The sequence below is a fragment of the Shinella sp. NM-101 genome (assembly GCF_021401195.1).
In the GTDB taxonomy this organism is placed as follows: Bacteria; Pseudomonadota; Alphaproteobacteria; order Rhizobiales; family Rhizobiaceae; genus Shinella.
Genome location: NZ_JACBFT010000001.1, coordinates 279703 through 732194, shown reverse-complemented (window position 1 = coordinate 732194; position 452492 = coordinate 279703). Strand labels below are relative to the sequence as shown.

The 452492-nt window shown below is 66.2% G+C and carries 425 protein-coding genes, 2 tRNA genes, 2 other RNA genes, 4 pseudogenes and 2 riboswitches (2 of these 435 only partly in view); of the genes and pseudogenes, 273 read left to right on the top strand and 160 right to left on the bottom strand.

Annotated features, from left to right (window positions below; genetic code table 11):
• Positions 1-48, bottom strand: partial view of a glycosyltransferase family 25 protein gene (locus L0976_RS03485; RefSeq protein ID WP_234186123.1) — the beginning only. 789 nt of this gene lie to the left of the window's left edge; only the first 48 of its 837 coding nucleotides appear in the window; the start codon lies at positions 46-48; the stop codon falls past the left edge of the window.
• A gap of 87 nt (positions 49-135) precedes the next feature.
• On the opposite strand from L0976_RS03485, the gene L0976_RS03480 reads away from it, so the two are divergent.
• A complete protein-coding gene (locus L0976_RS03480; RefSeq protein ID WP_234186122.1) occupies positions 136-945 on the top strand; it encodes a glycosyltransferase family 2 protein in 810 nt (269 codons plus the stop codon).
• Positions 946-947: 2 nt separating this feature from the next.
• On the opposite strand, the gene L0976_RS03475 is transcribed toward L0976_RS03480, so the two are convergent.
• A complete protein-coding gene (locus L0976_RS03475; RefSeq protein WP_234186120.1) occupies positions 948-2015 on the bottom strand; it encodes a glycosyltransferase family 4 protein in 1068 nt (355 codons plus the stop codon).
• A 10-nt stretch (positions 2016-2025) separates the two neighbouring features.
• Complete coding sequence (gene greA, locus L0976_RS03470; protein WP_203319501.1) at positions 2026-2502, bottom strand: transcription elongation factor GreA; 477 nt, start codon at positions 2500-2502, stop codon at positions 2026-2028.
• 226 nt (positions 2503-2728) lie between these two features.
• On the opposite strand from greA, the gene L0976_RS03465 reads away from it, so the two are divergent.
• From L0976_RS03465 to L0976_RS03440, 5 genes are all read left to right on the top strand, one after another.
• On the top strand, positions 2729-2992 hold the full coding sequence (locus L0976_RS03465) for a hypothetical protein (RefSeq protein ID WP_234186117.1): 264 nt from the start codon (positions 2729-2731) through the stop codon (positions 2990-2992).
• 441 nt (positions 2993-3433) lie between these two features.
• Complete coding sequence (locus tag L0976_RS03455) at positions 3434-3751, top strand: hypothetical protein (protein ID WP_234186210.1); 318 nt, start codon at positions 3434-3436, stop codon at positions 3749-3751.
• A gap of 10 nt (positions 3752-3761) precedes the next feature.
• The gene (locus L0976_RS03450; RefSeq protein WP_234186115.1) at positions 3762-4727 is read left to right on the top strand and encodes an SDR family oxidoreductase; all 966 of its coding nucleotides are present in this window, start codon (positions 3762-3764) and stop codon (positions 4725-4727) included.
• Positions 4728-4784: 57 nt separating this feature from the next.
• A complete protein-coding gene (locus tag L0976_RS03445; RefSeq protein WP_234186113.1) occupies positions 4785-6014 on the top strand; it encodes a putative DNA modification/repair radical SAM protein in 1230 nt (409 codons plus the stop codon).
• Positions 6014-7471, top strand: coding sequence for a UdgX family uracil-DNA binding protein (locus L0976_RS03440; protein ID WP_234186112.1), 1458 nt, complete (start codon positions 6014-6016; stop codon positions 7469-7471). Before L0976_RS03445 ends, L0976_RS03440 begins: the two co-directional genes overlap by 1 nt.
• Before the next feature lie 570 nt (positions 7472-8041).
• Here L0976_RS03440 and carB read toward each other — a convergent pair.
• Together carB and blaOXA are read right to left on the bottom strand one after the other, a co-directional pair.
• Positions 8042-11524 carry a carbamoyl-phosphate synthase large subunit gene (gene carB, locus L0976_RS03435; protein WP_234186110.1) on the bottom strand — a complete coding sequence of 1161 codons (3483 nt, stop codon included), beginning with the start codon at positions 11522-11524 and terminating at the stop codon, positions 8042-8044.
• A gap of 210 nt (positions 11525-11734) precedes the next feature.
• Positions 11735-12541 carry a class D beta-lactamase gene (blaOXA, locus tag L0976_RS03430; protein WP_234186106.1) on the bottom strand — a complete coding sequence of 269 codons (807 nt, stop codon included), beginning with the start codon at positions 12539-12541 and terminating at the stop codon, positions 11735-11737.
• Positions 12542-12651: 110 nt separating this feature from the next.
• On the opposite strand from blaOXA, the gene L0976_RS03425 reads away from it, so the two are divergent.
• A complete protein-coding gene (locus L0976_RS03425) occupies positions 12652-13539 on the top strand; it encodes a LysR family transcriptional regulator (RefSeq protein ID WP_234186105.1) in 888 nt (295 codons plus the stop codon).
• Between the two features lie 6 nt (positions 13540-13545).
• Here the strand turns inward: L0976_RS03425 and L0976_RS03420 are convergent, their stop codons facing one another.
• On the bottom strand, positions 13546-14205 hold the full coding sequence (locus tag L0976_RS03420; protein ID WP_234186103.1) for a dihydrofolate reductase family protein: 660 nt from the start codon (positions 14203-14205) through the stop codon (positions 13546-13548).
• Between the two features lie 81 nt (positions 14206-14286).
• Complete coding sequence (locus L0976_RS03415) at positions 14287-15126, bottom strand: LytTR family DNA-binding domain-containing protein (RefSeq protein ID WP_255695762.1); 840 nt, start codon at positions 15124-15126, stop codon at positions 14287-14289.
• A gap of 43 nt (positions 15127-15169) precedes the next feature.
• Here L0976_RS03415 and L0976_RS03410 point away from each other — a divergent pair, with 43 nt between their 5' ends.
• Entirely contained in the window at positions 15170-15679 is a 510-nt protein-coding gene (locus L0976_RS03410; RefSeq protein WP_234186101.1) for a DUF2306 domain-containing protein, read from the top strand.
• 110 nt (positions 15680-15789) lie between these two features.
• Positions 15790-16722 (top strand): neutral zinc metallopeptidase, encoded by a 933-nt coding sequence (locus L0976_RS03405; RefSeq protein ID WP_234186100.1) that lies wholly within the window; start codon positions 15790-15792, stop codon positions 16720-16722.
• A gap of 59 nt (positions 16723-16781) precedes the next feature.
• Here L0976_RS03405 and L0976_RS03400 read toward each other — a convergent pair whose 3' ends face one another.
• Complete coding sequence (locus L0976_RS03400) at positions 16782-17780, bottom strand: aldo/keto reductase (RefSeq protein ID WP_234186099.1); 999 nt, start codon at positions 17778-17780, stop codon at positions 16782-16784.
• Positions 17781-17883: 103 nt separating this feature from the next.
• Between L0976_RS03400 and L0976_RS03395 the strand changes: the two genes are divergently transcribed.
• From L0976_RS03395 to L0976_RS03380, 4 genes are all read left to right on the top strand, one after another.
• Entirely contained in the window at positions 17884-18786 is a 903-nt protein-coding gene (locus L0976_RS03395) for a LysR family transcriptional regulator (RefSeq protein ID WP_203319488.1), read from the top strand.
• Between the two features lie 143 nt (positions 18787-18929).
• The gene (locus L0976_RS03390; RefSeq protein ID WP_234186098.1) at positions 18930-20183 is read left to right on the top strand and encodes a TCR/Tet family MFS transporter; all 1254 of its coding nucleotides are present in this window, start codon (positions 18930-18932) and stop codon (positions 20181-20183) included.
• A 151-nt stretch (positions 20184-20334) separates the two neighbouring features.
• On the top strand, positions 20335-21705 hold the full coding sequence (locus L0976_RS03385) for an MATE family efflux transporter (RefSeq protein WP_234186097.1): 1371 nt from the start codon (positions 20335-20337) through the stop codon (positions 21703-21705).
• A complete protein-coding gene (locus L0976_RS03380; RefSeq protein WP_234186096.1) occupies positions 21705-22082 on the top strand; it encodes a DUF4440 domain-containing protein in 378 nt (125 codons plus the stop codon). The genes L0976_RS03385 and L0976_RS03380 overlap by 1 nt, the downstream gene beginning before the upstream one ends.
• Before the next feature lie 166 nt (positions 22083-22248).
• Here L0976_RS03380 and carA read toward each other — a convergent pair whose 3' ends face one another.
• A complete protein-coding gene (gene carA, locus L0976_RS03375) occupies positions 22249-23457 on the bottom strand; it encodes a glutamine-hydrolyzing carbamoyl-phosphate synthase small subunit (RefSeq protein ID WP_234186095.1) in 1209 nt (402 codons plus the stop codon).
• Positions 23458-23780: 323 nt separating this feature from the next.
• Here carA and L0976_RS03370 point away from each other — a divergent pair, with 323 nt between their 5' ends.
• From L0976_RS03370 to L0976_RS03345, 6 genes are all read left to right on the top strand, one after another.
• Positions 23781-24230 carry a GatB/YqeY domain-containing protein gene (locus tag L0976_RS03370; protein ID WP_203319776.1) on the top strand — a complete coding sequence of 150 codons (450 nt, stop codon included), beginning with the start codon at positions 23781-23783 and terminating at the stop codon, positions 24228-24230.
• 397 nt (positions 24231-24627) lie between these two features.
• Positions 24628-24966, top strand: a complete 339-nt coding sequence (locus tag L0976_RS03365) for a hypothetical protein (protein WP_234186094.1) — start codon at positions 24628-24630, stop codon at positions 24964-24966.
• A gap of 88 nt (positions 24967-25054) precedes the next feature.
• Positions 25055-27022 (top strand): DNA primase, encoded by a 1968-nt coding sequence (gene dnaG, locus L0976_RS03360; RefSeq protein ID WP_234186209.1) that lies wholly within the window; start codon positions 25055-25057, stop codon positions 27020-27022.
• Between the two features lie 2 nt (positions 27023-27024).
• Positions 27025-27762 carry a hypothetical protein gene (locus tag L0976_RS03355; RefSeq protein WP_234186092.1) on the top strand — a complete coding sequence of 246 codons (738 nt, stop codon included), beginning with the start codon at positions 27025-27027 and terminating at the stop codon, positions 27760-27762.
• Positions 27763-28086: 324 nt separating this feature from the next.
• Positions 28087-29949, top strand: coding sequence for a DNA helicase RecQ (gene recQ, locus L0976_RS03350; protein ID WP_234186091.1), 1863 nt, complete (start codon positions 28087-28089; stop codon positions 29947-29949).
• Between the two features lie 71 nt (positions 29950-30020).
• Complete coding sequence (locus L0976_RS03345; protein WP_234186090.1) at positions 30021-30491, top strand: VOC family protein; 471 nt, start codon at positions 30021-30023, stop codon at positions 30489-30491.
• Positions 30492-30972: 481 nt separating this feature from the next.
• On the opposite strand, the gene L0976_RS03340 is transcribed toward L0976_RS03345, so the two are convergent.
• Complete coding sequence (locus L0976_RS03340; protein ID WP_234186089.1) at positions 30973-31743, bottom strand: SDR family oxidoreductase; 771 nt, start codon at positions 31741-31743, stop codon at positions 30973-30975.
• A 124-nt stretch (positions 31744-31867) separates the two neighbouring features.
• Here L0976_RS03340 and L0976_RS03335 point away from each other — a divergent pair, with 124 nt between their 5' ends.
• The 6 genes from L0976_RS03335 (at position 31868) to rpoD (ending at position 38350) form a co-directional block, all read left to right on the top strand.
• A complete protein-coding gene (locus L0976_RS03335) occupies positions 31868-32596 on the top strand; it encodes a bifunctional 2-polyprenyl-6-hydroxyphenol methylase/3-demethylubiquinol 3-O-methyltransferase UbiG (protein ID WP_234186087.1) in 729 nt (242 codons plus the stop codon).
• Between the two features lie 118 nt (positions 32597-32714).
• Positions 32715-33170, top strand: coding sequence for a GFA family protein (locus L0976_RS03330; RefSeq protein ID WP_234186086.1), 456 nt, complete (start codon positions 32715-32717; stop codon positions 33168-33170).
• 49 nt (positions 33171-33219) lie between these two features.
• Positions 33220-34407 carry a glycine C-acetyltransferase gene (locus tag L0976_RS03325; protein WP_234186085.1) on the top strand — a complete coding sequence of 396 codons (1188 nt, stop codon included), beginning with the start codon at positions 33220-33222 and terminating at the stop codon, positions 34405-34407.
• 33 nt (positions 34408-34440) lie between these two features.
• Positions 34441-35478 carry an L-threonine 3-dehydrogenase gene (gene tdh / locus L0976_RS03320; protein ID WP_234186084.1) on the top strand — a complete coding sequence of 346 codons (1038 nt, stop codon included), beginning with the start codon at positions 34441-34443 and terminating at the stop codon, positions 35476-35478.
• A 70-nt stretch (positions 35479-35548) separates the two neighbouring features.
• Positions 35549-35896 (top strand): GFA family protein, encoded by a 348-nt coding sequence (locus L0976_RS03315; RefSeq protein ID WP_234186083.1) that lies wholly within the window; start codon positions 35549-35551, stop codon positions 35894-35896.
• Between the two features lie 402 nt (positions 35897-36298).
• Positions 36299-38350 (top strand): RNA polymerase sigma factor RpoD, encoded by a 2052-nt coding sequence (gene rpoD, locus L0976_RS03310; protein ID WP_203319472.1) that lies wholly within the window; start codon positions 36299-36301, stop codon positions 38348-38350.
• A gap of 231 nt (positions 38351-38581) precedes the next feature.
• Here rpoD and L0976_RS03305 read toward each other — a convergent pair whose 3' ends face one another.
• Positions 38582-39154, bottom strand: coding sequence for a hypothetical protein (locus L0976_RS03305; protein WP_234186082.1), 573 nt, complete (start codon positions 39152-39154; stop codon positions 38582-38584).
• Between the two features lie 300 nt (positions 39155-39454).
• Here L0976_RS03305 and L0976_RS03300 point away from each other — a divergent pair, with 300 nt between their 5' ends.
• Positions 39455-40561: an ABC transporter substrate-binding protein gene (locus L0976_RS03300; RefSeq protein ID WP_234186081.1), complete on the top strand. Its 1107-nt coding sequence runs from the start codon at positions 39455-39457 to the stop codon at positions 40559-40561.
• A 230-nt stretch (positions 40562-40791) separates the two neighbouring features.
• Here L0976_RS03300 and L0976_RS03295 read toward each other — a convergent pair whose 3' ends face one another.
• On the bottom strand, positions 40792-42438 hold the full coding sequence (locus tag L0976_RS03295; protein WP_234186080.1) for an alpha/beta-hydrolase family protein: 1647 nt from the start codon (positions 42436-42438) through the stop codon (positions 40792-40794).
• Positions 42439-42601: 163 nt separating this feature from the next.
• On the opposite strand from L0976_RS03295, the gene L0976_RS03290 reads away from it, so the two are divergent.
• The 5 genes from L0976_RS03290 to L0976_RS03275 all read left to right on the top strand — a co-directional run bounded on the left by L0976_RS03290 (position 42602) and on the right by L0976_RS03275 (position 44508).
• Positions 42602-42955 (top strand): DUF1428 domain-containing protein, encoded by a 354-nt coding sequence (locus tag L0976_RS03290; protein ID WP_234186079.1) that lies wholly within the window; start codon positions 42602-42604, stop codon positions 42953-42955.
• Between the two features lie 52 nt (positions 42956-43007).
• Positions 43008-43133 (top strand): hypothetical protein, encoded by a 126-nt coding sequence (locus tag L0976_RS28610; protein WP_255620075.1) that lies wholly within the window; start codon positions 43008-43010, stop codon positions 43131-43133.
• A 10-nt stretch (positions 43134-43143) separates the two neighbouring features.
• Positions 43144-43566, top strand: coding sequence for a secondary thiamine-phosphate synthase enzyme YjbQ (locus L0976_RS03285; protein ID WP_234186078.1), 423 nt, complete (start codon positions 43144-43146; stop codon positions 43564-43566).
• 57 nt (positions 43567-43623) lie between these two features.
• A complete protein-coding gene (locus tag L0976_RS03280; RefSeq protein ID WP_203319467.1) occupies positions 43624-43974 on the top strand; it encodes a nuclear transport factor 2 family protein in 351 nt (116 codons plus the stop codon).
• A 111-nt stretch (positions 43975-44085) separates the two neighbouring features.
• A complete protein-coding gene (locus tag L0976_RS03275; protein WP_203319466.1) occupies positions 44086-44508 on the top strand; it encodes a hypothetical protein in 423 nt (140 codons plus the stop codon).
• A 199-nt stretch (positions 44509-44707) separates the two neighbouring features.
• Here L0976_RS03275 and L0976_RS03270 read toward each other — a convergent pair whose 3' ends face one another.
• Entirely contained in the window at positions 44708-45463 is a 756-nt protein-coding gene (locus L0976_RS03270) for an SIMPL domain-containing protein (RefSeq protein ID WP_234186077.1), read from the bottom strand.
• 156 nt (positions 45464-45619) lie between these two features.
• On the opposite strand from L0976_RS03270, the gene L0976_RS03265 reads away from it, so the two are divergent.
• Positions 45620-45695: transfer RNA gene (locus L0976_RS03265), tRNA-Ile, on the top strand.
• A 60-nt stretch (positions 45696-45755) separates the two neighbouring features.
• Here the strand turns inward: L0976_RS03265 and L0976_RS03260 are convergent.
• Positions 45756-46547: a helix-turn-helix transcriptional regulator gene (locus L0976_RS03260; protein WP_234186076.1), complete on the bottom strand. Its 792-nt coding sequence runs from the start codon at positions 46545-46547 to the stop codon at positions 45756-45758.
• Positions 46548-46674: 127 nt separating this feature from the next.
• On the opposite strand from L0976_RS03260, the gene L0976_RS03255 reads away from it, so the two are divergent.
• From L0976_RS03255 to L0976_RS03230, 6 genes are all read left to right on the top strand, one after another.
• The gene (locus L0976_RS03255; RefSeq protein ID WP_234186074.1) at positions 46675-48018 is read left to right on the top strand and encodes a glutamine synthetase family protein; all 1344 of its coding nucleotides are present in this window, start codon (positions 46675-46677) and stop codon (positions 48016-48018) included.
• Positions 48019-48057: 39 nt separating this feature from the next.
• Positions 48058-49215, top strand: coding sequence for a PotD/PotF family extracellular solute-binding protein (locus tag L0976_RS03250; RefSeq protein ID WP_234186070.1), 1158 nt, complete (start codon positions 48058-48060; stop codon positions 49213-49215).
• A gap of 80 nt (positions 49216-49295) precedes the next feature.
• Positions 49296-50390 carry an ABC transporter ATP-binding protein gene (locus L0976_RS03245; protein WP_234186069.1) on the top strand — a complete coding sequence of 365 codons (1095 nt, stop codon included), beginning with the start codon at positions 49296-49298 and terminating at the stop codon, positions 50388-50390.
• 2 nt (positions 50391-50392) lie between these two features.
• Positions 50393-51268, top strand: coding sequence for an ABC transporter permease (locus L0976_RS03240; RefSeq protein ID WP_234186068.1), 876 nt, complete (start codon positions 50393-50395; stop codon positions 51266-51268).
• Positions 51265-52101, top strand: coding sequence for an ABC transporter permease (locus L0976_RS03235; RefSeq protein WP_203319451.1), 837 nt, complete (start codon positions 51265-51267; stop codon positions 52099-52101). Before L0976_RS03240 ends, L0976_RS03235 begins: the two co-directional genes overlap by 4 nt.
• A 17-nt stretch (positions 52102-52118) precedes the next feature.
• Positions 52119-53285, top strand: coding sequence for an iron-containing alcohol dehydrogenase (locus L0976_RS03230; protein WP_234186067.1), 1167 nt, complete (start codon positions 52119-52121; stop codon positions 53283-53285).
• Between the two features lie 70 nt (positions 53286-53355).
• Here the strand turns inward: L0976_RS03230 and L0976_RS28730 are convergent, their stop codons facing one another.
• The 5 genes from L0976_RS28730 to L0976_RS03205 all read right to left on the bottom strand — a co-directional run bounded on the left by L0976_RS28730 (position 53356) and on the right by L0976_RS03205 (position 62032).
• A complete protein-coding gene (locus L0976_RS28730) occupies positions 53356-55065 on the bottom strand; it encodes an ABC transporter ATP-binding protein (protein ID WP_234186066.1) in 1710 nt (569 codons plus the stop codon).
• On the bottom strand, positions 55062-57599 hold the full coding sequence (locus L0976_RS03220; protein ID WP_234186065.1) for an ABC transporter ATP-binding protein/permease: 2538 nt from the start codon (positions 57597-57599) through the stop codon (positions 55062-55064). The genes L0976_RS28730 and L0976_RS03220 overlap by 4 nt, the downstream gene beginning before the upstream one ends.
• Positions 57600-57675: 76 nt before the next feature.
• On the bottom strand, positions 57676-59841 hold the full coding sequence (locus tag L0976_RS03215; protein WP_234186064.1) for a TonB-dependent receptor: 2166 nt from the start codon (positions 59839-59841) through the stop codon (positions 57676-57678).
• Between the two features lie 122 nt (positions 59842-59963).
• A complete protein-coding gene (locus L0976_RS03210) occupies positions 59964-60968 on the bottom strand; it encodes an AraC family transcriptional regulator (RefSeq protein ID WP_234186063.1) in 1005 nt (334 codons plus the stop codon).
• 110 nt (positions 60969-61078) lie between these two features.
• Positions 61079-62032, bottom strand: coding sequence for an AraC family transcriptional regulator (locus tag L0976_RS03205; protein WP_234186062.1), 954 nt, complete (start codon positions 62030-62032; stop codon positions 61079-61081).
• 240 nt (positions 62033-62272) lie between these two features.
• Between L0976_RS03205 and L0976_RS03200 the strand changes: the two genes are divergently transcribed.
• From L0976_RS03200 to L0976_RS03190, 3 genes are read left to right on the top strand one after another with little or no spacing between them, the layout of a single operon-like run.
• Positions 62273-64033 carry a hydantoinase B/oxoprolinase family protein gene (locus L0976_RS03200; protein WP_234186061.1) on the top strand — a complete coding sequence of 587 codons (1761 nt, stop codon included), beginning with the start codon at positions 62273-62275 and terminating at the stop codon, positions 64031-64033.
• A 12-nt stretch (positions 64034-64045) separates the two neighbouring features.
• A complete protein-coding gene (locus L0976_RS03195) occupies positions 64046-66127 on the top strand; it encodes a hydantoinase/oxoprolinase family protein (RefSeq protein ID WP_234186060.1) in 2082 nt (693 codons plus the stop codon).
• A 55-nt stretch (positions 66128-66182) separates the two neighbouring features.
• Positions 66183-67538, top strand: a complete 1356-nt coding sequence (locus tag L0976_RS03190; RefSeq protein ID WP_234186059.1) for a cytosine permease — start codon at positions 66183-66185, stop codon at positions 67536-67538.
• On the opposite strand, the gene L0976_RS03185 is transcribed toward L0976_RS03190, so the two are convergent.
• Positions 67539-68441 (bottom strand): LysR family transcriptional regulator, encoded by a 903-nt coding sequence (locus tag L0976_RS03185; protein WP_234186058.1) that lies wholly within the window; start codon positions 68439-68441, stop codon positions 67539-67541.
• A 256-nt stretch (positions 68442-68697) separates the two neighbouring features.
• Here L0976_RS03185 and L0976_RS03180 point away from each other — a divergent pair, with 256 nt between their 5' ends.
• Genes L0976_RS03180 through L0976_RS03160 form a run of 5 tightly spaced genes read left to right on the top strand, consistent with a single transcriptional unit; the run spans position 68698 to position 72967 of the window.
• A complete protein-coding gene (locus L0976_RS03180) occupies positions 68698-69474 on the top strand; it encodes a 5-oxoprolinase subunit PxpA (protein WP_203319773.1) in 777 nt (258 codons plus the stop codon).
• Positions 69475-69500: 26 nt separating this feature from the next.
• Positions 69501-69743: an acetyl-CoA carboxylase gene (locus tag L0976_RS03175; protein ID WP_203319441.1), complete on the top strand. Its 243-nt coding sequence runs from the start codon at positions 69501-69503 to the stop codon at positions 69741-69743.
• Positions 69740-71125 (top strand): acetyl-CoA carboxylase biotin carboxylase subunit, encoded by a 1386-nt coding sequence (locus L0976_RS03170; protein WP_203319440.1) that lies wholly within the window; start codon positions 69740-69742, stop codon positions 71123-71125. Before L0976_RS03175 ends, L0976_RS03170 begins: the two co-directional genes overlap by 4 nt.
• Positions 71125-72000 (top strand): allophanate hydrolase subunit 1, encoded by an 876-nt coding sequence (locus tag L0976_RS03165; protein ID WP_234186057.1) that lies wholly within the window; start codon positions 71125-71127, stop codon positions 71998-72000. Before L0976_RS03170 ends, L0976_RS03165 begins: the two co-directional genes overlap by 1 nt.
• On the top strand, positions 71990-72967 hold the full coding sequence (locus L0976_RS03160; RefSeq protein ID WP_234186056.1) for a biotin-dependent carboxyltransferase family protein: 978 nt from the start codon (positions 71990-71992) through the stop codon (positions 72965-72967). The genes L0976_RS03165 and L0976_RS03160 overlap by 11 nt, the downstream gene beginning before the upstream one ends.
• Before the next feature lie 58 nt (positions 72968-73025).
• On the opposite strand, the gene L0976_RS03155 is transcribed toward L0976_RS03160, so the two are convergent.
• Positions 73026-74048 (bottom strand): GntR family transcriptional regulator, encoded by a 1023-nt coding sequence (locus L0976_RS03155; protein WP_234186055.1) that lies wholly within the window; start codon positions 74046-74048, stop codon positions 73026-73028.
• A gap of 241 nt (positions 74049-74289) precedes the next feature.
• Between L0976_RS03155 and L0976_RS03150 the strand changes: the two genes are divergently transcribed.
• From L0976_RS03150 to L0976_RS03080, 15 genes are all read left to right on the top strand, one after another.
• Entirely contained in the window at positions 74290-74469 is a 180-nt protein-coding gene (locus L0976_RS03150) for a hypothetical protein (protein ID WP_234186054.1), read from the top strand.
• Positions 74470-74572: 103 nt separating this feature from the next.
• Positions 74573-75646 carry an ABC transporter ATP-binding protein gene (locus L0976_RS03145; protein ID WP_234186053.1) on the top strand — a complete coding sequence of 358 codons (1074 nt, stop codon included), beginning with the start codon at positions 74573-74575 and terminating at the stop codon, positions 75644-75646.
• 93 nt (positions 75647-75739) lie between these two features.
• Positions 75740-76645: an ABC transporter permease gene (locus L0976_RS03140; protein ID WP_234186052.1), complete on the top strand. Its 906-nt coding sequence runs from the start codon at positions 75740-75742 to the stop codon at positions 76643-76645.
• A gap of 2 nt (positions 76646-76647) precedes the next feature.
• Positions 76648-77493, top strand: coding sequence for an ABC transporter permease (locus tag L0976_RS03135; protein WP_234186051.1), 846 nt, complete (start codon positions 76648-76650; stop codon positions 77491-77493).
• Positions 77493-78230, top strand: a complete 738-nt coding sequence (locus L0976_RS03130; protein WP_234186050.1) for an SDR family NAD(P)-dependent oxidoreductase — start codon at positions 77493-77495, stop codon at positions 78228-78230. Before L0976_RS03135 ends, L0976_RS03130 begins: the two co-directional genes overlap by 1 nt.
• Positions 78231-78244: 14 nt before the next feature.
• Positions 78245-79012 (top strand): SDR family NAD(P)-dependent oxidoreductase, encoded by a 768-nt coding sequence (locus L0976_RS03125; RefSeq protein ID WP_234186049.1) that lies wholly within the window; start codon positions 78245-78247, stop codon positions 79010-79012.
• Between the two features lie 95 nt (positions 79013-79107).
• The gene (locus L0976_RS03120; RefSeq protein ID WP_234186048.1) at positions 79108-80340 is read left to right on the top strand and encodes a PotD/PotF family extracellular solute-binding protein; all 1233 of its coding nucleotides are present in this window, start codon (positions 79108-79110) and stop codon (positions 80338-80340) included.
• Between the two features lie 63 nt (positions 80341-80403).
• Complete coding sequence (locus L0976_RS03115) at positions 80404-81507, top strand: ABC transporter ATP-binding protein (RefSeq protein ID WP_234186047.1); 1104 nt, start codon at positions 80404-80406, stop codon at positions 81505-81507.
• Between the two features lie 42 nt (positions 81508-81549).
• The gene (locus L0976_RS03110) at positions 81550-82431 is read left to right on the top strand and encodes a polysaccharide deacetylase (RefSeq protein WP_203319430.1); all 882 of its coding nucleotides are present in this window, start codon (positions 81550-81552) and stop codon (positions 82429-82431) included.
• A gap of 53 nt (positions 82432-82484) precedes the next feature.
• Positions 82485-82817 (top strand): hypothetical protein, encoded by a 333-nt coding sequence (locus L0976_RS03105; protein WP_203319429.1) that lies wholly within the window; start codon positions 82485-82487, stop codon positions 82815-82817.
• Positions 82810-83880 carry a GTP-binding protein gene (locus tag L0976_RS03100; protein WP_234186046.1) on the top strand — a complete coding sequence of 357 codons (1071 nt, stop codon included), beginning with the start codon at positions 82810-82812 and terminating at the stop codon, positions 83878-83880. The genes L0976_RS03105 and L0976_RS03100 overlap by 8 nt, the downstream gene beginning before the upstream one ends.
• Entirely contained in the window at positions 83880-85112 is a 1233-nt protein-coding gene (locus L0976_RS03095) for a PotD/PotF family extracellular solute-binding protein (protein WP_234186045.1), read from the top strand. Before L0976_RS03100 ends, L0976_RS03095 begins: the two co-directional genes overlap by 1 nt.
• A 2-nt stretch (positions 85113-85114) precedes the next feature.
• Positions 85115-86479 (top strand): amidase, encoded by a 1365-nt coding sequence (locus L0976_RS03090; protein WP_234186044.1) that lies wholly within the window; start codon positions 85115-85117, stop codon positions 86477-86479.
• 247 nt (positions 86480-86726) lie between these two features.
• Complete coding sequence (locus tag L0976_RS03085) at positions 86727-87587, top strand: DUF1989 domain-containing protein (RefSeq protein ID WP_234186043.1); 861 nt, start codon at positions 86727-86729, stop codon at positions 87585-87587.
• A gap of 339 nt (positions 87588-87926) precedes the next feature.
• On the top strand, positions 87927-89141 hold the full coding sequence (locus L0976_RS03080) for an MFS transporter (RefSeq protein WP_234186042.1): 1215 nt from the start codon (positions 87927-87929) through the stop codon (positions 89139-89141).
• A 209-nt stretch (positions 89142-89350) separates the two neighbouring features.
• On the opposite strand, the pseudogene L0976_RS03075 reads toward L0976_RS03080, so the two are convergent.
• From L0976_RS03075 to L0976_RS03060, 4 genes and pseudogenes are all read right to left on the bottom strand, one after another.
• Positions 89351-89542: pseudogene (locus L0976_RS03075) on the bottom strand (hypothetical protein); the annotation flags it as partial.
• 13 nt (positions 89543-89555) lie between these two features.
• The gene (locus tag L0976_RS03070) at positions 89556-89753 is read right to left on the bottom strand and encodes a hypothetical protein (RefSeq protein WP_203319423.1); all 198 of its coding nucleotides are present in this window, start codon (positions 89751-89753) and stop codon (positions 89556-89558) included.
• Positions 89754-89878: 125 nt separating this feature from the next.
• Positions 89879-90538 carry a glutathione S-transferase family protein gene (locus L0976_RS03065; RefSeq protein ID WP_234186041.1) on the bottom strand — a complete coding sequence of 220 codons (660 nt, stop codon included), beginning with the start codon at positions 90536-90538 and terminating at the stop codon, positions 89879-89881.
• Between the two features lie 83 nt (positions 90539-90621).
• Positions 90622-90786 carry a hypothetical protein gene (locus tag L0976_RS03060; protein WP_203319421.1) on the bottom strand — a complete coding sequence of 55 codons (165 nt, stop codon included), beginning with the start codon at positions 90784-90786 and terminating at the stop codon, positions 90622-90624.
• 155 nt (positions 90787-90941) lie between these two features.
• On the opposite strand from L0976_RS03060, the gene L0976_RS03055 reads away from it, so the two are divergent.
• From L0976_RS03055 to L0976_RS02990, 14 genes are all read left to right on the top strand, one after another.
• A complete protein-coding gene (locus L0976_RS03055) occupies positions 90942-92579 on the top strand; it encodes a phosphoethanolamine transferase (RefSeq protein ID WP_234186040.1) in 1638 nt (545 codons plus the stop codon).
• Positions 92580-92676: 97 nt separating this feature from the next.
• Entirely contained in the window at positions 92677-93333 is a 657-nt protein-coding gene (locus L0976_RS03050; protein ID WP_203319419.1) for a response regulator transcription factor, read from the top strand.
• A complete protein-coding gene (locus tag L0976_RS03045) occupies positions 93330-94673 on the top strand; it encodes a HAMP domain-containing sensor histidine kinase (RefSeq protein WP_234186039.1) in 1344 nt (447 codons plus the stop codon). Before L0976_RS03050 ends, L0976_RS03045 begins: the two co-directional genes overlap by 4 nt.
• A gap of 177 nt (positions 94674-94850) precedes the next feature.
• A complete protein-coding gene (locus tag L0976_RS03040; protein WP_203319417.1) occupies positions 94851-95072 on the top strand; it encodes a hypothetical protein in 222 nt (73 codons plus the stop codon).
• A 186-nt stretch (positions 95073-95258) separates the two neighbouring features.
• Positions 95259-96035, top strand: a complete 777-nt coding sequence (locus L0976_RS03035) for an SDR family oxidoreductase (RefSeq protein WP_234186038.1) — start codon at positions 95259-95261, stop codon at positions 96033-96035.
• Between the two features lie 185 nt (positions 96036-96220).
• On the top strand, positions 96221-97381 hold the full coding sequence (locus tag L0976_RS03030; protein ID WP_234186037.1) for an ABC transporter substrate-binding protein: 1161 nt from the start codon (positions 96221-96223) through the stop codon (positions 97379-97381).
• A 312-nt stretch (positions 97382-97693) separates the two neighbouring features.
• Entirely contained in the window at positions 97694-98692 is a 999-nt protein-coding gene (locus tag L0976_RS03025; protein WP_234186036.1) for an ABC transporter ATP-binding protein, read from the top strand.
• Complete coding sequence (locus L0976_RS03020; protein WP_234186035.1) at positions 98689-99639, top strand: ABC transporter permease; 951 nt, start codon at positions 98689-98691, stop codon at positions 99637-99639. Before L0976_RS03025 ends, L0976_RS03020 begins: the two co-directional genes overlap by 4 nt.
• Positions 99629-100444, top strand: a complete 816-nt coding sequence (locus L0976_RS03015; RefSeq protein WP_234186034.1) for an ABC transporter permease — start codon at positions 99629-99631, stop codon at positions 100442-100444. The genes L0976_RS03020 and L0976_RS03015 overlap by 11 nt, the downstream gene beginning before the upstream one ends.
• A 23-nt stretch (positions 100445-100467) precedes the next feature.
• Positions 100468-101895, top strand: a complete 1428-nt coding sequence (locus L0976_RS03010; RefSeq protein ID WP_234186033.1) for a gamma-aminobutyraldehyde dehydrogenase — start codon at positions 100468-100470, stop codon at positions 101893-101895.
• A gap of 216 nt (positions 101896-102111) precedes the next feature.
• Complete coding sequence (locus L0976_RS03005) at positions 102112-102285, top strand: DUF1328 domain-containing protein (protein WP_203319410.1); 174 nt, start codon at positions 102112-102114, stop codon at positions 102283-102285.
• A 172-nt stretch (positions 102286-102457) separates the two neighbouring features.
• Positions 102458-103210 carry a siderophore-iron reductase FhuF gene (gene fhuF / locus L0976_RS03000; RefSeq protein WP_234186208.1) on the top strand — a complete coding sequence of 251 codons (753 nt, stop codon included), beginning with the start codon at positions 102458-102460 and terminating at the stop codon, positions 103208-103210.
• Positions 103207-104313: an ABC transporter substrate-binding protein gene (locus L0976_RS02995; RefSeq protein ID WP_234186032.1), complete on the top strand. Its 1107-nt coding sequence runs from the start codon at positions 103207-103209 to the stop codon at positions 104311-104313. The genes fhuF and L0976_RS02995 overlap by 4 nt, the downstream gene beginning before the upstream one ends.
• A 59-nt stretch (positions 104314-104372) precedes the next feature.
• Entirely contained in the window at positions 104373-104888 is a 516-nt protein-coding gene (locus tag L0976_RS02990; protein ID WP_203319408.1) for a hypothetical protein, read from the top strand.
• On the opposite strand, the gene L0976_RS02985 is transcribed toward L0976_RS02990, so the two are convergent.
• On the bottom strand, positions 104885-105445 hold the full coding sequence (locus L0976_RS02985; RefSeq protein WP_234186031.1) for a cysteine hydrolase family protein: 561 nt from the start codon (positions 105443-105445) through the stop codon (positions 104885-104887). The two genes, L0976_RS02990 and L0976_RS02985, sit on opposite strands and share 4 nt — an antisense overlap.
• Before the next feature lie 110 nt (positions 105446-105555).
• On the opposite strand from L0976_RS02985, the gene L0976_RS02980 reads away from it, so the two are divergent.
• The gene (locus L0976_RS02980; protein ID WP_234186030.1) at positions 105556-105999 is read left to right on the top strand and encodes an Lrp/AsnC family transcriptional regulator; all 444 of its coding nucleotides are present in this window, start codon (positions 105556-105558) and stop codon (positions 105997-105999) included.
• On the opposite strand, the gene L0976_RS02975 is transcribed toward L0976_RS02980, so the two are convergent.
• Genes L0976_RS02975 through L0976_RS02960 form a run of 4 tightly spaced genes read right to left on the bottom strand, consistent with a single transcriptional unit; the run spans position 105996 to position 113263 of the window.
• Positions 105996-107534: a trimethylamine methyltransferase family protein gene (locus L0976_RS02975; RefSeq protein ID WP_234186029.1), complete on the bottom strand. Its 1539-nt coding sequence runs from the start codon at positions 107532-107534 to the stop codon at positions 105996-105998. The genes L0976_RS02980 and L0976_RS02975 overlap by 4 nt on opposite strands.
• Positions 107527-108372: an oxaloacetate decarboxylase gene (locus L0976_RS02970; RefSeq protein WP_203319404.1), complete on the bottom strand. Its 846-nt coding sequence runs from the start codon at positions 108370-108372 to the stop codon at positions 107527-107529. Before L0976_RS02970 ends, L0976_RS02975 begins: the two co-directional genes overlap by 8 nt.
• Positions 108369-110816, bottom strand: a complete 2448-nt coding sequence (locus tag L0976_RS02965) for an FAD-dependent oxidoreductase (RefSeq protein WP_234186028.1) — start codon at positions 110814-110816, stop codon at positions 108369-108371. Before L0976_RS02965 ends, L0976_RS02970 begins: the two co-directional genes overlap by 4 nt.
• Positions 110813-113263 (bottom strand): FAD-dependent oxidoreductase, encoded by a 2451-nt coding sequence (locus L0976_RS02960; protein ID WP_234186027.1) that lies wholly within the window; start codon positions 113261-113263, stop codon positions 110813-110815. Before L0976_RS02960 ends, L0976_RS02965 begins: the two co-directional genes overlap by 4 nt.
• A 129-nt stretch (positions 113264-113392) precedes the next feature.
• Here L0976_RS02960 and L0976_RS02955 point away from each other — a divergent pair, with 129 nt between their 5' ends.
• Both L0976_RS02955 and L0976_RS02950 read left to right on the top strand, forming a co-directional pair.
• Entirely contained in the window at positions 113393-114241 is an 849-nt protein-coding gene (locus tag L0976_RS02955) for a LysR family transcriptional regulator (protein ID WP_234186026.1), read from the top strand.
• A 62-nt stretch (positions 114242-114303) separates the two neighbouring features.
• The gene (locus tag L0976_RS02950) at positions 114304-114558 is read left to right on the top strand and encodes a hypothetical protein (RefSeq protein ID WP_203319400.1); all 255 of its coding nucleotides are present in this window, start codon (positions 114304-114306) and stop codon (positions 114556-114558) included.
• A 39-nt stretch (positions 114559-114597) separates the two neighbouring features.
• Here the strand turns inward: L0976_RS02950 and L0976_RS02945 are convergent, their stop codons facing one another.
• The gene (locus L0976_RS02945; protein WP_203319399.1) at positions 114598-115506 is read right to left on the bottom strand and encodes a LysR family transcriptional regulator; all 909 of its coding nucleotides are present in this window, start codon (positions 115504-115506) and stop codon (positions 114598-114600) included.
• A 127-nt stretch (positions 115507-115633) separates the two neighbouring features.
• Between L0976_RS02945 and L0976_RS02940 the strand changes: the two genes are divergently transcribed.
• From L0976_RS02940 to L0976_RS02930, 3 genes are read left to right on the top strand one after another with little or no spacing between them, the layout of a single operon-like run.
• Complete coding sequence (locus L0976_RS02940; RefSeq protein ID WP_234186025.1) at positions 115634-116281, top strand: LysE family translocator; 648 nt, start codon at positions 115634-115636, stop codon at positions 116279-116281.
• An 18-nt stretch (positions 116282-116299) separates the two neighbouring features.
• Positions 116300-117211 carry an alpha/beta hydrolase gene (locus L0976_RS02935; RefSeq protein ID WP_234186024.1) on the top strand — a complete coding sequence of 304 codons (912 nt, stop codon included), beginning with the start codon at positions 116300-116302 and terminating at the stop codon, positions 117209-117211.
• Positions 117208-117642, top strand: coding sequence for an ACT domain-containing protein (locus L0976_RS02930; RefSeq protein ID WP_234186023.1), 435 nt, complete (start codon positions 117208-117210; stop codon positions 117640-117642). Before L0976_RS02935 ends, L0976_RS02930 begins: the two co-directional genes overlap by 4 nt.
• 326 nt (positions 117643-117968) lie before the next feature.
• Here L0976_RS02930 and L0976_RS02925 read toward each other — a convergent pair whose 3' ends face one another.
• The 9 genes from L0976_RS02925 to L0976_RS02885 form a co-directional block, all read right to left on the bottom strand.
• Complete coding sequence (locus L0976_RS02925) at positions 117969-119600, bottom strand: ABC transporter ATP-binding protein (RefSeq protein WP_234186022.1); 1632 nt, start codon at positions 119598-119600, stop codon at positions 117969-117971.
• Positions 119593-120420: an ABC transporter permease gene (locus tag L0976_RS02920; protein ID WP_234186021.1), complete on the bottom strand. Its 828-nt coding sequence runs from the start codon at positions 120418-120420 to the stop codon at positions 119593-119595. The genes L0976_RS02925 and L0976_RS02920 overlap by 8 nt, the downstream gene beginning before the upstream one ends.
• Complete coding sequence (locus tag L0976_RS02915; RefSeq protein WP_203319770.1) at positions 120417-121526, bottom strand: ABC transporter permease; 1110 nt, start codon at positions 121524-121526, stop codon at positions 120417-120419. The genes L0976_RS02920 and L0976_RS02915 overlap by 4 nt, the downstream gene beginning before the upstream one ends.
• Positions 121526-123115 (bottom strand): ABC transporter substrate-binding protein, encoded by a 1590-nt coding sequence (locus L0976_RS02910; protein ID WP_203319393.1) that lies wholly within the window; start codon positions 123113-123115, stop codon positions 121526-121528. Before L0976_RS02910 ends, L0976_RS02915 begins: the two co-directional genes overlap by 1 nt.
• Before the next feature lie 241 nt (positions 123116-123356).
• Positions 123357-124139, bottom strand: coding sequence for a carnitinyl-CoA dehydratase (locus tag L0976_RS02905; RefSeq protein WP_234186020.1), 783 nt, complete (start codon positions 124137-124139; stop codon positions 123357-123359).
• Entirely contained in the window at positions 124136-126196 is a 2061-nt protein-coding gene (locus L0976_RS02900) for an acetate--CoA ligase family protein (RefSeq protein ID WP_234186019.1), read from the bottom strand. Before L0976_RS02900 ends, L0976_RS02905 begins: the two co-directional genes overlap by 4 nt.
• A 202-nt stretch (positions 126197-126398) precedes the next feature.
• On the bottom strand, positions 126399-127559 hold the full coding sequence (locus L0976_RS02895; RefSeq protein WP_234186018.1) for an acyl-CoA dehydrogenase family protein: 1161 nt from the start codon (positions 127557-127559) through the stop codon (positions 126399-126401).
• 165 nt (positions 127560-127724) lie between these two features.
• Positions 127725-129227, bottom strand: coding sequence for a carnitine 3-dehydrogenase (locus tag L0976_RS02890; RefSeq protein WP_234186017.1), 1503 nt, complete (start codon positions 129225-129227; stop codon positions 127725-127727).
• Positions 129228-129398: 171 nt separating this feature from the next.
• Entirely contained in the window at positions 129399-130313 is a 915-nt protein-coding gene (locus tag L0976_RS02885) for a 3-keto-5-aminohexanoate cleavage protein (RefSeq protein WP_234186016.1), read from the bottom strand.
• A 114-nt stretch (positions 130314-130427) separates the two neighbouring features.
• Here L0976_RS02885 and L0976_RS02880 point away from each other — a divergent pair, with 114 nt between their 5' ends.
• On the top strand, positions 130428-131402 hold the full coding sequence (locus L0976_RS02880) for a GlxA family transcriptional regulator (RefSeq protein ID WP_234186015.1): 975 nt from the start codon (positions 130428-130430) through the stop codon (positions 131400-131402).
• Here the strand turns inward: L0976_RS02880 and L0976_RS28725 are convergent.
• Positions 131399-132553 (bottom strand): LysR family transcriptional regulator, encoded by a 1155-nt coding sequence (locus L0976_RS28725; RefSeq protein WP_234186014.1) that lies wholly within the window; start codon positions 132551-132553, stop codon positions 131399-131401. The genes L0976_RS02880 and L0976_RS28725 overlap by 4 nt on opposite strands.
• A gap of 175 nt (positions 132554-132728) precedes the next feature.
• Between L0976_RS28725 and L0976_RS02870 the strand changes: the two genes are divergently transcribed.
• The 8 genes from L0976_RS02870 to L0976_RS02835 all read left to right on the top strand — a co-directional run bounded on the left by L0976_RS02870 (position 132729) and on the right by L0976_RS02835 (position 142120).
• Positions 132729-134267, top strand: a complete 1539-nt coding sequence (locus tag L0976_RS02870) for an aromatic amino acid lyase (protein ID WP_234186013.1) — start codon at positions 132729-132731, stop codon at positions 134265-134267.
• An 11-nt stretch (positions 134268-134278) separates the two neighbouring features.
• Positions 134279-135658 carry a dihydroorotase family protein gene (locus L0976_RS02865; RefSeq protein WP_234186012.1) on the top strand — a complete coding sequence of 460 codons (1380 nt, stop codon included), beginning with the start codon at positions 134279-134281 and terminating at the stop codon, positions 135656-135658.
• Positions 135658-136935: a Zn-dependent hydrolase gene (locus tag L0976_RS02860; RefSeq protein ID WP_234186011.1), complete on the top strand. Its 1278-nt coding sequence runs from the start codon at positions 135658-135660 to the stop codon at positions 136933-136935. The genes L0976_RS02865 and L0976_RS02860 overlap by 1 nt, the downstream gene beginning before the upstream one ends.
• Complete coding sequence (locus tag L0976_RS02855; RefSeq protein ID WP_234186010.1) at positions 136935-138026, top strand: DUF917 domain-containing protein; 1092 nt, start codon at positions 136935-136937, stop codon at positions 138024-138026. Before L0976_RS02860 ends, L0976_RS02855 begins: the two co-directional genes overlap by 1 nt.
• Positions 138027-138039: 13 nt before the next feature.
• Positions 138040-138369, top strand: a complete 330-nt coding sequence (locus L0976_RS02850; protein WP_234186009.1) for a TfoX/Sxy family protein — start codon at positions 138040-138042, stop codon at positions 138367-138369.
• 28 nt (positions 138370-138397) lie between these two features.
• Positions 138398-140056, top strand: a complete 1659-nt coding sequence (locus L0976_RS02845) for a urocanate hydratase (RefSeq protein WP_234186008.1) — start codon at positions 138398-138400, stop codon at positions 140054-140056.
• Between the two features lie 171 nt (positions 140057-140227).
• On the top strand, positions 140228-141253 hold the full coding sequence (locus L0976_RS02840; RefSeq protein WP_234186007.1) for a glycoside hydrolase family 25 protein: 1026 nt from the start codon (positions 140228-140230) through the stop codon (positions 141251-141253).
• Between the two features lie 153 nt (positions 141254-141406).
• Entirely contained in the window at positions 141407-142120 is a 714-nt protein-coding gene (locus tag L0976_RS02835) for a L,D-transpeptidase (RefSeq protein ID WP_234186006.1), read from the top strand.
• A gap of 55 nt (positions 142121-142175) precedes the next feature.
• Here L0976_RS02835 and L0976_RS02830 read toward each other — a convergent pair whose 3' ends face one another.
• The 5 genes from L0976_RS02830 to L0976_RS02810 all read right to left on the bottom strand — a co-directional run bounded on the left by L0976_RS02830 (position 142176) and on the right by L0976_RS02810 (position 147183).
• Positions 142176-142937 (bottom strand): SDR family NAD(P)-dependent oxidoreductase, encoded by a 762-nt coding sequence (locus tag L0976_RS02830; RefSeq protein WP_234186005.1) that lies wholly within the window; start codon positions 142935-142937, stop codon positions 142176-142178.
• A gap of 3 nt (positions 142938-142940) precedes the next feature.
• Complete coding sequence (locus L0976_RS02825; RefSeq protein WP_234186004.1) at positions 142941-143765, bottom strand: ABC transporter permease; 825 nt, start codon at positions 143763-143765, stop codon at positions 142941-142943.
• Entirely contained in the window at positions 143765-144631 is an 867-nt protein-coding gene (locus L0976_RS02820) for an ABC transporter permease (RefSeq protein WP_234186003.1), read from the bottom strand. Before L0976_RS02820 ends, L0976_RS02825 begins: the two co-directional genes overlap by 1 nt.
• 270 nt (positions 144632-144901) lie before the next feature.
• Positions 144902-146068: a spermidine/putrescine ABC transporter substrate-binding protein gene (locus L0976_RS02815; protein ID WP_234186002.1), complete on the bottom strand. Its 1167-nt coding sequence runs from the start codon at positions 146066-146068 to the stop codon at positions 144902-144904.
• A gap of 35 nt (positions 146069-146103) precedes the next feature.
• Positions 146104-147183 (bottom strand): ABC transporter ATP-binding protein, encoded by a 1080-nt coding sequence (locus tag L0976_RS02810; protein WP_234186001.1) that lies wholly within the window; start codon positions 147181-147183, stop codon positions 146104-146106.
• Positions 147184-147379: 196 nt separating this feature from the next.
• Between L0976_RS02810 and L0976_RS02805 the strand changes: the two genes are divergently transcribed.
• Entirely contained in the window at positions 147380-148177 is a 798-nt protein-coding gene (locus L0976_RS02805) for a LuxR C-terminal-related transcriptional regulator (protein WP_234186000.1), read from the top strand.
• Between the two features lie 279 nt (positions 148178-148456).
• Here the strand turns inward: L0976_RS02805 and L0976_RS02800 are convergent, their stop codons facing one another.
• From L0976_RS02800 to L0976_RS02775, 6 genes are all read right to left on the bottom strand, one after another.
• On the bottom strand, positions 148457-148933 hold the full coding sequence (locus L0976_RS02800) for a 6,7-dimethyl-8-ribityllumazine synthase (RefSeq protein WP_234185999.1): 477 nt from the start codon (positions 148931-148933) through the stop codon (positions 148457-148459).
• 90 nt (positions 148934-149023) lie between these two features.
• Positions 149024-149168: riboswitch (FMN riboswitch) on the bottom strand.
• Between the two features lie 104 nt (positions 149169-149272).
• Entirely contained in the window at positions 149273-150334 is a 1062-nt protein-coding gene (locus tag L0976_RS02795; RefSeq protein WP_203319370.1) for an ABC transporter ATP-binding protein, read from the bottom strand.
• A 9-nt stretch (positions 150335-150343) separates the two neighbouring features.
• Entirely contained in the window at positions 150344-151126 is a 783-nt protein-coding gene (locus L0976_RS02790; RefSeq protein WP_119257153.1) for an iron ABC transporter permease, read from the bottom strand.
• Positions 151123-152013, bottom strand: a complete 891-nt coding sequence (locus L0976_RS02785) for an ABC transporter permease subunit (protein WP_234185998.1) — start codon at positions 152011-152013, stop codon at positions 151123-151125. Before L0976_RS02785 ends, L0976_RS02790 begins: the two co-directional genes overlap by 4 nt.
• 84 nt (positions 152014-152097) lie before the next feature.
• Positions 152098-153204 (bottom strand): ABC transporter substrate-binding protein, encoded by a 1107-nt coding sequence (locus L0976_RS02780; protein WP_203319367.1) that lies wholly within the window; start codon positions 153202-153204, stop codon positions 152098-152100.
• 98 nt (positions 153205-153302) lie between these two features.
• Positions 153303-154181 (bottom strand): MurR/RpiR family transcriptional regulator, encoded by an 879-nt coding sequence (locus L0976_RS02775; protein ID WP_370643567.1) that lies wholly within the window; start codon positions 154179-154181, stop codon positions 153303-153305.
• Between the two features lie 193 nt (positions 154182-154374).
• Between L0976_RS02775 and L0976_RS02770 the strand changes: the two genes are divergently transcribed.
• The 9 genes from L0976_RS02770 to L0976_RS02730 all read left to right on the top strand — a co-directional run bounded on the left by L0976_RS02770 (position 154375) and on the right by L0976_RS02730 (position 165159).
• Positions 154375-155139 carry an N-formylglutamate amidohydrolase gene (locus L0976_RS02770; RefSeq protein ID WP_234185996.1) on the top strand — a complete coding sequence of 255 codons (765 nt, stop codon included), beginning with the start codon at positions 154375-154377 and terminating at the stop codon, positions 155137-155139.
• A 132-nt stretch (positions 155140-155271) separates the two neighbouring features.
• Positions 155272-155781: a TRAP transporter small permease subunit gene (locus L0976_RS02765; RefSeq protein ID WP_203319365.1), complete on the top strand. Its 510-nt coding sequence runs from the start codon at positions 155272-155274 to the stop codon at positions 155779-155781.
• Positions 155778-157100 (top strand): TRAP transporter large permease subunit, encoded by a 1323-nt coding sequence (locus tag L0976_RS02760; protein WP_234185995.1) that lies wholly within the window; start codon positions 155778-155780, stop codon positions 157098-157100. Before L0976_RS02765 ends, L0976_RS02760 begins: the two co-directional genes overlap by 4 nt.
• A gap of 130 nt (positions 157101-157230) precedes the next feature.
• Positions 157231-158286: a TRAP transporter substrate-binding protein gene (locus L0976_RS02755; protein WP_203319363.1), complete on the top strand. Its 1056-nt coding sequence runs from the start codon at positions 157231-157233 to the stop codon at positions 158284-158286.
• Between the two features lie 72 nt (positions 158287-158358).
• Positions 158359-159729: a glutamine synthetase family protein gene (locus tag L0976_RS02750; RefSeq protein WP_255695758.1), complete on the top strand. Its 1371-nt coding sequence runs from the start codon at positions 158359-158361 to the stop codon at positions 159727-159729.
• 201 nt (positions 159730-159930) lie between these two features.
• Positions 159931-161310 (top strand): aldehyde dehydrogenase family protein, encoded by a 1380-nt coding sequence (locus tag L0976_RS02745; RefSeq protein ID WP_234185994.1) that lies wholly within the window; start codon positions 159931-159933, stop codon positions 161308-161310.
• A 5-nt stretch (positions 161311-161315) separates the two neighbouring features.
• Entirely contained in the window at positions 161316-162461 is a 1146-nt protein-coding gene (locus L0976_RS02740) for an iron-containing alcohol dehydrogenase (protein WP_234185993.1), read from the top strand.
• A 218-nt stretch (positions 162462-162679) separates the two neighbouring features.
• Positions 162680-163396, top strand: a complete 717-nt coding sequence (locus L0976_RS02735; protein ID WP_234185992.1) for a ParA family protein — start codon at positions 162680-162682, stop codon at positions 163394-163396.
• A 242-nt stretch (positions 163397-163638) separates the two neighbouring features.
• Positions 163639-165159: a globin-coupled sensor protein gene (locus L0976_RS02730; RefSeq protein WP_234185991.1), complete on the top strand. Its 1521-nt coding sequence runs from the start codon at positions 163639-163641 to the stop codon at positions 165157-165159.
• Positions 165160-165209: 50 nt separating this feature from the next.
• Here L0976_RS02730 and L0976_RS02725 read toward each other — a convergent pair whose 3' ends face one another.
• Both L0976_RS02725 and L0976_RS02720 read right to left on the bottom strand, forming a co-directional pair.
• On the bottom strand, positions 165210-166403 hold the full coding sequence (locus L0976_RS02725) for a glycoside hydrolase family 5 protein (protein WP_234185990.1): 1194 nt from the start codon (positions 166401-166403) through the stop codon (positions 165210-165212).
• A 147-nt stretch (positions 166404-166550) separates the two neighbouring features.
• Positions 166551-167975: a L,D-transpeptidase gene (locus L0976_RS02720; protein ID WP_370643555.1), complete on the bottom strand. Its 1425-nt coding sequence runs from the start codon at positions 167973-167975 to the stop codon at positions 166551-166553.
• Positions 167976-168195: 220 nt separating this feature from the next.
• Here L0976_RS02720 and L0976_RS02715 point away from each other — a divergent pair, with 220 nt between their 5' ends.
• Together L0976_RS02715 and L0976_RS02710 are read left to right on the top strand one after the other, a co-directional pair.
• Positions 168196-169059: a DUF4432 family protein gene (locus tag L0976_RS02715; protein WP_234185988.1), complete on the top strand. Its 864-nt coding sequence runs from the start codon at positions 168196-168198 to the stop codon at positions 169057-169059.
• A 55-nt stretch (positions 169060-169114) separates the two neighbouring features.
• Complete coding sequence (locus L0976_RS02710; protein WP_234186206.1) at positions 169115-169453, top strand: TIGR01244 family sulfur transferase; 339 nt, start codon at positions 169115-169117, stop codon at positions 169451-169453.
• Between the two features lie 165 nt (positions 169454-169618).
• On the opposite strand, the gene L0976_RS02705 is transcribed toward L0976_RS02710, so the two are convergent.
• From L0976_RS02705 to L0976_RS02690, 4 genes are all read right to left on the bottom strand, one after another.
• Positions 169619-171268: a thiamine pyrophosphate-binding protein gene (locus L0976_RS02705; protein ID WP_234185987.1), complete on the bottom strand. Its 1650-nt coding sequence runs from the start codon at positions 171266-171268 to the stop codon at positions 169619-169621.
• Complete coding sequence (locus tag L0976_RS02700) at positions 171265-172461, bottom strand: CaiB/BaiF CoA-transferase family protein (RefSeq protein WP_234185986.1); 1197 nt, start codon at positions 172459-172461, stop codon at positions 171265-171267. Before L0976_RS02700 ends, L0976_RS02705 begins: the two co-directional genes overlap by 4 nt.
• Positions 172462-172625: 164 nt before the next feature.
• Positions 172626-173570 (bottom strand): DMT family transporter, encoded by a 945-nt coding sequence (locus L0976_RS02695; protein ID WP_203319352.1) that lies wholly within the window; start codon positions 173568-173570, stop codon positions 172626-172628.
• On the bottom strand, positions 173567-174526 hold the full coding sequence (locus L0976_RS02690; RefSeq protein WP_234185985.1) for an alpha/beta hydrolase: 960 nt from the start codon (positions 174524-174526) through the stop codon (positions 173567-173569). The genes L0976_RS02695 and L0976_RS02690 overlap by 4 nt, the downstream gene beginning before the upstream one ends.
• Before the next feature lie 172 nt (positions 174527-174698).
• On the opposite strand from L0976_RS02690, the gene L0976_RS02685 reads away from it, so the two are divergent.
• The 5 genes from L0976_RS02685 to L0976_RS02665 all read left to right on the top strand — a co-directional run bounded on the left by L0976_RS02685 (position 174699) and on the right by L0976_RS02665 (position 180057).
• Positions 174699-175451, top strand: coding sequence for a ribonuclease (locus L0976_RS02685; protein WP_234185984.1), 753 nt, complete (start codon positions 174699-174701; stop codon positions 175449-175451).
• A 114-nt stretch (positions 175452-175565) separates the two neighbouring features.
• Positions 175566-177215, top strand: coding sequence for an energy-dependent translational throttle protein EttA (gene ettA, locus L0976_RS02680; RefSeq protein WP_234185983.1), 1650 nt, complete (start codon positions 175566-175568; stop codon positions 177213-177215).
• A gap of 611 nt (positions 177216-177826) precedes the next feature.
• Positions 177827-178834, top strand: coding sequence for a metalloregulator ArsR/SmtB family transcription factor (locus tag L0976_RS02675; RefSeq protein ID WP_234185982.1), 1008 nt, complete (start codon positions 177827-177829; stop codon positions 178832-178834).
• A 1-nt stretch (position 178835) separates the two neighbouring features.
• A complete protein-coding gene (gene metF, locus L0976_RS02670; RefSeq protein ID WP_234185981.1) occupies positions 178836-179741 on the top strand; it encodes a methylenetetrahydrofolate reductase [NAD(P)H] in 906 nt (301 codons plus the stop codon).
• Between the two features lie 25 nt (positions 179742-179766).
• Positions 179767-180057 (top strand): hypothetical protein, encoded by a 291-nt coding sequence (locus tag L0976_RS02665; protein WP_234185980.1) that lies wholly within the window; start codon positions 179767-179769, stop codon positions 180055-180057.
• A 163-nt stretch (positions 180058-180220) separates the two neighbouring features.
• Here L0976_RS02665 and L0976_RS02660 read toward each other — a convergent pair whose 3' ends face one another.
• The 4 genes from L0976_RS02660 to L0976_RS02645 form a co-directional block, all read right to left on the bottom strand.
• Positions 180221-181135, bottom strand: a complete 915-nt coding sequence (locus L0976_RS02660; protein ID WP_234185979.1) for a DMT family transporter — start codon at positions 181133-181135, stop codon at positions 180221-180223.
• A 151-nt stretch (positions 181136-181286) separates the two neighbouring features.
• Positions 181287-182483: a lytic murein transglycosylase gene (locus tag L0976_RS02655; protein WP_234185978.1), complete on the bottom strand. Its 1197-nt coding sequence runs from the start codon at positions 182481-182483 to the stop codon at positions 181287-181289.
• A 117-nt stretch (positions 182484-182600) separates the two neighbouring features.
• Positions 182601-183380, bottom strand: a complete 780-nt coding sequence (locus tag L0976_RS02650) for a GH25 family lysozyme (protein ID WP_234185977.1) — start codon at positions 183378-183380, stop codon at positions 182601-182603.
• A gap of 157 nt (positions 183381-183537) precedes the next feature.
• Complete coding sequence (locus L0976_RS02645; protein ID WP_203319344.1) at positions 183538-184200, bottom strand: outer membrane protein; 663 nt, start codon at positions 184198-184200, stop codon at positions 183538-183540.
• A gap of 226 nt (positions 184201-184426) precedes the next feature.
• Between L0976_RS02645 and L0976_RS28720 the strand changes: the two are divergent.
• A pseudogene (locus L0976_RS28720) lies at positions 184427-185988 on the top strand (putative bifunctional diguanylate cyclase/phosphodiesterase).
• Between the two features lie 66 nt (positions 185989-186054).
• Entirely contained in the window at positions 186055-187461 is a 1407-nt protein-coding gene (locus L0976_RS02630) for a serine hydrolase (RefSeq protein WP_234185974.1), read from the top strand.
• Here the strand turns inward: L0976_RS02630 and L0976_RS02625 are convergent.
• On the bottom strand, positions 187446-187847 hold the full coding sequence (locus L0976_RS02625; RefSeq protein ID WP_234185973.1) for a ketosteroid isomerase-related protein: 402 nt from the start codon (positions 187845-187847) through the stop codon (positions 187446-187448). The two genes, L0976_RS02630 and L0976_RS02625, sit on opposite strands and share 16 nt — an antisense overlap.
• A gap of 83 nt (positions 187848-187930) precedes the next feature.
• Between L0976_RS02625 and L0976_RS02620 the strand changes: the two genes are divergently transcribed.
• Entirely contained in the window at positions 187931-188518 is a 588-nt protein-coding gene (locus L0976_RS02620; RefSeq protein WP_234185972.1) for a GNAT family N-acetyltransferase, read from the top strand.
• Between the two features lie 176 nt (positions 188519-188694).
• On the opposite strand, the gene L0976_RS02615 is transcribed toward L0976_RS02620, so the two are convergent.
• The 3 genes from L0976_RS02615 to L0976_RS02605 form a co-directional block, all read right to left on the bottom strand.
• Positions 188695-189636, bottom strand: a complete 942-nt coding sequence (locus tag L0976_RS02615; RefSeq protein WP_234185971.1) for a lytic transglycosylase domain-containing protein — start codon at positions 189634-189636, stop codon at positions 188695-188697.
• A gap of 221 nt (positions 189637-189857) precedes the next feature.
• Positions 189858-190487, bottom strand: a complete 630-nt coding sequence (locus L0976_RS02610; RefSeq protein WP_234185970.1) for a LysE family translocator — start codon at positions 190485-190487, stop codon at positions 189858-189860.
• Between the two features lie 72 nt (positions 190488-190559).
• Complete coding sequence (locus L0976_RS02605; RefSeq protein WP_234185969.1) at positions 190560-191774, bottom strand: pyrophosphate--fructose-6-phosphate 1-phosphotransferase; 1215 nt, start codon at positions 191772-191774, stop codon at positions 190560-190562.
• A 343-nt stretch (positions 191775-192117) separates the two neighbouring features.
• Between L0976_RS02605 and L0976_RS02600 the strand changes: the two genes are divergently transcribed.
• From L0976_RS02600 to aqpZ, 18 genes are all read left to right on the top strand, one after another.
• On the top strand, positions 192118-192801 hold the full coding sequence (locus L0976_RS02600; protein WP_370643566.1) for a TerB family tellurite resistance protein: 684 nt from the start codon (positions 192118-192120) through the stop codon (positions 192799-192801).
• Entirely contained in the window at positions 192798-193562 is a 765-nt protein-coding gene (locus L0976_RS02595; RefSeq protein ID WP_234185967.1) for an N-acetylmuramoyl-L-alanine amidase, read from the top strand. Before L0976_RS02600 ends, L0976_RS02595 begins: the two co-directional genes overlap by 4 nt.
• Positions 193563-193786: 224 nt before the next feature.
• On the top strand, positions 193787-194437 hold the full coding sequence (locus L0976_RS02590) for a lytic transglycosylase domain-containing protein (protein ID WP_234185966.1): 651 nt from the start codon (positions 193787-193789) through the stop codon (positions 194435-194437).
• A 74-nt stretch (positions 194438-194511) separates the two neighbouring features.
• Positions 194512-195693 (top strand): FAD-binding oxidoreductase, encoded by a 1182-nt coding sequence (locus L0976_RS02585; RefSeq protein WP_234185965.1) that lies wholly within the window; start codon positions 194512-194514, stop codon positions 195691-195693.
• Positions 195694-195734: 41 nt separating this feature from the next.
• An RNA gene (gene rnpB, locus L0976_RS02580) (RNase P RNA component class A) lies at positions 195735-196130 on the top strand.
• A gap of 421 nt (positions 196131-196551) precedes the next feature.
• Positions 196552-196992, top strand: a complete 441-nt coding sequence (gene mraZ / locus L0976_RS02575) for a division/cell wall cluster transcriptional repressor MraZ (protein ID WP_203319333.1) — start codon at positions 196552-196554, stop codon at positions 196990-196992.
• A gap of 14 nt (positions 196993-197006) precedes the next feature.
• Entirely contained in the window at positions 197007-198032 is a 1026-nt protein-coding gene (gene rsmH, locus L0976_RS02570) for a 16S rRNA (cytosine(1402)-N(4))-methyltransferase RsmH (protein WP_234185964.1), read from the top strand.
• A 3-nt stretch (positions 198033-198035) separates the two neighbouring features.
• Complete coding sequence (locus L0976_RS02565) at positions 198036-198416, top strand: hypothetical protein (protein ID WP_234185963.1); 381 nt, start codon at positions 198036-198038, stop codon at positions 198414-198416.
• The gene (locus tag L0976_RS02560; RefSeq protein ID WP_234185962.1) at positions 198416-200164 is read left to right on the top strand and encodes a penicillin-binding protein 2; all 1749 of its coding nucleotides are present in this window, start codon (positions 198416-198418) and stop codon (positions 200162-200164) included. The genes L0976_RS02565 and L0976_RS02560 overlap by 1 nt, the downstream gene beginning before the upstream one ends.
• Positions 200165-200229: 65 nt before the next feature.
• A complete protein-coding gene (locus L0976_RS02555; RefSeq protein WP_234185961.1) occupies positions 200230-201681 on the top strand; it encodes a UDP-N-acetylmuramoyl-L-alanyl-D-glutamate--2,6-diaminopimelate ligase in 1452 nt (483 codons plus the stop codon).
• Complete coding sequence (locus L0976_RS02550; RefSeq protein WP_234185960.1) at positions 201678-203105, top strand: UDP-N-acetylmuramoylalanyl-D-glutamyl-2,6-diaminopimelate--D-alanyl-D-alanine ligase; 1428 nt, start codon at positions 201678-201680, stop codon at positions 203103-203105. Before L0976_RS02555 ends, L0976_RS02550 begins: the two co-directional genes overlap by 4 nt.
• 117 nt (positions 203106-203222) lie before the next feature.
• On the top strand, positions 203223-204323 hold the full coding sequence (mraY, locus tag L0976_RS02545; RefSeq protein WP_203319327.1) for a phospho-N-acetylmuramoyl-pentapeptide-transferase: 1101 nt from the start codon (positions 203223-203225) through the stop codon (positions 204321-204323).
• Positions 204324-204327: 4 nt separating this feature from the next.
• Positions 204328-205725 carry a UDP-N-acetylmuramoyl-L-alanine--D-glutamate ligase gene (murD, locus tag L0976_RS02540; RefSeq protein ID WP_234185959.1) on the top strand — a complete coding sequence of 466 codons (1398 nt, stop codon included), beginning with the start codon at positions 204328-204330 and terminating at the stop codon, positions 205723-205725.
• A 60-nt stretch (positions 205726-205785) separates the two neighbouring features.
• The gene (ftsW, locus tag L0976_RS02535; protein WP_203319325.1) at positions 205786-206940 is read left to right on the top strand and encodes a putative lipid II flippase FtsW; all 1155 of its coding nucleotides are present in this window, start codon (positions 205786-205788) and stop codon (positions 206938-206940) included.
• A gap of 9 nt (positions 206941-206949) precedes the next feature.
• Positions 206950-208071, top strand: a complete 1122-nt coding sequence (gene murG, locus L0976_RS02530; RefSeq protein ID WP_234185958.1) for an undecaprenyldiphospho-muramoylpentapeptide beta-N-acetylglucosaminyltransferase — start codon at positions 206950-206952, stop codon at positions 208069-208071.
• Entirely contained in the window at positions 208068-209483 is a 1416-nt protein-coding gene (gene murC, locus L0976_RS02525; RefSeq protein ID WP_203319323.1) for a UDP-N-acetylmuramate--L-alanine ligase, read from the top strand. The genes murG and murC overlap by 4 nt, the downstream gene beginning before the upstream one ends.
• Positions 209480-210454 carry a UDP-N-acetylmuramate dehydrogenase gene (gene murB, locus L0976_RS02520; RefSeq protein ID WP_234185957.1) on the top strand — a complete coding sequence of 325 codons (975 nt, stop codon included), beginning with the start codon at positions 209480-209482 and terminating at the stop codon, positions 210452-210454. Before murC ends, murB begins: the two co-directional genes overlap by 4 nt.
• Positions 210455-210613: 159 nt before the next feature.
• Positions 210614-211300, top strand: coding sequence for an aquaporin Z (gene aqpZ, locus L0976_RS02515; protein ID WP_234185956.1), 687 nt, complete (start codon positions 210614-210616; stop codon positions 211298-211300).
• A gap of 67 nt (positions 211301-211367) precedes the next feature.
• Here the strand turns inward: aqpZ and L0976_RS02510 are convergent, their stop codons facing one another.
• On the bottom strand, positions 211368-212672 hold the full coding sequence (locus L0976_RS02510; protein WP_234185955.1) for an MFS transporter: 1305 nt from the start codon (positions 212670-212672) through the stop codon (positions 211368-211370).
• 446 nt (positions 212673-213118) lie between these two features.
• On the opposite strand from L0976_RS02510, the gene L0976_RS02505 reads away from it, so the two are divergent.
• The 8 genes from L0976_RS02505 to ligA all read left to right on the top strand — a co-directional run bounded on the left by L0976_RS02505 (position 213119) and on the right by ligA (position 224748).
• The gene (locus L0976_RS02505; RefSeq protein WP_203319319.1) at positions 213119-214045 is read left to right on the top strand and encodes a D-alanine--D-alanine ligase; all 927 of its coding nucleotides are present in this window, start codon (positions 213119-213121) and stop codon (positions 214043-214045) included.
• Complete coding sequence (locus L0976_RS02500; RefSeq protein ID WP_304945038.1) at positions 214033-214953, top strand: cell division protein FtsQ/DivIB; 921 nt, start codon at positions 214033-214035, stop codon at positions 214951-214953. Before L0976_RS02505 ends, L0976_RS02500 begins: the two co-directional genes overlap by 13 nt.
• Positions 214950-216281: a cell division protein FtsA gene (gene ftsA / locus L0976_RS02495; RefSeq protein WP_234185954.1), complete on the top strand. Its 1332-nt coding sequence runs from the start codon at positions 214950-214952 to the stop codon at positions 216279-216281. Before L0976_RS02500 ends, ftsA begins: the two co-directional genes overlap by 4 nt.
• A gap of 96 nt (positions 216282-216377) precedes the next feature.
• Positions 216378-218141, top strand: coding sequence for a cell division protein FtsZ (gene ftsZ, locus L0976_RS02490; RefSeq protein WP_234185953.1), 1764 nt, complete (start codon positions 216378-216380; stop codon positions 218139-218141).
• Between the two features lie 332 nt (positions 218142-218473).
• Positions 218474-219433, top strand: a complete 960-nt coding sequence (lpxC, locus tag L0976_RS02485; protein ID WP_203319316.1) for a UDP-3-O-acyl-N-acetylglucosamine deacetylase — start codon at positions 218474-218476, stop codon at positions 219431-219433.
• Between the two features lie 153 nt (positions 219434-219586).
• On the top strand, positions 219587-220453 hold the full coding sequence (locus L0976_RS02480; RefSeq protein WP_234185952.1) for an outer membrane protein assembly factor BamD: 867 nt from the start codon (positions 219587-219589) through the stop codon (positions 220451-220453).
• Positions 220454-220473: 20 nt separating this feature from the next.
• Positions 220474-222144, top strand: a complete 1671-nt coding sequence (gene recN / locus L0976_RS02475) for a DNA repair protein RecN (protein ID WP_234185951.1) — start codon at positions 220474-220476, stop codon at positions 222142-222144.
• A gap of 444 nt (positions 222145-222588) precedes the next feature.
• Positions 222589-224748, top strand: a complete 2160-nt coding sequence (ligA, locus tag L0976_RS02470; RefSeq protein ID WP_234185950.1) for an NAD-dependent DNA ligase LigA — start codon at positions 222589-222591, stop codon at positions 224746-224748.
• Here the strand turns inward: ligA and L0976_RS02465 are convergent.
• From L0976_RS02465 to L0976_RS02450, 4 genes are all read right to left on the bottom strand, one after another.
• Positions 224735-225649 carry a M23 family metallopeptidase gene (locus tag L0976_RS02465; RefSeq protein WP_234185949.1) on the bottom strand — a complete coding sequence of 305 codons (915 nt, stop codon included), beginning with the start codon at positions 225647-225649 and terminating at the stop codon, positions 224735-224737. The genes ligA and L0976_RS02465 overlap by 14 nt on opposite strands.
• 131 nt (positions 225650-225780) lie before the next feature.
• Positions 225781-226191, bottom strand: coding sequence for a TIGR02588 family protein (locus tag L0976_RS02460; protein ID WP_234185948.1), 411 nt, complete (start codon positions 226189-226191; stop codon positions 225781-225783).
• 10 nt (positions 226192-226201) lie between these two features.
• Positions 226202-227047 carry a TIGR02587 family membrane protein gene (locus L0976_RS02455; RefSeq protein WP_234185947.1) on the bottom strand — a complete coding sequence of 282 codons (846 nt, stop codon included), beginning with the start codon at positions 227045-227047 and terminating at the stop codon, positions 226202-226204.
• A 69-nt stretch (positions 227048-227116) separates the two neighbouring features.
• Entirely contained in the window at positions 227117-229156 is a 2040-nt protein-coding gene (locus L0976_RS02450; protein WP_234185946.1) for a DEAD/DEAH box helicase, read from the bottom strand.
• Positions 229157-229435: 279 nt separating this feature from the next.
• Here L0976_RS02450 and panC point away from each other — a divergent pair, with 279 nt between their 5' ends.
• The 4 genes from panC (at position 229436) to L0976_RS02430 (ending at position 232598) form a co-directional block, all read left to right on the top strand.
• On the top strand, positions 229436-230305 hold the full coding sequence (panC, locus tag L0976_RS02445) for a pantoate--beta-alanine ligase (RefSeq protein ID WP_234185945.1): 870 nt from the start codon (positions 229436-229438) through the stop codon (positions 230303-230305).
• 1 nt (position 230306) lies between these two features.
• The gene (gene panB, locus L0976_RS02440) at positions 230307-231131 is read left to right on the top strand and encodes a 3-methyl-2-oxobutanoate hydroxymethyltransferase (protein WP_203319307.1); all 825 of its coding nucleotides are present in this window, start codon (positions 230307-230309) and stop codon (positions 231129-231131) included.
• 418 nt (positions 231132-231549) lie between these two features.
• Positions 231550-232284, top strand: coding sequence for an AzlC family ABC transporter permease (locus L0976_RS02435; protein WP_234185944.1), 735 nt, complete (start codon positions 231550-231552; stop codon positions 232282-232284).
• A gap of 2 nt (positions 232285-232286) precedes the next feature.
• A complete protein-coding gene (locus L0976_RS02430; protein WP_203319305.1) occupies positions 232287-232598 on the top strand; it encodes an AzlD family protein in 312 nt (103 codons plus the stop codon).
• Here L0976_RS02430 and L0976_RS02425 read toward each other — a convergent pair.
• From L0976_RS02425 to L0976_RS02410, 4 genes are all read right to left on the bottom strand, one after another.
• Positions 232588-234423 carry an aminopeptidase P family protein gene (locus L0976_RS02425; protein WP_234185943.1) on the bottom strand — a complete coding sequence of 612 codons (1836 nt, stop codon included), beginning with the start codon at positions 234421-234423 and terminating at the stop codon, positions 232588-232590. The two genes, L0976_RS02430 and L0976_RS02425, sit on opposite strands and share 11 nt — an antisense overlap.
• A 446-nt stretch (positions 234424-234869) precedes the next feature.
• On the bottom strand, positions 234870-235751 hold the full coding sequence (locus L0976_RS02420; protein WP_234185942.1) for a 50S ribosomal protein L11 methyltransferase: 882 nt from the start codon (positions 235749-235751) through the stop codon (positions 234870-234872).
• Between the two features lie 78 nt (positions 235752-235829).
• Complete coding sequence (locus L0976_RS02415; RefSeq protein ID WP_203319302.1) at positions 235830-236429, bottom strand: SCO family protein; 600 nt, start codon at positions 236427-236429, stop codon at positions 235830-235832.
• Positions 236430-236554: 125 nt separating this feature from the next.
• The gene (locus L0976_RS02410) at positions 236555-236713 is read right to left on the bottom strand and encodes a hypothetical protein (RefSeq protein ID WP_234185941.1); all 159 of its coding nucleotides are present in this window, start codon (positions 236711-236713) and stop codon (positions 236555-236557) included.
• A gap of 264 nt (positions 236714-236977) precedes the next feature.
• On the opposite strand from L0976_RS02410, the gene L0976_RS02405 reads away from it, so the two are divergent.
• Positions 236978-237442, top strand: coding sequence for a chemotaxis protein CheW (locus L0976_RS02405; protein ID WP_117366518.1), 465 nt, complete (start codon positions 236978-236980; stop codon positions 237440-237442).
• A 163-nt stretch (positions 237443-237605) separates the two neighbouring features.
• Entirely contained in the window at positions 237606-237959 is a 354-nt protein-coding gene (locus L0976_RS02400; protein ID WP_203319300.1) for a hypothetical protein, read from the top strand.
• Between the two features lie 51 nt (positions 237960-238010).
• Here the strand turns inward: L0976_RS02400 and L0976_RS02395 are convergent, their stop codons facing one another.
• From L0976_RS02395 to L0976_RS02365, 7 genes are all read right to left on the bottom strand, one after another.
• Complete coding sequence (locus tag L0976_RS02395) at positions 238011-238511, bottom strand: CreA family protein (protein WP_234185940.1); 501 nt, start codon at positions 238509-238511, stop codon at positions 238011-238013.
• A 63-nt stretch (positions 238512-238574) separates the two neighbouring features.
• Entirely contained in the window at positions 238575-239321 is a 747-nt protein-coding gene (locus L0976_RS02390; protein WP_234185938.1) for a copper homeostasis protein CutC, read from the bottom strand.
• Between the two features lie 21 nt (positions 239322-239342).
• Positions 239343-240398: a dipeptidase gene (locus tag L0976_RS02385; RefSeq protein ID WP_234185929.1), complete on the bottom strand. Its 1056-nt coding sequence runs from the start codon at positions 240396-240398 to the stop codon at positions 239343-239345.
• Positions 240399-240485: 87 nt separating this feature from the next.
• Positions 240486-241646 (bottom strand): N-acetylglucosamine-6-phosphate deacetylase, encoded by a 1161-nt coding sequence (nagA, locus tag L0976_RS02380; RefSeq protein ID WP_234185928.1) that lies wholly within the window; start codon positions 241644-241646, stop codon positions 240486-240488.
• On the bottom strand, positions 241643-242665 hold the full coding sequence (locus L0976_RS02375) for an SIS domain-containing protein (RefSeq protein ID WP_234185926.1): 1023 nt from the start codon (positions 242663-242665) through the stop codon (positions 241643-241645). Before L0976_RS02375 ends, nagA begins: the two co-directional genes overlap by 4 nt.
• A 24-nt stretch (positions 242666-242689) precedes the next feature.
• Entirely contained in the window at positions 242690-243454 is a 765-nt protein-coding gene (locus L0976_RS02370) for a GntR family transcriptional regulator (RefSeq protein WP_234185924.1), read from the bottom strand.
• Entirely contained in the window at positions 243451-244338 is an 888-nt protein-coding gene (locus tag L0976_RS02365; protein ID WP_234185922.1) for an N-acetylglucosamine kinase, read from the bottom strand. The genes L0976_RS02370 and L0976_RS02365 overlap by 4 nt, the downstream gene beginning before the upstream one ends.
• Before the next feature lie 196 nt (positions 244339-244534).
• On the opposite strand from L0976_RS02365, the gene L0976_RS02360 reads away from it, so the two are divergent.
• From L0976_RS02360 to L0976_RS02320, 9 genes are all read left to right on the top strand, one after another.
• Entirely contained in the window at positions 244535-245428 is an 894-nt protein-coding gene (locus L0976_RS02360; protein WP_234185913.1) for an N-acetylmuramic acid 6-phosphate etherase, read from the top strand.
• A gap of 44 nt (positions 245429-245472) precedes the next feature.
• Complete coding sequence (locus tag L0976_RS02355; protein ID WP_203319291.1) at positions 245473-246732, top strand: ABC transporter substrate-binding protein; 1260 nt, start codon at positions 245473-245475, stop codon at positions 246730-246732.
• Between the two features lie 312 nt (positions 246733-247044).
• Positions 247045-247995, top strand: coding sequence for a carbohydrate ABC transporter permease (locus tag L0976_RS02350; protein WP_203319290.1), 951 nt, complete (start codon positions 247045-247047; stop codon positions 247993-247995).
• 14 nt (positions 247996-248009) lie between these two features.
• Entirely contained in the window at positions 248010-248852 is an 843-nt protein-coding gene (locus tag L0976_RS02345) for a carbohydrate ABC transporter permease (protein ID WP_234185912.1), read from the top strand.
• A complete protein-coding gene (locus L0976_RS02340) occupies positions 248849-249913 on the top strand; it encodes a Gfo/Idh/MocA family protein (RefSeq protein WP_234185910.1) in 1065 nt (354 codons plus the stop codon). Before L0976_RS02345 ends, L0976_RS02340 begins: the two co-directional genes overlap by 4 nt.
• Positions 249914-249924: 11 nt before the next feature.
• Positions 249925-250926, top strand: a complete 1002-nt coding sequence (locus L0976_RS02335; protein ID WP_234185908.1) for an ABC transporter ATP-binding protein — start codon at positions 249925-249927, stop codon at positions 250924-250926.
• A 177-nt stretch (positions 250927-251103) separates the two neighbouring features.
• The gene (locus L0976_RS02330) at positions 251104-252444 is read left to right on the top strand and encodes an efflux RND transporter periplasmic adaptor subunit (RefSeq protein ID WP_234185906.1); all 1341 of its coding nucleotides are present in this window, start codon (positions 251104-251106) and stop codon (positions 252442-252444) included.
• Positions 252445-252455: 11 nt separating this feature from the next.
• Complete coding sequence (locus L0976_RS02325) at positions 252456-255593, top strand: efflux RND transporter permease subunit (protein WP_234185904.1); 3138 nt, start codon at positions 252456-252458, stop codon at positions 255591-255593.
• 6 nt (positions 255594-255599) lie between these two features.
• A complete protein-coding gene (locus L0976_RS02320; protein WP_203319284.1) occupies positions 255600-256223 on the top strand; it encodes a TetR family transcriptional regulator in 624 nt (207 codons plus the stop codon).
• On the opposite strand, the gene L0976_RS02315 is transcribed toward L0976_RS02320, so the two are convergent.
• The 4 genes from L0976_RS02315 to L0976_RS02300 are packed head-to-tail and all read right to left on the bottom strand — an operon-like array spanning position 256215 to position 260849.
• Positions 256215-256457, bottom strand: coding sequence for an aminopeptidase (locus L0976_RS02315; RefSeq protein ID WP_234185902.1), 243 nt, complete (start codon positions 256455-256457; stop codon positions 256215-256217). The genes L0976_RS02320 and L0976_RS02315 overlap by 9 nt on opposite strands.
• Positions 256458-257690, bottom strand: a complete 1233-nt coding sequence (locus L0976_RS02310; RefSeq protein WP_234185900.1) for an aminomethyltransferase family protein — start codon at positions 257688-257690, stop codon at positions 256458-256460. It abuts the gene before it with no gap.
• The gene (locus L0976_RS02305) at positions 257687-259243 is read right to left on the bottom strand and encodes an NAD(P)/FAD-dependent oxidoreductase (RefSeq protein WP_234185899.1); all 1557 of its coding nucleotides are present in this window, start codon (positions 259241-259243) and stop codon (positions 257687-257689) included. Before L0976_RS02305 ends, L0976_RS02310 begins: the two co-directional genes overlap by 4 nt.
• Positions 259230-260849, bottom strand: coding sequence for an NAD(P)/FAD-dependent oxidoreductase (locus L0976_RS02300; protein WP_234185897.1), 1620 nt, complete (start codon positions 260847-260849; stop codon positions 259230-259232). The genes L0976_RS02305 and L0976_RS02300 overlap by 14 nt, the downstream gene beginning before the upstream one ends.
• A gap of 162 nt (positions 260850-261011) precedes the next feature.
• Here L0976_RS02300 and L0976_RS02295 point away from each other — a divergent pair, with 162 nt between their 5' ends.
• The 3 genes from L0976_RS02295 to L0976_RS02285 are packed head-to-tail and all read left to right on the top strand — an operon-like array spanning position 261012 to position 263647.
• Positions 261012-261830 carry a methyltransferase domain-containing protein gene (locus L0976_RS02295; protein WP_234185896.1) on the top strand — a complete coding sequence of 273 codons (819 nt, stop codon included), beginning with the start codon at positions 261012-261014 and terminating at the stop codon, positions 261828-261830.
• A gap of 41 nt (positions 261831-261871) precedes the next feature.
• The gene (locus L0976_RS02290) at positions 261872-262537 is read left to right on the top strand and encodes a TetR family transcriptional regulator C-terminal domain-containing protein (protein WP_234186205.1); all 666 of its coding nucleotides are present in this window, start codon (positions 261872-261874) and stop codon (positions 262535-262537) included.
• A 27-nt stretch (positions 262538-262564) separates the two neighbouring features.
• Positions 262565-263647, top strand: coding sequence for an extracellular solute-binding protein (locus L0976_RS02285; protein WP_234185889.1), 1083 nt, complete (start codon positions 262565-262567; stop codon positions 263645-263647).
• Between the two features lie 13 nt (positions 263648-263660).
• On the opposite strand, the gene L0976_RS02280 is transcribed toward L0976_RS02285, so the two are convergent.
• The 3 genes from L0976_RS02280 to L0976_RS02270 form a co-directional block, all read right to left on the bottom strand.
• Positions 263661-264755: an ABC transporter ATP-binding protein gene (locus L0976_RS02280; protein ID WP_234186204.1), complete on the bottom strand. Its 1095-nt coding sequence runs from the start codon at positions 264753-264755 to the stop codon at positions 263661-263663.
• 127 nt (positions 264756-264882) lie between these two features.
• Positions 264883-265707 carry an ABC transporter permease gene (locus L0976_RS02275; RefSeq protein ID WP_234185887.1) on the bottom strand — a complete coding sequence of 275 codons (825 nt, stop codon included), beginning with the start codon at positions 265705-265707 and terminating at the stop codon, positions 264883-264885.
• The gene (locus tag L0976_RS02270) at positions 265704-266621 is read right to left on the bottom strand and encodes an ABC transporter permease (RefSeq protein WP_203319277.1); all 918 of its coding nucleotides are present in this window, start codon (positions 266619-266621) and stop codon (positions 265704-265706) included. Before L0976_RS02270 ends, L0976_RS02275 begins: the two co-directional genes overlap by 4 nt.
• Positions 266622-266878: 257 nt before the next feature.
• On the opposite strand from L0976_RS02270, the gene L0976_RS02265 reads away from it, so the two are divergent.
• A complete protein-coding gene (locus L0976_RS02265; RefSeq protein WP_234185885.1) occupies positions 266879-268303 on the top strand; it encodes an aminotransferase in 1425 nt (474 codons plus the stop codon).
• Positions 268304-268574: 271 nt separating this feature from the next.
• On the opposite strand, the gene L0976_RS02260 is transcribed toward L0976_RS02265, so the two are convergent.
• Positions 268575-269768, bottom strand: coding sequence for an SRPBCC family protein (locus tag L0976_RS02260; protein ID WP_234185883.1), 1194 nt, complete (start codon positions 269766-269768; stop codon positions 268575-268577).
• Between the two features lie 355 nt (positions 269769-270123).
• On the opposite strand from L0976_RS02260, the gene L0976_RS02255 reads away from it, so the two are divergent.
• Positions 270124-271542, top strand: a complete 1419-nt coding sequence (locus L0976_RS02255) for an amidase (RefSeq protein WP_234185881.1) — start codon at positions 270124-270126, stop codon at positions 271540-271542.
• A 251-nt stretch (positions 271543-271793) separates the two neighbouring features.
• A complete protein-coding gene (locus tag L0976_RS02250) occupies positions 271794-272993 on the top strand; it encodes a DUF2778 domain-containing protein (protein ID WP_234185879.1) in 1200 nt (399 codons plus the stop codon).
• A 309-nt stretch (positions 272994-273302) separates the two neighbouring features.
• On the opposite strand, the gene L0976_RS02245 is transcribed toward L0976_RS02250, so the two are convergent.
• Positions 273303-275765, bottom strand: coding sequence for an ATP-dependent helicase (locus tag L0976_RS02245; protein WP_234185877.1), 2463 nt, complete (start codon positions 275763-275765; stop codon positions 273303-273305).
• Between the two features lie 356 nt (positions 275766-276121).
• Here L0976_RS02245 and L0976_RS02240 point away from each other — a divergent pair, with 356 nt between their 5' ends.
• The 4 genes from L0976_RS02240 (at position 276122) to L0976_RS02225 (ending at position 285811) form a co-directional block, all read left to right on the top strand.
• The gene (locus L0976_RS02240) at positions 276122-277282 is read left to right on the top strand and encodes an efflux RND transporter periplasmic adaptor subunit (protein WP_234185875.1); all 1161 of its coding nucleotides are present in this window, start codon (positions 276122-276124) and stop codon (positions 277280-277282) included.
• Position 277283: 1 nt separating this feature from the next.
• A complete protein-coding gene (locus tag L0976_RS02235) occupies positions 277284-280439 on the top strand; it encodes an efflux RND transporter permease subunit (protein ID WP_234185873.1) in 3156 nt (1051 codons plus the stop codon).
• A 107-nt stretch (positions 280440-280546) separates the two neighbouring features.
• The gene (locus tag L0976_RS02230; RefSeq protein WP_203319269.1) at positions 280547-281968 is read left to right on the top strand and encodes an FAD-binding oxidoreductase; all 1422 of its coding nucleotides are present in this window, start codon (positions 280547-280549) and stop codon (positions 281966-281968) included.
• Between the two features lie 42 nt (positions 281969-282010).
• Positions 282011-285811: an AsmA family protein gene (locus L0976_RS02225; RefSeq protein WP_234185871.1), complete on the top strand. Its 3801-nt coding sequence runs from the start codon at positions 282011-282013 to the stop codon at positions 285809-285811.
• On the opposite strand, the gene L0976_RS02220 is transcribed toward L0976_RS02225, so the two are convergent.
• From L0976_RS02220 to ssrA, 4 genes are all read right to left on the bottom strand, one after another.
• The gene (locus L0976_RS02220) at positions 285804-286034 is read right to left on the bottom strand and encodes a ribbon-helix-helix domain-containing protein (protein ID WP_234185869.1); all 231 of its coding nucleotides are present in this window, start codon (positions 286032-286034) and stop codon (positions 285804-285806) included. The genes L0976_RS02225 and L0976_RS02220 overlap by 8 nt on opposite strands.
• Positions 286035-286116: 82 nt before the next feature.
• Positions 286117-286314 (bottom strand): DUF4169 family protein, encoded by a 198-nt coding sequence (locus L0976_RS02215; protein ID WP_234185867.1) that lies wholly within the window; start codon positions 286312-286314, stop codon positions 286117-286119.
• Between the two features lie 8 nt (positions 286315-286322).
• Positions 286323-286841 carry an SspB family protein gene (locus tag L0976_RS02210; RefSeq protein ID WP_234185866.1) on the bottom strand — a complete coding sequence of 173 codons (519 nt, stop codon included), beginning with the start codon at positions 286839-286841 and terminating at the stop codon, positions 286323-286325.
• 110 nt (positions 286842-286951) lie between these two features.
• Positions 286952-287312, bottom strand: a transfer-messenger RNA (tmRNA) gene (gene ssrA, locus L0976_RS02205).
• A gap of 145 nt (positions 287313-287457) precedes the next feature.
• Here ssrA and L0976_RS02200 point away from each other — a divergent pair.
• The 7 genes from L0976_RS02200 to L0976_RS02170 all read left to right on the top strand — a co-directional run bounded on the left by L0976_RS02200 (position 287458) and on the right by L0976_RS02170 (position 293284).
• Positions 287458-287769 carry a DUF2853 family protein gene (locus L0976_RS02200; RefSeq protein WP_203319265.1) on the top strand — a complete coding sequence of 104 codons (312 nt, stop codon included), beginning with the start codon at positions 287458-287460 and terminating at the stop codon, positions 287767-287769.
• 87 nt (positions 287770-287856) lie between these two features.
• Entirely contained in the window at positions 287857-288651 is a 795-nt protein-coding gene (locus L0976_RS02195) for a thymidylate synthase (protein ID WP_234185858.1), read from the top strand.
• A 22-nt stretch (positions 288652-288673) separates the two neighbouring features.
• Positions 288674-289207 carry a dihydrofolate reductase gene (locus tag L0976_RS02190; RefSeq protein WP_234185857.1) on the top strand — a complete coding sequence of 178 codons (534 nt, stop codon included), beginning with the start codon at positions 288674-288676 and terminating at the stop codon, positions 289205-289207.
• Positions 289208-289358: 151 nt separating this feature from the next.
• Positions 289359-290486, top strand: coding sequence for an FtsH protease activity modulator HflK (gene hflK / locus L0976_RS02185; protein WP_234185855.1), 1128 nt, complete (start codon positions 289359-289361; stop codon positions 290484-290486).
• Positions 290486-291433 carry a protease modulator HflC gene (gene hflC / locus L0976_RS02180; RefSeq protein WP_234185854.1) on the top strand — a complete coding sequence of 316 codons (948 nt, stop codon included), beginning with the start codon at positions 290486-290488 and terminating at the stop codon, positions 291431-291433. Before hflK ends, hflC begins: the two co-directional genes overlap by 1 nt.
• Before the next feature lie 10 nt (positions 291434-291443).
• Complete coding sequence (locus L0976_RS02175; RefSeq protein WP_234185852.1) at positions 291444-291632, top strand: DUF2065 domain-containing protein; 189 nt, start codon at positions 291444-291446, stop codon at positions 291630-291632.
• Positions 291633-291757: 125 nt separating this feature from the next.
• The gene (locus L0976_RS02170; RefSeq protein WP_370643553.1) at positions 291758-293284 is read left to right on the top strand and encodes a DegQ family serine endoprotease; all 1527 of its coding nucleotides are present in this window, start codon (positions 291758-291760) and stop codon (positions 293282-293284) included.
• Between the two features lie 100 nt (positions 293285-293384).
• Here L0976_RS02170 and serB read toward each other — a convergent pair whose 3' ends face one another.
• Positions 293385-294278: a phosphoserine phosphatase SerB gene (gene serB, locus L0976_RS02165; protein WP_234185850.1), complete on the bottom strand. Its 894-nt coding sequence runs from the start codon at positions 294276-294278 to the stop codon at positions 293385-293387.
• Between serB and miaA the strand changes: the two genes are divergently transcribed.
• Complete coding sequence (gene miaA / locus L0976_RS02160) at positions 294277-295200, top strand: tRNA (adenosine(37)-N6)-dimethylallyltransferase MiaA (protein WP_234185844.1); 924 nt, start codon at positions 294277-294279, stop codon at positions 295198-295200. The genes serB and miaA overlap by 2 nt on opposite strands.
• On the opposite strand, the gene L0976_RS02155 is transcribed toward miaA, so the two are convergent.
• Complete coding sequence (locus L0976_RS02155; RefSeq protein ID WP_255695781.1) at positions 295178-297211, bottom strand: ATP-binding protein; 2034 nt, start codon at positions 297209-297211, stop codon at positions 295178-295180. The genes miaA and L0976_RS02155 overlap by 23 nt on opposite strands.
• Before the next feature lie 373 nt (positions 297212-297584).
• Here L0976_RS02155 and L0976_RS02150 point away from each other — a divergent pair, with 373 nt between their 5' ends.
• Together L0976_RS02150 and ilvN are read left to right on the top strand one after the other, a co-directional pair.
• Positions 297585-299363: an acetolactate synthase 3 large subunit gene (locus L0976_RS02150; protein ID WP_203319256.1), complete on the top strand. Its 1779-nt coding sequence runs from the start codon at positions 297585-297587 to the stop codon at positions 299361-299363.
• A 17-nt stretch (positions 299364-299380) separates the two neighbouring features.
• Positions 299381-299953 (top strand): acetolactate synthase small subunit, encoded by a 573-nt coding sequence (ilvN, locus tag L0976_RS02145; protein ID WP_203319255.1) that lies wholly within the window; start codon positions 299381-299383, stop codon positions 299951-299953.
• Positions 299954-300138: 185 nt separating this feature from the next.
• On the opposite strand, the gene L0976_RS02140 is transcribed toward ilvN, so the two are convergent.
• A complete protein-coding gene (locus L0976_RS02140) occupies positions 300139-300984 on the bottom strand; it encodes an aldo/keto reductase (protein WP_234185835.1) in 846 nt (281 codons plus the stop codon).
• Positions 300985-301104: 120 nt separating this feature from the next.
• Between L0976_RS02140 and L0976_RS02135 the strand changes: the two genes are divergently transcribed.
• Positions 301105-301698, top strand: coding sequence for a LysE family translocator (locus tag L0976_RS02135; RefSeq protein WP_234185833.1), 594 nt, complete (start codon positions 301105-301107; stop codon positions 301696-301698).
• A gap of 98 nt (positions 301699-301796) precedes the next feature.
• Here the strand turns inward: L0976_RS02135 and L0976_RS02130 are convergent, their stop codons facing one another.
• On the bottom strand, positions 301797-302888 hold the full coding sequence (locus L0976_RS02130) for an AbrB family transcriptional regulator (protein WP_234185831.1): 1092 nt from the start codon (positions 302886-302888) through the stop codon (positions 301797-301799).
• A gap of 141 nt (positions 302889-303029) precedes the next feature.
• Between L0976_RS02130 and L0976_RS02125 the strand changes: the two genes are divergently transcribed.
• Complete coding sequence (locus tag L0976_RS02125; RefSeq protein ID WP_203319252.1) at positions 303030-304157, top strand: ATP-dependent RecD-like DNA helicase; 1128 nt, start codon at positions 303030-303032, stop codon at positions 304155-304157.
• Positions 304158-304197: 40 nt separating this feature from the next.
• Here L0976_RS02125 and L0976_RS02120 read toward each other — a convergent pair whose 3' ends face one another.
• Together L0976_RS02120 and L0976_RS02115 are read right to left on the bottom strand one after the other, a co-directional pair.
• Positions 304198-304875 (bottom strand): MerR family transcriptional regulator, encoded by a 678-nt coding sequence (locus tag L0976_RS02120; RefSeq protein WP_370643565.1) that lies wholly within the window; start codon positions 304873-304875, stop codon positions 304198-304200.
• 312 nt (positions 304876-305187) lie between these two features.
• The gene (locus L0976_RS02115; RefSeq protein WP_234185828.1) at positions 305188-306255 is read right to left on the bottom strand and encodes a hypothetical protein; all 1068 of its coding nucleotides are present in this window, start codon (positions 306253-306255) and stop codon (positions 305188-305190) included.
• A gap of 304 nt (positions 306256-306559) precedes the next feature.
• Between L0976_RS02115 and L0976_RS02110 the strand changes: the two genes are divergently transcribed.
• Positions 306560-307312, top strand: coding sequence for a pyridoxine 5'-phosphate synthase (locus L0976_RS02110; RefSeq protein WP_234185827.1), 753 nt, complete (start codon positions 306560-306562; stop codon positions 307310-307312).
• A gap of 42 nt (positions 307313-307354) precedes the next feature.
• Here L0976_RS02110 and L0976_RS02105 read toward each other — a convergent pair whose 3' ends face one another.
• Complete coding sequence (locus L0976_RS02105; RefSeq protein ID WP_234185821.1) at positions 307355-308242, bottom strand: SDR family oxidoreductase; 888 nt, start codon at positions 308240-308242, stop codon at positions 307355-307357.
• A gap of 210 nt (positions 308243-308452) precedes the next feature.
• Here L0976_RS02105 and L0976_RS02100 point away from each other — a divergent pair, with 210 nt between their 5' ends.
• Together L0976_RS02100 and L0976_RS02095 are read left to right on the top strand one after the other, a co-directional pair.
• Complete coding sequence (locus tag L0976_RS02100; RefSeq protein WP_370577053.1) at positions 308453-308800, top strand: winged helix-turn-helix transcriptional regulator; 348 nt, start codon at positions 308453-308455, stop codon at positions 308798-308800.
• A gap of 22 nt (positions 308801-308822) precedes the next feature.
• Complete coding sequence (locus L0976_RS02095; protein ID WP_234185820.1) at positions 308823-310067, top strand: NAD(P)/FAD-dependent oxidoreductase; 1245 nt, start codon at positions 308823-308825, stop codon at positions 310065-310067.
• A 4-nt stretch (positions 310068-310071) separates the two neighbouring features.
• Here the strand turns inward: L0976_RS02095 and L0976_RS02090 are convergent, their stop codons facing one another.
• A complete protein-coding gene (locus L0976_RS02090) occupies positions 310072-310785 on the bottom strand; it encodes an aspartate/glutamate racemase family protein (RefSeq protein WP_234185818.1) in 714 nt (237 codons plus the stop codon).
• A 168-nt stretch (positions 310786-310953) separates the two neighbouring features.
• Between L0976_RS02090 and L0976_RS02085 the strand changes: the two genes are divergently transcribed.
• Entirely contained in the window at positions 310954-311418 is a 465-nt protein-coding gene (locus tag L0976_RS02085) for an Lrp/AsnC family transcriptional regulator (RefSeq protein ID WP_234185817.1), read from the top strand.
• Positions 311419-311486: 68 nt separating this feature from the next.
• On the opposite strand, the gene L0976_RS02080 is transcribed toward L0976_RS02085, so the two are convergent.
• Positions 311487-311696: a cold-shock protein gene (locus tag L0976_RS02080; protein WP_203319243.1), complete on the bottom strand. Its 210-nt coding sequence runs from the start codon at positions 311694-311696 to the stop codon at positions 311487-311489.
• Between the two features lie 313 nt (positions 311697-312009).
• Positions 312010-312390 (bottom strand): hypothetical protein, encoded by a 381-nt coding sequence (locus L0976_RS02075; RefSeq protein ID WP_203319242.1) that lies wholly within the window; start codon positions 312388-312390, stop codon positions 312010-312012.
• A gap of 410 nt (positions 312391-312800) precedes the next feature.
• On the opposite strand from L0976_RS02075, the gene L0976_RS02070 reads away from it, so the two are divergent.
• The 3 genes from L0976_RS02070 (at position 312801) to L0976_RS02060 (ending at position 316215) form a co-directional block, all read left to right on the top strand.
• Positions 312801-313442: a TetR/AcrR family transcriptional regulator C-terminal domain-containing protein gene (locus L0976_RS02070; protein WP_234185816.1), complete on the top strand. Its 642-nt coding sequence runs from the start codon at positions 312801-312803 to the stop codon at positions 313440-313442.
• 59 nt (positions 313443-313501) lie between these two features.
• A complete protein-coding gene (gene ilvC / locus L0976_RS02065) occupies positions 313502-314521 on the top strand; it encodes a ketol-acid reductoisomerase (protein ID WP_203319240.1) in 1020 nt (339 codons plus the stop codon).
• 470 nt (positions 314522-314991) lie between these two features.
• Positions 314992-316215, top strand: coding sequence for a PLP-dependent aminotransferase family protein (locus L0976_RS02060; RefSeq protein ID WP_234185815.1), 1224 nt, complete (start codon positions 314992-314994; stop codon positions 316213-316215).
• 144 nt (positions 316216-316359) lie between these two features.
• Here L0976_RS02060 and L0976_RS02055 read toward each other — a convergent pair whose 3' ends face one another.
• Positions 316360-318003, bottom strand: a complete 1644-nt coding sequence (locus L0976_RS02055) for a M20/M25/M40 family metallo-hydrolase (RefSeq protein WP_234185814.1) — start codon at positions 318001-318003, stop codon at positions 316360-316362.
• 139 nt (positions 318004-318142) lie between these two features.
• Between L0976_RS02055 and L0976_RS02050 the strand changes: the two genes are divergently transcribed.
• The 4 genes from L0976_RS02050 to L0976_RS02035 all read left to right on the top strand — a co-directional run bounded on the left by L0976_RS02050 (position 318143) and on the right by L0976_RS02035 (position 320950).
• Positions 318143-318559, top strand: a complete 417-nt coding sequence (locus tag L0976_RS02050) for an Lrp/AsnC family transcriptional regulator (protein ID WP_234185812.1) — start codon at positions 318143-318145, stop codon at positions 318557-318559.
• Between the two features lie 84 nt (positions 318560-318643).
• Positions 318644-319750: an endonuclease/exonuclease/phosphatase family protein gene (locus tag L0976_RS02045; RefSeq protein ID WP_234185811.1), complete on the top strand. Its 1107-nt coding sequence runs from the start codon at positions 318644-318646 to the stop codon at positions 319748-319750.
• Positions 319751-319842: 92 nt separating this feature from the next.
• The gene (locus L0976_RS02040) at positions 319843-320757 is read left to right on the top strand and encodes a PhzF family phenazine biosynthesis protein (protein WP_234185810.1); all 915 of its coding nucleotides are present in this window, start codon (positions 319843-319845) and stop codon (positions 320755-320757) included.
• A gap of 117 nt (positions 320758-320874) precedes the next feature.
• Positions 320875-320950 (top strand) — tRNA-Lys (locus L0976_RS02035).
• Positions 320951-321100: 150 nt separating this feature from the next.
• Here the strand turns inward: L0976_RS02035 and L0976_RS02030 are convergent.
• Entirely contained in the window at positions 321101-321820 is a 720-nt protein-coding gene (locus tag L0976_RS02030; protein WP_234185809.1) for a polysaccharide deacetylase family protein, read from the bottom strand.
• A gap of 299 nt (positions 321821-322119) precedes the next feature.
• On the opposite strand from L0976_RS02030, the gene L0976_RS02025 reads away from it, so the two are divergent.
• From L0976_RS02025 to L0976_RS02015, 3 genes are all read left to right on the top strand, one after another.
• The gene (locus L0976_RS02025) at positions 322120-322392 is read left to right on the top strand and encodes a hypothetical protein (protein WP_234185805.1); all 273 of its coding nucleotides are present in this window, start codon (positions 322120-322122) and stop codon (positions 322390-322392) included.
• Between the two features lie 12 nt (positions 322393-322404).
• Entirely contained in the window at positions 322405-322614 is a 210-nt protein-coding gene (locus L0976_RS02020; protein WP_203319234.1) for a cold-shock protein, read from the top strand.
• Positions 322615-322867: 253 nt separating this feature from the next.
• Positions 322868-323068: a hypothetical protein gene (locus L0976_RS02015; RefSeq protein WP_203319233.1), complete on the top strand. Its 201-nt coding sequence runs from the start codon at positions 322868-322870 to the stop codon at positions 323066-323068.
• Positions 323069-323354: 286 nt separating this feature from the next.
• Here L0976_RS02015 and L0976_RS02010 read toward each other — a convergent pair whose 3' ends face one another.
• Positions 323355-323729 carry a hypothetical protein gene (locus L0976_RS02010; RefSeq protein WP_234185804.1) on the bottom strand — a complete coding sequence of 125 codons (375 nt, stop codon included), beginning with the start codon at positions 323727-323729 and terminating at the stop codon, positions 323355-323357.
• A 106-nt stretch (positions 323730-323835) separates the two neighbouring features.
• The gene (otsA, locus tag L0976_RS02005; protein ID WP_234185803.1) at positions 323836-325275 is read right to left on the bottom strand and encodes an alpha,alpha-trehalose-phosphate synthase (UDP-forming); all 1440 of its coding nucleotides are present in this window, start codon (positions 325273-325275) and stop codon (positions 323836-323838) included.
• A 270-nt stretch (positions 325276-325545) separates the two neighbouring features.
• Here otsA and L0976_RS02000 point away from each other — a divergent pair, with 270 nt between their 5' ends.
• Both L0976_RS02000 and L0976_RS01995 read left to right on the top strand, forming a co-directional pair.
• Positions 325546-325842 (top strand): DUF982 domain-containing protein, encoded by a 297-nt coding sequence (locus L0976_RS02000; RefSeq protein ID WP_234186202.1) that lies wholly within the window; start codon positions 325546-325548, stop codon positions 325840-325842.
• Between the two features lie 126 nt (positions 325843-325968).
• Positions 325969-326109, top strand: coding sequence for a hypothetical protein (locus L0976_RS01995; protein WP_234185801.1), 141 nt, complete (start codon positions 325969-325971; stop codon positions 326107-326109).
• A gap of 11 nt (positions 326110-326120) precedes the next feature.
• On the opposite strand, the gene L0976_RS01990 is transcribed toward L0976_RS01995, so the two are convergent.
• The 3 genes from L0976_RS01990 to L0976_RS01980 form a co-directional block, all read right to left on the bottom strand.
• On the bottom strand, positions 326121-326648 hold the full coding sequence (locus L0976_RS01990; protein ID WP_234185800.1) for a sigma-70 family RNA polymerase sigma factor: 528 nt from the start codon (positions 326646-326648) through the stop codon (positions 326121-326123).
• Positions 326649-326681: 33 nt separating this feature from the next.
• On the bottom strand, positions 326682-327248 hold the full coding sequence (locus tag L0976_RS01985) for a cysteine hydrolase family protein (protein WP_234186201.1): 567 nt from the start codon (positions 327246-327248) through the stop codon (positions 326682-326684).
• Between the two features lie 80 nt (positions 327249-327328).
• Complete coding sequence (locus L0976_RS01980) at positions 327329-327988, bottom strand: DUF6766 family protein (protein ID WP_234185798.1); 660 nt, start codon at positions 327986-327988, stop codon at positions 327329-327331.
• Between the two features lie 147 nt (positions 327989-328135).
• Between L0976_RS01980 and L0976_RS01975 the strand changes: the two genes are divergently transcribed.
• The 7 genes from L0976_RS01975 to L0976_RS01945 all read left to right on the top strand — a co-directional run bounded on the left by L0976_RS01975 (position 328136) and on the right by L0976_RS01945 (position 332584).
• Positions 328136-328333 (top strand): hypothetical protein, encoded by a 198-nt coding sequence (locus L0976_RS01975; protein WP_234185797.1) that lies wholly within the window; start codon positions 328136-328138, stop codon positions 328331-328333.
• Positions 328334-328410: 77 nt separating this feature from the next.
• Positions 328411-328773: a response regulator gene (locus tag L0976_RS01970; protein ID WP_203319226.1), complete on the top strand. Its 363-nt coding sequence runs from the start codon at positions 328411-328413 to the stop codon at positions 328771-328773.
• A 57-nt stretch (positions 328774-328830) separates the two neighbouring features.
• Positions 328831-329373: a DNA-3-methyladenine glycosylase gene (locus L0976_RS01965; RefSeq protein WP_234185796.1), complete on the top strand. Its 543-nt coding sequence runs from the start codon at positions 328831-328833 to the stop codon at positions 329371-329373.
• 78 nt (positions 329374-329451) lie between these two features.
• A complete protein-coding gene (locus L0976_RS01960; protein WP_203319224.1) occupies positions 329452-329952 on the top strand; it encodes a ferritin-like domain-containing protein in 501 nt (166 codons plus the stop codon).
• Between the two features lie 203 nt (positions 329953-330155).
• Positions 330156-330392, top strand: a complete 237-nt coding sequence (locus tag L0976_RS01955) for a DUF2934 domain-containing protein (RefSeq protein ID WP_234185795.1) — start codon at positions 330156-330158, stop codon at positions 330390-330392.
• An 87-nt stretch (positions 330393-330479) separates the two neighbouring features.
• Entirely contained in the window at positions 330480-331952 is a 1473-nt protein-coding gene (gene glgA / locus L0976_RS01950) for a glycogen synthase GlgA (RefSeq protein WP_234185793.1), read from the top strand.
• Positions 331946-332584, top strand: coding sequence for a UdgX family uracil-DNA binding protein (locus L0976_RS01945; protein WP_203319221.1), 639 nt, complete (start codon positions 331946-331948; stop codon positions 332582-332584). Before glgA ends, L0976_RS01945 begins: the two co-directional genes overlap by 7 nt.
• Here L0976_RS01945 and L0976_RS01940 read toward each other — a convergent pair.
• On the bottom strand, positions 332571-332843 hold the full coding sequence (locus L0976_RS01940; protein WP_234185791.1) for a DUF2188 domain-containing protein: 273 nt from the start codon (positions 332841-332843) through the stop codon (positions 332571-332573). The genes L0976_RS01945 and L0976_RS01940 overlap by 14 nt on opposite strands.
• 121 nt (positions 332844-332964) lie before the next feature.
• On the opposite strand from L0976_RS01940, the gene L0976_RS01935 reads away from it, so the two are divergent.
• Both L0976_RS01935 and L0976_RS01930 read left to right on the top strand, forming a co-directional pair.
• The gene (locus tag L0976_RS01935; RefSeq protein WP_203319219.1) at positions 332965-333459 is read left to right on the top strand and encodes a BON domain-containing protein; all 495 of its coding nucleotides are present in this window, start codon (positions 332965-332967) and stop codon (positions 333457-333459) included.
• A gap of 73 nt (positions 333460-333532) precedes the next feature.
• Positions 333533-333724, top strand: a complete 192-nt coding sequence (locus tag L0976_RS01930; protein WP_255695755.1) for a hypothetical protein — start codon at positions 333533-333535, stop codon at positions 333722-333724.
• Here L0976_RS01930 and L0976_RS01925 read toward each other — a convergent pair whose 3' ends face one another.
• Positions 333725-333979, bottom strand: coding sequence for a DUF982 domain-containing protein (locus L0976_RS01925; protein WP_234185785.1), 255 nt, complete (start codon positions 333977-333979; stop codon positions 333725-333727). It lies immediately after the preceding gene.
• A 150-nt stretch (positions 333980-334129) separates the two neighbouring features.
• Here L0976_RS01925 and L0976_RS01920 point away from each other — a divergent pair, with 150 nt between their 5' ends.
• The 5 genes from L0976_RS01920 to L0976_RS01900 all read left to right on the top strand — a co-directional run bounded on the left by L0976_RS01920 (position 334130) and on the right by L0976_RS01900 (position 340134).
• Positions 334130-334681, top strand: coding sequence for a DUF924 family protein (locus L0976_RS01920; protein WP_234185784.1), 552 nt, complete (start codon positions 334130-334132; stop codon positions 334679-334681).
• Positions 334682-334740: 59 nt separating this feature from the next.
• Entirely contained in the window at positions 334741-337257 is a 2517-nt protein-coding gene (locus L0976_RS01915) for a mechanosensitive ion channel domain-containing protein (protein WP_370643552.1), read from the top strand.
• A 146-nt stretch (positions 337258-337403) separates the two neighbouring features.
• The gene (locus L0976_RS01910; protein WP_203319214.1) at positions 337404-337667 is read left to right on the top strand and encodes a hypothetical protein; all 264 of its coding nucleotides are present in this window, start codon (positions 337404-337406) and stop codon (positions 337665-337667) included.
• Positions 337668-337856: 189 nt separating this feature from the next.
• Entirely contained in the window at positions 337857-338684 is an 828-nt protein-coding gene (locus L0976_RS01905) for a response regulator (RefSeq protein WP_203319213.1), read from the top strand.
• 190 nt (positions 338685-338874) lie between these two features.
• Positions 338875-340134 (top strand): diguanylate cyclase, encoded by a 1260-nt coding sequence (locus tag L0976_RS01900; protein ID WP_234185782.1) that lies wholly within the window; start codon positions 338875-338877, stop codon positions 340132-340134.
• Positions 340135-340172: 38 nt separating this feature from the next.
• Here the strand turns inward: L0976_RS01900 and L0976_RS01895 are convergent, their stop codons facing one another.
• Positions 340173-341180, bottom strand: coding sequence for a GlxA family transcriptional regulator (locus tag L0976_RS01895; protein ID WP_203319211.1), 1008 nt, complete (start codon positions 341178-341180; stop codon positions 340173-340175).
• Positions 341181-341464: 284 nt separating this feature from the next.
• On the opposite strand from L0976_RS01895, the gene L0976_RS01890 reads away from it, so the two are divergent.
• Entirely contained in the window at positions 341465-342073 is a 609-nt protein-coding gene (locus L0976_RS01890) for a GNAT family N-acetyltransferase (RefSeq protein WP_234185781.1), read from the top strand.
• An 86-nt stretch (positions 342074-342159) separates the two neighbouring features.
• Here L0976_RS01890 and L0976_RS01885 read toward each other — a convergent pair whose 3' ends face one another.
• The gene (locus tag L0976_RS01885; protein WP_203319929.1) at positions 342160-342363 is read right to left on the bottom strand and encodes a hypothetical protein; all 204 of its coding nucleotides are present in this window, start codon (positions 342361-342363) and stop codon (positions 342160-342162) included.
• Positions 342364-342467: 104 nt separating this feature from the next.
• On the bottom strand, positions 342468-342686 hold the full coding sequence (locus L0976_RS01880) for a hypothetical protein (RefSeq protein WP_234185779.1): 219 nt from the start codon (positions 342684-342686) through the stop codon (positions 342468-342470).
• A 116-nt stretch (positions 342687-342802) separates the two neighbouring features.
• Between L0976_RS01880 and L0976_RS01875 the strand changes: the two genes are divergently transcribed.
• Complete coding sequence (locus L0976_RS01875) at positions 342803-343720, top strand: LysR family transcriptional regulator (protein ID WP_234185778.1); 918 nt, start codon at positions 342803-342805, stop codon at positions 343718-343720.
• A 16-nt stretch (positions 343721-343736) separates the two neighbouring features.
• Here L0976_RS01875 and L0976_RS01870 read toward each other — a convergent pair whose 3' ends face one another.
• The 9 genes from L0976_RS01870 to L0976_RS01830 form a co-directional block, all read right to left on the bottom strand.
• Positions 343737-344195, bottom strand: a complete 459-nt coding sequence (locus L0976_RS01870; RefSeq protein ID WP_233290759.1) for a hypothetical protein — start codon at positions 344193-344195, stop codon at positions 343737-343739.
• A 47-nt stretch (positions 344196-344242) separates the two neighbouring features.
• Entirely contained in the window at positions 344243-346315 is a 2073-nt protein-coding gene (locus tag L0976_RS01865; protein ID WP_234185773.1) for an ASKHA domain-containing protein, read from the bottom strand.
• 36 nt (positions 346316-346351) lie between these two features.
• Entirely contained in the window at positions 346352-346675 is a 324-nt protein-coding gene (locus L0976_RS01860) for a hypothetical protein (RefSeq protein WP_234185772.1), read from the bottom strand.
• Between the two features lies 1 nt (position 346676).
• The gene (locus L0976_RS01855; protein WP_234185771.1) at positions 346677-347645 is read right to left on the bottom strand and encodes a methyltetrahydrofolate cobalamin methyltransferase; all 969 of its coding nucleotides are present in this window, start codon (positions 347643-347645) and stop codon (positions 346677-346679) included.
• A 90-nt stretch (positions 347646-347735) separates the two neighbouring features.
• On the bottom strand, positions 347736-348830 hold the full coding sequence (locus tag L0976_RS01850) for a methylenetetrahydrofolate reductase (protein ID WP_234185769.1): 1095 nt from the start codon (positions 348828-348830) through the stop codon (positions 347736-347738).
• Between the two features lie 2 nt (positions 348831-348832).
• Positions 348833-349420: a methylenetetrahydrofolate reductase C-terminal domain-containing protein gene (locus tag L0976_RS01845; RefSeq protein WP_234185768.1), complete on the bottom strand. Its 588-nt coding sequence runs from the start codon at positions 349418-349420 to the stop codon at positions 348833-348835.
• The gene (locus L0976_RS01840) at positions 349413-349715 is read right to left on the bottom strand and encodes a virulence factor (RefSeq protein WP_203319202.1); all 303 of its coding nucleotides are present in this window, start codon (positions 349713-349715) and stop codon (positions 349413-349415) included. Before L0976_RS01840 ends, L0976_RS01845 begins: the two co-directional genes overlap by 8 nt.
• Before the next feature lie 109 nt (positions 349716-349824).
• Positions 349825-350607: a formyl transferase gene (locus L0976_RS01835; protein ID WP_370643550.1), complete on the bottom strand. Its 783-nt coding sequence runs from the start codon at positions 350605-350607 to the stop codon at positions 349825-349827.
• A 97-nt stretch (positions 350608-350704) separates the two neighbouring features.
• The gene (locus L0976_RS01830; protein ID WP_234185766.1) at positions 350705-351346 is read right to left on the bottom strand and encodes a DUF1638 domain-containing protein; all 642 of its coding nucleotides are present in this window, start codon (positions 351344-351346) and stop codon (positions 350705-350707) included.
• A gap of 17 nt (positions 351347-351363) precedes the next feature.
• Here L0976_RS01830 and L0976_RS01825 point away from each other — a divergent pair, with 17 nt between their 5' ends.
• Positions 351364-351522 carry an entericidin gene (locus L0976_RS01825; protein ID WP_203319199.1) on the top strand — a complete coding sequence of 53 codons (159 nt, stop codon included), beginning with the start codon at positions 351364-351366 and terminating at the stop codon, positions 351520-351522.
• A gap of 54 nt (positions 351523-351576) precedes the next feature.
• On the opposite strand, the gene L0976_RS01820 is transcribed toward L0976_RS01825, so the two are convergent.
• Positions 351577-352272 carry a B12-binding domain-containing protein gene (locus L0976_RS01820; protein WP_203319198.1) on the bottom strand — a complete coding sequence of 232 codons (696 nt, stop codon included), beginning with the start codon at positions 352270-352272 and terminating at the stop codon, positions 351577-351579.
• Positions 352273-352610: 338 nt separating this feature from the next.
• Between L0976_RS01820 and L0976_RS01815 the strand changes: the two genes are divergently transcribed.
• The 5 genes from L0976_RS01815 (at position 352611) to L0976_RS01795 (ending at position 358452) form a co-directional block, all read left to right on the top strand.
• Complete coding sequence (locus tag L0976_RS01815) at positions 352611-354182, top strand: trimethylamine methyltransferase family protein (protein WP_234185764.1); 1572 nt, start codon at positions 352611-352613, stop codon at positions 354180-354182.
• A 128-nt stretch (positions 354183-354310) separates the two neighbouring features.
• Positions 354311-354982: a ferredoxin gene (locus L0976_RS01810; RefSeq protein ID WP_234185763.1), complete on the top strand. Its 672-nt coding sequence runs from the start codon at positions 354311-354313 to the stop codon at positions 354980-354982.
• Between the two features lie 125 nt (positions 354983-355107).
• On the top strand, positions 355108-355800 hold the full coding sequence (locus L0976_RS01805) for a phosphodiester glycosidase family protein (RefSeq protein ID WP_234185762.1): 693 nt from the start codon (positions 355108-355110) through the stop codon (positions 355798-355800).
• A gap of 79 nt (positions 355801-355879) precedes the next feature.
• On the top strand, positions 355880-356401 hold the full coding sequence (locus L0976_RS01800; protein ID WP_234185760.1) for an RNA polymerase sigma factor: 522 nt from the start codon (positions 355880-355882) through the stop codon (positions 356399-356401).
• A gap of 11 nt (positions 356402-356412) precedes the next feature.
• The gene (locus tag L0976_RS01795; RefSeq protein ID WP_234185759.1) at positions 356413-358452 is read left to right on the top strand and encodes a VWA domain-containing protein; all 2040 of its coding nucleotides are present in this window, start codon (positions 356413-356415) and stop codon (positions 358450-358452) included.
• A gap of 343 nt (positions 358453-358795) precedes the next feature.
• Here the strand turns inward: L0976_RS01795 and L0976_RS01790 are convergent, their stop codons facing one another.
• The gene (locus tag L0976_RS01790) at positions 358796-359089 is read right to left on the bottom strand and encodes a hypothetical protein (protein ID WP_234185757.1); all 294 of its coding nucleotides are present in this window, start codon (positions 359087-359089) and stop codon (positions 358796-358798) included.
• A gap of 99 nt (positions 359090-359188) precedes the next feature.
• On the opposite strand from L0976_RS01790, the gene L0976_RS01785 reads away from it, so the two are divergent.
• Positions 359189-360073, top strand: coding sequence for a LysR family transcriptional regulator (locus L0976_RS01785; protein WP_203319191.1), 885 nt, complete (start codon positions 359189-359191; stop codon positions 360071-360073).
• Here the strand turns inward: L0976_RS01785 and L0976_RS01780 are convergent.
• The gene (locus L0976_RS01780; protein WP_234185755.1) at positions 360058-360405 is read right to left on the bottom strand and encodes a hypothetical protein; all 348 of its coding nucleotides are present in this window, start codon (positions 360403-360405) and stop codon (positions 360058-360060) included. The genes L0976_RS01785 and L0976_RS01780 overlap by 16 nt on opposite strands.
• A 125-nt stretch (positions 360406-360530) precedes the next feature.
• Between L0976_RS01780 and L0976_RS01775 the strand changes: the two genes are divergently transcribed.
• Together L0976_RS01775 and L0976_RS01770 are read left to right on the top strand one after the other, a co-directional pair.
• Positions 360531-361178: a transcriptional regulator gene (locus tag L0976_RS01775; RefSeq protein ID WP_203319189.1), complete on the top strand. Its 648-nt coding sequence runs from the start codon at positions 360531-360533 to the stop codon at positions 361176-361178.
• Positions 361175-362308 carry a pyridoxal phosphate-dependent aminotransferase gene (locus L0976_RS01770; protein WP_234185753.1) on the top strand — a complete coding sequence of 378 codons (1134 nt, stop codon included), beginning with the start codon at positions 361175-361177 and terminating at the stop codon, positions 362306-362308. Before L0976_RS01775 ends, L0976_RS01770 begins: the two co-directional genes overlap by 4 nt.
• Positions 362309-362377: 69 nt before the next feature.
• Here L0976_RS01770 and bmt read toward each other — a convergent pair whose 3' ends face one another.
• The 5 genes and pseudogenes from bmt to L0976_RS01745 form a co-directional block, all read right to left on the bottom strand.
• The gene (gene bmt, locus L0976_RS01765) at positions 362378-363391 is read right to left on the bottom strand and encodes a betaine--homocysteine S-methyltransferase (protein ID WP_234185752.1); all 1014 of its coding nucleotides are present in this window, start codon (positions 363389-363391) and stop codon (positions 362378-362380) included.
• Between the two features lie 123 nt (positions 363392-363514).
• A complete protein-coding gene (locus L0976_RS01760; protein WP_203319186.1) occupies positions 363515-364558 on the bottom strand; it encodes a glycine betaine/L-proline ABC transporter ATP-binding protein in 1044 nt (347 codons plus the stop codon).
• Positions 364551-364979, bottom strand: a pseudogene (locus L0976_RS01755) (proline/glycine betaine ABC transporter permease); the annotation flags it as partial. The gene L0976_RS01760 and the pseudogene L0976_RS01755, both read right to left, overlap by 8 nt.
• Before the next feature lie 242 nt (positions 364980-365221).
• Complete coding sequence (locus tag L0976_RS01750) at positions 365222-366220, bottom strand: ABC transporter substrate-binding protein (protein ID WP_234185751.1); 999 nt, start codon at positions 366218-366220, stop codon at positions 365222-365224.
• 751 nt (positions 366221-366971) lie between these two features.
• Positions 366972-367115, bottom strand: coding sequence for a hypothetical protein (locus L0976_RS01745; RefSeq protein ID WP_203319184.1), 144 nt, complete (start codon positions 367113-367115; stop codon positions 366972-366974).
• Between the two features lie 245 nt (positions 367116-367360).
• On the opposite strand from L0976_RS01745, the gene L0976_RS01740 reads away from it, so the two are divergent.
• From L0976_RS01740 to cobO, 9 genes are all read left to right on the top strand, one after another.
• On the top strand, positions 367361-368824 hold the full coding sequence (locus tag L0976_RS01740) for a cobyric acid synthase (protein WP_234185749.1): 1464 nt from the start codon (positions 367361-367363) through the stop codon (positions 368822-368824).
• Positions 368825-368972: 148 nt separating this feature from the next.
• On the top strand, positions 368973-370607 hold the full coding sequence (locus L0976_RS01735; RefSeq protein ID WP_234185747.1) for a peptidoglycan-binding protein: 1635 nt from the start codon (positions 368973-368975) through the stop codon (positions 370605-370607).
• 79 nt (positions 370608-370686) lie between these two features.
• A riboswitch (cobalamin riboswitch) is annotated at positions 370687-371050 on the top strand.
• A gap of 49 nt (positions 371051-371099) precedes the next feature.
• Positions 371100-371276, top strand: a complete 177-nt coding sequence (locus tag L0976_RS01730; protein WP_203319181.1) for a CbtB-domain containing protein — start codon at positions 371100-371102, stop codon at positions 371274-371276.
• A 12-nt stretch (positions 371277-371288) separates the two neighbouring features.
• Positions 371289-372074, top strand: coding sequence for a CbtA family protein (locus tag L0976_RS01725; protein ID WP_234185746.1), 786 nt, complete (start codon positions 371289-371291; stop codon positions 372072-372074).
• 1 nt (position 372075) lies between these two features.
• Positions 372076-372600 (top strand): bifunctional adenosylcobinamide kinase/adenosylcobinamide-phosphate guanylyltransferase, encoded by a 525-nt coding sequence (gene cobU / locus L0976_RS01720; RefSeq protein ID WP_234185745.1) that lies wholly within the window; start codon positions 372076-372078, stop codon positions 372598-372600.
• A 3-nt stretch (positions 372601-372603) separates the two neighbouring features.
• Complete coding sequence (gene cobW, locus L0976_RS01715) at positions 372604-373653, top strand: cobalamin biosynthesis protein CobW (protein WP_234185743.1); 1050 nt, start codon at positions 372604-372606, stop codon at positions 373651-373653.
• 249 nt (positions 373654-373902) lie between these two features.
• On the top strand, positions 373903-377796 hold the full coding sequence (gene cobN / locus L0976_RS01710; protein ID WP_234185741.1) for a cobaltochelatase subunit CobN: 3894 nt from the start codon (positions 373903-373905) through the stop codon (positions 377794-377796).
• Positions 377796-378182, top strand: coding sequence for a GFA family protein (locus tag L0976_RS01705; protein WP_234186197.1), 387 nt, complete (start codon positions 377796-377798; stop codon positions 378180-378182). Before cobN ends, L0976_RS01705 begins: the two co-directional genes overlap by 1 nt.
• A gap of 1 nt (position 378183) precedes the next feature.
• Entirely contained in the window at positions 378184-378825 is a 642-nt protein-coding gene (gene cobO / locus L0976_RS01700; protein WP_203319175.1) for a cob(I)yrinic acid a,c-diamide adenosyltransferase, read from the top strand.
• 52 nt (positions 378826-378877) lie between these two features.
• Here the strand turns inward: cobO and L0976_RS01695 are convergent, their stop codons facing one another.
• Positions 378878-379663, bottom strand: a complete 786-nt coding sequence (locus L0976_RS01695) for a TSUP family transporter (protein WP_203319174.1) — start codon at positions 379661-379663, stop codon at positions 378878-378880.
• Between the two features lie 276 nt (positions 379664-379939).
• On the opposite strand from L0976_RS01695, the gene L0976_RS01690 reads away from it, so the two are divergent.
• The 6 genes from L0976_RS01690 to L0976_RS01665 all read left to right on the top strand — a co-directional run bounded on the left by L0976_RS01690 (position 379940) and on the right by L0976_RS01665 (position 385124).
• A complete protein-coding gene (locus L0976_RS01690) occupies positions 379940-380416 on the top strand; it encodes a cobalamin biosynthesis protein (RefSeq protein WP_234185737.1) in 477 nt (158 codons plus the stop codon).
• Positions 380416-381258 (top strand): uroporphyrinogen-III C-methyltransferase, encoded by an 843-nt coding sequence (gene cobA, locus L0976_RS01685; protein WP_203319172.1) that lies wholly within the window; start codon positions 380416-380418, stop codon positions 381256-381258. Before L0976_RS01690 ends, cobA begins: the two co-directional genes overlap by 1 nt.
• A complete protein-coding gene (locus tag L0976_RS01680) occupies positions 381255-382562 on the top strand; it encodes a cobyrinate a,c-diamide synthase (protein WP_234185736.1) in 1308 nt (435 codons plus the stop codon). The genes cobA and L0976_RS01680 overlap by 4 nt, the downstream gene beginning before the upstream one ends.
• Positions 382559-383566: a threonine-phosphate decarboxylase CobD gene (gene cobD / locus L0976_RS01675; protein WP_234185735.1), complete on the top strand. Its 1008-nt coding sequence runs from the start codon at positions 382559-382561 to the stop codon at positions 383564-383566. Before L0976_RS01680 ends, cobD begins: the two co-directional genes overlap by 4 nt.
• Positions 383563-384543, top strand: a complete 981-nt coding sequence (gene cbiB / locus L0976_RS01670; protein WP_234185734.1) for an adenosylcobinamide-phosphate synthase CbiB — start codon at positions 383563-383565, stop codon at positions 384541-384543. The genes cobD and cbiB overlap by 4 nt, the downstream gene beginning before the upstream one ends.
• 152 nt (positions 384544-384695) lie before the next feature.
• Entirely contained in the window at positions 384696-385124 is a 429-nt protein-coding gene (locus L0976_RS01665; RefSeq protein ID WP_203319168.1) for a L,D-transpeptidase, read from the top strand.
• A 10-nt stretch (positions 385125-385134) separates the two neighbouring features.
• Here L0976_RS01665 and L0976_RS01660 read toward each other — a convergent pair whose 3' ends face one another.
• Entirely contained in the window at positions 385135-385860 is a 726-nt protein-coding gene (locus L0976_RS01660) for a Crp/Fnr family transcriptional regulator (RefSeq protein WP_203319167.1), read from the bottom strand.
• A 206-nt stretch (positions 385861-386066) separates the two neighbouring features.
• Between L0976_RS01660 and hemN the strand changes: the two genes are divergently transcribed.
• From hemN to L0976_RS01620, 8 genes are all read left to right on the top strand, one after another.
• A complete protein-coding gene (gene hemN / locus L0976_RS01655; protein ID WP_234185732.1) occupies positions 386067-387416 on the top strand; it encodes an oxygen-independent coproporphyrinogen III oxidase in 1350 nt (449 codons plus the stop codon).
• A gap of 123 nt (positions 387417-387539) precedes the next feature.
• On the top strand, positions 387540-387824 hold the full coding sequence (locus tag L0976_RS01650; RefSeq protein WP_134650064.1) for an acyl carrier protein: 285 nt from the start codon (positions 387540-387542) through the stop codon (positions 387822-387824).
• Between the two features lie 111 nt (positions 387825-387935).
• Positions 387936-388418, top strand: a complete 483-nt coding sequence (locus L0976_RS01645) for a 3-hydroxyacyl-ACP dehydratase FabZ family protein (protein WP_234185731.1) — start codon at positions 387936-387938, stop codon at positions 388416-388418.
• Between the two features lie 2 nt (positions 388419-388420).
• Entirely contained in the window at positions 388421-389620 is a 1200-nt protein-coding gene (locus L0976_RS01640) for a beta-ketoacyl-ACP synthase (protein ID WP_234185730.1), read from the top strand.
• A 10-nt stretch (positions 389621-389630) separates the two neighbouring features.
• Positions 389631-390917 (top strand): beta-ketoacyl-ACP synthase, encoded by a 1287-nt coding sequence (locus L0976_RS01635; RefSeq protein WP_234185728.1) that lies wholly within the window; start codon positions 389631-389633, stop codon positions 390915-390917.
• 35 nt (positions 390918-390952) lie between these two features.
• Positions 390953-391981 (top strand): zinc-binding dehydrogenase, encoded by a 1029-nt coding sequence (locus L0976_RS01630; RefSeq protein WP_234185727.1) that lies wholly within the window; start codon positions 390953-390955, stop codon positions 391979-391981.
• Positions 391982-391992: 11 nt separating this feature from the next.
• Entirely contained in the window at positions 391993-392922 is a 930-nt protein-coding gene (locus tag L0976_RS01625; protein ID WP_234185726.1) for a lipid A biosynthesis lauroyl acyltransferase, read from the top strand.
• 321 nt (positions 392923-393243) lie between these two features.
• Positions 393244-393870 (top strand): PAS domain-containing protein, encoded by a 627-nt coding sequence (locus tag L0976_RS01620; RefSeq protein WP_234185724.1) that lies wholly within the window; start codon positions 393244-393246, stop codon positions 393868-393870.
• A gap of 3 nt (positions 393871-393873) precedes the next feature.
• On the opposite strand, the gene L0976_RS01615 is transcribed toward L0976_RS01620, so the two are convergent.
• Complete coding sequence (locus L0976_RS01615) at positions 393874-394356, bottom strand: hemerythrin domain-containing protein (RefSeq protein ID WP_203319159.1); 483 nt, start codon at positions 394354-394356, stop codon at positions 393874-393876.
• A gap of 208 nt (positions 394357-394564) precedes the next feature.
• Here L0976_RS01615 and ccoN point away from each other — a divergent pair, with 208 nt between their 5' ends.
• The 4 genes from ccoN to ccoP are packed head-to-tail and all read left to right on the top strand — an operon-like array spanning position 394565 to position 397959.
• Positions 394565-396187: a cytochrome-c oxidase, cbb3-type subunit I gene (gene ccoN / locus L0976_RS01610; RefSeq protein ID WP_203319158.1), complete on the top strand. Its 1623-nt coding sequence runs from the start codon at positions 394565-394567 to the stop codon at positions 396185-396187.
• 11 nt (positions 396188-396198) lie between these two features.
• Complete coding sequence (gene ccoO, locus L0976_RS01605) at positions 396199-396930, top strand: cytochrome-c oxidase, cbb3-type subunit II (RefSeq protein ID WP_234185723.1); 732 nt, start codon at positions 396199-396201, stop codon at positions 396928-396930.
• 10 nt (positions 396931-396940) lie between these two features.
• Complete coding sequence (locus tag L0976_RS01600) at positions 396941-397093, top strand: cbb3-type cytochrome c oxidase subunit 3 (RefSeq protein ID WP_203319156.1); 153 nt, start codon at positions 396941-396943, stop codon at positions 397091-397093.
• Positions 397094-397095: 2 nt separating this feature from the next.
• Positions 397096-397959, top strand: coding sequence for a cytochrome-c oxidase, cbb3-type subunit III (gene ccoP / locus L0976_RS01595; protein WP_234185722.1), 864 nt, complete (start codon positions 397096-397098; stop codon positions 397957-397959).
• Positions 397960-398217: 258 nt separating this feature from the next.
• Here the strand turns inward: ccoP and L0976_RS01590 are convergent, their stop codons facing one another.
• From L0976_RS01590 to L0976_RS01580, 3 genes are all read right to left on the bottom strand, one after another.
• Positions 398218-398955, bottom strand: coding sequence for a GGDEF domain-containing protein (locus tag L0976_RS01590; RefSeq protein ID WP_234185720.1), 738 nt, complete (start codon positions 398953-398955; stop codon positions 398218-398220).
• 114 nt (positions 398956-399069) lie between these two features.
• A complete protein-coding gene (locus L0976_RS01585) occupies positions 399070-399426 on the bottom strand; it encodes a VOC family protein (RefSeq protein ID WP_234185719.1) in 357 nt (118 codons plus the stop codon).
• Positions 399423-399839, bottom strand: coding sequence for an SRPBCC family protein (locus L0976_RS01580; protein ID WP_203319152.1), 417 nt, complete (start codon positions 399837-399839; stop codon positions 399423-399425). The genes L0976_RS01585 and L0976_RS01580 overlap by 4 nt, the downstream gene beginning before the upstream one ends.
• A 216-nt stretch (positions 399840-400055) precedes the next feature.
• On the opposite strand from L0976_RS01580, the gene ccoG reads away from it, so the two are divergent.
• The 5 genes from ccoG to gndA all read left to right on the top strand — a co-directional run bounded on the left by ccoG (position 400056) and on the right by gndA (position 406166).
• Positions 400056-401627 carry a cytochrome c oxidase accessory protein CcoG gene (gene ccoG, locus L0976_RS01575; protein WP_203319151.1) on the top strand — a complete coding sequence of 524 codons (1572 nt, stop codon included), beginning with the start codon at positions 400056-400058 and terminating at the stop codon, positions 401625-401627.
• Entirely contained in the window at positions 401624-402124 is a 501-nt protein-coding gene (locus tag L0976_RS01570) for a FixH family protein (RefSeq protein WP_370643548.1), read from the top strand. The genes ccoG and L0976_RS01570 overlap by 4 nt, the downstream gene beginning before the upstream one ends.
• Positions 402121-404415, top strand: a complete 2295-nt coding sequence (locus L0976_RS01565; protein ID WP_234185717.1) for a heavy metal translocating P-type ATPase — start codon at positions 402121-402123, stop codon at positions 404413-404415. Before L0976_RS01570 ends, L0976_RS01565 begins: the two co-directional genes overlap by 4 nt.
• On the top strand, positions 404412-404567 hold the full coding sequence (gene ccoS, locus L0976_RS01560) for a cbb3-type cytochrome oxidase assembly protein CcoS (RefSeq protein WP_203319148.1): 156 nt from the start codon (positions 404412-404414) through the stop codon (positions 404565-404567). The genes L0976_RS01565 and ccoS overlap by 4 nt, the downstream gene beginning before the upstream one ends.
• 168 nt (positions 404568-404735) lie before the next feature.
• Complete coding sequence (gndA, locus tag L0976_RS01555; protein ID WP_234185716.1) at positions 404736-406166, top strand: NADP-dependent phosphogluconate dehydrogenase; 1431 nt, start codon at positions 404736-404738, stop codon at positions 406164-406166.
• A 264-nt stretch (positions 406167-406430) separates the two neighbouring features.
• On the opposite strand, the gene L0976_RS01550 is transcribed toward gndA, so the two are convergent.
• Entirely contained in the window at positions 406431-407465 is a 1035-nt protein-coding gene (locus L0976_RS01550) for a LacI family transcriptional regulator (protein WP_370643547.1), read from the bottom strand.
• Positions 407466-407877: 412 nt separating this feature from the next.
• Between L0976_RS01550 and L0976_RS01545 the strand changes: the two genes are divergently transcribed.
• The 8 genes and pseudogenes from L0976_RS01545 (at position 407878) to mgrA (ending at position 417837) form a co-directional block, all read left to right on the top strand.
• Positions 407878-409113 (top strand): ABC transporter substrate-binding protein, encoded by a 1236-nt coding sequence (locus L0976_RS01545; protein ID WP_203319145.1) that lies wholly within the window; start codon positions 407878-407880, stop codon positions 409111-409113.
• Between the two features lie 76 nt (positions 409114-409189).
• The gene (locus L0976_RS01540) at positions 409190-410092 is read left to right on the top strand and encodes a carbohydrate ABC transporter permease (protein ID WP_234185714.1); all 903 of its coding nucleotides are present in this window, start codon (positions 409190-409192) and stop codon (positions 410090-410092) included.
• A 28-nt stretch (positions 410093-410120) separates the two neighbouring features.
• Positions 410121-410993 (top strand): annotated as a pseudogene (locus tag L0976_RS01535) (carbohydrate ABC transporter permease); the annotation flags it as partial.
• A gap of 3 nt (positions 410994-410996) precedes the next feature.
• Positions 410997-412085, top strand: a complete 1089-nt coding sequence (locus L0976_RS01530) for an ABC transporter ATP-binding protein (RefSeq protein ID WP_234185712.1) — start codon at positions 410997-410999, stop codon at positions 412083-412085.
• A 152-nt stretch (positions 412086-412237) separates the two neighbouring features.
• Positions 412238-414691: a glycoside hydrolase family 2 protein gene (locus L0976_RS01525; protein ID WP_234185711.1), complete on the top strand. Its 2454-nt coding sequence runs from the start codon at positions 412238-412240 to the stop codon at positions 414689-414691.
• 15 nt (positions 414692-414706) lie between these two features.
• Positions 414707-415468, top strand: a complete 762-nt coding sequence (locus L0976_RS01520) for a sugar phosphate isomerase/epimerase (protein WP_234185710.1) — start codon at positions 414707-414709, stop codon at positions 415466-415468.
• Positions 415469-415479: 11 nt separating this feature from the next.
• Entirely contained in the window at positions 415480-416613 is a 1134-nt protein-coding gene (locus L0976_RS01515) for a Gfo/Idh/MocA family protein (RefSeq protein WP_234185709.1), read from the top strand.
• Positions 416614-416805: 192 nt separating this feature from the next.
• Complete coding sequence (gene mgrA / locus L0976_RS01510) at positions 416806-417837, top strand: L-glyceraldehyde 3-phosphate reductase (protein WP_234185708.1); 1032 nt, start codon at positions 416806-416808, stop codon at positions 417835-417837.
• 6 nt (positions 417838-417843) lie between these two features.
• Here mgrA and znuA read toward each other — a convergent pair whose 3' ends face one another.
• The gene (gene znuA / locus L0976_RS01505) at positions 417844-418878 is read right to left on the bottom strand and encodes a zinc ABC transporter substrate-binding protein ZnuA (protein WP_234185707.1); all 1035 of its coding nucleotides are present in this window, start codon (positions 418876-418878) and stop codon (positions 417844-417846) included.
• A 100-nt stretch (positions 418879-418978) separates the two neighbouring features.
• Between znuA and L0976_RS01500 the strand changes: the two genes are divergently transcribed.
• The 3 genes from L0976_RS01500 to L0976_RS01490 are packed head-to-tail and all read left to right on the top strand — an operon-like array spanning position 418979 to position 421129.
• Entirely contained in the window at positions 418979-419911 is a 933-nt protein-coding gene (locus L0976_RS01500; protein ID WP_234186196.1) for a metal ABC transporter ATP-binding protein, read from the top strand.
• Entirely contained in the window at positions 419904-420725 is an 822-nt protein-coding gene (gene znuB / locus L0976_RS01495) for a zinc ABC transporter permease subunit ZnuB (protein WP_234185706.1), read from the top strand. The genes L0976_RS01500 and znuB overlap by 8 nt, the downstream gene beginning before the upstream one ends.
• Positions 420726-420733: 8 nt before the next feature.
• On the top strand, positions 420734-421129 hold the full coding sequence (locus tag L0976_RS01490; protein WP_203319755.1) for a Fur family transcriptional regulator: 396 nt from the start codon (positions 420734-420736) through the stop codon (positions 421127-421129).
• A 60-nt stretch (positions 421130-421189) separates the two neighbouring features.
• On the opposite strand, the gene L0976_RS01485 is transcribed toward L0976_RS01490, so the two are convergent.
• On the bottom strand, positions 421190-421720 hold the full coding sequence (locus L0976_RS01485; protein ID WP_203319135.1) for a gamma carbonic anhydrase family protein: 531 nt from the start codon (positions 421718-421720) through the stop codon (positions 421190-421192).
• A gap of 104 nt (positions 421721-421824) precedes the next feature.
• On the opposite strand from L0976_RS01485, the gene dusA reads away from it, so the two are divergent.
• Both dusA and L0976_RS01475 read left to right on the top strand, forming a co-directional pair.
• Positions 421825-422910, top strand: a complete 1086-nt coding sequence (gene dusA, locus L0976_RS01480; protein WP_234185705.1) for a tRNA dihydrouridine(20/20a) synthase DusA — start codon at positions 421825-421827, stop codon at positions 422908-422910.
• A 181-nt stretch (positions 422911-423091) separates the two neighbouring features.
• Positions 423092-423667, top strand: coding sequence for a J domain-containing protein (locus tag L0976_RS01475; protein WP_234186195.1), 576 nt, complete (start codon positions 423092-423094; stop codon positions 423665-423667).
• A gap of 298 nt (positions 423668-423965) precedes the next feature.
• Here the strand turns inward: L0976_RS01475 and uvrB are convergent, their stop codons facing one another.
• Positions 423966-426977, bottom strand: coding sequence for an excinuclease ABC subunit UvrB (gene uvrB / locus L0976_RS01470; protein ID WP_234185704.1), 3012 nt, complete (start codon positions 426975-426977; stop codon positions 423966-423968).
• A gap of 305 nt (positions 426978-427282) precedes the next feature.
• Between uvrB and L0976_RS01465 the strand changes: the two genes are divergently transcribed.
• Positions 427283-427636 (top strand): DMT family protein, encoded by a 354-nt coding sequence (locus L0976_RS01465; RefSeq protein WP_234185703.1) that lies wholly within the window; start codon positions 427283-427285, stop codon positions 427634-427636.
• Between the two features lie 5 nt (positions 427637-427641).
• On the opposite strand, the gene L0976_RS01460 is transcribed toward L0976_RS01465, so the two are convergent.
• Positions 427642-428232 (bottom strand): hypothetical protein, encoded by a 591-nt coding sequence (locus L0976_RS01460; protein ID WP_203319131.1) that lies wholly within the window; start codon positions 428230-428232, stop codon positions 427642-427644.
• A 17-nt stretch (positions 428233-428249) separates the two neighbouring features.
• A complete protein-coding gene (locus tag L0976_RS01455; RefSeq protein ID WP_203319130.1) occupies positions 428250-428636 on the bottom strand; it encodes an acyl-CoA thioesterase in 387 nt (128 codons plus the stop codon).
• Positions 428637-428834: 198 nt separating this feature from the next.
• On the opposite strand from L0976_RS01455, the gene L0976_RS01450 reads away from it, so the two are divergent.
• From L0976_RS01450 to L0976_RS01425, 6 genes are all read left to right on the top strand, one after another.
• Positions 428835-430655, top strand: coding sequence for a methyl-accepting chemotaxis protein (locus L0976_RS01450; protein WP_234185702.1), 1821 nt, complete (start codon positions 428835-428837; stop codon positions 430653-430655).
• Positions 430656-430903: 248 nt separating this feature from the next.
• Positions 430904-432055, top strand: coding sequence for an extensin family protein (locus tag L0976_RS01445; RefSeq protein ID WP_255695750.1), 1152 nt, complete (start codon positions 430904-430906; stop codon positions 432053-432055).
• An 80-nt stretch (positions 432056-432135) separates the two neighbouring features.
• Positions 432136-432786, top strand: coding sequence for a glutathione S-transferase family protein (locus L0976_RS01440; RefSeq protein ID WP_234185701.1), 651 nt, complete (start codon positions 432136-432138; stop codon positions 432784-432786).
• Positions 432787-433254: 468 nt separating this feature from the next.
• Positions 433255-434181 carry an ABC transporter ATP-binding protein gene (locus L0976_RS01435; RefSeq protein WP_234185700.1) on the top strand — a complete coding sequence of 309 codons (927 nt, stop codon included), beginning with the start codon at positions 433255-433257 and terminating at the stop codon, positions 434179-434181.
• Positions 434178-434939 (top strand): ABC transporter permease, encoded by a 762-nt coding sequence (locus L0976_RS01430; protein ID WP_203319125.1) that lies wholly within the window; start codon positions 434178-434180, stop codon positions 434937-434939. The genes L0976_RS01435 and L0976_RS01430 overlap by 4 nt, the downstream gene beginning before the upstream one ends.
• Positions 434940-435055: 116 nt before the next feature.
• The gene (locus tag L0976_RS01425) at positions 435056-435433 is read left to right on the top strand and encodes a VOC family protein (RefSeq protein WP_203319124.1); all 378 of its coding nucleotides are present in this window, start codon (positions 435056-435058) and stop codon (positions 435431-435433) included.
• Positions 435434-435487: 54 nt separating this feature from the next.
• On the opposite strand, the gene L0976_RS01420 is transcribed toward L0976_RS01425, so the two are convergent.
• Genes L0976_RS01420 through L0976_RS01410 form a run of 3 tightly spaced genes read right to left on the bottom strand, consistent with a single transcriptional unit; the run spans position 435488 to position 437227 of the window.
• Positions 435488-436186, bottom strand: coding sequence for a TIGR02281 family clan AA aspartic protease (locus L0976_RS01420; protein ID WP_203319123.1), 699 nt, complete (start codon positions 436184-436186; stop codon positions 435488-435490).
• Positions 436183-436404, bottom strand: a complete 222-nt coding sequence (locus L0976_RS01415) for a DUF1289 domain-containing protein (RefSeq protein ID WP_203319122.1) — start codon at positions 436402-436404, stop codon at positions 436183-436185. The genes L0976_RS01420 and L0976_RS01415 overlap by 4 nt, the downstream gene beginning before the upstream one ends.
• A gap of 37 nt (positions 436405-436441) precedes the next feature.
• On the bottom strand, positions 436442-437227 hold the full coding sequence (locus tag L0976_RS01410) for an adenosylcobinamide-GDP ribazoletransferase (RefSeq protein ID WP_234185699.1): 786 nt from the start codon (positions 437225-437227) through the stop codon (positions 436442-436444).
• A 157-nt stretch (positions 437228-437384) separates the two neighbouring features.
• On the opposite strand from L0976_RS01410, the gene cobT reads away from it, so the two are divergent.
• Together cobT and L0976_RS01400 are read left to right on the top strand one after the other, a co-directional pair.
• Entirely contained in the window at positions 437385-438401 is a 1017-nt protein-coding gene (gene cobT, locus L0976_RS01405) for a nicotinate-nucleotide--dimethylbenzimidazole phosphoribosyltransferase (RefSeq protein ID WP_234185698.1), read from the top strand.
• Between the two features lie 88 nt (positions 438402-438489).
• A complete protein-coding gene (locus L0976_RS01400; protein WP_234185697.1) occupies positions 438490-438867 on the top strand; it encodes a diacylglycerol kinase in 378 nt (125 codons plus the stop codon).
• 100 nt (positions 438868-438967) lie between these two features.
• Here L0976_RS01400 and L0976_RS01395 read toward each other — a convergent pair whose 3' ends face one another.
• Entirely contained in the window at positions 438968-440503 is a 1536-nt protein-coding gene (locus L0976_RS01395; RefSeq protein WP_234185696.1) for a HAMP domain-containing sensor histidine kinase, read from the bottom strand.
• Between the two features lie 167 nt (positions 440504-440670).
• On the opposite strand from L0976_RS01395, the gene L0976_RS01390 reads away from it, so the two are divergent.
• The 3 genes from L0976_RS01390 to L0976_RS01380 all read left to right on the top strand — a co-directional run bounded on the left by L0976_RS01390 (position 440671) and on the right by L0976_RS01380 (position 442447).
• Positions 440671-441240 carry a thermonuclease family protein gene (locus L0976_RS01390; RefSeq protein WP_203319117.1) on the top strand — a complete coding sequence of 190 codons (570 nt, stop codon included), beginning with the start codon at positions 440671-440673 and terminating at the stop codon, positions 441238-441240.
• Between the two features lie 11 nt (positions 441241-441251).
• The gene (locus L0976_RS01385) at positions 441252-441890 is read left to right on the top strand and encodes a uracil-DNA glycosylase family protein (protein WP_234185695.1); all 639 of its coding nucleotides are present in this window, start codon (positions 441252-441254) and stop codon (positions 441888-441890) included.
• A gap of 68 nt (positions 441891-441958) precedes the next feature.
• Positions 441959-442447: an Lrp/AsnC family transcriptional regulator gene (locus tag L0976_RS01380; RefSeq protein WP_203319115.1), complete on the top strand. Its 489-nt coding sequence runs from the start codon at positions 441959-441961 to the stop codon at positions 442445-442447.
• Positions 442448-442454: 7 nt separating this feature from the next.
• Here the strand turns inward: L0976_RS01380 and L0976_RS01375 are convergent, their stop codons facing one another.
• From L0976_RS01375 to L0976_RS01365, 3 genes are all read right to left on the bottom strand, one after another.
• Positions 442455-442823, bottom strand: a complete 369-nt coding sequence (locus tag L0976_RS01375) for a hypothetical protein (RefSeq protein WP_234185694.1) — start codon at positions 442821-442823, stop codon at positions 442455-442457.
• A gap of 1 nt (position 442824) precedes the next feature.
• On the bottom strand, positions 442825-443697 hold the full coding sequence (locus L0976_RS01370; protein WP_234185693.1) for an NAD(P)-dependent oxidoreductase: 873 nt from the start codon (positions 443695-443697) through the stop codon (positions 442825-442827).
• A gap of 238 nt (positions 443698-443935) precedes the next feature.
• Positions 443936-444751, bottom strand: coding sequence for a class I SAM-dependent methyltransferase (locus L0976_RS01365; RefSeq protein WP_234185692.1), 816 nt, complete (start codon positions 444749-444751; stop codon positions 443936-443938).
• A 128-nt stretch (positions 444752-444879) separates the two neighbouring features.
• Here L0976_RS01365 and L0976_RS01360 point away from each other — a divergent pair, with 128 nt between their 5' ends.
• The gene (locus L0976_RS01360) at positions 444880-445608 is read left to right on the top strand and encodes a DUF2270 domain-containing protein (RefSeq protein WP_234185691.1); all 729 of its coding nucleotides are present in this window, start codon (positions 444880-444882) and stop codon (positions 445606-445608) included.
• 10 nt (positions 445609-445618) lie between these two features.
• Here the strand turns inward: L0976_RS01360 and L0976_RS01355 are convergent, their stop codons facing one another.
• From L0976_RS01355 to L0976_RS01340, 4 genes are all read right to left on the bottom strand, one after another.
• Complete coding sequence (locus L0976_RS01355) at positions 445619-445885, bottom strand: usg protein (RefSeq protein WP_203319110.1); 267 nt, start codon at positions 445883-445885, stop codon at positions 445619-445621.
• A 144-nt stretch (positions 445886-446029) separates the two neighbouring features.
• Positions 446030-446860: an ABC transporter permease gene (locus tag L0976_RS01350; RefSeq protein WP_234185690.1), complete on the bottom strand. Its 831-nt coding sequence runs from the start codon at positions 446858-446860 to the stop codon at positions 446030-446032.
• Positions 446857-447660, bottom strand: a complete 804-nt coding sequence (locus L0976_RS01345) for an ABC transporter permease (protein ID WP_203319108.1) — start codon at positions 447658-447660, stop codon at positions 446857-446859. The genes L0976_RS01350 and L0976_RS01345 overlap by 4 nt, the downstream gene beginning before the upstream one ends.
• A gap of 203 nt (positions 447661-447863) precedes the next feature.
• Positions 447864-448646, bottom strand: a complete 783-nt coding sequence (locus tag L0976_RS01340) for an ABC transporter substrate-binding protein (RefSeq protein ID WP_234185689.1) — start codon at positions 448644-448646, stop codon at positions 447864-447866.
• Between the two features lie 339 nt (positions 448647-448985).
• Between L0976_RS01340 and L0976_RS01335 the strand changes: the two genes are divergently transcribed.
• Complete coding sequence (locus L0976_RS01335; RefSeq protein WP_234185688.1) at positions 448986-451154, top strand: OmpA family protein; 2169 nt, start codon at positions 448986-448988, stop codon at positions 451152-451154.
• Positions 451155-451216: 62 nt separating this feature from the next.
• Here the strand turns inward: L0976_RS01335 and mobB are convergent, their stop codons facing one another.
• The 3 genes from mobB to L0976_RS01320 form a co-directional block, all read right to left on the bottom strand.
• On the bottom strand, positions 451217-451735 hold the full coding sequence (mobB, locus tag L0976_RS01330) for a molybdopterin-guanine dinucleotide biosynthesis protein B (RefSeq protein ID WP_234185687.1): 519 nt from the start codon (positions 451733-451735) through the stop codon (positions 451217-451219).
• Complete coding sequence (gene mobA, locus L0976_RS01325; protein ID WP_203319104.1) at positions 451732-452367, bottom strand: molybdenum cofactor guanylyltransferase MobA; 636 nt, start codon at positions 452365-452367, stop codon at positions 451732-451734. The genes mobB and mobA overlap by 4 nt, the downstream gene beginning before the upstream one ends.
• A gap of 68 nt (positions 452368-452435) precedes the next feature.
• On the bottom strand, positions 452436-452492 hold the 3' end of the coding sequence (locus L0976_RS01320; RefSeq protein ID WP_234185686.1) for a DMT family transporter. It continues 849 nt past the right edge of the window; the window shows 57 of its 906 coding nt (coding positions 850-906); the start codon falls outside the window, past its right edge; it ends in the stop codon at positions 452436-452438.

The window sequence follows — 452492 nt, the reverse complement described above, 5'->3', positions numbered from 1 at the left end:
CGAGAGGCGTTCCGGATTTCTTTCGAGGTTGATAAGGAGGATCTTCAAGTTTGTACTCTTGCCCTATTCGAAACACGACCCTTGTTCTATGGGTCAAGCCAGAACGTGTTTGAAAGCTAAGGAACCGAAAGTCAAATGTCCTATCTGTCCATTTCGGCCTTCATCATCTGCCAGAACGAGGAACATTACCTCGGTCACTGTATCGAAAGTCTTGAGGGCTTTGCGGAAATCGTCATCGTGGACTCCGGGTCCACCGACGGTACGCTCGCGCTCATCCAGTCCTACATCGACAAAGGGTGGCCGTTGCGACTGTTTCGGGAAACATGGCGCGGTTATGCGGGGCAGAAGCAATTTGCGCTTGAACAATGCACGCAGGACTGGTGCTTTAACATTGATTCCGACGAGCGGCTGGATAAAGCGTTGCGGAGACTTTTGCCGGAGTTGCTTGACGCGCCGGATGAGGTCGTGGGATGGCGTGTTGCACGCCGGCCTTACCTCGTGGGATATGGATACACGTCCGAAAATGTTCGAGAGCGGAAGAACCTCCGGCTCATTCGTCGTGGCCGGGGCGCCTATGACCTGCGTCAGCAGGTTCATGAGGGGATCGCGGCGAGCGGCGAGGTGAGGAGCGCGACGACAGGCAGCCTGCTGCATTTTCGCCCGTTGATCATCGATGAGCAAATTCTTAAGGAAAACAAGTATTCGACGCTGAAGGCGGACCAACAGATCGCGGAAGGCCGCCGACCCAGGTTGTCGAAACTGATCTTTTCGCCGATCATCTATTTTCTGCGGCTGTATTTCAGGAATGGCCTGTGGCGGTGCGGCGTGCCCGGCTTCATCGAAGCGATGACGGGGTTTATATATGCTTTCCTGACGCAGGCGAAAATCGCGCAGCGCGCAGCGCTTCGTGCGCGTCCGAACCACGACGACTACGTAGGCCGCTGATCTCAGGCCTCAAGCGTCCGCCGGTACACCGCAGCAACGCGCCGCGCCTCGTTTTCAATGGTGAAGCGGGATGCAATATGCCGGCGCCCTTGCGAGCCGACGGCGTTGCGCCGGGCAGTGTCATTCATTAGGCTTGCCGCGGCTTGCGCTATGGAACTGAGGCTGTCGGCGGGGATGAGAAGGCCGGTTTCCCCTTCTCCCGTCACGATCAACTCGCTGAACGCCCCCACATCCGTCGCCACCACCGGCACGCCCGTCGCCATTGCTTCCAGCGGCGTCAGGCCGAAGCCTTCCCAGCGCTGGGGGGCGACGAAGAGGTCGAGGGTGCGGTACCATTCGTGGATGTTGGTGTGCTCGCCGACGAAAAGAATTCGTTTGTCCAGGCCCGCGTCGCGCACCTTTTCCTTCAGTTCGGCCTCGAATTCCACATGCTTGGCCGTAGCGCGGCCCGCTATGATGGCGGACCAGTCCGGGCGTTCCGGCAGGAGGGCGATCATGGCGTCGACGAAGAGGTCCGTTCCCTTCTGATGACGGATGCGGCCGAAGCAGCCGACGTATTTCCGGGCGGGGTCGAGACCGAGCGCGGCTTTGGCGGCGGCCTTGTCGGCAGGCGGCGAGAAGCGCTCGGTGTCGATGCCGTGCATGATGACGGTGCAGGGCACCTCGAGATAGGAGGCGGTCTTCGCGCTGGTGGCGATGACCGCGTCCATGCGCGAGATCAGGCACTTCGTCCAGCCCGTATGGCGGCGCTGGGAGGCGGAGGTGAAGACCAGCTTCAGCTTCATGCGCAGCAGGTCGCGCATCACGAGTCCGGCCAGCATTTCGACGTTGCGCCGCGCATGCCAGATCCGGGCCTTGCGGCCGGGCGGCGGGGTCCACAGGGACAGGAGATCGCGCCAGCGCAGCTTGGGCAGCGTATCCGGGAGGCCTGGGCCGAGCGTCGCCACCTTCTGGCCCAGCTTGTTCTGGACGGGAACAAGCTGGATGATCGTCGAGGTCACGCCGGACAGGCGGCGCTTGAAATTGGGCGCGATGACCTCGACGTCGCGAATATCCGGTCTGTTCGGCATGGACCGACCTTCAACCCCAGCTTACCGCCAGAATCTCGTAGGCCTTGGAGCCGCCGGGGGCGTTGACTTCGATCGAGTCGCCGACTTCCTTGCCGATGAGGGCGCGGGCGATGGGGGAGGAGATCGAGATGCGGCCCTGCTTCACGTCGGCTTCCTGGTCGCCGACGATCTGGTAGACCTTTTCTTCCTCGGTGTCCTCGTCGACGAGCTTCACGCGGGCGCCGAACTTGATCTTGGAGCCGGACATCTTGGTGAGGTCGATGACCTCGGCGCGGGCGACGAAGTCTTCCAGCTCGGTGATGCGGCCTTCGTTGTGGCTCTGGGCTTCCTTGGCGGCGTGGTACTCGGCGTTTTCCGACAGGTCGCCATGGGCGCGTGCCTCGGCGATCGCCTCGATGATTCGCGGACGTTCCTCCTGCTGGCGCCAGCGCAGTTCTTCCTGCAGCTTGACGAAACCGTCCTGGGTCATCGGTACCTTTTCAACCATTTTATCCCGTCCTTCAGACCGCGTCGCCCAGGCTCCCGCCTGCACGAACGCAAAAGAAAACGGTCTCCGGAGAAAAATCCCCGGAACCGTCGGAAGCGTTTGAATGGCTCTTATAGCAGATTGCGCGCCGCCAAGGCCAGTTTTTTCGCCGCATGCCAGCCGTGCCCCACAGGCGCCGGAACAATCCCCTGGTGCTGCCGTTAGCGCTTTATCGCGGGAGGCGGGCATGACTTTGCAAAATGCGGCTCATCTGGAAGGCAGGATCAACGCGCACCGGCGTCTGCTGGTCGAACTTCTTTCGGTGGTGGCTGCCATTCCCGAGGCGCGCGAGGCGCTTCTCGCCATGGCGCGCGACAACGAAACGGTCATCGACCACGAGGAGGATCCGGGCGTCGAGCCCGATGCCGCCTTCGCGGCGCAGCAGATCGCGGACGACGAGATTCGCGCGATCGTGAAGGCCGCGATGGCCCGACTCGAAACCAGGATGTGAGGAACGACGATGGGTGTGATCGAGAAGATTTCCGGTTATTTCAAGCAGTTGGCCGGCGAGGTGTCCGGCAACCAGGCCATGCATGACGAAGGGCGCCGGGAGGCGTCGGGTGCGACCTATCAGGAAAAGGACGAGCAGGTGGTTCGCGTCGAGCCGCGTGCCATGCCGGGTTCCGACAGTGTCGTCTCGGCCGAGACGGGCCGCGAGACGATCATCCGCGCCGATGCCGTGCCACAATTTGCGGTATCCGAGGCCGGGCGCGGCAATGACGGCGTTTCCAGCGCCAAACCGCGCGTCATCACCGGCAGCGACGACGCCACGGCGCACCGCACGCCGCCCGGCATGGCAACGCCCGCCCGCGACTGGTCCGTCGGCTTCGATGAAAACGCGCCGCCGCAGGATGCCGAGGCGCCCGTTGCCGACTATTCCGATGTCGAGCAGTTGAAGCTCTTCCGCCTCGTTCCCGTGGCCGCGGCAACGGACACGAACTGGGACATTGCGCCGAACCAGGGCGAGGTGGTGGTGCGGGCAAGGTCCAGCGGGGATGCGCGGGTCGTGGCGGCAGAAGCCGAGCTCGACTATCTCGAAATCGATGCGCTTCCGGGTGACGGCAATTCCACGACCTCGTCCAGCGCCTTCCGCAACGAGAAGCTTTATACGGTCGTCGATGAGACCGGCCCGGCCTATCCGGTGGAAGGGCCGCGCGAAGTGGTCGCCGGGAATGTCCGTGTCGACAACATCCGTCCGACCGAGCTTTGAGGAGGCTGCGATGAGCCAGAGCCAATCCGCCCGCACGGCGGCAAAACAGCGCGAGATCCAGAAAGAGGTGGCGAAGGCCGACAGCAAGGGCGCAGGGGACGAGCCCAAGGCGATGCAGGCCGGTGCGCGGCTTTATCCGGTTCCGCCCTTTCCCAAGCAGCATCAGCCGAAGCCCGGCCATGAAGCCGCGCTCGATCCGCCGCCGATGTACGACGCGCCCTTCTACAAGGGATCGGAAAAGCTGAAAGGCAAGGTGGCGCTCGTCACGGGGGGCGATTCCGGTATCGGCCGGGCGGTCGCCGTGTTCTTCGCCCGCGAGGGAGCGGATGTGGCGATCGCCCATCTTGCGGAAGGAAGGGACGCGCGGGACACCATCGCGGCCGTCGAGGCGGAGGGGCGGCGCTGCATCGCCTTTGCCGGCGACGTCAAGGACAAGGCCTTCTGCGCGGATACCGTGAAATGCGTCGTGCAGGACTTCGGCCGGCTCGATATCCTGGTGAACAACGCCGCGTTCCAGGTTCACAGCAAGGATATCCTCGATCTTTCCGAGGCGCATTTCGACGAGACGCTGAAGACCAATCTCTACGGCTATTTCTTCATGGCGCAGGCGGCGGTGCCGCATATGGCGCCGGGTTCGGCGATCATCAATACGGGGTCTGTCACGGGGCTGGAGGGGTCGAAGAACCTGCTCGACTATTCGATGACGAAGGGCGGCATCCATGCCTTCACGCGCTCGCTCGCCGGCCAGCTCGTGCCGCGCGGCATCCGCGTCAACGCCGTGGCGCCGGGGCCGGTCTGGACGCCGCTCAACCCCTCCGACAAAGAGGCCGAAGACGTTGCGGAATTCGGTGCGCAGACGCCGATGAAGCGGCCCGCCCAGCCGGAAGAGCTGGCGCCGGCCTATGTCTTCCTCGCCTCGCCGCAGTGCTCCAGCTACATCACGGGGGAAGTGCTCCCGATCATCGGCGGCTATTGAGCCGCCGATGATCCATCCGCCATTGACTCTGCTTTATAGAACACATAGTGAACAAATATGAAGAAATCGCTGCAACAACGCTTGGCCATCCTGTCGGATGCCGCCAAATACGATGCCTCCTGCGCGTCCAGCGGCACGGTCAAGCGCGACTCCGTGAAATCAGGCGGACTCGGCTCGACGGAAGGGGCGGGCATCTGCCATGCCTATGCGCCTGATGGCCGGTGCATCTCGCTGCTCAAGATCCTGCTCACCAATTTCTGCATCTTCGATTGCGCCTATTGCATCAACCGCTCGTCCAGCAATGTGGAGCGCGCCCGCTTCACGCCGGAGGAGGTGATCTGGCTCACGCTGGAATTCTACCGGCGCAACTATATCGAGGGCCTGTTCCTGTCGTCCGGCATCATCCGCTCGCCCGATCACACGATGGGCGAGATGGTGCGCGTGGCGCGGGAGCTCAGGACCGAGCATGGTTTTCGCGGCTATATCCACCTGAAATCCATTCCCGACGCCGCGCCCGAGCTGATCGAGGAGGCGGGGCTTTACGCGGACCGCCTGTCGCTCAACATCGAGCTGCCGACGGATGCGGGCATCGGGCGGCTCGCGCCGGAAAAGCGGCCGGAGGGCATCCGCCGCGCGATGGGCGAGCTTCGCCGCAAGATAGAGGCGGCGGCGGAACCCACCTTGCAGTCCAGGCGGCGCAAGCGCTTCGTGCCCGGCGGCCAGAGCACGCAGATGATCGTGGGTGCCGACGGGGCCGACGACGCGACCATTTTGAAGACCAGCGCCCGGCTTTATGGCAGCTACGGCTTGAAGCGCGTCTATTATTCCGCCTTCAGCCCCATCCCCGATGCCTCCCGCGCGTTGCCGCTGATCAAGCCGCCGCTGGTGCGCGAGCATCGGCTCTACCAGGCGGACTGGCTCTACCGCTTCTACGGCTTCGGCATCGACGAGATCACGGCCTCGACCGGCGGCATGCTCGATCTCGACATGGATCCGAAGCTTGCCTGGGCGCTCGCCAACCGCCAAGCCTTTCCGGTCGACGTCAACCGGGCGGAGCGCGAGCGGCTGCTGCGGGTTCCGGGCCTCGGCACGAAGTCGGTGGACGCGATCCTGTCCAGCCGCCGGTTCCACCGCCTGCGGCTGGAGGACCTCGCCCGGCTCGGCGTCTCGCTACGCAAGGTGCGGGCGTTCATCGAGGCGGAGGGCTGGGTGCCGCGCCGCCTTGCCGATAGGGACGACCTGAAAGCCGTCTTCGCCCCCAGGCCGGAACAGCTTTCGCTGCTCTGATGCACAGGGTTTGCCTTGTCGGGCGCGGCGATCTTTCCGAATGGCGGGACGCGGCCCGCGCGCTCGCCGCCGCCGGCCTTTCGCCGCAGCAGGTGGACTGGCGGATCGGCGGGGCGGAAGACGAGTTGTTCGAAGCCGCGCCGGACCTGCCGACGCCCGATCCGGCGGCCGCGCCGCTGACCGTCCCCGCGGGTTTCCTTTCCCTGGCCGAGTCGGTCGCCTGCCATACGGAGCCCGGCCGCTTTCATCTCCTGTACCGGCTGCTCTGGCGCCTGCAATCGGACAGGCGCCTGCTGGAGCTTACGGCGGACAAGGATGTCGCCTGGGCGCGGCTTCTGGCGAAGAACGTGCATCGCGACAGCCACAAGATGACGGCCTTCGTGCGCTTCAAGGAGATCACCGGGCAGGCGGAGGGGCGCCGCCGCTTCTTTGCCTGGTTCGAGCCGTCGCATTTCGTCGTCGCCCGGACCGCGCCGTTCTTCCGCCGGCGCTTTGCCGACATGGACTGGATCATCGCAACGCCGCGGGGAACGGCGAGCTGGGATGGCGAAAGCCTGATCTTCGACACGCGCCCCGGCGAAAATCCCGGCCATGGCGACCCGACGGACGAACTCTGGCGCACCTATTATGCCAGCATCTTCAATCCCGCCCGGCTGAAGCTGAAGGCCATGCAGGCGGAGATGCCGAAGAAATATTGGCGCCACCTGCCGGAGGCGGATCTGATCCCCGACCTCATCGCCAATGCCGAGGCGAATGTGCGGGCCATGGCCGAGCGCGCCGCCAGCGATCCGCCGCCCTTCCACCATCGCCTGCAGGAGGCGGCCCGCACCTTGCCGCCGCATATGCCGGCAGACGCCGGCACGGTCGAGGCCTTGCGCGAGGCGGCGCTGGGCTGCACGCGCTGTCCGCTGCATTGCGCCGCGACACAGACCGTTTTCGGGGAGGGGCCGCAGGAGGCGCGGATCATGATGGTGGGCGAGCAGCCGGGCGACCAGGAGGACCTTGCCGGTCGTCCCTTCGTTGGCCCGGCGGGCCGGGTCTTCGACGCGGTATTGAAGGAGGCGGGCATTGCCCGCGAGACGCTTTACCTCACGAATGCGGTGAAGCACTTCAAATATGTGCCGCGCGGCAAGCGCCGCATTCACGAAAGGCCGAACCGGGGCGAGATCGAGCATTGCCGCTGGTGGCTGGCGAAGGAGATGGAGCTGGTGAAGCCGAGCCTCGTCGTCGCGCTCGGGGCCACCGCGCTCTATGCGCTGAGCGGGCAGCAGGGACCGCTGAGCCGGCTGCGCGGCAAGCCGATCGCGATGCAGGACAATATCGTGCTCTACCCGACCGTCCACCCGTCCTTCCTGCTGCGCCTGCCCGACGAGGCGGAACGCCGCCGCCAGCACGGCCTCTTCGTCGAGGACATGAAGACCATAGGGCATCTGTCGGAGAGACTTGCCGCCCAATGAAAAGCCGGGCGTGTTGCCCGGCTCAGCTTGCTGACAAACCTCGCCCCACCCACCGCCCTCATCCTTGGCCTTGAGCCGAGGACCCGCCGACGCATCGAAAGATCGAGGCGTTCGCAGATGCTCGGGACAGGCCCGAGCATGACGGAAGAGAGGGTTTTACCCTTTGCCGGCAGTTTGAGCCGGGCAACGCGTCCGGCTTGGCTTGCTGGTAAACCTCGCCCCACCCACCGCCGTCATCCTCGGCCTTGAGCCGAGGATCTGCCGACGCATCGAAAGATCGAGATGTTTGCAGATGCTCGGGACAGGCCCGAGCATGACGGAAGAGAGGACGTCATCCTTTGTCAGCAGCCTCAGCCGGGCAACACCCCCGGCTTGGCTTGCTGATAAACCACGCCCCACCCGCGGCCGTCATCCTCGGCCTTGAGCCGAGGATCCGCCGACGCATCGAAAGATCGAGAGGTTTGCAGATGCTCGGGACAGGCCCGAGCATGACGGAAGAGAGGGTTTACCCTTTGCCGGCAGTTTGAGCCGGGCAACGCGCCCGGCTTTCCGCATTCCGAAAGATCGGCCTCAGAAATACGACTGAAGCGGACGCACTTCCAACTGGCCCTGCTTGAGCGCCTTGATCGCCTGGGCGGCGGCTTTGGCGCCGGCCATGGTGGTGTAGTAGGGCACCTTCTGCATCAGGGCGGCGCGGCGGAGCGACTTCGAGTCCGAGATCGCCTTGCTGCTGTCCGTCGTGTTGATGACGAGGCTGACCTGGCGGTTGCGGATGGCGTCCTCCACATGCGGACGGCCTTCCTGCACCTTGTTGACCTTGATCGCCTCGATGCCCTTTTCGGCGAGGAAGCGGGCGGTGCCCGATGTCGCCATGACCTTGAAGCCGATGTCGGTCAAGAGGCGCACGGCCGCCAGCACGCGCTCCTTGTCCTCGTCACGCACGGAGACGAAGACCGTGCCCTCGCGCGGCAGGTCGACGCCGGCGCCGAGCTGCGACTTGGCGAAGGCCAGCGCGAAGTCGGTGTCGAGACCGATGACCTCGCCGGTCGAGCGCATTTCCGGGCCGAGCAGCGTATCGACGCCCGGGAAGCGGGCGAAGGGGAAGACCGCTTCCTTGACGGCGATGTGCTTGAGGTTGCGCGGGTCCGGCTTTGCGCCATAGGCGGCGATCGCGGCGTCGAGGCTTTCGCCGGCCATGACGCGGGCGGCGATCTTGGCGATGGGCGCGCCGATGGTCTTGGCGACGAAGGGCACGGTGCGCGAGGCGCGCGGGTTGACTTCCAGCACGTAGATCGTGCCGTCCTTGATGGCGTATTGCACGTTCATCAGGCCGCCGACGTTGAGCGCCTTGGCGAGGGCCTTGGTCTGGCGCTCCAGCTCGTCGACGATTTCGCTGGAGAGCGTGTGGACCGGCAGCGAGCAGGCCGAGTCGCCGGAATGGATGCCGGCTTCCTCGATATGCTCCATGATGCCCGAGACGAAGACGTCCTTGCCGTCGCAGAGCGCATCGACGTCGACTTCCGTCGCGTTGGTCAGGTAGCTGTCGAAGAGAAGCGGGTTCTTGCCGAGCAGGGTGTTGATCTGGCCGGTCTTGTCGTTCGGGTAGCGCTGCTTGATGTCCTCGGGAACGAGTTCCGGCACCGTATCGAGCAGATAGGTCTGGAGCTGGCCTTCCGAATGGATGATCTGCATGGCGCGGCCGCCAAGCACGTAGGACGGGCGCACGACCAGCGGGAAGCCGATCTCGGCCGCGACGAGGCGGGCCTGCTCGACGGAATAGGCAATGCCGTTGTTCGGCTGGGCGAGGTCGAGCTTCTGCAGGAGCTTCTGGAAGCGGTCGCGATCCTCGGCAAGGTCGATCATGTCGGGCGCGGTGCCGAGGATCGGGATGCCGTTCTTCTCCAGCGCTTCGGCGAGCTTCAGCGGGGTCTGGCCACCGAACTGCACGATGACGCCGACGACCTCGCCGTTGGTCTGCTCGGCCTTCAGGATCTCGATGACGTCCTCGGCCGTCAGCGGCTCGAAATAGAGGCGGTCGGAGGTGTCGTAGTCGGTCGAGACGGTTTCCGGGTTGCAGTTGACCATGATGGCTTCATAGCCGGCGTCCTTCAGGGCGAAGGCGGCGTGGCAGCAGCAATAGTCGAACTCGATGCCCTGGCCGATGCGGTTCGGGCCGCCGCCGAGGATGACGACCTTCTTGCGATCCGAAATGCCGGCTTCCGAGCGCGTCGCGCCCGCAAACGGCGTCTCGTAGGTCGAGTACATGTAGGCGGTCGGCGAGGCGAATTCGGCGGCGCAGGTGTCGATGCGCTTGAAGACCGGGCGGACGTTCAGGCCGTTGCGCAGTTCGGCGACTTCCTTCGGGCGCTTGCCGGAGAGGGTGGCGAGGCGCGCGTCGGAGAAGCCCATGGCCTTCAGCATGCGCAGGTTCTCGGCGTCGGCCGGAAGGCCGTGCTCGCGGATGCGGGCCTCCATGTCGACGATGGCCTTGAACTGCTCGATGAACCACGGGTCGATCTTGGAACCCTCGTGGACTTCCTCGGGCGTCAGCCCCATGCGCAGCGCCTGGGCGACCATGCGCAGGCGGTCCGGCGTCGGGGTGGAGATGGCGGCGCGGATGGCATTGTTGTCGTTGCCGTCGCCAAGGCCCGGGATCTCGATCTCGTCGAGGCCGGTCAGGCCCGTTTCGAGGCCGCGCAGGGCTTTCTGGAGCGATTCGGCGAAGGTGCGGCCGATGGCCATGACCTCGCCGACCGACTTCATGGCGGTGGTCAGCGTCGGCTCGGCGCCGGGGAACTTCTCGAAGGCGAAGCGCGGGATCTTCGTCACGACATAGTCGATGGACGGCTCGAAGGAGGCCGGGGTCGCGCCGCCGGTGATGTCGTTCTCCAGCTCGTCGAGCGTGTAGCCGATGGCGAGCTTGGCGGCGATCTTGGCGATGGGGAAACCGGTGGCCTTCGATGCCAGTGCGGAAGAGCGCGAGACGCGCGGGTTCATCTCGATGACGACGAGGCGGCCGTTTTCCGGGTTGACGGCGAACTGCACGTTGGAGCCGCCCGTCTCGACGCCGATCTCGCGCAGCACCGCGATGGAGGCGTTGCGCATGATCTGGTATTCCTTGTCCGTCAGGGTCAAGGCCGGGGCGACGGTGATCGAGTCACCCGTATGCACGCCCATCGGGTCGATGTTCTCGATGGAGCAGATGATGATGCAGTTGTCCGCCTTGTCGCGGACGACTTCCATCTCGTATTCCTTCCAGCCGAGAACGGATTCCTCGATAAGCACTTCCGTGGTCGGGGAGGCGTCGAGGCCGGAATTGACGATCTCGAAGAATTCCGAGCGGTTGTAGGCGATGCCGCCGCCGGTGCCGCCGAGGGTGAAGGAGGGGCGGATGATGGCGGGAAGGCCGATCGTGTCGAGCGCCTGCGCGCCGATCGCCATGGCGTGGCTCATGTAGCGCTGCTTGCGGTCGGTCTCGCCGAGGTTCCACTGGTTCTCCAGCTCGTCCAGCGCCTTGTCGAGCGCATCGCCCGAAAGCTCCGCCTTCAGCTTGGCGCGCTCGGCCTCGTGAAGCTTGCGGTCCTTGTCCTTGATCTCGGTGGCGTTGGCCAGCATGGACTTCGGCGTTTCGAGTCCGATCTTCGCCATGGCCTCGCGGAAGAGGGCGCGGTCCTCGGCCTTGTCGATGGCCTCGGGCTTGGCGCCGATCATCTCGACATTGTAGCGGTCGAGAACGCCCATGCGCTTGAGGGAGAGCGCGGTGTTGAGCGCGGTCTGGCCGCCCATGGTCGGCAGCAGCGCGTCCGGGCGCTCCTTGGCGATGATTTTTGCCACGACTTCGGGAGTGATCGGCTCGACGTAGGTGGCGTCGGCGAGGCCCGGATCGGTCATGATCGTCGCCGGGTTGGAGTTGACGAGGATGACGCGGTAGCCTTCCTCCTTCAGCGCCTTGCAGGCCTGGGTTCCGGAATAGTCGAATTCGCAGGCCTGACCGATGACGATCGGCCCCGCGCCGATGATGAGGATCGATTTCAAATCTTGGCGCTTGGGCATCTCTCTATCCGTTCTTCCGCGTGCGCGAAAAACCGGCCATGGCGATGGGTTCACCGGCCGGGCGCGCATCTATGGTCGTTCAAAGGCTAGAAGCGGCTTATAGGCAAAGGAAGGGGCGAGCGGAACCCCGAAAATCGCCGAATCGACAGGAAAAGTGCGGGGGCTTTGCGCTGCCGATCCGGGGTGTCGCGGGCGCGGCGAGGGCGTGGCCTATTCGCCGGCCAGAATGCCCGGCAATTCCGCGAGGATGCCGTCCCGCGCGCGCAGGCTGGTGCGCGGTTCCTGTTTCTTCTCGTCCTGTATCAGCCGGGCGAAGACGACGGTGCGGTCCTCGCGGCGCGCCCAGCCGACATACCAGCCCCAGGGACGGCCGTAGTTCGGCGTGCCGTCCGGCTTCTTCGAATAGGCCATGCCGGTCTTGCCCTGCGCCCGCCAGCCGTCGGCGATGTCGCGTCCCTCGACGATCTCCATCGCCGCATCCATTGCCTCGGCGGAGACGGGCAGCTCATGGTTCACCAGCTTGCGCAGGAATTCCACCTGCTCGCGCGGGGAGATCTTCAGCGAGGAGGCGATCCAGGCGCGTTCGAGGCCGTTGTCCTTGCCGGGGTCGCCGGTCATGTCGGCATTGCCGTAGCCGAAGGCTTCGGCATAGTCGCGCAGCCGCTCGTAGCCGAGGAATTCGGTGATGCGCTGGGAATACCAGACGACGGAATATTCCAGCCAGCGCCGTGGCGTCGTCGGCTGGCGCCAGTTGTCGCCGCCCCAGTCGGGATAGCCCTTGATGAAGGGCAGCACCGGCTCCTCGGCATTTTCGAGGAAACCGGAATCGTAGCCCATTACCGCGAGCGGCACCTTGAAGGTGGAGGCGGGGGTGACGCGCGTCTTGCAGTCGCCCTTTTCCAGGATGATCTCGCCGTTTTCCGCATCGGCGACGATGCTACAAATAATGCGGGCCTCGACGGGCATGGCGAAGCCGGCGGCCAGCAGGACGCCGGCCGCGAAGGGACGCAGGTCCATCACGTTTTCCTCTATTTCCGAATGACTTGTGCATCATGGATAGCAATGCTTTCATGGCCTGACAAAAGATGAATACTGGTCTCAGCCATTAGGAGAATTAGGGCATTGCCATGGTTCGGCCTTATCTGCCGCTGAACGCCTTCCGCGCTTTCGAGGCCTCCGCCCGGCATCTTTCCTTCACGCGGGCGGCCATCGAACTGAATGTCACGCAGGCGGCCGTCAGCCATCAGGTGAAGAGCCTGGAGGAGCAGATGGGCGTCGTGCTGTTCAAGCGCCTGCCGCGCGGGCTGATGATTACCGCGGAGGGGGAAAGCCTCCTGCCGGTGCTGCGCGACAGCTTCGATCGCATGGCGGATGCGGTGGAGCGTTTTCGCGGCGGGCATGTGCGGGAAATCCTGACGGTGGGCGCGGTCGGCACCTTCGCCGTCGGCTGGCTGCTGCCGCGCCTTGCCGGTTTCCGCGAGCGCCATCCCTTCGTGGAGGTGCGGCTTTCGACCAACAACAACCGGGTGGACCTTGCCGCCGAAGGGCTCGATTTCGCCATCCGCTTCGGGGCCGGCGCATGGCATGGGACGGATGCCGTGCGTCTCTTCGATGCGCCGCTTTCCGTGCTCGCCATTCCCGCCGTCGCCCGCGACCTCAAGGAACCGGCCGACCTTCTCGGTCTGACGCTGCTGCGCTCCTATCGGCGCGACGAGTGGACGCGCTGGTTCGAGGCCGCCGGGCTGCCGCGCACGCCGCCGCCGCAGAACGCCATCGTCTTCGACACCTCGCTCGCCATGATGGAGGCGGTTTTGCAGGGCGCGGGCGTCGGCCTTGCGCCGCCGCTGATGTTCTCGCGGCTGCTGTCCGCCGGGGCTGTCGTCCAGCCTTTCCGCACCAGCGTCGCGCTCGGCAGCTACTGGCTGACCCGCCTGCAATCGCGCAGCCTCACCCCCGCCATGTCCGCCTTCGCCGCGTGGCTGGCGGAGACGGTGGCGGAGGAGGGGCTGGAGTGAATCCCATCAGGTGAGGTTGCGGCGGCGCTCCAGCTCGGCGTCGGTCGGCGTCTCGAATTCGAAGGAACCGGTGGTGACATCGCCGGCGCGGGCATAGCGGCTCATGACGATGCCGGTGTCGCTGGTGCGCGAATCGATGAGCGTCAGCGCGCGCGGGAAGGAGGCGTCGCCGAAGAGCCGCTTGCCCTTGCCGAGGATGACCGGGAAGACGGAGACGTGGATCTCGTCGACGAGGTCGTTCTCGAACAGCGCTTTCAGGAATTCGGTGGAACCCTGCGTCAGGAGGTCCGGTCCGTCGCCATCCTTCAGCTTGCGCACGGCCGCGATCGCGTCCGGGTCGAGCACATGGCTGTTCTGCCATGTCGGTTTGAAGTCCGGGTTTCGGGTCGCGACATATTTGTCGACGCGGTCGAAGAGCGGGCCGATCGGGTCGTCCTTCTCCACATAGGGCCAGTGGGCGGCGAAGATGTCGTAGGTCTTGCGGCCGAGCAGGAGGTCGAAGGGTTTTGCGAACAGTTCGCGGATGAAGGCGCCCATCTTCTCGTCGAAGGCAGCGGCCGCCCAGCCGCCGAACCGGAAGCCGCCGACGGGATCCTCGTCCGGCCCGCCCGGCGCCTGCATGACGCCGTCGAGGCTGGTGAAAGCGCCGACAATGATCTTTCGCATGGGTCTTCTCCTGGCACGGTTGATTGACGGATACCTAGAGACGAACGGCGAGGCGGCGAGCCGACAGGCGCCAGAAAAAATTCAGCCCCAGCGGGCGCGCACCGCCTCCGTTCGGCTGCGGCTCACCGGAATCTCGCTGCCGTCCTTCAGGAGGATCGCCAGCTTGCCTTCGGAGCGCAGCAGCCTTTCGACATGCGCATCGGCAACGAAATGCGAGCGGTGCACCTGCAAGCCCTGCGTGCCGCCGGCTTCCTCCACGGCATCGGAAAAGCGCAGCAGGATCAATTCCCGCCCGCGGCTGGTCGTCACCTCGGTATAGTGGTCGGCGACGGTCATGTGCAGGATCGGGCCGCGGTTCTCCGGCCTGAGGCGGCGCAGCAGCGGCACGTCTGCCCGCTCCTCCTCGCTCGGCGCGGGGACGGAGGACAGCGCCTCGGCCTGCTGGCTGCTCATCGTCAGGTAGGTCAGGGCGCAGAAGAGGGCGGAGAGGAGGAGGCCGGTCGCGATGCTTGCGGCAAGGTCGGAGATTGTCGGCGTGCCGCCGAAGGTCGCGCGGCTGATCGCATTCGTCGCAAGCCCGACCGGCACGCCGGCGACCAGCGTGCCGAGCGCCATGCGGCGGCCAAGGCCCGGGATACGGTCCCGCAGCAGCGTGTTGACGAGCACGATGGCGGTGACGGCGATGGCCCAGGCGACGGCATGCAGCACGAGCCAGAAGCCGAGGCGGGGGATGGCGGCCAGCCGCTCCGCGGTGCCGTAGGGACCCGTCACCCAGAAGATCAGCACCACCGCGCCGAAGGTCGCCCAGAACCGCGGCGCGCGCAGGAAGACCTGCAGTTCACGAAGCGCGGATTGCAGCAAGGGGCGTTCCACGAAGTTTTCCGTCCGTTCGGGCCAAAGCGTTTGAAGCGGCCCGATCATTGGCGGAAGACGGGGCCGAATTCAACCGTCCCCGGAGCCCGCCATGACCTTCGAGCCGCTTGCCAATGCATCCTTCGCCGTCCAGTTCCACGTCGCGACCGTGCTGCCGGCCGCCGTGCTCGGCGCCGTCCTCCTCGCCCGCCCGAAGGGCACGCCGACCCATCGGCTGCTCGGAAAAGTCTGGCTTTTCCTGATGGTTGCGACGAGTTTTTCGACCTTCTTCATCCATGGAATCAACACATTCCACGGCTTCAGCCCGATCCATCTCCTTTCGCTCTATGTGATCCTCGCCAGCGTGCCGGCCGTGATGGCGGCGCGGCGCGGCAATATCCGCGCGCACCGCGCCCAGGTCGCCGGCATGTATTTCGGCGGCATCGTCGTCGCGGGTCTCTTCACCCTCGTTCCGCACCGGGTGATGGGGGCGATGATCTTCGACGGGACGTCTGGCCTTGCAAGCGGGCTTGCCGCCGCCGCCGTCAGTTTCCTGCTCGTCGCGGCGGGGGCGCTGGCGGTGCGCGAGGCCGGCTGGGGCGGGCTTGTCCGGCGGCGCTGAGGGGCTGCTTTTCGTTTTGCAAGGCGCCCCGGCAGGTCCTATAAGTCGTTGCTGAGGAACGAATTCATGCGATGAGCGTTCGTCGGCAATTCAAAGCGGGGAAATGCGCCATGGAATGGAAAGGTCGTCGCCAGTCGGGCAATATCGAGGACCAGCGCGGAGCCGGTCCCTCGATGGGAGGCCGCAATCCCTTCGGCCGGGGCGGCGGGTTCCGCATTCCGATGGGCGGCGGCGGCCGGGCCGGCGGCGGCATGAGCATCGGCACCATCATCTTCCTCGTCGTCATCTATTTCATCTTCAAGGCGATGGGCATCGACCTCCTGCAGGTCATGGGCAATGGCGGGCAGGTCAGCATGCCGGGCTTCGAGCAGACGGAGAGCGCCAGCCGCCGCTCCTCGCCACAGGAGGAAGAGACCAAGGAATTCATGGCGACGGTGCTCGCCGAGACCGAAGACACCTGGAACGGCATCTTCAAGGCAGCCGGCGAGACATACGAGGAGCCCAAGATGGTGCTCTTCTCCGGCTCCGTCAAATCCGCCTGCGGCTTCGCCTCGGCGGCGTCCGGGCCGTTCTATTGCCCGGGTGACCGCAAGGTCTATCTCGACATGAGCTTCTTCGACGAGCTCGCCAACAAGTTCGACGCGGCCGGCGATTTCGCCCAGGCCTATGTCGTCGCGCATGAGGTGGGCCACCATGTCCAGAACCTCACCGGCATCCTGCCGCGCTTCAACCAGCAGCGCCAGCGCATGAGCGAGGCGGAGGCGAACCAGATGTCCGTGCGCGTCGAGCTGCAGGCCGATTGCTATGCCGGCATCTGGGGCAAGTACACGCAGCAGAAGGGCCTCTTGGAAAGCGGCGACCTCGAAGAGGCGCTGAACGCCGCCACCCAGATCGGCGACGATACGCTGCAGAAGCGCATGCAGGGCTATGTGGTGCCGGAGAGCTTCAACCACGGCACCTCCGAACAGCGCCGCCGCTGGTTCAAGCGCGGTTTCGACAGCGGCCGCCTGGATGCCTGCAACACCTTCCAGGGCGATCCCTGAGACCACTCGACTTCTCTGAAAAGCCCTCCGGCCGCTGAGGCCGGAGGGCTTTCGCATGATCAGGCGTGCTTTTCGCTGTCCATATGGGCGAGCTGGGCGGCCGGGTAGCGTTCGCCCGCGGCCGCGCCCTTCGGCATGGCCGCCTCGATGGCGGCGAGGTCGGCTTCGTCAAGCGTGACCTGCTGCGCGCCCAGTGCCTCGGCGAGCCTGTCGCGGCGGCGGGCGCCGATGAGCGGGACGATATCCTCGCCCTGTGCCGCCACCCAGGCGATGGCGAGCTGCGCGACGCTCGCGCCCTTTTCCTCCGCCACGCGGCGCAGCGCCTCGACGAGCGCCAGGTTGCGGTCGACATTGCCGTCCTGGAAGCGCGGGCTTGCGGCGCGGAAGTCGCCGCCCGCGACAGTACCCTTCTGCCAGTGGCCGCTGATGAGGCCGCGCGACAGCACGCCATAGGCCGTGAGCGGGATGCCGAGTGCGCGGCAGGTCGGCAGGATATCGTCCTCGATGCCGCGGGAGATCAGCGAATATTCGATCTGGAGGTCGGCGATCGGGTGCACGGCGGCGGCGCGGCGGATCGTCTCCGATCCCACCTCGGACAGGCCGATATGGCGGATGTAGCCGGCCTTCACCAGATCGGCGAGCGCGCCGATGGTCTCCTCGATCGGCACCGCCGGATCGAGGCGGGCCGGGCGGTAGATGTCGATATGGTCGGTGCCGAGCCGCTGCAGCGAATAGGCTAGGAAGTTGCGGATCGCCGCCGGGCGCGAATCGTAGCCGGCCCAGACGCCGTCGGGGCCGCGCAGGGCGCCGAACTTCACGCTGATCACCACGTCCTCGCGGCGGCGCTCCTTCAGCGCCTCGGCGATGAGCATCTCGTTGTGGCCCATGCCGTAGAAGTCGCCGGTGTCGAGAAGGTTTATGCCGGCGTCGAGCGCGGCGTGGATGGTGGCGATGCTCTCCGCCCGGTCGGCCGGGCCGTACATGCCGGACATGCCCATGCAGCCGAGCCCGATGGTGGAAACGCGCGGGCCGGTCTTGCCGAGGTTGACGGTCTTCATGGTCTTCTCCTGTTGTCTGCCTTCGGTTCGACCGTCTTTTACCGCACTGGTCTTTGTGCGATAATCCGGCCTTCCTCGAACAGCTTGTGCGATTTTCCGAACAATGAGCCAGATTCCCCTTGCCGATCTCGATGCCTTCGTGGCCATAGCGCGGGTGCAGAGCTTTCGCGCGGCCGCCAAGCTGCGCGGCGTTTCCGCCTCCGCCCTCTCCGAGGCGATGCGCCGGCTGGAGGCGCGGCTGAACCTGCGCCTCTTCAACCGCACGACGCGCAGCGTGACGCTGACGGATGCCGGCGAGCGGCTTCTGGAACGGCTGGCGCCGGCGCTCGGGGAGGTCGAGGCGGCGATCGACGGCGTCAACAGCCTGCGCGACAGTCCCGTCGGCCGCCTGCGGCTCAACGTTCCGGGCATCGTCGCCCGCTTCGTGCTGCCGCCGATCGCCACGGCCTTCCTCAAGGCCTATCCGGGCATCACGCTGGAGGTCGCGTCGAACGACGCCCTCGTCGACGTGCTGGCCGAAGGCTTCGACGCCGGCATCCGCTACGAGGAGGCGCTGCACCAGGACATGATCGCCGTGCCGATCGGGCCGCGCCGCCAGCGCTATGTCGTCGCCGCCGCGCCCTCCTATATCGCCGAGCATGGCGTTCCCGAGCATCCGCGCGACCTGATGCAGCATCGCTGCATCCTCCATCGCTTCGCCAGCGGCCGGGTGCTACCCTGGGTGTTCGAGCGCGGCGAGGAGCGCATCTCCATCATGCCGCCAGCCTGCCTCGTCTCCGAGTCGAGCGAGGTGGAGCAGCATGCCGCGGCCGCCGGCCTCGGCATCCTGTGCACCTTCGAGGAATTCCTTGCGCCGAACCTCGCCTCGGGTGCGCTGCAGGTCGTCATGGCGGACTGGATCCAGACGTTTTCCGGCCCCTTCCTCTACTATCCGAGCCGCACGCTGATGCCCGCGCCGCTGCGCGCCTTCGTGGATTTCGTCAAGGCCAATCCCTGGCCCGATTGAGGCCCGGCATCAGGAAATCGTATCGGAACCATCAAAACTTTTGAGATGTTCACGGATTGTTTCGCTGGGAAAAGTGAAATAGAACTCGCCGCCTGACATTTTGCCCCCAATGCGGGCGCCGTTCATTTTTCGAGGTCAAATCCATGGTCGATGCCAGGTCCACCCGGCGCGGGCTCTTTCTCGTCTTCATGATCATGTTCCTCGACGTGATCGGCATCGCCATCATCATGCCGGTCCTGCCGACCTATCTGCGCGAGCTGACGGGCGACGACATCAGCCAGGCGGCCATCGACGGCGGCTGGCTGCTGCTCGTCTATGCCGGCATGCAGTTCCTGTTCGCGCCGCTCATCGGCAATCTTTCGGATCGCTTCGGCCGGCGGCCGGTGCTTTTGGCCTGCATCCTCACCTTCGCCATCGACAACCTCATCTGCGCGATGGCGGTAAGCTACTGGATGCTCTTCGTCGGGCGGGTGCTGGCGGGCATCAGCGGCGCGAGCTTCAGCACGGCGGCCGCCTATATCGCGGATGTGTCGAACGACGAGACGCGCTCGAAGAATTTCGGGCTTATGGGCATCGCCTTCGGCACCGGCTTCGTCATCGGGCCTGTCATCGGCGGGCTTCTCGGCGAGTTCGGGCCGCGCATTCCCTTCTACGGCGCGGCCGCGCTCGCCTTCCTCAATTTTATCGGCGCGTGGATCCTGCTGCCGGAGAGCCTGGCAGCGCACAATCGCCGCCCCTTCGAGCTTGCCCGCGCCAATCCGCTCGGCGCGCTCCTGCAGATGCGCAACTATCCCGGCGTGCTGTGGGTCGGCGTCGTCTTCCTCTGTTATGGCTTGGCGCATGCCGTCTATCCGGCGGTCTGGTCCTTCGTCGGCGCCTATCGCTACGGCTGGAGCGAGGGGCAGATCGGCCTGTCGCTCGGCATCTTCGGCATCGGCGGGGCGGTCGTCATGGGCTTCGTCCTGCCGCGCATCGTGCCGAGGCTCGGCGAATACCGCACGGCCGTCCTCGGCCTCGTCTTCTCGGTCGTCGGGCTTTCCGGCTATGCCGCGGCCTGGCAGGGCTGGATGATCTATGCCGTCATCGCGCTGACGGCGCTGGAGGCGCTTGCCGATCCGCCGCTGCGCTCCATCGCTTCCGCCCGCGTGCCGGCCTCGGCGCAGGGCGAGCTGCAAGGGGCGCTGACCAGCGTTTCCTCGATCACGACCATCATCGGGCCGCTGATCTTCACGCAGGTCTTCAGCCATTTCACCGCGCCGTCCGCGCCTGTCGCCTTTGCCGGCGCGCCGTTCGCGGTGGCGGCGCTCATCCTCCTCGTGGGCCTCGCGATCTTCCTCGTCAAGCTGAAGGGGGCCGGTGTCGGCCCGAGCGGGAATTTTGCGCCGGAAAGCGCCTGAAGCGCTTTCAAACGTGACATTTCGACGAAATTTTCGTCCGGAGACGGCCCCGGAGTGCCGTTTCCGCGCATTTTTGATGACGTTATCAAATCTATTCGATTGATCGCGACCGGAACTTGTGATCGGAAGCGAGGCGAAAGTGAGAACTATCATGCACATGGCACCGCATCGCGAGGACAACGGCTGGGGGCGGCATTTCCGGGCGACCCTGACGCTCGGCGTGCCGCTGATCGGCGCCCAGCTCGCCCAGCTCGGCATCCACACGACGGACGTGGTGATCCTCGGCCGGCTCGGCGCCGCGCATCTTGCGGCGATCGTGCTGTCCAGCCAGTTCTTCTTCACCATCTTCATCCTCGGCTCGGGCTTCGCCAATGCCGTCATGCCCATGGTGGCGCAGGCCTATGGCCGGGGCGACACGGTTTCCGTGCGCCGTTCCGTGCGCATGGGCATGTGGGTGGCGCTCTTCTATGCGGCGCTGATGATCCCGCTCTTCTACAATGCCGAGAGGATCCTGCTGTTTGCCGGCCAGAAGCCGGAGGTCGCCGCGCTCGCCGGCAGCTACCTGAAGATCGCGCAATGGGGCATCGGCCCGGCGCTGCTCTTCATGACGCTGCGCGGCCTCGTCAGTGCGCATGGCCGGGCCGGGATCGTGCTCTATGTCACGATCATCATCCTGACGGTGAACGCCTTCTTCGCCTATGCGCTGGTGCTCGGTCATTTCGGCCTTCCGGCCATGGGCATCGAGGGGGCGGCCATCGTCTCCGTCGGCGTCAACGTGCTGAGCTTCGTGCTGATCACCGCCTATATCCAGTCGCGCGCCGACATGCGCCGCTACGAACTCTTCGTCCGCTTCTGGCGGCCGGACTGGGGCGCGCTGCGCGAGGTGTTCCATCTCGGCCTGCCGATCGGCCTCACCATGCTGGCGGAAGTCAGCCTCTTCACCGGCGCTTCGCTGCTGATGGGCAATATCGGCACGCTGGAGCTTGCCGCCTACGGCATCGCGCTGCAGCTCGCGTCCGTCGCCTTCATGATCCCGCTCGGCCTTGCGCAGGCCGGCACGGTGCGCGTCGGCGTGGCGCATGGGCGCGGCGACCATCTCGGCGTCGTGCGGGCGGCCTGGGCGGTGCTCGTCATCGCGGCCGCCATCGCGGTCGGCGGCGGCGTGCTCTTCGCGCTCGTTCCGACACAGCTCGCCTCGATCTTCCTCGACAAGGCGGGCAAGGATTCGGCCGCGGTCCTCGCCATCGCCGGACCCTTCGTGGTGATCGCCGGTATCTTCCAGCTCGTCGACGGCCTGCAGGCCATCGCCGCCGGCCTGCTGCGCGGCCTTAAGGACACGCGCATCCCGATGGTCCTTGCGCTGATCTCCTACTGGCCGATCGGCTTCCTCGCCGCCTGGTTCTTCGCCTTCCCGGCAGGGTTCGGCGGCATCGGCGTCTGGTTCGGCTTCCTCGCCGGCCTCTCCGCCGCCTCCATCCTGCTCAACTGGCGCTTCTACCGGCTGTTACGGGAGCGGACCTGATGGGCGGGGCAGGCCGGCTTCTGGCGGAAATCCGTGCGCTGGAGGAACGGCTGCACCGCCCCGAGGTCCGCCGGTCGCGGCAGGCGCTGGAGGCGTTGCTGGCGGAGGATTTCGTCGAGTTCGGCAGCTCCGGCACGGTCTATCGCCGTGCGCAGATCATCGAACTGATGGCGCAGGAAGAACCCGCGGATGTCAGTCTCCATGCTTTCGACTACGCCCTCACGCAGCTTGGCGCCGATGCGGTCCTGCTTACCTACCGCACCAGCCGCAGCACCGGCGCGGAGCGTGCACGGCACGTTCTGCGCAGTTCCATCTGGACCCGCACCGCGGCGGGCTGGCGGATGACGTTCCACCAGGGAACCGTCACGCATTCCTAGAGCATTTCCGCTTTTCTTCGAATCGCGAAAATGCCCTATCCTTTTGTTTCTACGCAATTCCGGATGCAAAACCGCTGCGCACTTTTGCTGGAATTGCTCTAGCCTCAAACGAGAAAGACCCGCCATTCGGCGGGTCTTTCTCGTTTTTTCGTCCTGCGGGTGACGCTTACGCGCGTTCCGGGATGGCTTCCTCGCCCTTCTTCTCGCGCACCAGGTTGATGAAGCGGCGGAAGAGGTAGTGGCTGTCCTGCGGGCCGGGGGAGGCTTCCGGGTGGTGCTGCACGGAGAAGACCGGCTTGCCGACAAGGCGCAGGCCGCAATTCGTGCCGTCGAACAGGGAAACGTGGGTCTCCTCGACGCCGTCGGGCAGGGACGACGAGGCGACGGCGAAGCCGTGGTTCATCGAGACGATCTCGACCTTGCCGGTCGTGTGGTCCTTCACCGGATGGTTCGCGCCGTGGTGGCCCTGGTGCATCTTCTCGGTCGTCGCGCCGACGGCAAGGCCGAGCATCTGGTGGCCGAGGCAGATGCCGAAGACCGGAATGCCCGTGTCGATCAGCGTCTTGATGACAGGCACGGCATATTCGCCGGTCGCCGCCGGATCGCCCGGGCCGTTGGACAGGAAGATGCCGTCCGGCTTCAGCGCCAGCACGTCCTCGGCGCTGGAGGTGGCCGGCATGACCGTGACCTTGCAGCCGAGGCCCGCGAAGAGGCGCAGGATGTTGCGCTTCACGCCGTAGTCGAGCGCGACGATGTGATACGTCACGTCGCCGTCCGCGAGGCCTTCGTAGCCCTCGTTCCACACCCAGGGCTTCTCGCTCCAGCGCGAGGACTGGCCGGAGGAGGCGACCTTGGCGAGGTCGAGGCCGACGAGGCCGCTCCAGGCCCTGGCTTCCGCCTTCAGCGTGTCGATGTCGAAGACGCCGTTCGGGTCGTGGGCGATCACCGCGTTCGGCGCGCCGTTCTCGCGGATCCAGGCGGTCAGCGCGCGCGTGTCGATGCCGGAAAGGCCGATGATGCCGCGGGCCTTCAGCCAGGCGTCGAGATGCCTTGCCGAGCGGTAGTTCGACGGGTCGGTGATGTCGGCCTTGAAGATCGTGCCGACCGCGCCGTGGCGGGCGGCCGGCGTCAGGTCCTCGATGTCCTCGTCATTGGCGCCGATATTGCCGATATGCGGGAAGGTGAAGGTGACGATCTGGCCGAGATAGGAGGGGTCGGTCAGGATTTCCTGGTAGCCCGTCAGCGCGGTGTTGAAGCAGACTTCCGCCGTCACCTTGCCGGTGGCGCCGATGCCCTTGCCTTCGATCACGGTGCCGTCGGCAAGGACGAGGAGGGCGGTGGGCTTTTCGGAGGTCCATGCGGGGGTCGAGGTCATGAGTATCCCGTTTCCGGCACCGGGCGCCGGCTTGAAGGCCGGGAGCTTGGGCACCATTTAAGATCGCAGGCAAAGGCGCGCGGAAACCCGCGTTGGTTCGCCCTGATTGCCGATTTTCGTGCAGGTGCCGGAAAATAGACAAAGCAGGGGGCGGGGTCAACCGTTGCCTGTGGATTGTGCGGAATTATAAAGCGTTTGAAATCAATCGCTTGCGTAATCCGTTTGCGGGCACGCCCTCCGCCGGTCTATGAGCATGCACAATCGAACGACGATCGAGGTCAAGCCACGCATCCCGCGTCAGGCCACCTCGCATGGAGAAAATGATGCGCGAGACCATCGCAAACGCCCTCAAGGATGCCATCAAGGCCAAGGACGCCTGCCGTGTCTCCACGCTGCGCCTGATCCAGGCCACGCTGAAGGACCGCGACATCGCCAATCGCGGTGCCGGCAAGGGTCCCGTGGAAACCGACGAGCTGCTGCAGATCCTCGCCAAGATGATCAAGCAGCGCGAGGAATCCGCCAAGATCTTCGCCGAGAACGGCCGCCCGGAACTCGCCGCCCAGGAGCGCGAGGAAATCAAGGTCATCGAGGGCTTCCTGCCGGAGCAGATCCCCGAGGACAGGATGAAGGACCTCATCGCCGCGGCCATCGCCGAGATCGGCGCACAGGGCCTGCGCGACATGGGCAAGGTCATGGCCGTGCTCAAGGAGCGCTACCCCGGCCAGATGGACTTCGCCAAGGCTTCCGGCGTGGTGAAGGACCTGCTGAAGTAAATTGCGGTCCTCTCGCAATATGAAGGCGGCCGATGGCCGCCTTCATATTGTTGACAAACCTCCTCACCCGCCGCCGTCATCCTCGGCCTTGTGCCGAGGATCTGCCAACGCATCGAAAGATCGGGACGTTGCGGATGCTCGGGACAGGCCCGAGCATGACGGAAGAGGGGTTCCCCCTTTGTCAGCAGCCTGAAGGCGGCCGATGGCCGCCTTTTTCGTTTCCCGCCTGTGGCTTGCAGGAACCAAAAGGAAGGAGCAAAGTTGAGCTCGCAGCAATAGGAGCGTGACGATGCGTCGTCGAACGTCACCGCCCGCCCCGGCGAAGTGCATGTGGTGCCGCCGGATTGTCTAGCGTCGAGGTTCCCGGTGGCCGTTCCACGAAACGGTGGCCGAACCCATGCGTGCGACGTTTCTTCTTTTCCTCGCAGCCGTCGTCCTTGCCGGGCCGGCCCTCGCACACGATGCGCCGGGCGGCTGGCAGTACGAGCAATATTGTTGCAACGGCAGCAGCCACAACGGCGACTGCCAGATGATCCCGGCGACCGCCGTGCGCATCGTCCACGGGGACTATCAGGTGACGCTGGCGCCGGGCGACCATCGCCTCGCCACCCGCCGCCATATCTTCCTCCTGCCGCAGGGCACAGCCCGCCGCTCGCAGGATGGCGAGTACCATCTCTGCCTCTACCCGACCGAGGACACGCCCCGCTGCTTCTACGCGTCCGACATGGGATTTTGAGCCTGAGCCTGTGAATTGCCGTGGCGCCGGGCGGTAATGCTGGCGGTGGGGCCCGCGCATGGTTATATGGACCTCGATCGAGGTACCCATGCGCTTTTCCAATGCCTTCCTAGACGAGATTCGCGACCGCGTCCCCATCTCGGACGTGATCGGCCGACGCGTGACCTGGGATCGCAGGAAGACCAATGTCTCGCGCGGGGATTACTGGGCCTGCTGCCCGTTCCATGGCGAGAAATCGCCGTCCTTCCACTGCGAGGACCGCAAGGGCCGCTACCATTGCTTCGGCTGCGGCGTCTCGGGCGATCACTTCCGCTTCCTCACCGATCTCGACGGCCTGTCCTTCCCCGAGGCGGTGCAGCAGATCGCCGATCTCGCGGGCGTCGCCATGCCCCAGCCGGACCCGCAGGCCGAGCAGCGCGAGAAGGAGCGCATGGGCCTCGTCGAGGTCATGGAGATGGCGACCCGCTTCTTCGAGGACCAGCTCCAGACGCCGGCCGGGGCGAAGGCGCGCGCCTATCTGCGCGACCGCGGGCTGACCGGCCGCACCATCGAGACCTTCCGCCTCGGCTATGCGCCGGAGAGCCGCAACGCGCTGAAGGAGTTTCTGGCGGGCAAGGGCGTGCCGAAGGAGGCGATCGAGGCCTGCGGCCTCGTCGTGCACGGGCCGGAAATCCCCGTTTCCTACGACCGGTTCCGCGACCGCATCATGTTCCCCATCCTCTCGGTGCGGGAAAAGGTCATCGCCTTCGGCGGCCGCGCCATGTCGCCGGACGCGCCGGCGAAATACCTCAATTCCAACGAGACCGAGCTCTTCCACAAGGGAAGCGTGCTCTACAACCACGCCCGCGCCCGAAAAGGCGCGCAGGGGGCTGATGGGACGGGGACGATCATCGCCGTCGAAGGCTACATGGACGTGATCGCGCTCTACCAGGCGGGCATCGAGAACGCCGTCGCCCCGCTCGGCACGGCGCTCACCGAGAACCAGCTCGACCTGCTCTGGAAGATGACGCCGCAGCCGGTGCTCTGCTTCGACGGCGACGGGGCGGGCATCCGCGCGGCGAACCGGGCGGCCGACCTCGCGCTGCCCTTCATCAAGCCGGGCCGCACGGTGCGCTTTGCGCTGCTGCCGGACGGCAAGGACCCTGATGACCTCGTGCGCCACGAGGGCCGCGCGCCCTTCGACAAGGTGCTGGCGAACGCCCGCCCGCTCGCCGACATGATCTGGAACCGCGAGGTCCAGGGCTCGGCGCTGGACACGCCGGAAAGCCGCGCGGAACTCGAATCGCGCCTGCGCCAGATCACCGCGGGCATCGCCGACGAGGACGTGCGCCGCCACTACCAGCAGGACATGCGCGAGCGGCTGAACGCCTTCTTCCGCCCCGCCCAGCGACAGGGCGGCGGCGGCTTTTCCGGCAACCGGCAGGGCAGGGGTGGTGGTCGCGGCGGGCCGCAGGGCAATATGGTCCCCTCCGGCATTTCAGACCGGCTCGCCCGCTCGGCGCTTGTGCGCGGCGCGCAGGAGCTGCCGGCCCTGCGTGAAAGCGTGCTGGCGCTCACCGTCGTCAACCATCCGGGCCTTCTCTTCAGCGACTATGACGAGATCGCCATCATCGAATACGAGAACCGCGATCTCCAGCGCCTCTGGTCGGCCCTCATCGGCATTGCCGGCTCCGTCGGCGCACGGCTCGACCGCGCCCGGCTGGTCGAGGAGCTGGAAGCCGCCGGCTTCGACACCCTGCTCAGGGGCCTCGACCAGCAGATTCGCAATTCGCGCCTGTGGACCGCGACGGAAGACGCAGCGCCCGAGGATGCCCGCGAAGGCTATCTCCAGGCGCTCGCTCTCCACAAGCGCACCCGCGCGCTCCTCTGGCAGCGCCGCGAGCTTGAACGCGAACTCGCCGTCTCGACGGATGAGGGCGACGACGAGCGCGTGCCGCAGATCCTGCGCGCGCTTCAGGAGGTGCAGATGGAGACCGTCCGGATGGAGAACCAGGAAGCCATCATCGAAGGCTTCGGCGTGCTCTCCGGCCGGGTGAAGGGGCCGGCGGGGAAGTAGGTATGAGAAGAATGCCGCAGGCCGCATCGACTGGCGCGCAGCCCCGTCACAGGCGAACGGTCGCCGTAGTCTTGTTGTTGGCGATGGCATTTCTTCTGCCAGGCTGCAGACTGATCGGCCTCTATAACTGGTCCTGGAATCAAAAACTCGAACTCAGGGTGATGACGCCTGACGGCGAGGTAAGTGGAAGTGCCGTGATGCGAGCCTCGTACGGCTTCCGGCCTGAATGGTGGGGGTGGGGTGATCGTGGGCGCAGCATTATTGGCCACTCCGGCGAAGCGGCTTTTGTCGAGGTTGCTCCGGGCAGGTATCTCTTCGCGATAATGAGCCAAAACGACCCCGAGATGGCCTATGAGACATTTATCGGGCCGATCACGACGTCGCGCGAGGAGCGGATCGAGGGATTCGATCGTCTCTATCGCCTGCGGGAAACCCGCGCATTGCCGCGCGAACTCTATCCGACACTCGTGACTTTTCGGGATATCAACGATCCGGCAAGCGTCGAGGAGGTCGATCCTGACAATCTGGAGGCGACTTTCGGGCCGGGGTATCGATTAGCTTCAATAGAAATTGCAATCACGAGCAATCCGAAAACTGGCGGGAAAATAACCCGCATCATTCCCTGGATTAAGGAACATTACTCGAAACAGCTTGATGGAAATAGATATGAGACAATAAAATCGAAGAAACGATTTGCAAACTCCCTATCATCTGGCGTTTTCACTACAGAGCGTGAATGATGGGAGTAACCAAGGTTTTCTGGAATCACGCCGGCTAGTTTGCTGTACAAAAGAGCACCACTAGAATTTCGGGTCTCGATGCTGGCGGGCAGTGGTAGGAGAGTCCTTCGGATCGGCCCTTTCCGCTTGGCTTCGGCCTTCTAGCGTGGGCGCCACTATATCCCATGCGTCGTGAGTGCTCGCTTTTGGTCTGTACAGTTTTCTTGCAACCTGCCCTTGAAATTCGAACAAAACAAGAACATTGTGCGTGAAGGCGAAAGTCGGCGGTCGGGTGGTTGCCGATGGTCCCGTGCTTGGCCAGAATGGAGGGAGAAAGTGCAGGTCATGATTCAGGCAAATCCCTCCAGTCATCTCTCCGCCCTGTTCGATGCTGAGGTCGCCGATCCGCTCGACGTGCTCAAGCGCGTCTATGGCTACGACGCCTTCCGCGGCAAGCAGCAGGCGGTGGTGGAGCATGTGACGGCGGGAGGCGACGCCGTCGTGCTGTTTCCGACCGGGGCGGGCAAGTCGCTGTGCTTCCAGATCCCCGCGCTCTGCCGTCAGGGCGTCGGCATCGTCATATCGCCGCTGATCGCGCTGATGCGCGACCAGGTGGAGGCGCTGAAGCAGCTCGGTGTCAAGGCGGCGGCGCTCAATTCCTCGCTGACACGGGACGAGTTCTTCGCCGTGCGCGACGCCATGCGCAGCGGCGATCTCGACCTTCTCTATGTCACGCCCGAGCGCATCGTCACGGATGGCTTTGCCGATCTCGTGGCGGAGGCCCGCATCGCGCTCTTCGCCATCGACGAGGCGCATTGCGTCTCGCAATGGGGTCACGATTTCCGGCCGGAATACCGCACGCTCGGCCTGCTCGGCGAGCGTTATCCCGGCGTGCCGCGCATCGCGCTGACGGCGACGGCCGATCCGCATACGCGCGAGGACATCATCGAGCGCCTCGGGCTCGAGGATGCCGAGGTCTTCACCACCAGCTTCGACCGGCCGAATATCTCCTACGAGATCGCCGAGCGCGATCAGGCGCGCCAGCAGCTCCTGCGCTTCCTGTCGCGCCACGAGGGAGAGAGCGGCATCGTCTATTGCCTGTCGCGCGCCAAGGTGGAGGACACGGCCGCGTGGCTGAACACGCAGGGCATTCGCGCGCTGCCTTACCATGCCGGGTTCGACCGGACGGTGCGCGATGCCAACCAGGATGCTTTTCTCAAGGAAGAAAACCTCTGCCTCGTCGCCACCGTCGCCTTCGGCATGGGTATCGACAAGCCGGATGTGCGCTACGTCGCCCATCTCGACCTGCCGGGCTCGGTGGAGGCCTATTACCAGGAGACCGGGCGCGCGGGGCGCGACGGCCTGCCCTCCGAGGTCTGGATGGCCTATGGCATGGCCGACGTCGTGCAGCGGCGCAAGATGATAGACGAGGGCGGGGCGGCCGAGGATGTGAAGCGCATCGAGCGCGCCAAGCTGACGGCGCTGCTCGCCATCTGCGAGACGGCAAGCTGCCGGCGCAAGGCCATCCTCGCGCATTTCGGCGAGGCCCATCCCGGCCATTGCGGCAATTGCGACACCTGCCGCAACCCGGTCGAGACCTGGGACGGCACGGAGGCCGCGATCAAGGCGCTCGCGGCGGTCTATCGCACCGGCGAGCGGTTCGGCGCGGGGCATGTCATCGATGTGCTGATGGGCACGGTCAACGAGAAGACGGAGCGCTTCGGCCATACGGACATGCCGGTCTTCGGTGCCGGCAAGGATATCGCGCCGCGCATCTGGCAATCGATCTTCCGGCAATTGCTGGCCATGGGCCTCATCAGCGTCGACCATTCCGCCTATGGCGCGCTGAAGCTGGAGCCGGAGGCGCGCGCCGTCTTCCGCCATGAGCGGGAGGTGCTGTTCCGCAAGGACCGCCCGCAGACCGGGCGCAAGGCGAGGGCTGGCGGCTCGCCCGCCGCCCGTGAGCGCGACAACCTTTCGGGTTCCGACCGGGAGCTTTTCGAGCTGCTGCGGGCCGAGCGCCTTGCCATCGCCAAGGACCTCGACGTGCCGCCCTATGTCGTCTTCCCGGATACAACGCTGATCGCGCTCGCGCGGGAACGACCGGCCGATCTCGAGGAGCTTCTCGACATTCCCGGCATCGGCGTTTCCAAGCGCGACCGCTTCGGCGAGGCGTTCCTTGCGGTCATCGAGGACTTTGCGGGCTAGTTTTTTGGAAGCCCCGTCGGAACGTTCGGTCCTCCGTCGTCCTTGTTGACGGTCAGCAGGAGGACGTTCCGATGAAAGTCACGCAGCATCTCTGGTTCGAGAAGGACATGGAGGCGGCCATCGGCTTCTATGCCTCGCTCATTCCCGGCTCTTCCGTCCACTGGGTCACGCCTATCATGGCCGATACGCCGAGCGGGCCGGCCGGCAGCGTGAAGAGCGCGAGCTTCACGCTCGGCGACCAGCGCTACATGGCCATCGAGGCCGGGCCGCTCGATCCCTTCAACCACAGCTTCTCCATCGTGGTGGAGTGCGAGACGCAGGGCGACCTCGACCGGCTATGGAATGCGCTGCGGGAGGGCGGCTCGGTGGAGCAGTGCGGCTGGCTGAAGGACCGCTGGGGCCTTTCCTGGCAGATCGCGCCGACGCGGCTCGGCGAACTGATGAGCGATCCCGATCCGGACAAGGTGCGCCGCGTCACCGAGGCGATGCTGAAGATGGTCAAGCTCGACATCGCGCCGCTGGAGGCGGCTGCGGCGGGATAGGCGGGCGCTTGCCCCTCATCCCGCTGCCGCGACCTTCTCCCCGCAGGCGGGGAGAAGGGAGGGATGCCGAGGTTTCCCGGGTCCGCCGGCGTGAGAGGATCGGGAAGGCGTGGCTGCCTGATCCTTTCGGCATCGACCAGCGCACATCCATGCCTGCGGCAGGGCTGTCGCATATGGAATTCGGCATTGCTGCTTTTCCCTTCTCCCCAGCGGGGAGAAGGTGGCCCGAAGGGTCGGATGAGGGGGTATGTCGAATAAAGCTGGTGATTTTTCCTGCCTTCGGCGTTCCCCTCATCCGCCTGCCGGCACCTTCTCCCCGCTGGGGAGAAGGGAGATGGGGAAACGGCCTCCTTCAAAATCGATAGCCTCCCCGCAAGCAGTGAGAAGGGGCTGGCAATGACTGAGGAAACCGGCGCGGCAAATCCCCTTCGCCCCGTTTACGGGGAGAAGGTGGCCGGCAGGCCGGATGAGGGGCTTTTGCCTACATCCGCACCGTCATCCCACCATCCACCACCAGCACATGGCCGTTGACGAAGGAGGCGGCGTCGCTGGCGAGGAAGAGGGCGGCGCCGGCGATCTCGTCGGGACGCGCCCAGCGCTGGACGGGAATGCGCTGGCGCACGAAGGGCGTCAGCTCGTCGTCGGCGGCCATCGCGGCATTGGTTTCCGTCGCGAACCAGCCGGGGGCGATGGCGTTGCTGGTGATGCCGAAGGGGCCGTATTCCACCGCCATGCCACGCATCAGGCCGGTGAGGCCGTGCTTGGCGGCGGGATAGATGCCGTCGTTCGGCAGCGCGACATGGCCGTTGATCGAGGTGACCGAGATAAGGCGGCCATGGCCGTGCCGTTTCATGATCGCGGCCGCGTCGCGCGAGAGGCTGGCGGCGGCGGCAAGGTCGGTGAGGAGGAGCGCGTCGATGGCCGCATCCTCCATTTCGGAGAGCGGCCGGCGGTCGCGCGCGCCGACATTGTTGACCAGCACGTCCAGCCGCCCGTGCCGGCGCTCGATGTCGGCGAGGGTTTCGCGCTGGGCGGCGCGGTCGGCGATGTCGAAGGCGGCGGAGGAGGCGCTGCCGCCGGCAGCAGCGATTGCTTTCACCGCCTCGTCGAGCGCCGCGGCCGTCCGGCCCGTCAGCACGACATGCGCGCCGGCCTCGGCGAGGCCGCTGGCGATTTCGAAGCCGAGGCCGCGCCCGGCGCCGGTGACGAGGGCCACGCGGCCTTTCTGGGAAAACCTGTCCAATATCGTCATCGTCGCTTCCTTTCGTGGCGCCACCGGACAGAGGCGGAGCGCTTCTGTCAACCCCGGCAGGCGCGATGGCGGGGTTTGTCCTTTGCCGAAAAGGCGCTATGTCCGCGGCGGAAAGGATTTCGCCATGGCCCAGAACATCTACGACCAGCCCGCCTTCTTCGAGGGCTATTCCAGCCTTCCCCGCTCGGTCCACGGGCTTGCGGGCGCGGCGGAATGGGAATCGGTGCGCGCGCTGCTGCCCGATCTTGCGGGCCGGCGCGTCGTCGATCTCGGCTGCGGCTTCGGCTGGTTCGCGCGCCATGCCGCCTCGGAGGGGGCGAAAAGCGTGCTCGCCCTCGATCTTTCGGAAAACATGCTGGCGCGCGCGAAGGCGGAAACGCAATCGCCGGCCGTGCGCTACGAGACCGCCGATCTCGACCGGCTCGAATTGCCGGAGGGCGCCTTCGACTTCGCCTATTCCTCGCTCGCCTTCCATTATATCGCGGGTTTCGACCGGCTGGTGCGCACGATCCATGCGGCGCTGGTGCCGGGGTCGTCCTTCGTCTTCACCATCGAGCACCCGCTCTACATGGCCCCCTCGGTGCCCGACTGGGCGGAGGTCGACGGCCGCACGGTTTGGCCGGTGGATTTCTATCTCGTCGAGGGTCCGCGCACGACGGACTGGCTCGCCAAGGGCGTCGTCAAGCATCACCGCACCCTCGGCACGACGCTGAATGCGCTCATCGCCGCGGGCTTCGTCATCCGCCATGTCGAGGAGTGGAAGCCGAGCGAGGCGCAGCTTGTCGCGCATCCCGAATGGCAGGTGGAGCTCAACCGCCCGATGTTCCTGCTGATTGCCTGCGAGCGGCCCTGAAAACGGGACGACGGCCCTTTACGCCGGCTGCGGCTGCGCTAGAACTATGCCGTGGAGCCATTCGCCGGCGCTACGATAACAAGACAAGCCGGCGCTTATCCGGGGGGAAGCCGAGCCCATGAAGCAACCGACCTTGCCGCTTGACGGAGCCTGCCGTTGCGGGCGGGTGAAGATCCGTATCAGCGCGTCGCCTCTCCTGACCATGGCCTGCCATTGCACCGGCTGCCAGCGCATGTCGGCCAGCGCCTATTCGCTGAGCGCGGCGATTCCCTCGGAGGGCTTTGCCGTCACGGCGGGCGAGCCGGTCGTCGCCGGCGCCAGCCGCGAGGCGGGGCATCATTTCTGTCCCGATTGCATGACCTGGATGTTCACGCGGCCGGCGGGGATGGATTTCTTCGTCAATGTGCGGCCGACCATGCTCGACGATACCGGCTGGTTCCAGCCCTTCATCGAAACCTATACCAGCGAGAAGCTCGCCTTCGCCGCGACCGGCGCCGTGCACAGCTACGAGAAATTCCCGCCGATGGAGGACTACGAGACGCTCGTCGCCGCCTATGCGGCGCGCGCGGCTTGAGCTGCCGCCCTTCGATTCGACCGTCCCTTCCAGCCGTGAGTGCGTGCCCATGACTTCCGCCTTCATCGCCCATCTGCAATCCGAAATCGCCGGTCTGAAGTCCGCCGGCCTCTACAAGTCCGAGCGCGTCATCGCCTCCAAGCAGGCGGGCGAGATCACCGTGACCTCGGGTGAGCGCGTGCTGAACTTCTGCGCCAACAACTATCTCGGCCTTGCCGACAACGAGGAACTCGCCGAGGCCGGCAAGAAGGCGCTCGACCGCTACGGCTACGGCATGGCCTCCGTGCGCTTCATCTGCGGCACGCAGGAGGAGCACAAGCAACTGGAGGCGCGCATCTCCGCCTTCCTCGGGCTGGAGGACACGATCCTCTATTCTTCCTGCTTCGATGCCAATGGCGGCCTGTTCGAGACGCTGCTTTCCGAGGAGGACGCCATCATCTCCGATGCGTTGAATCATGCCTCGATCATCGACGGCGTGCGGCTCTCCAAGGCGAAGCGCTTCCGCTATGCCAACAACGACATGGCTGCACTGGAAGAAGAACTGAAGAAGGCGGAAGGCAGCCGCTTCAAGATGATCGCGACGGACGGCGTCTTCTCGATGGACGGCATCATCGCCAATCTTGAGGGCGTCTGCGACCTTGCGGAAAAATACGGCGCGATGGTCATGGTGGACGACAGCCATGCCGTCGGTTTCGTCGGCAGGCATGGGCGTGGCTCGGCGGAGCATTGCGGCGTGGAAGGCCGGGTCGATATCATCACCGGCACGCTTGGCAAGGCGCTCGGCGGCGCTTCGGGCGGCTATACGTCGGGCAGGCGCGAGGTGATCGAATGGCTGCGCCAGCGCTCGCGGCCCTATCTCTTCTCCAATACGCTCGCCCCGGTCATCGCGGCCGCCTCGCTGAAGGTCTTCGACCTCATCGACAATGGCGATGCACTCAGGAAACGGCTCTATGCCAATGCCGATCTCTTCCGCGCGGAGATGACGAAGCTCGGCTTCACGCTTGCGGGCGAGGGGCATCCGATCATCCCCGTCATGCTGGGCGATGCGAGCCTTGCGCAGGAGATGGCGAGCCGCATGCTGGAAAAGGGCGTCTATGTCATCGGCTTCTCCTTCCCCGTCGTGCCGCGCGGGCAGGCGCGCATCCGCACCCAGATGTCGGCGGCGCACAGCGAGGCGGATGTTCGCAAGGCGATTGACGTCTTCGCCGAGGTCGGACGCGAACTGGGCGTCATTTGAAGAGTCTTCTGAATCCCTTGCGGAGATTTCGTCATGTCGAACATGATGCGTGCGCTGGTTAAAGCGAAACCTGAAATCGGCCTCTGGATGGAGACCGTGCCGGTGCCGGAGGTCGGCCCGAACGACGTGCTGATCCGGGTCAGGAAGTCGGCCATCTGCGGCACGGACGTGCATATCTGGAACTGGGACCACTGGGCGCAGAAGACCATTCCGGTGCCGATGGTCGTCGGCCACGAATTCGTCGGCGAGATCGCCGAGATCGGCTCTTCCGTCACCAAGTACCATGTCGGCGAAAGGGTGTCGGGCGAGGGGCATATCGTCTGCGGCAAGTGCCGCAACTGCCGCGCCGGGCGCGGGCATCTCTGCCATTATACCAAGGGTGTCGGCGTCAACCGGCCGGGCTCCTTCGGCGAGTTCGTGTGCATTCCCGAGCACAATGTCGTGCCGATCCCGGACGACGTGCCGGACGAGGTGGCGGCGATCTTCGACCCCTTCGGCAATGCCGTGCACACGGCGCTCTCCTTCGACCTCGTCGGCGAGGACGTGCTCGTCACCGGCGCGGGGCCGATCGGCATCATGGGGGCGATGGTGGCGAAGCGCTCCGGCGCGCGCAAGGTCGTCATCACCGACATCAACCCCGTCCGTCTCGACCTTGCCCGCAAGGTCGGCATCGACCATGTGGTCGACGCCTCGAAGGAGGACCTCGCCACCGTCATGACGGAGATCGGCATGACGGAAGGCTTCGACGTCGGCCTCGAAATGTCCGGCGCGCCGCCGGCCTTCCGCTCGATGATCGACACGATGAACAATGGCGGCAAGATCGCCATCCTCGGCATCGCGCCTGATGGATTCGGCATCGACTGGAACAAGGTGATCTTCAAGATGCTGACGCTGAAGGGCATCTACGGGCGCGAGATGTTCGAGACCTGGTACAAGATGATCGCCTTCGTGCAGGGCGGGCTCGACCTTTCGCCGATCATCACCCACCGCATCAAGATCGACGACTTCCGGGACGGCTTCGAGGCGATGCGCTCGGGCAATTCCGGAAAGGTCGTCATGGACTGGTATTGATGCATGCCGCGCAAAAGTGTGCAGCGGTTTTGCGGCAACGGCATGCGTCTGAACAAAAGGAGGACTGCGTATGAAGTACGAGGGAAGCTGTCATTGCGGCAATGTCGCCTTCGAGGTGGAGGGCGAGTTCACCTCCGCGCTCGACTGCAACTGTTCCCTGTGCCGGCGGCGCGGCGGGCTGCTGGCCTTCGTGCCGCGCGAGAACCTGCGGCTGACGGTGCCGGAGGAGAACGTCTCGACCTACACGTTCAACCGCCATGTCATAAAGCATCATTTCTGCGCCAGTTGCGGCATCGCGCCCTATGGCGAGGGGAGCGATCCGAAGGGCAACAGGATGGCGGCGGTGAACCTGCGCTGCATCCCCGCGGTCGATCTTGAAACATTGACGATCGACAAGGTGGACGGGCGCTCGTTCTGAGGCGGGTGATTCGGGTGAGAGGCGCCGGGCGCGTGCCCTTGTCTTTCCGGGATTTGCCCCTACATGAGGCTCAATCGCCCGGATCCGCCGACTTTCACGTCCGCGAACCCGAATCGGAACCTTTTCCGCCTTTTTTGCCGGAAAAGCTTGACGTAACCGAAAATTCTGGGAATCACCATGGTTGGCTGAGAAGGAATGGGTACGGCGGATCGGGAAGGCATGTCAATTATGTTGCTTCGGCAACATTCCCACGATCCCGCGGGCCGGGGCGTGGTTAATCGGGATTTAATTGTCAATCCGTTAGGTCAGGGACGCTGATTCGCGTTTGCGCATGCCGAAGGGCGATCGGCTGCGGAACCCCGACCGCTTGGAAACTGATGCTCAGGAAAGCGACGAAATAATATGGCGACAAAGGTAAAAGAGAACGAGGAAGTCGAAAACGAACGCGAAGGCGCATCCGACGGCCCTCTTCTCGATCTTTCCGATGATGCCGTCAAGAAGATGATCAAGGCCGCCAAGAAGCGCGGCTATGTCACGATGGATGAGCTGAACTCCGTCCTGCCGTCCGAGGAAGTCACCTCGGAGCAGATCGAAGATACGATGGCCATGCTTTCGGACATGGGCATCAACGTCATCGAGGACGAGGACGCCGAAGAGGCGGCCCAGGGCGAGGACGAAGGCGGCGACGACGAGAACGAGAGCGAAGGCGGGGAGCTTGCCTCTTCCGGCGGCACCGCGCTTGCGACCGCCAAGAAGAAGGAACCGACGGACCGCACGGACGACCCGGTGCGCATGTACCTGCGCGAGATGGGCTCCGTCGAGCTCCTGTCGCGCGAGGGCGAGATCGCCATCGCCAAGCGCATCGAAGCCGGCCGCGAGACGATGATCGCCGGCCTCTGTGAGAGCCCGCTGACGTTCCAGGCCATCATCATCTGGCGGGATGAACTCAACGAAGGCCAGACGCTGCTGCGCGAGATCATCGATCTCGAGACCACCTATTCCGGTCCCGAGGCTAAGGCTGCCCCGCAGTTCCAGAGCCCGGAAAAGATCGAGGCCGACCGCAAGGCGGCCGAGGAGAAGGAAAAGAACCGCAAGCCCCGTGCGGCCAACGACGACGACATCACCAATGTCGGCGGCGAGGGCCTGCCGCCGGAGGAGGAGGAAGAGGACGACGACGAGTCGAACCTCTCGCTCGCCGCCATGGAAGCGGAACTGCGCCCGCAGGTCATGGAGACGCTCGACACCATCGCCGAGACCTACAAGAAGCTGCGCAAGCTGCAGGACCAGCAGGTGGAAGCCCGCCTGCAGGCGACCGGCACCCTCTCGCCCGCCCAGGAGCGCCGCTACAAGGAGCTCAAGGACGAGCTGATCACGGCCGTCAAGTCGCTGTCGCTCAACCAGAACCGCGTCGACAGCCTCGTCGAGCAGCTCTACGACATCAACAAGCGCCTCGTGCAGAACGAGGGCCGCCTGTTGCGCCTTGCCGAGAGCTACGGCGTCAAGCGCGACTCGTTCCTCGAGCAGTACAACGGTGCGGAGCTCGATCCGAACTGGATGAAGTCGATCGCCAACCTTGCGGCCCGCGGCTGGAAGGAATTCGCCAAGAGCGAGAACACGACGATCCGCGACATCCGCCAGGAGATCCAGAATCTGGCCACCGAGACCGGCATCTCCATCTCGGAGTTCCGCCGCATCGTGCATATGGTGCAGAAGGGCGAGCGCGAGGCGCGCATCGCCAAGAAGGAGATGGTGGAAGCCAATCTCCGTCTCGTGATCTCGATTGCCAAGAAGTACACGAACCGCGGCCTACAGTTCCTCGACCTCATCCAGGAAGGCAATATCGGCCTGATGAAGGCGGTCGACAAGTTCGAGTATCGCCGCGGCTACAAGTTCTCCACCTACGCGACGTGGTGGATCCGGCAGGCGATCACCCGCTCGATCGCCGACCAGGCCCGCACGATCCGCATTCCGGTGCACATGATCGAGACGATCAACAAGATCGTCCGCACCTCGCGCCAGATGCTGCACGAGATCGGCCGCGAGCCGACGCCGGAGGAGCTGGCCGAAAAGCTCGCCATGCCGCTCGAGAAGGTCCGCAAGGTCCTGAAGATCGCCAAGGAGCCGATCTCGCTGGAAACGCCGGTCGGTGATGAAGAAGACAGCCACCTCGGCGATTTCATCGAGGACAAGAACGCGCTGCTGCCGATCGACGCCGCCATCCAGGCGAACCTGCGCGAGACGACGACCCGCGTTCTCGCCTCGCTGACGCCGCGCGAGGAGCGCGTCCTGCGCATGCGCTTCGGCATCGGCATGAACACGGACCACACGCTGGAGGAAGTCGGCCAGCAGTTCTCGGTCACCCGCGAACGTATCCGCCAGATCGAGGCGAAGGCGCTGCGCAAGCTCAAGCACCCGAGCCGCAGCCGCAAGCTGCGCTCGTTCCTCGACAGCTGAGGCGGCGAAGAGACGGAAAAAGCCCCGCGAAACCGAAAGGTCGCGGGGCTTTTTGTTTGTTGGAGCGCGCTTTCCCAATCCACTGTCGTCATCCTCGGCCTCGTGCCGAGGATCTGCCAGCATATCGGAAAATGAGACGTTGCGGATACTCTGGACAAGTCCGAGCATGACGGTGGAGGGGATGTGCCGGTAGCGGACAAGGCTTCGCGGTTGGAAAACTGCCGCAGCCCCCTACCACCCACCGCAGCTCTGCAATTGCCGCGCATAGTTGCCGGCCATGGTCGTCGCCCGCTTGGCGCCCGCCCTTGCCGTCGCGCTCCAGTTGCCGCGCTGGTAGCCGGTGTGGCCGTGGTAATAGGCGATGTAGAGCCGGTAGGTATCGTTGAGGGCGATGCCGTTCCGGCGGTTGCTCTCCGTGTGATACCAGCCGATGAAGCGGATCGCGTCGCGGAAATCGGTGCGGCTTGCCGACCAGCGGCCGGTCTCGCGCTTGTAGCGCGCCCAGGTGCCGTCGAGCGCCTGCGAGAAGCCGAGCGCCGTCGACTGGCGCTTCCAGGGAATGAAGCCGAAGAGCTTGGTGCGCGGCGGGCGGGCGTTGTGCCGGAAGCCGGACTCCGCATAGACCGTCGCCATCAGCACGGGGACGGGAACGCCGTATTCGCGCTCCACGCTATAGGCGGCTTTCCGCCAGTTATCGAAGTAGCCGTCGCGCTGCTCGAAGATGGCGCAGGCATTCTGCGTCTGTCGGGGGACGGACGCACATCCGGCGAGCAGCAGGAGGACGACGATCAATACGCAACGCATCGTGGATCCTCAAAATTTCCGGATGTTTATAAATGGTAAATCTTAACAATCCGTTTTGATTCAATTGCAGCGCATCCCTCGGAAGGATGCGTCCAAACCGCCCGGTAAAGGTGCAATTGCATTATTTTGTTGCGCTTTTTGCCCTGCCGGCCTAATCAATCCACAGCACGCCGGGCCTTCGCGCACGATTGTTCCGGAGCGTGAAAGTACCCCCGTCCTGCCATCGGACACGGCCTGCGCCGTCCGGGCGCAGGATGGCTTGCGACCGGGCCCCTGGCGGCCCCAGTTGAGGAGAGAACCATGAAGAAGCAGATTTTCGCCGGAGCCTTCCTTGCGGCCTCCGTCGCCTTTGCGCCGCTCGCCCATGCCGATATCGTCATCGGCCTCATCGCCCCGCTCACCGGCCCCGTTGCCGCCTATGGCGACCAGGTGAAGAACGGCGCGGAAGCGGCCGTCGACCAGATCAACAAGAACGGCGGCATCCTCGGCGAAAAGGTCGTGCTGAAGCTGACGGACGATGCTGGCGAGCCCAAGCAGGGCGTTTCGGCCGCCAACCAGATCGTCGGTGAAGGCATTCATTTCGTCGTCGGCCCGGTCACGTCAGGCGTTGCTATCCCGGCTTCCGACGTGCTGGCCGAGAACGGCATCCTGATGGTCACCCCGACCGCGACCGCGCCCGATCTCACCGCCCGCGGCCTCACCAACGTTCTGCGCACCTGCGGCCGTGACGACCAGCAGGCCGAAGTCGCCGCTACCTACGTGCTGGCGAACCTGAAGGACAAGAAGGTCGCCATCGTCCACGACAAGGGCGCCTACGGCAAGGGGCTTGCCGACGCGTTCAAGGCGGCGCTCAACAAGGGCGGCGTCAACGAGGTGCTCTACGATTCCGTCACGCCCGGCGACAAGGACTTCAGCGCGCTTGTCACGCGCCTCAAGTCCGAGGGCGTCGAGGTCATCTACTTCGGCGGCTACCATCCGGAAGGTGGCCTGCTCGCCCGCCAGTTGAAGGACATGTCGGTCAGCGCCACGATCATCGGCGGCGAAGGCCTCTCCAACAGCGAATACTGGGCGATCGGCAACGACGCTTCGGCCGGTACGCTCTTCACCAACGCGTCCGACGCGCTGAAGAGCCCCGACTCGCAGGCGGCCGTCGCCGTGCTCAAGGAGAAGGGCATTCCGCCGGAAGCCTTCACGCTCAACGCCTATGCCGCCGTCGAGGTTCTGAAGGCCGGCATCGAGAAGGTCGGCAGCGCGGACGATGCAGCCGCGGTCGCAACGGCCCTCAAGTCGGGCGAGGCCATCCCGACCGCCATCGGCAAGCTGACCTACGGCGAAACGGGCGACCTCACCTCGCAGAGCTTCTCGCTCTTCAAGTGGGAAGACGGCAAGATCGTCGCGGCCGAGTAAGGTCGTCGTCATTCGAATGCGGACGCCGGGGCTTTGCCCCGGCGTTTTCGTTTGAGGGGGAGGGCTGCCCCTTATCGCGCTGCCGCGACCTTCTCCTCGCAGGCGGGGAGAAGGGGAATGCCGGGCCGGTTCCTGCAAATCGGACCGATGGGGAAGAATGCAACGGTCCCACATGTCCCTTCTCCCGCTTGCGGAGAGAAGGTGCCGGCAGGCGGATGAGGGGCCGTCCCTTACCGCCCCGCTCGGAACTTCTCCTTCAGCCGCGCGACATCCGCTGCGCTCCAGTCCGTCACATCCGTCACCGCGATCCACGGATCGATATAGTGCTCGCCGGCATAGACGTGCCCGAGCCCCATGGGCGTCGTCGTCGCCATCGCCATGTCGAGCGTCAGTTGCAGGAAGGTGACGACGGGGTACCACTGGAAGTCCGGCGAGACGTCCGGCCCGCGCGGCACCGCCATCCAGGCGGGTTGGCGATAGAAGGAATAGGGATCGTAGAAGACGATCGGGTCGCTGGCATATTGCAGGTAGACGATGCGCATCGGCCCCCAATGGTCGCCTGCCTCGGGCAGGGCGTCGCGCTGGCTGGTGAAGCGCACATAGGAGCCGTCGCGGAAGCGCGGCAGCCAGGCGGGCGTGCCGGGATCGCGGTCCGCCGTCATCTTGCGCCAGATGCGGCTGGGGAAGGGCGGTCCGGCCCAGAGCGCGCCCTGGTAGGGATCGCCGATCACCTCGAAGAGTTCGGCCGACTGCTCGGAGGAGAGCGCGCCGAGGCTGAGGCCGTAGAGGTAGAGCTTCGGCCGGTGCTCCCTGGGCAGTTTCGTCCAGTGGCCGTAGACGGCGTGGAAGAGCGCGCGCGCGGCCTCCGCCCCGTAATCGGGCTCGGCCAGCAGCGAGAGCCAGCTTGCGAGATAGGAGTACTGGATGGCGACGCTCGCGATGTCGCCGTGGTGCAGGTACTCGACCGTGTCGATGCCTTCGGGATCGACCCAGCCGGTGCCGGTCGGCATGATCACCAGCAGCGTCGATCGCTCGAAGCCGCCGACGCGGATGAGCTCGTCGAGCGCGATCCTGGCGCGTTCCTCGGGTGTCTCGGCGGCGTTCAGTCCGGCATAGACGCGCAGCGGCTCCATGGCCGGCTTGCCGGTGAACGCGGCGATGTCAGCGGCGGCCGGCCCGCTCGCCACGAAGAAGCGGCCCATGCGGCCGAGGTCGTCCCAGCGCACCAGAGAGGCGCTGCTGCCCGATTTCAGCGGATCGACGGGCTCGGCCGTATCCGGCTCGATCACTTGGTCGAGCCGCTGGAAGGAGGAATCGGCCGTATGCAGGATGAAGCGCACGAGAACGCCGTCGGCCAGCGTCCAGAACAGCGTCGCGGCAAGCGCCGTGCCGATGACATAGGACAGCCGGCGCGGGGCCGCCCGCCGCGAGGTGCTGGCGAAGAGCCGGACGGACAGGGCGAAGAGCCGCCCGAGCCCGAGCAGGACGAGGAAGACGCCCAGCGCGATGAGCCCGACATAGAACGGATGCGCCGTCTCGATCGGCGGCAGATGCATCAGCGTGCGGATGGAGTTCTGCCATTCGGCCGTGCGCCACAGGAAGACGAGCACCACGACGCCGCAGGCCCCGCCCGCAAGCGCCTTGAGCGCCAGGCGCTTGCGGTCCTTCGGTTCCGGCAGCTCCAGCCAGAACCACAGGGCGGAGAGCAGCACGCCGAGGCCGTAGCCGCAGGCCATGGCGACGCCGGAAAGCAGGCCCTGCGTGACATAGGTTCGCGGCAGGAGGCTCGGCGTCAGCGAGGCGGCGAAGAGAAGCGTGCCGAGGATCAGCCCCGTGGCGGAGAAGGAGAGGACAACACGCCAGAACCAATCCCGCACGGCCGATCTCCATTCCGTTTCCTGCCTTGTGGGCGCAAACTTGCATGCCGGCCGGAGCGGCGCAACCCGGCATTGCCGCGCGCCCGGCAAACAAACCTGCCCCTTGTCGGATCGGCGCGGTGACACACGTCCTTGTCATGTCCGAACCAGGAAGGAGACGGTCATGACCTATGTCGACGGATTTCTGCTGGCTGTGCCGAAGGCCAATCTCGAGGCCTACAAGGCGATGGCGCGCACCGCGGGCGCGGTGTGGAAGGAACATGGCGCGATAGACTATGTGGAATGCGTGGGCGACGACGTGCCCTATGGCGAGCTTACCTCGTTTCCCCGCGCCGTGCAGGCGAGCGACGACGAGATCGTGATCTTTTCCTGGATCACCTACGAATCGCGCGCGCAGCGTGACGCGATCCTTGCCAAGGTCATGGCCGACGCGCGCCTGCAGGGCGACGACTGGAAGGACGTCTTCGATGGCAAGCGCATGATCTATGGCGGCTTCCAGGCCTTCCTCGAGTTGTGAGCGGCGGCCGGTTGCGCTATCACGCGGGCGATACCGGAAGAAAGGACTTGCCGTGAAGGACCTCTATTACGCCATCGTCGGCACCACGACCGATACCAATGCGGGCCTCGCACGCTTCATGGGCGTCATCCTCGCCTTCATCGTGATCGTCGGCACGGTGTTCTGGGCGATCGGCTGAGCCGCCGCCGATGGCGCAGACGATCCTCTCCATCCCGACCCGCGGGCAGGGGCTCTACGAGTTCACCCGCGAGGCCGAAGGTTTCGTGCGCGCTGCCGGAGTGGAGGCGGGCCTGCTCACGGTCTTCGTCCGCCACACCTCCTGCTCGCTGCTCATCCAGGAAAATGCCGATCCGGATGTCCGGCGCGACCTCGACCGCTTCTTCCGCCGTCTCGTGCCGCCGTCCGACGATCCGTCCATGGGCTGGATCGTGCACACCCTGGAAGGGCCGGACGACATGCCCGCCCATATCAAGGCGGCGCTGACGCAGGTCTCGATCGGCATTCCGGTCATGGGCGGGCGGCTGGCGCTCGGCGCCTGGCAGGGGCTCTACCTCTTCGAGCATCGCGACCGGCCGCACCGTCGCGAAATCGTGCTGCATCTCGGTCCTTGACGGAACCGGTTCGCACGAAGGAACGTTTCTGGGGCGGTCCAGCGAGAGGAGAGGTCCATGGCTGACACGGAAAGCATCAACCACGCCGTCATCGAGGCATTGAATGCCCGCGACTTCGCCGCGCTCGCCGCCCGGGTGGACGAGGACGTCGCCATCTCCGGCATCGGCGAGGGCAGCGATAACGGCCGCGAGGCGCTGCGCGAGCGGCTCGCCCGCCATTTCCAGGCTTCCGACGAGAGCTATGGCGACGCGCTGGTGATGAGCGATGCGCTCGGCAACAATGTCGCGATCCGCGTGACGGCCCGCGGCGCGTCGGCCGGCGGCGCCTCCTATTCGAAGGAGAAGGTGATTCTCCTCGAACTGGAGGATGGTGTCATCACGCGCTTTTCCGTGTTTTCCGGTTCATGAAGTTGAACGCAGGCTGAACGGCGGATTCGGGCTGCGTTCAGATGCGCGGCTTTATGGTTTCCTCAATCGCCGGACAGAACCGACCGGTCGGAACGAACAGGAGATCCTTCCATGACGACCACTGTGAAAAAGATGTTTCTCGCTGCGGCCCTCGGCCTCGGCGCCCTGACCGCCTCCGTTCCGGCTGCCTCCGCCGCGGGCCTCAGCATAACCGTAGAGCCTGTCGGCTACCGCAACGGCTTCCTGCAGGTGCAGGATTATGATGGCGGCTGGGAGCGCGAGGACTTCCGCGGTCGCCGTGACCGCGGTGATCGCTGGGATGACCGTCGTCCCGACCGCCGCCCGGGCGAATGGGGCCGTCGCGGCCGTTGCTCGCCGGAACTGGCGATCGCCAAGGCACGCGATTTCGGCCTGCGCCGCGCCCGCATCGTCGACATGTCGCCGCGCCGCGTCGTGGTCGAGGGCTTCCGCCACGGCGACTACCGCCGCATCGTCTTCGCGAACGACCGCGGCTGCCCGGCCATGTGGCGTTAAGGACGGAGCCTGCCAAGGCCGGCACGCCCCGATCGGTAATGCTGTCCGGCGGTCACCCCCGGCCGGTGGATGGCTACCCTCCCGGTTCCACCGGGAGGGTTTTCGCGTTTTGAGGGGCATTGGCGGCAACGCATTTTTCAAGGCAGAAAAAAGGGCCGGTTTCCCGGCCCTTTTCTTGTCATGTGCGTTGCGTGTCCGCTCACTTGTCGAGCGCGAAGGTCACGTTGACGACGACGGAATAGCTGTTCTCGCCGGTCGCCATCGGCACGGAGCCGGCGGCGGCGTAATCCTTGGCGACGGCGCGCATCATCGGCATGGGCTCGGCGCGGTAGCTGGTTTCCGAGATTTCCAGCACGCGGCCGAGGCCGACGCCGGCGGCGGCCGTCAGTTCCTTCGCCTTGGCGATAGCGTTCTCGACGGCCTTCTTGCGCGCGGCGCTGACGGCGGTGTCCGGCTTGTCGTTGGTGAAGCGGATGCCGCCACCCTGGTTGGCGCCGAGCGTCACGGCCTTGTCGAGGATCTCGCCGAGCTTGGAGAGGTCGCGCACGCGCAGCGTCACCGTATTGGTGACCTGGAAGCCGGTGAGCACCGGCGGCGGGTTCTCGCCCGTCGAGCTCTGCGGATACTGGTACTGCGGGTTGATGGCGAAGCCGGAGGTCTGCAGGTCGCGCTCCTCGATGCCGGCTTCCTTCAGCGCGGCGAGGACTTCGGCCATGGCCTTGTTGTTGGCGTCGAGCGCCTCGCGGGCGGTCTTTGCATCCTTGACGACGCCGAGATCGATCAGCGCCATGTCGGGAGCCATTTCGGACGTGCCCTCGCCGGTGACGATGATGGTCGATTCGCGCGGCTTCGCCGTATCCTCGGCCCGTGCGGCCATCGGAGCGGCGGCGGCGAGCGCGAGCGAGAGGGCAACGAGGCTGGCGCCGGTGCGGCGGCCGAAGCTTCCGTGAAACATGTTGAAATATCTCCTGATGGTTGTGTCCCTTGCCGCGTTCTTCGCGCGCTATTGTGTAGAGAATACGGCAACGCTTGTGAGAAAGACCGATTTCGTCTAGACGCTTACCCACCGTCGGCCGCCATTGACCGACGACCCCGGCCACCCGGCCGGTTCGGGCCTGTAGCTCAATGGTTAGAGCCGGCGGCTCATAACCGCTTGGTTGGGGGTTCGAGTCCCTCCGGGCCCACCATTCTTGCTTAAAATCAAGAGCATTGGAATAGACAGCAGGCAAATCAGCCTCTTGCTCGGATCAGTTCGAGGATAGCTGTCGTATGAACAATCCGAAGAGCTCGGCCTGGCTGGAGATCTTCAGTTTGTGGTGGATGTTCTTGCGGTGGATCTTCACGGTGCCCGGGGTGATCTTGAGGGCCGTGGCGATCGAGGCGTTGGAGTGGCCGCGCAGGACCAAGGACGTGACCTCGACCTCGCGCGGGGTGAGGACGCCGTTGGTCATTCTGTTCAGGGTGTCGTTGATGGGGTCGTGGCCGGGGATCGGATCGGCGGCGACGGGATCGCTGCCGGTAACGCCCCAGTGCCGCTCGCAGATGGTGCGCAGCAGCGGCTCGGCGCCGCGGATCAGCGAGAGATCCCGCCGGCCGAAGGCGGGCGAGGCGACGGGGCGGGTGAAACTTATGACGATGCCGGTCCAGTTCGGCGTCCGGCACACGATGCCGACCTCGTCGCGGATGCCGGTCAGGACATAGTGCCGCCGGTAATATTCGGAACTGTAGAAGTGGTCCGGGGCCATGTCCTTCAGCCGGCGTATGGCCGAGCCCCTGGTGTCCATGGCCGCGCCATAGAAGGGGTCGAGCAGGTAGGGGCCGGCAATGTAGGCTTCGACGATCGTCTGGGCCCGCGTCGCATCCATGTTGTGGTAGCAGCAGACCGGCTTTTCAGCGCCGCGATAGGCGAAGACCATCAGGATGTCGAAATCGATGATGGTCGCCAGCGCGGCATCCAGGCGCTTGCCAAAGGCGCTGGTGCCGATGGCCTCCACGGCCGCCGCCACCGCGCTGTTCCAAGCCCCGAATCCCTGGTCCAATGCCTGCCCTTTCCCCCGTGCTGCGGAAATCCGTGTGCGGAACGCGGCAGGCATCTTCTATCCCCGCGGGGATATTTCCATGCCACGGCACCCGGCCGTAGGCTAACCGCAATGCTGGGAACAAGTCATGTCGAAATCACAAAAATCAAGCGAAACCTTCGAGACGAAGCTTCAGGAGATCGGCGCCCGTTCGGTGCATATCGGCATGGTGGACCCGGAAGGTGAATTCCGCGACAAGCTGGTTTCCGCCGAAAAGGCGGTGAAGCTGGCCAGGGACGGCTATCCGTTCTGCGAGGTTCTCTATTTCTGGGACATTGCGGAAAGCACCTATCGCGACGGCTCGTTCATCGACCGGCCGGCCAAGCTCCATGCCGATACGATACGCAAGTATCCCTTCGCGGACGACATGGCGCTGTGCCTTGCCGATTTCGAAGGCGAATTCGGCCGCCGGTCCCCGCGCAACGTCTGCCTCGCGCAGATGGACAGGGCCGCCGACCTCGGCTTCGACGTCCATGCGGCGTTCGAATTCGAGTTCTTCGTGTTCGACGAGACGGCGGAAAGCATGCGGGCGAAGCAGTATCGCGATCTCACGCATTTCGCGCAGGGCAACCGGACCTATTCGCTCCAGACGTCGGCGCTTCACGGCGACCTGCTTGCCGGCCTCGAGCAGACGATGGACGCGATGGGCGTGAAGCTCGATGCCATCCATACCGAGCTCGGCCCCGGCTGCTTCGAGGCGCCGCTCTATCATGCCAGGGGCATCAAGGCGGCGGACGATGCATTCCTGTTCAAGAACTTTGCCCGCGCCTATTTCGCCCGCAACGGCAAGACGGTGAGCTTCATGTCGAAGCTTTCGCCGAAACTGTCGGGGCAGTCAGGCCACCTTCACCTGTCGCTGCGCGACCGCGACGGCAATCCGGTGTTTTCCGATCCTTCCGCGCCCGACGGCCTGAGCCGGGCGGCACGGCATTTCCTGGGGGGGCTCCTCAGGTTCATGCCGGAATTCCTGGCCATGTGTTCGTCCACCGTCAACGCCTACAAACGCCTCGTGCCGGGCGCCTGGGCGCCGACGGCGGCCAACTGGGGCGTACAGAACCGCACCGCCGCCGTGCGCGTCGTCAACGACCAGCCCGAGAGCACGCGCATCGAATTCCGCGTGCCGTCCGCCGATACCAACCCCTATCTGGCGCTGGCGATGATGCTGGGCGCCGGGCTTGCCGGTATGCGCGAGGGTATAGAACCGCCGGAGGGCAGCGCCGAGGATTTCTATGCGTCCCGGCCGGCGCCGGAAGCGGTCTTCCCGCGCGACCTCCATGAGGCGGCCGCCCGGCTGCGCGCGAGCAGCAAGGCGCGGGAACTCTTCGGCGACGATTTCGTCGACAGCTTCGCCGAAAGCCGGGAGGTCGAGCATGCGCAGTACCAGAGACAGGTGAGCGAATGGGAGATCAGGCGCTATCTCGGCGTGGTCTGATGCCACGCCCCAATGAATGACAAAAGAGAGGAAGAAAAAATGAAAAAGGGAACAGCAGACATCAGTTCAAGCATCGGCGCGATGAAGCGCCGGTCCGTACTCAAGGGCATGGGGGGCCTCGGCCTCGGCCTTGCCGCCGCCGGCAGCGGCTTCATGGCATCGCGGCGCGACGCCGCGGCGGCCGAAAGCCTCAACTACATGTGCTGGGAAGGCTATAACGCTCCCAGCATCCTTGAGCCCTTCCAGAAGGCGAAGGACGCGTCGATCTCGGTCGACCTGATCACCGACTCCGCCGGCGGCTTTGCCAAGCTCGCCGCGGGCGCCTCGCGCGATTTCGACCTCGTCTCATCCGACAGCCCCTGGATCCAGCGCATGGGGCCGGCCGGGTTCTGCCGCTATATCGACGAGGCGGATTTCGCCGACCAGTTCGCCGAATTCTATCCGCAGTTCCGCGCCCCCTTCGCGCCGCTCGCCTTCGAGGGCAAGGCGACCGGCCTTCCGACCCGCTGGGGCTGGGTCGGCCCGACCGTCAACACCAAGTTCGACAAGCTCGAGACCTGGTCGAGCTATGCGCCGGTCTTCGACAGCGCCTACAAGGACAAGATCTGCCTGCTCGACTGGGGCGACTGGCCGATCATGCCGCTTGCGCTCTATGCCGGCGTGAACCCCTATGAGGAGCTCGACGAGGCCGCGCTCGAAGAGGTCCGCAAGGTCCTGCGGGCCGCCTTCAAGAACACGCGCGCCATCGTCGCCGATCTGGCGGTCGCCCAGAAGGGGCTGATCGACGGCTCCTTCCGCGCGCTCATCGGCGGCGGCACCTATGCCACCTCGGCCCTTCGCATGAAGGGGCACGACTACATCCAGTCCATCGTTCCCGAGCCGAAGAACGGCCTGAAGCAGGGCATCATCTGGATGGAGGCGACCGGCCTGATCGACAACGGCAAGAACTCGCAGATCGCGGCCGACTTCCTGAAGTACATCGTCTCGCCGGAGGTGGCGAAACAGCTTGCGATCACCGAGGCGACCTGCAACCTGGTGCCGAACAGCAAGACCGAGGCCCTGTTCTCCGAAGAGGAGAAGAAGGCCCTGCAGGTGGACTACATGTGGACCGCCTGGGACAACAGCCAGTTCCACACCGTGGCGCCGAACATCGACGACATGCTGGCGATCTGGCAGGAAGAACTCGCCGCGCGCTGATTTCGCGTGAAAGCAAGACGACAGGCCGCCCGAAGGGGCAGGCCTGTCCATACCCATTCCAGACATCAAGGAAACCGAGCTTGGCCAGCCCCATCATCGACGCGTCCGGTATCGTCAAGGACTATGGAGCGGTGCGTGCGCTTCACGGCGTCTCGCTGCAGATCGGCACCGGCGAATTCGTCGCGCTCGTCGGCCCGTCCGGCTGCGGAAAGACGACGCTCCTGAAGATCCTTGCGGGCTTCGAGGAGCCGACGGGCGGTCGTCTTGAGATCCAGGGCAGGGACATGCGCGGCGTGCCGGCCGCAAGCCGCCCCACGCGCATGGTGTTCCAGAAGCTCGCGCTCTTCCCGCACAAGACGGTTGCCGAGAATATCGGCTTCTCCCTGAAGCTCCAGAAGGTCGGGAAGGCGGAGGCCGGTGGCCGCATTCGCGCGATGCTCGACCTGATGCATCTCAAGCCGGAGTACCTGGAACGCTATCCCGCGCAGCTTTCCGGCGGCGAGCAGCAGCGCGTGGCATTGGCCCGCGCCCTGGTGTCCCGGCCGGGCGTGCTCCTGCTCGACGAGCCGATGAGCGCGCTCGACGCCAAGCTCAAGAAATCCCTTCAGGCGGAGCTCAAGAAGCTGCATCGCGAGATCGGCACGAGCTTCGTCCTCGTCACCCACGACCTCGAAGAGGCGATGATGCTGGCGGACCGGATCTGCGTGATGCGCGGGGGACATGTCGTGCAGGTCGGAACGCCCGCCGACATCTACTATCGTCCCGCCAACATGTTCGTCGCGGGCTTCATCGGCGAGACCAATTTCCTCCCCGTGACCGCAACCGCCGCCGGTGGCGGGATGGAGGTCGCTTCGCCGCTGGTCGCCGCCGGGCAAACGATCATCGCGCCCGAGCACGTATCGCCGTCGCTGTCGGCGAAGGGCACCGCGCTTCTCGTGCGGCCGGAAACCATCCGCTTCGTGAAGGGGGACGCGGCCCCGGGCGAATGGCTGCTGGACGGGCAGGTGGAGGAATATTTCATCAAGGGGGCGTCCACGCAGTACCGCATCCGCGTCCGCGGGCTCGATGCCGCCGTCATCATGGACCTTCCCGGATCGATCGTGCTGCCGGCCGTCGTCGGCGAGGCGGTGCGGATCGGTTTCGATCCCGTCCAAGCCTTCCTGCTGTCGGAGTGAGCATGAGGATCGAGCGCAAATCCTGGAACGACCCGGTTCTCGTCGCCACCGTCGCGCCGCTCGCGCTGGTCATGGTCGCGTTCTTCGTCGTGCCGCTCCTGATGACCGTGGTGCTGACCTTCCAGACGACGCAATTCTACCGCCTCGTCTGGACCTGGGACCTGAAAGTGTGGACCGAGGTCTTCTCCAAGCCGCATTACTGGACGATCATGATACGCACGGTGACGATGGCGCTGATCTGCGTCGTGCTCACTGTGCTGATCGCCTTTCCCGCCGCCTATGCGCTGGCGACGCGGCTGAAGACCTTCAAGACGCAGATCCAGATCCTCATCATCTTCGCCTTCCTGACCGATGCCGTGCTCAAGACCTTCGGCTGGATCCTCATCCTCGACAAGAACGGCGTCGCCAACTGGCTGCTGATGCATGCGGGTTTCCCGCCGGAGATGCTGAACCTGCTGTTCACGCCTGCCGGGACGATGATCGGCATGGTCTACAATCTCGTCGCCTATCCGATGTTCACGATCTACCTCTCGCTGGTGCGCATCGATCGCGACCTCGTTCTGGCGGCCTACGATGCCGGGGCCTCGCGCATCCGGACCTTTTTCGAGGTGACGCTGCCGTTGTCGCTGCCGGGGCTCTATTCCGGCGCCGTGCTGGTCTTCGTGCTGAGCCTCGGCGCCTTCCTGGAGCCCAAGGTGCTCGGCGGCGGCACGTCTCCGCTCGCGTCCGAACTGATCCGCCAGAGCTTCGAGACACGCGTGAACTGGCCGCTCGGCGCGGCGCTCACCGTGGTGCTGATTGCCATCGGCGCGTTGATGCTCGCCGCCTGCGCAGCCTTCGCCCTTCGCCGCACGTCCACCACGGAAAGGCCCGCATGATGTCGCAACGCATGCGCAATGCACTCGTCGATACGATGCTGGTCGGCACGGTCGTCCTGCTCCTGGTGTTCTTCTATGCGCCGATCGCCACGCTGGTCGCCTTCTCCTTCACATCCAGCCGCGTGCTGACGCTGCCCATCGAAGGCTTCTCCCTGCAATGGTACGGCGAACTCTTCAACAAGCCGGACTTCCTGCCCGCCGTCGTGAACTCCGCAGCCGTCGCCATGGTCTCGACCGTCTTCGCAACGGTGCTCGGCACTGCCGGCGCGGTCGCCTGGATCCGGTATCGCTTCCGCCTGCAGGGTGCGTTCCGGGGGCTCACCTTCGCGCCGCTGCTGTTTCCGCAGTTGCTGCTCGGCGTGGTCATGCTGTTGTGGTTCTCTGTGCTGGGTAGCTGGCTCGGCTTCTCGACCGGGCTCGTCACCGTCATCATCGGCCATGTCGTCTACATCACGCCCTTCGCCCTCGTCGTCGTGGCGGTGCAGGTCTATGGCTTCGACGAGACGCTGGAGGATGCCGCGCGCGATGCCGGCGCGAGCGGTTGGGAGGTGTTTCGCGAAATCACCTTCCCGCTGCTGTGGCCCGGCATTTTCTCCGCCGCCATCTTCTCGTTCCTGCTCTCCTGGGGAAATTTCTACGTTTCCTATTCGCTCGCGGGCACGGCGCGCACGCTGCCGATCTTCGTCTATAGTGGCATCGCCGTCGGTTCCTCGCCGATCTATCCGGCGCTCGCCACCATCAATCTCGTGCCGGCCTTCCTGCTGGTCATCGTCGCCGAAGTCCTGCGCCGCCGCGCGCTGAGGCGGCAGGCTTCCGGCATTTCCACCTCCTGACAAGCAAGGTCCGCACCATGTCCATCGACACGCCCGCCGTCACCAGCAACTGGAGCTTCCCCACCGCCGTGCGCTTCGGCAACGGCCGCATCGCCGGCCTCGGCGACATGGTGCGGGAACTTGGCGCCAGCCGTCCGCTCGTCGTCACCGATGCCGGGCTGAAGGACCTCTATCCCGTGCAGCGCACGCTGGAAGCGCTGAAGAGCGCGGGCCTCGGCGTCGAACTCTTCTGGAACGTCAAGCCCAATCCCACCGGCGGCAATGTCGCCGAGGGCGTCGAGGCGTTTCGCGCCGGGAACCACGATCTGGTCGTGGCGATCGGCGGCGGCAGCGCGCTGGATGCGGCCAAGGCGATCGCCTTCATGGCCCGCCAGACCATCCCCATGTGGGATCTGGAGGATATCGGCGACAACTGGAAGCGCGCGAACACCGCCGGCCTCGTGCCGGTCATCGCCATCCCCACCACGGCGGGCACCGGCTCTGAACTCGGCCGCTCCTCGGTGATCACGCATGAAGCGGAAAAGCGCAAGGTCATCGTGTTCCATCCGCGCATGATGCCCGACATCGTGATCATGGACCCCGAGCTCACCACCGGCCTGCCGGCGCATATCACCGCCGCCACGGGCATGGACGCGCTGTCGCATGCGCTGGAGGCGCTGAGCGCGCCATCCTTCCACCCGATGGCGGAAGGCATCGCGCTCAATGCGCTGCGGCTGATCCACAAGTGGCTGCCGGTCGCCACGCACGACGGCGGCAATCTCGAAGCGCGCGGCCAGATGCTGATCGCCTCCGGCATGGGCTGCGTCGCCCTGCAGAAGGGGCTGGGCGCCATCCACGCGCTCGCCCATCCGCTCGGCGCCCTCCACGATGCCCATCATGGCCTCTTGAACGCCGTGCTCATGCCCTATGTGGTCGAATTCAACACGCCGGCCATCGCCGATAAACTCGGATTGCTGGCCCGCGTCATCGACCTTCCGCGCAAGGATCCGGAAGGCGTCCTGAACTGGATCCTGGACCTGCGCAAGGACCTGTCCATCCCGGAAAAGCTGTCGGGCATGGGGTTGGTGAATGTCGACATCGGGAAGGTGGCCGAGATGAGCCTTCTCGACCCCTGCGCGGGAGGAAACCCGGTGAAGCTGGACGAACCGGGTGTCCGGCGGATTCTTGCCGCGGCGATGGGGTGAAACCTGGTCCCGTGCCGCTCGAAAGGTTGCGGCATGAGGAATTCGCCGACCGTCTCGACGGGTACGGCTGTCAGGCCAGCGTCCAGTCTTTCGCCTGGCGCCGGCTGTTCCAGTAGGCGGCGAACCTGCCTCCGGCGGCGATGAGGTCGTTGCGGTCGCCGGATTCGACGATGCGGCCATGTTCGATGAAAAAAATGTGGTCTGCTCTGGCGATCGTCTCGATGCGATGCGCGACAATGAAAGCGGTGCGGTGGCCGAAGCGGGCAAGCGCGGTGGCGATGGCCACCTCGTTCAACGTGTCGAGGCCGCTTGTCGCCTCGTCGAGCAGCAGGATCGGCGCGTTCTTGAGGAGGGCGCGGGCGATGCTGACGCGCTGGCGCTCGCCGCCCGACAGGTTGTTGCCGCCTTCGCCGACCGGCGCGTCCCAACTGCCGAGGCGTTCCACGATCTCGTCGACACAGGCTGCGGCCGCGACCTCGCGCAGCGCCGCATTGCCGGCCCCCGGGCGGGCGAGGCGAATGTTCTCGGCAATGCCGCCTTCGAAGAGCTGCACGTTCTGGAAGACGATGGAAAGCTGGTCCATCAGGGTGGCGGGCTCGTAGGCGCGCACATCATGGCCTGCGAGGCGGATCTCGCCCGTGGAAACATCGTGCAGGCGGGCGATCAGCGAGAGGATCGTGCTCTTGCCGGAACCGGAGGGGCCGACAAGCGCGGTCGTCTTACCGGCGGGGGCGGTGAAGGTGACGCCGTCGAGGATATGCGTGCCGTTGGCGTGGAAATGCACATCGCGGAATTCGATCTCCGGTGTGCCGGGCGTGCTGTCCCGCGCCGGGACCGGCTGGGCCGGCACGTCGAGCACGGCAAGGGTGCGCCCGGCGGCGGCGTGGGTGGATTCCAGCGCGGGGAAAAGCTCCGACAGGGTGTTCAGCGGCTCCAGGAAGCGCAGCACCACGACGATCAGGGCCACCGTGCGGGCGGCATCGACGGTGCCGTCCAAATAGAGGAGTGCCAGGACGGCCACCATGGCGACGAGGGTGCCCTGCATGGCAAGCGAGAAAAGCAGCGTGCCGGGCAGGGTGAACCAGAGCACGCGCAATCCCCCGGCCTTCTGGGCGTCGATCGCCGCGCCGAGCGGCGTGCCCTCCATGCCGGTGCGGCCGGCGGCGCGCAGCACGAGCTGGGCGTGGGCGAATTCCTCCGTGCGGGCGGCGGCCTCGCCCGAGGCGGCGGCGAAATCGGCCTCGGCGCGGCGCATCAGCCGTCCGCCGAGCAACAGCGCGCCGAGCAGCAGGGGGGCGGCGGCAAGCGCCGCGAGGCCGAGCGGCCAGGCGACGAACAGAAGGCCGATACCGATGGTGAACGGCAGCGTCGCGGCGATGGAGGCCTGCGTCGCCAGATTGACCGAGCTTGCGAAGAGCTCGGGCATGGCGCCGGCGAGGGCGCGTTTCGCCTGCGCCTGCTGCTCGGCGCCGAACCAGCCGACGGGCACGGCGAGGAGATGATCGACAAGGCGGGCGTTCATCGAGGTCATCATGGCAAAGCCGAGATCGAAGGCGCGGATCACCAGGAAGCGCTCCAGCGCCCAGCCGGCCGCGACGCCGGCGGCAAGCAGGCCGAGCCAGGGCAGGGCGCCCTGCGGAACCGGCGAGAACAGCGCGCCGAGCAGCGGCACGAGCGCAAGCGCGGATGTCGCGCGCAATGCAGCCGCCACGATGACGAGGACGGCAAAGGGGGCGAGGCGCGGGCGCGCCTCCGGCGGCAGGAGGGCGGAGATGATCACGAGGCTTTCCTTTCCCCGGCGAGCCACAGGTCGCGGTAGAGGCCGGGCTCGGCGATCAGCGCCGCATGGTCGCCCTGCTGCACGATGCGGCCGCGATCCATGACGGCGATGCGGTCGGCATGCACCACGGTGTGCAGCCGGTGCGCCACGACGAGGACGGTGCGCCTGCCGATGAGCGCGCCGAGCGCCTGCTGCACGAGATGCTCGGATTCCGGGTCGGCGAAGGCGGTGGCCTCGTCGAGCACGAGGATCGGCGGATCGGCGATCAGTGCGCGGGCGATGGAGAGGCGCTGCGCCTCGCCGCCGGAAAGCCGCAGGTCCTCGCCGATGATGCTGTCGTAGCCTTTGGACGCTTGCACGATGCGCTCGTGGATATGGGCGGCGCGGGCGGCCGCTTCGATTTCGGCCTGGCTCGCCTCGGGACGTGCAAGCGCGATATTGTCGCGGAGCGTGCCCTTGATCAGGCGCACATCCTGGAAGACGAAGCCGACCGTGCGCTGGAGAACCTGCGGATGGACGTCGCGGATGTCGATTTCCGTCTCGCCGGCGATCAGCCGGATCGCGCCGCCCGTCACGTCGTGGAAGCGACCCGGCAGGCCGGCGAGGGTGGATTTGCCGGCGCCGCTCGGGCCGACCAGGGCGGTCAGCGTGCCGGGCGCCAGAACGAGGTCGATGTCCTGGAGCACCGGCTTGCGCGGCCGGTAGCCGAAGCTGACATTCTGGAAGCGCAGGCCGAGCGGACCCGGCGAGAGGGCGCGCAGCGCGCGGCTGCGATCGAGTTCCGGCTCCTCCAGCAGCGTGCCGATGCGGCTTGCCGCCTGCTTCGCCTCGCGCATCGGCACGAAGCCGTACATGACGGCGGTGATCTGCGTGCCGAAGGCGGTGCCGAGGAAGAGGAAGGGCAGGAGATCGGCGGGCGCCATGGCGCCGGAGAGGATGCGCCAGCAGCCGGCGGCCGTGATGAGCAGCAGGAAGGCCGGCGGCTGGATCGCAAGCTGCGAGGCGACCTTGCGGCCGGCCATCGGGCGCTGCCAGCCGTTGAGGAAGGCCGCCTGGCCGTTCAGCACCGTGCGCAACGCCCTGCCGTCGCCGCCGAAGACGCGCACGACGGGCAAGGCCTCGATGAAGGCGCTGGCCGCGGCATTGGCGCGCCTGGTCCAGTCGGCATATTCCACCAGCTTGTCGGCGACGCCGCGCATCATGTGGGCGAAAAGGGCGACGAAGGCGATGAGCGGCAGGAAGAGCAGGCCGGCGAGCGCCGCATCCACGGTGAAGAGATAGACGATGACGGCGAGCGGCGTGACGATGCCCGCAACGACATCGGGCACGGCATGGGTGACCATGTAATGCAATCGCCCGGCATCCTCCTGCACCGCCTGGTGCACGCTGGCGGCATTGCGGTCGGTGAACCAGCCTAGCGGCAGGCGGGCGAGCTTGGCGACGATCGAGCGGCGCAGCTCATGGCCGAAGCGGGCATCCACGGCATGCAGCCAGAACATCAGCACGGTCGAGAGCAGGGCGGCACCGCCGAAAAGGCCGAGCGCCCACAGGATCAGCGGCGTCATCGTTTCCGCGTTGGCCTCGCCCGCCAGCAGCCGGCGGCCGAGCTCCGCAAGCAGGACCAGCGGGGCGAGCTGCATCAGCGAGATGACGGCCTGCAGGGCACCGGCGGCGCGCAGCTTCCAGCGCAGCGAGGCGAGCAGTTCCTGTCCGCGCTGCGAGCGCCAGCGCGGCGCAGCCTTCCGAGGGGGCGCGGCGGGCGGTGGCGGAGCGGGTGCCGCCGCCTCTTCGCCCGCTTCCTTGCGCAGGCGCATCGCCTTGCCGCGGATCCAGTAGGCGGCGTGCTTGATGTCGGCGAGCGGGAAGCCGTGCACGCGGTTGAGGTTCGCGCGCAGGTCCTTGATCGCGGCGTTTTCCGCGGCGATCCAGGCATACCAGTTCGACCAGTCGCGGGCGGGCACGGCGGCGGCGAGCGCGCCGGTGCCTTCGCCGGTCCAGATCACCTCGGCGCCCGGATGGAAGGTGACGGGAATATCCCGGTCCTCCGGCAGATGGGCCTGCAGGACGACGACGACGGCGGCGTCCGGCGGCAGGACGCCGAGGATGCCGTTGATGGCGGGAATGGCCGCGGGATCGCCCATCAGCAGGTAGCCTTCCGGATTTTCCGGCGGCTCGAACTTGTGGAACATGTAGTAGGACGCGTTGATCGTGTCGCCGGGCCTTGCCGCCGCCGCCCAGGCGGAGGCCGGCCCCATCGGCTCGTGCAGCACGAAATCGAAGCTGACCTCGCCACGCGCCGGGTCCGGGTCGACCAGCGTATAGCCGCGCTGGTGCACCTTGGCCGGATCGTCGGGATCGGGCGCCCAGAGGCGGACATAGCTTGCCGTCGGCGTCTCGCGCCCGTCGATCATGGTCGGGGCGGAAAAGCGGATGCGGCGGAAGCCGGGCGTGAGGTTCGTGGCCGAAACCACCGTCATGACGTGATCGGTGGCTCCGAGAGCCTTCATCATCGTCCGCTGGAAACGCGCACCCATCAGCAGCCCCGCAAGAGAACGGAAAGGCGCGGCCCCGCCGGCATGACCGGGATGCGCGGGAATGCTGCTGATATGCCTACCACTTGATCGTCGCCCCCAGGCCGATGACGCGGCCGCGGCCGATATAGGCGGCCGTCGTTCCCGGCGCGTAGGTGAAGGCGTAGGAGAGCGGGCGCTCGTCGAGCAGGTTGCGTCCGAAGGCGTAGACCTTCAGATTGTCCTTCTCCCAGCCGAGTTCCGCATTGACGATGTGGTAGGCGGCCATCTTCGCACTGTTCTGGATGTCCGAATAGCGGGTGCCGACATACTGGTAGTTGGCGCCGACGAAGAATTCGCCGGCAAAGCCGAGCGCATCGGCCTCCGTGCGGTAGGTGACGCCGAGATTGGCGGAGAAGCCGGGCACCTGCGGCACCTTGTTGCCCTCCAGCGCCCCCGCGAGCGCCGATTGCGGCGTGACGTCGACGAGGCGGGAATTGATGAGCGCGCCGCCCACCGTGAAATCCAGCCCGTCGGCGACCGTGGCGGTCACGTTCGCTTCAACGCCGTAGCTCTCGAAGGCCTGGTTCGTCATGAAAGGCAGCAGCGTGCCCGGATCGAAGCCCGTGAGCTGGCCGTCCTTCACGTCGTTGTAGAAGATCGCCCCGCTGACGCGAATGGCATCGGTCAGCTCGGCCTTGGTGCCGATCTCGTAGGTCCACGACGTCGCCGGCAGGAAGGGAGTCGAGGGCAGGCCGAAGCCGGCATAGGCCGTCGTCTTCTCGAAGCCGCCGGAGGAATAGCCGCGCGCCACGGAGGCATAGCTCATGGCGCGGTCGTTCCATTTGTAGGAGAGCGCCATGCGGCCGGTCAGGTAGGTGTCGCTGAAGGCGTTGTCCTGCGCGAAGGCCGGGATGGTGCCGGGGAAGCCGTTGGAGACATAGTTGGCGTCGAGCGTCTGCCTGTCATGGGCAAGGCGCAGGCCGCCCGAAAGGGTGAAACGCTCGTCGAGCGGCACCGCCGCGTCGGCGAAGGCCGCGATCGTCTCGCTGTCGATGGCGTTGTCGAAGGTGCCGTTCAGCGTCGGCGAATAGCTGCCGACATCTTGCACGCGATGGGTCGTGAAGTCCGATTTGAAATAGTTCGCGCCGACGACCCATTGCACGGCCGCGTCTTCATGCGAGTTGAGGCGGACTTCCTGGTTGAAGATGCGCTCGTGGTCGTCGAAGACCACCTTCTGCGCGTTGGGGTCGTTGAAGAAGGACGGCGGCAGGCCGGTTGCGTTGGAGAAGATGAAGGCGTCGGTGAAGTCGCCGGTATTGTGCAGCTTGATGTCCTGGTAGCTCGTCGTCGCGGTCAGGATGAAGGGCTCGAATTCCTTGGTGACCTTGATTGAACCGTGCGCGATCTGCTGGCGGTTGACCGGCGTGGTGTCGGCGCCGCTGATCGGGAAGTCGGGCGATTCCAGCAGGAGGAAGGCGGAGTTGTGTCGTGTGTCCCTGGAAAAGCCGCCGGTGATGTCGATGGTGAACGAATCGTCCGGCGTGATGCGCAGCGTGCCGCGCGCCGCGCCGAGCTTCGCGCTGCCCTCGTCCTTGCCGGTGATCGGGTTCGGAATGTCGCCATCGAATTTCTGGAAACGCAACGTCGTGCGGCCGGCAACGAGGTCGTCGATCAGCCAGCCGCCCGTGGTGCCCTCGATGAAGGCATGGCCATCGGAACCGATCTCCGTGCTGACGATGTTCTCCTTCGTCCCGTCGGCGGGCTTGCTCACCACATTGATCGCGCCGGCGAAGGCGTTGCGGCCGAAGGTCGTGCCCTGCGGGCCGCGCAGCACCTCGACCTGTTCGACATCGAGGAAGGGCGCGCCGATCGCCGAGAGCGTCGTCGGGACGCCGTCGACGGAAAGGCCGATCACGCTGTCGAGCGAGTTCATCGCCGAGCCGAGCGTGGAGAGGCCGCGCATGGTCATGTAGCTTTCGCCGAAGCGGCCGAAATCCAGGAAGTTGGTGCCCGGCGTCTGGCGGGCAACGTCGCCGACCGGGTCGAGCGAGGAGGGCTTCACGTTTTCCGGGCCGAGGATCGTTGTTGCGACGGGCAGGGAGACGTCGTCCTGCGGGCGCTTGGTGCCGGTTACGACGACGGCTTCGAGCGTCGTCGCTTCGTCGGCTTGCTGGGCCTGTGCCTGCCCGGCTGCCGCGATGGTGAAGCCTAGGGCCGCAAGCGCCGTGGTTGAAACCAGCCGTGCGCGCGAAATGGTGTTCATATGCCTTGTCCCCGAGTCCGTGATGGACGCCACAAATAGCGGGTCGGGCATTCTTGAGGATATAACTCGACTTTCGCGCAACGCAGGCAAACATTCGCAAAACGCAATAGTTGGCGGCGCGCTCAGCCTGGCTGCATTCCATCGGGCTGCCGGTGTTCCGACCGCGGCGGATGGCCGAAATGCCTGCGATAGGCGGCGCTGAAGGCGGAGGGGCGGGAGAAGCCGACGCGACGCCCGGCCTCGGCCACCGAAAGCCGGTGTTCTTGCAGCAGGATCTTCGCCACCATCAGTCGCTGCTCGCGCACATGGCCGAAGATCGTCCGGCCGAAGACGGCCTTGAAATTGGCCTGGAGGGTCGTGACGTTGATGCCGACGCGCCGTGCCAGTTCCAGCGTGGTCGGGGTGTTGACGAGGTCGCCGTCCAGAATCTCGCGGGCATGCATCACGCGGTCATATTCGCGCCGCCCGACAAGGGAGACGAGGCGCCGTTCGTCCTTCAGCGCCTGCGCCACCTCGATGACATAGGCGAGCGCGTTGCTTTCCAGGAACAGCCGGCCGAGATGGCCGCCATAGGGATGTTCGAGGCAGAGCCGGGCGATCTCGCCGATGCGCGGCGAATGGGTGATGGTCGCCGTGCGGAAGCCGCCGGTCATCAGGTCGCGCAGCGCACTGACGCCATCGTCGTCGACATCGTTCCCGAAACGGTCGAAGAAGGCCGGCTGCAGCACAAAGCCGGCGGTGCGGAAATTCCGCCCGCGCTGCAGCGGCGTCGTGTAGCGGATAGGGCGGTCGAACCCCATGAGATTGACCTGATGCGGGTGGCGGACGAAGCTTCCATAGCCATCAACTTCGGTGCGGACCGGATCGCCCGAAAGCATGATGCCGCAGACGAGAGCCGGTTCCATCTCGACGGCGAAACTCTGCTCGCGGATGTAGGTGACGTCGCCCGCGCTGAGCATCAGCCCCGGCTGGACCTCATGCGCCAGCAGGCGCCCCGTATAGATCGGCGTTTCCAGCACCTGCGGCGCCATGTCGATGGGCTCCATGCCCAGCGCGAATTCGGCGCCGAGCCGAACAAGATCGCCCGGCGTCATGCCGCCCGGCGGTATCAGGTTGTCTAGGGTCATGCCGAATACGCTCGCCTCGCGTTCGGACAGAGTCGTATATTAACTTGAGTAAAAAAGTCAAATTATTATCGTCCGCCGGAAACGGCGACAATTCAGGCGGGCGCCCGATGTCAGCCGCGGTGGGCCTTTTCGCGGAACTCGCCCGGCGGCAGGCCGAAACGCGCCTTGAAGGCGCGCGAGAACTGGGTCTGGTCGCTGAAGCCCCAGCTATAGGCGATCTCGGCGGCCGTCTGGACGTTGTCGGGATCCTCCAGCGCTTCCCGGCAGGCGGCGAGACGCTGGTCGCGGATCCAGGTGCGCACCGTCTCGTCGGTGTCCTTGAACAGTTCGTGGAGATAGCGGGTGGAGATGCCGCAGGCCCGGGCGATGCGATCCGGGTCGAGCCGGAAGTCCTGCAGGTTAGCGCGCACATAGGCCTCGATGCGGGCGAGATGGGCGCTGCGCACCGTCGAGTTGCCCGAGGTCAGCACGCGGTCGTCGGCCTTGATCGCCAGCACCAGCAGGTCGACGAGCTGCCGGCCGACGGTGACCCGCGCCTCCGCCGTCATGCCGTCGAAACGGCCGGGCAGGAGGTGCAGCATGTCGGTGAAGAGGCCGCCGGCGCCGTTGTTGGCCTCGAACTGGAGGGTGCAGAAGCGGTCCGGCGCGCGCATCCGCCCGCCCAGCGCGTCGGCCTCGACCTTCAGCACCCACATGTCCGCCGCTTCCGCGTGGCTGAACTGGTAGGGCTCGCTGCTGCGCTCGAGGAAGAAGCCGCCCGGCCGGCATTTGACCTCGCGGCCGCACTGGGAGAAGAACACCTCCGCCCGTGCCGGCACGGTCACGAGGAACTCCTCCTCCCGCGCGCCGCGGAAATGGTGCGGCAGGCGCAGATATTGCAGCGCATCGCAGGTGAGGCGGGAGATCGACACGTTGCCGAACTGCCAGGTGGTCAGGTCGCCGGAAAACCGGTCGGCCTCGCGGAAGCGAAGGTCGAGCGGAAAATAGGCCGAGGCGATGGCCTCGTGCCAGTGGCGGCTGCGGTCGGGCGGGCGCGTCGCGCTCGTGGTGATGCTCGTCTTCATGCGGCTTGTCCTCTTGGGATCGAAGGTACGCACAGGATTTCTGCCAGGCAATGAAAATGGCAGCTTGTGCGTCGGCGCGCAATTCGTTGTTCCCTCGCTGCAAAGACCGATGCGGAAAACTCTGCCTAGATTGCAGCCGGCTTCAACGGTGCGACAGATACCGGCTGCCAGGGAACAGACATTTCAGCTATCGACCGGTTTCCAGGCCGTCGGTTCTCGCCCTCAACCAGCGTGAACACGATGCTTCATACCCAGACTGCAAAAGTAGACCCGATCACGCTCTCGGTCGTGCGGGGCATGCTCGAGACGACTCAGCGCGAAATGACGCTTGCGCTCGAAAAGACGGCGCGCTCGTCGGTCTTCAACCTGGCGCACGACTATTCGACGGCGCTCTTCAACGCCCGGCCCGAGATGATCCTGCAGGGCCAGGACATCCCGATCCATCTCGGCTCGCTCATCCCCGCCATGAAGGCGGTCGCGGCCTTCTTCGGCGACGACATCCACGAAGGCGACCTCTTCCTTCACAACGACCCGGCCTTCGGCGGCAGCCATGCCATCGACACCTGCATGTACAAGCCGGTCTTCTACAAGGGCGAGCTGGTCTACTGGACCGTCTGCAAGGGCCATCTCACCGACATCGGCGGGCCGGTGCCGGCGGGCTACAACCCGAACGCCACGGAGATCTACGCCGAGTGCCTGCGCATCCCGCCGGTGAAGATCTGGGACCGCGGCACGCCGCGCCACGACGTGCTCAACATGATCCTCACCAACATGCGCGCGCGCCGCGACCAGGAAGGCGACTTCCGCGCGCTCATCGGCGCCTGCCAGGTGGGCGAGCGCAACCTCATCGCCATGCTCGACAAGTACGGCAAGGCCGAGGTGGATGCCTGCGTCGACACGTTGCTCGAAATGGCCGACCGGCACATGCGCGCGCTGATCGCCACGGTGCCTGACGGCACCTATGAAGGCGCCGCCATCCTGGAGGATGCCGGCCACGGCTTCGGCGACTTCGAGATCAAGGCGACGGTGACGATCACCGGCGATAGCTGCCACATCGCCATCGATAGCCCGCCGCAGATCCCCTATTTCATCAATTCCTACGAGGGCAATTCGCATTCCGGCGTCTATCTCGGCCTGATGATGTTCGCGGCCCTGCCGCCGCCCTACAACGAAGGGCTCTATCGCTGCGTCAGCCTCGACTTCGGGCCGAAGGGCACGCTGTGCAACGCGCAGGAGCCGGCCCCGCACATGAACTGCACGACGACGCCGATGGAGACGCTGACGGACGCCGTGCGCCTCGCCTTCGAGAAGGCGATGCCCTCCAAGGTTTCGGCTTCCTGGGGCCATGCCAACGGCCTCAACATCGCCGGCCGCGACGCCCGCACCAACGAGGAGTTCGTGACCATGGTGCTCGCCACCATCATCTCCGGCGGCGGGGCGACGCCCAAGCAGGACGGCTGGCACGCCGTCGGCCCGGAATGCTGCTTCGGGGCGCTCACCTCGGGCGATGTCGAGCTGCTCGAATATTCCTATCCCATCGTCATCCACCGCTATGCGCTGATGACCGACTCGGGCGGCGCCGGCAAGTTCCGCGGCGGCTCCGGCACGGCCTGGGAGGTCGAGCCGCTCAATGGCGACATGCTGTGCATCGGCTTCGGCGAGGGCCGGCGCATTCCGGCCATGGGCGCGGCGGGCGCGAAGTCTGCGATGGTCGACACCAAGGTCGGCCGGGTGGAGCTGCGCCGCGACGGCAAGGTCGAGGTCGAGCGCAAGAACATCATCCAGACCATCAAGCCGGGCCAGACGATCACCAACCTCAATCCGGGCGGCGGCGGCTACGGCAATCCGTTCGAACGGCCCGTCGAGAAGGTGATCTCGGACGTGCGCAACGGCCTCGTCTCCATCGAGGGCGCCCGTCTCGACTACGGCGTCGTGATCGCGAACCGGGAGACCCTCGACGTCGACACGGCCGCAACCGAACGGCTCAGAGCCACCGCGTAAGGAAGACCAGACATGACCATGCATTCCTACCGCCTCGGCATCGATGCCGGCGGCACCTTCACCGACTTCGTCATCGCCGACCGTGCGACCGGAGAAGTCAAGCTCTTCAAGGCGCTCTCCACGCCCTCCGATCCCACCAGGGCCATCGAGAACGGGCTCGGGCTGATCGCCGCCGATCTCGGCAAGCCGATCGAGGACATCATCGCCAACTGCGACCTCTGCATCAACGGCACCACCGTCGGCCTCAACGCGCTCATCACCCACCGCGGCGGCAGGACGGGGCTGATCTGCACGGCGGGCCACGAGGACTCCATCGAGATCCGCAACGGCCACAAGGAAGACGGCTTCCGCTACGATCCCGAATATCCGGCGGCGACCATGCTGGTGCCGCGCTATCTCAGGCGCGGCGTGCGCGAGCGCGTCCTGTCGGACGGTTCGGTGCGCACGCCGCTGCACGAGGAGGATGTGCGCGAGGCCTGCCGGCTCTTCCTGAAGGAGGGCGTCGAGACCGTCGCCATCTCCTTCGTCTGGTCGGTGCTCGATCCGAGCCACGAGCGGCGTGCGGCGGAGATCGTGCGCGAGATGATGCCGGAGGCGATCCTCACGGTCGGCGGCGAGCTCTACCCGCAGGTGCGCGAATATACCCGTACCTCCACCGCGGTGACGAACGCCTATCTCGCCCCCGTCATGCGCCGCTACGTGGCGGCGGTCGACGCCTATTTCCGCAAGCTCGGCGCGAAGCAGCCGGTGCGCTACTTCCAGTCGAACGGCGGCCTTGCCGTGGGCCAGGTCATGACCGACCGCTCGGTCTACGCCATCAATTCCGGTCCGGCGTCGGCGCCTCAGGCAGGCCTTTATGCCGGCGCGCCCTTCGACCACAGGAACGTCATCACCGTCGACATGGGCGGGACATCCTTCGACATCACGCTCACCCGCAACGGCCAGACCAACCTCAACAAGAACATCGACTTCCTGCGCTACCGCATCGGCGTGCCGATGATCCAGGTCGAGACGCTGGGCGCGGGCGGCGGCTCGATCGGCTGGATCGATCCGCTCGGCCTGCTGCAGGTCGGCCCGCAATCGGCCGGCTCCGAGCCGGGCCCGGCCTGCTACGGCCGCGGCGGCGTCGAGCCGACGACGTCGGATGCGAACCTCGTGCTCGGCTACCTCAACCCCGAGGGGCTTCTCGGCGGCAAGCTGCCGCTCGACATCGAAAAGGCGCGCGCGGCGGTGGCGCGGGTGGCAGGACCGCTCGGCATCTCCGTGGAGCAGGCGGCCTACGGCATGTTCGCCATCGTCAACAACTCGATGGTCAACGGCATCCGCCGCGTCTCGGTCGAGCGCGGCTACGATCCGCGCGATTTCGTGCTGGTCGGGGCAGGGGGCGCAACGGCGGCGCATATCACGGCGCTGGCGCGGGAGATGGGCATCGATACCATCATCCTGCCCAAGCTCGCCTCGGGCCTGTGCGCCTTCGGCCAGATCATCTCCGACGTGAAGTACAACTACATGGCGCCCGCGCCGGTGCGCCTCGACAATGCGGCGGCCTACGAGCGCATCGACAGCCTGTTCAAGGAGATCGAGGCCAAGGGCGTTTCGCATCTGGAGGCGGACGGCTTTGCCGCCGATGCCATCGACATCAAGCGCTCGATCGACATGCGCTATGTCGGCCAGGTGCATGAATGCACCGTGGACATCGGCACCTTCCCGATCGACGAAACGACGATCGAGAAGGTCAAGGACGCCTTCCACGCCCGCCACGAGGAGCTCTACACCTATGCCGAGCGCCACAGCGCGGTCGAGGTGGTGAACCTGGAATCGACCATCTACGGCCGCATCGAGAAGGTCCGCCCGCCGAAGCTTGCCGAAGGCGGCGATGCCCGCGAGGCGCTGAAGGGCCATCGCGATGCGATCTTCGACCAGTCGGGCAAGCCGGTCTCAACGCCGGTCTACGACGGCGCGAAGCTCGGCGCGGGCGCCCGCATCACGGGGCCGGCCATCATCGAGGAGGTGACGACGACCATCGTCATCGAGCCCGGCTGGACGAGCGTCCTGCATGAAAGCGGCAGCTATCTGCTGACACGGGAAGACTGACGGCCTGCCCCGCCTTCGGGCGGGGGCGGCCACCTGCAACAAGGAGGGGACTACAATGGCAGGCAACCTATCGGCCGCGGAGGCCGAGACTTCTGATTTCTCCAACGTGGCGGTGCCGCCGCAGGCGCGCATGCCCCGGGGGGCACTGACCATGGCGTGGTGGGCGGTGTGCAGCGCCGTCTTCTATATCGTCGTCGGCGCGGCGATGGCGCTCAATTTCGGCACGCGTAATGCCATTATCGGCATGGTGCTTTCGGTGGTCGTCTACGGCCTCGTCAATGCGGTGCTCAGCCGCTTCGCCATCCGCACCGGGCTTTCCGTCGCGCTGTTCTCGCGCGTGCTGTTCGGCAATGTCGGGGCGGGGCTGGCGACGCTCATCTTCTGCGCCACGGCGATCTACTACGCCGTCTTCGAGGGCTCGGTGATCGCCGTCGGCATCACCACGATCCTGCCGTCGATCTCCTATCCGCTCGCGGCGCTGATCGTCGTCCTCTACAGCGTGCCGCTGATCTTCGGCAGCATCCAGACCTGGCTCGACAAGTTCAACGGCGTGCTGCTGCCGTTCTACATCCTCGGCCTCGTCGTCGCGGTCTTTCTCGCCGTCGGCGAATACGGCTACAGCGACAAGTGGCTGAACCTCGGGCCGGAAGCCGGCGCGCCGGCCGGCGGCTGGTGGTCCTGCTTCGTCTACTACATGGGCATCTGGGTGCTGATGATGTTCACCTTCGACTATGCCCGCTTCGGCCGCACGGAGGATGCGGGCTATCACGCCTGGTTCAACTTCGGAATGCCTTTTTATGCCATGGCGTTCCTGGTGAGCGGGCTCTTCGGCATGTTCATGATCGGCACGGTGCCGGATCTCGGCGCGCTTTCGGAGGTCAGCGTGCTCCTGGCGCTGCTGAAGCTCATGGGCATCTGGGGGCTGCTGTTCGTCTGGGTCACGCAGACCCGCATCAACACGGCAAACTACTATCTCGCCGCCGTCAACATGGAAGCGCTGGTGCAGCTCTTCGGCAAGCTGCCCTTCGGGCGGATCGGCTGGGCGGTCGCGGTCGGCGCGATCGTCTACGTGCTGATGCTCGCGGATGTCTTTGCCTATCTGCTCTCGGCGCTTGCCTACCAGGGCATCTTCGTCGTCGCCTGGGTGGCCGTCGCCATGGCGCATATCCTGATCGACCGGTACAGCGCGCTGGTGGGCGGCATCATCGAATACCGCTCCAGCCATGTGCCCGCCTTCAACCCGCTCGGCATCGGCGCCTGGCTCGTCGCCGCGGCCATCGGCATCTGGCTTCATGTCTGGGGCGGCGGCTATGCGGAACTCTCCGCGCCGGCAACCGCCGTGATCGCCTTCTGCATCTATGCAGCGGGCCTGACGCAGGCGCGCCGCTCCTGGTTCCTGGCGGCCGGCTGATCAGCGTTCCGGCAGGTGGAAGGCCTGCTGGAAATAGGACCGGAAGGCGAGCATGGGCGGCGTAAGCTCCATGTTCCGCCGCCAGGCGAGGCCGACATCCATGGCGGGTACGGCGTCGCTGATATTAACGGTCTCGATGCGCCGGCCCTCCAGAGACCAGGGCCGGTGCACCATGTCGGAGAGGATCGCCACGCCCTGGCCGTTCGCCACGAGCGAGCGCACCGCCTCCACCGACGAGGTGCGCAGGATGACGCGCGGCTGGTAGGGCGTGGCGCTCCAGTACTTGAGGGCGGAATGGGCGGCCTCGTCCACCGTCAGCATGATGTAGGGCTCCTCGGCAACGTCCTTCAGCCCGACCGTTTCGGCCTGGAGAAGATGGTGCTGCGCCGGCAGCCAGAGCCGCCGCGTCGAACTCAGCACCTTTTCCGTCACCAGCGCCGGGTTGAGGATGTTGGAGGTGAGCAGCACCGACATGTCGTAGCGGTTGCTGAGAAGCCCTTCCTCGATGGATTCGCGGTTGAGTTCGAAGAGCTGTATTTCGAGCCTCGGGAAGAGCCGGCGCAGCCGCTCGATATGCAGCGGCAGGAAGTAGCCGATGACCGTGTAGGTGGCCGCGACCGTCAGCGTGCCTTCGATCTCGCTGCTGACGACATTGAGATGCGTCGCCTCATCGACCTTCTTCAGGATCTCGTAGGCATGGGACAGGAACTGCCGGCCGGCGGAGGTCAGGTCCATGCCGTGCGGCGTGCGCAGGAAGAGGCCGACGCCGACCGTCCGCTCCAGCTCCTTGATCGCCGTCGTGACGGCGGACTGCGAGATGGACAGGTCGATGGCCGCCTGCGAGATCTGGCCGAGCTCGGCGGTCGCGACAAAGTAGCGGATCTGTCTGAGGCTGATCGTCAAGGCTGTGGATTCCCTTCTGATTTTCCGTGCCCGTATATCGAAAAATCAGAATGGCTGATGCGAGCTTAGGCAGGAAACCCCTGCGTTCCGGGCATTTTCCGCCTACCCGATTGTTTTGCCGTATTTTTGCGGCGCAACAAAAAGAGGCAATCCGTTCTGATTTTCAGAATTGATACATGGAAAAATAGAATTTTTCAAAAGGTAACAAACAGCCTAGCGTTTCCGGGGCGAGAAAAAGCATTTGAGGGAAGAGACAGTGCGCGAGGTCGTCGACATCAACTGCGACATGGGCGAGGCTTTCGGCCGCTGGCGCGTCGGCGATACCGACGATGCTTCCCTCATGCCGCTGATCAGCTCGGCCAACATCGCCGCCGGTTTCCATGCCGGCGATCCGAACCTGATGGACCAGACCGTGCGGCTCGCCGCCGAGCACGGCGTCGGCATCGGCGCCCATCCCGGCTACAACGACCTTCAGGGCTTCGGCCGCCGCAAGATTGCCGGCACCGCCAAGGAACTGGTCAACGACGTCGTCTACCAGGTCGGCGCCATCAGGGAATTCGCCCATCGCCACGGCGTGCGCCTGCAGCACGTCAAGCCGCACGGCGCGCTCTACATGGAGATGGCGGTCAACCCGGAGCTGTCGCAGATCTTCGTGCAATACATGCGCACCGTCGAGCCGAACGCCTATATCTTCTGCATGGGCGGCTCGGCCACATGGCGCGCGGCGAGCGAGGCCGGCCAGCCGGTCGTGCGGGAATTCTACGCCGACCGCGACTATGACGACAGCGGTTCCATCGTCTTTACCCGCGATGCCGGCCGGCCCGACCCGGCGGCCATCGCCCGCAAGGTCCTGCGCGCCTGCAAGGAGGGCAGGGTCCGCACGGTCAAGGGCAACGACATCGCCATCGACTTCGAATCCATCTGCTTCCATTCCGACACGCTCGGCGCCTTCGACATCGCGCGCCAGATGCGCGAGGCGCTGGTGGGGGCGGGCATTCGCATCGCGCCGGTCGCCGACGTGGCCGCGCGCTGACCTTATAAAGTGGAGAGAGAGAAAACATGAGCAAGATCGAGATCAGATCGCCCCTGCCGGGCACCTTCTACCGGGCCTCCTCGCCGGACGTGCCGCCGTTCAAGGCGGATGGCGACGCGGTGGCGAGCGGCGATGCGATCGGGCTCATCGAGGTCATGAAGACCTTCCAGGAAGTGCCGGCGGGCGTCGACGGCCGCAACATCACCTTCCTCGTCGACAACGAGGAGCCGGTCATGGCGGGCCAGGTCATCGCCGAGGTGGAGGCATGACCATCCGCTCGCTCCTCGTTGCCAACCGCGGCGAGATCGCGGTGCGCATCATCAGGGCGGCGAAGGCGCTCGGCATCCGCACCGTGCAGGTCCACAGCGCGGCCGATGCCGACATGCTTGCGGTGAGGCTTGCCGACGAGGCCGTCGACATCGGCTCGCCGGCGCCGAGGAAATCCTATCTCAACATCGAGGCCGTGGTGAATGCCGCGAAGGCGGCCGGGGTCGATGCCGTCCATCCCGGCTACGGCTTCCTGTCGGAGAATGCCGATTTCGCCGATGCCGTGGAAGCGGCGGGCATGATCTTCATCGGCCCGAAGGGCGACGCCATCCGCCTGCTCGGCGACAAGGTCGCGGCGCGCGAGGTGGCCGCAAGGGCCGGCGTGCCGACCGTTCCGGGCAGCGCGGGACGCCTTGCGACGATCGAGGAGGCAAGGGCCGTGGCGGCGAAGACCGGCTTTCCGATCATGATCAAGGCGGCGGCAGGCGGCGGCGGTCGCGGTATCCGCATCGCCGCCGACCTCGCCGACCTGGAGCGCCATTTCCCGCAGGCCTCCGCCGAGGCGCTCGCGGCCTTCGGCGATGGCGGCCTCTATCTCGAAAAGGTCATCACCAAGGCCCGCCATGTCGAGGTGCAGATCCTCGGCGACGGCGAGAACTTCGTCCATTGCTTCGAGCGCGAATGCTCGCTGCAGCGCCGCCGCCAGAAGGTCTGGGAGGAGGCGCCGTCCTTCCTGCTGCCGGCCGAGGTGCGCACGCGGCTTTGCGACAGCGCCGTGGCGCTCGCCCGCGAGGTCGGCTATCGCGGGGCCGGGACGGTCGAGTATCTCTATGACGAGGCGACGCGGGAGTTCTACTTCATCGAGGTGAACACCCGCATCCAGGTCGAGCATCCCGTCACGGAGATGATCACGGGGATCGATCTCGTCGAGGAGATGATCCGCGTTGCCGGGGGCGCGCCGCTGTCGATCCGCCAGGCGGATATCGTCGCCGAAGGCCATGCCATCGAATGCCGCATCAATGCGGAGGATCCCTTCAAGGGGTTCATGCCGGCGCCGGGCACGATAAGCCGGCTCGTCGTGCCGCAAGGCGAGGGCATTCGCTTCGACACGATGCTCTACGAGGGCTACACGATCCCGCCGTTCTACGATTCGCTCGTCGGCAAGCTCATCGTGTGGGCCGGAACGCGCGAGGCCTGCCTGGCGCGGCTGAAGGGCGCGCTGGACGGCCTGACGATCGAGGGCATCGCGACGACCATTCCGCTCCATCTGGCGCTGGCCGAGGACGAGAACGTCAGGCGCGGCGCGTTCGACACCCGTTTCCTCGAACAATGGCTTGAAACCGAATTCGCCGCGAAAGCCGGCGCGACCGCGGAGGTTGCCTGATGACGACCAGATACACATTCGGAGGCGACGAGCACCTCTTCGTCGAATGCAGCGAGGAAATGTCGCTCGAAGCCTTCTTCACCAGCCTTTCCATGGCCAGGGGCGTGAGGGAGAGCGGCATAAGGGGCGTCACGGAGATCTGCCCGGCCAATGCCTCGTTCCAGATCAAGTTCGATCCTGACGTCATCCATCCCGACGACATCCTGAAGGAAGTCGAGGCGATCGAGGGGGCGGCCGCCAAGGCGGAGCCGGTCCTCAAGACCCGCATCGTCGAAATCCCGGTCTTCTACAACGATCCCTGGACGCACGAGACGCTGATGCGCTTCCGCGAGCGCCATCAGGACCCGTCCGGCACCGACCTCGATTATGCCGCCCGCATCAACGACTACGGCTCGGTCGAGGATTTCGTCGGCGCCCATTCCGGTTCGCCCTGGTTCGTCTCGATGGTCGGCTTCGTCGCGGGCCTGCCCTTCATGTACCAGATGGTCGAGCGCCAGCGGCAGATCCAGGTGCCGAAATACCTACGGCCGCGCACCGACACGCCGAAGCTGACGGTCGGCCATGGCGGCTGCTTCGGCTGCATCTATTCCGTGCGCGGTGCCGGCGGCTACCAGATGTTCGGCATCACGCCCATGCCGATCTTCGATCCCACGCAGACGACGAGCTATCTGCGCGACTTCATGGTGTTCTTCCGTCCCGGCGACATCGTGAAGTTCAAGCCCATCGACCGTGACGCCTACGACCAGGCGGTCGAGGACGTCGACAGGGGACGCTTCGCGCCGCCGATCCGCGAGGTGAGCTTCGACTTGCGCGAATTCCAGAAGGACATCGACGGCACCAACGCCAAGCTGGAGGGCACGCTCAATGGCCATTAAGGTTCTCCACCACGGTCTTGCGACCACCGTCCAGGATCTCGGCCGGCCCGGCTATTTCCATCTCGGCATCCCCGTCGGCGGCGCGATGGACCGCTTCGCCATGCGCGCGGCCAACCTGCTCGTCGGCAACGACGAGGGAGCCGCCGGCCTCGAAGCCGTCTTCATCGGCCCGAAGCTCGAATTCACCGCGGACGCGTTGGTGGCCGTCACCGGTGCCGACATGCCGGCCAAGGTGGACGGCGTCCCGCAACCCGGCTGGACCGCCTTCAAGGTCAAGGCAGGGCAGACGCTGACCTTCGACTTCCTGAAATCCGGCGCCCGCATCTCGATTGCCGTTTCCGGCGGCATCGACGTGCCCGAAGCGCTCGGCAGCCGCTCGACCTATCCGATCGGCGCGCTCGGCGGCTACAAGGGGCGTCCGCTCGCGGCGGGCGATGAACTGCCGGTCGGCGCGGGGAGCCTTGACGGCGAGGGCAGGACCGTTCCCGAGGCGATGCGCCGAAAGCCCGGCATGCCGGCTGAACTGCGCGTGCTGCCCGGCCTCTACTGGCATCGGGTGACGCCCCAATCGCAGGAGAACTTCTTCGCCGACGAATGGAAGGTCGCCAACGAGGCCGATCGGATGGGCTATCGCTTCAAGGGCGGCCGCAAGCTCGACTTCGTCGCACGCGAGCAGCCCTTCGGCGCCGGTTCCGATCCCTCGAACATCGTCGATAGCTGCTATCCCTACGGCTCGATCCAGGTGCCGGGCGGCACGGAACCGATCATCCTGCACCGGGATGCCGTGTCCGGCGGCGGATATTTCATGGTCGGCACGGTGATCTCCGCCGACATGGACCTGATCGGCCAGCTCCAGCCGCACACGCCCACCCGTTTCGTCAAGGTGACGATGGAAGAGGCGCTGGCGGCGCGCAGGGAGCGCAAGGCCGCGCTTGTCCGCCTCCGCGAAGCGCTCGGACGGGGGTAGGGCGATGCAAACGGCCGCCGCCGCATTCCGACCGAGACGAGGCCCGCCCCGCGGCGGGTCAGTCCAGCACGGGCGTGAGATAGGCGGCGGTGACGCCGGGGCCCGGTATGATCGCGACGATCTTCATCTGGGCGATGGTGCGGTTGAGGCAGGCTTCGAGATGGGTTTCCATCATGGAGACGGCGGCCTCCGTCGCCCCGCGCAGCAGGAGTTCGGCAATCAGCCGCAGTTCCGTGATGATCGCGGGGTCTCCCGGCAGGCCGAGGCGCCGCAGCAGCCGGTCGGTCGCCGTCACCGGCATCAGGTTGTTGTGCACGAGGTCCTTCAGCCGCTCGTTCGGGGCGGCCAGCACGCAGCACTCGATGAATTCGGCCTGTATCGGCTCGATTTCGTGCAGGGAGCCCGCGGCGCTCGTCTCCTCCGCCGCGCGCAGCCGCTGCAGGAGGGCCTCCAGCCGCGCCGGGCGCACCGCCCGTGCTCCCAGCCGGATCGCCGGCGGCTCCAGCATCTTGCGCAGCACGAAATGGTCCTTCACGGTCTGGGCGGTCAAGGGGCCGGCGATCCAGTGCGAGCTCTGGTTCTTGCGCACGAGCCCGCGCTCGCGCAGGCGCGTCAGGACGTCCCGTACCACGGTGCGGCTGACGTTGAAATGGTTGGCGAGCTCCATCTCGACCAGCCGGTAGCGGCCGAAGACCACGCAGCCGGCGACATCCGCCTCGACCTGGTTGTAGATCCGCTCCCAGGAGGACCGGCTTTGCAGCGCCTCGTCGGCATGGCGCGGCACGATCATGCCGAGCGCCTTGATGTCGGTGCGGTTCGGCTCGATGTCCATGCCCGGCCCGCCGACCAGGAAGCCGCGCCCGGCGAAGCGGTGCACCAGCCCTTCCGCCTCCAGCGTCTGCAGCGCGCGCTGCACGGGCGCGCGCGAGATCTGCAGGATCTCGGCGATGGGTCCTTCCAACAGCACGAGGCCGGGCGGCAGGGTGCCCGCTTCGATGTTGCTGCGCAGCACGTCCTCGGCGATTTCGTAGCGTTTCTGGGCGCCGATGGCTGCCTGCTCGTCCTTCATGGGTCCCGTCATGTTCCGCCTTCGTGGAGGGCTGCACTGTGACGCATTCTCTGTCGTAAGGAAAGAATGCCATAAATGACTATTGAATACAAAGTTTGAAATTGGCGATCGGCTTTTGCACCGGGGCGGCCTGCTTCTCTGTGGATGCGCCGTGTCGCGTTTTCGATGGAATTCGCCGAAATCACCGGCGGAAACCGTGATTTTGTGCGAGTTTCCCAGGGTGCTGTAATTGTTCGGCTGAATGTGTCTCGCTGTGTTCGGCGGCAAGCGATCGCGCGAAACGATTAAAATCGGCGCGGGCTGGAAAAATATAAAAAGTCTATTGAATACAAAAATCATTCATGGCATGGTTTTGAAATCAAGGCATCCGGAAGAGGTGCCGCATGTGGAACGAAACATAATGTCCAGGAACATCGCTGCGGCGCGCATCTGACGGTGCGTGAACGAGGCTTCTTGCTGCGTCCGGATGCATCGCGCCGGCGGGGTGCGGAGCCGTGCGCGGACGGGTTCCCGGCGCGGAACTGGTGGGAACAGAGGTGACATCCGTCCTCCAACTGAAGAATGTGCACAAGGCCTTCGCCGGCGTGCCGGCGCTTGCCGGCATCGATGCCGCCCTTGCGGACGATGCCTATATCTCGCTGCTCGGCCCGAGCGGCGCGGGCAAGACGACGCTGCTGCGCGTCATTGCCGGCTTCGAGCAGCCCGACGGCGGGGAAATCCTCTTTGCCGGCCGGCGCATCGACGGCGTGCCGCCGCACGAGCGCGGCATCGGCTTCGTCTTCCAGAATTTCGCGCTCTTTCCCCATCTCAGCGTCGCGCAGAACATCGCCTTCGGCCTGGAGAACCGGGCGGTGGGTCCCGTGACGGACCGGAAGGTCGTCGCTGGCAGGGTGCGCGACATCATCGGCCTCGTCGGCCTGTCGGGCCTGGAAGACCGTGCCGTCACGCAGATTTCCGGCGGCCAGAAGCAGCGCGTGGCGCTTGCCCGCACGCTCGTGACGGAGCCGAGCATGGTGCTGCTCGACGAACCGCTCGGCGCGCTCGATGCGAACCTGCGCACGCGCATGCGCGGCGAGCTGCGCACGATCCGCGAGCGCTGCGGCGTCACCTTCCTGCATGTGACCGGCAGCGAGAGCGAGGCGCTCGCCATGGGCGACACGGTTCTGGTCCTCGACCGCGGCCGCATCGCCCAGTCCGCCGATGCCGGCACGCTCTACAGCCGCCCGGCCTCCGCGGATGTCGCGCGCTTCCTCAACTGCTACAACATCTTTTCCGGCGAGATCGCGGGCGACAGCTTCCGCAGCCCCGTCGGAACGCTCGCGCTCGGCGGGCTGCGCCAGACTTCCGGCAAGCCGGCCTATGCCATCCGCTACGACCGCGTGTCGATCCGTCCCGGCGATGCGGCGGCGGCCGGCGACGAGGTGCGCATCGAAGGCAGCTTCGTCGCCAGCGAATATTCCGGCGCCGCGATCAATTCCTTCTTCACGCTCGACGACGGCCGCGTCTTCGAGGTGGAGACGCATCTGAGCCATGCCGCGCCGGAGGCCTACGAGGAGAGGGGGCGCTACGCCCTCGTCTGGAAGCGGGAGGATGCCCTTGTCTTCGTCTGAGACGCTAAATCCGCTGTGCTTCCACGCCATTGCGGACGCAACGCCGCGCCTGCCTTCCGCGCGACTTGCCTCTGCCCCATCGGAGAATGAGAGATGACGATGGCCGCAACCAGCCATGACACGCCCGACGAAACGGCACAGACCGAGATCCGCAGGCAGCCGGACCGCACCTACTGGCTGCTGGCCCCCGGCGTGCTGTGGATGCTGCTCTTCCTCGTCGCGCCGATCCTGATGATGGTCTACGTCTCCTTCTGGACGCAGACGACCTTCAAGATCGAGCCGACGCTGACGCTGAAGAGCTGGATCACCTTCTTCACCAGCGACACCTATCTCGGCGCCCTGTGGACGACGATCCGCATCTGGCTGATCGTGCTCGTCTCCACCCTTCTCGTCGGCTATCCGGCCGCGCTCTTCGTCGGGCTCTTCATCAGGAACAAGACGCTTTCGACGGCGCTGCTCGTGCTCTGTGTCATCCCGTTCTGGACCTCCTTCCTCATCCGCGTCCTGGCCTGGCGGCCGATGCTCGGCAAGGAGGGGGCGATCAACATGATCCTGATGAAGCTCGGCGTCGTCACCCAGCCGATCGAGGTGCTGCTGTTTTCCGAGCTGTCGGTCATCATCGGCATGACGCAGATCTACTGCGTCTTCATGGTCGGCCCCATCGCCTTCATGCTGGGGCGCATCGATCCCTCGGTCATCGAGGCGGCGCAGGATCTCGGCGCCGGCTTCTGGCGCATCTTCCGCACCATCATCCTGCCGCTGTCCATGCCGGGCGTGGTGGTCGGCGCCATCTTCGTCTCCGTCATGGTGCTCGGCGAGTTCGCGACATCGGCGGCGCTGTCCGGCCGCAAGGTGAACCTCCTCGGCAACATCATCGTCACCCAGGTCGGTTCGCTGAAATGGGCCTTCGCCGCCGTTGCCGGCGTGGTGCTGACCATCCTGATGGGCGCCGTCGTCGCCGCGCTTCTGAGGGTCGTCGATCTCAGGAAGGAGCTCTGATCATGAACGCGTCCGGCATCAAGTTCGGCCTCGGCCTCTATACGACGCTTTTCATCGTCTTCCTCTACGGCCCGCTCGTCGTGCTGGCGATCCTGTCCTTCCAGACCGGGCCGGAGGGCGGGCCGCAGTTCCCGATCATCCAGTGGTCGACCTACTGGTACAAGCATCTCTTCGGGCTGACGCCGCCGTCCCGCATCGCGCCGCTGCCGATCGAGCAGGCGCTGGTGCGCTCGCTGGGGCTCGCCGTCATGACGATGATCGTCTCGACCGTGCTCGGCGTCACCGCCGCCCAGGCCTTCCGCCGGAAGTTCCGCGGCTCGGGCGTCGTCTTCTACCTCATCGTGCTCGGCATGATGGTGCCCGGCGTGCTCGTCGGCCTCGGCATGGCGCTCGTCGCCAACACGCTCGGCATCGACCGGCACTGGTGGGGCACGGCCTTCGTGCTGCATGTCGTCTACACCTTCCCCTTCGCCTTCCTGGTCATGCTCGCGATCTTCAACCGCTTCGATCCGAGCGTCGAGGAGGCGGCCTGGTCGCTCGGCGTCACCCCGGCGCGCACCTTCCGCAAGATCACCTTCCCGCTGATCTTCCCCGGCGTGCTCTCGGCCATGCTCTTCGCCTTCACGCTGTCCTATGACGAGTTCTCGCGCACGCTCTTCGCCTCCGGCCGGGACCTGACGCTGCCGCTCGCCATCTACGGCACCTTCTCGGTGGAAGTGCATCCGAACGTCTTCGCCTTCGGCGTGCTGACGACGCTGTTCTCCTTCGCGCTGCTCGGCACCTATGCGGTGCTGATGGGGCTTTCGGTCCGCCGCGCCCGGCGCATGGCGATCCAGGAGGAGGCGTGATGGCCGGCCGCTCCGCCCTTGTCACCGGCGCAGGCTCCGGCATCGGCCGCGCCGTCGCCGTCAAGCTCGCCGCTGAAGGCTATGCGGTGACGGTCAACGACCTCTCGGCCGCGCGGGCCGAAGCTGTGGCGGATGAGATCCGTGCCGCCGGCGGCACGGCCGCGGCGGTTGCCGGCGACGTCTCCGCCGAGGCGGACGCCGCGGCCATCCATGCAGCCGCGGTCGGCGCGCACGGCACGGTCTCGCTCCTCGTCAACAATGCCGGCATCGCCCACCAGGCGCCGTTCGAGAACCTCGAGGTCGCCGATTTCGACCGTATGTTCGCCGTGCATGTGCGCGGCACCTTCCTGATGACCAGGGCCGTGCTGCCGGCGATGCTGGCCGAGGGCGCGGGCGTGGTCATCAACATCGCCTCGCAGCTCGGCCAGATCGGCGGCGTCGAGCTCGTCCACTATTCCGGCGCCAAGGCGGCGATCATCGGCATGACCAAGGCGCTTGCCCGCGAGGTCTCGGCGCGCGGCGTCCGCGTCAACGCCGTCGCGCCCGGCCCGATCAACACGCCGCTGGTGATGGAGCTTTCCGAGGACTGGCGCGCCGCCAAGCGCGCCGGCCTGCCCCTCGGCCGCTTCGGCGAGCCGGAGGAGGTGGCCGAGACGGTCGCCTTCCTCGCATCGCCCGCCGCCAGCCTCTTCGTCGGACAGACGCTCGGACCCAATTCCGGCGACGTCATGCTTTGAATCCGGAGACCGCCATGAGTGCAGAAAACAAGCGCATCGTCATCGTCACGGGAGCCGGCATCGGCATCGGCGCCGCCACGGCGCGGGCCTTCGGGGCGCTGGGCGATCACGTGGTCGTCACGGACATCCTGGAGAAGGAGGGGCGCGCGACGGCCGATGCGATCGTGGCAGCCGGCGGGTCGGCCGAGTTCCGCTTCTATAATGTCCGTTCCACCGAGGAGACCGACAGGCTCGTCGCCGATGTCGAGGCGCGTCATGGCCGGATCGATGTGATCGTCGCCAATGCCGGGATCGCGCACCGCACGCCGCTTGCCGACCTCACGGACGAGAAGTGGGATCTCACCTTCGACATCGACCTCAAGGGCATCTTCCGCCTCGTGCGGGCCGCCGCGCCCGGCATGCGCGCGCGCCGTTCGGGCGCCGTCATCGCGCTCTCCTCGATCATGGGCGTCGCCTACGGCTGGGACGAGCATGTGCATTACTCCGCTGCAAAGGCGGGCGTCGTCGGCCTCGTGCGCGGGCTGGCGGTCGAGATGGCGCGCGAGGGCGTGCGCGTCAACGGCATCGCCCCCGGCTACATCCGCACCGCGCAGCTTCTTTCAGAGGAGAACTCGCTGGGACCGGCGGGCGCGGAAAAGGCGGCGGAATTCATTCCGATGGGGCGGCTCGGGACGCCTGACGACATCGCCGATGTCGCCGCGTTCCTGGCCTCCGACAGCGCGAGATACATGACCGGCCAGGTGCTGGTCGTGGATGGCGGCCTGCTCGTGGGCCGGTACTGAACCGCCGCGCTGCGGCGAAGGGTTACGCCGCTACGGGGTGAAACAAGGGGTCGCGGGGCGGCTCCGGGGAACGATAGACAAACTGGAGAAGAGACATGTTCAAGTCGGAAATCAATCGCCGCTCGCTCCTCAAGCGCTCGGCCGGGGTGATGGCGCTGGCAATGGGGGGCGGCACGCCGTTCCTCTCCTCGCGCATGGCCTTCGCGCAGGCCGCTGACCTTGCCGGCCAGCAGCTTCGCACCATCGGCCTCTCGGTGACGGTGCAGGAGCGCATTCTCGAAGAGTTCAAGAAGGAATCGGGCGTCGGCAGCACCTCCGGCACCGCCGCGACCTTCCCCGACGCGCAGACCAAGATCCTGTCCGGTTCGAAGGACTACGACTGCTGGGAGATCATCGCCGAGCGCCTGCCGTCCATCGTCATGACCGACAATGTGGAGACCATCCCGGCCGCCTCGCTGAAGAACTGGGCGAACATCCGCGATACCTTCACGACGGCGAGCGACAAGTGGGACCGCTCCGCGCAGATCGTCGGCCAGATCTGGGCCGACGAGGCGCAGACCGTGCTCAACATGGTGCCGGCCGTCTACAACTACGACTCGATCGGCTACAATCCGGACGTCGTTTCCGAGGAGGAAGCCAATACCTGGGCCTGCATCTTCGATCCGAAGTGGAAGGGCAAGTCGGGCCTCAACACCGATCCGCTCATCGCCTTCGGCCAGGCCATCATGGCGATGAACTCGCTCGGCCTGTCCGACGTCAAGAACCCGGGCAACCCGACCGCCGCCGAGATCGACGAGGCCGCCGCCTTCCTCATCTCCAAGAAGAAGGACGGCCAGTTCCGCGCGCTGTGGGGCGATTTCGGCGAACTCGTCAACCTCATGGCCTCCGGCGAGATGGTCGTTTCCGACGCCTGGCAGCCGGCTGTCATGGCCGTCAAGGCGCAGGGCAAGCCCGCCAAGTACGCCATTCCGAAGGAAGGCTACCGCGGCTGGGCGATCGGCCCGTCGATGATCGCCGGCACCTCCAACCGCGATGCCGTCATCGCCTATGCCGACTACTGGCTCTCCGGCGAGCCGGGCATCACCGTTTCCGAGCAGGGCTACTATTCGCCGTCCACCAACATCAAGGACGTGATGGCGCCGGAGAAATATGCCTTCTGGTACGAGGGCAAGCCCTGGGTCGGCGCGGAAGAGCGCGGCATCAAGGAAGGGGACCTGCGCGACGGCGGCTCGCTCGAGGAGCGCTCCAAGAACGTCGCCTACTGGCACCAGTGGCCGGAAGAATACGACCACCTCATCCAGAAGTGGGACGAATTCCTCAACGCATGATCCCAAGACGTGCGGACCGGGGCGCGCGTGCCCCGGTCCCTGACCTGCATTCGGGAGACCCCCATGATTTTCGACCTGGAACTCAGCAATGTCGGCAAGATCTATGACAACGGCACGCCGGCGGTCATCGATTTCAACCTGTCGGTCAGGAAGGGCGAGTTCATCGCCTTCCTCGGCCCGTCCGGCTGCGGCAAGACCACGACGCTGCGCATGATCGCCGGCTTCGAGGGCATTTCCTCCGGCGACATGCTGATCCGCGGCGAGCGCATGAACGACGTGCCGCCGCAGCGCCGCCCGACCTCGATGATCTTCCAGAACTATGCGCTCTTCCCGCACATGACGGTTCGCCGCAATGTCGGTTACGGCCTGGAGGTGAAGGGCATCGCAAAAGCCGAGCGCGAGGCCAAGGTGGACCGCATCCTCGCCACGCTCGGCCTCGAGGACATCGCCGAGCGCCGGCCGGACAAGCTTTCCGGCGGCCAGCGCCAGCGCATCGCGCTTGCCCGCGGCCTTGCCGTCGAGCCTGATATCCTGCTGCTCGACGAGCCGCTCGGCGCGCTCGACGCCAATCTCAGGAAGGCGATCCAGAACGAGCTGAAGCTCCTGCAGAAGAGCCTCGGCGTCACCTTCATCTTCGTCACCCACGCCCAGTCGGAGGCCCTGGCGCTTTCCGACCGCATCGTCGTGATGAACCAGGGCCGCATCGAGCAGGTGAGCCCGCCGCACGAGCTCTATACCCGTCCCAACACGCCCTTCGTGGCGCAGTTCATCGGCCGCAACACCGTGCTTTCCGGCGAGGTCGCCGGCAACGAGGGCGAGGATGTCGTGGTGGCGACCGGCATCGGCACGCTGACGGGCCGGGCCAACGGCGCGCTTTCCGGCAGGGGCCGCGTCAACCTCGTCGTGCCGGCCGAGGCGATCGAGGTCCATGCGGCCGCGCAGCGCGAGCGGCTTGCCGGCGGCGGCGCGCGCAATCTCGTCGATGCGCAGATCGAGCGATCCGAGGTGGTGGGCCACATCGCCCATCTCACCGCGCGCCTTCGCGACGGGCGTGCCGTCTCGCTGGAAGCCCATGTCGACAAATACCGTCCGGGGGACTTTCCCGCCGGAAGCCATGTGTTCCTGAGCTGGAACCCCGCCGAGGCGACGGTCATTCCCGCTCATTGACGAACCAGAAAACATTCAGGGAAAACCAAAGGAGACTACCCAATGGCGAAGGAGATTTTTTGCAGCTTCGGCATCGACGTCGATGCCGTGGCCGGATGGCTCGGCTCGTATGGCGGCGAGGATTCGCCCGATGACATCTCGCGCGGCCTGTTTGCCGGCGAGGTCGGCAGCCCGCGCCTCCTGAAGCTCTTCGAGCGCTTCGGCATCAAGACGACCTGGTTCATCCCGGGCCACTCGATCGAGACCTTCCCGGACGAGATGCAGGCCGTCGCCGATGCCGGCCACGAGATCGGCATCCACGGCTACAGCCACGAGAACCCGATCGCCATGACGCGCGAGCAGGAGACGGAGGTGCTCGACAAGTGCATCGAGCTCGTCACCAAGCTCTCGGGCAAGCGGCCGACCGGCTATGTCGCGCCGTGGTGGGAATTCTCGAACGTCACCAACGAGCTGCTGCTCGAACGCGGCATCAAGTACGACCATTCGCTGATGCACAAGGACTTCACGCCCTATTATGTGCGCGTCGGCGATAGCTGGACCAAGATCGACTATTCGAAGAAGCCCGCCGACTGGATGATCCCGCTGAAGCGCGGCAAGGAGACCGACCTCATCGAGATCCCGGCCTCCTGGTATCTCGACGACCTGCCGCCGATGATGTTCATCAAGAAGTCGCCGAACAGCCACGGCTTCGTCAATCCGCACGACATCGAGCAGATGTGGCGCGACCAGTTCGACTGGGTCTATCGCGAGATGGATTATGCGGTCTTCCCGATCACCATCCATCCCGACGTCGCCGGCCGGCCGCAGGTGCTGATGATGCTCGAACGCCTCTATGCGCATATGATCAAGCATCCGGGCGTCAAGTTCGTCACCATGAACGAAATCGCCGACGACTTCGCCAAGCGCTTCCCGCGCAAGAAATGATACTGGAGGGGAGCGGGTTCGCCCGCTCCCCTGAAACCGGAAGGGAGGACGTCATGTGTTCGCTTTGCGGCGTGCTCGGCGGAAACGAGCACTGGACGGACGCCGCCGCGCGTCCCGGCGTCTTCACGCGCAATGTCGAGCGGCTCGACCGGCGGCGCGAGCGGGCGCGGCGCGTGACGGCCGCCAACCGCGTGCTTTCCGCCTTCGGCATGAGCCTTTCCGACTGGCAGGGCGCATCCTTCGTGCTTGCCACCCGCACCGGCAAGAGCGAGGTGATCGAGGACCTCGGCCATCTCTGGCCGGCGGCCGAGCGGCTTTCGGGACGCTGCTGCGATCCGCTCGACCCTGTTCTCATCGCGCGCATGGAGGAGGGCGGGGATGACTGACCTGCCCGCCTTCACGCCAGTCCATCTCCTCACCGGCTTTCTCGGCTCGGGCAAGACGACGCTGCTCAAGCGCCTGCTCGCCGATCCCGCGCTCGCCGACACCGCCGTGCTGATCAACGAATTCGGCGAGATCGGCCTCGACCACCACCTCGTCGAGCGCATCGACGACACGATGGTGCTGCTGCAATCGGGCTGCGTATGCTGCACCGTGCGCGGCGAACTGGCCGAGGCGCTGCGCGACCTCCATTCCAGGCGCGAGCGTGGCCTGATGCCGGCCTTCGCCCGCGTGGTGATCGAGAGTACCGGACTTGCTGATCCCTTTCCGGTCCTTTCGACGTTGAAATCGGATCCGGTGCTGCGCCACCATTTCCGCGCGGGCAGCGTCATAACGACCGTCGATGCGGTCAACGGCCTTTCCCAGCTCGATACCTATGTGGAATCCAACCGCCAGGCCGCAATCGCCGACCGCATCGTCATCACCAAGGCGGATCTCCTCGACGCCGTGCCGCAGGCGCTTGCCGCGCGGCTCGGCCAGCTCAACCCCGATGCCGTCTGCCATGTCGCGACGGCGGACGGGCCCGATGCGGACACCCTGCTCGGCGACGGCGCCGCCAGCCGTTCGGCGCAGTTGCAGTCGGCGAGCGGCTTTTACTGCGATGCGCCGGCAACGCTGGTGACGGCGGACGGCATGGCGCACCGCACCGCCATCTCCTCCTTCGTCGTCTGCGTGGGCGAGCCGATCGACTGGACCGGCTTCGGCGTGTGGCTCACCATGCTTCTCAACCGCCACGGCGACCGGGTGCTCCGGGTGAAGGGCATTCTCGACATTGCCGGCGAGGAGCGCCCCGTGGCGGTGCACGGCGTGCAGCATCTCGTCCATCCGCCGGTGCACCTTGCCGGGTGGCCGGATGGCGAACGCACCTCGCGCATCGTCTTTATTGTTGACGGTCTCGACGCGAAGCTGTTGAAACGGTCCTTCAACGCCTTCGCGCTTGCCGGGAGGGCGAAGGCGCGTCTGCAGCCGGAGGCGGCAGGATACGTCCGCAACGTCCAGAGCCTTTGATGAACAAGCATACTCCGACACCGGCTCCCGCAGCCCCGGCCCTCCACACGGCCGGCAAGCCGAAGTTGCGCGTGCTCGGGACCGCCATTTCCCTGCTGGAGGAACTGCGGGTGAAGGCGGAAGCCGATCTCGGCATCGAGGTCAGCTTCGACAACAACGACTTCATCGTCACGCAGCACAAGGCCGCGCAGGAGCCCGACAGCTACGACATCTACGACCAGTGCTTCCACAATCTCGATATCGTCTGGTACTGGCGCGCCATCCAGCCGATCGAGATTTCCCGCATCGCGCTGTGGGACGAGATCAACGACCTGACGAAGACCGGCCAGATCGGCCCCAGCGCCCGCATGGGGCAGGGGGACGTGCCGGCCCGCAAACTCTATGTCCAGCCGAGCTTCGCGCTCGGCGACACGCCGACCGCCCGCATTTCCATGCTGCCGACGACGCACAATTTCGACAGCTTCGCCTATCGCACCGACGCTGCCGACCGGCTCGCGCCGATGAACAGCTGGGCCGCGCTTCTCGACGAGCGCTGGAGCGGCCGCACCGCGCTCGTCGACGAGCCGGCGATCGGCATCTTCGATGCCGCGCTCGCGGCACAGGCCGCCGGCCTCATGAGCTTCGGCAATATCGGCAACATGACGGTCGCGGAAATCGACCAGCTCGTGGATATCCTGGAGGCGCGGCGCAAGGCGGGCTTCTTCCGGGGCTTCTGGCGAACCGCCGAGGACGCGGCCGCGCTGATGATCGACGGGCAGACCGACATCCAGAGCATGTGGTCGACGGGCATCGGCATCCTGAACAGCCGCGGCCTGCCGGTCGAGCAGGCCGCGCCCGCGGAGGGTTACCGCGCCTGGCATGGCGGCCTGTGCCTGTCGCGGCGGCTTTCCGGGCGCATGCTGGATGTCGCCTACGACTATCTCAACTGGTGGATTTCCGGCTGGCCGGGCGCCGTCGTCGCCCGCCAGGGCTATTACATCTCGACGCCGGAACGCTCGCGCCGCTACATGACGGCGGCCGAATGGGACTACTGGTACGAGGGCCTGCCGGCGCGCGAGGACCTGCCGGGCCCGGACGGCTCCATCCGCGTCAAGCGCGGCTCGGTGCGTAGCGGCGGCTCCTACTGGCAGCGCGCCAACGGCATCGCCGTCTGGAACACCACCATGGATGAACACAACTATCTCGTCCGCCGCTGGATGCAACTCGTCGGACGGGCGGAGAAGGACATTTGACGATGACGAAGCAGCCCCGTTCGATCGCCCGGCTTTCCGCGCTCCTGCAATCGGGCGCGCTCGATCCGGTCGCGCTTGCGGAGGAGACGCTGGCGGCCATCCAGTCCCACCCGGACACGGCGATCTTCACCACGTTGCTTACGGATCGCGCGAGGGCGGAAGCGGAGGCCTCGCGCCGCCGGCTTGCCGAAGGCCGCTCGCTCGGCGTGCTGGACGGCGTGCCGGTCGCCTGGAAGGACCTCTTCGACATCGAGGGCCTGCCGACGACCTCCGGCTCGCGCGTTCTCCGGGAGAGCGCGCCGGCCGGCCGGGACGCGGCCGTGGTGCGCGCGCTTTCGGGCGCCGGCATGGTCAGCGTCGGGCGCGTCAACATGAGCGAGTTCGCCTTTTCCGGCCTCGGCATCAACCCGCATTACGGAACGCCGCGCAATCCGGCTTCCCCCGCCGGCGAGCACCGCATTCCCGGCGGCTCCTCCTCCGGTTCGGGCGTTGCGGTGGCGGCCGGGCTCGTGCCCGTCTCCATCGGCACGGATACGGGCGGCTCGGTCCGCATCCCCGCCGCCTTCAACGGCATCGTCGGCTACAAGGCGACGCGCGGGCGCTATTCCATGGAGGGCGTTTTCCCGCTCGCCCGGAGCCTCGATTCACTCGGCCCGCTCTGCCGCACCGTTCAGGATGCGGTCTGGATCGATGCGGCGATGCGCGGGCTTCCTGCCGCCGAGCCCCTGGCGCATCCGGCCGTTGCCGATCTTTCCTTCGTCATCCCCGAAACCGTCGTCTTCGACGGCGCCGAGCCGGAGGTCGTCTCCGCCTTCGAGGCGGCCGTGGAACGGCTTGCCCGGGCGGGCGCCCGCATCCGCCGGGAGGCCTTCCCGGAATTCTCCGCGATCTTCGATCTGATGGCCCGGCACGGCGCGCTCGTCACCGCCGAGGCCTATGTCCTCCACCGGGAGCGCCTGACGGGACCTGCCGCCGCGCTCATGGATCCGCGCGTCGTCAAGCGGTCGCTGCTCGGCGAGAAGATCGCGCTTTCCGATTACCTCGCGACGCTCGACGAACGCGAAAGGCTGGTGGCCGCCTTCGAGGCGCGGCTCGGGCCGGGCAACATCCTCATCCATCCGACGCTGCCGCACGTCGCCCCGCCGATCCAGCCGCTGCTGGACGACGAGGACCTGTTCTTCCAGACCAACGGAAAGACCCTGCGCAACACGCTGATCGGCAATTTCCTCGACGGCTGCGGCGTCTCGCTGCCCTGTGGCACCGCCGCGGGCGGCATGCCGGCAGGCCTGCTGCTGTCCGGCCCGAAGGGCAGCGACCGCCACGTCCTTGCCGCGGCAGCCGCGGTGGAGAAACTGCTCGACCTGTGAACGCCGACGTCCGGGGATAGGCGCTCCGCCTAACGGGTCATGTCGGCCGGCATGGTTCCCGTCCTCTGTGCGCGTTGATTTCGCCGCATCGGCCAGCCCCGCCTGCCGTTTCACCACAGGGGACGCATTTCGACATGGCGCGTCGCTGTTTCGATTGCATTCTGTTGAACAATAATAATAATGTCACTCAACAAGGTTGGGTGACTGCGGATCCGGGTCGCGCCGATCCGAAGCAGAGGAGAATGTCATGAAGCCCAGTCCCATCACGGCGGCCCCTTCGGATGCGGCGGCGCGCAAGGCGGTGAAGCCGGTGGTCTGCTATCCCGTGGAGAGCCTGCCGCGGCCGGACCTTGCGGCCTATCGCGCGTTGCGCGACGATCTGGACCATGTCGAGACGGTCGTCGTGCCGCCGCGCGAGGCGGCGACGTGGTCGGTGCCGGCAGGGCACTTCTGCCGCATCCTTTGCAGCGAGGGACCGCAGGTCGGCGACCTCAACCTCTTCAACGCCAACGACCTGAAGGAGCGGCTCTATACCGGCAAGACGCGAGCGCTGAACGGCACCCATGTGGGGCTCGGCGACCAGCTCTTCTCGAATTTCCCCTATCTCAGGCCCATCGCCACCATCACGCACGACACGCTCGACTGGTACGGCTTCGACGAATTCGGCGGCGCGGTGCACGACGTGATCGGCACGCGGTGCGATCCCTATACGCACAACCTGCTCAGCCACGGCGGCCAGTATCACCATTGCTGCCATTCGAACCTCACCCGCGCCCTGGCACAGAAGACCGGCATGGCGCCGCGCGAGGCGGAAGGCTACGTGCACGATGTGCTGAACGTCTTCATGTGCACCGGCTTCTCACGCGATACCGGGCAATATTTCATGAAGGCGAGCCCGGTGCGGCCGGGTGACTATCTCGAATTCTTCGCCGAGATCGACCTCCTCGGCTGCATGTCGGCCTGCCCCGGCGGGGACTGTTCCTCGGAGCACTCCTCCGACACGGCGAAGTGCCATCCGATGGTCGTGGAGGTCTACAAGGCCAGGGGGCTTCCGAAGGGCTGGGCGCCGCCGCCGGTCAACGGCTACGACGGCACCCACGGGCTCTAGCCGCCCTCGGCGGCTTGCGGCGGACGGCGCGGATCATGCCGCTTCGCCCGCCGCGACAGGAAAGCGATCCGCCCCGTCGAATTCGCGGCCGGAAAGCCGCGCCCTCGGGTATGATCGTCATGTCCGGGGACCGTGCCGGCCCTGCCGGCCAGCGCTTGCGCGGTGGCGACCATCGCAATCCCGTCCCGTCCGAAACTCCCGCCGCAAGTAGTGTCCGCGAAGGCAGCCGCCCGCTTGGCGTTTCGGCGTCATCGTGCAAATCTTTCATGCGCGATGTCGGAGCCACCCGGCCACCGTCGTCTTTCATGCAAGGACGATCGACCTCGGGAGGAGATGACAATGATCCATACGCATTATCGCTGGGTGATCGTGGCGGCGGGCGGCATGCTCGGCTGCATCGCCATCGGCGCCATGTTCTCGCTGCCCGTCTTCCTGCTGCCGATCTCGCGGGACACCGGCTGGTCGGTGACGGGCGTCTCCACCGCCATGACCATCGGCTTCCTCGCCATGGCCTTCGCCAGCATGGCCTGGGGCGGCCTTTCCGACCGCTGGGGGCCGCGGCCCGTCGTGCTGACGGGCTCGGTGCTGCTGGCCGCAAGCCTTGCGGCAACGAGCGCCGCGCCCTCGCTCGTCGCCTTCCAGCTCACCTTCGGGCTGATCGTGGGCGTGGCGGCGGCCGCCGTCTTCGCGCCGATGATGGCCTGCGTCACGGGCTGGTTCGACACGCATCGCAGCCTTGCCGTCTCGCTCGTCTCGGCGGGCATGGGCATGGCACCGATGACCATGGCGCCGTTTGCGGCCTGGCTCGTCTCCGTGCATGACTGGCGCACCTCCATGCAGATCATCGCGCTCGTCGTCGCCGCCGTGATGATCCCGGTGTCGCTGCTCATCCGGCGCCCTCCGGCGCTGGAGGCGGGGGCGCAAGCGCTGTCCGCCGCCCGGGAGCCGCAGGAGGGCATGACGGCGCGCGAGGTGCTGCGCTCGCCGCAGTTCATCATCCTGTGCCTCACGAACTTCTGCTGCTGCGCCACCCATTCCGGGCCGATCTTCCACACGGTGAGCTATGCCATCACCTGCGGCATCCCGATGATCGCGGCCGTCACGATCTACAGCGTCGAGGGGCTGGCCGGCATGGGCGGGCGCGTCGTCTTCGGCATCCTCGGCGACCGGTTCGGCGCCAAGCACGTCCTCGTCGCGGGGCTGTTCGCCCAAGCCTTCGGCGCGCTCGCCTATGTCTTCACCGGCGGGCTTGCCTCGTTCTATGTCGTCGCGGGCATCTTCGGTTTCATCTATGCCGGCGTCATGCCGCTCTATGCGGTGATCGCGCGCGAAAATTTCCCGCTCCGCCTGATGGGCACGGTCATCGGCGGGACGGCCATGGCCGGCAGCCTCGGCATGGCGCTGGGGCCGGTCGCGGGCGGGCTGATCTACGATACCTTCGCCAGCTACACCTGGCTTTATGTCGGGTCCTGGGGGATCGGCCTCGGCGCGTTCCTGATCGCCATGACCTTCAGGCCGGCGCCGAAGGCACGGGCGGCGCCGGCAGCGGCCTGAGACGGCACGACGAAGCCCGCAGCCGAAGCTGCGGGCTCATTTTCACGAAGCGATTCGGGACATGGCTCGGGCGTGGGGACGAGGGCGTCCGTGCAAGCGCAAAGGCCGCGTTGCTATGCGGCCCCGGCCGGGTCGCCGATCGGCATCAGCGCGGGGTTGGTCGCCTGTTCGCGCTTGAGCTCCTCGTCCCGGTCCTCCGGCGTTTCGTCCTTCGTCTTGCCGGCATCGCGCACCTTTTCGCGCGAGGGATCGGCATTGGTCTCGCCGGCCGCGTCGGGATCGTGATCCGGGTCGTCCGTGGCGGGCAGGTAGCCGCGCGGGCGGGTGGCCTCGGGGCCTTCCCAGCGGGGCGACTGCTCGGTGGTACCGGGTGCGCCGGGCTGCGGTTTCTCGATCGTCATGGTCGGACTCCTTTCAGAAGTTCAGGAACTGCTCGGGGTCGCGGCGCGCGCGCATGAGAAGGTCGAGTTCCCGCTTGGAGGGGCCGAACTTTTCGAACAGGCGCCGGGCCTCTTCCTGGGACAGGTCGTAGGCCGCGCGGAAGGTCTCCACGGTGTAGCGTTCCCCCGACAGTCTGCGATGGTCGGGAAAGAGCTTGGATTGGTCGGGCATATGCGATCACGCCTAATCGTCATTGACGAGGGTTCAACCGACGAAGCCAGCGATTGTTCCGGGTGCGTTTGGACAGGTTCGGGCGGATCTTGCATCCGCCTGCGGTTGCCTGTGACGGGAGACGGTTAGTCCCGGTCCGGCGCGCCGAGCGGGAAGAAGGGCCGGTAGGGCCGGGCCTCGTCCACCGCGCGGGCGAAGGCGGGACGTTCGAGCAGCCGCTGGCGGTAGGCGCGCACGTTGCGGAAGGCCGGGTCGATGGCGTGCGTCCAGTCGGCGTAGAACAGGAACGGGCCGGCACCGCAATCGGCGAGCGTGAAGGCCTCGCCGGTGACCCAGGTCCTGCCCTCCATGTGCCGGTCGAGCCAGGCATAGGCGCGCTCCAGCATCCGGCGCGCTTCCTCGTCACCGTAGGGGTCGCGGTCCGTCTCCGGCCGCAGGGCGTTGAAGACGATCCTCTGCTGCGGCGTGGACACGTAGTTGTCGAAGAAACGGTCGAGCATGCGCACCTCGATCGCCGCCTTCGGATCGTCGGGGATCAGCTTCACGGGCCCCGGATAATAGAGCCCGAGATATTCGATGACGATGGTCGCTTCCACGATGGTGCGTTCGCCGTCGACGAGAATGGGAAAGCGCTTGATCGGCCATCGCGCCTCGAACTCGGCAAGGACATCCTGCTTGGTGTGGTCGAGCATGTGGTACTCGAAGTCCGTGCCGTTTTCATAAAGCGCGGTCAGCACCTTCTGGCAGTAGCTCGAAAAGGGGTGGGCATAGAGAACAGGCTTCATGACATCCTCCCGTTTGCCGTCCTTTGTCGCAAATCCGATTGCAAAATGCAATCGGATTTTCCGTCTGGCTCGGTCGCCGGGCCTCAATCCGTCGCGCCACCCTGTGCGCCGTTGCCCCACAGCAAGGCTCTGTGCAGGCCCTCGTCGTGCAGTTGTGCGAGCCGGGGCCGGGCGAGGGGAATGGCCAGCACCATGAAAACCAGCGCGCCGACGAAAAGCACGCCGGGATGAAGCAGTTTCGGTTTCACGTATCACCTCATCGTCGATCCGCGCCCCATGGGCCGCAAACCTGACGCGGTGCTGAACGGTGCCGTTCAGCCGGCTGTCAGCTTGCCGTTGCAGGAAGGGCGGGACGGCGGGTCGCGCGGCGGCCCTTGCCGGGAAAGACGTGAAAGGACGATCCATGCGCGAAACAACCCGCCGCGCCGGCCTGTGGCGGCCCGAACTCGGCAGCGTCACCGTCGGCATCCTGACGGCGCTTTATCTTCTGGTGCTCACCAACTGGAGCTTCTGGTCGAAGGGCTGGCGCTATCTGGAGGGCCGGCCGACCACGCTCGCCTTCATCGCCATCGGCCTTGCCTGCCTCTATATCGCGCTCTGCGTCGCGGTTTCGCTGAAATACGTGATGAAGCCGCTCTTCATCGTCCTGATCATGGCCAGTGCCGCCGGTGCGTGGTTCATGGACCGGTTCGGCGTCATCATCGACATCGAGATGATCCGCAATGCGGCGGAAACGAACAGTGCAGAAGCCGGCCATCTCGTCACACCCGGCTTCGTGCTGCATATGCTGGCCTATGGCGTGCTGCCCTCGCTGCTGCTGGTCTTCGTGAAGGTCCGCCACCGCAACTTCCTCGGCAAGCTGCGCGGCAACCTCGCCGTCATCGTGCCGGCGCTCGTCATCGCGCTCGTCGCGGGCCTTTCCCATGCCCGCGTCTATGCCGCGACCGTGCGGGCGCATCACGACTGGTTCGAGACGCTCAATCCCTTCGTCCCGCTCGTCACCGCCATCCAGTTCGCCGCCAGCCAGTCGGGCGACGTGAATGTCGCCGTCGCGCCGCTCGGGAAGGATGCGCATGTCACGGACGCGCCGCTCGGCGCGCGCAAGCCGCGCCTGATGATCGTCGTGGCCGGCGAAACGGCGCGTGCCGACGATTTCTCGCTCGGCGGCTATGCACGCGAGACGAACCCGGAACTGGCGAAGAAGGACATCCTCTATTTCCCCGACACGACGAGCTGCGGCACGGCGACCGCCGTTTCGCTTCCCTGCATGTTCTCCGTCTATACGCGTGCCGAGTACTCGCACCGCAAGGGGCTTTCGACGGAGAACCTGCTCGACGTGCTCTCCCATGCCGGCGTCGATGTCGAGTGGTGGGACAACAATACCGGCGACAAGGAGATCGCCCGGCGCGTGACGTCGCGCTCCCTCATCAAGGACGGCAATCCCGCCTATTGCGCGCATGGCGAATGCCGCGACCAGGTGCTGCTCGACGCGCTGGATGCGCGGATCGGCTCCATCGACAGGGACACGGTGCTGGTGCTGCACCAGATCGGCAGCCACGGCCCCGCCTATTACGAGCGCTATCCCGAGGAATTTCGCCGCTTCGTGCCCGACTGCCGCAGCGCCGAATTCTCCGATTGCACGAAGGAGGAGATCGTCAACGCCTATGACAACACGATCGCCTATACGGACCATATCCTGGCCAGCGTGATCGACCGGCTGGAAAAGCAGGAGAACCGGCTCGACGTCTCCATGCTCTACATGTCCGACCATGGCGAGTCGCTCGGCGAGCTCGGCCTCTACCTGCACGGCGCGCCCTACATGATCGCGCCGAGCCAGCAGACCCATGTGCCGTTCGTGCTCTGGCTTGGCAGGAGTGAGAAGGCCGCCTATTCCGCCGCCTGCCTTGCCGGCAAGGTGGGCGAGCCGCAGTCGCACGACAACCTCTTCCACACCGTGCTCGGCATGATGCGCGTGGAAACCGGGGTGCGCGATCCCGCGCTCGACATCGTGTCGGGCTGCCGGCTGGGGGCGACATCCTGAGCGCGGCGGCGATGGCAAGACGGGTCTTGCCGATGTATTGTCCGGATTCGGAAAGCGGCGGCGTGCCATTGCCGCCGCGATGCGGAGAGCCGGGCGCTTGAGAATTCTGCTGATCGAGGACGACGCGGTTCTGGGCGAGGCGGTGCGCGACTACGTGTCCGGTCTCGGCCATGCCGTGGACTGGATGCGCACGCTGGACGACGGGCGCACCGCGACGGGCACGGTCGGCTACGACCTCGTCCTGCTCGACCTGCGCCTGCCCGACGGCAGCGGGCTTAGCCTGCTGGAGGAGCTTCGCCGGTCGGGCGCCGTCACGCCCGTCATCATCCTGACGGCGCACGACCAGATTTCCGACCGGATCGAGGGGCTGAACAGCGGGGCGGACGACTATCTCGTCAAGCCGTTCAATCTCGGCGAGCTCGGCGCGCGCATGCTGGCCGTCGCGCGGCGCTATGCGGGCGCCGCGCTTCCGGCGGTGGAGGCCGGGCCGCTCGTCATCCGGCTCGCCGACCGCCGCGTGCTGCGCGACGGCGTGCCGGTGGATCTCTCAAGCCGGGAATGGGCGGTGCTGGCGCGGCTTGCGGCGCGGCCGGACGCCATCGTCTCGAAGGGCCAGATCGAGGAGGCGCTCTACGCCTTCGGCTCGGAGATCGAGAGCAACACCGTGGAGGTCTATGTCAGCCGGCTGCGCAAGAAGCTCGGCCGGACCTGCGTGGAGACGCTGCGCGGCATCGGCTACAGGCTGGGCCGATGAGACGGGTGCGCAGCCTTGCCGGCCAGCTCATGCTGTGGATCACGGTGACGATCACGCTGCTCTGGCTGGTGGCGGTCGGCTTCGGCGCCTTCGTCATGCATGACGAGTTCGGCGAGATCTTCGACAGCGCCCTTCAGGAGACCGCCGAGCGGCTGGTGCCGCTGGTGGTCGACGACCTCAGGCATCGCGACGATCCGAACGACTCGCGCCGCATCGAGGCGACGCGCGGCCCCGTAGAGGAGGAATACCTGACCTACCAGGTGCGCGATGCGACCGGGCGCGTGCTGCTGCATTCGCATACCGCCGCCGCCCGGCCCTTCGGCGCGCCGCTGAAGGTCGGCTTCTGGCAGGGGGAGAAGGGCCGCATCTACACCGCGGCCACCATGGACGAAACGATCTTCGTGCAGGTACAGGATTCGGCGGCCGAGCGGCGGGAGGCGACGCGGGAAGGCTCGCTCGCCCTGCTGCTGCCGGTGCTGCTCATCGTTCCCCTGACCGTCACGGCCGTCTGGTTCGTCGTGCGGCGCGTGCTGGCCCCGGTCGAGACGCTGCGCGCGGCGATCGGCGAGAAGGACGGCGGCAATCTGGCGGCCATCGAGGCGGCGGGCCTGCCGCAGGAGCTGAAGCCGATCCTGCGCTCGGTCAACCTCCTGCTGGCGCGGCTGCGCGCGGTGCTGGCCGCCGAGCGGGAGTTCACCGCCAACAGCGCCCACGAACTGCGCACGCCGATCGCCGGCGCGCTGGCGCAGACGCAGCTTCTGCTTGCCGGCCTGACGGATGCCCCGGCGCGCGGCCGGGCCCGGCAGATCGAAGCCTCGCTGCAGAAGCTCGCCAGGCTGACGGAGAAGCTGTTGCAGCTCGCCCGTGCGGAAGCCGGCATCGGGGTGGCGCAAACCACCTTCGACGTGGCGGACGTCATCGGCGTCGTCGTCACCGATTTCCAGCGCGCCTCGGACGATGCGGGGCGCATCCGTTTCCAAAGCGAACTGGCCGGGCCGGCGCTACGTGAGGGGGCGGCGGATGCCTTCGCCATCGTGCTGCGCAACCTCATCGAGAATGCGCTCCTGCATGGCAGCGCGGATGCGCCGGTCGACATCTGCCTGACCGAAAGGGGCACGGTGCGCATCCGAAACGCCGCGACGCCCATGGGCGAGGCCGAGCTTGCCGCCGTGCGCGAGCGCTTCGCCCGCGGCAGGACACTGGCCGCCGGCTCTGGCCTCGGTCTCTCCATCGCCGACCGGCTGCTCGCGCAGATGCGGGCAAGTCTTGTCCTGACGTCACCCATCCCCGGGCGCGTTGACGGTTTCCAGGCCGAGATCGTCTTTTCCGTTCCGGCCTGACATCTCCGCGCGGCCCGACCCGGCCGTCGCGTACAGTCCCGTTTTCCAATGTTTCGCTTCTTTTCCGGGCGCGGAGGCCTTCCCGATTTTATTCGTTTCCATGTGAGAAAATTGTGGCTTTGTGCCGCTTTTTGTGGTTTTATGTGGATATAATAAAAAGGTTGGGGAACAGGGACAATGGGTCGCAAACCGGAAGAATACGCGCAGCTTTTGGCCAGCGCGCTCTGCAAACTGCATTCAGCCGAATCCCGTGCGGCATCGCCGCTGGTATCGGACGACAGCCTCCGCGTGATCACCGAGACCATCGCGGCCGCGATGGAGGACGCCCGAAAAATTCATATCCAGCAAGGCCTTGCGGCGATGAACGAACGCCGTGAGCGCATCCTTCTGCATTCCTGATCAACGCCTGTTGTTCGAATGAGTTCTGCGTTTCGTGAAGCAGGAGCCATGATCAAGAAGCCTGCCGCCCGGAGCCGGGGCATACCGGTTCCGGGTGGTATATCGTGTCCGCCGATGACATTTCCTCCTCGTCGCGATAGGTCCTGACGCAGGGCCTGTGGCATCGATTCTGGAGGAGTGTCGGACATGACGGATTGGGGCAGCACCGGCAAGGGCAGGATCGCCCTGGTAACGGGTGGCGGAACGGGCATCGGGCTTGCGGTCGCGTGCGGCCTCAGCGCCGAAGGCTACCGGGTCGTCATCACCGGGCGGCGGCTTGCCGTGCTGGAGACCGCGGCTTTGGAGATTTCCGCGAAGACAGGCAATCCCGTCCGCGGCATCGCCTGCGATGTCGGCGACCCGGCGCAGGTGGCGGCGGTGTTTACGGAAGTCGAGCGGGCGTTCGGCCGGCTTGACCTCCTGGTCAACAATGCCGGCACCAACGTCTCGCCGGCGCTTCTCGAGGACATTCCCTTCGAGGAATGGTCGAGCATCCTTGCCGCAAACCTCACGGGCGCGTTCCTCTGCACCCAGCACGCCTTCAGGATCATGAAGGCGCAGAGCCCGCGCGGCGGGCGCATCATCAACAACGGCTCGATCTCCGCGACGACGCCGCGGCCGAATTCCGCCCCCTATACCGCCACGAAGCACGCCATCACCGGGCTCACCAAGTCGACCGCCCTCGACGGGCGCAAGTACGACATCGCCTGCGGCCAGATCGACATCGGCAACGCGGCGACGGACATGACCGAAAGGATGAGTGCCGGCGTGCTCCAGCCGAACGGTGAAATCGCCAGCGAGCCCACCATGCCGGTTTGGCACGTCGCCGACGCCGTCGTCTACATGGCCAGCCTGCCCCTCGACGCCAATGTGCTGACCATGACGGTCATGGCGACGGCGATGCCGTTCGTCGGGCGAGGGTAGGGCGGGGATACTTCCGGCGCATCGGCAGGGCCTGGCTTGAAACGCCAAGCTGTCGCGAGATTCCGCTGGTTTCGGAATTTCCGATAGCGCCATTCTGATTAATGAATTTGCGAAAGCGGCAAAAGCGCGGCACCTTTCCATCCGGGAACAATACCGCTCGAAGCGGACCAAACCGGGAGACTGTCATGAAGCGACTTCTGCATTCCTGCACCGCGCTTACCCTTTCGCTCGCCTTCACCACCGCCGCCATCGCGCAGGAGCCGCTGAAGGAGCTCGGCCCCGGCGAGGGCGAGGTCTCCATCGTCGCCTGGGCCGGCTATATCGAGCGCGGCGAGACGGACAAGGCCTATGACTGGGTCACCGACTTCGAGAAGAAGACGAGCTGCAAGGTGACGGTGAAGACCGCCGCGACCTCGGACGAAATGGTCGCGCTGATGAACGAGGGCGGCTTCGACCTCGTCACCGCCTCGGGCGACGCCTCGCTCCGCCTCGTCGCGGGCAAGCGCGTCCAGCCGATCAACACCGACCTCATCCCGAGCTGGAAGACCATCGACGAGCGCCTGCAGAGCGCGCCCTGGCATACGGTGAACGGCGTTCACTACGGCACGCCCTATCTCTGGGGGCCAAACGTGCTGATGTACAATACCGAGGCCTTCAAGAGCGAGGCGCCGAAGAGCTGGAAGGTCGTCTTCGAGGAGATGACGCTGCCGGACGGCAAGTCGAACAAGGGTCGCGTGCAGGCCTATGACGGCCCGATCCACATCGCGGATGCCGCGCAGTACCTGATGGCGCACAAGCCCGAGCTCGGCATCAAGAACCCCTATGAGCTCAACGAAGACCAGTACAAGGCCGCGCTCGACCTCCTGCGCGTTCAGCGCACGCTCGTCGGCCGCTACTGGCACGACGCGATGATCCAGATCGACGACTTCAAGAACGAAGGCGTCGTCGCCTCCGGTTCCTGGCCCTTCCAGGTCAACCTGATGAAGGCGGAGAACCAGCCCATCGCCTCGACCTTCCCGGAAGAGGGCGTGACGGGCTGGTCGGACACGACCATGCTGCATGCCGAAAGCCAGCATCCGAACTGCGCCTATATGTGGATGGAGCACTCGCTGTCCGCCAAGGTGCAGGGCGACGCGGCCGCCTGGTTCGGCGCCGTTCCCTCGGTTCCGGCCGCCTGCAAGGGCAATGCGCTGCTGACCGACGAGGGCTGCGCGACGAACGGCTTCGACAACTTCGACAAGATCGCCTTCTGGCGCACGCCGACCACCAAGTGCGAAAGCCAGGGCGAATGCGTGCCCTATCACCGCTGGGTTTCCGACTATATCGGCGTGATCGGCGGGCGCTGAGGTTACGGCCTTCCAACCGGGCCGCACGATGCGACGGTGGCCGTATAGAGGCACGCCGATGCCGAACATCCCTTCTCCCCTCGGGGAGAAGGTGGCCCGAAGGGTCGGATGAGGGGCTTTCGCCTCCGGCTCCCCTCATCCCGCTGCCGCGACCTTCTCCCCGCCGGGGAGAGGGGGCAGGACGGCCCCTCACAACATCTATCGACAAGCCGTTCCGCGGAAGATCCGGGGCGTGCGCCGTTCTTCCGCCACGACGACGCCCCGCGATGGACGCCCCCGCCCATCGCCAGGAACCAACCATCGGGAGCTCCCATGACCGCCGTCCTGTTCCAGCAAGTATCCCGCCACTTCGGCGCCGTGCGCGCCGTCGACAGCGTGGACCTCGCCGTCGCCGAGGGCGAGTTCTTCGCCATGCTCGGGCCGTCCGGTTCCGGCAAGACGACCTGCCTTCGCCTGATGGCCGGTTTCGAGCAGCCGACATCAGGCCATATCGAGATCTTCGGCGAGACGGCCGAGGGCGTGCCGCCGTACCGGCGCAACGTCAACACGGTGTTCCAGGACTATGCCCTCTTCCCGCATCTCTCGATCCTCGAGAACGTCGCCTACGGCCTGATGGTCAAGGGTATCGGCAAGGCCGAGCGGCTGAAGGCGGCGGAAGAGGCGCTCGCCATGGTGAAGCTGCCCGGCTACGGCACGCGCCGGCCCGGCCAGCTCTCCGGCGGCCAGCGCCAGCGCGTGGCGCTGGCAAGGGCGCTCGTCAACCGCCCCCGCGTGCTCCTCCTCGACGAACCGCTCGGCGCGCTGGACCTCAAGCTGCGCGAGCAGATGCAGGAGGAGCTGAAATCGCTGCAGAAGTCGCTCGGCATCACCTTCATCTTCGTCACCCACGACCAGGGCGAGGCATTGTCGATGGCGGACCGCATCGCCGTGTTCAACGACGGCAGGATCCAGCAACTCGGCACGCCGGAGGAGGTCTACAAGCGGCCGCAGACGCGTTTCGTCGCGGATTTCGTCGGCTCCTCCAACGTGCTGCCGCCGGATTTCGTCGACGATCTCGGCTTCGGCCGGCGCTATGCGAGCCTGCGGCCCGAAGACATCGTGCTCGGCGACACCGGCGCCGGCCGCAAGCAGTTCGACGGCCGCGTGGTGGCGCGGAGCTTCCTCGGGGCGGCGAACCGGGTGACGGTCGAGGCGGCGGGCGCCCGCATCGCCGCCATGGTGCCGGCGTCCCTTGCCGTGCCGGCCGAGGGCGAGACCGTCACCTTGTCCTTCCTGCCGCAGGACCTGCACACGATGGACGGTGCGCAATGAGCGCGCTCGCCGACAGCACCATCCTCGCGCGCCGGCAGGGCGCTTCCGGGCGGCTTTCGGATTTCTTCTGGCGCAACCCGAAGATTCTGCTGCTGCTGATGCTGACCCCGCCGCTGCTGTGGCTCGGCATCATCTATCTCGGCTCGCTCCTCGCGCTGCTGCTGCAGAGCTTCTTCTCGATCGACGACTTTTCCGGGCTGATCAACTACGAGTTCACGCTCGCCACCTACCGGCAGCTCCTCATTCCCTCGAATTTCGACATCATCCTGCGCACCGTCCTCATGGCCGCGCTGGTGACGCTCGCCTCCGCCGCCATCGCCTTCCCGATCGCCTACTATGCGGCGCGCTATGCGAAGGGCAAATGGAAGGTCATTTTCTATCTCGGGGTCATGCTGCCGCTGTGGTCGAGCTACCTCGTCAAGATCTACGCCTGGAAGCTGATCCTCGCCAAGGAAGGCATCCTCACCTGGTTCTTCGCCAGGCTGCATCTCTCGTGGCTGCTCGATGCATGGCTGTCGCTGCCGGTCGTCGGCGGCTCGTCGCTCTCGATCAGCTATACCGGCACCTTCATCGTCTTCATCTATGTCTGGATGCCCTTCATGATCCTGCCGATCCAGGCCGCGCTGGAGCGCGTGCCGGGCAACCTGATCGAGGCCTCCGCCGACCTCGGCGGCAATCCCGGCCAGACCTTCCGCCATGTGCTGTTTCCCCTGGCGCTGCCCGGCATCATCGCCGGCTCGATCTTCACCTTCTCGCTGACGCTCGGCGACTACATCATCCCGCAGATCATCGGCTCGTCGCGGCTCTTCATCGGCCAGGCCGTCTATGCCCAGCAGGGCACGGCCGGCAACATCCCGCTCGCCGCCGCCTTCTCGGTCGTGCCGATCGTCATCATGGGTCTCTATCTCTGGATGGCCAAGCGACAGGGGGCCTTCGATGCGCTCTGACAAGAACACCTCCGCCCCGCTCGGCCTGAAGATCGCCGCCGGCGCCGGCCTTGCCTTCCTGCACCTGCCGATCCTCCTGATCTTCCTCTACGCCTTCACCACGGAGGAGAAGAGCTACCAGTTCCCGCCGCCGGGCTATACGCTCAAATGGTTCGCTGCCACCTGGAACCGGCCGGACGTGTGGGACGCGCTGGGGCTTTCCGTCCGCGTCGCGTCGATCTCGACGGCAGTCGCCCTGGTGCTCGGCACGCTCTGCGCCGCCGCCGTTTCCCGCACGCGCTTCTTCGGCCGCGAGACGATCTCGCTGCTGGTGATCCTGCCCATCGCGCTGCCCGGCATCATCACCGGCATCGCGCTGCGCTCGGCCTTCTCCTTCGTGGAGATTCCCTTCTCCTTCTGGACCATCGTGCTCGGCCACGCGACCTTCTGCGTCGTGGTCGTCTACAACAATGCCGTCGCCCGCTTCCGCCGCATCTCCGGCTCGCTGATCGAGGCTTCGATGGACCTCGGCGCGGACAGTTTCCAGACGTTCCGCTACGTGATCCTGCCGAATATCGGCACGGCGCTGCTCGCCGGCGGCATGCTCGCCTTCGCGCTGTCCTTCGACGAGGTGATCGTCACCACCTTCACCGCCGGCCAGCAATCCACGCTGCCGATCTGGATGCTTGAAGAATTGGTCCGCCCCCGCCAGCGGCCGGTGACGAATGTCGTCGCCATGGTGGTCGTGCTCGTCACCTTCCTGCCGATCCTCGGCGCCTACTACCTCACCCGCGACGGCGACCAGGTCGCCGGCAGCGGCAAATGAACCCAACGACAAGGGAGAACGTCATGGACACCCAGATGCTGATCGGCTCGCGCTTCGAGGCCGGCACCGAAGCGGAAGAGCATATCCTGAACCCGAAGACCGGCGCCAGGATCATCGACCTGCCGGAGGCCTCCCACGCGCAGATCGACGCCGCCGTCGCCGCCGCCGAAAAGGCCTTCGTCTCCTGGGCGACGACCACGCCCGGCGAGCGCTCCGGCTATCTCCTGCGCATCGCCGACGCCATCGAGAAGGACGCCGACGCCTTCGCCGCGCTCGAATCGCTCAACTGCGGCAAGCCGATCAACGCCGCCCGCAACGACGAACTGCCCGCCATCGTCGACTGCTGGCGCTTCTTCGCCGGGGCCATCCGCTCGCTGCACGCGCCGGTCGCCGCCGAATACCTGCCCGGCTTTACCTCGATGGTGCGCCGCGACCCGGTCGGCATCGTCGGCTCCATCGCGCCGTGGAACTATCCGTTGATGATGATGGCCTGGAAGCTTGCCCCGGCCATTGCCGGCGGCAACACCGTCGTCTTCAAGCCCTCCGAGCAGACGCCGCTGACGGCGCTGAAGATGGCGAAGCTGCTGGCCGAAATCCTGCCGGAAGGCGTCGTCAACATCGTGCTCGGCCGCGGCGAGACGGTCGGCAATGCGCTGATCAACCATCCGAAGATCAACATGGTTTCCATCACCGGCGACGTCGCCACCGGCAAGAAGGTGCTCGCCGCCGCCGCCAAGACGGTCAAGCGCACCCATCTGGAACTCGGCGGCAAGGCCCCGGTCGTCGTCTTCGACGATGCCGATCTCGAAGCGGTCGTCTCAGGCATCCGCACCTTCGGCTACTACAATGCCGGCCAGGACTGCACCGCCGCCTGCCGCATCTATGCGCAGGACGGCATCTACGACAAGCTCGTCGCGGACCTTTCGGCCGCCGTCTCGACCATCAAATACAACGATCCGGACGACACGCAGAACGAAATCGGCCCGCTGATCTCCAAGCGCCAGCGCGACCGCGTGGCGAGTTTCGTCGAGCGCGCCGCCGAGGTGAAGCATATCGAGATCACCGCGGGCGGGCGCCCCGGCAGCGACGACGGCTACTTCTTCCAGCCGACGGTGGTGGCCGGCGCGACGCAGGACGACGAGATCGTGCGCCGCGAGGTCTTTGGCCCGGTCGTCTCCGTCACGCGCTTTTCCGATGCCGATGAGGTCATCGGCTGGGCGAACGACAGCGACTACGGCCTTGCCTCCTCGGTCTGGACGAAGGACATCGGCAAGGCGATGAAGGCGGCCTCCCGCCTGCAATACGGCTGCACCTGGATCAACACCCACTTCATGCTGACCAACGAGATGCCGCATGGCGGCGTCAAGCAATCCGGCTATGGCAAGGACATGTCGATCTACGCGCTGGAGGACTACACCGCCGTCCGCCATGTGATGATCAATCACGGCTGAGCGCGGTCTGCATGGGACGGAACGAGCGCCGTCTGCCCCTTCTCCCCGCAGGTGGGAGAAGGGGGACGTGGCTAGATCTTCCCCCGGCAGGCGATCTGCCGACCGTTGCCGTCCTGCCCTCGTGACATGCCCTGCCGGACAACGGCTTGTGCCCCATGTGACGGAACATTTTTGCCCGCCGCGCGTCTTTCCTCCGATTTCACCGGAGGCACCGCCATGCTGAAATGGGCACTCATTTTCCTCGTCATCTCGCTGATCGCCGGCTTCCTCGGCTTTTCCGGCGTTTCGGCCGCGACGGCCACCATTTCCAAGGTGCTCTTCGTGCTCGCCCTTGTCATCTTCCTCATCTTCCTGGTGCTTGCGGTGATGGCCGGCAGCCTCGCTTTCTGAGCGGGCGTTCCCGGTGGGACGATCTGCCTCGCCTTGCGGCTTGTGCGGGAGGATGAAATCCTGATAAAAGCGTTCATATTATAGAACGCGATCGCACATTCTTCCCATGCACAGACCTTTCCCGCACAGCGCCGACGGGCGGCAGCCGCAAGCCGCCGGGAAAGGCGGCGTGATGGCGCGTTCCGGCATGGCTCCCGCGCCCGTCTTCCGGCCTGACCTGAAGGCGATTTTCACCGGCGCCTTCGCCGCCTGCGGCGAGAAGATGATGCTTTCGTCCGATCTCGGGGACGCCGTGCCGCTTGCCGATTTCCTGGCCGGTGACGGGCTCGACGAGACGCTCGACCGCTACGCCGAAAGCTTCGGTGGCGCCGACAGGCGGGCGGCGGCCTCCTTCTGGTCGCTCTACTATTTCTCGGCGCTGGCGATCCCCTATGTCATCGCCCGGCGCGCGGAGACGGCGCTTCCGATCGCCCTGGATACGATGACGATCGCGCTCGGGGAGGACGGCCTGCCCCGCGCCTTCGGCCTTTCCGGCACGGGCGACTGGAGCGAGGGAGCCGACCTCGTCGACTTCGTCACGCCGCTGGTGGAGCGCCACCTTTCCGGCGTGGTCGCGATCCTCGCCGAAAAGGCCGGCATCTCCCGGCGGCTTGCCTGGAACAACGCGGCCGTCTACATCGACTACGCCTTCAACGCCACCGCCGATTCCACCTCCGAGGATGGCGACCGCTGGCCGGCCCGTCCGCTTTTCGACAGCCCGCGGCTTGCCGACGGCAGCCGCAATCCTTTCCATGGATGCCTTCGCCACGAGAGGGAAGGGGAGGTTGTCCACTGCCGTCGCAAGGTCTGCTGCCTGCGCCACAAGCTGCCCGGCATCGCGGGCTGCGGCGAACTCTGCGCCCTGCCCGAACTGAGGAAGCAATGACGAAACGCCTTTTCACCGTCCTCGCCACCCTCATCCTGCTGGTGGCCGGCTCCGCCCGCGCGCAGGAACACTATCCGCTGACGGTGACGGACGCGTTCGGGCGCGAGGTCACCATCCCGGCCGAGCCGAAGGCCATCCTGCTCGGCACCGGCCTCGACCTCGTGGCGCTCTCCCTCATCCATCCCGACCCGGTGAGCCTGCTTGCCGGCTGGGCGGGCGACATGAAGAACGACACGGCGGGCCTCTATCCGCGCTTCAAGGAGAAATTTCCCGCCATCGCGGACGTGCCCGTCATCGGCGACGGCATCACGGTTTCCTTCGAGGCGCTCCTGTCGCTCAACGCGGACCTTGCCATCCTCGCCAACTGGCAGGCGGACACCGACACGGGCAGGCAGGCGATCGCCTTCCTCGAACAGGCCCGCGTTCCGGTCGTGGTGGTGGATTTCAACAGCGATGCGCTGAAAAACACTGCGGCCAACATGCGCTTCCTCGGCAAGATACTGAACCGGGAGGACCAGGCGAATGCCTTCGCCGATTTCTACGAGGGGCGCGTCAATCGCCTTCGCGAAAGCGCGGCCGCCCATCCCGAACCCGGTCCCAGCGTCTTCATGGACGGGCTGCCCAATCCCGAGAAGTGCTGTTTCGCCTTCGGCACGGGGGGCCTTGGCGAGTTCCTCGCCGTCACCGGCAGCCGCAACATCGCCGAGGCGCTGCCGAAACAGGGCGGCAGCGTCAGCGCGGAATTCATCGTGGCAGCCGACCCGGACGCCTATATCGCGACGGGCCTGCCGGACGGCGCCTATACGTCGCTTACCATCGGCCCCGGGGTCGATCCGCAGGCGGCGAAGGCCTCGCTGGCGCGCATCGTCGCGAACCCGCCGCTCGCCAGCCTGCGGGCGGTGCGCGAGGGGCGCGTCCATGGCCTGTGGAACTATTTCAACGCCGTGCCGCTCAACATCCTCGCCGCGGAAGCCTTCGCCCGCTGGCTGCGTCCCGACGTCTTTTCCGGCGTCGACCCTGCGGCGACGCTGAAGGAAATCAACGACCGCTTCGCCGCCGTGCCCTTCGACGGCGCCTACTGGATCGACCTCAAGGCAAATTGACCCGGCTTGCCCTTCCGGGCGCGCGCCACGCAGGCTATACAATGTCCAGGAGGACCTGAATGATCTGGGCATTTGCGGTCGCGGCAGCGGCTACTCTCTATCTCGCACTGCGTTTCCGGCGTTTCCAAAGCTGGGTCGAACCCGTCCTCACCATCACGGTTGCCATCGGCCTTGCCGCGGCGATCCTGATCTGGTTCGTCGAGGATCGCGCGCCGTCCGAAGGACCGGTAACGTCGAATACGGCAACGCCGGCGCTCACCGTCGACAGCGTCGACCTCTCGGACATGCAGGCAAGCGCCGGCCAGACGAAGACAAGCTATCGCGTCACCGGCCATGTCACCAACAAGGGCAGCGCACCCATGCAGTCCTTCCGTCTCGACGTCGTGCTCTCCGACTGCCCGAGCGGCGCCTGCCGGGAGGCCGGCCGCGACAGCGCGCTCGTCGTGCTGCGCGTGCTGCCGGGCGAAACCCAGCCCTTCAGCACCTTCGCGGTCTTTCCCGGCATAGACCTCAACCCCGTGACGACGCCGCAATTCGACTTCGGCGTGCGCGAGGTGCGGGCCGCCGGCCGCTAGAGGGACGCCAGCACTTCGCCGGTCCGCCACACCGCGGCGAATTCGTGCCGCAGCGTCGCGACATGGGCGCGGTGGATCTCCTCCGCCGGGACGGTCCCGCCCTTGCCGTCCGGCAGGTCGAAGCAATCGCAGGCATCCTCGACGAGAATCACCCGGTAGCCGAGGTTCGACCCGACGCGCACGCTGGTGGAAACGCACATGTCCGTCGATATGCCGAACAGCACGACCGTATCGGTTCCGAGACGGCGCAGGCGCAGATCGAGGTCGGTGCCGATGAAGGCGGCGTTGACGCTTTTCGTGACCAGCGGTTCGCCCGCCTTCGGCTCGAAGCCGGGGCGAAGCGCATTGCCCGGCGCCTCGGGGCGCAGCGTGGAGCCTGGCTCGACGCTGTCGTGGCGCACATGGATGATCGGACGCCCGGCGGCGCGCCAGGCGGTGACGAGCGCAAGGCCGTTCTCGTCCAGCCTGTCGTTCCAGCGCCGCGGCCAGGGTGTGGCGTCGAAGGCCCGCTGCATGTCGATGGGGATCAGGACGGCGTTTTCCGGTATGGTCGGCATCGGTCTCTCCTTGAAGCGATGACCGACGGATAGTTGCTTTTCCGTCCGGTTTCGCGCAGCAAGGTGACGGAACGCCGGACGATCGTCCGGAAACAAGGAGAAATCTCCGGATGGACGAACTGGACGAGAAGGATGGGCTGCTGCTTGCCGCGCTGCGCGCCGATGCCCGCCAGAGCCTCGTGGAACTGGCGCGCCGCGCCGGGCTTTCCCGCAGCGCGGTGCATGAGCGCATCCGGCGGCTGGAGGCGAGGGGCGTGATCGCCGGCTATACGGTGAAGCTCGGCATCGACAGGGCGCGGCCGGGCGTCGAGGCGCTGGTCGCCGTCGGTTTCCAGCAGGGGCGCAACTGCGATCACATCGTGCCGCACATAACCGGTATTCCCGAGGTCGTGACCTGCTGGTCGCTCGCCGGGCCGACCGACCTGATGCTGCTCGTCGAATGCGCGTCCAACGCCGCGCTCGACACGGTGCGCCGCCAGATCGCGACGACGCCGGGCATCGCGACCGTGCAGACGCACGTTTCGCTGCGCACCCATTTCGACCGTCGCGGCTAGAAATAGATCCTGAACTTCTCGCGCACCGCCCGGTCCGTCGCGAAATCGAAGAGGGGGCCGCCGGCTTCGGCGAGGATGCGGTTCTTGCGCTCGATCGCCTTCTGCACGAGGTCCGGGCGGCCGATTTCGGCCCATTCCTTCGGGCTCGTGCGGTCGGCGACTGCGGGGTAGATGTATTCCGTCTGCATCAGCGACAGGGTCTGCGGGTCGCCGAGATAATGGCCGGGGCCGTCGAGGCAGACGGAGCGCATGGTCTCCAGCGAGACCGAATCCTCCGTCACGTCGATGCCGCGCACGCAGCGCTGCACCTGGCCGAGCAGGTCGTCGCCGAGCACGAGGCTTTCGAGGCAGAAGCCGAGCAGCGAGGCGTGCATGCCGACCGCCTCGTAGACCATGTTGAGGCCGGAAAGGCCGGCCATGACGTTGGAGATCGCCTGTTCCCAGCCGGCCTGCATGTCGGGCAGCTTGGAATCGGCGATGCCGGCGGCGGCCCCGCCCGGCAGGCGGTAGAACTGGTGCATCTGGGCGCAGCCGGCCGTCAGCAGCGCCTGCTCGCCCGAGCCGCCGGACATGGCGCCGGTCCTGAGGTCGGAGACGAAGGGCCAGGTGCCGAAGATCGCGGGATGGCCGGGCGCCATGGCGTTGACGTAGACGACACCGGCAAGACACTCGGCGACCGCCTGCACGATGGCGGTGGCGAGCGGCGCGGGTGCCGTGGCGCCCGCCTGTCCGGCCGACAGCAGCAGGATCGGCATGCCGGCGCGGATGCAGGCCTCCATGGTGATGCAGCTTTCCTCCGCGAACTTCATCGGCGGTACGACGAAGCAGTTGGAATTCGACACGAAGGGGCGCTCGCGCCACTTGTCCTGGCCGCCCGCCATCATGTGGATGAGGTCGAAGCAGCCGGCGACGTGCGAGGGATCGGAAAAGCTGGTGCCGACATGCTTGGACGTGCCGGCGCAGCAGCCGTAGAGCGTGTTGATGTCCATCAGGAAATTGTCGGGCACGTCGCGGCAGACCATCGCCCGCTGGAAGAAGTGCACGTTGTCGAGGTGATGGACGAGCTGGGCGGCGTTGTAGAGGTCCCTGGCGGTCGATTCGCGGTATTCGCGCTTCTCGACGTCGACGATATGCACCGCCGCGCCGGCCGTGCCGTAATAGACGCGGGTGCCGGAGAGTTCGAGGTCGTATCTCGGATCGCGGCCGTGAAGCGTGATGTCGCGTGCGGCGAGCGCCAGCATGTCCTCCACCAGCGCACGGGGGAAGCGGATGCGGCCGTCCTCGCCGAGGATGGCGCCCGCGCCGGTCATGATCTCGACGCCGGATTTCGGGGCGTTGGCGAGGCCGATATTCTCCAGCGCATCCAGCGCCGCCTCGTGGATGCGGCGCACGCCCGCCTCCGTCAGCGGCTTGTACTGGCCGCCCGACAGGCCGGGGCGCACGGGGCGGACATTTTCCGCAAGCGGCGCGGCGCGCATGGCGACGCGCGCGGCGCGGCCGCCGGATCTGCGCGACAAGACCGCCTGTTCACTCATGATCGGTCTCCCCCGCACCGGCGGCAAGCATCCGGTTGATCTCGTCCCCCGACGCGGCGGCGGACAATTTCGCGAAGCTGCCGTCCCTGACGATGGCCTCCATCTGCTCGGCGATGGCCGCGTGGGTGACGCGGGCGATCGTCGAGCCGAGGGAGATGCGCCGTACGCCGATGGCGGCCAACTGCGGCACGGTGAGCTGGCGCAGCGGTCCGGCGGCAAGCGCGTTGACCGGCCTCGACACCGACTGCACGACGCGGCGCAATTCCGCCTCGCCGGGCGGCACCGGGACATAGAGGAGGTCCGCGCCGGCCGCCTCGAAGGCCTGGATGCGGCGGATGGCCTCGTCAAGATCGTAGACGCCGTTCATCACGCCGTCGGCGCGGGCGCACAGGATGAAGGGCCGGCCGAGCGAGCGGGCGGCGTCGGCGGCGGCGCGGATGCGCTCGACGGCGAGGTCGAAGTCATAGGCCGGGTTGCCGTCCACCATCTGCGTGTCTTCGATCGAGCAGCCGGAAAGGCCGGCCTCGGCGGCGAGGCGGATGGTCTCGGCCACATCATCCGGTGCATCGGCAAAGCCGTTCTCGAAATCGCCGGAGACGGGCAGGGGCGTGGCGCGCACGATGTCCTCGGCGTGTTTCAGCATCTCCTCGCGCGTCACGCGGCCCATGTCGGGCCGGCCGAGCGTGAAGGCGAAGCCGGCGGAGGTGGTGGCGAGCGCCACGGCGCCGGAGGCCGCCATCATGCGGGCGGAGCCCATATCCCAGGGATTGGGGATGACGAAGCAGCCAGACTGGTGAAGGTCGTGGAAGCGCTGGTGGCGTTCGGCGAGGTTGCTCATGCCCGTACCCTTTCGGCCTTCGGATCATACATGGGCACGAGCGAGGCTTCCGCCTTCACGCGCACGCCGGCGATCTCGATCTCGTAGCGGGAGGCCAGCACATCCGCCTCGCTCTCGCCTTGGCAGGGCACGTAGCCCATGCCGATGGCGCCGCCGAGGTGGTGGCCGTAATTGCCCGAGGTGATGGTCGAGACGATCCTGCCGTCGCGCACCAGCGCCTCGTTGTGGAAGAGCAGGGGCTCGGGATCGGTGAGGCGGAACTGCACCATGCGGCGCTTCAACCCTTCCTCCTGCCTGCGCAGAACCGCATCTCGGCCGATGAACTCGCCCTTCTTCGTGCGCACGGCAAAGCCGAGGCCGGCTTCCAGCACATGATCCTCGTCGGTGATGTCGTGGCCGAAATGGCGGAAGGCCTTTTCGATGCGGCAACTGTCGAGCGTGTGCAGGCCGCAGAGTTTCAGCCCCACATCGGCCCCGGCTTCCTCCAGCGCCTCGAAGACATGGGCGGTCTGGTCTGTGGAGACGTAAAGCTCCCAGCCGAGCTCGCCGACATAGGTGACGCGGTGCGCGCGGGCGAGGCCCATGCCGATCTCGATCTCGCGGGCCGTCGCGAAAGGGTGGTGAGCGTTGGAGAAGTCGTTGGGGCTGACCTTCTGCATGAGGTCGCGCGCCTTCGGTCCCATGACACAGAGCACGCTTTCAGCCGCCGTGACATCGGTGATGACGACGAACTCGTCCGCAAGGTGCCTGCGAAGCCAGGCAAGGTCGCGCTGAAGCGTCGCGCCGGGCACGACGAGGAAGAAGGCGGTCTGCGAAAGGCGCGTCACCGTCAGGTCGCTCTCGATGCCGCCGCGGGCGTTGAGCATCTGGGTGTAGACGATCCTGCCGGGGGCGACGTCCATCTGGTTGGCGCAGAGCCTTTGCAGGAAGGCGAGCGCATCGCGGCCTTCCACACGGATCTTGCCGAAGGACGTCATGTCGAAGAGACCGACGCCGTTGCGGACGGCAAGATGCTCTTCCTTCTGGTTCTCGAACCAGTTCTGCCGCTTCCACGAATAGCGGTATTCCCGCTCCTGGCCTTCTTTGGCGAACCAGTTGGCGCGCTCCCAGCCGGCGACCTCGCCGAAGACCGCGCCGCGCGCCTTCAGGTGCTCGTGCAGCGGCGAGCGGCGCACGCCGCGCGCGGTCGCCATCTGGCGATAGGGGAAGTGGTCGGCATAGAGCAGGCCGAGCGTCTCGGAGACGCGGTCCTTGAGATAGGCGCGGTTCTTCTGGAACGGCTGGGCGCGGCGGATATCCACTTCCCAGAGGTCGAAGGGTGGCTCGCCGTCGTTCATCCACTGGGCGAGCGCCATGCCCGCGCCGCCGGAGGAGACGATGCCGATGGAATTGTAGCCGGCGGCGACCCAGTAGCCCTTCAGCTCCGGCGCTTCGCCGAGATAGTAGCGGTCGTCCGGCGTGAAGCTTTCCGGGCCGTTGAAGAAGGTGTGGATGCCGGCGGTTTCCAGCATCGGCATGCGGTTGATGGCGTTTTCGAGGATCGGCTGGAAATGGTCGAAATCCTCCGGCAGCTGGTCGAAGCAGAAGTCCTCGCTGATGCCGTCCATGCCCCAGGGCTTGGCCTTCAATTCGAAGGCGCCGATCAGCATCTTGCCGGCGTCCTCCTTGTAGTAGGTGCATTCGTCCGGCACGCGCAGCACCGGCAGGCGCGCAAGATTCGGGATCGGCTCGGTGACGATGTAGAAATGCTCGCAGGCATGCAGCGGCAGCGTGACGCCCGACATGTCGGCGAGCGTGCGCCCCCACATGCCGGCGGCGTTGACGACGTTCTCCGTCTCGATGGTGAAGGTCTCGCCGTTCTGCTCGCAGGCAACGCCCGTCACGCGCCCGTCCTTCGTCAGCACCGAGGTCACCTTGACGCCCTCGATGACCGTCGCCCCGTTCTGCCGCGCGCCTTTCGCCAAGGCCATGGCGATATTGGCCGGGTCGCACTGGCCGTCGAGCGGCAGGTGCACCGCCGCCTTCACATCCGCCGTGTTGAGATGCGGATAGAGCCCCTTCACCTCGTCGACGGTGATCTCACGCACGTCGATATCGAAGGCGCGGGCGAGCGAGGCCTGGCGGTAGATTTCCTCCTTACGCTCCTCGGTCAGCGCCACGGTCATCGAGCCGCACTGGCGCATGCCGGTGCCGATGCCGGTCTCGGCTTCCAGCTTGACATAGAGGTCGGCGGAATATTTCGCGAGGCGCGTCATGTTCTGCGAGGCGCGGAGCTGGCCGATGAGGCCGGCGGCGTGCCATGTCGTGCCTGATGTGAGCTGCTTGCGCTCCAGCAGCACCACGTCCGTCCAGCCGAGCTTGGCGAGGTGATAGGCGACCGAGCAGCCGGAGACGCCGCCGCCGATGATAACGGCTCTCGCCTTCGAAGGGATGGGCTTCGTCATGCGCGCAGTCTTTCATTGTTGGGATCGAAGAGCGGACCGTCCGGCTGGACGATCGCCTTGAAGCGGTCGCCGTAGATTTCCACCTCGACTTCCGTGCCCGGCACGGCGAGGTCGGCGCTGAGCATGCCGAGCGCGATGGATTTTCCGACACGATAACCCCAGTTGCCGGACGTCGTCTCGCCGACGACCTTGCCGCCGTGCCAGAGCGTCGACATGTAGGGCGCGTCGCATTCGCCGGCCTCCACCGTCAGCAGCACGAAACGCTTGGTGACGCCCTGCTGCCTCTCGCGCTCCAGCGCCGGCTTGCCCTTGAAGTCGGGCTTGGTCCAGTCGACGAAGCGGTCGAGGCCGCCCTGCAGGATCGTGTAGTCGGTCGAAAGGTCGCCCTTCCACGCGCGATACCCCTTCTCGATGCGCAGGCTGTCCAGCGCCTCCATGCCGAAGGGCTTGAGGCCATGCTTCTGCCCCGCCGCCCAGACGGCGTCGAAGATGGCGGCGGTGTCCTCGATCTTCGTGTGGATTTCCCAGCCGAGTTCGCCGGCGAAGGAGACGCGCACGAGCTGGCACCAGTGGCCGGCGATTTGCGCGGGCTGATGCGTCAGCCAGCCCTTGGCAAGGTCGGCGTCGGATACTTCGGCGAGGATGGCGCGGGAGTTCGGGCCAGAGAGGATCTGGCAGGAGAAATTGTCCGTCACGTCGTCGATGGTGAAGGCGGCATCCTTGGGACGGTGCTTCGTCAGCCATTCGAAATCGTGCCACTGCGCGGTCGCGGCGGTGATGAGGAAGAAAAAGTCCTCGTCCAGCATCATGACGGACATTTCCGTGACGATGCGGCCCTTGTCGTCGGCGAAATAGGCGAGGCCAATGCGGCCCGGCTTCGGCAACTTGCCGGTGATGAGCGAGGAAAGCCACACCGTCGCACCTTGTCCCTTCACGCGGAAGCGCGAGAAGCCGGGAAGGTCGAGGATGCCCGCGGTCTCGGTGACGGCGCGGCACTCCGCCTCGATGCGCGGACGCCACGGCCCTTCGCGGTTCCAGGTCTGCGTCGCCTCTTCCGAAAGGTCGTCGCCGGATTTCGCATACCACATGGCGCGCTCCCAGCCGTTATAGGGCTTGAACTGGCCCCCAAGCGCCTTGATGCGGTCGTGGATCGGCGACAGCTTCCTGTTCCGCCCGGCCGGCCATGCATGCTTGGGGAAGTGCATCGCATATTCGTGGCCGTAGATTTCCATGCCCTTTGCGATGCAATAGTCCTTGTCGGCGGCGAAGCTCGTATAGCGGCGCGGGTCGCAGGACCACATGTTCCATTCCGTCTCGCCTTCCGTCACCCATTCCGCCAGCACCTTGCCGGCCCCGCCCGCCTGGCAGATGCCGAAGGTGAAGACGCAGGCCTCGAAGGCATTCGGAACGCCTGGCATCGGGCCGATCAGCGGGTTACCATCAGGCGCATAGGGGATGGGGCCGTTGATCATGCGCGACAAGCCCGCCGTGCCGAGGATCGGCACACGCTCGACGGCGTCGTTCAGATACCATTCGAGGCGGTCGAGATCGTCCGGGAAGAGCTGGAAGGAGAAGTCGTCCGGCATCGGATCATCAGGCGTCACCCAATGCGCCTTGCAGTTCCGCTCGTAGGGGCCGAGATTCATGCCCGTCTTCTCCTGACGGAGATAATAGGAGCTGTCGACGTCACGCAGCAGCGGCAGCTTGTGGCCGGCCTCCTTCGACCATGCGGCAAGCTCGGGGATTTCCTCGAAGAGGATGTACTGATGGCTCATCACCATCATCGGCACGTCGCGCCCGAACCAGTTCCCCACCTCGCGGGCATAATACCCGGCCGCATTGACCACCTTCTCGCAGCGGATCTCGCCCTGCGGCGTGGAGATCACCCATTCCTCGCCCTCGAGCCGCGCGCCGGTGGCGGGGCAGAAGCGGAAGATCTTCGCGCCCATGTCGCGCGCGCCTTTCGCCAGCGCCTGCGTCAGCTGCGCGGGGTCGATGTCGCCGTCATAGGGATCGTAGAGCGCGCCGGTGAGGTCGTGGGTTTCGAGGAATGGATATTTGCCGCGCATCTCGTCGGGCGAGAGTATGTCGAGGTCCATGCCCTGGTAGCGGCCCATGCCGACGACGCGCTTGAATTCCTGCAGCCGTTCCTTCGAATGGCCGAGGCGGATGGAGCCGGTGACGTGGTAGTTCATGGGATAATCGACCAGCGCCCCCAGCTCGCGGTAGAGCGAGGCGGAATAGCGCTGCATGTTCATGATCGACCAGGAGGAGGAGAAGGTCGGCACGTTGCCGGCGGCATGCCATGTCGAGCCGGCGGTCAGCTCGTTCTTTTCGAGCAGCACGCAATCGGTCCATCCGGCCTTGGCCAGATGATAGAGCGCGGATGCGCCGACGGCGCCTCCGCCGATGATGACGACACGGGCATGGCTTGGCAATGCGGACATTCTCGCTCCCCTTCTTCGCCCCGGATTTTTGGCCACCAAAGCACCGGGCGGCAAGGGGAGGAATTCGCTTTATTAATCGATAGCCTCGATTAGACTGCCATCAAAACATTGAGAAAATACGGCGCATTCATGCAAATTGTCCTGATTGAGACATTCCTCGACCTGATGGAAACGCGCAATTTCAACCGCACGGCGGAGCGGTTGAACATCACGCAATCGACGGTCACGCACCGCATCAACGCCCTGGAGGCGATGTTCGCGCGAAAGCTCTTCGCGCGCAACAAGGGCGGCACCCAGCCGACCGCTGCGGGCCTGCGCTTCCTCGATCACGCCAAGGCCCTCCAGCACCAGTGGCACGAGGCGGCGCGGGCGGTGGAGACGGCGGGCGCCTACGAGCGCTCCATGCGCATCGGCCTCCAGCACGACCTTGCCGCCCACTATGCCGGCGACTGGCTGGCGGCGGTGCGGAAGGAACTGCCGGCGACCTCGATCTACCTGGAAGTGGACTATTCCAGCCAGATGAACCGCGACCTCGGCGCGGGCGACCTCGACCTCGCCATCCTCTTCACGCCGCACTACCTGCCGGACCTCTACCACGAGCGGATCGGCGAGGTGCGCTACGAGATGGTGAGCAGCACGGTGAGCCGGATCGAGGACGTGAAGCCGGAGGATTATATCCAGGCCGTCTATTCGCCCGCCTTCGACCGGCTGCACCGGCAGGCCCATCCCGCGCTTTCGACGGCGCCGATCGCCAGCGGCGAGACGACGGCGATCCTGGCGCTGATGCAGAAGCTCGGCGGTTCGGCCTTCGTGATGGAGGCGGATGCCAGGCGCCTGCTGCGCAGCGGCGCGGCGAGCCGCGTGGCGGGCGCCGAGCCGATCGCCCAGGCCGTCTATGCCGCCGTCAACGTGCGCACCCGCCACGCCCACCAGCACCGGCGCATCATCGCGATCCTCCAGGCCCTGCTTGCGGGTTGAGCATTGAAACCGCGCCGGGCGATGCCTATTAACGGGGAACCCGAATCCATCAAGGAGCTCCCATGGCCGCCCGCGACCGCTATTCGCGCAAACTCGAATGCGCCATGTGCGGCAATTCCGGTTATGCCGAAGTCTCCGAGGACGACATGCCCAACCGGGCGCATCCGGATTTCGCGGTGGATTCGCTGCCGCGCGGCTTCCTGACCGAACGCCCCTCGAAATATCCGGAAAAGCACATGATCCGCTGCCGCTGCGGGCACATCTTCAAGTTCCAGCAGAAGACGGTCTATGCCGAGGGCGGCGAGCCGCGGCGGTAAGTCCGCCCGAATGCTGCGGCGTTGCGGCAGGCCGCATCCCTACCGCCCGCGACCGCTCCTCAGCGCCTCGGCCAGCCCGACGAAATCGCGCGCCGCCTGCGGCAGGCTGGAGCCCTTTCGCCAGACCATGCCGATCTGCACCACCGGCAGCGCGCCGGAGACGTCGCGGCTTTCGATGCGGTCGCCTTCCAGCGACCAGGGGCGGTAGACGAGGTCGGGCAGGAGCGCGATGCCCGCGCCTGTCGCCACCAGGCTGCGCACCGCCTCCACCGAGCGGGTGCGGAAGGCGACGTGGGGCCGCGCGCCGAGCGCGCTCAGCAGCTTGCCGGTATTCTCCTCGATTTCGTCGACCGTCAGCATGATCAGCGGCTCCTTGGCGATGTCGCTGACGGAAATGATGTCGGCCGAGACGAGCGGGTGGCCGATGGGCAGCCAGAGCCGGTAGGGCGAGGTCTCGATGATCTCCGCCTGCAGCGCCATGCGGTCGCGCAGGTTCGAGATGACCATGACGGCGACGTCGAGTTCCCCGCCGACCAGCAGGTGTTCCAGATAGGAGCCGTTGTCCTCGATGGCGCTCACCTCGATGCCGGGAAAGGCGCGGCGATAGCGCGAGAGCAGGTCGGAGAGCACGTAGCCCGCCACGAGCGAGGTGACGCCGAGATTGAGCTGGCCCTTTTCCGGCGCCCGGTTGTCCGAAAAGGAACTGCGGGCGTCGGAAACGTTGGCGAGGATCTTCGTCGCGTGGCGCAGGAACTGGTGGCCGTTGTGCGTCGTCGTCAGTCCGCGCGGATGGCGCTCGAACAGCTCGACGCCGAGATCCGATTCGAGCTCCTTGATCGCCTCCGTTATCGAGGACTGCGAAATGGAAAGGTGCTGGGCGGCGCGCGTGACGGAGCCCTGTTCCGCGACGGCGACGAAATACTGCAATTGCCGGAAGGTGAAAGCCATGGCGGCACTTAATAGGACGGGCGGCGGGGAGGCAAGGCGGGCGGCTGCGGATGCGCGTCGCCCGCAGTTCCCCGCCCGCCGTTTCCGCGATAAGCTTCGCAGCAATACGAAAGCCTGAGGAGGGGACATGCCGCCGTTCGAGATGATGCTTGCCTTTTTCGTGACGACGGCGGTCTTCGCCTACATGCCCGGCCCGGCGATGCTCTATGCGGCGGCGCAGACGATCGCGCGCGGCCGCCGCTCCGGCCTGATGGCGAGCCTCGGGATACACCTTGGCGGCTATGCGCATGTGGTTGCCGCCGCCGCGGGCCTCACGGCGCTTTTCCATGCCGTCCCGGCGCTCTATCTCGCCGTCAAGCTGCTCGGCGCGCTCTACCTCGTCTGGCTGGGGATCCGCATGTTCCGGGCCAAGGCACAAGCGCCGGCCGGTCCCGGGGCCGAGCTTCCGGTCGAGCCTGCGCGCAGGAATGGCTGGCGCGCCTTTGCCGAGAGCGTTTCCGTCGAGGTCCTGAACCCCAAGACGGCCATCTTCTTCCTCGCCTTCCTGCCGCAGTTCGTCGATCCGGCGGCGGCCCTGCCGGTCTCAGTGCAGCTTCTCGTGCTCGGCGCTGTCGTCAATCTCATGTTCACCTCCGCCGACATCGTCTGCGTGTTGCTGGCAGGCGCCGTCGCCGGGCGCCTGAAAGGCTCGGCCCGGGTGCAGAAGACCATGCAGCGCATCGGCGGCACGATCCTTGTCGGCCTCGGCCTGAATCTCGCCTTCCAGAAGACCTGAGCGCCCGGAAACCCTGCCATGACCGAACGACCCATGCCGACAGAGGCGGGCATTCTCGCCTTCCACAAGCGCTGCGAGGATTTCTACCCCGCCGATGCCGTCGATGCCGACATCGGGCAGCAGCGCGCCTGGTACGACGCGCTCTGCGCCGCCTTCGACGCGCCGCCGCCGGAAGGCATGGTCAAGCAGGACAGGCTCGTGGCGGGCCGCATTCCGGTGCGCCGCTACTGCCCGGCGCGGGTGAGAAGCCAGACGCGGCTCTTCTACATACACGGCGGCGGCTTCGTGGTCGGCTCGCTGGACAGCCACGACGCCATCTGCGCCGAGATTTCCGAGGCGGCGGGGGCGGAGCTCGTTTCGGTCGACTACCGTCTCTCGCCGGAACATGTCTGGCCCGCCGCCTTCGACGATTGCTGGGCGGTGCTGGTCGAGCTTCTGCTGGAGAACCGCCCCGTCGTCGTGATCGGCGACAGCGCGGGCGGCAACCTTGCCGCGGGCATCGTGCTCAAGGCGCGCGACGAAGGGCTGAAGGGCATTGCCGGGCAGGCGCTCGTCTATCCCGGCCTCGGCGGCGATCTCGTGTCCGGCTCCTACGCGGCGATGGCCGAGGCGCCCGGCCTTTCGACGGCCGACGTCGCCTATTACCGCGAGGTCTACAAGGCGCCGGAGGATGCCGCGCATGCCTTTCCGCTGCGGGCGGAAAATCTTGCCGGCCTGCCGCCCGCCTTCATCACCGGCGCCTATTTCGACCCGCTGCGCGACGATGCGCGGGCCTATGCCGCGCGGCTCATCCTTTCCGGCGTGCCGGTGGAATACCGCGAGGAGCGGCAGATGATCCACGCCTGGCTGCGTGCCCGCTTCATGAGCGAGGGCGCGCGGGCCGGCTTTGCCGCGCTCTGCGATGCCGTGCGCCGGATGGCCGGTCCATGAGCGGGCTGACCGATCTCGACGAACTGCTGAGGACGATGGAGCCCGCGCTTGCAGCGGGAACCTTCGTCTACGCCTGCGTGCCGGCCGCCGATCTTGCGGCGCATCTTTCGCGCGAACCGGTCGGCCTTTTCCGGGAGGAGGAGGGCGTGACGCTGATCCTGCCGGCCGCGGCCGCGGAAGGGCTTGCGGCGAGCCCGCCGATGCGCATGATCACGCTTACCGTGCACTCCTCGCTGGAGGCGGTGGGGCTGACGGCCGCCTTCGCCACGGCGCTGACGAAGGCGGGCATCAGCGCCAACGTGGTCGCCGGCTATCACCACGACCATATATTCGTGCCGGAGCGGGATGCCGACCGGGCGCTTGAGGCGCTGCGCGCCCTGTCGCGCACGACGATTGAGAATAAGCGCGATGACGGCCCGGCGGTTCTCTGAGGCCTTGCCGGCCTCCCCGAGCCGAACCTCCGGGATGTGATTTTCATGCAGGCGGTCGCGCCTGAGGCATGTGCCTCATCCTGGCCCGGTTTCCGCATGGAAGGAAGCCGTTTTTCCATCCCCTTCTCCTGATGGGGGAGACGGGAGGGGCGGCAAGGTCTGCATTCGATATGGGATAGCGCCCTGTCGCAAGTGGGCAGGCGGGGCGTTCCCATGAACGCGTATTGCTTGAGGAAATGCATATCCCTTCGCCCTGCCTGCGGGGCGAAGGTGGCCGACGGGCCGGGCCGCGAAAAAGAACGGGCGGCCCTGGCCGCCCGCCTTCGTCAGTTGCCGGCGCTTTCCATGCGCCGCGTCGTCAGCACCCGCTCCAGCCAGCCGATCTCCATCTCGGGAACGGATTTGAGGAGAAGGTCCGTATAGTCGTCGAAAGGCGGCGAGAGCACCTTCGACTTGGGCCCGAAGCGCACAAGGCGTCCCCGGTGCATCACGGCCACGCTGTCGGCGATGGCTCGCACGATGGCGATGTCGTGGGTGATGAACATGTAGGAGACATGCGTTTCCTCCTGCAGCTTCAGGAGGAGCTTCAGGATGCCCTCGGCCACCAGCGGGTCGAGCGCGGATGTCGGCTCGTCGCAGAGGATGAGCTCGGGCTTGGCCGCCAGCGCCCTTGCGATGGCGACGCGCTGCTTCTGGCCGCCCGAGAGCTCGGCCGGGTAGCGGTCGGCGAAGCGGCCGCCCATCTCGATCTGCTCCAGCAGTTCCTTCACCCGCTCCGTCTTCTCCCGGCCGCGCAGGCCATAGTAGAAGGTGAGGGGGCGGCCGATAATGTCGCGCACCGTCTGGCGCGGGTTCATCGCGGTGTCGGCCATCTGGTAGATCATCTGGATGCGGCGCAGTTCGTCGTTCGACCGGCCCTTCAACGCCTTCGGCAGGGTCTTGCCGTCGAAGCTGATCGTGCCCTCCTGCGGCGGCAGGAGGCCGGTGATGACGCGGGCGAGGGTGGACTTGCCCGAGCCGGATTCGCCCACCACCGCCAGCGTCTGGCCCTTCGGCAGGTGCAGCGAGACGTCCTGCAGCACCTTGAAGCAGTTGGAATAGCCGGCGGTGACGTTCTCCACCTTCAGCAGCGTGTCCGACTGGTCGGGCGCCTCGTCCCGGCCGATGCCGCGCACGTTGACGAGGGCACGGGTATAGTCCTGCGTCGGCGCCTCGATGATCTGCTGCACCGAGCCGTATTCCACCATCTTGCCGTGGCGGAGCACGAGGATGTCGTCGGTGATCTGCGCCACGACGGCAAGGTCGTGGGTGATGTAGATCGCGGCCGTGTGGGTCTCCTCGATGGCGTGCTTGATGGCGGCGAGCACGTCGATCTGCGTCGTCACGTCGAGCGCCGTCGTCGGCTCGTCGAAGACGATGAGCTCGGGATTGGGGCAGAGCGCCATGGCGGTCATGGCGCGCTGGAGCTGGCCGCCGGAGACCTGGTGCGGATAGCGCTGGCCGAAGGTTTCCGGGTTCGGCAGGCCGAGCACCTTGAAGAGGTAGAGCGCGCGCTTTTCCGCATCCGCCCGGCTCATGATGCCGTGTTTCAGCGAGGCCTCGATCACCTGTTCGCCGAGCCGGTGGGCGGGGTTGAAGGCCGCGGCCGCCGATTGGGCGACGTAGCAGACCTTCGCGCCGCGCACCTTGCGGATGCCCGACGGCGAGAGCTTCAGGAGGTCCTCGCCGTTCAGCTTCACCTCGCCGCCGGTGATGCGCACCCCGCCGCGCCCGTAGGCGAGCGCGGTGAGGCCGATGGTGGACTTGCCGGCGCCGGATTCGCCGATGAGGCCGAGCACCTTGCCCTTCTCGACGTCGAAGTTCACGCCTTCGACGAGGGTGACGGTGCGTGGCGGTTCGCCCGGCGGATAGCTGGTCGCCTCGATCCTGAGATTGCGGACGGAAAGAAGATCAGGCATCGCCGCGTCCCCCCTTGAGGCTCGAGGTGCGTTTCATCAGCCAGTCGACGACGAGGTTGACGCAGATGGCCAGCCCCGCGATGGCGCCGCCCGGAATGAGGGCGGCCGAGATGCCGAAGATGATGCCGTCCTTGTTGTCCTTCACCATGCCGCCCCAGTCGGCGGCCGGTGGCTGGATGCCGAGGCCGAGGAAGGAGAGGGTGGAGAGGAACAGGATCGAGAAGGCGAAGCGCAGGCCGAATTCGGCAAGCAGCGGCGAGAGCGTGTTGGGCAGGATCTCGCGGAAGATGATCCAGCCCGTGCCTTCGCCGCGCAGCCTTGCCGCCTCCACGAATTCCATGACCGCGACGTCGAGCGCGACGGCGCGGCCGATGCGGTAGACGCGCGTGGAATCGAGGATCGCCATGACGAGGATGAGGATCCAGAGCTGCTGCGGCAGCACGGCCAGTACGACGAGGGCGAAGATCAGCGTGGGGATCGCCATCATCAGGTCGTTGAAGCGCGAGAAGGCCTGGTCGACGAACCCGCCCGTCACCGCCGCCGTGAAGGAGAGCAGCATGCCGAGCGAGAAGGAGAGCACGGTTGCCGCCAGCGCCACGAAGATCGTGGTGCGGGCGCCGAAGATCAGCCGCGAGAAGAGGTCGCGGCCGAGATTGTCGGTGCCGAGCAGGTAGTCGCCGCCCATCGGCTGCCAGACGGAGCCGACGATCTGGCTTTCGCCATAGGGGGCGATGAAGGGGGCGAAGAGGGCGCAGAAGAGGGCGAGGACGATGCCGATTATGCCGATCCATGCGCTGATTGGGATGGTGGAAAGTCTCATCGCGGATGCCTCAATCTGGGGTTCGCGACGATCGCGAGGATGTCGGCGAACATGTTGAGGAAGATGTAGAAGGCGGCAAAGATCAGGCCGCAGGCCTGCACGACCGGCATGTCGCGCACCGTCACGGCGTCGACCATGTACTGGCCCATGCCGGGATAGACGAAGACCACCTCCACGACGACGACGCCCACCACGAGATAGGCGAGGTTGAGCGCGATGACGTTGATGACCGGGGCCACGGCGTTCGGCGCCGCATGCTTGGCGATGATCCGGATGCCGCTGAGACCCTTGAGTTCCGCCGTCTCGACATAGGCCGAGGACATGACGTTGAGGATCGCCGCCCGCGTCATGCGCATCATATGGGCGAGCACGACGAGGACGAGGGTGGCGGTCGGCAGCGCGATGGCGGACAGGCGCTGGCCGAGCGTCATGCTGTCGTAGACCGTCGCGGGGAAGGTCGCAACGCCCATCTGCACAGCGAAGAACAGGATCAGCAGGTAGCCCACGAAGAACTCGGGAAGCGAGATCGCCGCAAGCGAGATGACGTTGATGATCTTGTCCGGCAGTCGGTTTCGGTATTGCACCGCGAGCATGCCGAGGCCGACGGCCAGCGGAACCGATATGATCGCCGCGAAGAAGGCGAGGAACAGCGAATTGCCGAGGCGCTTGCCGATCTGCTCGCTGACCGATTGCTTCGAGGCCCAGGACTTGCCGAAATCACCCTGGACGGCGCCGCCGAGCCACTTGAAGTAGCGGGTTGTGGCGGGCTGGTCGAGGCCGAGGTCCTTGCGGATGTTCTCGACGGCCTGGGGCGTTGCGGACTGGCCGAGATAGGTCGTCGCGAAGTCGCCGGGCAGGGCTTCCACGCCGCCGAAGATCATCAGCGACACGGCGAAGAGCAAGGCCACGCTGAGAGCAAGGCGTTGCAGGATGAGCGCCACGAGGGGACTGCTCTTGCTGAATTTCGCCCAGAACGAAGGCGCGCCTTCGACGACTGGGGTTCCGCTGGACGCAACCGACCCGGCAACGCCGGCAGACTGCGGGGTATCCCCCGCAGCCGCCGTTGCTGTCAGCTCCGGACCGTGCGCCGGTCCGCCGCCGGTCATCAGGCGTCGAGCCACACGCGGGTTGCGACATAGCCGTTCGACATGTCGTTGCCGATGTCGTGGACGTAGCCCTTCACGTTCTTGCCGCAGGCGTTCACGAAGTCGTTGAACATCGGCAGGATCAGGCCGCCCTCGTCACGCACCATCATGGCCATGGTGCGGTACATGTCCTTGCGCTTGGCCTCGTCGAGCTCGGAGCGGGCTTCCAGCAGCAGCTTGTCGAAATCCTCGCGCTGGAAGCGGGTGTCGTTCCAGTCCGCCGTCGAGAGATAGGCGGTGGAATACATCTGGTCCTGCGTCGGGCGGCCGCCCCAGTAGGAGGTGGAGAACGGCTGGACGTTCCAGACGTTCGACCAGTAGCCGTCGCCGGGCTCGCGCTTGACCTCGATCTCGATGCCGGCCTTCTTGGCGCTCTCCTGGTAGAGGACGGCGGCGTCGACGGCACCCGGGAAGGCGACGTCGGAGGTGCGCAGCAGCACCGAGCCGCTGTGGCCCGACTTCTTGTAGTGGAAGGCGGCTTTGTCCGGGTCGTAGGCGCGCTGCTCGATGCCTTCCGGGAAGAGGGCATAGGTCTCGTTGATCGGGAAGTCGTTGCCGATCTTGCCGTAGCCGCCGAGCACCTTCTCCAGCATCGTCTCGCGGTCCATGGCGTATTTCAGCGCCATGCGCAGGTCGTTGTTGTCGAACGGCGCCGTGTTGCAATGCATGATGAAGACGTAATGGCCGCGGCCGGAGGTGGAGAGGATCTCGACCGTCGGCGCGCGCTTGAGGAGATCGACGGTCTTCGGGTCGACGCGGTTGATGTAGTGCACCTGGCCGGAGGAGAGGGCGGCAACGCGCGCCGTGGCGTCGTTCATCGCGATCATCTCGATCGTGTCGACGAAGCCGCGGTCCTGGCGCCAGTCGTCCTTGTTGCGCTCGAAGGTGGCGCGCACGCCGGCCTCGAAGCTCGTCACCTTGTAGGGGCCGGTGCCGATCATGGCGTTCGGATCGTCGAGGCCGCCATTCGGCTGGATGACAAGGTGGTAGTCGGTGAGGAGCAGCGGCAGGTCGGCGTTGCCTTCCGTCAGCACGAGCACCAGCTTGTCGCCGTCGGCCTTGATCTCCTTGATAGACTTCATCACGCCGAGCGCGCCCGACTCCGACTTCTCGTCGGTGTGGCGCTGCAGGGTCTTTATCACGTCGTCGACGGTCAGTTCCTTGCCGTCGTGGAATTTCACGCCCTTGCGGATGGTGAAGGTCCAGGTGGAGGCGTCGGCGGACGGCTCCCAGGATTCGGCGAGCGCCGGCACGGGCTGGCCGGTCAGCGGCTCGGATTCGACCAGCATGTCGCCCCAGTTGCGGCCGACGACGAACATGAACTGCGAGAGGGCCTTGGCCGGGTCCTTGGAGTCCGTGGCGGCGGCGCCTTCCAGGCCGAGCTTGAGGTTGCCGCCGCGCTTGGGCTCCTGGGCCCTGGCGGCGGTGTCGAACAGCGTGCCGGCGGCGGCGAGCGTGATGCCGAAGGCGGCGGCGCGGCCCATGAACTCGCGGCGGTTCATCTTGCCGAGCGTGACCTGGCCGGTGAGGTATCTGGTGTAATCAGTCATTCCCCTGTTCCCTTTTGCTGGCCCTGTGGTGGGCATTTGTCGTTATGATTGGCAGAATTTCTGTTTTTTGCCTCCAAGGCAACCGTGCGGGCGGCTTTTATGCCGGCGCCGGCGCTTTCACGTCTTTCTTACCCCTCCTTTTTCCACCGCCCCGCGGCCTGTTTTCCACAAGCCGCCTCCAAGCGGGCGGCCTTGAGATTCCAATCCTGTCGAGCAACGCGCCTGATGCGGGGCCTCGTCCTCAACGTCCCTTCCAGACGGGGTCGCGCTTTTCCGCGAAGGCGCGCGCGCCTTCGAGCTGGTCCTCGCTGGAATAGAGAATGTCGACCGTGCGGAACTGCCGCCTGGTGATCCTGTTCATCGTCGTCTGGAAGGCCTCGCCCTCGGCGGCGCGCACGACCTCCTTGATGGCGGCGTAGACGAGCGGCGGGCCGCTTTCGAGCAGGCGCGCCAGGTCCCAGGCCCGGTCCATGAGCCTGTCCGCCGGCAGGATCTCGTTGACGAAACCCCAGCGGTGCGCCTCCTCGACATCCAGCCAGCGACCGGTCAGCAGCATGTCCATGGCGATGTGGTAGGGAATGCGCTTCGGCAGCTTGATCGAGGCGGCATCCGCCACGGTGCCGGAGCGGATTTCCGGCAGGGCGAAGGTCGCGTGCTCGGCGGCGAGAATCAGGTCGGTGGAGAGCGCGATCTCCAGCCCGCCGCCGCAGCAGATGCCGTTGACCGCGGCGATGATCGGCTTGTTGAGGTCGCGCAGTTCCTGCATGCCGCCGAAGCCGCCGACGCCGTAGTCGCCGTCCACGGCGTCGCCGGCGGCGGCCGCCTTGAGGTCCCATCCCGGACAGAAGAATTTTTCTCCTGCCCCGGTGATGATGGCGACGCGCAGGGTCTCGTCGTCGCGGAAATCGGCAAAGATCCTGCCCATGACGCGGCTGGTCGCAAGATCGATGGCGTTCGCCTTGGGACGATCGATCGTGACTTCGAGGATGCCGCCTTCGCGGCGCTGTCTTATCGGTCCGGTCATGGGTTTTTCCTCAGACGGATCAGGGCGTCGGCCGCGACGACACCGTCGCCGGCGGGCAGCACCATTATAGGATTAATGTCAAGTTCTTCGATTATTGAAGCGTTTGAAACGACATAGGATGCCGCTGATGCGACGGCGGCGACAAGGGCGTCCATATCGCCCCTCGCTCCGCAGCGATAACCGGCGAGGAGCCTGGCGACCTTGAGGCCGGAGATCGCCGCGCGGATCGCGTTCTCGTCGGCCGGCAGGGTCAGGATCGCCGAATCCTCCAGCAGTTCCACGAGGATGCCGCCCGCGCCGACGGTGAGCACCGGGCCGGCGACGGGATCGCGCATCGCGCCGACGATGAGCTCGGCGACCGGCCTGCCCACCATCTTCTCCACGAGGAAACCCGAGGCGACGCCGGCCATGGCCCTTGCTGCATCGAGGACGGCCTCGCGGCTGGCGAGGTTGAGCTTGACCGCGCCGGCTTCCGTCTTGTGCGCAACGCCAAGGCCTTTGAGCACGACGGGAAAGCCGAGCGTTTCGGCAGCCTCGGCGGCGGCTTCCGCCGTTGCGGCGGTCAGGCCCTTCGGCACCGGCAGGCCGTGGGCGGCGAGGGCCTGCTTGGCCTCGTGCTCGGTGAGCGTGATCGCCTCGCCTTCGCCGGCCGGGGCCTTGAGCAGCGGGGCGGAGAGGGGCTGCGACCAGGCTTCGCCGATGCCGGCGGCAGCCTCCGCTGCGGCAAGGGCCTCCTCGATGCCGTAGAAGGGGACGACGCCGTTGCGCATCAGCATCTCGGCGGTCTCCTCCGGCAGGTTCTCGCCCATGCTGGCGACGATGCCGGCATTTTCTCCGGTCGCGCGCGCGGCGTCGATGAGGGCCTCGCAGGTGGTGATCCAGTCGGCCGCGTCGCAGCGGTCGAGGCGGGGGAAGTCGAGGACGACGAGGTTCAGCGCGTAGCCGCCCCGCATCATCGTGGTGAAGGCGGCGGTCTGCTTCTCGCGGTTGCCCCAGACGAAGGTGTGGTAGTCGAGCGGGTTGGAGATCGTCACCATCTGGCCGAGCGTTTCGCGCAGCGGCTGGCGCTGCTCCGGCTTCAGGTCGCGGTAGACGACCTTCCGCTTCACCCCAGCATCCGCCATCAGCGAGGCCTCGCCGCCCGAGCAGGACATGGAGGAGATGTCGTGGCTCGGCAGCGGGCCGGCGATGTGCAGCAGCTTCAGCGTTTCCAGCAGTTCCGGCAGGGTCTCGACACGGCCGATGCCGAGGCGGGAAAGCAGCGCCGAGGAGACGGCGTCGTTGCCGGCGAGCGAGGCGGTGTGCGAGACGGCGGCAAGCTGCGCCTGTTCCGACTTGCCGACCTTCAGCGTGACGACGGGCTTCTTCAGCTCGCGGGCGCGAAGGCCGAGGCGCTCCAGCGAGGCGAGGCTGTCGAAGCCCTCGATATGCAGGCCGACGGCGGTGACGCGCGGGTCTTCGAGCACGGCTGAGGCGAGGTCGGCAAGGCCGGTCTGCGCCTGGTTGCCGGCCGTCAGGATATAGGCGAGCGGCAGGCCGCGCTGCTGCATGGAGACGTTGCAGGCGATGTTGGAGGATTGCGTGAGGACGGCGACGCCCTTCTCGATGCGCAGCATGCCGTGCTGGTCGGGCCAGAGCAGGGCGCCGTCCAGCATGTTGATGAAGCCGTAGCAGTTGGGGCCGAGGATCGGCATATCGCCGGCGGCGTCCACCAGCGCCTTCTGCAGGTCGTCGCCGTCGGCAAGCTCGCTGACGGCCTCGCGGAAGCCCGAGGCGTAGCAGACCGCGCCGCCCGCGCCGCGCGCCGAAAGATCGCGGATGATGCCGATGGTGAGTTCGCGGTTGACGCCGACGAAGGAGGCGTCCGGCGCGCCGGGTAGGTCTGCGACCGAGCGGTAGCATTTGCGGCCGAGGATTTCCTCCTCGCGGGGGTGTACCGGCCAGATCTCGCCGGAAAAGCCCATCTTGTCGCACTGGTGGATGACACGCCGGGCTTCCTTGCCGCCGAAGACGGCGATGGATTTGGGGCGGATGAGGCGGTCGAGGGAACGGGTCATGCTGGGGCTCCGTCATGGGGCAAGACCCCTACCCAACCTCTCCCCACAAGGGGGAGGGACTTAACGGGCCGCGCCGCTTCCCGCCCTCGCGCCGATCCTGCCAGCAGCGGCGTTTTCAATAATATGCAGCGGGAGCGGCATCGTAAGTCCCTCCTCCTTGTGGGGAGAGGTTGGGAAGGGGTCTTCATCGCCATGCCCATCCTCAAGCCCCCAGCGGCCGCAGCAGGTCGCGGCTGATGATGTGCCGCTGGATTTCCGACGTGCCGTCCCAGATGCGCTCGACGCGGGCGTCGCGCCAGAAGCGGGCGAGCGGCAGGTCGTCCATCAGGCCCATGCCGCCATAGATCTGGATCGCCTCGTCGGTGACGCGGGCGAGCATCTCCGTCGCGTAGACCTTGGCCGAGGCGATCTCGCGGTTCGACGGCAGGCCCTGGTCGAGGCGCCAGGCGGCCGACAGCGTCAGCAGGTCGGCGGCGTCGATCTCGGTGATCATGTCGGCGAGCTTGAAGGAAACGCCCTGGTTCGCGCCGATCGGCTTGCCGAACTGTTTTCGCTCGGCCGCGTAGTTCAGGGCGTAGTCGAAGGCGCGGCGGGCCCGGCCGACGGAGGTGGCGGCGACGGTGAGGCGCGTCGCGTAGAGCCAGTCGTTGGCGATGTCGAAGCCCTTGTGCACCTCGCCGAGGATCTGGGCGGAGGGCAGGCGGCATTCGTCGAAGGTGAGGATGCAGTTCTTGTAGCCGCGGTGCGAGACGGAGTTGTAGCCCTCGCGGATCTCGAAGCCGGGTGTGCCGCGGTCGACGAGGAAGCAGGTGATGAGCTTCTTCCTGCCGCGCGGCGTGTCCTCCTCGCCGGTGGCGATGAAGACGATGACGAAATCGGCGATGTTGGCGTGGCTGATGAAATGCTTGGTGCCGTTGACGACCCAGTCGTCGCCGTCTTTCCGGGCAAAGCACTTCATGCCGCGCACGTCCGAGCCGGCGTCCGGCTCGGTCATGGCCAGCGCATCGAATTTCTCGCCGCTGACGGCGGGCAGGAGGTAGCGTTCGCGCTGCTCGTCGTTGCAGGCCATCAGGATGCCGGAGGGGCGGCCGAAGAAGACCGTCAGCGCCATCGAGCCGCGGCCGAGTTCACGCTCGACCAGTGTGAAGGATGTGTGGTCGAGGCCAGCGCCGCCGACCTCTTCGGGCATGTTGCAGCCGAAGAAGCCGATCTCCTTGCACTTGCGGGCGATTTCCAGGCCGAGTTCCGGCGGCACATGGCCGGTGCGCTCGACCTCGTTCTCGTGCGGGTAGATTTCCGTTTCGACGAAGGCGCGGACCGTGTCCACGATCATCTGCTGTTCGTCGGTGAGTGCGAAATTCATGGTATTCCCCTCGTTTGTTTTGCCCCTCATCCGGCTGCCGCCACCTTCTCCCCGCAGGCGGGGAGAAGGGATTTGCCGCGCCGTTTTCCTCCATTCCCGAGCCTGCTTTGGGCAGGTCCCCTCTGCCCGCTTGCGGGGAGAGGGTTAGGGTGAGGGGCCCCGTTCTTACTGCGCTTTCTTTTGCCCGACGCTGCGGCCCGCACCCTCCGGCACGGCCAGCTTCGCATGGGCTTCGGCAATCGGCGCGATCTTCGCCAGCACCTCGGCGGGCGCGTCGGCGCTCTTGCCGGCCTCCGAGTCCACGTGCACCATCATCTGCTCCGCCGTCGCGATGACGTCGCCGGTTGCCGCGTCGTGGATGCGGGTGAAGAAGTGCAGTCGCTTCCTGTCCGAGGAAAGCAGCTGGAGCGTCGTGTAGAGCGCCTGGCCGAGCCTGGCCTCGCCGAGATGGCGGATGTGGGTTTCCACCGTGTAGTAGCTGTGGCCGGCCTCGACATAGGCGAAGTCGACGCCGATGAGGCGCAGCAGCGCGTCGGACGTATCGCCGAAGAGCTGGAGATAGCGGTGCTCCGTCATGTGGCCGTTGTAGTCGACCCAGGCGGCGTTGACCCGGGTGTCGACGAGGCGGAGCGGTTCGGCGGCGGACACCTCGACCTTCGCCTTGCCGGCCCTGGCCCACAGGTGCTGCTCGAATTCGGCGAGCAGCTTGCCGGAACCCCAGCCGCGACCCTCGTCGCCCGCCTTCAATGCGTGCATGATGCCGACGAGGTTCTGGTCGCGGATGCGCTCCAGCTCGCGGATGCCGCGCGCGCCGGACTGGGCGTCCGACTGGTTCGCGATCTTCTCCACCAGTTCGTCGTTGAGGTCTACGACGTCGGTGAGCTTCGTCCAGGGCCAGGAGAGGCAGGGGCCGAACTGGGCGAGGAAGTGGCGCATGCCCGCCTCGCCGCCGGCGATGCGGTAGGTCTCGAACATGCCCATCTGCGCCCAGCGCATGCCGAAGGAGTAGCGGATCACGTCGTCCAGCGTTTCCGTGTCGCAGATGTCGTCCTTGATGAGCCATAGACCCTCGCGCCAGACGGCTTCGAGCAGCCGGTCGCCGACGAAGGCCTCGATCTCCTTGTTGATGATCACGCCCTTCATGCCGATGGGGGCGAGCTTGGCTCTGGCATCCTCCAGCACGGCGCGCGACGTCTTCTGGCCGCCGACGAGTTCGGCGAGCGGCAGCAGGTAGACGGGGTTGTAGGGATGCGCCACGAACAGGCGCTCGGGATGCTTCATGTCCCGCTGGAGATCGGTCGGCATCAGGCCCGAGGTGGAGGAGCCGATCAGGGCGTCGGGCTTTGCGGCGGCGTCGATCTGGGTCAGGACGCCACGCTTCAGCTCCAGCCGCTCTGGCACGCTTTCCTGAATCCAGTCAGCGTCTTCGACGGCTTCGTGAATGCTCTTGCAGAAGGTGACCTTGCCCTTCGGCGGCAGGGGCGCCATGGTGAGCATGCCGTAGGCGCGCTCGGCATTGGCCATGACCTCGCCGATGATGCGCTCGGCTTCCGGATGCGGGTCGAAGACCTTGACGTCGATGCCGGCCAGCGCAAAGCGGGCGACCCACGCGCCGCCGATGACGCCGCCGCCGACGCAAGCTGCCTTGTTGATGGTGGTCGTGCTCATGCGTTCCCTCAATTCGTTATGTGTGCGGGCGTCGCTGCCCCTCATCCGCCTGCCGGCACCTCTCCCCGAGGGGAGAAGGGAGTTGTGGCGAAGCCCCGGCCTGTTTCCCTTCTCCCCGCCGGGGAGAAGGTGCCCGAAGGGCGGATGAGGGGGCTTGCGCTTCCTGTCCGGTCAGCTACGCGGCGCGCGCTTCGTCAGCTTCAGCTTCTCGCGCACTTCCGCCGGCCCGATGACGCGGGCGCCCATGCTTTCGATGATGGTGACGGCCTTGTCGACGAGCTGCGCATTGGTGGCGAGCTGGCCCTTGGCGACATAGAGGTTGTCTTCGAGGCCGACGCGGACATTGCCGCCGGCAAGCACGGCCGCGGCCGGATAGGCCATGGCGTTGCGGCCGATGGAGAAGGCGGAGAAGGTCCAGCTGGAGGGCACGTTGTTGACCATCGCCATATAGGTGTTGAGGTCATCGGGCGCGCCCCACGGAATGCCCATGCAGAGCTGGATGAGCACCGGATCCTCGATGACGCCTTCCTCGACGAGCTGCTTGGCGAACCAGAGATGGCCGGTGTCGAAGGCTTCGATCTCCGGGCGCACGCCGAGGTCCGTCATCATCCGGCCCATGGCGCGCAGCATGGATGGCGTGTTGGTCATCACGTAGTCGCCGAGCGAGAAGTTCATCGTGCCGCAGTCGAGCGTGCAGATTTCCGGCAGGCATTCGGCGACGTGGGAAACGCGCTCGGTGGCCCCGACCATGTCGGTGCCGGCGGGGTTCAGCGGCAGCGGCTGTTCGACATTGCTGAAAGTCATGTCGCCGCCCATGCCGGCCGTGAGGTTGAGGACGACGTCGACCTCTGCGTCGCGGATGCGCTCGGTCACCTCGCGGTAGAGATCGTTGCGGCGGCTCGGCGCGCCGGTTTCCGGATCGCGGACATGGCAGTGCACGACGGCGGCGCCGGCTTTCGCGGCCTCGATCGCGGATTCGGCGATCTCCTTGGGTGAGCGTGGAACGTGGGGGGATTTGCCGGCGGTGTCGCCGGAGCCGGTGACGGCGCAGGTGATGAAGACGTCACGGTTCATGGCAAGAGGCATTGTCGTTCTCCCGGTATTCTCATTGAGGCCATTACGGGCCAAGAGAAGGCGCAGTGCTTTCACTTTTCGGATCCATCCTTGACAATTCAAGAGCCAGGCGGCCAAGCTCCCGCCATGCTCGATCCCTCATCCGACACGCTCGACATCGACATCCTGGTGCTGCCCGAGACGAACCTCATCCTCGTTGCCTCGGTGATCGAGCCGCTGCGTGCCGCCAACCGCATCTCGGGGCAGGAGCTTTACCGCTGGCGCATCTTCTCGCCGGACGGGGAGCCGGTGGAGACGCGCAGCCGCATCCCCGTGCCCGTGGACGGAGTGTTCCGGCCGGAGCGGGAGACGGCGCCGCTCTTCGTGCTTTCCAGCTATCAGTGGCAGATGAGTGCGACATCCCTGTTGCGCCGCCAGCTCTCGCAGACGGCCCGCCATCGCAGCATGATGGCGGGCATCGAATCGGGAAGCTGGCTGCTCGCCGAGGCGAGCCTGCTCGACGGCCATTCCGTCACCACCCACTGGGAGGACATGGAGGACTTCGCCTCGCGCTATCCGCAGATCGCGGTGATGCGCGAGCGCTACGTCATCGACGGCAAGCGCATCACGACGGGCGGCTCGCTGCCGACGCTGGACCTGATGCTGGAGATCATCCGCCGGCGGCAGGGCTATTCGCTGGCGCTCGAGGTCTCGCGCCAGTTCATCTACGAGCACGAGCGCACCGGCGGGCTGCTGCAGGTGCCGGCGCTCGGCAACATGCGCGTGGCGGACCAGCGCGTCAGCCAGGCGGTGCGGCTGATGGAGGAGACGGTGGACGCGCCGCTGACGCTGGCGCGGCTGGCCAGGCGCGTCGGCGTCAGCGCGCGGCATCTGCAGGATCTCTTCCAGGAAGCGATGGGCGTCGCGCCGCACCGGCATTACCTTGCGCTGCGCCTCAACGCGGCCCGGCGCAGGGTGATCGAGACCAGGGCGGAATTCGCCGACATCGCCGCGCTCACCGGCTTCAACTCCTCCTCCGCCTTCTCGCGCAGCTACCGTGCGCACTATCACGAAAGCCCGACGGAGACGCGGCGACGGCTCAGGGCCGGGGCGAAAGGCTAGGGCGCGGACAGGAGCGCGATCATGGCGTCCGCCGCCTGCCGGGAAAGGGCGTCGCGCGGCCAGACGAGGCTGAGCGACTGCTGGTAGGCTTCATCCAGCGGCAGGAGGGTCGGGGGCGGGGCGATATTGGCGACGGAGTGCTCCGGCAGGATGGAGAGATGGCCGTGGTCCAATACGAGGTTGATAATGACGGGGATCGAATCCACCTCGACCAGCGTCAGGCGGGCGCGTTCCGCCGGTGACAGCGTCGCTTCCAGGAAACGGTCCGTCATCTGCCTGAGGCCGCTGCGCGGGCTCGGCACGGCGATGGGGCGCTGCCGCAGGAGGGCGGCGACGTCGTGCGACCTGCCCAAGGTGCGGGGGCCGGCGAGGGCGAGCCGCGAGCGGCCGATCAGCCGGCCGTCGAATTCGGCGGGGTAGCGGTCGGTGTCGAGCAGGACGAGGTCGAAGCGGCGGTTCTTCAGGCCCGAGACGAGCTCGTCCGCGGTGGTGGAGGCAAGGAAGAGCGGCTGGCGCGGGCGGGCGGCGCGCCAGCCGACGGCGAGGCGCGCGAGCATGGCCGCGATCTCGCTCTCATGGCCGAAAGGGATGACGGTGCCGAGCCGCCAGGTGGCGGCGCTGCGGCGGAAGCGCTCGGCGGAGGCGGCGGAAAGCGCGTCCCAGGCCGTGGCGATGCGCTCGGCGAGCGCCAGAGCCGCGAGGCCGGCCGCGGTGCAGCTTATGCCCTTCGCCGAACGGTCGAGCAGCGCGCGGCCGACGGCCGCCTCCAGATGGCTGAGCTGGCGGGTGAGCTGCGGCTGGCCGAGGCCGAGGCTTCTGGCGGCGGCATTGATGCTGCCGGCCCTTGCCGTTGCGGCGAAGCGGGCAAGGGCGGACAGCGAGACGGCGGGGACCGCCCCTCCGCCGCCGAGGGCGGCGAGGCCTGCGGCTGCGCGGGCGATCTCGGTAAAGTGCGGCAGGCGGGCTTCGGCCTCCAGGGTCGGCACGAGGGCCTGTCCCTCGCGGCGTGCAAGGGGCACGGAAAGGGCGGCTTCCACCCGGCGCAGCGCGGCGCTGGCGCTGGAGGCGGGACGCCCCGCACGGGCGGCTGCCCTGCGGATGCCGCGTTCTTCGAGAATGCCCTGCACAAGGCAAAGGGTGGATAGATCCACGGGCGGGTCCTCCGGCTTCCGTCATCCGTTCGGCTTGTAGCATGAAGCGTACGGATTTTGGGATATACGTTCGGGCCGTGTTCCGCATAACATCCGCCCCTGGTTTCCATGCAAAGCGAACGGGACGCCGTTTGCGCATTTTTCCTCGAATTGCTTCACACAGGCTTTTTGAAACATGCTCGCTTCCGCCGATACGCTCTATCTCACCGGACAACCGCTGGACTTCGCCGTGCTGGAGGCGATCGGCAGCGGCGCCTGGCGGCCGGTCGCCTGCGAGACGGGGATGGGCCGTGTCCGCATGACGCGCCGCGTGATCACCGACCGCCTGGCCACGGGCCTGCCGATCTACGGCGCCAATACCGGCGTCGGATCGATGAAGGACAAGCTGTGGACGGCGGACGATCTCGTCGAGTTCAACAACAATCTCGTGAAGGCGCACCATTTCGGCACCGGCGAGCCCTTCGCCCTGCCGATCGTGCGCAAGGCGATCGCCATTCGCGTCAACACCGCGCTCGGCGGCTATTCCGGCTGCAGCCCGGAGCTCATCGACGCCTTTCTCGGGCTGCTCAAGCGGGACGTCGTGCCCGTCGTGCGGCGGCACGGCTCGATGGGGTGTGCGGACATCGGCCTGATGGGGCAGGTCGCAGCCGTGCTGACGGGCGAGGGCGAGGCGTGGTACGGCGGCGAGCGCCTGCCGGCGGCCGAAGCGCTGAAGCGCGCGGGCCTCGCCCCCTACCGCATGCAGCCGCGCGATGCGCTGGCGGCGCTCAGCGTCAATGCCATCTCGCACGCGGCCGCGGCCAATGTGGTGCGCGAGGCGGCCAAGGCGATCCGCAACCTCATGGTGACGGGCGTTCTATCCTCGCTGGCGCTCGGCGCGTCTGCCGATCCCTGGCGCGTGGCGGCGCGGCTTTCGGCCCATGGCGAGGCGCTGGCGGGGTGCTGGTTCGAGGCGCAGGTGGCCTCGGGCCACTGGCCGACGCCCTCGGCGATCCACGATCCGCTGAGCCTTCGCATGACCGCGCAGGTCTTCGGCGCCAGCCTCGATACGCTGATGAATGCGGCCGAGCGCATCGTCGAGGCGACGGCGCAATCGGACGACAATCCGGTCGTGCTCGACAATCACGTCATGGCCTCCGGCGGCTCGCTGCCGCTGTCGACCACGCTCTATGTCGAGGCGGCGCAGACGGGCTTTGCCCATCTCGCCCGCAACGTGCTGAACCGCTGCGTGCTGCTGTCCAACGGCGTCAGGCGCAACCTGCCGGTCAATCTCGTCGCGCCCGGCGAGACGGCGACGGGCTTCGGGCCGCTGCTGAAGCTCGCCGTGGAGCTCTACATGCGCATCCAGTCGCTGGCCGTGCCGATCTCGGCGCAGTCCATCGTCGTTGCCGGCGGACTGGAGGAGGAGGCGACCTTCCTGCCGCTCATCGTCGAACGCATGGAAAGCCAGGTGCGCGACCTCCACCAGCTCGCGGCGCTCGAGGCCATGCTCTCCGCCCAGGCGGTGGACCTTGCCGGCGACAATGTCGAGGGCGTGGCGGCCATCGCCTACCAGCGCACGCGGGCGATCACCCCCTTCTATCGCAAGGACAGGCCGCTCTCCGCCGAGATCGAGGCGCTCGACCGCGACCTTGCCAGCCCCGAGGCGCTCGCCGCCTTCGTCGAGGCCGCGCCCATGGCGGATTTCGACGCCTTCTTTGCCCTCAAGCCCTGACGGAGACCCCGATGGCCGATTTCGATCTCGTTGTGAAAGGCACCGTGGTTCTCGCGGACCGCATCGTAGACGGCGGGCATGTGGCGGTGCGCGACGGCAAGGTGGTGCATGTCGGCCAGGGCACTATGCCCGCGGCGAAGGAGCGGCACGATCTTTCCGGCGCGCTGATCCTGCCCGGTGCCATCGATGCGCAGGTGCATTCGCTCTCGCAGAAGAACCAGGAGGATTTCATCTGGTCGACGCGCTCGGCGGCGGCCGGCGGCGTCACGACCATCGTCGACATGCCCTATGACGAGGGCAACCTTGTCTGCTCGGCCGAGGCCGTGAAGCGCAAGGTGGACCATGCGGGGCCGCAGGCGCGGGTGGATTTCGCGCTCTATGGCACCGTCGATCCCGAGGAGGGGCCGGCGCGGATCGGCGAGATGGTGGAGGCGGGCGTCGCGGCCTTCAAGTTCTCCACCTTCGGCACGGATCCGAAGCGCTTTCCGCGCATTCCGGCCGCGCTGCTGGAGGACTGCTTCCGCGCCATCGCGCCGACCGGGCTGACGGCCGGCGTGCACAACGAGGACGACGAGGCGGTGCGCGCGGCGATCGCCAAGGTGAAGGCGGCCGGCATCACCGATTATCGCGCCCATGGCCTGTCGCGCCCGCCGCTGACGGAGCTGTTCGCCTCCAACCAGATCTACGAGACGGGGGCGGCGACCGGCTGCCCGGCGCATGTGGTGCATTGCTCGCTCGGCCGCGGCTACGAGATCGCGGCGGCCTACCGGGCGCAGGGGCACCGCGCGACCGTCGAGTGCTGCATCCATTACCTGACGCTCGACGAGGAGAACGACGTCGCCCGGCTCGGCGGCAAGGCGAAGATCAACCCGCCCATCCGCCCGCGCGCCGAGGTGGAAAAGCTCTGGCGGCATGTCGCTGCCGGCAATGTCACGCTGGTGTCCACCGACCATGTGAGCTGGTCGGAGGATCGCAAGACCGATCCGGACATGCTGGCCAACGCCTCCGGCGTGCCGGGGCTGGAGGTCATGGTGCCGCTCTTTATCAAGGGCGCGCTGGAGCGCGGCATCCCGCTGACGCGTGCGGCCGGGCTGATGGCGCTGAACCCGGCGCGGCATTTCCGGCTGGACCACGCCAAGGGCGCGCTCGAAGCCGGCAAGGATGCCGACATCACCGTGCTGACGCCCGAGCCTTACACCTATGATGCGGCGGCGAGCGGTCACAACGTCGTCGGCTGGTCGCCCTATAACGGCATCCGCCTGCCGTGGCGGGTGTCGGCCACCTGGCTGCGCGGCAGGCTCGCCTTCGACGGCACGACGGTGCTCGCCGAACCCGGCACCGGCGCCTTCGTGCGGCCGCTGCCGACGCTCGCCGTTGCGGGCGTCGTCTGATGGCCCGCGCGTCCAACCTGCCGGTCGATCCCGCCCGCATCGCGGATGTGATCGACGGGCTTGCCCTGATCACCGAACCAGGCCGGCCCTATACGCGGCGGGCTTTCTCCGCCCTTTTCCCGGCGGGGCGGGCGTTTCTCGAAGAGAAGTTCAAGGCCGCAGGTCTTGAGACGCGCATCGATGCGGCGGGCAATCTCGTTGCGCGGCGGGCAGGCAAAAAGCCCGGTCTCGGCACGATCATGCTCGGCTCGCATTCCGACACGGTGCCGGATGGCGGGCGCTATGACGGCATCGCCGGCGTCGCGGTGGCGCTGGAGGTGGCGCGGGCGCTGGCCGATCGGGGCATTGCGCTCGACCACGATCTGGAGGTCGTGGATTTCCTGGCCGAGGAGGTCTCGATCTTCGGCGTCTCCTGCATCGGCAGCCGTGGCATGGCGGGCGTGCTGCCGGAGGACTGGCTGTCGCGGCAGAGCGACGGGCTGACGCTGGAAGCGGGCATTCGCAATGCCGGCGGCGATCCGGCGCGCATTGCCGCAGAAGCACGAAGAGACATCGCGGCTTTCCTCGAACTGCATATCGAGCAGGGGCCGGTGCTGGAGACCGAAAGGCTCGACATCGGCGTGGTGACGGCGATTGCCGGGATCACACGCATCGAGATCGTCGTCGAGGGCCGGGCGGACCATGCAGGCACGACGCCGATGGGCCGCCGTGCCGATGCGCTCGCCGCCGCCGCGCGTCTGGTGACGGGCGTGGAAGCGCTGGCGACGTCGCTGGCGGCCGGGCCGGGGCATTTCACGGCCACGGTTGGGGAATTCGCCATCGAGCCGAATGCGGCCAATGTCGTGCCGTCGCGGGTGCGGCTGCTGATCGACGCGCGGGCGGAGGAGCGTGGGACGATGGAGGTCTTCGCGGCTTCCGTCGAGCAGCTCGCAGCGAACGTCGCGCGCGAGACCGGAACCGTCATCGCGCCGCCGCGCCGTATCTCGGACAACATGCCGACGCCGGGCGATCCGCTGGTGCTCGACGTTCTGGATGCGGCCTGCGCCGCGGCGGGGGCGAGCCACCGGCGCATGGCGTCCGGCGCGGGGCACGACACGGCCTTCATGGCGAAGGTGACGCGGGCGGCGATGATCTTCGTGCCGTGCCTTGGCGGGCGCAGCCATGCGCCGGAGGAATTCGCGGAAACGGACGACATCGCGCTCGGTGCGGCGGTGCTTCTTAACGCGGTGATTCAACTCGACGAGAAACTTCAGGACGTGATTCAGGAGAGCGTGTGATGGGCCGGATTTTAAAGGAAAAAGACGTCGAGGCGGCGGTCAAGGGCGGCTCCGTCTATGCCGCCGGCGGTGGCGGCTGGGCCGATCACGGGCGCATGCTGGGCCATGCGGCGGTCTCGATCGGCAAGCCGGAACTGGTGTCCATCGACGAGCTCTCCGACGACGACTGGGTGGCGACGGCGGCGGCCATCGGCGCGCCGGCCTCGACGACGCCCTGGGAAATGCGCGGCGTCGACTATGTGAAGGCGGTAGAGCTCCTGCAGGAGGCGCTGGGCGAGACGGTCGCGGCGCTGATGGTGGGGCAGAACGGCAGGTCCTCGACGCTGAACGGCTGGCTGCCTTCGGCCATCCTCGGCACGAAGGTGCTGGATGCCGTCGGCGACATGCGCGCGCATCCGACCGGCGACATGGGCTCCATCGGCATGGCCGGTTCGCCCGACGAGATGATCCAGACGGCCGTCGGCGGGAACCGCGAGGAGAACCGCTATATCGAGCTTGTCGTGCGGGGCGCGACGGCGAAGGTCTCGCCCATCCTGCGCACGGCGTCCGACATGTCCGGCGGCTTCATTGCATCCTGCCGCAACCCGCTGCGCGCCTCCTACGTGCGCAAGAACGCGGCACTCGGCGGCATCTCGCTGGCGCTTGATCTCGGCGAGGCGATCATCGCGGCGGAAGCCAAGGGCGGTTCGGCGGTCATCGACGCCATCGTGAAGACGACGGGCGGCGCGATCCTTTCCGAGGGCACGATCACCGACAAGTCCGTGGTCTATACGAAGGAAGCCTTCGACATCGGCACCGTGACGCTCGGCACGGGCGACAGCGCCTCGGTGCTGCATGTGATGAACGAGTACATGGCGGTCGAGTCTGCCGAGGGCAAGCGCCTTGCCACCTTCCCCGATGTGATCACCACGCTCTCGCCCGAGGGCGAGCCGCTCAGCGTCGGCCAGCTCGAAGTCGGCATGAAGGTCTTCGTGCTGCATGTGCCGAAGACGATCATTCCGCTCGCCTCCAGCGTCCTCGACCCGACCGTCTACCCCTCGGTGGAGAAGGCGATGGGGATCGAGCTCGCCCGCTATGCCCTGGCCAAATGACCGGGGGCGGATGATGGCGCGGGACAGGGAACTGGAGGACATCGTCCGCGCCGATCTCGGCTTTCGCGCCGGGCTCTCGGAAAAGCCGATGTTCGGCGGGCTCGCCTGGCTGCTCGACGGCCACCTTCTGTGCGGTGCAAGCAGGCAGGGCCTGCTGGTTCGCCTCGGCAAGGGCAATGATGCCTTTGCGCTCGCCATCGATGGCGTCGGCCCCGCGAGGATGGGGCAGCGGGCCATGGAGGGCTGGGTTCGCGCCTCGCCCGAAGCCTGCTCGGACGAGGTCCTGCGTCGCCGCCTGATTGGCGAGGCGATCGCCTTCGTCGATACGCTGCCGCCGAAGTAACACGACATATTCGCAAGAGGGACAAGCCATGCCCAAACCCAATCCGCGCCATCCGAATTACCCTATCCCGAGCGGCAACGTGCTGCGCGCAAGGGGCTGGCGGCAGGAGGCGCTGCTGCGGCTTCTGGAAAACGTGCTGGCGGTCGGCGAGGATCCGGACAACCTGATCGTCTATGCCGCGCTCGGCAAGGCGGCGCGCAACTGGGCGGCGCACAAGGCCATCGTCAAGGCGCTGAGCGAGATGGAGGAGGACCAGACGCTGGTCATCCAGTCCGGCAAGCCGGTGGGCCTGCTCAGGACCCATGCGAAGGCGCCGCTCGTCATCATGGCGAACTGCAACATCGTCGGGCAGTGGGCGAAGGCGGAGGTGTTCTACGATCTGCAGCGCAAGGGGCTGATCTGCTGGGGCGGCCTGACGGCGGGCGCCTGGCAGTATATCGGCAGCCAGGGCGTCATCCAGGGCACCTATGAAATCTTCATGCGCATCGCGGAAAAGCGCTTCGGCGGCAGCCTTGCCGGGCGCTTCATCCTGACCGCCGGCCTCGGCGGCATGGGCGGCGCGCAGCCGCTCGCCGGCCGCATGGCGGGCGCGGCGATCCTGTGCGTCGACATCGACCCGGAGCGGGCCGCCAAGCGCAAGGCGGTCGGCTATCTGGAGCATGTCGCGCCGGATCTCGACACCGCGCTCGCGATGATCGACACGGCCGTCAAGGAGAAGCGGGCGACGTCCATCGGCCTCGTCGGCAACGCGGCGGAAATCTATCCCGAGATCGCCCGGCGCGGCATCGTGCCCGACATCGTCACCGACCAGACCTCGGCGCACGATCTCGTCTACGGCTATGTGCCGAAGGGCATGACCCTGGAGCAGGTGAAGGACCTGCGCGAGGACGGGCAGGGCCAGCTCATGGCGGCGAGCCGCGCCTCCATCGTCGAGCATGTCTCGGCGATGCTGGAGTTCCAGAAACGAGGCGCCGAGGTCTTCGACAACGGCAACCTCATCCGCACGCAGGCGCGGGAGGGGGGCGTTGCCGATGCCTTTGACATCCCGATCTTCACGGAAGCCTATCTGCGGCCGCTCTTTGCGCGGGCCATCGGGCCGTTCCGCTGGATGGCGCTGTCAGGCGAGGAGAGCGACATCGCCCGCATCGACGACCTTGTGCTGGAGATGTTCCCCGACAACAGCATCGTCACCAACTGGATCCGCCTTGCGCGCGAAAACATTCCCTTCGAGGGGCTGCCGGCGCGCATCGCCTGGCTCGGCCATGGCGAGCGCACGGAGCTGGCGCTCGCCGTCAACCGGCTGGTGGCGGCGGGTGAACTGAAAGGGCCGGTCGCCTTTTCGCGCGACCATCTCGACGCCGGCGCCATGGCGCATCCCAATATCATGACGGAGCGCATGAAGGACGGTTCGGACGCCATTGCCGACTGGCCGCTGCTCGACGCGATGCTGCTCTGCTCCTCGATGGCCGATCTCGTCGTCGTCCATTCCGGCGGCGGCGGCTATGCGGGTTACATGACGAGCTGCGGCGTCACGCTCGTCGCCGACGGCACGGCCGACGGCGCGGAGCGGCTGGAACACGCGCTCACCAACGACACCTCGCTCGGCGTCATCCGCTATGCGGATGCGGGTTATGAGGAGTCCTTCGACGAGATCGGGAAGAAGGGCATCGGGCATATAAAGGCGTGAAGGGCGGCATTCGTTAATGGCAATTGTCAGGAACGGTGCGAGGTTTCCGATCTAAGTGATTGAAATGTCACTGTCGGCCGTAAACGTTGCATTTAACATTTCGCGGTAATCTTCCGTTAGCAATTCCGTCCGCGTGGACGGGGCTTCGGTTTGTTTTGCGTGCGAGTGCCTATGCGTCTTTCGGTCCTGACAGCGATCCTCCTCGGCTGCGCCTCCCTGGCCGGCTGTGCGTCGAGTGTGACCCCGGAAACGGTGTTGGCCGTCAAGCCGTCGCGCGAGACGACGAGTTCCGTCGCCAAGGGCGGCGGGCCGGTGCCGGAAGTCGCGGTCGGCCAGAGCAAGGTGAAGGCGGACGGCGCGCAGGAAATGCTCGCCTGGGCGGGTCCGGTGCCGGACAATCACGTCTTCGAGACGGTGACGAAGCAGGGCGCCGTTCCGGTCGAACGCCCGTCCGGCTCGGCGGCGACGGCCGAGATGCCGACGCTGCGCCTCGGCAAGCGGTCGCGCGTCTACAGCCAGCAGTTCCGCGACGCGCATCCTATCAATTTCGGCAAGCGCGCGCCGAAGCACTACCAGGTGCATGGCGTGGACGTTTCGCGCTGGCAGGGCGACATCGACTGGATGAAGCTGCGCACGCAGGGCGCCAACTTCGCCTTCATCAAGGCGACCGACGGCGGCGACCACCTCGACCCGATGTTCCAGAAGAACTGGCGCCTGGCCAAGGAGGCCGGCATCCGCCGCGGCGCCTACCACTTCTTCTACTGGTGCCGCGTCGCCAGTTCGCAGGCCGAATGGTTCATCCGCAACGTGCCGAAGGACCCCGACGCGCTTCCGCCGGTCATCGACGCCGAATACAATGGCGACTCCGCCTGCAAGAAGCGCCTGTCGCGCGCGAAATATGTCGAGAAGATCCGCGTCTTCGCCGAGATGCTGGAGCGGCACTACGGCAAGCGCCCGATCATCTACACGGCGCCCGATTTCTATGCGGACAATCTCTCCGGCGAACTGACGGAATATCCGTTTTGGCTGCGTTCGGTCGCCGCGCATCCCTCGCAGCGCTACCCGAACCGCCGCTGGATGTTCTGGCAGTATTCCGGCTCGGGCCTGTCGCATGGCGTGACGGGCAAGATCGACCTCAACGTCTTCGCCGGCAGCGAGAACGACTGGCACAACTGGCTCGCCGGGCAGTCGTCATAGGCGGGCATCGGCGCGGCCGTGTCGCCGGCGCAACGGCGTGCGGCGAAGATGGTGCAGTGCCGAAGATGTGATCCCTCCGCGCCTTGCCAGCGGGCCGGCCCGTTGGATAGCCATCCTGCATGAATATTCGGCTTGCAGGAGTTAACGTCGAGAATGTCTGAGATCGGTCTTATGTCGCGAAGAGCCTTCTTCGTGGGCGCTGCCGCGACGCTTGCGGGATGCGCAACCTCGGAGACGTCGGTCAGGAATGCCCCGATCCCCCGGAAGGTCAGCTATCCGATCGTGCCGGCGACGGACGAGGAACTGGCGGCGCGCTATGCCGCCGTCGAGGATGGCGGCCATCTCATCCCGGCGATCCCTTACAAGGAAATCGACCCGAGATATTACCGCCAGCGCGTGAAGGACCCGACCGGCGAGCCGGCCGGCACGGTGGTCGTCGATACGGCGGCGCGCTTCCTCTATGTCGTCGAGCTCGGCGGCACGGCGATGCGCTACGGCGTCGGCATCGGCCGCGACGGCTTTGCCTGGGAAGGCGAGGGCGTCATCCAGTGGCGCCAGCCGTGGCCGCGCTGGAAGGTGCCGGACGACATGATCAGGCGCCAGCCGAGCCTTGCGCGCTATTCCGTCGCGAACGGCGGCATGGACCCGGGCATCAAGAATCCGCTCGGCGCCCGCGCGCTCTATATCTTCCAGAACGGGCAGGACACGCTCTACCGCCTGCACGGCTCGCCGGAATGGAAGTCCATCGGCAAGGCCGTCTCCTCGGGCTGCGTGCGCCTCATCAACCAGGATGTGCTCGATCTCTACAAGCGCGTGCCCTATCACGCGCGCATCGTCGTCTATCAGGGCGGGATGGGGTCCGTCTGAGCAATTCCAGCAAAAGTGTGAAGCGGCTTTGCGTCCGGAATTGCGCTAAGCAGGCCTAGACCACGGTCTCCCCGCCGTCCACCACGAGAATCTGGCCGGTCATGTAGCTTGACCGGTCGGAGACGAGGAAGAGGATCGGTTCGGCGATCTCCTCGACATTCGCCCAGCGGCCCATGGGCACCTTTTCCCTTATATAGTCCTCGATGGCCCCGCGCCCGCCCATCTGGTCGATGAAGGGGGCGTTGAAGGGCGTGTCCACCCAGCCGGGGCAGAGCGCGTTGACGCGGATGCCGTGGCGGGCATAGTCGCCGGCCATCTGCTTCGTCATGGCGATGACGGCGTGCTTGGTCGTCGTATAGGCGATCATCTCGCGGTCGTAGAGGACGCCGGACGAGGAGGAGGTGTTGAGGATGACTCCTTTTCCCTGCGCTTTCATGGCCGGCATGACGAGGCGGGCGGCCATGAGATGGGCGCGCACGTTGAGGTTCCAGGAAAGATTCAGCCCGTCGAGCGGGACGCTTTCGAGATCGCCGGCGACCTGCGCGCCCGCATGGTTGTGCAGGATGTCGATGCGGCCGTGGCGCGAGAGCACGCCGGCAATCGCCATCTTCAGCTCCACGTCGTCGGTGACGTCGAGGATGACGGCCTCGGCCGTGCCGCCCTCGCTGCGGATGAAATCGACCGTCTCGCCGGCCCGCGTCTCGTCGCGGTCGGCGACGCAGACGGTCGCGCCCTCGCGCGCCATGATGCGCGCGCCGGCCCGGCCGATGCCGGAGCCCGCCCCGGTGACGATGGCGACGCGGTTCTTCAGGATCATCTGTTATTCTCCGGCAGGCGATTTCGTTTTCTTCTCCCGCATGAGCAGGCGGGCGACGAGGATGAGGAAGAGCGAGGCGACCAGCACCATCGTTGCGATGGCGTTGACCTCCGGCGTCACGCCGCGGCGGATCGAGGCGAAGACGTAGATCGGCAGCGTCGTCTTGGAGCCCGCGACGAAGAAGGCCACGATGAAATCGTCGAAGGAGAAGGTGAAGGCGAGCAGGAAGCCGGCCAGCACCGAGGGCAGGATCTGCGGCAGGACGATATCGCGGAAGGTGGTGAGGGGCGTGGCATAGAGATCGGCCGAGGCCTCGACGATGTCGCGGCCGAGCGTGGCGATGCGCGCCTTCACGATCATCGTCACGAGCGCCATGGTGAAGAGCCCGTGCGCGGCGATGATCGAGCCGTAGCCGAGGCCGAGCTGCGGCGGCTTGTCGCCCGGCCAGAGCGAGGCGATGGCCGGATTGACGACGCCGAAGACCGCGACGAGCGCGACCAGCGTCGCGATGCCGATGACGACGCCCGGCACGACGATGGCGGCGGCGAGCAGGCCGTCGAAGAGGGCGCGGGTGCGCGCGCCGAGGCGTTCCAGGCCGAGGGCGGCCATGGTGCCGAAGACGGCGGCGAGCGTGGCGCTGGTAAACGCGATGATCAGGCTGTTCTGCAACGCGGTGACGAGGAACGGATTGGCGAGCGCCTTGCCGTACCATTGCGTCGAGAAGCCGGTGAACTCGCTGGCATTGCGCCCCGCATTGAAGGAGAACAGCACGACCAGCGCGATGGGCGCGTAGAGGAAGAGATAGACGGAGGTTATCAGCGCGCGCATCAGACGAGGTCCACCTGTCTCGTGCCGGAGATTTTCCAGGCGATGCGCATGGCGACCATCAGCACCACGACCACGATGGCGACCAGCGTGACGGCGATGGCCGAGCCGAAGGGCCAGTTGCGCGATTGCAGGAAGAGGTCGACCAGCGCATTGCCGATGAAGAACACCTTGCCGCCGCCGAGAAGCTGCGGAATGAGATATTCGCCGAGCAGCAGGATCGTGACGAGCGCGACGCCCGTCATGACGCCCGGCAGCGAGAGCGGCAGGGTGACGGAGAAGAAGGTCGAGACGGGCTTCGCACCGAGATCGGCCGAAGCCTCCAGCAGCCGGCGGTCGAGCTTTTCGAGGCTGACATAGATCGGCATGATCATCAGCGGCAGGTAGCCGTAGACGATGCCGAGCAGCACCGCGCCGGGTGTGTTGAGCAGGCGCACGTTCTCGATGCCGATCATGTCGAAGAGGTTCGGGATGCCGCGCGAGCCGAGGATGTACATCCAGGCATAGGTACGCACCAGAAGGCTCGTCCAGAACGGCACGACGACCAGCGAGACCAGCAGCAGCCGGTGGCGCGGGCTCGCCTTGACGGCGAGGTAATAGGCGGTCGGATAGGCGACGAGCAGGCAGAGGAACGCGCCGACCGGCGCCAGCATCAGCGTGTTCCAGTAGGCGGCGGAACGGGCCGGCAGGTTGGCATATTGCGCAAAGGTGAAGGCCGCCTGATAGCCGCCCGCAGGTCCCCGTTCGCCAACGGAGAAGACCACCATGGCGATGAAGGGCAGCACCAGGAAGACGAACAGCCAGAGGGAGGCCGGCGCCAGCAGCGCCGTCGTCACCAGCCGTCTTTTCGCCGTCGTCGTCAGGGGCATTGCGTTGGTCCTGTTGCGAATTCTGCGAGGGTCGCCCACCGTTCGAAGTCGAACGCTGAGAGTGCTGCTGGTTAAGTCCCTCCCCCTTTGTGGGGAGGGATTTAGGGAGGGGTCTTGCCGTAACGCCCCGGCTTCGCGGGGCCACCCCCTCTGCCTGCCGGCATCTCCCCCACAAGGGGGGAGAAGGAGGAGGCTTGCTCACCATTCCATAATGAATGCTAACGGAGCGGCACGGTAAGCCCCTCCCCCTTGTGGGGAGGGGCCTTTCCGTTACGCCGACTTGAACCGCGCCATCAGTTCCGCCCGCGCCGGGTCGGTGAGCGTCACGGCGGCGCCGAATTCCAGCGGGGTCAGCGCGGCCTCGTCCGGATAGACGATCTTGTTGCCGGTGATCTCGGCCGGCAGCAGGGCGATGACGCGGCTGTCGGTGGTGGGCGCGCCGTTGGCGATGTGCTCCTTCACCGCATGCTGCGGGTCCATCAGGTAGTTGAGCAGCGCATAGCCGGCCGGCTTGTTGGCGGCCGCCGTCGGCACGGCGTAGAAGTCCGACCAGATCTCGCCGCCGTCGGAGCCGAGCGTGAAGTGGATTTCCGGGATGTCGCGGTTGAGCTGCGCGCCGTCGTTGGTCCAGCACATGGTCATCCAGGCGTCGGTGGCGCGCATGGAGGGCTGGTAGTCGCTGTTGATGGCGTAGAGGTGCGGCTTGACCTTGATCAGCAGCTCCTCGGCCTTGGCAAGCTCCTCGGGCTTGACCGAGTTGAAGGAGAAGCCGAGCGAGACGAGGGCGTTGCCGATGGTGGTGAGCTGGTAGTCGTGCACCATGGCGCGGCCGTCCGCCTCGGTCATGGCGATCTCGAAGAATTCCTTCCAGCTCGTGACCCTGGACTTCACCTTGTCGGAATTGACGGCGATGCCCGTCGTGCCCCAGTTCTTCGGCAGCGCATAGACCTTGCCGTCGACGGTGCCCTCGTTGGTGAAGCGCGTGTTCTGGGGCTTCTGGTCGAAGTTCGGCACCCTGGAGAGGTCGAGCGGGTCGATCAGGCCGAGGCCGGCATAGGTGGAGATCGTGTAGTTGGTGGGAACGAACAGGTCCCAGCCGGTGCCGCCGGCCTGGAGCTTGGCCAGCATCTCCTCGTTCGAGCCGAAGACGTTGACCTCGACGGCGACGCCCGTCTCGGCGGTGAAGGCCTCGAAGGTCGCGGGGTCGTGATAGTTCGGCCAGGTGGCGATGGACATGGCCGAGCCGAGGTCTTCCTGCTGCGCATAGGCGGCCGAATTGAAGAGGCCGGGCTGGCGGGCGAGCACGGCGGCGGCAAGGCCAAGGCCTGTGACGCCGAGGAAGTGGCGGCGCGTGACGGAGCCGCGCTTCAGGCGCATGAATTCTTCCGTCAGCTCATGGGCGCTGATCGGGGCATTCTCTCTGAACCATTTCGACATCACACTGTTCCCTTGTGTTTGGGGCCTGTTTCCCCTCAGGCCGGAAAGATATGCGCTGTACCGGGATCGAAGCTGATTGCGACCCGTTCGCCCGGCGCGACGAGGTCGTTTTCCGATTGATTGTGGCGTTCGGCGGTGACGAGGAGGTCGCCCAGCCCGTCGATGGCGATGGAATATTCGGCGGCCGAGCCGAGGAAGATGCGGTGGGTGACGGTGCCCTCCAGCGTCGTCGCGCCCGCCGCGCCGCGCGCAAGGCGGATCGCCTCCGGGCGGAGCGCCACGGTGACGGCGCCCGGCTGAAGATCGCCACGCGGGGCGGGCAGAGCCGTGCCGTTGCCGAGGCGGATGGTGCCGCCGGCCTCCAGCGTGCCGTCGAAACGGTTGGTCTTGCCGACGAAATCGGCGACGAAGAGATCGGCCGGGCGGTCGTAGACCTCCTGGGGCGTTGCGAACTGGCGGATGCGGCCGGCGCTCATGACGCAGACGAGGTCGCTCATCGACAGCGCTTCCTCCTGGTCGTGGGTGACTAGAACGAAGGTGATGCCGAGGTCGCGCTGGAGCGTCTGCAGCTCGATCTGCATGGCGGTGCGCAGCTTCTTGTCGAGCGCCGCCAGCGGCTCGTCGAGGAGAAGCACGGAGGGCTTGTTGACGAGGGCGCGGGCGAGCGCCACGCGCTGCTGCTGGCCGCCGGACATCTCATGGATGCGGCGCCGGGCGAAGCCGGAGAGGCGCACCATCTCCAGCGCCTCGCCGACGCGGCGGGATATCTCCTCGGCCGGCAGTCTCGGGCGAAGCTGCTTCAGGCCGTAGGCGACGTTCTTCTCCACGTCGAAATGCGGGAAGAGCGCATATTGCTGGAAGACCATGTTGACGGGGCGGCGATAGGCCGGCACGCCGTTGGCGATAGTGCCTGATATCAGCACCTCGCCCTCGCTCGGCTGCTCGAAGCCGCCGATCATGCGAAGGCAGGTCGTCTTGCCGCAGCCGGACGGGCCGAGCAGCGCGACGAAAGCACCCTTCGGCACGGAAAGGTTTATGTCGGAGACCGCGGTCACCGCGCCATAGCGCTTGGTCACCGACCGGAACTCGATGTCGTTCGTGGAGGCGGATGTCACGTCTGTTCCCTGCGGTTGTTGCGTCGAAGCGATCTTCATGCCGCTTTAGCCACCGTCGGGGAGGATGCTAGTCAGCCGCCGGTGGGCGGTATATACCCCGAGAGAGGTATTTTATCCGTAAACCGGCTATGGAAGGAGTATATCCCGGCGTGGCGAAAAACGTGCGCCGCAAGGGGATCGGGGGAGCATCAGCGCCATGCGGGTCGATTTCACGGCACTCTTCCGCACGCTCGCCGACTGGACGGACGCGGCGGAACGCTCCGACGGGCAGGCGGGCGAAGCGCTGCTGGCGATGACGCGCGCGCTCGTGCGCTTCGACGACATGGTCATCTTCGCCTATCGCGACAAGGCCCGGCCGATCGACCTCTTCAGCACCTTCGATGCGGACGATTACCACGTCTTCGTCACGCTTTATCAGGTGGGGCCGTACCTGCTCGATCCGTTCTACCACACGGCGCGGGCCGGGCGGGCCGGAGTCTTCCGCATGCGGGAGCTCGCGCCGGACCGCTTCTTCTCCAGCGAATACTACCGCACCTACTACTCGCAGACGCGGCTTGCCGAGGAACTGGGCTTCTTCGTGCCGGCGGGCGACGGCGTGACGGTGGTCGTCTCGCTGATGCGGCGGGAGAAGACGGGAGGCTTCCCGGCCGCCGAGTTCGCGCTGCTGGCGGATGCCGAACCCTTCGTCGCCGCCTTCGTGCGCCAGGCCTGGAGCGGCCTTGCGGAACGCTTCGCGCTTGCGGGGCAGGGGCGCGGGCGGCGCAGCGAGCCGGTGAGCGCGGCGGACAAGGTCTGGCGCAAGCTCAACCTCACCGACCGCGAGGCGTCGATCATCGAGCTCGTGCTGCAGGGGCATTCGTCGGAATCGATCGGGCTCAAGCTGAATATTTCGACGGGGACGGTGAAGGTCCATCGGCGGAACGTCTATCGCAAGCTGGGGATCTCGTCGCAGATCCAGTTGCTGTCGATCTATCTGAAGAGCTTGCAGGCGTAGACGGAGGAGCGGGAAAGCTCGGCTGCAATGCCGGGCCCGGACGGCTAATAAAGTAGCCAAACCTCTCTTCCGTCATGCTCGGGCTTGTCCCGAGCATCTGCAAACGTTGCTATTTTTCAAGGCGTTGGCAGATCCTCGGCACAAGGCCGAGGATGACGGAAGCGAGTGGAGCGAGGTTTCTCAATACGCTGGACCCGGCCGCAATGCCGGCTTCCAGAGTCTTTTCAACGGTTTATCGATTCGCCTTCACGAGCCGATTCCGGTTCTTGAGAAACCGATTCAGGAAACCGCCGCCAGTGCCACCTGCGCCCGCGCGTCGAGGATCTGGCGGGCGGCGTGGGCGGCTTCCCTGCCCTTGATGATGAAGTGGTCGCGGAAGAAGGCGATGTGGGCTTCCGATTCCTGGAAGTTGTGCGGTGTCAGCACGGCCGAGAGCACTGGCACGTCGGTGTCGAGGCCGACGCGCACGATGGCGTCGACCACGCTGCCGGCGACGAAATCGTGGCGGTAGATGCCGCCGTCGACGACGAGGGCGACGCCGAGGATGGCCGCGTAGCGGCCGGTCCTCGCGAGGAGCTGGGCGTGCAGCGGGATTTCGAGGGCGCCCGGCACGTCGATCACGTCGACGTCTTCGGCACGGCCGCCGAGGGCCTGCCATTCGGCGATGAAGGATGTGACCGCCTGGTCGACGATGCCGGCGTGCCAGCGGGCACGGATGACGGCGATGCGGGCGGAGGGGGTGGCATTGGCATTCATATGTCTTGGCCTTTCAAGGGTTGAGCCATTTTTCAACGGGTCCCTTGGGCGAACACGCACGAGGCCGGCCCATCGCGGAACGGGCCTCCTGCTTGCTCTCTTCCATCCGGACTGTGACCGTCGGCTCCGGCATCGCACCGGATCTGCTGACCCTTCCTCGCGGAAGGCGCTCGCGGGCTGCCGGATCGCTCCGGATACCGCCGGTGGGGAATTTCGCCCCGCCCTGAGAACGATGGGAGACTAAACGGCAAACGCCCGCAGATCAAATCCGCGGGCGACGCAAAAACCATGATTCACGACAGATTTTTCCACGCCTTCGCCAAGGCGTGGAATGAGCGTTCAGTCGTGGATGACCAGGAGGTCGCCGGCGGTGAAGCGCAGCGTCACCGTTTCGCCGACGGCCGGCGGCACGAGGCCGGGGCTGTTGAACATGTCGAAGGAGATGACGCTGCCGCCGACATTCATGCGGGTGCGGATGACCGAGCCGAGGAAGTTGGAGGAGACGACCTCGCCCGTCAGCGCCGTATCGCCTTTGGCGTCGGGAGCGATGGAGCCGGCTTCGGGGCGCAGCGCCAGCGAGACCATGTCGCCGGCCTTCGCATTGCCGACGGATTCGCGCAGGGTGACGCCCTGGTCGCCGATGGTGACGCGCTTCGCGGCCGCGTCCACCACCTTCGCCTCGATGAGGTTGAGCGTGCCGACGAAGCCGGCGACGAAGCGGGTGGTGGGGCGGTTGTAGATTTCGGCCGGGGTGCCGATCTGGTCGGCCTTGCCGGCATTCATGACGACGATGCGGTCGGAGATCGACAGAGCCTCTTCCTGGTCATGCGTGACGAAGACCGTGGTGATGCCGAGCTGCTGCTGGATCATACGGATTTCCTCGCGCAGCGACACGCGGATCTTGGCGTCGAGGGCCGAGAGCGGTTCGTCGAGGAGGAGGACCTGGGGCTTGGGGGCAAGCGCGCGGGCGAGCGCCACGCGCTGCTGCTGGCCGCCGGACATCTGGTAGGGGTAGCGGTCGGCGAGATGGTCGAGCTTGATGAGGCCGAGCATCTCCTTGACGCGGGCGTCGATCTCGGCCTTCGGCCGGCCGGCGACCTTGAGGCCGAAGGCGACGTTTTCCGCGACGTTCATGTTCGGGAAGAGCGCATAGGCCTGGAAGACCATGCCGATGTTGCGCTGGTTCGGGCGAAGGTTCGCCTGGCTCTTGCCGTCGATGGTGATGGTGCCGCCCGAAGGCGTCTCGAAGCCGGCGATCATGCGCAGGATGGTGGTCTTGCCGCAGCCGGACGGGCCGAGGAAGGAGACGAACTCGCCCTTCTCGATGGCCATGTTGAAATCCTTGACGACCTGCACCGGGCCGAAGGACTTCTGGATGCTGGAGAGTGTGAGGAAACTCATGGAAAATCCTTAGACGGGGCTTTGCGCGCCCTTCTGGAAGCGGGAGACGAGCTGGATCAGGCCGAGGCAGCCCCAGGTGATGGCGAAGGCGATCACGGCGAGCGCGGCCGGCTCATAGGCCCGGTTGGCGCCGAGAAGCTGCATGTAGGGGCCGAAGGCCGGGCGGTTGAGGAGGGCGGCCATGGTGAACTCGCCGATGACGATGGCGAAGGTCAGGAAGGCACCCGACAGGACCGCGACGAGCACGTTCGGCAGGATGATGCGGGTAAGGATCGTCGTCCAGCCGGCGCCCAGACTCTGGGCGGCCTCCGTCAGCGTGGTGATGTCGATGGAGCGAAGGCCCGTGTCCACGGCGCGGTACATGTAGGGCAGCGACAGCGTGGCGTAGCCGAACATCAGGAGGATGTTGGTGCCGGTGATCGAGCCCGTCAGCGGCAGCCAGCTCGAGGTGTTGTAGAGCCGGATATAGCCGAAGACGATGACGATGGCGGGAATGACCAGCGGCAGCAGCGTGACGAACTCGACATAGGGCCGAAGGCCCGGCAGCTTGAGGCGAACCCAGTAGGCGGTCGGCACCACCAGCAGCACCCCGAAGGCGATGGTGAACAGCGCCATCACGACGGAATAGGTGAAGGTCTCCTGGAAGCGCGGGTCGCCGAGCACGACCGCATAGGCATCGAAGGAATAGACGCCGCGGCGCATCTTCAGCGAGAAGTTCGTCATGCCGAGGAGCGGCAGGATGAAATAGAGCAGCCCGACGATGAGGGCGCCCCAGGCCCAGAACTTCTTCATTTCAGCCACCTTTCGCTGCGCGCGCGCAGCCAGATGTAGATCGTGTTGGCGATGCCGGTGACGACGATCATGCCGAAGGCCAGCGCATAGCCGAGATGGGGATTGCCGAGCACGTCGCCGCGGATCTGGGCGAAGAGCAGGATCGGCACGATGGAGAGCGAGGAGCCCGTCAGCGCGATGGCGGTCGCGACGGCGCCGAAGGCGTTGGCGAAGAGGAGCGCAAGCGTGCCGAGGAAGGAGGGCAGCAGGATCGGGAAGGCGACCATGCGCCAGTACTGGCCGTTCGTCGCGCCGAGGATCTGGGCGGCTTCCCGCCATTCGCGCTTCAGGCCGTCGAGCGCGGGCGTGATGATGAGGATCATCAGCGGGATCTGGAAGAACAGGTAGGTGATCGTCAGGCCCCAGAAGGACAGGATGTTGAAGCCGAGCGCGCGCAGGTCGATGCCGACCTGGGTCTTCAGGAACATCGAGACGAGGCCGACCGGGCCGAGGGTCGCCAGGAAGGCGAAGGCGAGCGGGACGCCCGCGAAGTTGGAGGCGACGCCGGAGAAGGTCAGCAGCGGGCCGCGGATCCATTTCGGCAGGCCGCCGAGCACCACGGCAGCGGCGACCGAAAAGCCGATCAGGCAGCCGAGGAGGGCGGAGGCGATGGAGATCTTGATGGAGATCCAGTAGGCCGACAGGATCGACGTCGTGAACAGCCCGCGGATATTGTCCAGCGTGAAGCTGCCGTCCGGCGTCTGGAAGGCGCCGATCACGATGCGCATCGTCGGCATGATCAGGAACAGCAGGACGAAGATGGCGAACGGCGCCGCGCCGAGCCAATGCAGCGGGAGGCGGAAGGGCTCCCGCGTCGGCTGGCTGGCGGCTGAACTGTCTGATGACATCAGGAAAACCTCGGATGGGGTTGCCGTCATTGGCAGACCGCGATCGTCGTCCCGGCCGGAAGCCGGGGCGACGAGGGATGTGGCTTACTGCACGTTCGCGCCGACGACGCTGTCCCATGCGCCGGTGACGGCGGCCTTGTTGGCGTCCACTTCCTCGAGCGTCGGGAAGTAGGCCTTCTCATAGGAAGCCGCCGGCGGCAGGGCGTCGATCAGGTCCTGCGGAACCTTGCCGGCCTTGACCATGGCGTTGAAGCGCGCCGGATGGCAATAGCCCTTCAGCCAGCCGAGCTGGCCTTCGTCGGAATAGAGATGCTCCATCCACAGCTTGGCGGCGTTCGGGTGCGGCGCATAGGCCGAAATGCCCTGGACGTAGACGCCGGCCAGAACGCCCGATTCCGGAACGATGACTTCCGTCGGCGGGTTGCCGTTGAGCGTCTTGGCCCAGCTCAGCGCATTGTAGTCCCAGGCGACGACGATCGGGGTCGAGCCCTGGGCGAGCGTGCCGGACTTGCCGATGACCGGAACGAAGTTGCCGGCCTTGTTCATCTCGGCGAAATAGGCAAGGCCAGCTTCGCCGGCTTCCTTGCCGGCCTTCGCGCCCTTGCCGAGGCCGGCGGCGAGAACGCCAAGGATGGCCTGGTTGGAAGCGCGCGGGTCGCCGGCAAGCGCCACCTGGCCGGAATATTCAGGCTTCAGGAGATCGGCCCAGTCCTTCGGCGAATTGGCGACGAGGTCCTTGTTCACGAGGAAGGCCATCACGCCGTAATAGTCGCCGTACCAGTAGCCTTCGGCGTCCTTGATGGTGTCCGGGATCTCGTCCCAGGTGGAAACCTTGTAGGGCTGCAGCAGGCCTTCTTCCTTGGCGGAGGGGCCGAAGGCGAGGCCGACGTCGATCACGTCGGGCGACTGCGGGCCCTTGTTGTCCTTGTTGGCCTTGATGGCCTCGATCTCGTCGGCGGAGCCGGCGTCGGGGTTCAGTTCGTTGACCTGGATCTCCGGATATTTCGCCTTGAAGGCGGCGATGACGTCGCCGTAGCCGCACCAGTCGTGCGGAAGGGCGACCGTCGTGAGCATGCCTTCCTTCTTGGCGGCTTCGATGAGCTCGGCGCTCGGCTCGGCGAAGGCGAGCGAGGTGGACGCGACCACCAGGGCGGTGGAGAGCGAAAGCAGGCGTCTCGTATGTGACATCACGGGGTTCTCCTTTTGTGTGTCAGGCAACTGCGGCGAGGTGATACTTACGGCGTATGAAGCTTATGTGACAGTTTTGTTTCGGTTTTTTCGTATGTCGGTCAGGTCTTGCCGGGAAATTCCGGCCGGGGCTTGCGAAAAAGCCGGCTGGCCTCGAAAAGACCCTCCAGCGTCTTCATTCGGTCGCTGGTTTCCTCCCAGCCCGAACTCTGGACGGCTTCGATCAGCGCCTCGACGATGAACAGCGTCACGACGGACGAGTCCCAGGCCGACGGCGCCTCGATATGGACCCGGAACACCTTCGCCGCGACCTTGGCGACGGGCGAGGCCCACTGGTCGGTGAACAGCACGATCTGCACGCCGCGCTCGCGGGCCACGCGCCCGAGCGTTTCCATTTCCTGCTCGTAGCGGCGGATGTCGAAGATGACGAGCACGTCGCCGGCCTTCATGTTCAGCACGTAATGCGGCCAGGAACTCGGATTGGAGGCGATCTGGGTGACGTTCGGGCGGATGACCTGGAGATGGGTGAAGAGATAGTCGGCGAGCGCCTTCGTGATGCGGCCGCCGATGATGTAGATGCTGCGCTGGCGGTCGGCGAGAAGGGCGCTGGCGCCGTCGAATTCGGCGGTCTCCACATGCGCGAGCGTCTGGCGCAGGTTGGTCATGATCGCGTCGGCGAAGCGGTTGAGGATATGGGTGCCCGGCGCTTTCGCCGCCCAGCGGTCATGCTTGGTGATCGGGCTGGTCAGCGTGGCTTCCAGCTCGTGATGCAGGCGCGCCTGGAAGTCCGGAAAGCCGCGGAAACCGAGCTTCTGCACCATGCGCGCGACCGTCGGCGTCGACACGCCGGCGTTTTCCGCGACCGTCGTGATCGAGCCGAGGCCGGAGACGGGATAATTGTCGAGCAGCGATGTGGCCAGCTGCCTTTCGGCACGCGTCAGCGCATCGAAGTGGGCATTGATCACATCCGACACCGTCATGGATGCTGTGTTGGGCGTCAAGTTATTCCCCTGCGCTCCGGTCTTCTGCCGGAGTTTCGAAAATTAAACATCGCTGTCACAATTCGAGTCAAATGATTTTTTGAAGAGATTTTTTCAAAGTTCGGTTGACAGCGGCAAAACTGTGAAGAATTCTCTTCAGTAACGATAAAAGCCGGTCGAGGGGATCAGGCTCATGGGAATTCTGAGTGTGGAGGAGGGCGACCCGGTCGCCCTGGAAAATGCTGTTGCCCGCGGCAAGGTCATCCTGGTCTGCGAGCACGCATCATGCCTCCTGCCGAAATCCGTCGGTTCGCTCGGCCTGACCGACGAGGCGCTTGCCAGCCACATCGCCTGGGATCCCGGTGCGCTCGCCGTCTCGCGCCTCATGGCCGAAAGCCTCGATGCGACGCTCTTCTACCAGCGCTTTTCCCGCCTCGTCTACGATTGCAACCGCCCGCCGGACTCGCCCGCCGCCATGCCGGAGAAGAGCGAGGTGTTCGACGTTCCCGGCAATGCCGGGCTCGACCGGGCGGCGCGCGAGGCCCGCACCGTGGCGCTCTACCTGCCGTTCCGCGACAAGCTCGCCCGGCTCGTCAGGGAACGCATCGCGGACGGCCGGGCGCCGGTCATCGTGACCGTCCACAGTTTCACGCCGGTCTATTTCGGCCGGCAACGCGCCGTCGAGATCGGCATCCTGCACGATGCCGATCCGCGCCTTGCCGATGCCATGCTGGCGGCGGCGGCCGCGGACGGGCGCTTCGACACGCGCCGCAACGAGCCCTACGGGCCGGAAGACGGCGTGACGCATACATTGAAGGAGCACGGCCTTTCCAACGGCCTTGCCAATGTGATGATCGAGGTCCGCAACGACCTCATCCGAGACGAAGCCGGCCAGAGGGTCGTGGCCGGCTATCTGACGGGATTGCTCCGCGCGGGGCTTTCCGCAACAGAACAATAACGACCCGGGGAACGGAATGTCCGTGGAGACGGAAATGAACACGAACTGGAGAGGCCAGGCGAATGCTTGCGTTTTTATATCGGAGGTCCGGCCCGGCTGAGAACGCCGCCGCTGCCAGGGGAGGCAGGGCCGATGCCTGATTTCATCAAGACCTATGTGCGCGTCGTCGACACGTTCAACCGGCGTGTCGGCATTTTTGCGATGTACCTGATTTTCGCGATGTTCGCGATCCTGCTTTATTCGTCGCTTTCGAAGGCCTTCCACCTGCCGGCGAACTGGACGCTGGAATCGGCGCAGTTCACCATGGCGGCCTATTACATGCTGGGCGGCGCCTTCGCCATGCAGACCGGCGACCACGTCCGCATGGACCTCTTCTACGGCACCTGGTCGGCAAGGAAGCGGGCGGCCTTCGACACGGTCACGGCCGTGGCGCTGATCGTGTTCCTCGGCTTCATGCTTTATGGCGGCATCGCCAGCACGACCTATGCCATCCAGTTCAAGGAAAAGAGCTTTACCGCCTGGGCGCCCTACATGGCGCCGATCAAGATCGTCATGACCTTCGGTATCGTGATGATGCTGGCGCAGGCCACCTCCTCGCTCTTCAAGGATATCGCCGAGTTGCGGGGAAGGCCCATCGAATGAGCTATGAATTCATCGCAATCACGATGTTCGCCGGCATGATGGTGCTGCTGCTCACCGGGCAGCGCGTCTTTGCCGTCATCGGCTTCGTCGGCGTCGTCGCGGCCTTCATGCTGTGGGGCACGGGCGGCTCGGAAATGGGCTTCGCCTCCGCCATGAAGCTCGTCAAATGGTATCCGATGCTGACGGTGCCGATGTTCGTCTTCATGGGCTACATGCTTTCGGAATCGGGCATCGCCGAGGACATGTACAAGGCGATCCATGTCTGGATGGGGCCGATCAACGGCGGCCTTGCGCTCGGCACGGTCGGCCTCATGGTGATCATCTCCGCCATGAACGGCCTTTCGGTCGCCGGCATGGCGATCGGCGCCACCATCGCGCTGCCGGAGCTTCTGCGCCGCGGCTACGACAAGGTGATGATGACGGGCGTGGTGCAGGGCGGCTCGACGCTCGGCATCCTGCTGCCGCCGAGCGTCGTGCTCGTGCTCTACGGCATGATCGCCCGCGTGCCGGTCGGCCAGCTCTGGCTCGCCGGCGTGCTGCCGGGCCTCCTGATGGCCGCGCTCATGGCGATCTACGTCTATGTCCGCTGCCGCATCAACCCGTCGCTCGGCCCTGCCTTGCCGGTCTCGGAGCGCAACGTGCCGTTCGGCGAGAAGATGCGGCTGCTTTCGGCCGGCATCGTGCCGCTCGGCATCTTCGTGCTGATGATGTGGCTGTTCCTCAGCGGCATCGCCAGCCTCGTCGAAAGCTCGGCGGTCGGCGCGATCTGCTCGGCGCTCGTCGCCTGGTGGCGCGGCCGGCTGAGCTGGCCGCTGTGGAACGACGTGCTGCAGAAGACGCTCGGCATCACCTGCATGTTCATGTGGATCCTGATCGCCTCGCTGTGCTTCGGCGCCGTCTTCGACGGTCTGGGGGCGGTCAAGTCGATCGAGCGCTTCTTCCTGGGCGACCTCGGGCTGGAGCCCTGGCAGGTGCTGGTGCTGATGCAGCTCTCGTTCCTGATCATGGGGATGTTCCTCGACGACACGGCGATGCTCGTCATCGTGGCGCCGCTCTACATTCCGCTGGTGCAGAAGCTGGGCTTCGACCTCGTCTGGTACGGCGTGCTCTACACGATCACCTGCCAGATCGCCTACATCACCCCGCCCTTCGGCTACAACCTCTTCATGATGCGCGCCATGGCGCCGCCGGAAATCGGCATGCGGGACATCTACAAGTCGATCTGGCCGTTCGTCGGCATCATGCTGGCCAGCCTGATCATCATCGGCGTGTTCCCCGAGATCGCGACGTGGCTGCCGAACAACTACTACAGCAAGTGACGGACAGGCCGGCGGCGGGCGCCGCCGGCTTCAGGAAGCAATGGGCCGGCAGAAGAAAAGACGATTGACCGACCGGGATGAACGGCCGTTCCCGGCAAAAGCGAGACTTCATAACCAGAGGGATAGAGATATGACGAACAGACGGCAGTTTCTCACCAGGGCAGGGGCGGTCACGATTGGCGCGGCCGGTGCCGCAACGCTTTCCGCACCCGCCATCGTGAAGGCCCAGACGGCCATCAAGTGGCGTTTCCAGACCTATGCGGGCGCCGCGCTCGGCGAGCATGTCACCAAGCCCATCGTCGACGCGATCAACGCCGCCGCCAAGGGCGAGCTGGAGATCGAGCTCTACTTCGCCGACCAGATCGTGCCGACGGGCGAACTGTTCCGCGCGCTCCAGGCCGGCACCATCGACGCCGTGCATTCGGACGACGATTCCATGGCCTCGCCCGCCGACGTCGCCACCTTCGGCGGCTATTTCCCGCTCGCCACCAAGCAGATCCTCGACGTACCCGTTCTCTTCAAGCAGTACGGCCTCGCCGATATCTGGAAGTCGTCCTACGAGAAGGTCGGCGGTGTCGTCTGGCTCTCCTCGTCGGGCCAGGACCCGTGCCACTTCAACACCAAGAAGGCCATCACCTCGGTGAAGGACCTGGAGGGGCTGCGCCTCTACACCTTCCCGACGGCCGGCCGCTTCCTCACCCAGTTCGGCGTCGTGCCCGTCACGATCCCCTACGAGGACGCGCAGGTTGCCGTGCAGACCGGCGAGCTCGACGGCATGGCCTGGTCGGGCATCACCGAGGACTACACGGTCGGCTGGGCCGACGTGACGGACCACTTCCTGACCAACAACATCTCGGGCGCCTGGATCGGCTCCTTCTTCGTCAACGAGAAGAAGTGGGCGGAATTGCCTGACCACCTGAAGAAGCTGGTCATGACGGCCATCGAATCCGGCAACAACTACCGCGACCAGTGGTACTGGGGCGGCGAGGCGAAGCTGCGCGCCGAAGGCACGAAGCTCAAGCTCACCAGCATCCCGGCGGAGGAATGGAAGGTCGTCGAGGACGCCGCCAAGGTGTTCTGGAAGGAGATCGCCGAACAGGGCGAGACGGCCGCCAAGGTCGTCAAGATCTTCGAGGACTACAATGCCATCATCAACAAGGCCGGCCCGCCCTATGTGAACGGCTGATGCCACGAGACCGCCGGACCGGGCCCCGCCGCCCGGTCCGGCACGACGCCATAACCCCGCAGGACCGCCCCGATGACCGTGACCTATACATTTGACGACCTGAAGAAGGATGTGGCCGAGGGCCGCATCGACACCGTCCTGGCATGCCTCGTGGACATGCAGGGGCGCCTGATGGGCAAGCGTTTCCACGCGCAGTATTTCGTCGAGGGCGCCTATGAGGAGACGCATAGCTGCAACTACCTGCTGGCGACGGACATGGAGATGGAGACGGTGCCGGGCTACAAGTCGACGAGCTGGGCGGCCGGCTACGGCGACTACACGATGAAGCCGGACCTTGCGACGCTGCGCAAGCTGCCGTGGCTCGAAGGCACCGCGCTGGTGCTCTGCGATGTGCTCGACCATCACACGCACGAGGAAGTGCCGCATTCGCCGCGCGCGATCCTGAAGAAACAGGTCAAGCGCCTGGAGGCGATGGGCCTCAAGCCCTTCATGGCGAGCGAGCTGGAATTCTACCTGTTCGACCAGACCTACGACCACGCCCGCGAGAGCGGCTACCGCGACCTCCAGCCTGTCAGCGGCTACAACGAGGATTACCACATCTTCCAGACCACCAAGGAGGAGGATGTCATGCGGGCGCTGCGCAACGGCCTGCAGGGCGCGGGCATTCCGGTCGAGAACTCCAAGGGCGAGGCCTCCCCCGGCCAGGAGGAGATCAACGTGCGCTATGCCGAGGCGCTGACCATGGCGGACCGGCACTCGATCATCAAGAACGCCACCAAGGAGATCGCCTGGCAGCGCGGCAAGGCTGTGACGTTCCTGGCCAAGTGGAACTACAATGCCGCCGGCTCCTCCTCGCACATCCACCAGTCGCTCTGGAGCCTCGACGGCAGGGAAGCGAAGTTCTTCGACAAGGACGCGAAATACGGCATGTCGGAGATGATGCGCATGTATGTGGCGGGCCTGCTCGCCCATGCCAGCGAGATCACCTATTTCCTCGCGCCCTACATCAATTCCTACAAGCGCTTCGTCGCCGGCACCTTCGCGCCGACCAAGGCGATCTGGAGCAAGGACAACCGCACGGCCGGCTATCGCCTCTGCGGGGAGGGGACCAAGGGCATCCGCATCGAATGCCGCGTCGGCGGCTCGGACCTCAACCCCTATCTCGCCATGGCGGCGCTGCTCGCCGCCGGCATCGCCGGCATCGAGGGCAGGTTCGAGCTTGAGGCGCCCTTCGAGGGCGACGCCTATGGCGGCAAGGATATCCGCGAGATCCCGCGCACGCTGCGCGGCGCCGCCGAGGCGCTGAAGACCTCCGACATGCTGCGCGAGGCCTTCGGCGACGACGTGGTCGACCACTATGTCCGCGCCGCCGAGTGGGAGCAGGAGGAGTACGATCGCCGCATCACCGACTGGGAGGTGGCGCGAGGCTTCGAGAGGGCGTAGAAGCGTTTCGGAATTGTCCCTCACCCCAACCCTCTCGCCGCAAGCGGGGAGAGGGGCCGGCCCTGCGAAAGGGTTTGGTCGGGGAAGGCCGTGCGGCATATCCCTTCTCCTCGCCTGCGGGGAGAAGGTGCCGGCAGGCGGATGAGGGGCGACCGGAGCGCCAGAGACTGAAATTCCGATAGAACCAACAGGAACTCGATCATGACTGTGATCAAATGCATATCCCCCGTGGACGGCTCGGTCTATGCCGAGCGCGAGGCGATGCCGCTTGCGGCCGCGCAGGCCGCCGTGGCCCGTGCGAAGAAGGCGCAGAAAGCCTGGGCGAAGCGCCCGCTGGAGGACCGTATCCAGCTCGTCCTGAAGGGCGTCGCCCGCCTCAACGAGATGGTGGACGAGGTGGTGCCGGAAATCGCCTGGCAGATGGGCCGCCCGGTCCGCTACGGCGGCGAGTTCAAGGGTTTCAACGAGCGCTCCAACTATGTCGCGGAGATCGCCGGCTCGTCGCTCGCGCCGATCGTCATCGAGAATTCCGAGCGCTTCGAGCGCCGCATCGAACGCGAGCCGCACGGCGTCGTCTTCGTCATCGCGCCGTGGAACTATCCCTACATGACGGCGATCAACACCATCGCGCCCGCGCTGATGGCCGGCAACACGGTCATCATCAAGCACGCGGCGCAGACGCTGCTCGTCGGAGAGCGGATGGTGCGCGCCTTCAACGAGGCGGGCGTGCCGGAGGACGTCTTCCAGAACGTCTTCCTCGACCATGACACGACCTCGGCGCTGATCGCCGCCAATTCGTTCGATTTCATCAACTTCACCGGTTCGGTGGAGGGCGGCCGGTCCATCGAGCGCGCGGCCGCCGGCACCTTCACGCCGGTCGGCCTCGAGCTCGGCGGCAAGGATCCGGGCTATGTCATGGAGGACGCGGACCTCGACGCCGCCGTCGACACGCTGATGGACGGCGCGACCTACAATTCGGGCCAGTGCTGCTGCGGCATCGAGCGCATCTATGTCAACGAGAAGCTCTACGACGCCTTCGTCGAGAAGTCCGTCGCCTGGGTCTCCAACTACAAGCTCGGCAACCCGCTCGACCCGGAAACGACGCTTGGGCCGATGGCGCACAAGCGTTTCGCCGCGACCGTGCGCGCGCAGATCGCCGATGCCGTCTCGAAGGGCGCGAAGGCGCTGGTCGATCCGAAGCTCTTCCCGGCCGATGACGGCGGGGCCTATGTCGCCCCGCAGATTCTCGTCGATGTCGACCATTCGATGGAATTCATGACGGAAGAGACCTTCGGCCCGGCCGTCGGCATCATGAAGGTGAAGAGCGACGCGGAAGCGCTCGCGCTGATGAACGACTGCAAGTACGGCCTCACCGTCTCGCTCTGGACGAAGGACAGCGCGCGCGCGGCCGATATCGCGCGGGATCTGGAAACCGGCACCGTCTTCATGAACCGCGCCGACTATCTCGACCCGGCGCTTTGCTGGACGGGCGTGAAGGAAACGGGCCGGGGCGGCTCGCTCTCCGTCATCGGCTTCCACAACCTTACCCGTCCGAAATCCTACCACTTCAGGAAAGCTTGAACAGCATGACCATCACCGCCAACTGGAGCTATCCGACCGCGATCAAGTTCGGCGCGGGCCGGATCAAGGAACTGGCCGACCACTGCAAGGCGGTCGGCATGAAGAAGCCGCTGCTCGTCACCGACCGCGGCCTCTCGACCATGGCGATTACGCAGAACGCGCTCGACATCCTGGAGGCCGCCGGCCTCGGCCGGGCGATGTTCGCCGAGGTCGATCCGAACCCGACCGACAGGAACCTCGAAGCCGGCGTGAAGGCCTTCAAGGCCGGCGGCCATGACGGCGTCGTCGCCTTCGGCGGCGGCTCCGGCCTCGACCTCGGCAAGGCCGTCGCCTTCATGGCCGGCCAGACGCGCCCGGTCTGGGACTTCGAGGATGTCGGCGACTGGTGGACCCGCGCCAATTCGGACGGCATCGCGCCCATCGTCGCCGTGCCGACGACGGCCGGCACCGGCTCGGAAGTCGGCCGCGCCTCGGTCATCACCAATTCGCAGACGCATACCAAGAAGGTGATCTTCCATCCGAAGTTCCTGCCTTCGGTGACGATCTGCGACCCGGAGCTGACGGTCGGCATGCCGAAGGTCATCACCGCCGGCACCGGCATGGACGCCTTCGCCCATTGCCTCGAAGCCTATTCCTCGCCCTTCTACCACCCGATGAGCCAGGGCATCGCGCTCGAAGGCATGCGCCTCGTCAAGGAATACCTGCCGCGCGCCTACAGGGACGGCACGGATATCGAGGCGCGCGCCAACATGATGTCGGCTGCCGCGATGGGCGCCGTCGCCTTCCAGAAGGGCCTCGGCGCGATCCACTCGCTGTCGCACCCGGTCGGCGCGATCTACAACACGCACCACGGCATGACGAACGCCGTGGTGATGCCGCCGGTGCTGACGTTCAACCGCCCGGCCATCGAGGCGAGGATCGCCAGCGCTGCCGCCTATCTCGGCATTGCCGGCGGCTTCGACGGCTTCTTCGACTACGTGCTGCGGCTGCGCGAGGAACTCGGCGTGCCGGACAAGCTCGCCGCGCTCGGCGTCGGCACCGACCGCATCGACGAGATGGCCGCCATGGCCATCGTCGATCCGACGGCCGGCGGCAATCCGGTGGAACTGACGCTCGACGCGGCCAGGCGCCTCTTCGTCGAGTGCATCTGATTTCTCATCGTTAACAAATGACAAGGCCCGGAAAACAAGGGTTTTCCGGGCCTTTTCCTTGCAAAACGCAAATCTGCAATGCCGGCCCCGTTAATCTTCGCGGTGGGGATGTTTCCTCTTCGTTAACCATGTTTTGAAAGGTTCCGTTCAGCGGGCGCCATACTCACCGGCGCCTGACGAGAGCGATGAGGACGCTCGCAGCCCTCAAGAGGAAAGACATGCCAGTCATCACGTTCGCCAATGCCAAGGGTGGCGCGGGCAAGACCACCGCGGCCCTCATTCTCGCCACCGAGCTTGCGCGCCAGGGGCATCGCGTCACCATTCTCGATGCCGACCCGCAGCGCTGGATCAGCCATTGGCACGAGATCTCCGGCCGGCAGCGCAATATCGCCGTCATTTCCGAAGTCTCCATGGGGTCGCTCCAGAGCCATATCCGCGAGAACCGCGCTCAGACCGATTATTTCGTCATCGACCTTGCCGGCGCGCGCGATGCGCTCGTTGCGACGGCCATCGGGCTTTCCGACCATGTGATGATCCCGGTGCAGGGCTGTGCGATGGATGCCCGCGGCGCGGCGCAGATCCTCGAACTCCTCAGGCAGCTCGATGAGAAGGCCGGCATCCGCATCAACCATTCGGTCGTGCTGACGCGCATGAACGCCATGGTCACGACGCGCGCCATGGCGGCCATCAAGGCGCTGCTGGCCGCCCGCGGCGTCACCGTCCTCGACACGCCGATCGGCGAGCGCACGGCCTTCCGCGACATCTTCGATTGCGGCGGAACGCTCTCCTCGATGGATCCGGGCAGGATCAGCAATCTCGACAAGGCACGCGAGAATGCGCGGCTCTTTGCCGAGGAGGTGTTGCGCCTCGTGCCGGCGCGCAGGCATCCGGCCGGCGAGGGCGGTTTCTTCCGCACCGTCCGCCGCGCGGCGTAAAGCCTTTCGAATTGACGAAAGCCAGGAACGGCTGCGACCGTTTTTTCATGACGGAACGCAAGGGCGGTAAGGAACAATTTACCACGCCGAACCTAGTGATAAACCGTCAGAAAGTTATCCCCTGAAGGCCATGCCTTCAACTGGATCCATGAAGGGTCGCGGGGTCGGCGTGCCGTGCGGGCCGCCTGCCCGAGGGAGCGTCTGTATTTTTTCCCTTTCTCGATTTGCCAGGATACCCCTCTATGAAGACAGCTCCGCCCGTCGGCCAGAACCATGACATTGTGCGCCGCCTCGACTATCTCGGGCTCGATGCCGCCGCGCTGAAGCGGCTGCGCGGCCTGAAGCCCTTCATCGAGAAGGAGCTCGGCCCGGCGCTCGACAAGTTCTATGCCATCGTGCGCCAGAGCCCGGAGGTGAACCATCTCTTCTCGAACGATGCCCATATGCAGCGCGCCAAGAATGCGCAGCTCGGCCACTGGGCGAACATCGCCGCCGGCGACTTCACCGGCGATTACGCCACCAAGGTGCAGACGATCGGCCACGTCCACGCCCGCATCGGGCTGGAACCGCGCTGGTATATCGGCGGCTACGCGCTGATCGTCGAGCATCTCCTGACGGAAGCGGTGAAGGCGCTCTGGCCGAAGCAGGGGTTGTTCTTTCGCCCGGAAACCGGCGCGGAAGAATTCGCTGCGCGCTTCTCCAGCCTGCTCAAGGCCATCTTCCTCGACATGGACCTGTCGATCTCCGTCTACATGGATACGTCCGACGTCGCCAAGCAGCAGGCGGTGCAGGCGCAGGTCCTCGCCGAGGAACGCCAACTCGTCAGCGACAGTTTCGGCGCGGCGCTGAAGCGCGTTTCCGACGGCGACCTGACGGCGCGGATCACCGGCCCGCTGCCGGAAGCCTACGAGGTGCTGCGGCAGGACTTCAACCATGCCATTTCGACGCTGGCTGGGGCCATCGGCAATATCGGCGCCGGCGCAGGCTCCATCCACCTCAGCGCGCGCGAGATCGCGTCGGCTTCCGACGACCTTGCCAAGCGCACCGAGCGGCAGGCGGCGAACCTGGAGGAAACGGCGGCCGCCGTCGAGGAGGTGACGACCACGGTCCGCCAGACCGCGCAGAGCGCCAACGAGGCCAATGCCCTCGTCATGGCCGCGCGCGACAATGCCCAGCGCAGCGGCGAGGTGGTGGAGGAGGCGATCACCGCCATGGGCGAGATCCAGGCGTCCTCCGCGGCGATCGCCAGCATCATCGAGGTGATCGACGAGATCGCCTTCCAGACGAACCTGCTGGCGCTCAATGCCGGCATCGAGGCCGCGCGGGCCGGGGAGGCGGGCCGCGGCTTTGCGGTCGTCGCCTCGGAAGTGCGCGCGCTCGCCCAGCGCTGCGCGGATGCCGCCAAGGACATCCAGAACCTCATCGCCAAGTCGCACGGCCAGGTCGAGGATGGCGTGCGCTCGGTGGGCGAGGTCGCCCAGTCGCTGCGCCAGATCGTCTCGCAGGTCGTGGAGGTGAGCTCCGTCTTCAACACGATCCGCGCCAGCACGGCCGAGCAGGCGACCGGCCTCCAGGCGGTCAACCAGGCGGTCAACGCAATGGACCAGATCACCCAGCAGAATGCGGCGATGGTCGAGCAGGCCAATGCCGCCAGCCAGGCGCTGACGGCGGAGGCCGCTTCCATCGCCGCCCAGCTCAGCGCCTTCCGCACCGGTGGCACCGCCCAGCCGGCCGAAAATTCCGGCTACAGCCGCGCCGCCTGAGCGGCTTGGCGGGCGCAAAAGGCCGGACAGCGCAGGCTTCCGGCCTTCTTCTATTTCTGCATGCGGGCCTTCAGAAGGTCCATCAGCTTGCCGTTGCGCGGCAGCCTGTCCGCCTTGCCCTGTTCCGTCATCCAGTAGAACTGGCCGGGCTTCACCCCGGCCGGAAGCTCGTAGTCCATGCCTTCCCACTCGTCTTCGCGGAAGGAATAGAAGGCCCAGTGGCCGCCCCTGTCCTCCACCGCATCCATCACGTCGGTGAGGTAGGCGCCACAATCGGCCCACAGGCGCATGCAGCCGAATTCGGCGGCGACCACGCGCGTCGGCGGCAGGCCCTCCGCCTTCGCCCAGTCGAAGGCCGCGCCGATATGGTCGGCGACGGTCGTGCGGTCCCATTCCGTCTTGCCGCCGGCATAGTCGGTCGTCACGCCGGGATAGCGCAGCGGCGTTTCCCGCTTCATGTTCGGCGCGCTGGTCGCGTCATAGGGTTCGTACATGTGGAACGCGTAGAGCACCCTGTCGTCGGCAAGGCGCTTCGGCCATGATGCGAGCGCGCGCGGATTGGCATAATAGCCGCCATCGACCATGACCGGGGTGACGGGATCGACGGCTCGAATCGCATCGATGATCCGCGTGTAGAGTTGCGGCAGGTCACGCGGGCCGCCGGCATTGGCCTCCTGCCATGCGAGGAGATCGGTCATCGCGCCGTTCTCGGCAAGGCCGGTCGTCTTTTCCGGCGCGGGCTCGTTGAGGAGATTGTAGGCGGCGACGGACGGGTGATCCTTCAGCGCGCCGGCAAGGTCGCGCCAGAACGCCGCGGCCTGTTCGGCGAAGGCGGGATCGGACCAGAGCCGGTCGTCGAATATCCCGCCGTTCTGCTGTTTCCACCGGGCGCCGGGCAGGCTCAGCGGCGCCACGACCACCTTCAGGCCGGCGGCATGGGCTGCATCGAGCGTGCTGCGCAGCCTTGCGAGATCTCCGGGCGGCAGGCCCTCGTAGCGGTCGGCGTTGCCGATGAGGAAATCCCGGCCTTCGCCCTTCCACTTGCTGAAGGTCAGGCGAACCCATGTCGCCCCGGTCGCGGCCAGCGCCTCGAAGTAGGCCTTGTCGGGTTCCGCCGCGTTGAAGCTGTTGCCGCCCTTCTGCGGGGCATCCCAGAAGGTCATGAGGTCCGCGGCAAGGCCAGCCGATGGCAGCGTGCCCGCGAGCGCGAGGCAGAGGAGGGCGGGGCGAAGCTTTTCGAACATGGGATACCGTGCTGCTGATGGCGATGAAGGTTCAGCTCCTTCATCGGCAAAAGAGGCAATTTGCGGTTCGCACCATGGCTAAACAGGGTTCCCAAGGCAAAACCGGCCCGAAAGGGCCGGTTCTGGCCGGTTCCTGCGCGGAAAGCGTCAGTCGACGAATTCGACGGTCACGCCCGGGCTCGTCATCTTGGCGAGCTCGGTGGCGTCCCAGTTGGTCAGGCGGATGCAGCCGTGGCTCTGGGTCTTGCCGATCTTGGAGGGCTCCGGCGTGCCGTGGATGCCGTAGGTCGGCTTGGAAAGGGCGATCCAGACCGTGCCGACCGGGCCGTTCGGGCCGGGTTGCAGGGTGAGGATCCGGTCGTTCTCGCCCTGCTTGAAGTTGACCTTCGGATTGTAGGTGTAGCCCGGATTGAGCGCGACGCGCTCGACCGTGACCGTACCCGACGGCGAAGGCGTGTCGGAGGAGCCGATGCTGGCGGGATAGGCGGCGATCAGCGTGCCGGCCGCGTCGTAGGCGAGGACCTGCTTGCGGCCCTTGTCGGCGAGGATCCTGGCGACCTTGCCCGTCTTCGCCCGGCCGGTATCGACGACCTTGACGATCGTGCCGGGAATGGTGAAGTCGACACCGGGATTGATCTCCTTCAGGTAGGCCTCGTCCATGTGGAACTTCTCGGCCAGCATCTCGGTGGTCGAGGTGAAGGACATGTGCGGCAGCGCGGCCTTCTGGGCGTAGTCTTCCGGGATCGCGGCGACGTACGGGCCGGCCGCGTCGGCGGCGGTGATCTCGTAGGTGGTGAAGGCCATGCCGCCGGAAAGGCGCAGGCGCTCCAGGATGTCCTCGGCATTGTTCGGGTCGAGCGTCTCGCCCGTCGCGTTCTGCCATGCCTCGATGGCCTTGGTGACGTTGGAGCCCTTCCTGCCGTCGATCACGCCCGGCGAGAAGCCTTCGCGGTCGAGGAACACCTGCAGCGCCGTGACCTCGGCGGAGGACATCTTGCCGAGCGCCTTCGCCTGCTCGAATTTCGGGCCGGGCACGAACTCGGCGTTCGGGTCGATGGTCTCGGGAAGCGAGGCGGTGTCGGTGGAGCCGTCGGAGAAATCGGGCAGGGGCTGCGACGAGCCGAAATCGGCATCCGGCAGGGCCTGCCGCTCGACATTGCCCGGCAACCCCTCGCGCATTTCCGGCACGGAGCTCGTCGTCAGGCCGCTGTCGTAGTCCGAATCCGGGGCCGGCGGAAAATAGTCCGGGCTCGTCTCGGAGTAGCCTCGCACCGGGCGATAGCGGTCGCGCCGCGGGCTCTCGGTGTCTCCGCGACCGTAATAGCGCTCGGCCGGTATGGCCGTGGCGACGATGTCGCCCCAGGAATCGACCAGCACCCGGCGGCCGCGGCTGTCGCGCGCCCAGCGCACGCTGCCGTCGTTGGGAATGTAGTCGAGAATGTCGCCTTCCGGCGAGACGAGGACCGTATCGCGGGAGATCTGGTGCTGCTGGGCGTGGGCAGGCAGGGCGGCGAATCCGAGGACGGATGCTGCTGCGAGGAGCGAAATGCTTGTTTTGAATATCGAATTCACGGCTGTTGACCTGCCAGGTTGCATATGTCGCGCGGACGGAACACTTCAATTCGGACCTTAATATGGAAAAACTGAATCGATGGTGAACGTAAGGTCAACGCTCATGGCAAAAACTTGTGATCGGGCGTGCAGGTTCCGTGAAAAGATGCGGCATCCGGTGGCGCGGCCCCGGGTTTGATCCTAGCATTGCGTCCTTCGATCCCTTCCGCCGGAGCCCCGGATGACCCTTGCCCTCAGCGCAGACACGCCCGACCATTCCTTCCGTCTCGACCTGACGCCGCAATCCGCGCTCGATGTCGCGGGCGCCGTCTTCCACGGCGTCGACATCGCACCGGGATCGGCCATTCCGTCCGACGGCGATCCGCGCATCGACAGGGCGCTGCCGGGATTTCTCTTCACCTGCGGGCCCGATCACATCCGCCACCCGGTGCCGGTGGAGGGGGCGGCGGACGGGCGGCGCTATCCGCTGCACGGCTCGCTCTCCTCCCATCCGGCGTGCAACATCCTGATCGAGGAGGACGAGGGCGAGGTGGTCTGCGAGGCGCGCGTTTCCGTTTCGCTGGCGCATGGCGGCTCGGCCGATCTTGCGCGGCGCTGGCGGGCCGACCGGCGGACGGGGCATATCACGCTCGACGATCTGGTCACCAATATCGGCGAGGAGCCCTGGCCGCCCTTCGCCATGTATCACATCAATTTCGGCACCGGCCTTTTCGACGAGGCCACGCGGCTGACCGGCGCCATGCTGCCCGGCGGCAGCCTGCCCTGGCGCTTCGGCGAGGGTGACATGACGATCTTCTGCGTGCCGGCGGCCAAAACGGCCGCGCACGGCTGGGCGGAGATCGCCGTCGGGCCGATCACCGCCCTCGGCGGGCGCAGCGTGCATATCCGCTTCCGCACGGATACGCTGCCCTATCTCCAGGTCTGGCGGAACCAGTCGCCGGGCTGCGCCGTGCTCGGCATCGAGCCGGTCTCCCACCGGCTCGCCCCGCGCGAGGAGCTGATCGCTTGCGGCGAGGCGCCCGATTTCCCGCCGGGCGGAAGCGTCGGCTACGGGCTTTCCTTCGAGGTGCGGCAGCACGATTGACGCCCCCGCGGCGCGGGCTTAAACGGTAGCCACCTGTTTCGGAAAGGACATGTCCATGGATATCCGCGAGATCAACGACGAGTATTCCGTCTCCGGCCAGATCACCGTCGAGGACCTCGACGCGATCGCCGCCATGGGCTTCAAGTCCATCGTATGCCATCGCCCGGACCACGAGGAGGCCGGCCAGCCGGAATTCTCCACCATTGCCGCCCGCGCGAAGGAACTGGGCATCGAGACGGCCCATGTGCCGGTCGGCCCGATGGGCGTGACGGCGGAGGCGGTGACCGGCATGGTCGACGCGCTCGACGAACTGCCGCGCCCGATGCTCGGCTACTGCCGCTCCGGCATGCGCTCGATGAAGACCTACGAGCAGACGCGGCACATTCGCGGGTAAGAGGCGCAGAGGTTTCGCCAGCGTCGTTCGTTGGGAGCCTCGCTTCACCCACCGTCGTCATCCTCGGCCTTGTGCCGAGGATCTGCCCACACATCGAATGATCGAAACATTGCAGATGCTCGGGACAGGCCCGAGGTGTGGTGAAGGGCTTTCCAGCCCCAAGCCTTACTTCCCCTCACGAATATCCGACAGCGTGCGCATCGGCGTGATCGCCTCGGGATCAAGCTTCACCTCGATGATCGCCGGCTTGCCGCTGGCGCGGGCGCGCAGGAAGGCGGCGGCGAAATCCTCCGTCTTCTCCACCGTCTCGCCATGGCCGCCATAGGCGACGGCAAGCGCCGCGAAATCCGGGTTGGTGAGGCCGGTGGCGCTGACGCGGCCGGGATATTCCCGCTCCTGGTGCATGCGGATCGTGCCGTAGATGCCGTTGTTGACGACGACGGTGATGATCGGCAGCTTGTAGCGCACGGCGGTCGCGAATTCCTGGCCGTGCATCATGAAGCAGCCGTCGCCGGCAAAGCAGATGACCTCGCGCTCCGGAAAGAGCTGCTTGGCCGCGACCGCGGCCGGCAGGCCGTAGCCCATCGAGCCGGAGGTCGGGGCGGCCTGCGTGCCGAAGCGGCGGAAGCGATGGAAGCGGTGCACCCAGGTGGCGTAGTTGCCGGCGCCGTTGGTGAAGATCGTGTCGTCGGCGGTGTTCTCCTCCAGCCAGGACATGATCGGCCCCATCTGCACGTCGCCCGGGCCGGCCGTCGGCGGCGTCGACCATTTCAGGTAGCTCTCATGCATGGCGGCGGTGCGGGCGGCCCAGCGCGGTGCTGTCTTCGGCGCAAGGCCGTCGAGGGCGGCGACGAAATCCTCCGGCGCGGCGCAGATGGCGAGGTCCGGGCGGTAGACGCGGCCGAGCTCGGAGGGATCGGGATAGACGTGCACCAGCTTCTGCTGCGGGTAGGGGCTCTGCAGCAGGCTGTAGGTCGCGGACGGCATTTCGGAATAGCGGCCGCCGAGCAGCAGCACGAGGTCGGCCTCGCGGATTTCCTTGCCCAGCGCCGGGTTGATGCCGATGCCGGAATCGCCGGTATAGTTCGGATGCTGGTGGTCGAACAGCATCTGGCGGCGGAACGAGCAGGAGACCGGCAGCGACCAGCGCTCGGCAAAGGCCGTGAAGGCTGCGACGCTCCCGTCCGACCAGCGCGTGCCGCCGAGGATGACGAGAGGGCGTTCGGCCTGTTCGAGGAGGCCGACGAGTTCTTCCACCTGCCTGCGGCCGGGATGGGCCTCCACCGGCGTATAGGCTTTCGCCTCGACCGCCTCGACCGCGTCCGTCAGCATGTCCTCCGGCAGGGCCAGCACGACCGGGCCGGGGCGGCCGGAGGTGGCGACGGCAAAGGCGCGGGTGACGAATTCGGGAATGCGGCGGGCGTCGTCGATCTCGGCCACCCATTTGGCGACCTCGGTGAAGGCGCGGCGGTATTCCACTTCCTGGAACGCCTCGCGCTCGCGCGCGTCGCGCTGCACCTGGCCGATGAAGAGGATCATCGGGATCGAATCCTGCCGTGCGATGTGCAGGCCCGCCGAGGCGTTCGTGGCGCCGGGGCCGCGCGTGACCATGCAGATGCCGGGCTGGCCGGTAAGCCGGCCCCAGCAATCGGCCATCATCGCCGCGCCGCCTTCCTGGCGGCAGACGAGCACGTCGATGTCGGTGTCGTGCAGCGCGTCGAGCACCGCGAGATAGCTTTCGCCCGGCACGCAGGCGATGCGCCTGACGCCGTTGGCTACGAGGGCGTCGACGATGAGCTGGCCGCCGGTCTTCATGCGCTTTTCTTTCCTGCTTCGAGGGATTGCAGCTCCGCCATCACGGCGTCGGTGTGTTCGCCGAGCCGCGGGCTCGGGCGGTCGTAGACGAGGGGGGTGCCGGAGAAGACGATGGGCGTGCGCACGCCGGGAATGAGGTTGCCGTCGGCATCCGGCAGGTCGACGCGCAGGCCCCTGGCCTTGACCTGCGGATCGTCGAAGGTCTCGGCGATGGAGTTGATCGGCCCGGCCGGGACGCCCTCGCGCTCGCAGGCCGCCAGCAGCTCCGCCTTGGGAATTGCCGCCGTTGCGCCGGTTACGCGGCGGCGCACCTCCTCGCGGTTGGCGACGCGGGCGCGGTTGGTGGCGAAGTGCTCGTCGTCCGCGACGCCGTCGAGTTTCAGGATGCCGCAGAGCTTGCGGAACTGGCCGTCATTGCCGACGGCGAGGATGATGTGTCCATCGGACGTCGGCACGACCTCGTAGGGCGAGATGTTGGGATGCGCGTTGCCGAGCCGCACCGGCGCCTTGCCGGAGGCGAGGAAGTTCATGTTCTGGTTCGCCATGACGGCAGACTGCACGTCGAGCAGCGCCATGTCGACATGCTGGCCCCTCCCGGTCTTCATGACGTGGATAAGCGCGGCCTGGATGGCGGCGACGGCATAGATGCCCGTGAAGATGTCGGCGATGGCGACGCCCGCCTTCATCGGCTCGCCGTCCGGTGCGCCCGTCACGGACATGAAGCCGGACATGCCCTGCACGATATAGTCGTAGCCGGCGCGGGCGGCATAGGGGCCGTCCTGGCCGAAGCCTGTGATGGAGCAATAGACGAGCTTGGGGTGCGTTGCCGCAAGGCTCTCGTAGTCGAGACCGTATTTGGTGAGGCCGCCGACCTTGAAGTTCTCGATCACCACGTCGGCCGTCGCGATGAGGCGGTGGACGGTCTTGCGCCCTTCCTCCGTCTTGAGATCGACGGCGATGGAGCGCTTTCCCCGGTTGGTGGAGTGATAGTAGGCGGCCGAGAGGTTCTCGCCGTCCTTGCCCGTGACGAAGGGCGGGCCCCAGGCACGCGTATCGTCGCCGCCGTCGGGATTTTCGATCTTGATGACGTCGGCGCCGAGGTCCGCCAGCATCTGGCCGGCCCAGGGACCGGCGAGAACCCGCGCCAGCTCGATGACCCTTATGCCGGCAAGCGGCAGGTTCGACTTTTCCATCGTGCACTCCCTTCCCGGCACGCATGCAAGGGTGCCCGCCGGGCTTTTTCCCATTTTGCCTTGGATAACAAAAAGCCGGAAGGCAGGATAGCGGCGGGCGCGGGTGACATCATGACGGGTTCGACTGACTTGATGCCTGCCATGCGCGCCGGCTTTTCCTTTCGTCAGATCGGCGTGGAGACGGTGGGGATCGTCGCCGTCTTGTTGAGCCGGCGCTCGCGCCAGATGACGTAGAGGCCGGAACCGATGATGATGGCGATGCCGAGCCATTTCACCGCGTCCGGCAGATGGCCGAAGACCCACCAGCCGAGGATCGTCGCCGAGACGATCTCCAGATATTGCAGCGGCGCGAGCGTGGAGGCGGGCGCGGCGCGATAGGCATAGACGCCGAGCACGCCGGCAATGGTGGCGGCAACGGCGGCGCCCGCGATATAGAACGTATGCTTCATGTCGGGCAGGACCGGCGTGAGCATGGCGATGCCCGCCTTGCCGCCGACGACGAGCAGCAGGCCGGCAAAGAGGGCGCCCCATAACCCGGCATAGAACTGCATCGACCACGGGTCCTCCTTCTGCGCGACGAGCCGGGTCAGAAGGAAAAAGAGCGCGAGCGAGAAGGCGGCGACGACAGGCAGGAGGGCGATGAGGCCAACCTCCTGCAGGCTCGGCTGGATGACGAGCAGCGAGCCGAGGAAACCGACGGCGCAGGCCGTATAGCGCCGCCAGCCGATCGTCTCCTTGAGGAAGATGGAGCCGAGGATGGTGAGGATGATCGGCTCGACGAAGAAGATGGCGATGGCGTCCGCCACCTCCATCACCGCCAGCGGCGTGACGAAGCTGATCATGGTGATGGCCATCAGCAGGCCGCGGGCGGCGTGCAGGCCCATCTTGCTCCAACTCACGTCGAACAGCGAGCCGCGCATCAGGCAGATGGGACCCAGCACCGTCATCTGGAAGAGCAGGCGCACGAAGGTGATCTCCGTCGCCGGCACGGCGGTGACGGCGAGCTTGGCGAAGATGTCGATGATCGGCGAGACGAGCACCGAGAGCACCATGAGGAGGAGCCCGAGGCTCACCTCGTTGCGCAGCGGCGTTGCGGCGGTCGTGGTCATGCTTTTTCCGGCAGCCGGCGCCTTTCCTCGACAACCCGGCGACACCAGCCGGCAAAGGCGTCGATGGCGGGATCGCGCAGCGCCGGGCTTTCGTTCAGCGTCTCGTGACGCATGCCGCGATAGACGATCGCGGTGACGTCCTCAAGCCGCGATTTCTTGAGCCGTCCGGCAAAGGCGCGCGTTGCCCGGCCGTAATCGGTCGCGGGATCCTCGTCGCCGCCGGCAAGGTGAATGGGAAGCGTCTTCGGCAGGCGCGCCAGTCCCTCGGACGAGGCCCCGGAGAAGGTGATGGCGAAGATGTCGATCCAGAGCGAGACGTTGGCGTCGAAGCCGCAGAGCGGGTCGGCGACATAGGCGTCGACCTCGCCCGCCTCGTGCGACAGCCAGTCGAATGCCGTCCGCCGGCCGGGGATGGACCTGCCCCAGGCGCCGAAGGTGAGCCTCGGCAGGAGGGCGCTCGGCACGTCCGATCCCTTCAGCATGCGCTCGGCCGCCAGGACCACCTGCGCCAGCCGCCCGGCAGGCCCCGGTTCGAGGTTCGAATTCCAGACGGCGAGCGCATCGATGTCGGCGGGGTGCGCCTCGGCGAAGGCGAGCGCCAGGAGGCCGCCCATCGAATGGCCGAAGAGCACGACCGGCAGGCCGGGATGCCGGTCGACCGCATGCGTACGCACGGCGTGCATGTCCGTGAGGACGGGGGCGATGCCGTTCCGCGGCGCGAACTGGCCGCGCGGCGCATCCGGGGCGGTGGTGAAGCCGTGGCCGCGATGGTCGTTGGCATAGACATGGAAGCCTTCCGACGCCATGCGGGCGGCGAAGGGCGCGTAGCGCGCGCTGTGCTCGGCAAGGCCGTGACTGAGAAGGAGGATGCCGCGCGCTTCGCCGCGCGCCGGCGCGTGCCGGACCGCCAGCGCCGCCCCGCTCGGGCTTTTCAGCGTCTGCGCTTGTGAAAACACGGCTCTCCTCCCGTTTGCAAGAGGTCAACGCGATTTGCCATGCAAAGACAATGGGATGCGGCGTGTATTTTTGCATTTGCACCCGTATTTCGCGATTTTCATGATTCATGGTTGCGTTTTATGGATTTTTGGTTGTATATGATCTTGTTTTGTTCTCTTTCGGGAGCCCGTCATGAAGACGAAAACCGCCTCGCTTTCCCAGGTCGCATCTGCCTTTCTCATTGCGTGTGTCTCCTTTTTCCTGGCGTGCGGCCTCGCCGCCGCCCAGTCGGCGCCCGAGGGTGGCGGGGGAAAAGAGGTGCTCTCCGTCGGCTGGCAATCCGGCTATTGCGCCGCGCGACCGAAGAGCCGGGGCTGCACGGATTTCTCCGCCACGTCCGCGGCCGCGCAGCGGTTCTCGCTCAACAGCCGTTTCCTGATACGCCGGAGCTATTGCGGCATAGAGGACGGCGTCAGGCAGCAGGCCCGCAAGGGCAAGTGGACGGACCTGCCCGAGATCACGCTCGCTTCGGGCACGCGGGAGCGCCTGCTTGCGGCCATGCCCGCCGCCCGCGTCGGAATGGACCGACAGCAGTGGCTGAGAAGCGGCAGTTGCGTCACCACCTCGGCGGAAGCCTATTACAGCCGCTCGCTGGATCTGCTCGACCAGTTCAACGCGTCGCCGGTGCCGTCGCTCTTCGCCGGCAAGGCCGGCGGGGCGATAACGCTCGCCGAAGTCCGCGCCGCCTTCGACAAGGCCTTCGGCCCCGGTGCCGGCGAGCGCGTGCGGCTTACCTGCCGCAAGGCGGGGGACAGGACCGTCGTCATCGGCCTCACCATCGGCCTTGCCGCCGGCGAGGGCCCGCTTTCGCAACTCATCGGCGGCGCGTCCCCGACGAAATCGCGGTGCACCGAGGGGTTCACGGGGGCAGGGCAGGCGGGATAGCGGTTACGGGGCGGGCTTTCCGCCGGTGTCGGGTCCCGCGGCTTTCGCAGATTGCCGCGGGCGGAGAATTCGCCTACATAGCGGGCAAATTTGTCCGATCCGGAGCGCGTTTTCATGGCACGTCAGTTCATCTATCACATGTCTGGGCTCAACAAGGCCTATGGCAACAAGAAGATCCTCGAGAACATCCACCTGTCCTTCTACCCGGATGCCAAGATCGGCATCCTCGGCCCGAACGGCGCGGGCAAGTCGACCGTGCTGCGCATCATGGCCGGGCTCGACAAGGAGTTCACGGGCGAGGCGTGGCTGGCCGAAGGCGCGACGCTCGGCTACCTGCCGCAGGAGCCGCAGCTCGATGCCTCGAAGACCGTGCTGGAGAACGTCATGGAGGGCGTCGCCCCCAAGAAGGCGATCCTCGACCGCTACAACGAACTGATGATGAACTATTCCGACGAGACGGCGGACGAGGGCGCGAAGCTCCAGGACATCATCGACAGCCAGAACCTCTGGGACCTCGACAGCCAGGTCGAGATGGCGATGGACGCGCTGCGCTGCCCGCCGGGCGATTCGGGCGTGGAAAGCCTGTCGGGCGGTGAAAAGCGCCGCGTGGCGCTCTGCAAGCTGCTGCTTGCCCAGCCGGACCTGCTGCTGCTCGACGAACCGACCAACCATCTCGACGCCGAGACGATCGCCTGGCTCGAAAAGCACCTGCGCGAATATCCGGGCTCCGTGCTGATGATCACCCACGACCGCTACTTCCTCGACAACGTCACGGGCTGGATCCTCGAGCTCGACCGCGGCCGCGGCATTCCCTACGAGGGCAACTATTCCGCCTACCTCCAGGCCAAGGCCAAGCGCATGGCGCAGGAGGAGCGCGAGGAGGGCAGCCGCCAGAAGGCGCTGTCGCGCGAGCAGGAATGGATCGCCTCCTCGCCGAAGGCCCGCCAGGCCAAGTCCAAGGCGCGTATCAGGGCCTATGACGAACTGGTCAAGGCCGCCGCGGACCGCCGCCCCGGCGACGCGCAGATCGTCATCCCGGTCGGCGAGCGCCTCGGCAACACGGTCATCGAGGCGGAAAACCTCACCAAGGCCTATGGCGACCGCGTGCTCATCGAGAACCTCACCTTCAAGCTGCCACCCGGCGGCATCGTCGGCGTCATCGGCCCGAACGGCGCCGGCAAGACGACGTTGTTCCGCATGATCACCGGCCAGGAAAAGCCGGATTCCGGCTCGATCACCGTCGGCGAGACGGTCGATCTCGGCTATGTCGACCAGAGCCGCGACGCGCTCGACGGCAACAAGACCGTCTGGGAGGAGATCTCCGGCGGCAGCGACGTGCTCAAGCTCGGCAAGCACGAGGTCAACAGCCGCGCCTATTGCGGCGCCTTCAACTTCAAGGGCGGCGACCAGCAGCAGAAGGTCGGCACGCTCTCGGGCGGCCAGCGCAACCGCGTGCACCTCGCCAAGATGCTGAAGGGCGGCTACAACGTCCTCCTGCTCGACGAACCGACCAACGACCTCGACACGGAAACGCTGGCCGCACTCGAGGACGCGCTGGAAAACTTCGCCGGCTGCGCCGTCATCATCTCGCACGACCGCATGTTCCTCGACCGCCTCGCCACCCACATCCTCTCCTTCGAGGGCGACAGCCATGTGGAATGGTTCGAGGGCAACTTCGAGGACTACGAGCAGGACAAGATCCGCCGCCTCGGCGCCGATTCGGTCAACCCGAAGCGCGTGACCTACAAGCGCCTGACCCGCTGAGCGGGGCGGTATCGCGGAACAAGGCGTGCGGGCCCCCTTGGCGGGCGATGCCCCTCATCCGCCTGCCGGCACCGTCTCCCCACAGGCGGGGAGACGGGACAAGCCGGGCCGGTTTCCCCACAGCGCCGTTGCTGGTGGAGAGCGCGGCCTTGCCTCCTCTTGGAACCTGGAATTTGCTCCCCGGGCCGGCCGGTCGGGGGAGATTGGCGACCAAGCCCGACAATTCCGAGAGCTTGAAGCTCGTGGGAGAGCGTGGGACAGGATTGCCAGGATGTCCCAGGCCCGTGCGGTCGCTTGGGCCAGGCTCCGGCCGGGGACCAGGCCCGCTATGCGCAAGAATGGGCCAGCGAAGTTCTCGACAAACGCCTCGTTCCAAAGCCCCTTGCCGTCGTGCAATTCAAGATAGTCGCCCTCCCCGCAGGCAGGGAGAAGGCCGCGGCAGGGGGATGAGGGCCCCCGCCCTGCAATGTCTTTCAACGCTCGTAGGAAAACCCCGGTTCGCCGGGGTTTTTCTTTGGGCCTGTTGATGGGAAGATCGGCGACACGGATTGGCTCTTGCGCAATGCGGGTTAATCACATAAACATATCTTTATGTCTTGATTGGAAACGTCATGGGCGACACGCAGAAACTCGGACTGGACGACATCGTGGAGATCCTGAAGGCGGCGGGCGAGCCGACGCGCCTTCGCCTTCTTGCGCTGCTGTCGCACGGCGACCTGACGGTGACGGACCTTACCGACATTCTCGGCCAGTCGCAGCCGCGCATCTCGCGCCACCTGAAGCTTCTTGCCGAGGCCGCGCTCGTCGATCGCTACCAGGAAGGCGCCTGGGCGTTCTTCCGGCTGAGCCAGGCAGGGGAGGCCGTCTCGCTTGCCCGCCGGCTTCTCGACGCCACCGATCCCGCGGACGCGGTCTTCGCCCGCGACGACGAGCGGCTGCGGGCACTGAAAAAGGTCCGCTCCGACAAGGCGCAGGCCTATTTCAGCCGCAACGCGGCCGAATGGGACGCGGTACGGCGCCTGCATGTCAGCGAGGCGGAAGTCGAGGCGATGCTTGCCGAGATGATCGGCACGGAGCCGGTCGACGCCTTCCTCGACCTCGGCACCGGCACGGGGCGCATCCTGCAACTCTTCGAAGGGCTGTACCGGCGCGGCGTCGGCGTCGACGCCAGCCGCGACATGCTGGCGGTCGCCCGCGCCAATCTCGACCGGGCCGGCATCACCAAGGCCTCGATCCGCCACGGCGACATCTTCAACCTGCCGCTGGAGCGCGACGAATTCGGCGTCGTGACGATCCACCAGGTGCTGCACTTCCTCGACGAGCCGGATGCGGCGGTGGTGGAAGCCGCGCGCATGCTGGCGCCGGGCGGGCGGCTCGCCATCATCGACCTTGCCCCGCACGCGCTGGAGCACCTGCGCGACGAGCACGCCCATATCCGCCTCGGCTTCTCGCACCAGACCATGTCCGAATGGCTGGAGAAGGCGGGCCTTGCCGTCGAAGCGGTCGTCGATCTCAAACCCGCGCATTCGGCCGCCGATGCGCTCACCGTGACCATATGGCTTGCCCGCGACCAGCGCGAACAGGCGGCCGACCCTATCGCGATCCGCAGGAGGAGTTGACATGAAGCCGGCGACCGCCATCCCAGCCCGCAAGGATATCCGTCTGTCCTTCGAATTCTTCCCGCCCAAGACGGCGGAGGCCGAAGGCCAGCTCTGGGAAACGGCCGCCGAGCTCTCGGCCTATGCGCCGCGCTTCATGTCGGTCACCTATGGCGCCGGCGGTTCCACCAAGGCGCCGACGCTGGCGACCGTGCGCCAGCTCCTGAAGATGGGCCTGCCGGCCGCCTCGCACCTGACCTGCGTTGGGGCGACGAGGGAGGAGGTGCATGCCGTCGTCGCGGAATTCCAGGCGGTCGGCGTGAAGCACTTCGTCGCGCTTCGGGGCGATCCGCCGGGCGGCGTCGGCGCGCCCTACCAGCCGCATCCGGGCGGCTATGCCAATGCGGCCGAACTGGTCGCGGGCCTGCGCGGGATCGCCGATTTCGAGATTTCCGTTTCCGCCTATCCGGAAAAGCATCCGCAAAGTCCCGACGTCGCCGCCGACATCGACATGCTCAAGCGCAAGGTGGATGCGGGCGCGACGCGCGCGCTCACCCAGTTCTTCTTCGAGAACGACGATTTCGAGCGTTACCTCGAGCGCGTGCGCAAGGCCGGCATAGCGATCCCGGTCCTGCCGGGCATCCTGCCGGTGCACAACCTGGCGCAGGTCCGCAAGTTCGCCGGCCTTTGCGGCGCCACCGTGCCCGGCTGGCTGGCGGACCGTCTCGGCCCGATCGACGACCGGCCGCAGGAGCGGGCCGCCGTGGCGGTGGAACTGGCGATCCGCCAGGTGGAGGACCTCATCGCCCGCGGCATCGGCGAGTTCCACTTCTATACGATGAACAGGGCGAGCCTTGTTTCGCAGGTGTGCGACGGCGTCGGCTTTGCGAAGATCGACCGGAGCCGGGCGGCCGGCGCCGCGGCCTGACGCGAACCATCAGCCGGAAACGAAAATGCATGGCACCGTCTCCGGAGCCATGCATATTCTTGAATGGGTTTCGGCAGGGCTTGTCGTTTTTGTCCCTGACCCTTCTGCTCGCTTATCGCCTCAGATGAATAGCATCGTCGCGATGAAGAGGAACGCTGCACTGATCATCAAAACATTCAAGGAATGTGTGAGTCCCATCGGCTTACCTCCTTGCGTTTACGGTCCGATATTACGACCGAAAAAAGCGGGTTGGAAAGGTGTTTTGTTGCTGCACTGCAACATCCGGGCTGCGCCGGACGGTTATTCACAACGCTAACCTGCTGAATTACCTCCCTTATTATGCGCGCCACAAAAAATTCACAATCCCTACCGAATGACGAATGCCGACAGAGTGCATTTACCAATGTGGCGCAAATCGGGTCGGCAATCGGCACCAGTCCCATGAAAAGGCCGCAAAGGGCGCTTTGTTCCCGCCTCCCTCAGGAGGGCCGCAGGCGGGCGAGGGCGCGTCCGTCCAGCACGACGAGGCCGAGAAGCACGAGCACCATGCCGAGGATGCCGAGCGGCGTCAGCCGTTCCCCGAGGAAGAGCATGCCGGAGAGAATCGCGCTCGGCGGCACGAGCAGCGTCACCAGCGAGGTGTTGGTCGCCCCGGCTGCCGCCATGATCCGGAAGAACAGGATGTAGCCGTAGGCGGTGGACAGGAGCGCCAGCGCCAGCACGGCGAGGATCGCCGACAGCGGGGGCAGGGCAAGCTGCCAGGGCGAATCGAGCATGAGCGACACGGGCAGCATCAACAGCGTCGAGGCGCTGAGCTGGCCGGCGGCGATGACGGGCGGCGCGACACCGCGGAACCGCTTGCCGTAGGTCGCCGCAAGGCCGTAGGAGGCCGCGGCGAGCACGGGCAGGACGAGCGCCCAGAGCGGCGGGCCGCCGTCGCCGGCAAAGGGCGCGAGCGCGCGCGGGCCGATCAGCACGGCGGTGCCGAGGAAGCCGATCAGGCAGCCGGCGATCTTTTCCGGCGAGAGCTTCTCGTCCGCCGTCATGCGGTTGGCGATGAGCACGGTGAAGATCGGCGTGGTGGCGTTGAGGATGGAGGCGAGGCCCGCGCCGATCTGCGTCTGGCCGAGGAAGATCAGCATGTGCGGCACGGCATTGTTGACGAGGCCGAGCAGCAGGAACTCGCGCCAGCGGGCGCGGAGCGTCGCGTAGATGTCGAAACGGCCCGCGATGTAGACATGCAGGGCGAGCGCCGCGATGCCGACGCGCAGCAGCACCAGCGTTGCCGGCGGCACATGGGCGACCGCGATTCGGGCGAAGAAGAACGAGCCGCCCCAGATCATGCCGAGAAGCGCCAGCAGGCCCCAGGTCCGGGCGTTCATGCGGGTTGCCATGGCCGATTGCTGCATCGTTTCCCCCGGAGACATCCGGCAGGCGGATGCGGAAAGACAAGAAGAGCGGCGCCGTCCGGCTTCGACCGGGCATGCGCCGCTCAGGTCATGAACGTCCTATCGCAGCGGGTGGCGGCTTGCCACCCGATTCCTGTCAGAGGGCGGAGAGGAGGGCCTGGGTCGCCCAGCCGTCGGCCGGCAGGCCGAGGCGGAGCTGCTCCTTCTGGATCGCCGCGCGGGTGCCGGAGCCGAGGATGCCGTCGATCTTGCCGACGTCATGGCCGAGGCCCTGCAGCTTGGTCTGGAGCTGCTTCATGCCGTCTTCGGAAAGGCCTTCCTCCGGGTTGCCGTGCTCATAGGGCGGGGCGCCGGCAAGACGGGTCGCGAAATAGGCGGCCGACGTCGTGTAGATGAAGGACTGGTTCCAAGAAAGATAGATGTTGAAATTCGGATAGGTGATGAAGGCGGGGCCCTTGCGGCCCTGCGGCAGCACCAGCGAGGCCTCCAGGTTGCCGAAGGAGGTGTCGCCGTCGCGCGGCGTGACGCCGAGCGCGAACCAGTCGCCGGCCTTCATGCCCGGCTGCAGGCCGGTCTTCTCGAAGGGCAGGACCTCGGGCACGGAGACTTCCTGGATCCACGGCTGGCCCTTCACGAAGCCGAGATGCTGGATGAACTTGGCCGCCGTGAGGATTGCGTCCGGCGCGCTCTTCTTGACGTCGATATGGCCGTTATTGTCGCCGTCGACGCCGAATTCGATGATGTCCTTCGGCAGCATCTGCACCTGGCCGATCTCGCCAGCCCAGGCGCCCGTCGTGCCGTTCGGATCGAGGTCGCCGTGGCCGACCATCTCGATGGCGGCGAGAAGCTGCGGACGGAAGATCTCGGGGCGGCGGCAGTCGTGGGAGAGCGTCACGAGCGCGTTGCGGGTGTTGAAATCGCCCTGCACGGCGCCGAAATCGGTCTCCATGGCCCAGAAAGCCGCGATGATCGGGCCGGGGACGCCGAATTCCTGCTCGGCGCGGGCGAAGACGTCGGCGAGGTCCTTCAGCTTCTTGCGGCCGATGTCGAGGCGGGACTGGCTGACCGTGCGCTTGGAGAATTCGAGGAAGGTCTGGCGGAAGACGCCCTGTGCCCGGTCGCGCGACAGCACCTTCTGGTCGATGGCGGCGCCGGCAAGCGCCCTGTCGGCGACCTCGGCGGAAACGCCGCGCCCCTGCGCCTCGGCCTTCACGCCTTCCAGGAAGGCCGCGAGATCGCCGCCGCAGGCGGGGGCCGTCTGGGCGTGCGCGCTGCCGGCCAGAAGAATGGCTGCAAGGCCTGCCGAAAGTGTCGTCTTCAGGTTCTGCCGCATCACAATGCTCCTTGATCCGTTGCTGGGCCCGGCTGTCTCAGATGAATGTGACGGAAGCAAGAAGAAAAAGGCAAGCGCGGCGTGCTGCCGCTCTTTCTCGCGCCTGTGTTGCAGCCGTCAGCGGGAGACCGAGGCCATCCACTTGTTCCAGTTCCTGGCCGAGCCGGCGAAGACGTTGATGTCCGTGTTCGTCGAGATGCCGGGGACGACGCCCGTCGAGGTATATTGCCAGAAGGCCCATTTGCGTGCCGGGTAGATATTCTCCGGGTGGTTGGCGACCGAGCGCAGCCAGAAGTGATAGCCTTCGAAATGCCCGACGAGGTTGTCGCGGTGGAAGTCGACCGTGGTGTAGATGATCGGCCGCTTGCCGTAGTGGGCTTCGAGGCGGTCCATGAAACGCTGCAGGGCGGTGCGCACCTCGCCTGCCGGCGGGCGGATCTTGCAGGTGGGCGAGGCGGGGTTCCATTCGGCGTCCAGCACCGGCGGAAGCTGCACGGCTTCCTTCGGCACGTTGGCGATGAACCAGTCGGCCTGCGCATCCGCCGTCGAGCAGAAATAATAGAAATGGTAGGGCGCATGGGCGACGCCGGCCGCCTTTGCGCCGCGCCAGTAGTCGGAAAAGCGGCTGTCGATGCGGTCCGTTCCCTCGGTCGCCTTCAGGAAGGCGAAGGCGACGCCGCCTTTCCTCACCGCCGGCCAGTCGATGTCGCCGTTCCACTTGGACACGTCGATGCCGTGCACCTCGTGGCGATGGGGATTGCGCGCGCCGAAATCCTGCGGGTCCTTGTCCTCGAAGCGCGGGGGCACGGACGCGGTGGACACGAGGTCGTAATCGGTGGTGGAGCAGGACGTGGCGAGGAGGGCGAGGGGCAGGAGGGCCAGAATGAACCGACGCATGGAAGTCCCGTTGTTGCGCGTTTACCAATCCTGCCTCGAATGGACCGGGCCGTAAAGGGGAGCGCGCGAGACGGGTCCTCGACCTATCGCGCATTTTCGTAAAATTACGGTTAGCGGGACGTTAAGCCGGGGCGATGTGCGCGCCCCGGCCTGAACGTCAGAACTTCATGCTCACGCCGAGCATGATGGAATGCGAATCGATGTCGCCATCCGAGCCGGCAACGCCGAAGATGTCGGACTTGTTGTAGTCCGAATAGCGATATTCGATACGTCCCGCCACGTTGTCGGTGAAGGCGTGCTCGACACCTGCGCCGATGGTCCAGCCGTGGAAGGTTTCCTTTTCCCTCGCGCCGGTGGTGACATCCGTCAGCTTGGCGTTGGTGAAGGCATAGCCGCCGGTGCCGTAGATCAGCGTCCGGTCGATGGCGTAGCCGAGGCGGGCGCGAACGGAGCCGCCCCAGGTCGTCTCATATTCGAAGGGAAGCCCCCCGCTCGTGAAGCGCTCGTCGTTGAAGTCGCGCTTGACGTCGGCTTCGACACCGTAGACCCAGCCATTGTTGAAGAAATTATAGCCGGCATAGGCACCGACGGCCCAGCCGTCCATGCTGTGGCTGCCCGGCAACCCGCCGGTATAGTCGCCGTCCGTCCAGGCATAGCCCGTATTCAAGCCGACATAGAAGCCGCCCCAGTCGTAGACGCCCGCCACCTCGGTGATCGGTGTTTCCACCGGCGGTTCGGCGACGGTCATATCGGCTGCGAAAGCCGGCAGCGTACCCGCAGTTACCAGGATGCCGGCGGCACCGATGATCATGGATTTCATGTGATGGTCCTTCCCACTCGTTAGACGCGCGAGCCCCACGCACGAATGACAACAACCCTCCCAACGCGCGAACGGCGCCGAGGTTCCCAAAAAATTCCCCCTCGAATCTGGGGGGCAAACGCGAACGCCCCCTTAACACTCTGTCATTCTTTGTCGGCTAGAACATCGGGCAGGCCATATGGCCGGGCTGCACCCTGTTGTCATGATAACAACGGTTTAGGGTTACATGATGTTGAAAACCTTCTTGCCGAGGATCGAGCAGCGCTACGCGCTGGCGGGATCGGTCTTCGGAGCTTTCCTTCCCGGCATCTGCCTTGCCGCCGACCAGATCATGCGCGACCCGGCGCAGGAAAGCCTTTTCGGCTTCTCCATGCCCACGGCGACCGCGCTTGCCCTCATGCCCGTCTTCTTCGGCGTCGGCTTCTACCAGATCGGCCGGTCGAAGGCGCAGCTGATCGCCGAGCTCTGCCAGCGCCGGCAGACCGAGCAGCGCCTGACGCATGACGCCTATCACGACCGCCTGACGGGGCTTGCCAACCGGTTCTGCCTGGAACGGGACATCCAGGCGCTGGTGGATGCGGGCGGGCAGGACAACCGCCCGGCCTTGCTGCTCCTCGACCTCGACCGCTTCAAGTTCGTCAACGACAGCCTCGGCCACGATGTGGGCGACCAGCTTCTGGCGGCCATTGCCCGGCGGCTCGCGGGCGTGCTCTGCGCAACGGCGAAGGTCTACCGGCTCGGCGGCGACGAATTCGTCGTGACGATCGCGGGGCGGCCCTCGCAGGGCAAGATCGAGGACGTCTGCCGCACGCTCTGCGAGGCTTTCGAGACGCCGTTCGACCTGAAGCGCCACCGCGTGGCGAGCGGGTGCAGCATCGGCGTCACCTTCATGGAGGTCGGCGACGCTTCCATGTCCGAACTCCTGAAGCGGGCCGACGTCGCGCTCTACGAGGCCAAGGAGGCCCACGGCAGCGGCTTCCGCTTCTTCGACGCGGCGCTTGCCGCCGACGTCCAGGCGCGGGCGGCCATCGAGCACGATCTCGCCAAGGCGATCGCGAGCGACGAACTCTTCCTCGAATACCAGCCGATCGTCGGCGTCGAGAGCCGGTCGGTGCGCGCCTTCGAGGCGCTGCTGCGCTGGCGGCACCCGGAAAGGGGCTGATCATGCCCGATGTCTTCATCCCGGCCGCTGAGAAGACCGGGCTGATCCTGGCGCTCGGCAACTGGGTGGTGCGCGAAGCGTGCCGGGAAGCGGCGAAGTGGCCGGCGCCGACCGGCATCGCCGTCAACGTCGTCGGCGACCAGTTCAAGGACCGGGCTTTCGTCGACTATGTGAAGGCCTGTCTTGCCGAAACCGGGCTTGCCCCCGGCCGTCTCACCGTCGAGGTGACGGAATCCGTCTTCTCGGTCGACGAGACGGTGATTCGCGAGAGCCTCAACGAATTGCGCCGCCACGGCGTGCGCGTCGCGCTCGACGATTTCGGCATCGGCTTCTCCTCGATCAACAACCTGCGCGCCTTTCCGATCGACCAGATGAAGATCGACCGCTCCTTCGCGCGGGCGATGATGGAGAGCAAGCGCGACGCCGATCTCGTCGACATCATCCTGAAGCTCGGCCAGACCTTCCAGGTCACGACGACGGTGGAGGGCATCGAGACGGAAGGCCAGCTCGACTTCATCCGCCAGCGCGGCGCGTCGGAGGCGCAGGGCTACCTGATCTCGGCGCCGGTGGCGGCGGGCGAGGTGACGCGCTTCTTCCGGCCGCCGGAGGACCGGCTTTCTGCCTGACGCTCCGAAAAGCCTTTTCATGGCGAGGGAATCCTGCTTGTCTCCGCTCTCGAAGGAGAGGCTGCGATGAGACGACTGCAGAGGCTGGCCGCCTGGACGCTTTCTGCCCTTGCCCTTGCCGTCGTGGTGGCGGCGAGCTGGCTCATCGTATCGCCGCCGGCGCTCCTGAGCGTCGGGTCCGGCTACGCCGCGAAGATCGTCTGCTCCAATGTCTTCATCGCCGGGCGCGATCCCGCCCGGGTGCTGGCCGAGGACGTGCAGGCGCCTGGCCATCCGCTGCTGAAATTCATGCGGCAGGACGTCGATTTCGAGGGAAAGACGGTGACGACCCGCCTGCTCGGGCTGTTCGCGCCGGGCTATGCGGTCTGGCACGAGGGCTTCGGCTGCGCCGGCGTGCCGGACGGCGACTTCCGCGCCGCGCAGCAGGCGGTGTCGGACGTTCCCCTGCCGGTCATTCCGCCCGGCGATCCCGCCGTCGCCTGGCCCGACGGGGAGGCGGTGACGCCGGATGCGCGCCTTGTCGCGCTGCTCGCCGATCCGGCCCTGGCGGGACCGGGCATGCGGGCCGTTGTCGTGGTGCATGACGGCCGCATCGTCGCCGAGGCCTATGGCGACGGCTTCTCGCAGGCCACGCCCTTGCTTGGCTGGTCGATGACCAAGACGGTCAACGCCGCCCTCGTCGGCCGGCTGATGCAGGCCGGTGCGCTTTCGCCCGAAACGAGCGACCTCTTTCCCGAATGGCGGGGCGATGCGCGCTCGGCGATCACGCTCGGGCAGCTCCTCGCCATGGAGAGCGGCCTTGCCTTCAACGAGGACTACGGCGCCGTGACCGATGTCACGCGCATGCTCTTCCTCGAACCCGACATGACGCGCTTTGCCGTCTCCCTGCCGCTCGAAGCCAATCCGGGCGAGGCGTTCAACTATTCCAGCGGCACGGCGGTTCTGCTGTCCCGCCTGTGGATGGGCGCGCTCGGCGGGCGGGTGCAGGCGCTGTCCTTCCCGTCCAGGGGGCTCTTCGCCCCGCTCGGCATGGCGAGTGCCGTCATGGAGCCTGACGAGACCGGCATCTTCGTCGGGTCGTCCTACATGTATGCGACGGCGCGCGACTGGGCGCGGTTCTCGCTGCTGCTCCTGAATAACGGCGTGTGGAAGGCGAACCGGCTGCTGCCGGACGGTCTCGTCACGGCGATGGCCACCCCGACGGCGGCCTCCGGCGGCGTCTACAGCCGCGTGCAGACCTGGACGCACGGCCCCGGCGAAAAGCGCGACACGGATTACGGCCTGCCGGAGGATACGTTCTGGATGCTCGGGCATGACGGCCAGTCGGTGGCGGTCGTGCCCTCGCGCGGGCTTGCCGTGGTGCGGATGGGGCTGACGCCGTCGAAACTCGGCTACCGGCCCCAGCCGCTGGTCAGGCAGATCCTCGACGCGCTGGAGGCGTCGAAGCTTGAGGCCGGTCAGGCACCGACCTGAGCGATCCAGTCGTTGAGATTGTAGGTGTTGGAGATGCGCGCGACCTTGCCGTCGCGGATCTCGAAGAAGGCGCCGGCGGGCAGCACGTATGTCTGGCCGTTGGCTTCCGGCAGGCCCTCGTCCGTGACGAGGTACTGGCCGTTGACGACGAATTCGGCCGCCCCGCGCGTGCCGTCGTCGTTCGACATGATGACGATGTCCGTCAGCGTCTCGCGGTAGCAGCGGTTCATGTGGGCCATGAAGTCGCGGAAGGCGTCCTTGCCGGCCTGGCGGCCGCCCTGGTTGATGTCGTGGACGACGTCGTCATGCAAGAGATCGAAGAAGGCCTCCATGTCCTGCCTGTTGAAAGCGTCGTAATAGGCGCGGATCGTCTCTTTTGCTGGCATGTCATCCCTCATGTCGTTATCTTCCGGGCAGGGCCCGGCCCGCCTTATAGCATTGTTCAAGCCTTTGGGAACATTTGAGGATCATGCAGATCGAGATCGTCCACGGCAAAGCCGTCGCGCCCCATGTCGCCGATCTGGCGCGCCTTCGCATCGCCGTGTTCCACGCCTTCCCGTATCTCTACGCGGGAAGCGAGGCTTACGAGGCCGCCTATCTCCAGACCTATGCGCAGTCGCCCGAGAGCCTTTTCGTGCTGGCGCTCGACGGGGAGCGGATCGTCGGCGCCTCGACGGGCGTGCCGATGACGGATGCGTCGGAGGAATTCAGGGCGCCCTTCGCCGCCGCCGGCATCGATCCGGCCACGGTCTTCTATTTCGGGGAATCCGTGCTGCTGCCGGGCTACCGGGGCAGGGGGCTCGGCGTGCGCTTCTTTGAGGAGCGGGAGGCCTATTCGCGCCGCCTCGGCCGGTTCGACTGGTGCGCCTTCTGTGCGGTGGAGCGCCCGAAGGACCATCCGCTGCGCCCGGCCGATTACGCGCCGCTCGACGACTTCTGGGGCAGGCGCGGCTATACCCGTCGCGCCGATCTTTCCACGATGCTGTCGTGGCAGGATATCGGCGAGGCGCAGGAGACTGAAAAGCCGATGTCGTTCTGGCTGAAGGCGGCGCGGTAAGGCCCTCTCAACCCGCTGTCGCGACCTTCTCCCCCGCAAGCGGGGCGAACGGCCGTGCCGGTCCGGTTTCCTGAAATATCGACGCAGGTGGGATGCAAGGCATAGCCACATGCCGCTTCTCCCCGCCTGCGGGGAGAAGATCGCGGCAGCGGGATGAGGGCCGCTGCCGTCTCGGCTTATCGCAGGCCCGTCTCGTCGAGCAGGCCCTTGCGCTTGGCGTGATAGTAGTAGCCGGCCGCGTAGAGGCGCACGGCGCCGTCGTTCTTGTCGTCGGCGACGAGCCAGGCGCCGCGCAGGTACTTGCCGGCATATTTGATGTTCGTCTCGGCGTCGAACAGGCCTTCGGCCGGGCCTTCGAAGCCCATGCTCCGCGCCGTCGCATACTTGATCTGCATCAGGCCGTAGTGGCCGCGGTTGAAGGCCTTCGGATTATAGCGGCTTTCGCGCTTGACGACGCGGTGGAGCAGCGATTCCGGAATCCCGTAGAGCGAGGCATATTTGCTGATGAGGCCATCGATGGGCGTGCCGGATTTCTGGAACGGCTGCTCGGCCTGCGGCACGACGAGGCGGGTCTCGGTGGTCAGGACGGCGTTGCTCAGCAGGGCGGGCTTTGCGACCGGCACGATCTTGCGGGTGGCCACGAGCTGTTCGAGGCCTTCCGGCTCGCCGGTGTCGAAGCCCGGCTCCATGACCGAGACGCCGATGACCGTGTCGAAGCGCTGCGGCATTTCGCCGGCCGGGGCGGCCCCGCCGCCGGTATTGGAGACCAGCGCGGCTGTGGCGGCCGCGGCGCCCGTCACGGGCCTTGCCTCGGCGAGCGCGGAGACCGGAACGGCCGCCTCGGCGGCGTTTGCCGCGACGGCGACCGGTGCCGGCAGGGCTTGCGGCGTGCTCTCGGTGCCGGGCTTTGCCATCGGCAGGGCGGCATAGGCGACTTCGGTCGTGGTTTCGTCGCCGGCGGCAATATCCGTCGTGGCCGGCGTTGCCGACGCGGGCGTCACGGTCCTTGCCGTCGCCGCGTCCTCGGCCACGCTGGCGCAGCCGGCAAGCGTTGCAAGAAGGCCTGCGCAGGCAAGCGTGGCAATGCGTGCCGGACGGGAAACGGGGGTATCAGCCATGGTCGTCGCTCTCGGTTTGCCGGGGTGTGCGGGCGCCGGGACGCCCCACAGCGCCGGCGCCCGTGAGGACGCGCGAAGGCGCTGCCACTTCTCGTATCCGCCATGCGGCGCTCCCAGGGGGGCGCGCTCGCAGGACGGCTTTTGCAAATCAATCGGCCGTGGCCGTGTCCCGCTCATAGCCGATCAGGCGCCGAGCGGCAACCCGCAGGCCTGACGATGCGTCAGGCTGCCGCCCTGCGCAGGCCCGCCGTGAGCAGTCCGGCGCCTATCAGAAGCGTTCCGCCGGCGCGGTTGACGACCTTCTGGACCGAGGGTTTGCGGATCGTCTTGCGGGCGGCGGAGGCGAGCAGCGCATAGGAAAAGGCGTTCAGCGTCGCGAGGACGAGGAAGGTCGCCTCGAAGATCACCATCTGCGGCAGGACCGGCTGCGAGAGGACGAGGAACTGCGGCAGGAAGGCGACGAAGAAGACGATGCTCTTGGGGTTCAGCGCCGTGACGACATAGGCGTGGGCGAAGATGCGCGCGGGCCTCTCCTCCGCCGGGGCCTCGCCCTCCGCACTTGCCGCGACGGGTGCGCGCCAGAGCTTGATGCCGAGCCAGACGAGATAGGCCGCGCCCACCCATTTCAGGACGGTGAAGATCGCCGCCGACGCGGCGAGCAGGGCGCCGAGGCCGAGCATGGAGGCGGTCATGGCGGTGAAGTCGCCGAGTGCGACGCCCGCGACCGTCGCGCCTGCGGTCCGCCGGCCGTGGCCGAGCGCATAGGAGATCACGAGGAGGATCGTCGGCCCCGGAATGGCGAGCATGACGGCGGATGCGGCGGCAAAGGCCAGCCAGTGGTCGAAGGACATGAAAACTCCCCGGAGCGGTGGTCGATCCGGGGAGCAAGCCATTGCAAATTTTCGGCGTCAAGCCCTGTGCGATCAGGCCGACGCGCGCCACTTCTGGCCGATCGCGTCCATCACCTCGCCGAACCACTTCGCGGAGGTGTCGAAGTGCTTGCCGCCCTTGATGCGCGGGAACTCGATGGTGCGCAGCTTGCCGCCCTGGCCCTCGTCGTGCCCGGTGACGCCCGAGACCTTGTTGAGCGCGCTCTCGACGGCAAGGTCGGTCATGCTCTGGATGAGGCGCAGGTCGTCGCGGTTGGCCGGGGCGGAGCGGGCGTAGTAGCCGGACTTCTGCACCATGGCGCGCTCGGCGCCGAGCAGGGCGGCGAACTGCTTGGAGAACCAGTTGCCGACATTGATCGTGTCGATCTTCACGTGGCCGAAGGCGTCGCGCTTGACGGTTTCGCCGGATGCTTCCCGCTCGGCGACGATGGCGTCGAGGCAGGCGCCTTCCGAGACGAAGAGCGTGACGAAGCCGGTGCGGTCCATGACCGCCTTCAGGCGCTCGGCCTCGGCCTGGAGGTTGAACTCCATCTCGGGCAGGTAGAGGCCGTCGATGTTCTTCAGTTGCGTGTTCATCATGAAGCCCTCGACATATTCGTTGCCGCTGGTCTTCTGGATATAGGCGCGGGCCGTGGCGGCGGTGAGCCAGCCGCAGTGGCGGCCCATCACCTCGTGCACGACGAGGGTGCGGGGCGCTGCGCTCTGCTCGTTGCTGACATGGTCGAAGAAGCCGGCGCCGACCTCGGCCGCCGTCCAGGCGCCGAGCGACTGGCGGATCGGCACGACGTCGTTGTCGACCGTCTTCGGCAGGCCGACGACGGTCAGGTCGTAGCCGTTGGCGCCGAGATAGGCGGCAAGGTCGGCCGCCGTCGTGTTGGTGTCGTCGCCGCCGATCGTGTGCAGGATCGTGATGCCGTCCTTGGCGAGGCGCTCGGCCGCGACCCGCAGCGGGTTGTCGCCTTCCTTGACGAGACCGCGCTTCACGCAGTCGGCGGCGTTCGTGAGCTTCACGCGGCTGTTGCCGATGGGCGAGCCGCCGTAGCGGTGGAGGAGGGGCGCCTTCTCGCGCATCTCCTTCGTGATGTCGATCCGGTCGGCGAGCAGGAGGCCCTGGTAGCCGGAGCGGTAGGCGACGAGCTCGATGTCCGGTGCGATGTCGCTGTAGCGCTCGATCAGGCCTCCGACGGCGGACGACAGGCAGGGCGCGAGCCCGCCGGCTGTCAGCATTGCGACTTTCTGCTTGGCCATGTTTCCTCCTCGGCTTCAGCACGTCTGGAAAGTGCGCGTCCGGTCCCGAAACTCCGGCAAAACCGCTTCGCACTTTTGCTGGTGTTGCTCCTAGCGCAGAATCCCCTCAAGGGAAACGGCGCGGCGAACTTATCCGCGCTGTGTGACGGATTGTCCCTCGTGCCGGACAGGCTGGAATCCGCTCGGCGAAAATTGGATGCATCCACTTAATGAGGGGCATCAAAATTTTGTCATCCTCGTGCCTCCTGCCTTGCTTTCCCTGCAATTGTCTGCTCAAGATCACCTTATGTTCCAGAATTCGCCGACTTGCTTCATCAGTGCCGTATGGGATCGCCTCGTCGGCATGGTTTCCGATGCCGCCAGCAATGCGCTGTCCAGCGTGGTCGAGGCCGTGCGGACGCTCTTCGAGGGCGACCCGGAAACGCGCCGGCAGGTGGCCTTCTCCGTCGCGATGATCGCGCTTTCCGCCAAGATGGCGAAGGCGGACGGCATCGTGACGACCGCGGAGGTCGATGCCTTCAAGGACATCTTCAGGTATCCGGACAACCAGGCGGCCAATGTCGCCCGGCTCTACAACCTCGCGCGGCAGGATGTCGCGGGCTACGAGGCCTATGCGGAGAAGATGAAGGCGCTGTGCGTCTCCTGCGAGAAGAACTGCCCGATCCTCGAGGACATCGTCGACGGCCTGTTCCACATCGCCAAGGCGGACGGGCTGATCCACGAAAACGAGATGGCCTTCCTGCTGCGCGTCGCGGAAATCTTCGGCATGGCCGAGGAGCGCTTCGAGCAGATCACGGCGCGCCATGTCCATATCAGCGGCCGCGACCCCTACAAGGTGCTCGGCGTCAAGCCCAGCGACGATTTTTCCGAGATCCGCAAGCGCTACCGGGTGCTTGCCTCCGAGAACCATCCTGATAGGCTGGTGGCGCGTGGCGTGCCGGCCGAGTTCCATCAGATCGCGAACGACCGCATGGCCGCGCTCAACGCTGCCTATGAGGCGATCGAGAAGGAACGCTGCGCTGCATGAGCGCATTCACATGTGACTATTCCGGCGCCTCGGCCGCGCCGTCGCCGAATTTCGGCGCACGGTCGGGCGGGCGCCCTCCCGACATCATCGTCCTGCACTATACCGGCATGGAAACGGCCGAAGGCGCGCTGACATGGCTTCGCGCGCCGGAAAGCGAGGTTTCCTGTCATTACTTCGTGCACGAGGACGGCCGCGTCGAGCAACTCGTGCGCGAGGCGGACCGTGCCTGGCACGCCGGCAAGAGCTTCTGGAAGGGCGAGAGCGACATCAACTCGGCCTCCATCGGCATCGAGATCGCCAATGCCGGGCACCCCGGCGGGCTGCCGGATTTTCCGGACGCGCAGATCCGGGCGGTCGTCGAACTTTGTCTCGATTGTGGCAGAAGGTGGGGAATTGCCCCCGAGCGGGTGCTCGCGCACAGCGACGTGGCGCCGATTCGCAAGGTCGATCCGGGTGAAAAGTTCCCGTGGGGGGCCCTTCATGCCGCGGGCGTGGGGCACTGGGTCGAGCCGACGCCGATCGCCGGCGGACGCTTCTTCCAGAGGGGGGATGCGGGCCAGCCGGTCGAGGCTTTGCAGTCCATGCTGTCGCTCTACGGCTATGGTACTGAAATCGACGGGATTTACACGGAAAAGACGGAGGGAGCGGTGGCCGCCTTCCAGCGTCATTTCCGGCCGGAGCGGGTCGACGGCATCGCTGACTTTTCGACCATCGACACCCTGCACCGGCTGCTGTCGGCTTTGCCGCGGCTGGCGGCCTGAAAGCCCGTTCTCATATTCGAATATTACAGGCTGTAACAGAAGTTTACCGCTTCGCCACATCCTGACCCGATTGGGGATGTTCTTTCCGGCTGCGTTCACTGCAGCGCAGCAAGCGGTCAGGGCCTGATCGCTATCAACAAGGATCGAGACGTTTGCGCAAGGCGCGCGGCCTCCGTAGCCGCCGCCAAGGCACTGCCTTTGCGCCTTTTGGAGACTGGAAATAGATGAGAAGACTTCTTGCTGCCATCAGCGCGGCCTGCTTTTGCGCGTCCGTTTTTTCCGCCGGCATGGCGCATGCCGCATCCGGCGACTACCGCGGCCCCGCGGCAAAGCCGGCCACGACGGCGAAGGCCGAGAGCAAGGGGAAGGCGGCGAAAGCGTCGGGCAAGCGCGACAAGCGCACGACCGTCATCGACAGGGAGGGGGTCGTCGTCGGCCAGTTGAGGACCTTCAGGAGCACGACCGGCTACCCGAAGGCGGAAAACCCGCTGAAGACCGGTGTCCAGGCGGCCAGCTATTCCAGCCTCATCCAGACCTATGCGAAGACCTACGGCGTGCCGGTCGATCTCGCCCATGCCGTCGTCCGCGTCGAGAGCAACTTCAATCCGCGGGCCCGCGGCAGCGCCGGCGAGATCGGCCTCATGCAGATCAAGCCGGCGACGGCGCGCATGATGGGCTATCGCGGCGGCGCCAAGGGGCTCTACGATCCGGAGACGAACATCAAGTTCGGCATGAAGTACCTCGCCATGGCGCATGACCTCGGCGGCGGCACGACCTGCGGCACCATCCTCAAGTACAATGCCGGCCACGGCGCCAAGCGCATGAACCCGGTTTCCAAGCGTTACTGCGGCAAGGTGCAGAGCTACATCGACTGACGCCCGCGGCGACTTTTCACGGCTGGAATCGCGCCGTCGCCATGCTATGCCATTGCCGAAGATGAGGGTGAGGCATGGTTCGGCATTTCGATTTCGTCGTGGTGGGCAGGGGCATGATGGGGGCGGCCGCGGCGCGGCACCTTTCGCGAACGGGCGCCTCGGTGGCGCTCGTCGGCCGGGGCGAGCCGGCGGACTGGGCGGCGCATGACGGCGTCTTCGCCAGCCACTACGACAGCGGCCGCATCACCCGCACGATCGACCAGGATCGCGACTGGGCGCTGCTCGCCAACCGCTCCATCGCCCGATACCGCGAGATCGAGAAAGAGAGCGGCATCGCCTTCTACGGCGAGACGGGTTGCCTGATCAGCGGCCATGCGGATGGGGAGTTCGTCTCTTCCGTTGCGGCCGTCGCCGCGCGCCACGGCCTCGACGCGCCGCTGCTGGACCGGGCCGAATTGCGTGCGCATTTTCCATGGTTCTCGCTGCCGGAGCGTTCGGCGGGCGTCTTCGAAGCGAAGGGCGCCGGCTACATCGACCCGCGCAAGCTGGTCGCGGCGCAGGTCGCCTGCATGGAGAAGGCGGGCGGCGTTTGCATTTCCGACGATGCGATTTCCGTGACCGAAGAGGGCGGTCGTGCGTCGGTGACGCTGCGGTCGGGCGAAGCCCTCACGGGCGGGCGCGTGCTGGTCGCGACCGGCGGCTTTTCGCGGGCGCCGGGGCTGCTACCCCGGGTGCCGGCGCTGATCGTCAAGGCGCGGACCGTCGTGCTGGCGCAGCTTTCGCCGGAGCAGGCGAAGGCCTTTGCCGGAATGCCGTCCTGGATCGATGAAAGTGCCGATCCATCCGAACACTTCTATTTCCTGCCGCCCATCGTCTATCCGGACGGGCATGCCTATCTCAAGATCGGCGGTGATCCGACGGATATAGAAATCGCCGAGGAGCCGGCGATCGTCGACTGGTTCCGCGGGCAGGGCGATGCGAACGCCATTACCCATCTCAAGCGGCTTTTGGCCCGCTCCATTCCGCAGCTCGACCCGGTGCGCCTTTTGTCCGCGCCCTGCGTGACGACCTACACCGCGCACGGCTATCCCTATGCAGGCTTCGTCGGCGGCGAGCGCGTCGCGCTCCTGACCGGCGGCAACGGGACGGCGGCCAAGAGTTCCGACGAGATCGGCCGCATCGGCGCGGACCTTCTAATTCGCGGCCGGCTGGACGAGCCGGACTATGTCACGGATTTTGCCGTTCATTTCCGCTGAGCCTCTGGTGTTTCCATCCGGTATCGGCTAGTCAGCCCTTGCCAGTTGGCCGGGCAGCCGCGCCTTGCAAGGGTCGAAAGGCCGCAGGGTGAGGAAAGTCCGGGCTCCACGGAAACACGGTGCCGGATAACGTCCGGCGGGGGCGACCCCAGGGAAAGTGCCACAGAAAGCAAACCGCCTTCCTTGGAAGGTAAGGGTGAAAGGGTGGGGTAAGAGCCCACCGCGGTCCTGGCGACAGGGCCGGCACGGTAAACCCCACCGGGAGCAAAACCGAATAGGGATGACGCGGGCCGCGCAAGCGGTCCAGCCCGTTTCCGGGCCGGTCATCCGGGTGGGTTGCACGAGGCCTGGCGCAAGTCCGGTCCCAGATGAATGGCTGCCACGTTCCGGCGAAAGCCGGAGCCATACAGAACCCGGCTTACAGGCCAACTGGCAAAATCCCTCCTTCCGGGACGATTTTTTCCCGCTTCGCCCAAGGTATTGAATTCCCTGGGGTTCGTGCATGCCTTGTCATGCGCGCGAATACACGCCGGCGCTGTTTCAGCGCCAGCAAATACAAGGCCTTGCGGCGGCATTCCTAACCTTTTGTTAAACTTAACGCCTTATAAACGTTTGACGGTCTGAGTAGGGGGAATGAGGTCTCTTCCCATTGACGCCCATATGGTCCCATGGTATCCCAAAATCACACTGCACGAGGACGCATGAGCGTCCGTTCATCGCAAAGCTTTGAGGCAAACCGGCTGGGGACGGTGCGGCGCGCATGCGCTGCATCATGGCCGGTTCGTGCGCGTTGTGTTGTGTTGGTAACGCCGGGGTGGATGCACCGTGCTCCGGCTTTGGAAGCGGCTGTATCGCGTCATGAACCGGTTCCTGTCGAATGCGACGAACAGGGTGGATGCCAAGGGGAGGGTTTCCGTTCCTTCGGCGTTCCGCACCGTCCTGTCGCAGCGCGACATCCGGGAACTTTACTGCTTCCAGGATTTCATGTTTCCGGCGATCAGCGTCGGCGGGCTGGATCTGCTCGATCGTTTCGAGCGCCAGATCGCCAGCGAGGATGCCTTTTCGCCGATGGCCAACCGGATGTCGCTCCTCATTCACGGGGGCGGCGTCTTCATGAAGCTCGATTCGGAGGGGCGCCTGCCGGTCACGGATTTCATCCGGGACTATACGGGCATCACCGCGGAGGTGACCTTTGTCGGTCGGGCGGATCATTTTCAGCTTTGGGCGCCGCAGACATTTCAAGCCACGCAGGCGGCGGCCCGGGAAGAGTTCAGGACGCGAGGTCTGGGCTCGGGGTAAGACGGAGAATCGGAATGGCGGCGGATCTTGGCGGAGGTTCTTCTGATGCCGATGGCGGATCGGTCCGTCACATTCCGGTTCTTCTCTCCGAGGTCATCGAGGCGCTCCAGCCCAAGCCCGGCCAGGTCATCCTCGACGGCACTTTTGGGGCAGGCGGGTACACCTCCGCGATCCTTGCCGAGGGGGCCAACGTCATCGGCCTCGACCGCGATCCGACGGCCATTGCCGCCGGGCAGGGGCTGGCAGAGGCCTCCGGCGGCCGGCTCACGCTCATCCATTCGCGTTTTTCCGATCTTGCGCGTCATGCGCCCGCGGGCGGGCTCGACGGCGTCGTGCTCGATATCGGCGTTTCCTCCATGCAGATCGACGAGGCAGAGCGCGGCTTCTCCTTCCAGAAGAACGGGCCGCTCGACATGCGCATGTCCGCGTCCGGCGTTTCGGCGGCCGATGTGGTGAACCGCGCGAAAGTCTCCGACCTCATCCGCATCTTCGGCTTCCTCGGCGAGGAGAAGCAGGCCGGCCGCATCGCCCGCGCCATCGAGAAGGCGCGCGAGAAGGAGCCCTTCACCACGACGCGCCAGCTCGCCAACCTCATCGAGCTGACGACGCCGCGCAAGGCCAAGGACAAGATCCATCCGGCGACGCGCGTCTTCCAGGCGCTGCGCGTCTTCGTCAACGACGAGCTCGGCGAGCTTGCCCGCGCGCTGATCGCCGCCGAGCGCGCCCTCAAGCCGGGCGGCCGGCTGGTGGTCGTCAGCTTCCATTCGCTGGAAGACCGCATCGTCAAGAAATTCTTCCAGGATCGCTCCGGCAAGGCGGCGGGCTCGCGCCACCTGCCGGAGGTTCACGACAGGGCCGCAACCTTCGCACCAGTCGGGCGCCCTATGGTGGCGGCCAGCGACGAGGAGAGCGCGGTCAATCCGCGCGCCCGATCCGCGAAGCTGCGCGCAGGCGAGCGCACGAGCGCGCCCGCCGGGACGGATGACCTGTCCATTTTCAACCTGCCCAACCTTGCCGGCCTCGAGAAGATGGGAAGCTGAGTGATGTTCCGAACCCTTGACGTCGTGATGATCGCGATCATGACCGCCGCAGCCACCGTCACCTACTCGATCAAGCACCAGGCCGAGAACAAGCTTGAGGACGTGCGCAAGCTCGATGCCGAGATCAAGCTGGAAGAGGACACGATCGACCTGCTCAAGGCCGACTGGGCGCTGCTGACCCAGCCGAACCGCCTCAACCGCCTGGTCCAGACCTTCGACAGCGACCTCAAGCTCGTGCCGACGGAATCGACCCAGCTCGCCCGGCCGAACGAGCTGCCCATGCCGACCGCCGAACTGCCCGCGCTGCCGGACGAGGAACTGGCGAAGACCAAGAAACCCGCCTCGCGCACGGATGCAATCCAAACCGGATCGGTGGCACGCTGATGTCGTTTCTCTCCCGCATCATGGTCGTCAAGAGCAAGGCGCATTTCAACGCCGGCGGCAACAACAACCGGACGGGCGGCGCCGGCGGCCACGCCTTCGAGGGCACGCGCAAGCGTTCCGGCTCGCAGGCCCGCAGCCGCGTCGCCGTCATCATCTGCTGCTTCGGCATGGCCTATGCCGTCATCGGCGGGCGCCTCGTGCAGTACGGCATGGCCTCGCCCGAGGCCGTCTCCAGCATCGGTCCGGCCGACCACCTGATGGCCTCGCGCCCCGACATCGTCGACCGCAACGGCGAGATCCTCGCCACCGACATCCGCACCGTCTCGCTCTATGCCGAACCGCACAAGATCGTCGACGCGGACGAGGCGGTCGAAATGCTCGCCACCGTGCTGCCGGAACTCGACCGGCGCGGTACCTACCGCAAGCTGACCTCCAAGTCCCGCTTCCAGTGGCTGAAGCGCCAGCTCACGCCCAAGCAGCAGAGCCGCATCCTGGCGCTCGGCATTCCCGGCGTCGGCTTCCGGCCGGAAAAGCGCCGCTTCTATCCGGGCGGCGCCACCGCCTCGCACATCGTCGGCCACGTCAACATCGACAACCGCGGCATTGCCGGGATGGAGCGCTATATCGACAACCAGGGCCTCGCCGACCTTGCCGCCATCGGCATGACGAGCGACGTCAAGATGGAGCCGGTGCGCCTGTCCATCGACCTGCGCGTGCAGGCGATCGTGCGCGAGGTCGTCAAGGAGGGCATGGAGAAGTACAAGGCGATCGCCGCCGGCGCCGTCGTGCTCGACGTCCATACCGGCGAGATTCTCGCCATGGCCTCCTATCCGGACTACGATCCGAACAATCCGGCCGAGGGCGCCAAGGAAGGCTGGATGAACCGCATGTCGAACGGCACGTTCGAGATGGGCTCGACCTTCAAGAGCTTCACGACCGCCATGGCGCTCGATTCCGGCAAGGTGAAGATCACCGACAGCTTCGACGCCCGCGCGCCCATCCGCATCGGCGGCTTCACCATCAAGGACTTCCACGGCAAGCACCGCGTGCTGTCCGTGCCGGAAATCTTCCAGTATTCCTCCAATATCGGCACGGCCAAGATGGCCGACGTCGTCGGCATCGAGGCGCACAAGGAGTTCCTGACCCGCATGGGTCTCCTCACTCGCATGGAGACCGAACTGCCGGAGGTGAAGACCCCGAGCCAGCCGCGCGAATGGAAGAAGATCAACTCGATCACCATCTCCTTCGGCCACGGCGTGTCCACGACGCCGCTGCAGACGGCCGTCGCCGGCGCGGCGCTCATCAACGGCGGCAAGCTCCTCAACCCGACGTTCCTGCCGCGCACGGAGGAAGAGGCCGACGAGATCGCCAAGGTCGTCATCAAGCCGTCGACGGTCGACAGCATGCGCTACCTCTTCAAGCTGAACGCCAACGACGGCTCCGGCCGCCGCTCGCTCGTTCCCGGCTTCAATGTCGGCGGCAAGACGGGCACGGCCAACAAGGTCGTGGGCGGACGCTATTCGAACACGCAGAACTTCAACGCCTTCCTCTCGGGCTTCCCGATCGACGATCCGAAATACGTGGTCCTCACCTTCATCGACGCGCCGCAGACGGGCGAGGGCGGCGGGCGCACCGCCGGCCTCAACGCCGCGCCGATGGTGGGCGAGATCATCCGCCGGTCCGCTGCGCTTCTCGGTGTAAAGCCGAAATTTGGTGAGGACGGGTCTGCCTTGCTTGTGTCTTATTGAATGGAGAAGACGGGACGCCGATTCGCGGGCGAAACGGCTGCCGACAGAGAGCAACAGAGCGGACAATGAAGATCAGTGACCTTGCCGGACCTCAAACCAGCGACCTCAGCGCCGCAGCCGCCACGGAAATAGGCGGCATCACCAGCGACAGCCGGAAGGTCAGGCCGGGCGATCTCTTCGTTGCGCTTTCGGGCAGCAAGGCCGACGGCAGCGCCTTCATCGCCGATGCGGTCGCGCGCGGCGCTGCCGCCGTGGTGGTCGCCGAGGGCACGTCCGCGCAGGCGGCCGTTCCGGTCATTCCCGTTGAAAATCCACGCCGTTTCCTGGCGCTCGCAGCCGCCCGCTTCCATGGCCGCCAGCCCGAGACCATGGTCGCCGTCACGGGCACGGCGGGCAAGACCTCCGTCGCCTCCTTCACGCGCCAGATCTGGGCGCATGCCGGCTACGCGGCTGCGATGATCGGCACGACCGGCGTCGTCGCGCCCGGCCGCAACGACTATGGCTCGCTGACGACGCCCGATCCGGTGTCGCTGCATGCGCTGCTCGCCGAGCTTGCCGATGCCGGCGTCACCCATGCCGCCATGGAGGCCTCCAGCCACGGCCTCGACCAGTCGCGCCTTGACGGCGTGAAGCTTTCCGCCGGCGCCTTCACCAATCTCGGCCGCGACCACATGGACTACCACCCGACGGTCGAGCACTACATGGCTTCCAAGATGCGGCTTTTCGATACGCTGCTGCCGAAGGGCGCGCCGGCCGTCATCTATGCCGACGACGAATGGTCGGGCGTGGCGATCGAGGCGGCGCGCAAGGCCGGCCTCAACGTGCGCACGGTCGGCCGCAAGGGCGATTACCTAACCTTGAAGCGGGTCGAGCATTTCCGCCACAAGCAGACCGCCGAGATCCATGCCGGCGGCGACATCCATGAAGTGCACATTCCGCTGGCAGGCGATTTCCAGGTCGCCAATGCGCTGGTCGCTGCGGGCCTTGCCATGTCGACCGGCGTTTCCGCCTCCCTCGCCATGGCGGCGCTCGAAAAGCTGATCGGCGCGTCCGGCCGCCTCGAACTCGTCGGCCATGCCCGGAACGGCGCGCTCGCCTATGTCGACTATGCGCACAAGCCGGATGCGCTGGAAAACGTGCTGACCTCCGTGCGTCCCTTCACGACCGGCCGCGTCATCGTGGTCTTCGGCTGCGGCGGCGACCGCGACAAGGGCAAGCGGCCGATCATGGGCGAGATCGCCACGCGCCTTGCCGACGTGGTCATCGTCACCGACGACAATCCGCGCTCGGAGGTTCCCGAGGTCATCCGCTCCGAGATCATGGCGGCTGCCAGGGGGGCGACCGAGATCGGCGACCGCGCGGCGGCGATCCGCAGCGCCGTCGGCATGCTGCAATCGGGCGATACGCTGATCGTCGCCGGCAAGGGGCATGAGGAGGGGCAGACCGTCGGCTCCGTGACGCTGCCCTTCTCCGACCACGCCGAGCTCAGCAAGGCCCTGGAGGAACTCGACCGGTGAAATGGCTCTGGACCATTGCTGACCTGATCGCGGCCGTGCATGGCCGGCCCATCGGCAACATGCCGCAGGGCGTGACCGGCATTTCCATCGACAGCCGCGCGATCGCGCCGGGCGAGGCCTTCTTCGCCATCAAGGGCGACCGCGTCGACGGCCATGATTTCGCGAGCTTCGCCGTCGCCAACGGGGCGGGGCTGCTCGTCGTCAGCGAGGGCAAGCTGCCGGCGCTCGGCCGTCTCGTCACGCCGATGATCGTGGTGCCCGACGTGTTGCAGGCGCTCGCCGACCTCGGCTGCGCGGCGCGCGACCGCACGGCAGCGCGCATCATCGCCGTCACCGGCTCGGTCGGCAAGACGACGAGCAAGGAGATGCTGCGCCAGGCGCTGTCGCCATCCGGCAGCGTGCATGCTTCCGTCGCCTCGTTCAATAATCACTGGGGTGTGCCGCTGACGCTGGCGCGCATGCCCGAGACCACCGACTACGGCATCTTCGAGATCGGCATGAACCATGCGGGCGAGATCCGCCCGCTGGTCGCCATGGTGCGCCCGCATATCGCGATGGTCACGACCATCGCGCCGGCCCATCTCGGCAATTTCCGGGACCTGGAAGAGATCGCCGCCGCCAAGGCGGAGATTTTCGAGGGCGTCGTGCCGGGCGGCCATGCCATCCTCAACCGCGACAACGAGCAATATGCCTTCCTTGAGAAAGCCGCGCGAAACGCCGGCGTCTCGCATATCCACAGCTTCGGTGCCGACCCCAAGGCGGAGTTCCGCCTGCTCGATTTCTCCAGCGGCCCCGATGGCAGCCTGCTTCGCGCCGCCGTCGGCGGCCAGACGCTCGAAGTGCCGATGGGTGCGCCCGGCCGGCACATTGCCGAAAACGCCGTCGCGGTGCTCGGCGCCGTGCATCTTGCCGGCGGCGACATCGAGAAGGCCATGGCCGGGCTTGCCGCCATGCAGGCCGAAAAGGGCCGCGGCCGGCGCTACAGGCTCGCCAAGGACGGCGGCTGGTTCACGCTGATCGACGACAGCTACAACGCCAATCCCGCCTCGATGCGCGCGGCAATCGCGCTGCTGCGCGATGCGGAGCCGCATGGAAGCGGGCGGCGCATCGCCGTGCTCGGCGACATGCTGGAGATGGGCAAGCATTCGCCCGCCGTTCACGCCGGCCTTGCCGAACCCCTGCTGGAAGCGGCCATCGGCACCGTCTGGCTCGCCGGCCCGGACATGGCGGCGCTGCGCGACGCGCTGCCCGAGGGCATCGAGACCGACTACCGCGAAACCGCCGATGAACTGACCGTTCATGCGCTGGCAAGCGTGCGGCCTGGCGACGTGCTGGTCGTCAAGTCGTCGAAGGGCACGGGCTTCAGCCGCATCGTGGCGGCCCTGCTTGACAAATACGAGGCGTTCCCGGAGAGGGAATATTAGAGTTACGTGAGGTTCGTCGGGCAGAAGCCCGCCGGACCTCGTCTTTTATGCGATCTGCTTTCATCGCCGGCCGGTCACGCCGGGATGCTTCTCAGAACCTTTGGGGAAAGGGTGACAATGCTGCTTTGGCTCGTCGAGCTGGCGAACACCATCCAGGTGTTCAACCTGTTCCGCTACATTACCTTCCGGACCGGCGCCGCGCTGTTCACCTCGGCCACCATCGTCTTCCTGTTCGGGCCGATGATCATCTCCTCTCTGCGCATCCGCCAGGGCAAGGGCCAGCCGATCCGCGCCGACGGGCCGCAAACGCATTTCAAGAAGGCCGGCACCCCCACGATGGGCGGCCTGATGATCCTTGCCGGCATCGTCGGCAGCGCGCTGCTGTGGGCGGACCTTTCCAACGTCTATGTGGTCGCCACGCTGCTCGTCACGCTCGGCTTCGGCGCCATCGGCTTCTATGACGACTACCTGAAGGTCACCAAGCAGACGGAGAAGGGCTTTTCCGGCAAGGCCCGCCTCGGCCTCGAATTCCTCATCGCGGGCGCGGCGACCTATTTCATGATGCGCGCCTCGCTCGCCACCGGCCCGGCCGGCTCGACCTTCGGCTCCTCCATCGCCTTTCCCTTCTTCAAGGACCTGCTGGTCAACCTCGGCATCTTCTTCGTGCTGTTCGGCGGCTTCGTCATCGTGGCGGCCGGCAATGCCGTGAACCTGACGGACGGCCTCGACGGCCTTGCGACCGTTCCGGTGATGATCTCGGCGGCGGCCTTCGGCCTCATCGCCTACCTCGCCGGCAACGCGGTCTTCTCGAACTACCTGCAGATCCACTTCGTCCCCGGCACGGGCGAGCTTGCCGTGGTGCTCGGCGCCGTCATCGGCGCCGGCCTCGGCTTCCTGTGGTTCAACGCGCCGCCGGCCGCCATCTTCATGGGCGACACCGGCTCGCTGGCGCTGGGCGGGCTCATCGGCACGGTCGCCGTCGCCACCAAGCACGAGATCGTCATGGCCATCATCGGCGGCCTCTTCGTCATGGAGACGCTGTCGGTCATCATCCAGGTCGCCTCGTTCAAGCTGACGGGCAAGCGCGTCTTCCTGATGGCGCCGATCCACCATCACTTCGAGAAGAAGGGCTGGACGGAAAGCCAGGTCGTCGTCCGCTTCTGGATCATCGCCGTCGTGCTCGCGATGGTCGGCCTCTCCACGCTCAAGCTGCGGTAAGGCCATGATCCCCGTCACCACCTTCAAGGGAAAGTCGGTCGCGCTCTTCGGGCTCGGCGGCTCGGGCCTTGCGACGGCGCTGGCGCTGGCCGCCGGCGGCGGCGACGTGACCGCATGGGACGACAATCCGGCAAGCGTCGAGAACGCTGCCGCCGCCGGCATCCGCACCGCGGACCTGCGCACGCTCGACTGGAAGGCCATCGCCGCGCTGGTGCTGTCGCCCGGCGTGCCGCTCACCCATCCCAAGCCGCACTGGAGCGCCGACCTCGCGCGCGCCGCAGGCGCCGAGATCGTCGGCGACGTCGAGCTCTTCGTGCGCGAGCGCCGGGCCCATGCGCCCGATTGCCCCTTCATCGCCATCACCGGCACCAACGGCAAGTCGACCACCACCGCGCTGATCGCCCATATCCTTCGGGCGAGCCGCCGCGACACGCAGCTCGGCGGCAATATCGGCACGGCCGTGCTGACGCTCGATCCGCCGAAGGCCGGCCGCTTCTACGTGGTCGAGTGCTCGTCCTACCAGATCGACCTCGCGCCGACGCTGAACCCCTCCGCCGGCATCCTGCTGAACCTGACGCCCGACCATCTCGACCGCCACGGCACGATGCAGCACTATGCCGAGGTCAAGGAACGGCTCGTCGCCGGCAGCCGCACCGCCATCGTCGGCACCGACGATACGTTCTGCGAGATGATCGCCGACCGTATCGAGCGCGCCGGTACGAAGGTCGTGCGCATCTCCAGGCGCAACGTGCTCGCCGACGGCATCTACGCCGAAGGCCCGCGGCTGATCCGGGCCGAGGGTGGCGCGACGCGCGCGATCGCCGATCTTTCGGCCATCCAGACGCTGCGCGGCAGCCATAACGCGCAGAATGCGGCGGCGGCCATTGCGGCCTGCCTTGCGGTCGGCGTCAGCGAAGCGGAAATCCGCGCCGGCCTTGCCTCGTTCCCCGGGCTGAAACACCGCATGCAGCCGGTCGGCCGCAAGGGCGACGCGCTCTTCGTCAACGATTCCAAGGCGACGAATGCCGAAGCGGCGGCGCCGGCACTGTCGAGCTTCGAGCGCATCTACTGGATCGCCGGCGGCGTGCCGAAGGAGGGAGGTATCTCCACCCTCGGCGGCTTCTTCCCGAAGATCGCCAAGGCCTACCTCATCGGCGAGGCGGCGCCGGCCTTTGCCGCCACGCTCGGCGAGGCGGTGCCCTTCGAGATCGCGGGCACGCTGGAACGGGCGGTGGCCGATGCTGCGGCGGATGCCGAAAAGGATGGAAACGGCCCCGTCGCGGTCCTCCTATCCCCGGCTTGCGCAAGCTTCGACCAGTATAAGAACTTCGAAGTCAGGGGCGACGCCTTCGTGAAACACGTCGCGGCGCTGCCTGGCGTGTCCATGCTGGTCGAGGTTTAGCGATGGTATCGGGGGCTTCAACCGCCACGTCCCGCAACCGCTTAGCGAAGGAACGGAAAAATGGTTAGTCGAGCCGAACGTGGTGCACTGGCGGACTGGTTCTGGACGATAGACCGGTTCTTCCTGGCGGCCTTCATCCTCCTGATGGGCCTCGGTTTCATGCTGTCCTTCGCGGCAAGCCCCGCGGTGGCCGAGCGCATCGGCCTCGACAGCTTCCACTTCGTGCGGCGTCACGCCTTCTTCCTCGTGCCGGCCATCGCCATCATGCTCGGCATCTCGTTCATGTCGCCCCGGCAGGTGCGCCGGGCGGCGATGATCCTGCTGATCGTCTCGCTTGCGGCCATGGTGCTGGCGCTGTTCTTCGGCGTCGAGGTCAAGGGCTCGCGGCGCTGGATCTCCATCGGCAGCCTTTCCATCCAGCCGTCTGAATTCATGAAGCCGGCCTTCGTGGTGATCTGCGCCTGGCTCTTCGCCGAACATGCCCGCCAGCCGGAAATCCCCGGCAACCTCTTCGCCATCATCCTCTTCGGCATCGTCGCGGCGCTGCTCGTCGCCCAGCCGGACCTTGGCCAGACGATCCTGACCGCCGCCGTCTGGGGCGGGATGTTCTTCATGGCCGGCATGCCGTGGCTGTGGATCATCGTGCTCGGCGGCGCAGCGGTCGGCGGACTGCTGACGGCCTATACGTTCCTGCCGCACGTTGCGGGCCGTATCGACAAGTTCATGACCGGCGAGGGCGACACGTTCCAGATGGACACGGCGCGGGAAGCCATCATCCGCGGCGACTGGTTCGGCCAGGGGCCGGGCGAGGGCATCGTCAAGCGCATCATCCCGGACAGCCATACCGACTTCATCTTCTCGGTCGCCGCCGAGGAGTTCGGCATCGTCTTTTGCATGGTCATCGTGCTGATCTTCGCCTTCGTGGTGCTGCGCGGCCTCAATCATGCCTTCAAGGAGCGCAACGATTTCACGCGCTTTGCCGTTGCCGGCCTCGTGCTGCAGATCGGCATCCAGTCGATGATCAATATCGGCGTGAATCTCGAATTGCTGCCGGCCAAGGGCATGACGCTGCCGCTGATCTCCTATGGCGGCTCGTCGATGATCGCGATCTGCGTGACGGCCGGCTTCATCCTGGCGCTCACCCGTCACCGGCCGGAAAAGCGCGCCTCCGAGCGCAGCCTCTTCCGTGGCGGCATCGTGGCGGCCGCCGAGTAAGGGTTTTACATGGACAAGGGCATCGTTCTCCTCGCCGCCGGGGGCACCGGCGGCCATCTCTTTCCGGCAGAGGCGCTGGCGCACGAGCTGAAGGCCGGCGGCTGGTCGGTCCACCTCGTCACCGACAGCAGGGCCGAGCGCTTCGCCGGCAGGTTCCCGGCGGACGAGATCCATGTCGTGCCCTCCGCCACCATCGGCTCGAAGAACCCGGTCAGCGTCGTCCGCTCGCTTCTGACGCTGTGGAAGGGCATCCGCGCCGCGCGCAGGCTGATGGCGCGGCTGCGGCCGAAGGTCGTCGTCGGCTTCGGCGGCTATCCCACCCTGCCGCCGCTGCTTGCCGCCACGGGCATGGGCATTCCCTCGATGATCCACGAGCAGAACGCCGTGATGGGCCGCGCCAACAAGGCGCTCGCCGCGCGCGTCAAGGCTATCGCCGGCGGCTTCCTGCCGGAGACCGGCGGTTCCTATGCCGACAAGACCGTGACGACGGGCAACCCGGTGCGTCCCGCCGTCCTGGACGCTGCCGCAGACCCCTACGAAGCCTCGGCGCACGGCGAATTCCGCCTCGTCGTCTTCGGCGGCAGCCAGGGGGCGCAGTTCTTTTCCAAGGCCATCCCCTCGGCGATCGCCGCGCTCGAGCCGCAAGACCGGGCGCGGCTGAGGATCACCCAGCAGGCGCGGCCGGAAGACCGCGACGAGGTGGTGCGAAGCTATGCCGATCTCGGCATTCCCGCCGATGTGTCGCCCTTCTTCACCGACATGGCCGCGCGCATCGGCCATGCCCATCTCGTCATCAGCCGCTCGGGCGCCTCGACGGTCTCGGAACTTTCCGTCATCGGCCGTCCGTCCATCCTCGTGCCGTATCCCCATGCGCTCGATCACGACCAGGCGGCCAATGCCGCGGCGCTTGCCGCGGCTGGCGGGGCGAAGGTGATCGTCCAGTCCGAACTTTCCACCGAGCGCCTTGCCGGCATCGTTTCCAGGGCCATGCGCGATCCCTCGGGCATGGCCGCCATGGCCGCGAATGCCAGAAAGGCGGGCAAACCGGACGCCGCGCGCTTGCTAGCCTCGATGGTTGAGGCTATTGCGGGCGGCAGGACGATCGCGCAATTCAAGGGAGAACGGCCATGAAGATGCCGCAGAGCATAGGGCTCGTTCATTTCATCGGCATCGGTGGCATCGGCATGAGCGGCATCGCCGAGGTGCTGCACAATCTCGGCCACCGCGTGCAGGGCTCCGACCAGGCGGACAGCGCCAACGTGCAGCGCCTGCGCGACAAGGGCATCGACGTCTTCGTCGGCCACAAGGCGGAAAACCTCGGCGAGGCGGAAGTCGTCGTCGTCTCCACCGCCATCAGGAAGAACAATCCGGAACTGATCGCGGCGCGCGAGAAGCTGCTGCCGGTCGTGCGCCGGGCGGAAATGCTCGCCGAGCTGATGCGTTTCCGCAATGCCATCGCCATCGGCGGCACGCACGGCAAGACGACGACGACCTCGATGGTCGCCGCCCTGCTCGATGCCGGCGGGCTGGACCCGACGGTCATCAACGGCGGCATCATCAATGCCTATGGCACCAACGCCCGCATGGGCGAGGGCGAGTGGATGGTGGTGGAGGCCGACGAATCGGACGGCACCTTCCTCAAGCTGCCGGCGGATGTCGCCATCGTCACCAATATCGACCCGGAACATCTCGACCATTACGGCAATTTCGATGCCGTGCGCGCGGCCTTCCGCCAGTTCGTCGAGAACGTGCCGTTCTACGGCTTCGGCGTCATGTGCCTCGACCATCCCGAAGTGCAGTCGATGGTCAGCCGCATCGAGGACCGCAAGGTCATCACCTATGGCGAGAACCCGCAGGCGGACGTGCGCTTTTCCAATATCCGCATGGACGGCGCGACCTCCGTCTTCGACGTGGAGATCCGCCGCCGCCGCACCGGCCAGGTGATCTCGCTGAAGGACCTGCGCCTGCCGATGCCGGGCCGCCACAACGTTTCCAACGCCACGGCGGCCATCGCCGTCGCCCAGCGCCTCGGCATTGCGCCCGAGGCGATCGCCAGGGGGCTGGCGGGCTTCGGGGGCGTCAAGCGCCGCTTCACCTTCACCGGAAGCTGGAACGGCGTGAACGTCTATGACGACTACGGCCACCACCCGGTGGAGATCAAGGCCGTGCTGCGCGCCGCGCGCGAAGCGTGCTCCGGCCGCATCATCGCCGTGCACCAGCCGCACCGCTACAGCCGCGTGGCGAGCCTCTTCGAGGAGTTCGCCGGCTGCTTCAACGACGCCGACACGGTCATGATCGCGCCGGTCTACGCGGCTGGCGAGGACCCGATCGAGGGCGTCTCGTCGGAAGAGATGGTTTCCCGCATCAAGTCCGCCGGACACCGCGATGCGCGGTTCCTCGCCTCGCCGGAGGCGCTGGCGTCCATCGTGGCCGGCATTGCAAAGCCGGGCGACTTTGTGGTTCTCTTGGGGGCTGGAAACATCACGTACTGGGCGCAGACGCTGCCCAAGGAACTGACAGGCATTTCGGGTGAGGTGGCATGAGGACGGTTGACGGTGCGAAACTACTGGCGTCGCTGGGCGAAGGGATCAAGGAGGTCCGCGGCCGACTGACGCCGGATGCGCCGATGGACCGCGTGACCTGGTTCCGCGCCGGCGGCCTTGCCGAACTGATGTTCCATCCGCACGACGTCGAGGACCTCGTCACCTTCCTCAAGCTGCTGCCGGAAGAGGTGCCGCTGACGGTGACGGGCGTCGGCTCGAACCTCCTGGTGCGCGACGGCGGCATTCCGGGCGTCGTGATCCGCCTTTCGGCCAAGGGCTTCGGCGATGTCGAGCTTGCCGGCGAGAACCGCATCAAGGCGGGCGGCATCTGCCCGGACAAGAACATCGCCGCCATGGCGCTCGACCACGGCATTGCCGGCTTCGAGTTCTACTACGGCATTCCCGGCTCCATCGGTGGCGCGCTGCGCATGAATGCCGGCGCCAATGGCGGGGAGACGAAGGACCTCGTCGTCGAGGTCCATGCCGTCGACCGCAAGGGCGACAGGCATGTGCTCTCCAATGCCGACATGGGCTATACCTATCGTCATTCCGCCGCGCCCGGCGGCCTCATCTTCACCCATGCCGTCTTCGAAGGACGGGCGGGCGACAAGGACGAGATTCGCGCGAAGATGGACGCCGTGCGCCAGCACCGCGAGACGGTGCAGCCGATCCGCGAGAAGACCGGCGGCTCGACGTTCAAGAATCCCGAAGGGCATTCCGCCTGGAAGCTGATCGACGAGGCGGGCTGCCGCGGCCTGATGATCGGCGGCGCGCAGATGTCGCCCATGCATTGCAACTTCATGATCAATACGGGGCAGGCGACTGGCTACGAGCTGGAATATCTCGGCGAGACCGTGCGCAGCCGCGTGCTGGAGCATTCCGGTATCGTGCTGCAATGGGAGATCAAGCGTGTCGGCAATTTCATGCCGGGCTACGAGGTCAAGGAATTCCTGGGCCGGGCGACGGCCTGACCTCCTCCACGATCGAGAGGGATTCGCGCGCTCGCAGTTAGATGCGCGGGTCCTGTTTTTCGTTCAGCTTATATTCAGCAAGGTTTAGCGAATGCTACTCCCGGTCGCGCGCTGGTTGCGCGATGAGGTTCCGTGCGGGACCCGGATCAGGGGGCATTCATGTTCAAGAGACTTTCTGCCGAATTGCTCGGCACATTCTGGCTCGTCTTCGGCGGCTGCGGCAGTGCCGTGCTTGCAGCCGCATTTCCCGGCCTCGGCATTGGCTTCGTCGGTGTCGCCTTCGCCTTCGGCCTCACGGTGCTGACGATGGCCTATGCTGTCGGGGGCATTTCCGGCGGCCACTTCAACCCGGCCGTCTCCGTCGGGCTGACGGTTGCCGGCAAGTTTCCGGCTTCCAGCCTTGTCCCGTATATCGTGGCGCAGGTCGTCGGTGCGGTTGCCGCCGCCGCGGTGCTCTATCTCATCGCCTCCGGCAAGGCCGGCTTCGAGGCGGGCGGCTTTGCCTCGAACGGCTATGGCGAGCTTTCGCCCGGCGGCTATTCGCTGGCGGCGGCGCTCGTTGCCGAGGTGGTGCTGACGGCGTTCTTCCTCATCATCATCCTCGGCTCGACGCATGGGCGTGCGCCGGCGGGCTTCGCGCCGATCGCCATCGGCCTCGGCCTGACGCTCATCCACCTCGTCTCGATCCCGGTGACGAACACGTCGGTGAACCCGGCCCGCTCGACGGGGGTGGCGTTGTTTGCCGAGACGGCCGCGCTGCCGCAGCTCTGGCTGTTCTGGATCGCGCCGATCCTCGGCGCCGTCATCGGCGGGATCGTCTGGAAGGTCGTCGGCGAAAGCGATTGACGGCAGGCAAAAAGAAACCCGCCGCGGCGACGCGGCGGGTTTTTTCGTTCGGGCCTTCCTTGAAGGCTCAGACCTCTTCCTTGCCCGACAGCAGGATGCAGGTCAGCGTGATGACGGCTGAAAGGCCGAGATAGTAGCCGACATAGGCCATGCCGTAGTTCGCCTGCAGCCAAGTGGCGATATAGGGCGCGAGCGAGGCGCCGAAGATGCCGGCGAAGTTGAAGGTGATCGACGCGCCCGTGTAGCGCACCTTCGTGGGGAAGGGCGCGGCGAGGGCCGTGCCGATCAGGCCGTAGGTCATGCCCATGAGCGCCATCGCGACGATGGCGAACACGACGATGCCGGCCTCGCCGCCGGTCATCAGGCCCGGCAGGAAGAACGAGAAGATTCCGATCAGCACCGTGGTGGCGATCAGGACCTCGCGACGGCCAAGCCGTTCGGCGAGCTTGCCGGCGATCGGGATGAAGATGCCGAAGAGCACCGATCCCAGGATCTGGATTTCCAGCGCCTCGACGAAGGGCAGGTTGAGGACCTTGACGTTGTAGGACAACAGGTAGGCCGAGCCGATATAGAACAGCACGAAGGTGGCGAGCGCCACGAAGGTGCCGAGCACGAGGCTGCGCTTGTAGCCGCGGAAGAGCTCGACGACCGGCACTTCCACGCGTTCCTGCTTCTCGATGGCCTTCTGGAAGGCCGGCGTCTCGGTGATGGAGAGGCGCACCCACAGGCCGACGACGATGAGCACGATGGACGCGACGAAGGGAATGCGCCAGCCCCAGGCGAGCAGCGCGTCCTGCGACATGAAGTGCAGCAGCAGCCAGAAGATGCCGGAGGAGAGGAAGAGGCCGACGGGCGCGCCGAGCTGCGGGAACATGCCGTACCAGCTCCGCTTGCCGGGAGGCGCGTTTTCCGTCGCCAGCAGCACAGCGCCGCCCCATTCGCCGCCGAGGCCGAAGCCCTGGCCGAACCGGCACAGCGCCAGCAGCAGCGGCGCGGCGACGCCGATCGATTCATAGGAGGGCAGGAGGCCGATGATCACGGTCGAGATGCCCATGGTCAAAAGCGCGGCGACGAGGGTCGTCTTGCGGCCGATGCGGTCGCCGTAGTGCCCGAAGACGATGGCGCCGAGCGGACGGGCGAAGAACGCGATGGAGAAGGTCGCGAAGGAGGCGAGGAGGGCGGTCGTCGGATCGCTGTTCGGGAAGAACAGCGCCGGGAAGACCAGCACGGCGGCGGTGGCGTAAACGTAGAAATCGAAGAATTCGATGGTCGTTCCGACCAGGCTTGCAAAAAGAACGCGCGCCGGGGAATTGAGCCCGGCGCGGTTGGAATGCGCTGCGGTCGGCGACCCGGAAGAGAGCGTCTCACTCATCGGGGGTGCCTTTTCTTGATGTTTCTTCTTGCCGTCTCGGGAGGCAGCAGGCGGGTCTCTTACTCCAACCGCACGGTCAATGAAACAATAAAAGTACTCGAATCGGCGTTAAATCGTACTTTTCGTTCTCCGCCGGCCTGCCGGCATTTGCGAACGCTTCGCGGCCCGCCCGGGCATCCGCGCATGGCGCGATCGATGCATCGCGATTTCGCCGGTTCCTCTTGCGCCGGCCGCAACTCTCTGATTCCAGGGAGAGAATCGAAGTGTCTCATGATTCGGGGCGAGGAAAATTTGTCTCGCGACGCGTCAGGTTAACGAAAGTAAACGCTTCATTAACCTTAATGCCGCTCTAGTGGTCCCATCTCGCTCGCCGAGTCGGACCGATAGGCAAAATCAGGTCCGCACAAGCGACGAAGGGCAGGATGCGGAATTCAGTAGAGGGTTCTATGAGCGTGAAGCATGTCGCGGTGCTGATGGGTGGTTTTTCGTCGGAACGGCCGGTGAGCCTTTCGTCGGGGAACGCTTGCGCCGATGCGCTCGAGGCCGAGGGCTACAGGATCACGCGCGTCGATGTCGGCCATGACGTTGCGAGCGTGCTCTCCGACCTGAAGCCGGATGTCGCCTTCAACGCGCTGCACGGACCCTTCGGCGAGGACGGCACCATCCAGGGCATCCTCGAATATCTGGAAATCCCCTATACCCATTCCGGCGTGCTCGCCTCCGCGCTCGCCATGGACAAGGCGCAGGCGAAGATCGTCGCCAAGGCCGCCGGCATTCCCGTTGCCGAGCAGCGCCTGATGAACCGATTCGACTTCACCGCCGCCCATCCGATGAAGCCACCCTATGTGGTCAAGCCCGTGCGCGAGGGGTCTTCCTTCGGCGTGGTCATGGTCAAGGAAGACCAGTCGCATCCGCCGCAGATCATCACCTCCGCGGAATGGCGCTATGGCGACAGCGTCATGGTGGAGCGCTACGTCTACGGCCGGGAACTGACCTGCGGCGTCATGGGCGACGTGGCGCTCGGCGTCACCGAGGTCATTCCGCAAGGCCATGCCTTCTACGATTACGATTCAAAATATGTGAAAGGTGGCTCGCAGCACGTCATCCCGGCGCAGATTTCACCGAATATTTACCAAAAAGTACAAACACTCGCACTCAAGGCGCATCAAGCGATCGGGTGCCGTGGCGTCAGCCGTTCCGACTTCCGCTACGACGACCGTTTTTCCGAGAATGGCGAGCTCATCTGGCTGGAGATCAATACCCAGCCCGGCATGACCCCCACCTCCCTGGTGCCCGAAATGGCCGTTCATGCCGGCCATTCGTTTGGTGAGTTCTTGAAGTGGATGGTGGAGGACGCGTCGTGCGTGCGTTGAGCGTCAAGAAGATGAGGGGGCGTCCCGCCGGGCCTTACGAGCCGGAAGCCGGCCGCGTGCTGCCGCGTCCGCTGCGCCGGCTGGTGCGTTTCCTCGTGAGCCTTGCCGCCGGCCGCATCCATATCCCGCGCCATGCCGGCAGCGTCGCGACGGCGCTGTTCTTCGGCGCGACGGGCCTTTACGGCATGTCGCTCGGCGGCCATTCGCAGGATTTCGCCCAGGTTTCCACGACCGCCATCGGCTTTGCCATCGAGGACGTGAAGGTTTCCGGCAACCGGGAGACGTCGGAGATCGACATTCTGGAGCGCCTCGGCCTCGACGGCACGACCTCGCTGGTCGCGCTCGACGTCAAGGAAGCGCGCGCAAAACTCACCGAGCTGCCCTGGGTGCAGGACGTTTCCGTCCGCAAGGTCTATCCGGGCACGATCGAGATCGCGCTCAAGGAGCGCGAGGCCTTCGCGATCTGGCAGCACGGCAACGACCTGTCGCTGATCGAAAAGAGCGGCAGCGTGATCGCGCCGCTGCGCGACAACAAGTTCTCCACGCTGCCGCTCTTCGTCGGGCGCGATGCGGAAACCGCCGCCGCCGGCTTTGCCGACGAGTTCGACAACTGGCCGGAGATCAAGGCGCGGGTGAAGGCCTATATCCGGGTCGCCGGCCGCCGCTGGGACCTGCGCCTCGACAACGGCATCGTCGTGAAACTGCCGGAGCACAACGTTCCGCGCGCCATGGACATGCTGGCGACGCTGGAGGCGCAGGAGGGGCTGCTGGAACGGGATATCGCCGCGGTCGACCTGCGGCTTGAGGACCGCACCACGGTGCGGCTCACGGAAGGGGCGCTGGAACGTCGCAACGCGGCGGTCGAGCAGAGGGCAAAGGACCTGAAGAAGGCAGCGAAGCGCACATGAGCATTTTCGGTTCGTCCCATTTCGGCCTGCCGCGCTTGAAGCCGCTTTCCTCCAAGCGGGCTCACGTCGTCTCGGTCCTCGACATCGGCTCCACCAAGGTCGTCTGCATGATCGGCCGGCTGACGCCGCGCGCCGAGAGCGAGATCCTTCCGGGCCGCACGCACAATGTCGAGATCATCGGCATCGGCCACCAGAAATCGCGCGGCGTGAAGAACGGCGTCATCACCGATCTCGACGCTGCCGAAAGCGTCGTGCGCCTTGCCGTCGATGCGGCCGAGCGCATGGCCGGCCTTACCATCGAAAGCCTGATCGTCAACGTTTCCGCGGGCCGCCTGCAGAGCGACGTCTACACCGCCACCATCGACCTCGGCGGACAGGAAGTCGATGCCAACGACCTGCGCAAGGTGCTCGCCGTCGCCGGCCATCAGTCGCTGCGCCAGGACCGCGCCATCCTCCACTCGCTGCCGACCGGCTTCTCGCTGGACGGCGAGCGCGGCATCCGCGATCCGCTCTCCATGTTCGGCGACGTCCTCGGCGTCGACATGCATGTGCTGACGGCCGAGCGCACCGCGCTGAAGAACCTGGAACTGTGCATCAACCGCGCGCACCTCTCGGTCGAGGGGATGGTGGCGACGCCCTATGCGAGCGGCCTTTCGGCGCTCGTCGACGACGAGGTCGAGCTCGGCTGCGCCTGCATCGACATGGGCGGCGGCACGACGACGATCTCGGTCTTCGCCGAAGGCAAGCTGGTGCATTCCGACGCGGTCTCGCTCGGTGGCCACCACGTCACGACGGACCTCGCGCGCGGCCTCTCGACCCGCATCGAGGATGCCGAACGCCTCAAGGTCGTGCACGGCTCGGCGCTGCCGAATGCCGGCGACGAGCGCGACATCATCACCGTCCCGCCGATCGGCGAGGACGACCGCGACCAGCCGACCCACGTGCCGCGCACGCTCATCTCGCGCATCGTGCGGGCAAGGATCGAGGAGACGCTCGAACTCATCCGCGACCGCATCCAGCGTTCCGGCTTCTCGCCGATCGTCGGCAAGCGGATCGTGCTGACGGGCGGCGCAAGCCAGCTCACGGGCCTGCCGGAAGCGGCGCGCCGCATCCTCGCCCGCAATGTCCGCATCGGCCGGCCGCTCGGCGTGTCCGGCCTGCCGACGGCGGCGAAGGGCCCGGCCTTTTCGACCGCGGTGGGCCTCATGATCTATCCGCAGGTCGCGGAATTGGAAGAACACGCTGTGCAGGGCGGCATGCTCTCGCAGCTCACGGGTGGCAACGGCCGCATAGCCCGCATGGGCCAGTGGCTGAAGGAAAGTTTCTGACGGGTTTTCCGGCGGCGTGCCGCCGGGAAAGACCGACAACGAGTATCGCGAATAGACCGGCTGGGCGAAGCGGCCGGAAACGAAAGGAACAACGCAATGACTATCAAGCTGCAGAAGCCGGACATCACTGAGCTGAAGCCCCGCATCACCGTCTTCGGTGTCGGCGGCGGCGGCGGCAATGCCGTCAATAACATGATCACCGCAGGCCTCGAAGGCGTCGACTTCGTCGTTGCCAACACGGACGCCCAGGCGCTTTCCATGACGAAGGCGACGCGGATCATCCAGATGGGTGTCCAGGTCACCGAAGGCCTCGGCGCAGGCTCGCAGCCGGAAGTCGGCCGCGCGGCCGCCGAAGAGTGCATCGACGAGATCATCGACCACCTCAACGGCACCCACATGTGCTTCGTCACCGCCGGCATGGGCGGCGGCACCGGCACGGGCGCAGCCCCGATCGTCGCCCAGGCGGCCCGCAACAAGGGCATCCTGACCGTCGGCGTCGTCACCAAGCCGTTCCACTTCGAAGGCGGCCGCCGCATGCGCCTTGCCGAAGAAGGCATACTGGAACTCCAGAAGTCGGTCGACACGCTGATCGTCATCCCGAACCAGAACCTCTTCCGCATCGCCAACGACAAGACCACCTTCGCCGACGCCTTCGCGATGGCCGACCAGGTGCTCTATTCGGGCGTCGCCTGCATCACCGACCTGATGGTCAAGGAAGGCCTCATCAACCTCGACTTCGCCGACGTCCGCTCGGTGATGCGCGAGATGGGCCGCGCCATGATGGGCACGGGCGAAGCCTCGGGCGAAGGCCGCGCAATGGCCGCAGCCGAAGCCGCCATCGCCAACCCGCTGCTCGACGAGACCTCGATGAAGGGCGCGCAGGGCCTGCTGATCTCCATCACCGGCGGCCGCGACCTCACCCTCTTCGAAGTCGACGAGGCTGCGACCCGCATCCGCGAGGAAGTCGATCCGGATGCCAACATCATCCTCGGCGCCACCTTCGACGAAGAGCTCGAAGGCCTCATCCGCGTCTCCGTCGTTGCCACCGGCATCGACCGTTCGGCCTCGGAGGTGGCCGGTCGTTCTGCTGACTTTCGCAGCCACAGCAAGCCGGTAGTCCGTCCCTCCGCCGCCATTCCTGCCCAGCAGCCGGTCCAGCCGGTCGCCGCTGCCCCGCAGCCGGTCGCCCAGCAGCAGCCCGTGATGCAGCACCAGCCGGTCATGCAGCAGCCGGTCGCCCCGCAGCCGGTCATCGACCCGATTGCCGAAGCGATCCGTGCTTCCGAGGAAAACCTCGAGCGGGAACTGGCCATTCCGGCAAGCCGTCCGGCACCGGTCCAGCAGGTCGCCGCGCATCATGAGGAGCCGCGCCTGCAGAACCGCATCTTCGCAGCGCCCGCCGAAGCGCCGGTCGTCCAGCGTTCGATCCCGGTCCAGCAGCCGGTTCAGCACGCTCCGGCCATGCAGCAGCGCGTCGAGCCTTCCGCTCCGATCATCCGCCAGGAACCGCAGGCGATGCGCATGCCGAAGATCGAGGACTTCCCGCCCGTCGTGCAGGCCGAGATCGACCATCGCGCCGGACAGCAGCCGTCCTCCGCGCATCAGGAAGAGCGTGGTCCGATGGGCCTGCTCAAGCGCCTGACTTCCTCGCTCGGCCGTCATGAGGAAACCCATGCGGCCCAGGAGCCGGCCGCGCCTGCCGCCCAGCAGCAGCGTCGTCCGCTCTCGGCCGAAGCCAGCCTCTACGCACCGCGCCGCGGCCAACTCGACGACCATGGCCGCGCCAATCCGCAGCCCCGTTCGCTGCACGAGGACGACCAGCTTGAAATCCCGGCGTTCCTTCGCCGGCAGTCCAACTGAGGCCGTAGGACGCGGTCCCTCGCAAGACGCCCGGATCCTCGATCCGGGCGTTTTTATTTCGTTTTGTTTTCAATGGCTTGTCGGCTGAAACAAGCGTAACAAAGCGAAAGAAACAGTGATTTGTCTGACGATGAGGGGCCTACTACATTCAGGCTGGGCAGAGGGGATAGTCAGGATTCGCGCAACGGCTTGCCGGAGCGCGGCACAACACTCCAGACGTTCCGGCACATCCTGTCGGCGGACGCGGCGCGCGTCCGGCGCATGGCTCCTTGAGCCGCAGAACAGACAATGTCGGCGCAGAATGAGCCGATAGTAAGATAAGGCGAATACAAATGACGATCGGTATGCTCGGTTTCCAGACGACGATTTCCAGCCCGGTGACGATTTCCGGGACGGGCGTCCATTCCGGCGCGGCCGTTTCGATCACCTTCAACCCGGCCGAGGCCGACAGCGGCGTCATCTTCCAGCGCCTGCACGACGACGGCACGGTCAGCGAATACCGCGCCGTCTCCTCGCAGGTTGGCAACACGGACCTGTGCACCGTTCTCGGCTTCTCCCCGGCAACGTCGATCGCCACGATCGAGCACGTCATGGCTGCGCTCTACGCGCTCGGCCTCGACAATGTGCTGATCGAAGTGCACGGCGCCGAAATGCCGATCATGGACGGCAGCTCCGCGCCCTTCATCGACGCCATCGACCAGGTGGGCCTCGTCGCGCTTTCCGTGAAGCGCCGCTACATCCGCATCGTCAAGCCGGTGCGGATCGAGGCCGGCGCCTCCTGGGCCGAGTTCCTGCCCTATGACGGCGGTACGCGATTCGAGGTCGAGATCGATTTCGACTGCCCGCTGATCGGCCGCCAGTCCTGGAAGGGCGACCTGACGCCCGCCGCCTTCCGCGGCGAGCTTTCGCGTGCCCGCACCTTCGGCTTCATGCGCGATGTCGAGCGGCTCTGGGCGTCCGGCCATGCGCTCGGCTCGTCGCTGGAGAATTCCGTCGTCATCTCCGATGACAACACCGTGATCAACGTCGAGGGCCTGCGCTACGCCAAGGACGAATTCGTCCGCCACAAGACGCTCGACGCCGTGGGCGACCTTGCGCTTGCCGGCGCGCAGTTCATCGGCTGCTACCGCTCCTATCGCGGCGGCCACAAGATGAACGCCCATGCGCTGCAGGCGCTGCTCAGCGACCGCACCGCCTATGAGGTGGTCGAATCCTCTTCGCCGCGCTCGCGTGCCGGCCAGCGCGAGCTGATCGCCGTCAACGCTCCGGAATTTGCGCCCTGGTCCCTGTGAACGGGGCCGGCCCGGCATAGCTCTCCCGGCACGATTGCCATAAAAATGCGTTAATGCGCCGGCATGGCGTTGCGATCTTCCGGTATTTGGAGATACAACGCGGGGCGCGCATGCGGCTCGTCCGCATCAAGTGCCGTTAACTGGGATTGTCACATGGTTGTTGCAGGGTCTGTTGGTGTGAAGAAGACGGCGCGCATTGTCTATCTTTCGCTTTTCGCTATGGCGTCTTCGGTCGTTCTTTCCGCTTGCCAGTCGGATCCGGACATCGACATCACGAAGCTCACGGGTGAAACCGAATCCGCCGACACGCTCTATAACCAGGGCCTGGCCAACCTCAATGCCGGCAAGGTGAGCGAGGCGGGCCGCAAGTTCGAGGCGGTCGACCGGCAGAACCCGTTCTCCGACCAGGCGCGCAAGTCGCTCGTCATGCTCGCCTTCACGAATTACCGCCAGGGCCGCAACGAGGAGGCTATCTCCGCCGGCAAGCGCTATCTTTCGCTCTATCCGGGATCGGAAGACGCCGCCTATGCGCAGTACATCGTCGGCCTTGCCTACTGGAAGCAGATCCCGAGCGTGACGCAGGACCAGCGCGCCTCGCAGCAGACCATCGAGGCGATGCAGGCCGTCATCGACAACTATCCGAACTCGGAATATGTCGAGGACGCACAGGCGAAGATCCGCTTTGCCCGCGACCAGCTCGCCGGCAAGGAAATGCAGGTGGGCCGCTACTACCTGGAGCGCAAGGAATATATCGCGGCGGCGACCCGCTTCCGCGTGGTCGTCGAGAAATATCCGATGACGAACCAGATCGAGGAGGCGCTGGCGCGTCTCGTCGAGACCTATTACGCCATGGGCGTCGACAGCGAGGCGCAGACGGCGGCCGCCGTCCTCGGCCACAACTACCCGGACAGCCAGTGGTACTCCGACAGCTACAAGCTTCTGCAGACCAAGGGTCTGGAGCCGCGTGAAAATTCCGGTTCCTGGATCGCCCGCGCCGGCAAGAAGCTGATCGGCGCCTGACGCAAGAGATATGACGCGATATGCTGGCGCAGCTATCGATCCGCGATATTGTCCTGATCGAACGGCTCGACCTCGCATTCGAGCCGGGTCTTTCGGTGCTGACGGGCGAAACGGGCGCCGGCAAGTCCATCCTCCTCGACAGTCTGTCGCTGGCGCTCGGCGGGCGCGGTGACGGTTCGCTCGTGCGCCACGGCATCGAGCGCGGCCAGGTGACGGCCGTCTTCGACGTGCCGATGGGCCATGCGGCGCGCGCGCTCCTGCGCGACAACGGCATCGACGACGACGGCGACCTCATCTTCCGCCGCCAGCAGTCCGCCGACGGCCGCACCAAGGCCTATGTCAACGACCAGCCGGTGTCCGTGCAGCTCATGCGGCAGGCCGGCCAGCTTCTCGTCGAGATCCACGGCCAGCACGACGACCGCGCGCTCGTGGATACCGACGCGCACCGCCTGCTGCTCGACGCGTTCGGCGGCCTTGCCGAGGCGGCCGGCGATGTCGGCGTGCTCTATCACCAGTGGAAGGATGCCGAGCGCACCCTGCGCCGCCACCGCGACAAGGTGGAGGCCGCGGCCCGCGAGGCGGATTACCTGCGGTCTTCCGTCGAGGAACTGGAAGCGCTTTCGCCGCAGGACGGCGAGGAGGATGCGCTGGCCGAGGTGCGCGCCCGCATGATGAAGGCCGAGCGCATCGCCGGCGACATCAACGAGGCGAGCGAGTTCCTGAACGGCAATGCCTCGCCCGTGCCGCTGATCGCCGCGCTCGTGCGCCGGCTGGAGCGCAAGAGCCACGAGGCGCCGGGGCTGCTGGAGGAAACGGTCGAACTGCTCGACCAGGCGCTGAACCAGCTTTCCGACGCGCAGATGGCCGTCGAGGCGGCGTTGCGCAAGACGGAATACGACCCGAAGGAACTGGAGCGCACGGAAGAGCGGCTGTTCGCGCTGCGCGCCGCCGCCCGCAAATATTCCGTGCCCGTTACCGGCCTCCCGGCGCTTGCGGCGAAGATGATCGCCGATCTTGCCGACCTCGATGCCGGCGAGGAGAAGCTGGTGCAGCTCGAAGCCCGCCTCGGCGAGATGCGCGCGGCCTATGCGCTCGCCGCCCGCTCGCTTTCCGAACGGCGGCACCATGCCGCCGATGCGCTCGCCGCCGCCGTGATGGCCGAGCTGCCGGCCCTCAAGCTGGAGCGCGCGCGCTTCACCGTCGAGATCGCCACCGATCCTGAAGGCGGGGTGGAGGAGGGGATCGACACGGTCGAGTTCCACGTCCAGACCAACCCCGGCACGCGTCCCGGCCCGATCATGAAGGTGGCGTCCGGCGGCGAGCTCTCGCGCTTCCTGCTGGCGCTGAAGGTCGCGCTTGCCGACCGCGGCTCGGCGCCGACGCTCGTCTTCGACGAGATCGACACCGGCGTCGGCGGCGCGGTGGCCGATGCCATCGGCCAGCGGCTGAAGCGGCTCTCCTCCACGGTGCAGGTGCTTTCCGTGACCCACGCTCCGCAGGTCGCCGCCCGCGCGGCGACGCATCTCCTCATCTCCAAGGGCCCGGTCGAGGGCAGCGAAACCGTCGCCACCCGCGTCGCCCGCATGGACGACGGCGCCCGCACGGAAGAGATCGCCCGCATGCTGGCCGGTGCTTCCGTGACCGACGAGGCGCGGGCGGCGGCGGCAAGGTTGCTGTCGGGCGGGGTGTAGTTTACCTGCCCCTATCCGCCTGCCGGTACCTTCTCCCCGCGGACGGGGTGAAGGTGTATGTGGCACAGTTTTCTTCATGCAGGGCAAGGCATCGCCGCGCTCCCTTCTCCCCTCGGGGAGAAGGTGCCGGCAGGCGGATGAGGGGGACGCCGGAAGCAGGAAAGCAAGATAGCTTATCAGCATACCCCCCTCGTCCGACCCTTCTGGTCACCTTCTCCCCGAGGGGACAGGGGAAAGCGGTGACGCTATAGGCCATGGCTTTGCTGCCGATGGGGAGAGGGACTTGCCACATGCGGCAATGAGGGAAGCGAAACGCAGCTACACCCTCCTTCTGCCCGTTTACGGGGACAAGGCCGCGGCAGCGGGATGAGGGGCGATCCGGCGCCTCGCATCTTTCCTTTCGTCAGCTTTGCTCTAAAACGACTCCCAAATCCGGAGCATGCCATGGCGAACGCGAAGACCCCCGTCGAGACCCTGACCGAAGAAGAAGCCGCAGCGGAGCTCGCCTATCTGGCGGCGGAGATCGCGCGGCATGACGAGCTCTACCACGGGCAGGACGCGCCGGAGATTTCGGACGCCGACTACGACGCGCTGAAGCGCCGCAACGAGGCGGTCGAGGCGCGCTTTCCCGCGCTCGTCCGCGACGACAGCCCGTCGCGCCGCGTCGGCTCCGCGCCGCTTGCGACCTTCGCACCGATCACCCATTCCCGCCCGATGCTCTCGCTCGACAACACGTTCTCCGATGAGGACGTGCGGGATTTCGTCGCCTCGGTCTACCGCTTCCTCGGCCGCCTGCCGGACGATTCGATCGCCTTCACCGCCGAGCCGAAGATCGACGGGCTGTCCATGTCGATCCGCTACGAGAACGGCCGCCTTGCGAGTGCCGCGACGCGCGGCGACGGCACGACGGGCGAGAACGTCACGGCCAATGTGCTGACCATCGCCGAAATCCCCAATCGCCTGCCGGCGGGCGCGCCTGATATCGTGGAGGTGCGCGGCGAGGTCTACATGGCCAAGAGCGACTTCCTCGCCCTCAACGAGAAGATGGCGGCCGAGGGCAAGCAGACCTACGTCAACCCGCGCAACACGGCCGCCGGCTCGCTCCGCCAGCTCGATGCATCGGTGACGGCGAGCCGCAAGCTGCGCTTCTTCGCCTATGCCTGGGGCGAGATGTCGGCAATGCCGGCGGACACGCAGTTCGGCATGATCGGCGTGCTGAAATCCTGGGGCTTCCCCGTCAATCCGATGACCGAGCGGCTGACCCGCGTCGACGACATCATCGCGCATTACCGCGAGATCGGCCTTGCCCGGCCGGACCTCGACTACGACATCGACGGCGTCGTCTACAAGGTGGACGAGCTCGCGCTGCAGGAGCGGCTCGGCTTCCGCTCCCGCTCGCCGCGCTGGGCGACGGCGCACAAGTTCCCGGCCGAGCAGGCCTTCACCACGGTCGAGAGGATCGACATCCAGGTCGGGCGCACCGGCGCGCTGACGCCGGTCGCGCGCCTTGCGCCCGTCACGGTCGGCGGCGTGGTCGTCACCAATGCGACTTTGCACAATGCCGACTATATCGAGGGCATCGGCAATAGCGGCGAGCGCATCCGTGAGGAGGGGCACGACATCCGCATCGGCGATACCGTCATCGTGCAGCGGGCCGGCGACGTCATCCCGCAGGTGCTCGACGTGGTGATGGAAAAGCGCCCGGCGGAGGCGCTGCCCTACGCGTTCCCGAAGACATGCCCGGTCTGCGGCAGCCATGCCGTGCGCGAGCGCCACGAAAAGACGGGGCGGCTCGATTCGGTCACCCGCTGCACCGGCGGCTTCGTTTGCCGCGCGCAGGCGGTGGAGCACCTCAAGCACTTCGTCTCGCGCAACGCCTTCGATATCGAGGGGCTGGGCGCAAAGCAGATCGATTTCTTCTTCGAGGCGGAAGACCCTTCGCTCACGATCCGCACCGCGCCCGACATCTTCACGCTGGAGAAGCGGCAGGCGAGCTCGCTGACCAAGCTGGAGAACATCGACGGCTTCGGCAAGGTGAGCGTGCGCAAGCTCTTCGACGCCATCGACGCCCGGCGATCCATCGCCCTCAACCGCTTCATCTATGCGCTCGGCATCCGCCATGTCGGCGAGACGAACGCCAAGCTGCTGGCGCGGGCCTACGGCACCTATGCCGCCTTCGAGGAGGCGATGAAGGCATCGGCGCCGCTTTCGGGCGAGGCGTGGAGCGAACTCAACAGCATCGACGGCATCGGCGAGGTCGTCGCCCGGGCCATCGTGGAATTCTACAAGGAGCCGCGTAATCTCGACGTGCTCGGCCGGCTTCTCCAGGAGGTGACGCCGCAGGCCGCCGAGGCGGTGGTCGCGACGTCGAGCCCGGTTGCCGGCAAGACGGTGGTCTTCACCGGCTCGCTGGAAAAGATGACGCGCGACGAGGCCAAGGCGATGGCCGAGCGGCTGGGAGCGAAGGTTGCCGGGTCCGTTTCCAAGAAGACGGATCTCGTGGTCGCGGGCCCCGGTGCGGGCTCGAAGCTCGACAAGGCGCGCGAATTCGGCGTCGAGGTGATCGACGAGGACGGCTGGTTCGATCGCATCAGGGGATCGTGACGGTCGAGCCGCGCACGAGGAAGCGGCCGTCGAAGGTCATCGGCACGCCCTGTCCGGTGGTGTAGTCGAGCGTGCCGCCGAGATAGGCGTGCATGTGCAGGTGCGGCTCGGAGGAGTTGCCGGAATTGCCGACGCGGCCGAGCGTTTCGCCCTTCATGACGATCTCGCCGCCCCTGACGGCGACCGATCCCTTCTGGAAATGCGCCAGCAGGATGCGGGCCGTTCCGCAGGCCAGGACGATGTGGTTTCCGGCCGGCGCGGCGGTGTTGGTTTCGGAGATGCGGTTGTCGTCGATGCCGTCATGGGTCGAGACGGCGACGCCCGTGCAGGGGCTCTTCACCTCCCGGCCATAGATGACGTAGCGCGTGAGGTCCTGCGGCATCAGCCCGCGCGCCCTTGCGCCGAAGCCGTTGAGCGCGACGATGTCGAGCGCGTAGCGCTGGCTCTGGTCGGCGTAGTGGGAATTGATTGCCGTCGCGCTGCCGCCCTGGCCGATGTAGTAGGTGCCGGCGGCGAAGGGAAAGGCGAGCTCCACGGCGGTTTCCTGGTAGCCGTAGCCGGAGAGCGCGCGGGTGGCGAGCGCGAGGAAGAACACCGCCATGGCCGCCGTCAGGCCGTGGGCGCGCATGACCGAGGCCGACGCGTTGCGGGGCCGGTCGCGCACCCGGGTGAAGGAGAGCATGGCAAGGGCGATGAAGACGACCGGAAGGACGACCGCGAGCGCGGAACTGATGAAATCCCAGCGCCCGACGACGGTAATGAAGGCGAAGTAGCACGCCCCGTAGAACACGCGCATGGCCCATCCGAGCCGGTCGGCCGGGCGCGGCAGCCACAGCCACATGAGGAAGAAAAGCGGGAGCAGGATCTGCGTCGTCACGAGGATGAGAAGGGGTATTTCCATGGTACGAACCTTGCGGGATCAGCCATGCCCTTTTCCCATCGCCGGACACGGACGTTGTGATCCTGCTCAATCCATGTCGGCGGGATTGGTTCCGATTTTCCGAATCCATGCGGCGGCTTGGCGGCGTTTTCTCATGGGTCGGTATAACCGCCCGCCCGGATGTCCACGATGCGGCCTGCGGGATCGTTTTCGAACAGGATGGCTCCCGTCGATTTCGATTCCGCCGCGACGTAATCGAAGATCACCTGGCTCTCCTCGATCACCCGCCCGCCTTCCGACAACCGCCCGACGACGGTGACGGCCGCGGCGGTGGTGGTCGCGATGTTGTAGATGTCGAAGGCGACGCGGTAGCCGGAACCGGTCCTGACCGTCGTCAGGAGAGTGATGGAAAGGTCGGGCGGCGTCGCCTGGCGGGTGAAGGCCTCCCAGCCGATCCAGCCCAGCATTGCCGCAACGAGGGCGGCGGAGAGAATCCCGGTCACCCATTCGATCCAGTGCGCGTCGTGGCGTTCCCGGTGGCGGCCGCTTCGGGATCGGGTCATGGCATTCTCCCTAGAGGATCAGGCGTGCGGCGGCGGCGCCGAGGGACGCGGGAAAGCCGAGCACGATCAAGGAGTGCAGCATCTCGGTCGCGGAACTGTCGCCGAAGCTCTCGAAGATCCAGAGCGCGAAGAGGCTGACGGAGAGGGCGACGATATAGCCGGGCAGCGTGAAGCGCACGAAGGCGTGCCACCAGGGCGTTTCCGGCTGGAGCTCGTGGCCGCCGATGAACGAGACCGCGTAGACGAAGCCGTGCATGAGGCCGATGGAGAGCAGGATGACGGCCATCGCGTGCCACGCCGTCATCTTGTAGGCGAGCACCATGATCTCCTCCGTCGGGGCGATGTTCAGGGAGACGAAGAGGGCGCCCGTCGCCATCAGCAGCAGCTCGGTGTGGTAGGGCGTTTCCCGCTCGTCGTCGTCCTGGCCCGTGCCCTGGCCGAGCTGGCTGCGTGCGAGCATCGCGCCGATGCTGGCGGGGACCGATTGCAGGGCGAGCTTGCCGGCGATCTCGCTTGCCGGCATGTCCCTGCCGACGATGCCGAGCGCGGCGAGCACCACCGCGCTGGTGAGGATGCCGATGCCATAGGCGATGGTCGCGTCGCGGAAGGCTTCCCTCCAGGTGAAGGTTTCCTCGAAGCCGATGCGGTGGGCGAGCAGGACGAGCAGGGGGATATTGACCAGAAGCAGCAGCAGCAGGCGCTCGCGGGCGATGTAGAAGCCGAGATACCACATCTCCATGGTCATCAGCATGGGCAGCGCCAGGAAGAGGGCGCCGGCGATGCCGCGGGCAAGGCCGGTCACGAAATCGCCGGCTTCGCCCTCTTCGGCTTCAACTGATGACGTCTGTTCCGGCATTGCAGATCCCCTCGCAAAAGCGCGAGGGTAACGCGGCGCAAAGTCCGAAGTTCCGCGCCGCGGGCGGAACTAGGAGCGCTCCGGCTTCCTCGCCTTCTGCTTCGGCGCGCCGTCCGGCCTGCCGGGCTTGTCGTCGCGCTTGCCCTTGAAGGGCTTGCCGCCGGCAAAGGGCTTGGCAGGCTTCTTGCCGCCGTCCTCGCGATCCTTCCAGTGCGGCTTTGCGCCCGCGCCTTCCGGCTTGTCGAACTCGCGCTTCTTCTCGAACCGGGGCTTCTTTTCGGTGGCGGCCTTGTCGTCGCGGTCCTTCCAGTGCGGCTTGGCGCCGGCACCCTCCGGCCTGTCGAACTCACGCTTCTTCTCGAAGCGCGGCTTCTTTTCGAATTCGCCCTTCGGCTTCCAGTCGGCGCGGCGTTCCGGGCGGTCGTAGCGCGGCGACTTCTCGCCGGGCGTGCGCTCATAGAACTGCGGCGTCAGGTCGGGCATGCCTTCCAGTACTTTCACGCTGATGCCGCGCTCCAGCATGCTGTTCGGGCCGAGCGCGCCGAGGAAGCCGTCGGAGGCATCGGCGGAGAGCTCCACATAGGTCTCTTCCGGCTGCATCTTGATCGCGCCGATCTCGTTCTTGGTGATGTTGCCGTTGCGGCAGAGCATGGGGATCAGCCAGCGCGGCTCGGCACGCTGCTTGCGGCCGACCGAAATGGAGATCCAGACGCTGGAAGCGAAGCTGTCGCGCGGGCGCTTGGTTTCGGCGGGAATGACGTCGTTGCCGCGCTCGCGCGGCTTGCGCTGTTCCAGCGAGACCTCGATCAGGTCCTCCGGCGCGGAACGGCCGGCCTTGAAGAAGCGCGCGACGGCGGCGGCGAGCTGGCGCGCGTCGAATGCCGCCAGCAGCGCCTCGACGGATGCTTCCTCGTCCTCGGCGATCCTGTCCGTGAGGGTCGGATCGGCAAGCAGGCGCTCGTCGTCGCGGCGCAGGATCTCCTCGACGGAAGGGGGCGTCGCCCAGTTCGCCTTGAGGTTGGCGATCTGCAGGAGACGCTCGGCCTTGCGGCGGGCATTCAGCGGCACGATGAGGGCGCTCACCCCTTTTCGACCGGCGCGGCCGGTGCGGCCCGAACGGTGCAGCAGGGTATCGGGATTGGTCGGCAGGTCGGCATGGACGACCAGTTCGAGGTTCGGCAGGTCGATGCCGCGGGCGGCGACGTCGGTGGCGATGCACACGCGGGCGCGGCCGTCGCGCATGGCCTGAAGGGCGTGGGTGCGCTCGTTCTGGCTGAGTTCGCCGGAAAGGGCGACGACGGAGAAGCCGCGGTTGTTGAAGCGGGCGGTCAGGTGGTTCACCGCCGCGCGCGTCGAGCAGAAGACGATGGCGTTCTGCGCATCGTAGTAGCGCAGCGTGTTGATGATGGCGTTTTCGCGGTCGGCCGGGGCGGTGAGCAGGGCACGATAGTCGATGTCGACGTGCTGTTCCTTCTCGGCGGCGGTCGATATGCGCGTCGCGTTGCGCTGGTAGTTCTTTGCGAGCGCGGCGATCTCCTTCGGCACGGTCGCCGAGAACATCAGCGTGCGGCGGTCCTCCGGCGCGGCTTCCAGGATGAACTCCAGGTCCTCGCGGAAGCCGAGGTCGAGCATCTCGTCGGCCTCGTCGAGCACGACGGCGCGGATGTCGGAAAGATCGAGGTTGCCCCGGGTGATGTGGTCGCGCAGGCGGCCCGGCGTGCCGACGATGATATGCGCGCCGCGCTCCAGTGCCCGCCGCTCGGTGCGCACGTCCATGCCGCCGACGCAGGAGCCGATGACGGCTCCGGTCATCTCGTAGAGCCATTCCAGCTCGCGCTTGACCTGCATGGCAAGTTCGCGCGTCGGTGCGATGACGAGGGCGAGCGGGCTTGCGGCGCGGCCGAAGCGGTCCTCCTCCCCAAGCAAAGTCGGGGCGAGGGCGAGGCCGAAGGCGACGGTCTTGCCGGAGCCGGTCTGCGCGGAGACCAGCGCGTCGGCATCGCCGATCTTCGGATCGGAGACGGCGACCTGCACCGGCGTCAAGGTGGTGTAGCCGCGTTTTTCCAACGCCTTTGCCATCGCCGGAGCGAGGCCTTCAAAACTCGTCATATGGGGTCTTTCGGAATTCGGGTTCCGCGGCGATCTGGCGCCGCACTCTCAAGCCCGTGCGTAACGGGCGTGTCAGCGCGCTCTCTACTGGGCATTGCGGCAAATGTACAGTGCGCAAAACGCAAAGCTGCCCGGCAGGCCGGGCGATCGGCTGGGAAAGTCTTTCCCGATTGTCTTTTTGCGCTGCACAAGATAGAAAACGGCGCCCCCGAAACGCTCCGAGAAGGCGTGCGGACGGGATCGCCCGCGGGAGAGGGCGAGAGCAAGGAGGAACCGCCGATGCAGACCTTCACCACCATCGCGGATTTGCGCGCGGCGCTGGCGCCGCATCGCCTGGACGGCCGGACGATCGGTCTCGTTCCCACCATGGGCTATCTTCATGTCGGCCACATGGAGCTTGCCCGCCGGGCGCTCGCCGACAACGACATCGTCGTCGCCACCATTTTCGTCAATCCGCTGCAGTTCGGCGCGAACGAGGACCTCGCGCGCTATCCGCGCGACCTTGCCCGCGACCAGGCGATGCTGGAGGCGGCGGGCGTGCACTATCTCTTCGCCCCCGGCGTCGCCGACATGTATCCGCGGCCGATGGAAACCGTGGTCGACGTGCCGACGCTCGGCGCGGAGCTGGAAGGCTCCGTCCGTCCCGGCCATTTCGCCGGCGTCGCGACGGTCGTGACCAAGCTCTTCAACATAGCAGGTCCCGACCGCGCCTATTTCGGCGAGAAGGACTACCAGCAGCTCGCCATCATCCGCCGTATGGTTGCCGATCTCGCGCAGCCCCTGGAGGTGATCGGCGTGCCGACCGTGCGCGAAGCGGACGGGCTCGCCTGCTCCTCGCGCAATGTCTATCTCTCCGCCGAGGAACGCGCCGCCGCCGCCATCGTGCCGCGGGCGCTGGAAGAGGCGGAGCGGCTGATCGCAGCGGGCGAGACGGATGCCAGGGCGCTGGAGGAGGGCGTCACCGCCTTCCTCCGCACCGCGCCGCTGGCCCATCCCGAGGTGGTCGCCGTGCGCGATCCCGACACGCTGGCCGAGATCGGCAGCGTCGGCGACAGGCCGGTTCTTTTGTTGCTTTTCGTGCGCTTTGGGAGCACGAAACTCCTCGACAACAGGGTCATCGACCCAAAAAATGCGAAAAAGGTAGCGTGACATGAGCGTACACACCGCCAAGCGCCGGCTGGCGCCCGCCGACATCAAGGCCTTGAAGGGCCAGCGTCCGATCGTCAGTCTCACCGCCTATACGACGCCGGTCGCCAAGCTGATGGACCCGCATGTCGATTTCATGCTGGTCGGCGACAGCCTCGGCATGGTGCTTTACGGCCTCGATTCGACCGTCGGCGTGACCATCGAGATGATGATCGCCCATGGACAGGCCGTCATGCGCGGCTCGTCCAATGCCTGCGTCGTGGTCGACCTGCCGTTCGGCTCCTACCAGCAGTCCAAGGAGCAGGCCTTCGCCACGGCCGCCCGCGTGCTCAAGGAAACCGGCTGTTCGGCCATCAAGCTCGAAGGCGGCGCGGAGATGGCCGAGACGGTGCATTTCCTTACGCAGCGCGGCATTCCGGTGCTCGGCCATGTCGGGCTGATGCCGCAGCTCATCAACACGACCGGGGGCTACCGCACGCTCGGCCGCAACGACAAGGAAGTTGACAAGATCCGCAAGGACGCCGCGGCCATCGACGATGCCGGCGCCTTCGCCATCGTGGTGGAGGGGACGGTCGAGCCTGTGGCGCGCGAGGTGACCGGCGAGATCAAGGCGCCGACCATCGGCATCGGCGCATCGCCGGCCTGCGACGGCCAGGTGCTCGTCGTCGATGACGTGCTCGGCATCTTCACAGACTTCAAGCCGCGCTTTGTCAAGCATTTCGCCAATCTCGCGCCCGTCATGAGCGAAGCCTTCGCCACCTATGCCGAAGAGGTGAAGGCTCGCAGCTTCCCGGGGCCGGAGCATACGTTCCAGCTCAAGAAGAGCTGAGCTGGACGGCGGCGTCGGCCTCCCGGTCGTCGTAATCGGGCTTGCCCCACGGCAGGCCTTCACCGTCACGGGGTGGAATATGCCGCAATGGACCCTCGGCTCAAGGCCGAGGGTGACGGTGGGGAGGCGAGGCTTTCCCACCGAGGCGCCGCATAGGTGGCGTTGCTTTCAGCTGCCGTTCCTCTCTCCTGTCGTCATCCTCGGGCTCGACCCGAGGATCTACCGCGGTAGAGGTGGCGGAAACCTCGGGAAAAGCCCGAGGAGGACGAAGGAAGGGCGTGCATCGCCCCAATCCATCAGCGCCGGTCGTTCCAAGGTGCCGATCGATCAATCCCGCTGAACGGTCCATCAGCCATATTGGTTTGCCGGTGGGCCGCGCCTGCTCTATGGCTTCAGCCAACGCAAGAGAGCAGAACCCATGACACCCGCCACGAAAGAAGAAATCCGCGACGCCGCCCGGCGCGGGCTGGCCATCGCGCTTGCCGCCGCGCCGTTCGGCGTGCTGTTCGGCGCCGTCGCCGTCGACAATGGCCTCAGCATCGCCGAAGCCGCGCTGATGAGCGCCACGCTCTATGCCGGCGCGAGCCAGCTCGTCGGCGTCGAGCTGTTCAATCACCATGTCGCGCCGTGGCTGGTGGTGCTGTCGATCTTCGCGGTGAATTTCCGCCACGTGCTCTATTCGGCGGCGATTGCCGCGCATATCCGGCATTTCACCTTCTGGCAGAAGGCCACCGGGCTCTTCCTCCTGGTCGACCCGCAATTCGCCGAGACCGAGCGGCGCGCGGATGCCGGCATCCGCGTCAGCTATGTCTGGTTCCTGGTGCTCGGCCTCAGCGTCTATATTCCCTGGCTCTTCCTGACGCTGCTCGGCGGCTTCCTCGGCAACCTCATCGGCGATCCCAAGGCCATCGGCATCGACGTGCTGCTGCCGATCTATTTCATGGGGCTGGTGCTCGGCTTCCGCAGCCGGGCGAACTGGCTGCCGGTGGTGCTCGCCTCGTCCGTCGGCTCGATCCTGGCGCTGCATTTCGTCGGCTCGCCCTGGCATGTCAGCCTTGGCGCGCTGGCCGGCGTCGCGGTGGCCGCCCTCATGCCGATCGACGGCGAGGAAAGCGCGGCGCCCATCGGCGATGCCATCGAAGGGGAGGCCTGAGCATGGACACGATGTTCCACACCCAGACGCTGCTGATCATCGCGGCGGGGGCGATCGCCACCTATCTCACGCGCATCGGCGGCTATGTCTTCATCACGCGCATGAAGCGCATTCCGCCGCGGGCCGAAGCGGCGCTGAACGCCGTTCCGGCCGCGGTCCTGACGACGCTGGTGGCGCCGGCCGCCGTGACCGGCGGCCTCGACGTCACGCTCACCATGGCGGTCGCGTTGCTTGCCGGCCTGCGCATCTCGCTGCTGCCGATGCTGGGCGTGGGCTGGATCGTCGTGATGATCCTGCGTCACCTCATCGGCTGATCGGGGCCGTCGCCTTTTCCAGCCATGCCCGCGTCGCGTCGTCCGAAAGGAGCGGCGCGATCTTTTCGCGCGTTTCGGCATGGTATGCGTCGAGCCAGGCGAGTTCCTCGTCGGTCATCAGCGCCGGCACGACGAGGCGGCGGTCGATGGGGCAGAAGGTCAACGTCTCGAAACCGAGCATGTCGATATCGCCGCCCTCGACGGGCGCGGCCGGCAGGGTGTGGATGAGGTTCTCGATGCGGATGCCGAAGCTGCCGGGGCGGTAGTAGCCGGGCTCGTTCGAGAGGATCATGCCCGGCAGCAGCTCCTGCGTCGAAAGCCGCGAGATGCGCTGCGGGCCCTCATGCACGGAGAGATACGAGCCGACGCCGTGACCGGTGCCGTGCGCGAAGTCGGCGCCGGCCTTCCACAGGGCGATGCGGGCGAGGGGGTCTAGGTCGCAGCCGCGCGTGCCCTTGGGGAAACGGGCGGTGCTGATGGCGATCATGCCCTTCAGGACCAGCGTGAAGAAGCGCTTCTGCTCCTCCGGCACCGCGCCGATGGCGACCGTGCGGGTGATGTCCGTCGTGCCGTTGATATATTGCGCGCCGGAATCGATGAGGAAGAGCGTACCCGGTTCGAGCGTCGCGTCGCTCGCCGTGGTCACGCGGTAATGCATGATGGCGGCGTGGGCGCCGGCACCCGAGATGGTGTCGAAGGAAATGTCCTTCAACGGGTTCTGCTGGCGTTCGCCGACATTGCGGCGCACTTCTTCCAGCTTCTTCGTGACGGCGATCTCGGTCGTGGTCCCCGGCGTCGTGCTGTCCAGCCAGGCGAGGAACTCGACCATGGCCGCGCCGTCCTGGAGGTGTGCGCGGGCGGAGCCGTTCAGCTCGACCTCGTTCTTGCAGGCGCGGGGCAGGCGGGCCGGATCGGCGGCCTCGACGAGCGTGCCGCCCTTGCCGCGGACGATCTCCGCCAGCGCGAAGGGGGCGTGGTCGGGATCGATGAGGATGCGCTTGCCCTGCGCCGCCAGCGCCGCGACGCGCTCGTCGAACTGCGAGGGGGGCACGAGGTCGGCAAGCTGCGTGAGATAGGCTTCCTGCTCGATGCCGGTCTTGCGCTTGTCAAGGAAGAGCTGCGGGCGGCCGGCCGCCGGGATGATGGCGCGGGCGAGCGGATGGGGCGTGTGCGGCACGTCGCTGCCGCGGATGTTGAAGATCCAGGCGATGGAGGAGGGATCGGTGACGGCGAGCACGTCCGAGCCGGCCTTCGCCGTCGCCTCGGCCATCGTCACGAGCTTGTCCCTGGCGAGTTCGCCGGCATGGTCGATGGCCTGGATGGTCACCCGGCCGAGCGGCTCGCTCGGGCGGCCGGTCCAGATGCGGTCGAGCGGGTTGTGCTTGAGGAAGACGAGCGCGCCGCCGAGGCCCGCCAGCGCCTTTTCCAGCCGGCGCACCTCCGCGCCGGTGTGCAGCCAGGGGTCGATGCCGAGGCGGAAGCCCTTGGGCGCGTGGTTCTGCAGCCACAGATGCGGCGGTTCGCCGACGAGGTCGCCGCCGGTGAAGACCGCGCCGTCCACCTGTTCTGCGAGCTGCGTGACATAGCGTCCGTCGACGAAGACGACGGCCTTGTCCCGCATGACGAGCGCAACGCCGGCCGAGCCGGTAAAGCCCGTCAGCCAGGACAGGCGTTCGGCGGAGGCCGGCACGTATTCGCCCTGGTATTCATCGGCGCGGGGCACGAGGAAGCCGTCGATGCCGAGCGCGTCGAAGGAAGCGCGCAGCGCGTCTGCGCGCTCGCGGCCGAACTGGGGCGTGGAGGTGACGTCGAAACTCTGGAACATGAGGGGCTTCCGGTAATGCGATGAATCGTGCCGGCAATCTAGCCGATCCCGGCAGCGAGGGAAACGCGCATCCTGTGCGTCGGCAAGGCAGGCCGGGCGGCCCGGACGTATGCATCCGGCGCATGGCACCCATGCCGCAAAAGGGACTATCTCTATTTTTTCTATGGATTATAAGCACCGCCAACGAAGCGAACTTAAACGCGCTTCAAGCGAAACGAAGTGAAAGTTCCTCCAGTCCTTCGGATCGCACATAGCTAGGTGTTCCGATCAGGCGTCTTGCCGGTCACTCCTCCTCCCTCCTCCGGGAAGACGCTCGGAACATATAGGCCCGCTTGAGCACTCCTCCTCCTCAAGCTCGCGGGCAGGCCGGTTCGCCGGTCCATAGGCGGTGCCTCTGGCACCGCCTTTTCTTTTGCCTGCATGCCGGTGCGGCGAGCCGCCGCCATTCAGCGGCGGTTGTCGAGATGGATCGTCACCCAGCCCTCGCGCCAGATGGTCTTCACATGGCGCAGGCCCGCGCCGTTATAGGCGGCCAGCACCTTCCAGCGCTGCGAGGCGAGGATGCCCGAAAGGATGACGTCGCCGTTCGGGGCGAGCCGGTCCGCCAGTTGCGGGGCCATGCGCATCAGCGGGCGGGCGAGAATGTTGGCGATGACCAGGTCGAACGGGCCGTGGCGGCCGAAGGCGGTGGAGTGGAAGCCCGGCGCGGTTTCCAGCGCGATGCCCGAGGCGATGCCGTTGAGGCGCACGTTCTCGCGCGCGACGCGGATGGCGACGGGGTCTATGTCGGTCGCCAGGACGCGGATGGGAGCGAGCTTGCGCGCGGCGATGGCCAGCACGCCGCTGCCCGTTCCAAGGTCGAGCGCGCGTTTCACCCTGCGCTTGCGCATCACGTCGAAGATGACCTCCAGGCAGCCCGCCGTCGTGCCGTGGTGGCCGGTGCCGAAGGCCTGGCCGGCGTCGATCTCGACGGCGATCTCGCCGGCGCGCGCCGTGCCGCGGTCATGCGAGCCGTGCACGACGAAGCGCCCGGCGCGCACGGGCTTGAGGCCCTCCAGCGACCTGGCGATCCAGTCGATGTCGGGAAGCACCTCGCGCTGGATCTCGACACCCGGGAAATCGGCCGCGAGCAGGGCGGCGAAGCGTTCGTGGATCTCCGGCTCTTCCGGCCGGAACATGTAGACGGAGGCTTCCCAGACGTCGTTCTTCTCGTCGATCTCCATCGTCGCGATGGCGTAGCCTTCTTCCTCGAAGGCATCGGTCATCAGCGAAAGGGCGGCCTCGGCCCTGCGCTCGGTCGTGGTGATGTAGAGGCGGATTTCGCTCACGGATCGGGTTCCTGTTGTTTCAGGTCCGCCTAGCATGTCCGAAAGCCGAGGGCAAAGGTGGAACGCCCGCGGGCGCGCTTATCCCTTGATCAGATTGGCGAGCTTCTTTTCGGCGACATCGGGGTTCTCGCCGTAGGAGATCGTGCCGGTGAAACGGCCGTTGGCGTCGAGCAGGAACACGGAGGCCGTGTGGTCCATCGTATAGTCGCCATTCGGGTCGGCTTCGTCGAGCGGCACCTTGCGATAGTAGACGCGATAGCCCTTGACCATGTCCAGCACCTTGTCCGGCGGGCCGGAAATGCCGGTGATGCGCTTGGAGACGTTGCCGACATACTGGCCGATGATCTCGGGCGTGTCGCGTTCCGGATCGACGGTGACGAAGTAGGCCTGCAGCTTCGAGCCGTCGGGGTCGACCTTGTCGAGCCAGCCGTTCAGTTCGAACAGCGTGGTCGGGCAGACCTCGGGGCAATGGGTGAAGCCGAAGAAGAGGGCCGTCGGCTTGCCGGTGAAGGCCTTTTCGGTGATTTGCTTGCCGTCCTGTGCGACGAGCTGGAAGGGGACGCCGAACGGACCGCCGGCCACCTGCTCCTTCGTGCGGGTCATTTCCAGCGTCAGCCAGCCGAGCAGGCCGGCAACGAGCGCGACGGCGATCCAGAGTACGAGGCGAAGAGTCTTCATGGCAGTCCTTCGATAGGCTGTGTCGGCGAGAGCCGCATACCGATCTCATAGTCCTTCGCCCCGGGCCGCGCAAACGCGCCAATTGCCGCAACGGGGGGCAAGGCGGAGGGCTCGCGGGAATGTGATCAGAAGCACCAGGAGATGCCGGATTCGGCAAGGGCGAGGAAGATTGCCGTGCCGTGCTCCAGCCAGCCGGCAAAGGCCGCGGTGGCGGCCATGACGCCGAGCCCCAGCGCGATCAGCGCGGCGGGAAGGACGGTGTATCGGCGGGCGGTTCTGTGCATGGGCACAGCATAACATGAAGCGGCCGGCTCCGGAACCGCCGCGGGCTTGCCCGCAACGAGGTCCTGCGGGGCGGCGGGTTCGATGGAAGCGGCTGAAATGCGCGTTCCGGCAGGGCCGCCTTAGGCTTTGCTTAATCTCTCTTTGCCACCTTGCTGTAACGCGCAACAGGCCTCGAAGGCTTCAGGACATGATGTCCGCCGCATGCCCATGGGCGTGCCGCGCATCTCTAACGGTTCGCTCCCCGCGGGGAAGAGGTCTTGTCCATGTCCAACGCCATCAAGCAGTCCGGCGCCTATCTCGAAATCGTCTCCTTCCATCTCGGCGAGCAGGAATTCTGCATCGACATCATGGCGATCCGCGAAATCCGCGGCTGGGCGCCGGTGACGCCGATGCCGCACACGCCGCCCTACGTGCTCGGCCTCATCAACCTGCGCGGTGCGGTGATCCCGGTCATCGACATGGCCTGCCGCCTCGGCATGAAGATGACGGAGCCGTCCGAACGCTCGGCCATCATCGTCACCGACATCGCCGGCAAGCTGGTCGGCCTCCTCGTCGAGCAGGTCTCGGACATGATGACCATCAAGAGCGAGGCGCTGCAGCCGGCGCCGGAAATCATTCCGGAAGCCCAGCGCGCCTTCTGCCGCGGCATCGTGGCGCTGGAAAAGTCGATGGTCTGCTTCCTCAACCTCGACACCGTCATCGCCGACGAGCTCGCCCAGGCCGCCTGAGGCCGAAAGGGCTGCCATTGCCGCCAGAGCACCCGCCGGTTTCCCGCGGGTGCATTCGGCTGTCCGGCGGGTCCGCACGTCCTTGTGAGAATTCATGAGGAACCAAACGGCCCCCCTTCCGTTTTCTCCATGCTTCTACCAAACGAAACAATGGAGAATCACCATGAACAAGACAGTTACGATCGCCCTTGCTTCGCTTCTCGCCGTGTCGCCGGTTGCGGGCGTCGCCTATGCGCAGGAAACGATGGGCGCCGACACCATGGCCACCAGCTCGATCAGCGCCGACAAGGTGAACGTCGTCCAGATTTCGACCCTTGAGGCCGACCAGGACCAGCGCGCCGAGTTTGACCGCCTGACGCACAAGGTCAACGACCCGGCGGCTGTCGAACAGGCCCAGGCCGAGCTTCAGTCCGACCCGGCCCTGACGGAAATCCTGGCCTCCAAGAACGTCCAGCTCCAGAACGTCGTTGAAATCAAGACGGCGGCCGATGGCGGCAAGATCGTTTACGTGAAGTAAGCACCATGTGGTTGAAGAGACGCCCCGGACAATCGTTGCCGGGGCGTTTTTTCATGGCTTGCCCTTCGTCCAGGTGACGTTCTCGCCGTAGAGCGGCACGGTGGAGATCGACATCTTCGCCGAGCCGTTCACCACCTCGCGCGAATGGGCGAGATAGATCAGCGTGTCGTTCTTCTTGTCATAGACACGCGTGACGATCAGCGATTTCCAGATCAGCGACAGGCCCGCCTTGAAGACCTCCTCGCCGCCACGCGAAAGGTCGATGTCGCCGACGGTGATCGGGCCGGTCTGGCGGCAGGCGATGGCGTTGTTGGAGGGATCCTCGAACCAGTTGCCGTTCTTCAGCCGGTCGATGACGCTGCGGTCGAAATAGGTGACGTGGCAGGTGATGCCGGAGACCTTGGGGTCCGTCAGCGCGTCGACATAGATGTCGTTGCCGATCCAGTCGACGCCGACCTTGCCGACCGTCTCGGCGGCCGCGGGCAGGGCGGCAAGCGCCAGGAAGCCGGCGGCGAGGACAGTGCGCAGGCGGGAAGGGGAAGGCGTGTGCATGGCAGGTCTCCTTGTTCCCCTGACACGTAGGGACAAACGCCTGCCGCTTGCAAGATGGCCGCGTCAGGATTTTGCGGCGGCGATGGTTGCGCGCACCGCGTCGCCGTCCGTCAGCGTCAGTTCGTATTCGCGGTCTTTCTCCGTACCGCCCATGCCGACATGCGGGTTGCGGAACACCATGCCGCTCGGCACCGTCCTGAGCGCGGCGAAATGCATCTCGGCAAGGCCGGCCCCGTCGCGGACTTCACGGATGTTTTCGGCATCGAGCACCCCGCAGCCCATGATGACGATACGGCCGGCGGCCTGCTCGACGGCGCTTTTCAGGATTGCGATGCCTTCGACGGCGGTGTCGCGCTGGCCGGAGGTCAGCACGCGGTCGACGCCGCAGCGCACCAGCGCCTCCAGGGCTTCGCCCGCATCCGCCGTCATGTCGAAGGCGCGGTGGCAGGTGACCGACATCGGCCGCGCGGCCTCGACCAATGCGCGGGTGCGTTCTTCATCGATCCGGCCGTCCGGTGTGAGGCAGCCGATGACGACGCCGGAGACGCCTTCGCCCCTCAGCGCCCTGATGTCCTCCACCATGGTTTCGAACTCCGCCTGCGAATAGAGGAAGTCGCCGCCGCGCGGGCGGATGATGACGTGGACGGGAATGCGCGCGGCCTTCACGGCGGCGCGGATCGTGGCGAGGCTCGGCGTCAGGCCGCCCTCCATCAGGCTCGCGCAGAGTTCCACCCGGTCGGCGCCGGCCTCCTGGGCTGCTAGGAAACCGTCGATGCCTTCGACGCAGAGTTCGATGAGGGGCTTGGTCATGTCGTGGGTCCGTGTTGTTCGTCAGGCTTCGCGCCAGACGGTTTTCAGAAGCCGCAGCCAGTTCTCGCGGCAGAGCTTTGCTAGATCGTCCTCGCCGTAGCCCGCCGCACGCAGCGCCTCGACCAGCGCCTGGTTGCCGGCGGCATCGCCGATGGCGGCAGGGACCGTTGCGCCGTCGAAGTCCGAGCCGAGCGCCACGCAGTCGATGCCCATGCGCTCCACCATATGGTCGATATGGCGCACCATGTCGGAAAGCGGCGTGTCGGCATCCTCCATGCCGTCGGCGCGCAGCATGGTGGTGGCATAGTTGAGGCCGGCGATGCCCTTGCGCTCGCGGATCGCGTCGAGCTGGCGATCGGTGAGGTTGCGCGAGATGGGGGTGAGCGCGTGGGCGTTGGAATGGGTGGCGACGAGGGGCTGGGTGCTTTCGCGCGCCACGTCCCAGAAGCCCTGTTCCGTGATGTGGGCGAGGTCGATCATGATGCCGAGGCGGTCGCATTCCTTCACCAGCTCCACGCCGGCCGCGGTGAGGCCTGGGGCCGTATCGGGCGAGGAGGGGAAGGCGAAGGGCACGCCGTGGCCGAAGCGGTTGTGCCGGCTCCAGACCGGGCCGAGCGAGCGCAGGCCCGCGGCATAGAGCGTTTCGATGGTCGAGAGGTTCTCGGCGATCGGCTCGCAGCCTTCGATATGCAGCACCGCGGCGAAGCGGCGCGCGTCCATCGCCGCGCGGATGTCCGCCGTGGTCCGGCAGATCGACAGCGCGCCGGCGCGCTCCAGCCGGAAGGCGATGGCGGCCATTTCGAGGGCGGTGTTGAGGGCCGCGGGCTGTTCCAGCGGGCCGACCATCGGGATGTCGTAGTGGCCGTTCTCGTCGAGCTCGCGGGCCGGATAGTCCTCGTCCGGCGGGATGAATATCGCGCAGAAGCCGCCGGCAAGGCCGCCCTTCAGCGCGCGCGGGGCGTCGATATGGCCCTTGTCGGTGCCGTCGACGAACTCGGCGACGGGGTCTGCTCCACCCCGTGCGTGCTCCCAGAGGCGCAGGAGAACATCATTGTGGCCGTCGAAGATCAATTGCATGTGCCGCTCCGGGACAAATCGCATCCTGTGGGCTCGGGTAGAGCCGATTCCGCCGCCCTCCGCAAGGAGAGCGGCAAGGCTCCGCCGTCAGGCGGTGAAGACCGGCATGCCGCCGATCCAGGTCGCGACGACGTTCACGCCGCCGTCGATGACGGCGAAATCGGCGTCATGGCCATGGGTCAGGCGGCCCTTGCGGCCGGTCATGCCGATCGCCTCGGCCGGGTAGAGCGAAGCCATGCGCAGGGCTTCCTCGAGTTCGACGCCCACGGTGTCGCGCATGTAGCGCACGCAGGAGGCCATATCGATGTCGGCGCCGGCAAGCGTGCCGTCGGCGAGCGTCAGGCGACCGCCTTCGCGAAAAATCTCGCGGCCGTTGAGGAAGAAGCTCGTCATGTCCGTGCCGATGGGCGACATGGCGTCGGTGACGAGGAAGATGCGGCCGGGGCCGCGCTTTGCCCTGAGCGCCGCGCCGATGGAGACGGGGTGGACGTGGTAGCCATCGGCGATCAGCCCGGCATTGAGATGGCCGAGATCGAGCGCCGCACCGACCATGCCGGGCTCGCGGTTGCCGAGCTGGCTCATGGCGTTGAAGAGATGGGTCATCATGCGCGCACCCGCCTCCACAGCCGCCGCCGCGGTCTCATAGCCGCTGTCGGAATGGCCGAGGCTGACGGTGACACCGGCCGCGTGGAGCGCGCCGATCTGGTCGTTGGTGGCGTTTTCCGGCGCCAGCGTCGTCAGCAGCACGTCGAGGCCCCGGCGGGCCGCGACGATGCGGTCGAGATCGGCCTGTTCCATCGGCCGGATGAAGGCGGGGTCATGGGCGCCCTTGCGGGCGACGGAAAGGTGCGGGCCTTCGAGATGGAGGCCGAGGAAGCCGGGCACGCGCGCCTCGCGCGCCGCAAGGCCGGCGGCGATGGTGGTCGCCGTCACCTCGCGGCTGTCGGTGATGAGCGTCGGCAGCAGCGCGGTGGTGCCGAAGCGGGCATGTGCCGCGCAGATGGTGCGGATGCCCTCGACATCGGGCTGCTCGTTGAGCAGCACGCCGCCGCCGCCATTGACCTGGATATCGATGAAGCCGGGCACGAGCGAAAGTCCGTCCATCGGCACGATCCGGGCATCGGCCGGCACGTCGCCGAGTGCGGCGATGGCGGCGACCTTGCCGTTCCCGATCAGGAGTGCACGATTCTCGTGCCACAGATCGCCGTCGAAGATCCGGGCTCCGGTAATGGCGGTGGGGGCTGTCATCGGGTTTCCGTCACTTTCTTGAGGTTGACCGGCTTGTCGGGATCAAGGCCGCGCCCGCGCGACCAGGCTTCGACGAAGCCGTAGAAGGGAACGATCAGCGCCAGCGCGTCGGTGATCGGATGGCCGGTGGCGACGAAGGGCAGTTTTCGCGCGCTCTTGGCGCCGGCCGCGGTGACGCCGGCATAGGCGCCGCGCTCGGCGAGGCTGTCGGCCATGCCGGTGACGGAGGCTTCGGCCGCATCGCGGGCGGCAAGGGCGATCACCGGGAAGGAGGGGCCGACGAGGGCGACAGGGCCGTGCAGCACTTCCGCCGAGGAATAGGCCTCGGCATGCATGCCGGAGGTCTCCTTGAATTTCAGCGCCGCCTCGCTCGCGATGGCAAGGCCGGGGCCGCGGCCGAGGACATAGAGCGATTGCGCGTCCTTGAGGTCGCCGGCGAGCTCGGACCAGTCGAGCGCGACGGCCTTGGCGAACTGTTCCGGCAGGTTCTTCACGGCACGGTCGAGATCGGCATCGCCCGTCCATTCGGCAAGCACGGCAAGGCCGGCGACGATGGAGTTCACATAGGACTTCGTCGCCGCGACGCTGATTTCCGGGCCGGCCGAAAGATCGAGAGAATGGGTGCAGGCATCGGCGAGCGGCGAGGGCAGCGTGTTGGTCAGCGCGATGGAGATCGCGCCGCCCTTCGTCGCGCCCTCGGCCATGGCGACGATGTCCGGGCTCTTGCCGGACTGGGAGATGGCGATGGCCGCGCCGCCGCCGAGCTTCAGCTTCGCGCCGTAGATCGAGGCGAGGGACGGGCCGAGCGAGGCGACCGGGCGGCCGGCGGTGAGCTCGATCGCATATTTCAGGAAGAGAGCGGCATGGTCGGAGGAGCCGCGGGCGACCGTGACGAAGAACTGCGGGTCGCGCTCGCGCAACGCCCTGCCGGCCGCCTCGATGGCATCGGCGGAGCCGGCGAGCAGGCGGGCCGCCGCTTCGGGGATTTCATTGATCTCTTTTCGCATGTTGGTCTGCATGGAATTGCCTTTGCGATTGGACGCTCACGTCTCGGACAGCGTCAGTTCGGCGACGAAGTCGTAGGCGTCGCCGCGGTAGATGGAGCGGGTGAACTCGACCACCCGGCCGGTGCGCAGGTAGGAGACGCGCTCGATGGAAAGGCCCGCGGAGCCGGGCGGCACGCCGAGCATTGAGGCGTCGGGGTCCTTCATGTTGTAGGCGGAGATGCGCTGCACGGCGCGCACCGGCCGGCAGCCGCGCTTTTCCAGCGCGGCGTAGAGCGAGCCCTGCACCTGCGTGGGATCGGGCAGGAACTCGGCGGAGATGCAGGCGCGCTCGATGGCGAGCGGCATGTCGTCGGCAACGCGCAGGCGCCCGAGGCGGGCGACGAGCGCGTCGGCGGGCAGGCCGAGCATCATCATCTCGTCGGGCGAGGGGTGGAACAGGCCGCGGTCGATCCACTCGGCGCGCGTCGTCAGGCCGCGCCGCGCCATGTCCTCGGTGAAGGAGGTGAGGCGCGAGAGCGACTGCTGCACCTTGGAGACAGGCTTTGCGACGAAGGTGCCGGAGCCGTGGCGGCGGACCAGGAGGCCGTCCTTGACGAGATCGTCGACGGCCTTGCGCACGGTGACGCGGCTGACATTGGCGTGGTCGGCGAGGTCGCGCTCCGCCGGCAGGGCGTCGCCGTAATTGAGCTTGCCGGAGGTGATGGCGTCCTCCAGTGTCTGGCGGAGCTTCAGGTAGAGCGGGCCGGGCACGCCCGATTGCAGGCTTTCCGGCGTCAGGATGGCGGAAAGGGGCGTGCTCATGCGGCCGCTCCCGTTCCTTGCCGGTGGCCCTTGGCGGCGAGCGCCACGGCGCCGGTCAGCGCATCGGCCTCGGCCTCGACGAGGATCGCGCGGTGCCGTTCGGAGAGCCATTCCGGATAGATCGGCGCAAGGCCGCCGAGCAGGCAGAGGCGCTGCTCGCCGGCAAGCGCCATGATGGCATCGAGGGATTCGTTCACCGTCGCGGCGCCCGCCTTGACGATGGCGATCGCCTGGGTGTCGCCCCGGCGGGCGTGGTCGAAGAGGACGGGGGCGAAGCGGCCGAAGTCGCCGGGCTTGGAGAGGCGCGCGAATTCGACGATGCCGCGCGGGTCGCCCTTGAATTCCTCCAGGATGGCATCCGTGACGCCCGAGCGCGGATGCACGCCGTCATGGGCGAGCAGCGTCTCCTGGAGAAGTGCATGGCCGAGCCGCGCGCCGCCGCCGAGATCGCCGACGGTGAAGCCCCAGCCGCCGATGTAACGAACCGTATGATCCTTGCGCGCCATGTAGATGGAGCCGGTGCCGAGGATCGCCACCGCGCCGTCGCCGTCGCCGATCGCGCCCTGCAGGGCGATCAGGCCGTCGCTGTCGATGTCCGTGTGGCGGAAGGGCAGGCGGTCGTGCACGTAGCGGGTAAGGTCGCCGACATTGGTGCCGGCAAGGCCGAGAAAGGCCGAGGCGCCGCTGACGCCGGCTTCGTCGAGCCCGGCGTCGCGATAGGCGGCCTTCGCCGCTTCCGTGATGGAGATGATCGCATTGTTGGGGTCGGTCAGGATATTGGCGGCCCCGCTCTTGCCGCGGCCGAGGATGATGCCGTCCGGCCGCGCCACCGCCGCGCGGCAGCTCGTTCCCCCACCGTCGATACCGAGAATGAAATCTGTCATGGGCACCTCCGAGCACAACGATACCAAAAAAATACCATTAACCAAGGGGTATGGTGGTATCGAAAATGAGCTTTCACTCAAGAATTTGATTTTAAATAATAAAAATATTTTGCGGCAGAAAAGTGGTCTCAAAAATTAATTTCCTGTAGACAATTGGTATTTTTTTGGCATTAATTTCGGCCAGAGGAGAAACGATATGGCCGCAGGCAGGACCGAGGGCAGGCATGATCAGGCGAGCGGGCTGGACGAACGTCGGCCCGTCGATGCGCTGAAAGTGCTTGCGGACGGCCAGAAGGCTGCCGCCGCCGTGGTGGATGCCGCGCTTGGCGACATCGCCGCCGCGTCCCGCCTTGCCGCCGATGCGCTTCTTGCCGGCGGTCGCCTCGTCTATGCGGGCGCCGGCAGTTCCGGCCTGATGGCCATGGCCGATGCGCTCGAGCTTCCCGGCACCTACGGCATCGCGCATGATCGCATCGTCATCCTGCTCGCCGGCGGCGCTGCCAGCCTCGTCGACCTGGCCGGCGGTTATGAAGACGACCGCGACCTCGCCGTGAACGATGCCGTTTCCACGGGCATCGATGCGAAGGATTGCGTGATCTGCGTTTCCGCGAGCGGCAGCACGCCCTATGCGCTGGCGATGGCCGCCCATGCGAGGCAAAAGGGTGCCCGTGTGGTCGCGATGGCCAACAATCCGGGCGCGCCGCTCTTCGACGGCGCCGATGTCTCCATCCTGCTGCAGACGCCGCCGGAGGTCATATCCGGCTCGACGCGCATGGGCGCGGGGACGGCGCAGAAGATCGCCTTCAACCTGTTCTCGACACTGGTCGGCATCCATCTCGGCCATGTGCACGACGGGCACATGGTCAATCTCAAGGCCGACAACATCAAATTGCAAGGGCGCGCCTGCCGTATCGTCTCCGACATCTCGGGTGTCGGTCTCGACGAGGCGGAGCGCCTTCTTGCGCGCTCCGAAGGCTCGGTCAAGGCGGCCGTGCTTCTGGCTGCGGGGGTGGAGGATGCCGGTGCCGCGCGGGCGGTGCTGGACCGATCGGGGCAGAGCCTCCGCCGCGCCCTCAAGGCTCTCGGATAATCAGGTCTCAAAACGCGCTGCGGCGCATAAAAGGGGAGAATGCAATGACACGCACCGCAATCAAAGGTCTGCTTCTGGCCACGAGCATCCTCGGCACGGCCGGGATCGCCCAGGCGGCGGACGTCACGCTGACGATCGAAAGCTGGCGCAACGACGACCTCGCCATCTGGCAGGAAAAGATCATCCCGGCCTTCGAAGCGAAGAACCCGGGCATCAAGGTCGTCTTCGCGCCGACCGCGCCGACCGAGTACAACGCCGCGCTCAACGCCAAGCTGGACGCCGGCTCGGCGGGCGACCTCATCACCTGCCGTCCGTTCGACGCCTCGCTCGAACTCTTCAACAAGGGTCACCTGGCCGCCCTCAACGACCTGCCGGGCATGGAGAACTTCTCCGACGTCGCCAAGTCCGCCTGGACGACCGACGACGGCTCCAAGACCTTCTGCGTGCCGATGGCCTCGGTCATCCACGGCTTCATCTACAACAAGGACGCCTTCGAGCAGCTCGGCATCACCGTTCCGACGACCGAAGCCGAATTCTTCGCCGCGCTCGACAAGATCAAGGCCGATGGCAACTACATCCCGATGGCCATGGGCACGAAGGACCTCTGGGAAGCCGCGACCATGGGCTACCAGAACATCGGCCCGACCTACTGGAAGGGCGAGGAAGGCCGCAAGGCGCTGATCGCCGGCACGCAGAAGCTGACGGACGAAGGCTGGGTCGAGCCCTACCGCGTCCTTGCCAAGTGGAAGGACTATCTCGGCGACGGCTTCGAGGCGCAGACCTATCCGGACAGCCAGAACCTCTTCACGCTCGGCCGCGCTGCCATCTATCCGGCCGGCTCGTGGGAAATCGGCCTGTTCAACACGCAGGCGCAGTTCAAGATGGGCGCGTTCCCGCCGCCGGTGAAGAATGCCGGCGACACCTGCTACATCTCCGACCACAACGACATCGGCGTCGGCCTCAACGCCAAGAGCCCGAATGCGGACGCCGCCAGGACGTTCCTGTCCTTCGTCGCCTCGCCGGAATTCGCCGACATCTACGCCAACTCGCTGCCGGGCTTCTTCAGCCTGAACTCGACGGCGGTGAAGATGAACGACCCGCTGGCGCAGGAATTCGTCTCCTGGCGCGAGAAGTGCCAGCCGACGATCCGCTCGACCTACCAGATCCTGTCGCGTGGCACGCCGAACCTCGAAAACGAGACCTGGACGGAATCGGCCAACGTCATCAACGGCACCGACACGCCGGAAGTGGCCGCCGAAAAGCTCCAGAAGGGCCTCGACAGCTGGTACAAGCCGGCCAAGTAAGCGCCGACAGTTGCCTTCGTCCAACCCTCTGCCGGCACGCCGGCAGAGGGTACCGGCGGAGCGCCGCATGTTCCTTCTCCCCGCTTGCGGGGGGAGGGTGGCCGGCAGGCCGGATGCGGGACGGGGCGGCGATTCCGCGGTCCCGGCGATCTCCCCCGAAACGGGTGGAGACATCGGTTGCCGAAGCGCGAAATCGGGGAGCGACCCCGTCACTATTGTGTATGCTGGAACGCGTCATGTGCGGCCGGGGCGCCGCGCAGGCCTCCGCGCATGCGGATTCGAACGAAAACAAACGGAGGGGCAGGCCGGGCCATGAGCGACATACCTTCTTCCCATGATGCGGCAGTACCGATCCGGCGCCCCGTGCGCTGGCATATCGGCATCTTCCTGCTGCCGGCCTTCATCGTCTATTCGGCGGTCATGATCCTGCCGCTCATCGAGACGCTGCGCCTGTCGCTGTTCAATACCGTCGACGGCCAGTCGACCTTCGTGGGCCTCGGCAATTTCAAGGTGTTGTTCGGCGACGAGCGCTGGGCGGCGAGCTTCTGGAACGCGCTGAAGAACAACGTCGTCTTCTTCATCATCCACATGCTGGTGCAGAACCCGATCGGGGTGGCGCTCGCCGCCATGCTGTCGCTGCCGAAGCTGCGTTTCGCCGCCTTCTACCGCACGGCGATCTTCCTGCCGACGCTGCTTTCCTTCGTGATCGTCGGCTTCATCTGGAAGCTGATCCTTTCGCCGATCTGGGGCGTCTCTCCCTACCTGATGGATCTCGTCGGCCTGAAGTCGCTGTTCGCGCCCTGGCTCGGCCGGCCGAATTCGGCGCTCGTCGCGGTATCGCTGATCTCCGTCTGGCAATATGTCGGCATCCCCATGATGCTGATCTACGCGGCGCTGCTGAACATCCCGGACGAGGTGATCGAGGCGGCCGAATGCGACGGCGTGACGGGCTGGAGCCAGTTCTGGAAGATCAAGCTGCCGCTGATCCTGCCGGCCATCGGCATCATCTCGATCCTCACCTTCGTCGGCAACTTCAATGCCTTCGACCTGGTCTACACCGTGCAGGGCGCGCTCGCCGGGCCGGACGGCTCGACGGATATCCTCGGCACGCTGCTTTACCGCACCTTCTTCGGCTTCCAGCTCCAGCTCGGCGACCGCTCGATGGGCGCGACCATCGCGACGGTCATGTTCCTCATCATCCTTGCCGGCGTGTCGCTGTATCTCTTCGTGATCCAGCGGCGCATGCGCCGCTACCAGTTCTGACCGGAGGCTCCGACATGTCCAACAAGGCACGCGCCTCGCTCACCCGCTCGTCCCTCGTCCACCTCGCGCTGATCGCCTATACGCTGGTGTCGGTCTTCCCGGTGTTCCTGACGATCATCAATTCGATGAAGGATCGCAACGCGATCTTCCGCAACCCGATGCAGCTTCCGACCGCCACGACCTTCGACCTCGTCGGCTACACCACGGTGCTGGGGCAGGGGGACTTTTCGACCTACTTCCAGAACAGCTTCATCGTCACGGTGGCCGCCATCGCGCTGGTGCTGCTGTTCGGCGCCATGGCCGCGTTCGCCCTTTCGGAATACCGCTTCCGCGGCAACACGATGATGGGCCTCTATCTTGCCATCGGCATCATGATCCCGATCCGCCTCGGCACGGTCGCGATCCTGCAGGGCATGGTGGCGACGGGCCTCGTCAACACGCTGACGGCGCTGATCCTGGTTTATACGGCGCAAGGCATCCCGCTTGCCGTCTTCATCCTGTCGGAATTCATGCGCACCGTCTCCGACGACCTCAAGAACGCCGGCCGCATCGACGGGCTTTCGGAATATGCGATCTTCTTCCGCCTCGTGCTGCCGCTGGTGCGGCCGGCCATGGCGACGGTCGCCGTCTTCACGATGATCCCGATCTGGAACGACCTGTGGTTCCCGCTGATCCTGGCGCCGAGCGAGGCGACAAAGACGGTGACGCTGGGCTCGCAGATCTTCATCGGCCAGTTCGTTACCAACTGGAACGCGGTGCTCGCGGCGCTGTCGCTGGCGATCTTCCCCGTCCTCGTCCTCTACCTCGTCTTCTCGCGGCAACTGATCCGCGGCATCACCTCGGGAGCTGTAAAGTGAACTCTGCCACGACCCCCATCCGTGTCCTGTCCGCCGGTCTCGGCAACATGGGCAGGAGCCATGCGCTCGCCTATCACGAGAATCCGGGCTTTGAGATCGTCGGCCTCGTCAACCGCTCGAAGGTCGCCGTTCCTGATGGCCTCGAAGGCTACGAGATCCTGCCGTCCTTCCCGGAGGCGCTGAAGGCGTTGAAGCCGGAGCTCTGCTCGATCAACACCTATTCGGACAGCCATGCCGAATTCGCCATCGCGGCGATGGAAGCGGGCGCCCATGTCTTCGTGGAAAAGCCGCTGGCGACAACGGTCGCCGATGCCGAGCGCGTCGTCGCCTGCGCGCGGGCCAACGGCCGCAAGCTGATCGTCGGCTATATCCTGCGCCACCATCCCTCGTGGATGCGACTCATCGACGAGGCGCGCAGGCTCGGCGGTCCCTATGTCTTCCGCATGAACCTGAACCAGCAGTCGAGCGGGCCGACCTGGGCGACCCACAAGGCGCTGCTGCAGACCACGCCGCCCATCGTCGATTGCGGCGTGCACTATGTGGACGTGATGTGCCAGATCACCGACGCCAGGCCCGTCGAGGTGCGCGGCATGGGCCTGCGCCTGTCCGACGAGATCGCGCCGGACATGTACAATTACGGCCATCTCCAGGTGCTGTTCGACGACGGTTCGCTCGGCTGGTACGAGGCGGCCTGGGGCCCGATGATCTCGGAAACGGCCTTCTTCGTGAAGGACGTCATGTCGCCGAACGGCTCGGTCTCCATCGTCATGGACCCGAACGCCAAGTCCGACGACATCGACACGCACACCAAGACGGCGGTCATCCGCCTTCACAACGCGGCGACCGGGCCGGACGGCAAATTCCTGTCGCCGGACGAGGAGCTGAAGATGGCGGGCGAGCCCGGCCACCAGGAACTGTGCGACCGCGAGCAGGCCTTCGTGCTGAAAGCGATCCGCGAGGACATCGATCTTTCACGGCACATGGACGATGCGGTGCAGTCGCTCAGGATCTGCCTGGCGGCCGACGAAAGTGTCAGGACCGGCCAGCCGGTCAAGCTTTAAGGGGATATCGGGTGGGCTCTCTTCAACTCAAATCGGTACGCAAGTCCTTCGGCAACGTCGATGTGATCAAGGGCATCGACCTCGACGTGAAGGATGGCGAGTTCGTCATCTTCGTCGGGCCCTCGGGCTGCGGCAAGTCCACGCTGCTGCGCATCATCGCCGGCCTGGAGGACGCGACGTCGGGCTCGATCTCCATCGACGGGGCGGAGGTGGCGACGGTGCCGCCGGCAAAGCGCGGCATCGCCATGGTGTTCCAGTCCTACGCGCTCTATCCGCACCTTTCGGTCAAGGACAATATGGGCCTCGGCCTCAAGCAGGCAGGCACGCCGAAACCGGAGATCGACAAGCGTGTCGACAAGGCCTCGGCCATGCTGTCGCTGGAGAAGTATCTCGCCCGGCGCCCGGCGGAGCTTTCCGGCGGCCAACGCCAGCGCGTCGCCATCGGCCGCGCCATCGTGCGCGAGCCGAAGCTCTTCCTGTTCGACGAGCCGCTGTCCAACCTCGACGCGGCGCTGCGCGTCAACACGCGGCTGGAGATCGCAAGGCTGCACCGCGAGCTGAAGGCGACCATGATCTACGTCACGCACGACCAGGTCGAGGCGATGACGCTGGCGGACAAGATTGTGGTGCTGGACGCGGGCGTCATCCAGCAGGTCGGCTCGCCGATGGAGCTCTACAACCGCCCGGCCAACCTGTTCGTCGCCGGCTTCATCGGCTCGCCGAGCATGAACTTCATCGAGGCGGGCCGCCTCGGCGTCACCGATGCCGCGACGATCGGCGTGCGGCCGGAGCATGTCTCGCTGTCGCGCGAGGGCGGCGAGTGGCAGGGCAAGGTGGTGCATGTCGAGCATCTCGGCGCCGATACCATCGTTTATCTCGAATCGGAAAAGGTGGGGCTGCTCACGGTGCGCCTGTTCGGCGAGCACCACCATGCCGTGGGCGACATCGTCTTCGCGACGCCGGCGGCGGACCAGACGCATCGTTTCGATGAAAACGGACGAGCGATACGTTGAGGCCCCTCATCACAATTTTGTGATCGGGGTGGATTGCGCGTCTTCCGACCGCTATCTTCGATTGTCAAAAGACAGAAACTAACATACAGCCTTGTTTGTATGTTGCGATGCGGTGGTCCTGCGATCACCGCATCTTCACGTTTTCAGCCCCCTGCCGGCGTTTTGCCGACATCGCCTATGGAAGAACCCATGCGTTTCATGAGACCGATTTCGATTGCGACCTTTGGTGCCCTCTTGATCCTTGCCGGCTGCAAGGAAGAGCAGGCGCCGCAGGAGGGCTTTTCCTTCCCGCCGCCGCAGGTGGCCACCATCACCGTGAAGGCCGAGGACGTGCCGATCACCAACGACCTGCCGGGCCGCATCGCCGCGACCCGCACGGCGGAAGTGCGCCCGCGCGCCTCCGGCATCGTCGTCGAGCGCGTGTTCGAGCAGGGCTCGCTGGTCAAGGAAGGCGATGTTCTCTACCGGATCGATCCGGCGTCCTTCAAGGTGCAGGTCGACAGCGCCGAGGCGACGCTGCGCCGCGCCAAGGCCGTGCAGGCCCAGGCGAAGAACGACACCGTCCGCCAGGAACAGCTCAAGAAATCCAACGTCGCCTCCGCGCAGGCCTATGACGACGCCATCGCCAAGCTGGCGCAGGCCGACGCCGACGTGGCGATCGCCGACGCCGGCCTTGCGACGGCCAGGCTCAACCTCGAATATACCGATGTGAAGGCGCCGATCAGCGGCCGCATCGGCCGCGCCCTCATCACCGAGGGCGCGCTGGTTTCGGCCAACGGCACGGAAAACCTTGCGACGATCCAGCAGCTCGACCCTGTTTATGCCGACTTCACGCAGTCGGCGACCGATCTCATCCGCCTGCGCAAGGCGCTGCAGGACGGCGACCTGATGGCCGACAACAACTCGGCCGACGTCAAGCTCGTTCTCGACGACGGCTCGGACTATCCGCATCCGGGCAAGCTGCTGTTCTCGGAAGCCGCCGTCGACGAATCGACCGGCCAGGTGACGTTGCGCGGCGAATTCCCGAACCCGGACGGCGACCTTCTGCCCGGCATGTATGTACGCGTGCAGATCGAGCAGGGCATCGAGAAGGGCGCCGTGCTCGTGCCGCAGCAGGCCGTGCAGCGCGACGCCTCGGGCAGCGCGCTCGTCTATGTGGTCTCCGCCGACAACAAGGCCGGCACCCGTCCGGTCCGCGTCGGCCGCGCCGCCGGCACGCGCTGGGTCATCACCGACGGCCTGAAGGACGGCGAGAAGATCATCGTCGAGGGCTTCCAGAAGGTCCAGCCCGGCGGCGAGGTCGTTCCGTCGGAATGGGACCCGAATGCCGTTGCCAACGCCGCCCAGAAGCCCGCCGAGGAAGGGGCCGCGGAAACCGGCACGGATGCCAAGGCCGAGGGCGCCGCCCCGGCCGGTGACGCTGGCAAGGCCGCGGGCGGCAACGAGGCCGCCAAGCCGGGCGATGCCGGCAAGGCCGAAGGCGGCGACGATGCCGCCAAGACCGAGCAGGCAAAGTAAGGATCCGCACGATGCCCAGTTTCTTCATCGACAGGCCGATCTTCGCCTGGGTCGTCGCGATCTTCATCATGATCGCCGGCGCCATCTCCATTCCCCTGCTGCCGATCGCGCAGTATCCGGACGTCGCCCCGCCGCAGATCTCGGTCTCGACCTCCTATGCCGGCGCGTCCTCGCAGGATACCTACCAGAGCGTCACCAAGCTCATCGAGGACGAGCTGAACGGCGTCGACGGCATGCTCTATTTCGAGTCGACCTCGAGCGCTGCCGGTTCGGCCGACATCAACATCACCTTCGCGCCGGGCACGGACCCGAGCCAGGCCTCGGTCGACGTGCAGAACCGCATCAGCCGCGTGGAGCCGCGTCTGCCCGACTCGGTCCGCCGCCAGGGCGTGCAGGTGGAGGAGGCCGGCTCCGGCTTCCTGCTGATCGTCTCGCTCACCTCCACCGACGGCTCGATGGACGCCATCAGCCTCGGCGACTATCTCAACCGCAACATCCTGTCGGAAATCCAGCGCGTGCCCGGCGTCGGCCGTGCGCAGCTCTTCGCGACGCAGCGCTCCATGCGCATCTGGCTCGATCCGGCCAAGATGCTCGGCCTGAACCTCACGGCCTCGGACGTGACCGCCGCCGTGCAGGTGCAGAACGCGCAGATCGCCGCCGGCAGCATCGGCGCCCAGCCGAACCCGATCACCCAGCAGATTGCGGCTCCCGTCAACATCAAGGGCCAGCTCACGACGCCGGAGGAGTTCGGCTCCATCGTGCTGCGCGCCAATGCGGACGGCTCGGCCGTGCGCCTGCGCGACGTGGCGCGCATCGAGGTGGGCGGGGAGACCTATTCGTTCTCCACGCGCCTCAACGGCCAGCCGTCGGCCGCCATCGGCGTACAGCTCTCGCCGACCGGCAACGCCATGGCGACGTCGGAAGCCATCAAGGCGCGCATGGACGAGCTGGCGCAGTTCTTCCCGCCGGGCCTCGAATATTCGATCCCCTACGACACCTCGCCCTTCGTGAAGGTGTCGATCGAGAAGGTCCTGCACACGCTGCTCGAAGCCGTCGGCCTCGTGTTCCTCGTGATGTTCCTGTTCCTGCAGAACATCCGCTACACGATCATCCCGACGCTCGTCGTGCCCGTCGCGCTGCTCGGCACCTGCGCCGTGATGTATGCCATGGGATTCTCGATCAACGTCCTGACCATGTTCGCGATGGTGCTCGCCATCGGCATTCTCGTGGACGATGCGATCATCGTCGTGGAGAACGTCGAGCGCATCATGTCGGAGGAGGGGCTGCCGCCGAAGGATGCGACCCGCAAGGCGATGAAGCAGATCACCGGCGCCGTCATCGGCATCACGCTGGTGCTCGCCTCGGTGTTCATCCCGATGGCCTTCTTCCCCGGCGCGGTCGGCGTCATCTACCAGCAGTTCTCGCTGACGATGGTCGTGTCGATCCTGTTCTCGGCCTTCCTCGCCCTGTCGCTGACCCCGGCGCTGGCCGGCAGCTTCCTGAAGCAGGTTCCCAAGGGACACCATCACGAAAAGCGCGGCTTCTTTGGCTGGTTCAACCGCGGCTTCGACAAGACGTCGCGCGGCTACAGCGGCTCCGTGGGCTGGCTGGTGCGCCGCGCCGGACGCTTCATGATCATCTATCTCGCGATCCTCGCGGGCCTCGGCTACATGTTCATGAAGCTGCCGTCGTCGTTCCTGCCGGACGAGGACCAGGGCTTCGTGATCGTCATGATGCAGCTTCCTTCCGAAGCGACCGGCCACCGTACCGACGAAGTACTCTCGCAGACCGAGAAGATCTTCGGCCAGGAGCCGGCGGTCGACACCATCGTCGGCATCAACGGCTTCTCGTTCTTCGGCGCGGGCCAGAATGCCGGCCTTGCCTTCGTGACGCTGAAGGACTGGTCGGAGCGCGGGCCGGACAACGCGGCGCAGGCGATCGCCGGCCGGGCGACGATGGCGATGAGCCAGATCAAGGATGCGATCAGCTTCGCGCTGTCGCCGCCGCCGATCCAGGGCCTCGGCACGACGGGCGGCTTTTCCTTCCGTCTGCAGGATCGCGCCGGTCTCGGCGCGCCGGCGCTTGCCGCCGCGCGCGACCAGCTCCTCGGCCTTGCCGCCCAGAGCAATGTCGTGCAGGGCGTGCGCTTCGACGGCATGCCGGACGCCGCCCAGGTCAATATCGTGATCGATCGCGAGAAGGCGAACACCTTCGGCGTCACCTTCGCCGACATCAACTCGACGATCTCGACCAACCTCGGCTCGACCTATGTCAACGACTTCCCGAATTCCGGACGCATGCAGCGCGTGACGGTGCAGGCGGACCAGAGCGAGCGCATGCAGGTTGCGGACCTCCTCAACCTCAACGTCCGCAACTCCAAGGGCGGCATGGTGCCGATCTCGGCCTTTGCGACCGCGGAGTGGGTCAAGGCGCCGACGCAGACCGTGGGCTACAACGGCTATCCGTCGATCCGCATCAGCGGCGACACCAAGCCGGGCTTCTCCACGGGCGATGCGATCACCGAGATGGAGCGGCTCGCAGGCCAGCTTCCGCCGGGCTTCGGCTACGAGTGGACGGGCCAGTCGCTGCAGGAAATCCAGTCCGGCTCGCAGGCGCCGATCCTCATCGCGCTGTCGTGCCTCCTGGTGTTCCTGTGCCTTGCGGCGCTCTATGAAAGCTGGTCGATCCCGTTCGCGGTCATCCTCGTCGTGCCGCTCGGCGTGATCGGCGCGGTCATCGCGGTGACGCTGCGCGACATGTCGAACGACGTGTACTTCAAGGTGGGCCTCATCGCGATCATCGGCCTTTCGGCGAAGAACGCGATCCTGATCATCGAGTTCGCCAAGGAGCTGATGGCCGACGGCCGGTCGCTGATCGAGGCGACCATCGAGGCCTGCCACCTGCGGTTCCGCCCGATCCTGATGACCTCGCTCGCCTTCACGCTCGGCGTGCTGCCGCTGGCGATCGCCACGGGCGCGAGCTCGGGCAGCCAGCGCGCCATCGGCACCGGCGTCATGGGCGGCATGATCACCGCCACCGTGCTCGCCGTCTTCTTCGTGCCCGTCTTCTTCGTCTTCGTGATGAAGCTGTTCGGCTACGGGAAGAAGAAGAAGGAGGAGCCGGCTCCGGCCGCAAGCCCGGCGGAGTAGGCCGCCATGCGCCGGACCAAGGCAGAGGCCGAGGAAACCCGCCAGCAGATCCTGCTGGCGGCGGAACGGGTCTTCTACGAAAAGGGCGTCTCCCATGCCTCCATGGAGGATGTGGCGCGCGCCGCGGGGGTGACCCGCGGCGCCATCTACTGGCACTTCGCCAACCGGGCGGACCTCGTGCTGGAACTCTACGATTCGCTCCCCCTGCCGCAGGAAGACCTGATCGCCCGCGAACTGGAGGCGGAGAATGTCGACGTGCTCGCCGTCCTGGAGCGGGTCGGCAAGCAGTGGATCGAGCTGCTGGCCGAGGACGAGCACCGCCAGCGCATCCTGTCGATCCTCCTGCGCTGCGACGTCACTGGCGAGTTCGCCCGGATCTCCGAGCGCCAGAACGATATCGACGACGAGCATATGCAGGCGCTGGAGGCGGCCTTCGCCAAGGCGCAGAGGCAGGGCCGGCTCTGCGCCTGCTGGACGCCGCGCTCGGCCGCGTCCCTTCTGCGCTGGGTCATCAAGGGCCTTTGCTCGGAATGGCTGCTGTTCGGCCGCCGGTTCGACATCGCGAGCGAGGGCAAGGAGGCGTTGCGGCGGCTGTTCCTCACCTATGCCGCGCACACGCCGTCAGGCTGAGCGATAGGCCTTGAGGCGCTCGATCCAGTCCGCGCCGACCTGCCAGCGCCGGAGGACCGAGACGGGATCCTCACCGTCCAGCCGCGAGCAGATGCGGTAGATTTCCAGCACTTCCGGTGCCATATCGCCGCGCTGGCAGAAATACATCGCCGCCGCATAGCGTGCGCGCCCGGACCATTCGGGACCGGGCGGCGTTGTGATGATCTCCCAGTTGCGGCGGGTTTCCTCGTCCATCTATCGCAGGCCCGGCGGGGTCGCCGTGCGGCGCGCGAGCTTGACGAAGGGGCGCGGCACGATCTTCGCGCGCTTCATCATCTTCTGGTATTTCAGCTCGCGCAACGCGTAGATCTCCACCCAGAGATCGTCGGTGAATTTCGATCCGTACGGCCGTTCGAGGCTGGCGATGGCGATGTTGCGCTTGGCCGTGGGCGACCAGATCGCGGCGGTGACGAGGCCCGCCTCGTGCTTTTTCCGATGATAGACGATGGCGTGCTCGGCGGGGATATTCCCTTCGATTTCAAGGCCGACGAGGATGTGCTTCAGAGTTTGATTCCGCCGCGCGTCAAGGATCGCCCGGCGCCCGTTGAAGTTCGGCTTGTCGGGGTCGACCAGCCAGTCGAGGCCGATCTCGTCGGGCATGCGCACCCGGTCGGCGCGCAGCGCCGCCTCGGCGGTCACGAAATCCGCATTGGCGACGATGAAGCCGGCCTCGATGCGCGTCTGGTTGAGCGCGCCGTAGCCGATGGCGCGGATGGCGTGCGGCTGGCCGGCGGCCCACAGACGGTCCCAGAAGGAAAGGGCCTTCGCGCGCGGCACGAACAGTTCGTAGCCGAGATCGCCGGTGAAGCCGGTGCGCGAGACCGTCACCCCGGCGTCCTCGTGCGGGAACGCGGCGATGTCGAAGGGTTTCAGTCTCTCCACGCCGGCAAAGCCGGCATCGCGCAGCACCGCGTAGCTGGTCGGGCCCTGAAGGGCGAGGCCGGCGATCTCCTCCGTCTCCTCGCTTATGTCGATGCAAAAGCCGAAGGCGCTGTCGAGCAGCCAGGGCAGGTGTCGCTCCTGGCAGCAGAGGCGGAATTCCTGGTCGGCAAGGCGGAAGAGCGTGCCGTCGTCCAACACATGGCCGTGGTCGTCGCACCAGGCGGTGTAGTGCACGCGGTTGACGGCGAGCTTCCTGACGTCACGAAGCGTCAGGCGGTTTAGGTAGCGTTCGGCATCGGGGCCGGTGATGCGGTATTTCACCATCGGCGAGATGTCGAAGAGGGCGGCGGTGGAGCGGATGGCGAAATATTCGAGCTCGCCGTCGAAGAGCGAGTGCGGCGCCTTGTAGCCGGCCCAGTCGTACCAGTCGTTCACTTCGCTCAGTGCTGTCAGCCGCGCGTGGAACGGCGTTTCGAGGCGCGGGGTGCGGATATGGTCGCGGGCGGCGCGGCGCAGGTCCGCGGCGGATTTCGTCATGGCGTTCATGCCCTTTCTCCCGAAAGGATGTGGCGGGCCGCGTTCCAGCCGGGAAGGCCGGAAATGCCGCCGCCCGGATGCGCGCCGGCGCTGGCGAGATAGAGGCCCTCGATGGGCGTCGTGTAGCCGGAGGCCGCGCCGGTCGGGCGGTTGACGAGCAACTGGTCGGCCTGCAGCTCGCCGTGATGCCAGTGGCCGCCGGGCAGGTTGTATTCCGCCTCGATGTCGACCGGCGTCATCAGGCTCGCCGCGACGACAGACGTGCCGATGCCGGGTGCGTGGCGTTCCAGCGTCTCCAGCACGATCCTGAGGAAGGCAGGCTTGCCTGTTTCCCAGCCCGCCTTGAGCCGGTAGGGCGCATATTGCACGAGGGCGGACAGCGTGCAGCCGCCGGCCGGCGCGAGCGCGGGATCGGCAAGGCTCGGCAGCGTGATCTCCATCACCGGGTCGGGGGAGAATTCGCCGTATTTCGCCGGGTTGAAGGCCGTCTCGACCTGTTCCATCCCGCGCACCAGCACGATGCGGCCGCTGCGGGCCTCGGCCGGAAGGCCTTCGAAGCTGGGGATGCGGTCCAGAGCGAGGTCCAGCTTGGCGACGTTGCCGAAGCTGCGCACGTTCCTCACCGAGCGCACGAAGCCGGTGCCGCTTTCGGCGGGGTCGACGAGGTGGAGGAAGGTCGTCTGCGGATGGATGGCGGAGACGACGACCCGGGTGGCGATCTCGGTGCCGTCGCTGGTGACGATGCCGCTCGTCCGGCCGCGGTCGACGAGGATGCGGCCGACGGGTACGCTGCAGCGAATGGTGACGCCGGCCTTTTCGGCGGCGCGCACGAAGGCGGGCGCGAGCGAGGCCATGCCGCCGGCCGGCACGAACTGACCGCCGGCCCTGCCGGCGGCGTCGCCCGTCAGGCGATAGTAGAGGCCGAGCAGGGAGGTCGGCGAGCGGGGGCCGAGATGGATGCCAAGCGTGGCGTCGAAGGCGAGAAGGCCCTTCAGCCTGTTGTCGGCGAGATATTCGTCGGCGACGTCGGCGACGTTCATCAGCAGCATGCGCAGGAAATCGCGGCCCTCGCCGCGCCCCTTGCGGATCAGGCTGAAGCCGGTCGCGGCGAAGGTCGAGAGGTCGCCAAGCGAGATGGCGCCGATCTGCGGCGGCGGGCGGCGCAGGAAGCGCTTGAGGATAGCCGCCTGAAAGACGAGCTTGCCGCGCAGCGCGGCGAAGGCGGCTTCCTCCTCGGCGGTGACGCCGTCGATGGTTTCGCCATAGGCGCCGTTGAGGGTGACGCCCCGGCCGCTGCCGTCGAGCACCGTGGTCGGCAACAATGCGTCACCGCCCGCAAGGTCGAAGCCGATGTCGCGGGCGACCGCGCCATCGAGCCGGTTGACGAGATGGGCAAGGCCGGCGGAGCGGAAGCCCGGCGCGAATTCCCGGCCGCGCGCCGCGCCGCCCGGCGCGTCCGCCGCTTCCAGCACCAGGACCTTGTGGCCGCTTCTGGCGAGGCAGGTGGCGGCGGCGAGGCCGTTATGGCCGGCGCCGATGACGATGGCATCAAACGACGTCATGGGCTTTGCTCATCTGGTCGGCGGGACGCTTCAGGTCGCGCAGGATCTCGGCGGCGGCATTGCGGCCGGGCGCGCCCATGACCCCGCCGCCCGGATGGGTGGAGGAGCCGCACATATAGAGTCCGTGGATCGGGCTGCGGTACTGGGCATAGCCCGGCACGGGCCGGTTGAAGAGCAACTGGTCGAAGGTGAGTTCGCCCTGGAAGATGTTGCCTTCGGTGAGGCCCACCTCGTTCTCGATCTCACGCGGCGTGCGCACTTCCATATGCACGATGCGGTCGCGGAAGCCGGGAGAATAGTCGGCGATCTGGCCGATGACGGTCTCGGCGAAGGCGTCGCGGTCCGCATCCGTCCACTCCCGGCCCTCGACCTTCGGCGGGCAATACTGCACGAAGCAGCTCATGAAGTGCTTGCCGGGCGATGTCATGGTCGGATCGAGCAGGGTGGGGATCATCATGTCGAGGAAGGGATCGGCCGACCAGCGCCCGGCCTTCCAGTCGTCGTATCCGCGCTCCATGCGCTCGATCGAGTCGGTGAAATGCATGTCGCCGCGGATGCAGGTGGAGCCTTCGGGCAGGGCCGGGAATTCCGGCAGGCTGTCGAGCGCGATGTTCACCTTGCCGGAGGAGCCGCGCATCTTGAAGTGCCTGACCCGGTGGACGAATTCGCCGGGCAGGCTGTCCTCGTCGACGAGCTTGAGGAAGGTGCGCTTCACATCGGCATTGGAGACGACGAGATCGGCGCGGATCTCGTCGCCGTTCGCCAGGACGACGCCGGTGGTGCGGCCGCCGCGCGTCAGGATCTTCGAGACCTCGGCATCGGTGCGGATCGTGCCGCCGGAGGCCCGGAAGGAGCGGGAAAGCGCCTCGGTCACCGCGCCCATGCCACCGCGCGCATAGCCCCAGGCGCCGACGGAGCCGTCCACCTCGCCCATATAATGGTGGAGCAGGACATAGGCCGTGCCGGGCGACATGGGGCCGAGCGCTGTGCCGATGATGCCCGACAGCGCGAGATAGGCCTTGATGACGTCGGTCTCGAAATATTCGTCGAGGAAGTCGGAGATCGACATGGTCCAGAAGCGCAGCGTCTCGGCCATTTCGTGCGGGCTGAACGCGCCGAATTTTTTCGCGAGATAGAGGAGTTCGGAAATGTCGCGCGGGCGGAAGCCGAAGGGATCGGGCGCGGTGCGCATCAGGAGCGGCTGGATGAAGCGGCACTGGCGCGTCACGTCACGGGCATAGCGCTCGTAGGCTTCCGCGTCGCGCCTGGAGTAGCGGGCGAATTCGCGGCGGTGGCTGTCGTGGTCGCGGTAGGAGGCGAGGTAGTCGCCGTCGCGGGTGAACACCGCGCCGCCCTCATAGGCGATGACCTGGAGGCCGTGCCGGGGCAGTTCCAGATCGCGCATGATCTCCGGCCGGAAGAGGGAGCAGACATAGGAGCAGTTGGAGTAGAGGAAGCCGGGCGTCAGCTCGCGGCTGGTCGCCGCGCCGCCGACCCAACCGTTCTTCTCCACGACGAGCACGTCGAGGCCGGCGCGCTGGAGATAGCAGGCCGTGACCAGCCCGTTATGGCCGCCGCCGACGATCAGGGCATCGTACTTGCGCATCTTGACGTCTCCCTTGCTTCAGAAAGCTGCATCAAAAGCAAAATGTTGTCCAGATATTCTGAATGATCATTCAGCAAGTATATTGCAATCGCCTGATTATGCGCTAGAATTTCGTTCCACGGAAAAGCGCGCCGGCCACGCGGCCACGAGAGCGGGAAAGCCATGATGGCGAGGGGTGAGCACGGTGCGGCGGCGGAGCCGGAATATGACGAGGCGGCGATCCGCTTCCTCGCGGTGATGTGGGGCGAGGGCTATCTTTCGCCGGGCGGGCCGCAGGAGGTGGACCGCGTGCTTTCGGGCATCGATCTCAAGGACAGGTGCGTGCTCGATTTCGGCTGCGGCGCGGGCGGCATCACACTGCACATCGCCAGAACCCATCGGCCGGCCGGGATCGTCGGCTACGACGTGGAGCGGCCGGTCGTCGACCGGGCCGTTGCGGCGGCGGATGCAGCGGGGCTTTCCTTCATCGCGCGCTTCGTTTCGAGCCCGACGAGACGCCTGCCGTTCGGCGACGGCGAATTCGACGTGGTCTTTTCCAAGGATGCGATGATCCATGTCCCGGACAAGGAGGCGCTGTTTGCCGAGCTCTACCGCGTGCTGAAGCCCGGCGGCGTCCTTGCCGCATCCGACTGGCTGATCGGCCATGACGGCGCGCCGAGCGCGGACATGCAGGCCTATATCGCCGCCGAGGGGCTGAGCTTCGGCATGGCCTCCGCGCGCCGCTATCTCGCGGCCATGGCGGCGGCCGGTTTCGTCGACTGTGCCGCCGAGAGCCGCAACGCCTGGTATCGGGACGTGGCGCGCGGTGAACTGGAGCGCCTGAAAGGCCCGCTGCGTGCGCAGGCCGCGGCGGCGGTCGGCGAGGCCTATGTCGAGAAGAACATCCGCACCTGGACGGCCATGCAGAAGGTTCTTGACAGCGGGGAGCATTGTCCCGCTCATCTGCGCGCCAGCAAGCCGGCTTCGGGAGTTCGCCCGTGACCGTTCTGCTGAAAAATCCCAGGGGCAAGGTGACGGTCAAGATGCGGGCAGACGGGGCTGAACAGGGCTCGGGCGACGGCGGGAAGCGGGGGCGCAAGGCTTCCAAGGAAACGAGGCGGCAGCAGCTCATCGAGGCGACGATCGATTCGCTCGCCCGGCGCGGCTATTCCGACACCACGCTCGCGGATGTCGCCGACGGCGCCGGCCTTTCCCGCGGCATCGTCAACTTCCATTTCGAGAGCAAGGACAACCTGCTCGTCGCCACGCTGCAATACATGTCCGAGGAATATGCGGACCACTGGAACGCGGCGCTGGACAAGGCGGGGCCGAGCCTTGCCGGCCGCCTCTGGGCGCTGATCCATGCCGATTTCGACCGCAAGATCTGCACCAAGCGCAAGCTGGCCGCCTGGTGCGCCTTCTGGGGCGAGGCCAAGTCGCGGCCGACCTACCAGGCGCTGTGCGGCGCGCGCGACGTCAAGTACCAGGAAACGGTGATCTCGCTGTGCGCCGACCTCAAGGCCGAGGGCGGCTATGGCTATGAGCCGGAGCCCATGGCGCTTTCGCTCTGCGCCATGCTGGAGGGCCTGTGGCTGCGCCTGATGATGGGCGACGGCACGACGCGGGAAAAGGCGCTGGAGGCGGCCATCGCCTTCGTCGCCATCGCCTTCCCGCAGCATCTGACGATCCAGGGACCAAAACCACGATAGGGAACCCGAAACGGGAAGGAGCACGGCATGAAGACGATCGATAAGGCCAGGACTTGCACCACGGTGGGCCTTGCCGCCCTCCTTGCCCTCGGCACCGCGCTTCCCGCCCTTTCCGCCGACACGCTGACCGTCTTCGACTGGTCCGGCTACGAGGACCCCGCCTTCCACTCCGCCTATACGCAAAAGCACGGCGGCGAGCCCGACTTCTCGTTCTTCGGCGACGAGGAGGAGGCGTTCCAGAAGCTGCGCTCCGGCTTCAAGGCGGATCTGGCGCATCCCTGTTCGCAGAGCGTCGTGAAGTGGCGGGAGGCGGGCCTGCTGGAGCCGCTCGACACGGCCAAGCTCGCGTCGTGGAACGACATCCTGCCGAACTTCAAGGCGATGAAGAACCTGATGACCTCCGAGGACGGGACGGCCTGGTTCATTCCCTTCGAATGGGGCAACACGGTGCTGACCTACCGCACGGACACGGTGAAGCCCGAAGAGGTGGCCTCGCTCAAGGCCTTTGCCGACCCGACGTTCAAGGACCGCGTCTCGATCGGCGACAATGTCGACGACGCCTATGCGCTGGCGAGCCTCGCCATCGGCCTCAAGGACTGGACGGCGATGACCGACGCGCAGTTCCAGGAGGCCTCCGCCTTCCTGCGCGACGTGCACAAGAACGTGCGGCTCTACTGGACCGACAACACCGACCTCAGCCAGGCCATGGCGAGCGGCGAGGTCGATCTCGCCTGGGCGTGGAACGAGACGGCGACGACCCTTCAGGCCGAGGGCCAGCCGGTCGCCATCAAGAAGGATACGCAGGAGGGGCTCTCCACCTGGGTCTGCGGCTATGTGCGGCTGAAGGGCGGGGAGGGCAGCACGGATCGCGCCTACGACTACCTCAATGCCGTGACCGAACCTTCGGTGGCCGCCTATATGGTGGAGAACTGGGGCTACGGCCATTCCAACGCCAAGGGCATGGCGGCGGTCGATCCGGCGATCCTCAAGGACAAGGGCTATGCCGACGTCGACGCCTTCGTCGCCAACACGCTCTTCCAGTCGCCGATGCCGACGGAACTGAGGCAGAAGATGATCGCCGAATTCGAGAAGATCAAGGCGGGGTATTGAGAGGCGCCGCTTTTTACACCCGCGATATTGGCGGGTCCTCCGCCAGCAGCACGAAGGCGTCCGGATCGTAGGCAAGGCGGATCTCCGCGCCGATCGGCAGGTCGTCGGCGCCGTAATTGTTCGTCTCGACCATGGAGAGCGGCTGTTCCAGCCCGTCGATGCCGACCGTCAGGTGGGTGACCTCGCCGAAATAGGCGCGGTTCTCGATGCGGCCGGCAAGCTCGTGCGGCGCGCGCTCGTCGTCCCACAGAAGACGCAGGCGCTCCGGGCGGATGCCGACGGTGACGTGGCCGTCGGTGGCGGCAAAGCCGTGCGGCTTGTCGAGACTGACGGCACCGAAGCGGGCGGCATCGACCGAGACGGCATTGCCCTGTTCACCGAGCACCTTCGCCCTCAGGAAATTCATGCCGCCGAGGAAATCGGCGACCTTGCGCGTGCGCGGGTGCTGGTAGATTTCCTTCGGCGCGGCGACCTGGGCGATGCGGCCGCCGAACATGACGGCGATGCGGTCGGAAAGGGCGAGCGCCTCGTACTGGTCATGCGTGACGAGGACGAAGGTGATGCCGACGGCCTTCTGCAGCGTGCGCAGTTCCACCTGCATTTCCTCGCGCAGCTTCTTGTCGAGCGCAGACAGCGGCTCGTCGAGCAGCAGCACCTTCGGGCGCATGACGAGGGCGCGGGCGAGCGCCACGCGCTGGCGCTGGCCGCCGGAAAGCTCGTGCGCCTTGCGCTGGCCGAGGCCGGAAAGGCGCACCTGGTCGAGCGCGTCGCCGACGCGCTTCCTTTCCTCCTCCGGCGCCAGCTTCAGCCGCTTCAGCCCGTAGGCGACGTTTTCCGCGACGTCGAGATGGGGGAAGATGGCGTAGCTCTGGAACACCATGTTGGTCGGCCGCCTGTTCGGCGGCAAGGCGAGGCACGGCACGCCGTCGATGTAGATCTCGCCCGTCGTCGGCGTCTCGAAGCCGGCGATGGAGCGCAGGAGCGTGGTCTTGCCGCAGCCGGAGGGACCCAGCAGCGAGAAGAACTCGCCCTCGCTTATGGACAGCGACACGTCGTCGAGCGCCTTGTAGATGCCGTAGAACTTCGACACGTCCTGGATCTCGATCATCGCGCGGTCGGGCATTGGCGGCTCCTGGAGCATTTCCGGCCGAAGCGGATTCGATCCGGCGTCGGACAATGCGGTTAAGACAAAAAGCCAGAGGATTTCCGGTGAACCGGAGTTCACCGCAAACTCTCTAGGGCAGCATGAGGGCCATTTGCGTGCGGCGTTCGGCACGGCGGCGCAGGACTTCGGCAAGGGTTAGCATGAGGATGGAGGCCACGAGCATGATCGTGCCGAGCGCCAGAACGCCGGGCAGCTTGGCGGCAAAGCGAAGCTGGCCCCAGATATAGACCGGCAGCGTCGGCTCGGTGCCGGAGAGGAAGAAGGCGAGTATGAACTCGTCGAGCGAGATGGTGAAGGTGACGAGGAGGCTGGAGACGATGGCCGGCGCCACCACCGGCAGCGTCACGCGCCGGAAGGTGCCGAGAGCGGTCTCGCCGAGGTCACAGGAGGCTTCCTCCAGGCTCCGGTCGAAGCCCTCGAAGCCGGAGACGAGCACCGACATGGCATAGGGCACGCAGAACACGGTCTGGCCGAGGATGACGGTGACGAGCGAGAGTTCCGCGCCGAGCGCCAGCACGATCATCAAAAGCGAGACCGCGACGATGATCTCCGGCAGGAAGAGCGGCGCCATGATGAGGCCGGATGCCGCCCGCTGGCCGCGGAAGCGGTAGCGCGTGATGGCGCGGGCAGCGCAGATGCCGAGGACGGTGGAGAGCAGCGAGACGCAGATGCCGACGACCAGGCTGTTCCGCGCCGCCTGCAGCATGGCCGAGTTGCCGGCGAGCGAGGCGTACCATTTCGTGGTGAAGCCGGCGAGCGGGAAGGTGGTCGTCACCGCATCGTTGAAGGAGAAGACCGGCAGCAGCAGGATCGGCAGGTAGAGGAAAAGGAAATAGACGGCGACATAGGCCGGCAGGAAGGGAAGCACGCGCAGGCGCTGCGTCAGGAGGCTCATCTGATCCTCCGCACGGCGAACCTGAGGGCGAGCACGACGGCGGCGGCCGTCAGCGAGACGAGCACCATGGTCGTCACCGACAGGGCGGCGCCGAGCGGCCAGTTGGCGCCCTTGCCGAACTGCGCCTGGATCGCCGTCGCGATCATCACGCCGTCCTTGCCGCCCACGAGGCGCGGCGTCACGTAGTCGCCGACGGTCGGGATCATCACGATCAGGAAGGCGGAGATGACGCCGGGCAGCGACAGCGGCAGGGTGACGCGAAGGAAGGCGCGCATGCGGCTGTCGCCGAGGTCGCGCGCCGCCTCGATCAGCGTGCGGTCGACCTTCTGCAGCGAGACGTAGATCGGCAGGATGGCGAAGGCCGCCCAGCTGTGCACCAGCGTGATGACGACGGCGTTGGAATTGTAGAGCAGCGAGGTCAGCGGCTTGTCGATGAGGCCGACCGAGATGAGGCCGGTATTCAGGACGCCGCCATAGCCGAGGATGACCTTCCAGGACATGACGCGCAGCAGGTAGCTCGTCCAGCAGGGCACGGTGATGAGGAAGAGCCAGAGGTTCCGGTGCACCCCGCCGTGGAAGGAGATGAACCAGGCGACGGGATAGGAGAAGACGACGGTGACGATGCTGACCGCCAGCGAGATCCACAGCGACCGGACGAAGAGGTCGCGGTAGATCGGTTCCGTCAGCGCCTGCCGGTAGTTTTCCAGCGTGAAGGTGCGGTCGATGTCGAGATAGTCCTGGGTCCAGAAGCTGTAGGCGATGACGATGAGGACCGGGAGAAAGAGCAGCGCCAGCGCATAAAGGAAGGTCGGCGAGATCATGGCGAGGCCGCGGGCCTCTTCGCTCCGCATCCAGGCCCGGTGCCTGGCGGGAGAGGGCGTTCCAGCGATCGTATCGAACGCCGTTGCCGTCATCGGACGAAACCTTCGCGACGACAACTCTCATGGAGCGTGAGGTTTTCCATTCCCATGTCCGGCGCCTTTTCGGCTTGCGCGCGTCCCTTGCGGGCGGCGTCTCTGTTCCCTGGTGCCAACATGCGCCCAAATCCCCGTTGAAATCAAGCCCCACTTCTGCGATATTGATTGAACGAACATTCAATATGATGGAAAAATGTTAGAACTTTCATATTGTTGCTCCGGGAATATTTCTTAGAATCCTGATGGAGACGAACATGGCGGCAATTGCGAAGGCCGGGGACGAGGGCGGGCGCGCGGAGGGCGCGGCGGCCGACGAGCTGACCCGGCTTGCCGAGCGCCATCTGGTGCAGCCCTGGCCGGTGTCCGGCTCCATCGGCGCGGAGGCGCGCGGGCGCATCGAGGCGGGCGACGGCATCTACGTGACGGACGCGGCCGGCCGCCGGCTGATCGACGGTCCCGCCGGCATGTGGTGCGTCAATGCCGGGCATCGCAACAGGGCGCTGGCCGACGTGATGGCCACGCAGGCGATGGAGCTTTCCTACAATTCGCCGTGGTACACGACGAACGCGCCGTCCGCCGTGCTCTCGGCGCGGCTGGCGGGCCATGCGCCCGAGGGCGTCGACCATGTGTTCTACACGACGGGTGGTTCCTCGGCGGTGGAGACGGCGCTGCGCTTCATGCAGTTCGCCAACAATGTGAAGGGGCGGCCGGAGAAGAAGCTGATCGTTTCCCGGCAGGGCGGCTACCATGGCTCGACCTACCTGTCCGCCTCGCTCAACGGCCGGCCGCGCGACCATGACTGGATGGACAGCGCCGGTGATCTCGTCGTCAAGCTCTCCTGCCCGGACCCGTTCCGCCGGCCGGCCGGCATGAGGGTCGGGGCCTTCTGCGACTTTCTCGTCGAAGAGCTCCGGGCGGTCATCGAGGAGAGGGGGGCGGACAGGATCGGCGCCTTCATCGCCGAGCCCGTCATGGCCTCCGGCGGCGTCATCGTGCCGCCCGCCGGCTATCTCGAGCGCATGCACGCGCTTTGCCGCGCAAACGACATTCTCTTCATCGCCGACGAGGTGGTGACGGCCTTCGGCCGCCTCGGCCACGTCTTCGCCTCGAAGGACGTCTTCGGCATCGAGCCCGACATGATCACCTTCGCCAAAGGCGTGACGTCGGGTTACTTCCCGCTCGGCGGGGTGATGATCGCCGGGCGGCTCTTCGAGGAGCTGCGCCGCTCGAACCATTCCGAGGCGATGTTCGCGCACGGGCTCACCTATTCCAGCCATCCGGTCGGCTGCGCGGTGGCGCTGAAGAACCTCGACCTCCTGGAAGGCGGGCTGCTGGAGCATACGCGGACGGTTTCGGACCATTTCCAGCGGAGCCTCAAGGCGCTTGAGGACCTGCCGCTGGTCGGCGAGGTGCGCGGGCTGGGGCTGATGGCCTGCGTCGAATGCGTCGCCGACCGCGACAGCAAGAACCCGCTGACGCTCGACCTCGAAGTCGGCAAGCGCATCGACCGGCACTGCCAGGACCTCGGCCTTCTGGTGCGCCCGCTCATCAACATGTGCGTGATGTCGCCGCCGCTGACCATCTCGACGGCGCAGATCGACGACATGGCGGCGATCCTGCGCCGGGGCATCGAGCTGACAATGGACGATCTTGCCCGCGAGGGGCTGTGGAAGGGCTGAGCCCTTCCACGGATGGCTTGCTTGGAGCAACCATTGCCCGGTCCAGTCGTTCGAGCCCGCGAATGTGGCCTGCGGCTTGTTGACAAGCCTCGCCCTGCCCACCACCGCCATCCTCGGCCTTGTGCCGAGGACCCGCTAAAGCATTGACAAATAAAGACGTTGCAGATGCTCGGGACAGGCCCGAGCATGGCGAAAGAGACGTTGTCGCACTTTGCCAGCAGTCTGGAGGCCCGCGAATGCGGGCCTTTTTTGCAGTCGGTGTATTTTTCGATCAGCCTTTCAGGCCGGCATTGATGTCCGCCATGTCCTTTTCCTCCGGCGCATCCTTCACGTTCACGACCGGCAGGACGCGGCGCAGGTGGTCGTGGTGGGTGCGCACGCCGTATTCGAGGTCGGAGAGGTAGAAGCCGGCGAAGGCGGCAGAGGTCATGGCCTCATTCGACCAGACGGTGAGCTGAACGTCCTCGGCCTGCGTGTCGCGGTCGATGCGGAAGGCGAGGTAGCGGGCGAGGCGGTGCGCGCGGTCCTCGTCGCGGTATCGATAGACGCCGCCGCGCAGCAGGGTCCTGCCCACCGCGACGGGGAATTCCTGGTAGAACTGCACGGTTTCCGGCGTGACGGCGATGACGCAGTTCGGGAAGAGGCCGAAATAGATCCAGGCCCTGCGCAGGCGCTCGGGAAGCCGCGTGTTGTCAGGCGAGATCCTCACGTAGTTGCGCACGCTCCAGCGCCGGCCGGCATGCGGATTGTAGGTCGCGAAGGAGCGGCAGAGGCCGTCGACGAAGGGCTCGTCGTAATAGGTGGAGCCGTAGAGATCCTGCAGGGCCGGGTGGGCCATGGCGACGTGGTAGCCCTCGTTGTCGACGTCGCGCACGGATTTCCAGTTGACAGGCGTTTCCTGCGTCCAGATGCCGCCCGCCGGCACCATCTCCTGCGGCCGGTAGTGCGACAGTTCCTCCTCGAAGGGCTTCATCAGTTCGGCGACGGGGGGCTGCGGCCCGGGAGCGAAGCGGATGAAGACGAAGCCCTGCCAGATCTCGCATTCCAGCGGCTTCAGCGCGAATTCGTCCTTGTCGAGCGGCGGGAAGCTGCGGGGGCGGGCGGCGCCGCGCAGCGTGCCGTCGAGATTGTAGACCCAGCCGTGGAACGGACAGACGAGCGCGTTGCGGCACGCCCCCTTCTCATCCGCGACGAGGCGGGAGCCGCGATGGCGACAGATATTGTGGAAGGCGCGCACGGCGCCGTCCTGCCCGCGCAGGATGAGCGCGCGTTCGCCGACGACGTCCATGGCAAGATAGTTGCCGGGCTCGGGAATGTCGGAGACATGGCAGGCGATCTGCCAGTGTTCGCGGAAGACATGCTGCCTTTCCAGCTCCAGCAGGGCGGGGCTATGGTAACACCAGCCCGGAAGTCCGCTCCTGTCCCAGTCGTCAGGAACGCTGATGTCGCGGATCATCTCGTTCATCCTGTTCCCCATATCTTGCTGAACGTTCATTCAATGTAAGCACATTTACCGTTCAAAAGGAATAGGTTGCGAGATCGTCCTACTTGCGCAGGGGCAAAATCCGGACCGTCGGCGGCGGGGCAGGGCAGGTTTTCGGCGAAAAACCGCGCCGGTTCCGATGCTTGACGGCAGGTCTTCACGCGGCTGATGGCTGCCCCGCTCGCAGGCGTACATGGCTTCCGGCGTCGAAAGGCTCGCCGCAGGCGCCCGCGGAAATCGACGGCCGGGCCTGTCGCGGGCGGCAGCGATGACGCCGGGCTGGCGCTGCCCTGCCGCGCCTGCTAGCTCTTGCATCAGACGATTGCCGGAGCCGACCTTGCAGGACATCACCGACCTTTCCGCCCTTTCCCTTTCCGCCGCCATCACCGCGTGCCGGCTGGACTGCCGTACCGTCATGGCCGCCTACCTGTCGCGCATCGAGGCGATCAACCCGCGCATCAACGCCATCGTCAGCCTGCGCCCGGCCGAGGTGCTGCTTGCCGAGGCGGAGGAGGCCGACCGGGCGCTTTCCGCCGGGGACTATCGCGGCTGGCTGCATGGCGTGCCCTTCGCGGTGAAGGACCTTTCCGAGGCCAGGGGCATCCTGTGCTCCTTCGGCTCGGCGAACTATGCGGACTTCGTGCCCGACTACGACGACATCCATGTCGAGCGCATCCGCGCGGCCGGCGCCATCGTCATCGGCAAGACCAACGCGCCGGAAATGGGTCTCGGCTCGCACAGCTACAACCCGGTCTTCGGCGTCACCCGCAATCCCTACGACACGACGAAGAGCGCCGGCGGTTCCTCCGGCGGGGCGGCGGCCGGGCTGGCGGCGCGGTTGCTGCCGGTCGCCGACGGCAGCGACATGATGGGATCGCTGCGCAATCCCGCCGGCTTCAACAATGTCGTCGGTTTCCGCCCGTCCTTCGGCCGGGTGCCCTCGCTCGGCAACGAACTCTTCCTCGGCCAGCTCGCCGTCAACGGCCCGATGGGGCGAAGCGTCGCCGACGTTGCGGCGCTTTTGGCCACGCAGGCCGGATACGATCCGCGCGACCCGCTGTCGCTGCCCGGCGAGGACCTGGCGCTGGATAAAGGCTGCGACCTCTCGGGCGCCCGCATTGGCTGGCTCGGCGATTTCGACGGCTATCTCGCCTTCGAGCCGGGCGTGCTGGAGCTCTGCCGCGCCTCGCTCGACGTCTTCCGTCGGCTCGGCTGCACAGTGGAGGCGGTGGCGCCGGGCTTCGACATGGCGCGGCTCTGGCAGGTCTGGCGCACGCTGCGCCATTTCCTCGTCTGCGGCGGGCAGGCGGCCGACTATGCCGACCCGCAGCGCCGGGCGCGCATGAAGCCGGAGATGATCTGGGAGATCGAGAACGGCCATGGCCTTTCGGCGGCCGAGGTCCACGCCGCCTCGCTCGGGCGCAGCGACTGGTACCGCCATGTCGCCGGTCTCTTCGAAACCTACGATTTCCTGATCCTGCCTTCCGCGCAGGTCTTTCCCTTCGCGGCGGAACTGGACTGGCCGAAGGCGATCGCCGGGCGGACGATGGATACCTATCATCGCTGGATGGAGGTGGTGATCGGGCCGACGCTCGCCGGTCTTCCCGTCGCGGCCATGCCGGCCGGGTTCGGGGAAAACGGGCTGCCGGCCGGCATCCAGATCATCGGTCCCGCGCGCTCCGACCGGGACGTGCTCGCCGCTGCCGCCGCCTATGAAGGGGCGACCGACTGGCTCGCCCGGCATCCCCAATTCTAGCGAGTGCGGGCATCCGGACACGCGAGCGCCGCATTTTTGTGAAAGGCACGCCTTGCCGGGTTTCGAGGACCGCCCGGCACACCCCTTCAAAAACACGAGGCGCCGTTTAGGAATTGCTTACCATATTTCGTCATTCTTTGCTCGTTCGGCAGAGGCCCGGGACGGACGGTCCCGACTGCCGCCAGCGTAAAGGCTTCCGGAGTTTTTGTTCCGCGGCCGCGTCGAGTAACGAGTATCGGGTAACGAGTATCATGGCGTCTGTCAGCAATTCCACGCGTTCCGCGTCGAAATCCCGTCGGGGCCGTTCCGGGGGCATCCTTCTCAGCGCATTGGTCGCCTGCGGCATCGTCGCCGGATCCGCCTGGGCCGTCGTCTCGACGCTCGGCGCGATGCGGGACGCGGCGACCTCGCTATCCGAGGGCCGCAAGGACATCGCCGCCACCCTTCACGTCATATCGCCCGGCGTGGAAAGCAACCAGCCGGAGCGCGTCATCAAGGTCGCGAAATTCTCGCGCCTCTCCCCGCCCTCCGAAAGCGAAATCCGCCAGAAGCAGCTCACCGCCGAGGCGATCCAGGCCGCGCACCAGCGCAAGATTTCCATCCAGCTCGCCTCCGCCGTCAAGCGCGAGAAGGCCAAGGCAATGATGATCGAGGCAGCCTTCGCCCGCGCAGAGCGCTCGGTGGAGCAGGAAAAGGCCGTAAGCGGCCAGCCCGCGCTGGTGACCGCGCTGCTGCCCGACAATTCCCCCCGCAAGGACCTCCAGCCCTTCGGCCTCGTGATGAAGAAGACGGAGGCGGAGGAGGACGACGAGGATATGATCCTCGGTGAGATCCCGCTGCCGGAGGCCCGGCCGGCGCTGGAAACCGTCACCATCGAGCGCAAGCCGGCGGAGGAAAAGCCTGCCCCGCGCATCGCCCGTGAAAAGACCAGGGACAAGGACGAGGACGTCGCCATCGTCAAGCCGGAGCGTTCGCTCTTCGGCGGCCTCTTCTCGGGCAAGAGCGGCAGCGGCTGGCCGGGCAAGGGCACGCGCGTCGCCGTCTACGACGTGTCCAACGCGACCGTCTACATGCCCGACGGCACGAAGCTGCGCGCCCATTCCGGCATCGGCAAGATGCGCGACAATCCGGACTACGAGCACGTCAAGATGAACGGACCTACGCCGGCCGGCGTCTATCGGTTGAAGATGCGCGAGCGCCGCTTCCACGGTGTCGAGGCGATCCGCATGCTCTCCGTCGACGGGCGCGATCCGAAGAACCGCACGGGCCTGCTCACGCACACCAATCTCCTGCGCAACCAGAAGGGCTCGCACGGCTGCGTCGCCTTCCAGAATTACGAACCCTTCCTCAATGCCTTCAAGCGCGGCCATGTGACGATGCTCGTCGTCGTGCCGGAAATGCCGTCGTCCCGCACGCAGCTCGCCGCGCTCTACCGCAAGGCCGGGGTGTAAAGGCTGCTTCCCAAATCCCTCCCCGCGAAGGGGAGGGACTTGACGTGCCGAGCCCTTCGCATTCGACGGGCAAGACTCCTGCCGCAATTTCCTCTGTGAAGGGAAATCACCGCCTCATCTTCCTTCTCCCCAGCGGGGAGAGGTGCCGGCAGGCGTATGAGGGGGACGCCGAAGGCGCGAAAATTCAAGATTTTCCGTGGGGTGTCGCCTCATTCAAACCTTCGCGCCACCTTTCCCCGCCGGAGAGAAGGAAAGGAAGGGAAGGGAAGCCGAATCCTATCGTAACGCCCGCCTTTGGGCGCGTGCCGATCACACCCGCTCGACGAAGCCGTCGAGCACGCGCTTCTGGCCGGCGCGGTCAAAATCGATCGTCAGCTTGTTGCCTTCGACCGCCGCCACGTTGCCGTTGCCGAATTTCAGGTGGAAGACCCGGTCGCCGATCGAAAATTTCGACGGCTCGCTCGTGGTCGACTTGGCGACCAGCTCGCCCTCGATGGTGCGGCCGCGCGGGCCGCTTTCGCCATAGCCGATACGCTCGACCGCGTGGCCGGAGCGTGAGCCCCAGTTGTCCCGCGTCGCATCCGTGCGGTTCGCCTGCGCGCGCCGCCAGCCGGGTGTCGAATAGGCGTTCTGGAAGGGCTCCTGCTTGTCGAAGCGCGACTGGCCGTAGCCGCCGCGGCCGTAACCGCCATAGGATTGCTCCACCTCGGCCACTTCCACATGGCTTTCCGGCAGTTCCTCGAGGAAGCGGGAGGGCAGGGTGGATTGCCAGAGTCCGTGGATGCGCCGGTTCGAGACGAACCAGATATGGCAGCGGCGTTTCGCCCGCGTGATGCCGACATAAGCGAGGCGGCGTTCCTCCTCCAGCCCGGAGCGGCCGCCCTCGTCGAGCGCGCGCTGGTGCGGGAAGAGGCCTTCCTCCCAGCCGGGCAGGAAGACGGTCTCGAATTCGAGGCCCTTGGCCGAATGCAGCGTCATGATCGAGACGGCGTCGAGGTTCTCGTTCTGCTCGGCGTCCATGACGAGCGAGACGTGCTCCAGGAAGCCGCGCAGGGACTCGAAGGCTTCCATAGACCGGATCAGTTCCTTGAGGTTTTCAAGGCGTCCCGGCGCTTCGGCCGACTTGTCGGCCTGCCACATGGCGGTATAGCCGCTCTCGTCGAGGATCTGCTCGGCAAGCTCGGTGTGCGGCATCGTCTCCAGCAGCGACTGCCAGCGGCGGAAATCGGCGACGACGTCGAACAGCGCCTTGCGCGCCTTCGGCTTCAGTTCGTCCGTCTCGACGATGTCGGCGGCGGCGGCGAGCATGGGGATGTCGCGGGCTCGCGCATAGTCGTGCAGGTTGCGGATCGTCGTGTCGCCGAGGCCGCGCTTGGGCGTGTTGACGATACGCTCGAAGGCGAGGTCGTCGGCCGGCTGGCTGACGAGGCGGAAATAGGCGAGCGCGTCGCGAATCTCCAGCCGCTCGTAGAAGCGCGGGCCGCCGATGACGCGGTAGTTGAGGCCGAGCGTGACGAAGCGGTCTTCGAATTCGCGCATCTGGAAGGACGCGCGCACGAGGATCGCCATGTCGTTCAGCTTGTGCTCCCTGCGCTGGAGCTGCTCGATCTCCTCGCCGACGGCGCGGGCTTCTTCCTCGGAATCCCAGGCGGCGTGCACCACGACCTTGTCGTCGTCGGGATCGTGCCTTTCGGTGAAGAGCGTCTTGCCAAGGCGGTCCTCGTTGTGGGCGATCAGGTGGCCGGCGGCGCCGAGGATATGGGCGGTGGAGCGGTAGTTGCGCTCCAGCTTGATGACCCTGGCGCCCGGAAAATCCTTCTCGAAGCGCAGGATGTTGTCCACCTCCGCGCCGCGCCAGCCGTAGATCGACTGGTCGTCGTCGCCGACGCAGCAGACGTTTTGCGGCGTGCCCTTGGGGCGCTGGGCGAGGAGGCGCAGCCACATATATTGCGCGGTGTTGGTGTCCTGGTACTCGTCGACCAGGATGTAGCGGAACTTCTGGTGATATTCGGCCAGCACGTCTGGATTGGCGCGGAACATGCGGATCGGGTGCAGCAGCAGGTCGCCGAAATCGCAGGCGTTCAGCGTCTTCAGGCGGTTCTGGTAGGCGACGTAGAGTTCACGGCCCTTGCCGTTGGCGAAGGCGCGCGCGTCGCCCTCCGGGATCTGCGCGGGGTCGAGGCCCTTGTTCTTCCAGGTGTCGATCATGCCGGCGAACTGCTTCGCCGGCCAGCGCTTGTCGTCGATGCCCTCGGCCTGGAGGATCTGCTTGATCAGGCGCACGACGTCGTCGGTGTCGAGGATCGAGAAATCCGACCTGAGGCCGACGAGCTCGGCGTGACGGCGCAGGAGCTTGACGCCGATGGAGTGGAACGTGCCGAGCCAGGGCATGCCCTCGACCGCGCCGCCGACGAGGAGGCCGATGCGCTCCTTCATCTCGCGCGCCGCCTTGTTGGTGAAGGTCACCGCGAGGAGCTGGCTGGGAAAGGCGCGGCCGGTGGCGAGGATATGGGCGATGCGGGTGGTGAGCACGCGCGTCTTGCCGGTGCCGGCGCCAGCGAGCACCAGAACGGGTCCGTCCAGCGTCTCGACCGCCTCGCGCTGCTCGGGATTGAGGCCGGAGAGATAGTCCGGCGCCCGGTGGGCATCGCGGGCCGCCATGGCGCGCGCGGCGATGCCGAGGCCGCCGGCGGGCTTGGCCGGCGCCGCGGGCTTGCCGCCGAGCTGCGGGTCCTCGTCGAAGAAGGGAATGTCGTCGTAACCGCTGATCATGCGGCTCAATGTAGTGATTCGGTCCCGAAAGGCCAGTTTTCCGTTCTGCTTTTATTCCACGGGGAAGAACGACGGCCGAAAGATTGTGGAAACCGCGGCCGTTCAGGCCTTGGCGGGGCCGACGTCGAAGACGCCGTCCACGGGCGCCTCTGGGTTTGTCGCCGGCCGGCTGCGCCAGGGCGCGGCGGGAGAGGATTTCCCCGTCTTTTCTTACGCTTCGGTAATGGACCGGCGCTGCAATCTTACAATTGCGTAATGATCGTATTCTTTCGTTGCCGGTTCATTTCCAAAGCGGGATACTCGCCCTATGTCGCGTCGCAACAGGCGGCGGTTCGCTTCCATTGGAGAGAGTGTGCATGCGGGTTTGGAAACAGCTCCTCATCAGCCTTGGCGTCATTTTGGCCGGGGTACTGCTATGGGGCCGCTTCGCGCCGGGGGCGAACGACATGCTGGAGGCCGCGGGCCTGCCGGGCACGCTTGTCGCCGCCATCGCGCCCGCGGATAAAAGCGAGGCGGACGGCGGCGGCAGGGGGGACGGCAACCGCACGTTCGGCGGCGGGGCGACGCTCGTCGCCACCAAGCCCGTCGCCATGGCCGTCGTCAACGACCGGCTGAACGCCATCGGCGACGGCGAGGCGATCCGCACCGTGACGGTGACGCCCTACGCGACCGGCAACCTCACCGAGGTCCTCGTGGAATCGGGCGACCGGGTGAAGCAGGGGCAGGTGATCGCCCGCCTCGACAGCGAGGAACAGAAGATTGCCGCGGACCAGGCGCGCGTGGCGCGGCAGAGCGCGGACCAGAAGCTCAAGCGCCTGCAGAACCTCCGCTCCTCGACCAGCCTTGCGGACTTGCAGGACGCCCAGACCGCGCTTTCGGCGGCGGAACTTGCACTGCGGAATGCCGAGCTGGCACTCAGCCGCCGCGACATCATCGCGCCCTATGGTGGTGTGGTCGGCATCATCGCGGTCAATCCCGGCGACTATGTCACGACGTCGACGGCGATCGCGCGCATCGACGACCGGTCGGAAATCCTCGTCGACTTCTGGGTCCCGGAGCGTTTCGCCACCAGCGTGCGCGTCGGCGGCGACGTGACGGCGATGGCGGTCGCGCGGCCCGGCGAGACCTTTACGGGAAAGGTGCAGGCGATCGACAACCGCATCGACCAGGAAAGCCGGACGCTGCGCGTGCGCGCCCGCATAGCCAATCCCGAAGACCTGCTGCGCGCCGGCATGTCCTTCCAGGTGACGATGCGCTTCGAAGGCGATCTCTATCCGAGCGTCGATCCGCTTTCCGTCCAGTGGAGCGCCGACGGCTCCTATATCTGGAAGGTCAAGGGCGACAAGGTCGAGCGCGTGCCGGTCCATATCGTCCAGCGCAATCCCGACAAGGTGCTCGTGCGGGCGGAGCTCGCCAAGGGAGACCAGGTCGTCACGGAGGGCGTGCAGACGCTTCGGCCGGGCGGCGCGGTGCGCACCGCCGAGCAGCAGACGCCCGCCGTGACGGAGGGCTCGTAATATGGCGGGCGAGACGGGCGGGCTCAACGATTCCGGCAAGGCGGGCTTTACCGCGCTCTTCATCCGGCGGCCGATCTTCGCCCTCGTCCTCAACACGCTGATCGTCGTCGCCGGTCTTGCGGCCTTCAACGGCGTGGAGATCCGCGAGCTTCCCTCCGTCGACCAGCCGGTCATCAGCGTGACCACCACCTTCGACGGCGCCTCGCCGGAGACGGTGGACCGCGAGCTGACCGACGTCATCGAGGGCGCGGTCTCGCGCGTGCAGGGCATCAAGGACATTTCCTCGGTGTCCTCCTTCGGCCGCAGCCGCGTCACCCTGCAATTCTCCGACACCACCGACGTCAACCAGGCCGCCAACGACGTGCGCGACGCGCTCGGCCGCGTGGCGAACCAGATTCCCGACGGCGCCGAGGAGCCGCGCGTGGTCAAGGCCGATGCGGACAGCCAGCCGATCATGCGCCTTGCGCTCACCTCCGACACGCAGTCCCTCGAAGACCTGACGCTGCTCGCCGAAAACGAGATCACGGACCGGCTCGCCTCCGTCGAAGGGGTGGCCGACGTCGTCGTCTACGGCGACCAGGAGAAGATCTTCCGCGTCGACGTCGACCAGTCGAAGCTCGCGGCGCGCGGCCTGACGGTGGCGGACCTGCGCAATGCGCTGGCGACCGCGTCCTTCGACGTGCCGGCCGGCTCGCTGAAGAGCCGGAGCCAGGACATCACGGTGCGCGCGACGGCGGACCTTGCCAAGCCCGCCGACTTCGAGAACCTGATCCTGAAGAACCGCGTGCGGCTCGGCGACGTCGCCATGGTGACGCTCGGGCCGGACGAGGGCTCGACGGCGCTGCGCTCGAACGGCCGGCAGGGCATCGGCCTCGGCATCATCCGCCAGGCGCAATCCAACACGCTCGACATCTCCGAGGGCATCAAGCAGATGGTCTCGCGCCTCGGCGGCGTCCTGCCGGAGGGCACGCAACTCAAGATCACCAGCGACGACGCCGTCTTCATCGACGGGGCGATCCACGAGGTGGAGATCGCGCTCGTCGTCGCCGTGCTGATCGTGACGCTCGTCATCTATCTCTTCCTGCTCGACTGGCGAGCGACGCTCATCCCGACGATCAGCATGCCGATCGCGCTGATCGGCACGATCGCGGCCATCTACATGGCGGGCTTTTCCGTCAACATCCTGACGCTGCTCGCCATCGTGCTGGCGACCGGCCTCGTGGTGGACGACGCCATCGTGGTGCTGGAAAACATCGTGCGCCGGCGCGCCGAGGGCCTGAAGCCGCGCGCGGCGGCGATCCACGGCACGCTCGAAGTGTTCTTCGCCGTCATCGCGACCACGGCGACGCTCGCCGCCGTCTTCGTACCGCTCTCCTTCCTGCCGGGGCAGGCGGGGCGGCTCTTCCGCGAGTTCGGCTTCGTGCTGGCCTTCGCCGTGCTGCTCTCCTCCTTCGTGGCGCTGACGCTCTGCCCGATGCTGGCCTCGCGCATGCTGACGAAGGAGGTGAAGCATGACCATACCGGCCCTCTCGCCCGCATCGGCGCGGCGGCCTCGCGCTTCTACCGCTCGACGCTGAGCGCCTGTCTCGGCGCGCCCCTCATCGTCTTCATCGCCGCGCTGCTCTTCACCGCGGCGGGGACCGTCTCCTTCTTCACCATCAAGTCCGAGCTGACGCCGAGCGAGGACCGCTCGATGGTCATGCTGCGCGTGAACGCGCCGCAGGGCGTGTCGCTGGAATATGCCCAGGACCAGATGAAGCTGATCGAGAACAAGCTGCGGCCGCTCTACGACGACGGCGAGATCGTCAACATCTTCTCCATCTCGGGGCAGGGCGGCTCGACGAACAGCGGCTTCATGGTGCTGACGCTGGCGCCGTGGAGCGAGCGCGACCGCACGCAGCAGCAGATCGTGCAGGACATCAACGCGGCGGTGGCGACCGTGCCGTCCGTGCGCACCTTCGCCATGCAGCCGAACAGCCTCGGCATTCGCGGGGCGGGCAACGGCCTGCAGGTGGCGCTGGTCGGCAACGACTACACCAAGCTCGGCAATGCGGCGGCCGAGCTCGTGCGCAAGATCGAGGACAGCGGCCGCTTCCAGAACGTGCGCCTCAACTACGAGGCCAACCAGGCGCAGCTTTCCGTGACGATCGACCGCGAGCGCGCCGCCGATCTCGGCATCGACATCACCGGCCTCTCGGCCGCGCTGCAGGCGATGCTGGAAGGCACCAGCGTCGTCGACGTCTATGTCGAGGGGCAGGCCTATCCGGTGAAGCTGTCCTCCACCACGACGCCGATCAACGACCCGATGGACCTGGAGAACATCTTTCTCAAGACCGGCGACGGCAAGATCGTGCCGATGTCCTCCATCGCCTCGCTGGAGGAGAAGGCCGTCGCGCCGCAGCTCTCGCGCGAGCAGCAGTTGCGCGCCGTCTCGCTTTCCGCCGGCCTCAAGGACGGGCTGGCGCTCGGCGATGCGCTGAAAATGGTGCAGGACATGGCCGAGCCGCTGCTGCCCGAGGGATCGCGCCTGATGCCGATGGCGGAAGCCGCGACGCTGCAGGAGAATTCGAGCGGCCTCATCGTCACCTTCGGCTTTGCCATCGCCATCATCTTCCTCGTTCTGTCGGCGCAGTTCGAGAGCTTCGTCAGCTCGATCATCATCATGGTGACGGTGCCGCTCGGCCTTGCCTGCGCGGTCTTCGCGATGATCCTGACGGGCACGACGCTCAACATCTACAGCCAGATCGGCCTCGTGCTGCTCGTCGGCATCATGGCCAAGAACGGCATCCTCATCGTCGAGTTCGCCAATCAGTTGCGCGACCGCGGGCAGGACATCCGCAGCGCCATCGAGAACGCCTCGAACATCCGCCTGCGCCCCGTCCTGATGACGATGATCGCCACCGTCGTCGGTGCGCTGCCGCTGGTGCTGGCAAGCGGGGCGGGGGCGGAAGCGCGCATCTCGCTCGGCTGGGTGCTGGTCGGCGGGCTCGGGCTTGCGACGGTCGTGACGCTCTACCTGACGCCCGTCGCCTATCTGGTGATCGCCCGCTTCACCAGTCCGCATGCGGACGAGGAGAAGCGCCTTGCCGCCGAGCTGGAGCATGCCGCCACGCTCGGGCGGCGCGAGGACGAGGCCCTGCCGCAGGCGGCGGAGTGACGGCCGGCCCGCCCGCCTCCGGCAAATGCTGATGATGAGCCGATATTGCGGCTGGACAGCCGTGCGCCAATTTGCTGAGTAATCCTCGCAGAATTGAGGACCTCACGATGGCACTGGCGGATATCAGGAACGGCACGCGCAACGAGAAGGGCATCGCCGAGGCGCTTTCCCGCCTCGCCGGGCGCTTCGGTCCGCGCTTCCAGACCGGCGAGGCGGTCCGTACCCAGCACGCGCACACCACGACCTACATTCCCGCCCAGCTTCCCGACGGCGTCGTGTTCGTGGAGAATGCGCGGGAGGTGCGGGCGGTTGTCGGCCTGTGCGCCGAGCTCAAGGTGCCGGTCGTCCCCTTCGGGACGGGCTCGTCGCTGGAAGGGCAGGTCAATGCGCCCGACGGCGGGATCTCCATCGATTTCAGCAACATGAAGCGCGTGCTGGAGGTCAACGCCGAGGATCTCGACTGCACCGTCGAGCCCGGCATCACCCGCGAGGAGCTGAACACCTACCTGCGCGATACCGGCCTGTTCTTCCCCATCGACCCCGGCGCGAACGCCTCGATCGGCGGCATGGCCTCAACGCGCGCCTCCGGCACCAATGCCGTGCGCTATGGCACGATGAAGGACAATGTGCTTGCCGTGACGGTGGTGACGGCCACCGGCGAGGAGATCCGCACCGCGCGCCGGGCGCGCAAGTCCTCGGCCGGCTACGATCTCACGCGTCTTTTCGTCGGCGCGGAGGGAACGCTCGGCGTGCTGACCTCGGTCACGCTGCGCCTTCAGGGCATTCCCCCGGTCATCGCCGGGGGCGTTTGCGGTTTCCCCACGCTGAAGGACGCCTGCAACGCGGTGATCATGACCATCCAGCTCGGCATTCCCGTGGCGCGCATCGAGCTCGTCAACACGCTGCAGATCAAGGCCTGCAACGCCTATTCGGGGCTCACCCTGCCGGAGCAGCCGACGCTCTTCGTCGAGTTCCACGGCAACGAGGAGAGCGTGCGCCTGCAATCGGAGGAATTCGGCGCCATCGCCGCCGAATGCGGCGGCGGCACCTTCCGGTGGACCGCCGACGCCGCCGAGCGCGCCAGGCTCTGGAAGGCGCGGCACGACGTCTACTGGGCGGCGAAGGCGTTGCGGCCCGGCCATGCCGTGATCGCGACGGATGTCTGCGTGCCCATCTCGCGGCTGGCCGACTGCGTGGCGGAGACGGAAATCGACATCGAGGAGCACGGCCTTCTCGCGCCCATCGTCGGCCATGCCGGCGACGGCAATTTCCACGTCAGCCTCGTCTTCGACGACAAGGACCCGGCGCATGTGGCGAAGGTCGAGGCTTTCGTCGGGCGGCTCAATGCACGCGCGCTCGCCATGGACGGCACCTGCACCGGCGAGCACGGCATCGGCCAGGGCAAGCAGGCCTTCCTGCCCGAGGAGCTCGGCGGCTCGGTACTGCTGATGAAGCAGATCAAGCGCGCGCTCGATCCGGACAACATTCTCAATCCCGGCAAGATTTTTTCGACCCTGCCGGAGAATTAGGCGCTATCGTGAAGCGGTGGAACGGAATTCGAGGCGTGCGGCGTGCTTTCTAGGATCATGCTCTTTGTCGGCGGCCTGGTGGTCGTGGCGCTCTTTGCGGCGCTGCTCGCCCCGCTCTTCGTCGACTGGACCAGCTTCCGGCAGGATTTCGAGCGCGAGGCGAGCCGCATCATGGGCCGCCCCGTCACGGTGTATGGCAGCGTCGATGCGCGCCTGATCCCGTTCCCCTCCGTGACCTTGAACGACGTGCGTGTCGGCTCGCCGGAAGACGGCAAGCCGCTGGTCGAGGTCGCGCGCTTTTCCATGGATGCGGAGCTCGCGCCCTTCCTTTCCGGCGAGGCGCTGATCTTCGACATGCGCATCGAGGAGCCGAAGGCGCGCATCAAGCTCTTCGAGGACGGCACGCTGGACTGGGCGCGCGGCCGGCGGTCGGACATTCCGGCCCGCACCGTCATCCTGGAAAACGTCTCCATCACCGACGGGCAGATCGAGTTCGTCGACGAGCAGACCGGCCGCACGCGCCATGTCGCGGGTCTCGACGCGCAGGTCTCGGCAAAGTCGCTCGGCGGGCCGTGGCGCATCGACGGGCGCGCGGCGCTCGACGGCGAGAGCGGCGCGTTCCAGCTTTCCAGCGGGCAGGTGGAGAACGGCGAGCTTTCCATGCGCGCCCGCATCGTGCCGGACAAGCTCTCCTATACCGCCGATCTCGACGGGGTGCTGAAGGTGGTGGATTTCCGCCCGCAATACCAGGGCAGCTTCACCCTTTCCGAGAAACAGCCTGCGGACGGCGAGGGCGCCGGCGAACCGATCCGCGTCGCCGGCAAGTTCGAGCTTTCCAACGAGCGCATCCGCGTGCCCGAATATCGCCTAGAGGCCGGCCCGCGCGAGGATCCCTATACGGTGACGGGCGAGGCGACGCTCGACACGGGGCGCGCGCCGGAATTCCTCCTGACCGCCGACGGCCAGCAGATCGATGTCAGCCGCATCGGCAAGAACGGGGAGGGCGGCAAGACCGGGCGCAACCCGCAGGTTTCCGCCCGCCAGCGTCTCCAGGGGCTTCTCGCCATCGCCGCCGATATTCCGATCCCGCAGGTGCCGGGCCGCGCGAACCTCTTCCTGCCGGCCGTGGTGGTCGGCGACACGACGGTGCGCGAAATCCGCCTCGACGTGAAGCCGGACGGCGACGGCTGGCGGATCGACCGTGCCGAAGCGCTCCTGCCCGGCCGCACGGCGCTGGAGGCGAAGGGACGCCTGACGCTGCACACGAACCGCGGCTTCACCGGCAACATGCTGGTCGCCTCCAACCAGCCCTCGGGCCTTGCGGCGTGGCTGGCGGGCTCCGTCGATCCGGAAATCCGCAAGCTCAAGACCGCCGGTTTTTCCGCCGAGGTGAACCTGACGGACGAGTTGCAGCGCTTCGAGAACCTCGAGATCGCCGTCGGCGGCGCGTCGCTGACGGGCCGGATGGAGCGGGAATCGCGCGCCGATGCCGCGCCCGCGCTCTCGCTCCAATTGCGCGGCAGCGAGGTGGAGCTGGAATCGCTCCAGGCGCTCGCCGGCCTCGTGGCGGGCGACGCCTCGCTCTCCACGGTGCTTGCCCATTCGATCGCGCTCGACATCAAGGCGGATCGCCTGCTGGCCTTCGGCGAAAGCGCCGATGACGTCGATGCCGTGCTGTCGATGAAGGACGGGCTCCTGACCCTCGACCGCCTGAATGTCGCCGCGCTTGCGGGCGCCGCGCTTTCGGCGAGCGGCACGCTCGGGGGCACGCTGCTTGACCCGAGTGCCGGGCTCGACCTCAGGCTGAAGGCGGCGGCGATGCGGCCGGTCGCGGAACTGCTGGCGCGCCACCTGCCGGCCCATCCGCTGCTGTCCCGCTTCCTCGCCAATGCGGGCTACTATGACGACGCCGATCTTTCCCTTCGCGCGGTCGTTTCCGGGGAAGAGGGGAAGCCTGCGACCTTCACGCTGACCGGGCCGGTGAATGACGGGCGCGTCGAGATGAAACTGTCTGCCGCAAGCCTTGCCGGCCTGCTGGACGGCAGTGATTTCGAGCTGGAGGGCAGCCTCTTCAATCCCCAGTCCGTCGTGCTTGCGGGGCAGATCGGGCTCGATCCGCTGCCCTTCGACGCTGATCCTGACGGCAGCGTCACGTTTCGCCTGACGCAGCCCGCCGCGGGGCCGGCCAGCGTTTCGGCCGCCTTCAACGCCGGCACAACGTCGATTTCCGCCAAGGGAACGGCGGTTCTTTCTGCCGAGGACTTTGCGACCGGATCGCTCGCGCTTTCGGTCAAGAGCGACGACATAGAACCCTACCTGATGATGAACGGCATCGCCTTGCCGCAGGGCGGCGCGGGATTGCCGCTGACCTTGCAGGCATCGGTGACGACGAGCGCCGATGCCATCGCGATCAGCGACCTTGCCGGCAAGGCGGACCAAAACGGCTTTTCCGGCATGCTGACGCTCGACCGCACGGCGCCGGTGCTTGCGGGCACGGGCGCGCTGCGTTTCGACACGGTGGATTTCGCCTTCCTTGCCGAGGCGGTGGCCGGCTCGGTGACGGATGTCGCCGAAGGCGGGTTGAACGCCGCGCCGCTCGGCCAGCCGCTTCAGGAGGGCGCCGACATGACCGTGGCATTGGAGGCTGGATCGTTCTGGCCGGGACTCTATGGCGCGGTGGAAGGCTTCAAGGGCAACCTTGCCTGGAAGGGCGGCGAGCTGACGCTCACGGACATGGCGGGCGACTGGCTCGGCGGGAAGCTCTCCGGCCGGCTGAAGGTCGCCAAGGCGGAGGAGAACGGATTGTTCGAGGCACGGGCGGCGCTTTCCGGCGCGGACCTTTCGAAGATGGTGTGGCCGGGTCCCGGCGGAGCGGTCGCCGGCGGCAGGGCGGACGTGACGCTGGCCGTCGATGCGGCCGGCAAGAGCGTGCGCGCCATGGTCGAGGGCGCCAGCGGTTCGGGCGAGGCCAATGTGTCCGGCCTGGTGGTGCGGGGGCTTGATACCGGCGCGCTGCCCGCGCTGCTGGCGGAGGCGGACCGCATCGAAGGCGACATCACGCCGGAACGCGTTGCGGGTTTCGCCGCGGATGCCGTGCTGAACGGTGAGGCGGCGCTGGGGGCGGTGCGCATTCCCTTTGCGCTGGCGGGGGGCAAGCTGCGCGTCCAGAGCGTGGCGGCGGAGGACGGCAGGGCCCTGCTTTCCGGCGATGCGGATGTGGCGCTTGCCGACGAGACCATGACGGGTCGTCTTTCGATGACCTACAAGGCGGGCGAGGAGGCGCTGGCCGGCGCCGAGCCGGAGGTGGTGCTCGGCTATCACGGTTCCGTCGCGGCGCCGGGCATGGAGATCGACGTGCAGCCGCTTGCCAACTACCTGTCGCTGCGCCGCTTCGAGACGGAGCGCCGGCGCGTGGAGACGCTGCAGGCGAACGTCTTGGAAAAGCAGCGCCTGCGGCGGGAGGCGGCGCTCTACCGCTCGCGCGCCGAAGCGCGTGCGGCGCTTGCCGAGGCCGCGCGCCTGCAGGCGGAGGAAGAAGAGCGGCGGCGTGCGGAGGCACGCGTGCGCGCCGATCAGGAGCGCACCGCGCAGCAGGCGGCCGAGGAGGCTGAACGCGTCAAGCGCCAGGCCGCCGACGATGCCCGCCGTGCCCTCGAAGCGCAGGAAGCGGCGCGCCGGCAGGCCGAGAAGCGGGCCGCCGAGGAAGCGCGCAAGGCGGAAGAGGAGGCCAGGCGCCGCCGCCTGCCGGTCTCCCCGCAGGAAGGCGTCGAGCGCGGCGGCGAACTGCCGCCGGTGAACAGCGGGCAGAACCTGAACTTCGAGGAACTGCCCGGCGTCAACTGACCGGATCGTTGGTGGGCTCTCGCTTCAGCCATTCCAGCACGAAGAGGCGCAGGGCCGAGGAGAGGTTGCCGTCGACGCCGCGCGCGTCGTCGATTTCGCGCAGGAGCGCGGCGAGCGGCATGCCGCGTTCCCCGGCAATGCGCTTCAATTCGTCATGGAAGGCGGGCTCCAGCGAAAAGCTGGTGCGGTGGCCGTGCAGCGTCGTGGAATATTTGCGGATCATGCCCATGCTCGCACGGCGATTGAGGTCGTTGGCAGATCGATTCCGGATGTTCCGGCAAGCGGCTGAAACCGCCTGGAAAATATCAGTCCTTCGCGTCGTCGGGGCGCTCGATGCGGCCCTGGTCGAGCGCCTTTCCGGCCTTCTCGTTCAGCGCGTGCGTCAAGGATTTCTCCGCCTTGGTGCGGCCGAAGGCGATGCGGTTCTGCTCGGCCTTCTTCTCCTTGTCGGAGCGCGCCTTCTGCTTGCGGAACTGGCGGAGATTGACGACGTCGCCGCTCATCGGATGGCTCAGTTCTTCTTGCGGAAGGAATCGAGCGAGACGACCGAGCCGCCCTTGCCGTTGTCGCCACCGGTCGGCGGGGCGGGCTCCTCGCCGGCGTCCTCGACCTTCTCGGGGGAAGCGGGGTAGGCCGTGACCTCGGCGGAATGATCCTCCTCCTCTTCCACCGCCGGCACGTCGAATTCCAGCTCGAAGCTGACGGACGGGTCGTAGAAGCCGCGGATGGCGTTGAAGGGGATGACGAGCTTTTCCGGCGTGTCGGAGAAGGACAGGCCGATCTCGAACAGGCTCTCGGTGACCTTGAGGTCCCAGAACTGGTGCTGGATGACGATGGTCATCTGCTCGGAATACTTCGCCTTGAGGTGCTGCGAGATGCGCACGCCCGGGGCGTTGGTCAGGAAGGTGATGAAGAAATGATGCTCGCCCGGCAAATGACCCGTGACCGCAATTTCGGACAGGACCTTGCGAATGACGCTGCGCAGCGCGTCCTGGGCGAGAATGTCGTAGCGAATGTGGTCTTGCGCCATCCGTTCCTGTCTTTCTTCCTGCCTTTGTTTTCAGGCATTCTTCGTTCGTCTCATGCCTTCCGGCACGAGTCATCTGGCACAGCTATAGACCATTTCAAGGGATTGGAGAAGGTGAAGGCTTCTGTTGCCAGGTGCCTTCGGACCCCGCCTGCCGGTGCGACCCGTCAGGACTTTGAGTGAAGTGTCACACCGCCATTAGGCAGCGAGACGAGCTTCCGCATAGTTGTCGTTTGCAACTACAAGTTTAGCCCGATAACGGTGGTACAATGCCGAGCAAAAAGTCGATCTTTACGCCCTTGTCGATCCTATTTCGCCCCCATCAAAAGCCGGTCCGTCGAAATCGACCGGTTTTTGGTGGAGGCGCCGGGTACCGCCCCCGGGTCCAATGGGTTTATTACACCGCCCGTTTATTGCCATAGCTGCCGAGGCAGCATCCAACATATAGGCGCTCCCCCGCGCCAAGGAAAGAGGCATATGTCAATATCAGGCAAAGTTTCGCCCCGGCGGGCGGGCGGGGTGTTTATTCCCGCTTGACTTGCCGCGTCCGCTTGAAAAACATGGCGATGCGGCGGGACCGTCATGACGGCGGCGGCCGAGTGACCGTAGAGGAGACACCATGACAGACTATCTCGCAGATGTCCGCAAGTACGACAGCGGTGCCGACGAGGCCATCGTCAAGAAGATCGTGAGCCATCTGGGCATCGCCCTGCGCAACCGCGACTCCTCGCTCGTCTCCTGCTCCGATCCGGAAGAGCTGAACCGCGTGAAGGAAAAGTGGTGCGGCAAGAAGCTCGGCATCACGGGCGAGGCCGCCGACAAGGCCGTCGAGGCCGTCTGCAAGGCGATGGCGGACGACCGCTCCAAGTCGCGCGTCACCTTCTACTATCTTGCCGCCAAGGAACTCGGGAAGCTCGGCGCGCTCGCCTGAGGAAAGCCGGGAAAATCCCATTTCGCCCTATGGTCGCCGCCGTTCTGGCTCTAGTATCGAACGCTGGACAACGAATCGACGGCGACCATGCAGCAGTATCTCGACCTCCTCGCCCATGTGATGGAAAACGGCACCGACCGGGGCGACCGGACGGGCACCGGCACGCGCGGCGTCTTCGGCTACCAGATGCGCTTCGACCTTTCCGAAGGCTTCCCGGTGCTGACCACCAAGAAGCTGCACCTGCGTTCCATCATCCACGAACTCCTGTGGTTCCTGAACGGCGACACGAACGTCGCCTATCTGCGCAAGAACGGCGTGACCATCTGGGACGAATGGGCCGACGGGAACGGCGATCTCGGCCCGGTCTACGGCTATCAGTGGCGCTCCTGGCCGACCCATGACGGCCGCCATCTCGACCAGATCGCCGCCGTCCTCGACAGTATCCGCAACAATCCCAATTCCCGCCGGCACATCGTCTCGGCCTGGAACCCGGCGCTCGTCGACGAGATGGCGCTGCCGCCATGCCACTGCCTGTTCCAGTTCTACGTCGCGGAAGGCCGGCTCTCCTGCCAGCTCTACCAGCGCTCCGCCGACATCTTCCTCGGCGTGCCCTTCAACATCGCCTCCTACGCGCTGCTCACCATGATGGTGGCGCAGGCGGCCGGCCTGCAGCCGGGCGATTTCGTGCACACGCTGGGCGACGCGCATATCTATTCCAACCATTTCGACCAGGTGCGCGAGCAGATGACGCGCCGGCCGAAGCCCTTGCCCTTCATGAAGATCAATCCCGAGGTGAAGGACCTTTTCTCCTTCAAGTTCGAGGACTTCACCCTGGTCGGCTACGAAGCCGATTCAAACATCAAGGCGCCGATCGCCGTCTGATTTTCGCGAAAGGCGACCCCGCATGAACTCAGCCAAGATCGTCCTCGTCGTGGCCGTCGCGAGAAACGGCGTCATCGGCCGCGACGGCGACCTGCCGTGGCGGCTGCCCTCCGACCTCAAGCGCTTCAAGCAGCTCACCCTCGGCAAGCCCGTGCTGATGGGGCGCAAGACGTGGGATTCGATCGGCCGGCCGCTGCCGGGGCGGCCGAACATCGTCATCACCCGCGACGCAGGTTTCTCCGCGCCGGGTGCCGAGGTCGTCGCCTCGCTCGATGCGGGGCTCGCTGCCGCGCAGCGTACTGCCGAGGGGCTCGGTGTCGATGAGGTCTGCGTCATCGGCGGCGGGCAGATCTATGCGCAGGTCTTCGATCGCGCCGACACCCTGCACGTCACTCAGGTCGATGCGGACGTCGAGGGCGATACGCGTTTTCCCGCGATCGACCCGGCCGTTTTCGAGAAGGTCGCCGAAGAGCCCATCCCCCGGGGCGAGAAGGACAGCCACGCCATGCACTTCGTCACCTGGCGGCGAAAGGCGGCCTCCGGGACCAAAAATTAGCCGATCACGAACTATTTTGCCGCACGGGACTGCAACAGGTCGCGGATTTGTTGAAAGGTGCCGGAGGGATACCTATAACGGGTTCACCTCGCGTATCGTGGAGAAACAATCCGCGACATGCGGTAATGGGGATTTAAGGAAAGAGGTATTGATGCCCTGGAGCAATCAGAACGGCGGCGGCGGCCCTTGGGGCGGCGGCGGCGGCGGAAACAATCAGGGGCCATGGGGGCAGGGTCCGAACCGTCCCCGCGGCGGCGGTGGCGGCAATGGCGGCCCACCGGACCTTGAGGAGATCATCCGGCGTGGCCAGGACCAGCTCAAGAACGTCATGCCCGGCGGCTTCAACGGCGGCGTCGTCGTCATCGCGCTGCTGCTTCTCGGCGTCTTCTGGCTGATGAACGCCATCTACACCGTCCAGCCGGACGAGCGCGGCGTCGAGCTGCGCTTCGGCAAGCCGAAGCAGGAAGTCTCCATGCCCGGCCTGCATTTCCACCTCTGGCCGCTGGAGACGGTCGAACTCGTCAAGATCACCGAACAGCAGCAGAATATCGGCCGCCGCACGGCATCGTCGAATTCCGAAAGCTCCGGCCTGATGCTGACGGGCGACCAGAACATCGTCAACGTGCAGTTCTCGGTGCTCTATTCCGTCACCGATCCGCAGGCCTACCTCTTCAATCTCGAATATCCGGCCGAAACGCTGCAGCAGGTCTCCGAAAGCGCAATGCGCGAAGTCGTCGGCCGCCGTCCGGCCCAGGACATCTTCCGCGACAACCGTCAGGCGATCGCCGAGGGCGTGAAGACGACGATTCAGGCGACCATGGACGCCTATGGCGCCGGCATCTCCATCAACACCGTCGCCATCGAGGATGCGGCTCCGCCGCGCGAAGTGGCCGACGCGTTCGACGAGGTGCAGCGCGCCGAGCAGGACGAGGATCGCTTCCTTGAAGAAGCCAACCAGTACGCCAACCAGAAGCTCGGCCTTGCCCGCGGCCAGGCCGCGCAGGTCCGCGAAGAAGCGGCCGCCTACAAGGACCGCGTCGTGAAGGAAGCGGAAGGTGAGGCGGCGCGCTTCCTGTCCGTCTACGAGCAGTACAAGATCGCCCCCGACGTCACGCGCAAGCGCCTCTTCCTCGAAACGATGGAAGGTGTGATGAAGAACTCGAAGAAGGTCATCATCGACGAGAAGCAGGGCGGGCAGGGCGTCGTTCCCTTCCTTCCGCTGAACGAGCTCGGCCGTGCCACGACCCAGCAGCAGCAGCAGAGCGGAGGCACTCAGTAATGGGCAACCGTATACCAGCCATTCTGATCGCCGTCGGCGTTCTCCTCTTCATCGCCTATTCGTCGGTGTTCGTCGTCAACGAGCGCCAGCAGGCGATCGTCATCCGCTTCGGCCAGATCCAGGACGTCAAGACGGAGCCCGGCCTCTACTTCAAGCTGCCCTTCGGCTTCATGGATGCCGACAGCGTCCAGTATATCCAGGACCAGGCGCTGCGCTTCGACCTCGACGACATCCGCGTCCAGGTCTCGGGCGGCAAGTTCTACGAGGTCGACGCCTTCGTGGTCTACAAGATCACGGATGCCCGCCGCTTCCGCGAAGCGGTCTCGGGCGACCGCGAATCGGCGGAATCGCGCCTTCGCACCCGTCTCGACGCCGCGCTTCGCCGCGTCTACGGTCTGCGCGGCTTCGAATCCGCCCTCTCGGAAGAGCGTGCCTCGATGATGCGCGAAGTGCGCGGCGAACTGACGAACGACGCCTCCAACCTCGGCCTGACGATCTCCGACGTGCGTATCCGCCGCACCGACCTGACGCAGGAGGTCTCGCAGCAGACGTTCGAGCGCATGAAGGCCGAGCGCCTTGCCGAAGCCGAGCTGATCCGCGCCCGCGGTAACGAGGCGGGCCAGCGCCGGCGCGCCATCGCCGACCGCCAGGTCGTCGAGTTCATCGCGGCCGCCCAGCGCGACTCGGAGATCCTGCGAGGCGAAGGCGAAGGCGAGCGCAACCGCGTGTTCGGCGAAGCCTTCTCGCAGGACCCGGCCTTCTTCGACTTCTACCGGTCGATGAGCGCCTACCGGGATGCGATGAGCTCGCCGGACACGACGCTGGTCCTGTCGCCGCAGTCGGAATTCTTCCGCTACTTCGAGAATGCCGACGGCGCGATGCCTGCGGCGGCCCCGGGCGCGGCGAACGGCACGGCAACGCCGCCGGCACCGGCACCGGCGAACTGAGAACGCATCCGTGTCCGATTTCCTGACGGGGATCGCGTTCTTCCTGATCATCGAGGGGCTGGTGTACGCACTGGCCCCTTCGGTTTTGCGGCGCATGGCGGAATATCTGCCGCAGATTCCCGAACAGCAGCTGCGCGTTTGCGGGCTTGCCGCCGTCGCGCTCGGCGTCGTGATGGTGTGGTTCATTCGCGGCGCCTGAAGCCCGCCCTTGCGAGCGGCGGCGAAGACGGGCAAGACTTCAGGCAAATCATCGCGGCGGACTGATTTTTGCCGTATCCGGCGCAAACACTCGCCGCGACAGCCAGAACGAAGAGGATGCCGAACATGGCTTTGAAGATGAGGTCCAGCGCAGCCCGGACGGTGCTCGCGCTTGCGATGGGTTTTTCGTTCTCGGCAGGACCGCTCGCCGTTCCGGCGAAGGCCGAGGTGAAGCCGGCCGGCCCCGAATCGGTTGCGGATCTCGCTGAAGGCCTGCTCGACGCGGTGGTGAACATCTCCACCTCCCAGAACGTCAAGAACGAAGACAAGGCGCCTATGCCCCAAGTGCCGGAAGGCTCGCCGTTCCAGGACTTCTTCGACGAGTTCTTCAAGGGCGAAGGCGGCGAGGGCGGCAACCAGCCGCAGACGGTCAATTCGCTGGGCTCGGGCTTCGTCATCGATTCCGCCGGCTTCATCGCCACCAACAACCACGTCATCGAAGGCGCCGACGACATCGAGGTGAACTTCGCCAACGGCTCCAAGCTGAAGGCCAAGCTGGTCGGCACCGACCCGAAGACCGACCTCGCGCTCCTCAAGGTCGAGCCGAAATCGCCGCTCAAGGCCGTGCCGTTCGGCGATTCGCGCGTCATGCGCATCGGCGACTGGGTGATGGCGATCGGCAATCCGTTCGGCCTCGGCGGCTCCGTGACGATCGGCATCATCTCGGCGCGCGGGCGCAACATCAATGCCGGGCCCTACGACAACTTCATCCAGACCGATGCCGCCATCAACCGCGGCAATTCCGGCGGGCCGCTCTTCAACATGAAGGGCGAGGTCATCGGCATCAACACGGCGATCATCTCGCCGTCGGGCGGATCGATCGGCATCGGCTTCTCGGTGCCGACGGAACTGGCGCAGAACATCTTCCTGCAACTTCGCGACTATGGCGAGACGCGCCGCGGCTGGCTCGGCGTGCGCATCCAGCCCGTCACCGACGACATCGCCGAAAGCCTCGGCATGAAGGAGACGAGGGGTGCCCTGGTCGCCGGCGTCATCAAGGGCGGGCCGGTCGACAACGGCACGATCACGACGGGCGACGTCATCGTCCGCTTCGACGGCAAGGAGGTGCGCGAGATGCGCGACCTGCCGCGCGTCGTCGCCGAAAGCCCTGTCGGCAAGGCGGTGGACGTCGTGCTCCTGCGCAATGGCAAGGAGATGACCGTGAAGGTCACGCTCGGCCGCCTCGAGGACGGCGAGAAGCAGGCGGATGCCGAGGACGAGGTCACGCAGGACGAGGGCACCGCCGAGGAAGGAACCGCGCCCGAGACGGGCGGCGAGGTCGAACCGAAGGCGGCTGACACGGTGCTCGGCATGGGGATCGGCAACCTCGACGAGGATGCGCGCAAGACCTTCCAGATCGCCGAAAGCGTCAAGGGCGTTGTCATCACCGAGGTCGCTCCGTCCTCGGCCGCCGCCGAACGCGGGATCGTGCCGGGCGACGTGATCGTCGAGATCGGCCAGGAAGCGGTGACGACGGCGGAGGAGGTCAAGAGCCGCATCGCCAAATTGAAGTCGGAAGACCGGCGCAATGCGCTGATGATGATTTCCAACCGCACCGGCGCGCTGCGCTACATCACCGTGCGCATCGACTGAGGGAAAGGCGAGTCCCGCCAGGGGCTTGCCGATGATTCCGGAGAATTCGATTCGGGCCGCTGAGGTGACGCTTCAGCGGCCTTTTGCCGAACGGAGACGATCAGACGCCGGTCACGAAGTCGGATTTGCGGTAGCCTTGCAGGTAGAGGAGCGCGGTGAGGTCGCCGTGGTCGATTCTTATCTTCGCCTCGGCCGCGACGGCGGGCTTGGCGTGCAGCGCGACGCCGGCGCCGGAAAGGTGCAGCATGCCGAGGTCGTTCGCGCCGTCGCCGACGGCCATGGCTTCGCCGGGCGAAATGCCGAGGCGTTCGGCGATGTCGACGAGCGCATCCACCTTGGCCTGCTTGCCGAGGATCGGTTCGGCGACCTCGCCGGTCAGCTTGCCGTCGGCGTGGAGCAGGATGTTGGCCCGGTTCTCGTCGAAGCCGAGCGTTTCGGCGATGCGGCTGGTGAAGACGGTGAAGCCGCCGGAAACGAGCGCGGTGTAATATCCCTTCGCCTTCATGGTCGCGATGAGCTGGCGCCCGCCGGGCGTCAGCGTGATGCGCTTTTCGATCACGTCGCCGATGACGGAGACCGGCAGGCCCTTCAGGAGGGCGACGCGCTCGCGAAGGGCGGGCTCGAAGGCGATCTCGCCGTTCATGGCGCGCGCGGTGATGGCGGCGACCTTGTCCTTGAGGCCGACTTCGGCGGCAAGCTCGTCGATGCATTCCTGGCCGATCATCGTCGAATCCATGTCGGCGATCAGCAGCTTCTTGCGCCGCGTCTCGGCCTCCTGAACGGCAAGGTCGATCGGCGCGCCGGCAATGACCGCGAGGATCGCGTCGCGGGCGGCGTGGATGTCGCCATCGTCGCGCAGCGCGATATCGCAGGCGATGCCGTCGGCGAGCCAGTAGAGGCCGGACGCCTTGACGGCGTCCGCCGCCTTTTCGGCGAGGGCGGGCGTCAGGACAGGATTTGACGGATTGGCGACAAGCGTGGCAACGAAAGCCATGATGAGAAACCTTGATCGAAAGCAGGACGCGATCCTGATAACGGGCCCGACGGCAAGCGGCAAGTCCGCGCTCGCCGTCCGGCTTGCGACCGAGCACGGCGGCGTCGTGGTCAATGCGGACAGCATGCAGGTCTACGATACGCTGAACATCCTGACGGCCCGCCCCCAGCCGGAGGAGATGGGCGGCATCGAGCACCGACTCTACGGCCATGTGCCGGCGGGCGCCGCCTGTTCCACCGGCGACTGGCTGCGCGAGGCGGCGGCCCTTGTCGGCGAATTGCGCGCGCGGGAAAGGCTTCCCGTCTTCGTCGGCGGGACAGGGCTTTATTTCCGCGCGCTGACGGGCGGGCTGTCGGACATGCCGGTCATTGCCGACGACGTGCGGGAGCGGATGCGCGGCCGGCTGGCTGCCGAAGGTGCAGAAGCGCTCCACCGGGAGCTGGCCGCGCGCGATGCGCAAACGGCCGCCCGCCTGATGCCGGGCGACGGCCAGCGCATCGTGCGTGCGCTGGAGGTGCTGGAGGCGACGGGCAGGTCGATAACCGCCTTCCAGGCGGCGACGGGGCAGGCGGTGATCGACCCGCTGCGGGCGGAGAAGATCGTCGTGCTGCCCGACCGGGCAACGCTTGCCGCCCGCATCGACCGGCGTTTCGGCGCGATGCTGAAATCCGGCGCGGTGGAGGAGGTGAAGGCGCTGCTGGCGCTCGGTCTTTCCCCTGCCATGCCCGTGATGAAGGCGATCGGCGTGCCGCAGATCACGGCCATGCTGGCAGGCGAGATGAGCGAGGCGGAGGCCGCCGAGCGCGGCGCGGCCGCCACCCGGCAATATGCCAAGCGCCAGATGACATGGTTTCGCAACCAGCTCGACGAGAGCTGGCGGCGGATCGATCCCGAGGCCGCTATCGCCGGATCAGGCTGCTGAGCGGCTTCTTCAGGAGCTGCTCGCGAATGGAGCCTTCCCGCCGCGGCTCCTGCTGCTCGCCGAAGGCGGGGCGCGGCGTCTGGCGGTAGGGATCGGCGGCGGGACGCGGCGGCTCGGAGGCGAGCTCGCGCCGAACGGCTTCGAAACGTTCCCGGGGCGATGGTTCATAGGCGCCGGCGGCGCCCGGCAGCATGTCCGGCCGGTAGGGCTCATGGACCGGCGGCGCTGAAGGCGCGCGAGGGGCGGGCGCCGCGCTCTGGAGCGCTTCTATGTAATCTTCCTCGTCCTCGTAGGGGGCGTCCTCGTAGCCGGTCGGCAGCGGGTCGTTCCGGCCTTGCGCCGAGAGGTAGGAATTCTGGAAGCTCGAAATGTCCGGGCCCGATACGGCCCGCATGCGGGCGACGATTGAGCGCAGGTCGACGCTTTGCGGCGTATCGTCCCCGGCCTTGAGGCCGGTGCCGTTCGCTTTCGGCAGGCGGTTCGTCTCGACGCGGGAAAAGCGCATGCGCATCGGCACGGCGACGGCCTCGCCGAAGGCGATGGCCTCGCCATTGCCGATCGAGGAGATGAAGCTTGTCGTCGAGGAGGAGGAGTTGGGGATCGCCGAGCGGATGATCTCCTGGTCGTGATCGTTGGCAAGGCGCATCGCGAAGATCGTCGAGCACTGGGAAAGGATGGTCGGGTCGAGCTCGCCGGGACGCTGGGTGATGATGCCGAGCGAGACGCCGTATTTGCGGCCTTCCTTGGCGATGCGGGCGATGGCCTGGCGCGTCGGCGTGAAGCCGAGGTTGGGATCGGCCGGCACGTAGCGGTGCGCCTCCTCGCAGACAACGAGCATATGCACGCCGCCATTGCTCCACAGCCCGATTTCGAAGGCCATGCGGCAGAGCACCGAGGCGACCGAATTGACGACTTCCGACGGGATGCCGGCAAGCTGGAAGGTCGTTACCGGCTTGCCCTCGCCGGGAATGCGGAAGATGCGGGCGATGGTGTCGAGGATCGTGTCGGTGATCGTGTTCGAGGAGAACATGAAATGGTAGCGCGGGTCGTTGATCGCCGCCATGATCCTCACCTTGAGCGAGCGCAGGTGCGGTTTTTCCGCCCGGCCTTCGAGCCGGCCGATGCGCTCGTCGATGAGGGCGAGCAGGTCGGCGATGCGGAAGGGCACCGGCGTGTCCGCCGTGACCGAGCTTTTCTCGCTGGTGCGCCGCACGAGGCCGCTTTCCGGCGAGCCGCGGAAGGCGCGCTTGGCCTCCGGCACGAGATCGCGCAGGATGTCCATCTCCTCGACCACCGGCGGGCGGCCGCGGAAGACGACCTCGGCGAACTCGTCCAGCCGGAACAGCCAGAAGGGCAGTTCCAGCGTATCGGTATCGATGACGACGGCTAGGTCGCCGAAGGCGGAGGCGAATTCGTTGTGCGGGTCGAGGATCAGCACGCGCAGGCTGGGATCGGCCTGGATCGCCTTGTGAAGCAGCAGGGTGACGGAGGTGGACTTGCCGACGCCGGTGGTGCCGACGATGGCGAAATGCTTCTCCAGCATGGAGGGAACGTGGATCGTCGCGTCGAGGCTTTCGTCCTGCGTCAGCTTGCCGATGACGCACACGTCCTTCTTGCCGGTGTCGTAGACCATCGCGAGGTCCGAGGCGCGGATGCGGTGAGCGATGGCGCCGAGATAGGGATAGTCGGTGATGCCGGCGGAGAATTCCTCGCGGCCGTCCGCGCTGACGCGAATCTCGCCCAGAAGCTCGACCTCGACGCGGAAGATCGTGTCGTGGTGCTCCGTCCAGTTCTGCTGGTCGGTGGACATGGAATAGACGAGTGCGACGATACGGTTGCGGCCGACGGAGATGGAGATGAGCCGGCCGACGACCCACAGTTCCGTGAGCGCCGTCTCGCCGGCTTCGGCCATCGCGCTGATGGTGGCATGCGAGCCGTTGCAGGCGACGACGCGGCCCAGCAGGCGGTTTCCGGCCGCCATTCCGTCGCGGCGATCCTGTTCGCCGGCCATCAGAGAGGACTGAAAATCATTGTTCAGCACGTCCGGCACTCCTTGCCATCAGGCCCGACCTTACCGAAGGCCACTTAATAAGAGGTTTCGAATTGAAGCGCCTCCGGGTCGCGTCCTGCGGCCCTTGCCGAAAAGCGTGCCATTGCGGGACAGACCGAAAGGCGTTGACGCGCGTTTGCTTTGCCGTTAACAATCCGCACCATGAAAAATCTGACGGCTATCATTCTTGTGGTGGGAAGGCGCATGGGCAGGGTGGTGTAACCATCCGGCGAAAGCACCCATGCGCGGTAAGCAGGCTCCTCCAGGGGCCTTTTTTTATGCCCAGAAGTTCGATAATCACCCTGAAATGCGAAAAGAGACGGACGGAAATCCGATGAGCGGAACAGAAAACCAGATGACGGGCGCCGAAATTGTCTTGCAGGCCCTGAAAGACAACGGCGTTGAACATATCTTCGGCTATCCGGGCGGCGCCGTCCTGCCGATCTATGACGAGATCTTCCAGCAGGACGACATCGAGCACATCCTCGTGCGCCACGAGCAGGGCGCCGGCCACATGGCCGAAGGCTATGCCCGCTCCACCGGTAAGGTCGGCGTCATGCTCGTCACCTCCGGCCCCGGCGCGACCAATGCCGTGACGCCGCTGCAGGACGCCCTGATGGATTCCATCCCGCTCGTCTGCCTCACCGGCCAGGTTCCGACCACGCTCATCGGATCGGACGCCTTCCAGGAGTGCGACACGGTCGGCATCACGCGCCCCTGCACCAAGCACAACTGGCTGGTCAAGGACGTCAACGAGCTCGCCCGCATCATCCACGAGGCGTTCCGCGTCGCGCAGTCCGGCCGGCCGGGGCCGGTCGTCGTCGACATTCCCAAGGACGTCCAGTTCGCGACCGGCACCTATACGCCGCCGTCCGACGCGCCCGTCCAGAAGAGCTACCAGCCGAAGGTCCAGGGCGATGCGAACCAGATCGCGGCGGCCGTCAGCCTGATGCGCTCCGCGCGCCGGCCGATCATCTATTCCGGCGGCGGCGTGGTGAATTCCGGCCCGGAAGCCTCGCGCCTCCTGCGCGAGCTGGTCGAGATCACCGGTTTCCCGATCACCTCGACGCTGATGGGCCTCGGCGCCTATCCGGCTTCCGGCAAGAACTGGCTGGGGATGCTCGGCATGCACGGCTCCTACGAGGCGAACATGGCGATGCATGACTGCGACGTCATGGTCTGCATCGGCGCGCGCTTCGATGACCGCATCACCGGCCGCCTCAACGCGTTTTCGCCGAACTCGAAGAAGATCCATATCGACATCGACCCGTCCTCGATCAACAAGAACGTCCGCGTCGACGTTCCGATCGTGGGCGATGTCGGCAATATCCTGGAAGACATGGTCCGCCAGTGGCGGGCGAGCGCGAAGGACTACGACAAGGCGGCCCAGGCCGACTGGTGGACGTCCATCGCCAAGTGGCGGGCACGCAACTCGTTTGCCTACAAGGCGAGCGACGACGTGATCATGCCGCAATATGCCATCCAGCGGCTCTACGAGCTGACCAGGGACCGCGACACCTACATCACGACGGAAGTCGGCCAGCACCAGATGTGGGCCGCGCAGTTCTACGGCTTCGAGCAGCCGAACCGCTGGATGACCTCCGGCGGCCTCGGCACGATGGGCTACGGCTTCCCGGCGGCGATCGGCGTGCAGGTCGCGCACCGCGACAGCCTTGTCATCGACATTGCCGGCGATGCCTCGATCCAGATGTGCATCCAGGAAATGAGCTGCGCGGTGCAGTATAACCTGCCGGTCAAGATCTTCATCCTGAACAACCAGTATATGGGCATGGTGCGCCAGTGGCAGCAGCTGCTGCACGGCAACCGCCTGTCGAATTCCTATACGGAAGCCATGCCCGATTTCGTCAAGCTGGCGGAAGCCTATGGCGGCGTCGGCATCGCCTGCGACAAGCCGGCCGACCTCGATGCGGCCATCCAGGAGATGATCGACGTCAAGCGCCCGGTCATCTTCGACTGCCGCGTCGCCAATCTCGCGAACTGCTTCCCGATGATCCCATCGGGCAAGGCGCATAACGAAATGCTGCTGCCCGACGAGGCCACGGACGAAGCGGTCGCCAATGCGATCGACGCCAAGGGCCGCCAGCTCGTTTGATGAAAAGGTAGAGAACCATGAACGCACACCTTCAGCCCACGGGCTCCGCCTACTTCATCGCCAAGGAGACGCAGGTCGCCGAGAGCCATACGCTCTCGGTTCTCGTCGACAACGAGCCGGGCGTCCTTGCCCGCGTCATCGGGCTGTTCTCCGGCCGCGGCTACAATATCGAGAGCCTGACGGTTTCCGAGACCGAGCATGAAGCGCATCTTTCGCGCATCACCATCGTCACGCGCGGCACGCCGGGCGTCCTGGAGCAGATCAAGTCGCAGCTCGAGCGCATCGTGCCCGTCCACCGCGTGGTCGACCTCACCGTCCGCGCCAAGGTCCTCGGCCAGGAGCGGCCGATCGAGCGCGAAGTGGCGCTGGTGAAGATCGTCGGTTCCGGCGAGATGCGGCAGGAGACGTTGCGCCTTGCCGACGCCTTCCACGCCAAGGTCGTCGATGCGACGACGGAGCATTTCATCCTGGAGATCACCGGCAAGTCCTCCAAGATCGACCAGTTCGTGGCGATCATGAAGCCGCTCGGGCTCGTCGAAGTCTGCCGCACCGGTATCGCCGCGATGAACCGCGGCCCGCAGGGAATGTGAGCTTTTGCACGGGCGGTCGGCGGGATTGAAGCCTTGCCTTGCCTCGCCCGCTGCCGTCATCCTCGGCCTTGTGCCGAGGATCTGCCAACGTATTGAAAAAACGGGACTTTGCAGATGCTCGGGACAGGCCCGAGCATGACGAAGGAGAGGCTTTCGGACCTTCCCGGCGGGAAGCCCTTTTCGTTTCAGATCATTTCCAGCGGTCGCTTGCGCGTCGGCGGCGGGAAGGCTTCGTCGAGGTGGCGGAGGTCTTCCGACGTGAGGCGGATCTCGCAGGCGCGGGCATTCTCGCGCACGCGCTCGGGCGCGCCCGATTTCGGGATGGCGATGACGCCGGGTCTCGTGAGCAGGAAGGCGAGGGCGACCTGCGCGGCGCTGGCATCGTGGATGCGGCCGATCTCCTCCAGCGCCGGATGGCCGACAAGACGGCCCTCGTCGAGGGGCGAATAGGCCATGACCGGAATGCCCTGCACCTGGCTCCAGCGCAGGAGATCGTATTCGATGCCGCGGCGGGCAAGGTTGTAGAGCACCTGGTTGGCGGCGGGGCGGGCCGGCTCGACGGCGCCCAGCAGTTCCTTCATGTCGGGTTCGTCGAAGTTGGAGACGCCCCAGGCGCCGATCTTGCCCTCGGCCTTCAGCGTCTCGAAGGCCTCGACGGTCTGCGCGAGCGGGTGGCGGCCGCGCCAGTGCAGGAGGTAGAGATCGATATGATCGGTGCCGAGCCGCCTCAGGCTCGCCTCGCAGGCGGCAACCGTGCCGGTGCGGCTGGCATTGCCGGGCAGCACCTTGCTGACGAGGAAGACCTCGTCCCGCCGGCCGCGGATCGCCTCGCCGACGACCTCCTCCGCGCCGCCGTCGGCGTACATTTCCGCCGTGTCGATCAGTGTCATGCCAAGGTCCAGCCCCGTGCGCAGGCTGGCGGCTTCCTCGGCCGCAGACGCGCGGCTTTCGCCCATGTGCCAAGTGCCGAGGCCGAGGGCCGGCACCTGCCGTCCGCCGGGAAGGGTGACTGCCGGTAGTTCCGCTTTCATGCCGCGCTCCATGAACAATGCATCGCCGGCCGGAATTGTCTCAATGACAAGAATTGGCTGGCCGTAGCCGAGAGATGGACTATCAATCGGAAAAAACAATACGGATCACAAGAGTCTGCCATGCAGATCGAAATCTTTCTTGCGCTGCTCGTCTTCGCCCTCACGACCTCGATAACCCCCGGACCCAACAACATGATGCTCTTCGCCTCGGGCGTGAACTTCGGTTTCGTCCGGACGATCCCGCATATGTGCGGCATCGGCGTCGGCTTCCTCGTGCTGCTGCTTGCCGTCGGTTTCGGTCTCGGCGCGCTGCTGGACGCCGTGCCGCTCGTCTATACCGTGCTGAAATTCGCCGGCGGCGCCTATCTCGTCTGGATCGCCTGGAAGATCGGCACCTCGCGCAGCATCGGCGAGGGCAGGGCCGGTACACGGCCGATGAGCTTCCTCGAAGCCGCTGCCTTCCAGTGGGTCAACCCGAAGGCGTGGGTCATGGCCGTTTCCGCCATGGCGACCTATACGAATGCGGCGAACTATACGGCAAGCGTGCTGATCGTCGGCGTCGCCTTCGCCATCGTCAATTTCCCGAGCGTTTCCACCTGGGCCGGCTTCGGCTCGGCGCTGCGCCAGTGGCTGTCCGATCCGGTGCGGCTGAAATGGTTCAACATCGCGATGGCGCTCCTGCTCGTGGCAAGCCTCTGGCCGATGCTGCGCTAGAGCATTTCCGCTTTTCTTCGAATCGCGAAAATGCTCTATCCTTTTGTTTTTACGCAATTCCGGACGCAAAACCGCTGCGCACTTTTGCTGGAATTGCTCTAGGACCTGTCGGCCATGAAGCGGGCGAGCCAGGGGCCGATCAGGGTCACGAGGATCAGCCGCGCCGTCTGGAGCGTCATGACGAAGGCGATGTCGACCTTGCTGGAAGCCGCGATGACGGCGATCGAATCGAGCCCGCCGGGGCTGGTCGCGAGATAGGCGGTCAGCGGATCGACGCCGAGGACGAGGATCAGCAGGCCGGCGAGCAGGCCCGAAAAGGAGATCAGCGCGATGATCGAGACGATGGTCGGCAGCAGCGCGCGGCGCGCATGCAGGAGGATGGCGCGGGTGAAGCCGAGGCCGATGTTCCAGCCGAGCAGGGTGAAGGCGGCGACGAGCAGCCATTGCGGCAGGACGATCGTCACGGTGCCGGCGGAGTTCAGCACCGAGGCGATGGCGAAGGGCACCAGGAAGGCGCCGGCCGGGATGCGCAGCCTCTGGCCGACGAGCCCGGAAAGGACGCCGATGGCCAGCATCGCGGCGAGCGGCAGCATCGGCACCGGCTCGAACCAGGCGTGGGGCGGTGGCGCCGCGCCGTCGTGGCCGCCGAAATGGGCGACGAGCGTTGCAAGGCTCGCGACGAAGACGACGCGCAGATACTGCATGAAGGCGACGAGGCGGATGTCTGCCCCGTAGGCTTCCGCCATCACCATCATGGTCGAGGCGGCGCCGGCGGACGAGCCCCAGATCGCCGTCGTGCCGGGCAGGATGCCGGTGCGGGCGATCAGCCAGCCGGACAGCGTGCTGACGCCGATGACGGAGAGCACGACCAGCAGCATCAGCGGCCAGTTCCGGGTAAAGGTGCCGACGAAATCCTGCGACACCATGGTCGCGATCATCAGCGCCAGCACGACCTGCACGAGGAAGAAGAAGACGCGCGGCAGGCGGATCGACCCGCCGCCGATGGCGACGAGGATGCCGGCGAGCATGGGCCCCATCAGGAGGGCGGCCGGGAAGCCCGCGGCTTCGAGCGGCAGGGTGGTCGCGATCGACAGGAGGGCGACGAGGCCCCACTGCAGGGGCGCAGGCAGTCGGGCGAGGCCGGCAGGCGGTGTGGGGCTGTCGTTCGGCGTGCGGGAGGCGGGGGACAAATCATCGCTCCGGAAGTTGCGCCCTCAATATCGCGTCATGCGGCTTTCGAACAGGGCCAAATACGGGGGTGGGTTTTCTCCCGGGCGCTCCGCAGGGCGTTGCCTCTTGCTTCGCGGCCGCGAATCCTGCCAAGTCCGGGCATGGAATTCGCACCTCAACAGGATGAAGCGCTGAAGGCCGTCGCGCGATGGCTGAAGGAAGGGCGCGAGCCGCTGTTCCGGCTGTTCGGCTATGCCGGCACCGGCAAGACCACGCTTGCCCGGCACTTTGCCGAGAATGTCGACGGCGAGGTGCTGTTCGCCGCCTTCACCGGCAAGGCGGCGCAGGTGCTGCGCTCGAAGGGCGCGACGAACGCCAAGACCATCCACTCGCTGATCTATCGCCCGCGCGGCGAGGAGGAGGTTTCCGACGAGGAGACGGGCAAGACCTCGATCTCGCCGATGTTCTCCATCAACCGGCAGAGCCCGGTCGCCAAGGCCGCGCTCGTCGTCGTCGACGAATGCTCCATGGTGGACGAGGCGCTCGGGCGCGACCTCATGAGCTTCGGCACGCCGATCCTCGTGCTCGGCGATCCCGGCCAGCTTCCGCCCGTGTCCGGCGGCGGCTATTTCACCAACCAGGAGCCGGATTATCTCCTGACGGACATCCACCGCCAGGCGCGCGACAATCCGATCATCCAGCTTGCCATGCAGGTGCGCGAAGGCAGCGACATCGCCTATGGCGACTACGGCGCGGCGCGCGTCATCGGGCGCGGCGACGTCGACCAGACGCTTGTGCTGGAGGCGGACCAGGTGCTTGTCGGCACGAACCGCACCCGCCGGCGCTACAACCAGCGCCTGCGCGAGCTCAAGGGCTTCACGACCGACTATCCGCAGTCCGGCGACAAGCTGGTGTGCCTGCGCAACGACCCCGCCAAGGGCCTGCTCAACGGTTCGCTCTGGCAGGTGATGAGCTCGTCCAAGGAGACGGTGAAGCCCGGCATCAACCTGATGATCCGGCCGGAGGACGACGACATGGATCGCGGCGCGGCCAAGATCAAGCTGCTCAAGGCGGCCTTCGAGAATCTCGACGAGGAGATTCCGTGGTCGACGCGCAAGCGCTATGACGAGTTCGATTTCGGCTATGCGCTGACCGTGCACAAGGCGCAGGGCTCGCAGTGGAACAATGTCGTGCTGTTCGACGAGAGCTTCGCCTTCCGCGACACGCGCGAACGCTGGCTCTACACCGCCATTACACGCGCCGCGGAAACGCTCACCATCGTGCGATAGCCGGCGCGTTCCCGCGCGCGAAAACGCACGGGTGCCGGTCTCAGTGACCGACGATCCCGAGCATGACCGCCTTGGCGACGGCCTGGAAACGATTGTTGCTGTCGAACTTGGTGATGATGCTCTTTTCCATGACCTGCACCTCGCCGGGCTCCACTTCGAGCGCGCGGGCGATGCGGCTCGTGGGGTAGCCTTCCGCCATCAGGCTGAGGCAGCGCAGTTCGACGGGCGTCAGATTGGCCCGCGGGGTGTTGTCGTTCGTCTCGACTTCCTGTGCACCGGTAAAATCGAGCAGTTCGTTGATCTGCTGCATCTGCCGGCGGATCGTCGATTGCTGGGCGGCGAGTTCGCGCTTGCGCGCAGTCATGGCGGCGCGGAAGACGCCGTCGGCTTCCTCCTGGCTCATGGCGGCGGAGAGCCGCTCCAGCAGTTCCTGGATCACGGCGACGGGCATGCCCGTCTCGCGGCAGGTGTTGACCACGGCCATCTGCTGGATCTCCTCGGGCCCGTAGACCCGCATGGGGCCGACGCGGGCTGCCGTCAGCAGGCCCTTTTCCTCGTAGAAGTGCAGGGTGCGATGGGTCACGCCGAAGGCATTGGCCATGTCGGCGATGGCAAGCCGGCCTTCCGGAAGGTTTTCCGGCAGCGGTGCCACGGGCAGGAAGCGGATGGACTTGCGGGCGCCCGTCCGGGCCTCGGCTTTCTTCGACTCATTGGTCATCATGAAAGCGGCCTGCAAGAGAGAAGATCAGTCATGTATTTACCCCCGGTCGCCGGCACGACACCACCGTTGCCCGCGAAGGCCGGATGTCGATACGGCGGATAGTGCCCTTCATCGCGCGCGTCGAGCCGGTTTGTGCGCATCCGGCGACGCTCGTGCGATCGTGTCCCGGTTTCCGGCCCTTCTTGCGCGGCGCAAGCGCGGGATCGTCAACCTGGGCGGTAAACGATACCAGTCCGCCCAGTTTCCAAGAATAAACGTCCGGCGCGGACATGCCTATCACTATATCTAGGGAGGTATCCCGGCAGGCGGCTAGCGCAGGAGCGGTGCGGCAATGTCGGAGGGCGCCGCTTCGGCGAGCGCCGCCGGCGGCTCGCCGGGGCATGCGCTTGCCGGGCTGCTGCGGGAGAGGCCGTGCGGTACCGCCTGCGCCTCCCGTGCGAAGCACTCCATGATGCCGCTGGCCGCGCCGGTGCGCAGCGCATGGCGGTAGAGCGGCCCGCTCGCCGTGAGGGTGCGGGCGGCGAAGGCCACGGCTTCGTAGGCGATCCCGGCCTCGCTGCGCAGTTGCTCGCGCGAGAAGTGGCGGGCGAAGATCGTCGCGCCCGACTGCTCGTGAATGAGCCGGGCATAGACACCATGGCCGTCCGGGCGATTCTCTATGCGGATCGTGTAGGAGAGCACGCCCGGGATGTCGCTCCGGCGCGATTCGACGAGGTGGACGGTCCTGTGGAACCCGGCCGAGTTGGCGATGGCGCGGGCGAACGCGCTGCAATCGCCGCCGGCCGGCCAGCATTGCTGGATGTGAAGCTGCGGCAGGACCTGCATCTGGCTGGCGAACCTGCCCTGCACGGACAGCATGTACTGCGCATTATCGATCGCCGCATTGGTCGTCTCGGGGTAGATGGACGGGGCGAGGAAGAACAGCGGCAGCAGGGAAAAGAGCGCAAGCGGCGAGGACACCGGGGCGGGAATCCAGGGGCGGCGCGGCTTCGGTGCCGCCGGAAGGGCGCGCGCGGCCGTCTCCGGCAGGTCGTCGACGATGGAGTATTCCGGAACGTAGCTGCCGAGCGGCACGCGGATACGCAGCCGCTCCGTGGCGCCTTCCGTCTCGTAATACTGCTCCAGCAGCTTTCGCAGCTTGCCGGCCTGCACGCGCACCAGCGGGTCATTGCCGGCATCGAAGCCCGGCTTGCGGCCGAAGACGTCGATACCGACGCTGTAGCCCTTCAACTGCGCCGCCTTGCCGGAGAGTTCGTTCTCGACGATGTAGGAGAGGAACGAGCGCAGGCGCTCGGACCTGGAAAAGGTCTCGCTGACGATGATCGCGTCGAGCGCCCGCCGCACGCGCTCGCATGTCGGCCTGTCGGTCCTGCTCATGGTGCTGCCACAATGGAGACCATCGTCGTTGCCGATGTCCTTCCGTTCTCCGTCCATGGCCGTGCGAGGCACGCCATCCCCCAAATTCGCGCGGAGTGTACCGATGATTCCCGACCGTGGGCAAGGGAGAAGGCACGCTGTGCCACCTGATTTTTCGCAAGGCCGCTCCGCCCGGGTCTTGCGGCGATTGCCCTTGTGGAAACAACAGGCTAGAGCAGGTGCAGTGAAAGTGCGCAGCGGTTTTGCGTCCGCAATCGCGTGAGGACGAGAGGACGCTCATTCTTCAACGGGAGCCCGTGTCGTCATGCCTGCCAAGCTGTCGGTCAATCTCAACGCCATCGCCATGCTGCGCAACCGCCGGGACCTGCCCTGGCCGAGCGTCACCGGGCTCGGCCGCATCGCGCTTGAGGCGGGCGCCAGCGGGCTGACCGTGCATCCCCGGCCGGACCAGCGCCATATCCGCTTCAGCGACCTTGCGCCGATCCGCGCGCTCATCGACGCCGAATTTCCCGGCGCCGAGTTCAATATCGAGGGGTTTCCGGAGGAGGGCTTCATGCGCCTCGTCGAGGAGCATCGCCCCGAGCAGGTGACGCTGGTGCCGGACGATCCGGTGCAGGCGACCTCCGATCATGGATGGGATTTCCGCAAGAGCCATGGCCTGCTCGGCACCATCGTCGGCCGCTTGAAGACGCTGGGCCTGCGCGTTTCCCTCTTCGCCGACGGCGAGCCCGACCGCGAGGCGCTGAAGATCGCGAGGGATGTGGGCGCCGACCGGATCGAACTCTATACCGGCCCCTATGGCGGCTGCCACGACGATCCGGCGGAGGCGGCGCGCATCGTCGCGCTGCTCGGCGAGACGGCGGACATCGCCTTCGACCTCGGCCTCGACGTCAATGCCGGCCATGACCTGACGGTCGCCAACCTGCCGGCGCTCGTCGCGCGCATTCCGCGCCTCGCGGAAGTCTCGATCGGCCACGGCCTGACGGCCGACGCGCTGGAATACGGCATGGCGGAGACCGTGCGGCGCTTCTGCCGCGCCTGCGGCCAGGATCTCTGACGGCCAGCGGCGCTCCCGCAAGAGCGCCGCGCCGTGTCGCGATCAGCCGAGGAAGGCCGCCTTGTTGGCGGCGGCGAAGTCCTCAAGGGACGTCGGCTTGCGGCCGGACAGCTTTTCCGCGTCGTCGGTGACCATGGCGATCTTGCCTTCGCGCGTGTTGGCGTCGAAGGAAACGACGGTGGGGATGAAGGCTTCCGGCAGGCCGGCGCCCTTCAGGCCTTCGGCGAGCTGGGCATCCGTCACATGCACCACCTTGAGCGGCTTGCCCGTCGCGGCGGAGACGATGGCCGCGATCTCTTCGGCCGTATGGCTCTCAGGGCCCGTGAGCGTGTAGGTCCGGCTCTCGCTGCCGGCATCCAGCAAGGCGCCGGCAAGGGCAGCGGCCGTGTCGGCGCGGGTGATGTGGGCGATCCTGCCATTGCCGGACGAGGTGTACCAGGACCCGGTCTGGAGCGCATGCGGCAGCGACATGAAGAGGTTTTCCGCATACCAGCCGTCGCGCAGGATCGTGTAGGCGATGCCGGTCGCCTTGATGGCTTCCTCGGTGCCGAGATGGTCCGGCGCGAAGGTGACGCGCGAATCGTCCGGTTGCGGCATGGAGGTATAGAGGATGTGCCGCACGCCGGCCTTTTCGGCGGCGGCGACGGCGGCCTTGTGCTGGGCGAGGCGCTTGCCCGGCCGGTCGAGCGCGTCGGTGGAGATGATCAGCGCCCTGGTGGCGCCGGCGAAGGCGGCGTCGAGCGAGGCGGTATCCTCGAAATCGGCGGCGCGGACGGTCACGCCCTTTTCGGCATAGTCGGCGAGCCTGGAGACGTCGCGGGTCGTGGCGACGATGCTGGCCGGGGCGACCTTGCCGGAGGCGAGGAGCGCATCGAGGACGAGGCGGCCGAGCTGGCCGGAGGCGCCGGTGACGAGAAGCGTGTCGGTCATGTCTTTCCCTTTCTGGCAGGCCGGGCAGGGGAGATGCCGCTATCCTGCTGCGATATGGTCTCTTATTGAGACTTGCTCTTATCTGGTAATCTGCTAGACGATGTAAAGGAGGCAGTTTTTTCTGCGGTGGTTACCTGGAGGGAACCGGCCATGAACAAGATCGTCGAGCGCCCCCAGGGCGAACGCATCATTCTCATCGACGGGGTGGCAATGTCCATGGACGATTGTCCCGTCCGGGACGTATTGGACAGCGTCGGCGGCAAGTGGACCTCGCTGATGATCCTCGGCCTTGCCGAGGGGCCGCGCCGCTTTTCGCAACTGCGCCGCTTCATCCCGGACATTTCGCAGCGCATGCTGACCCAGACGCTGCGCGACCTCCAGCGCGACGGCTATCTCACGCGCACCGTCTATCCCACCCAGCCGCCAAGCGTCGAATACGGGCTGACGCCGCTCGGCCAATCCTTCCTTGCGCTTCTTCGCTCCCTCGTGCAGTGGTCTACGCAGAACCATGCCGCGATCCGGGCCGCCCGAACTGCCTACGACGCGGATCAGGATTGACGCCAGCCCACCGGGGAAGGGCATGAAGCCACTGGATATCGGCATTGCCGGCGCGGGGCCTGCGGGGCTTGCGGCGGCATTGTTTCTTGCGCGCGCCGGCCACCGGGTCGAGCTGATCGAGCGTTTCGAGCGCCCGTCCCCCGTCGGCTCCGGCCTGCTGATGCAGCCGACCGGCCTTACCGTGCTCGATGCCCTCGGCCTCTCCCCGGCGATCCATGCGCTCGGCAACCGCATCGACCGGCTGCACGGTGCCGATGCGCGCAGCGGCCGCACCGTGCTCGACGTGCGCTACGATGCGCTGGCCGGCGGGCGCTATGGCCTGGCGGTCCACCGCGCGGCACTCTTCTCGACCCTGCATGACGCCGTCGTGGCGCAGGGGCTTCCCATCCGCACGGGCATCACGCTGGCCAAGGCGGAGACCCGGCAGGCCCGCACGGCGCTGCACGATCCGGACGGCGACATCGTCGGCGACTACGATCTGGTGATCGATGCGACCGGCGCGCGCTCGCACCTCGCCGCGGATTCCGTCGTCGCGCCGCGCGTGAAGGAATTGCCCTGGGGGGCCTTCTGGGCGACGCTCGACTGCGAGGGCATTGCGCACGATCCGCGCGCGCTCAGCCAGCGCTACGATGCGGCGAAGGTGATGATCGGCGTGCTGCCGGTCGGCCGGGCGCATCCGGGCGAGGGGGCGAAGGCCGCCTTCTTCTGGAGCCTCAGGACGGCGGATGCCGACGCTGTGAAGCGGGCAGGGCTTGCCCGGTGGAAGGCGGGCATTGCGGATTACTGGCCCGAAACGGTGCCGTTCCTGGACCAGATAACGGATTGGGAACAAATGACGCTCGCGCGCTACGCGCATCGCACCACGCTGCCGCCCCATGCGGACGGCATCGTCTTCATCGGCGACAGCGCCCATTCCACCAGCCCGCAGCTCGGGCAGGGGGCGAACATGGCGCTGCTCGACGCGGCGGCGCTGGCGCACGCCTTATCTGCGGCGGGGTCGGTGGAGGAGGCGCTTGCGGCCTATGCCGGCGCGCGGCGCAGTCATGTGCGGCTGTTCCAGCTTCTCTCCTACGCCTTCACGCCCTTCTACCAGTCCGATTCGCGGGCGATCGCCTGGCTGCGCGACCGGCTCGTCGCCACCGTTGCGAAGATACCGCCGGCGCCGCAGATCCTGGCGGCCATCGTTTCCGGCACGCTCGCCGACCCGTTCACCCGGGCCGGCCTTGAGGAATGCCGGTGGCTGGAAGGCGTGCTGCAGGAAGCGTGACGCGTCAGGCGGCCTTGCTGGCGGCCGCCGCGCCGAGCGCGAAATCGACGGCTGCGGCCGCATGGATCGCGGTCGAATCGAAGCCCGGCAGCGGCAGGGCGTCGGGATCGAGCAGCAGGCAGATTTCCGTGCAGCCGAGGATCACGCAGTCGGCGCCCGCGGTGCGGGCCGCTTCGATGAGGGCGAGCACGCGCTCGCGCGACGTGTCCAGCACCTTGCCCTGGCACAGTTCACCGAAGATGACGTCGTGGATCAGCGTGCGGCCCGCATCGTCCGGCACCATGAGGTCGAGGCCGGCCGCCTTCATGCGGTCGGCATAAAAGCCGTGTTCCATCGTGTAGCGGGTGGCAAGAAGCAGCGGGCGGCGCTTGCCGGCGCGAAGAATCGCGCGCGCCGTTTCGTCGATGATGTTGATCAGCGGCGCCTTGACGGCCGACTGCACGGCATCGGCGACGAGATGCATCGTGTTGGTGCAGATCAGCACGCATTCGGCGCCGGCCTTTTCGAGGCCCGCGGCGACCGCGCCGAGCCGCTCGCCGGCGGCATCCCAGCGGCCGGCCTTCTGGAGATCGACGATCGACTGGAAATCGACCGAATGCACCAGCACGTCGGCCGAATGCAGGCCGCCCAGCCGCTCGCGCACCGCCTCGTTGATCATGCGGTAGTAGACTGCCGTGCTCTCGAAGCTCATGCCGCCGATAAGGCCGATCGTCTTCATGGTCGTTTCCCTCATGGTGTTTCGATGGCCATCAGAATGCAGCGGCTCCGGCGGCGATTGTTCGCAAAGTTTTGCCGGGTTCGGCGCTGGAGCAGGGATTTTTCTTGCTCTTTGATCACTGAGCGCGCTTAATTCGCGCATATCTGATTTTCGCGGGAGAATCCGGGCGTGCTGGACGAGAGGGACAGGAAGCTGCTGTCATTGCTGCAGGAGGATGCGGGCGCGCCGGTGGCGCTGCTGGCGGAGAAGGTGAACCTCTCGCTTTCGGCCTGCGCCCGCCGCATCCAGCGGCTGGAGGAGAGCGGGCATATCGCGGGCCGGGTCGCGCTGCTCGACCGGGAGAAGATGGGCGTGCCGACGACGGTCTTCGCGCTGATCAAGACGGCGCATCACAGCGACGACTGGATCGAGCTGTTCTCGCGGGCGATCTCGGACATTCCGGAGGTGGTGGAGGCGCATCGGCTGACGGGGAACTACGACTACATCCTGAAGATCGTGCTGCCGCGCGTCGAGCACTATGACGTCGTCTACAAGCGCATCGTGCGCCGGGTGGAACTGTTCGATGTCTCCGCCTCGATCTCGATGGAGGTGCTGAAGAGCGGCTCGCGCCTGCCGGTGGACCATGCCGTCTAGCAGAGATGCGCACACATGAAAAAGGCCGGTGGAGACCGGCCTTTTCCTGATCTGTCCTGCGCGGCGTCTTATGCTGCGGAGAGCTGGTCGGCCGACATCTTGCCGGACTTGCGGTCACGGATCAGCTCGAAGCTGACCTTCTGACCTTCGTCGAGACCTGCAAGGCCAGCGCGCTGTACGGCGGAGATGTGGACGAAAACGTCCGGTTCACCGCTGTCCTGCTGAATAAAGCCGTAGCCCTTGGTCGTGTTGAACCACTTTACGGTGCCAGTTGCCATGACGAAACCTTTCCTGAGCCGTCAAATCAATCGTCGGTCGCCGGAGGCGACCATGGGTGGTCGAATTTGAAGGGGAAGTTCGTAAAGGTGCAGGCGGTTGGCCGACAAATACAGAAGTCAACGTTCAAATCGATGGGCGAGAAATAAGTGTTTCGGCCGAAGCGGTCAAGATCGCGCGCGCGCCCCGTGCTCAAGCTAATGTGTTTGCGGGCCGGAGGCAGCGGAAGGGCTTTGCGGGCGGCCGATTCCGATGTGGTTGCCGCACCGGGCGCCTGCGAAAAAGGCCCCGTTTCCGGGGCCTTTCTTCGTTCGTTCAGACGGGACGCCGCTTGTCGACGCGGTGATGGTCGAGGAAAGCCGCGATGGCGGCCTCTCCATAGAGGCGGCGTTTTTCGGTGAGCGCGGTGGCGATCCGGGCGGCATCGCCGAAGGTCACGATCTGCGCCTCGGCCAGGGCCGGGTCGCGGGTAAGCGTGTCGCCGACGATGTCCGCGACGGTGCGCGGCAGAAGGTCGGTGCATTCGCGCATGGCTTCGAACACGACGCCGATGGGCACGATCTTGTCCTCGTAGATCACCATCGGCTCGGCGCGCTCATCCTCCCAGGCATCGAAGGCCTCGAGGGCGTCGCCGAAAAGCTGCTGCAGGGTGATGGGAGCATGTCCTTCGTAAAGGTCGGGCAGGAAATTCAACATTTTCTGTCTCCTTGCGTAAGGGCGTTTCGCTTCGTACTCCTACTGAAGTCCCTCGGTGCCGGCTTGCCGACGTGCGACGCACATGGGCCTGCTGCACCGCAGGTCTCACAAATCTTAACAACGGGAAACGGATTGGGAAGCGAAAAATTTTGTGCGCTTCCGTCCGCCCACCATCGATCTGCGGAATTCTGTTTCGAAACAGCGGGGTAGTTGGAAGAAATTTTTGATCGGCATTGTGCGTTGCGGGAGCAATTCGAGGGCGCACACCGTCGGCGGAGGTGGATTCGCCCGGGCAAATCACCCCGTTTTCTCCACCTGCAAGAAGCCTGTTGACCGCAAGGGCGGAGATCGCTAGAACGTGCCGAACCGTACCGTACGGTACGCAAAATGGGCGGGCAGAGATCGTGCAGATGATGGAGCAGGCAAAGGCGGGCCTTTCGGCCGCGGGACTGACGGAACGTCAGGGCGCGGTGCTGGAACGTGCGCTGGGCCTGCTCGTCAAGGGCGGCGAGCGGGCGCTGACGACCGCCGGCGTGGCGCGCGCGGCCAATTGCTCCAAGGAGAGCCTCTACAAGTGGTTCGGCGACCGTGACGGGCTGATCTCCGCGATGATCACCTATCAGGCCGGCAAGGTGCGCACCGTCGAGGTCGATGCCGGCAAGCTGACCGCCGAATCGCTGCGCCAGCATCTCGTGGCCTTCGCGCGCGACCTGATCGACGTCCTTTCCGGCGACGTCTCGCTGGCGCTGAACCGGCTTGCCATCGGCCAGGCGAGCCGCGAGGGCGCCGGGCTCGGCCGCCTGTTGCAGGAGCGCGGCCGCCGGCAGATCGGCAAGCGCGCCGCGGCGCTGCTCGAAGCCGGCCGCAAGGCGAAGCTGCTTGCCTTCGACAGTGCAGACGAGGCATACGGCACGCTCTACGGCCTCATCGTCTCGGACATGCACCTGCGCATGCTTCTCGGGGAGGATGCCGCAGCGCTCAAAAACGAATTCTCGCCGCGTGCGGAGAGGGCCGTCGACGCCTTCCTGACGCTTCACGGTGCGAAAGAATAAGCCGGCAGGACAAACCGCCGGTTCGGATCAAACAGACCAGCTAAGGGAAGGAACCATCGATGCGCGTCTATTACGATCGTGATGCCGATCTCAACCTCATCAAGGCGAAGAACGTCGCCATCGTCGGCTACGGCTCGCAGGGCCGTGCCCACGCCCTCAACCTCAAGGATTCCGGCGCCAAGAACGTCGTGATCGCGCTCAAGGCCGGTTCGCCGACCGTCAAGAAGGCCGAAGCCGACGGCTTCAAGGTCATGACCGTCGCGGAAGCTGCCAAGTGGGCCGACCTCCTGATGATGGCGACGCCTGACGAACTGCAGGCCGACATCTACAAGGCCGACATCGCCGGCAACATCCGCGACGGCGCTGCCATCGCCTTCGCGCACGGCCTCAACGTCCATTTCGGCCTCATCGAGCCGAAGGCTTCGCTCGACGTCGTCATGATCGCGCCGAAGGGCCCGGGCCACACGGTTCGCGGCGAATACCAGAAGGGCGGCGGCGTTCCCTGCCTCGTCGCCGTTCACCAGAACGCTTCGGGCAACGCCCTCGACCTGGCGCTCTCCTACGCCTGCGGCGTCGGCGGCGGCCGTTCGGGCATCATCGAGACCAACTTCAAGGAAGAGTGCGAAACCGACCTCTTCGGCGAACAGGTCGTCCTGTGCGGCGGTCTCGTCGAACTGATCCGCGCCGGTTTCGAAACGCTGGTCGAAGCCGGTTATGCGCCGGAAATGGCCTATTTCGAGTGCCTGCACGAAGTGAAGCTGATCGTCGACCTGATCTATGAAGGCGGCATCGCCAACATGAACTACTCGATCTCCAACACGGCCGAGTGGGGCGAATACGTCACGGGCCCGCGCATCATCACCGCCGACACCAAGGCCGAGATGAAGCGCGTCCTCACCGACATCCAGACCGGCAAGTTCACCTCCGAGTGGATGCAGGAATGGAAGGCCGGCGGCGCACGCTTCAAGGGCATCCGCCGCAACAACGACTCGCACCAGATCGAGGAAGTCGGCGCGAAGCTGCGCGGCATGATGCCCTGGATCGGCAAGAACAAGCTGGTCGATAAGGCCGTCAACTGATCGTTTCTGCCTGTCGCAGAACGGCTGGCCGGGCGGATTCATCCGCCCGGTCCTCTATTTCAGCATTGTTGAAATAGTGCAGCGCATTCTTTCGCACATTGCGGCGCAGCAAGTAATACCCTTGCACGAAGCCCCGATTGGGAACAAGATACCTTAGTGTTTCGTTCCGCTGTCAGGAGGATAGTGCGATGACCACGATTATCCAATACTTCGCCTGGTTCGATCTTTTCATCCTGTGCAGTATAGCTGCGCTGGTGCTGCTGAGCCTTTATAGCGACCGGGCGACCTGAGCGTCCCCGCCGCGCGGGTCCAGCCGATCCGGCCGTGTGCCGGAAAGAGAAGCGGCGCGCGAAATCTTCGGGCGTGCACCGGTTTTCTTGCCGGGCGCAAATATTTAGGTCAGTATTATTGACATAAAAACCGCGCCGTGATGAGGTGCGGGTCAGACAACAGCCCCGAGGAAATCCCCTATGTTCAAATGGGAACAGGCCTTCGCGACCCGCGCGTCGCGCATGAAGGCATCCGAAATCCGTGAATTGCTGAAACTGCTGGAGCGGCCGGACATCATCTCCTTCGCCGGCGGCATTCCGGATCCGGCGCTGTTTCCGAAGGAAGCCTTCGCCGCGGCCTATGCGGACGTGCTTTCGGGCGAGGGCGCTGCGGCCGGCCTGCAATATTCCGTCAGCGAAGGCTACAAGCCGCTGCGCGACTGGCTTGCCGTCGAGATGGGCAAGATCGGCATTGCCTGCGCGGCCGAGAATGTCTTCATCGTTTCGGGATCGCAGCAGGGCCTCGACTATCTCGGCAAGCTCTTCCTGTCGCCGAAGGACACCGCGCTCGTCACCTGGCCGACCTATCTCGGCGCGCTCCAGGCCTTCAACGCCTATGAACCGACCTACGACCGGCTGAACCTTTCCGGCAACCGCACGCCCGACGCCTATCGCGCGACGGCCGCGGAAGCCGGCGGGCGGGTCAAGTTCGCCTATCTCTCCGCCGACTTCGCCAATCCGACCGGCGAGACGGTCGACCGCGCCGGCCGCGAGAAGCTGCTGGCGCTTGCCGAGGAACTCGACATACCGATCATCGAGGACGCCGCCTACCAGTCGCTGCGCTATGACGGGGAGGCGATCCCGCCGGTCCTGGCGCTGGAGATCGCCGAAAAGGGCGATATCGATGCGACGCGCACCATCTATTGCGGCAGCTTCTCCAAGACGCTCGCGCCGGGCCTGCGCGTCGGCTACATCGTCGCGGCGGCGCCGGTCATCCGCAAGCTCGTGCTGATGAAGCAGGCGGCGGACCTGCATTCCTCGACCATCAACCAGATGGCCATCGCTCATGTCGCCGAGCGCGGTTTCGACGCGCAGGTCGCAAAGATCCGCGCCGCCTACAGCCAGCGCCGCGACGCCATGCTGGCGGCCCTGCGGAAATACATGCCGGAAGGCGTGAGCTGGACGAAGCCGGAGGGCGGCATGTTCGTCTGGGTCACCTTGCCGGCGGGCATGGACGGCGCAAAGCTTCTGGCGCGCTCAATCGAGACGGAGAAGGTCGCCTTCGTGCCCGGCCAGGCCTTCCATGCCGACGGCAGCGGCGCGAACACCCTGCGACTCAGCTTCTCCTGCGCCGACGCCGCAACGATAGAAGAGGGCATTTCCCGCCTCGGACGCCTGCTCGCCAGCGAGCGTCTGGCGGCCTGAGACGACTGCCCCTCACCCTAACCCTCTCCTCGCAAGCGGGAAGAGGGACTTGCCCCACGAGTTGTTGAGGAAAACGGCCCGGCATATCACCTTCTCCCCGCAGCCAAGGAGAAGGTGGCCGGCAGGCCGGATGAGGGGGCGGGCCTATTCCGGGAGGCAGGCCAGCGCCGCCTCGAAGACGAGGTCCGGCAGGACCTCGAACGTGTAGGGCGCGTGCACGCGCTCCCACTTCTGGTGATAATCCCGTCCCCACGGGCCGATATTGACCGTCGGGAAGGAGAGCAGTCCTTCCGGTGCGTCGTCGGTGAAGGCTTGGGAGGGCGTGTTGGCGGCGAGCAGCCCGGTCTCGCCCGCATCCGGCCGGTGGCCGAAGAAGCTCATGTCGGAGATGCCGGCGAAGATCTGCTTGAACTTGATCGACGTGCCGTGTCGATCCGCTGCGGCCTGCATGACGGGCTGGAGCCTTTCGCGAAGGATACGCCCGGCCTCCGACCGCTCCAGATGGACCAGCGGATAGTGAAGGCTGCCGAATCCGACGATCACCGCCGGTCCTTCGAGGCCGGCCTCCGTCACTGCCGCCGAGACGATCTCCCGGCTTACCTTCAGGGGATCGGTGCCGCCGGACAGGGCGCGGTCGAGTGCATCGAGCCGCGCCAGCGCCGGCGCCCCGCCGCGCGCCTCCACCCGCTCCAGAAGCCCGGCATAGGTCAGCACGAGCCCGTCGGTCGCGAGGGCGTCGCGGCCCCGGTAGCGCGCGGCGTGCGCATCCTGCGTGTCGAGCGCCGTCCGCAACGCACCGGAAACGATGGCGTGGAACTCTTCGAGGATCTCGCTGGCGCTGCGGCGGTGCGTCAGCCAGTTGAAGGACAGCCAGACACGGTCCGGGGTCGTCACGTCGTAGCCGTCGCGGATGTCGCGGGCTTCGAGGCAGACGGGCGGCGGCGAGCGTTCGCCGAAGGCCTCGTCGCTAAGCTCCGGCACGGTGTCCATGGCGCGGGTGATCTCGGCGCTGATGCGGTGGGCGCTGGTGCCGTTGAACGGGTAGCCGGCATGGGTCGGCCGGCCGATGACGAATGCGAAGGGGGCGAACTTGCCGATGGAGCCGAGATAGACCGCGCGGCCTTCCTCGCCGCCGCGCTCGCAGCTCGATGCATCGAGATTGATGCCCGCGACGATGTCGAGATCGAAGCGGCGGGCGATCTCGGGCAGGGCGTTGCGCAGGCTGCGCATGCCGCGCGAGCGGTTCTCCTCGTCTGGCGTCGCGACGAAGAGCAGGTTGCCGTCGGGCGCCTCCAGCCCGGCGAAGCGCTCCAGCACGGCGATGCCGGCGGCAAGCCCGCTCTTCATGTCGAGGAGGCCCCGCCCGGCGATGAAGTCGCCGCTCTCGAAATCCCTGAGCGCCTTCGCCTCGGCGCCGTTGAGGGGGCGGCTGCGAAGCTCGCTCGTCAGGGCTTGCGTCAGCGGTTCGGGATCGCAGGCGAGCGGCGCCAGCGTGCCGTAGTTGGCGATGGAGACCGTGTCGAAATGGCCGGCCAGCACAACGGTCCTGCGTCCCGAGCCGCGCACCAGCGCGACGACGCTGCGGGTCAGCGGCTCGCCGTGGCTGTCCACCGTGAAGAGCTGGCCGGGACGGTCGCGGAAATAGGGCGTTCCGGCAAGAAGCGCCCGCAGCCGTTCGGAAAACTCCGCCTCCTCAGGCGAGCCCGTCACGCTCGGCCAGCGGGTCATCAGCAGGGAAAGCGCGCGCGTGCGGGCGGCGGCGGTGCGGAGGGCGGTTTCGTCGATCATGGTGGCCTGCCGAAAGCGGTTGCATTGAAGGATAGGCAAGGCTAGCCAAGAGAGACGACAGGCGAAACGGCAATTTTCTGGAAATTTTGTGGGCGGAATTGCCGTTTCGTCACCTTCAATTGGCATTTCGGCAGGATTCATGGATACGACGGACCGCAAACTCCTCGCCCTCCTGCGCAAGGACGGGCGCGCTTCGCTCTCCGCACTTGCGGCGGAGCTGAAGGTCTCGCGCGGCACGGTGCAGAACCGCATCGACAGGATGGCGCGGGACGGCGTCATTGCCGGCTTTACCGTGCGGGTGACGGAGGCAGACGATCCCCACGCCGTGCGCGCGGTCATGATGATCGAGATCACCGGCCAGAAAACGCTGGGGGCGATCAAGGCGCTGCGCGGCATTCCGGAGGTGCGGGCGCTCCACACCACGAATGGCGCATGGGACCTCGTCGCGGAAATCCAGACGGAGAACCTCGTCGAGTTCGAGCGGGTCTTGCGCGGCATCCGCGCCATGGACGGCGTCTCGAAATCCGAAACGAGCCTGCTGCTGACCACGCTCTGAGACGCCGGGACGTCACGGCGCGAAAAGGCGCTTTCCATTGCCGGTCAGCCGGTTACACTCCGCCCGCACACCCGGAAGGACCCCATGTCGCTACGCCTTGCCACCTTCAATATCGAAAATCTCATGACCCGGTTCGACTTCACGGGGTTTCGCAACCAGCTTCGCCAGGATCGCGTGCTGCGGCTTTTCGACATCCGCAACGAGGCGGAATACCAGCGGCTGGAGGAGGCGCGCACCATCGCGCATACGGACGACGCCCGCCAGCATTCGGCGCTCGCCATCGCGGATGCCGATGCCGACATCCTCTGCCTGCAGGAGGTCGACAACATGACGGCCCTGCAGGCGTTCGAATACGGCTACCTCTTCCGCATGGTCGGCAACGGCTACCGGCAGAAATACCTCATCGAGGGCAATGACAGCCGCGGCATCGACGTTTCGGTGATGATGCGCGAGGAGACGCGTGACGGACAGCGCATCGAATGCGTGGACATCCGCAGCCATGCCGCCGTCACCTATCGCGATCTCGATCTCCACGCGCCGGGCCTCGGCCCGGGCATCAACCCGGACGACAGGATCTTCAAGCGCGACTGCCTCGAAATGGACCTGCGCATCGGCGGCCGGCCGCTGACGCTCTATGTCGTGCATTTCAAGTCGATGGGTCCGGGCCGGGACGGAATGGACGGCCGGCAGTCCACCATGCCCGTGCGCATCGCCGAGGCCAGCGCGGTGCGGCGGATCGTCGAGAATCGTTTCGGCGTCGGCCACACGGCGGACAAGGCCTTCGCCATCTGCGGCGACATGAACGACTACCAGGAAAAGCTCGCCATAGAGGGCGACCGGCGCAACGGCTACCGCTTCGTCCCGCAGAAGGAAGAGGCGAGCGCGCTCGACGTCCTCACCGTGGGCGGCTTCGTGGTGAACCCGATGCAGCGCCGCCCGGTGGACGATCGCTGGACGCTCTACCACAGCCGCGGGCCGGACGAGCGCCACCTCTGCCAGCTCGACTATATCTGGCTCTCGCCCTCGCTGGCCGAGCGCAACGCCCATCATGTCCCGGAAATCATCCGTGCCGGCCAGCCCTTCCGCACGCTGTTTCCGCCGGGGCAGGAGGTGGAGCGCTATCCGCGCATCGGCTGGGATCGGCCGAAGGCCTCCGACCATTGCCCGGTGGTCATGACGCTCGACCTGTGAGCGGCCCGCCATGTTTTCCGCTTGCCCAAGGCGGGGGCCTCGGGCAGTTTGGGGCCGCCGCCCCGGGTTAAAAGATGAATAGGGAGAATGCCTTGTCCCGTCGCTACGCCATCTACGACGTCTTCACCGATACGCGGCTTGCGGGCAATCCGCTGGCGGTCGTCTTCGATGCCGAGGGTCTCGACGACGGCGCGATGCAGCGTATCGCCGGCGAGTTCAACCTGTCCGAGACCGTCTTCGTGATGCCGGCGGAAAACCCCGCGCACACCGCGCGCCTGCGCATCTTCACGCCCGGCCGCGAGCTGCCCTTTGCCGGCCACCCGACGGTGGGGGCGGCGGTTGCGATCGCCGAGGCGGGCGAGGGCGGGCCGGAGCCGCGCGACCAGGTATGCGTGCTGGAGGAGAATGTCGGCCCGGTGCGCTGTGCGGTCAAGATCGGCGGCGCCGAGGCGGCCTTCGCCGAATTCGACCTGCCGCGCAAATCCGCGCGCCTCGACGCCACCTTCGACAAGCAGGCGCTCGCCGATGCCCTCAGCTTGAAGCCCGCCGAGATCGGCTTCGAAAACCACGCGCCCTCGCTCTGGAGCGCCGGCGTCGCCTTCGTGATGGTCCCCGTGCACGATCTTGCCGCGGCGGCGGCGGTGGAGTTCGATCCGGCGCTGTGGGAACGCTGCGCGCCTTTCGCCGAAGGCCGGCTGGCCTCCGCCTATCTCTATTGCCGCGGCGGCGTGAACCACAATGCGAAGTTCCACGCCCGGATGTTCGCGCCCGACATGGGCATCGCCGAGGATCCGGCGACGGGCTCGGCCGCCGCCGCCCTGTCCGGCGCCATCCATTTCTTCGACAAGCTGGTCGATGGTCACCATCCGCTGCTCATCGAGCAGGGCGTGGAAATGGGCCGGCCGTCGCATATCCACCTGCATCTCGACATTTCCGGCGGGGCGATCGCCGGCGCCCGCATCGGCGGCCAAGCCGTGCGCATCGCCACGGGGATGCTGGATTTGTGACGGCTATTTTGCGCTGCGGAAGAAATTAGCGCCGCGACGCATTTTTTTCAAAGGCCGGTATGGACAAGCCCGGCGAACGTCTTTATACGCCCCGTCAGACCGCTGGAGCGGTCAAGTGGGTGATTAGCTCAGTTGGTAGAGCAGCTGACTCTTAATCAGCGGGTCCACGGTTCGAGCCCGTGATCACCCACCATTTTTCTCTTATGAGATCAATGGTTACGCTGATTTTCTAAACCGTTCTCCTAGGTGCGATAGCCGCTGGATTGCGCTTCAGCCACGGCGACATCCCGGTTTCCCGGGAAGCTCCGGGCCGTTCGTTGATCGCGGTCCTGCGGGCGGCGAGCTAGCCGACCGCCATGGTCGCGACGTCGTCGAGATGCACGAAGCTGAAGCCGCGGGCCTTGAGCGCGAGGATGCCCGAGATCACGCCCGCGCCGGCCGGCCGGTGCGGCTGGTTGATGTGCGAGATGACGATGTCGCCGCTCTTTGCGCCGGCGATGCGCTTGTGCGCCATCCTCGCGGATGCGCTCGCCCCAAAATCGCCGTTGAGCGAGAAGCCAGCGATGCGGAAGCCCATCGAGCCGATCAAGGCCATGGCGTCGGGGCTGTAGAGTGCGGTCGCGTCGCGATACCATTTCGGGCTTGTGCCGAACGCGCGGGCGATCGCTTCGGCGCCGCCGCGCACCTCCTCCGCCACCGCGGCCGCCGTGCCGGCCGGCACGAGGCCGTAGGGCCGGCCGGGGCCGATGACCGCGGATAGGTGCTTCGCACCGTGGTTCTCAATGACGAACAGGTCGCGATGCTGCTTCAGCAGCCCGATCGTCGCCGGATTTCGGTCGAGCCAGCGCCTGGTCGCGAAGATGGTGACGGGGATTGCGTTCTCGATCAGCGGACCAAGGATGCGCATGTCGGTTTCGCCCATGCAGGCGTCCAGCGTTATCGCCACCTGCGGCGGCCCGGCCGCCGGGGTGAAATGCATGTGCGGCTCGATCAGGCCGGCGCCATGCGCTTTCCCGGCGAAGGCGGCATAGCAGCAGGCGGCGATGAATTCCCGGCGACGCATGATAAATCCTTCAATATCCATGCGATGCAGGTATCGAGCGCGTCGCCCTCCCGCCGCCGCCGAAACCCGTGCACCATCCAACGTGCGTTCCAATCGCTCATCCGCACGATAATGTCGACCCGGAACGATTTTGCGGCAGGCCATCGATCGGGCGGCCGGCGCATGCAGGCGTCGTTTCCGACGGCACGGTTTAGGAAGGCGCGCCTGCCGCGGACAGGCCTTTTATTTCGCGCAGCTGGAAGGATATTGAAGCGCCGCCGCGCGCGACCAGGACCTGACATCGACGCTGGTGAACAGACGTGGCTTGGCAGGTTACTATGCATTCGGAATTTAAAAGAGGTAAGAAGGAAAGGGGGTGGAATTTACCTGATGATTATTTGGAGGCTGCCGCGATCTCTATTCCGGCCCCCGGATTTTTTTGGATTATTTCCCTTGCACAATATCTGAAAGTACCTATCTATAAGCCATCGAACTTTGCTTGTGACCTTTGTCTTCGCCCTCGCGGCCCGGTCGGATTTCCTCTCATCGTCGATCTATCTGGTGGCCATTCCGGCTGCCTCTCCAGCGATTGAAAGGAAATCGTTATGAATTCAGGCACTGTAAAGTGGTTCAACGGCACCAAGGGCTTTGGCTTCATCGCTCCGGATGACGGCGCCAACGACGTGTTCGTGCACATCTCGGCGGTCGAGCGCGCCGGTCTCGGCTCTCTCGTCGAAGGCCAGAAGGTCAGCTTCGACGTCGTGCAGGACCGCAAGTCCGGCAAGAGCTCCGCAGACAATCTGCGCGCCGCATAAGGAATTGTCGTTCCTCTTCGCTGACCACGGATGTACTGGCAGCGTTGACGGCGAGCGACAGGAAGAGGTCGGGGTAACGCCCGGCCTTTTTGTTTTCCGGCACGGTTTGCCGGAAGGAACTGGCCATGGGGCGTTCGACCTACGCAGTAGACGACATGGCCAAGTTGAAGCCAGGCCCGTTCCGCCCTCGAAAAGCCGACCCGAACGGGATGCCGGCTGACGGCGAAACGCCTGGGACCAAAGGAGTTGATGGATGACGGCGACCAAACAGCAGTTCTTCAAGCCAACAAAGATGAGCGCGGAAAAAAAGGCGGCGGAGACCAATTCCGTGGCGCGCGGGATCGTCGAAAAAGAGGCCGCGGCGCGCGACAAGAAGACCGAGAAACTGCGCGCCCTGCGCCTCGCGAAAGAGGCTGCCCAACCTGTTCCCGTGCCGAAGAAAAAGAAAAAATAGCAGTCCGGGACACGCACGGCCTCGCCACGCGAGGCGCGTGGCCATTTTATCCCTTTCAAATCCGTTGATTGCGGTTTCGGCGCGGCCTCAGGCAATGGCGGCGGCGTGGAGCCGGATCGGTCCGGCCTGGGACACGATGGCGTCCCTGCGGCGGCAGGCGGCCGGCAACCGGCGCGAATATGCCGATTTCGGTATCGGCGACTTCTTCTAGATCAGGAGCATCGTCGGCTACGGCGATCGATATGACCCGGGGCACGCGGGCGAATGTCCGCGTGCCCCATGGTTGTCAGCGGGCGTCGTTCGTGCGTTTCAGGAGGACGCGCATTTCCTCGAAGCGCCTCTTGCGGTCGGCATCGTCCTCGTTGAGGGAATAGCAGGTCCTCGAAACGCAGAACCGGAGCAGCGCATAGGGAGGCCGGGGCTGGTCGAATTCGCATTCGAAGGCATCGGACATGTCGGTCTTCTTGGCATCGGCGCGCTGGGAATAGGTGAAGCGTACCCCCGGCGGCTTGAGTTCCGGGAAGGACTGGATCACGCCGACATTCAGCGTCTCCGTCATGAAGAAGTTCTTGGCGACATCCGTGCACGTCGCCTGCAACTCCGGGCTCTGGGCATGGGCGGGCATTGCGGACAGCAAGGCGAGACCGGCAATCCACTTCATGGGTTTCCTCCAGCGGGAACGATCAACGGGATGCAAGGCGGACCGGATCGACGTTCCGCCTGCGAACGGGCTCGGGACGAATTCCCGTGCCGCGGATTTGTTCCGGCTACACGGCCTTGGATCGCAGGATGCCGCCTTGCGGGAGCGCCGCGCGATAGGCGGGCCGGGCGGTGCTGCCCGAGAGCTCGCCGAGGAAGGTATCGCACCATGCGAAGACATCGTTTTCCCGCAGCGTCTTCATCATGCTTCTCCAGCGCTCGCGCCGTTCATCCACCGGCATGGCGAGGCTGCGCGCCATGGCCTCGGCCGTTCCCTCCACGTCGTAGGGATTGACCAGCACCGCCTCCTTCAGTTCCTGCGCCGCGCCGGCAAAGCGCGAGAGCAGCAGCACGCCGGGATCGTCCTCGCATTGCGCGGCGACATATTCCTTCGCGACGAGGTTCATGCCGTCGCGCAGCGGCGTGACGAGCGCGAGCTTCGCCATGCGGTAGAGGCCGGCGAGCGCCGGGCGGCGCAGCGACCGGTTGACATAGCGTATCGGCACCCAGTCGACCGTGCCGAGCGCGCCGTTCACCCGCCCGGCCTGTTCCGCGACGGTCCGCTGCATGGCTTCGTATTCCGGCACTTCGGAGCGGGACTTGGGGGTGATCTGCAGCAGCGTCACGTTGCGCTGGCTTTCCGGATGGCGGTTGAGGAAGGTCTCGAAGGCGTCGATGCGCTGGGTGATGCCCTTGGAGTAATCGAGCCGGTCGACGCCGATGATCAGGGCCTTGCCGTCAAGGCTCTGTAGCATGCGCTTGTGCAGCGTGGTTTCGGCCGCCCGCTTCGCGAGGCCGGCGAATTCGTCCGTCTCGATGCCGATGGGATAGGGCCTTGCGGTGAAGGTGTGCTCGCCCACCATGAATTTCGACTCGCCGAGGCGCTTGCCGAGCCCCTGGCGTGCCAGGCATTCGGCGAAGTTCTCGCGGTCGTGGACGGTCTGGAAGCCGATCACGTCATAGGCCGTCAGGGTCTTCAGCAGTTCCTCGTGCACGGGCATCGCCAGGAAGACGTCCGGGGCGGGCCAGGGGATATGCAGGAAAAAGCCGATGCGGTTCTTCACGCCCTGCCGGCGCAGCTCGTCGGCAAGGGGGATCAGGTGATAGTCGTGAACCCAGATCAGGTCGTCCTCTTGCAGCATCGGAAGAAGGCGGCTTGCGAAGAAGCGGTTGACGCGGAAGTAGCCGGCCATCTCCCGCCGGCCATATTCGGCAAGGTCCAGCCGGTAGTGGCAGATGGGCCAGAGCACGCGGTTGGCGAAGCCGTGGTAGTATTCCTCGACGTCGAGGTCCGTCAGGTCGGTCAGCGCATATTCGATATTGCCGTCCTTCACCGACCTCAGGGGGCCCACGTCCTCCTCGCCGCAGGACTGGCCGGACCAGCCGAGCCAAAGGCCGCCGCGTGCCGCCAACGCCGATTGAAGGGCGACGGCAAGGCCGCCGGCCGGGGCCGTACCCCGCTTGTCCGGAACGGGAACACGGTTCGATACGACGATTAGACGACTCATGCTTGCTATACCGATCTTTTCTCTTCGCGATGGACGGCGTCCCGCGGACGGGGCCCGGGAGGTTCGGGGAATGGCGAGAGCGCATTGCCATCGGATTTGTTTTTACGACCCGAACTAAACCCTCCAGCGCCGGCAAGGTTCCATCGATGATCGACGCCGGGAACAAACCGTGGCGTCGGGGGTTCTGTGGCCGCAAAGGAGAACCGTCATGAAATGGAGCGCCGTCACCCGTCGCTTTCTTCATCCGGTTGCCTGCTGGAGGATGACATGATGAATATTCCGGATCTGCCGTGGTCGGTCCCGCTGCGTGTTCGGCTGCAATGCGGTGTCGAGCGGACCTTCTCGTCCGTCTACGAAGCCGTCGACTTTCTTGAAAACGAATGGCCCTTGCGGAACGGCGAATGGTACGAGCGCGCCATCGGCCTCTGCCGCGACGCATTGAACAGGCTGGCCCCGGCGGCTCTCGCCCGCGAGGCCTTCGCCGCCGCCTGCCTGGAGGCGGGGATGCCCATCGCGGCGCAGCGACCGGCAAGCCTGGTGCCGGCGGCGCGCCGCAAGGCCGCATGATGCGGCGAGCGAGCCCCGCGCTTTGAACGGTATCTACCGCCGGGCGAGGCGCTTGCGGGAGGGCATGTTTCCCGTTCGCAGGATACGTGTCATTCTGCCTGAAGAGGGCTCTGGACGGGGAGACGGTTGAAACAGCGCGAAGAGCGAAATCCCGACCGGGCGATGCAGGATCTCGCGGAGGACATCCGCCGCGAGAGGGTGCCCGAGCGCCTTGCGGAACTTGCCCGCGCGTTGCAGACGGCGCTGGACGCACGGGCCGGCGGTTAGGCGCAGGCGCGCTATGGCGTCAGCGGGTTGCCGCCCAATTCCCGCGTGAGCGCCTCCCTTGCCCGGCTCAGCCGGCTCTTGACCGTGCCGATGGCGCATCCCATCACGCCGGCCGCTTCCTCGTAGCTGAAGCCGAGAGCGGCGACGAGGACGAGAATCTGCCGCTGGTCCTCGCCAAGGCGGCCGAGCGCCGCCTGCACCTCGCGTTCGGCGGCCGACCATTCCTGGTTCGCCGGCATGGCCGGCTGGGCGGAAACGCACGCCTTCGCGCCCGGACCTTCCCGCATCCTCTTGCGATATTGCGTGTAGTAGGTGTTGCGCATGATGGTGAAGAGCCACGACTTCAGGCTTGTGCCGGGATGAAAGCTGTCCAGGCTTCTCAGCGCGCGCATCAGGGTCTCCTGCACGAGATCGTCGCCGTCGCTCGGATCGAGCGTGAAGGACCGCGCGAAGGCGCGCAGCGCCGGTATCAGGTCGGCCACCCGCTCCTTCAGGGGCAGGGGCTCTTCATCCGGCAAGCGGTGCTGCGGCAGGGCCATCGTCTGGATCGTGTGATCGGTTCGGTTCGGGATTCAACGCGGCGCCGGGGCAAATGTTGCGCAGGCTTCCAGAAAGGTCTGTGCGGTGACCAGGTCGAGCTGCACGGAGAAGCGTTCCCCGAGGACCGTCAGCGACGCGTCGTGGGTCTCGTCCGCGCTGCCGCAGATGGCATCCTCCAGGAGAACGATGCGGTATCCGAGGTCGATGGCGCCGAGCACGGTCGCGAGAACGCACATGTCGGTCTCCCCGCCGGAGATCGCCAGCGCCGTGACGCCTTCCTGTCGAAGCGCCGCGTGCAGCCGGCCGTCCAGCCACGGCGAATAGCCCGGCTTGTCGAACACCTTGGTGGACGGGACGAGATGCCGGAGATCCGGCAGGATGTCGAGAAGCTCGCCGGGCAGGCGCTCGCGGGTCATCATCCGCCATTTTTCGTAATAGTCCCGCCAGGCCCCGGCCGCCTCGTCTGCCGTTCTCGGCGGCATGAAGCGCGTGAAGATCGTGCGCCCGGCGTGGCGGGTGGACACCTCGACGACCCGATCCTTCACCTTGTCCATCCAGGGCACGTGCCATGGCGTGTCCTCGGCGAACATGCGCTGCATGTAGACGCAGAGGTGACGCCAGTTGCCGGAGCAGAAGGAGGGAGCGTCCCAGGCGGCCAAGGTTTCCTCCGTCCTGCCCGCTAGCTGCCGGTCTGCGAATGGGGCGCGGCGACGGGTTTGGATTCCGGCGAGCCGCGGAACCTGAGGAAGATCGAGAGGACCACGATGACCGCGGTCGACAGGAATTCGGATTGCCAGTTCTGGAAGGATTCGAACCAGAACTGCGCGCTGGCGAGATGCTGGCGGATGCCGGGCGCCGCCTGCCCATGGAGCGCGGCTTCCGCCGCCTCCGCCGCCGCGCTGTTCTGGAGGTGCAGGGCGAAGCTCACGAGGAAGAGCGCGAAGAGGACGATGCCGAGCGAATAGGAATAGAGCGTGCGCGGCACGCCGCCATGGCGCACCGGAAGAGGCGCATCCGGGTCGTGGGCGTGGCGCGCGGGGTCCTCGTCTTCCTGCGTCTTCTCGTCGGGATCGCGCGATTCCGCCGAGCCGCGCTGGAACAGGAAGGCGGTCAGCACGACATAGGCCGACATCTGCAGGAACTCGCTTTCCCAGTTCTCGAAGACGGCGGACAGGAAATGGCCGCTGACGAGGTAGCTGGAGAGCGCCAACGCGGGAAGGTGGTGGCGGGCAAGGTCCTCGTTATGGACGGAAAGGCCGGTGAACAGCATTCCGGCCAGGGTCGCGAGCGTCGCGACCGACAGCACGATGGTCAGGCTGTTGTCTTTCAACCACTTCACGCTCTGCTCCTGCGCCATGGGACGACCGCCGGATAAACAGGTTCGAAGAAGCAATGTTCCTTGCGCGCGGGCGTCAGGGCCTCTTGCGCGCCGGACGGAACAAAGTGGCGTCTTGCCTGTTTCAGGGCCATCAGAAGGAGACAAGCCTTGAACAGCCACCGTTCTTCCCCCGCCGTGGAATCCCTCAAGCAGGAGCAGCGCAAGCGTTCCCCGAAAGACGACCTCGACGAGGGCCTGAAGGAAACCTTCCCCGGCTCCGACCCCGTATCCGTGACGACGACCTCCATCCCGTCCGGACGGACGAACAAGAAAGAGGCGTCCAAGGTTCGCGACCGGGAAGAATAGCTTTTCCGGCCGTTCCTTCCGCCCCGACGGCCGGTGCGCCGCCGGGGCTTTCCGTGTGCTTTCCAAGGAGTTTTGCAATGAAGCATAAAATGACCGTCCTCGTCGTCGAGGACGAGCCGATCGTGCGGTTCGATGCCGTCGACATGCTCGAGGCGGCGGGCATGGAGGCGCTGGAGGCGGCCAATGCCGCCGAGGCGATGACCATGCTGAAGCTGCGCCCCGATGTCTCGGTGCTCTTCACCGACGTCAACATGGAGGGCAACGTGGACGGGCTCGACCTTGCAAGAACCGTCGCGGCGAACTGGCCGCACATCCGCATCGTGGTCACGTCAGGACATGTGCGCCTGCGCGATGCGGATCTGCCGGCCGCGTCCTCCTTCCTTCCCAAGCCCTATCTGCGCGAAAGCCTCGTCGCCGTGCTCGGCGCGCGGGCCGCGTGATGGCCGGACACCGCGCCGGCCGTGCGCCGGCCATGGCCGTGTGGTAATGCTGGCGGCATGGACGAGCAGTTCTTCGCACGGGACGCGGTGACCGTCGCCGCCGACCTCCTCGGGGTTTTCCTCCTGGTCGACGGCATCGGCGGCATCATCGTGGAAACGGAGGCGTATCGCCGGGACGATGCGGCCTCGCACAGCTATCGCGGCCCGACACGGTCCAACGCCGCCATGTTCGGCGCGCCGGCACGGGCCTATGTCTACCGCTCCTACGGGCTGCACTGGTGCCTCAATTTCGTCTGCGAGACCGGCAGCGCGGTGCTGATCCGTGCGCTGGAGCCGACGGAGGGGCTAGAGGCAATGATGGCGCGGCGTGCGGGCGCTCCGGTCCGGAGGCTTTGCGCGGGGCCGGGCAACCTCTGCAGGGCGCTTGCCGTGACGGGCGACATGAACGGCCTGTCCCTCTTCGCGCCGCCCTTTGTCCTGCAACCGTCCAGCGCCGCACCCATCGTCGCGAGCGGCGCGCGGATCGGCATCAGCAAGGCCGTGGAGCGGCCCTGGCGTTTTGCCGTGCCGGGCTCTTCCTGTCTCAGCAAGCCGATCTGACCATCTCCATTCCTCATGGAACATTCGCCCTGTCCCGGCAGTTCGAGCATCCGTTCCCTCATATCCATGGAGATACCAATGGCAACCGAGAAGACACTGGACGACCTGTTCCTCGATACGCTCAAGGACATCTACTACGCCGAGAAGCAGATCCTGAAGGCCCTGCCGAAGATGGCGCGGGCGGCGCAGTCGGAAGAGGGCAAGCAGGGCTTCCTCCACCATCGCGACGAGACGCAGGGCCAGATCGAGCGGCTGGAGGAGGTCTTCGAACTCCTCGGCAAGAGCGCCCGGGGCAAGACCTGCGAAGCGATCCAGGGCATCATCGCCGAAGCCGACGAAATCATGGACAGCTTCAAGGGTACCCCGGCGCTCGATGCCGGCCTCATCTCGTCGGCGCAGGCGGTCGAGCACTACGAGATCGCGCGCTACGGCACCCTGATTGCCTGGGCACGCCAGCTCGGCCTCGACAAGGCGGTTCCGCTGCTTCAGGCCACCCTCGACGAGGAGGTGGCGACCGACAAGAAGCTGACCAAACTTGCCGAGACCTCCGCCAACCCGAAGGGCAAGAAGGCGGCCTGACCTCGAAGACGAAGGCGGCCCGCAGGGGCCGCTTTCCACCCCCTGGCGGTCCCGCACCGCGTCTCTTTTCGACGGAACAAAAGGTTCCTCGCCGGGTTTGAGATTTGCAGGCGATTCCCATCAAACAGACCCGGACTGCCGCGCGCGGTCCTGTCAGAAGAAGACCGACGGGTGTCGCCCGCCAGCTTAGAAGGGATGTTTCCATGGCCGATTTTGATGAACGCGTCCGCATCGAAGCCTATCGCATCTGGGAGGCCGAAGGCTGCCCCGAAGGCCAGCACGACCGCCATTGGCAGATGGCGATGGAGCGGGTTCGCGCCGCGCCGCCGCCGGCCCGTGCACAGGCGCATGTCGTTCCCCTCCCGCTGATGCGTGTAACACTTTCGCCGCGCGCGAAAACCAGGCCGCAGTCGGCAGGATCGTTGCGCGCCTCCGCCTGACCGGCCCGTCGCTTTCTGCGTCCGGCGCGGTGCCGGACGCAGGGGTAGAGTTTTTTGTTCTGTCGAGCGGAGTGTACCCGGCGGGCCATGAACGTTCTTTCGATCGTTTCGGAGGTTTATCCCCTCATCAAGACCGGGGGACTGGCGGATGTGGCGGGGGCTCTGCCCAAGGCGCTGCGCCCGCATGGGATCAGTGTATCGACCCTCGTGCCGGGCTATGGCCCGGTGCTGGAACATCTGCCGCGGCGAACCGAAGTGGGGCGCCTCGGCGGTCTCCTCGGCCACGACGCCGTCCTGACGCGCGCCGCGATGGACGGGCTCGACCTTCTCGTCCTCGAAATCCCCGAACTCTATGAGCGCGCAGGCGGCCCCTATATCGATGGCGCGGGCCGGGACCATCCCGACAACTGGCTGCGCTTTGCGGTGTTCTCGCTGGCCGGCGCGAGGATCGCCCTCGGCGAGCTGTGCGCCGTGCAGACGGATATCGTGCATGTCCACGACTGGCAGACGGCGCTCGTTCCCGTCTATCTGCGCTATGCGTTCCGCAGTTCGCTTCCGGTCGTCTGCACCGTTCACAACCTCGCCTTCCAAGGACAGTTCTCCCCCGACATCGCCTCGCGGCTCGAACTGCCCGACACGGCGCTCGGCATCGAGTGCCTGGAATATTACGGCGGCGTCGGTTTCCTCAAGGGTGGGCTCGTCTGCTCGGACATCGTGACGACGGTCAGTCCCACCTATGCGCGGGAAATCCTCTCTCCGGAGCTCGGCATGGGCCTCGACGGCGTGCTGCAGACGCGGCGCGCGGCACTGTACGGCATCGTCAACGGCATCGATTCCGAGATCTGGAACCCCGCATCCGATCCCATCCCCGCCCGGCGCTACGACGCGCGCTCGCTGCCGCGGCGCCAGGCGAACCGGGCGGCGGTGCTGTCGCATTTCGGCCTGCCGGATGCGGGCGGGCCGCTCTTTTCGGCGCTGACGCGCCTGACCTGGCAGAAGGGCGCGGACATGATCCCGGACGCCGCCGAGGAGATCGTCGCGCAGGGCGGCCAACTCGTCGTGTGCGGGCAGGGCGATGCGGCGATCGAGGACGCGCTGAGGGATTGCGCCTGGCGGCATCCCGAGCGGGTGAGCGTGCATATCGGCTACAGCGAGGAACTCGCCCATCTCATCGTGTCGGGTTGCGACGTGCTGATGCAGCCGTCCCGCTTCGAGCCCTGCGGTCTCACCCAGCTCTACGCCATGCGCTACGGCGCCATCCCGCTGGTCGGGCGCACCGGCGGTCTTTCCGAGACCATCATCGACGCCAACGAGGCGGCGATGTCGCGGGCCGTGGCGACCGGGTTCCAGTTCCATCCCATCGAACCACACAGTTTCCGCGAGGCGGTGCGGCGTGCGTGCGAAGCCTTTCGGGATCGCGAAGCCTGGGCGGGTTTGCAGCGCCAGGCCATGAAGGCTGACTTTTCATGGGACCGCAGCGCCTCCCAGTATGCCCAGCTCTTCGAGGCGCTTCATGCAGCCTGGCAGACGGCGCAGCCGCGGGAGCGGCGGTCATGCTGAAGGGGGGCAAGGCGCCGGCGCCGGCCTTCCAGGAGCACGCGCAGGGCGACCTCGACACGATGCACGCGGCGGCGGCCGAGTGCCGGCGGTGCGATCTCTACCGCGATGCGACGCAGGTCGTCTTCGGGGAAGGGGCGAAGGATGCGCGGGTTTTCCTGGTGGGCGAACAGCCCGGCGACCGCGAGGACCAGCTCGGCCATCCCTTCGTGGGGCCGTCGGGGCGGTTTCTCGACCGCTGCCTGGAGGAAGCCGGCATCGACCGGGCGGACTGCTACGTCACCAATGCGGTCAAGCACTTCAAGTTCAAGCGGTTCGGCAAGCGGCGGATCCATGAAAAGCCGAATGCGGGCGAGGTCCGGCAATGCGCCTGGTGGCTCGGCGGGGAGATCGAGCGGCTGAAACCGGCCCTTCTGGTCGCCCTCGGCGCGACAGCGACCTTTGCGCTCCTTGGGAAGCGCCACGCCGTCACGGCGGACCGCGGCCGGATCGTCGAGGCGGAGAACGGGGTGCCGACGCTGATCACCGTCCATCCGTCCTCGCTCCTGCGCAGCCGCGGGCGGCCCGACGCGGAACAGGAGCGGAAGCGTTTCGTCGCCGAACTCCGGCAGATCAGGCCGTTTATCGAGGGGTAGGGGCGTCGGTCGCCGTTTCGGCGGAATCGACGACCTCCGTCTCCGGCCGATCACGGCCCGCCGCCACCTCGTTGTGCCACTTTCCGTCCTCCGACTGGTAGGAGATGAAGCGATCCTCGTCGGACCTTTCATGCCGTTCTGCGGCGATGCGGGCGGCGGCAAGGGCCGCTGCATGGTTCGGGAAGGCCTCGGAGAAGACGTCGTCCAGCCGATAGGCCCATCCGTCTTCGTGCGGTACGACATGATAGGTGATCGGCATGGAACGCTCCTCGATTGTTTTCGATGGGGGACGAACTGGTCATCGGCCGAATGGTTCCCGGGGAAGGGAACAAAGGCCGCCCCTTGCCGGTTCGTTCCTGCTCGAACAAGTGGAGAAGGTGATGAACGACCGCAAGCAAGGTTCCCGCGAAGACGATTTCCGTGACTACGAGCAGCGCGACAACCGCGACGGCTGGCCCTATTCCGACAACGACGCCGACCGGCGCGCCGGGCAGAACGCGCCCTATGGCGCACCCGGCGCCAATCTCGACGAGCGCGGCAACAAGGGCGTCGAGGTGGCCGCCGATCCCGATACGCAGGATGTCGACGGCGCGCCGCTGCCCTTTTCCGACGGCGGCGAGGATGCCATCGCGGACGACGACCTGGAGGAACGCATCGCGCAACTGCTCGAGGATGACGGAAGGGTCGATTCCGTTTCCATCGAGATCACGATCCGGGACGGTGTCGCCGAGCTCGACGGTGCGGTCGACAGCGAGGAGGACCGGCGTCATGTCATCGGCCTCGTCCGCCGGGTGGACGGCCTTCGCGGCGTGCGCGCGGACGGGCTTCTTGCACGCGGCGTCGACAGCCACATTCCGAGGGATGCCGACGAATAGGCGCGAGCGCAACGGCGTTCCCGACGAGGGAACGCTTGCTGTTCGCATGTGCCGGCCCCTCAAGGAGATTGACATGGCCATTATTCCCAACGACCCCAAGCCCTCTCCGGGCCCCGGCCCGAGCCCTATTCCGGACCTGCCGCCGATCGACAATCCGTCGCCGCCGGTCAAGGAGCCCGATCCCGACCTCTTGCCGGACGAGGAGCCCAATCCCAATCCGGACGAGAACGACGAGCCCGCAAAGCACGCCCGCGCGTTGCGCTGATCAGTGGATGGTGATGGCGATCTTCGCCTCGTGCGCGGCGGCCAGGAAGGCGCCGCGCACTTCCTCCTCGCCCGCCTCGCCGTCGAGGGCGTCCGCGCAGATGCGGATCGCCTTGCGGAAGGCGGTGCCGTGCTGTCGCGGCCAGAATTGCAGAAGATAGGCGGCGGCTTCGAGGGAATTGCGCACCACTACGAAGGATTGCGCCTCGGTGTTCGCCAGCACGACGGGCTTGTTCCAGTTGTCAGCGCTTTCCATGACGAAACCTCGCTCGGTGATCTCAATCTACAATCAGGAATGGCGGGAAATGTTCCGGCGCAAGGCATTTGGCCGGCCCGGCTGCGCCCCCGCACTTGCAACCCTGCCTCCCTCCGCCATATTGCAGCGGAGACGAATGGAGGCTTTGGCATGGATGGAATGAAGCGGCCGGAAGAGGTGGTGGGCTATTGGTGCGAGACGCTGACGGCGAAGGACTGGTGGCAGTCGACGCCCGAGCTCGATGCGCGGGTGCGCGAGCAGTTCGCCGCCATCCATCTCGCGCTTTCCCGCGAGGTGACGCCGGAATGGCGGGCGAGCCCGCAGGCGCGGCTGGCGGCGATCATCGTGCTCGACCAGTTTCCCCGCAACATGTACCGCGCCTCGCCGATGGCTTTCGCGACGGACTGGATCGCCAGGCGCGAGGCGCGGCTGGCGCTGGAGGCGGGAGCGGACACGCTGGTCGAGTACGGCCGCCGGCATTTCTTCTACATGCCCTTCGAGCATTCCGAGGAACTGGCGGACCAGGAGCTTTCGGTTTCGCTGTTCGAGGCGCACGGGGACGAGATGTATCTCGACTATGCCGTGCGGCATCGGGACGTCATCGCCGAATACGGCCGCTTTCCCCACCGCAATCCCTTCCTCGGCCGCCCGTCGACGCCGCGGGAGGAGGCCTACCTGGCCGAACCGGGCGCCGGGTTCTAGCACCCGTGGCAAGCCGGTTTAAAATGGCCGCATTCATGGCTAGAAAGGTGCGGAATCGCATGGTTGCGATGCGTCTGTTTCCGTCCAGCGAGGGGCCTGTGCCGATTTCCCGCCTTCTGTCCGTCCTTCTCGCAGTCATGCTGCTTGCCGCGTCGCCCGCCCTTGCGCAGACCGCATCGGCGCCTGCGGCCGATACGGCGACGCAGCTCCAGCAGGCAAGCGCCGATCTCGACAAGGCGGGCGCGCAGCTCAACTCGATCCGCGAGCGCGTCGAGAAGTACCGCGACGACGATGCCCGCCTCGTCGACCTGAAGGTCGAGGCCGAGGCGTTGAACCGGTCGATCCTCGCGATTTCAGTCGCGACGCGGCCGCGCCTGGAGGCGATCAAGGCGCGCCAGACGGAGCTTGGCGATCCGCCGGCGGAAGGGGCGCCGCCCGAGGCCGACGTCGTCGTCGAGGAGCGCAAGAAGCTCGCGGCCGAGCGCAACGAGATCAACGCCCTGACGGGGGAGGCGGAAAACCTTTCGATCGAGGCGACGAAGGTTTCCAACCGCGTCACCGAAATCCGCCGCCAGCTCTTCACCGACGCCATCCTGAAGCGCACCGAAATCAGTGCCGACCTCTTCTCCGACGCCAGCGGGGCATTCGCCGCGGAAACGCAGACGCTCAACCGCACCGTGACGGCCTGGCTGCAATTCGTCTGGAAGTTCAAGCGCATGCAGCTTCTGGGCGCGGTGACTCTGTCGCTGATGGCCGCCCTGGTGCTGCTCTCCGGCAGCTACCGGCTGTTCTCGCCCTATATCACCCGCGCCGCCCGGCAGGAGAAGCCGCACTATATCACGCGCCTTTCCGTCGCCTTCTGGTCGACGATCCTGCCGACGATGGCCGCGGGCGCCTTCGCGGGGGCAAGCTACTTCTTCCTCGACGCCTTCAAGGTGCTGCGCACCGACATCGCGCCGATCGTCGCCATCGCGCTCGGCGTGGTGGTCGCGGTCTATTTCGTCGCGCAGCTCGCCAATGCGGTGCTCTCGCCTGGCGACGGACACTGGCGGCTGGTGAGGGTTTCCGACCGCGGGGCGCGGCGGCTCTGGCTGCTGATCTTCAGCATGGCGATCGTCAACGGGGCGGACTATTTCCTCGGCACGATCAGCGAGGTGCTTGGCTCGCCCGTGGTGCTGACGGTGGTGAAGAGCTTCTTCGCATCGATCATCATCGGCGTGCTGCTCGTCGTCACCGCCTTCGTCAAGCCCGTGCTGCACCGCGGCGAGCCGCCGAATTCGCCGGGGCGTCCATGGCCGCGCTCGATCTTCGTCCTCCTGATCCTGATCGGCCTCGGCCTCGTGCTCTCCTCGCTGCTCGGCTATGTCGGCATGGCGCGGTTCGTCGCCACGCAGATCGTCGTGACGGGCGCGGTGGTGGTGACGATGTATATCGGCTTCCTCTCCGGCCGCGCCGTCTCGGCGGCGAACGCCTTTGCCGAAACGGCGGTCGGCAAGCGGCTGGAGGAGCGGTTCGGCCTCGGCCAGGTGGCGCTCGACCAGATCGGCCTTGCGGCGGGGCTGGCGATCTATCTGCTGATCTTCGTGTTCTTCGTGCCGCTGATCCTGCTGCAATGGGGCTTTCAGGTCGCCGACATCGAATCCTGGGCCTACCGCATCTTCACGGAAATCCGCATCGGCACCATCACCATATCGCTGGTCGGGATCCTGGCGGGCATCGTTCTCTTCGTCGTCGGCCTCGTCGTCACGCGCTGGTTCCAGAAATGGGTGGACGGCAACGTGCTGGCGCGCAGCCAGGTCGATGCCGGCGTGCGCAATTCCGTGCGCACCGCGGTCGGCTATGCCGGGGTGGCGCTTGCCGGCCTCGTCGGCATATCGGCGGCGGGCATCAACCTTTCCAGCCTCGCGCTCGTCGCCGGTGCCCTCTCGCTCGGTATCGGTTTCGGCCTGCAGAACATCGTGTCGAACTTCGTGTCGGGCCTCATCCTGCTTGCCGAGCGCCCCTTCAAGGTGGGCGACTGGGTGGTGGCGGGCACGACGGAAGGCTTCGTTCGCCGCATTTCCGTGCGCGCCACGGAGATCGAGACCTTCCAGCGCCAGACGGTGATCGTGCCGAACTCCGTGCTCATCAACGGGCAGGTCGGCAACTGGACGCACCGCAACAAGCTCGGCCGCGTCGAGGTGGCGATCAGCGTCCATGCCGGCAACGATCCGCGCCGGGTGCAGGAGCTTCTGGCGGAGGTCGTGCGCGCGCAGCAGGGCCTCCTGCGCAATCCCGAGCCGACGGTGGTGTTCCAGGCCTTTTCCGCGGCGACGCTCGATTTCGAGATCCGCGCCTTCCTTGCTGACATCCTCAACGGCACCGGCGTCAAGTCGGAACTGCGCGCCGCCATCCTCGAGCGCTTCCGCGCCGAGAACATCGCCATCGGCGGGCCGGCAGCGCCGGAGGTGCCCGTCAAGATTTCGAAGGAGGGCGCCGAGCTCATCACCGCGCTTCTCGACCAGGCGACGCAGAAGGTTCGCCCGGCCGGCGGTCGCAAGCGTCGCGGCCCCGACGAGGAGACCGCGAAGACCTGAGGCGGATGCCCGATTCCCGGCACATGAACGCCGCATTCACGCTGCATTCAGCACGCCCCGCATAAAACACATGCAAATCCGGGCAGGGAACGTTAGTGTTCCATCCGAGGGTTTGAACAGGGGCGGCGCGCAGGCGCCGGGCGAAAATGAAGCGAATGATCATGATGCTGCTGGTGTCGGCTGCAATGTCCGCTCCGGCCATGGCTGCCTCGGTCACCAACAAGGATGCCGATACGCAGGTGCTCGTCGTCGTCGAGGGCGGCAGCCGGATGGAAGTGGCGCTGGAACCCGGCGCGACCGAGACGATCTGCCCCTCGGGCTGTTTCCTCACCCTGCCGAACGGCGACCGCATCGCGCTCAACGGCGGCGAGAGCGTCGAGATCGAAGGCGGCGCCGCCTCGGTCAAGTAAATCTCCCGGGGAAGTTTCAGGAAAGCGGCGTGGAAGAAAAGCCACGCCGCTTTTCTTGTGCGCGCAAGACTGGCTGCCGACAGGGCAGGGATTTTACCCCGCGCTTTCATGCCCTGCGAACTTAACGCTTTCGCAAAAGGTTGCCGCTACCCCTTAATCTGGGGAAAATCCATATGACGAAGGCATATCATGGCGTTTATCGGCATTTCCGGGATGCAGTATTCCGGCGCGTCTCTCTCGCACCATCGCATTCTTGTTGCCGAGGACTCGAATGTCTTCACGTCCATGATCTCGAAGCGGCTGAAGGAGCTTTTCGGCATCGACGTCGAGATCTGCCGCAGCTTCGAGGACCTGGAGCTCGCCTATGACAAGTCCAGCGAGAAGATCACGCTGGCGATCTCCAACATCAACCTGCCGGGCGCGGAGAACGGCGAGGCGCTGAACTACCTGGTCGACCTTTCCATTCCCACCATCGTCTTCACCGGCACCTTCCAGCAGAAGACGCGCGACCAGCTCCTCTCCAAGGAAATCGTCGATTACATCATCAAGGACAATATCTTCGCGGTGGACATGCTGGCCGAATCCGTCTGCCGGTTCCTGACCAACCACCAGCACCATGTCCTGATCGTCGATGACAGCGCGACGGCCCGCGCGCTGCTCTCCACGCGCCTCAAGCGCTACAACTTCCGCGTCAGCGTCGCCGAGAACGGTGCCGGCGCGCTCGCGCTGCTCAAGGCGAACCCCGACATCGGCCTGATGATCACCGACTACAACATGCCCGACATCGACGGCTTCGAGCTGACGCGGCGCATTCGCGGCACGACGGGCTCGCATCAGTTGCGCATCATCGGCGTGTCCTCCTCGACGGACCGGCTGCTTTCCGCCCGCTTTCTCAAGGCCGGCGGCAACGATTTCATCATGCGGCCGTTCATCGACGAGGAGTTCTACTGCCGCGTGAACCAGAATCTCGATACGCTTACCCAGATCAGGACGGCGCAGCTCAAGCTGGCAAGCTAGGCGGCGATCCACCCGGTTCTGTCCCTTACGTTACGTGAGATATTTCTGCCCGAGTTAACCACTTGGTAAAACCGGTGGTTTGTAATGCGCGCCAACGGGAGCATTAAAGGTACTGGACGACGTGGGAGTGGATCCAAATCCGCAGCGAGGGCCTGCATTTCTGCGCCATTGCGGCCAGCAGGTCCTGCTCGTGGAAGATTCCCGCATGTTCTCCACGGCGCTCACCTACCGGCTGGAGAAGGAACTGGGCCTTTCCGTCATCCATTGCGCGAGCATGGCGGCGGTGCGAACCATCTTCCAGTCCGAAGCGCCGGAATTCGCGCTTGCCGTTCTCGACCTCAACCTGCCCGACGCGCCGAACTGCGAGGCGCTCGACTACGTGATCTCCAAGGGCATCGCGCCGCTGGTCTTCACCGGCTCGTTCAGCGAGGCGACGCGCGACCAGATCCTGGCGAAGAACGTGCTCGACTATGTCGTCAAGGACAGCCCGGCGGCGATGCAGCAGCTCGTGCTGGCCGTCGACCGCATCCTGACGAGCGGCAAGACGCAGGTGCTGGTCGTCGATTCGGACCCGGAAAGCCTCCAGCAGCAGTTGGGCCTGATCGCCAAGCAGCGCTTCCAGATCGTCGCCGTCGAAAACGGCACCGCGGCGCTGGAAGTCCTGGATTCCCATGGCGGGATCGACATGGTGGTGACGGACCTCGATCTTGCCGACATGGACGGCTTCGCGCTGCTGCGGGAAATCCGCCAGAGGCACGGCGACGACACGGTGCGCGTCGTCGGCCTTTCCCGGTCGGAGGACCGGATGGTGGCCGCGCGGTTCCTGCGTGCGGGCGGTGACGAATACATCCAGAAACCCTTCCTCGTGGAGGAGTTCAACAGCCGCATCTTCCATGTGGCGGCCATCCAGAAGCGGGTGCAGTCGCTGCATCGCATCGCCGCGCGGGACTACCTGACGGACATCTATAACCGCCGCTACTTCTTCGAGGCGGGGCCGCGGCTCGTCGACCAGGCGCTGCGCCGCGGCGAGGCCATGTCGATCGCCATCCTCGACATCGACCATTTCAAGCGTCTCAACGACACCTACGGCCATGAGGTCGGCGACGTCGTGCTGAAGGCCATATCGCGCCGCCTCAGGCATCGGGTGGGCGACCGCCACCTCCTCGCGCGTCTCGGCGGCGAGGAGTTCGGCATCATCTTCCACGGCCTCGGGCTGGAGGAAGCGCTGGCGAATTGCGAGCGGCTGCGCGGGGAACTTGAGGCACAGCCCATCAATGCCGACGGCGAGCCGCTGACGGTCACCGTCTCCGTGGGCCTTGCGGCCATTTCCGGGCGGGAAACCTTCGACAACTATCTGAACGCGGCCGACCAGTTCCTCTACATGGCCAAGCATGCCGGCCGGAACTGCGTCTTCTCCGAGCTCTCGCTGATGAGCGCGCTGGCGAGCTGAGCCCAGCCGCGAAGGCGAGGCCCGCCGGTTCGGGGTGGTCAGCGCGCGATGGCCGAGAGCGTCAGCTTGCGCTCGGCGCGCTCCTGCTGGGGCGAGCGGTTGTAGAGCTCGCGATAGCACTTGGAAAAGTGCGATGCGGAGACGAAGCCGCAGGCGACGGCCACTTCCACCACCGGCATGGAGGACTGCACCAGCAGGTGGCGGGCGCGGTCGAGCCGGATTTCCAGATAGTAGCGGGCCGGCGAGCGGCCCATCTCCTGGCGGAACAGGCGTTCGATCTGGCGGCGCGACAGGTCGGCCCCGTCAGCGATCTCCAGCAGCGACAGCGGCTCGGAGAGGTTCTTTTCCATGAGCTCGATGATCGACAGCACCTTGGCGTTCTGAACGCCGAGGCGGGCGCGCAGCGGCAGGCGCTGGCGGTCGTGCGGGCCGCGCACGCGGTCGGTCAGCGCCTGCTCGCAGACGCGGTTGACGAGGTTCTCGCCGAAATCCTGGTCGATCAGGTTCAGCATCATGTCGAGCGAGGCGGTGCCGCCGGCACAGGTGTAGATGTTGCTGTCGATCTCGTAGAGGTCGGCATAGACGTCGGCCTGCGGGAAAGCCTCGGCAAAGCCCGGCAGGTTCTCCCAGTGGATGGCGCAGCGCTTGCCCGAGAGAAGGCCGGCCTGGGCCAGGACATGGGCGCCGGTACAGAGCGAGCCGACGGCGATGCCGCGATTGTAGACCTCGCGCAGCCAGGCGTTGACGGACTTGTTTGAGAAGTCCTCGACATAGATGCCTGAGCAGACCAGCACCATGGAGGGCCGGTTCTCGCCGCCGAGATACTTGCGCTCGTCGGCAAGCGAGGAATTGACCTCGATGCCGATGCCGCTGGAGGACAGCACCTGCTGGCCGTCCGTGGAGGCGAGGCGCCAGGTATAGGCCTCGTAGCCGAGCATGCGGTTGGCGATGCGCAGCGTCTCGATGGCCGCCGAGAAGGGCAGCATGGAGAAGTTGGGCACAAGGAAGAAAACGAGAGAGCGCTTCTTGACGTTTTGCTTGTTCATCGGAGTGTCCATGCTGGGGCCGGAATGTCGCAATCGTCGCAGGCAAGATGGTGGGCGCGGTAGCATTTTTGCGACGGCGGCGAGGATGGTTGCGACTGTGACAGGTGGCGTATCGCTGAAATGCCAGTATGTTCGGGCGGAATTGTGACAAAGGCCCTCGGCTTGCATATTTGCGACCCCTCCCAAGGCATCGTCCGATTGCGACAGCCGAAAGGCGACGATTCCCGTTTGACAGGCCGGTGCGGGCGCGGCCACATGGAGGCGGATTCTTCGAAGGGACATCAATGCTTTCAGACGGATATTCGGACGTGCCGGCGGGAAAGCTCGCGGCGGTCGTGACCTCATTGGAGATGACGGCGCCGCCGGCGCCGCGCGCCGATCCCGAACAGCCGGGCATCGTGCTCCAGCGCGTCGAGAGGCCCGGCGTCGCCTGGTATCGCGACCTCTACAGCCGTATCGGCACCGAATGGCTCTGGGCGTCGCGGCTTGTTCTTCCCGAAGACGCGCTGGCCGCCATCCTGCGTCATCCCGACGTCGAGGTGTATGCGGTCGTCAAGGACGGGCGCGGGGAGGGGCTTCTGGAGCTCGATTTCCGGGAGGAGGGTGCCTGCGAACTCGCCTTCTTCGGCCTGACGGCATCGGCGATCGGCAACGGCACCGGACGCTGGCTGATGAACCGGGCGATCGCGCGCGCCTGGTCGCGGGAGGGACATCCCGCCATCCGGCGGTTCTGGGTGCATACCTGCACGCTGGATTCGCCGCAGGCGCTCGGCTTCTACATCCGCTCGGGCTTCACGCCGGTGAAGCGCCAGATCGAGATCTTCGACGATCCGCGGCTGACGGGCGTCCTGCCGCTTACCGCCGCGCCCCAGGTGCCGATCCTGAAGGCCTGATGCAAAACCGCCGGAGAGACCTTCCAGTCAGCTCCGGCGGCAGGGGGCGTCGTCTTCCTTCGGCGTACAGCCGCCAGCGGCGTCCGTCATCGTGTCGTCCTGTCCGCTGCACGAAAACCGATGTCCTTGCGCAGGTCGTAGGGCATGCTCTCCAGCTCGCGCTCGGCGCGATGGCGTTGCCAGGCCGATACGACCCGTTCGGCCACGTCCCGGAGGAGATGGATGAGGCTGCCGGAATCGCGGGTGCTCAGGGCACGCCGGACCGGGCGATGTTCCAATGCTATTGCCATTTCAGGGTCCTTTCGAGCTTGGGAGGATCGAAAGGTCGCGACCTTGATCGTGACTATCTCCCGATCTCATGCATCAATCAAACGAATATATTTGATTGGATCGATCAGTCTTGTTCATGGTGGACGACGACGGGCCAGTCGATGTCCCGCCTGAGATAGGCCGGCAACTGGGCCAGCTGCTCTGCCGTTTGGCGGGCCGAAGCACGCTGGCGGCGTGCCTCTAGGGCTTCGCCCACGAAGCGCCGTATTGCGTAGTAAAATCCGTTTCCACGGGCGAGAACGGCAAGATCGGCGCCGCTTTTCAACGATTTTTGCGTTTTCATGGCGTTTTTCCTCACATGCGTTTGCTTTGCAGGTTGACTATCCGCCTGTCTCGGTTTTCAATCAAACGAAATGATGTGACGCTTTTCTTCAGTTTTTCTGATCCATGGAGGCGGATATGAATCTGCTGATGCGCCAGACGCTCCCCCTGCTGGAGCTCGATATTCTCAGAACCTTCGTCGCGATCGCCGAGACGGGTAATTTCACGACCGCGGCCGAGACGGTGCACCGCACGCCCTCGGCGGTCTCCATGCAGATCAAGAAGCTGGAGGAACTGCTGGGCTGCACGCTGTTTCGCCGCGACGCGCGCTCGGTGGTGCTGACCCATCACGGCGAGGTGCTGCTGTCCTATGCGCGCCGGCTGATCGCGCTCAGCAACGAGGCGGTGTCACGCTTCATGATGCCGGAAATGAACGGCGTCGTGCGGCTCGGCGCGCCCGACGACGTCGGCGAGCTCATCCTGCCGGAAGTGCTGAGGCGCTTTGCCGAGACCTATCCGTCCATCGCGGTCAACGTGTCGATCGAGACCAGCGCGAACTTGCGCCGCGCCGTCGCCGAGCGCCGGCTCGACCTTGCCATCTTCAATGCGACGGATGGCACGATCCCCGTTCCCGGTGAAGTCCTGCTCAAGGAACAGCTCGTCTGGGCGGGCAAGAACTGTGGCAATGCGCATCTGAAGAACCCTCTGCCCGTCTCCGTCTGGGAGGAGGGCTGCATCTGGCGCGCCCGCGCGCTGGAGGAACTGAGCCGGTCGGGCCGGGACTTCCGCGTCGCCTACTTCTGCGCCCATCACATGGGCCAGCGCGCCGCGATCCGGGCGGATCTTGCGGTTGCCCCGCTTGCCCGCTTCCTCGTCGGCGACGACATGGTGGCGCTCGGCGAGAAGGACGGCCTGCCGGAGCTCGGCCATTATCTCATCGGGCTCGTCGTCAACGAGGAGGCCGAAGCACCGGCGCTTGCGGTGGCGGACTACATCCGCGCCGCCTTCGCCCGCATGGAGCGCCGGCCGATGGACATGCTGCAGGTCGCCTGCTGATTTTCCGGCCCGACGCCTATTCGTAGGTGTAGGAGGCGCACATGTCCTCGTCGCTTTGCGGCGCCTCGGGCGTTGCGAAGACGGCGAGGATGGTGCTGCTGCCGTCGTCCGTTTCCCAGGAGGCGACATATGTGACGGGCGCGCCGCACAGCCTGTTGCCGTTGAGGAGAACCGGGTCGCGCGGCTCCGCCAGGCTGTAGACGAAGGCTTCCACCGTCTTTCCATCGACCGTCAGCCGGTCGCCGACGCGTTCCTTGAACGTCACCTGCTCGCCGTTTTCGAAGGTGATGCCGGTCTCGTCGAGCTCGATGTCGCCGGTGATCGACATCGCCGTGTTGCTGACGGCCGCATAGGTTTCGGCGAAAGCCGGCGAGGCGAGCACCACGCACAGGGCGAAGGCGGAGATGGAGGAGCTGGTCATGACGGTTCCCGGTTTCTGGCGCAGCGCGAATCCCTCGTCCTGCGTCTCCAGCATGCCGATAAACCGCCGAAAGCAAAACCGAATTCGTGAAGCCGGGCCACCTATTCGCGGCTGCGGCGCCTGCGGCGTCCGCCACCTTCGCCGCCGCCGTCGTCGGCGGGCACCTTGCGCTCGGGCAGGGCGACGACCTTGGCCAGTTCCGGGAAGGGATCGACCTTGTTCGGCAGCGCCATGGCGTTGACGAAGAGCTGCTGGAAATGCGGCTCCAGCGCGGTCTCGATCTTCTCGATGCGGGCGACCGTCTTCTCGATCTCGCGGCGGTGGTCGCGGTTGAGCAGGGCCATCAGCGCGCCGGTGCCGGCGGCGTTGCCGACAGCCTTCACCTCGTCGAGGTCGCAGTCCGGGATGAGGCCCAGCACCATGGCGTATTTCGGATCGATGAACGAACCGAAGGCGCCGGCGAAGCGGATCGTGTCGACATGGTCGACGCCCTGTTTTTCCATCAGCAGCTTGATGCCGGCATAAAGGGCGGATTTCGCGAGCTGGATGGCGCGGATGTCGTTCTGCGTGACCGTGATGCGCGGCTCGCCGTCATGCAGCAGGTAGGAGAAGGTGCGGCCGTTCTCCAGGATGCGCGGGCTGCGCTCCGCCATGGTGCCATCGACCACGCCGTCCTCGGAAATGATGCCGGAAAGGTACATTTCCGCGACGACCTCGATGATCGCCGAACCGCAGATGCCGGTGACGCCGACGTGGGCCGCGGCCTCCGCGAAGCCGTCCTCGTCCGACCACTTGTCGACGCCGATGACGCGGAACTTCGGCTCCAGCGTCGCGGGGTCGATGCGCACGCGCTCGATGGCGCCGGGGGCGGCGCGCTGGCCGGAGGAAATCTCCGCGCCCTCGAAGGCGGGGCCGGTCGGCGAGGAGGCGGCGACGACGCGGTGCCTGTTGCCGAGGACGATCTCCGCATTGGTGCCGACGTCGACGAGCAGCATCATGCGGTCCTGCCGGTAGGGGCCTTCGGCGAGCGTCGCGCCGGCCGCGTCCGCGCCGACATGGCCGGCGATGCAGGGCAGCGTATAGAGCCGCGCGCCGCGGTTCACGTCGATGTCGAGATCGTGCGCCCAGTATTGCAGGGCGCCGGAGACGGCGAGCGCGAAGGGCGCCTGGCCGAGTTCCGTCGGATCGATGCCGAGGAAGAGGTGGTGCATGATGGGGTTGGCGACGAAGACCATGTCGAGGATGCCATGACGGTCGACCTCGCCTTCCTCGCAGACCTTGCCGATAAGGCTGTTGACCGCCTCGCGCACGGCCTTCGTCATGGCTTCCCGGCCATCGGGATTCATCATGACGTAGGAGACGCGGCTCATCAGGTCCTCGCCGAAGCGGATCTGCGGGTTCGACGTGCCGGAGGAGGCGACGATGCGGCCGGAGAGCAGCGAGACGAGATGCATGGCGATGGTCGTCGAGCCGATGTCGCAGGCAATGCCGTAGGCCTCGTTCTTGAGGCCCGGCCAGAGGTCGACGATGAAGGGGCGCGAGCTGTCCATGTCGCGGTGGATGGCGGCGGTGACGCCCCAGTTGCCCTTGCGCAGCACCGACTGGACGCGCGGAATGAGGTGCGGGGCGATCAGCAGGTCCTTCCAGCCCCAGTCCTTCTCCAGCATCGCCTTCAGCCGGTCGAGGTCGCCGAGCGGCTTGTGCATGTCCGGCTCGTCCACCTCGACATAGCAGAGCTGCACGGCGGCGTTGCGCTCGATGACGCGGTCCGTCGCGGCCTTGCGCACGACCTGCGCGTTGATGACCGTGTCCTGCGGCACGTCCACCACGAGGTCGCCGAGGATGAGGGCGGAACAGGACAGGCGGCGTCCTTCGGGAAGGCCGCGGATCTTCTCGTAGCGCTCCTCCTTCGGGCCTTTTTCCGAGATGTGGTCGAGCGAGGAGACGATCTTGTGCTTGGCGAAATTGCCTTCCTGCACTTCGATCTGACAGCGCCCGCAGGTGGCGCGCCCGCCGCACACGCTCTCGACATAGACGCCGAGTTTTCGCGCGGCTTCCAGCACCGGCGTGCCGACCGGGAAGCGGCCGCGCTTGCCGGAGGGCATGAAGAGGACGAGCGGTTCCTTTGCCGAGGCTTCCGTCATGTTGATCTCGTTCTCACCTTCGATGCGCATGGCTCGTACTCTCTTCTGCCGGCAAGGCCGGGCCTGTCAATTCTTCCGGGCGGCGAGGCGCCGCGCATTGCGGCGCACGCGCTTGCCGTAGGGCTTCATGGCGGCCTCGGATATGGCGCGGGCCGCAGTCCCCGGCGAGGCCGCCGTCATCATGGCGCTTGCCAAAGCAAAATTGGCCGCCACGACGCTCTCCGCCGCGGCAGCCATCTTTTCCGTCACCATCCGGGTCATCTCGGCGTTGTTCTGCGTCGATCCCGTCAGCGCCGCAAGGCCCATCTCGTGGCAGCGCAGGGCGATCACGAGGGGCGCCTCCAGCCAGAGGCTGAAGGCGTCGCGGCGAAGCTGGCGCCCGCCCGCCACGTTATTCCCGTGCCGCGCCGGTGCCGGCGCGGGCTGCACGACCGCCACGGCGTCCGCCGCCGGCTGCCGGGGCCGCCGCCGAAGCGCCAGCCGTTGCGCCGCCCTCGGCGGGCTTGTGGTCGCGATAGGTCATGATCCAGTTCGTGCAGTTCGCATCCGTGCCGTTGAGCACGTTGGCGGCGCGCACCGCTTCCATCTCCTGCGGGCGGCAGGGGTTCATGATGGCCGAGGTCATGCCGGCGCCGATGACCATGGGGATGAAGCCGGCATTGATGCCGTGGCGGTGCGGCAGGCCGAAGGAGATGTTGGACAGGCCGCAGGTCGTGTTGACCTTGAGCTCGTTACGCAGGCGGTAGAGCAACTGGAAGACCTGGCGGCCGGCGTCACCCAGCGCGCCGATCGGCATGACGAGCGGATCGACGACGATGTCATGCGGCTTGATGCCGTGGTCCATGGCGCGCTCGACGATCTTCTTGGCGACGGCGAAGCGCACGTCGGGATCCATCGAGATGCCCGTCTCGTCGTTCGAGATGGCGACGACCGGCACATCGTACTTCTTGACCAGCGGCAGGATGGCTTCGAGCTTTTCTTCCTCGCCGGTGACGGAATTGACCAGCGGGCGGCCCTTGGCGACCTTGAGGCCCGCCTCGATGGCGGCCGTGACCGACGAGTCGATGGCGAGCGGGATGTCGACGAGGCCCTGCACGATCTCCAGCGTCTGGACGAGCAGGCCCGGCTCGGTCTCGTTCGGATTGACGGAGGTCACGCCTGCATTGATGTCGAGCATCGTGGCGCCGGCGGCGACCTGCTCCAGCGCGTCCTTGATGACGGTCTCGAAATTGCCGGCCTGCATTTCCGCGGCCAGCTTCTTGCGGCCGGTCGGGTTGATGCGTTCGCCGATGACGCAGAAGGGCTGGTCGAAACCGATGATGATTTCGCGGGTGGCCGAGGCGACGATGGTGCGTGTCATTTATGGTCCTCTGGGGCAGGGCGCTCGATCGGGTCCAGCGCGCGATTTTCCGTTTAGAAAGCGGTCGGCCGGCGCAGCGCCGGCCAGCGGTCAATGGGGGTGCTGGGCGGCCCTCTCGGCCATCTGCTGCTGGTCCTGTTCCTGGCCGCTGCGGGCCATCTCGATGCGTTCGGCGACGAGTTGGTCCACCGGGTTCGGCTCGCGCTTCCAGGGCCTGCGTCCCTTCAGCACGCCGGAATCATGCACCATTTCCGCGACATATTCTTCCTGGCGGTAGGCCATGACGTGGATGCCGGACACGCCCTCGATCTCCTTCACCTCGTTGATGATGTCGATGCAGAGCTGCTTGCCTTCCTTCTTCTGGTCCTCGGCGCCTTCCAGGCGCTTGATGATGGCGTCCGGAATGTGGATGCCCGGCACGTTCGAGCGGATCCACTTGGCCGTCTTGGCCGACGCCATCGGGCCGACGCCGACGAGGATGTAGCACTTCTCGTGCAGGCCGAGGTCGCGCACCTTCTTCATGTATTCGCGGAACATCGGCACGTCGAAGCAATACTGGCTCTGCACGAACTGCGCGCCGGCCTCGATCTTCTTGGCGAGGCGGAAGGGGCGGAAGTCGTAGGGCGGGGCGAAGGGGTTGATCGCCGCGCCGAGGAAGACCTTCGGCGGCGTCGTCAGCTTGCGGCCGGACAGGAACTTCGAATTGTCGCGCATGACGCGGACGGTCTCGAGCAGCGACATGCAGTCGAGATCGAAGACCGGCTTTGCGCCCGGCTGGTCGCCGGCCTGCACGCCGTCGCCGGTCAGGCACATGATGTTGCACACGCCCATGGCGGCGGCGCCCAGCACGTCGCCCTGGATGGCGATGCGGTTCTTGTCGCGGCAGGCGATCTGCATGATCGGCGCATAGCCCATGCGGGTCAGGAGCGCGCAGATGCCGACGGAGGACATGTGGCAGTTGGCGCCGGAGGCATCGACCGCGTTGATGCCGTCCACCCAGCCGTCGAAGATCGCGGCGCGCTCGTAGACGTCTTCCGGGTTGGCGCTGTCCGGCGGGTTGAGTTCCGTCGTCACGGCGAACTCGCCGCGCCTGAGGACGCGCTCGAGGCGGCCGAGCGAGGCGTGCCCGGGCAGCGGGTCGAGCGGGAGGTGTGCGCCGAGCGGGTTTTCGTCGATATGCGCCATGGTCAGGCGTCCTTTCCGGCGGCGGCAGCCGCTTCCCGTGCCGCGGCGGCCTCTGCCGTCACGCGCAGCCAGGAGGAGGTTTCGCGCAGCGACTGGTTCACCGGCTTCTGCACGTTCATGATGGCGTTTCCCTTCACCATGTTCTGCGACCCTTTCCACGCCTGGACCCAGACGCAGGGCATGTCCGGCTCGACCTCGCAATTGCCGTTGGCCCGCACGCCGCCGCAGGGGCCGTTGCGAAGCTGCTTGGGACAGTTCATCGGGCAGGACATGCCGGTCGAGGACAGCGCGCACTGGCCGCACATGCGACAGTCGAAGAGGAACCCCTTCACATGGCGCTCGACGAAGGTGACCGGCCGCTCGACACGCTGGTAGCCGAAGAGCTTCCAGACGGGGTGCAGCAGCAGGAAGCCTTCCGCGAAACGGTTGTAGAACCACTCGAAGAAGCGGGAATTGCGCACGGCCCACAGGCGGATCGTGTATTTGCGGCGGGCGCGGCGGCTCGGCGAGACGCCGGATGGCGTGAAGGCGCCGGTGGCGGCCTTCTTGGCCGGTGTGGCATTGCCGGGTTTCTGGACGGCGTCAGCCATTGTCGCGGCCTCCGGCCTTCACGAGGGCGACGAGCCGCTCGCGGTCGTAGGCGGCTTCGAGTTCCGCGGCGGCCGCATCGGCTTCCGCCTCCAGGTCGTCGGAGACCGGCACCGGATCGGCCTTGCGCCATTCGGCGAGGTAGTCGTCCGTCTCCGCGGCGCCGGTGCGCATGGCGCACATGTCGATCGCCTCGGTGAAGCGCAGCGACAGTTCGCGCTTGGCGCTCGCGCGGCCCTTCTTGATGATGACCTGGGCGGGGATGTCGCGCCAGTAGACGATGATGCGGTCTGCCATGGAAAAATTCTCCTCGCGCTGACAATGCTGCTTGGCCGCGTCCGGGGCTTCACTCGCCACGACTGCCCCATGCTCAAAAACGACGCGGGATTCGTCCGGGCTTGAGGATTTACCAGATGCCGCGGGTTACGCCGTTCCAGAGCCAGGTCCAGATCGGCGGATGATACCATTGTCGCGATGGCGCCGCTATTTTCAACGGCTTGAGCTTCCCCGCCACCGCATCGCGCAGGGCCGCGACGACGATGCCGGTGGAGGATGCCGTCTGGAGCAGGGGATAGGTGTGCATCGTGTCGCGTTTGGAAGGTTTCATCCTGTGCTGGTAGAGCACGCCGCCGGTATCGACGCCCGCGTCGACGAGGTGCACCGTCGCGCCGAAATTCTCCTCGTCCGACAGGACGCGCGACCAGTAGCCGCCCTGCAGGCCGCGGTATTGCGGGCTGATCCCGGCATGGAGGTTGAGGACCGGGCAGGTAATGGCCGCCAGCGTCTCAGCCTTCAGCATGCGGGTGCTGATGAGCAGCAGCGCGGCCGGCCGCATGTCTTGGAGTGCGTTCAGGAGGTCCGGGCTGTTGGCGGAGGGAACGGCAAGGCGGCGGATTGACGAGTCGATTCCGGCATTTGCGCCGAATTCCTCAAGGATTTCGGCAGCGCGCGCAGCGGTGAAGCGCTTGCCGTATCTGGAGACCAGCATGGTCGCGAGCTGCCCGAGCGCCTGCACCCATCCGAGCTTTCTCGCCCGCCGCCGGATGAAGAGCCCTTTCGATTCGGGTTGTTCCTCGATGACGACGAGGTTGGGGAAGGCGGCCTTGACGGCGTTGGCGACGATTTCGGGGTTGGGGCCGGGCTGGATCAGCATCGCCACCGTTTCCATCCGCGTTTCGCGTTCTGTCATCTTCATGCCTCGCCGGGATATGGCGCGCATCATCGCGGGGAAGGGCTTAGGAAGCGGTAACCGGGATCGGGGATTTGCCGGAAGGGCTAAGGATCGGTTAGCGGGCGCGCAGCAGTTCGCCCGTCAGGTCGCCGTAGCCGGTATAGCGGTACTCGTAGACGAGGCCGAGATAGTCGGCGGCTTCCTTCGCCTTGCGCTGCAGGGCTTCGTCCTCGATCTGCGAGAGATAGACGAGCTTGGTATAGTTGCCGAAATACATGTCCTTCAGTTGCGGATGGCGGTCGAGGCCGAGCGGCTCGATGACGAAGGCGCGGAACTGGCGGGCGAGGAAATCGGTGAGGAAGAAGGAGGTCACGTCGTCGTCTTTCGCGGCGAAGGCCTCGTTGCCGGCGAAGAACGAATAACAGTGCGGGCCGGCGATGCGCTCGACGCCGTGGCGTTCGCAGACCTTGTCGAGCAGACCGCCGGTGCCGCAATCGGCATAGCCGACGAAGATGCGCGAAAAGCCTTCGGCGCGGGCCTCCTCGATCGCCTTTTCCACCCCGGGCGCGATCTTCTCGGGATGGGCGTGCCAGATGGCGGGGAGACATTGCAGGTCGATATGGCCGAGGCCGTTGGTGTCGCGGATCGCCAGCACTTCACGGGCGATCGCGCCGCAGGCGATCACGCGAACCTTTTCCGCTTTCGCGCGTTCATCGCTCGGGCTTTCGAGCCGAATGTCTGCGTCAACCACATCCATGAAGAGGGACTCCGACCATGACTGGCACACACCTGACCAGGATCAGCATCGTTCTCGCGGCGCTTCTTGCGCTCAGCGCCTGCGGCAACACCATTCGCGGCATGGGTCGGGATACGGCCAATGCCGTGGATGCGACGCAGGACGCCGGACGAAGCGTCGAAAGAGCCGCAAACTGAAGATCGTAGTCGGACGGCGCCGATTCAAGCCCGGCGCCGTCCGGAAATCATTGCTCAGCCCGCAAGCATGTTGTGCTTGCGCTTCATGAATTCCTTGGCCGTCTCCACGGCGACGGCCGCGTCGCGGCAGTAGGCGTCGGCGCCGACGGCCTTGCCGAATTCCTCGTTCAGCGGCGCGCCGCCGACGAGCACGACGTAGTCGTCGCGCAAGCCCTTTTCCTTCATCGTGTCGATGACGACCTTCATGTAGGGCATGGTGGTGGTCAGGAGGGCGGACATGCCGAGGATGTCCGGCTGCTCGCGCTCGATGGCTTCCAGGTAGTTCTCGACCGGGTTGTTGATGCCGAGGTCGATGACGTCGAAGCCCGCGCCTTCCATCATCATGCCGACGAGGTTCTTGCCGATGTCGTGGATGTCGCCCTTGACGGTGCCGATGACCATCTTGCCCTGCTTCGGCGCGCCGGTGGCGGCGAGCAGCGGACGCAGGATATGCATGCCGGCCTTCATGGCGTTGGCCGAAAGCAGCACTTCCGGAACGAAGAGGATGCCGTCGCGGAAGTCGACGCCGACGATGCGCATGCCTTCGACGAGGGCCTGGGTGAGAATGTCGTAGGGCGCCCAGCCGCGTTCGAGCAGGATGTTCGTGCCCTCTTCGATTTCCTCCTTGAGGCCGTCGTAGAGGTCGTCGTGCATCTGCTGCACAAGCTCTTCGTCGGAGAGATCGGCGAGAATGATTTCGTCGTCAGACATGTTGGTTCCTCGTCTCCATTGGCGCGTGCCGGGCGGCAGGCTCGTCGTACAAGGAATATCCTTCCTCTTCCGCGAACCCGATTTTGAAAGCGACGTCGCATACAGCGAAAAGCGACCCGCCGAACGCTTGTTGCCAGGATAGCCTGCAAGACGGTGAATTGACAGCGTAAACAAGACAATGGCGCTATGGGGCGCGTCGCAATTCCGCTAATGTCGCGACCGAGCCGGTATCCAGCGTGCGCCACCGCTTGGCGCTTTGAGAACCGCCCCGCCCCGATGGCTTGCTAGCATAGGACGAGTGGTGCCTTCCGGCGCCGGAATAACAAGGAAGACGGATCATGAGCGAGGATATTCAGCAGGTGGCAGGCGAGGGCGGCGGGCGCCGCTCGCGCGAGGGGAGAGGCGCGGCCGCACGGCGCGCATCGCGTACCGGGGGCGGTCCGGGTCCGTCGCTGCCTTACATCACCCGCAAGATCAGGGAATACGAGGTTCTCGACGAGGAAGGCCTGTCGCTGATCGAGGCGAATGCCGACCGCGTGCTGGAGGAGATCGGCATCGAGTTCCGCGAGGATGCGGAAGCGCTGGCGCTCTGGAAGGAAGCCGGGGCCGACGTGCGCGGCGAGCGCGTGCACTTCCCGAAGGGCCTGTGCCGCGAGCTCCTGAAGACCGCGCCGTCCGACTTCACCTGGCATGCCCGCAACGCCGAGCGCAATTGCCATATCGGCGGCAAGGCCACCGTCTTCGCACCGGTCTACGGCCCGCCCTTCGTGCGCGACCTCGAAGGCAACCGCCGCTATGCGACCATCGAGGACTTCCGCAACTTCGTGAAGCTCGCCTACATGGCCCCGTCGATCCATTCCTCGGGCGGCACGGTCTGCGAGCCGGTGGACGTTCCGGTGAACAAGCGTCACCTGGACATGGTCTACAGCCATATCAAATATTCCGACAAGCCGTTCATGGGCTCGGTCACGGCGCCGGAGCGCGCGGAAGACACGATCGCCATGGCCAAGCTCGTCTTCGGTGAGGACTTCGTCGAGAAGAACACGGTCACGCTCAACCTCATCAACGCCAACTCGCCGATGGTCTTCGACGAGACCATGGTGGGCGCGCTGAAGGTCTATGCCCGTCATAACCAGGCCTGCGTCGTCTCGCCGTTCATCCTGTCGGGCGCCATGAGCCCGGTCACGGTCGCCGGCACGCTGACGCAGATCCTCGCCGAGGTGCTGGCCGGCGCCTCCTTCACCCAGCTCATCCGCAAGGGTGCGCCGGTGCTGTTCGGCACCTTCGCCGCCTCGATCTCCATGCAGTCGGGCGCGCCGACCTTCGGCTCCCCCGAGCCGTCGCTGGTCTCCTACGGCGCCGCGCAACTCGCCCGCCGTCTCCGCCTGCCGTTCCGCACGGGCGGCTCGCTCTGCGGCTCCAAGGTTCCGGACGCCCAGGCGGCGCACGAATCGGCCAACACGCTGAACATGACGCTGCTGGCCGGCACGAACTTCGTCCTGCACGCGGCGGGCTGGCTGGAAGGCGGCCTCGTCTCGTCCTACGAGAAGTTCATGATCGACCAGGACCAGCTCGGCATGATGCAGAAGTTGGCCGAAGGCGTCGATCTTTCGGAAAACGCCCAGGCCCTCGACGCCATCCGCGAAGTCGGCCCCGGCAGCCACTATCTCGGCTGCGCCCATACGCAGGCCAACTTCCAGAGCGCCTTCTACCGCTCGCCGCTCGCCGACAACAATTCCTTCGAGCAGTGGGAGATCGAAGGCCAGAAGCGCATCGAGGAGCGTGCCAATGCGCTCTGCCGCACCTGGCTGGAGAGCTACGAGGCGCCCCATCTCGATCCGGCGATCGACGATGCGCTCCTCGACTTCATCGCCAAGCGCAAGGAATCGATGCCCGACGCCTTCACCTGAAAGGGTCCCGATCGCGCCAGGGAGCAAGGCGGAGCGTTCCGGGTGGCAGACATGATCCAGAAGGAGGTCTGGCGCCCGCATTACGAACTCAAAGGGGACGTGACCCGGTGAGGGCGTCGCGCCCCGACATGACGAACCTTCGTGCGGCTCTCGAGCCGCACGGTCTTTTTTTGCGTGGCTTCGTGAATTTCGCGGACGGCGAGGCGGCGCCCGCCCTTCCGGACGGACGCCCCGCCGCGAGCGTCCTTCTCGTCGGCAATATCGGCAGCTCCATCTGGCCGGCCTTTTGCCGCTGGCGGGAAGGGCAGGCGGACAGCGGCGGCCCCGATCCGCTCGACGCCTGTTCGAAGGCGATCATCGGCGCGGCCGCCGTCTCTGTGGGCGCGACCGCCTGGTTTCCCTCCGATCCGCCATGGCAGCCCTTCCAGCAATGGGCCATGCGCGCGGAAGGCCTGAAAGCCTCCCCGCTCGGCATCCTCATCCATCCCGTCTACGGCCTCTGGCACGGCTACCGCGGTGCGCTCGGCTTTTGCCGGCCGGTCGACGGGGAGCCGTTGATGGCAGAGGCGCATCCCTGCGACCACTGTCCGGACAAGCCCTGCCTCACCGCCTGTCCCGCCGGCGCCGTCCGCCCCGGCACCTTCGACGTGCCGGCCTGCCGGGCGCATCTGCGCACGCGGCAGGGGCAGGGCGGCTGCATGGCCTCCGGCTGCCTTTCCCGCGCGGCCTGTCCCATCGGCGCGGACTATCGCTACGACGATGCCCAGCTCCGCTTCCATATGGCGGCCCTCTCGCTTTAAGCCCGGTTGCTTTGACCTTTCCGGCAGAATCGCCGCTAAATTCGCCGCATTGCCGGCGGAGCCAAAGGGCCATGCGCACGTTTCTGTTCTTTCTGTTCCTTAGCCTTGCCCTGCGGAGTGTCGCCATGGCCGAACCGCCGAAATGCGCCGAGATCGAGCATCTTTCCGCCCGCTACACCGTCTGCACCTTCGATCCCGCGAAGGACACGATAAAGCTCTACGGCGCGCAAACGCTCGGCATGGGCGGGGCGACCTATGACGGGCTCAACACGCACCTGCTGCGCAACGGGCAGCACATGAGCTTTGCCATGAACGGCGGCATGTATCATCCGGACTACGGCCCGGTGGGCCTGCTCGTGGAGCAGGGCAGGCAGACCGGGGCGCTTAACCGCGACGACGCCTTCGGCAATTTCTTCATGAAGCCGAACGGCGTGTTCTTCGTCGGCGATGGCACGGCGGGCGTGATGGAGACGGAGGCCTATGCGAAGGCCGGCCTTTCGCCGCGGGAGGCGACGCAATCCGGGCCGATGCTGGTGATCGACGGACAGATCCACCCGCGTTTCCTGCCGGATGCCACGAGCCTGCAGATCCGCAACGGCGTCGGCATCCTGCCGGACGGGCGCGTCGCCTTCGCCATCTCGAAGGACCGGGTGCGTTTCCACGACTTCGCGACGCTCTTCCGGGACCGGTTGCAATGCCGGAACGCGCTTTTCCTCGACGGCAGCATTTCCAGCCTTTATTCCCCGGAAATGCGGCGGCACGACCGCCGCGCGACCATGGGCACCATCATCGCGGTTGTGAAAAATCTGCCCTGGTGAGAAAAATATCGACTCGCCACCCAAGGATTGCCGTTCGGCGCGCGTCTGAAGGAATAGTGCACGCAATCGGGATGGACCCGTGGAAACAGAACTCGTCGAAAAGGCGGCCCTCGGGGATCGGCAGGCATTCACCGCGCTGATCGAAGGCCGCTATGATTTCATCCATGCCGTCGCCTGGCGATGGTGCGGCGACCGGCAGGATGCCGAGGATGTGGCGCAGGAGGTGTGCATACGCCTCGCCAGCGCCATCCGCGGCTTCAAGGGCGCGAGCCGCTTCGGCACCTGGCTCTATGCGGTGACGTTGAATGCCGCGCGCGACCAGATGCGCAAGCGGCGGCGGGCCGAGTGGCGCGATGCCGCCTATCTTCGCGAAAAGGCGGTGCTGGAAGACCATTCCGCCGACGATGGCGGCGAGGAACTGTGGCAGGCGGTGCGCCGGCTTCCCGATAAGCAGCGCGATGCGGTGCTGCTGATCTACGGCGAGGGCCTGACCCATGCGGCGGCGGCCGAGGTGCTCGGCTGCGCTGAAACGACGATTTCCTGGCATGTGCACGAGGCCCGCAAGCGCCTGAAGGTGCTGCTGCGCGATGCGGCCGCGTGACGGAAGGACAGATGATGACCGATCTCGACCTCGACAAGCTTTCCCGCCGCCAGCCGCCGTCAGCCGATGCATCGGCCCGCGCCGCGGCGCTCGCCGCCGCCATGCAGGCTTTCGACGATGCGGAAAAAAATACGCAGGCCCCCCAAGGTTTTACGGGAGGCGGGCGTCCAAGCTCCATCTTCAACCGGATATGGAGCCCCATCATGAACCGCAGATTTCTCGCCGGCTCGGCGCTTGCCACGCTGCTCGTCGTGCCTGTCGCCGGCCTCGTCACCTATGAACTGGTGCGAAACGGCACGGTGCCGCTGAAAAGCGAAACCGGGATCGCCGCCGGGCCGGCCGATGCGGACCAGCGTGCCCGCAAGCCGGTGGCGGAAAAGGCGAAGGCCGAGGCCCAGCTTGCCGCGAAGACGGATGCGAGCACGAAGGCCGCCGCCGATACGGCCGAGAGCGCCGGCACGCTTGCGGCCGAGCCCGCGCCGCTTGCCGAAAGCCAGGACGAGGAGGCGATCGCCGCCATGCCGCAATCGCTTGCCGTCGGGGGAGCGGCCAACGGGCAGGCATTGAGCCGGATGGCCGTGCCGCCTTCGGTCATCGCCATGCCAGCGCCGGTCGAGGATCGCGAGCGTTTCGCCTCGGCCGATCCCAATCCGGTGAAGAGCGTCGCGAGCGATCCGGTCTCGACCTTCTCGGCGGATGTCGACACCGCCTCCTATTCCTATGTCCGCCGGTCGCTGCTCGGCGGCAGCCTGCCCGATCCCGAGGCGGTGCGCGTCGAGGAGATGGTGAACTACTTCCCCTATGACTGGAAGGGGCCGGAGACGGCGGAAAAGCCGTTCAACGCCACCGTCACCGTCATGCCGACGCCGTGGAACAAGGGCACCGAGCTCCTGCATATCGGCATCAAGGGGTTCGACACCGCGCCGGCGGAGCAGCCTTCGGCCAACCTCGTCTTCCTCATCGACGTCTCCGGCTCGATGGACGAGCCGGACAAGCTGCCGCTCCTGAAGAGCGCGTTCCGCCTGCTGGTCGGCAAGCTGAAGGATACCGACACGGTCTCGGTCGTCACCTATGCGGGCGATGCCGGCGTGGTGCTGGAGCCGACGGCGGTGAAGGAGCGGCAGACGATCCTCGATGCCATCGATACGCTCCGGCCGGGCGGCTCGACGGCCGGGGCCGAGGGTATCGAGACGGCCTACAGGCTGGCGGAGAAGGCGTTCAGGAAGGACGGCGTCAACCGCGTCATGCTGGCGACGGACGGCGACTTCAACGTGGGGCCGGCGAGCGACGAGGACCTGAAGCGCATCATCGAGGCGCACCGCAGGAGCGGCATCTTCCTCTCCGTGCTGGGCTTCGGCCGCGGCAACTACAATGACGGCATGATGCAGACGCTGGCGCAGAACGGCAACGGCACGGCCGCCTATATCGACACCCTCGCCGAGGCGCAGAAGGCGCTGGTGGAGGAGGCGGGGTCCTCGCTCTTCCCCATCGCCAAGGACGTCAAGTTCCAGATCGAGTTCAATCCGGCGCGCATCGCCGAATATCGCCTGATCGGCTACGAGACCCGCGTGCTCAACCGCGAGGATTTCAACAACGACAAGGTGGATGCCGGCGATATCGGCTCCGGCCACCGCGTCACCGCCATCTACGAGGTGACCCCGAAGGGCAGCCCCGCCGTGCTGAACGATCCGCTACGCTACGGCAAGGGCGAGTCGGCCGCCACGCCGGCAACGGACGGCGGCGAGCTCGCCTTCCTCAAGATGCGCTGGAAGAAGCCGGACGGCGACACCAGCGAGCTGGCGACCATGCCGGTGACGGACGCCGACGCGGTCGCCGATGTCGATGCGGCCTCGGCCGACGTCCGCTTCTCCGTCGCCGTCGCCGCCTTCGGGCAGAAGCTCAAGGGCGTGACGGCCCTTCAGGACTATGCGTACGGTTCAATCCTCGGCCTTGCGGAAGCCGCAAGGGGCAACGATCCCTTCGGCTACCGGGCGGAGTTCCTGAAGCTCGTGCGGCTCGCCTCCGGTCTTTCCGGCGAGAAGGCGCAGTAGGCCGGGCGCAGTAGGTCGGGCGGCCCCTCGTCCGGCCTGCCGGCCGGCTTCTTCCCGCAAGCGGGAAGAAGGAGATATGCCGCGCTGCTTTCCTCAAGCAACATGCTGCGGGGCTGTATCTTGCTGCAAGGCTGTCGCACATGAAAGGAAAGCATTGCCACATCTGCCTTCTCCCCTCGGGGAGAAGGTGCCGGCAGGCGGATGAGGGGGATGCCGAAGGCAAGAAGGAAAAGTCTTTCCGTTCCTCGCCCCCCTCATCCGACCCTTCGGGCCACCTTCTCCCCGAGGGGAGAAGGGAAGAGCGGCAATGTCGAACTTCAATAACGCGCCGCCTGCGGTTGGATCATGCGGCGGGCTTTTCCCGCTCCTTGCCCGGGGACGCGCCTGCCATATCCCCTTCGTCACGCTTGCGGGGAGGCGGCGGCAGGCGGAAGAGAGGCGCGGTCCAGCGCCTCTCCCTCGTCTGCGGCAGGGGCTCGCAACGCAGGACCTCGTTTTCCGCCTCGATCAGGTTCAGCCCGACATCGCGCAGCAGCCGCCGGTCCCGGCGGGCGACGAGCAGCCGCAGCGCCTCCCGCTCCGCCCTTGCCTGCCGCCATCGTTTCCATCTTTCCAGCGTGTCTTCCCAGATACCCATGGCCATGCCTTCCCTTGCTGCCTCCAAGCCAAGCAAAGCCGTAGACATTTCACAAACGAATAGCGATGATGGCAGGCATCAGGAAAAGCGATGGCGCCAATGTATCCTCCTCTCGAAAGCGATCTTCTCAGAATCTTCGTTGCCGTCGCGCAGGCCGGCAATGTCACCCATGCGGCCGACCGGCTGGGGCGAACGCAGTCCGCCGTCAGCATGCAGGTGCGCAAGCTGGAGGATTCCGTCGGCGCGGTGCTCTTCGATCGCGGTCCGCGCGGGGTTGCCCTGACGATGGAGGGCAAGCGCCTGCTGCCCTATGCCCGGCGCATCGTCGGGCTCGTCGACGAGACGACGGCGGCCATGCGCACGGCGCCGCTCGACGGGCCGGTGCGCGTCGGCATTCCCGAGGAATACAACCAGACGGTCCTTCCCAACGCACTTGCCGCCTTTGCGGAAATCCACCCCAATATCGAGGTGACGGTGCTGTGCGGCTACACGGCGCAGCAGCTTGGCGCGCTCGAAGCCGACCAGCTCGACCTCGCCATCATTTTCGACTGGTGCGACGGCATTGCCGGCGAGGTGCTGGCGGTCGATCCCACCGTCTGGGTGGCCTCCGTCGCGCATGACAGGCATCTGGAGCGGCCGGTGCCGGTCGCGGTGTACTGGCGGTCGAGCTGGTGCCGGGATTTTGCCATGCGCTCGCTGGAGCGGCACTCGATCCCGTACCGCGTCGCCTATACCTGCGACACCAGCGGGGGCCTCCGTTCGGCCGTCACCAGCGGGCTAGCCATCGCGCCTTTGTCGCGCAGCAATGTCCCGCCCGGCGCGCGGGAGCTGACCATTGCGGACGGCTTTCCGCCCATCGATTCCTCGCGCGTCGTGCTGAAGCGCAATCCGCGCCGCGGCGGGCCGGCCATCGAGGGCATGGCGGACATGATCCGCAAGTCCTTCGGGCCGCTCGCCGCGTCGGCGGATCAGGCTTTCGGATAGGCCCGGTCGAGGCCGCCGGAGCGCGTGAGGCCGGTGCGAAAGGCGCCGTAGGCGGCATGCCGGCTGGAGCGCGCGGTTTCCATGAGCCGGATCTGCAGCCGCGCGGGCGCGGCGCTGCCGAGCCATTCGCCGAGCTTTTCGAGTTTCAGCGCGTTGAGGAAGCGGGCGGCCGCCGCTCGGTTGAGATAGAGGTCGAGACCTTCGAGAAGGTTCTCGTCCTGCTGGGCGTTTTCCATCAGCAGGCCGAGATAGGCCTTGTCGGCCTCGCCGAGCGCACCGAGCTTGTCGGCTACGGTCTCCCGGTTCGGAAAGGCTGTTGGATCGGCGCTCATCGTCATCCCCCATGAATCATGTCCCACTGGATAGGACGTGCGAAAAGGCCTCGCAAGCGCGCGGGACGGATTTGGACTGAAAATCCAATATTGACAAAACATCCAAGATTGGATTGTTTGTCGCGATGCTCGATACCCAAAACGCCGATACCCTCCTTCGCCGGCATTCAGCCACCGCCGCCGCCATCTCCACGCTCCTTTACCCTCATGCCGAGGTCGTGCTGCACGATCTCGAAACGGGGCTGATCGCCGGCATCTGGAACGCCTTTTCCGGCCGCAAGCCGGGCATGGAATCGCTCGTCGAGGACGAACTGGAGCAGGCCGGCGAGGGCGGGGTCTACGGTCCCTACGAGAAGACCGGCGGGGACGGCCGGCGGCTCAAGTCGGTGACGGCGGTGCTGAAGGACGATTTCGGCCAGGCCGCCGGCCTCCTGTGCGTCAACATGGACGTCTCGCATTTCGATGCGGCGGCGAAGCTGCTTTCCGCCTTCACGGGCGCCGCCGCGCCGCGTCCGCCGTCGCTTTTCGCCGGGGACTGGCGGGAGGCGATCAACATGGCGCTCAACGAGTGGCTGCGCGGCCGGGGCCTTGCCCTGCCGGCGCTGAGGAAGGGCGACCGGGTGGCGCTCGTCGCCGAGCTCGACCGGCGCGGCCTGTTCCAGACCCGCAACGCCGTCGATCATCTCGCCGGCCTCATCGGCGCCTCGCGCGCCTCGATCTACAACTATCTCGCCGATGCCCGGCGCCAGACCCGGAAGGACAGAACCTCGTGACCACGCTGCCGGATTTCCGTCTCGAAACCCATTTCTCGCGCTGGGAGTTCGAGGCCCGCCATCACATGACGGCGAGCGACGCCGAGACGATGACCATGTCGGACCTGCTCGCGCTCGCCGGTCCCGAGGACCGCGAGGCGTGGGACCGGGTCTCGCTCGGCTATACGGAGACCTGGGGCGCGCCGTCGCTGCGCGAGACCGTCGCCTCGACCTACGATACGCTGTCCGGCGCCGACATCCTCACCTTCGCGGGGGCGGAGGAGGGGCTCTATTGCGCCATGCTGGCGCTGCTCGGCCCGGGCGACCATGCCATCGTCACCGTGCCCAACTACCAGTCGATGGAGACGTTGCCGGTCACCATCACCGGCAATGTCACGGGCGTGGCGCTCCGGCCGGAGAACCGCTGGCAGCTCGATCTTAAGGAGGTGCGCGCCGCCCTGCGCCCGGAAACGAAGCTGATCGCAGTCAACTTCCCCAACAACCCGACCGGCGCCATCGCCGACCAGGACATTTTCCGCGGCCTCGTCGAACTCTGCGCCGAGCGCGGCATCCACCTGTTCTCCGACGAGGTCTATCGCGGGCTGGAGACCGATGCGGGCAAGCGCCTGCCGCAGGCGGCGGATCTGTTCGACGGGGGCTTATCGCTCAACGTCATGTCCAAGGCCTACGGGCTGCCGGGCCTTCGCATCGGCTGGATCGCCAGCCGCGACCATGCGCTCCTCGCCCGCATGGAGAAGATGAAACACTACCTTTCGATCTGCAATGCGCGCCCGTCGGAGGTGCTGGCGGGCATCGCGATCAGGGCGCGCGAGACGATCTTCGCCCGCAATCGCGCGCTCTGCGCGCAGAACATGGCCAGGCTCGACGCCTTCTTCGCCGAGCATCCGGGCCTTTACGAATGGACCGCGCCCGATGGCGGCTGCGTCGCCTTCCCGCGCTATCTCGGTGAGGACGGCGTGGAAGAGCATTGCCGCCGGCTGGTGGAGGAGAAGGGCGTGCTGCTATTGCCCTCCAGCCTCTACGTCTCGGATCTCCTGCCGGTGCCGATGGACCGTTTCCGCGTGGGGGTCGGCCGCCGCAACATCGATGCGGGGCTGGCGGCGTGGCGGGAATTCCTGAACGAGGGCTGAGCCCCAGCTCCATGAAAAAGCCGCCCGCGGCGCTGGCCGGGGCGGCTGGGGATGACCGGCGGTAGAGTCTCAGCCCCGGCGGCGGCTGCGTTCGCGGGCAGGGGCGGAAGCGCCCGCATTGGCGGTCTTGTTGCGCAACGGGCCGATCTTCTCGACGATGGTTTCCAGCGTCGGGCGCTCGCGCGGCTCGTGGGCGTCGAGCGCGACGCGCATGGCGGCGAGGTGCTCGCAGGACGTGCCGCAGCAGCCGCCGATGATGCGCGCGCCGGCATCGCGGGCAAGACGCGCATATTCGGCCATCAGCGGCGGCGTGCCGGAATAGTGAATTTCCGCGCCGCGATATTCGGGAATGCCGCAATTGCCCTTGACGACGACGGTGGCCGAGGGATCGGCGTCCGTCATGTCGAGCAGCGAGGAAAGGATGTCGGACGCGCCGACGCCGCAGTTCGCGCCTACGGCGAGCGGGCCGTCGCAGATGTCGCCGGCAATGCCGTGGATGTCCTTGGGGTGCAGGCCCATCATCGTCTTGCCGGCCGTATCGAACGAGCCGGTATAGACGAAGGGCATGCCGGCCTTGCCGGCCGCTTCCGCCGCCGCGCGGATTTCCTCCGGCGAGGACATCGTCTCGATCCAGGCGACATCCGCGCCGCCGGCCTTCAGGCCCTCGATCTGCTCGGCGAAAGCGGCGACCGCGTCGTCATAGGTGAGCGCGCCGAGCGGGATGAGCAGTTCGCCGGTCGGGCCGACGGAGCCGGCGACGATGACCTTGCGCGGCGCCTTGTCGGCGACGGCGCGGGCGATCTCCGCGGCTTTACGGTTGAGCTCGAACACGCGGTCATCCGCGCGGTGCAGCTTCAGGCGATGGCGCGTTCCGCCGAAGGTGTTGGTGAGGATGATGTCCGCGCCGGCATCGACGAAGTCCTGGTGCAGCTTCGTGATGTTCTCGGGCTTTGCCTCGTTCCACAGTTCCGGCGCTTCGCCCGCCTCTAGCCCCATGGCGAAAAGCGAGGTGCCGGTCGCGCCGTCGGCAAGCAGGAAGGGCTTTTCGGCAAGAAGCTCGGCAAGCGGGTTCGTCGCGGTCATGGGGAAATCCTTCTGTTTGCCGCATCATATAAAGATTTCCTTATGTGATTGCAACGATGCGATGGCCATAAAGGCAAAGGGCGCCCCGAAAGGCGCCCTTCATGTCGGTTCCGGGAGAGGGCTTCAGGCCGCCTTCGCCTCGTGGCTCGTCTGCGTCACCATGGCGGCGATGATCGCGCTGAGGCTGACGGCGCCGATCGGCTTGCCGGCCTCGTCGACCACATGGGCGAGGGTCTGGTTGGCGGCGGTCATGGCGCGGGCGGCGGTTTCCAGCACGGTGCCCTTGGTGATCGGCATGCCTTCCGGGTTGCCGGAGAGCGGGGCCATGATCGTCTCGACATTGACCACGCGGCCGCGGTTCACTTCCTTGACGAAGGCCGTGATGTATTCGTCCGCCGGGTTGAGCACGATCTCCTGGCCGGTGCCCTGCTGCACGACCATGCCGTCGCGCAGGATGGCGATCTTGTCGCCGAGTCGCAGCGCCTCGTCGAGGTCGTGCGTGATGAAGACGACCGTCTTCTTGAGCTCCTTCTGGAGGTCGAGCAACACGGTCTGCATGTCGACGCGGATCAGCGGGTCGAGCGCCGAATAGGCCTCGTCCATCAGAAGGATGTCGGCATCGTTGGTCAGCGCCCTGGCAAGGCCCACGCGCTGCTGCATGCCGCCCGAAAGCTGGTTCGGATAATGGTTCTCGAAGCCGGCGAGGCCGACGCGGGCGATCCACTCCTGGGCGCGCTTTTCGCGCTCGGCGGCGGCGACGCCCTGGATCTCCAGGCCGTAGACCGTGTTTTCCAGAACGGTGCGGTGCGGCAGCAGCGCGAACTTCTGGAAGACCATCGCCGTCTTGTGGCGGCGGAAGTCCCGAAGGTCGCTCTCGTTCATGCGACACACGTCGACGCCGTCGTAGAGCACTTCGCCGGCGGTCGGGTCGATCAGCCGGTTGATGTGGCGGATCAGCGTCGACTTGCCGGAGCCGGAAAGGCCCATGACCACCATGATGCCGCCGGCGGGCATGGAGATGTTGATGTCGCGAAGCCCCAGCACGTGACCGTACTTCTGGTTCAACTCCGCCTTGCCCAAGCCGTTCTTCACGGCATCGACGTAATCCGCGCCGCGAGGTCCGAAGATCTTGTAGAGATTGCGGACCTCGATTGCATGACTAACCATGAATTACCTCCGAATGCTTCTGCAGCCGCCGGCCTGAGGCCCGGCTTGTGCGGTCGAAAATGATGGCGATGGCCACGAGCGCGAACCCGGTGAGGAACCCGACCGTGAGGAACTGGGTGTCGATGGACTGGAGCACGTCGTTGCCGAGCCCCCCGACGCCGGCCATCGAGGCGACGACCACCATGGCGAGCGACATCATGATGGTCTGGTCGATGCCGGCCACGATGGCCGGCAGCGCGCGCGGTGTCTGCGCGTTGCCCGGCGTCTGCCAGACGGACGAGGCGGAGGCGCCGGGCGCCTCGCACTTTTCCTCGCCGACGGGGCGGATGCCGGGATCGGCGAGACGGATCATCGGCGGCGAGCCGAAGCCGGCGTCACCGAAGGCCGGAAGTCTGCAAAGAAAGCCTGGCAACATTCGCATAGGCCTGCCATCTTTTTCCCCTTTTTCTACCGGAAGCAAGTGCCCGCACTGCAATGAAACGATAGCATGCAGGACGGCGCATTCAGGTATATTCTTGTTTTGGTTCCCGGCTCGCCCCTCGTCATTGCACGAAGCGCTGCCCGATATTGTACTGTTTGCGACTTCTTCGGTTTCCTGGCGCGCGTCGAAGCATTGATCCGCGCCGCGGAAGGCCGGCAGCCGGGGCGCCGGCACCATGCGCGTCAGAGAGCGGCCTTGACCTTTCCGGCGACTTCGGGGCTCACCCATTTGGTCCACATGTCCTCGTAGTTCTCCAGGAAGTACTTCGCCGCGTCCTCGTTCGTGCCCCGGTTCTCACCCATCCAGGCGAGAACCTTGCCGACCGTGTGGTTGTCCCATTGGCGCGTCTTCATGTAGTCCATGGCGATGCCGGCCTTCTCGGAGAAGGCCCTGGTCACGACCGTGAAGACGTCGGAGGTCGGATAGGAATTGACCTTCGGATGCGGGCAATCCGGCACGGCCGTGCAGGTGTCCCATTCGGCCTTGTCGTGCTCCACGCCGAAGGAGAGCTTGGTCATCTCGTACTTGCCGAGGATGGCGGTCGGCGCCCAGTAGTAGCCGAGCCAGCCGGTCTTCGTCTCGAAGGCATTGGCGATCGAGCCGTCGAGGCCGGCAGCCGAGCCCGTCTCGACGAGATCGAAGCCGAGCTTGTCGGCCGCGAGCGCACGGTAGAGGTTGTTGGTCGAGACCTGGCAGTTCCAGCCGGAGGGGCAGTTGTGGACCGCGCCCCTCGACGGATTTCCCGGCGCGGGGAAGAGGTCCGGGTGCTTCAGCGCGTCCTGCACCGTCTTGATGTCGGAATGCGCATCGGCGAGGAATTTCGGGATCCACCAGCCCTCGACGCCGCCTTCCGAAAGCAGCGGGGCGAGCTGGATGAGGCGGCCTTCGGCGATGGCCGCGTCGAGCGGCTTGCGCACCGCGTTCACCCACATTTCGGGCGCCACGTCCGGCGCGCCCTTCTCGTTCATGGAGGTGAAGGTCGGCATGGTGTCGCCCGCCACCAGCGTCACCGTGCAACCATAGCCCTTTTCCAGGATGAACTTGTCGAGATGCGCGGCGACGCCGGCCGACCCCCAGCTCATTTCGGCGATCGAGACCTCGCCGCAATCCGCCGCCCAGGCGGAGCCGGCCAGGCCATGGAGGCCGGCGGCCAAGAGAGCGGAGGCAAGGAGCTTCTTCATAAGGTTAAGACCTCCCAGTCTTGTGATGCAGCCTTCCCCGGAAGAAACGCAGGCCGCTGCGCTGTCCCGGCTACCCGAAAGTTTTGCGACAGCCACGGAGGCGTGATGCCAGGTGAGGCGAGCCAATCCCCTGCTGCAACGGACGCCGATCGTTCTTGTGGTTCGCCGGTGGATGCTCTCGCCGGCGACGTTTCTTCGTGCGTCACCGGTCAAGCCTACGGGTTCCGATAGAGAAATCAACCTGCTGGACGGCACAAGCACCCGGCGGGGTGCGGGGCGGCGGCCGAAATGCCCGGAATTCGACAGGCGCGCGATGGGAAAACGAGCGTGCGCCTCCGGTGCGCACGCATGCCCGCGGCCCCGGATATGCGGGAGCCGTGCACGGTTGCGGAAAGCGGGCACAGGCGCTTGCGAATGCGCCGCTTTCACATCTTCGAAATTTTTCGCGATCTTTCAAAAAAGAGCGCGATTCACCTTTGATTAAGCTTCCGATAACGGTCCGGTAAGGATGTGCCGCTATTGCTTTGTCACGGCGGGGGACACCGCCGCCTGCTCCGGAAAGGTATTGCGTACCGGGGTGCCTGGGCTTCGATGCGTTCTTGTCGAAAGCCGCCATGCGTATTTTGGCAAGCCGTGCATTCCCGAAAGGGATGCACGGCTTTCGCCGTTTCAGGGACGGCGGACGAAAAACGCCGCCTCCCGGAGAGAGGCGGCGCTGGATGCGAGCGGACCTGACGTCGCGCCCGAAAGATCAGCCGATGCTGCGCGTGCGGATGAAGCCGAGCGGGCCGAGCGGGGCGTCCATGACGACGTTGCGCACGCGGGATTCGCTCTTGGGGGCTTCGCCGTTCCAGGCGATCTGAACGAAGTTCGGCTTGCTGAAGATGTACAGCATGTCTTTGGTCCTTGAAACCCGAAGCCACGAGCCTCGGCTGGGTGATGGATTGGATATAGGCCTGCCGGCACCGAAAGTCATGGTCGTTCACGGCGCGACATGTCGCAAAAAGGACATCACGACAGCCATGCTCGAAATGCATGGCGCACTGTGGCGAAACTGCATCTCACGGGCGGTCTGGATTGCGGCAAGATTGTGGTAAATCAGGGCTTTTCGGCGATATGCCGGAATGTTAGGAAGGGCGCATGACCAGAACGATCATGCTCCAGGGCACCGGCTCGGATGTCGGAAAAACGGTGTTGGTGGCAGGCCTCTGCCGCATCGCCGCGAACCGCGGGCTGAAGGTGCGTCCCTTCAAGCCGCAGAACATGTCCAACAACGCCGCCGTTTCCGCCGACGGCGGGGAGATCGGCCGCGCCCAGTGGCTGCAGGCGCTCGCCGCGCGCGTTGCCTCGTCCGTGCACATGAATCCCGTGCTCCTGAAGCCGCAATCGGATACCGGCAGCCAGATCGTCGTGCAGGGCAAGGTGTTCGGCCAGGCGAAGGGGAGAGACTACCAGGCGCTGAAGCCTAGGCTCATGGGCGCGGTGCTGGAAAGCTTCGAGACGGTCTCGGCCGGCGCCGACCTCGTCGTCGTCGAGGGGGCCGGTTCGCCGGCGGAAATCAACCTCCGGGCGGGTGACATCGCCAATATGGGCTTTGCCACGCGGGCGAACGTGCCCGTCGTGCTCGTCGGCGACATCGACCGCGGCGGCGTCATCGCCTCGCTGGTCGGCACACATGCCATCCTGCCGGAAGAGGACCGGCGCATGGTCGCCGGCTACCTCATCAACAAGTTCCGCGGCGACGTCACCCTCTTCGACGACGGAATTGCCGAGATCGGCCGCTTCACCGGCTGGCCCTGCTTCGGCGTCGTGCCGTGGCTCAGGCAGGCGGTGCGGTTGCCGGCGGAGGATTCCGTGGTGCTCGAGCGGCTTGCCGGGGGAGGTGGGGGCGCGCTCAAGGTCGCCGTGCCCGTCCTGCCGCGCATCGCCAATTTCGACGATCTCGATCCGCTGGGGGCCGAGCCGCAGGTCGATCTCGTCTTCATCCGGCCGGGCGAGAGGCTTCCGGCCGATGCCGGCCTCGTCGTCCTGCCCGGCTCGAAGTCCACCATCGCCGATCTCGGCGATTTTCGGGCTGCGGGCTGGGAGCAGGACCTTGCCATGCACATGCGGCGCGGGGGCCGCGTCATCGGCATCTGCGGCGGATACCAGATGCTCGGCCGGCAGGTCACCGATCCGCTCGGCATCGAAGGCAGCACCCGCGCGGTGGCGGGCCTGGGGCTTCTCGACGTCGAGACGGAGATGGCGCCGGAAAAGACCGTGCGCAACAGTACGGCCCGCTCCCTGCAATACGACGTGCCGCTCGAAGGCTACGAGATCCATCTCGGCCGCACCGCCGGGCCGGATGCCCTGCGCCCCGCCGTCAGCATAGACGGGCGGCCGGACGGCGCTCTTTCGCCCGATGGCCGGGTGATGGGCACCTATCTGCACGGCCTTCTTTCGAGCGATGCCTATCGGGCAAGGCTGCTTGCCGATTTCGGCATCGAGGGGGGCGGTTTCGACTACCGCGCGGGCGTCGACGAGGCGCTTGACGGCGTCGCGGCCGAACTGGAGGCGGTTCTCGACCGCCGGTGGCTCGACGGCCTTCTGGGGACCGCTGATTAAACCGCCGTCCTGAAACGTACAGCCATTGGGTTTCTCCTTCGCCGGCCTGCCGCACCAAAGTTGCGCCAGAATTCGGGTGCAAGGATTGGGGAAGTCTGCCCGGCCTGCGGGCGCTGATGCCTTCGCGCGATCCGAAAGGGTGACATATATGGGTTCTGGATCTCTCGCACGTTCCGTTCTGGCCGGCCTGGTGGGGCTGTCGCTGGCCGGCCCTCCGGCCGTCGCCTTCGCCCAGGGCGCCAAGGAGGCCACGAGCGCCGGCAAGCGCTGGGAAGAGGAATTCTCCTTCTGGCAGAGGGCATCCTCCGGCAACGACGTCGCGCAGTACGAGGCCTATCTGAAGCAATATCCGAACGGCACCTTCGCCTCGATGGCGCGCCTGCGCGTCGCCGAATTGCAGGCGGCCGCCCGCACCAAGGAGGCCCAGGCCGCCACCGACGACGGGGCCGCCAAGGCGAAGGCCGCGGATGCGCAAAAGGCCGAGGAGGCGAAGAAGGCCGCCGAAGCCGACAAGGCGAAGGCCGACGAGGAGGCCCGCAAGGCCGCCGAGGCCCGCAAGGCGGAAGAAGAGGCCGCGCGCCTGAAGGCGCAGGCCGAGGCGAAGAAGGCCGGGGAAGCCGCCGCCGCCCGCAAGCTCGCCGAGGACAAGGCCGCGGCGGACGCAAAGGCGAAGGCCGAGGCCGCCGCCGCGGAAAAGGCCCGCGCGGATGAGGCGGCCCGTCTCAAGGCTGAAGCTGCGAAGACGGAGGCCGACGCCCGCAAACGCGCCGAGGAGCAGGCTGCCGAGGCCGAGCGGCTGAAAAAGGAAGCACAGGCCGCCGCCGACAAGGCCAGGGCGGAGGAAGCCGCGCGCGTGAAGGCCGAGGAGGCCGCCGCAGCGGAAAAGGCGCGTGCCGAACAGGAAGCGGCCGCCCGCCGCGAGGCCGAGGCAAAGCGCGCCGAAGCGGAAAAGGCCGCGGCCGCCGAGAAGGCGCGCATCGAGCGGGAAGCCGCCGCCGCCCGCAAGCTTGCGGACGAGAAGGCCGCCGAGGTGGAGCGCCTGAAGGCGGAGGCCGCAAGGGCCGCAGCCGATGCCGAAGCCAAGGCCGCCGAGGCCGCCAGGCTTGCGAAGGAAGCGGAAAAGCGCGCCGGGGAGGCTGCTGCCGCCCGCCGGAAGGCGGAGGGTGCCGCCGCCGGCGGCACGTCGCAGGACGTGCGCAGGACAGACGGCGCCGCTGACGCCGGGAAGGCGGATGCGGCCAAGCGCGAGGAAGAGACCTTCCAGAAGGCCGTGGTCGACGGGTCCGAGAAGGCCTTCCGCGGCTATATCGCCGCCTATCCGAACGGCCGCTTCGTCGCGGATGCCCGCGAGCGCCTCGCCGCGCTTTCGAAGGCCGGGACGGAAACCACGGAGACCCGGCGCAAGGTGGAAGAGCCGGTCGTCGATCCGCGCGAAGCCTATATGGACCGCTCGGTCCGCATCCAGGCGCAGCGCTGGCTGAGCGCGCTCGGCTACAACACCTATGGTGCCGACGGCGTCTTCGGCCCGCGCACCCGCTCGGCGATCGCCGCCTGGCAGGGCTCGTCCGGCTATCGTGCCAACGGCTATCTCACCCGCCAGCAGTACCGGATGCTGCGCGAGGCGGCGCAATATGCCGAGACCCGGCAGAATCGCCAGCGGCGCTACCAGCGCGGCTACGACGTGCTGGAGGGCCCTGTCGACGACTACTATGACGGCCCGTACTATCGCGACGACGGCTATTACCGCCGCCGTGGCGGGGTGGTGATCATCCCCGGCTATTGAGATTGCGACGGGCGGACGGCGGTTTCAGCACAGGCGATGGCGCTGCCTGTCGATTGACTTCCCGGGGGCGGACGCATAATCATCCGCACTATTGGATGGTTCCCGGGTCCGGAAACGGATCGGGGAGTAAATGGGAATGTGACGTGGTGGACCCAACCAGGGCGCTGCAATCACGGCCGACCCCGCGACTGTAGAGTGGCGAGGGACGCTCATCCGGGTGGAGGGGATGGCTGCGGCAAAGGGCAATGGTGCCCCGGACGCGGTTTGTCGACCAGCCGGAAAAGCCACTGGGTGGCATCGCGATAAGCAGGGGTTGGACGCCTCCATTTCTACGAATCGTCCACCTTTCGCGATGCCTTTCCCGGGAAGGCGAGGGCAACCCGCAGGCGTGCGAGCGCCGGACGCCGCGAGCCAGGAAACCTGCCGGCCAATGCGAAGGGCATGTTGCCCGACCCGGGGAGGGGCTTCCCCAACGCCTGCACGGAGGTTGTCATGGCTGTTTCCAACACGTCTTCTATTTCCCTTTCGGCAAACGACCGCCTCGTCGCCGGCATTTTCGCGCTGCTGCTCGGCGCCTTCCTCGTGTTCGGTGCCGGCCTTGCGAATTCGGCCGTGCTGCACGACACGGCGCACGACACGCGTCACTCCTACGGCTTTCCCTGCCACTAAGGAGTTTTCGACATGATCGTTCGTTATCTCCTGGCCGCCCTGGTGGCCGGGCTGTTCTCCGGCGCCCTCATGACGGCCGCCCAGGAGGCGCGTGTCGTGCCGCTCATCCTGCACGCCGAGGAATTCGAGGGTGAGGCGCCGGCTCCTGCCGGCGAGGGCACGACGCCGTCGGCCGACGGTGCCGTCCAGACGCAGGAGCATTCCTCGCTCGGCGCGGCCATCCTCGACGTCGCCGCCTATCTGTCGCCCGTTTCCGTCGCCCAGGCCCATGACGGCGAGGGCCACGAGGAGGGCGGCATCATGTTCGGCATGAGCCGCTTTTCCGGCACGCTGCTTGCAAATCTCGTGACGGGCACCGGCTTTGCGCTCCTGCTCGCCGGCTTCAGCCTGGTTTCCGGCCATCCGATCACCGTTGCCAACGGTGCGCTGTGGGGTGCCGCCGGCTGGCTTGCCGTGCACATGCTGCCGGCCATCGGCCTGCCGCCGGAACTGCCGGGCTTCCCGGCTGCCGATCTCGGCGACCGCCAGGTCTGGTGGATCGCGACCGTCGTCCTCTCGGCGGCGGGGCTCTACCTGCTCTTCCTGAAGGACGGGATCATCGCCAAGGTCGCCGGCATCGTGCTGGTCGCCGCCCCGCAGGTCTACGGTGCGCCCCAGCCGGGCGACATCTCCAGCAACGTGCCGGCGGTTCTCGGCGCGGAGTTCGCCGTCGCGGCCCTCGCCACGACGCTGTTCTTCTGGATCGTGCTCGGCCTGTCGCTGGGCTTTGCCAACGAGAAGATCGCCAGGGCTGACTGACATGAAGACGACATCGCCCGGACCCGTCCTGGTTCTGGGCGGTGCACGTTCCGGAAAATCCGCCTTTGCCGAAAGACTGGTCGCCGAAACCGGTCTTTCGCGCCATTATATCGCCACCGGCCGCGCCTTCGATGACGAGATGCGGCAGCGCATCGCCAGGCATCGGGAAGATCGCGGGAGCGGGTGGCAGACGCATGAGGAGCCGCTGGCGCTCGCCGATCGCATCGCCGCGGTGGCGCGCGCGGACCGCGCGGTGCTGGTCGACTGCCTGACGCTGTGGGTCACGAACCTGATGCTGGAGGAGCGCGACATCGCCGCCGAATTTACCGGCCTTCTCGCCGCGATCGCGGCGGCGCCGGGCCGGCTGGTCTTCGTGTCGAACGAGGTCGGCCTCGGCATCGTGCCTGACAACCGCATGGCGCGCGAATTCCGCGACCATGCCGGGCGGCTGCACCAGAAGGTCGCCGCCCTCGTGCCAGAAGTCTATTTCGTCGCGGCCGGACTGCCGCTGAAAATGAAGGGTTGAGCCATGCTGCAACAGAAAATCCCCGCCACCGTCATCACCGGCTTCCTCGGCGCGGGCAAGACGACGATGATCCGCAACATCCTGCAGAATGCCGGGGGCAAACGCATTGCGCTCATCATCAACGAGTTCGGCGATCTCGGCGTCGACGGCGACGTGCTCAAGGGCTGCGGCGCGGAGGCCTGCACGGAGGACGACATCATCGAGCTCACCAACGGCTGCATCTGCTGCACCGTCGCCGACGATTTCATTCCCACCATGACGAAGCTCCTCGAGCGCGAGAACCGCCCCGACCATATCGTCATCGAGACCTCCGGCCTTGCGCTGCCGCAGCCGCTCGTCGCCGCCTTCAACTGGCCGGAAATCAAGACGCAGGTGACGGTCGACGGCGTCATCACCGTGGTGGACAGCGCGGCCGTTGCCGCCGGGCGCTTTGCCGACGACCACGACAAGGTGGATGCGCTGCGCGTGACGGACGAGAACCTCGACCATGAAAGCCCGCTCGAAGAGCTCTTCGAGGACCAGCTCACCGCCGCCGACCTCATCGTCCTCAACAAGACCGACCTCATCGACGCCGCCGGCCTTCAGTCCGTGCGCGACGAGGTCGCCTCCCGCATTTCCCGCAAGCCCTCGATGATCGAGGCGAAGAACGGCGAGGTCGCCGCCGCCGTGCTGCTCGGCCTCGGCGTCGGCACCGAAGACGACATCGCCAACCGCAAGTCGCACCACGAGCTGGAGCACGAGAACGGCGAGGAGCACGATCACGACGAGTTCGACAGCTTCGTCGTCGAACTGGGTCCCGTCGCGGATCCCGCCGCCTTCATCGAGCGTCTCAAGGGGGTCATCAGCGCGCATGACGTGCTGCGCCTCAAGGGTTTCGCGGACGTGCCCGGCAAGCCGATGCGCCTGCTCGTCCAGGCCGTCGGCAGCCGCGTCGACACGTATTTCGAACGCGCCTGGGCGCCGGGCGAGGCCCGTGGTACCCGCCTCGTCGTCATCGGCCTGCACGACATGGACGAAGCCGCCGTGCGGGCCGCCATCGCCGCAGCCGTGTGATCGCGGCATGAGCATGCGGCTCCTCTCTTCGGCGAATCGGGTTCGGCAGGGCCGTTTTCGGCCTGCCGTGCCGGTTGATCCCCGGGTCGAGTCCGAGGATGACGAAAGAAGGAAGAGATGGTTGCCAACAGCAACGGTTATGCATGCCGCACCGGTCGACAGGCTTCATAACCTGTCCTCCTCTCCGTCATCCTCGGGCTCGACCCGAGGATCCATCGGCACGGCACGCCGCAGAACGGGAGGTGCCGCATGCATCTCCTGCTAGCCCAGAAGGGCACCATCGCCGACGGCAAGGAAGCCATCGACCTCGGCCAGACGCCGGGCGACATCCTCTTCCTCTCCGCCGCCGACACGGAGCTCGCCTCCATCGCCGCCGCCCACCGTGCGCGCAGTGGCGATACGCGCCTGCGCCTCGCCAGCCTTGCCGCGCTGTCGCATCCGATGTCGGTCGATACCTATGTCGAGCGCACGGCGCGGCATGCCAGGCTCATCGTCATCCGCGCGCTCGGCGGCGCCAGCTATTTCCGCTATGTGCTGGAAGCCCTGCTTGCGACGGCCGTCGCCAACGGCATCCGGCTCGTGGCGCTGCCCGGCGACGACCGGCCGGACGAGGGCCTCATTCCCTTCAACCGCATTGATGATGTGGACCGCCAGCGGCTCTGGGCCTATCTCAACGAGGGCGGCGCGGAGAATGCGGACCGCTTCCTCGCCTACGCCGATGCGCTGGTCTTCGGCGGCGAGAAGCCGGAACCGGCAACGCCGCTGGAAAAGGCGGGCATCTGGTGGCCGGGGCGGGGTGTCGTCGATATCGGCACATGGCGGCAGGTTGCCGGTGTTTCACCCCCCTCTGGCCTGCCGGCCATCTCCCCCAATGGGGGGGAGATCGATGGAGGAGCGGTTTCCCTGAATTCAGGCGCTCCTACGCAAGCAGATGCGTGCAACCTGCCAATCTGCCCCCCTGCGGGGGAGATGGCCGGCAGGCCGGAGGCGGGTATCCCCACGGCCGCCGTCTGCTTCTATCGCGCCTATGTGCAGAGCGGCGAGACGCGCCCGGTCGAGATGCTGATCGAGGCGCTGGCCGCCGAGGGCGTGCGCGCGCTGCCGCTCTTCGTCTCCAGCCTCAAGGAGCCCGTCTCCATCGAGACGGTGCGCGACGCTTTTGCCGAGGCCCGCCCCGGGATCGTGCTGAACGCCACGAGCTTCGCCGTTTCGGCGCCCGGCGCCGGCCGCAAGCCGACGGTGCTCGACGAGACCGGTTCACCGGTGCTGCAGGTCATTTTCTCCGGCTCCTCGCGCGAGGCCTGGGAGGCGTCGGGGCAGGGGCTGACGGCGCGCGACCTCGGCATGAACGTCTCGCTGCCGGAGGTCGACGGGCGCGTGCTCTCCCGCGCCGTCTCCTTCAAGGCTGCGGCGCGCTACGACGAGCGGGTCGAGACCAATATCGTCAGCCTCGATCCGGCGGAGGACCGCATCCGCTTCGTCGCGAAGCTCGCCGCCGGCTGGGCGCGGCTGCGGCGGGCCAGGCCGGCCGAGCGCCGTATCGCCCTCGTCATGGCGAACTACCCGAACCGCGACGGCCGGCTCGGCAACGGCGTCGGCCTCGATACGCCGGCCGGCACGATGGAGGTGCTGCGCGCGATGGCGGCGGAGGGCTATGCGGTCGCCGATCTGCCGGAGGACGGCGATGCGCTGATCGCTCATCTCATGGCCGGCCCGACCAATGCCGCGCGCGACGGCCGCGAGATTCGCGAAGCGCTTTCGCTGAGCGATTACAAGGCCTTCTTCTCTTCACTTCCGAAGTCGATTCAGGCGGAGATGACGGCGCGCTGGGGCGCGCCGGAGGACGATCCCTTTGTTGCCGGCGACATCTTCGCCCTGCCGCTCGCCCGCTTCGGCGCGACGCTGGTCGGCATCCAGCCGGCGCGCGGCTACAATATCGATCCGAAGGACAGCTACCATTCGCCGGACCTCGTGCCGCCGCACGGCTATCTCGCCTTCTATGCCTTCCTTCGCCTTCACTACGGCGCCCACGCCATCGTGCACATGGGCAAGCACGGCAACCTCGAATGGCTGCCGGGCAAGGCGCTGGCGCTGTCGGAAGCCTGCTATCCCGAGGCCGTGCTCGGCCCCGTGCCGCATCTCTATCCCTTCATCGTCAACGATCCCGGCGAGGGCACGCAGGCCAAGCGCCGCTCCGCCGCCGTCATCATCGACCACCTGACCCCGCCGCTGACGCGCGCCGAGACCTACGGTCCCCTCAAGGACCTCGAAGCGCTGGTCGACGAATATTACGAGGCTTCCGGCGGCGATCCGCGCCGCATCAAGCTGCTCTCGAAGCAGATTCTCGACCTGGTGCGCGACATCGGCCTCGACCGCGACGCCGGCATCGCGAAATCCGACGGCGAGGAAGCGGCGCTCCAGAAGCTCGACGCCTATCTCTGCGACCTCAAGGAAATGCAGATCCGTGACGGCCTGCATGTCTTCGGCGTCTCGCCGGAAGGGCGGCTGTTCACGGACCTGACGGTGGCGCTCGCGCGCGTTCCTCGCGGCCTCGGCGAAGGCGGCGAGGCGAGCCTTCAGCGGGCGATCGCGGCGGATGCGCTGGATGGCTTTGCCTTCGACCCGCTCGATTGCGTCGCCTCTGACCCGTGGGGCGGCCCGCGCCCGCAAATTCTCGCTTCCCGTTCCGGTGCGCCCTGGCGCAGCACGGGCGATGCGGTGGAGCGCATCGAGCTGCTCGCCGCCGGGCTGGTGGACGGCTCGCTGGCCTGCCCCGAGGGCTGGCACGCCACCCGTGCCGTGCTCGATGCCATCGATACGAGCATCCGCCCCGCAATCGCCGCCTGCGGCCCGGCAGAGATTTCGGCGCTCATGCGCGGGCTCGACGGACGCTTCATCGAACCCGGCCCCTCCGGCGCGCCGACGCGCGGGCGGCCGGACGTGCTGCCGACGGGGCGCAACTTCTATTCGGTCGACAGCCGCGCCGTGCCGACGCCCGCCGCCTGGGAACTCGGCCGGAAATCCGCCGAGCTCATCGTCACCCGCTATGCGCAGGACCACGGCGAATGGCCGACTTCCTTCGGCATCACCGCCTGGGGCACCTCCAACATGCGCACCGGCGGCGACGACATCGCGCAGGCCATGGCGCTGATCGGGGTCAGGCCGACCTGGGACATGGCGTCCCGCCGCGTCACCGGCTTCGAGATCATTCCCCCCGCCATGCTGCGCCATCCGCGTGTCGACGTGACGCTCCGGATTTCCGGCTTCTTCCGCGATGCCTTCCCGGAGCAGATCGCGCTCTTCGACCGCGCCGTGCGCGCCATCGGGGCGCTCGACGAGGACGATGCCGACAACCCCATCGCCGCGCGCATGCGCGCCGAGGCGGCGGTGCTGGCGGCCCGGGGCGCCTCGCAGGACGAGGCGGCGCGGCAGGCGGGTTTCCGCATCTTCGGCGCGAAATCCGGCGGTTACGGCGCGGGTCTCCAGACCATGATGGACGAGGGCCTATGGAGCGAGCGCGGCGACCTTGCCGAGGCCTGGCTCGCCTGGGGCGCCCATGCCTATGACGGCGCGGGCGATGGCGTGCCGATGCGCGAGCGGCTGGCGGCGCGCATGAAGAGCCTCCAGGCGGTGATCCAGAACCAGGACAGCCGCGAGCACGACCTGCTCGACAGCGACGAATACTACCAGTTCGAGGGCGGCATGGCCGCGGCCGCCGAGCACCTTTCCGGCAGGCAGCCCGTCGTCTACCACAACGACCTGTCGCGGCCGGAAAAGCCCATCGTGCGCACGCTGGAAGACGAGATCGGCCGCGTCGTGCGCGCCCGCGTCGTCAATCCTAAGTGGATCGACGGCGTCATGCGCCATGGCTACAAGGGTGCCTTCGAGATCGCCGCGACGGTCGATTTCATGTTCGCCTTCGCCGCGACCACCGGCGCGGTGAAGGACCATCATTTCGAGGCCGCCTACCAGGCCTATGTGCTGGACGAGCGCGTGCGCGACTTCCTTGCGCGGAAGAACCCGGCGGCGCTCGCCGAGATGGCGGCGCGCTTCGCCGAGGCGATAGACCGCGGCCTGTGGACGCCGCGCTCCAACTCGGCGCGCTATGAGCTCGACATGCTCGGAAAGAGGAGGGCGTCGTGATGGATCTCACAGGCCGCTGCCTTTGCCGTTCGCTGACATTTTCCGTTTCCGGCGATATCGTCAGCACGGGCCATTGCCATTGCGAGAGTTGCCGGCGCGCCACGTCCTCGCCGGTCACGACCTTCTTTTGCGTGGCGGCGGGCGATGTCGCGTTCAAGGGCGGGACGCTGCGGCACTATGCATCGTCGCCCGGCGTGCGGCGCGGTTTCTGCGGCAATTGCGGTTCGCCGATGAGCTACGAGAGCGAGAGGCGGCCCGGCATCGTCGATCTCTATGTCGCCTCGCTGGACGATGCGACGGGCGTCGAAATCGCCCAGCACGGTTTTTGGAACGAGCGGGTTTCCTGGCTGCATTGCGAGGACGACCTGCCGAAACGGGAAGACTGACATGACAGACAACCAGGACGAAACCGCCGGCATGAGCGAAGCCGAACTTGCCCGCCACTCGGAGAAGATGGCGAAGAAGAAGCAGGCGCGCGAGAAGATCATGGCGACGAAGACGGACGAGAAGGGCCTCGTCATCGTCCACACCGGCAAGGGCAAGGGCAAGTCGACCGCCGGTTTCGGCATGATCTTCCGCCATATCGCGCATGGAAAGCCCTGCGCCGTGGTGCAGTTCATCAAGGGCGCCATGGTGACCGGCGAGCGCGATCTCATCGAGACGCATTTCTCTAATCTCTGCCAGTTCTTCACGCTCGGCGAGGGCTTCACCTGGGAAACGCAGGATCGCGCCCGCGACGTGGCGATGGCTGAGAAGGCCTGGGAGAAGGCGAAGGAACTCATCCGCGACGAGCGCAATTCCATGGTGCTGCTCGACGAGATCAACATCGCGTTGCGCTACGACTATATCGACGTCAACGAGGTCATCGCGTTCCTCAAGACCGAGAAGCCCTACATGACCCATGTCGTGCTGACCGGCCGCAACGCCAAGGAAGAGCTGATCGAGATCGCCGACCTCGCGACCGAGATGGAGCTTCTGAAGCATCCGTTCCGCTCGGGGATCAAGGCACAGCAGGGCGTCGAATACTGACGGCGGCCTGTCCTCATCTCCCCCCTTGCCGGGGTCTTGCCCCGGTGCGGGCCTACCAGCCGAGCCACACCCTTATCGGATGGCCGGGATCGGCCATCAGGCGGATGGCGAGGGCGATGGAGGTGACGACAAGGAGCGGCTTGATGATCCTCGCGCCGTTCTTCATCGCCACGCGCGAGCCCGCCTGGGCGCCGAGGAACTGTCCAGCCCCCATGACGAGCCCGACCTTCCACAGGACGACGCCGTAGAGGAGGAAGACCACGAAGGCGCCGACATTGGAGCCGAAGTTGAGGAGCTTCGTGTGTGCCGTCGCCTTCAGCACGCCGAAGCCGGCAAGCGTGACGAAGGCCAGCATGAAGAACGAGCCGGTACCGGGTCCGAAGACGCCGTCATAGAAGCCGATTGCCGGCACGACCGTGACGGTGAAGAGGAAGACGCTCATGCGGCGGTGCTTGTCGACGTCGCCGATATTCGGCTTCAGCCCGAAATAGACGGCGATCGCCACCAGCAGGAACGGCAGGATCACCTTCAGCACGTCGCCCGGGACCACCGTCGCGAGCAGGGCCCCGAAAACCGCGCCCAGCGCCGAAAGCGCCGCCATCGGCAATTGCTCGCCGAGCCGCACATGGCCGGCGCGCGCATAGGCGAGCGTGGCCGAGCCCGAGCCGAACAGCGACTGCAGCTTGTTGGTGCCCAGCGTTTCGAGCGGCGGAATGCCGGCGAGCAGCATGGCGGGAATGGTGATCATGCCGCCGCCGCCGGCAATGGAATCGATGAAACCGGCGAGGAACGCGGCGAAAAACAGGAAGACGAGAAGATGGAGGGCGAGATCGACCACGGCGGACCCGGCAGGAGCGAGAGGAAGGACTGGCCGTTCTTCTGTCAGACTGTGCGACAAAAGCAAGGCCCGCGCGGTGCGCTTGCCGCATCCGGCGCGCTGCATGCCGCAAACCGGTTTGACCGGCCTTTGCCCCTCCGGTACTAAAGGGGAAGCGACGGTGCCCCGAGCGGGCCGAGCGGTGTCCGGTGCGGCCGACCCAGAGGGGCCTCATCCGGAACCGTCGGAAACGGCAAGGCCGGGCCCTTTCGCGTGGAATTTTTGCGAGAGACCGCCATGCGAGACGAGGCCCCATCCCCCGACACCGGACGACGATCGCTCGTCCTCGGCCTCGGCTGCGAGCGTGGCACGCCGCCCGCCGAGCTCGTCGATCTCGCCGTTTCCGCCATCGACCGCCCGGAGGCCGTCGCCTTCGTCGCGACGCTGGACGCGCGCGCCGCGGAGCCGGCCATGCACGCGGTCGCGCGCCATTTCTTCGTCCCGCTGGTGACCTTTTCCGCCGCCCGGCTGGAGGCCGAGACGCCGCGCCTTGCCAATCCTTCCGACCTCGTCTTCGCCCATGCGGGCTGCCATGGCGTTGCCGAGGCCGCCGCGCTCGCGCAGGCGGGCGCGGGCGGACGGCTCGTCGTCGAGAAGACGAAATCCGCCCACGCCACCGTCGCAGTCGCGGAGTCTTTTCAGTTGCTTGCGGGCGTTTCCTCGCAAGGCGATTCCACGTCCTCGCATTCTGATTCACGTCCGGAGCACGCCTGATGCACGCCCTGTTCTCCGCCCTTGCGCCGATGGAAAAAGGCAGCGTCTGGCTCGTCGGCGCCGGGCCGGGCGATCCCGGCCTCCTGACGCTGCATGCCGCAAATGCGCTGCAGCAGGCCGATATCATCGTGCATGACGCGCTGGTCAATGCCGAGTGCCTCTCGCTCGCCCGGCCCGGCGCCGTGCTGGAGTTCGCCGGAAAGCGCGGCGGCAAGCCCTCGCACCGGCAGCGCGACATCTCGCTCAGGCTCGTCGAGCTCGCCCGCGCCGGCCAGCGCGTGCTGCGCCTCAAGGGCGGCGATCCCTTCGTCTTCGGGCGGGGCGGGGAAGAGGCGCTGACGCTGGTCGAGCACGGCATTCCCTTCCGCATCGTGCCGGGCATCACCGCCGGCATCGGCGGGCTTGCCTATGCCGGCATCCCGGTGACGCATCGCGAGGTCAACCACGCAGTCACCTTCCTGACCGGCCACGATTCCTCCGGCCTCGTGCCGGATCGCATCAACTGGGAGGGCATTGCCAAGGGCTCGCCCGTCATCGTCATGTACATGGCGATGAAGCATATCGGCCAGATCGCCGCGAACCTCGTCGCCGGCGGTCGCTCGCCGGACGAGCCGGTCGCCTTCGTCTGCAATGCCGCCACGCCCGATCAGACCGTGCTGGAAACGACGCTCGCCCGCGCCGAGGCCGATGTCGCAGCCGCCGGCATCGAGCCGCCCGCCATCGTCGTCGTCGGCGAGGTCGTGCGCCTTCGTCCCTCGCTCGACTGGATCGGCGCGCTGACGCAAGGCCGCAGGCTCGCGCCCGATCCGTTCGGCTCGCGCGAGATGAAGGATCCGGCATGAGCGGACTGCTCGTCGCCGCCCCCGCGTCCGGCTCCGGCAAGACGACGGTGACGCTAGGCCTTGCCCGGGCGTTCGCCGATGCCGGCATGCGCCTCGTCTCCGGCAAGGCCGGCCCTGACTACATAGACCCGGCCTTCCACGCCGCCGCCAGCGGAAAGCCCTGCCTCAACTACGATCCCTGGGCGATGCGCCCGGACCTCATCCGCGCCAACGCCGCCCATCAGGCGGGCGAGGGGGATTTCCTGCTGATCGAGGCGATGATGGGCCTCTTCGACGGTGCCGCCGACGGCACCGGCGCGCCGGCCGATCTGGCCGCGACGCTCGGCCTGCCTGTCGTGCTCGTCGTCGATTGCAGCCGCATGTCCCAGTCGGTCGCTGCGCTGGCGAAGGGCTACAGGGATTATCGCGCCGACGTGCATGTTGCCGGTGTCATCCTCAACAAGGTCGGCAGCACCAGGCACGAGGCCATGTTGCGCGGCGCGCTGGAGGCGGCCGGCATCGCGATTTTCGGCGTGTTGTACAGCGATCCGGCGCTTGCCCTGCCGGAGCGGCACCTCGGCCTCGTGCAGGCCGGCGAGCATGGCGCGCTCGAAACCTTCATCACCCACGCGGCCGGGGTCGTCTCGCGCTGCTGCGATCTCGACCGTCTCGCCGCCGTCGCCGCCGGCCGCGCCGTCCTTCCACCGGCCGCCGCCGTCCCGCACCTGCCGCCGCTCGGCCAGCGTATCGCCATCGCGGCGGACAGGGCCTTCGCTTTCAGCTACCAGCACCTGCTGCTCGGCTGGCAGAAAGCGGGCGCGAGCCTCTCCTTCTTCTCGCCGCTCGCCGATGCCGCGCCGGCCGGCGATGCCGATGCCGTCTATCTTCCCGGCGGCTATCCGGAACTCCACGCCGCCACCCTTGCCAATGCCGGCCGTTTCCGCCAAGGCATGCTGGAGGCGGCGCGCCGGGGCGCGCGCATCTATGGCGAATGCGGAGGCTACATGACCCTTGGGGAAGCGCTGATCGCGTCGGACGGAACGCGCCATGCCATGCTCGGCCTCCTGCCGCTCGTCACCAGCTTCGCCGAGCGGCGGCGCCATCTCGGCTACCGCCGGGTCACGCCGCTGGCGGGTTCGGGTTTTGCCGCGCCGATGACGGCGCACGAGTTCCATTATTCCACCGTCGTTCGGGAGGGGCCGGCGGAACGCCTCTTCGCCGTGACGGACGCCATGGGCGAGAACCTCGGGGAGGCCGGCCTTCGGCGCGACACGGTCAGCGGCTCCTACATGCACGTGATCGACCTCGCGCCGGAGGTGGCATGAGCGCGCCGCGTATCGTCCATGGCGGCGGCATCGCCGCCGCCGCCGCACGTTATGGCGGCCGGCCGGAGGACTGGCTGGACCTTTCCACCGGCATCAATCCCAATCCGGTCGCCGTTCCCGACGTGGATGCCGCAGCCTGGCACCGCCTGCCGGATCGCCACCGCCAGGATGCGGCCCGCGCCGCCGCCCGGCACTATTACGGAACGCCGGATGCCCTGCCGCTTCCCGTGCCGGGCACGCAGTCGGTCATCCAGCTCCTGCCGCGCCTCGTTTCCTCCGGCCGCCGCGCCGCCGTGCTTTCGCCCACCTATGGCGAATATGCCCGCGTGCTCGCCAATGCTGGCGTGCCGGTGGATCGCGTCGCCGGCCTCGATGCCGTGGGCGAAGCGCACGGCCTCGTCGTCGTCGTCAATCCGAACAACCCGGACGGCCGGCTTTTCCCGCGCGACAGGCTCCTCGATCTTCATGCGCGCGTTGCCGCGAAGGGCGGTCTCCTCGTCGTCGACGAGGCCTTCGGCGACATGCGCCCGGAGGATTGCATCGCGCCGCTGGCGGGTAACCTGCCCGGCCTCCTCGTCTTGCGTTCCTTCGGCAAGTTCTTCGGCCTAGCGGGCCTGCGCCTCGGCTTCGCCGTCGGCGAGGCGGCGGTTCTGGATCGCATCGAGGACGGGCTCGGCCCCTGGGCCGTATCGGGGCCGGCCCTGGCGATCGCCGCGACGCTCATGGCTTCCGACACCGCCGCCATCCGCCGCGCCATCGCCGGACGCAAGGCGGCGCTCGACAAGGCGCTTGCCGGTGCGGGACTTGCCGTCGTCGGCGGCACCGGCCTCTTTTCGCTGGTCGAGCATGCCGAGGCTGCCGCCATCCATGAAGGCCTCTGCCGTCACCATGTGCTGGTGCGGCCTTTCGACTATAATCCCCGCTGGCTGCGGTTCGGCCTCGCGCCGGATGCGGCTGCGGATGGCCGGCTTGCCGCGGCGCTGGCGGATGTGATGGGCCGATGACGCAGACGCTTTCGATCCTGTTCCTTGCACTGGTGCTGGACCGCCTTGTCGGCGATCCGGACTGGCTCTGGCGGCGCGTGGCCCATCCGGTCGTGCTGTTCGGGCGGGCGATCGGCGCGATGGACAGGCTGTTCAACGGCAAGCGCCTTTCCGCCCAGACCCGCCGCTTCAACGGCGCGGCCGGCATCGCCGTGCTGCTCGCCGCCAGCGTTTTCCTCGGTTTCGTCCTGCACCGGCTTCTTGCGCCGCTCGGCCTGGCGGGCGCGGCGGTCGAGGTCGTCGTCGTCGCCGTCTTCCTCGCGCAGAAGAGCCTCCACGATCATGTGCGCGCCGTCTCGGCCGGTCTCAAGGAGGGCGGCCTCGAGGGCGGGCGGCAGGCCGTGTCGATGATCGTCGGGCGCGATCCGGCAACGCTGGACGAGCCGGCCGTCTGCCGTGCCGGCATCGAGAGCCTTGCCGAGAACTTCTCCGACGGCGTCGTCGCCCCGGCATTCTGGTATGCGCTCTTCGGCCTGCCGGGTCTTTTCGCCTACAAGATGCTGAACACGGCCGACTCGATGATCGGCCACAAGAACGCAAAATATCTCGATTTCGGCTGGGCCTCCGCCCGGCTCGACGACCTCGCCAACTGGCCGGCCGCGCGCCTGTCGATCCTCTTCATCGCCGCCGGCGCATGGCTGGCGAAGGGCAGGGCGGCCGCCCGCGCCGCCATCGGCACGGCACTGCGCGATGCCGGCCTTCACCGTTCGCCCAATTCCGGCTGGCCGGAAGCGGCGATGGCCGGCGCCGTGGGCATCGGCCTTGCCGGCCCCCGCATCTACGGCGGCGCGCGCGTCGACGAACCCATGATGAACGCCGCCGGCCGCACCGTCGCCACGGCCGCCGACATCGACCTGTCGCTGCGCATCTTTTCCGCCGCCTGCGCCGTTCTTGCGGCTGGCGTGTTGCTGGCAATGATTCCCGCCGCCTTGTTTTGAGCATGCGGAAAGCCGGAAGATAGAATTTTAAGCCTTAACTTCGATTTCTTTTCTTCTTCCTCGTCAATATTGTGGAAGGCTCATACGTCTATAGTCTGTCCTGCTGTCGGACATGGCGCCGAAGCCTGGCGCAATTCAATAAAGGGGAAGTCATGCGTGCCTTGCTTGCGACTGCGGTCGCGTTCCTTGTCGTCCTGTTTCAGGCCGAGACTGCACTTTCCGCCAATCTTCTGGCGGAGGTCAGTCTTTCTTCGCAGACCATGATCGTGATGCAGAACGGCATCGTGAAACACCGCTGGCGCGTTTCGACGGGCCGCAAGGGCTTCGGCACGCCGACGGGGAGCTGGAAGGCGAAATGGGCCTCGCGCGACCACCGCTCGCGCAAATACGACAATGCGCCGATGCCCTATGCGATCTTCTTCAACGGCGGCTATGCGGTGCATGCGACGTTCGACACCAGGCGCCTCGGCCGTCCCGCCTCGCATGGCTGCGTGCGGCTGCATCCCTCGAATGCGGCAACGTTCTTCCAACTCGCCAACCGCAACGGGCTCTCGAACACCCGCATCGTCATCACGCGCTGAGGCTTTCGCCTCAGTCGTTGCCGGCGTAGCGCATCAACCGGTCCATGTCGGGGACGGTGACGTGGCGGTTGTTCTCGATGCGGATGACGTTTTCCTTGCGCAGCTTGGTGAACTGCCGGCTGACGGTCTCGATGGTCAGGCCCAGGAAATCGGCGATGTCGGCGCGCGAAAGCGGCAGGTCGAAGGACGACATGTCGATGCTCTCCGGGTCGATATGGGTGGCGATGAGGTAGAGGAAGCTCGCGACCTTCTCCTGCGCCGTCTTGCGGCCGAGCGTCAGCATCCAGTCGCGCGCCTCGTCCAGCTCCTTCAGCGCTTGGCGGTGCAGCTTGTGCTCCAGTTCCGGCGTCTTCTTGACCAGCCGGTCGAGCACGTTGCGCGGGAAGTTGCAGACCTCGCTTTCGGTCGCCGCTTCCGCGGTGATGGCGCTTTCCTCGATGAAGGGGCGGCCGAGGAAATCGGGGGCGAACTGCAGGCCGACGATCTGCTGGCGGCCGTCCGCCATCACCTTCGTCAGCTTCACCACGCCGCGCATGATGTTGGAATAGTTCACCACCGTCTCGCCCTGGCCGATCACCTCGGCGCCGCTGTCCAGCCGGTGGCGGGAGGAGTGCTTGTTCAGTTCGGTCAGTTGCTCGGGCGTCAGGGCGCCGCAGACGCCGCCGTGTCGTGCCTCGCAGGCACGACACACGAGCGGAATATCGGAATTATGGACATCCTGGCGGCGAACTTCCATATCGGCTTTTCCTTTCGCCTGATGAGGCGGCGCAACGATGGCGTGCTAACGCATACGGGCACGAATATAAAGCGTGTCGCCTCGCGGCAAAATAGCGCTTCCTGACTATTGTCAAATCCTAACGCAGTGCCACGGTCTTTCAATTGATCAAAATCAAATGCCGGAGGCCGTTTCGGGGGTATTTCCGTTTCAAGAAGGAGAGACCCATGCAGGATGCACTCGTAGAACGCCTTTCTTCCCCGGTTCCCCGCTATACAAGCTATCCGACGGCGCCGCATTTCGACGAAAGTATCGGCCCGGAGGTCTATTCCGAGTGGCTGGGAAGGCTGGGGCCGGCGAATCGCCTGTCGCTCTACGCGCATATTCCCTATTGCGACCGGCTCTGCTGGTTCTGTGCCTGCCACACCAAGCAGACGCTACGCTACGAGCCGGTCGAAGCCTATCTCAAGGGGCTTCATGCGGAGATTGCGGCCGTCGGCCGGCGCGTTTGCCGGGATGCGCCCGTGACGGCGCTGCATTTCGGCGGCGGTTCGCCGACCATGCTGCGGCCGGACGACATGGTGGCGCTGAAAAGCTGTCTCGAGCAGAATTTCACCTTCTCGCCCGATGCCGAAATCTCGGTGGAGATGGATCCGAACGATCTCGACGATCTCAGGCACGACGCGCTGGCCGCGATCGGCATGACGCGCGCCAGCCTCGGCATCCAGGATTTCGATCCGAAGGTGCAGAAGGCGATCAACCGCATCCAGACCTTCGAGCAGACGCGGGGCGTCGTGGAGGCCGCGCGGGCAAGGGGCGTACGCTCGGTGAACTGCGACATTCTCTACGGCCTGCCGTTCCAGACGATGGAGACGCTGGCCGAGACCGTGCGCGCCGTCATATCGCTCCGCCCGGACCGCATCGCGCTCTTCGGCTATGCCCATGTGCCGTGGATGAAGAAGCATCAGACGATGATCGACGAGGCCGCATTGCCGGGCATCGTCGCACGTTTTTCCCAGATGGCGATGGCGGCGGAGATGCTTGTTGCCGCCGGCTACGAGGCCATCGGCATCGACCATTTCGCCCTGCCGGCCGACAGTCTCGCCGCCGCCGCGCGGGACGGCACGCTGCGCCGCAATTTCCAGGGCTATACCGACGACCAGGCGGATGCCCTGATCGGCCTCGGCGCGTCCGCCATCGGCCAGTTGCCCGAGGGCTATTTCCAGAACATGCCGGCGACGGGCGAATATCTGCGCCGGGTGGAGGAGGGTGGCGTCGCGGTGGTCCGCGGCTATGCGCTGACGGACGAGGACCGCGCCCGCGCCTTCGTGATCGAGCGCGTGATGTGCGATTTCGGCTTCTCCTTCGCCGATCTTGCCGCCCGCCATCCGGCTTTCGCCGCCGCGATCCGGGCCGAGGCCCGCGGCTTTGCCGCTTCGGACAAGGACGGCCTGTGCCGCATCGAAGGCGAGAGGTTCGAGCTGACGGCGACGGGCCGGCCCTTCGCGCGCACGGTGGCCGCGGTCTTCGACGCGCATCTGTCGAGCGGGCGCGGGCGGCATTCCATCGCGGTGTGACGGCGGGTTCCGGCATGTTCTTTGCGCAACACAGGGGCGCAGATCATGCAGGGCCCTCATCAACCCCATTGGCAATCGCATCGGATTTCCATATAGGATCGCCCAACTATAGATTCATGAGGTATGGGCGTGACTGCTACATTCGACAAGGTTGCCGACATCATTGCTGAAACGAGCGAGATCGATCGCGAGACGATCACGCCGGAAAGCCACACGATCGACGATCTCGGCATCGACAGCCTGGACTTCCTCGACATCGTCTTCGCGATCGACAAGGAATTCGGCATCAAGATCCCGCTGGAACAGTGGACGCAGGAAGTCAACGAAGGCAAGGTCGCGACGGAAGAATACTTCGTCCTGAAGAACCTCTGCGCCAAGATCGACGAACTGCGGGCCGCCAAGGCCTGATCATAAGGGCCCGGCCGCCGCTGGCGGCCCTGTTCCGGACGATCCCGGCGCAAGGGGCTATCGGCCTGCCGTCCTCGGCAGGCCTTTCGGTTTTCGGCGGAGGCATATCCGATGCTGCTAGAATATTTCCAGATGATCGACCGGGTGGAAGCCGTCGACGGCGCGCGCCGCGTGCTTACCGCCCGCTCTGTCGTCCCGTCCAAAAGCCCGGTCTTCGAGGGGCATTTCCCCGGCATGCCGCTCGTTCCGGGCGTGCTGCTCATCGAGACCATGGCGCAGGCCTCCGGCTTCCTCGTGCTGGCGGCATCCGATTTTTCGGCCATGCCCTTCCTGATGAGCGTCGACGGGGCCAAGATGCGCACCTTCGTCGAACCGGACGCGGTGCTCGACATCGAGGCCGTGCTGGAGCATGACGGTTCCGGCTATGCCGTGACGAAGACGAGGATTACATCGGCCGGCAAGAAGGTGTGCGATGCGCAGCTCAAGCTGCGCACCATGCCGTTCGCCGAGGTGCCGCTCGCCGATATCGTGCGCAAGCGCGCGGGCGAGGTGGGTTTGTTCGAGGCGCTGGCAGCGTCCGCTGAAGGGAAGTGAGCATGGCGAAGGCGAAGAACGATGTGGTGATCACCGGCGTCGGCATCGTCACCTGTCACGGTGTCGGGGCCGAGGCCCATGTGCAGATCCTGGGTGCCGCGAAGGCGCCGGAGCTGAAGATCGATACGGAGCGCTTCGCGCCCTATCCGGTCCATCCGATGCCGGAGATCGACTGGAACCAGCAGATCCCCAAGCGCGGCGACCAGCGCCAGATGGAGAACTGGCAGCGCCTCGGCGTCTTCGCTGCCGGCCTCGCGCTCGACGATGCCGGCTTCAAGGACGATGTGGACGCCTGCGGCACGATGGACATGATCGTGGCGGCCGGCGGCGGCGAGCGCGACATCAATGTCGATTCGCTGATCGTCGACGAGGGGCTGAAGCGCAACGACCGCGAGCGCCTGCTCAACGAGAAGCTGACGACGGAGCTGCGTCCGACGCTCTTCCTCGCCCAGCTTTCCAATCTTCTCGCCGGCAACATCTCCATCGTGCACAAGGTCACCGGTTCCTCGCGCACCTTCATGGGCGAGGAAGCCGCCGGCATCAGCGCCGTCGAGACCGCCTTCCACCGCATCCGCGCCGGCCAGTCGACACATACGCTCGTCGGCAGCGCGCTCGTGGCCGAGCGGCAGGACGTTATCCTGCTTTACGAGGCCATCGGCGCGCATGCGACGGGCGGCTGGACGCCGCTCTGGTCGCGCGACCGGAACGCCGGCGGCGGCATCGTCACCGGCTCGGCCGCCGCCTTCCTTATCCTCGAATCCCGCGAACATGCCGAAGCCCGCGGCGCGCGCATCTACGCGACCATCGACGCCATCGGCGGCGACCGCGGCTCGCGTGACGAAGGCAAGCTTGAAGCGCGTCTTGAGCGCCTCGCCGAAAGCGCTTCGGCCGGCAACGAGACCGTCGTCTTCTCCGGCGCCTCCGGCGCGCATGACGCGACGGCCCGCGAAAAGGCCTGGCTCGACAAGCGTTTCGCCGGCAGCGCCCTGCGCGGCTACAGCGCCGTCATTGGCCAGTCGCTCGAAGCGCAGTTCCCGCTCGGTCTTGCGCTCGCCGCGCTGACGCTCGGTTCGGGCGTCAAGGTGGCGCCGTTCGATACGGCTGCCGAAGCCGCCATGAGCGCACCCGCCGCCACGGCCGTCGTCACGACGGTCGGCCATTCGCGCGGCGAGGGCGTCGCAATCCTTTCCGCAGAGAAGTGAGGTTCCGGCCATGACGAATGCCGCTTACAGGGATCATCTCGGCCGCCCCATCGTCGCCGTGACAGGCATGGGCGTCGTCACCTCGCTCGGGCAGGGCCTTGCGGACAACTGGGCCGCGCTCACCGGCGGCGTGTCCGGCATCCACGGCATCACCCGCTTCCCGGTCGACGGGCTGAACACTCGCATTTCCGGCACGGTCGATTTTATCGATGTGCCGGTCGAAAACCCGGTCGAGCGCTCCTATGCCTATGCCCGCGAGACGACGGACGAGGCGTTGGCGCAGGCCGGTCTTTCCGGCGAGTTCGGCGGCCCGCTCTTCCTCGCCGCCCCGCCCATCGAGCCGGACTGGCGCGACCGCTTCGCGCTCGCCGACCGCGCGCCGCCCTCGCAGCGCCCGGGCGATGCCTATGACCGCTTCCTCGCCGTACTGCGCGAGCATCCGAGCCAGGCCCTGCACGAGGCCTGGGCCTTCGGCTCCATCTCCGAGCGTCTTTCCGACCGCTACGGCACGCGCGGCCTGCCGGTCACGCTGTCGACCGCCTGCGCCTCCGGCGCGACGGCCATCCAGCTCGGCGTCGAGGCGATCCGCCAGGGCCGCACCGACCGCGCGCTCACCGTCGGCACCGACGGCTCGGTCACTGCCGAGGCGCTGATCCGTTTCGCGCTGCTCTCGGCGCTCTCGACGCAGAACGACCCGCCGACCAAGGCATCCAAGCCGTTCAGCAAGGACCGCGACGGCTTCGTCATCGCAGAAGGCGCGGCGACGCTTGTGCTGGAATCGCTGGAATCGGCCATCGCACGCGGCGCCAAGGTGCTCGGCATCCTGAAGGGTTGCGGCGAGAAGGCGGACCATTTCCACCGCACGCGCTCCTCGCCGGATGGCGGTCCCGCCATCGCGACGATCCGCGCGGCGCTGGAAGATGCCGGCATCGAGGAGAGCGGCATCGGTTATATCAACGCCCACGGCACCTCGACGCCTGAGAACGACAAGATGGAATATCTCTCCATGTCGACCGTCTTCGGCGACAAGCTGGCGAATATCCCGGTCTCGTCCAACAAGTCGATGATCGGCCACACGCTGACGGCGGCCGGCGCGGTCGAGGCTGTCTTCTCGATCCAGACCATGCTGACCGGCACCCTGCCGCCGACCATCAACTACACGAACCCTGATCCGACGATCCAGCTGGACGTCGTGCCGAACGTGAAGCGAGACAAGCAGGTCAGCGCCGTCCTGTCCAACTCCTTCGGCTTCGGCGGCCAGAACGCCAGCCTTGTCATGACGGCCGAGCCCGCCTGAGCGGACGACCCGGCCCAAACATACGGAAGAAGACCATGCGCGCCCTGCAGCTCCTCGACGATCGCAAGCTGGAAATCACCGACATTCCGGAACCGGAAGCCCCCGGCCCCGGCGAGGTGACGCTGCGCGTCAAGGCCGTCGCCCTCAACCATATCGACGTCTGGGGCTGGCGCGGCATGGCGTTCGCCAAGCGCAAGATGCCGCTGGTCATCGGCGCGGAAGCCGCCGGCGTCGTCGAGACGCTCGGCCCGGGCGTTTCCAACGTGCTGCCCGGCCAGCTCGTCTCGATCTACGGCGCGCGCACCTGCGGCCTCTGCAAGCCCTGCCGCGAGGGCCGCGACAATCTCTGCGAACATGTCGGCGGCGTGCACGGCTTCCATCTCGACGGCTTCGCGCAGGAGAAGGTGAACCTTCCCGCCCGCCTGCTGGTCCCGGCACCGCCCGGCATCGATGCTGTCGCCGCGGCGCTTGCGCCCGTCACCTTCGGCACGGTGGAGCACATGCTGTTCGACAACGCCAAGCTCGAATCCGGCGAGACCATCCTCGTCCATGCCGGGGGCTCGGGCATCGGCACGGCGGCGATCCAGCTCGCCAAGAAGATCGGCTGCACCGTCATCACCACGGTCGGCTCTAACGACAAGATCGAGAAGGCGAAGGCGCTGGGCGCCGACCACGTCATCAACTACCGCGAGGACAGGTTCGAGGGCGTCGTGCGCAAGCTGACGAAGAAGAAGGGCGTCGACGTCGTCTTCGAGCATGTCGGCAAGGATACCTGGGCGGGCTCCATGCTCTGCCTCAAGCGCGGCGGCCGCCTCGTCACCTGCGGCTCCACCTCGGGCGTCTCCACCGACATGAACCTGATGATGCTCTTCCAGCAGCAGTTGAAGCTCCTCGGCTCCTTCGGCTGCCGCATGGAGAACATGGCGAACGCCATGCAGAAGATGGCGCGCGGCATCGTGCATCCGGTCATCGACACGGAAGTCACCTTCGACGGCATCGCGACGGCGCTGGAACGCATGGAATCGCGCCAGATCTTCGGCAAGATCGTCCTGAAGCTGGATTGACGCCGTTGCGGATGCTGATCACCCGCCTCGTCCTGGCGCTGCGCAATTCGAAGGACTGGTTCGTCGCGCAGTTCGCCTTTGGGCTGCTCAGCCTGCTGAAGCTCCTGCCGGCCGATGGCGCGATCAATTTCGCGGACCGGGCGCTGCGCTGGATCGGGCCGAAAACCAGGCGCCACACGCTGACGCTGACGAATCTGCGCAACGCCTATCCGGAAAAATCCGAGGCCGAGATCGAGGCGATCGCGCTCGATGCCTGGGGCAATATGGGCCGGCTCGCCGCCGAATACGTCTTTCTCGACGAACTGTTCGATTTCGATCCGGAAAATCCGGCGCCGGGCCGCATCGAAGTGTCGGGCATCCCGCTCTTCCTGGACCTTCGCGACAATCCGCGGCCCTTCATCGTCTTCACCGCACATACCGGCAATTTCGAGCTCCTGCCGGTTGCCGGAGCGGCGTTCGGGCTGGATGTGACGGTGCTCTTTCGCCCGCCGAATAATCCGTATGTCGCCGAAAAGGTCTTCGAATTCCGCAAGGCGCGCATGGGGAACCTCGTGCCCTCTCACGCCGGCTCCTCCTTCACGCTCGCCCGCAAGCTGGAAGCAGGGAAGCCGGTCGGCGTTTTGGTGGACCAGAAGTTCGGCAGGGGCCTTTATACGAAATTCTTCGGCCGCGACGTGCAGACCAACCCGCTGCTTGCCAAGCTTGTCCGCCAGTTCGACTGCGAGGTCTACCCGGCGCGCTGCATCCGTCTTCCGGGTAACCGCTACCGGCTGGAACTGGAGCCCGCAATGGCGGTTCCCCGCAAGGCGAACGGCGCGGTCGATGTCGATGCGACGGCCCAAATGCTCAACGACACCGTGGAGCGCTGGGTGCGGGAATATCCCGGCCAGTGGCTCTGGTATCACGACCGCTGGAACATCAAGCGCAGCCTTATTACTTGAGCGCCTGCCATTTCTTTCTTCCCTTTGCAAAAATGAATACGTTCAGTTTGGCGATTCATGCGAATTTTGACGAATTATGGGTTTGACATCTCCCTTCGCGCTGTTAACATTTGCTAATGTAAGCGCTTTGAACGGCGAGATTTGAGGGAGAGAAGGTCAAGCCGATCCTATTTCTGAACAGACTGAATAATACGATGATGCGATTGCTGTAGATTTCAGCAATTCAGGGAGCATGAATTGAAAGCTCTTGTAGAGTTGTTCTGGTTTAAGTATTCACAACTCCAGCATGCGGTCAAAGCCGGAAACAGGAAGCTCGTTTCCATGCTGGACAAGGAAATCGAACCGGCCCTCATGGCCGTGTTGCAGAAGGAGGCTTGCGATGCCTCCGAACTCCGCTCCCAGTTCCAGTTCGTGGTGGATCTTCTTCGGGAAGAGGCCGACGACAGGTCCTGCGTGCTGCGGCAGGCGCACAATTTCAAGCTCCTGCTGGACCGCTATTTCGGCACGGAGGAGACCGCAAGGCCGTTCGGCCTCGGTCTGGCCGGGGGGCCTCGGCCCGCGATTGCGCCGCGCCTGGTGGAGGACGGGCTGCTCAACGAGGCGATCCTCGACAGCCTGCCGGATCGCGTGGCGGTCATCACCCCGGATTACCGCTATCTCTATTCCAACCCGCGCAATGCCGAGCGGCTGAGCGAGAAGCCCATCGATCTCGTCGGGCGGCATATCGTCGAGTTCATCGGCATCCAGCGGTTCGAGGGCCGCGTGAAGCGGCATCTGGATCGCTGTTTCGCCGGGGAGGTGGTCGAGTACGACTATACTTCCTCGCGCCGGGGTAATGCCCCCATGCGCTGTCGCATGACACCCTGCATGTCGGCCGCCGGCAACGTGCTCGGCGCCATCCTCGTGCTCCAGGAGGTCCTGGAGACGCGGGATCCGATGGCGGCCTGAGCCCTATGAGGCGAGCCTTGGCCCTCGCAGCATGAACTGCTGCTCGAAGGCGATGTGGCGCCGGATCGATTCGAAGAAGCCGCGGAGCATGTAGCCCGCGGCTTCCGCGTTCACGGTCCCGTCGCCGCTGCCGAGCCGCGTCAGCGTGTCGGTCAGCTCCTCTGCGAAGCACTCGTCCTCGACATGCTCGAACTTCAGCCGTGCAATGGCGTCGGCCAGTTCCTGGTTACCCGAACCGGTGGTCTGCAGCATCGGGAAGAGGGCCTCCTCTTCATAGCGATGGATGCCGTTTATCAGCGGAATCAATGACTTGGCGGCGTAGATGCATTTCTGCCTGTTGATGTTGGCCGGCAGGCTGTCGGCGATCTCCTCGAGCGCCGTGCAGAGCGTCAGTTGGGCGTCGTGGGCCTTTTTCAGCCAGTCGAGCGAAACGGCGTCCGTCGGGCGATCCGAAAGCAGCCGGGAGATGCCTGTGTAATCCGTCATGTCGTGCTTCCTCGTTTGGGAAGAGCCGCGGCTGTCTCGACGCGCGGCTGCGTCAACCTGTCCCTTGATGCCGCTCGCTTCCGTTCCCCGCCTTGATCCATATCAAGGATGCTGGCGAGCGCATCTGCGAAGGCTCAATCGAGCGCAAGGGCCGATTCCGCGCGGGAGCCGGTGATTGCGGGACTTTGACAAGTTGGGGGATGCCAACGTGAAATACGTGACGGAAACGATCGTCCTGGCCGTGGGAGCGTTCATCGCGCTGCTCGGCGCGGCTTTTGCCCAGGACAAGCTCTTCGGGGCCCATATGTGGGTTCTCTTCTTCGTGCTGCTCGCCAGCACGCTCCTCATGGTGCGGCGCATTTCCTTCGCGCCGGCCGCTCCGGCCCGGTCCTCGCAGGATGACGCCGGCTACTTCGACGAAGTCGTCAAGTACGGCGTCATCGCGACGGTGTTCTGGGGCGTCGTCGGCTTCCTGGTCGGCGTCTTCGTGGCGCTCCAGCTTGCCTTCCCCGATCTCAACATCGAGCCCTGGCTGAACTTCGGCCGCACGCGCCCGCTGCACACCTCGGCCGTGATCTTCGCCTTCGGCGGCAACGCCCTGATCGCGACATCCTTCTACGTCGTGCAGCGCACCTCGCGGGCCCGCCTCTTCGGCGGCAATCTCGGCTGGTTCGTGTTCTGGGGCTACCAGCTCTTCATCGTCATGGCCGCCACCGGTTATCTGCTCGGCATCACGCAGGGCAGGGAATATGCCGAGCCGGAATGGTATGTCGACCTGTGGCTGACCGTCGTGTGGGTCGCCTATCTCGTCGCCTTCCTCGGCACGATCATGACCCGCAAGGAGCCGCATATCTACGTGGCGAACTGGTTCTACCTGTCGTTCATCGTGACGATCGCCATGCTCCACATCGTCAACAACCTGGCGATCCCGGTCTCGTTCCTCGGCGCGAAGAGCTATTCGGCCTTCTCGGGCGTGCAGGACGCGCTGACGCAATGGTGGTACGGCCATAACGCCGTGGGCTTCTTCCTGACGGCCGGCTTCCTCGGCATGATGTACTACTTCATCCCGAAGCAGGTGAACCGTCCGGTCTATTCCTACCGCCTGTCGATCATCCACTTCTGGGCCCTGATCTTCATGTATATCTGGGCCGGCCCGCACCACCTGCACTATACGGCTCTGCCCGACTGGGCGCAGACGCTCGGCATGGTCTTCTCGGTCATGCTCTGGATGCCCTCGTGGGGCGGCATGATCAACGGCCTGATGACGCTCTCGGGCGCCTGGGACAAGATCCGCACCGACCCGATCGTGCGCATGATGGTCATGGCCGTCGCCTTCTACGGCATGGCGACCTTCGAAGGCCCGATGATGTCGATCAAGTCGGTCAACTCGCTCAGCCACTACACGGACTGGACCATCGGCCACGTTCATTCGGGCGCGCTCGGCTGGAACGGCCTCATCACCTTCGGCGCGATCTACTTCCTCGTTCCGAAGCTGTGGAACCGCGAGCGGCTCTACTCGATCCGCATGGTCAACTGGCACTTCTGGCTCGCCACCCTCGGCATCGTCGTCTACGCCTCGGTCATGTGGGTCGCAGGCATCCAGCAGGGCCTGATGTGGCGCGAATACGACGAACAGGGATTCCTGGTCTACTCGTTCGCCGAAACCGTCGCCGCCATGTTCCCCTACTATGTGCTGCGTGCCGTCGGCGGTGGGCTGTTCCTCCTCGGAGCACTCATCATGGCCTACAACGTGACCATGACAATCCTCGGCTACCAGCGTGACGAGGCCCCGATCCCGGGCGCCGCGCCGACCCTGCAGCCGGCCGAATAGGAGGGGACACGATGTCCATTCTTGATAAACACGCAATCCTCGAACGCAACGCGACGCTTCTCCTCGTCGGCTCCCTCCTCGTGGTCACCGTCGGCGGCATCGTCGAGATCGCCCCGCTCTTCTACCTCGAGAACACCATCGAGAAGGTGGAGGGGATGCGGCCCTACTCGCCGCTGGAGCTCGCCGGCCGCGACATCTATGTCCGCGAGGGCTGCTACGTCTGTCACAGCCAGATGATCCGGCCGTTCCGCGACGAGGTGGAGCGCTACGGGCATTACTCGCTGGCGGCGGAGTCGATGTACGACCATCCGTTCCAGTGGGGCTCGAAGCGCACGGGGCCGGACCTTGCCCGCGTCGGCGACCGCTACTCGAACGAGTGGCACGTCCAGCACCTGACCGAGCCGCGCTCGGTCGTGCCGGAATCGGTGATGCCGAGCTATGCCTTCCTCAAGGAAACGCCGCTCGAGGTGAAGAACGTCGCCATGCACCTGACGGCCAACCGCAACGTCGGCGTGCCCTACACCGACGAGATGATCGCGAGCGCCGAGGCCGACATGAAGGCGCAGGCAGACCCGAACGCCGACACGTCCGGCCTCGAGGCCCGCTATCCGAAGGCCAAGCTCGGCGACTTCGACGGAGACCCGGCGAAGCTCACCGAAATGGATGCGCTCGTCGCCTATCTGCAGATGCTCGGCACGCTGGTGGACTTCTCCACCTACGACGACGCCGCCGGTTACCGCTGAGGAGGACGCCATGGAAACCTATACCGCCATGCGCCACTTTGCCGATAGCTGGGGCCTGCTCGTCATGACGCTGTTCTTCCTGGCCGTCGTCGTCTTCACCCTCCGCCCCGGCGCCCGCAAGGCCGCCGAACGGGCCGCTGAAATCCCTCTCAAGGAGGACTGATCATGGCCGAGAAGCATATTGACGAAATCTCGGGCGTCGAAACCACCGGCCACGAATGGGACGGCATCCGCGAACTGAACAACCCGATGCCGCGCTGGTGGGTCTGGACGTTCTACGCCACGATCATCTGGGCGATCGGCTACACGATCGCCTTCCCGGCATGGCCGCTGATCTCCGACACCACGAAGGGCATGCTCGGCTGGTCGAGCCGCGCCAACATCGCCACCGAGCTCGCCAATGCCAAGGAGGCGCAGGCCGGCTTCGTCGACCGCATCGCCAAGTCGTCGCTCGAGGAGATCCTGGCCGATCCGCAGCTCTCGCAATTCGCGATCGCCGGCGGTGCCTCGGCCTTCAAGGTCAACTGTGCGCAGTGCCATGGCTCGGGTGCTGCTGGCGGCGCGGGGTTCCCGAACCTCAACGACGACGACTGGATCTGGGGCGGAACGGTGGAGGACATCTACCAGACGATCGCCCACGGCATCCGCCATCCCGGCGACGACGAGACCCGCATCTCCGAAATGCCGGCCTTTGGCGAAACGCTCCAGCCGGAGGAGATCAAGCAGGTCGCGGCCTATGTCGTCAGCCTGACGGGCACACCGTCGGATGCGAGCCTCGTCGAGCCCGGCAAGCAGGTCTTCGCCGACAACTGCGCGGCCTGCCACGGCGAGGATGCCAAGGGCAACCGCGAAATGGGCGCCCCGAACCTTGCCGACGCCATCTGGCTGAAGGGCGAGGGCGAGGCCGCCGTCGCCGCCCAGGTCCGCTTGCCCAAGCACGGTGTCATGCCGGCCTGGCTGCCCCGTCTCGGCGAACCGACCGTCAAGCAGCTTGCCGTCTTCGTGCATTCGCTGGGCGGCGGCGAGTAAGCGCCGATTATTTCAAAAACTGGAGGCCGCGGGAGACCGCGGCCTTTTCTTTTGGCAAGGTCGGGCCGGCTCTTGAGGGCAAGTGATGGGTTTCGCTCCCGGCCGATGCAGCAGGCGGTTACGGATGTTGCTTGCCGAACGGGGCGGCGTGCGGTGCCGTCGCCTTCATCGCCGAACTCGCCTGTCGTCCATTCTGGATTTCAATCCGGGAAACCAAGCCGCACCCCGCCATGGCGACGGCAAGGGGCGTTCCGGCCCTCAGGCCACGACCATGTTCCTGCCGCCGGACTTCGCGCGATAGAGGTTGCGGTCGGATGCCGCGAGCGCTTCGGCGGGGTCGAAGCGGGGGGCGCAGTGGAAGGCGCCGATGCTGATGCCGAGGGCGATGAGGGTGCCCGCCGGCGAGGCAAGGTCGATGGCCTCGATCGCCTCGCGGATCGCCTGGGAGTGGTCGAGCATGCGTTCCGGCGAGGCCTGGTGCAGGAAGACGGCGAATTCCTCGCCGCCCAGCCGCCCGACGAGATCGTTGTCTGCGGAAAGCGCCGACAGCAGCGCACCGACGCGACCGAGCGCCTGGTCGCCGGCCGCATGGCCGAACCGGTCGTTGACGGACTTGAAGTGATCGACATCGAGGAAGAGCAGGCCGCCATGCACGCCGGCGCGGCTTTGCGCGTCGAGTTCGGCGAGGAAGGCGGCGCGGTTGAGGACGCCGGTGAGGGCGTCCCGGCGGGCCTGGTGTTGCAGGCGGTCATAGGCGACGGCCAGTTCGTCGCGCGCCTGCGCCAGGGCGGCATTGGCCGCGCGCAGCCTCTCCGCCTGCCAGAAATGCAGGAAGGAGGCCGGGATGGATATGGCAATGGGGCAGGCGATGGTCATGACGAGGCCCGCGCCCGCCACCCTGCCGCCCAGCATCGGCACGAAGGCGAAGCTGATGGCGAGCGATGCCAGCACCGAGAGAGCCGCCACCGCCAATGTCTTGCCGAATATCCCCTGCATCGAGCGCGCCCGCCTGTTCCTGCTGCCAGACTGACTAGGAGCCGATGATTGAAAAAGCCTGAATTCGTTCGGTAAAAATTGACTTAGGGATCACGTTGACGTGACGGCGGACATTCACCGGTCCGACCAGACCGCCAGCTCGTAGCCATCCGGATCGGCGAAGTGGAAGCGCCGGCCGCCGGGGAAGGCGAAGACCGGCCTGACGATCTTTCCCCCCGCCGCTTCGACGCGTGACAGGGCGTCTTCCAGGGCGTCGGCGAAGAGGATGACGAGCGGCCCGCCGCCCGGCGTGACGGGTGCCGTCGTGGTGAAGCCGCCGGTGAGGCGGCCATCCCCGAACTCGCAGTATTGCGGGCCGTAGTCTGTGAAGGTCCAGCCGAAGGCGTCGCCGTAGAAGGCCTTGCTCCTGGCGAGGTCGGCAACGTTGAATTCGATATAGTCGATCTTCCTGTCTGCGCCCTTGCCGCTCATCGCGGAATCTCCTTTTCTTCCATCCGTTCCGCCAGCGAATCGAGGTCGCGGGCGATGTGGGCCGCGTCGGAGGCGAAGGCCTCGTCGTCCATGCCGGCCTGGCGGAGCAGGGTGAACATCACTTCCGCGCCGTCGCCGTTCGGCACGACGCGCAGCGCGTTCTCCACCCGAAGGCCATCCGGCATCGTCACCGTGTGGTCGATGACCCCGAAATCGTTCGGCGGGGCGAATCGCACGCGCACATTGCCGACCGGTCCGCCGTCGGCGATCCAGTCGTCGCCGTCCCGCGTCAGGCCCGCGGCAAGGCCGGAGGCCCAGAGCGGCATGTTTTCCGGCCTCGATGCGAAATCGTAGACCGCGCGCCAGTCGCGCTGGATGGTGCGGTGGACGATGTGGGCGGGAAGGGCGGTCATCGCGTGGTCTCCTTGTCCTCCGAGCATAGTGGGGTGGCGGCATGTTGTCGAACAAAAAGCGAACATTGCTATGGCCGGAAATCATCCCGCTGGTGCGTCCGGTGTCTCGTGCGGCAACCCGCCACGCCCTGCCACGTCGAAAACTTGACGTAGATCAACGATGACGACCGTTGTTGGCGTCATTGTGCCGGCACAACGACAGGTGCGGCCAAGCTTATGCAACAGAATTCCACCACCATCCTCAACACCATCGAACGCCACGAGGCGGAGCCCGTCAATTCGGCGAAGGTGCGCAAGCCGCTCTACGAGAAGCGCAAGAAGATCTTCCCCAAGCGCGCGGAAGGCCGCTTCCGGCAGTTCAAGTGGCTGGTGATGCTGATCACGCTCGGCATCTACTACCTGACGCCGTGGATCCGCTGGGACCGCGGCCCGCACGCGCCGGACCAGGCCGTGCTGGTGGACCTTGCCGGCCGGCGGTTCTATTTCTTCTTCATCGAGATCTGGCCGCAGGAATTCTTCTTCGTCGCGGGCCTGCTCGTCATGGCGGGCTTCGGGCTCTTCCTGGTCACCTCGGCCGTCGGGCGCGCGTGGTGTGGCTATGCCTGTCCGCAGACCGTCTGGGTCGACCTCTTCCTCGTGGTCGAGCGGGCGATCGAGGGCGACCGCAATGCACGCATCAAGCTCGACGACGGCCCCTGGACGTTCGGCAAGCTCTGGAAGCGTGTCGCCAAGCACGCCACCTGGCTGGTGATCGCGGTGGCGACCGGCGGCGCCTGGATCTTCTACTTCGCCGATGCGCCGACGCTGCTCGTCAATTTCGTGACGCTGCAGGCGCCGCCCGTCGCCTACATCACCGTCGGCATCCTCACCGCCACGACCTATGTCTTCGGCGGCCTGATGCGCGAGCAGGTCTGCACCTACATGTGTCCCTGGCCGCGCATCCAGGCGGCGATGCTGGACGAAAGCTCGCTGGTCGTCACCTATAACGACTGGCGCGGCGAACCGCGCACCCGCCATGCCAAGAAGGCGATCGCCGCGGGCGAGAGCGTCGGCGACTGCGTCGATTGCAACGCCTGCGTGGTCGTCTGTCCCATGGGCATCGACATCCGCGACGGACAGCAGCTCGAATGCATCACCTGCGCGCTCTGCATCGATGCCTGCGACAACGTCATGGACAAGCTCGGCAAGGAACGCGGCCTGATCGCCTATGCGACCCTCTCGGACTACTCGGCCAATATGGCGCTGGCGACGGCCGGCGGCGCCGTTCCGGTCGATCCGAGGCGCGTGCGCGACGCCGACGGCCGCTTCAGCGACAAGGTCAGGCACTTCGACTGGCGCATCATCTTCCGCCCGCGCACGCTGCTCTATTTCGGCGTCTGGTCGCTTGCGGGGCTGGCTCTCGTCTTCGCGCTGCTGTCGCGCGACCGGCTGGACCTCAACGTCATCCACGACCGCAATCCGCAGTTCGTCGTCGAATCGGACGGCTCAATCCGCAACGGCTATGCCGTGAAGCTGCTCAACATGATTCCCGAGCCGCGCGTCATCACCGTCTCGATCGAGGGCATGCCGGGCGCGACCATGAAGATTGCGGGCCATGACAGCGCGGACGGCCGCAGCGCCGACGTGCCGGTCGATCCGGACAAGGTGACGGCGCTGCGCGTTTTCGTCACCCTTCCGAAGGATCGCCTTGCAGAAGGGGCCGAAGGCTTCCACATTGTCGCCGAGGACCGGCAGGGTCACGAGCGCGACGTCTATTCCGCCAAATTCAACACGCCGGGAGCAAGGTGATGGTCGCAGAACGCAAGGAACAGGGCTTCGTCTTCACCGGCTGGCACATGCTGGGCGTCATGGTGCTGTTCTTCGGAACGATCATCACGGTGAACCTCATCATGGCCTGGAACGCCTCGCATAGCTGGTCGGGCCTCGTCGTGCCCAACAGCTATGTCGCCAGCCAGGAATTCAACGAGAAGGTCGCCGCCGCCAAGGCATTCGCCGCCAGCGGCATCGAGGGCAGCCTCGCAATCGAGGGCGGCAACGTCACCTATCGCGTGGTCGACGCAAAGGGCGCGCCGGTCGTCGCCGACGACGTCTCGGCCGTCTTCAAGCGCCCGGTGGACGAGCGCGACGACTTCACCCTGCCGCTGCAGCCGGCCGGAGCGGGGCTCTTCACCGCCGAGCGCGCCATTGCCACCGGCCAGTGGGTCGTCGACATCAGCACGAAGAACGACGGCAAGAAGGTGTTCCACCAGACCGTCCGGATCGTTGTCGCGGGAGGGGCGAAGTGAGTTGCTGCGCGCCCGGCACGGAAGGCGCCGCCGACGCGGAACGCGCGCGCCATGCGCTGCCGTCCTCGGAGGAGTTGCTCCTCGCCAGCCGTCCGGTCGGCGAAGGGCTGCGCCAGAGCGACCTCAGCGTGCCGGGCGTGCATTGCGGCACCTGCATCACCACCGTCGAGGGCGCGCTGAACGCGCTGCCGGAAGTCGTGCGCGCGCGCGTCAATCTCTCGACGCGCCGCGTCTCGGTCGTCTGGAAGGAGGAGGTCGAGGGCCGGCGCATCGATCCGCAAGCATTTGCCGCCGCCATCCGTGCCACGGGCTACGACACGCATCTCTTCTCGCTCGTCGCCGAGGGGGACGATGCGCTGCGCAACCAGCTCATCCGCGCCGTCGCCGTTTCGGGCTTCGCCGCCACCAACATCATGCTGCTCTCCGTCTCGGTCTGGTCGGGCGCGGAAGCCGCCACGCGCGACCTCTTCCACTGGATCTCCGCCTTCATCGCCGGGCCGACGCTGATCTATGCCGGCCGCTTCTTCTACAAGTCCGCCTGGAACGCCATTCGCCACGGCCGCACCAACATGGACGTGCCGATCGCGCTCGCCATCACGCTCTCCTATGCCGTCTCGCTCTGGGAGACGCTGCACAGCGCCGAGCATGCCTGGTTCGACGCGACCGTCAGCCTGCTGTTCTTCCTGCTCATCGGCCGCACGCTCGACCATGTCATGCGCGACCGCGCCCGCTCGGCCATCACCGGCCTTGCCCGCCTTTCGCCGCGCGGCGCCATGGTCGTCCGGCCCGACGGCACGCGCGACTATCGGCCCGTCGAGGAGATCGCCATCGGCGAACATCTCTCCATCGCGGCCGGCGAGCGCATCCCGGTCGATTGCCGCGTGATCGCCGGGGCCAGCGACATCGACCGCTCCATCGTCAATGGCGAGAGCGATCCGCTCGCCGCCGCGCCGGGCACGCAGCTCGAGGCCGGCGCCATGAACCTCACCGGCTCGCTCACCGTCGAGGCGACCGCTACCGCCCGCGATTCGTTCCTTTCCGAGGTCATCGGCCTGATGGAGGCCGCCGAAGGGGGCAGGGCCCGCTACCGCCGCATCGCCGACCGTGCGGCGCAGGTCTATTCGCCCGCCGTGCACCTCCTGGCGCTGGCCTCCTTCCTCGGCTGGGGCTTCTTCGACGGCGACTGGAAGCATGCCATGCTCGTCGCGATCGCCGTGCTGATCATCACCTGCCCCTGCGCGCTCGGCCTTGCCGTGCCGGTGGTGCAGGTGGTTGCGGCGGGCCGGCTCTTTGCCGGCGGCGTGATGGTCAAGGACGGCTCGGCCATGGAGCGCCTTGCCGAGATCGACACCGCCGTCTTCGACAAGACCGGCACGCTGACCCTCGGCAAGCCGCGCCTCGTCGACCGGGACAAGCTGAACCGGGCGCATCTTTCCCTTGCCGCCGCGCTTGCCGCCCATTCGCGCCATCCGCTTTCGTTGGCGCTCGCGGGTGCCAATGCCGGTCCCGCGCCGGTCATCGATGCGGTGACGGAGGTTGCCGGCGGTGGGCTCGAAGCCGTCACGGGGCAGGGCGTGCTCCGCCTCGGCAATCGTGCCTTCGCCTGCGGAAAGGCGGTCACGAGCGAGGACGCGCACGGTCTTTCGGAGGTCGTCCTGACCTGCGACGGCAAGGTGCTCGAGACCTTCCGTTTCGAGGATGGCCTGCGGGCGGGCGCCGCCGAGGCCATCACCGCCCTGAAGCAGGACGGCATCGACATGGCGATCCTTTCGGGCGACCGCGCGCCGGCCGTGGCCCGCATCGCCGGCCTTCTCGGCATCGGCCGCTGGCGCGCGGCCCTTTCGCCGCGCGAGAAGACGGAGGCGGTCGCCGAGCGCGCCACGGCCGGGCGCCGCGTGCTGATGGTCGGCGACGGCATCAACGACGCGCCGGCGCTCGCCGCCGCCCATGTCTCCATCGCGCCCGCGACGGCGGCCGATGTCGGCCGGCAGGCGGCGGATTTCGTCTTCCTGCACGAAAGCCTCGAAGCCGTGCCCTTCGCCTACGAGACCGCACGCCGGGCCGGCCGCCTCATCCGGCAGAATTTTTCGCTCGCCATAGGCTACAACGTCATCGCCGTGCCGATTGCGATCCTCGGCCATGCCACGCCGCTCATCGCCGCCATAGCCATGTCCACTTCCTCGATCATCGTGGTGGTGAACTCGCTTCGCCTGCGCGGACGCTTGCCGGCTTTCGCGGTCCGCGCGGCGGACGAGGCCTGTCCCGTCAAGCCCATGGTGCGCGCCGCATGAACACGCTGATCTTCCTCATCCCCATCGCGCTCTTCCTCGGCGCGCTCGGCCTCGGTGCCTTCCTGTGGTCGCTCAAGAGCGGCCAGTACGACGATGTCGAAGGCGCCGCCTGGCGCGTTCTGGACGACGGCGACGACAAGCCGGGTCGGTGATTTCGGGCGGCCGTAAAACGCTTTCCGAACAAACAATTGCTTGTCGTAAATCGATTTGAATGCCAAAACACGTCCGCTGGAGCCAACGCTCCTCACTCTCTTCTTGCGCGGCGTTTCCGGCATGAGTTGCGAAACAATCCCGCCGCGCCATTCTACGGAGGTATTATCGTGGCACAGGCGGAAATCGGTCTTATCGGTCTCGGCGTCATGGGGTCGAACCTTGCGCTCAACATTGCCGAAAAGGGCAACACGATCGCGGTGTTCAACCGCACGGCAGCGCGCACGAAGGAATTCTACGAGGAGGCGGGCGACCTCAAGGACCGCATCGTGCCCTGCGAGACGATTGAAGAATTTGTCGCCGCCATCCGCCCGCCGCGCCCGATCATCATCATGATCCAGGCCGGTACCGCGGTCGACCAGCAGATGGAACTGCTGCGCCCGCACCTGGAAAAGAACGACATCATGATCGATGCCGGCAACGCGAACTTCCGCGACACGATGCGCCGCTTCGACGCGCTGAAGGATTCGGGCCTCACCTTCATCGGCATGGGCGTTTCCGGCGGCGAGGAGGGCGCGCGCCACGGCCCCTCCATCATGGTCGGCGGCACGGAAGATTCGTGGAAGCGCGTCGAGAAGGTGCTGACATCGATCGCCGCCAAGTACAACGGCGATCCGTGCGTGGCCTGGCTCGGCGAGAACGGCGCCGGCCACTTCGTCAAGACCATCCACAACGGCATCGAATATGCCGACATGCAGATGATCGCCGAGATCTATGGCATCCTGCGCGACGGCCTGAAGATGAGCGCCTCCGAGATCAGCGCCGTCTTCGGCGAATGGAACAAGGGCCGCCTTGAATCCTACCTCATCGAGATCACCGCGACGGTGCTCGCCGCCAAGGATCCGATCAGCGGCAATGCGATGGTCGACATGATCCTCGACAAGGCCGGCCAGAAGGGCACCGGCAAGTGGTCCGCCATCGAGGCGCAGAACATGGGCGTGCCGGCCACCGGCATCGAGGCCGCCGTCGCCGCCCGCTCGATCTCCTCCTTCAAGACCGAGCGCGAGGCCGCCGAGAAGATCCTTGGCCTGCCGGCCGTTCCCGAGCTCAAGGTCGCCGACAGGGCCGCCTTCCTCAAGGACCTCGAAAGCGCGCTGCTCGCCGGCAAGATCGGCGCCTATGCGCAGGGCTTCGCCGTGATGTCCGCCGCCTCGAAGGAATATGGCTGGAACCTGCCGATGCCGACGATCGCAAAAATCTGGCGCGCCGGCTGCATCATCCGCTCGCAGTTCCTCGACGCGATCACAAGCGCCTTCACGAAGACGCCGGATGCGGCCAACCTCATCGTCACCCCGGCCTTCGCCGACATGGTGAAGGAAACCGACGGGGCGCTGCGCCGCGTCGTCTCCGCCGCCGCCCTGCACGCCCTGCCGGTCCCGGCGCTCGCCTCGGCGCTCGGCTATTTCGACAGCTACCGCCGCGGCCGCGGCACGGCGAACGTCATCCAGGCGCAGCGCGACTTCTTCGGCGCGCACGGCTTCGACCGCGTGGACGGTGCGGACAGCCACCACGGCCCGTGGGGCTCGGGGCTGAACGGCTGAGGACTGGTGAACGTCTGAAATGGAATGGCCCGGTTGCAAGACCGGGCCGTTTTGTTTGGGCGGAGGGTTGCCCCTCATCCCCCTGCCGGGACCTTCTCCCCGCAGGCGGGGAGAAGGAGATATGCCGCGCCGGTTTCCTTTCCCCTTGCGATCGATGGGAGGAAAACAGTGCCTCCTGCCTTCCTCGCCCCGCTTGCGGGGAGAGGATGCCGGCAGGCAGGTGAGGGGCAGCCCGCGTTAAAAACTCTGCACGGGGCCGACCCGCTACACCTCTCCCGTCGGGATCGGATAGCTCAGCGTCTGCAACTCCTCCGGCGGACGTCCCTCGATGCGGGCGATGACGGCCTTGGCGAGTTCGCGGCCGGCGAGGCGGATGTCCTCGCGCATGGTGACGACCTCCGGCCGCAGCCATTGCAAGAACATGTGCGGCTCCTTGGAGACCATGTCGATGTCCTGCCCGAGCCTGCGGCCCCTGGCCTCAAGCGCCGCGATCAGCGCCACCGCGCCCGAGCCGCTGCCGGAGACGATGCCGTCAGGCCCGTCGGCGGCGTCGAACAGCGCCTCGGCGGCGCCGCGGATCTCGCGAAGATTGTTGTCGAGGTTGACGGTGTTGAAGGGCAGGGCCGTCGCGCCGAAGTCGCGGATGCCCTTCTCGAAGCCCGCCCGCATATGCAGGTAGAAGGTGAGGTAGGGCGGCGGCTGGAGCAGCACCAGGCGCTTGCGGCCGAGCTCGACCAGCTTGCGCACGGCCTCGTAGGCGAAGCGCTCGTTGTCGAAGTCGTGATAGGGATGGGCAAGGCCCATCTCGGTGCGGCCATGCGTGACGAAGGGGAAGTTGCGCTCCATCATCAGCGCGACGCGCGGGTCCTTCGGCTCGGTGCGCGAGATGATCACGCCGTCGGCCGCGCCCGTTTCCAGCACGTAGCGCACCGGATCGAGCGCATTGCCCTGCGTGCGGTAGGGCGTTACCACGAGATGGTACTGCGTTGCGGCGAGCACTTCCGAGATGCCGACGACCATGGGGCTCGTCAGGCCCATGATCTCCTCTTCCAGGCTGAGGATCAGGCTGATGACATTGGTCTTGCCGGTGCGAAGGCGCACGCCCGCCCTGTTCGGCTGGTAGCCGATCTGCCGGGCGACGAGGCGCACGCGCTCCTTCGTCTCGCTGCTGATGTCGGGCGCGTCCTTCAACGCCCGCGAAACGGTGGTGATGCCGAGGCCGGTCATGAAGGCGATGGTCTTCAGCGTCGGCCGCTCGCTGGAGGGGGGCGTCGATGCCGCCCGGCCCCCGCTTTTCATTCTGTCCATCCCCGCCTGTCCACCTCTTCGCATTAGCGGCCGGTTATACAGATTTTGCTTCCGCCCGCCACTCCTTGCCGGAAGAAGCTATAAATCTGAAACGATACAGGTGTTTTGTCGAGGTGAAATTTCCGCAGGTTCGATGTTTTCGTCCTGCTCACGCGATATTGCACCGCAAAGCGATAATTCATGCGATTGCGAATTGCGGGTGTGGAAAACATTGCTATTTCTTGGAAAAATATAACGAAAACAGAATGATATTTCTCTCTCATCTTTGTACTCTCCTGTTCACGTCGAGGCGCAAACAGGCCGTCGTCCGGCGGAAAACGCACAAACGCCGTCCGGGCCGGTTGCGTGTTTAAATCGATTGGTCTACCTTTTTACTGCAACGTTTCAGTGAGGGAGGAGACTCATGAAAATTCGCCATATGGCTGCTGTCCTGGCAGCGACCGTGGTCCTGCCGTTCGCCGCAGCCAATGCGACCGATCTGGAAGTGACCCATTGGTGGACGTCCGGCGGGGAGGCCGCGGCGGTCGCCGAACTGGCAAAGGCATTCGACGCCACGGGCAACAAATGGATTGACGGCGCCATCGCCGGTTCCGGCGGCACGGCGCGTCCGATCATGGTCAGCCGCATCACTGGCGGCGACCCGATGGCCGCGACGCAGTTCAACCATGGCCGCCAGGCCGAGGAGCTGGTCGAGGCCGGCCTGATGCGCGACCTGACGGATGTCGCCACGCGCGAGAACTGGAAGGAGGTCATCCGCCCGGCGAGCCTGCTCGACAGCTGCACCATCGACGGCAAGATCTATTGCGCGCCGGTGAACATCCACTCCTGGCAGTGGCTCTGGCTTTCCAACGCCGCCTTCGAGAAGGCGGGCGTCGCCGTGCCTGGCAACTGGGACGAGTTCGTCGCGGCCGCCCCGGCGCTGGAAAAAGCCGGCATCGTGCCGCTCGCCGTCGGCGGGCAGGCCTGGCAGGCGTCCGGCGCCTTCGACGTGCTGCTGCTTGCCGTCGGCGGCAAGGATACGTTCTACAAGGTGTTCAAGGACAAGGATGCGGACGTCGCCGCAGGCCCCGAGATCGCCAAGGTCTTCAAGGCGGCGGACGATGCGCGGCGCATGTCCAAGGGCACGAACGTGCAGGACTGGAACCAGGCCACCAACATGGTCATCACCGGCAAGGCCGGCGGGCAGATCATGGGCGACTGGGCGCAGGGCGAGTTCGCGCTTGCCGGCCAGACCGCCGGCAAGGACTATACATGCCTTCCGGGCCTCGGCGTGACCGACGTCATCGCCACCGGGGGCGATGCCTTCTACTTCCCGGTCCTGAAGGACGAGGAGAAGTCGAAGGCGCAGGAGGTTCTCGCCTCGACGCTCGTCAGCCCGGGCGCGCAGGTCGCCTTCAACCTCAAGAAGGGCTCGCTGCCGGTGCGCGGCGACGTCGATCTCGCCGCCGCCAACGACTGCATGAAGAAGGGCCTCGACATCCTCGCCAAGGGCAATGTCGTCGACTGGACCGACCAGCTTCTTTCCGCCGACAGCCAGAAGCAGAAGGAAGACCTCTTTTCCGAATTCTTCGCCAATCCCTCGATGACGCCGGAAGACGCCCAGAAGCGTTTTGCCGAGATCATCGCTTCGGCGGAGTGATCGGGCCCGCGTGACCCGGCTGGCGGTTCCGCCGCCAGCCGTTCACCGCCGATCGAAGACCAAGGAAGAGTGACCCATGACGGGCCAGGCACACACCGGTCGCCCCAGCAGACTGCTGCGCAATCTCAGCGCCAAGATCGCCTCCATTCCGATGGTGCTGACCGCCGTCGTGATCTTTCTCGGCGGCACAATCTGGACGGTCGTCTATTCGTTCACCAATTCCAAGCTGCTCCCGCGCGCCAAGTTCGTCGGCCTCGACCAGTACGAGCGGCTGTGGGATGCGCCGCGCTGGATCGTCTCGATCCAGAATCTCGCCATCTACGGCGTCCTGACGCTGATCTTCAGCCTCGTCATGGGCTTCGTGCTGGCGGCGCTGATGGACCAGAAGATCCGCTTCGAGAACACGTTCCGCACGATCTTCCTCTATCCTTTCGCGCTCTCCTTCATCGTCACCGGCCTCGTGTGGCAATGGCTCCTCAACCCGGAATACGGCGTGCAGTCCGTCGTGCGCGCGCTCGGCTGGGAGAGCTTTACCTTCGACCCGCTGTATAATTCCAAAATCGTCATCTACGGCGTGCTGATTGCCGGGCTGTGGCAGGGCACGGGGCTCGTCATGTGCCTGCTGCTCGCGGGCCTGCGCGGCATCGACGAGGACATCTGGAAGGCCGCGCGCGTCGACGGCATCCCGATGTGGCGGACCTATCTCTTCATCGTCATTCCCATGATGCGCCCCGTCTTCATCACCACGCTCGTCATCATCGCGAGCGGCATCGTCAAAGTCTACGACCTCGTGGTGGCGCAGACCAGCGGCGGGCCGGGCATCGCCTCGGAAGTGCCGGCGAAATATGTCTACGACTACATGTTCCAGGCCCAGAATCTCGGCCAGGGTTTCGCCGCCTCCACCATGATGCTCGTCACGGTCGCCATCATCATCGTGCCGTGGGCCTATCTCGAATTCGGAGGGCGCAAGCATGGCTGACACCGCTTCTCTCAAGGCTGCCGCCGAGCCGTGGGGCGCAAAACCCCGCCGCGCGCTTTCCGGCCGCAACATCATGCTCTACGGCACGCTTCTCGTCGCCGCGCTGTACTACCTGCTGCCGCTCTACGTGATGATCGTCACGTCGATGAAGGGCATGCCGGAAATCCGCCTCGGCAACATCTTCTCGCCGCCGATGGAGATCACGCTGGAACCCTGGTCGAAGGCCTGGGCCAGTGCCTGCACGGGCCTCAACTGCGACGGGCTTTCGCGCGGCTTCTGGAATTCCGTGCGCATCACCGTGCCCTCGACGCTGATCTCGATCCTCGTCGCCTCGGTGAACGGCTATGCGCTCGCCAACTGGAAGTTCAGGGGCGCGGACATCTTCTTCACGATCCTCATCCTCGGTGCCTTCATCCCCTATCAGGTGATGATCTATCCCATCGTCATCGTGCTCCGGGAGATGGGTATCTACGGCACGCTCACCGGCCTCGTCATCGTGCACACGATCTTCGGCATGCCGATCCTGACGCTGCTCTTCCGCAACTACTTCTCGTCCCTGCCGGAGGAGCTGTTCAAGGCGGCGCGCATCGACGGGGCGGGGTTCTGGCAGATCTATTTCCGCATCATGCTGCCCATGTCGCTGCCGATCTTCGTCGTCGCGATGATCCTTCAGATCACCGGCATCTGGAACGACTTCCTGTTCGGCGTCGTCTTCACCCGGCCGGATACCTATCCGATGACCGTGCAGCTCAACAACATCGTCAACTCCGTTCAGGGTGTGAAGGAATACAACGTCAACATGGCCGCGACGCTGCTCACCGGCGCGGTCCCGCTCATCGTCTATTTCGTGTCGGGACGGCTCTTCGTCCGCGGCATCGCCGCCGGCGCAGTCAAGGGTTAAGCCATGCAGCATTCCGTTTCCATCAGGGACCTCTCGCTCTCCTTCGGCGCGGTCAACGTTTTGCAGGACCTCAACCTCGATATCGGGGAGGGCGAGTTCCTCGTGCTTCTCGGCTCGTCCGGCTGCGGCAAGTCCACGCTGCTCAACTGCATCGCCGGCCTTTTGGAGCCGACCGGCGGGCAGATCTTCATCAAGGACAGGAACGTCACCTGGGAGGAGCCGAAGGACCGCGGCATCGGCATGGTGTTCCAGTCCTATGCGCTCTATCCGCAGATGACGGTGGAGAAGAACCTCTCCTTCGGTCTTCAGGTCGCCCGCATGCCGAAGGCCGAGATCGACAAGCGCGTCGCCCGCGCCGCCGAAATCCTGCAGATCGGCCCGCTCCTGAAACGCAAGCCCTCGGCTCTGTCAGGCGGCCAGCGCCAGCGCGTGGCGATCGGCCGGGCGCTGGTGCGCGACGTCGATGTCTTCCTCTTTGACGAGCCGCTCTCCAACCTCGATGCGAAGCTGCGCTCGGAGCTGCGCGTGGAGATCAAGCGGCTGCATCAGTCGCTGAAAAACACGATGATCTACGTTACCCACGACCAGATCGAGGCGCTGACGCTGGCCGACCGCATCGCCATCATGAAGAGCGGCGTCATCCAGCAGCTCGCCGATCCGAACACGATCTACAATGCGCCGAGGAACATGTTCGTCGCCGGCTTCATCGGCTCGCCCTCGATGAATTTCCTGCGCGGGGAGATCGTGGAACGGGGCGGCAAGCCGGTCTTCGCCACCAACGGCGTCGACTTCTCGCTGGATGGCTACGCGACCGGCGAGGTGCTCCAGCCGGGCCGCAAGGTCGTGCTCGGCGTCAGGCCGGAGCATGTGAAGGTCAACGAGGACGTGCCCGGCGTCGAGACCCATCAGGCGACCGTCGATATCGAGGAGCCGATGGGGGCGGATAACCTGCTCTGGCTGAAACATGCCGGACATACACTCTCCGTCCGCGTCGGCGGGGCGCGGCGCTTTGCGCCGGGAACGGCGGTGAGGCTCTCCTTCGACATGGGGCTGGCCTCGCTGTTCGATGCGGAGACGGAGGAGAGGATCTAGAGGGCGCGGCCCCTCATCCGGCCTGCCGGCCACCTTCTCCCCGCAGGCGGGGAGAAGGAGACTTGCGGAAACGTCGCCATTCCCTCTCTCCGCTTGCGGGAAGAGGGGCAGGGTGAGGGGCAAGCCCCACGCACAAGTTCAGAGACAATGCCATGACCCAGACAACCGACACCATCGACCTCTCCGGCACCTGGCGGCTCGCCAGCACCGACGCCGCCCACAGCGCGCCGATGCGCGTGCCCGGCGACGTGCACAGCGCGCTGCTCGCCGCCGATCTCATCCCCGATCCCTATGCCGGCCGCAACGAGCGGGACGTGCAATGGGTGGCGGAGAAGGACTGGGCCATCGAGCGCAGCTTCGATCTTGCGCCCGAGATGCTGGAGGGCGACTGGTATCTCGATATCGGCAGCATCGACACCGTCGCCTCCGTCTATGTGAACGGCGTGCTGGTCGAGGACACGGACAATTGCTTCCTCCGCTACCGGCCCGATGTCACCGAGGCGCTGAAGGCCGGCGAGAACACGGTCAGGGTGCTGATCCATTCCAGCATTACGGCCGGCGCCATCCGGCAGGCGGAGCAGCCCTTCTTCATACCTTGGTCCACGGGCAATTCGCCGATCCCCAATGGCAACATGCTGCGCAAGCCCCAATGCCATTTCGGCTGGGACTGGAACATCGCGCTTGCTCCGCTCGGCATCTACGGCGGGATCACGCTGCGCAAGCTGAACGTCGCCCGCATCGAGCATGTCACGACCCGGCAGTTCCACCATGCGGACGGTGCAGTCGACCTCTATGTGACCGCCACCTTCCATGCCGGGGAGCCGGGCATCTTGCCGGTGCATTTTGCGCTCGGCGAGGAGCGGGTGCGGCTCGATATCGGCATCGATGCCGGCGAGACGCAGCTTACCCATATGTTCCGCATCGAGAGGCCGGCTCTCTGGTGGCCGGCCGGGCATGGCGAGCAGGCGATCTATGCCGTACGGGTCGAGACGCCGTCCGAGACGGTGGTGCGGCGCGTCGGTCTCCGGCAGGTGGAGCTGATCACCGACAAGGACGAGGCCGGCAGCCGCTTCGCGCTCAAGGTCAACGGCCGCGAAATCTTCTGCCGCGGCGCGAACTGGATTCCGGCCGACGCCTTGCCCTCGCGCATCACGCCGACAGGCGTGCGTGACCTCCTGCAATCGGCCGCCGACGCCAACATGAACATGCTGCGCGTCTGGGGCGGCGGCTTCTACGAGCCGGACTGGTTCTACGACCTTTGCGACGAACTCGGCCTGATGGTCTGGCAGGACTTCATGTTCGCCTGCAACCTTTATCCCTCGACCGTCGATTTCCTCGACAATGTCGCGGCCGAGGTGGACTATCAGGTGAGGCGGCTCGCCTCGCACCCCTCCATCGTGCTCTGGTGCGGCGATAACGAACTGGTCGGCGCGCTGACATGGTTCGATGCCAGCCGTAAGAACCGCGACCGCTATCTCGTCTCCTACGACCGCCTCAACCGCACCATCGAAGTGGCGATGAAGAAGGCCGCGCCGGGCGCGATCTGGTGGCCCTCCAGCCCGGCCTCCGGCTATCTCGACTTCGGCGATGCCTGGCATGCGGACGGTTCCGGCGACATGCACTACTGGTCCGTCTGGCACGAGAACAAGTCCTTCGACGATTACCGCAGCGTGCGCCCGCGCTTCTGCTCGGAATTCGGCTTCCAGTCCTACACCTCTATGCCCGTGATGAAGACCTTCGCCGAGCGCAAGGACATGAACATCGCGTCGCCCGTCATGGAGAGCCACCAGAAGAACGCCGGCGGCAACGAGCGCATCGCCGGCACCATGTTCCGCTACTTCCGCTTCCCGAAGGATTTTGCGAGCTTCGTCTATCTCAGCCAGATCCAGCAGGGCCTCGCCATCCGCACGGCGGTCGAATACTGGCGCTCGCTGAAGCCCCATTGCATGGGCACCCTCTACTGGCAGCTCAACGACACCTGGCCCGTCGCCTCCTGGTCGAGCCTCGACTACGGCGGAAGCTGGAAGGCCATGCACTACATGGTGCGCCGCTTCTTCCAGCCCGTGGCCGTCGCCGCCATTCCCTCGAAGGACGGCGAGACCATCGGCTTTTCCGTCGTCAACGACACGGCGGAGACTGTCACCATCCGGCTCGAAACATGGCTCGTCTCGCTTGCCGGCGAGCGCCGGCCCTATCGAAGCACGGAAGGCGTCTGCGGGCCGGACAAGGCGGAGATGCTGTTCTCCGTCTTTTCGGCCGACCTGCCGGAGGACACGTTGCTCTTCTGGTCCTTCGAAGCATCGAACGGCATGAAGGGCGAGGGGCATCACGTCCCGGTCAACTACAAGGCGCTGGATCTCGAAGCCTCCGGCGTGACGCTCGACGTCGTGGCCCGAGACGACGGCGCTTTCGCCGTCACCGCATCCGTGACCGGCCTTGCGCTGCATATCATGCTTGAAGCGGACATTGCCGGACGCTGGTCCGACAATGCCTTTGATCTGACGGCCGGCGAGCGCCGCACCGTTATCTTCACGCCCGCCGAGACCGGCGGGGTTCCGCAAATCCGCTGGCTCGACCTTCATTCCTGCCAGGCCAATACCGAATAGTCCGAGGAGACAATCATGCAGACAGTCAGCTTCCAGCTCTACAGCGCCCGCAACTTCCAGCCCTTCGCCGAGGTGTTCCGCATCCTCTCGGATGCCGGCTACAGGCAGGTGGAGGGCTACAACGCGCTTTACGCTGCGCTCGACGATGCGGCCATCCAGCAGGTGAGGGCCGATCTCGACGGCAACGGCCTTGCCATGCCGACGGCCCATTTCAGCCTCGACATGCTGGAGGCCGAGCCGGATCGCGTGATCGCGATCTGCCGCACGCTCGGCATCGAGGCGGTCTATTGCCCCTATCTCCTGCCCGAGGAGCGCCCGACGGACGCCGCCGGCTGGCATGCGCTCGGCGAGCGGCTGCAAAAGGCCGGCGCGCCGATCCGTGCGGCGGGCCTTACCTTCGGCTGGCACAACCACGATTTCGAGTTCTTCACGCTGCCGGACGGCACGGTGCCGCTGGATCGTCTCTTCGAAGGCGGGCCGGACCTTGCCTGGGAGGCGGATATCGCCTGGATCATCCGCGCCGGCGCGGACCCCTTCGCGTGGATTGCGAAATACGGCGACCGCATCACCGCCGTGCATGTCAAGGACATCGCGCCGAAGGGCGAGAATGCCGACGAGGACGGCTGGGCCGATGTCGGCCACGGCACCGTTCCTTGGGGCGATCTCGCCAGGGCGCTCGCCGGCTCGCCGGTAAAGAATTTCATCGTCGAGCATGACAATCCGAAGGACATCACCCGGCTTGCCACCCGCTCCATCGCGACCATCAAGGCGTTCTGAGGATCATCGTCATGAGCAAGGAATACGGAGTCGGCATCATCGGCTGCGGCAATATCTCGGGCGCCTACTTCAAGCTGATCCCGACCTTCAGGAACCTGAAGCTGGTCGCCTGCGCCGATATCAACCCCGCCGCCTCCAGAGCGCGTTCGGAGGAATTCGGCGTGCCGGCGCAGGAGATCGGCGCGCTGCTCGCCAATCCCGATGTGGATGTCGTCGTGAACCTGACGATCCCGGAGGCGCATTACCCGGTCTCGAAACAGGCGCTGGAGGCGGGCAAGCACGTCTATTCGGAAAAGCCCTTCGTGCTCACGCTCGAACAGGGCGAGGACCTGCGCCGCATCGCGGATGCCAAGGGCCTGAAGGTCGGCTCGGCGCCGGATACCTATCTCGGCGGCGCGCACCAGTTCGTGCGCCATCTCATCGACAGCGGCAGGCTGGGAAAAATCATGTCGGGCACGGCGCATGTGCTGGGGCCGGGAATGGAGAGCTGGCATCCGAACCCGGACTTCTTCTTCGCGCCGGGCGGCGGGCCGATCCTCGACATGGGGCCGTATTACGTCAACAACCTCGTCAACCTCGTCGGTCCGGTGAAGCGCGTCGTGGCGCTCGCCAACAGGGCGCGCGAGGAACGGGTGATCGCCAACGGCCCGCGCCTCGGGGAAAAGGTGCCGGTGGCGGTCGCGACGAACATCCATGCCATCCTCGAATTCGTCAGCGGCGCGCAGGTGGCGCTGATGGCGAGCTGGGATGTCTGGGCGCATCGCCACCAGAACATGGAGCTCTACGGCACCGACGGCGCCGTCTTCGTGCCGGATCCGAACTTCTTCGGCGGCACGGTGGAAGTCGCCGGCGACGACAAGGAGCCGAAGGAGGTTGAGGTCTGGGACCATCCGCTGACGGCGCAGAATTACCAGTTCGACTGGGGCATGCAGGCCAATTACCGCGGCATCGGTCTTGCCGACATGATGGAGGCGGTGACGACAGGCCGCGACTATCGCTGCTCGCTCGACCGCTCGCTGCACACGATCGACGTGCTGACGGCAATCCTCCGTTCGGCCGAGGAGGGCAAGGCGATCGCCATCGTGACCACCTGCACCCAGCCGGCGGCGCTGGGGATTGAGGAGGCGCGGGCGCTGCTGCGGTAACCGGTGAAAACCCCTCCCCACAAGGGGGAGGGGCTTTACGATGCCGCTCCCAACGCGGTCTCCTTTGAACGTCGCTGCCGGCAGAACCGGTCGATGAGTTTGAAGCGGGGCGACGGGTCAAGTCCCTCCCTCTTGTGGGGAGGGGTTGGGGAGGGGTATGGAAGTCCGCCTACATAGAGAAGGAACCACACCATGGCCTGGCAGCCGGCGGAAAACCGTTACGACACGATGACCTACAACCGCGTGGGACGCTCCGGCCTGAAGCTGCCGGCGATTTCACTGGGCCTCTGGCACAATTTCGGCGACGACACGCCGCACGAGCGCAAGGTCGACATGTGCCGCACGGCCTTCGACCTCGGCATCACCCATTTCGACCTCGCCAACAATTACGGCCCGCCGGCCGGCACGGCGGAGATCGCCTTCGGCGAGATCCTGCGCACGGATTTCAAGGGCCTGCGCGACGAGCTGATCGTCTCCTCCAAGGCGGGCTATGACATGTGGCCGGGTCCCTATGGCGAATGGGGCAGCCGCAAGTATCTCATCGCCTCCTGCGACCAGAGCCTCAAACGCATGGGCCTCGACTATGTCGACATCTTCTATTCCCACCGCTTCGACCCGGACACGCCGCTGGAGGAGACCTGCGGCGCGCTCGACCATATCGTGCGCTCCGGCCGCGCGCTCTATGTCGGCATCTCCTCCTACAATTCGCAGCGCACCCGCGAGGCCGCCGCGATCCTCAAGGACCTCGGCACGCCCTGCCTCATCCACCAGCCGAGCTATTCCATGCTCAACCGCTGGATCGAGGACGACGGCCTCGTCGATACGCTCGAAGACCTCGGCATCGGCTCCATCGTGTTCTCGCCGCTGGCGCAGGGCATGCTGACCACGAAATATCTCGGCGGCATTCCGGGTGACAGCCGCGCGGCGCTGAACCACTTCCTCAAGAAGGATTTCATCCGCCCCGAGATCATCGACAATATCCGCAAGCTCAACGCCATCGCCGAGCGGCGCGGCCAGACGCTGGCGCAGATGGCGCTCGCCTGGGTGCTGCGCGGCGGACGCGTCACCTCGGCACTGATCGGCGCCAGCCGCTCGGCGCAGATCGTCGATTGCGTCAAGGCGCTGGAAAAGCCCGACTTCACGGCCGAGGAACTGGCCGAGATCGATGTCTATGCCCGGGAGGCCGACATCAATCTCTGGGCCAGCTCCGCCGAGCGCGACTGACGCGCCTCAGCCGCCCTGTCCAAGGCAATCGCGCAGCGATGTGGCGATGCCCTTCATCAGGGTGAAGTAGAGGTCCGGGCCGGGGTCGAGCGTGGCGGCTTCGGGGTCGAGGGTGCCGGATTTCGCCGGCGTGCCCTCGATCACCACGTTCACCAGCTTCGGCTCGAACTGCGGCTCGGCGAAGACGCAGGTCGCGCCGAGGGTCTTCACCTTGTCGCGGATCTGCGTCAGGCGCTCGGCGCCGGGCAGGGTTTCCGGGCTGACGGTGATGGAGCCGGCGGTCAGGACGCCATAATGGTGCTCGAAATACTGATAGGCGTCGTGGAAGACGATGAAGGGCTTGTCCTTCACCGGGGCGACCGTCTCGGCGATCTCCTTGTCGAGCGCGTCGAGCCTGTCGTTCAGGCCGGCGAGGTTCTTCCTGTAAATTTCCGCATTGGCCGGGTCCTTCTCGGCAAGGACCTTGGCGGCCTCGGCGGCGATGGCGCGGGCATTGTCCGGGCTCAGCCAGAGATGCATGTCGAATTCGCCGTGCTCGTGGTCCTCATGGCCGGCTTCCTCGCCATGATCGTGGCCCTCGGCCTCCTTGGCATGGTCATGGCCGTCCCCGTCGTGCGAGTGGCCCTCATGGGCGTGGTCGTGGCCGTCCTCGCCTTCATGCGTATGCGCCTCGAAGGGGCCGCCCTCGCGGAAAGGCAGCTTTTCGAGGCCTGGCGCGTCTTCCAGCTCGACGACGGTCGCCTTGCTGCCCAGCGTTTCCAGCGGCTTTTCCAGGAAGGCCTCCAGGCCGTGGCCGACCCAGAAGACGACATCCGCATCCTGCAACGCTGCCGCGTTTGAGGGCTTCAGCGAATAGGTGTGCGGCGAGGCGGCGCCCTCGACGATGAGGCCGGGTTTGCCGACGCCCTGCATGATCGCGGCGACGAGCGAATGGATCGGCTTGATCGAAACCACCACATCGGGCGCCTCGGCCCGCGCGGCGAGCGTGCCGGCGGCAAGGAGCGCGGTGGACAGAAGGAGGGTGCGAACGGCCTTTTGCATGGAATCTCCGTCTTGAATGTGAATGTAATGTTATTACATCAATTGCGTTATGCTATAACGTGTGCCATATCGGGTGGCAACAGGCTTTTCGGAAAAAATGATGCTGCAAACCTCCACCAGGACCCTCCAGCCGCTCGTCTCGCTCGCGGGTGTCGGCGTGCGCCGCCAGGGCCGCTGGCTCGTGCGCGGCGTGGAATTCTCGATTTCGCCCGGCGAGATCGTCACGCTGATCGGCCCCAACGGCTCCGGCAAGTCGACCACCGCCAAGACGGCGATCGGCGTTCTGAAGGCGGACGAGGGCAGGGTGGAGCGCAAGGCCGGGCTCAAGGTCGGCTACGTGCCGCAGAAGCTCGCCGTCGACTGGACCATGCCGCTTACCGTCGACCGGCTGATGACGCTGACCTCGCCGCTCAAGGGCGCGGAGATCGACGCGGCGCTGGAGGCGACGGGCATCCGGCATCTCGCGCGCGCGGAGGTGCAGCACCTTTCCGGCGGCGAGTTCCAGCGCGCGCTGCTCGCCCGCGCCATCGCCCGCAAGCCGGACCTGCTGGTCCTCGACGAGCCGGTGCAGGGCGTCGACTTTTCCGGCGAGATCGCGCTCTACGACCTCATCAAGACGATCCGCAACACGACCGGCTGCGGCATCCTGCTCATCTCGCACGACCTGCATGTCGTGATGGCCGAGACGGATACCGTCATCTGCCTCAACGGCCATGTCTGTTGCCGCGGCACGCCGGAAACGGTGAGCCAGAGCCCGGAATATCAGCGCCTCTTCGGCGCGCGGGCGGGCCAGACGCTCGCCTTCTACAACCACCACCACGACCACACGCATCTGCCGGACGGCCGCGTGCTGCATGCCGACGGCTCGATCACCGACGATTGCCGGCCGGACGACGGCCACCATCCCGTCGATATCCTGCCGGACGGCGGCCGGGCGGGGCCGATGCGCCTCGGGCATGTGCACGGGCCGAACTGCGGCTGCGGCCACGAGCCGGCGCGCGGGGCGGACAGTCAGGAGCGGCGCGATGCTTGACGATTTCTTCATGCGCGCGCTCGTCGCCGGTGTCGGGCTTGCCGTCACCGCCGGCCCGCTCGGCTGCTTCGTCGTCTGGCGGCGCATGGCCTATTTCGGCGATACAATGGCCCATTCGGCGCTGCTCGGCGTCGCGCTGTCGCTGCTGATGAACGTCAACCTGCTTCTCAGCGTCTTCGTCGTCGCGGCGACCGTCTCGGTGCTGCTGCTGCTGCTCCAGAAGCGCGGCACGCTCTCCACCGATGCGCTGCTCGGCATCCTCTCGCATGCGACGCTCGCCATCGGCCTCGTCATGGTCTCCTTCATGACCTGGGTGCGCATCGACCTCGTCGGCTTCCTGTTCGGCGATATCCTCGCCGTCTCGCGCGCCGATGTGGACCTCGTCTGGGGCGGCGGGATCCTCGTCACCTTCGCCATCATCTGGATGTGGCGGCCGCTGATCGCCTCGACGGTCAACCCGGAACTGGCGGAAGCCGAGGGCATGGAGCCGGAGAAGACCCGGCTCGTCTTCATGCTGCTGATGGCGCTCGTCATCGCCATCGCCATGAAGATCGTCGGCATCCTGCTGATCACCTCGCTGCTCATCATTCCCGCCGCGACGGCGCGGCGGTTTTCCACGAGCCCCGAGATCATGGCCGTGCTCGCCTCCGTCGTCGGGGCGCTGGCGGTGGTCGGCGGGCTGTTCGGTTCATTGAAATTCGACACGCCCTCCGGTCCCTCGATCGTGGTTGCAGCGCTTGGCCTGTTCATACTAAGCCTGCTGACGAAGCCGAGGACGAGCGGAGTGGCCGCAAGTGAAGGAGGCCCGGCATGACAAGCCCCATGACCACGCAGCAACTGACGCGCAACCAGGGCCTCGTCTTCGACGTGCTGTCGCATTCCGACAGCCCGCTCAGCGCCTATACCATCCTCGACAAGCTGCGGGACGACGGGTTCCGCGCGCCGCTGCAGGTCTACCGGGCGCTCGACAAGCTGCTGGAATTCGGCCTCGTGCACCGGCTCGAAAGCATCAACGCCTTCGTCGCCTGCGCCCACCCGGACGAGGGCTGCCATGCCCATGGCCTGACGGCCTTCACGATCTGCGAGACCTGCGGCAAGGTGACGGAGTTCCACGACCATGTGATCGAGGAGCGGCTGAAGAGCTTTGCCAGGGACCGCAACTTCAAGACCGGCAAGACGACCATCGAGATCCGCGGCACCTGCGCCGGCTGCGCCTGAAACCCGGATTTTCCCGCATTTCCAGACGCAGGACCGCTGCGCACTTTTGCTGGAAATGCTTCAGCCGATCGGCTTCAGGCCTCTCTTGAAGCGCTGCCAGTTGCGCACGTAGCCTTCGGCCGAGCGCTTCAGGCCCTCGATGGCCTCGGCATCCAGCGTGCGGACGGCTTTCGCCGGGGAGCCGACGATCAGCGAATTGTCGGGGAAGACCTTGCCTTCCGTCACCAGCGCATTGGCGCCGACGAGGCAATTGTTGCCGATCACCGCGCCGTTCAGCACCGTCGCGCCCATGCCGATCAGCGAATTGCTGCCTATGGTGCAGCCGTGGATGATGGCGCCGTGGCCGATGGTGCAGCCTTCGCCGATGATCACCGGCTTGCCGGGATCGGTATGCACGACGGTGCCTTCCTGGATGTTCGAGCGCGCGCCGACGATGATCGGCTCGTTGTCGCCGCGCAAGGTCGCGCCGAACCAGATGCCGACATCCTCGCCGAGGATGACCTTGCCGATGACATTGGCATCGGGCGCCACCCAGTAGCGGTCGTCCGCAGGAAGCGTGGGCGTCCGGTCGTCAAGGGCGTAGAGCGGCATCGGGTTCCTCCTTCGAATCCTCGCGGCCACTCTAGCATCCATCCGGCGGGGCGAGGAAAGGCCGAGGGTGGTTTTTCCCGGCCATATGGAGTATGAGCCGCGCCATGACGACGACAGGCACATTCTACCGGCAGGCCGTGGAGACGGGGACGAAGATATTCGCCACCGCGCCAATGATCGACTGGTCCGATCGGGCGTACCGCGTCTTCGCGCGGCAGCTCACGAAGAACGCGCTGCTCTTCACCGAGATGATCGTCGCCGATGCGATCCTGCGCGGCAATCGCGACCGGCTGCTCGGCTTCGACGTCGTGGAGCAGCCGGTGGCGCTCCAGCTCGGCGGCAACAGCCCAGAAAAGCTGGCGGAGGCGGCGCGGATCGGCGAGGGGTTCGGCTATGCCGAGATCAACCTCAATGTCGGCTGCCCCTCGGACCGGGTGCAATCCGGCACCTTCGGCGCCTGCCTGATGCGCGAGCCGGACCTGGTGGCCGAGTGCGTGGCGGCGATGAAGGCGGCGGTTGCCATTCCCGTGACCGTCAAGTGCCGCATCGGCGTCGACGACCAGGATCCGGAAGTGGCGCTGCGCGATCTCGTCTCGAAGGTGAAGGCGGCCGGCACGGATGCCGTCTGGGTCCATGCGCGCAAGGCGTGGCTTCAGGGGCTTTCGCCGAAGGAGAACCGCGATATCCCGCCGCTCGACTATGGTCTGGTGCGGCGGCTGAAGGCGGAAAACCCGAATCTTTTCATCGGCCTCAATGGCGGGCTTCATACTTTGAGTCAGGCTGTTGAAGAGATGGATGGCCTCGATGGCGTCATGCTCGGAAGGGCTGCCTATCAGGATAGCGGCGTCCTGACGGGTGTGGACGAACTTTTTCCGCATCCGCTCATGGGAGGCCAGCCTTCCGGTATCCCCTCCAGCCCGCAGGATCGTCCGGCCGACTATTGGGAAGCGGTGCGCGACGCCATGATGGCCTATGCGGCCGAGGTGAGCGCGCGCGGCGGACGGGTGGCGCATGTGACGCGGCATATGATCGGCCTCTTCCAGCGGTTTCCGGGCGCGCGGCGCTACCGGCAGATCCTTTCGGCCGACGCCACGAAGCCCGGCGCGGGGCCGGAGGTGATCGCGGCGGCTTTCGCGGCGGTGCTGTCGGCGCGGGCCCAGGCCGAGACCGGGACCGAGGCGGCGGAATAACGCTTTCTGTGCATCGCCGCCGCGTCACCACAATTTCGTCCCCTCCGGGTCGGAAAACGGCGTAAACAACGAACGAAGCAGTACAGAAGCAGGTCCAGCAAAAGTGCGCAGCGGTTTTGCGTCCGGACTTGCGAAAGACAGGCAGAAACAGACAGGTGGCCGCGTGATCGATCCCTACGCCATGCTCGGACTGGAGCGCGACGCCGACGATGGCGCGATCAAGACCGCCTACCGCAAGGCCGCCAAGGGCATGCATCCCGATTCGGGCGGCGATACCGACCAGTTCGCCCGCCTGCAGGCCTGCTACGACCTCCTGCGCGACCCCGTGCGCCGAAAAGTCTTCGACGACACCGGCTTCGACCCACAGCTCGCCGACCCGCGCGATCTCAAGGGCCTGATGCTGCTCGAACCGCTGGTCAACGACGTCATCCTCGACGAGCGCGAGCCTGGCAGCTTCGACCCGCTGGCGGCGATGCGCCGCAAACTCTCCGACGACATCGTCAAGAGCCGCTTCCACATCCTGGAACTGGAACGCCACCGCAACCGCGTGCGCCAGCATATCGATCGCCTCGGCCGCAAGACCGGCACGGATTTCCTCGGTTCAATGCTGCGCGCCCGCTCCCAGTCGATCGCCGAGGCGATCCACAACGCGGAAGGGCAGATCCAGGCCATCGAGCAGGCCTATGCCATGCTGGAAGGCTATTCCTACGAGCTGGCCGCGGCGCTGGAGCCGGTGAAGGGCGAGGCGGCGGAATAGCTTGTGGAATTTGACCTTGCGGGGTCTTCCTCAGAGAACGCAGTCCCATCGCATTTGAAGGGAAGCCGTTGCCACACCTTTCCTTCTCTCCTCGGGGAGACGGTGCCGGCCGGCGGATGAGGGGGCGCCGAAGGCGGAAAAGCCAAGGCGTTCAGTGCGCCACCCCCTCATCCGACCCTTCGGGCCACCTTCTCCCCGAGGGGAGAAGGAAGAGCTGCAACGCAGAATTCCATAAGCGATAATCGTTTCGGTGAGGGTAAGGGCTTGCCGTCAATTGGGCCGGCCTCGGCGTGGCGGCTTACCGCCCCGGCCGCCCCGTCTTGCCCTTGGTGCGCCCCTTGCGCTTCGCTTCACCCGGATCCTCATAGCTTCCCACGCCGATCTTTTCCCGGCGGACCGGCTTCGGTTCGTCGGGCAGGGGCGCGGTGCGTTTCTTGGTGGAGAGGGTTTCGTCCGGGCGTTGGGGGAGGTCGCCGGTGACGGGTTTTTCGGTGCGGCCGACGGTCATTTCGTCGAGGGTGTTCCTGCGGAAGAGGGACTTGCCGGCCGGGGTGGCGACGTCGCGGCCCATCTCGTCGAGGTCGGGCTTGCGGAAGAGCGGGCGTTCGGTGTCGGTGCCCGGGCCCATGTCGTCGAGCGAGGGTTTGGCAAAATAGCTTTTGCCATTCTCTTCTGTGCTCACGGCCGTACCGCCCTTCGGGCTGGTCTCCGCACGGGGCGCAGGACGACCGGCGACGGCCGCCTGGCCTTGCGGCTTCGCCGAGCTTTTGCCCTTTCCTCCACCTTCCTGTGACCGCGCTTCGTCGCGCGCCATCGGGTCGTCCATGACGGCGAGTTCGGCGGCCTTGAGGCGCTTGATCTCGTCGCGGATGCGGGCGGCGGCTTCGAAGTCGAGGTCGGCGGCGGCATCGCGCATCTGCTTTTCGAGCGCTTCGAGATGGGCCTTGAGATTGTTGCCGACGAGGTGGCCGGCATCCGCAAAACCCTTGCCGGAGACGCCGGAAATGTCGGCGCGGACGTGGTCGCGCTCGTAGACCGAGTCGAGGATGTCGGAGATCTTCGCCTTCACCGATTCCGGGGTGATGCCATGCGCCTCGTTGTAGGCGACCTGCTTTTCGCGGCGGCGGGTCGTCTCGTCCATGGCGCGCTGCATCGAGCCGGTGATCTGGTCGGCATAGAGGATGACCTTGCCGTCGACGTTTCGCGCCGCGCGGCCGATGGTCTGGACGAGCGATGTCTCGGAGCGCAGGAAGCCCTCCTTGTCGGCGTCGAGGATGGCGACGAAGCCGCATTCGGGAATGTCGAGGCCTTCGCGCAGCAGGTTGATGCCGACGAGGACGTCGAAGGCGCCGAGGCGCAGGTCACGGATGATCTCGATGCGCTCCAGCGTGTCGATGTCGGAATGCATGTAGCGCACGCGTACGCCCTGCTCGTGCAGGTATTCGGTGAGGTCCTCGGCCATGCGCTTGGTGAGGACGGTGACGAGCGTGCGGTAGCCGGCCTGCGCGGTCTCGCGGATCTCGCCCAGCACGTCGTCCACCTGGCTCTTGGCCGGACGCACCTCGACAGGCGGGTCGATGAGGCCGGTCGGGCGGATGACCTGCTCGGCGAAGACGCCGCCGGACTGTTCCAGCTCCCAGCCGCCGGGCGTCGCCGAGACGGCGACCGTATCCGGGCGCATGGCGTCCCATTCCTCGAAGCGCAGCGGCCGGTTGTCCATGCAGGAGGGCAGGCGGAAGCCGTATTCGGCCAGCGTCGCCTTGCGGCGGAAGTCGCCCCGGTACATGGCGCCGATCTGCGGGATCGTGACGTGGCTTTCATCGATGAAGATCAGCGCGTTGTCGGGCACGTATTCGAAAAGGGTCGGCGGCGGCTCGCCGGGGCGGCGGCCGGTGAGGTAGCGCGAATAGTTCTCGATGCCGGCGCAGGAACCGGTGGCCTCCAGCATTTCGAGGTCGTAGCGCGTGCGCTGCTCCAGGCGCTGGGCCTCCAGCAGGCGGCCGGCCTTTTCCAGTTCGACGAGGCGATGCTTCAGCTCCTCGCGGATGTTCTTGATGGCGCCGTTCAGCGTCGGGCGCGGGGTGACGTAGTGGCTGTTGGCGTAGATCTTCACCGATTTCAGGTCGCCGGTCTTCTGGCCGGTCAGCGGGTCGAATTCGGTGATGGCGTCGATCTCGTCGCCGAACATGGAGATGCGCCATGCCGCGTCTTCAAGGTGGGCGGGGAAGATCTCGATCGTGTCGCCGCGCACGCGGAAGGAGCCGCGCTGGAAGTCCATCTCGCGGCGCTTGTATTGCTGGGCGACGAGGTCGGCGAGGAGCTGGCGCTGGTCGAGCCGTTCGCCGACCTGCATCTGGAACGTCATGGCGGTGTAGGTCTCGACCGAGCCGATACCGTAGATGCAGGAGACCGAGGCGACGATGATGCAGTCGTCGCGCTCCAGCAACGAGCGCGTCGCGGAGTGGCGCATGCGGTCGATCTGCTCGTTGATCGAGGATTCCTTCTCGATATAGGTGTCCGAGCGCGGGACGTACGCCTCCGGCTGGTAATAGTCGTAGTAGGAGACGAAATATTCGACCGCGTTTTCCGGGAAGAAGTTCTTGAACTCGGAATAGAGCTGCGCGGCCAGCGTCTTGTTCGGCGCGAGGATGACGGCGGGGCGCTGCGTCTCCTCGATCACCTTGGCCATGGTGAAGGTCTTGCCCGAGCCGGTGACGCCGAGCAGGACCTGGCTGCGCTCGCCCTCGGCAAGGCCGTCGACGAGGTCCCTGATGGCGGTCGGCTGGTCGCCGGCGGGCTGGTAGTCGCTGATCATGCGGATCGGGATACCGCCTTCCGACTTTTCCGGCCGGGCGGGGCGGTGCGGCGTCCAGAGCTTGCCGTCCTTGAACAGCGGGTTGCCGCTCTCGATGAGCTTCGACAGCGCCTCCACGGTGGCGGTGACGCCGGAGCCCTTGTCGAGCGCGGCGGCGTCCTCCAGCGACACGTCGAGGCCGGAGACGGGGTTGAGGCCGGCGGCGGTGCGGGTCTTCGGATCGGACGAGCCGCCGATGGAGACGCCGCGGGAGGTTTTGGAGACGGTGACCTGCTCGGTGTGGCGGCGCGCGGCGTTCTCAACCGTCTTGCGGTGCTTGCCGGCCTTGGATGCGACCTCGCGGCGGCTTTCGATGCTCGCGGCCTCCGCCTCGGCCTCAAGCTGCTTCACCCAGTCGGAGACGCTGCCGGAGAGCGGCTCTCCCTCGAAGGGCGATTGCGGGGCTTCCTCGAAACCGGGGTTCGGGGCGCTGGATTTCTTCGGTGATCTGGCCATGCGGGGAATATGGAGAGAGTCACCGCGAAAGGGAAGGGGTGACGAGTACAAAAGGGAAACGAATCCGCCGTGGCGCCCTGTCGCGGGTGATCCGGGTGGTGTGCCGGTGGCGATGCCGATGAGGGCGGGTTTTCGCGGCGGTAGCCTGCCGCGCGTTCCGGCTGCTTCACCGCGCGGTTGAGGCCCGGACGACACGCATGGGATCGTCTTGACGGCAGATCGCGGCAATACACGCGCTGCGGCCTTGACGGCGGCGGCGGCTGAGCTATGCCGATGGCTTATTTCCTCGGTTTCAGGATTCGCCGATGCCCTTCAGCCTCAACCCCGCGGCCGTCTGGCCCATCGTCATGCTCTGCCTCTCGAACGTCTTCATGACCTTCGCCTGGTACGGGCACCTCAAGTTCAAGTCCGCGCCGCTCTTCGTGGCGGTGCTGGCGAGCTGGGGCATCGCCTTCTTCGAATATTGCCTTGCCGTGCCGGCCAACCGCATCGGCCACGAGGTCTATTCGGCCGCGCAGCTCAAGACGATGCAGGAAGTCATTACGCTCCTCGTCTTCGCCGGCTTCTCGGTGTTCTGGCTGAAGGAAAGCCTGACCTGGAACCACGCCGTCGGCTTCATGCTGATCGCCGCCGGAGCGGCCTTCGTCTTCAAGGGCTAAGCGCCTTACTCCAGCATGTCGAAGGCGCGGAAGATCCAGCTCAACTGGTAGAGGATGCCGAGGGTGACGAAGGCGGTGTGGTAGCGCCGGCTCGCCGTAAAGGCCGCCACGAGGCACAGCACGATGAAGGCGGCGTTGCGGGCGGGGTATTCGTAGCCGAACGAGCCGAAATAGGCCTTTCCCTTCAGCGCCGTGTCCAGAAGATCGACCGCGAAGACGAGCGCGAAGGCGCCGAAGAACCATTTGCGCCGCGAATAGAAATAGTCCTCGTAGCCGGCATAGTCGTCCAGCGTCGTGGGAAACAGGAAGACGGCGAGCAGGAAGAACAGGCAGCAATAGCTGATCAGGAAGAGATAGACGCCGAAGCCGATGGTCGTCAGCGCCTGGAGGCGGAACTCCCACCACCAGAAATGCAGGAGGAAGAGGAGGAGGAAGCCGGCCCAGGCGAGGTGGACCGGATAGGCCTTCACCTTGCCGGGATGCTGGACGAAGAGCGCGACGCCGGTGAGGATGCGCGCCACGCTGAGACTGACCACCATGCCGATGACGACGCGCACATGGCCGAAGAGGGCGGGATCGTGCGGGACCTGTTCCATGGCGCGCCTCCCGCCGGCTATTCGACGGGGACGGGGGTCGGGTGCCCGTCGCGGTCGAGGGCGACCATGACGAAGGTGGCGCCGGTCACCTTCTCCAGCGTCGTGGTGAGGTAGCGCTGCGACCAGGCCTCCACCGTCAGCGTGATCGAGGTGCGGCCGACGCGCGCGATGTCCGTGTATATGCTGAGCGTGTCGCCGATCTTCACGGGCAGCTCGAAGGCCATCTCCTTGACGGCGGCGGTGACGACGCGGCCGTTGGCGCGCTCGGCGGCGCGGATGCCGGAGGCAAGGTCCATCTGCGCCATGACCCAGCCGCCGAAGATGTCCCCCGCGGCATTGGCGTCGCCCGGCATGGCGAGCGTGCGAAGGGTGAGCTGTCCGTTCGGTGTCCTGCTGTCGGTCATGAGGTTCCTTTCCGTCTTTCCTTCCGGTCTAGCCGAATGGCGGCGCAGGAGAAAGAGGGGGAGCTATCCTTACGGAAGGTACTTCCAAGTATCTCTGATCTCCAAGATTTGATGACTACAGTTTTATACGATTTTAAAGGGTTTCCCGGATTTTCGACGATGAGGAACGCCGCGTTCCGGAACGTCCAGGAGAATCCGTTGAAGAATTTGAGAATATCCACGCGCCTGTCACTACTTGTCGGCCTCGCACTGACGATATTCGCAGCGGCGCTCGTCTATAGTCTCTACCATTACCAGGACGCGATGGTCGCCGAGCGCAAGTCGAAGCTCGCGGCCATGGACGAGAACATGCTGACGCTCTTCAAGCATTACCATGAGCTCGAAACCGCCGGAACGCTGACGCGCGAGGAGGCCCAGACGCGGGCGAAGGACGCCGTGCGGGCACTGCGCTACGAGGAGAGCGGCTACTTCTGGATCAACGATATGAACGCCGTGATCGTCATGCATCCGATCAAGCCGGCGCTCGACGGCACGGACCAGTCCGGCATGGCGGATCCGACCGGCAAGCACATCTTCACCGAATTCGTGAAGGCCGTGAAGGCGAGCCCCACGGGCCAGGATTTCGTCGACTATTACTGGCCGAAGCCGGGCTTCGAGGAGCCGGTGCTGAAATATTCGCATGTCGCGGGCTTTGCCCCCTGGGGCTGGGTCGTCGGCACGGGTGTCTACGCGGACGACCTTGCCGCCCTGTTCCGCCGCAATGCCATCGAAATGGCCGTCATCCTCGCCGCCGGCGGGCTTGCCACCATCCTTGCCGCCTATGCCATCGTGAAGAGCGTCACCGGCCCGGTCATGCGCCTCAAGGCCTCCATGCAGGCGATCGCGCAGGAGGACGTTTCGGGCGACGTGCCGGAAACCGACCGCAAGGACGAGATCGGCGAGATGGCGAAGGTCGTCTCGGTGCTGCGCCAGTCGGTCGCCGAGCGGGCGGAGCTGCGCATCCGCGACAGCGAGCAGCAGGCACGGCTCGACGACGAGCGGACGGAAGGCGAGCGCCGCCAGCGCGCCGTCAGCCAGGGCCAGGCCGATGCCATGCACACCGTGGGCGAGGCGCTGGAGCGGCTGGCCGCCGGCGACCTGACGGTCTCGATCGATGCGATCGCGCCGGAATACGCCAAGCTGCGCGAGGACTTCAACCGCGCGGTCGAAGCCCTTTCCAGCGTCATTGGCGCCATTTCCCGCTCGACCGACGTCGTGCACGGCAGCGCCGCTGATATTGCCGGGGCGGCCAACAACCTCTCGCACCGTACCGAGCAGCAGGCGGCCTCGCTGGAGGAGACCGCCGCGGCGCTCGACGAGATCACCGCGACCGTGCGCAATGCGTCCGAACGCGCCGCCGAGGCGAGCCGGATGGTGGCCGAGACGCGGCAGTCGGCGGACCGCTCGGGCACGATCGTGCGCGACGCCGTCGCCGCGATGAGCCGCATCGAGGACGCCTCCAGCCGCATCGGCCAGATCATCGGCGTGATCGACGAGATCGCCTTCCAGACCAACCTGCTCGCGCTCAATGCCGGCGTCGAGGCGGCGCGGGCGGGCGAGGCGGGCCGGGGCTTTGCGGTCGTGGCGCAGGAGGTGCGCGAGCTCGCCCAGCGCTCGGCCAATGCGGCCAAGGAGATCAAGGGCCTCATTAGCAATTCGGCCGCCGAAGTCGGCAACGGCGTCACGCTGGTGCGCTCGACCGGCGATGCGCTGACCGAGATCGAGGCCCTCGTCAACCAGGTGAACGACCAGGTGATCTCGATCGCCACCTCCGCCCGCGAGCAGGCGACGGGCCTTGCCGAGGTGAACGCCGCGGTCAACCAGATGGACCAGATGACCCAGCAGAACGCCGCGATGGTGGAGGAAACCAACGCCGCCGGCGGGACGCTGACCCAGGAAAGCGAGCAGCTCAAGGCGTTGCTCGGGAACTTCCGGCTGAACACGGCCGGAGCGGCGGACCACCGGCGCCGCGCCGCATAACCAAAAGACGATCTCCGGACAGCTTGCCCCGGCGCCCCCAGCGCCGGGGTTTTCGTTTCCGCCGGGAACGCTTCGTTTACCCTGTTGCGACAAAATCCTCCATGAAAGCAGGGATGTCGGCCTGCGGTCCGGTTTTCAGGCATCGCCGTCCGAATGCGGACAAAAGCGGCCTGCACCATCGCCGGACAGGACTGTGTGCAACCGGGACCTCCGCATCGGGCGGAGGCGGGCGCCGGGCGGATGTGACCATGGGTATTGCGTTTGTTTCTCGCCTGCGAAGGCCGCTCGGGCTGCTTCTGGTCCCGGCGATGCTGGCTGCCTGCTCCGGCGGCATGAGCCCGCCCGACGACATCGACGGGCTCGGCGTCGGCGCCGTCACCCCGGCGGTCGGCGTCGGCGGTGCGGGCGGCGGGAGCGAAATGGCGGCGCCTGCGCGGCAGAACAGGCGCCTGCCGATGATCGACAGCGACGAGGCGATGGGCGTCACCGCGCCGGTGCAGGCTTCCTCCGGCGTGCTCGCCATTCCCGACGGCGGCGTGAACATGGACGACGGGCTCGGTGTCGGGCGCGTCCAGGGCCTTGCCGAGGCGCAGGCCGGCGAGATCGCCGAAGGCAATGCCACGCAGGTCGTCGTCGACGGCATCGGCACGGACATGCCGCAGCAGCTCGGCCAGCCGGGCGCGATCCCGATGTCCGATGCGGGCGCGGAAGCCGAGGGCGGCGGATACCTTCGCGTGCCGGACAAGGCGACGACGCGCCGCCGGCAGGCGGGCGACGGCGAGCAGGTCGCCTTCCTGCCGCGGATGAGCGATCCCACGCAGATGCCGGAGGCGATGGGCGGCATGCCCGCTTCCGAGCGGGCCTGCCGGCAGCGGCTGCAGAAGCTCGGCGTGAAATTCCGCGACGTGCCGCGCATCTCGCGCGGCCGCTCCTGCGGCATCGAATGGCCGGTGGAGCTCTCGGGCCTTTCCGGCGGCATCCAGATCAAGCCGGCCGCGCAGGTCAACTGCCAGATCACCGAGGCCTTCGCGCGCTGGGTCAAGCAGGAGCTCGTGCCCTCGACGCGCATGCGCTACCTCTCGGGCGTCTCGGCCATCCACCAGATGTCCTCCTATTCCTGCCGCACCATGAACTCGCAGCGCGGCGCGGCGATGTCGGAACACGCCAAGGGCAACGCCATCGACGTCGGCAAGATCGTGCTGACCTCCGGCAAGGCCATCGCCATCGAGAGGAAGGGCTTCTTCGCCTTCCGCGAGAAGGGGCTGCTGAAATCGGTGCGCGGCGATAGCTGCAAGTATTTCTCGACGGTGCTCGGGCCGGGAAGCGACCGCTTCCACAAGGATCATTTCCACTTCGACCTGCGCGCGCGCAAATCGGGCTACCGGCATTGCAGCCTTTAGGGTCGTGATCATTTTTCAGTCCCGATGTCGGGATCGCGTCCGGTAGTGCGTCTTCAAGACGGCAAGCGATGGAGGCCGCGATGACGATCACGATTACCGCATTCGAAAACTCGCCCGACCGCGGCAGGGGGCTGGCACGGGACATGCGCGTCCGCTGGGCGCTCGAGGAGGTCGGACAACCCTATGAGGTCCGCCTCGTTTCCTTCGACGCGCTGAAGATGCCCGCGCATCTCTCGATTCATCCTTTCGGGCAGATCCCGACCTACGAGGAGGGCGGTCTCGCCCTGTTCGAGTCCGGGGCGATCGTGCTGCACATCGCCGAGCGTCATCCAGGCCTGCTGCCCGAGGGTGCCGATGCGAGGGCGCGCGCGATCATGTGGATGTTCTCGGCGCTGAGCACGGTGGAGCCGCCGATCGTCGAGAATACGATGGCGTCCCTGTTCGAGCGCGACGAGCCCTGGTATGCCGAGCGCCAGCCGCTCCTCGACAAGCGCGTCCGCACGCGGCTCGACGAACTCTCCCGCCGGCTCGGCGATGGCGAGTGGCTGGACGGGGCGTTCAGCGCCGGCGATCTGATGATGGTGACGGTGCTGCGCCGGCTGGAGCGTTCCAGCCTGCTGCAGGAATTCCCGAACCTCGTCGCCTATATCGCCCGGGGCGAGGCCCGGCCCGCCTACGAGCGCGCCTTCGCCGATCAGCTTGCGGTGTTCACCCATGCGGCGGCCGGTTGAAGCGGCATGTCTCCGGCGGACAAAAAAAGACCGGCGGGACGCCGGTCGAAGGGGCGGCAGCGCGCAGGGCGACTGCCTGGAACTGTCACGTTCCGCCACCCGCGCCGAGGGGACCGGCGAGGATGCAGGCGAGGCTTCCACGGGGGGAAGCGGGCGGATGGGGCCGCCGGAGGCTCCCGGGGTTGGGGAGCAAGGCCGCTGCATGGGACAGGGGAGCGACGGGATGCGTGGGGCGCAGCCCGTTTCCGTCGGCCTTGCGCAGACCATCGCCGAGATAGATCACGGTTTGATGACGGCGGCGCCGCCGGTCCATGAAGGTTTTGCGAACGCGGGCTTTCCGGGTTTCGCGCCGCGCCTTCCGCCCGTCGCCATCAGCGCGATTTTTTTCCGCGGCACGGGTGAAAATTGATGAAGGACACGCCATATAGGGTGTCCTTCCGCATGAATATCCTCTTTCCGGACCCTCCCATGGCGCCCATCGTTTCCATTCGCAATCTCACCAAGAGCTATGCCTCGGGGTTCCAGGCGCTCAAGGGCGTCGATCTCGACATCGAGGAGGGCGAGATCCTCGCGCTGCTCGGGCCGAACGGCGCCGGCAAGACGACGATGATCTCGATCATCTGCGGCATCGTCACGCCGAGCGGGGGCACCGTGACCGTGGCGGGCCACGACATCCTGCGCGACTATCGCGAGACGCGCTCCATCATCGGCCTCGTGCCGCAGGAGCTTACGCTCGATTCCTTCGAGACGGTGTGGAACACGGTCGCCTTCTCGCGCGGCCTGCATGGCCGCAAGCCGGACCCGGCGCTGATCGAGCGCATCCTGAAGGACCTGTCGCTCTTCGACAAGAAGGACACGATGCTGCGCCACCTCTCCGGCGGCATGCGGCGGCGCGTGCTGATCGCCAAGGCGCTCTCCTACGAGCCGAAGGTGCTGTTCCTCGACGAGCCGACGGCGGGGGTGGACGTGTCGCTGCGCAAGGACATGTGGCAGCTCGTCGCTCGCCTGCGCGCCGCCGGCGTCACGATCATCCTGACGACGCACTATATCGAGGAGGCCGAGGAGATCGCGGACCGCATCGGCGTCATCAACCACGGGCAGATCCTGCTCGTGGAGGACAAGAAGGCGCTGATGGCTAAGCTCGGGCGCAAGCAGATGACCGTCGAGCTCGCCGAGCCGGTCGAGGCCATTCCCGACACGCTGTCGCCCTTCCGCCTGACGCTGGCGGACGAGGGTGCGCGGCTCATCTATGAATTCAACGCCTCGGGCGAGCGCACGGGCATCGCCTCGCTGCTGTCCGCCCTGTCGCAGGCGGGGCTGAGGGTCCGGGACATTTCCACCGAGCAGAGCTCGCTGGAGGACATCTTCGTGGAACTGGTGGGAGCCGGCAAATGAACTTCGAGGCGATCAGGTCCATCTACGCATTCGAGATGGCGCGCACGCGCCGCACGCTTCTGCAGAGCGTCGTGTCGCCGGTCATCACCACGTCGCTCTATTTCATCGTCTTCGGCGCGGCGATCGGCTCGCGCATGCAGGAGGTGGGGGGCGTGTCCTACGGTGCCTTCATCGCGCCCGGCCTCATCATGCTGACGCTGCTCAACCAGTGCATCGGCAACGGTTCCTTCGGCATCTACTTCCCGAAATTCACCGGCACGATCTACGAGATCCTGTCCTCGCCGATCTCGATGATCGAGATCGTCATCGGCTATGTCGGGGCGGCGGCGACCAAGGGGCTGATCGTCGGCACGATCATCCTCATCACGGCCTCGCTCTTCGTCGACATATCGATCAAGCATCCCTTCATGATGGTGCTGTTCTTCGTGCTGACGGCGGTGAGCTTCTCGCTATTCGGCTTCATGATCGGCATCTGGGCGAAGGATTTCGAGCAGCTCAACCTCTTCCCGATGCTGATCGTCCCGCCGCTGGTCTTCCTCGGCGGCAGCTTCTATTCCATCGAGATGCTGCCGCCCTTCTGGCAGACCGTCAGCCACTTCAACCCGGTGCTCTACCTCGTCTCCGGTTTCCGCTGGAGCTTCTACGAGATCGCCGACGTCAATCCGATCGTCAGCCTCGTGATCGTGCTCGGCTTCCTTCTGGCCTGCCTGTCGATCACCGCCTGGATCTTCAAGACCGGCTACAAGCTGAAGAACTGATCCTCCTCCCGTCTCGACATCGTGGGCACCGTCCTGCTGACCCAAACATCAACGGGCACACCTTTCGCCGGCACCGTCCGGCACGGTGTCGCGCCGTTGCAAACGGAGGTTCTGCGATGAACGACATCGCCGATCACGGTGTCCGTTTCGGACGGATAGCGGCCATGCTGCCGGTCAGGGACATGGGCAAGGCCCATGACTTCTACACGCGCGTTCTGGGTTTCACGAAAGTCTTCGAGAACGGAAATCCCGTCGGCTTCATGATCCTGAAGCGCGATGCGGGGGAGCTGCACCTCACCCTGCAGCCCTCGCACGAGGCGGCGAATTTCAACGTCGTCCATCTGATGGTGGACGATGCCGATGCGCTGCATGCCCTGTGCCAGCGCCATGGCCTGAGGATCATCAAGCGCCTTCAGGACAAGGACTACGGCCTCAGGGCCTTCGTGTTCGAGGATCCGGACGGCAACCGCATCGATGTGGGGCAGCCGATCTGATGGGCGTGGAGCGGGGCGGCAACCGTCCGCCCCGTTTTCCTTTGCAACGAAACGTCAGTCCTTCAGCCGCAATTCGTCGCGCGTGATCTCGATGGAGCCGAGGGTTTCGAGGAAGCTCATGCCGAGGAGACTCTGGTCGAGGCGGCCGCGCTCGGTGACCATGCCGCGGATCGTGCCGCGCAGGATGGGGCCGATGGCGACCTGGCGCAGCGTGACGGGGGCGGCGAGCGCCCGGCCGTTGGCGGTGGAGACCTCGATGGAGAAGACGAGGTTGGCCGGGTCGATGCCGAGGCGGAGCGCGTCCTCATAGGACAGCACCACCGAGCTTGCGCCGGTATCGACCAGCATGCGCAGCGGCACGCCGTCGATGCTGACATCCGCCTCGAAATGGCCGGACACGCCCTTGTGGATGACGAGGATCTGCTCGCCCCCGGCATTCGTCGTCACCACGGCGCGGCCGGGGATGAGGCCGGCGGTCAGCCGGTTGCCGACGGCCTGGAGGTCGAAGCGGTAGAGATAGCCCGTGGCGAGCGCCAGGATGATCACCAGCCAGATCGCGGCCTGGCGCAGGCTGTCGCCCCATTGCCGGCGACCGGCGAGAATGCCGGCGGCGAGCATCGTGCCGATGGCCGTGAGCGAGACGAGCCGGCCGAAATCGTCGTTGGCGATGCCGAGCGTGCGGCCGCTGTCGTGGTTGAGGATGAGAAGGGCAAGGCCGGCGGCGAGGATGCCGAGAAGGATATAGAGCCTCATGTCTCGCTGCGCTCCCGCGCCATGCGGGTCCGGCGCGTCTCGCGGCGCGGCTTGCGCTCGACGGTGGCGAGCCGCGCCGGCAGCCCGGCCATGATGGCGCGGCGCTGCTCGTCGGTGTAGAGCGTCCAGCCGCCGATTTCCTCGCGCGTGCGGCCGCAGCCGAAGCAGTAGCCGGTCACCATGTCGATCGAACAGACGAGAATGCAGGGCGATTCCATCGCGGCTCCAGACGATAACCCTTTCTATATCGGCGGCTCAAAGCGCCAAGGCAAGGGCGAACAGCACTGACATTTCCGCGAGTTGCTGCGTGGCGCCGATCGTGTCGCCGGTATGGCCGCCGATCTTGCCGAGCGCGATGCGGTTGAAGGCGAGGACGGTGATGACGGCGGCGGCCAGCGCGAGGGTGAAGGAAAGGATGGTGCCGTGCGGCAGGAGGAGGAGCGCGGCGATGGCGATGCCGCCTGCCAGCGCGACGGTGGTCGCGCCGCTGTCCGGCTCGCCGACCGAGGCGGCGACGCCGTCGCGGCGGGCCGGCGGCAGCAGCGACCAGTGCCAGACCATGGCGGTGCGGCTCATCGCGGCGACGGCAAGCAGCGCCATGCCGAGGCCGGAGGGCGTGAGGACGGCCGCGAGCGCGGCGATGGCGGCGGCGCGCAGGCCGAAGGAGAGCACGAGCGCCACGACGCCGTAGGAGCCGACGCGGCTGTCCTTCATGATGGCGAGCGCGCTGTCGCGATCCCGCCCGCCGCCAATGCCGTCGGCGGCGTCGGAGAGCCCGTCCTCGTGCAGCGCGCCGGTGAGGAGCACCTGAAGGGCGAGCGTCGCGAAGGCAAGGAGCATGGGCGGGGCGTGGAACGCCGAGAGGATGGCGGCAAGGGCCGCGGCGGGAAGCACGATCAGAACGCCGGCGAGGGGGAAGGCGCGCACGGCGCGGGAGAGGCGGCCGTCATAGCCGATGAAATGGCGCTGCGGCATCGGCAGGCGCGAGAGGAAGGCGACCGAGCGCGCCGTGTCGTCGATGAAGTTCCGGATGGTCGTCACTGTGTGGCCCCTGCTGTGGACGGTTCGCGGGAACCGCCGCCTTGCCGCGAAAGGCGACGCGGGCCGCCGCAAATGCGGTTGTCGGACTCGCGCCCTCGCTCTATTAGGAGACACCAAACATCCGCCTTTGAAAGCCCAAAGCAAGGAATTCCCCAAGATGAGTGCCAGCGGCCTGCCGTTCGATGACTTCCGTGAATTGCTGCGCAACCTGCCCGGCCCCGATTCGGCGGCACTGGTGGCCGCGCGCGATCGGGATTCGCAGCTCACCAAGCCGCCGGGCGCGCTCGGCCGGCTGGAGGAAATCGCCTTCTGGCTCGCGGCCTGGACCGGCCGCCCGCCGGCCGTCACGCGCCCGCTCGTGGCGATCTTCGCCGGCAACCACGGCGTCACGAAGCAGGGAATCACGCCCTATCCGTCCTCCGTCACGGCGCAGATGGTCGAGAATTTTGCGGCCGGCGGCGCGGCGATCAACCAGATCTGCGTGGCGAACGATCTCGGCCTCAAGGTCTTCGACCTCGCGCTCGACTATCCGACCGCCGACATCACCGAGGAAGCCGCCCTTTCCGAGCGCGACTGCGCCGCCACCATGGCCTTCGGCATGGAGGCCATTGCCGGCGGCACGGACCTCCTGTGCATCGGCGAGATGGGCATCGGCAACACGACCATCGCGGCGGCGATCAACCTTGCGCTCTACGGCGGCACGGCGGAAGAATGGGTCGGCCCGGGCACGGGCTCGGAAGGCGAGGTGCTGCAGCGCAAGATCGCGGCGGTGAAGAAGGCCGTCAACCTGCACCGCGCGCACCTTTCCGATCCGCTCGAGGTGCTGCGCCGCCTCGGCGGCCGCGAGATCGCGGCGATGGCCGGGGCGATCCTCGCCGCCCGCATGCAGAAGATCCCCGTCATCATCGACGGCTATGTCGCGACGGCCGCCGGCGCGATCCTGCGCGCGGCCAATCCCTCGGCGCTCGACCATTGCCTGATCGGCCATGTCTCGGCCGAGCCGGGGCATCTGAAGTCGATCGAGAAGCTCGGAAAGACGCCGCTGCTGGCGCTCGGCATGCGGCTCGGCGAGGGCACGGGCGCGGCGCTGGCCGCCGGGATCGTCAAGTCGGCTGCCGCCTGCCATGCCGGCATGGCGACCTTCGTTCAGGCGGGTGTCAGCAACCGTTCGTAGCGCTTGGTCGGGGAAAGTCCCGGTCGTGTGAATTGAGAACCCCGCATGCCCGTTCGCCCGGGCCTGCGTCGGCGAGAGCGGAGTGGCAATGGCTCAGGGACCAATCGAGAAGAAGACGGGCTTCGGCCACCTGTTCGCGGCCGCGATCTATTCGGCGGCCGGCGCGCGCCGGCTGCTCGGAGAAGCGGCCTTCCGCCACGAGCTGCTCGCCTTCTGCGTCGCCATGGTGATCTTCACCGTCGTCGGCGCGTCGTTCTTCCAGTATGTGGCGATGGCGATCCTCTTCCTGCTGCTGATCGCCTTCGAGGCGCTCAACACGGCGATCGAGGAGATCGTCGACCGGGTCTCGCCGGAGATTTCCGAGATGGGCAAGCATTCGAAGGACCTCGGCTCCTTCGCCGTCTTCTGCCTGATCGTCGCCAATGCCGGCTATGCCGGATATGTAGTGGTTTCCAGATTTATCTAGCGCAGGCGGTAAATTCCAACCTCTCCTCAGCCACCCTTGTCTGTTGACGGAAAGGAGGAGGGGCGGCCCTTCTCTTGGATGGGGGGGAGCTAAGCCGCCCTCAGGCGAAGCTCTTCCTGCGCCGGGCGACGGCCTGCGTCTCGCTAACGGCGGGCAGGCTCTGGAGCACGCGCTTGGCTGGCAGGATGGCGATGGCCTCGGTGCCCTCGCGCAGCTTGGATTTCAGGATGAACTCGCCGTTGTGCTTGGCGAGGATGGCCTGCACGATGGGCAGGCCGAGGCCGGTGCCCTGTTCGGCGCTCTTGATGGCGATGGAGCCCTGGCCGAAGGCGGAGAGGACGACGGGAATCTCGTCCTCCGGGATGCCGGGGCCGTTGTCCCTGATGGAGACGTACTGGCCGCCGCCGGCCGTCCAGCCGGCCTTGACGACGATCTCGCCGCCCTGCGGGGTGAATTTCACCGCATTCGACAGGAGGTTGAGGATGACCTGGCGCAGCGCCTTCTCGTCCGCCCAGACGGCCGGCATGTCCGTTTCGACCTGCTCGGAAATCGTGATGTTCTTCGCCCGCGCGCGCAGTTGCACCATGCCGATGCAGTCCTCGGCGATGTCGACGAGATGCACGGAATCCTCCGCGAGGTCATATTTTCCCGCCTCGATGCGCGAGAGGTCGAGAATCTCGTTGATGAGGTTGAGGAGATGCTGGCCCGAGCGGTGGATGTCGGAGGTGTATTCCTTGTAGACCGGGTTGTTCAGGGGCCCCAGCACTTCCGTCGACATGACCTCGGAAAAGCCGAGGATGGCGTTGAGCGGCGTGCGCAGCTCGTGCGACATGGAGGCGAGGAAGCGGGATTTGGCAAGGTTCGCCTCCTCGGCGCGGCGGCGCGCCTCGTCCGACATGGACTTGGCGACCTCCAGCTCGGCGATGAGGTCGTCCTTCTCCGACTGGGAGGAGAGGAGCTGCGCGCTGGTGTGGCGCAGGCGGTGCGTCATGAAGACGAGGAAGGCGAGGGCGGCGGCGATGATCGCCGTCATGCCGACGGTCGCCGGGTCGGGGCGCAGCAGCGAGGAGACGGAGAGCGCCAGGACCGTCGGCGCGAAGGCGCAGAGGATCGCGTGGCGCAGCATGAGGGTGCTCATGGCCGTCACCGCGAGGGCGACGAGCAGCGAGGACCCCTTGTAGAATTCGAAGACGCCGCCGGAGCAGCGGCCGCAGCCCTGCAGCGCGAAGGTGGCCCAGGCGATGCCCATGAGGACCTGCGCGAGGAGGAAGCGGCGCTGCCAGCGCCGCACATTGTCCGCGGTGATGTCCTGATCGCGCGCGCGGCGCGCGACGAGCATGCCGATGGCATGGACGCTGAGGGCGAGCACGGCCCAGGCGAGGAGGCCGGTTTCCTGCGTGAGATAGATGCCGCCGGCGGCGATCAGCACCACGATCATGGGGATGGCGAGCGCGCCCTGCACGGTCGAGCCGATGTGGAGCTGCATCATTTCCCGCTCGAAGCCCGGCGAGTTGCCCGTCGCGGTCTGCAGCCGTTCGCGGGTCGCGCGCACAGCCCGCGAGACAGCCTTGTTACGATGGCTGCGCGACTTGTCGACGATGATCTTGTCGGTCGAGGTACTGACGCCGGTACTCATCACGATTGCAACTGTTGCGGACAGCATTGAATTCTAGGGGGGAATCCTTAAGAAGATGCTGCCGCGCATAAACCATTTGCGAACCATTCCGACATTTTCCGTAGCGTGAATTCGGCGGTCCTTCGGCATATGACGCAAGGTCGACAACCAGGATGGGAACGGGTTCCATGGGGCTTTCCAGGCGGGCGCGCGATGTCGGCGTGGCGGTTGCGATCCTCGCGCTGACGGCGCTGATCGTCGCGCGCCTCGACGGCGAGGGCGGCGAGACGCTCACCGGCACGGCGCGGGCGGCGGACGGCGACACGCTGACGCTGGACGGTCATCGCATCCGCCTGCTCGGCTTCGATGCGCCCGAGCTGACGCAGATGTGCCGGCGGGACGGCGAGGAATGGCGCTGCGGCGCCGCCGCGCGCTCGCGCATGGCGGAGCTCCTGCGGGCCGGGGCGATCACCTGCCGCACGAGGGGCACGGACAAGTACGGCCGCTGGCTGGCGCGTTGCGACGGAGCCGACGGCGCCGACCTCGGCGAACGCATGGTGCGCGAGGGCCTGGCCGTCGCCTATGGCGGATACGAGGACGAGGAGCAGTTCGCCAAGGCCGAACGCAAGGGATTGTGGGGCGCGCAGTTCGAGATGCCGCAGGAATGGCGGCGGATGAACGGCAGGCCGCGGGAAGAAATCCACGACGCGGAACCCGGCCTGCTCGGCGGCATTCTGGAAACGCTGGGGTTGAATTGACGGATAATGCGATGGACGGCGACAGACCGGCAGGCGACATCGAGGCGCTGACCGCGGCGATCGCGGCCTGCCGGCTCTGTCGCGACACACCGGCGAGGGCTGGCGACGCGCTGCCGCACGAGCCGCGGCCGGTCGCGGTGCTTTCCGCCGGTGCCCGCATCCTGATCGCCGGGCAGGCGCCGGGGTTGCGGGTGCACGAGAGCGGCCTGCCGTTCAACGATGCTTCGGGCGACCGGCTGCGCATCTGGCTCGGCGTGACGCGCGAGGAATTCTATGATCCGCGGACATTCGCCATCGTGCCGATGGGCTTCTGCTTTCCCGGCTACGACGCCCACGGCAGCGACCTGCCGCCGAGGCGCGAATGCGCGCCGCTGTGGCGGGGTCGGGTGATGGCCGCCATGCCGCAGGTCGAACTCGTGCTGGCGATCGGCCAGTATGCGCAGGCCTGGCATCTCGGCACGGCGAAGGCGGCGAGCATGACGGAGACGGTGCGCGACTGGTGCCGGCATCTCCACCGCAACGACGGACCGGCCGTGCTGCCGCTGCCGCATCCGAGCTGGCGCAATACGGCCTGGCTGAAGCGCAATCCATGGTTCGAGGAAGAGGTGCTGCCGGAATTGCGAAAGCGGGTGAAAACTCTTTCCAGGTGAAATGCATTTCTTCCCATTTGCCGTAATTTGGGTGTATGAGGGAATTAAATTTCAGGATGGGGAGATCAATGGATCGTCTGGACCGCAAGATTCTGCGTCTGCTGCAGGAAGATTCCACGCTCGCAGTGGCGGACCTCGCCAAGAAGGTGGGGCTTTCCACCACGCCCTGCTGGCGGCGCATCCAGAAGATGGAAGAGGACGGCGTGATCCGCAAGCGCGTCGCGCTGCTCGATCCCGGCAAGATCAACACGAAGGTCACCGTCTTCGTCTCGATCCGCACCAATTCGCATTCGACGGAATGGCTGAAGCGCTTTTCCGAGGTGATCGTCGAGTTCCCGGAGGTCGTCGAGTTCTACCGCATGAGCGGCGAGGTGGATTACCTCCTGCGCGTCGTCGTGCCGGACATCGCGGCTTATGACGCCTTCTACAAGCGCATGATCGCCCGCATCGAGATCCGCGACGTCTCCTCGGCCTTCGCCATGGAGCAGATCAAGTACACGACCGAGCTTCCGCTCGACTACATGGTGGTGGACAACCAGAAGAGCGGCGAGGAATAGGCGCCGCTCACATATCCGGCCGCTTGAAGGTGACGACGAGCGATTTCCACGCCGCATGGGGCGCAAGCTCCGCCAATCCCCTGGAGGGTGCGCAGCGCACGACGGCGCGCACCGCGCTCGCGGCAAAGGCCTTCGTCGCCGGATCGCCGGCGACGGGGCCGTCGATTTCGGGCGAACCGTCGAGTTCGCCCGCCTCGGACAGCGAGACTTTCACGCGCACCGGTCCGACATCATCGGGCATGTCGGCCGGAACAGCCCAGCACCGGGCGATCTGCCGGTGCAGCGCCGTGGCGAGCGCCGGCGTGGCGTCCTCGGCCCTCGCCGGTGCGGAGAGGGCGAGGGCGGCCAAAGCGACAAGCGCTGCGCGGCGCAACACCCTATTTCCTTTCGAGGCGCGCCAGCAGCGAGGACGTGTCCCAGCGGTTGCCGCCCATGTCCTGCACGTCGCCGTAGAACTGGTCGACGAGGGCGGTGACGGGCAGCTTGGCGCCGTTGCGGCGGGCTTCGGACAGCACGATGTCGAGGTCCTTGCGCATCCAGTCGATGGCGAAGCCGAAATCGTATTTGCCGGCATTCATCGTCTTGTGGCGGTTCTCCATCTGCCAGGAGCCGGCGGCTCCCTTGGAGATCACCTCCACGACCTTCTCGATGTCGAGGCCGGCCTTCTTGCCGAAATGGATACCCTCGGCGAGGCCCTGGACGAGGCCGGCGATGCAGATCTGGTTGACCATCTTGGTGAGCTGACCGGCGCCGGCCGGGCCCATCAGGCCGACCATGCGGGCATAGGCCTCGATGACGGGCCGGGCCTTCTCATAGGTCGCCTCGTCGCCGCCGCACATGACGGTGAGGACGCCGTTCTCCGCGCCGGCCTGGCCGCCGGAAACGGGGGCGTCGATGAAGCCGCAGCCCTTTTCCTTCGCGGCGGTGTCGAGCTCGCGGGCGACCTCGGCGGAGGCTGTGGTGTTGTCGATGAGGATCGCGCCCGGCTTCATGCCTTCGAGAACGCCGTCCTTGCCGATCGTGACGGCGCGCAGGTCGTCGTCGTTGCCGACGCAGGTAAAGACGAAATCGGCGTCCTTCGCCGCTTCCGCCGGCGTGCGGAACGCCTTGCCGCCGAACGCGGCCGCCCATTTCTCCGCCTTGGCGAAGGTGCGGTTGTAGACCGCCACCTCATGGCCTCCCTTGACCTTCAGATGGCCTGCCATGGGATAGCCCATGACGCCGAGACCGATGAATGCAACCTTTGCCATGTCGTAACCTCCTGCAATTGCTGGCAGGTGGTGTAGCGGATGATCGATTCCGGCGAAAGTGTTTCTCGCAAAAGGGGATGGTGGCAGGCATGGATGGATCCTCGGGTCAGGCCCTAGGATGACGGAGGGGAGGAGAGGGTTTCCCGTCCGTCGAGCGGTGCGGCATGCGTCAGCGTCACATGTGACGCCAAACCTCTCGTGTTATCCTCGGTCTCGACCCTGCGCGAAAACCTCCCGGTCAGCCGCGATACTTCGCCAGCACCAGATGGCCGGCAATGGGCTTGCCTTCCTCCATGCGCACGGTGATGTCCGTGATCTCGACGAGGTCGAAGCCGGTCTCGTCGAGGCGCTGGCGGACATAGCCGGCGGAATGGGCGAAGCGCTGGTGCGGGCCGACCATGAAGGGCCGGCCGGCGAAGGTGTCGTCGGGCAGCGTCTCGGAGGAGAAGATGAAATGGCCGCCGGGCACGAGATTGTCGGCGGCGCCGAAGAACAGCGGTTCCAGCGCGCCGAGATAGGGCAGCACGTCCGTCGCGGTGATGAGGTCGAAGGACTCGTCCTCGTTGTCGTCGAGGAAATCGACGGCCTCGGAGACGTAGAGCGTCTCGTAGAGGTCCTTGTCGTGGGCGACCTCGACCATGTTCTCCGAAAGGTCGACGCCGGTGATGTCCTCGGCCATGTCGCGCAGCGCCCCGCCGGTAAGGCCCGTGCCGCAGCCGAGGTCCAGCACGCGCCTGAACGGCCCCATCTCCAGCGCCTGGAAACGCTGGCGCACGAGCAGCGGCACGCAATAGCCGAGCTGGTCGACGAGCACGTTGTCGAAGACCTCGGCGTGCTGGTCGAAGAGCGTGGCGACATAGGCGTCGGGCGCCTTTTCGGGCGTGTCGCCGCGGCCCATCGAGGCAAGGCGCACGGCCGCCCCGCCATGGTCTTCCGGGTCGAGCGCCAGCACCTCGGCATAGGCCCTGGCTGCGGCGTCGAAATCGCCGGATTTTTCCAGCGAGAGGGCGCGGTTATAGGCGTCCGCGAGCGCATCTTCGTCGATCTTCTTCATGCGGCGTCTCTTAAGGTCCGTGCCGGGCTTTGGCAATGGAAGGATGCGCGCGCAAATAGGCATTTATCAATCGGCGAAAGAGGCGCATGATCGTTTCCAAGACCAAAAAGACCAGCAGGAGGAATGCCATGCCCGCCGATATGTCCCCCTCGTCGCTTTCCCTCGAAGCCAGGCGCCCCGCCAGCCCCCCGCTGCCCGGCACGCCCGTGGAGACGATCAACACGATGGTGCACTACTATCGCGGCGAACTCGGGCGCATGGCGGGATGGCGCGACCGGATCGACCGCACGACGAACTGGGCGATCACGGTGGTCGCGGCGCTGCTCTCCGTCTCGCTGTCGACGCCGACCTCGCATCACGGCGTGCTGCTCTTCGCGATGTTGCTGGTGACGCTGCTCCTGCTCATCGAGGCGCGGCGCTACCGGTTCTTCGACGTCTACCGGGCGCGGGTGCGGCAGCTGGAACGGTTCTATTTCGCCGAAATCCTCAATCCGCGCGGCCAGCTCGCGCTCGATTGGGCCGCCCCCATCGCCAAGAGCCTGCGCAAGCCGGACTTCCTGATCAGCTACCGCGACGCGGCCTGCCGGCGGCTGCGGCGCAATTATTGCTGGATGTACCTCATCCTGCTCCTGGCCTGGGCCCTGAAGATCTCCTCCTCGACCATGCAAATCCAGGCGGGCCAGGGCAAGGATATCGCGCTCGCCTTCGAGCACGTCGTCGCCAATGCGGCGCTCGGGCCCGTTCCCGGCAGCGTCGTGCTCGTCTGCGTGACGCTCTTTTATGCCGCCATCGCCTATGGCTCGCTGAGGGTCAACATGACGGACAGCGAACTGGCTTATGGCGAGGTCCACGTCTGAACCGGCACCCTCAGTTGATGATGAACTCGCCCTTCAGCGCGCGCCATTCCGTCGCCGAGATCAGCCGGCGGTGGACGTAGCGGACGGAGTGCAGGGGCCCGTCCAGCTTTTCCTGCCAGAACCTGAGGAAGCTGTTCATTTCCGGGAAGTCGGGGGCCAGATCGTAGTGCTGCCAGATGTAGGTCTGCAGGAACTGCCGGTGGTCCGGCATCCGGTAGAGGATCTGGGCCGTGGTCATGCCGTAGCCCCTGAGCTGCATTGCCATGTCGTTCGTCATAGCGACCTCATTGCATGGTGAATGATGGTCCCTATGATTGAGCGCCCGCAAGGTTAACGGAAGCTTAAAATGCGGATGGCGTCGGGAAAATTTTCGTGAAATCAGGATGTTGGCAGCACCCTTTGCCGAGTGCTGCCATGGAGTTCAGCGCTTGAGATGGCGCGTCAGGCGCGCTTCCAGCCAGGCCCAAAGGTTGCGCAGCAGCTCCACGATGATGAGGTAGAGCAGCGCCGCCCAGAGATAGGCCTGGTAGTCGAAGGTGCGCGAGAAGGCGCGGCGGGTCTCGCCCATCAGGTCGAAGACCGTGACGATGGCGACGATGGCCGAGCCCTTGATCATCAGGATGATCTCGTTGCCGTAGGGGCGCAGCGCCACGATGAGCGCCTGCGGCAGGATGATCTTGAAGAAGGCGATCTTTTTCGGCAGGCCGAGCGCGGCGGCGCCCTCGTGCTGGCCGCGCGCCACGCTCTCGATCGCCCCGCGCAGGATCTCGGCCTGGTAGGCGGCGGTGTTGAGCGTGAAGGTCAGGAGCGCGCAGTTCCACGCATCGCGGAAGAACCACCAGAGCCCCCAGGCCTTCAGCTCGGCGGAGAAGCTGCCGAGGCCGTAATAGACGAGGAAGAGCTGCGTGAGCAGCGGCGTGCCGCGGAAGAAGTAGACATAGCCATAGGCGAACCAGGAGAAGGCCTTGTTCTTCGACATGCGCGCGAAGGCGAGCGGCAGCGAGAGGATGCCGCCGAGAACGACGGAAAGCCCGACGAGCAGCAGCGTGACGCCGAGGCCGGAAAGGTAGCTCGGGCCGTATTTGGTGAATTTCTCGGGATCCCAGCCCTCGACCATCATAAGGAAGATGCCGACGGTGAGCGCCAGCCAGACGCCCATGAAGAGGTTGCCGAAGAAGCGGCCGGTGGTGAAGGGCTTGGCGGGGGCGGGGGGCGGGGCCTGCGGCGGAAGGAGGGCGGTGACGTGGCTCATCGTGCAACCTCCGAGCGCTTGGCCCATCCCTCGATCGCCGAGAAGACCAGCGAGGAGAGGAAGGCGAGGATGAGGAAGAGCAGGCAGGCGATCGCGTAGAATTCGAAGGCCTGCTTGGTCACGCGCGCGGCGACGCCCGTCTGGCGCAGGATGTCCGGAAGGCCGATGACGGAGACGAGCGCCGTGTCCTTGAGCAGCGCCATCCAGAGATTGCCGAGGCCGGGCAGGGCGACGCGGATGAGCTGCGGCAGGACGATGAGCCGCATGGTGCGGCCGCGGTGCAGGCCGAGCGCATACCCCGCCTCGTACTGGCCGCGGGGAATGGCCTTGAAGGCCGAGAGCAGCACTTCGGAACAATAGGCCGAGAAGACGACGCCGAGCGCGACCATGCCGGCGGCGAAGGCGTTGATCTCCACCCTGCCGTCATAGCCGATGGCCGTCATGAAGTTCTGCACGAGGATCTGCAGGCCGTAATAGACGATGAAGAGCGTCAGCAGTTCCGGCAGGCCGCGGAAGAGCGTGGTGTAGATGTTGGCCGACAGCCGCAGCGACTTTTCCTCCGACTGCTTGGCCAGCGCGATGAAGAAGCCCATGACGAGGCCGATGGGCAGCGTCGCGACGGCGAGCGTGCCGGTGACGAGGAAGCCGAGGGCGATCTCGTCGCCCCAGCCGGCGTCGCCGCAAGCCAGGAGCGTATTGCCCGCGAACAGTTTGAAGATGCCGATCGGCCCGCAGAGGGGATCGATGATCCCCAGGAACGCGGATGCCGCCTCGGCAATAGCGGTGAAGAACCCGCCCATGCCAGAACCCCCGATGCGCTTTGCGCTTCTTGTTAAGGCGCTTTATGCGCCCCGTCTTTTGCTTGCATGGACGGCGTTGCTATGGCGGAACGGCGCCCATGTTCGAGTTCTCAAGCAAATGCGGCGGAAGGGCAAGCCCTCCCGCCGCTGCATTCTGGTGATGGGGTCAGAAAAAACCCGCATGAAGAGAAAGATGTTGCCTATCAGTCGCCGTAGACGTCGAAGGGGAAGTACTTGGCGTTGATTTCCTGGTACTTGCCGCTCTCGCGGATTGCGGCGATCGCGGCGGTGAACTTGTCGGCGAGCGGATCGCCCTTGCGCACCGCAATGCCCGCGCCTTCGCCGTTGATGACCGGGTCGATCGGCAGCGTGCCGAGCAGCTTGCAGCAGGCGCCGTCGTCGGTCTTCAGCCATTCGGAAAGCACCACGACGTCGTCGATCACGGCGTCGATGCGGCCGTTGGCGATGTCGAGCTTGTACTCGTCAGCCGTCGGGTAGAGCTTGACCTCGGCGTCCTTCATATGCGCTTCGGCATAGTTGGAATGCGTCGTGGAGCCCTGGGCGCCGAGCGTCTTGCCGGCGAGCGCCTCGGGGGTCGCTTCCTTGATGTCGGAATCCTTCGGCACGACGATGGCCGGCGGGGTATTGTAGTATTTCTTGGAGAAGTCGACCTGCTTCTTGCGCTCGGCGGTGATCGACATGGAGGCGACGATGGCGTCGAACTTCTTGGCGATGAGCGCCGGGATGATGCCGTCCCAGTCCTGCGTGACGAAGGTACACTCCGCCTTCATTTCCTCGCACAGCGCCTTGGCGATGTCGACGTCGAAGCCGGTCAGGGTGCCGTCGGATTCGAGGTTGTTGAAGGGCGGGTAGGCGCCTTCCGTGCCGATCACGATCTTCTCGCCGTCTGCCATCGCGGCGGACGAGGCAAACAGCGCGATGACCGCAGCCGAGGCTGCGAGCGTGAAACGTTTGGAGATACGCATTTTAGTCCTCTCAGTTGAAGGCGCTCCGGTTCTTGTTCTTGTCCGGGCCTTGAAATCAAGCGGGCAGGGTTGTCCGCTTGGGGGGATAATCGACCGTTTTCCGCCAGAAAATCAACTGGTTTTCCGCCGTCATTCCGCCCCGTTTCCCCGACAATTTCGCGCCCGCCTCTGGCCATGTCCGGGGCGTGACCTATCTCGTCGGTCAACAGAGGGTTGTTCAGCCGGCGTTCAGGCGCTTCTGGCTAGGCCTTTGCTGGAAGACGGGCGATTTGCCGACCGGTCGCAAGAGCCGGCAGGCAGCTCTCTAAACAACAGACGGGACACCGTGAGGACAGAACGATGACTTTCCGCTCAAGACTTTTTGCCACCGTGGCGCTTCCCGTGCTCTCGGCGTCGCTGATCGCGACGCCTTCGCTGGCGGACGCCCTGATGAAGCCTTTCGAGGTTGCGCAGGACAGCTCCGGCGAGGGCCAGCCGAGTGAAGAAGAGCTGCTTCTGCTGAAGAAGCAGCAGGAAGAACAGCGCCAGGCCGAGGAAGAGGCCCGGCGCCAGGCGGAGGAGCAGCAGAAGGCTGCCGAGGACCAGCAGCGCCAGGCCGAAGAGCAGCAGCGCGCGGCCGACGAAGAAGCCCGTCGCCAGGCCGAGGAGCAGCAGAAGGCCGCCGAGGAACAGCAGCGTCAGGCCGAGGAACAGCAGAAGGCCGCCGACGAGGAAGCCCGGCGCCAGGCGGAGGAGCAGCAGAAGGCTGCCGAGGAACAGCAGCGCCAGGCCGAGGAACAGCAGAAGGCCGCGGACGAGGAAGCCCACCGCCAGGCGGAGGAGCAGCAGAAGGCTGCGGAGGAACAGCAGCGCCAGGCCGAGGAACAGCAGAAGGCCGCCGACGAGGAAGCCCAGCGCGCCGCCGGAGAGCAGAAGCGCCAGGCGGAAGAGCAGAAGGCCGGCGAGAAGCCGCAGCGGCGGAACAAGGAACGGCAGCAGCAGCCCGCCGAGGAACAGCCGGTCGAGGAGCAGCAGACCGGGCAGCCGGATCAGGGCGAGGCCGAGCAGCCGGCGGTGACCGGCGAAGAGGCGCCCGCAGAGACCGGGACCGAGCAGCTGCCCTCGACCGCTGAAGACGGCGCGCAGCAGCCGGCAACGTCCGAGACGGGCGGCGAGCAGCAGCAGCCGCCGGCCACGGCCGAAGGCGGCGAGCAGCCCGCGGGCGAACAGGCTCCGGTCGTCGAGACGCTGACGGAAGAGCAGAAGCAGGAAATCGCCGAGGACCCGGGCAAGACCGACGAGACGGTCGTGCTGCCGGTGGAGAACGGCGCGGCCGTGCTCGACAGCGACAAGGACGCCGACAATGCCGGCGGCCAGACCAGCCGCGACGAGCGCCGCAAGAAGCGCGAGGAACTGCGGGCCGAGGAAGAGGCCGCCCCCCCGCCGGAAGACGACGGGTCGGCCCAGGCCGACATCTCGCCCGAGGTGCGCGAGGCGGTGTCGCAGAAGATCGAGGCGGCGAACAACGAGAAGGGCAAGCGCCTCGACGCCGTGCCGGTCTTCGAGGTGCCGCAGACGACCAATGTCATCAACAACACCGTGATCAACAACACGGTGGTCAACAACACCACCGTCAACAACAACACGGTGAACAACAACGTCACGCGGGTGGACGTGGTCGAGCGGTTCGATAACCGCATGGTCCTGTCGATCGGCAACCAGCTCGTCGTGCGCGGCGACGATCGCCCGCGCCTTCGCCGCGACTCCGAGGATGTCTATTATGACAATCTCGCCCGCGGTCGCGTCCGCGAAACGATCCTTCGTCCCGGCGGCGCGCGGATCGTGACGATCTACAACCGCTATGGCGACATCATCCAGCGCTCGCGCGTCGGCGAGGACGGCCGCGAATACATCCTCGTCTATGCGCCGGAACTGGAGGAGGACGACGCGCCGCGTCCCGACTTCATCGACGTCGGCTACGAGCTGCCCCCGATGCGCCTGCGCATTCCGGTGCGTGACTACATTGTCGATACGTCGAGCGATCCGGACCGGGACTACTACGAGTTCCTCTCCGAACCGCCGGTCGAGCGCGTGGAGCGCGTCTACACGATCGAGGAGGTGAAGCACTCCGCCCGCCTGCGCGACAAGGTGCGCCGTATCGACCTCGACACGGTGACCTTCGCCACCGGCAGCGCCGAGGTGCCGATGTCGCAGGCCCGCACGCTGCGCAAGGTGGCCGATGCCATGCAGAAGGTCCTCGACAAGGATCCGGGCGAGACCTTCCTGATCGAGGGCCACACGGACGCCGTCGGTTCGGACAAGTCGAACCTCGTGCTTTCCGACGAGCGCGCCGAATCGGTCGCGAGCCTGCTCACCGAGGTCTACGGCATTCCGCCGGAAAACCTGCAGACGCAGGGTTACGGCGAGCGCTTCCTGAAGGTGCGCACCCAGGCCGCCGAGCAGCAGAACCGCCGCGTCACCATCCGCCGCGTGACGACGCTGGTCCGCCCGGTCGCCAGCGCGAACTGATCCGGCTCACGGAAAACGGAAGGCCGCGGGATTTCTCCCGCGGCCTTTTTCATGCGTGCTGTTCAGGCGGGCGCCGGCAGGCCCGCCACCTGGACGACGAAATCGGCGATGGCCGCGGTGTCGTCGAGGTCGAAGACGGGAAGGGCCGTGTCCGTCACCGGGTGGTCGGCGGCAATGGCCGCGATATGCGGGTCTTCCGGGGCGAGCGGCGTGCGGTTGGCCGCTTCCAGCCGGCGTGCCTCGATCTTCGGGATCGGCTCGCGCTTGTAGCCTTCGACGAGCACGAGGTCGCAGGGGGCGAGGCGGGCGAGGATTTCCTCGAAGGCGGGTTCGGGCGCACCGCGCAGCTCGCGCATGATGGCGTAGCGGGTGCCCGAGACGATGGTGACTTCGTGCGCGCCGGCCTGCCGGTGGCGGTAGCTGTCGGCCCCGACCTTGTCGATATCGAAATCGTGATGGGCGTGCTTGATGGTGGAGACGCGGTAGCCGCGGGCGACGAGTTCCGCCACGAGCCGCACGGCAAGACCCGTCTTGCCGGAATTCTTCCAGCCGGCAATGCCGAATATCCTCGGTCGCGTCATCGTTCCAGCACCCAGAGCCAGTTTTCCGCCGCGTCGAGATCGTCGGGCGTGTTGATGTTGAAGAAGGGATCGAACGCGCCGCGCGGCGTTTCGACCGGCGGGAACAGCACCTCCCGTGCCTGGTGGCGTTCGAGGTAGCTGCGCACGCGCAGGGCCCCCCCGCCGGCAAGCCATTGCGCAAGGTCGTCCATGAGCGCGACAGGCCAGAGCGCGAAAACGGGGTGGGGGCCGCTTGCCGAGCGGGCGGCGGCGATGCGCTCCGGCGCATCGATGGCGCGGGAAAGCCGGGCGACCAGATCTGCCGGGAAGAAGGGGCTGTCCGTCGGCACCGTCGCGACGTGGCTGGCTTCGGGATGGCAGCGGCGCGCATGGTCGAGCGCGGCGAGCACGCCGCCGAGCGGGCCGGAGCGCGAGGGATCGAGATCGGCGAAGACCGGCAGTTCCTCGCCTTCGGCAAAAAGGACCGGGCCGTTGGCGTTGACGGCGAGGGACGAGACCTGCGGGCGCAGCCGCCGGGCGGCGCGATCGACGAGGGAGGCGCCGCCGAGGCGCAGGCGCGCCTTGTCCTGCCCCATGCGGGAGGACAGGCCCCCGGCCAGGATCACGCCCGGTATCGCCTCCGTCGGTGCCATGTTGCTCCCCTTTACGTTCCTCCATTCGATCTAGGCGCTGCGGCGCATGGCTGCAAGTGCTTAGGATGTCACGGGGATTCGGGTTTCGAGCCCTGCGCCACGATCTCGGCCCTGCGCCGGTTCTC

Bases quoted from the DNA above. Each gene is read 5' to 3' on its own strand.
- L0976_RS03480 (WP_234186122.1), top strand. From the start codon at position 136: ATGTCCTATCTGTCCATTTCGGCCTTCATCATCTGCCAGAACGAGGAA.
- L0976_RS03475 (WP_234186120.1), bottom strand. From the start codon at position 2,015: ATGCCGAACAGACCGGATATTCGCGACGTCGAGGTCATCGCGCCCAAT.
- greA (WP_203319501.1), bottom strand. From the start codon at position 2,502: ATGGTTGAAAAGGTACCGATGACCCAGGACGGTTTCGTCAAGCTGCAG.
- L0976_RS03465 (WP_234186117.1), top strand. From the start codon at position 2,729: ATGACTTTGCAAAATGCGGCTCATCTGGAAGGCAGGATCAACGCGCAC.
- L0976_RS03450 (WP_234186115.1), top strand. From the start codon at position 3,762: ATGAGCCAGAGCCAATCCGCCCGCACGGCGGCAAAACAGCGCGAGATC.
- L0976_RS03445 (WP_234186113.1), top strand. From the start codon at position 4,785: ATGAAGAAATCGCTGCAACAACGCTTGGCCATCCTGTCGGATGCCGCC.
- L0976_RS03440 (WP_234186112.1), top strand. From the start codon at position 6,014: ATGCACAGGGTTTGCCTTGTCGGGCGCGGCGATCTTTCCGAATGGCGG.
- carB (WP_234186110.1), bottom strand. From the start codon at position 11,524: ATGCCCAAGCGCCAAGATTTGAAATCGATCCTCATCATCGGCGCGGGG.
- blaOXA (WP_234186106.1), bottom strand. From the start codon at position 12,541: ATGGACCTGCGTCCCTTCGCGGCCGGCGTCCTGCTGGCCGCCGGCTTC.
- L0976_RS03425 (WP_234186105.1), top strand. From the start codon at position 12,652: ATGGTTCGGCCTTATCTGCCGCTGAACGCCTTCCGCGCTTTCGAGGCC.
- L0976_RS03420 (WP_234186103.1), bottom strand. From the start codon at position 14,205: ATGCGAAAGATCATTGTCGGCGCTTTCACCAGCCTCGACGGCGTCATG.
- L0976_RS03415 (WP_255695762.1), bottom strand. From the start codon at position 15,126: ATGATCGGGCCGCTTCAAACGCTTTGGCCCGAACGGACGGAAAACTTC.
- L0976_RS03410 (WP_234186101.1), top strand. From the start codon at position 15,170: ATGACCTTCGAGCCGCTTGCCAATGCATCCTTCGCCGTCCAGTTCCAC.
- L0976_RS03405 (WP_234186100.1), top strand. From the start codon at position 15,790: ATGGAATGGAAAGGTCGTCGCCAGTCGGGCAATATCGAGGACCAGCGC.
- L0976_RS03400 (WP_234186099.1), bottom strand. From the start codon at position 17,780: ATGAAGACCGTCAACCTCGGCAAGACCGGCCCGCGCGTTTCCACCATC.
- L0976_RS03395 (WP_203319488.1), top strand. From the start codon at position 17,884: ATGAGCCAGATTCCCCTTGCCGATCTCGATGCCTTCGTGGCCATAGCG.
- L0976_RS03390 (WP_234186098.1), top strand. From the start codon at position 18,930: ATGGTCGATGCCAGGTCCACCCGGCGCGGGCTCTTTCTCGTCTTCATG.
- L0976_RS03385 (WP_234186097.1), top strand. From the start codon at position 20,335: ATGCACATGGCACCGCATCGCGAGGACAACGGCTGGGGGCGGCATTTC.
- L0976_RS03380 (WP_234186096.1), top strand. From the start codon at position 21,705: ATGGGCGGGGCAGGCCGGCTTCTGGCGGAAATCCGTGCGCTGGAGGAA.
- carA (WP_234186095.1), bottom strand. From the start codon at position 23,457: ATGACCTCGACCCCCGCATGGACCTCCGAAAAGCCCACCGCCCTCCTC.
- L0976_RS03370 (WP_203319776.1), top strand. From the start codon at position 23,781: ATGCGCGAGACCATCGCAAACGCCCTCAAGGATGCCATCAAGGCCAAG.
- L0976_RS03365 (WP_234186094.1), top strand. From the start codon at position 24,628: ATGCGTGCGACGTTTCTTCTTTTCCTCGCAGCCGTCGTCCTTGCCGGG.
- dnaG (WP_234186209.1), top strand. From the start codon at position 25,055: ATGCGCTTTTCCAATGCCTTCCTAGACGAGATTCGCGACCGCGTCCCC.
- L0976_RS03355 (WP_234186092.1), top strand. From the start codon at position 27,025: ATGAGAAGAATGCCGCAGGCCGCATCGACTGGCGCGCAGCCCCGTCAC.
- recQ (WP_234186091.1), top strand. From the start codon at position 28,087: ATGATTCAGGCAAATCCCTCCAGTCATCTCTCCGCCCTGTTCGATGCT.
- L0976_RS03345 (WP_234186090.1), top strand. From the start codon at position 30,021: ATGAAAGTCACGCAGCATCTCTGGTTCGAGAAGGACATGGAGGCGGCC.
- L0976_RS03340 (WP_234186089.1), bottom strand. From the start codon at position 31,743: ATGACGATATTGGACAGGTTTTCCCAGAAAGGCCGCGTGGCCCTCGTC.
- L0976_RS03335 (WP_234186087.1), top strand. From the start codon at position 31,868: ATGGCCCAGAACATCTACGACCAGCCCGCCTTCTTCGAGGGCTATTCC.
- L0976_RS03330 (WP_234186086.1), top strand. From the start codon at position 32,715: ATGAAGCAACCGACCTTGCCGCTTGACGGAGCCTGCCGTTGCGGGCGG.
- L0976_RS03325 (WP_234186085.1), top strand. From the start codon at position 33,220: ATGACTTCCGCCTTCATCGCCCATCTGCAATCCGAAATCGCCGGTCTG.
- tdh (WP_234186084.1), top strand. From the start codon at position 34,441: ATGTCGAACATGATGCGTGCGCTGGTTAAAGCGAAACCTGAAATCGGC.
- L0976_RS03315 (WP_234186083.1), top strand. From the start codon at position 35,549: ATGAAGTACGAGGGAAGCTGTCATTGCGGCAATGTCGCCTTCGAGGTG.
- rpoD (WP_203319472.1), top strand. From the start codon at position 36,299: ATGGCGACAAAGGTAAAAGAGAACGAGGAAGTCGAAAACGAACGCGAA.
- L0976_RS03305 (WP_234186082.1), bottom strand. From the start codon at position 39,154: ATGCGTTGCGTATTGATCGTCGTCCTCCTGCTGCTCGCCGGATGTGCG.
- L0976_RS03300 (WP_234186081.1), top strand. From the start codon at position 39,455: ATGAAGAAGCAGATTTTCGCCGGAGCCTTCCTTGCGGCCTCCGTCGCC.
- L0976_RS03290 (WP_234186079.1), top strand. From the start codon at position 42,602: ATGACCTATGTCGACGGATTTCTGCTGGCTGTGCCGAAGGCCAATCTC.
- L0976_RS03285 (WP_234186078.1), top strand. From the start codon at position 43,144: ATGGCGCAGACGATCCTCTCCATCCCGACCCGCGGGCAGGGGCTCTAC.
- L0976_RS03280 (WP_203319467.1), top strand. From the start codon at position 43,624: ATGGCTGACACGGAAAGCATCAACCACGCCGTCATCGAGGCATTGAAT.
- L0976_RS03275 (WP_203319466.1), top strand. From the start codon at position 44,086: ATGACGACCACTGTGAAAAAGATGTTTCTCGCTGCGGCCCTCGGCCTC.
- L0976_RS03270 (WP_234186077.1), bottom strand. From the start codon at position 45,463: ATGTTTCACGGAAGCTTCGGCCGCCGCACCGGCGCCAGCCTCGTTGCC.
- L0976_RS03255 (WP_234186074.1), top strand. From the start codon at position 46,675: ATGTCGAAATCACAAAAATCAAGCGAAACCTTCGAGACGAAGCTTCAG.
- L0976_RS03250 (WP_234186070.1), top strand. From the start codon at position 48,058: ATGAAAAAGGGAACAGCAGACATCAGTTCAAGCATCGGCGCGATGAAG.
- L0976_RS03240 (WP_234186068.1), top strand. From the start codon at position 50,393: ATGAGGATCGAGCGCAAATCCTGGAACGACCCGGTTCTCGTCGCCACC.
- L0976_RS03235 (WP_203319451.1), top strand. From the start codon at position 51,265: ATGATGTCGCAACGCATGCGCAATGCACTCGTCGATACGATGCTGGTC.
- L0976_RS03230 (WP_234186067.1), top strand. From the start codon at position 52,119: ATGTCCATCGACACGCCCGCCGTCACCAGCAACTGGAGCTTCCCCACC.
- L0976_RS03220 (WP_234186065.1), bottom strand. From the start codon at position 57,599: ATGGGTGCGCGTTTCCAGCGGACGATGATGAAGGCTCTCGGAGCCACC.
- L0976_RS03215 (WP_234186064.1), bottom strand. From the start codon at position 59,841: ATGAACACCATTTCGCGCGCACGGCTGGTTTCAACCACGGCGCTTGCG.
- L0976_RS03210 (WP_234186063.1), bottom strand. From the start codon at position 60,968: ATGACCCTAGACAACCTGATACCGCCGGGCGGCATGACGCCGGGCGAT.
- L0976_RS03205 (WP_234186062.1), bottom strand. From the start codon at position 62,032: ATGAAGACGAGCATCACCACGAGCGCGACGCGCCCGCCCGACCGCAGC.
- L0976_RS03200 (WP_234186061.1), top strand. From the start codon at position 62,273: ATGCTTCATACCCAGACTGCAAAAGTAGACCCGATCACGCTCTCGGTC.
- L0976_RS03195 (WP_234186060.1), top strand. From the start codon at position 64,046: ATGACCATGCATTCCTACCGCCTCGGCATCGATGCCGGCGGCACCTTC.
- L0976_RS03190 (WP_234186059.1), top strand. From the start codon at position 66,183: ATGGCAGGCAACCTATCGGCCGCGGAGGCCGAGACTTCTGATTTCTCC.
- L0976_RS03175 (WP_203319441.1), top strand. From the start codon at position 69,501: ATGAGCAAGATCGAGATCAGATCGCCCCTGCCGGGCACCTTCTACCGG.
- L0976_RS03170 (WP_203319440.1), top strand. From the start codon at position 69,740: ATGACCATCCGCTCGCTCCTCGTTGCCAACCGCGGCGAGATCGCGGTG.
- L0976_RS03165 (WP_234186057.1), top strand. From the start codon at position 71,125: ATGACGACCAGATACACATTCGGAGGCGACGAGCACCTCTTCGTCGAA.
- L0976_RS03160 (WP_234186056.1), top strand. From the start codon at position 71,990: ATGGCCATTAAGGTTCTCCACCACGGTCTTGCGACCACCGTCCAGGAT.
- L0976_RS03155 (WP_234186055.1), bottom strand. From the start codon at position 74,048: ATGACGGGACCCATGAAGGACGAGCAGGCAGCCATCGGCGCCCAGAAA.
- L0976_RS03140 (WP_234186052.1), top strand. From the start codon at position 75,740: ATGACGATGGCCGCAACCAGCCATGACACGCCCGACGAAACGGCACAG.
- L0976_RS03135 (WP_234186051.1), top strand. From the start codon at position 76,648: ATGAACGCGTCCGGCATCAAGTTCGGCCTCGGCCTCTATACGACGCTT.
- L0976_RS03130 (WP_234186050.1), top strand. From the start codon at position 77,493: ATGGCCGGCCGCTCCGCCCTTGTCACCGGCGCAGGCTCCGGCATCGGC.
- L0976_RS03125 (WP_234186049.1), top strand. From the start codon at position 78,245: ATGAGTGCAGAAAACAAGCGCATCGTCATCGTCACGGGAGCCGGCATC.
- L0976_RS03120 (WP_234186048.1), top strand. From the start codon at position 79,108: ATGTTCAAGTCGGAAATCAATCGCCGCTCGCTCCTCAAGCGCTCGGCC.
- L0976_RS03115 (WP_234186047.1), top strand. From the start codon at position 80,404: ATGATTTTCGACCTGGAACTCAGCAATGTCGGCAAGATCTATGACAAC.
- L0976_RS03110 (WP_203319430.1), top strand. From the start codon at position 81,550: ATGGCGAAGGAGATTTTTTGCAGCTTCGGCATCGACGTCGATGCCGTG.
- L0976_RS03105 (WP_203319429.1), top strand. From the start codon at position 82,485: ATGTGTTCGCTTTGCGGCGTGCTCGGCGGAAACGAGCACTGGACGGAC.
- L0976_RS03100 (WP_234186046.1), top strand. From the start codon at position 82,810: ATGACTGACCTGCCCGCCTTCACGCCAGTCCATCTCCTCACCGGCTTT.
- L0976_RS03095 (WP_234186045.1), top strand. From the start codon at position 83,880: ATGAACAAGCATACTCCGACACCGGCTCCCGCAGCCCCGGCCCTCCAC.
- L0976_RS03090 (WP_234186044.1), top strand. From the start codon at position 85,115: ATGACGAAGCAGCCCCGTTCGATCGCCCGGCTTTCCGCGCTCCTGCAA.
- L0976_RS03085 (WP_234186043.1), top strand. From the start codon at position 86,727: ATGAAGCCCAGTCCCATCACGGCGGCCCCTTCGGATGCGGCGGCGCGC.
- L0976_RS03080 (WP_234186042.1), top strand. From the start codon at position 87,927: ATGATCCATACGCATTATCGCTGGGTGATCGTGGCGGCGGGCGGCATG.
- L0976_RS03070 (WP_203319423.1), bottom strand. From the start codon at position 89,753: ATGCCCGACCAATCCAAGCTCTTTCCCGACCATCGCAGACTGTCGGGG.
- L0976_RS03065 (WP_234186041.1), bottom strand. From the start codon at position 90,538: ATGAAGCCTGTTCTCTATGCCCACCCCTTTTCGAGCTACTGCCAGAAG.
- L0976_RS03055 (WP_234186040.1), top strand. From the start codon at position 90,942: ATGCGCGAAACAACCCGCCGCGCCGGCCTGTGGCGGCCCGAACTCGGC.
- L0976_RS03045 (WP_234186039.1), top strand. From the start codon at position 93,330: ATGAGACGGGTGCGCAGCCTTGCCGGCCAGCTCATGCTGTGGATCACG.
- L0976_RS03040 (WP_203319417.1), top strand. From the start codon at position 94,851: ATGGGTCGCAAACCGGAAGAATACGCGCAGCTTTTGGCCAGCGCGCTC.
- L0976_RS03035 (WP_234186038.1), top strand. From the start codon at position 95,259: ATGACGGATTGGGGCAGCACCGGCAAGGGCAGGATCGCCCTGGTAACG.
- L0976_RS03030 (WP_234186037.1), top strand. From the start codon at position 96,221: ATGAAGCGACTTCTGCATTCCTGCACCGCGCTTACCCTTTCGCTCGCC.
- L0976_RS03025 (WP_234186036.1), top strand. From the start codon at position 97,694: ATGACCGCCGTCCTGTTCCAGCAAGTATCCCGCCACTTCGGCGCCGTG.
- L0976_RS03020 (WP_234186035.1), top strand. From the start codon at position 98,689: ATGAGCGCGCTCGCCGACAGCACCATCCTCGCGCGCCGGCAGGGCGCT.
- L0976_RS03015 (WP_234186034.1), top strand. From the start codon at position 99,629: ATGCGCTCTGACAAGAACACCTCCGCCCCGCTCGGCCTGAAGATCGCC.
- L0976_RS03010 (WP_234186033.1), top strand. From the start codon at position 100,468: ATGGACACCCAGATGCTGATCGGCTCGCGCTTCGAGGCCGGCACCGAA.
- L0976_RS03005 (WP_203319410.1), top strand. From the start codon at position 102,112: ATGCTGAAATGGGCACTCATTTTCCTCGTCATCTCGCTGATCGCCGGC.
- fhuF (WP_234186208.1), top strand. From the start codon at position 102,458: ATGGCGCGTTCCGGCATGGCTCCCGCGCCCGTCTTCCGGCCTGACCTG.
- L0976_RS02995 (WP_234186032.1), top strand. From the start codon at position 103,207: ATGACGAAACGCCTTTTCACCGTCCTCGCCACCCTCATCCTGCTGGTG.
- L0976_RS02990 (WP_203319408.1), top strand. From the start codon at position 104,373: ATGATCTGGGCATTTGCGGTCGCGGCAGCGGCTACTCTCTATCTCGCA.
- L0976_RS02985 (WP_234186031.1), bottom strand. From the start codon at position 105,445: ATGCCGACCATACCGGAAAACGCCGTCCTGATCCCCATCGACATGCAG.
- L0976_RS02980 (WP_234186030.1), top strand. From the start codon at position 105,556: ATGGACGAACTGGACGAGAAGGATGGGCTGCTGCTTGCCGCGCTGCGC.
- L0976_RS02975 (WP_234186029.1), bottom strand. From the start codon at position 107,534: ATGAGTGAACAGGCGGTCTTGTCGCGCAGATCCGGCGGCCGCGCCGCG.
- L0976_RS02970 (WP_203319404.1), bottom strand. From the start codon at position 108,372: ATGAGCAACCTCGCCGAACGCCACCAGCGCTTCCACGACCTTCACCAG.
- L0976_RS02965 (WP_234186028.1), bottom strand. From the start codon at position 110,816: ATGACGAAGCCCATCCCTTCGAAGGCGAGAGCCGTTATCATCGGCGGC.
- L0976_RS02960 (WP_234186027.1), bottom strand. From the start codon at position 113,263: ATGTCCGCATTGCCAAGCCATGCCCGTGTCGTCATCATCGGCGGAGGC.
- L0976_RS02955 (WP_234186026.1), top strand. From the start codon at position 113,393: ATGCAAATTGTCCTGATTGAGACATTCCTCGACCTGATGGAAACGCGC.
- L0976_RS02950 (WP_203319400.1), top strand. From the start codon at position 114,304: ATGGCCGCCCGCGACCGCTATTCGCGCAAACTCGAATGCGCCATGTGC.
- L0976_RS02945 (WP_203319399.1), bottom strand. From the start codon at position 115,506: ATGGCTTTCACCTTCCGGCAATTGCAGTATTTCGTCGCCGTCGCGGAA.
- L0976_RS02940 (WP_234186025.1), top strand. From the start codon at position 115,634: ATGCCGCCGTTCGAGATGATGCTTGCCTTTTTCGTGACGACGGCGGTC.
- L0976_RS02935 (WP_234186024.1), top strand. From the start codon at position 116,300: ATGACCGAACGACCCATGCCGACAGAGGCGGGCATTCTCGCCTTCCAC.
- L0976_RS02930 (WP_234186023.1), top strand. From the start codon at position 117,208: ATGAGCGGGCTGACCGATCTCGACGAACTGCTGAGGACGATGGAGCCC.
- L0976_RS02925 (WP_234186022.1), bottom strand. From the start codon at position 119,600: ATGCCTGATCTTCTTTCCGTCCGCAATCTCAGGATCGAGGCGACCAGC.
- L0976_RS02920 (WP_234186021.1), bottom strand. From the start codon at position 120,420: ATGAGACTTTCCACCATCCCAATCAGCGCATGGATCGGCATAATCGGC.
- L0976_RS02915 (WP_203319770.1), bottom strand. From the start codon at position 121,526: ATGACCGGCGGCGGACCGGCGCACGGTCCGGAGCTGACAGCAACGGCG.
- L0976_RS02910 (WP_203319393.1), bottom strand. From the start codon at position 123,115: ATGACTGATTACACCAGATACCTCACCGGCCAGGTCACGCTCGGCAAG.
- L0976_RS02905 (WP_234186020.1), bottom strand. From the start codon at position 124,139: ATGACCGGACCGATAAGACAGCGCCGCGAAGGCGGCATCCTCGAAGTC.
- L0976_RS02900 (WP_234186019.1), bottom strand. From the start codon at position 126,196: ATGACCCGTTCCCTCGACCGCCTCATCCGCCCCAAATCCATCGCCGTC.
- L0976_RS02895 (WP_234186018.1), bottom strand. From the start codon at position 127,559: ATGAATTTCGCACTCACCGACGAACAGCAGATGATCGTGGACACGGTC.
- L0976_RS02890 (WP_234186017.1), bottom strand. From the start codon at position 129,227: ATGAGCACGACCACCATCAACAAGGCAGCTTGCGTCGGCGGCGGCGTC.
- L0976_RS02885 (WP_234186016.1), bottom strand. From the start codon at position 130,313: ATGCCTCTTGCCATGAACCGTGACGTCTTCATCACCTGCGCCGTCACC.
- L0976_RS02880 (WP_234186015.1), top strand. From the start codon at position 130,428: ATGCTCGATCCCTCATCCGACACGCTCGACATCGACATCCTGGTGCTG.
- L0976_RS02870 (WP_234186013.1), top strand. From the start codon at position 132,729: ATGCTCGCTTCCGCCGATACGCTCTATCTCACCGGACAACCGCTGGAC.
- L0976_RS02865 (WP_234186012.1), top strand. From the start codon at position 134,279: ATGGCCGATTTCGATCTCGTTGTGAAAGGCACCGTGGTTCTCGCGGAC.
- L0976_RS02860 (WP_234186011.1), top strand. From the start codon at position 135,658: ATGGCCCGCGCGTCCAACCTGCCGGTCGATCCCGCCCGCATCGCGGAT.
- L0976_RS02855 (WP_234186010.1), top strand. From the start codon at position 136,935: ATGGGCCGGATTTTAAAGGAAAAAGACGTCGAGGCGGCGGTCAAGGGC.
- L0976_RS02850 (WP_234186009.1), top strand. From the start codon at position 138,040: ATGGCGCGGGACAGGGAACTGGAGGACATCGTCCGCGCCGATCTCGGC.
- L0976_RS02845 (WP_234186008.1), top strand. From the start codon at position 138,398: ATGCCCAAACCCAATCCGCGCCATCCGAATTACCCTATCCCGAGCGGC.
- L0976_RS02840 (WP_234186007.1), top strand. From the start codon at position 140,228: ATGCGTCTTTCGGTCCTGACAGCGATCCTCCTCGGCTGCGCCTCCCTG.
- L0976_RS02835 (WP_234186006.1), top strand. From the start codon at position 141,407: ATGTCTGAGATCGGTCTTATGTCGCGAAGAGCCTTCTTCGTGGGCGCT.
- L0976_RS02830 (WP_234186005.1), bottom strand. From the start codon at position 142,937: ATGATCCTGAAGAACCGCGTCGCCATCGTCACCGGGGCGGGCTCCGGC.
- L0976_RS02825 (WP_234186004.1), bottom strand. From the start codon at position 143,765: ATGCGCGCGCTGATAACCTCCGTCTATCTCTTCCTCTACGCGCCCATC.
- L0976_RS02820 (WP_234186003.1), bottom strand. From the start codon at position 144,631: ATGCCCCTGACGACGACGGCGAAAAGACGGCTGGTGACGACGGCGCTG.
- L0976_RS02815 (WP_234186002.1), bottom strand. From the start codon at position 146,068: ATGTCGAAATGGTTCAGAGAGAATGCCCCGATCAGCGCCCATGAGCTG.
- L0976_RS02805 (WP_234186000.1), top strand. From the start codon at position 147,380: ATGCGGGTCGATTTCACGGCACTCTTCCGCACGCTCGCCGACTGGACG.
- L0976_RS02800 (WP_234185999.1), bottom strand. From the start codon at position 148,933: ATGAATGCCAATGCCACCCCCTCCGCCCGCATCGCCGTCATCCGTGCC.
- L0976_RS02795 (WP_203319370.1), bottom strand. From the start codon at position 150,334: ATGAGTTTCCTCACACTCTCCAGCATCCAGAAGTCCTTCGGCCCGGTG.
- L0976_RS02790 (WP_119257153.1), bottom strand. From the start codon at position 151,126: ATGAAGAAGTTCTGGGCCTGGGGCGCCCTCATCGTCGGGCTGCTCTAT.
- L0976_RS02785 (WP_234185998.1), bottom strand. From the start codon at position 152,013: ATGTCATCAGACAGTTCAGCCGCCAGCCAGCCGACGCGGGAGCCCTTC.
- L0976_RS02775 (WP_370643567.1), bottom strand. From the start codon at position 154,181: ATGACGGTGTCGGATGTGATCAATGCCCACTTCGATGCGCTGACGCGT.
- L0976_RS02770 (WP_234185996.1), top strand. From the start codon at position 154,375: ATGGGAATTCTGAGTGTGGAGGAGGGCGACCCGGTCGCCCTGGAAAAT.
- L0976_RS02765 (WP_203319365.1), top strand. From the start codon at position 155,272: ATGCCTGATTTCATCAAGACCTATGTGCGCGTCGTCGACACGTTCAAC.
- L0976_RS02760 (WP_234185995.1), top strand. From the start codon at position 155,778: ATGAGCTATGAATTCATCGCAATCACGATGTTCGCCGGCATGATGGTG.
- L0976_RS02755 (WP_203319363.1), top strand. From the start codon at position 157,231: ATGACGAACAGACGGCAGTTTCTCACCAGGGCAGGGGCGGTCACGATT.
- L0976_RS02750 (WP_255695758.1), top strand. From the start codon at position 158,359: ATGACCGTGACCTATACATTTGACGACCTGAAGAAGGATGTGGCCGAG.
- L0976_RS02745 (WP_234185994.1), top strand. From the start codon at position 159,931: ATGACTGTGATCAAATGCATATCCCCCGTGGACGGCTCGGTCTATGCC.
- L0976_RS02740 (WP_234185993.1), top strand. From the start codon at position 161,316: ATGACCATCACCGCCAACTGGAGCTATCCGACCGCGATCAAGTTCGGC.
- L0976_RS02735 (WP_234185992.1), top strand. From the start codon at position 162,680: ATGCCAGTCATCACGTTCGCCAATGCCAAGGGTGGCGCGGGCAAGACC.
- L0976_RS02730 (WP_234185991.1), top strand. From the start codon at position 163,639: ATGAAGACAGCTCCGCCCGTCGGCCAGAACCATGACATTGTGCGCCGC.
- L0976_RS02725 (WP_234185990.1), bottom strand. From the start codon at position 166,403: ATGTTCGAAAAGCTTCGCCCCGCCCTCCTCTGCCTCGCGCTCGCGGGC.
- L0976_RS02715 (WP_234185988.1), top strand. From the start codon at position 168,196: ATGACCCTTGCCCTCAGCGCAGACACGCCCGACCATTCCTTCCGTCTC.
- L0976_RS02710 (WP_234186206.1), top strand. From the start codon at position 169,115: ATGGATATCCGCGAGATCAACGACGAGTATTCCGTCTCCGGCCAGATC.
- L0976_RS02705 (WP_234185987.1), bottom strand. From the start codon at position 171,268: ATGAAGACCGGCGGCCAGCTCATCGTCGACGCCCTCGTAGCCAACGGC.
- L0976_RS02700 (WP_234185986.1), bottom strand. From the start codon at position 172,461: ATGGAAAAGTCGAACCTGCCGCTTGCCGGCATAAGGGTCATCGAGCTG.
- L0976_RS02695 (WP_203319352.1), bottom strand. From the start codon at position 173,570: ATGACCACGACCGCCGCAACGCCGCTGCGCAACGAGGTGAGCCTCGGG.
- L0976_RS02685 (WP_234185984.1), top strand. From the start codon at position 174,699: ATGAAGACGAAAACCGCCTCGCTTTCCCAGGTCGCATCTGCCTTTCTC.
- ettA (WP_234185983.1), top strand. From the start codon at position 175,566: ATGGCACGTCAGTTCATCTATCACATGTCTGGGCTCAACAAGGCCTAT.
- L0976_RS02675 (WP_234185982.1), top strand. From the start codon at position 177,827: ATGGGCGACACGCAGAAACTCGGACTGGACGACATCGTGGAGATCCTG.
- metF (WP_234185981.1), top strand. From the start codon at position 178,836: ATGAAGCCGGCGACCGCCATCCCAGCCCGCAAGGATATCCGTCTGTCC.
- L0976_RS02665 (WP_234185980.1), top strand. From the start codon at position 179,767: ATGCATGGCACCGTCTCCGGAGCCATGCATATTCTTGAATGGGTTTCG.
- L0976_RS02660 (WP_234185979.1), bottom strand. From the start codon at position 181,135: ATGGCAACCCGCATGAACGCCCGGACCTGGGGCCTGCTGGCGCTTCTC.
- L0976_RS02655 (WP_234185978.1), bottom strand. From the start codon at position 182,483: ATGCGGCAGAACCTGAAGACGACACTTTCGGCAGGCCTTGCAGCCATT.
- L0976_RS02650 (WP_234185977.1), bottom strand. From the start codon at position 183,380: ATGCGTCGGTTCATTCTGGCCCTCCTGCCCCTCGCCCTCCTCGCCACG.
- L0976_RS02645 (WP_203319344.1), bottom strand. From the start codon at position 184,200: ATGAAATCCATGATCATCGGTGCCGCCGGCATCCTGGTAACTGCGGGT.
- L0976_RS02630 (WP_234185974.1), top strand. From the start codon at position 186,055: ATGAGACGACTGCAGAGGCTGGCCGCCTGGACGCTTTCTGCCCTTGCC.
- L0976_RS02625 (WP_234185973.1), bottom strand. From the start codon at position 187,847: ATGCCAGCAAAAGAGACGATCCGCGCCTATTACGACGCTTTCAACAGG.
- L0976_RS02620 (WP_234185972.1), top strand. From the start codon at position 187,931: ATGCAGATCGAGATCGTCCACGGCAAAGCCGTCGCGCCCCATGTCGCC.
- L0976_RS02615 (WP_234185971.1), bottom strand. From the start codon at position 189,636: ATGGCTGATACCCCCGTTTCCCGTCCGGCACGCATTGCCACGCTTGCC.
- L0976_RS02610 (WP_234185970.1), bottom strand. From the start codon at position 190,487: ATGTCCTTCGACCACTGGCTGGCCTTTGCCGCCGCATCCGCCGTCATG.
- L0976_RS02605 (WP_234185969.1), bottom strand. From the start codon at position 191,774: ATGGCCAAGCAGAAAGTCGCAATGCTGACAGCCGGCGGGCTCGCGCCC.
- L0976_RS02600 (WP_370643566.1), top strand. From the start codon at position 192,118: ATGGTTTCCGATGCCGCCAGCAATGCGCTGTCCAGCGTGGTCGAGGCC.
- L0976_RS02595 (WP_234185967.1), top strand. From the start codon at position 192,798: ATGAGCGCATTCACATGTGACTATTCCGGCGCCTCGGCCGCGCCGTCG.
- L0976_RS02590 (WP_234185966.1), top strand. From the start codon at position 193,787: ATGAGAAGACTTCTTGCTGCCATCAGCGCGGCCTGCTTTTGCGCGTCC.
- L0976_RS02585 (WP_234185965.1), top strand. From the start codon at position 194,512: ATGGTTCGGCATTTCGATTTCGTCGTGGTGGGCAGGGGCATGATGGGG.
- mraZ (WP_203319333.1), top strand. From the start codon at position 196,552: ATGAACCGGTTCCTGTCGAATGCGACGAACAGGGTGGATGCCAAGGGG.
- rsmH (WP_234185964.1), top strand. From the start codon at position 197,007: ATGGCGGCGGATCTTGGCGGAGGTTCTTCTGATGCCGATGGCGGATCG.
- L0976_RS02565 (WP_234185963.1), top strand. From the start codon at position 198,036: ATGTTCCGAACCCTTGACGTCGTGATGATCGCGATCATGACCGCCGCA.
- L0976_RS02560 (WP_234185962.1), top strand. From the start codon at position 198,416: ATGTCGTTTCTCTCCCGCATCATGGTCGTCAAGAGCAAGGCGCATTTC.
- L0976_RS02555 (WP_234185961.1), top strand. From the start codon at position 200,230: ATGAAGATCAGTGACCTTGCCGGACCTCAAACCAGCGACCTCAGCGCC.
- mraY (WP_203319327.1), top strand. From the start codon at position 203,223: ATGCTGCTTTGGCTCGTCGAGCTGGCGAACACCATCCAGGTGTTCAAC.
- murD (WP_234185959.1), top strand. From the start codon at position 204,328: ATGATCCCCGTCACCACCTTCAAGGGAAAGTCGGTCGCGCTCTTCGGG.
- ftsW (WP_203319325.1), top strand. From the start codon at position 205,786: ATGGTTAGTCGAGCCGAACGTGGTGCACTGGCGGACTGGTTCTGGACG.
- murG (WP_234185958.1), top strand. From the start codon at position 206,950: ATGGACAAGGGCATCGTTCTCCTCGCCGCCGGGGGCACCGGCGGCCAT.
- murC (WP_203319323.1), top strand. From the start codon at position 208,068: ATGAAGATGCCGCAGAGCATAGGGCTCGTTCATTTCATCGGCATCGGT.
- murB (WP_234185957.1), top strand. From the start codon at position 209,480: ATGAGGACGGTTGACGGTGCGAAACTACTGGCGTCGCTGGGCGAAGGG.
- aqpZ (WP_234185956.1), top strand. From the start codon at position 210,614: ATGTTCAAGAGACTTTCTGCCGAATTGCTCGGCACATTCTGGCTCGTC.
- L0976_RS02510 (WP_234185955.1), bottom strand. From the start codon at position 212,672: ATGAGTGAGACGCTCTCTTCCGGGTCGCCGACCGCAGCGCATTCCAAC.
- L0976_RS02505 (WP_203319319.1), top strand. From the start codon at position 213,119: ATGAGCGTGAAGCATGTCGCGGTGCTGATGGGTGGTTTTTCGTCGGAA.
- ftsA (WP_234185954.1), top strand. From the start codon at position 214,950: ATGAGCATTTTCGGTTCGTCCCATTTCGGCCTGCCGCGCTTGAAGCCG.
- ftsZ (WP_234185953.1), top strand. From the start codon at position 216,378: ATGACTATCAAGCTGCAGAAGCCGGACATCACTGAGCTGAAGCCCCGC.
- lpxC (WP_203319316.1), top strand. From the start codon at position 218,474: ATGACGATCGGTATGCTCGGTTTCCAGACGACGATTTCCAGCCCGGTG.
- L0976_RS02480 (WP_234185952.1), top strand. From the start codon at position 219,587: ATGGTTGTTGCAGGGTCTGTTGGTGTGAAGAAGACGGCGCGCATTGTC.
- recN (WP_234185951.1), top strand. From the start codon at position 220,474: ATGCTGGCGCAGCTATCGATCCGCGATATTGTCCTGATCGAACGGCTC.
- ligA (WP_234185950.1), top strand. From the start codon at position 222,589: ATGGCGAACGCGAAGACCCCCGTCGAGACCCTGACCGAAGAAGAAGCC.
- L0976_RS02465 (WP_234185949.1), bottom strand. From the start codon at position 225,649: ATGGAAATACCCCTTCTCATCCTCGTGACGACGCAGATCCTGCTCCCG.
- L0976_RS02460 (WP_234185948.1), bottom strand. From the start codon at position 226,191: ATGACCCGATCCCGAAGCGGCCGCCACCGGGAACGCCACGACGCGCAC.
- L0976_RS02455 (WP_234185947.1), bottom strand. From the start codon at position 227,047: ATGCCGGAACAGACGTCATCAGTTGAAGCCGAAGAGGGCGAAGCCGGC.
- L0976_RS02450 (WP_234185946.1), bottom strand. From the start codon at position 229,156: ATGACGAGTTTTGAAGGCCTCGCTCCGGCGATGGCAAAGGCGTTGGAA.
- panC (WP_234185945.1), top strand. From the start codon at position 229,436: ATGCAGACCTTCACCACCATCGCGGATTTGCGCGCGGCGCTGGCGCCG.
- panB (WP_203319307.1), top strand. From the start codon at position 230,307: ATGAGCGTACACACCGCCAAGCGCCGGCTGGCGCCCGCCGACATCAAG.
- L0976_RS02435 (WP_234185944.1), top strand. From the start codon at position 231,550: ATGACACCCGCCACGAAAGAAGAAATCCGCGACGCCGCCCGGCGCGGG.
- L0976_RS02430 (WP_203319305.1), top strand. From the start codon at position 232,287: ATGGACACGATGTTCCACACCCAGACGCTGCTGATCATCGCGGCGGGG.
- L0976_RS02425 (WP_234185943.1), bottom strand. From the start codon at position 234,423: ATGTTCCAGAGTTTCGACGTCACCTCCACGCCCCAGTTCGGCCGCGAG.
- L0976_RS02415 (WP_203319302.1), bottom strand. From the start codon at position 236,429: ATGAAGACTCTTCGCCTCGTACTCTGGATCGCCGTCGCGCTCGTTGCC.
- L0976_RS02410 (WP_234185941.1), bottom strand. From the start codon at position 236,713: ATGCACAGAACCGCCCGCCGATACACCGTCCTTCCCGCCGCGCTGATC.
- L0976_RS02405 (WP_117366518.1), top strand. From the start codon at position 236,978: ATGTCCAACGCCATCAAGCAGTCCGGCGCCTATCTCGAAATCGTCTCC.
- L0976_RS02400 (WP_203319300.1), top strand. From the start codon at position 237,606: ATGAACAAGACAGTTACGATCGCCCTTGCTTCGCTTCTCGCCGTGTCG.
- L0976_RS02395 (WP_234185940.1), bottom strand. From the start codon at position 238,511: ATGCACACGCCTTCCCCTTCCCGCCTGCGCACTGTCCTCGCCGCCGGC.
- L0976_RS02390 (WP_234185938.1), bottom strand. From the start codon at position 239,321: ATGACCAAGCCCCTCATCGAACTCTGCGTCGAAGGCATCGACGGTTTC.
- L0976_RS02385 (WP_234185929.1), bottom strand. From the start codon at position 240,398: ATGCAATTGATCTTCGACGGCCACAATGATGTTCTCCTGCGCCTCTGG.
- nagA (WP_234185928.1), bottom strand. From the start codon at position 241,646: ATGACAGCCCCCACCGCCATTACCGGAGCCCGGATCTTCGACGGCGAT.
- L0976_RS02375 (WP_234185926.1), bottom strand. From the start codon at position 242,665: ATGCAGACCAACATGCGAAAAGAGATCAATGAAATCCCCGAAGCGGCG.
- L0976_RS02370 (WP_234185924.1), bottom strand. From the start codon at position 243,454: ATGAGCACGCCCCTTTCCGCCATCCTGACGCCGGAAAGCCTGCAATCG.
- L0976_RS02365 (WP_234185922.1), bottom strand. From the start codon at position 244,338: ATGACAGATTTCATTCTCGGTATCGACGGTGGGGGAACGAGCTGCCGC.
- L0976_RS02360 (WP_234185913.1), top strand. From the start codon at position 244,535: ATGGCCGCAGGCAGGACCGAGGGCAGGCATGATCAGGCGAGCGGGCTG.
- L0976_RS02355 (WP_203319291.1), top strand. From the start codon at position 245,473: ATGACACGCACCGCAATCAAAGGTCTGCTTCTGGCCACGAGCATCCTC.
- L0976_RS02350 (WP_203319290.1), top strand. From the start codon at position 247,045: ATGAGCGACATACCTTCTTCCCATGATGCGGCAGTACCGATCCGGCGC.
- L0976_RS02345 (WP_234185912.1), top strand. From the start codon at position 248,010: ATGTCCAACAAGGCACGCGCCTCGCTCACCCGCTCGTCCCTCGTCCAC.
- L0976_RS02330 (WP_234185906.1), top strand. From the start codon at position 251,104: ATGGAAGAACCCATGCGTTTCATGAGACCGATTTCGATTGCGACCTTT.
- L0976_RS02325 (WP_234185904.1), top strand. From the start codon at position 252,456: ATGCCCAGTTTCTTCATCGACAGGCCGATCTTCGCCTGGGTCGTCGCG.
- L0976_RS02320 (WP_203319284.1), top strand. From the start codon at position 255,600: ATGCGCCGGACCAAGGCAGAGGCCGAGGAAACCCGCCAGCAGATCCTG.
- L0976_RS02315 (WP_234185902.1), bottom strand. From the start codon at position 256,457: ATGGACGAGGAAACCCGCCGCAACTGGGAGATCATCACAACGCCGCCC.
- L0976_RS02310 (WP_234185900.1), bottom strand. From the start codon at position 257,690: ATGAACGCCATGACGAAATCCGCCGCGGACCTGCGCCGCGCCGCCCGC.
- L0976_RS02305 (WP_234185899.1), bottom strand. From the start codon at position 259,243: ATGACGTCGTTTGATGCCATCGTCATCGGCGCCGGCCATAACGGCCTC.
- L0976_RS02300 (WP_234185897.1), bottom strand. From the start codon at position 260,849: ATGCGCAAGTACGATGCCCTGATCGTCGGCGGCGGCCATAACGGGCTG.
- L0976_RS02295 (WP_234185896.1), top strand. From the start codon at position 261,012: ATGATGGCGAGGGGTGAGCACGGTGCGGCGGCGGAGCCGGAATATGAC.
- L0976_RS02290 (WP_234186205.1), top strand. From the start codon at position 261,872: ATGCGGGCAGACGGGGCTGAACAGGGCTCGGGCGACGGCGGGAAGCGG.
- L0976_RS02285 (WP_234185889.1), top strand. From the start codon at position 262,565: ATGAAGACGATCGATAAGGCCAGGACTTGCACCACGGTGGGCCTTGCC.
- L0976_RS02280 (WP_234186204.1), bottom strand. From the start codon at position 264,755: ATGATCGAGATCCAGGACGTGTCGAAGTTCTACGGCATCTACAAGGCG.
- L0976_RS02275 (WP_234185887.1), bottom strand. From the start codon at position 265,707: ATGAGCCTCCTGACGCAGCGCCTGCGCGTGCTTCCCTTCCTGCCGGCC.
- L0976_RS02270 (WP_203319277.1), bottom strand. From the start codon at position 266,621: ATGACGGCAACGGCGTTCGATACGATCGCTGGAACGCCCTCTCCCGCC.
- L0976_RS02265 (WP_234185885.1), top strand. From the start codon at position 266,879: ATGGCGGCAATTGCGAAGGCCGGGGACGAGGGCGGGCGCGCGGAGGGC.
- L0976_RS02260 (WP_234185883.1), bottom strand. From the start codon at position 269,768: ATGAACGAGATGATCCGCGACATCAGCGTTCCTGACGACTGGGACAGG.
- L0976_RS02250 (WP_234185879.1), top strand. From the start codon at position 271,794: ATGGCGTCTGTCAGCAATTCCACGCGTTCCGCGTCGAAATCCCGTCGG.
- L0976_RS02245 (WP_234185877.1), bottom strand. From the start codon at position 275,765: ATGATCAGCGGTTACGACGACATTCCCTTCTTCGACGAGGACCCGCAG.
- L0976_RS02240 (WP_234185875.1), top strand. From the start codon at position 276,122: ATGCGGGTTTGGAAACAGCTCCTCATCAGCCTTGGCGTCATTTTGGCC.
- L0976_RS02235 (WP_234185873.1), top strand. From the start codon at position 277,284: ATGGCGGGCGAGACGGGCGGGCTCAACGATTCCGGCAAGGCGGGCTTT.
- L0976_RS02230 (WP_203319269.1), top strand. From the start codon at position 280,547: ATGGCACTGGCGGATATCAGGAACGGCACGCGCAACGAGAAGGGCATC.
- L0976_RS02220 (WP_234185869.1), bottom strand. From the start codon at position 286,034: ATGATCCGCAAATATTCCACGACGCTGCACGGCCACCGCACCAGCTTT.
- L0976_RS02215 (WP_234185867.1), bottom strand. From the start codon at position 286,314: ATGAGCGGCGACGTCGTCAATCTCCGCCAGTTCCGCAAGCAGAAGGCG.
- L0976_RS02210 (WP_234185866.1), bottom strand. From the start codon at position 286,841: ATGGCGCAAGACCACATTCGCTACGACATTCTCGCCCAGGACGCGCTG.
- L0976_RS02200 (WP_203319265.1), top strand. From the start codon at position 287,458: ATGACAGACTATCTCGCAGATGTCCGCAAGTACGACAGCGGTGCCGAC.
- L0976_RS02195 (WP_234185858.1), top strand. From the start codon at position 287,857: ATGCAGCAGTATCTCGACCTCCTCGCCCATGTGATGGAAAACGGCACC.
- L0976_RS02190 (WP_234185857.1), top strand. From the start codon at position 288,674: ATGAACTCAGCCAAGATCGTCCTCGTCGTGGCCGTCGCGAGAAACGGC.
- hflK (WP_234185855.1), top strand. From the start codon at position 289,359: ATGCCCTGGAGCAATCAGAACGGCGGCGGCGGCCCTTGGGGCGGCGGC.
- hflC (WP_234185854.1), top strand. From the start codon at position 290,486: ATGGGCAACCGTATACCAGCCATTCTGATCGCCGTCGGCGTTCTCCTC.
- L0976_RS02170 (WP_370643553.1), top strand. From the start codon at position 291,758: ATGGCTTTGAAGATGAGGTCCAGCGCAGCCCGGACGGTGCTCGCGCTT.
- miaA (WP_234185844.1), top strand. From the start codon at position 294,277: ATGATGAGAAACCTTGATCGAAAGCAGGACGCGATCCTGATAACGGGC.
- serB (WP_234185850.1), bottom strand. From the start codon at position 294,278: ATGGCTTTCGTTGCCACGCTTGTCGCCAATCCGTCAAATCCTGTCCTG.
- L0976_RS02155 (WP_255695781.1), bottom strand. From the start codon at position 297,211: ATGGCCGGCGAACAGGATCGCCGCGACGGAATGGCGGCCGGAAACCGC.
- L0976_RS02150 (WP_203319256.1), top strand. From the start codon at position 297,585: ATGAGCGGAACAGAAAACCAGATGACGGGCGCCGAAATTGTCTTGCAG.
- ilvN (WP_203319255.1), top strand. From the start codon at position 299,381: ATGAACGCACACCTTCAGCCCACGGGCTCCGCCTACTTCATCGCCAAG.
- L0976_RS02140 (WP_234185835.1), bottom strand. From the start codon at position 300,984: ATGAAAGCGGAACTACCGGCAGTCACCCTTCCCGGCGGACGGCAGGTG.
- L0976_RS02135 (WP_234185833.1), top strand. From the start codon at position 301,105: ATGCAGATCGAAATCTTTCTTGCGCTGCTCGTCTTCGCCCTCACGACC.
- L0976_RS02125 (WP_203319252.1), top strand. From the start codon at position 303,030: ATGGAATTCGCACCTCAACAGGATGAAGCGCTGAAGGCCGTCGCGCGA.
- L0976_RS02120 (WP_370643565.1), bottom strand. From the start codon at position 304,875: ATGACCAATGAGTCGAAGAAAGCCGAGGCCCGGACGGGCGCCCGCAAG.
- L0976_RS02115 (WP_234185828.1), bottom strand. From the start codon at position 306,255: ATGAGCAGGACCGACAGGCCGACATGCGAGCGCGTGCGGCGGGCGCTC.
- L0976_RS02110 (WP_234185827.1), top strand. From the start codon at position 306,560: ATGCCTGCCAAGCTGTCGGTCAATCTCAACGCCATCGCCATGCTGCGC.
- L0976_RS02105 (WP_234185821.1), bottom strand. From the start codon at position 308,242: ATGACCGACACGCTTCTCGTCACCGGCGCCTCCGGCCAGCTCGGCCGC.
- L0976_RS02100 (WP_370577053.1), top strand. From the start codon at position 308,453: ATGTCCATGGACGATTGTCCCGTCCGGGACGTATTGGACAGCGTCGGC.
- L0976_RS02095 (WP_234185820.1), top strand. From the start codon at position 308,823: ATGAAGCCACTGGATATCGGCATTGCCGGCGCGGGGCCTGCGGGGCTT.
- L0976_RS02090 (WP_234185818.1), bottom strand. From the start codon at position 310,785: ATGAAGACGATCGGCCTTATCGGCGGCATGAGCTTCGAGAGCACGGCA.
- L0976_RS02080 (WP_203319243.1), bottom strand. From the start codon at position 311,696: ATGGCAACTGGCACCGTAAAGTGGTTCAACACGACCAAGGGCTACGGC.
- L0976_RS02075 (WP_203319242.1), bottom strand. From the start codon at position 312,390: ATGTTGAATTTCCTGCCCGACCTTTACGAAGGACATGCTCCCATCACC.
- L0976_RS02070 (WP_234185816.1), top strand. From the start codon at position 312,801: ATGATGGAGCAGGCAAAGGCGGGCCTTTCGGCCGCGGGACTGACGGAA.
- ilvC (WP_203319240.1), top strand. From the start codon at position 313,502: ATGCGCGTCTATTACGATCGTGATGCCGATCTCAACCTCATCAAGGCG.
- L0976_RS02060 (WP_234185815.1), top strand. From the start codon at position 314,992: ATGTTCAAATGGGAACAGGCCTTCGCGACCCGCGCGTCGCGCATGAAG.
- L0976_RS02055 (WP_234185814.1), bottom strand. From the start codon at position 318,003: ATGATCGACGAAACCGCCCTCCGCACCGCCGCCGCCCGCACGCGCGCG.
- L0976_RS02050 (WP_234185812.1), top strand. From the start codon at position 318,143: ATGGATACGACGGACCGCAAACTCCTCGCCCTCCTGCGCAAGGACGGG.
- L0976_RS02045 (WP_234185811.1), top strand. From the start codon at position 318,644: ATGTCGCTACGCCTTGCCACCTTCAATATCGAAAATCTCATGACCCGG.
- L0976_RS02030 (WP_234185809.1), bottom strand. From the start codon at position 321,820: ATGCGTCGCCGGGAATTCATCGCCGCCTGCTGCTATGCCGCCTTCGCC.
- L0976_RS02020 (WP_203319234.1), top strand. From the start codon at position 322,405: ATGAATTCAGGCACTGTAAAGTGGTTCAACGGCACCAAGGGCTTTGGC.
- L0976_RS02015 (WP_203319233.1), top strand. From the start codon at position 322,868: ATGACGGCGACCAAACAGCAGTTCTTCAAGCCAACAAAGATGAGCGCG.
- L0976_RS02010 (WP_234185804.1), bottom strand. From the start codon at position 323,729: ATGAAGTGGATTGCCGGTCTCGCCTTGCTGTCCGCAATGCCCGCCCAT.
- otsA (WP_234185803.1), bottom strand. From the start codon at position 325,275: ATGAGTCGTCTAATCGTCGTATCGAACCGTGTTCCCGTTCCGGACAAG.
- L0976_RS02000 (WP_234186202.1), top strand. From the start codon at position 325,546: ATGAATATTCCGGATCTGCCGTGGTCGGTCCCGCTGCGTGTTCGGCTG.
- L0976_RS01990 (WP_234185800.1), bottom strand. From the start codon at position 326,648: ATGGCCCTGCCGCAGCACCGCTTGCCGGATGAAGAGCCCCTGCCCCTG.
- L0976_RS01985 (WP_234186201.1), bottom strand. From the start codon at position 327,248: ATGCAGCGCATGTTCGCCGAGGACACGCCATGGCACGTGCCCTGGATG.
- L0976_RS01970 (WP_203319226.1), top strand. From the start codon at position 328,411: ATGAAGCATAAAATGACCGTCCTCGTCGTCGAGGACGAGCCGATCGTG.
- L0976_RS01965 (WP_234185796.1), top strand. From the start codon at position 328,831: ATGGACGAGCAGTTCTTCGCACGGGACGCGGTGACCGTCGCCGCCGAC.
- L0976_RS01960 (WP_203319224.1), top strand. From the start codon at position 329,452: ATGGCAACCGAGAAGACACTGGACGACCTGTTCCTCGATACGCTCAAG.
- L0976_RS01955 (WP_234185795.1), top strand. From the start codon at position 330,156: ATGGCCGATTTTGATGAACGCGTCCGCATCGAAGCCTATCGCATCTGG.
- glgA (WP_234185793.1), top strand. From the start codon at position 330,480: ATGAACGTTCTTTCGATCGTTTCGGAGGTTTATCCCCTCATCAAGACC.
- L0976_RS01945 (WP_203319221.1), top strand. From the start codon at position 331,946: ATGCTGAAGGGGGGCAAGGCGCCGGCGCCGGCCTTCCAGGAGCACGCG.
- L0976_RS01940 (WP_234185791.1), bottom strand. From the start codon at position 332,843: ATGCCGATCACCTATCATGTCGTACCGCACGAAGACGGATGGGCCTAT.
- L0976_RS01935 (WP_203319219.1), top strand. From the start codon at position 332,965: ATGAACGACCGCAAGCAAGGTTCCCGCGAAGACGATTTCCGTGACTAC.
- L0976_RS01930 (WP_255695755.1), top strand. From the start codon at position 333,533: ATGGCCATTATTCCCAACGACCCCAAGCCCTCTCCGGGCCCCGGCCCG.
- L0976_RS01925 (WP_234185785.1), bottom strand. From the start codon at position 333,979: ATGGAAAGCGCTGACAACTGGAACAAGCCCGTCGTGCTGGCGAACACC.
- L0976_RS01920 (WP_234185784.1), top strand. From the start codon at position 334,130: ATGGATGGAATGAAGCGGCCGGAAGAGGTGGTGGGCTATTGGTGCGAG.
- L0976_RS01915 (WP_370643552.1), top strand. From the start codon at position 334,741: ATGGTTGCGATGCGTCTGTTTCCGTCCAGCGAGGGGCCTGTGCCGATT.
- L0976_RS01910 (WP_203319214.1), top strand. From the start codon at position 337,404: ATGAAGCGAATGATCATGATGCTGCTGGTGTCGGCTGCAATGTCCGCT.
- L0976_RS01905 (WP_203319213.1), top strand. From the start codon at position 337,857: ATGGCGTTTATCGGCATTTCCGGGATGCAGTATTCCGGCGCGTCTCTC.
- L0976_RS01895 (WP_203319211.1), bottom strand. From the start codon at position 341,180: ATGAACAAGCAAAACGTCAAGAAGCGCTCTCTCGTTTTCTTCCTTGTG.
- L0976_RS01890 (WP_234185781.1), top strand. From the start codon at position 341,465: ATGCTTTCAGACGGATATTCGGACGTGCCGGCGGGAAAGCTCGCGGCG.
- L0976_RS01885 (WP_203319929.1), bottom strand. From the start codon at position 342,363: ATGGCAATAGCATTGGAACATCGCCCGGTCCGGCGTGCCCTGAGCACC.
- L0976_RS01880 (WP_234185779.1), bottom strand. From the start codon at position 342,686: ATGAAAACGCAAAAATCGTTGAAAAGCGGCGCCGATCTTGCCGTTCTC.
- L0976_RS01875 (WP_234185778.1), top strand. From the start codon at position 342,803: ATGAATCTGCTGATGCGCCAGACGCTCCCCCTGCTGGAGCTCGATATT.
- L0976_RS01870 (WP_233290759.1), bottom strand. From the start codon at position 344,195: ATGCTGGAGACGCAGGACGAGGGATTCGCGCTGCGCCAGAAACCGGGA.
- L0976_RS01865 (WP_234185773.1), bottom strand. From the start codon at position 346,315: ATGCGCATCGAAGGTGAGAACGAGATCAACATGACGGAAGCCTCGGCA.
- L0976_RS01855 (WP_234185771.1), bottom strand. From the start codon at position 347,645: ATGACACGCACCATCGTCGCCTCGGCCACCCGCGAAATCATCATCGGT.
- L0976_RS01850 (WP_234185769.1), bottom strand. From the start codon at position 348,830: ATGGCGCATATCGACGAAAACCCGCTCGGCGCACACCTCCCGCTCGAC.
- L0976_RS01845 (WP_234185768.1), bottom strand. From the start codon at position 349,420: ATGGCTGACGCCGTCCAGAAACCCGGCAATGCCACACCGGCCAAGAAG.
- L0976_RS01840 (WP_203319202.1), bottom strand. From the start codon at position 349,715: ATGGCAGACCGCATCATCGTCTACTGGCGCGACATCCCCGCCCAGGTC.
- L0976_RS01835 (WP_370643550.1), bottom strand. From the start codon at position 350,607: ATGACAGAACGCGAAACGCGGATGGAAACGGTGGCGATGCTGATCCAG.
- L0976_RS01830 (WP_234185766.1), bottom strand. From the start codon at position 351,346: ATGGATGTGGTTGACGCAGACATTCGGCTCGAAAGCCCGAGCGATGAA.
- L0976_RS01825 (WP_203319199.1), top strand. From the start codon at position 351,364: ATGACTGGCACACACCTGACCAGGATCAGCATCGTTCTCGCGGCGCTT.
- L0976_RS01820 (WP_203319198.1), bottom strand. From the start codon at position 352,272: ATGTCTGACGACGAAATCATTCTCGCCGATCTCTCCGACGAAGAGCTT.
- L0976_RS01815 (WP_234185764.1), top strand. From the start codon at position 352,611: ATGAGCGAGGATATTCAGCAGGTGGCAGGCGAGGGCGGCGGGCGCCGC.
- L0976_RS01810 (WP_234185763.1), top strand. From the start codon at position 354,311: ATGACGAACCTTCGTGCGGCTCTCGAGCCGCACGGTCTTTTTTTGCGT.
- L0976_RS01805 (WP_234185762.1), top strand. From the start codon at position 355,108: ATGGCCGAACCGCCGAAATGCGCCGAGATCGAGCATCTTTCCGCCCGC.
- L0976_RS01795 (WP_234185759.1), top strand. From the start codon at position 356,413: ATGATGACCGATCTCGACCTCGACAAGCTTTCCCGCCGCCAGCCGCCG.
- L0976_RS01790 (WP_234185757.1), bottom strand. From the start codon at position 359,089: ATGGGTATCTGGGAAGACACGCTGGAAAGATGGAAACGATGGCGGCAG.
- L0976_RS01785 (WP_203319191.1), top strand. From the start codon at position 359,189: ATGTATCCTCCTCTCGAAAGCGATCTTCTCAGAATCTTCGTTGCCGTC.
- L0976_RS01780 (WP_234185755.1), bottom strand. From the start codon at position 360,405: ATGAGCGCCGATCCAACAGCCTTTCCGAACCGGGAGACCGTAGCCGAC.
- L0976_RS01775 (WP_203319189.1), top strand. From the start codon at position 360,531: ATGCTCGATACCCAAAACGCCGATACCCTCCTTCGCCGGCATTCAGCC.
- bmt (WP_234185752.1), bottom strand. From the start codon at position 363,391: ATGACCGCGACGAACCCGCTTGCCGAGCTTCTTGCCGAAAAGCCCTTC.
- L0976_RS01760 (WP_203319186.1), bottom strand. From the start codon at position 364,558: ATGGTTAGTCATGCAATCGAGGTCCGCAATCTCTACAAGATCTTCGGA.
- L0976_RS01750 (WP_234185751.1), bottom strand. From the start codon at position 366,220: ATGAAGAAGCTCCTTGCCTCCGCTCTCTTGGCCGCCGGCCTCCATGGC.
- L0976_RS01745 (WP_203319184.1), bottom strand. From the start codon at position 367,115: ATGCTGTACATCTTCAGCAAGCCGAACTTCGTTCAGATCGCCTGGAAC.
- L0976_RS01740 (WP_234185749.1), top strand. From the start codon at position 367,361: ATGACCAGAACGATCATGCTCCAGGGCACCGGCTCGGATGTCGGAAAA.
- L0976_RS01735 (WP_234185747.1), top strand. From the start codon at position 368,973: ATGGGTTCTGGATCTCTCGCACGTTCCGTTCTGGCCGGCCTGGTGGGG.
- L0976_RS01730 (WP_203319181.1), top strand. From the start codon at position 371,100: ATGGCTGTTTCCAACACGTCTTCTATTTCCCTTTCGGCAAACGACCGC.
- L0976_RS01725 (WP_234185746.1), top strand. From the start codon at position 371,289: ATGATCGTTCGTTATCTCCTGGCCGCCCTGGTGGCCGGGCTGTTCTCC.
- cobU (WP_234185745.1), top strand. From the start codon at position 372,076: ATGAAGACGACATCGCCCGGACCCGTCCTGGTTCTGGGCGGTGCACGT.
- cobW (WP_234185743.1), top strand. From the start codon at position 372,604: ATGCTGCAACAGAAAATCCCCGCCACCGTCATCACCGGCTTCCTCGGC.
- cobN (WP_234185741.1), top strand. From the start codon at position 373,903: ATGCATCTCCTGCTAGCCCAGAAGGGCACCATCGCCGACGGCAAGGAA.
- L0976_RS01705 (WP_234186197.1), top strand. From the start codon at position 377,796: ATGGATCTCACAGGCCGCTGCCTTTGCCGTTCGCTGACATTTTCCGTT.
- cobO (WP_203319175.1), top strand. From the start codon at position 378,184: ATGACAGACAACCAGGACGAAACCGCCGGCATGAGCGAAGCCGAACTT.
- L0976_RS01690 (WP_234185737.1), top strand. From the start codon at position 379,940: ATGCGAGACGAGGCCCCATCCCCCGACACCGGACGACGATCGCTCGTC.
- cobA (WP_203319172.1), top strand. From the start codon at position 380,416: ATGCACGCCCTGTTCTCCGCCCTTGCGCCGATGGAAAAAGGCAGCGTC.
- L0976_RS01680 (WP_234185736.1), top strand. From the start codon at position 381,255: ATGAGCGGACTGCTCGTCGCCGCCCCCGCGTCCGGCTCCGGCAAGACG.
- cobD (WP_234185735.1), top strand. From the start codon at position 382,559: ATGAGCGCGCCGCGTATCGTCCATGGCGGCGGCATCGCCGCCGCCGCC.
- cbiB (WP_234185734.1), top strand. From the start codon at position 383,563: ATGACGCAGACGCTTTCGATCCTGTTCCTTGCACTGGTGCTGGACCGC.
- L0976_RS01665 (WP_203319168.1), top strand. From the start codon at position 384,696: ATGCGTGCCTTGCTTGCGACTGCGGTCGCGTTCCTTGTCGTCCTGTTT.
- L0976_RS01660 (WP_203319167.1), bottom strand. From the start codon at position 385,860: ATGGAAGTTCGCCGCCAGGATGTCCATAATTCCGATATTCCGCTCGTG.
- hemN (WP_234185732.1), top strand. From the start codon at position 386,067: ATGCAGGATGCACTCGTAGAACGCCTTTCTTCCCCGGTTCCCCGCTAT.
- L0976_RS01650 (WP_134650064.1), top strand. From the start codon at position 387,540: ATGGGCGTGACTGCTACATTCGACAAGGTTGCCGACATCATTGCTGAA.
- L0976_RS01645 (WP_234185731.1), top strand. From the start codon at position 387,936: ATGCTGCTAGAATATTTCCAGATGATCGACCGGGTGGAAGCCGTCGAC.
- L0976_RS01640 (WP_234185730.1), top strand. From the start codon at position 388,421: ATGGCGAAGGCGAAGAACGATGTGGTGATCACCGGCGTCGGCATCGTC.
- L0976_RS01635 (WP_234185728.1), top strand. From the start codon at position 389,631: ATGACGAATGCCGCTTACAGGGATCATCTCGGCCGCCCCATCGTCGCC.
- L0976_RS01630 (WP_234185727.1), top strand. From the start codon at position 390,953: ATGCGCGCCCTGCAGCTCCTCGACGATCGCAAGCTGGAAATCACCGAC.
- L0976_RS01625 (WP_234185726.1), top strand. From the start codon at position 391,993: ATGCTGATCACCCGCCTCGTCCTGGCGCTGCGCAATTCGAAGGACTGG.
- L0976_RS01620 (WP_234185724.1), top strand. From the start codon at position 393,244: ATGCTGGACAAGGAAATCGAACCGGCCCTCATGGCCGTGTTGCAGAAG.
- L0976_RS01615 (WP_203319159.1), bottom strand. From the start codon at position 394,356: ATGACGGATTACACAGGCATCTCCCGGCTGCTTTCGGATCGCCCGACG.
- ccoO (WP_234185723.1), top strand. From the start codon at position 396,199: ATGTCCATTCTTGATAAACACGCAATCCTCGAACGCAACGCGACGCTT.
- L0976_RS01600 (WP_203319156.1), top strand. From the start codon at position 396,941: ATGGAAACCTATACCGCCATGCGCCACTTTGCCGATAGCTGGGGCCTG.
- ccoP (WP_234185722.1), top strand. From the start codon at position 397,096: ATGGCCGAGAAGCATATTGACGAAATCTCGGGCGTCGAAACCACCGGC.
- L0976_RS01590 (WP_234185720.1), bottom strand. From the start codon at position 398,955: ATGCAGGGGATATTCGGCAAGACATTGGCGGTGGCGGCTCTCTCGGTG.
- L0976_RS01585 (WP_234185719.1), bottom strand. From the start codon at position 399,426: ATGAGCGGCAAGGGCGCAGACAGGAAGATCGACTATATCGAATTCAAC.
- L0976_RS01580 (WP_203319152.1), bottom strand. From the start codon at position 399,839: ATGACCGCCCTTCCCGCCCACATCGTCCACCGCACCATCCAGCGCGAC.
- ccoG (WP_203319151.1), top strand. From the start codon at position 400,056: ATGCAACAGAATTCCACCACCATCCTCAACACCATCGAACGCCACGAG.
- ccoS (WP_203319148.1), top strand. From the start codon at position 404,412: ATGAACACGCTGATCTTCCTCATCCCCATCGCGCTCTTCCTCGGCGCG.
- L0976_RS01550 (WP_370643547.1), bottom strand. From the start codon at position 407,465: ATGAAAAGCGGGGGCCGGGCGGCATCGACGCCCCCCTCCAGCGAGCGG.
- L0976_RS01545 (WP_203319145.1), top strand. From the start codon at position 407,878: ATGAAAATTCGCCATATGGCTGCTGTCCTGGCAGCGACCGTGGTCCTG.
- L0976_RS01540 (WP_234185714.1), top strand. From the start codon at position 409,190: ATGACGGGCCAGGCACACACCGGTCGCCCCAGCAGACTGCTGCGCAAT.
- L0976_RS01530 (WP_234185712.1), top strand. From the start codon at position 410,997: ATGCAGCATTCCGTTTCCATCAGGGACCTCTCGCTCTCCTTCGGCGCG.
- L0976_RS01525 (WP_234185711.1), top strand. From the start codon at position 412,238: ATGACCCAGACAACCGACACCATCGACCTCTCCGGCACCTGGCGGCTC.
- L0976_RS01520 (WP_234185710.1), top strand. From the start codon at position 414,707: ATGCAGACAGTCAGCTTCCAGCTCTACAGCGCCCGCAACTTCCAGCCC.
- L0976_RS01515 (WP_234185709.1), top strand. From the start codon at position 415,480: ATGAGCAAGGAATACGGAGTCGGCATCATCGGCTGCGGCAATATCTCG.
- mgrA (WP_234185708.1), top strand. From the start codon at position 416,806: ATGGCCTGGCAGCCGGCGGAAAACCGTTACGACACGATGACCTACAAC.
- znuA (WP_234185707.1), bottom strand. From the start codon at position 418,878: ATGCAAAAGGCCGTTCGCACCCTCCTTCTGTCCACCGCGCTCCTTGCC.
- L0976_RS01500 (WP_234186196.1), top strand. From the start codon at position 418,979: ATGCTGCAAACCTCCACCAGGACCCTCCAGCCGCTCGTCTCGCTCGCG.
- znuB (WP_234185706.1), top strand. From the start codon at position 419,904: ATGCTTGACGATTTCTTCATGCGCGCGCTCGTCGCCGGTGTCGGGCTT.
- L0976_RS01490 (WP_203319755.1), top strand. From the start codon at position 420,734: ATGACCACGCAGCAACTGACGCGCAACCAGGGCCTCGTCTTCGACGTG.
- L0976_RS01485 (WP_203319135.1), bottom strand. From the start codon at position 421,720: ATGCCGCTCTACGCCCTTGACGACCGGACGCCCACGCTTCCTGCGGAC.
- dusA (WP_234185705.1), top strand. From the start codon at position 421,825: ATGACGACGACAGGCACATTCTACCGGCAGGCCGTGGAGACGGGGACG.
- L0976_RS01475 (WP_234186195.1), top strand. From the start codon at position 423,092: ATGCTCGGACTGGAGCGCGACGCCGACGATGGCGCGATCAAGACCGCC.
- uvrB (WP_234185704.1), bottom strand. From the start codon at position 426,977: ATGGCCAGATCACCGAAGAAATCCAGCGCCCCGAACCCCGGTTTCGAG.
- L0976_RS01465 (WP_234185703.1), top strand. From the start codon at position 427,283: ATGCCCTTCAGCCTCAACCCCGCGGCCGTCTGGCCCATCGTCATGCTC.
- L0976_RS01460 (WP_203319131.1), bottom strand. From the start codon at position 428,232: ATGGAACAGGTCCCGCACGATCCCGCCCTCTTCGGCCATGTGCGCGTC.
- L0976_RS01455 (WP_203319130.1), bottom strand. From the start codon at position 428,636: ATGACCGACAGCAGGACACCGAACGGACAGCTCACCCTTCGCACGCTC.
- L0976_RS01445 (WP_255695750.1), top strand. From the start codon at position 430,904: ATGGGTATTGCGTTTGTTTCTCGCCTGCGAAGGCCGCTCGGGCTGCTT.
- L0976_RS01440 (WP_234185701.1), top strand. From the start codon at position 432,136: ATGACGATCACGATTACCGCATTCGAAAACTCGCCCGACCGCGGCAGG.
- L0976_RS01435 (WP_234185700.1), top strand. From the start codon at position 433,255: ATGGCGCCCATCGTTTCCATTCGCAATCTCACCAAGAGCTATGCCTCG.
- L0976_RS01430 (WP_203319125.1), top strand. From the start codon at position 434,178: ATGAACTTCGAGGCGATCAGGTCCATCTACGCATTCGAGATGGCGCGC.
- L0976_RS01425 (WP_203319124.1), top strand. From the start codon at position 435,056: ATGAACGACATCGCCGATCACGGTGTCCGTTTCGGACGGATAGCGGCC.
- L0976_RS01420 (WP_203319123.1), bottom strand. From the start codon at position 436,186: ATGAGGCTCTATATCCTTCTCGGCATCCTCGCCGCCGGCCTTGCCCTT.
- L0976_RS01415 (WP_203319122.1), bottom strand. From the start codon at position 436,404: ATGGAATCGCCCTGCATTCTCGTCTGTTCGATCGACATGGTGACCGGC.
- cobT (WP_234185698.1), top strand. From the start codon at position 437,385: ATGAGTGCCAGCGGCCTGCCGTTCGATGACTTCCGTGAATTGCTGCGC.
- L0976_RS01400 (WP_234185697.1), top strand. From the start codon at position 438,490: ATGGCTCAGGGACCAATCGAGAAGAAGACGGGCTTCGGCCACCTGTTC.
- L0976_RS01395 (WP_234185696.1), bottom strand. From the start codon at position 440,503: ATGAGTACCGGCGTCAGTACCTCGACCGACAAGATCATCGTCGACAAG.
- L0976_RS01390 (WP_203319117.1), top strand. From the start codon at position 440,671: ATGGGGCTTTCCAGGCGGGCGCGCGATGTCGGCGTGGCGGTTGCGATC.
- L0976_RS01385 (WP_234185695.1), top strand. From the start codon at position 441,252: ATGGACGGCGACAGACCGGCAGGCGACATCGAGGCGCTGACCGCGGCG.
- L0976_RS01380 (WP_203319115.1), top strand. From the start codon at position 441,959: ATGGATCGTCTGGACCGCAAGATTCTGCGTCTGCTGCAGGAAGATTCC.
- L0976_RS01370 (WP_234185693.1), bottom strand. From the start codon at position 443,697: ATGGCAAAGGTTGCATTCATCGGTCTCGGCGTCATGGGCTATCCCATG.
- L0976_RS01365 (WP_234185692.1), bottom strand. From the start codon at position 444,751: ATGAAGAAGATCGACGAAGATGCGCTCGCGGACGCCTATAACCGCGCC.
- L0976_RS01360 (WP_234185691.1), top strand. From the start codon at position 444,880: ATGCCCGCCGATATGTCCCCCTCGTCGCTTTCCCTCGAAGCCAGGCGC.
- L0976_RS01355 (WP_203319110.1), bottom strand. From the start codon at position 445,885: ATGACGAACGACATGGCAATGCAGCTCAGGGGCTACGGCATGACCACG.
- L0976_RS01350 (WP_234185690.1), bottom strand. From the start codon at position 446,860: ATGAGCCACGTCACCGCCCTCCTTCCGCCGCAGGCCCCGCCCCCCGCC.
- L0976_RS01345 (WP_203319108.1), bottom strand. From the start codon at position 447,660: ATGGGCGGGTTCTTCACCGCTATTGCCGAGGCGGCATCCGCGTTCCTG.
- L0976_RS01340 (WP_234185689.1), bottom strand. From the start codon at position 448,646: ATGCGTATCTCCAAACGTTTCACGCTCGCAGCCTCGGCTGCGGTCATC.
- L0976_RS01335 (WP_234185688.1), top strand. From the start codon at position 448,986: ATGACTTTCCGCTCAAGACTTTTTGCCACCGTGGCGCTTCCCGTGCTC.
- mobB (WP_234185687.1), bottom strand. From the start codon at position 451,735: ATGACGCGACCGAGGATATTCGGCATTGCCGGCTGGAAGAATTCCGGC.
- mobA (WP_203319104.1), bottom strand. From the start codon at position 452,367: ATGGCACCGACGGAGGCGATACCGGGCGTGATCCTGGCCGGGGGCCTG.